The sequence below is a fragment of the Roseibium sp. genome (assembly GCF_965233565.1).
Classification (GTDB): domain Bacteria; phylum Pseudomonadota; class Alphaproteobacteria; order Rhizobiales; family Stappiaceae; genus Roseibium.
On record NZ_OZ247494.1, the window covers coordinates 4,031,421 to 4,492,793 of the forward strand.

Annotated in this window: 400 protein-coding genes, 4 tRNA genes, 4 pseudogenes and 1 riboswitch (2 of these 409 running past the window's edge); of the genes and pseudogenes, 234 read left to right on the forward strand and 174 right to left on the reverse strand. The window is 59.3% G+C overall.

Features of this window, described 5'->3' with window-relative positions:
• A protein-coding gene (locus ACO6TG_RS18485; protein WP_422378906.1) for a putative Ig domain-containing protein crosses the window boundary here: on the forward strand, positions 1 to 8,933 show its end. The gene continues 10,762 nt to the left of window position 1, outside the view; 8,933 of the gene's 19,695 nt are visible here — the last part of the coding sequence; the start codon falls outside the window, past its left edge; the stop codon is at positions 8,931 to 8,933.
• Positions 8,934 to 9,289: 356 nt separating this feature from the next.
• Here the strand turns inward: ACO6TG_RS18485 and ACO6TG_RS18490 are convergent.
• Positions 9,290 to 9,379, reverse strand: a tRNA-Ser gene (locus tag ACO6TG_RS18490).
• Positions 9,380 to 9,998: 619 nt separating this feature from the next.
• On the opposite strand from ACO6TG_RS18490, the gene ACO6TG_RS18495 reads away from it, so the two are divergent.
• From ACO6TG_RS18495 to fdhF, 19 genes are all read left to right on the forward strand, one after another.
• Positions 9,999 to 10,610, forward strand: a complete 612-nt coding sequence (locus tag ACO6TG_RS18495; protein WP_422374542.1) for a 50S ribosomal protein L21 — start codon at positions 9,999 to 10,001, stop codon at positions 10,608 to 10,610.
• 55 nt (positions 10,611 to 10,665) lie between these two features.
• Positions 10,666 to 10,935 carry a 50S ribosomal protein L27 gene (gene rpmA, locus ACO6TG_RS18500; RefSeq protein ID WP_094073683.1) on the forward strand — a complete coding sequence of 90 codons (270 nt, stop codon included), beginning with the start codon at positions 10,666 to 10,668 and terminating at the stop codon, positions 10,933 to 10,935.
• A 139-nt stretch (positions 10,936 to 11,074) separates the two neighbouring features.
• The gene (locus ACO6TG_RS18505; protein ID WP_422374543.1) at positions 11,075 to 11,680 is read left to right on the forward strand and encodes a GNAT family N-acetyltransferase; all 606 of its coding nucleotides are present in this window, start codon (positions 11,075 to 11,077) and stop codon (positions 11,678 to 11,680) included.
• A complete protein-coding gene (locus ACO6TG_RS18510; protein WP_422374544.1) occupies positions 11,677 to 12,246 on the forward strand; it encodes a GNAT family N-acetyltransferase in 570 nt (189 codons plus the stop codon). Before ACO6TG_RS18505 ends, ACO6TG_RS18510 begins: the two co-directional genes overlap by 4 nt.
• Complete coding sequence (locus ACO6TG_RS18515; RefSeq protein WP_422374545.1) at positions 12,243 to 12,788, forward strand: GNAT family N-acetyltransferase; 546 nt, start codon at positions 12,243 to 12,245, stop codon at positions 12,786 to 12,788. Before ACO6TG_RS18510 ends, ACO6TG_RS18515 begins: the two co-directional genes overlap by 4 nt.
• A complete protein-coding gene (locus ACO6TG_RS18520) occupies positions 12,785 to 13,330 on the forward strand; it encodes a GNAT family N-acetyltransferase (protein ID WP_422374546.1) in 546 nt (181 codons plus the stop codon). The genes ACO6TG_RS18515 and ACO6TG_RS18520 overlap by 4 nt, the downstream gene beginning before the upstream one ends.
• Before the next feature lie 50 nt (positions 13,331 to 13,380).
• Complete coding sequence (gene obgE, locus ACO6TG_RS18525; protein WP_422374547.1) at positions 13,381 to 14,427, forward strand: GTPase ObgE; 1,047 nt, start codon at positions 13,381 to 13,383, stop codon at positions 14,425 to 14,427.
• Entirely contained in the window at positions 14,427 to 15,560 is a 1,134-nt protein-coding gene (proB, locus tag ACO6TG_RS18530) for a glutamate 5-kinase (RefSeq protein ID WP_422374548.1), read from the forward strand. Before obgE ends, proB begins: the two co-directional genes overlap by 1 nt.
• 11 nt (positions 15,561 to 15,571) lie before the next feature.
• Complete coding sequence (locus ACO6TG_RS18535) at positions 15,572 to 16,897, forward strand: glutamate-5-semialdehyde dehydrogenase (protein ID WP_422374549.1); 1,326 nt, start codon at positions 15,572 to 15,574, stop codon at positions 16,895 to 16,897.
• Positions 16,898 to 16,940: 43 nt separating this feature from the next.
• Entirely contained in the window at positions 16,941 to 17,576 is a 636-nt protein-coding gene (locus ACO6TG_RS18540; protein WP_422374550.1) for a nicotinate-nucleotide adenylyltransferase, read from the forward strand.
• Between the two features lie 230 nt (positions 17,577 to 17,806).
• Positions 17,807 to 18,190, forward strand: coding sequence for a ribosome silencing factor (gene rsfS / locus ACO6TG_RS18545; RefSeq protein WP_094074960.1), 384 nt, complete (start codon positions 17,807 to 17,809; stop codon positions 18,188 to 18,190).
• Between the two features lie 76 nt (positions 18,191 to 18,266).
• Positions 18,267 to 18,749: a 23S rRNA (pseudouridine(1915)-N(3))-methyltransferase RlmH gene (gene rlmH, locus ACO6TG_RS18550; RefSeq protein WP_422374551.1), complete on the forward strand. Its 483-nt coding sequence runs from the start codon at positions 18,267 to 18,269 to the stop codon at positions 18,747 to 18,749.
• Between the two features lie 69 nt (positions 18,750 to 18,818).
• On the forward strand, positions 18,819 to 19,274 hold the full coding sequence (locus ACO6TG_RS18555) for a GNAT family N-acetyltransferase (RefSeq protein WP_422378907.1): 456 nt from the start codon (positions 18,819 to 18,821) through the stop codon (positions 19,272 to 19,274).
• A gap of 336 nt (positions 19,275 to 19,610) precedes the next feature.
• On the forward strand, positions 19,611 to 20,936 hold the full coding sequence (locus ACO6TG_RS18560; RefSeq protein WP_422374552.1) for a murein hydrolase activator EnvC family protein: 1,326 nt from the start codon (positions 19,611 to 19,613) through the stop codon (positions 20,934 to 20,936).
• On the forward strand, positions 20,933 to 22,261 hold the full coding sequence (locus tag ACO6TG_RS18565; protein WP_094073694.1) for a S41 family peptidase: 1,329 nt from the start codon (positions 20,933 to 20,935) through the stop codon (positions 22,259 to 22,261). The genes ACO6TG_RS18560 and ACO6TG_RS18565 overlap by 4 nt, the downstream gene beginning before the upstream one ends.
• A 115-nt stretch (positions 22,262 to 22,376) precedes the next feature.
• On the forward strand, positions 22,377 to 23,522 hold the full coding sequence (locus tag ACO6TG_RS18570) for a divergent polysaccharide deacetylase family protein (RefSeq protein WP_422374553.1): 1,146 nt from the start codon (positions 22,377 to 22,379) through the stop codon (positions 23,520 to 23,522).
• Positions 23,523 to 23,551: 29 nt separating this feature from the next.
• Complete coding sequence (locus ACO6TG_RS18575) at positions 23,552 to 24,082, forward strand: RNA pyrophosphohydrolase (RefSeq protein WP_422374554.1); 531 nt, start codon at positions 23,552 to 23,554, stop codon at positions 24,080 to 24,082.
• Positions 24,083 to 24,297: 215 nt separating this feature from the next.
• A complete protein-coding gene (locus tag ACO6TG_RS18580; RefSeq protein WP_422374555.1) occupies positions 24,298 to 25,974 on the forward strand; it encodes an NAD(P)H-dependent oxidoreductase subunit E in 1,677 nt (558 codons plus the stop codon).
• The gene (gene fdhF, locus ACO6TG_RS18585) at positions 25,971 to 28,739 is read left to right on the forward strand and encodes a formate dehydrogenase subunit alpha (RefSeq protein WP_422374556.1); all 2,769 of its coding nucleotides are present in this window, start codon (positions 25,971 to 25,973) and stop codon (positions 28,737 to 28,739) included. Before ACO6TG_RS18580 ends, fdhF begins: the two co-directional genes overlap by 4 nt.
• A gap of 75 nt (positions 28,740 to 28,814) precedes the next feature.
• On the opposite strand, the gene ACO6TG_RS18590 is transcribed toward fdhF, so the two are convergent.
• The 5 genes from ACO6TG_RS18590 to ACO6TG_RS18610 all read right to left on the reverse strand — a co-directional run bounded on the left by ACO6TG_RS18590 (position 28,815) and on the right by ACO6TG_RS18610 (position 37,890).
• Positions 28,815 to 30,923, reverse strand: coding sequence for a hypothetical protein (locus tag ACO6TG_RS18590; RefSeq protein WP_422374557.1), 2,109 nt, complete (start codon positions 30,921 to 30,923; stop codon positions 28,815 to 28,817).
• A 202-nt stretch (positions 30,924 to 31,125) separates the two neighbouring features.
• A complete protein-coding gene (locus ACO6TG_RS18595) occupies positions 31,126 to 33,213 on the reverse strand; it encodes a hypothetical protein (protein ID WP_422374558.1) in 2,088 nt (695 codons plus the stop codon).
• Between the two features lie 528 nt (positions 33,214 to 33,741).
• Positions 33,742 to 35,877 carry a hypothetical protein gene (locus tag ACO6TG_RS18600; protein ID WP_422374559.1) on the reverse strand — a complete coding sequence of 712 codons (2,136 nt, stop codon included), beginning with the start codon at positions 35,875 to 35,877 and terminating at the stop codon, positions 33,742 to 33,744.
• Positions 35,878 to 35,998: 121 nt separating this feature from the next.
• The gene (gene queG, locus ACO6TG_RS18605) at positions 35,999 to 37,150 is read right to left on the reverse strand and encodes a tRNA epoxyqueuosine(34) reductase QueG (RefSeq protein ID WP_422378908.1); all 1,152 of its coding nucleotides are present in this window, start codon (positions 37,148 to 37,150) and stop codon (positions 35,999 to 36,001) included.
• 47 nt (positions 37,151 to 37,197) lie between these two features.
• On the reverse strand, positions 37,198 to 37,890 hold the full coding sequence (locus tag ACO6TG_RS18610) for a glutathione S-transferase family protein (protein WP_422374560.1): 693 nt from the start codon (positions 37,888 to 37,890) through the stop codon (positions 37,198 to 37,200).
• A gap of 217 nt (positions 37,891 to 38,107) precedes the next feature.
• On the opposite strand from ACO6TG_RS18610, the gene ACO6TG_RS18615 reads away from it, so the two are divergent.
• Entirely contained in the window at positions 38,108 to 38,914 is an 807-nt protein-coding gene (locus tag ACO6TG_RS18615; protein ID WP_422374561.1) for an undecaprenyl-diphosphate phosphatase, read from the forward strand.
• Between the two features lie 109 nt (positions 38,915 to 39,023).
• Here ACO6TG_RS18615 and ACO6TG_RS18620 read toward each other — a convergent pair whose 3' ends face one another.
• Positions 39,024 to 40,343: a hypothetical protein gene (locus tag ACO6TG_RS18620; protein WP_422374562.1), complete on the reverse strand. Its 1,320-nt coding sequence runs from the start codon at positions 40,341 to 40,343 to the stop codon at positions 39,024 to 39,026.
• 202 nt (positions 40,344 to 40,545) lie between these two features.
• Positions 40,546 to 41,571, reverse strand: coding sequence for a helix-turn-helix transcriptional regulator (locus tag ACO6TG_RS18625; RefSeq protein ID WP_422374563.1), 1,026 nt, complete (start codon positions 41,569 to 41,571; stop codon positions 40,546 to 40,548).
• A 173-nt stretch (positions 41,572 to 41,744) separates the two neighbouring features.
• Between ACO6TG_RS18625 and ACO6TG_RS18630 the strand changes: the two genes are divergently transcribed.
• Positions 41,745 to 41,981, forward strand: coding sequence for a hypothetical protein (locus tag ACO6TG_RS18630; RefSeq protein WP_422374564.1), 237 nt, complete (start codon positions 41,745 to 41,747; stop codon positions 41,979 to 41,981).
• A gap of 89 nt (positions 41,982 to 42,070) precedes the next feature.
• On the opposite strand, the gene ACO6TG_RS18635 is transcribed toward ACO6TG_RS18630, so the two are convergent.
• Both ACO6TG_RS18635 and ACO6TG_RS18640 read right to left on the reverse strand, forming a co-directional pair.
• Positions 42,071 to 43,330, reverse strand: a complete 1,260-nt coding sequence (locus ACO6TG_RS18635) for an MFS transporter (protein ID WP_422374565.1) — start codon at positions 43,328 to 43,330, stop codon at positions 42,071 to 42,073.
• Positions 43,331 to 43,764: 434 nt separating this feature from the next.
• A complete protein-coding gene (locus ACO6TG_RS18640) occupies positions 43,765 to 44,736 on the reverse strand; it encodes a complex I NDUFA9 subunit family protein (protein ID WP_422374566.1) in 972 nt (323 codons plus the stop codon).
• A 179-nt stretch (positions 44,737 to 44,915) separates the two neighbouring features.
• On the opposite strand from ACO6TG_RS18640, the gene ACO6TG_RS18645 reads away from it, so the two are divergent.
• Positions 44,916 to 45,002 (forward strand) — tRNA-Leu (locus tag ACO6TG_RS18645).
• 118 nt (positions 45,003 to 45,120) lie between these two features.
• On the opposite strand, the gene ACO6TG_RS18650 is transcribed toward ACO6TG_RS18645, so the two are convergent.
• Together ACO6TG_RS18650 and ACO6TG_RS18655 are read right to left on the reverse strand one after the other, a co-directional pair.
• On the reverse strand, positions 45,121 to 45,471 hold the full coding sequence (locus ACO6TG_RS18650) for a hypothetical protein (protein ID WP_422374567.1): 351 nt from the start codon (positions 45,469 to 45,471) through the stop codon (positions 45,121 to 45,123).
• Between the two features lie 181 nt (positions 45,472 to 45,652).
• On the reverse strand, positions 45,653 to 46,012 hold the full coding sequence (locus ACO6TG_RS18655) for an SMR family transporter (protein WP_422374568.1): 360 nt from the start codon (positions 46,010 to 46,012) through the stop codon (positions 45,653 to 45,655).
• A 109-nt stretch (positions 46,013 to 46,121) separates the two neighbouring features.
• Between ACO6TG_RS18655 and ACO6TG_RS18660 the strand changes: the two genes are divergently transcribed.
• Complete coding sequence (locus tag ACO6TG_RS18660) at positions 46,122 to 46,592, forward strand: hypothetical protein (protein ID WP_422374569.1); 471 nt, start codon at positions 46,122 to 46,124, stop codon at positions 46,590 to 46,592.
• 122 nt (positions 46,593 to 46,714) lie between these two features.
• On the opposite strand, the gene ACO6TG_RS18665 is transcribed toward ACO6TG_RS18660, so the two are convergent.
• The 4 genes from ACO6TG_RS18665 to ACO6TG_RS18680 all read right to left on the reverse strand — a co-directional run bounded on the left by ACO6TG_RS18665 (position 46,715) and on the right by ACO6TG_RS18680 (position 51,633).
• Complete coding sequence (locus tag ACO6TG_RS18665; protein WP_422374570.1) at positions 46,715 to 47,545, reverse strand: hypothetical protein; 831 nt, start codon at positions 47,543 to 47,545, stop codon at positions 46,715 to 46,717.
• A 200-nt stretch (positions 47,546 to 47,745) separates the two neighbouring features.
• Positions 47,746 to 48,525 (reverse strand): hypothetical protein, encoded by a 780-nt coding sequence (locus ACO6TG_RS18670; RefSeq protein WP_422374571.1) that lies wholly within the window; start codon positions 48,523 to 48,525, stop codon positions 47,746 to 47,748.
• 90 nt (positions 48,526 to 48,615) lie between these two features.
• A complete protein-coding gene (locus ACO6TG_RS18675) occupies positions 48,616 to 50,283 on the reverse strand; it encodes a sulfatase-like hydrolase/transferase (protein ID WP_422374572.1) in 1,668 nt (555 codons plus the stop codon).
• Between the two features lie 72 nt (positions 50,284 to 50,355).
• Positions 50,356 to 51,633: a DUF3179 domain-containing (seleno)protein gene (locus ACO6TG_RS18680; RefSeq protein WP_422374573.1), complete on the reverse strand. Its 1,278-nt coding sequence runs from the start codon at positions 51,631 to 51,633 to the stop codon at positions 50,356 to 50,358.
• A gap of 313 nt (positions 51,634 to 51,946) precedes the next feature.
• On the opposite strand from ACO6TG_RS18680, the gene ACO6TG_RS18685 reads away from it, so the two are divergent.
• Positions 51,947 to 52,885 (forward strand): helix-turn-helix domain-containing protein, encoded by a 939-nt coding sequence (locus ACO6TG_RS18685; RefSeq protein ID WP_422374574.1) that lies wholly within the window; start codon positions 51,947 to 51,949, stop codon positions 52,883 to 52,885.
• Between the two features lie 83 nt (positions 52,886 to 52,968).
• On the opposite strand, the gene ACO6TG_RS18690 is transcribed toward ACO6TG_RS18685, so the two are convergent.
• A complete protein-coding gene (locus ACO6TG_RS18690; RefSeq protein ID WP_422374575.1) occupies positions 52,969 to 54,606 on the reverse strand; it encodes a sulfatase-like hydrolase/transferase in 1,638 nt (545 codons plus the stop codon).
• A gap of 205 nt (positions 54,607 to 54,811) precedes the next feature.
• On the opposite strand from ACO6TG_RS18690, the gene ACO6TG_RS18695 reads away from it, so the two are divergent.
• Positions 54,812 to 56,158, forward strand: a complete 1,347-nt coding sequence (locus tag ACO6TG_RS18695; RefSeq protein WP_422374576.1) for a hypothetical protein — start codon at positions 54,812 to 54,814, stop codon at positions 56,156 to 56,158.
• A gap of 46 nt (positions 56,159 to 56,204) precedes the next feature.
• On the opposite strand, the gene ACO6TG_RS18700 is transcribed toward ACO6TG_RS18695, so the two are convergent.
• Positions 56,205 to 56,675 (reverse strand): DUF427 domain-containing protein, encoded by a 471-nt coding sequence (locus ACO6TG_RS18700; protein WP_422374577.1) that lies wholly within the window; start codon positions 56,673 to 56,675, stop codon positions 56,205 to 56,207.
• Positions 56,676 to 57,004: 329 nt separating this feature from the next.
• On the opposite strand from ACO6TG_RS18700, the gene cueR reads away from it, so the two are divergent.
• The 11 genes from cueR (at position 57,005) to ACO6TG_RS18755 (ending at position 65,864) form a co-directional block, all read left to right on the forward strand.
• Positions 57,005 to 57,424, forward strand: coding sequence for a Cu(I)-responsive transcriptional regulator (cueR, locus tag ACO6TG_RS18705; RefSeq protein ID WP_422374578.1), 420 nt, complete (start codon positions 57,005 to 57,007; stop codon positions 57,422 to 57,424).
• On the forward strand, positions 57,424 to 57,849 hold the full coding sequence (locus ACO6TG_RS18710) for a c-type cytochrome (RefSeq protein WP_422378909.1): 426 nt from the start codon (positions 57,424 to 57,426) through the stop codon (positions 57,847 to 57,849). The genes cueR and ACO6TG_RS18710 overlap by 1 nt, the downstream gene beginning before the upstream one ends.
• 16 nt (positions 57,850 to 57,865) lie before the next feature.
• Positions 57,866 to 58,321, forward strand: a complete 456-nt coding sequence (locus ACO6TG_RS18715; RefSeq protein WP_422374579.1) for a c-type cytochrome — start codon at positions 57,866 to 57,868, stop codon at positions 58,319 to 58,321.
• A gap of 134 nt (positions 58,322 to 58,455) precedes the next feature.
• Positions 58,456 to 59,076 carry a ribonuclease D gene (locus tag ACO6TG_RS18720; protein ID WP_094073721.1) on the forward strand — a complete coding sequence of 207 codons (621 nt, stop codon included), beginning with the start codon at positions 58,456 to 58,458 and terminating at the stop codon, positions 59,074 to 59,076.
• Between the two features lie 52 nt (positions 59,077 to 59,128).
• Positions 59,129 to 59,779, forward strand: coding sequence for an LPS export ABC transporter periplasmic protein LptC (lptC, locus tag ACO6TG_RS18725; RefSeq protein WP_422374580.1), 651 nt, complete (start codon positions 59,129 to 59,131; stop codon positions 59,777 to 59,779).
• Positions 59,780 to 59,782: 3 nt separating this feature from the next.
• Positions 59,783 to 60,361 carry an LptA/OstA family protein gene (locus ACO6TG_RS18730; protein WP_422374581.1) on the forward strand — a complete coding sequence of 193 codons (579 nt, stop codon included), beginning with the start codon at positions 59,783 to 59,785 and terminating at the stop codon, positions 60,359 to 60,361.
• Positions 60,362 to 60,493: 132 nt separating this feature from the next.
• Positions 60,494 to 61,261, forward strand: a complete 768-nt coding sequence (gene lptB, locus ACO6TG_RS18735; RefSeq protein ID WP_422378910.1) for an LPS export ABC transporter ATP-binding protein — start codon at positions 60,494 to 60,496, stop codon at positions 61,259 to 61,261.
• Positions 61,262 to 61,350: 89 nt separating this feature from the next.
• Positions 61,351 to 62,907, forward strand: coding sequence for an RNA polymerase factor sigma-54 (gene rpoN, locus ACO6TG_RS18740; protein WP_422374582.1), 1,557 nt, complete (start codon positions 61,351 to 61,353; stop codon positions 62,905 to 62,907).
• Between the two features lie 291 nt (positions 62,908 to 63,198).
• Entirely contained in the window at positions 63,199 to 63,786 is a 588-nt protein-coding gene (gene hpf, locus ACO6TG_RS18745; protein ID WP_094073725.1) for a ribosome hibernation-promoting factor, HPF/YfiA family, read from the forward strand.
• A gap of 60 nt (positions 63,787 to 63,846) precedes the next feature.
• A complete protein-coding gene (gene ptsN / locus ACO6TG_RS18750) occupies positions 63,847 to 64,314 on the forward strand; it encodes a PTS IIA-like nitrogen regulatory protein PtsN (protein WP_094073726.1) in 468 nt (155 codons plus the stop codon).
• 398 nt (positions 64,315 to 64,712) lie between these two features.
• Positions 64,713 to 65,864, forward strand: coding sequence for a hypothetical protein (locus ACO6TG_RS18755; protein WP_422374583.1), 1,152 nt, complete (start codon positions 64,713 to 64,715; stop codon positions 65,862 to 65,864).
• An 83-nt stretch (positions 65,865 to 65,947) separates the two neighbouring features.
• Here ACO6TG_RS18755 and mdoH read toward each other — a convergent pair whose 3' ends face one another.
• Positions 65,948 to 67,723 carry a glucans biosynthesis glucosyltransferase MdoH gene (mdoH, locus tag ACO6TG_RS18760; protein WP_422374584.1) on the reverse strand — a complete coding sequence of 592 codons (1,776 nt, stop codon included), beginning with the start codon at positions 67,721 to 67,723 and terminating at the stop codon, positions 65,948 to 65,950.
• A gap of 146 nt (positions 67,724 to 67,869) precedes the next feature.
• Here mdoH and ACO6TG_RS18765 point away from each other — a divergent pair, with 146 nt between their 5' ends.
• The 10 genes from ACO6TG_RS18765 (at position 67,870) to ACO6TG_RS18810 (ending at position 78,240) form a co-directional block, all read left to right on the forward strand.
• A complete protein-coding gene (locus ACO6TG_RS18765; protein ID WP_422374585.1) occupies positions 67,870 to 68,880 on the forward strand; it encodes a zinc-dependent alcohol dehydrogenase in 1,011 nt (336 codons plus the stop codon).
• Between the two features lie 47 nt (positions 68,881 to 68,927).
• Positions 68,928 to 69,326, forward strand: a complete 399-nt coding sequence (locus ACO6TG_RS18770; RefSeq protein ID WP_422374586.1) for a 6-pyruvoyl trahydropterin synthase family protein — start codon at positions 68,928 to 68,930, stop codon at positions 69,324 to 69,326.
• Between the two features lie 7 nt (positions 69,327 to 69,333).
• Positions 69,334 to 70,395, forward strand: a complete 1,062-nt coding sequence (locus ACO6TG_RS18775) for a glycosyltransferase family 4 protein (protein WP_422374587.1) — start codon at positions 69,334 to 69,336, stop codon at positions 70,393 to 70,395.
• Positions 70,392 to 71,174, forward strand: coding sequence for a class I SAM-dependent methyltransferase (locus ACO6TG_RS18780; RefSeq protein ID WP_422374588.1), 783 nt, complete (start codon positions 70,392 to 70,394; stop codon positions 71,172 to 71,174). Before ACO6TG_RS18775 ends, ACO6TG_RS18780 begins: the two co-directional genes overlap by 4 nt.
• A gap of 81 nt (positions 71,175 to 71,255) precedes the next feature.
• Positions 71,256 to 71,786 (forward strand): cytochrome b, encoded by a 531-nt coding sequence (locus ACO6TG_RS18785; protein WP_094073732.1) that lies wholly within the window; start codon positions 71,256 to 71,258, stop codon positions 71,784 to 71,786.
• A gap of 210 nt (positions 71,787 to 71,996) precedes the next feature.
• Positions 71,997 to 72,245: an acyl carrier protein gene (locus ACO6TG_RS18790; RefSeq protein WP_422374589.1), complete on the forward strand. Its 249-nt coding sequence runs from the start codon at positions 71,997 to 71,999 to the stop codon at positions 72,243 to 72,245.
• A 3-nt stretch (positions 72,246 to 72,248) separates the two neighbouring features.
• Complete coding sequence (locus ACO6TG_RS18795) at positions 72,249 to 73,430, forward strand: acyl-CoA dehydrogenase family protein (protein WP_094073734.1); 1,182 nt, start codon at positions 72,249 to 72,251, stop codon at positions 73,428 to 73,430.
• An 85-nt stretch (positions 73,431 to 73,515) separates the two neighbouring features.
• Entirely contained in the window at positions 73,516 to 74,541 is a 1,026-nt protein-coding gene (locus ACO6TG_RS18800) for a DUF1839 family protein (protein WP_422374590.1), read from the forward strand.
• Between the two features lie 127 nt (positions 74,542 to 74,668).
• Positions 74,669 to 77,158, forward strand: a complete 2,490-nt coding sequence (locus ACO6TG_RS18805) for a glycoside hydrolase family 2 protein (RefSeq protein ID WP_422374591.1) — start codon at positions 74,669 to 74,671, stop codon at positions 77,156 to 77,158.
• Positions 77,159 to 77,175: 17 nt separating this feature from the next.
• Positions 77,176 to 78,240 carry a glycosyltransferase family 2 protein gene (locus ACO6TG_RS18810; RefSeq protein WP_422374592.1) on the forward strand — a complete coding sequence of 355 codons (1,065 nt, stop codon included), beginning with the start codon at positions 77,176 to 77,178 and terminating at the stop codon, positions 78,238 to 78,240.
• A gap of 15 nt (positions 78,241 to 78,255) precedes the next feature.
• On the opposite strand, the gene ACO6TG_RS18815 is transcribed toward ACO6TG_RS18810, so the two are convergent.
• A complete protein-coding gene (locus ACO6TG_RS18815; RefSeq protein ID WP_422374593.1) occupies positions 78,256 to 79,569 on the reverse strand; it encodes a lipopolysaccharide biosynthesis protein in 1,314 nt (437 codons plus the stop codon).
• 249 nt (positions 79,570 to 79,818) lie between these two features.
• Between ACO6TG_RS18815 and ACO6TG_RS18820 the strand changes: the two genes are divergently transcribed.
• Entirely contained in the window at positions 79,819 to 80,499 is a 681-nt protein-coding gene (locus tag ACO6TG_RS18820) for a polysaccharide deacetylase family protein (protein WP_422374594.1), read from the forward strand.
• Positions 80,500 to 80,547: 48 nt separating this feature from the next.
• On the opposite strand, the gene ACO6TG_RS18825 is transcribed toward ACO6TG_RS18820, so the two are convergent.
• Positions 80,548 to 81,456: a glycosyltransferase family 2 protein gene (locus tag ACO6TG_RS18825; RefSeq protein ID WP_422374595.1), complete on the reverse strand. Its 909-nt coding sequence runs from the start codon at positions 81,454 to 81,456 to the stop codon at positions 80,548 to 80,550.
• A 170-nt stretch (positions 81,457 to 81,626) separates the two neighbouring features.
• Between ACO6TG_RS18825 and ACO6TG_RS18830 the strand changes: the two genes are divergently transcribed.
• On the forward strand, positions 81,627 to 83,426 hold the full coding sequence (locus ACO6TG_RS18830) for an alpha/beta fold hydrolase (RefSeq protein ID WP_422374596.1): 1,800 nt from the start codon (positions 81,627 to 81,629) through the stop codon (positions 83,424 to 83,426).
• Positions 83,427 to 83,433: 7 nt separating this feature from the next.
• On the opposite strand, the gene ACO6TG_RS18835 is transcribed toward ACO6TG_RS18830, so the two are convergent.
• The 4 genes from ACO6TG_RS18835 to ACO6TG_RS18850 all read right to left on the reverse strand — a co-directional run bounded on the left by ACO6TG_RS18835 (position 83,434) and on the right by ACO6TG_RS18850 (position 89,886).
• Positions 83,434 to 85,812, reverse strand: a complete 2,379-nt coding sequence (locus tag ACO6TG_RS18835; RefSeq protein ID WP_422374597.1) for a GumC family protein — start codon at positions 85,810 to 85,812, stop codon at positions 83,434 to 83,436.
• Between the two features lie 86 nt (positions 85,813 to 85,898).
• Complete coding sequence (locus ACO6TG_RS18840; protein WP_422374598.1) at positions 85,899 to 87,197, reverse strand: O-antigen ligase family protein; 1,299 nt, start codon at positions 87,195 to 87,197, stop codon at positions 85,899 to 85,901.
• Positions 87,198 to 87,337: 140 nt separating this feature from the next.
• The gene (locus tag ACO6TG_RS18845; RefSeq protein WP_422374599.1) at positions 87,338 to 88,663 is read right to left on the reverse strand and encodes a glycoside hydrolase family 5 protein; all 1,326 of its coding nucleotides are present in this window, start codon (positions 88,661 to 88,663) and stop codon (positions 87,338 to 87,340) included.
• Complete coding sequence (locus ACO6TG_RS18850) at positions 88,663 to 89,886, reverse strand: glycosyltransferase (RefSeq protein WP_422374600.1); 1,224 nt, start codon at positions 89,884 to 89,886, stop codon at positions 88,663 to 88,665. The genes ACO6TG_RS18845 and ACO6TG_RS18850 overlap by 1 nt, the downstream gene beginning before the upstream one ends.
• A 283-nt stretch (positions 89,887 to 90,169) precedes the next feature.
• Between ACO6TG_RS18850 and ACO6TG_RS18855 the strand changes: the two genes are divergently transcribed.
• Positions 90,170 to 90,784, forward strand: a complete 615-nt coding sequence (locus ACO6TG_RS18855) for a putative colanic acid biosynthesis acetyltransferase (protein WP_422374601.1) — start codon at positions 90,170 to 90,172, stop codon at positions 90,782 to 90,784.
• Between the two features lie 163 nt (positions 90,785 to 90,947).
• On the forward strand, positions 90,948 to 91,736 hold the full coding sequence (locus ACO6TG_RS18860) for a WecB/TagA/CpsF family glycosyltransferase (RefSeq protein WP_422374602.1): 789 nt from the start codon (positions 90,948 to 90,950) through the stop codon (positions 91,734 to 91,736).
• Here ACO6TG_RS18860 and ACO6TG_RS18865 read toward each other — a convergent pair.
• Entirely contained in the window at positions 91,733 to 92,491 is a 759-nt protein-coding gene (locus tag ACO6TG_RS18865) for a cobalt-precorrin-6A reductase (RefSeq protein WP_422374603.1), read from the reverse strand. The genes ACO6TG_RS18860 and ACO6TG_RS18865 overlap by 4 nt on opposite strands.
• Positions 92,481 to 93,581 carry a cobalt-precorrin-5B (C(1))-methyltransferase gene (locus ACO6TG_RS18870; RefSeq protein WP_422374604.1) on the reverse strand — a complete coding sequence of 367 codons (1,101 nt, stop codon included), beginning with the start codon at positions 93,579 to 93,581 and terminating at the stop codon, positions 92,481 to 92,483. Before ACO6TG_RS18870 ends, ACO6TG_RS18865 begins: the two co-directional genes overlap by 11 nt.
• Positions 93,582 to 93,712: 131 nt before the next feature.
• Between ACO6TG_RS18870 and cobA (ACO6TG_RS18875) the strand changes: the two genes are divergently transcribed.
• Both cobA (ACO6TG_RS18875) and ACO6TG_RS18880 read left to right on the forward strand, forming a co-directional pair.
• Positions 93,713 to 94,579: a uroporphyrinogen-III C-methyltransferase gene (cobA, locus tag ACO6TG_RS18875; protein WP_422374605.1), complete on the forward strand. Its 867-nt coding sequence runs from the start codon at positions 93,713 to 93,715 to the stop codon at positions 94,577 to 94,579.
• Positions 94,569 to 95,891, forward strand: coding sequence for a cobyrinate a,c-diamide synthase (locus ACO6TG_RS18880; RefSeq protein WP_422374606.1), 1,323 nt, complete (start codon positions 94,569 to 94,571; stop codon positions 95,889 to 95,891). Before cobA (ACO6TG_RS18875) ends, ACO6TG_RS18880 begins: the two co-directional genes overlap by 11 nt.
• Here the strand turns inward: ACO6TG_RS18880 and ACO6TG_RS18885 are convergent.
• Both ACO6TG_RS18885 and ACO6TG_RS18890 read right to left on the reverse strand, forming a co-directional pair.
• On the reverse strand, positions 95,888 to 96,517 hold the full coding sequence (locus tag ACO6TG_RS18885; protein ID WP_422374607.1) for a class I SAM-dependent DNA methyltransferase: 630 nt from the start codon (positions 96,515 to 96,517) through the stop codon (positions 95,888 to 95,890). The two genes, ACO6TG_RS18880 and ACO6TG_RS18885, sit on opposite strands and share 4 nt — an antisense overlap.
• A gap of 56 nt (positions 96,518 to 96,573) precedes the next feature.
• Positions 96,574 to 97,197 carry a Crp/Fnr family transcriptional regulator gene (locus tag ACO6TG_RS18890; protein ID WP_422374608.1) on the reverse strand — a complete coding sequence of 208 codons (624 nt, stop codon included), beginning with the start codon at positions 97,195 to 97,197 and terminating at the stop codon, positions 96,574 to 96,576.
• An 83-nt stretch (positions 97,198 to 97,280) separates the two neighbouring features.
• On the opposite strand from ACO6TG_RS18890, the gene ACO6TG_RS18895 reads away from it, so the two are divergent.
• The gene (locus ACO6TG_RS18895; RefSeq protein WP_422374609.1) at positions 97,281 to 97,844 is read left to right on the forward strand and encodes a hypothetical protein; all 564 of its coding nucleotides are present in this window, start codon (positions 97,281 to 97,283) and stop codon (positions 97,842 to 97,844) included.
• Between the two features lie 94 nt (positions 97,845 to 97,938).
• Here ACO6TG_RS18895 and cobM read toward each other — a convergent pair whose 3' ends face one another.
• From cobM to ACO6TG_RS18935, 8 genes are read right to left on the reverse strand one after another with little or no spacing between them, the layout of a single operon-like run.
• The gene (gene cobM / locus ACO6TG_RS18900; protein ID WP_422374610.1) at positions 97,939 to 98,712 is read right to left on the reverse strand and encodes a precorrin-4 C(11)-methyltransferase; all 774 of its coding nucleotides are present in this window, start codon (positions 98,710 to 98,712) and stop codon (positions 97,939 to 97,941) included.
• Positions 98,709 to 100,616, reverse strand: coding sequence for a precorrin-3B C(17)-methyltransferase (cobJ, locus tag ACO6TG_RS18905; protein ID WP_422374611.1), 1,908 nt, complete (start codon positions 100,614 to 100,616; stop codon positions 98,709 to 98,711). The genes cobM and cobJ overlap by 4 nt, the downstream gene beginning before the upstream one ends.
• Complete coding sequence (gene cobI, locus ACO6TG_RS18910) at positions 100,586 to 101,311, reverse strand: precorrin-2 C(20)-methyltransferase (RefSeq protein WP_422374612.1); 726 nt, start codon at positions 101,309 to 101,311, stop codon at positions 100,586 to 100,588. The genes cobJ and cobI overlap by 31 nt, the downstream gene beginning before the upstream one ends.
• Positions 101,308 to 102,507 (reverse strand): precorrin-6y C5,15-methyltransferase (decarboxylating) subunit CbiE, encoded by a 1,200-nt coding sequence (cbiE, locus tag ACO6TG_RS18915; RefSeq protein ID WP_422374613.1) that lies wholly within the window; start codon positions 102,505 to 102,507, stop codon positions 101,308 to 101,310. The genes cobI and cbiE overlap by 4 nt, the downstream gene beginning before the upstream one ends.
• Entirely contained in the window at positions 102,504 to 102,752 is a 249-nt protein-coding gene (locus ACO6TG_RS18920) for a hypothetical protein (RefSeq protein ID WP_422374614.1), read from the reverse strand. Before ACO6TG_RS18920 ends, cbiE begins: the two co-directional genes overlap by 4 nt.
• A 1-nt stretch (position 102,753) precedes the next feature.
• Complete coding sequence (locus ACO6TG_RS18925; RefSeq protein WP_422378911.1) at positions 102,754 to 103,395, reverse strand: precorrin-8X methylmutase; 642 nt, start codon at positions 103,393 to 103,395, stop codon at positions 102,754 to 102,756.
• Between the two features lie 22 nt (positions 103,396 to 103,417).
• Complete coding sequence (locus tag ACO6TG_RS18930; protein ID WP_422374615.1) at positions 103,418 to 104,548, reverse strand: sirohydrochlorin chelatase; 1,131 nt, start codon at positions 104,546 to 104,548, stop codon at positions 103,418 to 103,420.
• Complete coding sequence (locus tag ACO6TG_RS18935) at positions 104,545 to 104,787, reverse strand: DUF6732 family protein (RefSeq protein ID WP_422374616.1); 243 nt, start codon at positions 104,785 to 104,787, stop codon at positions 104,545 to 104,547. The genes ACO6TG_RS18930 and ACO6TG_RS18935 overlap by 4 nt, the downstream gene beginning before the upstream one ends.
• Before the next feature lie 427 nt (positions 104,788 to 105,214).
• Here ACO6TG_RS18935 and ACO6TG_RS18940 point away from each other — a divergent pair, with 427 nt between their 5' ends.
• The gene (locus ACO6TG_RS18940; RefSeq protein ID WP_422374617.1) at positions 105,215 to 105,574 is read left to right on the forward strand and encodes a DUF2946 family protein; all 360 of its coding nucleotides are present in this window, start codon (positions 105,215 to 105,217) and stop codon (positions 105,572 to 105,574) included.
• An 85-nt stretch (positions 105,575 to 105,659) separates the two neighbouring features.
• Positions 105,660 to 107,060: a PepSY-associated TM helix domain-containing protein gene (locus tag ACO6TG_RS18945; protein ID WP_422374618.1), complete on the forward strand. Its 1,401-nt coding sequence runs from the start codon at positions 105,660 to 105,662 to the stop codon at positions 107,058 to 107,060.
• Positions 107,061 to 107,469: 409 nt separating this feature from the next.
• Here ACO6TG_RS18945 and ACO6TG_RS18950 read toward each other — a convergent pair.
• Positions 107,470 to 108,276: pseudogene (locus ACO6TG_RS18950) on the reverse strand (PP2C family protein-serine/threonine phosphatase); the annotation flags it as partial.
• Between the two features lie 189 nt (positions 108,277 to 108,465).
• Positions 108,466 to 109,032: pseudogene (locus ACO6TG_RS18955) on the reverse strand (Tll0287-like domain-containing protein); the annotation flags it as partial.
• 199 nt (positions 109,033 to 109,231) lie between these two features.
• Between ACO6TG_RS18955 and ACO6TG_RS18960 the strand changes: the two are divergent.
• The 4 genes from ACO6TG_RS18960 to ACO6TG_RS18975 all read left to right on the forward strand — a co-directional run bounded on the left by ACO6TG_RS18960 (position 109,232) and on the right by ACO6TG_RS18975 (position 111,883).
• Positions 109,232 to 109,750, forward strand: a complete 519-nt coding sequence (locus ACO6TG_RS18960; protein WP_422374619.1) for a glycine cleavage system protein R — start codon at positions 109,232 to 109,234, stop codon at positions 109,748 to 109,750.
• Positions 109,751 to 109,939: 189 nt separating this feature from the next.
• Positions 109,940 to 110,971 carry a UDP-glucose 4-epimerase GalE gene (gene galE / locus ACO6TG_RS18965; RefSeq protein ID WP_422374620.1) on the forward strand — a complete coding sequence of 344 codons (1,032 nt, stop codon included), beginning with the start codon at positions 109,940 to 109,942 and terminating at the stop codon, positions 110,969 to 110,971.
• A gap of 46 nt (positions 110,972 to 111,017) precedes the next feature.
• On the forward strand, positions 111,018 to 111,332 hold the full coding sequence (locus ACO6TG_RS18970; RefSeq protein WP_422374621.1) for a DUF1905 domain-containing protein: 315 nt from the start codon (positions 111,018 to 111,020) through the stop codon (positions 111,330 to 111,332).
• A gap of 5 nt (positions 111,333 to 111,337) precedes the next feature.
• Positions 111,338 to 111,883 (forward strand): hypothetical protein, encoded by a 546-nt coding sequence (locus ACO6TG_RS18975; RefSeq protein WP_422374622.1) that lies wholly within the window; start codon positions 111,338 to 111,340, stop codon positions 111,881 to 111,883.
• A gap of 261 nt (positions 111,884 to 112,144) precedes the next feature.
• Here ACO6TG_RS18975 and ACO6TG_RS18980 read toward each other — a convergent pair whose 3' ends face one another.
• Complete coding sequence (locus ACO6TG_RS18980; RefSeq protein WP_422374623.1) at positions 112,145 to 113,437, reverse strand: Hsp70 family protein; 1,293 nt, start codon at positions 113,435 to 113,437, stop codon at positions 112,145 to 112,147.
• A gap of 354 nt (positions 113,438 to 113,791) precedes the next feature.
• On the opposite strand from ACO6TG_RS18980, the gene ACO6TG_RS18985 reads away from it, so the two are divergent.
• The 8 genes from ACO6TG_RS18985 to ACO6TG_RS19020 all read left to right on the forward strand — a co-directional run bounded on the left by ACO6TG_RS18985 (position 113,792) and on the right by ACO6TG_RS19020 (position 122,901).
• Positions 113,792 to 114,580, forward strand: coding sequence for an ABC transporter permease (locus ACO6TG_RS18985; protein WP_422374624.1), 789 nt, complete (start codon positions 113,792 to 113,794; stop codon positions 114,578 to 114,580).
• Positions 114,577 to 115,236: an ABC transporter ATP-binding protein gene (locus ACO6TG_RS18990; RefSeq protein ID WP_422374625.1), complete on the forward strand. Its 660-nt coding sequence runs from the start codon at positions 114,577 to 114,579 to the stop codon at positions 115,234 to 115,236. The genes ACO6TG_RS18985 and ACO6TG_RS18990 overlap by 4 nt, the downstream gene beginning before the upstream one ends.
• Before the next feature lie 30 nt (positions 115,237 to 115,266).
• On the forward strand, positions 115,267 to 116,589 hold the full coding sequence (locus ACO6TG_RS18995) for an RkpR, polysaccharide export protein (protein ID WP_422374626.1): 1,323 nt from the start codon (positions 115,267 to 115,269) through the stop codon (positions 116,587 to 116,589).
• 57 nt (positions 116,590 to 116,646) lie between these two features.
• Positions 116,647 to 117,663, forward strand: a complete 1,017-nt coding sequence (locus ACO6TG_RS19000) for a hypothetical protein (protein ID WP_422374627.1) — start codon at positions 116,647 to 116,649, stop codon at positions 117,661 to 117,663.
• A gap of 167 nt (positions 117,664 to 117,830) precedes the next feature.
• Positions 117,831 to 118,760 (forward strand): N-acetylneuraminate synthase family protein, encoded by a 930-nt coding sequence (locus ACO6TG_RS19005; RefSeq protein WP_422374628.1) that lies wholly within the window; start codon positions 117,831 to 117,833, stop codon positions 118,758 to 118,760.
• 5 nt (positions 118,761 to 118,765) lie between these two features.
• Positions 118,766 to 119,941, forward strand: coding sequence for a cytidylyltransferase domain-containing protein (locus ACO6TG_RS19010; RefSeq protein ID WP_422374629.1), 1,176 nt, complete (start codon positions 118,766 to 118,768; stop codon positions 119,939 to 119,941).
• A 5-nt stretch (positions 119,942 to 119,946) separates the two neighbouring features.
• Positions 119,947 to 121,161, forward strand: a complete 1,215-nt coding sequence (locus ACO6TG_RS19015; protein ID WP_422374630.1) for a DUF6716 putative glycosyltransferase — start codon at positions 119,947 to 119,949, stop codon at positions 121,159 to 121,161.
• Positions 121,162 to 121,182: 21 nt separating this feature from the next.
• Positions 121,183 to 122,901 carry a glycosyltransferase family 4 protein gene (locus tag ACO6TG_RS19020; protein WP_422374631.1) on the forward strand — a complete coding sequence of 573 codons (1,719 nt, stop codon included), beginning with the start codon at positions 121,183 to 121,185 and terminating at the stop codon, positions 122,899 to 122,901.
• Between the two features lie 18 nt (positions 122,902 to 122,919).
• Here ACO6TG_RS19020 and ACO6TG_RS19025 read toward each other — a convergent pair whose 3' ends face one another.
• Entirely contained in the window at positions 122,920 to 123,657 is a 738-nt protein-coding gene (locus ACO6TG_RS19025; RefSeq protein WP_422374632.1) for a hypothetical protein, read from the reverse strand.
• Positions 123,658 to 124,014: 357 nt separating this feature from the next.
• Between ACO6TG_RS19025 and ACO6TG_RS19030 the strand changes: the two genes are divergently transcribed.
• The 9 genes from ACO6TG_RS19030 (at position 124,015) to ACO6TG_RS19070 (ending at position 138,132) form a co-directional block, all read left to right on the forward strand.
• A complete protein-coding gene (locus ACO6TG_RS19030) occupies positions 124,015 to 126,264 on the forward strand; it encodes a methyltransferase domain-containing protein (RefSeq protein ID WP_422374633.1) in 2,250 nt (749 codons plus the stop codon).
• 22 nt (positions 126,265 to 126,286) lie between these two features.
• Positions 126,287 to 128,275 (forward strand): alpha-2,3-sialyltransferase, encoded by a 1,989-nt coding sequence (locus ACO6TG_RS19035; protein ID WP_422374634.1) that lies wholly within the window; start codon positions 126,287 to 126,289, stop codon positions 128,273 to 128,275.
• A gap of 89 nt (positions 128,276 to 128,364) precedes the next feature.
• Positions 128,365 to 129,900, forward strand: a complete 1,536-nt coding sequence (locus ACO6TG_RS19040) for a B12-binding domain-containing radical SAM protein (RefSeq protein WP_422374635.1) — start codon at positions 128,365 to 128,367, stop codon at positions 129,898 to 129,900.
• 10 nt (positions 129,901 to 129,910) lie between these two features.
• Positions 129,911 to 130,747, forward strand: a complete 837-nt coding sequence (locus tag ACO6TG_RS19045) for an aldo/keto reductase (RefSeq protein ID WP_422374636.1) — start codon at positions 129,911 to 129,913, stop codon at positions 130,745 to 130,747.
• 138 nt (positions 130,748 to 130,885) lie between these two features.
• The gene (locus ACO6TG_RS19050; RefSeq protein ID WP_422374637.1) at positions 130,886 to 131,680 is read left to right on the forward strand and encodes a hypothetical protein; all 795 of its coding nucleotides are present in this window, start codon (positions 130,886 to 130,888) and stop codon (positions 131,678 to 131,680) included.
• Between the two features lie 731 nt (positions 131,681 to 132,411).
• Entirely contained in the window at positions 132,412 to 133,239 is an 828-nt protein-coding gene (locus ACO6TG_RS19055; protein WP_422374638.1) for a phytanoyl-CoA dioxygenase family protein, read from the forward strand.
• Positions 133,240 to 133,308: 69 nt separating this feature from the next.
• Positions 133,309 to 135,093, forward strand: a complete 1,785-nt coding sequence (locus ACO6TG_RS19060; RefSeq protein WP_422374639.1) for a carbamoyltransferase — start codon at positions 133,309 to 133,311, stop codon at positions 135,091 to 135,093.
• Complete coding sequence (locus ACO6TG_RS19065; RefSeq protein ID WP_422374640.1) at positions 135,090 to 136,475, forward strand: hypothetical protein; 1,386 nt, start codon at positions 135,090 to 135,092, stop codon at positions 136,473 to 136,475. Before ACO6TG_RS19060 ends, ACO6TG_RS19065 begins: the two co-directional genes overlap by 4 nt.
• 13 nt (positions 136,476 to 136,488) lie before the next feature.
• Entirely contained in the window at positions 136,489 to 138,132 is a 1,644-nt protein-coding gene (locus tag ACO6TG_RS19070) for an SGNH/GDSL hydrolase family protein (protein WP_422374641.1), read from the forward strand.
• A 220-nt stretch (positions 138,133 to 138,352) separates the two neighbouring features.
• Here ACO6TG_RS19070 and ACO6TG_RS19075 read toward each other — a convergent pair whose 3' ends face one another.
• The 5 genes from ACO6TG_RS19075 to ACO6TG_RS19095 form a co-directional block, all read right to left on the reverse strand.
• Positions 138,353 to 141,325, reverse strand: a complete 2,973-nt coding sequence (locus ACO6TG_RS19075) for a M10 family metallopeptidase C-terminal domain-containing protein (protein WP_422374642.1) — start codon at positions 141,323 to 141,325, stop codon at positions 138,353 to 138,355.
• Between the two features lie 479 nt (positions 141,326 to 141,804).
• Positions 141,805 to 142,419, reverse strand: a complete 615-nt coding sequence (locus ACO6TG_RS19080; protein ID WP_422374643.1) for a UbiX family flavin prenyltransferase — start codon at positions 142,417 to 142,419, stop codon at positions 141,805 to 141,807.
• On the reverse strand, positions 142,416 to 143,909 hold the full coding sequence (locus tag ACO6TG_RS19085) for a UbiD family decarboxylase (RefSeq protein ID WP_422374644.1): 1,494 nt from the start codon (positions 143,907 to 143,909) through the stop codon (positions 142,416 to 142,418). Before ACO6TG_RS19085 ends, ACO6TG_RS19080 begins: the two co-directional genes overlap by 4 nt.
• A gap of 252 nt (positions 143,910 to 144,161) precedes the next feature.
• Complete coding sequence (locus ACO6TG_RS19090) at positions 144,162 to 145,427, reverse strand: hypothetical protein (RefSeq protein ID WP_422374645.1); 1,266 nt, start codon at positions 145,425 to 145,427, stop codon at positions 144,162 to 144,164.
• A 61-nt stretch (positions 145,428 to 145,488) separates the two neighbouring features.
• Positions 145,489 to 147,774, reverse strand: a complete 2,286-nt coding sequence (locus tag ACO6TG_RS19095; RefSeq protein WP_422374646.1) for a hypothetical protein — start codon at positions 147,772 to 147,774, stop codon at positions 145,489 to 145,491.
• A 502-nt stretch (positions 147,775 to 148,276) separates the two neighbouring features.
• Here ACO6TG_RS19095 and ubiT point away from each other — a divergent pair.
• From ubiT to ACO6TG_RS19115, 4 genes are read left to right on the forward strand one after another with little or no spacing between them, the layout of a single operon-like run.
• Entirely contained in the window at positions 148,277 to 148,834 is a 558-nt protein-coding gene (gene ubiT / locus ACO6TG_RS19100) for a ubiquinone anaerobic biosynthesis accessory factor UbiT (protein WP_422374647.1), read from the forward strand.
• Between the two features lie 14 nt (positions 148,835 to 148,848).
• Complete coding sequence (gene ubiU, locus ACO6TG_RS19105) at positions 148,849 to 149,835, forward strand: ubiquinone anaerobic biosynthesis protein UbiU (RefSeq protein ID WP_422378912.1); 987 nt, start codon at positions 148,849 to 148,851, stop codon at positions 149,833 to 149,835.
• 3 nt (positions 149,836 to 149,838) lie between these two features.
• On the forward strand, positions 149,839 to 150,750 hold the full coding sequence (gene ubiV / locus ACO6TG_RS19110) for a ubiquinone anaerobic biosynthesis protein UbiV (protein WP_422374648.1): 912 nt from the start codon (positions 149,839 to 149,841) through the stop codon (positions 150,748 to 150,750).
• Positions 150,723 to 151,121, forward strand: coding sequence for a hypothetical protein (locus tag ACO6TG_RS19115; RefSeq protein WP_422374649.1), 399 nt, complete (start codon positions 150,723 to 150,725; stop codon positions 151,119 to 151,121). The genes ubiV and ACO6TG_RS19115 overlap by 28 nt, the downstream gene beginning before the upstream one ends.
• A 13-nt stretch (positions 151,122 to 151,134) precedes the next feature.
• Here ACO6TG_RS19115 and ACO6TG_RS19120 read toward each other — a convergent pair whose 3' ends face one another.
• Positions 151,135 to 151,815: an NnrU family protein gene (locus ACO6TG_RS19120; protein ID WP_422374650.1), complete on the reverse strand. Its 681-nt coding sequence runs from the start codon at positions 151,813 to 151,815 to the stop codon at positions 151,135 to 151,137.
• 207 nt (positions 151,816 to 152,022) lie between these two features.
• Here ACO6TG_RS19120 and ACO6TG_RS19125 point away from each other — a divergent pair, with 207 nt between their 5' ends.
• From ACO6TG_RS19125 to ACO6TG_RS19165, 9 genes are all read left to right on the forward strand, one after another.
• Positions 152,023 to 153,243: an NnrS family protein gene (locus ACO6TG_RS19125; RefSeq protein ID WP_422374651.1), complete on the forward strand. Its 1,221-nt coding sequence runs from the start codon at positions 152,023 to 152,025 to the stop codon at positions 153,241 to 153,243.
• 124 nt (positions 153,244 to 153,367) lie between these two features.
• Entirely contained in the window at positions 153,368 to 155,575 is a 2,208-nt protein-coding gene (locus ACO6TG_RS19130) for a 4Fe-4S binding protein (RefSeq protein WP_422374652.1), read from the forward strand.
• Positions 155,576 to 155,604: 29 nt separating this feature from the next.
• A complete protein-coding gene (nosZ, locus tag ACO6TG_RS19135; protein ID WP_422374653.1) occupies positions 155,605 to 157,515 on the forward strand; it encodes a TAT-dependent nitrous-oxide reductase in 1,911 nt (636 codons plus the stop codon).
• Between the two features lie 2 nt (positions 157,516 to 157,517).
• A complete protein-coding gene (locus ACO6TG_RS19140) occupies positions 157,518 to 158,801 on the forward strand; it encodes a nitrous oxide reductase family maturation protein NosD (protein WP_422374654.1) in 1,284 nt (427 codons plus the stop codon).
• Positions 158,798 to 159,703: an ABC transporter ATP-binding protein gene (locus tag ACO6TG_RS19145; RefSeq protein WP_422374655.1), complete on the forward strand. Its 906-nt coding sequence runs from the start codon at positions 158,798 to 158,800 to the stop codon at positions 159,701 to 159,703. Before ACO6TG_RS19140 ends, ACO6TG_RS19145 begins: the two co-directional genes overlap by 4 nt.
• Before the next feature lie 3 nt (positions 159,704 to 159,706).
• Complete coding sequence (locus ACO6TG_RS19150; RefSeq protein WP_422374656.1) at positions 159,707 to 160,537, forward strand: ABC transporter permease; 831 nt, start codon at positions 159,707 to 159,709, stop codon at positions 160,535 to 160,537.
• Positions 160,534 to 161,082: a nitrous oxide reductase accessory protein NosL gene (locus ACO6TG_RS19155; RefSeq protein ID WP_422374657.1), complete on the forward strand. Its 549-nt coding sequence runs from the start codon at positions 160,534 to 160,536 to the stop codon at positions 161,080 to 161,082. The genes ACO6TG_RS19150 and ACO6TG_RS19155 overlap by 4 nt, the downstream gene beginning before the upstream one ends.
• Positions 161,079 to 162,092, forward strand: coding sequence for an FAD:protein FMN transferase (locus ACO6TG_RS19160; RefSeq protein ID WP_422374658.1), 1,014 nt, complete (start codon positions 161,079 to 161,081; stop codon positions 162,090 to 162,092). The genes ACO6TG_RS19155 and ACO6TG_RS19160 overlap by 4 nt, the downstream gene beginning before the upstream one ends.
• A 168-nt stretch (positions 162,093 to 162,260) precedes the next feature.
• On the forward strand, positions 162,261 to 162,788 hold the full coding sequence (locus tag ACO6TG_RS19165) for a hypothetical protein (RefSeq protein ID WP_422374659.1): 528 nt from the start codon (positions 162,261 to 162,263) through the stop codon (positions 162,786 to 162,788).
• Between the two features lie 48 nt (positions 162,789 to 162,836).
• Here the strand turns inward: ACO6TG_RS19165 and ACO6TG_RS19170 are convergent, their stop codons facing one another.
• From ACO6TG_RS19170 to ACO6TG_RS19235, 14 genes and pseudogenes are all read right to left on the reverse strand, one after another.
• A complete protein-coding gene (locus tag ACO6TG_RS19170) occupies positions 162,837 to 163,088 on the reverse strand; it encodes a hypothetical protein (protein WP_422374660.1) in 252 nt (83 codons plus the stop codon).
• Positions 163,089 to 163,131: 43 nt separating this feature from the next.
• Positions 163,132 to 164,145 (reverse strand): sirohydrochlorin chelatase, encoded by a 1,014-nt coding sequence (locus ACO6TG_RS19175; protein WP_422374661.1) that lies wholly within the window; start codon positions 164,143 to 164,145, stop codon positions 163,132 to 163,134.
• On the reverse strand, positions 164,102 to 165,634 hold the full coding sequence (locus ACO6TG_RS19180; RefSeq protein WP_422374662.1) for a cytochrome D1 domain-containing protein: 1,533 nt from the start codon (positions 165,632 to 165,634) through the stop codon (positions 164,102 to 164,104). The genes ACO6TG_RS19175 and ACO6TG_RS19180 overlap by 44 nt, the downstream gene beginning before the upstream one ends.
• Positions 165,609 to 166,829 carry a heme d1 biosynthesis radical SAM protein NirJ gene (nirJ, locus tag ACO6TG_RS19185; RefSeq protein WP_422374663.1) on the reverse strand — a complete coding sequence of 407 codons (1,221 nt, stop codon included), beginning with the start codon at positions 166,827 to 166,829 and terminating at the stop codon, positions 165,609 to 165,611. Before nirJ ends, ACO6TG_RS19180 begins: the two co-directional genes overlap by 26 nt.
• A gap of 3 nt (positions 166,830 to 166,832) precedes the next feature.
• A complete protein-coding gene (locus ACO6TG_RS19190; protein ID WP_422374664.1) occupies positions 166,833 to 167,321 on the reverse strand; it encodes an Lrp/AsnC family transcriptional regulator in 489 nt (162 codons plus the stop codon).
• Positions 167,318 to 167,773, reverse strand: coding sequence for an Lrp/AsnC family transcriptional regulator (locus ACO6TG_RS19195; RefSeq protein WP_422374665.1), 456 nt, complete (start codon positions 167,771 to 167,773; stop codon positions 167,318 to 167,320). Before ACO6TG_RS19195 ends, ACO6TG_RS19190 begins: the two co-directional genes overlap by 4 nt.
• The gene (locus ACO6TG_RS19200; RefSeq protein WP_422374666.1) at positions 167,770 to 168,759 is read right to left on the reverse strand and encodes an Lrp/AsnC family transcriptional regulator; all 990 of its coding nucleotides are present in this window, start codon (positions 168,757 to 168,759) and stop codon (positions 167,770 to 167,772) included. The genes ACO6TG_RS19195 and ACO6TG_RS19200 overlap by 4 nt, the downstream gene beginning before the upstream one ends.
• Before the next feature lie 3 nt (positions 168,760 to 168,762).
• A complete protein-coding gene (locus tag ACO6TG_RS19205; RefSeq protein WP_422374667.1) occupies positions 168,763 to 169,911 on the reverse strand; it encodes a cytochrome D1 domain-containing protein in 1,149 nt (382 codons plus the stop codon).
• Positions 169,908 to 170,213, reverse strand: coding sequence for a c-type cytochrome (locus ACO6TG_RS19210; protein ID WP_422374668.1), 306 nt, complete (start codon positions 170,211 to 170,213; stop codon positions 169,908 to 169,910). The genes ACO6TG_RS19205 and ACO6TG_RS19210 overlap by 4 nt, the downstream gene beginning before the upstream one ends.
• Positions 170,206 to 171,000, reverse strand: a complete 795-nt coding sequence (gene cobA / locus ACO6TG_RS19215) for a uroporphyrinogen-III C-methyltransferase (RefSeq protein ID WP_422374669.1) — start codon at positions 170,998 to 171,000, stop codon at positions 170,206 to 170,208. The genes ACO6TG_RS19210 and cobA (ACO6TG_RS19215) overlap by 8 nt, the downstream gene beginning before the upstream one ends.
• A gap of 205 nt (positions 171,001 to 171,205) precedes the next feature.
• Positions 171,206 to 171,625, reverse strand: a complete 420-nt coding sequence (locus ACO6TG_RS19220) for a cupredoxin domain-containing protein (protein ID WP_422374670.1) — start codon at positions 171,623 to 171,625, stop codon at positions 171,206 to 171,208.
• A 56-nt stretch (positions 171,626 to 171,681) separates the two neighbouring features.
• Positions 171,682 to 172,599, reverse strand: coding sequence for an ethylbenzene dehydrogenase-related protein (locus ACO6TG_RS19225; protein WP_422378913.1), 918 nt, complete (start codon positions 172,597 to 172,599; stop codon positions 171,682 to 171,684).
• A 324-nt stretch (positions 172,600 to 172,923) separates the two neighbouring features.
• Positions 172,924 to 173,388: pseudogene (locus tag ACO6TG_RS19230) on the reverse strand (NapC/NirT family cytochrome c); the annotation flags it as partial.
• A gap of 271 nt (positions 173,389 to 173,659) precedes the next feature.
• Positions 173,660 to 175,336 (reverse strand): cytochrome D1 domain-containing protein, encoded by a 1,677-nt coding sequence (locus tag ACO6TG_RS19235; protein ID WP_422374671.1) that lies wholly within the window; start codon positions 175,334 to 175,336, stop codon positions 173,660 to 173,662.
• Between the two features lie 428 nt (positions 175,337 to 175,764).
• Between ACO6TG_RS19235 and ACO6TG_RS19240 the strand changes: the two genes are divergently transcribed.
• The 7 genes from ACO6TG_RS19240 (at position 175,765) to ACO6TG_RS19270 (ending at position 182,636) form a co-directional block, all read left to right on the forward strand.
• On the forward strand, positions 175,765 to 176,217 hold the full coding sequence (locus ACO6TG_RS19240) for a c-type cytochrome (protein WP_422374672.1): 453 nt from the start codon (positions 175,765 to 175,767) through the stop codon (positions 176,215 to 176,217).
• Between the two features lie 23 nt (positions 176,218 to 176,240).
• A complete protein-coding gene (locus ACO6TG_RS19245) occupies positions 176,241 to 177,611 on the forward strand; it encodes a cbb3-type cytochrome c oxidase subunit I (protein WP_422374673.1) in 1,371 nt (456 codons plus the stop codon).
• A gap of 5 nt (positions 177,612 to 177,616) precedes the next feature.
• Positions 177,617 to 178,426 carry a CbbQ/NirQ/NorQ/GpvN family protein gene (locus ACO6TG_RS19250; protein ID WP_422374674.1) on the forward strand — a complete coding sequence of 270 codons (810 nt, stop codon included), beginning with the start codon at positions 177,617 to 177,619 and terminating at the stop codon, positions 178,424 to 178,426.
• 10 nt (positions 178,427 to 178,436) lie between these two features.
• Positions 178,437 to 180,374, forward strand: a complete 1,938-nt coding sequence (locus ACO6TG_RS19255) for a nitric oxide reductase activation protein NorD (protein WP_422374675.1) — start codon at positions 178,437 to 178,439, stop codon at positions 180,372 to 180,374.
• A gap of 2 nt (positions 180,375 to 180,376) precedes the next feature.
• The gene (locus tag ACO6TG_RS19260) at positions 180,377 to 180,943 is read left to right on the forward strand and encodes a cytochrome c oxidase subunit 3 (protein WP_422374676.1); all 567 of its coding nucleotides are present in this window, start codon (positions 180,377 to 180,379) and stop codon (positions 180,941 to 180,943) included.
• A 6-nt stretch (positions 180,944 to 180,949) separates the two neighbouring features.
• Entirely contained in the window at positions 180,950 to 181,219 is a 270-nt protein-coding gene (locus ACO6TG_RS19265) for a hypothetical protein (RefSeq protein WP_422374677.1), read from the forward strand.
• Between the two features lie 904 nt (positions 181,220 to 182,123).
• Positions 182,124 to 182,636, forward strand: coding sequence for an Hcp family type VI secretion system effector (locus ACO6TG_RS19270; protein WP_422374345.1), 513 nt, complete (start codon positions 182,124 to 182,126; stop codon positions 182,634 to 182,636).
• A 705-nt stretch (positions 182,637 to 183,341) separates the two neighbouring features.
• Here the strand turns inward: ACO6TG_RS19270 and ACO6TG_RS19275 are convergent.
• A complete protein-coding gene (locus ACO6TG_RS19275; RefSeq protein ID WP_422374678.1) occupies positions 183,342 to 183,902 on the reverse strand; it encodes a DUF4202 domain-containing protein in 561 nt (186 codons plus the stop codon).
• On the reverse strand, positions 183,899 to 184,606 hold the full coding sequence (locus tag ACO6TG_RS19280) for a Crp/Fnr family transcriptional regulator (protein WP_422374679.1): 708 nt from the start codon (positions 184,604 to 184,606) through the stop codon (positions 183,899 to 183,901). Before ACO6TG_RS19280 ends, ACO6TG_RS19275 begins: the two co-directional genes overlap by 4 nt.
• Positions 184,607 to 184,803: 197 nt before the next feature.
• Between ACO6TG_RS19280 and hemA the strand changes: the two genes are divergently transcribed.
• Entirely contained in the window at positions 184,804 to 186,024 is a 1,221-nt protein-coding gene (gene hemA, locus ACO6TG_RS19285) for a 5-aminolevulinate synthase (RefSeq protein WP_422374680.1), read from the forward strand.
• A gap of 183 nt (positions 186,025 to 186,207) precedes the next feature.
• Here hemA and ACO6TG_RS19290 read toward each other — a convergent pair whose 3' ends face one another.
• Positions 186,208 to 187,431 (reverse strand): MFS transporter, encoded by a 1,224-nt coding sequence (locus ACO6TG_RS19290; RefSeq protein ID WP_422374681.1) that lies wholly within the window; start codon positions 187,429 to 187,431, stop codon positions 186,208 to 186,210.
• The gene (locus ACO6TG_RS19295) at positions 187,432 to 188,517 is read right to left on the reverse strand and encodes a class I SAM-dependent methyltransferase (RefSeq protein ID WP_422378914.1); all 1,086 of its coding nucleotides are present in this window, start codon (positions 188,515 to 188,517) and stop codon (positions 187,432 to 187,434) included.
• Positions 188,518 to 189,499: 982 nt separating this feature from the next.
• Between ACO6TG_RS19295 and ACO6TG_RS19300 the strand changes: the two genes are divergently transcribed.
• The 13 genes from ACO6TG_RS19300 (at position 189,500) to ACO6TG_RS19360 (ending at position 204,677) form a co-directional block, all read left to right on the forward strand.
• Positions 189,500 to 190,600: a radical SAM protein gene (locus tag ACO6TG_RS19300; RefSeq protein WP_422374682.1), complete on the forward strand. Its 1,101-nt coding sequence runs from the start codon at positions 189,500 to 189,502 to the stop codon at positions 190,598 to 190,600.
• A 105-nt stretch (positions 190,601 to 190,705) separates the two neighbouring features.
• The gene (locus ACO6TG_RS19305; protein WP_422374683.1) at positions 190,706 to 192,502 is read left to right on the forward strand and encodes a radical SAM protein; all 1,797 of its coding nucleotides are present in this window, start codon (positions 190,706 to 190,708) and stop codon (positions 192,500 to 192,502) included.
• The gene (locus ACO6TG_RS19310) at positions 192,495 to 193,379 is read left to right on the forward strand and encodes a hypothetical protein (protein WP_422374684.1); all 885 of its coding nucleotides are present in this window, start codon (positions 192,495 to 192,497) and stop codon (positions 193,377 to 193,379) included. Before ACO6TG_RS19305 ends, ACO6TG_RS19310 begins: the two co-directional genes overlap by 8 nt.
• Positions 193,376 to 195,715 carry a nucleotide sugar dehydrogenase gene (locus ACO6TG_RS19315; RefSeq protein WP_422374685.1) on the forward strand — a complete coding sequence of 780 codons (2,340 nt, stop codon included), beginning with the start codon at positions 193,376 to 193,378 and terminating at the stop codon, positions 195,713 to 195,715. Before ACO6TG_RS19310 ends, ACO6TG_RS19315 begins: the two co-directional genes overlap by 4 nt.
• Positions 195,712 to 197,394, forward strand: coding sequence for an AMP-binding protein (locus ACO6TG_RS19320; protein ID WP_422374686.1), 1,683 nt, complete (start codon positions 195,712 to 195,714; stop codon positions 197,392 to 197,394). Before ACO6TG_RS19315 ends, ACO6TG_RS19320 begins: the two co-directional genes overlap by 4 nt.
• Before the next feature lies 1 nt (position 197,395).
• On the forward strand, positions 197,396 to 197,662 hold the full coding sequence (locus ACO6TG_RS19325; RefSeq protein WP_422374687.1) for a phosphopantetheine-binding protein: 267 nt from the start codon (positions 197,396 to 197,398) through the stop codon (positions 197,660 to 197,662).
• 23 nt (positions 197,663 to 197,685) lie between these two features.
• Positions 197,686 to 198,312, forward strand: a complete 627-nt coding sequence (locus tag ACO6TG_RS19330; RefSeq protein WP_422374688.1) for a cupin domain-containing protein — start codon at positions 197,686 to 197,688, stop codon at positions 198,310 to 198,312.
• Positions 198,309 to 199,619 carry a phenylacetate--CoA ligase family protein gene (locus ACO6TG_RS19335; protein ID WP_422374689.1) on the forward strand — a complete coding sequence of 437 codons (1,311 nt, stop codon included), beginning with the start codon at positions 198,309 to 198,311 and terminating at the stop codon, positions 199,617 to 199,619. The genes ACO6TG_RS19330 and ACO6TG_RS19335 overlap by 4 nt, the downstream gene beginning before the upstream one ends.
• Positions 199,620 to 199,627: 8 nt before the next feature.
• Entirely contained in the window at positions 199,628 to 200,653 is a 1,026-nt protein-coding gene (locus ACO6TG_RS19340; RefSeq protein WP_422374690.1) for a CoA transferase, read from the forward strand.
• 1 nt (position 200,654) lies between these two features.
• Positions 200,655 to 201,497 (forward strand): sugar phosphate isomerase/epimerase family protein, encoded by an 843-nt coding sequence (locus ACO6TG_RS19345; protein WP_422374691.1) that lies wholly within the window; start codon positions 200,655 to 200,657, stop codon positions 201,495 to 201,497.
• A complete protein-coding gene (locus ACO6TG_RS19350; protein WP_422374692.1) occupies positions 201,494 to 202,138 on the forward strand; it encodes a PIG-L deacetylase family protein in 645 nt (214 codons plus the stop codon). The genes ACO6TG_RS19345 and ACO6TG_RS19350 overlap by 4 nt, the downstream gene beginning before the upstream one ends.
• Positions 202,138 to 203,277 (forward strand): acyltransferase, encoded by a 1,140-nt coding sequence (locus ACO6TG_RS19355; protein WP_422374693.1) that lies wholly within the window; start codon positions 202,138 to 202,140, stop codon positions 203,275 to 203,277. Before ACO6TG_RS19350 ends, ACO6TG_RS19355 begins: the two co-directional genes overlap by 1 nt.
• Positions 203,256 to 204,677, forward strand: coding sequence for an amidase (locus tag ACO6TG_RS19360; RefSeq protein ID WP_422374694.1), 1,422 nt, complete (start codon positions 203,256 to 203,258; stop codon positions 204,675 to 204,677). Before ACO6TG_RS19355 ends, ACO6TG_RS19360 begins: the two co-directional genes overlap by 22 nt.
• Here ACO6TG_RS19360 and ACO6TG_RS19365 read toward each other — a convergent pair.
• Complete coding sequence (locus ACO6TG_RS19365; protein WP_422374695.1) at positions 204,651 to 205,559, reverse strand: SDR family oxidoreductase; 909 nt, start codon at positions 205,557 to 205,559, stop codon at positions 204,651 to 204,653. The two genes, ACO6TG_RS19360 and ACO6TG_RS19365, sit on opposite strands and share 27 nt — an antisense overlap.
• A complete protein-coding gene (locus tag ACO6TG_RS19370; RefSeq protein ID WP_422374696.1) occupies positions 205,556 to 206,086 on the reverse strand; it encodes a GNAT family N-acetyltransferase in 531 nt (176 codons plus the stop codon). Before ACO6TG_RS19370 ends, ACO6TG_RS19365 begins: the two co-directional genes overlap by 4 nt.
• An 875-nt stretch (positions 206,087 to 206,961) precedes the next feature.
• On the opposite strand from ACO6TG_RS19370, the gene ACO6TG_RS19375 reads away from it, so the two are divergent.
• On the forward strand, positions 206,962 to 207,258 hold the full coding sequence (locus tag ACO6TG_RS19375) for a hypothetical protein (RefSeq protein ID WP_422374697.1): 297 nt from the start codon (positions 206,962 to 206,964) through the stop codon (positions 207,256 to 207,258).
• A gap of 40 nt (positions 207,259 to 207,298) precedes the next feature.
• On the opposite strand, the gene ACO6TG_RS19380 is transcribed toward ACO6TG_RS19375, so the two are convergent.
• Together ACO6TG_RS19380 and ACO6TG_RS19385 are read right to left on the reverse strand one after the other, a co-directional pair.
• The gene (locus ACO6TG_RS19380; protein WP_422374698.1) at positions 207,299 to 207,844 is read right to left on the reverse strand and encodes a hypothetical protein; all 546 of its coding nucleotides are present in this window, start codon (positions 207,842 to 207,844) and stop codon (positions 207,299 to 207,301) included.
• Positions 207,845 to 207,899: 55 nt separating this feature from the next.
• Positions 207,900 to 208,898, reverse strand: coding sequence for a helix-turn-helix domain-containing protein (locus ACO6TG_RS19385; RefSeq protein ID WP_422374699.1), 999 nt, complete (start codon positions 208,896 to 208,898; stop codon positions 207,900 to 207,902).
• Between the two features lie 246 nt (positions 208,899 to 209,144).
• On the opposite strand from ACO6TG_RS19385, the gene ACO6TG_RS19390 reads away from it, so the two are divergent.
• The 13 genes from ACO6TG_RS19390 to ACO6TG_RS19450 all read left to right on the forward strand — a co-directional run bounded on the left by ACO6TG_RS19390 (position 209,145) and on the right by ACO6TG_RS19450 (position 223,367).
• Positions 209,145 to 211,127 (forward strand): TonB-dependent receptor domain-containing protein, encoded by a 1,983-nt coding sequence (locus tag ACO6TG_RS19390; protein ID WP_422374700.1) that lies wholly within the window; start codon positions 209,145 to 209,147, stop codon positions 211,125 to 211,127.
• A gap of 213 nt (positions 211,128 to 211,340) precedes the next feature.
• Positions 211,341 to 211,556, forward strand: a riboswitch (cobalamin riboswitch).
• A gap of 176 nt (positions 211,557 to 211,732) precedes the next feature.
• Positions 211,733 to 213,694 (forward strand): TonB-dependent receptor plug domain-containing protein, encoded by a 1,962-nt coding sequence (locus tag ACO6TG_RS19395; RefSeq protein ID WP_422374701.1) that lies wholly within the window; start codon positions 211,733 to 211,735, stop codon positions 213,692 to 213,694.
• A 219-nt stretch (positions 213,695 to 213,913) separates the two neighbouring features.
• Positions 213,914 to 214,768: an ABC transporter substrate-binding protein gene (locus tag ACO6TG_RS19400; protein ID WP_422374702.1), complete on the forward strand. Its 855-nt coding sequence runs from the start codon at positions 213,914 to 213,916 to the stop codon at positions 214,766 to 214,768.
• On the forward strand, positions 214,765 to 215,763 hold the full coding sequence (locus ACO6TG_RS19405) for a FecCD family ABC transporter permease (protein ID WP_422374703.1): 999 nt from the start codon (positions 214,765 to 214,767) through the stop codon (positions 215,761 to 215,763). Before ACO6TG_RS19400 ends, ACO6TG_RS19405 begins: the two co-directional genes overlap by 4 nt.
• A complete protein-coding gene (locus tag ACO6TG_RS19410; protein WP_422374704.1) occupies positions 215,760 to 216,587 on the forward strand; it encodes an ABC transporter ATP-binding protein in 828 nt (275 codons plus the stop codon). Before ACO6TG_RS19405 ends, ACO6TG_RS19410 begins: the two co-directional genes overlap by 4 nt.
• Positions 216,584 to 217,627: a DUF6925 family protein gene (locus ACO6TG_RS19415; protein ID WP_422374705.1), complete on the forward strand. Its 1,044-nt coding sequence runs from the start codon at positions 216,584 to 216,586 to the stop codon at positions 217,625 to 217,627. Before ACO6TG_RS19410 ends, ACO6TG_RS19415 begins: the two co-directional genes overlap by 4 nt.
• 115 nt (positions 217,628 to 217,742) lie before the next feature.
• Entirely contained in the window at positions 217,743 to 218,084 is a 342-nt protein-coding gene (locus ACO6TG_RS19420; protein ID WP_422378915.1) for a DUF2218 domain-containing protein, read from the forward strand.
• On the forward strand, positions 218,078 to 218,497 hold the full coding sequence (locus ACO6TG_RS19425; RefSeq protein WP_422374706.1) for a hypothetical protein: 420 nt from the start codon (positions 218,078 to 218,080) through the stop codon (positions 218,495 to 218,497). Before ACO6TG_RS19420 ends, ACO6TG_RS19425 begins: the two co-directional genes overlap by 7 nt.
• A gap of 9 nt (positions 218,498 to 218,506) precedes the next feature.
• A complete protein-coding gene (locus ACO6TG_RS19430) occupies positions 218,507 to 219,220 on the forward strand; it encodes a MotA/TolQ/ExbB proton channel family protein (protein WP_422374707.1) in 714 nt (237 codons plus the stop codon).
• Complete coding sequence (locus tag ACO6TG_RS19435; protein WP_422374708.1) at positions 219,210 to 219,590, forward strand: ExbD/TolR family protein; 381 nt, start codon at positions 219,210 to 219,212, stop codon at positions 219,588 to 219,590. The genes ACO6TG_RS19430 and ACO6TG_RS19435 overlap by 11 nt, the downstream gene beginning before the upstream one ends.
• A gap of 8 nt (positions 219,591 to 219,598) precedes the next feature.
• Complete coding sequence (locus ACO6TG_RS19440; protein WP_422374709.1) at positions 219,599 to 220,000, forward strand: ExbD/TolR family protein; 402 nt, start codon at positions 219,599 to 219,601, stop codon at positions 219,998 to 220,000.
• Positions 219,997 to 221,169: a TonB family protein gene (locus ACO6TG_RS19445; protein WP_422374710.1), complete on the forward strand. Its 1,173-nt coding sequence runs from the start codon at positions 219,997 to 219,999 to the stop codon at positions 221,167 to 221,169. The genes ACO6TG_RS19440 and ACO6TG_RS19445 overlap by 4 nt, the downstream gene beginning before the upstream one ends.
• A gap of 230 nt (positions 221,170 to 221,399) precedes the next feature.
• Positions 221,400 to 223,367: a TonB-dependent receptor domain-containing protein gene (locus ACO6TG_RS19450; RefSeq protein WP_422374711.1), complete on the forward strand. Its 1,968-nt coding sequence runs from the start codon at positions 221,400 to 221,402 to the stop codon at positions 223,365 to 223,367.
• A 63-nt stretch (positions 223,368 to 223,430) separates the two neighbouring features.
• Here the strand turns inward: ACO6TG_RS19450 and ACO6TG_RS19455 are convergent, their stop codons facing one another.
• From ACO6TG_RS19455 to ACO6TG_RS19475, 5 genes are all read right to left on the reverse strand, one after another.
• Positions 223,431 to 224,189: an ABC transporter ATP-binding protein gene (locus ACO6TG_RS19455; protein WP_422374712.1), complete on the reverse strand. Its 759-nt coding sequence runs from the start codon at positions 224,187 to 224,189 to the stop codon at positions 223,431 to 223,433.
• Entirely contained in the window at positions 224,186 to 225,082 is an 897-nt protein-coding gene (locus ACO6TG_RS19460) for an iron chelate uptake ABC transporter family permease subunit (RefSeq protein WP_422374713.1), read from the reverse strand. Before ACO6TG_RS19460 ends, ACO6TG_RS19455 begins: the two co-directional genes overlap by 4 nt.
• Before the next feature lie 37 nt (positions 225,083 to 225,119).
• Positions 225,120 to 226,109, reverse strand: coding sequence for an ABC transporter permease (locus ACO6TG_RS19465; RefSeq protein WP_422374714.1), 990 nt, complete (start codon positions 226,107 to 226,109; stop codon positions 225,120 to 225,122).
• A 15-nt stretch (positions 226,110 to 226,124) separates the two neighbouring features.
• Positions 226,125 to 227,033 carry a siderophore ABC transporter substrate-binding protein gene (locus ACO6TG_RS19470; RefSeq protein WP_422374715.1) on the reverse strand — a complete coding sequence of 303 codons (909 nt, stop codon included), beginning with the start codon at positions 227,031 to 227,033 and terminating at the stop codon, positions 226,125 to 226,127.
• Between the two features lie 129 nt (positions 227,034 to 227,162).
• Positions 227,163 to 227,798: a TetR/AcrR family transcriptional regulator gene (locus ACO6TG_RS19475; RefSeq protein ID WP_422374716.1), complete on the reverse strand. Its 636-nt coding sequence runs from the start codon at positions 227,796 to 227,798 to the stop codon at positions 227,163 to 227,165.
• 453 nt (positions 227,799 to 228,251) lie between these two features.
• Between ACO6TG_RS19475 and ACO6TG_RS19480 the strand changes: the two genes are divergently transcribed.
• The 6 genes from ACO6TG_RS19480 (at position 228,252) to ACO6TG_RS19505 (ending at position 232,962) form a co-directional block, all read left to right on the forward strand.
• The gene (locus ACO6TG_RS19480) at positions 228,252 to 228,692 is read left to right on the forward strand and encodes a YbaN family protein (protein ID WP_422374717.1); all 441 of its coding nucleotides are present in this window, start codon (positions 228,252 to 228,254) and stop codon (positions 228,690 to 228,692) included.
• Between the two features lie 7 nt (positions 228,693 to 228,699).
• Entirely contained in the window at positions 228,700 to 229,146 is a 447-nt protein-coding gene (locus ACO6TG_RS19485; protein ID WP_422374718.1) for a hypothetical protein, read from the forward strand.
• Positions 229,143 to 230,138, forward strand: coding sequence for an ABC transporter substrate-binding protein (locus ACO6TG_RS19490; protein ID WP_422374719.1), 996 nt, complete (start codon positions 229,143 to 229,145; stop codon positions 230,136 to 230,138). Before ACO6TG_RS19485 ends, ACO6TG_RS19490 begins: the two co-directional genes overlap by 4 nt.
• 63 nt (positions 230,139 to 230,201) lie before the next feature.
• Complete coding sequence (locus ACO6TG_RS19495) at positions 230,202 to 231,017, forward strand: ABC transporter permease (protein ID WP_422378916.1); 816 nt, start codon at positions 230,202 to 230,204, stop codon at positions 231,015 to 231,017.
• Positions 231,014 to 231,763, forward strand: a complete 750-nt coding sequence (locus ACO6TG_RS19500; RefSeq protein ID WP_422374720.1) for an ABC transporter ATP-binding protein — start codon at positions 231,014 to 231,016, stop codon at positions 231,761 to 231,763. The genes ACO6TG_RS19495 and ACO6TG_RS19500 overlap by 4 nt, the downstream gene beginning before the upstream one ends.
• Complete coding sequence (locus ACO6TG_RS19505; RefSeq protein WP_422374721.1) at positions 231,760 to 232,962, forward strand: NnrS family protein; 1,203 nt, start codon at positions 231,760 to 231,762, stop codon at positions 232,960 to 232,962. Before ACO6TG_RS19500 ends, ACO6TG_RS19505 begins: the two co-directional genes overlap by 4 nt.
• Before the next feature lie 59 nt (positions 232,963 to 233,021).
• Here ACO6TG_RS19505 and ACO6TG_RS19510 read toward each other — a convergent pair whose 3' ends face one another.
• A complete protein-coding gene (locus ACO6TG_RS19510) occupies positions 233,022 to 233,816 on the reverse strand; it encodes an IclR family transcriptional regulator (RefSeq protein WP_422374722.1) in 795 nt (264 codons plus the stop codon).
• A 373-nt stretch (positions 233,817 to 234,189) separates the two neighbouring features.
• Between ACO6TG_RS19510 and ACO6TG_RS19515 the strand changes: the two genes are divergently transcribed.
• Positions 234,190 to 236,301 (forward strand): TonB-dependent receptor, encoded by a 2,112-nt coding sequence (locus tag ACO6TG_RS19515; protein WP_422374723.1) that lies wholly within the window; start codon positions 234,190 to 234,192, stop codon positions 236,299 to 236,301.
• Positions 236,302 to 236,379: 78 nt separating this feature from the next.
• Here ACO6TG_RS19515 and ACO6TG_RS19520 read toward each other — a convergent pair whose 3' ends face one another.
• The 8 genes and pseudogenes from ACO6TG_RS19520 to ACO6TG_RS19555 all read right to left on the reverse strand — a co-directional run bounded on the left by ACO6TG_RS19520 (position 236,380) and on the right by ACO6TG_RS19555 (position 244,169).
• Entirely contained in the window at positions 236,380 to 237,618 is a 1,239-nt protein-coding gene (locus ACO6TG_RS19520) for a saccharopine dehydrogenase family protein (protein ID WP_422374724.1), read from the reverse strand.
• Between the two features lie 103 nt (positions 237,619 to 237,721).
• Positions 237,722 to 238,765 (reverse strand): methyltransferase, encoded by a 1,044-nt coding sequence (locus tag ACO6TG_RS19525; RefSeq protein WP_422374725.1) that lies wholly within the window; start codon positions 238,763 to 238,765, stop codon positions 237,722 to 237,724.
• Positions 238,766 to 238,811: 46 nt separating this feature from the next.
• Complete coding sequence (locus ACO6TG_RS19530; protein ID WP_422378917.1) at positions 238,812 to 239,333, reverse strand: 4'-phosphopantetheinyl transferase family protein; 522 nt, start codon at positions 239,331 to 239,333, stop codon at positions 238,812 to 238,814.
• 42 nt (positions 239,334 to 239,375) lie between these two features.
• A pseudogene (locus tag ACO6TG_RS19535) lies at positions 239,376 to 239,729 on the reverse strand (hypothetical protein); the annotation flags it as partial.
• Entirely contained in the window at positions 239,704 to 240,459 is a 756-nt protein-coding gene (gene dhbA, locus ACO6TG_RS19540) for a 2,3-dihydro-2,3-dihydroxybenzoate dehydrogenase (protein WP_422374726.1), read from the reverse strand. The pseudogene ACO6TG_RS19535 and the gene dhbA, both read right to left, overlap by 26 nt.
• Positions 240,460 to 240,478: 19 nt before the next feature.
• Positions 240,479 to 241,345, reverse strand: coding sequence for an isochorismatase family protein (locus ACO6TG_RS19545; RefSeq protein WP_422374727.1), 867 nt, complete (start codon positions 241,343 to 241,345; stop codon positions 240,479 to 240,481).
• Between the two features lie 9 nt (positions 241,346 to 241,354).
• The gene (locus tag ACO6TG_RS19550; protein WP_422374728.1) at positions 241,355 to 242,989 is read right to left on the reverse strand and encodes a (2,3-dihydroxybenzoyl)adenylate synthase; all 1,635 of its coding nucleotides are present in this window, start codon (positions 242,987 to 242,989) and stop codon (positions 241,355 to 241,357) included.
• 34 nt (positions 242,990 to 243,023) lie between these two features.
• Complete coding sequence (locus tag ACO6TG_RS19555; protein ID WP_422378918.1) at positions 243,024 to 244,169, reverse strand: isochorismate synthase; 1,146 nt, start codon at positions 244,167 to 244,169, stop codon at positions 243,024 to 243,026.
• Between the two features lie 116 nt (positions 244,170 to 244,285).
• Here ACO6TG_RS19555 and ACO6TG_RS19560 point away from each other — a divergent pair, with 116 nt between their 5' ends.
• Genes ACO6TG_RS19560 through ACO6TG_RS19570 form a run of 3 tightly spaced genes read left to right on the forward strand, consistent with a single transcriptional unit; the run spans position 244,286 to position 250,484 of the window.
• Positions 244,286 to 245,932: a condensation domain-containing protein gene (locus ACO6TG_RS19560; RefSeq protein ID WP_422374729.1), complete on the forward strand. Its 1,647-nt coding sequence runs from the start codon at positions 244,286 to 244,288 to the stop codon at positions 245,930 to 245,932.
• 16 nt (positions 245,933 to 245,948) lie between these two features.
• The gene (locus ACO6TG_RS19565) at positions 245,949 to 249,035 is read left to right on the forward strand and encodes an AMP-binding protein (RefSeq protein ID WP_422374730.1); all 3,087 of its coding nucleotides are present in this window, start codon (positions 245,949 to 245,951) and stop codon (positions 249,033 to 249,035) included.
• Between the two features lie 60 nt (positions 249,036 to 249,095).
• A complete protein-coding gene (locus ACO6TG_RS19570) occupies positions 249,096 to 250,484 on the forward strand; it encodes a condensation domain-containing protein (protein ID WP_422374731.1) in 1,389 nt (462 codons plus the stop codon).
• A 69-nt stretch (positions 250,485 to 250,553) separates the two neighbouring features.
• Here the strand turns inward: ACO6TG_RS19570 and ACO6TG_RS19575 are convergent, their stop codons facing one another.
• The 5 genes from ACO6TG_RS19575 to ACO6TG_RS19595 form a co-directional block, all read right to left on the reverse strand.
• A complete protein-coding gene (locus ACO6TG_RS19575; RefSeq protein ID WP_422374732.1) occupies positions 250,554 to 253,568 on the reverse strand; it encodes a condensation domain-containing protein in 3,015 nt (1,004 codons plus the stop codon).
• A 238-nt stretch (positions 253,569 to 253,806) separates the two neighbouring features.
• Positions 253,807 to 254,775: an ABC transporter substrate-binding protein gene (locus tag ACO6TG_RS19580; protein ID WP_422374733.1), complete on the reverse strand. Its 969-nt coding sequence runs from the start codon at positions 254,773 to 254,775 to the stop codon at positions 253,807 to 253,809.
• Positions 254,776 to 254,785: 10 nt separating this feature from the next.
• Positions 254,786 to 255,850, reverse strand: a complete 1,065-nt coding sequence (locus ACO6TG_RS19585) for a FecCD family ABC transporter permease (protein ID WP_422378919.1) — start codon at positions 255,848 to 255,850, stop codon at positions 254,786 to 254,788.
• Positions 255,850 to 256,866, reverse strand: coding sequence for a FecCD family ABC transporter permease (locus ACO6TG_RS19590; RefSeq protein WP_422374734.1), 1,017 nt, complete (start codon positions 256,864 to 256,866; stop codon positions 255,850 to 255,852). Before ACO6TG_RS19590 ends, ACO6TG_RS19585 begins: the two co-directional genes overlap by 1 nt.
• On the reverse strand, positions 256,866 to 257,651 hold the full coding sequence (locus ACO6TG_RS19595) for an ABC transporter ATP-binding protein (protein ID WP_422374735.1): 786 nt from the start codon (positions 257,649 to 257,651) through the stop codon (positions 256,866 to 256,868). Before ACO6TG_RS19595 ends, ACO6TG_RS19590 begins: the two co-directional genes overlap by 1 nt.
• A 111-nt stretch (positions 257,652 to 257,762) precedes the next feature.
• Here ACO6TG_RS19595 and ACO6TG_RS19600 point away from each other — a divergent pair, with 111 nt between their 5' ends.
• A complete protein-coding gene (locus tag ACO6TG_RS19600; RefSeq protein ID WP_422374736.1) occupies positions 257,763 to 259,070 on the forward strand; it encodes an NtaA/DmoA family FMN-dependent monooxygenase in 1,308 nt (435 codons plus the stop codon).
• A gap of 98 nt (positions 259,071 to 259,168) precedes the next feature.
• Positions 259,169 to 260,302 (forward strand): type III PLP-dependent enzyme, encoded by a 1,134-nt coding sequence (locus ACO6TG_RS19605; RefSeq protein ID WP_422374737.1) that lies wholly within the window; start codon positions 259,169 to 259,171, stop codon positions 260,300 to 260,302.
• A 727-nt stretch (positions 260,303 to 261,029) separates the two neighbouring features.
• Here the strand turns inward: ACO6TG_RS19605 and ACO6TG_RS19610 are convergent.
• Positions 261,030 to 261,119, reverse strand: a tRNA-Ser gene (locus ACO6TG_RS19610).
• A 318-nt stretch (positions 261,120 to 261,437) separates the two neighbouring features.
• Here ACO6TG_RS19610 and ACO6TG_RS19615 point away from each other — a divergent pair.
• From ACO6TG_RS19615 to ACO6TG_RS19640, 6 genes are all read left to right on the forward strand, one after another.
• Positions 261,438 to 261,764, forward strand: a complete 327-nt coding sequence (locus ACO6TG_RS19615) for a hypothetical protein (protein WP_422374738.1) — start codon at positions 261,438 to 261,440, stop codon at positions 261,762 to 261,764.
• A 177-nt stretch (positions 261,765 to 261,941) separates the two neighbouring features.
• Complete coding sequence (gene msrA / locus ACO6TG_RS19620; protein WP_422374739.1) at positions 261,942 to 262,607, forward strand: peptide-methionine (S)-S-oxide reductase MsrA; 666 nt, start codon at positions 261,942 to 261,944, stop codon at positions 262,605 to 262,607.
• Positions 262,608 to 262,787: 180 nt separating this feature from the next.
• A complete protein-coding gene (locus ACO6TG_RS19625; RefSeq protein ID WP_422374740.1) occupies positions 262,788 to 263,111 on the forward strand; it encodes a hypothetical protein in 324 nt (107 codons plus the stop codon).
• Positions 263,108 to 264,595 carry a methyl-accepting chemotaxis protein gene (locus ACO6TG_RS19630; protein WP_422374741.1) on the forward strand — a complete coding sequence of 496 codons (1,488 nt, stop codon included), beginning with the start codon at positions 263,108 to 263,110 and terminating at the stop codon, positions 264,593 to 264,595. Before ACO6TG_RS19625 ends, ACO6TG_RS19630 begins: the two co-directional genes overlap by 4 nt.
• A 199-nt stretch (positions 264,596 to 264,794) precedes the next feature.
• Positions 264,795 to 266,651, forward strand: a complete 1,857-nt coding sequence (pabB, locus tag ACO6TG_RS19635; RefSeq protein ID WP_422374742.1) for an aminodeoxychorismate synthase component I — start codon at positions 264,795 to 264,797, stop codon at positions 266,649 to 266,651.
• A 111-nt stretch (positions 266,652 to 266,762) separates the two neighbouring features.
• Positions 266,763 to 267,881 carry a hypothetical protein gene (locus ACO6TG_RS19640; protein WP_422374743.1) on the forward strand — a complete coding sequence of 373 codons (1,119 nt, stop codon included), beginning with the start codon at positions 266,763 to 266,765 and terminating at the stop codon, positions 267,879 to 267,881.
• A gap of 12 nt (positions 267,882 to 267,893) precedes the next feature.
• Here the strand turns inward: ACO6TG_RS19640 and ACO6TG_RS19645 are convergent, their stop codons facing one another.
• Together ACO6TG_RS19645 and ACO6TG_RS19650 are read right to left on the reverse strand one after the other, a co-directional pair.
• The gene (locus ACO6TG_RS19645) at positions 267,894 to 268,700 is read right to left on the reverse strand and encodes a substrate-binding periplasmic protein (protein WP_422374744.1); all 807 of its coding nucleotides are present in this window, start codon (positions 268,698 to 268,700) and stop codon (positions 267,894 to 267,896) included.
• A gap of 338 nt (positions 268,701 to 269,038) precedes the next feature.
• On the reverse strand, positions 269,039 to 269,704 hold the full coding sequence (locus tag ACO6TG_RS19650) for a nucleotidyltransferase family protein (protein WP_422374745.1): 666 nt from the start codon (positions 269,702 to 269,704) through the stop codon (positions 269,039 to 269,041).
• A gap of 197 nt (positions 269,705 to 269,901) precedes the next feature.
• On the opposite strand from ACO6TG_RS19650, the gene ACO6TG_RS19655 reads away from it, so the two are divergent.
• Positions 269,902 to 270,219: a hypothetical protein gene (locus ACO6TG_RS19655; RefSeq protein ID WP_422374746.1), complete on the forward strand. Its 318-nt coding sequence runs from the start codon at positions 269,902 to 269,904 to the stop codon at positions 270,217 to 270,219.
• Between the two features lie 48 nt (positions 270,220 to 270,267).
• Positions 270,268 to 270,600 (forward strand): hypothetical protein, encoded by a 333-nt coding sequence (locus ACO6TG_RS19660; protein ID WP_422374747.1) that lies wholly within the window; start codon positions 270,268 to 270,270, stop codon positions 270,598 to 270,600.
• A 617-nt stretch (positions 270,601 to 271,217) separates the two neighbouring features.
• On the opposite strand, the gene pheT is transcribed toward ACO6TG_RS19660, so the two are convergent.
• From pheT to ACO6TG_RS19680, 4 genes are all read right to left on the reverse strand, one after another.
• On the reverse strand, positions 271,218 to 273,635 hold the full coding sequence (gene pheT / locus ACO6TG_RS19665; protein ID WP_422374748.1) for a phenylalanine--tRNA ligase subunit beta: 2,418 nt from the start codon (positions 273,633 to 273,635) through the stop codon (positions 271,218 to 271,220).
• A gap of 59 nt (positions 273,636 to 273,694) precedes the next feature.
• Entirely contained in the window at positions 273,695 to 274,348 is a 654-nt protein-coding gene (locus ACO6TG_RS19670) for a phenylalanyl-tRNA synthetase subunit alpha (protein ID WP_422374749.1), read from the reverse strand.
• 20 nt (positions 274,349 to 274,368) lie between these two features.
• On the reverse strand, positions 274,369 to 275,451 hold the full coding sequence (gene pheS, locus ACO6TG_RS19675) for a phenylalanine--tRNA ligase subunit alpha (RefSeq protein ID WP_422374750.1): 1,083 nt from the start codon (positions 275,449 to 275,451) through the stop codon (positions 274,369 to 274,371).
• A gap of 552 nt (positions 275,452 to 276,003) precedes the next feature.
• Positions 276,004 to 276,921, reverse strand: a complete 918-nt coding sequence (locus ACO6TG_RS19680; RefSeq protein ID WP_422374751.1) for a LysR substrate-binding domain-containing protein — start codon at positions 276,919 to 276,921, stop codon at positions 276,004 to 276,006.
• Positions 276,922 to 277,055: 134 nt separating this feature from the next.
• Here ACO6TG_RS19680 and ACO6TG_RS19685 point away from each other — a divergent pair, with 134 nt between their 5' ends.
• Positions 277,056 to 277,193, forward strand: coding sequence for a hypothetical protein (locus ACO6TG_RS19685; RefSeq protein WP_422374752.1), 138 nt, complete (start codon positions 277,056 to 277,058; stop codon positions 277,191 to 277,193).
• Positions 277,194 to 277,342: 149 nt separating this feature from the next.
• Here ACO6TG_RS19685 and ACO6TG_RS19690 read toward each other — a convergent pair whose 3' ends face one another.
• The 3 genes from ACO6TG_RS19690 to ACO6TG_RS19700 all read right to left on the reverse strand — a co-directional run bounded on the left by ACO6TG_RS19690 (position 277,343) and on the right by ACO6TG_RS19700 (position 278,346).
• Positions 277,343 to 277,687 (reverse strand): CcdB family protein, encoded by a 345-nt coding sequence (locus tag ACO6TG_RS19690; protein ID WP_422374753.1) that lies wholly within the window; start codon positions 277,685 to 277,687, stop codon positions 277,343 to 277,345.
• A complete protein-coding gene (locus ACO6TG_RS19695) occupies positions 277,641 to 277,865 on the reverse strand; it encodes a type II toxin-antitoxin system CcdA family antitoxin (protein WP_422374754.1) in 225 nt (74 codons plus the stop codon). Before ACO6TG_RS19695 ends, ACO6TG_RS19690 begins: the two co-directional genes overlap by 47 nt.
• Positions 277,866 to 277,941: 76 nt before the next feature.
• Positions 277,942 to 278,346, reverse strand: a complete 405-nt coding sequence (locus ACO6TG_RS19700) for a tautomerase family protein (RefSeq protein WP_422374755.1) — start codon at positions 278,344 to 278,346, stop codon at positions 277,942 to 277,944.
• A 103-nt stretch (positions 278,347 to 278,449) separates the two neighbouring features.
• Between ACO6TG_RS19700 and ACO6TG_RS19705 the strand changes: the two genes are divergently transcribed.
• Complete coding sequence (locus ACO6TG_RS19705) at positions 278,450 to 279,289, forward strand: LysR family transcriptional regulator (protein ID WP_422374756.1); 840 nt, start codon at positions 278,450 to 278,452, stop codon at positions 279,287 to 279,289.
• Positions 279,290 to 279,552: 263 nt separating this feature from the next.
• Here ACO6TG_RS19705 and lepA read toward each other — a convergent pair whose 3' ends face one another.
• Positions 279,553 to 281,358, reverse strand: a complete 1,806-nt coding sequence (gene lepA, locus ACO6TG_RS19710) for a translation elongation factor 4 (protein ID WP_422374757.1) — start codon at positions 281,356 to 281,358, stop codon at positions 279,553 to 279,555.
• A gap of 237 nt (positions 281,359 to 281,595) precedes the next feature.
• Here lepA and ACO6TG_RS19715 point away from each other — a divergent pair, with 237 nt between their 5' ends.
• The gene (locus ACO6TG_RS19715) at positions 281,596 to 282,111 is read left to right on the forward strand and encodes a GNAT family N-acetyltransferase (RefSeq protein ID WP_422374758.1); all 516 of its coding nucleotides are present in this window, start codon (positions 281,596 to 281,598) and stop codon (positions 282,109 to 282,111) included.
• 158 nt (positions 282,112 to 282,269) lie between these two features.
• On the opposite strand, the gene mepA is transcribed toward ACO6TG_RS19715, so the two are convergent.
• Entirely contained in the window at positions 282,270 to 283,370 is a 1,101-nt protein-coding gene (gene mepA, locus ACO6TG_RS19720; protein WP_422374759.1) for a penicillin-insensitive murein endopeptidase, read from the reverse strand.
• 83 nt (positions 283,371 to 283,453) lie between these two features.
• Positions 283,454 to 284,539 (reverse strand): patatin-like phospholipase family protein, encoded by a 1,086-nt coding sequence (locus ACO6TG_RS19725; RefSeq protein WP_422374760.1) that lies wholly within the window; start codon positions 284,537 to 284,539, stop codon positions 283,454 to 283,456.
• A gap of 255 nt (positions 284,540 to 284,794) precedes the next feature.
• Here ACO6TG_RS19725 and ACO6TG_RS19730 point away from each other — a divergent pair, with 255 nt between their 5' ends.
• Positions 284,795 to 285,838 carry a M42 family metallopeptidase gene (locus ACO6TG_RS19730; protein WP_422374761.1) on the forward strand — a complete coding sequence of 348 codons (1,044 nt, stop codon included), beginning with the start codon at positions 284,795 to 284,797 and terminating at the stop codon, positions 285,836 to 285,838.
• 193 nt (positions 285,839 to 286,031) lie between these two features.
• Here the strand turns inward: ACO6TG_RS19730 and ACO6TG_RS19735 are convergent, their stop codons facing one another.
• The 11 genes from ACO6TG_RS19735 to ACO6TG_RS19785 form a co-directional block, all read right to left on the reverse strand.
• Positions 286,032 to 286,628, reverse strand: a complete 597-nt coding sequence (locus ACO6TG_RS19735; RefSeq protein WP_422374762.1) for a hypothetical protein — start codon at positions 286,626 to 286,628, stop codon at positions 286,032 to 286,034.
• 107 nt (positions 286,629 to 286,735) lie between these two features.
• Positions 286,736 to 287,410 (reverse strand): alpha/beta hydrolase, encoded by a 675-nt coding sequence (locus tag ACO6TG_RS19740; RefSeq protein WP_422374763.1) that lies wholly within the window; start codon positions 287,408 to 287,410, stop codon positions 286,736 to 286,738.
• Between the two features lies 1 nt (position 287,411).
• Positions 287,412 to 288,674, reverse strand: coding sequence for a TCR/Tet family MFS transporter (locus tag ACO6TG_RS19745; protein ID WP_422374764.1), 1,263 nt, complete (start codon positions 288,672 to 288,674; stop codon positions 287,412 to 287,414).
• Positions 288,675 to 288,746: 72 nt separating this feature from the next.
• Positions 288,747 to 290,348, reverse strand: a complete 1,602-nt coding sequence (locus tag ACO6TG_RS19750; protein ID WP_422374765.1) for a B12-binding domain-containing radical SAM protein — start codon at positions 290,346 to 290,348, stop codon at positions 288,747 to 288,749.
• Between the two features lie 121 nt (positions 290,349 to 290,469).
• Positions 290,470 to 291,783 carry a tetratricopeptide repeat protein gene (locus ACO6TG_RS19755; protein ID WP_422374766.1) on the reverse strand — a complete coding sequence of 438 codons (1,314 nt, stop codon included), beginning with the start codon at positions 291,781 to 291,783 and terminating at the stop codon, positions 290,470 to 290,472.
• Between the two features lie 63 nt (positions 291,784 to 291,846).
• Positions 291,847 to 292,047 carry a cold-shock protein gene (locus tag ACO6TG_RS19760; RefSeq protein WP_422374767.1) on the reverse strand — a complete coding sequence of 67 codons (201 nt, stop codon included), beginning with the start codon at positions 292,045 to 292,047 and terminating at the stop codon, positions 291,847 to 291,849.
• Positions 292,048 to 292,305: 258 nt separating this feature from the next.
• Positions 292,306 to 292,776 carry a YtoQ family protein gene (locus ACO6TG_RS19765; protein WP_422374768.1) on the reverse strand — a complete coding sequence of 157 codons (471 nt, stop codon included), beginning with the start codon at positions 292,774 to 292,776 and terminating at the stop codon, positions 292,306 to 292,308.
• 167 nt (positions 292,777 to 292,943) lie between these two features.
• Positions 292,944 to 294,749 (reverse strand): adenylate/guanylate cyclase domain-containing protein, encoded by a 1,806-nt coding sequence (locus ACO6TG_RS19770; RefSeq protein WP_422374769.1) that lies wholly within the window; start codon positions 294,747 to 294,749, stop codon positions 292,944 to 292,946.
• A 40-nt stretch (positions 294,750 to 294,789) separates the two neighbouring features.
• Positions 294,790 to 295,647, reverse strand: a complete 858-nt coding sequence (locus tag ACO6TG_RS19775; protein ID WP_422374770.1) for an SDR family oxidoreductase — start codon at positions 295,645 to 295,647, stop codon at positions 294,790 to 294,792.
• A 3-nt stretch (positions 295,648 to 295,650) separates the two neighbouring features.
• The gene (locus tag ACO6TG_RS19780; protein WP_422374771.1) at positions 295,651 to 296,478 is read right to left on the reverse strand and encodes a TrmH family RNA methyltransferase; all 828 of its coding nucleotides are present in this window, start codon (positions 296,476 to 296,478) and stop codon (positions 295,651 to 295,653) included.
• A gap of 81 nt (positions 296,479 to 296,559) precedes the next feature.
• Positions 296,560 to 297,189: a TetR/AcrR family transcriptional regulator gene (locus ACO6TG_RS19785; RefSeq protein WP_422374772.1), complete on the reverse strand. Its 630-nt coding sequence runs from the start codon at positions 297,187 to 297,189 to the stop codon at positions 296,560 to 296,562.
• A 151-nt stretch (positions 297,190 to 297,340) separates the two neighbouring features.
• Here ACO6TG_RS19785 and ACO6TG_RS19790 point away from each other — a divergent pair, with 151 nt between their 5' ends.
• Entirely contained in the window at positions 297,341 to 298,549 is a 1,209-nt protein-coding gene (locus ACO6TG_RS19790) for an efflux RND transporter periplasmic adaptor subunit (RefSeq protein ID WP_422374773.1), read from the forward strand.
• 3 nt (positions 298,550 to 298,552) lie between these two features.
• Positions 298,553 to 301,708, forward strand: a complete 3,156-nt coding sequence (locus tag ACO6TG_RS19795) for an efflux RND transporter permease subunit (RefSeq protein ID WP_422374774.1) — start codon at positions 298,553 to 298,555, stop codon at positions 301,706 to 301,708.
• Between the two features lie 239 nt (positions 301,709 to 301,947).
• Here the strand turns inward: ACO6TG_RS19795 and ACO6TG_RS19800 are convergent, their stop codons facing one another.
• The 3 genes from ACO6TG_RS19800 to ACO6TG_RS19810 all read right to left on the reverse strand — a co-directional run bounded on the left by ACO6TG_RS19800 (position 301,948) and on the right by ACO6TG_RS19810 (position 306,430).
• Entirely contained in the window at positions 301,948 to 302,901 is a 954-nt protein-coding gene (locus tag ACO6TG_RS19800; protein WP_422374775.1) for a class I SAM-dependent methyltransferase, read from the reverse strand.
• A 144-nt stretch (positions 302,902 to 303,045) separates the two neighbouring features.
• On the reverse strand, positions 303,046 to 305,481 hold the full coding sequence (locus tag ACO6TG_RS19805) for a methyl-accepting chemotaxis protein (protein WP_422374776.1): 2,436 nt from the start codon (positions 305,479 to 305,481) through the stop codon (positions 303,046 to 303,048).
• A gap of 190 nt (positions 305,482 to 305,671) precedes the next feature.
• A complete protein-coding gene (locus ACO6TG_RS19810; RefSeq protein ID WP_422374777.1) occupies positions 305,672 to 306,430 on the reverse strand; it encodes an SDR family NAD(P)-dependent oxidoreductase in 759 nt (252 codons plus the stop codon).
• Positions 306,431 to 306,583: 153 nt separating this feature from the next.
• On the opposite strand from ACO6TG_RS19810, the gene ACO6TG_RS19815 reads away from it, so the two are divergent.
• Entirely contained in the window at positions 306,584 to 306,826 is a 243-nt protein-coding gene (locus ACO6TG_RS19815) for a (2Fe-2S)-binding protein (protein WP_422374778.1), read from the forward strand.
• 15 nt (positions 306,827 to 306,841) lie between these two features.
• A complete protein-coding gene (gene bfr, locus ACO6TG_RS19820) occupies positions 306,842 to 307,327 on the forward strand; it encodes a bacterioferritin (RefSeq protein ID WP_422374779.1) in 486 nt (161 codons plus the stop codon).
• Positions 307,328 to 307,399: 72 nt separating this feature from the next.
• On the opposite strand, the gene ACO6TG_RS19825 is transcribed toward bfr, so the two are convergent.
• From ACO6TG_RS19825 to ACO6TG_RS19840, 4 genes are all read right to left on the reverse strand, one after another.
• The gene (locus tag ACO6TG_RS19825) at positions 307,400 to 308,056 is read right to left on the reverse strand and encodes an ATP-binding cassette domain-containing protein (RefSeq protein WP_422374780.1); all 657 of its coding nucleotides are present in this window, start codon (positions 308,054 to 308,056) and stop codon (positions 307,400 to 307,402) included.
• A 5-nt stretch (positions 308,057 to 308,061) separates the two neighbouring features.
• Positions 308,062 to 309,768, reverse strand: a complete 1,707-nt coding sequence (locus tag ACO6TG_RS19830) for an ABC transporter permease (protein WP_422374781.1) — start codon at positions 309,766 to 309,768, stop codon at positions 308,062 to 308,064.
• 13 nt (positions 309,769 to 309,781) lie between these two features.
• Positions 309,782 to 311,011 carry an ABC transporter substrate-binding protein gene (locus tag ACO6TG_RS19835; RefSeq protein ID WP_422374782.1) on the reverse strand — a complete coding sequence of 410 codons (1,230 nt, stop codon included), beginning with the start codon at positions 311,009 to 311,011 and terminating at the stop codon, positions 309,782 to 309,784.
• 107 nt (positions 311,012 to 311,118) lie between these two features.
• Positions 311,119 to 311,574, reverse strand: coding sequence for an Lrp/AsnC ligand binding domain-containing protein (locus ACO6TG_RS19840; protein ID WP_198338287.1), 456 nt, complete (start codon positions 311,572 to 311,574; stop codon positions 311,119 to 311,121).
• Positions 311,575 to 311,715: 141 nt separating this feature from the next.
• Between ACO6TG_RS19840 and putA the strand changes: the two genes are divergently transcribed.
• The gene (gene putA, locus ACO6TG_RS19845; RefSeq protein ID WP_422374783.1) at positions 311,716 to 314,856 is read left to right on the forward strand and encodes a bifunctional proline dehydrogenase/L-glutamate gamma-semialdehyde dehydrogenase PutA; all 3,141 of its coding nucleotides are present in this window, start codon (positions 311,716 to 311,718) and stop codon (positions 314,854 to 314,856) included.
• 409 nt (positions 314,857 to 315,265) lie between these two features.
• On the opposite strand, the gene hrpB is transcribed toward putA, so the two are convergent.
• From hrpB to ACO6TG_RS19865, 4 genes are all read right to left on the reverse strand, one after another.
• The gene (hrpB, locus tag ACO6TG_RS19850; protein ID WP_422374784.1) at positions 315,266 to 317,737 is read right to left on the reverse strand and encodes an ATP-dependent helicase HrpB; all 2,472 of its coding nucleotides are present in this window, start codon (positions 317,735 to 317,737) and stop codon (positions 315,266 to 315,268) included.
• Between the two features lie 7 nt (positions 317,738 to 317,744).
• Positions 317,745 to 318,773: an ROK family protein gene (locus ACO6TG_RS19855; protein ID WP_422374785.1), complete on the reverse strand. Its 1,029-nt coding sequence runs from the start codon at positions 318,771 to 318,773 to the stop codon at positions 317,745 to 317,747.
• Entirely contained in the window at positions 318,770 to 319,201 is a 432-nt protein-coding gene (locus ACO6TG_RS19860) for a methylglyoxal synthase (RefSeq protein ID WP_094073856.1), read from the reverse strand. Before ACO6TG_RS19860 ends, ACO6TG_RS19855 begins: the two co-directional genes overlap by 4 nt.
• Positions 319,202 to 319,388: 187 nt before the next feature.
• On the reverse strand, positions 319,389 to 320,129 hold the full coding sequence (locus ACO6TG_RS19865; protein ID WP_094073857.1) for a DUF1194 domain-containing protein: 741 nt from the start codon (positions 320,127 to 320,129) through the stop codon (positions 319,389 to 319,391).
• A 912-nt stretch (positions 320,130 to 321,041) separates the two neighbouring features.
• Between ACO6TG_RS19865 and ACO6TG_RS19870 the strand changes: the two genes are divergently transcribed.
• The 19 genes from ACO6TG_RS19870 to ACO6TG_RS19960 all read left to right on the forward strand — a co-directional run bounded on the left by ACO6TG_RS19870 (position 321,042) and on the right by ACO6TG_RS19960 (position 341,182).
• The gene (locus ACO6TG_RS19870) at positions 321,042 to 322,037 is read left to right on the forward strand and encodes a sugar-binding transcriptional regulator (protein ID WP_422374786.1); all 996 of its coding nucleotides are present in this window, start codon (positions 321,042 to 321,044) and stop codon (positions 322,035 to 322,037) included.
• A 72-nt stretch (positions 322,038 to 322,109) separates the two neighbouring features.
• Positions 322,110 to 323,108, forward strand: a complete 999-nt coding sequence (locus tag ACO6TG_RS19875) for a BMP family lipoprotein (RefSeq protein ID WP_422374787.1) — start codon at positions 322,110 to 322,112, stop codon at positions 323,106 to 323,108.
• Between the two features lie 78 nt (positions 323,109 to 323,186).
• Entirely contained in the window at positions 323,187 to 324,182 is a 996-nt protein-coding gene (locus ACO6TG_RS19880; RefSeq protein WP_422374788.1) for a BMP family lipoprotein, read from the forward strand.
• Between the two features lie 77 nt (positions 324,183 to 324,259).
• Entirely contained in the window at positions 324,260 to 325,816 is a 1,557-nt protein-coding gene (locus tag ACO6TG_RS19885; protein ID WP_422374789.1) for an ABC transporter ATP-binding protein, read from the forward strand.
• Positions 325,813 to 326,919, forward strand: a complete 1,107-nt coding sequence (locus ACO6TG_RS19890; RefSeq protein WP_422374790.1) for an ABC transporter permease — start codon at positions 325,813 to 325,815, stop codon at positions 326,917 to 326,919. Before ACO6TG_RS19885 ends, ACO6TG_RS19890 begins: the two co-directional genes overlap by 4 nt.
• Positions 326,920 to 326,921: 2 nt before the next feature.
• Entirely contained in the window at positions 326,922 to 327,890 is a 969-nt protein-coding gene (locus ACO6TG_RS19895; RefSeq protein WP_422374791.1) for an ABC transporter permease, read from the forward strand.
• A complete protein-coding gene (cdd, locus tag ACO6TG_RS19900; protein ID WP_422374792.1) occupies positions 327,887 to 328,285 on the forward strand; it encodes a cytidine deaminase in 399 nt (132 codons plus the stop codon). Before ACO6TG_RS19895 ends, cdd begins: the two co-directional genes overlap by 4 nt.
• A gap of 6 nt (positions 328,286 to 328,291) precedes the next feature.
• Complete coding sequence (locus tag ACO6TG_RS19905) at positions 328,292 to 329,101, forward strand: purine-nucleoside phosphorylase (RefSeq protein WP_422374793.1); 810 nt, start codon at positions 328,292 to 328,294, stop codon at positions 329,099 to 329,101.
• Complete coding sequence (gene deoC, locus ACO6TG_RS19910) at positions 329,098 to 329,880, forward strand: deoxyribose-phosphate aldolase (RefSeq protein WP_422374794.1); 783 nt, start codon at positions 329,098 to 329,100, stop codon at positions 329,878 to 329,880. The genes ACO6TG_RS19905 and deoC overlap by 4 nt, the downstream gene beginning before the upstream one ends.
• A gap of 25 nt (positions 329,881 to 329,905) precedes the next feature.
• Positions 329,906 to 331,222 carry a thymidine phosphorylase gene (gene deoA / locus ACO6TG_RS19915; protein ID WP_422374795.1) on the forward strand — a complete coding sequence of 439 codons (1,317 nt, stop codon included), beginning with the start codon at positions 329,906 to 329,908 and terminating at the stop codon, positions 331,220 to 331,222.
• 81 nt (positions 331,223 to 331,303) lie between these two features.
• Complete coding sequence (locus ACO6TG_RS19920; RefSeq protein WP_422374796.1) at positions 331,304 to 332,524, forward strand: phosphopentomutase; 1,221 nt, start codon at positions 331,304 to 331,306, stop codon at positions 332,522 to 332,524.
• Positions 332,525 to 332,568: 44 nt separating this feature from the next.
• Positions 332,569 to 333,564 carry an adenosine deaminase gene (locus tag ACO6TG_RS19925; protein WP_422374797.1) on the forward strand — a complete coding sequence of 332 codons (996 nt, stop codon included), beginning with the start codon at positions 332,569 to 332,571 and terminating at the stop codon, positions 333,562 to 333,564.
• Between the two features lie 319 nt (positions 333,565 to 333,883).
• Complete coding sequence (locus ACO6TG_RS19930; protein ID WP_422374798.1) at positions 333,884 to 335,125, forward strand: DUF1688 family protein; 1,242 nt, start codon at positions 333,884 to 333,886, stop codon at positions 335,123 to 335,125.
• Positions 335,126 to 335,191: 66 nt separating this feature from the next.
• Positions 335,192 to 335,821 carry a uracil phosphoribosyltransferase gene (upp, locus tag ACO6TG_RS19935; protein WP_094073868.1) on the forward strand — a complete coding sequence of 210 codons (630 nt, stop codon included), beginning with the start codon at positions 335,192 to 335,194 and terminating at the stop codon, positions 335,819 to 335,821.
• 143 nt (positions 335,822 to 335,964) lie between these two features.
• Entirely contained in the window at positions 335,965 to 336,864 is a 900-nt protein-coding gene (locus ACO6TG_RS19940; protein ID WP_422374799.1) for a ribokinase, read from the forward strand.
• Between the two features lie 77 nt (positions 336,865 to 336,941).
• Complete coding sequence (locus ACO6TG_RS19945; RefSeq protein WP_422374800.1) at positions 336,942 to 337,454, forward strand: retropepsin-like aspartic protease family protein; 513 nt, start codon at positions 336,942 to 336,944, stop codon at positions 337,452 to 337,454.
• Positions 337,455 to 337,517: 63 nt separating this feature from the next.
• On the forward strand, positions 337,518 to 339,017 hold the full coding sequence (locus ACO6TG_RS19950) for a phosphomannomutase/phosphoglucomutase (RefSeq protein WP_422374801.1): 1,500 nt from the start codon (positions 337,518 to 337,520) through the stop codon (positions 339,015 to 339,017).
• 80 nt (positions 339,018 to 339,097) lie between these two features.
• Complete coding sequence (locus ACO6TG_RS19955; RefSeq protein ID WP_422374802.1) at positions 339,098 to 340,096, forward strand: aldose epimerase family protein; 999 nt, start codon at positions 339,098 to 339,100, stop codon at positions 340,094 to 340,096.
• A gap of 57 nt (positions 340,097 to 340,153) precedes the next feature.
• A complete protein-coding gene (locus ACO6TG_RS19960; protein ID WP_422374803.1) occupies positions 340,154 to 341,182 on the forward strand; it encodes a histone deacetylase family protein in 1,029 nt (342 codons plus the stop codon).
• Positions 341,183 to 341,187: 5 nt separating this feature from the next.
• Here the strand turns inward: ACO6TG_RS19960 and ACO6TG_RS19965 are convergent, their stop codons facing one another.
• Complete coding sequence (locus ACO6TG_RS19965) at positions 341,188 to 341,808, reverse strand: HAD family hydrolase (protein WP_422374804.1); 621 nt, start codon at positions 341,806 to 341,808, stop codon at positions 341,188 to 341,190.
• A gap of 89 nt (positions 341,809 to 341,897) precedes the next feature.
• Between ACO6TG_RS19965 and ACO6TG_RS19970 the strand changes: the two genes are divergently transcribed.
• Positions 341,898 to 342,833: a phosphate/phosphite/phosphonate ABC transporter substrate-binding protein gene (locus tag ACO6TG_RS19970; protein ID WP_422374805.1), complete on the forward strand. Its 936-nt coding sequence runs from the start codon at positions 341,898 to 341,900 to the stop codon at positions 342,831 to 342,833.
• Here the strand turns inward: ACO6TG_RS19970 and ACO6TG_RS19975 are convergent.
• The 5 genes from ACO6TG_RS19975 to ACO6TG_RS19995 all read right to left on the reverse strand — a co-directional run bounded on the left by ACO6TG_RS19975 (position 342,830) and on the right by ACO6TG_RS19995 (position 347,213).
• Positions 342,830 to 344,014, reverse strand: a complete 1,185-nt coding sequence (locus ACO6TG_RS19975; RefSeq protein ID WP_422374806.1) for an acetate/propionate family kinase — start codon at positions 344,012 to 344,014, stop codon at positions 342,830 to 342,832. The two genes, ACO6TG_RS19970 and ACO6TG_RS19975, sit on opposite strands and share 4 nt — an antisense overlap.
• Positions 344,015 to 344,016: 2 nt before the next feature.
• A complete protein-coding gene (locus ACO6TG_RS19980; protein WP_422374807.1) occupies positions 344,017 to 345,429 on the reverse strand; it encodes a bifunctional enoyl-CoA hydratase/phosphate acetyltransferase in 1,413 nt (470 codons plus the stop codon).
• A 151-nt stretch (positions 345,430 to 345,580) separates the two neighbouring features.
• Positions 345,581 to 346,183, reverse strand: coding sequence for a TadE/TadG family type IV pilus assembly protein (locus ACO6TG_RS19985; RefSeq protein ID WP_422374808.1), 603 nt, complete (start codon positions 346,181 to 346,183; stop codon positions 345,581 to 345,583).
• Positions 346,167 to 346,718 carry a TadE/TadG family type IV pilus assembly protein gene (locus ACO6TG_RS19990; RefSeq protein ID WP_422374809.1) on the reverse strand — a complete coding sequence of 184 codons (552 nt, stop codon included), beginning with the start codon at positions 346,716 to 346,718 and terminating at the stop codon, positions 346,167 to 346,169. The genes ACO6TG_RS19985 and ACO6TG_RS19990 overlap by 17 nt, the downstream gene beginning before the upstream one ends.
• 30 nt (positions 346,719 to 346,748) lie before the next feature.
• Entirely contained in the window at positions 346,749 to 347,213 is a 465-nt protein-coding gene (locus ACO6TG_RS19995) for a pilus assembly protein N-terminal domain-containing protein (RefSeq protein WP_422374810.1), read from the reverse strand.
• Between the two features lie 525 nt (positions 347,214 to 347,738).
• On the opposite strand from ACO6TG_RS19995, the gene ACO6TG_RS20000 reads away from it, so the two are divergent.
• From ACO6TG_RS20000 to ACO6TG_RS20040, 9 genes are all read left to right on the forward strand, one after another.
• Positions 347,739 to 347,924: a Flp family type IVb pilin gene (locus ACO6TG_RS20000; protein WP_422374811.1), complete on the forward strand. Its 186-nt coding sequence runs from the start codon at positions 347,739 to 347,741 to the stop codon at positions 347,922 to 347,924.
• Positions 347,925 to 348,067: 143 nt separating this feature from the next.
• The gene (locus tag ACO6TG_RS20005; protein WP_422374812.1) at positions 348,068 to 348,574 is read left to right on the forward strand and encodes an A24 family peptidase; all 507 of its coding nucleotides are present in this window, start codon (positions 348,068 to 348,070) and stop codon (positions 348,572 to 348,574) included.
• A gap of 389 nt (positions 348,575 to 348,963) precedes the next feature.
• The gene (gene cpaB, locus ACO6TG_RS20010) at positions 348,964 to 349,728 is read left to right on the forward strand and encodes a Flp pilus assembly protein CpaB (RefSeq protein ID WP_422374813.1); all 765 of its coding nucleotides are present in this window, start codon (positions 348,964 to 348,966) and stop codon (positions 349,726 to 349,728) included.
• Positions 349,729 to 349,766: 38 nt separating this feature from the next.
• Positions 349,767 to 351,173, forward strand: coding sequence for a type II and III secretion system protein family protein (locus ACO6TG_RS20015; protein ID WP_422374814.1), 1,407 nt, complete (start codon positions 349,767 to 349,769; stop codon positions 351,171 to 351,173).
• Positions 351,174 to 351,183: 10 nt separating this feature from the next.
• Positions 351,184 to 351,900: a CpaD family pilus assembly protein gene (locus ACO6TG_RS20020; RefSeq protein WP_422374815.1), complete on the forward strand. Its 717-nt coding sequence runs from the start codon at positions 351,184 to 351,186 to the stop codon at positions 351,898 to 351,900.
• 8 nt (positions 351,901 to 351,908) lie between these two features.
• Positions 351,909 to 353,216, forward strand: a complete 1,308-nt coding sequence (locus ACO6TG_RS20025; RefSeq protein ID WP_422374816.1) for an AAA family ATPase — start codon at positions 351,909 to 351,911, stop codon at positions 353,214 to 353,216.
• A 30-nt stretch (positions 353,217 to 353,246) separates the two neighbouring features.
• Positions 353,247 to 354,740, forward strand: a complete 1,494-nt coding sequence (locus ACO6TG_RS20030) for a CpaF family protein (RefSeq protein ID WP_422374817.1) — start codon at positions 353,247 to 353,249, stop codon at positions 354,738 to 354,740.
• Positions 354,741 to 354,757: 17 nt separating this feature from the next.
• Positions 354,758 to 355,780 carry a type II secretion system F family protein gene (locus ACO6TG_RS20035; protein ID WP_422374818.1) on the forward strand — a complete coding sequence of 341 codons (1,023 nt, stop codon included), beginning with the start codon at positions 354,758 to 354,760 and terminating at the stop codon, positions 355,778 to 355,780.
• Positions 355,781 to 355,793: 13 nt separating this feature from the next.
• Complete coding sequence (locus ACO6TG_RS20040; protein WP_094073887.1) at positions 355,794 to 356,774, forward strand: type II secretion system F family protein; 981 nt, start codon at positions 355,794 to 355,796, stop codon at positions 356,772 to 356,774.
• 184 nt (positions 356,775 to 356,958) lie between these two features.
• On the opposite strand, the gene ACO6TG_RS20045 is transcribed toward ACO6TG_RS20040, so the two are convergent.
• From ACO6TG_RS20045 to ACO6TG_RS20060, 4 genes are all read right to left on the reverse strand, one after another.
• Positions 356,959 to 357,945, reverse strand: a complete 987-nt coding sequence (locus ACO6TG_RS20045; protein ID WP_422378920.1) for a zinc-binding alcohol dehydrogenase family protein — start codon at positions 357,943 to 357,945, stop codon at positions 356,959 to 356,961.
• Positions 357,946 to 357,965: 20 nt separating this feature from the next.
• Positions 357,966 to 358,760 (reverse strand): ATP-binding cassette domain-containing protein, encoded by a 795-nt coding sequence (locus tag ACO6TG_RS20050; protein WP_422374819.1) that lies wholly within the window; start codon positions 358,758 to 358,760, stop codon positions 357,966 to 357,968.
• 70 nt (positions 358,761 to 358,830) lie between these two features.
• Positions 358,831 to 359,772, reverse strand: coding sequence for an ABC transporter substrate-binding protein (locus ACO6TG_RS20055; RefSeq protein WP_422374820.1), 942 nt, complete (start codon positions 359,770 to 359,772; stop codon positions 358,831 to 358,833).
• 45 nt (positions 359,773 to 359,817) lie between these two features.
• Positions 359,818 to 360,840, reverse strand: a complete 1,023-nt coding sequence (locus ACO6TG_RS20060) for an ABC transporter permease (RefSeq protein WP_422374821.1) — start codon at positions 360,838 to 360,840, stop codon at positions 359,818 to 359,820.
• Between the two features lie 139 nt (positions 360,841 to 360,979).
• On the opposite strand from ACO6TG_RS20060, the gene ACO6TG_RS20065 reads away from it, so the two are divergent.
• Positions 360,980 to 361,882 carry a GntR family transcriptional regulator gene (locus ACO6TG_RS20065; protein WP_422374822.1) on the forward strand — a complete coding sequence of 301 codons (903 nt, stop codon included), beginning with the start codon at positions 360,980 to 360,982 and terminating at the stop codon, positions 361,880 to 361,882.
• On the opposite strand, the gene ACO6TG_RS20070 is transcribed toward ACO6TG_RS20065, so the two are convergent.
• Both ACO6TG_RS20070 and ACO6TG_RS20075 read right to left on the reverse strand, forming a co-directional pair.
• Positions 361,860 to 362,861 carry an aldo/keto reductase gene (locus ACO6TG_RS20070; RefSeq protein WP_422374823.1) on the reverse strand — a complete coding sequence of 334 codons (1,002 nt, stop codon included), beginning with the start codon at positions 362,859 to 362,861 and terminating at the stop codon, positions 361,860 to 361,862. The genes ACO6TG_RS20065 and ACO6TG_RS20070 overlap by 23 nt on opposite strands.
• Positions 362,851 to 363,990 (reverse strand): mannitol dehydrogenase family protein, encoded by a 1,140-nt coding sequence (locus tag ACO6TG_RS20075; protein WP_422374824.1) that lies wholly within the window; start codon positions 363,988 to 363,990, stop codon positions 362,851 to 362,853. Before ACO6TG_RS20075 ends, ACO6TG_RS20070 begins: the two co-directional genes overlap by 11 nt.
• Before the next feature lie 88 nt (positions 363,991 to 364,078).
• Between ACO6TG_RS20075 and ACO6TG_RS20080 the strand changes: the two genes are divergently transcribed.
• Positions 364,079 to 364,912, forward strand: a complete 834-nt coding sequence (locus tag ACO6TG_RS20080) for an amidohydrolase family protein (protein ID WP_422374825.1) — start codon at positions 364,079 to 364,081, stop codon at positions 364,910 to 364,912.
• A gap of 97 nt (positions 364,913 to 365,009) precedes the next feature.
• Here ACO6TG_RS20080 and ACO6TG_RS20085 read toward each other — a convergent pair whose 3' ends face one another.
• Complete coding sequence (locus ACO6TG_RS20085; RefSeq protein WP_422374826.1) at positions 365,010 to 365,783, reverse strand: tetratricopeptide repeat protein; 774 nt, start codon at positions 365,781 to 365,783, stop codon at positions 365,010 to 365,012.
• Positions 365,784 to 366,001: 218 nt separating this feature from the next.
• On the opposite strand from ACO6TG_RS20085, the gene ACO6TG_RS20090 reads away from it, so the two are divergent.
• Genes ACO6TG_RS20090 through ACO6TG_RS20100 form a run of 3 tightly spaced genes read left to right on the forward strand, consistent with a single transcriptional unit; the run spans position 366,002 to position 368,702 of the window.
• Positions 366,002 to 367,396 (forward strand): leucyl aminopeptidase family protein, encoded by a 1,395-nt coding sequence (locus tag ACO6TG_RS20090; protein ID WP_422374827.1) that lies wholly within the window; start codon positions 366,002 to 366,004, stop codon positions 367,394 to 367,396.
• 60 nt (positions 367,397 to 367,456) lie between these two features.
• Positions 367,457 to 367,807, forward strand: a complete 351-nt coding sequence (locus ACO6TG_RS20095) for a MarR family transcriptional regulator (protein ID WP_422374828.1) — start codon at positions 367,457 to 367,459, stop codon at positions 367,805 to 367,807.
• Positions 367,808 to 367,835: 28 nt separating this feature from the next.
• Positions 367,836 to 368,702 carry an NlpC/P60 family protein gene (locus tag ACO6TG_RS20100; RefSeq protein ID WP_422374829.1) on the forward strand — a complete coding sequence of 289 codons (867 nt, stop codon included), beginning with the start codon at positions 367,836 to 367,838 and terminating at the stop codon, positions 368,700 to 368,702.
• 187 nt (positions 368,703 to 368,889) lie between these two features.
• On the opposite strand, the gene ACO6TG_RS20105 is transcribed toward ACO6TG_RS20100, so the two are convergent.
• Positions 368,890 to 370,074: a DNA recombination protein RmuC gene (locus ACO6TG_RS20105; RefSeq protein ID WP_422374830.1), complete on the reverse strand. Its 1,185-nt coding sequence runs from the start codon at positions 370,072 to 370,074 to the stop codon at positions 368,890 to 368,892.
• Between the two features lie 125 nt (positions 370,075 to 370,199).
• On the opposite strand from ACO6TG_RS20105, the gene def reads away from it, so the two are divergent.
• The 5 genes from def (at position 370,200) to truA (ending at position 373,934) form a co-directional block, all read left to right on the forward strand.
• Positions 370,200 to 370,718 carry a peptide deformylase gene (gene def, locus ACO6TG_RS20110; protein ID WP_422374831.1) on the forward strand — a complete coding sequence of 173 codons (519 nt, stop codon included), beginning with the start codon at positions 370,200 to 370,202 and terminating at the stop codon, positions 370,716 to 370,718.
• Positions 370,719 to 370,745: 27 nt separating this feature from the next.
• Entirely contained in the window at positions 370,746 to 371,378 is a 633-nt protein-coding gene (locus ACO6TG_RS20115; protein ID WP_094073899.1) for a MarC family protein, read from the forward strand.
• Positions 371,379 to 371,613: 235 nt separating this feature from the next.
• Entirely contained in the window at positions 371,614 to 372,552 is a 939-nt protein-coding gene (gene fmt, locus ACO6TG_RS20120; protein ID WP_422374832.1) for a methionyl-tRNA formyltransferase, read from the forward strand.
• Positions 372,553 to 372,576: 24 nt separating this feature from the next.
• Positions 372,577 to 373,113 (forward strand): GNAT family N-acetyltransferase, encoded by a 537-nt coding sequence (locus ACO6TG_RS20125; RefSeq protein WP_422374833.1) that lies wholly within the window; start codon positions 372,577 to 372,579, stop codon positions 373,111 to 373,113.
• The gene (gene truA, locus ACO6TG_RS20130) at positions 373,113 to 373,934 is read left to right on the forward strand and encodes a tRNA pseudouridine(38-40) synthase TruA (protein ID WP_422374834.1); all 822 of its coding nucleotides are present in this window, start codon (positions 373,113 to 373,115) and stop codon (positions 373,932 to 373,934) included. The genes ACO6TG_RS20125 and truA overlap by 1 nt, the downstream gene beginning before the upstream one ends.
• A 6-nt stretch (positions 373,935 to 373,940) precedes the next feature.
• Here truA and ACO6TG_RS20135 read toward each other — a convergent pair whose 3' ends face one another.
• Positions 373,941 to 374,750 carry a substrate-binding periplasmic protein gene (locus tag ACO6TG_RS20135; RefSeq protein ID WP_422374835.1) on the reverse strand — a complete coding sequence of 270 codons (810 nt, stop codon included), beginning with the start codon at positions 374,748 to 374,750 and terminating at the stop codon, positions 373,941 to 373,943.
• A gap of 48 nt (positions 374,751 to 374,798) precedes the next feature.
• Between ACO6TG_RS20135 and ACO6TG_RS20140 the strand changes: the two genes are divergently transcribed.
• The gene (locus tag ACO6TG_RS20140) at positions 374,799 to 374,933 is read left to right on the forward strand and encodes a hypothetical protein (protein ID WP_422374836.1); all 135 of its coding nucleotides are present in this window, start codon (positions 374,799 to 374,801) and stop codon (positions 374,931 to 374,933) included.
• 69 nt (positions 374,934 to 375,002) lie between these two features.
• Here the strand turns inward: ACO6TG_RS20140 and ACO6TG_RS20145 are convergent, their stop codons facing one another.
• Both ACO6TG_RS20145 and ACO6TG_RS20150 read right to left on the reverse strand, forming a co-directional pair.
• The gene (locus ACO6TG_RS20145) at positions 375,003 to 375,836 is read right to left on the reverse strand and encodes a DUF2189 domain-containing protein (protein WP_422374837.1); all 834 of its coding nucleotides are present in this window, start codon (positions 375,834 to 375,836) and stop codon (positions 375,003 to 375,005) included.
• Positions 375,837 to 376,091: 255 nt separating this feature from the next.
• Entirely contained in the window at positions 376,092 to 378,275 is a 2,184-nt protein-coding gene (locus tag ACO6TG_RS20150) for a mechanosensitive ion channel domain-containing protein (protein WP_422374838.1), read from the reverse strand.
• Positions 378,276 to 378,560: 285 nt separating this feature from the next.
• On the opposite strand from ACO6TG_RS20150, the gene ACO6TG_RS20155 reads away from it, so the two are divergent.
• The 3 genes from ACO6TG_RS20155 to ACO6TG_RS20165 are packed head-to-tail and all read left to right on the forward strand — an operon-like array spanning position 378,561 to position 380,845.
• On the forward strand, positions 378,561 to 379,037 hold the full coding sequence (locus tag ACO6TG_RS20155) for a DUF805 domain-containing protein (RefSeq protein ID WP_422374839.1): 477 nt from the start codon (positions 378,561 to 378,563) through the stop codon (positions 379,035 to 379,037).
• A 45-nt stretch (positions 379,038 to 379,082) separates the two neighbouring features.
• On the forward strand, positions 379,083 to 380,255 hold the full coding sequence (gene dapE / locus ACO6TG_RS20160) for a succinyl-diaminopimelate desuccinylase (protein ID WP_422374840.1): 1,173 nt from the start codon (positions 379,083 to 379,085) through the stop codon (positions 380,253 to 380,255).
• On the forward strand, positions 380,252 to 380,845 hold the full coding sequence (locus tag ACO6TG_RS20165) for a hypothetical protein (RefSeq protein ID WP_422374841.1): 594 nt from the start codon (positions 380,252 to 380,254) through the stop codon (positions 380,843 to 380,845). The genes dapE and ACO6TG_RS20165 overlap by 4 nt, the downstream gene beginning before the upstream one ends.
• A 100-nt stretch (positions 380,846 to 380,945) precedes the next feature.
• Here ACO6TG_RS20165 and dapD read toward each other — a convergent pair whose 3' ends face one another.
• On the reverse strand, positions 380,946 to 381,797 hold the full coding sequence (gene dapD / locus ACO6TG_RS20170; protein ID WP_422374842.1) for a 2,3,4,5-tetrahydropyridine-2,6-dicarboxylate N-succinyltransferase: 852 nt from the start codon (positions 381,795 to 381,797) through the stop codon (positions 380,946 to 380,948).
• Between the two features lie 252 nt (positions 381,798 to 382,049).
• Here dapD and ACO6TG_RS20175 point away from each other — a divergent pair, with 252 nt between their 5' ends.
• Complete coding sequence (locus tag ACO6TG_RS20175) at positions 382,050 to 382,955, forward strand: EamA family transporter (RefSeq protein ID WP_422374843.1); 906 nt, start codon at positions 382,050 to 382,052, stop codon at positions 382,953 to 382,955.
• 16 nt (positions 382,956 to 382,971) lie between these two features.
• Here ACO6TG_RS20175 and ACO6TG_RS20180 read toward each other — a convergent pair whose 3' ends face one another.
• Genes ACO6TG_RS20180 through ACO6TG_RS20225 form a run of 10 tightly spaced genes read right to left on the reverse strand, consistent with a single transcriptional unit; the run spans position 382,972 to position 391,590 of the window.
• Complete coding sequence (locus ACO6TG_RS20180; RefSeq protein ID WP_422374844.1) at positions 382,972 to 383,907, reverse strand: 3-keto-5-aminohexanoate cleavage protein; 936 nt, start codon at positions 383,905 to 383,907, stop codon at positions 382,972 to 382,974.
• Positions 383,908 to 383,923: 16 nt separating this feature from the next.
• Positions 383,924 to 384,946, reverse strand: a complete 1,023-nt coding sequence (locus ACO6TG_RS20185; RefSeq protein WP_422374845.1) for a branched-chain amino acid ABC transporter permease — start codon at positions 384,944 to 384,946, stop codon at positions 383,924 to 383,926.
• Positions 384,946 to 385,809 (reverse strand): branched-chain amino acid ABC transporter permease, encoded by an 864-nt coding sequence (locus ACO6TG_RS20190; RefSeq protein ID WP_422374846.1) that lies wholly within the window; start codon positions 385,807 to 385,809, stop codon positions 384,946 to 384,948. The genes ACO6TG_RS20185 and ACO6TG_RS20190 overlap by 1 nt, the downstream gene beginning before the upstream one ends.
• Before the next feature lies 1 nt (position 385,810).
• Positions 385,811 to 386,515, reverse strand: coding sequence for an ABC transporter ATP-binding protein (locus ACO6TG_RS20195; protein ID WP_422374847.1), 705 nt, complete (start codon positions 386,513 to 386,515; stop codon positions 385,811 to 385,813).
• A complete protein-coding gene (locus ACO6TG_RS20200; RefSeq protein WP_422374848.1) occupies positions 386,508 to 387,236 on the reverse strand; it encodes an ABC transporter ATP-binding protein in 729 nt (242 codons plus the stop codon). The genes ACO6TG_RS20195 and ACO6TG_RS20200 overlap by 8 nt, the downstream gene beginning before the upstream one ends.
• Positions 387,237 to 387,293: 57 nt before the next feature.
• The gene (locus tag ACO6TG_RS20205) at positions 387,294 to 388,580 is read right to left on the reverse strand and encodes an ABC transporter substrate-binding protein (RefSeq protein WP_422374849.1); all 1,287 of its coding nucleotides are present in this window, start codon (positions 388,578 to 388,580) and stop codon (positions 387,294 to 387,296) included.
• A 37-nt stretch (positions 388,581 to 388,617) separates the two neighbouring features.
• On the reverse strand, positions 388,618 to 389,544 hold the full coding sequence (locus ACO6TG_RS20210; RefSeq protein WP_422374850.1) for a 3-hydroxyacyl-CoA dehydrogenase family protein: 927 nt from the start codon (positions 389,542 to 389,544) through the stop codon (positions 388,618 to 388,620).
• 3 nt (positions 389,545 to 389,547) lie between these two features.
• Positions 389,548 to 390,348 (reverse strand): SDR family NAD(P)-dependent oxidoreductase, encoded by an 801-nt coding sequence (locus tag ACO6TG_RS20215; protein WP_422374851.1) that lies wholly within the window; start codon positions 390,346 to 390,348, stop codon positions 389,548 to 389,550.
• The gene (locus ACO6TG_RS20220; RefSeq protein WP_422374852.1) at positions 390,348 to 390,695 is read right to left on the reverse strand and encodes a cupin domain-containing protein; all 348 of its coding nucleotides are present in this window, start codon (positions 390,693 to 390,695) and stop codon (positions 390,348 to 390,350) included. The genes ACO6TG_RS20215 and ACO6TG_RS20220 overlap by 1 nt, the downstream gene beginning before the upstream one ends.
• Before the next feature lie 55 nt (positions 390,696 to 390,750).
• Complete coding sequence (locus tag ACO6TG_RS20225) at positions 390,751 to 391,590, reverse strand: cyclase family protein (RefSeq protein WP_422374853.1); 840 nt, start codon at positions 391,588 to 391,590, stop codon at positions 390,751 to 390,753.
• Between the two features lie 176 nt (positions 391,591 to 391,766).
• Between ACO6TG_RS20225 and ACO6TG_RS20230 the strand changes: the two genes are divergently transcribed.
• Both ACO6TG_RS20230 and ACO6TG_RS20235 read left to right on the forward strand, forming a co-directional pair.
• Positions 391,767 to 392,522 carry an IclR family transcriptional regulator gene (locus ACO6TG_RS20230; protein WP_422374854.1) on the forward strand — a complete coding sequence of 252 codons (756 nt, stop codon included), beginning with the start codon at positions 391,767 to 391,769 and terminating at the stop codon, positions 392,520 to 392,522.
• 405 nt (positions 392,523 to 392,927) lie between these two features.
• Positions 392,928 to 393,485 (forward strand): EF-hand domain-containing protein, encoded by a 558-nt coding sequence (locus ACO6TG_RS20235; RefSeq protein ID WP_422374855.1) that lies wholly within the window; start codon positions 392,928 to 392,930, stop codon positions 393,483 to 393,485.
• Between the two features lie 126 nt (positions 393,486 to 393,611).
• Here the strand turns inward: ACO6TG_RS20235 and ACO6TG_RS20240 are convergent, their stop codons facing one another.
• Positions 393,612 to 394,346, reverse strand: coding sequence for an MOSC domain-containing protein (locus ACO6TG_RS20240; protein ID WP_422374856.1), 735 nt, complete (start codon positions 394,344 to 394,346; stop codon positions 393,612 to 393,614).
• 264 nt (positions 394,347 to 394,610) lie between these two features.
• On the opposite strand from ACO6TG_RS20240, the gene ACO6TG_RS20245 reads away from it, so the two are divergent.
• From ACO6TG_RS20245 to ACO6TG_RS20260, 4 genes are all read left to right on the forward strand, one after another.
• On the forward strand, positions 394,611 to 397,286 hold the full coding sequence (locus ACO6TG_RS20245; protein WP_422374857.1) for a bifunctional diguanylate cyclase/phosphodiesterase: 2,676 nt from the start codon (positions 394,611 to 394,613) through the stop codon (positions 397,284 to 397,286).
• A 56-nt stretch (positions 397,287 to 397,342) separates the two neighbouring features.
• The gene (locus ACO6TG_RS20250) at positions 397,343 to 397,903 is read left to right on the forward strand and encodes a GbsR/MarR family transcriptional regulator (RefSeq protein ID WP_422374858.1); all 561 of its coding nucleotides are present in this window, start codon (positions 397,343 to 397,345) and stop codon (positions 397,901 to 397,903) included.
• 97 nt (positions 397,904 to 398,000) lie between these two features.
• The gene (locus tag ACO6TG_RS20255) at positions 398,001 to 398,648 is read left to right on the forward strand and encodes a DUF4166 domain-containing protein (RefSeq protein ID WP_422374859.1); all 648 of its coding nucleotides are present in this window, start codon (positions 398,001 to 398,003) and stop codon (positions 398,646 to 398,648) included.
• Between the two features lie 2 nt (positions 398,649 to 398,650).
• Positions 398,651 to 400,153 carry a TIGR01777 family oxidoreductase gene (locus ACO6TG_RS20260; RefSeq protein WP_422374860.1) on the forward strand — a complete coding sequence of 501 codons (1,503 nt, stop codon included), beginning with the start codon at positions 398,651 to 398,653 and terminating at the stop codon, positions 400,151 to 400,153.
• A gap of 43 nt (positions 400,154 to 400,196) precedes the next feature.
• On the opposite strand, the gene ACO6TG_RS20265 is transcribed toward ACO6TG_RS20260, so the two are convergent.
• Entirely contained in the window at positions 400,197 to 401,066 is an 870-nt protein-coding gene (locus tag ACO6TG_RS20265; protein ID WP_422374861.1) for a LysR family transcriptional regulator, read from the reverse strand.
• A 192-nt stretch (positions 401,067 to 401,258) separates the two neighbouring features.
• Between ACO6TG_RS20265 and ACO6TG_RS20270 the strand changes: the two genes are divergently transcribed.
• The 7 genes from ACO6TG_RS20270 (at position 401,259) to ACO6TG_RS20300 (ending at position 408,735) form a co-directional block, all read left to right on the forward strand.
• Complete coding sequence (locus tag ACO6TG_RS20270) at positions 401,259 to 402,044, forward strand: HAD-IIA family hydrolase (RefSeq protein ID WP_422374862.1); 786 nt, start codon at positions 401,259 to 401,261, stop codon at positions 402,042 to 402,044.
• On the forward strand, positions 402,038 to 402,967 hold the full coding sequence (locus ACO6TG_RS20275) for an ABC transporter permease (protein WP_422374863.1): 930 nt from the start codon (positions 402,038 to 402,040) through the stop codon (positions 402,965 to 402,967). Before ACO6TG_RS20270 ends, ACO6TG_RS20275 begins: the two co-directional genes overlap by 7 nt.
• Before the next feature lie 2 nt (positions 402,968 to 402,969).
• A complete protein-coding gene (locus tag ACO6TG_RS20280) occupies positions 402,970 to 403,863 on the forward strand; it encodes an ABC transporter permease (protein WP_422374864.1) in 894 nt (297 codons plus the stop codon).
• Positions 403,864 to 403,928: 65 nt separating this feature from the next.
• A complete protein-coding gene (locus ACO6TG_RS20285) occupies positions 403,929 to 405,476 on the forward strand; it encodes an ABC transporter substrate-binding protein (RefSeq protein WP_422374865.1) in 1,548 nt (515 codons plus the stop codon).
• 62 nt (positions 405,477 to 405,538) lie between these two features.
• Positions 405,539 to 406,411, forward strand: coding sequence for a metallophosphoesterase family protein (locus ACO6TG_RS20290; RefSeq protein WP_422374866.1), 873 nt, complete (start codon positions 405,539 to 405,541; stop codon positions 406,409 to 406,411).
• Entirely contained in the window at positions 406,408 to 408,069 is a 1,662-nt protein-coding gene (locus tag ACO6TG_RS20295; RefSeq protein ID WP_422374867.1) for an ABC transporter ATP-binding protein, read from the forward strand. Before ACO6TG_RS20290 ends, ACO6TG_RS20295 begins: the two co-directional genes overlap by 4 nt.
• 237 nt (positions 408,070 to 408,306) lie before the next feature.
• Positions 408,307 to 408,735 (forward strand): DUF7684 family protein, encoded by a 429-nt coding sequence (locus ACO6TG_RS20300; RefSeq protein WP_422374868.1) that lies wholly within the window; start codon positions 408,307 to 408,309, stop codon positions 408,733 to 408,735.
• Between the two features lie 122 nt (positions 408,736 to 408,857).
• Here ACO6TG_RS20300 and ACO6TG_RS20305 read toward each other — a convergent pair whose 3' ends face one another.
• The 11 genes from ACO6TG_RS20305 to rpmH all read right to left on the reverse strand — a co-directional run bounded on the left by ACO6TG_RS20305 (position 408,858) and on the right by rpmH (position 418,322).
• Positions 408,858 to 409,238, reverse strand: coding sequence for a hypothetical protein (locus ACO6TG_RS20305; protein WP_422374869.1), 381 nt, complete (start codon positions 409,236 to 409,238; stop codon positions 408,858 to 408,860).
• A gap of 123 nt (positions 409,239 to 409,361) precedes the next feature.
• Positions 409,362 to 410,225 (reverse strand): LysR substrate-binding domain-containing protein, encoded by an 864-nt coding sequence (locus ACO6TG_RS20310; protein ID WP_422374870.1) that lies wholly within the window; start codon positions 410,223 to 410,225, stop codon positions 409,362 to 409,364.
• Between the two features lie 64 nt (positions 410,226 to 410,289).
• On the reverse strand, positions 410,290 to 411,192 hold the full coding sequence (locus ACO6TG_RS20315; protein WP_422374871.1) for a DUF817 domain-containing protein: 903 nt from the start codon (positions 411,190 to 411,192) through the stop codon (positions 410,290 to 410,292).
• Between the two features lie 301 nt (positions 411,193 to 411,493).
• Positions 411,494 to 412,237: a pyrimidine 5'-nucleotidase gene (locus ACO6TG_RS20320; protein ID WP_422374872.1), complete on the reverse strand. Its 744-nt coding sequence runs from the start codon at positions 412,235 to 412,237 to the stop codon at positions 411,494 to 411,496.
• Entirely contained in the window at positions 412,234 to 413,121 is an 888-nt protein-coding gene (argB, locus tag ACO6TG_RS20325) for an acetylglutamate kinase (protein WP_422374873.1), read from the reverse strand. Before argB ends, ACO6TG_RS20320 begins: the two co-directional genes overlap by 4 nt.
• Before the next feature lie 96 nt (positions 413,122 to 413,217).
• Positions 413,218 to 413,865: a ribosome biogenesis GTP-binding protein YihA/YsxC gene (gene yihA / locus ACO6TG_RS20330; protein WP_422374874.1), complete on the reverse strand. Its 648-nt coding sequence runs from the start codon at positions 413,863 to 413,865 to the stop codon at positions 413,218 to 413,220.
• 9 nt (positions 413,866 to 413,874) lie between these two features.
• Entirely contained in the window at positions 413,875 to 414,552 is a 678-nt protein-coding gene (locus ACO6TG_RS20335; RefSeq protein ID WP_422374875.1) for a CatB-related O-acetyltransferase, read from the reverse strand.
• Positions 414,553 to 414,768: 216 nt separating this feature from the next.
• Positions 414,769 to 415,704 carry a hypothetical protein gene (locus ACO6TG_RS20340; RefSeq protein ID WP_422374876.1) on the reverse strand — a complete coding sequence of 312 codons (936 nt, stop codon included), beginning with the start codon at positions 415,702 to 415,704 and terminating at the stop codon, positions 414,769 to 414,771.
• Positions 415,705 to 415,902: 198 nt separating this feature from the next.
• Positions 415,903 to 417,720, reverse strand: coding sequence for a membrane protein insertase YidC (gene yidC / locus ACO6TG_RS20345; RefSeq protein ID WP_422374877.1), 1,818 nt, complete (start codon positions 417,718 to 417,720; stop codon positions 415,903 to 415,905).
• A gap of 6 nt (positions 417,721 to 417,726) precedes the next feature.
• Complete coding sequence (rnpA, locus tag ACO6TG_RS20350; RefSeq protein ID WP_422374878.1) at positions 417,727 to 418,128, reverse strand: ribonuclease P protein component; 402 nt, start codon at positions 418,126 to 418,128, stop codon at positions 417,727 to 417,729.
• 59 nt (positions 418,129 to 418,187) lie between these two features.
• Positions 418,188 to 418,322, reverse strand: a complete 135-nt coding sequence (gene rpmH, locus ACO6TG_RS20355) for a 50S ribosomal protein L34 (RefSeq protein ID WP_006934271.1) — start codon at positions 418,320 to 418,322, stop codon at positions 418,188 to 418,190.
• A 335-nt stretch (positions 418,323 to 418,657) separates the two neighbouring features.
• Between rpmH and ACO6TG_RS20360 the strand changes: the two genes are divergently transcribed.
• The 5 genes from ACO6TG_RS20360 (at position 418,658) to ACO6TG_RS20380 (ending at position 424,302) form a co-directional block, all read left to right on the forward strand.
• Positions 418,658 to 419,467 (forward strand): TVP38/TMEM64 family protein, encoded by an 810-nt coding sequence (locus tag ACO6TG_RS20360; protein WP_422374879.1) that lies wholly within the window; start codon positions 418,658 to 418,660, stop codon positions 419,465 to 419,467.
• 33 nt (positions 419,468 to 419,500) lie between these two features.
• Complete coding sequence (locus ACO6TG_RS20365; RefSeq protein ID WP_422374880.1) at positions 419,501 to 420,931, forward strand: dihydrolipoyl dehydrogenase family protein; 1,431 nt, start codon at positions 419,501 to 419,503, stop codon at positions 420,929 to 420,931.
• Positions 420,932 to 420,991: 60 nt separating this feature from the next.
• A complete protein-coding gene (locus ACO6TG_RS20370; RefSeq protein ID WP_422374881.1) occupies positions 420,992 to 422,464 on the forward strand; it encodes a sensor histidine kinase in 1,473 nt (490 codons plus the stop codon).
• Between the two features lie 233 nt (positions 422,465 to 422,697).
• Positions 422,698 to 422,774, forward strand: a tRNA-Arg gene (locus ACO6TG_RS20375).
• A gap of 217 nt (positions 422,775 to 422,991) precedes the next feature.
• Positions 422,992 to 424,302 carry a tyrosine-type recombinase/integrase gene (locus ACO6TG_RS20380; RefSeq protein ID WP_422374882.1) on the forward strand — a complete coding sequence of 437 codons (1,311 nt, stop codon included), beginning with the start codon at positions 422,992 to 422,994 and terminating at the stop codon, positions 424,300 to 424,302.
• Here ACO6TG_RS20380 and ACO6TG_RS20385 read toward each other — a convergent pair.
• Positions 424,299 to 424,874 carry a type II toxin-antitoxin system VapC family toxin gene (locus ACO6TG_RS20385; protein ID WP_422374883.1) on the reverse strand — a complete coding sequence of 192 codons (576 nt, stop codon included), beginning with the start codon at positions 424,872 to 424,874 and terminating at the stop codon, positions 424,299 to 424,301. The genes ACO6TG_RS20380 and ACO6TG_RS20385 overlap by 4 nt on opposite strands.
• Entirely contained in the window at positions 424,871 to 425,683 is an 813-nt protein-coding gene (locus ACO6TG_RS20390) for a hypothetical protein (protein ID WP_422374884.1), read from the reverse strand. The genes ACO6TG_RS20385 and ACO6TG_RS20390 overlap by 4 nt, the downstream gene beginning before the upstream one ends.
• A 495-nt stretch (positions 425,684 to 426,178) precedes the next feature.
• Between ACO6TG_RS20390 and ACO6TG_RS20395 the strand changes: the two genes are divergently transcribed.
• From ACO6TG_RS20395 to ACO6TG_RS20410, 4 genes are all read left to right on the forward strand, one after another.
• Positions 426,179 to 426,853, forward strand: coding sequence for a hypothetical protein (locus ACO6TG_RS20395; RefSeq protein WP_422374885.1), 675 nt, complete (start codon positions 426,179 to 426,181; stop codon positions 426,851 to 426,853).
• A gap of 164 nt (positions 426,854 to 427,017) precedes the next feature.
• Positions 427,018 to 427,386 carry a hypothetical protein gene (locus tag ACO6TG_RS20400; RefSeq protein ID WP_422374886.1) on the forward strand — a complete coding sequence of 123 codons (369 nt, stop codon included), beginning with the start codon at positions 427,018 to 427,020 and terminating at the stop codon, positions 427,384 to 427,386.
• Between the two features lie 119 nt (positions 427,387 to 427,505).
• Entirely contained in the window at positions 427,506 to 428,195 is a 690-nt protein-coding gene (locus ACO6TG_RS20405) for a hypothetical protein (protein ID WP_422374887.1), read from the forward strand.
• A gap of 39 nt (positions 428,196 to 428,234) precedes the next feature.
• The gene (locus tag ACO6TG_RS20410) at positions 428,235 to 431,537 is read left to right on the forward strand and encodes a CHAT domain-containing protein (protein ID WP_422374888.1); all 3,303 of its coding nucleotides are present in this window, start codon (positions 428,235 to 428,237) and stop codon (positions 431,535 to 431,537) included.
• 26 nt (positions 431,538 to 431,563) lie between these two features.
• Here ACO6TG_RS20410 and ACO6TG_RS20415 read toward each other — a convergent pair whose 3' ends face one another.
• A complete protein-coding gene (locus ACO6TG_RS20415) occupies positions 431,564 to 432,427 on the reverse strand; it encodes a LysR family transcriptional regulator (protein WP_422374889.1) in 864 nt (287 codons plus the stop codon).
• A 116-nt stretch (positions 432,428 to 432,543) separates the two neighbouring features.
• On the opposite strand from ACO6TG_RS20415, the gene ACO6TG_RS20420 reads away from it, so the two are divergent.
• The 3 genes from ACO6TG_RS20420 to ACO6TG_RS20430 all read left to right on the forward strand — a co-directional run bounded on the left by ACO6TG_RS20420 (position 432,544) and on the right by ACO6TG_RS20430 (position 439,099).
• Positions 432,544 to 434,988, forward strand: a complete 2,445-nt coding sequence (locus ACO6TG_RS20420; protein ID WP_422374890.1) for a GcvT family protein — start codon at positions 432,544 to 432,546, stop codon at positions 434,986 to 434,988.
• 49 nt (positions 434,989 to 435,037) lie between these two features.
• The gene (locus tag ACO6TG_RS20425) at positions 435,038 to 437,482 is read left to right on the forward strand and encodes a GcvT family protein (RefSeq protein ID WP_422374891.1); all 2,445 of its coding nucleotides are present in this window, start codon (positions 435,038 to 435,040) and stop codon (positions 437,480 to 437,482) included.
• 63 nt (positions 437,483 to 437,545) lie between these two features.
• Positions 437,546 to 439,099: a trimethylamine methyltransferase family protein gene (locus ACO6TG_RS20430; protein WP_422374892.1), complete on the forward strand. Its 1,554-nt coding sequence runs from the start codon at positions 437,546 to 437,548 to the stop codon at positions 439,097 to 439,099.
• A gap of 149 nt (positions 439,100 to 439,248) precedes the next feature.
• Here ACO6TG_RS20430 and ACO6TG_RS20435 read toward each other — a convergent pair whose 3' ends face one another.
• The gene (locus ACO6TG_RS20435; protein WP_422374893.1) at positions 439,249 to 439,458 is read right to left on the reverse strand and encodes a cold-shock protein; all 210 of its coding nucleotides are present in this window, start codon (positions 439,456 to 439,458) and stop codon (positions 439,249 to 439,251) included.
• 496 nt (positions 439,459 to 439,954) lie between these two features.
• Here ACO6TG_RS20435 and ACO6TG_RS20440 point away from each other — a divergent pair, with 496 nt between their 5' ends.
• From ACO6TG_RS20440 to ACO6TG_RS20455, 4 genes are all read left to right on the forward strand, one after another.
• The gene (locus tag ACO6TG_RS20440) at positions 439,955 to 441,307 is read left to right on the forward strand and encodes an aspartate aminotransferase family protein (RefSeq protein WP_422374894.1); all 1,353 of its coding nucleotides are present in this window, start codon (positions 439,955 to 439,957) and stop codon (positions 441,305 to 441,307) included.
• On the forward strand, positions 441,304 to 442,389 hold the full coding sequence (locus ACO6TG_RS20445; protein WP_422374895.1) for an anhydro-N-acetylmuramic acid kinase: 1,086 nt from the start codon (positions 441,304 to 441,306) through the stop codon (positions 442,387 to 442,389). The genes ACO6TG_RS20440 and ACO6TG_RS20445 overlap by 4 nt, the downstream gene beginning before the upstream one ends.
• Positions 442,390 to 442,428: 39 nt before the next feature.
• A complete protein-coding gene (locus ACO6TG_RS20450) occupies positions 442,429 to 443,790 on the forward strand; it encodes an FAD-dependent oxidoreductase (protein WP_422374896.1) in 1,362 nt (453 codons plus the stop codon).
• A gap of 97 nt (positions 443,791 to 443,887) precedes the next feature.
• On the forward strand, positions 443,888 to 444,505 hold the full coding sequence (locus tag ACO6TG_RS20455; protein ID WP_422374897.1) for a GntR family transcriptional regulator: 618 nt from the start codon (positions 443,888 to 443,890) through the stop codon (positions 444,503 to 444,505).
• A gap of 70 nt (positions 444,506 to 444,575) precedes the next feature.
• On the opposite strand, the gene ACO6TG_RS20460 is transcribed toward ACO6TG_RS20455, so the two are convergent.
• The 5 genes from ACO6TG_RS20460 to ACO6TG_RS20480 form a co-directional block, all read right to left on the reverse strand.
• The gene (locus ACO6TG_RS20460) at positions 444,576 to 445,604 is read right to left on the reverse strand and encodes an adenylate/guanylate cyclase domain-containing protein (RefSeq protein WP_422374898.1); all 1,029 of its coding nucleotides are present in this window, start codon (positions 445,602 to 445,604) and stop codon (positions 444,576 to 444,578) included.
• A 98-nt stretch (positions 445,605 to 445,702) separates the two neighbouring features.
• Entirely contained in the window at positions 445,703 to 446,107 is a 405-nt protein-coding gene (locus ACO6TG_RS20465) for an MAPEG family protein (RefSeq protein ID WP_422374899.1), read from the reverse strand.
• A 148-nt stretch (positions 446,108 to 446,255) separates the two neighbouring features.
• Positions 446,256 to 447,854 carry a bifunctional aspartate transaminase/aspartate 4-decarboxylase gene (locus ACO6TG_RS20470; protein WP_422374900.1) on the reverse strand — a complete coding sequence of 533 codons (1,599 nt, stop codon included), beginning with the start codon at positions 447,852 to 447,854 and terminating at the stop codon, positions 446,256 to 446,258.
• A gap of 68 nt (positions 447,855 to 447,922) precedes the next feature.
• Positions 447,923 to 449,632 (reverse strand): aspartate-alanine antiporter, encoded by a 1,710-nt coding sequence (aspT, locus tag ACO6TG_RS20475; protein ID WP_422374901.1) that lies wholly within the window; start codon positions 449,630 to 449,632, stop codon positions 447,923 to 447,925.
• Between the two features lie 117 nt (positions 449,633 to 449,749).
• Complete coding sequence (locus ACO6TG_RS20480; RefSeq protein WP_422374902.1) at positions 449,750 to 451,144, reverse strand: L-serine ammonia-lyase; 1,395 nt, start codon at positions 451,142 to 451,144, stop codon at positions 449,750 to 449,752.
• A 246-nt stretch (positions 451,145 to 451,390) separates the two neighbouring features.
• On the opposite strand from ACO6TG_RS20480, the gene kynU reads away from it, so the two are divergent.
• The gene (gene kynU, locus ACO6TG_RS20485) at positions 451,391 to 452,611 is read left to right on the forward strand and encodes a kynureninase (protein ID WP_422374903.1); all 1,221 of its coding nucleotides are present in this window, start codon (positions 451,391 to 451,393) and stop codon (positions 452,609 to 452,611) included.
• Here kynU and ACO6TG_RS20490 read toward each other — a convergent pair.
• Positions 452,604 to 454,682, reverse strand: a complete 2,079-nt coding sequence (locus ACO6TG_RS20490) for a putative bifunctional diguanylate cyclase/phosphodiesterase (RefSeq protein ID WP_422374904.1) — start codon at positions 454,680 to 454,682, stop codon at positions 452,604 to 452,606. The two genes, kynU and ACO6TG_RS20490, sit on opposite strands and share 8 nt — an antisense overlap.
• Before the next feature lie 739 nt (positions 454,683 to 455,421).
• On the opposite strand from ACO6TG_RS20490, the gene ACO6TG_RS20495 reads away from it, so the two are divergent.
• The 6 genes from ACO6TG_RS20495 to ACO6TG_RS20520 form a co-directional block, all read left to right on the forward strand.
• On the forward strand, positions 455,422 to 456,192 hold the full coding sequence (locus ACO6TG_RS20495) for an ABC transporter ATP-binding protein (RefSeq protein ID WP_422374905.1): 771 nt from the start codon (positions 455,422 to 455,424) through the stop codon (positions 456,190 to 456,192).
• Positions 456,189 to 456,896, forward strand: coding sequence for an ABC transporter ATP-binding protein (locus tag ACO6TG_RS20500; RefSeq protein ID WP_422374906.1), 708 nt, complete (start codon positions 456,189 to 456,191; stop codon positions 456,894 to 456,896). Before ACO6TG_RS20495 ends, ACO6TG_RS20500 begins: the two co-directional genes overlap by 4 nt.
• A gap of 6 nt (positions 456,897 to 456,902) precedes the next feature.
• The gene (locus ACO6TG_RS20505; RefSeq protein ID WP_422374907.1) at positions 456,903 to 457,775 is read left to right on the forward strand and encodes a branched-chain amino acid ABC transporter permease; all 873 of its coding nucleotides are present in this window, start codon (positions 456,903 to 456,905) and stop codon (positions 457,773 to 457,775) included.
• Positions 457,776 to 457,787: 12 nt separating this feature from the next.
• On the forward strand, positions 457,788 to 458,771 hold the full coding sequence (locus tag ACO6TG_RS20510; RefSeq protein ID WP_422374908.1) for a branched-chain amino acid ABC transporter permease: 984 nt from the start codon (positions 457,788 to 457,790) through the stop codon (positions 458,769 to 458,771).
• 92 nt (positions 458,772 to 458,863) lie between these two features.
• Positions 458,864 to 460,069, forward strand: coding sequence for an ABC transporter substrate-binding protein (locus tag ACO6TG_RS20515; protein WP_422374909.1), 1,206 nt, complete (start codon positions 458,864 to 458,866; stop codon positions 460,067 to 460,069).
• A 267-nt stretch (positions 460,070 to 460,336) separates the two neighbouring features.
• Positions 460,337 to 461,373, forward strand: partial view of an NAD(P)/FAD-dependent oxidoreductase gene (locus ACO6TG_RS20520; RefSeq protein WP_422374910.1) — the 5' portion only. The gene runs 142 nt beyond the window's last position; the window shows 1,037 of its 1,179 coding nt (coding positions 1-1,037); the start codon lies at positions 460,337 to 460,339; its stop codon lies beyond the right edge, outside the window.

Sequence of the window (461,373 nt, forward strand, 5' to 3'; positions counted from 1 at the left end):
GTGACGGCCTTCAGACCGCTGAAGCGACGGTTACGGTTCGGATCGGCGACTTTGTCAACACATCTCCAATTGCCACGGACGATGACGGCTTGAGCGTCCTTCAGGGCGCTGCCTTGATCGTCTCGGCGGCCGAATTGCTTGCAAACGATACCGATCTCGACGGTGATGCCATCGGCATCCAGTCTGTCGGCGCCGCTCAGAACGGCATTGTGGAGCTTGATCCGCACGGAAACATCCGGTTCGTTCCGAACGCGAATTTCGTCGGCTCAACTTCTTTTGACTATACCGTCTCCGACGGCCGTGGCGGCACCGCAACGGCTACGGTGGTCGTTGAGGTGCTTGGCGATGCAAACGATGCTCCCATCGTTGTCACGCCAATGGGTGCCCACACGATCGATGAAGACAACACGGTCCTCCTGACCGTGCCACAGGCCACGTTCCATGACGCGGATGGTGACGTGTTGACATATAGCGCAGCGCTTTCCGACGGGAGCCCGCTGCCTGCGTGGCTGACCTTTGACCCTGAGACGCGGGTGTTCTCCGGCACGCCGCCGCAGGACTTCAATGGCACCCTTTCATTGAAGGTGATTGCAAGCGACGGCGAGGCCTCGGCCGAAGAGATCTTTGACCTGGTGATCAACCCGGTCAATGATGCGCCGGAGCTGCAAACAGCAATCGCTGATCAGGCTGCTGCGGAAGACAGCGCCTGGACCTTTACGCTTCCGGAAAACACCTTCCTGGACGTGGATGGCGATGCCCTGACCTACAGTGCAACGCTGGTAGACGGCTCTGCCCTGCCGTCCTGGCTGAGCTTCGACGCGGCCACACGAACCTTCTCCGGCACGCCGCCGCAAGACGGCGCGGGAACGCTTTCGCTGAAGGTTGTGGCCAGTGACGGTGAAGCCTCGGTGGAAGACACGTTCGATCTGGTGATCGGCCGGGTCAATGACGCGCCTGTTGTTTCCAATGCCATTGCAAACCAGTCCGTTGACGAAGACACCGCTTGGAGCTTTACGGTTCCCGAGGGCACGTTCACCGATGCCGATGGCGACGCGCTCACCTACAGCGCTACGCTCGGCGACGGCTCTGCCCTGCCGTCCTGGCTGAGCTTCGATGCCACCGCGCGGACCTTCTCCGGTACGCCGCCGCAAGACTTCAACGGTACCGTTTCATTGAAGGTTGTGGCCTCTGACGGCACTGAGACGGGAGAGGACGTCTTTGATCTGGTGATCAACCCGGTCAACGATGCGCCGGAGCTGGAAACAGCAATCGCTGATCTGGCTGCTGCGGAAGACAGTGCCTGGACCTTTACGCTTCCGGAAAACACCTTCCAGGACGTGGATGGCGATGTCCTGACCTACAGTGCAACGCTTGAGGACGGCTCGGCTTTGCCGTCCTGGCTGAGCTTCGATGCGGCCACCCGGACCTTCTCCGGCACCCCGCCACAAGACGGCGCGGGAACGCTTTCGCTGAAGGTTGTGGCCAGTGACAGTGAAGCCTCGGTGGAAGACACGTTCGATCTGGTGATCGGCCGGGTCAATGACGCGCCTGTTGTTTCCAGCGCCATTTCAAACCAGTCCGTTGACGAGGACACCTCGTGGAGCTTCACGGTTCCCGAGGGCACGTTCACCGATGCCGATGGCGACGCGCTCACCTACAGCGCTACGCTCGGCGACGGCTCTGCCCTGCCGTCCTGGCTGAGCTTCGATGCGGCCACCCGGACCTTCTCCGGCACGCCGCCGCAAGACTTCAACGGCACTGTTTCATTGAGGGTTGTAGCCTCCGACGGCACTGAGACGGGAGAGGACGTCTTTGATCTGGTGATCAACCCGGTCAACGATGCGCCGGAGCTGGAAGCGGAAATTGCAGATCAGAGCGCGGCGGAAGACGTAGCCTGGAGCTTCACGGTCCCGGCGGATGCCTTCGCCGATATTGACGGCGATGCCCTGACCTACAGTGCAACGCTGGGGGACGGCTCGGCTTTGCCGTCCTGGCTGAGCTTCGATGCGGCCACCCGGACCTTCTCCGGCACCCCGCCGCAAGATGGCGCGGGAACACTCTCGCTGAAGGTTGTGGCCAGCGACGGTGAAGCCTCGGCGGAAGACACGTTCGACCTGGTGATCGACCGGGTCAATGACGCGCCTGTCGTTGCCAGCGCCATTGCGGACCAGTCCGTTGACGAAGACACCGCTTGGAGCTTCACGGTTCCCGAGGGTACGTTCACCGATGCCGATGGCGACGCGCTCACCTATAGTGCAACGCTCGGCGACGGCTCGACCTTGCCGTCGTGGCTGAGCTTCGATGCCGCCACGCGGACCTTCTCCGGCACGCCGCCGCAGGACTTCAACGGCACTGTTTCGTTGAAGGTTGTGGCCTCTGACGGCACGGAGACGGGTGAGGACATCTTTGACCTGGTGATCACCCCGGTCAACTCTGCCCCAATTGTTGCTGCCTCGATTATCGATCAGGTTGGAACGGAGAGTGAGGCCTGGAGCTACACTGTTCCGGCCGATGCCTTCACCGACGCGGATGGCGATGCGCTGACTTACAGCGCGACGCTTGCCGATGGCTCAGCGCTTCCGGTCTGGCTGTCGTTTGATGCTTCGACGCGGACTTTCTCCGGAATACCGCCGCAGGAGGCTGTGGGGACACTGTCTCTGAAGGTAATCGCTTCTGACGGCTCGGCGTCTGCGGAAGATGTTTTTGATCTGGTGATTGCTGTGTCTGGTGAAGTCACCAGCAACACGATCGAAAAAGTATCGGGTGGCTCCGACTGGTACAACGGTTTGGCAGCCTCGGTGGAGGCTCTTGTTGGCGCCGGCTATATCCAGTCGACAGCAGTGGATGCCGGCAAGAAGGTCGACATCGGTGCGTCGGTTGCCGGCAGCCAGAACGATACCTCGATTGATTTTTACATCTGGCTGACGGGCAGCGAGATCCGCATCAAGGAAAACGGTTCGGTCGTTGCCACAGTCGGCAGCTATGCCGATGGCGACACCTTTGCGATCGAACGTCTTGAGGATGGTACGCTGCAGTACCTGAAGAACGGCACGGTGCTCTACACCAGCAGCACGAAGGTCGATCCATCGATTGCGCTTCATGCCCATATGTCGCTTTACGATGAAGGCACGGTTCTGGCTGACACAGGCATTTCGACCGGTGGCGGTGCACCGCAGCTGGTCAACTGGCAGCTTGACCCGACCCTGGTGATTTTGGACACGGTTCCGGTGCCGACCCCGACCTGGACCGGTACGGATGGCGTTGACCAACTCTGGTTGACGGATGCGGATGATGTCATCGATGCCGGCAAAGGCGATGACGACATCAACAGCGCCAAGGGCAGCGACACGTTCCTGTGGCGCAAGGGCGATGGCAATGACACGTTCGGCGTATCGGCGGATGCCGGTGACATTGACGAGATCTTCCTGGTGGATGTCACTCAGGGCGAGGTCGCTCTCGGCGTCGATCCGGACTGGACAAACCACATCACGATCACGATCACGTCCACCGGCGAGGTGATCACGCTGACGGATCAGCTGGGCAGCGACAACACGGGCTCCCGGTTCGATCAGCTTCGTTTTGCCAATGGCGAGACGTGGGATTTTGCCATGCTGGCGGAGCGGGCCACCATGGCCGGAAACACCATCGAGAAGATCTCTGGTGGTGATGACTGGTACAACGGCTTGGCTGCCTCCATGGAAAGCCTGACGGGTGCCGGCTACATCCAGTCGACGGCTGTCGATGCCAGTGCACATCTAGATATCGGCGCGTCGATTGCCGGCAGCCAGGATGATACGTCGATTGACTATTACATCTGGCTGAGGGGCGGCAACGAGGTCCGCATCAAGGAAAACGGTTCTGTTGTGGCCACTTTCGGCGGCTATTCCGATGGCGACACGTTTGCGATCGAGCGTCTGGCGGATGGTAGCCTGCAATATCTGAAGAACGGTTCGGTGTTTTACACCAGCTCGACGACGGTTGACGTCTCGACACCGCTGCATGCGCACATGTCGCTCTATACCGAAGGCAGCAAGCTTGCCAATACGGTCATCTCCACCGGAGGCGGCGAGCCGCAGCTGGTCCACTGGGTCCTCGACGATACGCTCGACGTGGTGGGAGACAATGGCAACTCTGCCCCAATTGTTGCTGCCTCGATTGTCGATCAGATAGGAACGGAGAGTGAGGCCTGGAGCTACACTGTTCCGGCCGATGCCTTCACCGACGCGGATGGCGATGCGCTGACTTACAGCGCGACGCTTGCTGATGGCTCAGCGCTTCCGGTCTGGCTGTCCTTTGATGCTTCGACGCGGACTTTCTCCGGAACACCGCCGCAGGAGGCTGTGGGGACACTGTCTCTGAAGGTGATCGCTTCTGACGGCTCGGCGTCTGCGGAAGATGTTTTTGATCTGGTGATTGCTGTGTCTGGTGAAGTCACCAGCAACACGATCGAAAAAGTATCGGGTGGCTCCGACTGGTACAACGGTTTGGCAGCCTCGGTGGAGGCTCTTGTTGGCGCCGGCTATATCCAGTCGACAGCGGTGGATGCCGGCAAGAAGGTCGACATCGGTGCGTCGGTTGCCGGCAGCCAGAACGATACCTCGATTGATTTTTACATCTGGCTGACGGGCAGCGAGATCCGCATCAAGGAAAACGGTTCGGTCGTTGCCACAGTCGGCAGCTATGCCGATGGCGACACCTTTGCGATCGAACGTCTTGAGGATGGTACGCTGCAGTACCTGAAGAACGGCACGGTGCTCTACACCAGCAGCACGAAGGTCGATCCATCGATTGCGCTTCATGCCCATATGTCGCTTTACGATGAAGGCACAGTGCTGGCTGACACAGGCATTTCGACCGGTGGCGGTGCACCGCAGCTGGTCAACTGGCAGCTTGACCCGACCCTGGTGATTTTGGACACGGTTCCGGTGCCGACCCCGACCTGGACCGGTACGGATGGCGTTGACCAACTCTGGTTGACGGATGCGGATGATGTCATCGATGCCGGCAAAGGCGATGACGACATCAACAGCGCCAAGGGCAGCGACACGTTCCTGTGGCGCAAGGGCGATGGCAATGACACGTTCGGCGTATCGGCGGATGCCGGTGACATTGACGAGATCTTCCTGGTGGATGTCACTCAGGGCGAGGTCGCTCTCGGCGTCGATCCGGACTGGACAAACCACATCACGATCACGATCACGTCCACCGGCGAGGTGATCACGCTGACGGATCAGCTGGGCAGCGACAACACGGGCTCCCGGTTCGATCAGCTTCGTTTTGCCAATGGCGAGACGTGGGATTTTGCCATGCTGGCGGAGCGGGCCACCATGGCCGGAAACACCATCGAGAAGGTCTCTGGTGGTGATGACTGGTACAACGGCTTGGCTGCCTCCATGGAAAGCCTGACGGGTGCCGGCTACATCCAGTCGACGGCTGTCGATGCCAGTGCACATCTAGATATCGGCGCGTCGATTGCCGGCAGCCAGGATGATACGTCGATTGACTATTACATCTGGCTGAGGGGCGGCAACGAGGTCCGCATCAAGGAAAACGGTTCTGTCGTGGCCACTTTCGGCGGCTATTCCGATGGCGACACGTTTGCGATCGAGCGTCTGGCGGATGGTAGCCTGCAATATCTGAAGAACGGTTCGGTGTTTTACACCAGTTCGACGACGGTTGACGTCTCGACACCGCTGCATGCGCACATGTCGCTCTATACCGAAGGCAGCAAGCTTGCCAACACGGTCATCTCCACCGGAGGCGGCGAGCCGAAGCTGGTCCACTGGGTCCTCGACGATACGCTCGACGTGGTCGATTCACCCAACTCTGCCCCGGTTGTTTCAGGCTCCATTTCGGACCAGTCCATTGGTGAAGATACGGCGTGGAGCTTCTCGGTTGCGGCCGATGCGTTCTCCGATGCCGACGGGGACTCCCTCACTTACAGTGCAACGCTTGGCGATGGTTCGGCTTTGCCGGCCTGGTTGAGCTTCGATGCGGCCACGCGGACCTTCTCCGGCACCCCGCCGCAGGACTTCAACGGCACGATCACCCTGAAGATTGTGGCCTCTGACGGCGCGGAGACGGCCGAGGATGTCTTTGATCTGGTGATCGACCCGGTCAATGACGCGCCGGTTGTTGTCTATGATGTGCCGGACTTGTCCCTGGAGGAGGATACGGCCTGGTCCTACACCATTCCGGAGTTCCCGTTCTCGGACCCGGAAGGCGATCAAATCACGGTGACGGCGGCACTGGCCGACGGGTCACCGCTGCCGTCCTGGTTGAATTTCAATCCCGGCAACGGCCAGTTTTCGGGAACACCGCCACAGAACTACCATGGCACATTGTCACTGAAGCTGATCGGGTCCGACGGTACGGACAGTACCGAGGAATTCTTCGATATCGTGGTCAACTCTGTGAATGACGCTCCGGTCCTTGCAGTCCCTGTGAATGACCAGGGCGCGGTGGAAAATGCGACCTGGAGCTTCACGGTTCCTGCGGATGCCTTCACCGATATCGATGGCGATGCCCTGAGTTACAGTGCAACGCTTGAGGACGGCTCGGCTTTGCCGTCCTGGCTGAGCTTCGATGCGGCCACCCGGACGTTCTCCGGCAGCCCGCCGGCAGGGACGGCAGGTACGCTCGCGCTCAGGATTATCGCATCCGACGGCTCTGTCTCCGCTGAAGATGTCTTCAACCTGGAGATTGAGGCGGACAGCTCGACTGAAGCAGATATTCTGGGCACCGCAGATGCCGATACCCTTGACGGGACGTCGGCTGATGAAGTGATTGCTGGCCTTGCGGGTAACGACACCATAAATGGCGGCGCGGGCGATGACACGCTCGATGGCGGCGAGGGGGATGATAATCTCAACGGCAGCAGTGGCAACGACACTTACATCTATCGTCTGGGCGACGGGGCCGACACGATCACGGAGACCTATTCAAAGGGCAGTGCCGATCGCCTGGAACTGGGCAGTGGAATCCTTGCTTCAGAAGTGACGGCGACACGCAGTGCCAGCGACAAGGATGACATCACCCTTCATTTCACTGACGGTGGCTCCATTTTCCTCAATGAGCACTTCTACGACGCCTACAACCGGCAACACGCGGGTGTGGAACAGATCGCCTTTGCCGATGGAACCGTCTGGGGTGCTGCCGACATCATGTCGCATTATTTCGACAATGCCATCAGCGCAGGAAACGATACGGTCATTGGGTTCAATCAAGCCGATGACGTGATCGATACAGGCGCTGGCGACGATCTTATCACCACCTATGCCGGAGCCGATGTGATCACCGGTGGCCTGGGCAACGACGAAATCCATGGCGGTGCCGGAGACGACGTCTATTTCTACAATCTCGGTGACGGCAATGACACGATCGTTGAGACCTACAACAACGGGTCTGGTGACAGACTTGAGTTAGGAGCCGGGATTAATGCGGCTGATGTTACGATCACACGCAGTGCCAGTGACAAGGATGACATCACCCTTCATTTCACTGACGGTGGCTCCATCTTCTTCGATGAACACTTCTACGACGCCTTCAACCGGAAACAGGCGGGTGTGGAACAGATCGTCTTTGCCGGCGGAACCGTCTGGGGTGCTGCCGACATCATGTCGCATTACTTCGGCAATGCCATCAGCGCGGGAAACGATACGGTCATTGGGTTCAACCAGGGCGATGACGTGATCGACACAGGCGCTGGCGACGATCTCATCACCACCTATGCCGGAGCCGATGTGATCACCGGTGGCCTGGGCAACGACGAAATCCATGGCGGTGCCGGAGACGACGTCTATTTCTATGACCTCGGTGACGGCAATGACAAGATCGTTGAGACCTACAACAACGGGTCTGGTGACAGACTTGAGTTAGGAGCCGGGATTAATGCGGCTGATGTTACGATCACTCGCAGTGCCAGTGACAAGGATGACATCACCCTTCATTTCACTGACGGCGGCTCCATTTTCCTCGATGAACACTTCTACGACGCCTTCAACCGGAAACAGGCGGGTGTGGAACAGATCGCCTTTGCCGGCGGAACCGTCTGGGGTGCTGCCGACATCATGTCGCATTACTTCGATAATGCCATCAGCGCAGGAAACGATACGGTCATTGGGTTCAACAAAGGCGATGATGTGATCGACACAGGCGACGGCGACGATCTCATCACCACGTATGCTGGTGCCGATGTGATCACCGGTGGCCTGGGCAACGACGAAATTCATGGCGGTGCCGGAGACGATGTCTATATCTACGAGCTAGGCGATGGCAACGACAAGATCATTGAGACCTACAACAACGGGGCCGGTGACAGACTTGAACTTGGGGCAGGTATTCTTGCTTCGCAGGTCGGGATTCAAATGTCGTCCAGTGACGACGATGACGTGACCCTTCTCTTTGCCGATGGTGGCTCCATTATCCTGGACGAACAGTTTTACGACTCCTTCAACCGGAAACAGGCAGGTGTGGAGGAAATCGTCTTTGACGACGGAACAACCTGGTCGCATGACGATCTGCGTCTGATGATGTCGCAGGGAACGGAAAACGACGACACCCTGATCGGCTTCAATGGAGATGATGTTCTGTCGGCCAGCGGTGGTAATGACACGGTGCAGGGCGGTAAGGGCAATGACACACTCAACGGTGAAGCCGGTAACGACATGCTCACCGGCGGTTCGGGGAGTGATACATTTGTCTTTACCGACACATCAAACGGCTCCGACACCATCACCGATTTTGCCGCCGGAGAAGGCGCTGGCGACGTCCTGGAGTTCGGGTCGACCCTGTTCGCCGATTTCGCGTCGGTTCTGGCCGCGGCGTCCGATGATGGCTCGGACACCTCGATCGACCTGTCCGGTGGCGACATCCTGATGCTGGAAGGGGTCGTCGTCTCCGATCTGCACGCGGACGATTTCCGTTTTGTGTAACTGAGACAGTACAGGCTGGTGCAACACAGTTGGCAGGCGCGATAATAGCGTCTGCCAATTTGCATGATATCCCGCAGTTGTGGCGCGTCTCAGGAACCGCGTAACCTGAGGCCGCAGGATTCCGCCAGTTTGCGGCACGAACCGTTGCACTGATTGCTGTTAGAAAGAGCAGGATCTCCGGATCCCAAGGCACGCTGCAAGCGCAAGTCGGCAGGATCCAGTTGCAACGGATTTTGTGCAGATTGAAATCAGTCGGAACAAGTTGCGGGCAGAGCACCGTTTTGCCGGGACTGATGACAAGCCAGAGAATCGCATCAAGGATTAGCGATTAAGATACAGTATCTTATCAAGAAGAATGGCGGAGAGAGAGGGATTCGAACCCTCGGAACGCTTGCGCGCTCAACGGTTTTCGAGACCGCCCCGTTCGACCACTCCGGCACCTCTCCGCGGCACTATGAGAAAAACGGGTCTCAAGTGGCGCGGAACATAGACAGACTGCGCCGCTATCGCAAGACCGGAATTGAGGAAAATTTCAGGGTGTGGATTTGACCGAATTAGCCATGTCTGCCGAGTGATTGAAGGCAGTGCACGGGCGGTTGCATGCTGGATGCGGTCTTGCCCGGATCTCGGCCTCAACCGTCGGCGGAACCGTGCCTGAACGGCGCACCTTGAAACGATCCACACCGGCAGCGTCAGCAACGCCATCACAGGCACATATCTCTCATGTGTGATACCATGGTGCAAACAAGCGGGTGTCGGCTCAAACCATCCGGCCAATAGATTCAAAGACAAGGCCCTTCCTGGACCCGGAGGTATATTTCCGTTTGACATCGGGAGCTGGCCGACTATATTGCGCGGGCTCGAAAAGGTTCGCTTTTTCGGGTTTTGTTTGTCGTTCCAGGCCTGCCGGGCTTTCAAAGCTTCACGCTCAACCCCGTCACAAAGACCTGTCAGCCGGATTTGCCGGAGAGACAGGCGCCTCGTGTTCGACCGAGAAAACAGCCGGTTGCGGTGCTATACGCTCGCCTCTGGTGTGTCAAAAACGAAAAGAAGGACGTGCGAGACATGTTCGCAGTGATCAAGACCGGCGGCAAGCAGTATACCGTCGCCGCAGACGACCTCCTGAAGGTCGAAAAACTGGACGCCGAAGCCGGCAGCTCCGTCACCTTTGACGAAGTGCTCATGGTTGGCAACGGCACCGACACCACCGTTGGCGCACCGACCGTTGAAGGTGCCAGCGTTGTTGCGGAAGTGGTCGAACAGGGCCGTAACCGCAAGGTCATCATTTTCAAGAAGCGCCGGCGTCAGAATTCCCGCCGCCGCAACGGCCACCGTCAGTCCTTCACCCTCGTCAAGGTGACCGACATTCTGACCGGTGGTGCAAAGCCGGCCAAGAAGGCAGCGCCGAAAAAGGCTGCGCCGAAGGCTGAAGAAACCGCTGAAGCGGCTCCGGCCGCTGCAGAAGCCGCACCGGCTGCTGCAGACGACCTGAAGAAACTGGACGGCGCCGGTCCGGCAGCTGTAAAAAAACTGAACGAGGCAGGCATCACCACCTTCGCTCAGATCGCAGCTCTGACCGCCGACGATGTCGCCCGCGTTGAAGAAGAAACCGGCCTGAAAGGCAAGTTCGAGCGCGGTAACTGGGTTGAACAGGCCAAGGAACTGGCAGGCAACTAAGCCGCCGTTTCAGGTCCGTTAGATTTAAGAATTCGAAGAACGAGGAGTTCTCACGATGGCACATAAAAAGGCAGGCGGTTCGTCCCGCAACGGCCGCGACTCAGCTGGCCGCCGTCTCGGCATCAAGAAATATGGCGGGGAAGCAGTGATTCCCGGCAACATCATCGCGCGTCAGCGCGGCACCACCTGGCACCCGGGCACCGGCGTTGGTATGGGCAAGGACCATACCATCTTCGCGACCGTGGAAGGCAAGGTAGAGTTCCAGGCGAAAGCCAACAAGCGAACCTACATTAACGTGCTCCCGGTAGCGGAAGCAGCGGAGTAAAGCCGACGTGAAGTTTCGAAACGCCGGCGTCCCATTCGACCCCGGCAATTCGAGATGAGGCCAACAACCGGCCAGTCAGAATTCCAAGGGGGAGATGGGGCGCCATCTCTCCCTTGATTTGTTTTGGCTGGAGGAAATGATGGTTGTTGAAAGTGATGGTCTGTTAGACGAGAGCAGTTTGGTCGCGGCCCCGTTGCCGCAGGACGCGGTTCGTGTGCGGCTCGACCAGCCGCGGGCGGACGACCTGGCCGATCTGGTGTTTTTGGCCAACAACAAGATCGTGGCGGCGAACCTCGCCACAATGCCCCATCCGTTCTCGCTGGAAGATGGCCGGGCGCTGATTGCCAAGGCGCATCAGGCAAAACCCCAATCCGCGACCTTTGCCATCCGGCTGAAGAGCACCGGCCGGCTGATCGGCGTGGCTCGCTATGCCAATGTCGAGCCGGGCGGCCCGATCCATGTCGGCTACTGGCTGGGCGAACCCTTCTGGGGGCAGGGCTTTGCAACCGAGGCGGTGCATGCGCTGGTCGACCACGCCTTTACCTATCACGACATTGAAGAACTGCAGGGCTCCTGCCGCGTCACCAATCCGGCTTCGCGCAGGGTTCTGGTGAAATCAGGGTTCCAGTTCCGGGACCAGGCCATGATCCGCTCCGTTGGGGCGGGCGGCTCGGTGCCGATCGAACGCTACACGCTGGAACACGCTGTCTGGAAGTCGTTGAAAGGATGGGGGCAAGGACGATGAGCATGTTACCGGAACTGAAAACCCGACGTCTGGTTCTGCGGCCGATCGCCATGAGCGACGCCGAGGCCATGGTGGCGCTTGCAGGCAAGGATTTTGAAGTTGCCCGCTGGCTGACATCCTTTACCTGGCCCTATGAGGACGGAGCGGCGGAAAGCTTTCTCAAAACGGTGGTTGGCAAGGATCCGTTCGAGACCGAGGCCCTGTTTGCGATCACGCTGGGTGGCGTGTTCATCGGTGTTGTTGCCATCGAGCCTCCGGGCGACCTGGAAGATCTCGCCGACCTGCCGACGCTTGGCTATTGGCTCGGCCGCGCCTTCCAGGGTCATGGGTATGCCAGTGAGGCTGTGGAGGCGGCCCTGGCCTGGGCTTTCGAGGCGTTTCACACCGAGGCAATCGCGGCGCGCGCCTTTGAGGAGAACTTCCGCTCGCGAGGCCTTCTGCGCAAGCTGGGGTTCAAGCCCTATTCCATGACCGAGCGTTTTTCCAAGGCGCTGGATCGGCGGGTGTCGAACGTTGTCGTGCGCTTGTCGCGGGCCGATTTCGAAGCCGGGCGGAAAGCGGCATGAGCCTCCCTGTGCTCAAGACCGAGCGGCTGACGCTCCGTCCGCTCACGCTTGAGGATGCGGACCGGGTGCGGGCGCTGGTGGGCGACTATGACGTCTCAAAGATGCTCTCCGTCGTGCCGCATCCTTACAGCCGAGAAGATGCGGTCTGGTGGATCAATCAGACCGCCGCCTTTGATGAAGACGGAGAACGCGCCTTTGCGATCGACGATGGCAGCGGCCTGATTGGCGCGATTTCGGTGGGGCGGGCAGGTCCGGAGCCGGATTTCGGCTATTGGCTCGGCAAGCCCTACTGGGGCAGGGGGTTCATGAGCGAGGCGGCGCGCGCGGTGCTGACCTGGCATTTCGGCGAAAGCCCTGAAACGACGGTCACGAGCGGTGCCCTCAACGAAAACCCGGCCTCGCTCAACGTCTTGCGCAAACTCGGGTTTGACGATCCTCACGCAATTCTCTTGCCGATCCGGGCTCGGGGGGAGGATTTGCCGGCGACGAAATTCCGGTTGACCCTTGAAGCCTTCCAGGCAGAGGAACCTGTCCTGTCATGACTGCGATCAATCTGAAAACGGACCGCTTGCAATTGCGTGCACCTTGTCCGGAGGATCTTCAAAGCTGTGCGGAGCTGCTTGGCGACTACGAAGTGGCCAAGATGCTCTCGCGCGTTCCTTATCCATATGATCTGGACGCCGGCAAAGCCTATCTCAGCCGCTCCGTCGAGCGTTGGCGGGATATTGAAACCGCTGATGAACTCGGGCTTCACATTGATCATAATGGCCGAATGATCGGCGGCATGGGCTTCAAAAAGTTGCAGGAAACCCCCGAGATCGGCTATTGGCTGGGGCGCCCCTATTGGGGCAAGGGGTTTATGAGCGAAGCGGTCGAGGCCGCCGTGACCTGGCTGTTCCAGAACACCGGGCACGAGCGACTGGCCGGCGAGGCCATGACAGAGAATTCCGGTTCTCTGAAAGTGCTCGAAAAACTCGGCTTCCGGCTGGTGGGCGAGGTCGGTTGCAAAAGCGTTTCGCGCGGGACCACAATCCCCGCCCTTCGCATGGAAGTCACACGAACCGAATTTCTGAACGGCCACTGACCGGGAAGCGGATCAAGGCCTGACAGCAGGACAAGATAAAGAGAACAACAATGAAATTCCTCGATCAGGCCAAGATCTATGTGCGCTCCGGCAATGGCGGCGCGGGCTGTGTGTCGTTCCGGCGCGAAAAATACATCGAATATGGCGGTCCGGATGGCGGCGACGGCGGCAAGGGCGGCGACGTCATCGTCGAATGTGTCGATGGCCTCAACACATTGATCGACTACCGCTACAAACAGCACTTCAAGGCGGCCACCGGCATTCACGGCATGGGCCGCAACCGCACAGGGGCCCATGGTGATGATGTCGTCCTTCAGGTGCCGGTCGGCACGCAGATCTTCGAGGAAGACAACGAGACCCTGATTGCCGATCTGACCGAGCTGGGTCAGAAGGTTCTGCTTTTGAAGGGCGGCAATGGTGGCTTCGGCAACGCCCACTTCAAATCCTCGGTCAACCAGGCGCCGCGCCGGGCCAATCCGGGCCTGGAAGGCGAGGAAAAATGGATCTGGCTGCGCCTGAAGCTGATCGCCGATGCCGGTCTTGTTGGTCTGCCCAATGCCGGTAAATCAACCTTCCTGGCGACGGTCTCCGCCGCCAAGCCGAAAATCGCGGACTATCCCTTCACGACGCTCCACCCCAATCTCGGCATCGTTCAGATCGACGGCAACAGCTTTGCCATGGCCGATATTCCGGGTCTGATCGAAGGCGCGCATGAAGGCACCGGCCTTGGAGACCGGTTCCTGGGCCATGTGGAACGCACACGCGTGCTGCTGCATCTGGTCGACGGGTCCGGCGAGGAAGATCCGGGCGAAGCCTACCGTGTCGTGCGCGGTGAACTCGAAGCTTATGGCGCGGGCCTGACGGAGAAGCCCGAAATCGTGGCGCTGTCCAAATGCGACGCGCTCAACGAGGAACTGATTGCCGAACAGGCTGCGAGCCTGGAGGCTGCCTGCGGTCAGAAGCCGCTGATCCTGTCCTCGGCCAGCGGGTTGAATGTCGACCGGGCGCTGCGCATGATCGTGCGCACCATCGACAAGGACAAGGAAGACGCTGCCAACCAGGTGCCTGCTCCCGAGCAGGAGGGCTGGCACCCGTAATGACCCGCAGCCTGAAAAGTTTCAGCCGGATTGTCGTCAAGATCGGATCCGCTCTTCTGGTCGAGCGCGGCGAACTGAAACGCGCCTGGCTGGATGCGCTGATTTCGGATCTGGCAGGCCTCGCCAAGAGCGGCGCGGACGTGCTGATCGTCTCCTCCGGTTCGATCGCGCTCGGGCGCGGTATCCTGGGTCTGCCCAAGGGGCCGCTGAAACTTGAGGAAAGCCAGGCGGCGGCCGCTGCCGGGCAGATCGCACTTGCCCAGGCCTATGCGGATGCGCTTGGTGCCCATGGCAAGAAGGCGGGTCAGATCCTTCTGACCCTCGGCGACACGGAAGAGCGCCGGCGCTATCTCAATGCCCGGGCAACCATCGGCACGCTGCTCAAGCTCGGCGCCGTGCCGATCATCAATGAAAACGACTCTGTCGCCACCTCCGAGATCCGCTACGGCGACAACGACCGGCTGGCGGCACGCGTGGCGACCATGGCAAGCGCCGACTGTCTTGTGCTCCTGTCCGATATTGACGGGCTTTATACGGCCCCGCCCGCGCAGAACCCGGATGCGGTGTTCCTGCCCGAAGTCCCGCGGATCACCGCCGAGATCGAGGCGATGGCGGGCAGCGCCGGCTCGGAGCTGTCGCGCGGTGGCATGAAGACCAAGATCGATGCGGGCAAGATTGCCACGGCCGCCGGAACCTCGATGGTGATCACCTCCGGCAAGGAACTCAATCCGCTGCAGCGCCTGGAAGAGGGCGCGCGCGGCACCTGGTTTCCGGCGCTCAGCTCTCCGGCAAGTGCCCGCAAGGCCTGGATCGGCGGTCATCTGGAACCACGTGGCCGGGTCACGCTGGACGATGGCGCCGTAAAGGCCATGACCTCCGGCAAAAGCCTTCTGCCGGCAGGCGTCGCGGATGTTTCCGGCAGTTTCGGCAGGGGCGATGCCGTTATTCTGACAGACAAGGCCGGCCGCACGATCGGGCGGGGCCTGATCGCTTATGACGCGGACGAGGCACAGCTGATTGCCGGGCGCAACAGCAAGGAAATCGAGGCCATCGTCGGCTATCCGGGGCGCGCGGAAATGATCCACCGGGACGATCTTGTCCTGGAGGATGCCTTTTTATCAGGAACGCGCTAAAACGCGTTTGAATGAGCGGCTTGCCGTTGCGGCCGCGAGTATGGGAGTTGGAGAAGATGCTGGAAGTCGTCGAGGCACAGTCGACCGAGGAACTGATGGCGGAGATCGGGCAGCGTGCCCGTGCCGCCGGCCGGGTCCTTGCCACGGCCCCAGCAGAGCAGAAAGACCGGGCCCTGAAGGAAATGGCCGCCGCCGTCAGGGCAGCCACACCGCAGATCCTGGCCGGCAACCGCGTCGACGTTGAAACCATGACGGCCAATGGCCAGACGGCCGCCTTTCTGGATCGCGGCACGCTCAACGAAGAGCGGATCGAGGCGATTGCCGGGGCTCTTGAGGACATCGTCGCGCTGGACGATCCGGTCGGCAGCGTCATGGCGGCCTGGGACCGCCCCAACGGCCTGAAGATCCAGCGGGTGCGCACGCCGCTTGGCGTGATCGGTGTGATCTATGAAAGCCGCCCGAATGTGACGGCCGATGCCGGCGCCCTCTGTCTGAAAGCCGGCAATGCGGTGGTCCTGCGTGGCGGCTCCGACACCATCCAGTCCAACCGGGCGATCCATGCCGCCCTGCAAAAAGGCCTGGCGGCTGCGGGTTTGCCGGAGGACGCCATCCAGATCGTTCCGGTAACGGATCGGGCTGCGGTCGGTGAAATGCTGCGTGGTCTGAACGGCAATCTCGATGTCATCGTGCCGCGCGGCGGCCGCAGCCTGGTCGAACGGGTGCAGACGGAAGCCCGCGTGCCGGTCTTCGCCCATCTGGAAGGCCTGGTGCATATCTTTGTCGACAAGGCGGCCGACCTTGCCGCGGCCGTGGACGTGGTCGTCAACTCCAAGCTGCGCCGCACGGGCATCTGCGGCGCCCTGGAGACGCTGCTGGTGCACGAGGCGGTGGCGCACAGCCATCTGCCGGTGATCGTCAAGGCACTGCAGGACAAGGGCTGCGAAGTGCGCGGCGACGCTGTGGTGCGTGATATCTGCGAGAACATCGTTCCTGCCAGCGAGGAAGACTGGTCAACCGAATATCTCGACACGATCCTGTCGGTGAAGGTCGTTGCGGATCTGGACGCGGCGATGGACCATATCGCCACATACGGTTCCAACCACACCGATTGCATCCTGACCGAAGACCAGGCGGTTGCGGACCGGTTTCAGGCCGAAGTGGATTCGGCCATCGTGCTGCACAATGCCTCGACGCAGTTCGCCGATGGCGGCGAATTTGGCATGGGCGCGGAAATCGGCATTGCCACCGGCCGCATGCATGCGCGCGGTCCCGTGGGCGTCGAGCAGCTGACCAGTTTCAAATACAAGGTGCATGGCACGGGTCAGACCCGTCCGTGACCTTTCCCTGCATTCGTGAGTTCAATGGCAAAAGGCAACCGGCATGAGCCCGCTTAGTCTGGGGGCGGAGCTCGACAGGGACTGGCTGAAACTGCCGCATGCCGAAGCGGGCAACCGCATCGGCATCTTCGGCGGTTCGTTCAATCCGCCGCATTCGGGTCACAGGCTGGTCGCCGCGACCGTGTTGAAGCGGCTGGGGCTCGATCAGGTCTGGTGGCTGGTGACGCCGGGCAATCCGCTGAAGAGCCATTCCGACCTGGCGCCTCTGGAACGGCGCCTGCGTCTGACCAGCGACCTGGCGGACCACCCGCGCATGAAGGTCACCGCCTTCGAGCAGGTTCTGGGCACGCCCTATACCGCAAGGACCTTGGTGGCCCTGCAGGCGATGCGCCCGGCGGTGCGATTCGTTTGGGTCATGGGTGCTGACAATTTAGCCGGCTTTCATTATTGGCAGGATTGGCGTGACATCGTCGGTTCGGTGCCGATTGCGATTGTCGACCGCCCCGGGGCCTCCTTGTCCGTGTTGTCGTCTCCAATGGCAAAAGCTTATGAAAAATATAGGCTTCCGGAGGAAGACGCGGCATTGCTGCCGGATATGCAGGCACCGATATGGACGTTTTTGCATACACCGCTCGACCAGACGTCATCGACGGACCTGCGGCGCGGCGCATCAAAATGATCAGCAGATTTACCGAGAATTCCGGGCTGTCTTGAAAATGCCAAACGGGAAGCGGTATTATAGGGACGGTCGCGACGAGCGCGGCCGAGGTACGGTCAACCGGTCCTGTTCCCAAAACGGGTGACGTATGAAGACGAACGTTTCTGTTCGTGACGACGTTGGGCTCAGGACGGCACAAACGGCGAAAGGCACAACACCTGACCATGACCTTTGAAAGCGAGCGGGCTGACATGTCCACTCCTATGACGGCTTCCGTAAGCGCAGATCTTGCGGCAGACCTCCTCGATACGGTCCTCTCCAGTCTTGACGACTCGAAAGCCGAGGACCTGGTAACTCTCGACATCGCAGGCAAGAGTTCGCTGGCCGATCACATGGTGATCGCGTCCGGGCGCTCCCATCGTCATGTGGGCGCGATTGCGGATCATTTGCTGAAGGACCTGAAAGCGGCCGGTGCCGGCAAGGCAACGGTTGAGGGCCTGAACACCTGTGATTGGGTACTGATTGACGCTGGCGATGTGATCATTCACATTTTCCGTCCTGAAGTCCGCGGCTTCTACAATCTGGAAAAGATGTGGGCGCCCGAGACGGACGACGCGCCGCAGTTTATCGGCTGAGGAGATCTGGGGTCCCGAAAGGGGCCTGGATCACCGTCTGATATTTTGGACCGGATCAACATCCGGCGAGGACTTTATGCGCTTTACGCTTTTCTGCATTGGCAAGATGAAGGCCGGTGCGGACAAAGAACTTTTCGACCGCTATCTGGACCGTGCGCGAAAGACCGGGCGCGGGCTGGGTGTCACAGAGGTCGCTCTTCAGGAAACACCGGAAAGCCGCGCCCAGCGGCCGGACGACCGCAAGGCGGACGAAGCCAGGACCCTGATTCAGGGGCTGGGCACCGGCGCGCGTCTGGTGGTTCTGGATGAAAACGGCAAGAACCTGACCAGCCCGGCCTTCAGTCAGAAACTGGAAGCCTGGAAAGATGAAGGGGTTCCGGAGGTCGTGTTTGCGATCGGCGGAGCTGATGGCCATGGCCAGGAAGCCCTTGCCAGGGCGGATCTGAAACTTGCGCTCGGGTCGATGACCTGGCCGCACCAGATCGCACGCATTCTCCTGGCGGAGCAGATCTACCGGGCGATGACCATTCAATCCGGCCACCCCTATCACCGCGTGTGATTGTCCGGGACAGAAGAGAGAAACCTGTTGGCACCGACCCTGGAAACCGAGCGCCTTATCCTGCGCCCCATGAACATGGAAGACTGGCCGGACTACTGGCAGTTGATGCGGTCCGAGCGGTCCCGCTTCATGGGCGGGCCGCTCTCCGAATTTGCAGCCTGGGGCATGTTCTGCCACGACGTGGCACAATGGTCGCTGATGGGGCATGGCGCCTTGATGATAGACCACCGGGAGACCGGGCGCTGTCTCGGCCAGGTCGGCATCAATCACGGGCCGCTTTTTCCCGAGCATGAGCTCGGCTGGTATGTCTATGAGCATGCCGAAGGACGGGGCTACGCGTTCGAGGCGGCAAAGGCCTTTCGGGACTGGGCGGCCGACACGCGAAAACTGCCGGCGCTGGTGAGCTACATGGACCCTGACAACATCCGGTCGGCGCGGCTTGCCGAGCGTCTGGGGGCGGTGCTCGACCCGGACGCTCCAAGGACGGATCCGCGCGACCTTGTCTACCGTCATTTCGGCCCCTGACAGGGGAACTGGCAGTCCGAAGACGGCCGAAATCTGTTCCTCTGCGTCAGATGACGGAAGTTTAACTTTGAAAATGGCCGGAAATGGGCACTCTGCCCGTATCTCGCCGCATTCGGACCGTATCGCTTTTCGATTACCGGAAAGACAAGGTTAGGTCGAAAGCGGTGCACGCGTGGAGAGTTTGTTAACAGGCCGGTCATCAGGGTAAACGCTTCGTTAACGCAGACTGTGTATCGCAAGAGAAGGATAACCTTTGGGAGCTGAGGCAGGTTGAAACCGGATCGCATCACGCATATGCGTCCAGATCTTGAGAAACGGTGGCAGTGGCGACCGTTCTTGAGCGGCCTTGTTCTGAGCATGCTTTTGCCGGTGACACCGGTCCTTGCCTCCGAAAGCGTGGATGAGACGACGGTCGAGAAGCCGGCGGTTGCTCCTGAAGTCAGCGCTGCCCTGGAGCGCAAAAAGGCGCGGGAACAGGAATTGGCGGCCCTCTCACGCGATATTGATGTATCGACGGACAGGCAGGCAGCAATTGCCCGCGAGATCCGGGCGCTCGACAGGGATCGCGAAACGCTCAACGCCAAGATCATCGGCACGTCCGACACGATCAGGGGGCTGGAAACCAGGCTGAGCGACACCGAGCGGCGCCTGCGCGCGCTTGGCGAAAACGAGGATGCCGTCCGGCTGTCGCTGATTGCGCGGCGGGACATCCTGGCCGAAGTGCTGGCGGCGCTGCAGCGGATCGGCAAGCGGCCGCCTCCGGCGCTCGCCGTGCGTCCGAGCGACGCTCTTTCGGCGGTCCGCAGTGCGATTCTGTTGAACGCCGTGATGCCGGAACTGAAGGTCGAGACGGAAGCGCTGGCAGCCGATCTGGAGGAACTTCACCGCCTGAAAGCGGTGATAGCGGAGGAAAAGAACCGTCTGCGCGGTGACGCCATGCGATTGGCTGAGGAAAAGTCGCGGCTGGAGCTTCTGCTCAGCGCAAAAAGGCAGGAACATCAGAAATCGGTTCGAGTCCTGAGAGAGGAAAAGGAACGCGCGGCCGAACTTGCAAACAAGGCGGGATCGCTGCAGGAACTGATCGCGAGCCTCGAGCAGGAAATCGAGAGCGCGCGCGAAGCAGCGGAAAAATCCCGCCAGGCGGCCCTGGATGCGAAACGGCAAGGCAAACGCAGTTTCGATCCGTTCAGCGATCCCGGCCGGCTCGCACCGGCGGTGCCGTTCCAGGAAACGCGCGGGAAATTGCCGCAGCCCGTGTCCGGCACCCTGTTGAAGGATTTCGGCCAGGAAGATGATTTTGGCGGTGTGACGGAAGGTCAATCTATTGCCACAAGGCCGGGCTCTAATGTCACGGCGCCGGCGGACGGATGGGTGGTTTATTCAGGACCTTTCCGTTCTTTCGGTCAGCTCTTGATCCTGAACACGGGCGACGGCTACCATGTGCTCCTGGCCGGCATGGATCGGATCGATGCGGAATTGGGGCAGTTTGTTTTGACCGGGGAACCGGTTGGTGTGATGGGCGCGACCCAATGGGCGAGCGCTTCGACATTCGGCTTGGGCTCGACCCAACCGATCCTATATGTTGAATTTCGGAAGGACGGCCGTGCGATCGATCCCACGCCTTGGTGGGCACGCACAGAAGAAGAAAAGGCTCGCGGATGATACGGAAAACTTCCTTGCTGCTGGTGGGTGCCCTGATGGGAGCGGCAGCGGTTACGACACTGTCCCAGATGCCGCTCAATGTTTCGGGAGCCGCCAACGCCGCGGCCACCGACACGTATCGGCAACTGAACCTCTTCGGCGACGTGTTCGAGCGGGTCCGCTCCGACTATGTGGAAGTGCCGGACGATGCTCAGCTGATCGAAAGCGCCATCAACGGCATGCTGACTTCGCTGGATCCCCATTCCAGCTACATGTCCCCCAAGAGCTTCCGCGACATGCAGGTGCAGACCCGCGGTGAGTTCGGCGGCCTCGGCATCGAGGTCACCATGGAAGAAGGCCTCGTCAAGGTCGTGTCTCCGATCGATGACACGCCGGCAGCCAAGGCCGGTGTCCTGGCGGGTGACCTGATCACCTATATCGACGGCGAGCAGGTTCAGGGCCTCACCCTGAACGAAGCGGTTGAAAAGATGCGTGGCCCGGTCAACACCGACATTGTCGTGACCGTGCGCCGCAAGGGCCGTGCCGAGCCGTTCGACATCACCATCACCCGCGATATCATTCGCATCCGCTCCGTGCGCTGGCGCGAAGAGGATGATGTCGGTTATGTCCGCGTCACCCAGTTCAACGAACAGACTTTCGATGGCCTCAAGAAGGGCATTGAGGAAATGTCGGAGAAGATTGGCGACGACAAGCTGAAGGGCTTCATTGTCGATCTGCGCAACAACCCGGGCGGTCTTCTTGACCAGGCGATTGCCGTTTCCGATGCCTTCCTGGACCGCGGCGAGATTGTCTCGACCCGTGGCCGTGAAGCCGACGAGACGCAGCGCTACAATGCCCGTGCGGGCGATCTGACCGATGGCAAGCCGGTCATCATCCTGGTGAACGGCGGGTCGGCCTCTGCGTCCGAGATCGTTGCCGGCGCCCTGCAGGACCACCGCCGCGCGACCATTTTGGGCACACGGTCCTTCGGCAAGGGCTCCGTCCAGACGATCATCCCGCTGGGCGCAAACGGTGCCATCCGCCTGACCACGGCGCGCTATTACACGCCCTCCGGCACCTCCATCCAGGCCAAGGGAATCGTGCCGGATATCGAGGCGCTGCAGGATCTTCCTGAAGAGCTGGTCGGCCGCGTCGACACCAAGGGCGAAGCGGGCCTGCGTGGCCACCTTGAGGCCGATGGTGAAGAGCAGTCCGGCAGCCAGGCCTATGTGCCGTCGGATCCGGACGAGGACACCCAGCTCAAGCTGGCGCTCGATCTTCTGCGCGGCGTACAGGTCAACAGTGCCTTCCCGCCTGTCTCCGACAGCGCTGCCGTCAAGAACTGATGCCAACGAGGCGCGCCGCCGTGTGGCGGCGCGCCGGTCTCTTTCGTTTTCGTTCTGCGTATTCCAACAACAACACGTCTCCGGCCGGCGGCCGGACAATTGACTCAGGACGGTAATGTCGAGCGAAGATCTCACAGCTCCCCTAGGTATGGGCAAACGGCGGCTCGTCAGGCTGCCGTTCGGTCTGATCGGCGTCGGCATCTTGAGCGTCATCTTCACGACTACGCTGATCTGGATCGCGGTCGTGGACGATCCGCTCGGCGGCGAGCCGGTTGCGGTCCTGCCGCTGGACGCTGTTGTGGAAGGCGTCACGTCCCAGGATATTGAAGTCGTCGAAATCCGTCCGGGTATAGGCGACGATCTCGGCCCAAATCTGCGGCCGGAAAGCGCCAAGGACCTGATGGGGCCGCGCTATGACATGATCCTGCGACCCGACGGTCTGGGCCCCGAGGCACCCGTCACCAGCCTGTCGATCAATCCGGACAGCCGTGTCAGCGAACGGTCCGACTATGGCTTCCTGCCCAAGGTGAGCGAAGCGGGCGTGCGCCCGTTGGATGCCTATTCCCGGCCGGTCGTGAACGAGTTCAAGTCGATCCCGAAAATTGCCGTGGTTGTCACGGGTCTGGGGCTCAGCGAGACCGGCACCCAGAACGCCATCTCCAGCCTGCCACCGGAAGTCACCTTCGCGCTGGCACCCTATGGCGAGGATCTGGATCTGTGGATGCAACAGGCCCGCACCAAGGGCCACGAACTGTTGCTGCAGCTGCCGCTCGAACCTTTTGATTTTCCGGACAATGACCCGGGACCACACACGCTCCTGGTCAGTCTCAGGCCCGCTGAAATGCTCGACCGGCTGGCCTATCTTCTGACACGCGCAACCAATTATGTCGGAACGATTCCTGAAATGGGTGCGCGGTTCACTTCGACCAAGCCGTCCATGGAATATCTGTTTGAAAAACTGAAATCCCGTGGCCTGATGTTTGTCGACAACGGAACGTCGTCCCGGTCGATCGCGGCCGAGATGTCCACGGACAAGCGCCTGCCGTTCAGCGGCGTGGATGTGGTTCTGGACGAGGTGCCAAGGGACGACAATATCGACGCCAAGCTGTTGCAGCTGGAAGGCATCGCCCGCTCCCGAGGGATCGCCGTGGCCGCCGGGTCGGCGCTTCCCGTGACTGTACGCCAGCTGCAAAAATGGGTACAGGATCTGGAAGAGCGCGGTCTCCAGCTGGTGCCGATCAGCGCCACTATCGACCGGTAGTTTTTGATCTTTTTGAAACAGGTGACATCGTGACGAAGCTTGAACTCGGACCGGGATTTCCGGCACCTTCTGAGGGGCTTCCCTATCGCCCATGTGTCGGCATCATGCTGATCAACAGGGACGGTCTGGTCTGGATCGGAAGCCGCGACGATGGCGGCAGTTCCTCGAACTACGAGTACAGCTGGCAGATGCCGCAGGGTGGTATCGACAAGGGCGAAGCTCCCGAGCCCGCGGCTCGAAGGGAACTCTACGAGGAAACCTCGATCAGGTCCGTGACCCTTTTGGAGGAAGCGCCTGAGTGGTTTGCCTATGACTATCCGCCGGATGTCGTCAAAAAATCGCGCAAGGGCAAGCACCGGGGACAGGCGCAGCGCTGGATCGCCTATCGATTCGACGGGTCCGACGACGAAATCAATATTCTGACACCGCCGGACGGCCATTCGGCGGAGTTTTCGGAGTGGCGCTGGGAAGAGGCCAGCCGGTTGCCGGAGCTGATCGTTCCGTTCAAACGGCCGGTCTATGAGCGGGTGATTGCCGCGTTTTCACATCTGACCGCCTGAGGCACCTGCCGCAGACGCCATCGTCAAAGCGTCAGCATTTGAAGGCCGATTGTCGTTTTTCAAACAGACAGACGGCATCCGCATCGCTAACATCGCGCCAATTCAAGGGCTCACCGGTCGCCTGGTACACAGGATCGGCTGGGGCTGCAACAGGCACGAGGCGAGCGCGGACGCGACATCCAACGCGCGCTCATGAGGAATTGGGAGGAACGCCAATGTCTTTCGGCAAGGGGCTTTCACGCAAGCCGTCCCAGACGAAAGGGCGTCAATTGGAAGATGCGGCACTGGCCGAGGTGCAGGCGATTCTGGGCGATGAGCCGCGTCGCCGCGATCTGTTGATCGAACACCTGCACAAGATCCAGGATGCTTTTGGATGCCTGGAAGCACGCCACCTCAAGGCGCTGGCAGACGAGATGAAGCTGTCGCAGGCCGAGATTTACGAGGTCGCCAGCTTCTACCACCATTTCGACATCGTGCGCGAAGGGGACGCCAAACCGGCGCCTTTGACGATTCGCGTTTGTGACAGTGTTGCTTGCGCCCAAAAAGGGGCAGATGCGCTGGCAGCTGCACTGGAAGGCGGTGTTGACCCGGCCAAGGTTCGTATCCAGAAAGTGCCCTGCATTGGCCGCTGTGCCGGAGCGCCGGCCGTTCAAGTCGGTAAACGTGCCGTCGACAATGCGTCTGAACTCTCCGTACGCGCCGTTCTCTTTGAAGGGGAAACAGCCGCGGAGATCCCGGATCACGTCAAACTCGACGCCTATCGTACGGGCGGTGGTTACAAGCTGCTGGATCGTGTCCGGGCAGGCGAGCTGGACGCGGCGGCGATTGCCGACATGGCCCTTGAGGCAGGCTTGCGCGGTCTGGGCGGGGCCGGCTTTCCAACCGGCACCAAGTGGAAGATCGTCAACGATCTGCCCGGCCCGAAATACCTGACCATCAACGGCGACGAAGGTGAGCCCGGCACCTTCAAGGACCGCTATCATCTGGAGCGCGATCCGCACCGGCTTCTGGAAGGAGCCCTGATCGCTGCCCACGCTATCTCCGCGGACCGCATCTACCTTTATATGCGCGACGAATACCCGGCGGTGCTGGAGATCCTGAAGGCGGAAATCGAAGCCCTGCGCACGGCAGGCATCATCACCTCCATCGACATCGAGCTGCGCCGTGGTGCCGGGGCCTATATCTGCGGCGAGGAAAGCGCGATGATCGAGTCGATAGAAGGCAAGCGCGGCCTGCCGCGCCACCGTCCGCCCTTCATCGCCCAGGTCGGCCTGTTCGGCCGCCCGACCCTCAATCACAATGTCGAGACCCTGTTCTGGATCCGCGACATCGTCGAAAAGGGGCCGGAATGGTTTGCTGCCCAAGGCCGGCGGGACAAGAAAGGCTTCCGGTCTTTCTCGGTTTCCGGCCGGGTCAAGGAGCCGGGGGTCAAGCTGGCACCGGCCGGCGTCACCATGAATGAACTGCTGAACGAATTCTGCGGCGGCATGGAAGACGGCCACAGCTTCAAGGGCTACCTGCCGGGTGGCGCGTCCGGCGGCATTCTGCCGGCCTCGCTCGCCGATGAGCCGCTCGATTTCGGCACACTCGACAAGCACGGCTGCTTCATCGGCAGTCACGCCATCGTGGTCTTTTCCGACCAGGACGACATGCGCGATGTGGCCCTCAACCTGATGCGTTTCTTCAAGCACGAAAGCTGCGGCCAGTGCACGCCGTGCCGGTCTGGTACGGAAAAGATGGAACATCTTCTGGCTGAAGGCGACTGGGACGAGGCAAAGATCGCCGATCTCGACGCGGTGATGCGGTCCGCGTCCATCTGCGGTCTCGGCCAGGCGGCCAGCAACCCGGTCGCCTCGGTTCTGAAATTCTTTCCTGAGGAGTTCGGCAAATGAGCCAGATCACCTTCTCTCTTGATGGCAAGAACGTCACCGCCGGTGAAGGCGAAACCATCTGGCAGGTGGCCAAACGCGAAGGCGTCGCCATTCCGCACCTTTGCCACAAGGATGCGCCCGGTTACCGCTCCGACGGCAATTGCCGGGCCTGCATGGTCGATATTGAAGGCGAGCGTGTGCTCGCCGCCTCCTGTATCCGGACACCGTCGGAAGGCATGGTCGTCAAGACCGCGACCGAACGCGCCGAAAAGGCCCGTGAGATGGTCTTCGAACTGCTGGCCGCCGACCAGCCGTCCCGCGACCATCACCCGGATCCGGAAAGCGACTTCTGGAAATGGTCCGATGCGATCGGGGTAACCTCCAGCCGGTATGCACCATGTGAAAAACCGGCCCAGGACATTTCGCACCCGGCCATTGCGGTCAATCTCGATGCCTGTATCGCCTGCAACCTGTGCGAACGCGCCTGCCGCGAGGTTCAGGTCAATGACGTCATCGGCATGGCCGACCGGGGCGCGCACACGGTGCCGGTCTTCGATCTGGCCGATCCAATGGGCCTGTCCACCTGTGTGGCCTGCGGTGAATGCGTTTCTGCGTGCCCGACCGGTGCGCTCATGGAAAAGAGCCTCCTTGATGCGACGGCCACAAAGCGGGAAGTCTTTGCAGAAGAGACCGTCGACAGCGTTTGCCCGTTTTGCGGGGTTGGCTGCCTGACATCCGTTTCCGTCAAGGACGGCAAGATCGTCAGCGTTGAGGGTCGGAACGGCCCGGCGAACGAAAACAGGCTCTGCGTCAAGGGCCGCTTCGGCTTTGACTATGTCTCCAGCCCGCAGCGCCTGACCAGACCTCTGATCCGCCGGGACGATGCCCCGAAAGGCCGTGATATCTCCATGACGCTGGAGAACCATCTCGATTATTTCCGCGAGGCAACCTGGGAGGAAGCGCTGGACAGGGCGGCAAGCGGCCTGAAGGCAGCGTTCGAGGCCAAGGGCGGAGCGGGCATTGCCGGATTCGGGTCCGCCAAGGGCTCCAACGAAGAGGCCTATCTTTTCCAGAAGCTGATCCGCCAGGGCTTCCAGACCAACAATGTCGATCACTGTACGCGTCTGTGTCATGCCTCGTCCGTGGCAGCGCTCATGGAAGGCATCGGCTCTGGTGCGGTCACCGCGCCGTTCAATGCCGCCGAGGATGCCGATTGCATGATCGTCATCGGAGCGCGCCCGGCCCAGAACCATCCCGTAGCAGCCACCTATATCAAACAGGCCGCCAAAAAGGGCACCAAGCTGATCGTGATGGACCCGCGCGGTCAGGACCTGATGCGCTACGCCGAATACGGCCTGAAGTTCAAGCCGGGCACGGATGTCGCCATGCTGAACGCGCTCCTCAACGTGATCATCACTGAGGAGCTTTATGACAGCCAGTATATCGCGGCCCATGTCGACGGCTTCGAGGCGCTGAAGGAGAAGATCAGGGACTTCACACCCGAAGCCATGGAGCCGGTCTGCGGCATTGATGCGCAAACCCTGCGCGAAGTCGCAAGGCTTTACGCCACCAGCCAGAAGTCGATCATCTTCTGGGGCATGGGCGTTTCCCAGCATGTGCACGGCACGGACAATGTCCGCTGCCTGATCGCAATGGCGCTGACCACCGGCCAGATCGGCCGCCCGGGGACGGGCCTGCATCCGCTGCGCGGTCAGAACAACGTCCAGGGCGCGTCTGATGCCGGCCTGATCCCGATGGTGTTTCCGGACTACCGCTCCGTAGAAAACGCAGACATCCGCTCCGAATTTGAAGATGCCTGGGGCCGCACGCTCGACCCTGTGCGTGGTCTGACCGTTGTTGAGATCATGGACGACATTCTGGAAGGTGGCATTGAGGCGATGTTCATCCAGGGCGAAAACCCGGCCATGTCCGACCCGGATCAGAACCACGCGCGCAAGGCGCTGGCGAGCCTGAAGCATCTGGTGGTACAGGACATTTTCCTGACCGAAACAGCCTGGCATGCGGACGTGATCCTGCCGGCCTCCGCCCACGCGGAAAAGCTCGGCACCTTCACCAACACCAACCGCCAGGTCCAGATCGGCCGGCCCTGCGTGCCGATGCCGGGAGAGGCCCGCGCCGACTGGGAAATCCTGATCGAGCTGGCCAACCGGCTGGGTCTTGGCTGGTCCTATGACGGCGTTCCGGCAATCTACGAGGAAATGCGCTCGCATATGGCTTCGCTCCAGAACATCTCCTGGGAGCGGCTGGAGCGCGATGGCACGGTCACCTATCCGGCCGACGCGCCGGACAAGCCGGGCAACGAGATCCTGTTCGGCCAGTCTTTCCCGACGGCCGATGGCCGCGGCAAGATCGTGCCCACCGAACTGGTGCCGCCCAACGAGGTGCCGGACGAGGACTACCCGATGGTGCTGACCACGGGCCGCATGCTGGAACACTGGCACACGGGCGCAATGACCCGGCGTGCCGAAGTGCTCAATGCCATCGAGCCGGAACCGGTTGTCTCCATGAACCCGCGCGACATCAAGCTCCAGGGGCTGGAGATCGGTCAGCAGGTCACAGTCGAAACCCGCCGCGGCGCTATCACCCTGACCCTGCGCGCCGACCGGGACGTCTCGACCGGCATGATGTTCATCCCGTTCTGCTTCTTCGAAGCGCCGGCAAACTTCCTGACCAACCCTCAACTCGACCCGTTCGGCAAGATCCCGGAATTCAAGTTCTGTGCGGCACGGGTCGGCGCTGCACAACAGCGCGAGGCGGCCGAGTAATAAAAATCGAGAAGATCGAGGGTCATAACAAAGGGGCGGCCAGTGGCCGCCCCTTTTTTGTGTCGTTTAAGACCTTCAGTTGGCTTCGATCTTGACGGCCAGCAGATCCGGCAGGGTTTGCGGCGCGGCCATGCTACCGAGGATATGGGTCAGCGGCACAGGCGTCCTGGGTGTCAGCGTCGCCTTCAGTTCACCCGGGGTTTCCAGAAACGTGGAGGCTGCGTCATTCACCATTTCGGAGAAGGTCTTGTTCTGGACCTGGGCTGCTGCTTCATCAATCTGCTTGAGCAGCGCCTCTCGAAAGACGGCCTCCGGCATGCCCTGGGTCGCCGCGATCTTGCCGAGGCCACCGGCGACCAGTCCGGCATCTCGAAAGCTGACCGACGCATTGACGAACTGGGCCATCGCCAAGGCGAGCTCGCCCTGTCCCAGCGGATCCTCGAACAGCGCCCGAGACACATTTGCAAACCGGGCATCGATTTCCAGAGCGCCGAGACCTTCGATGGACACCTTCAGCTTCTCAAGCTGCAGATCAAGGGTCTCTTCGTCCCAGTGGAGCCGGGTCTGGCTGGACCAGACGATTTCGGAAAAGCCAAGCGTCTTCAGCAGGGTTTTGACCTGACCTTCGGACACCATCTCAAGGGGGTGCCTGATGTCCCGGTAATCTATATCAATCCGGGTCGGAAGCGGCGGAACCGACGTCGCCGCGCTGAAGTGGGCCTTGCCGATCGACATGTCATCGGCACCTGGAAGGTCAAGATCAGCACCCTCCACGGTGTAGGCCAGCGACCGGGGCAACACCGCCCGAAACATCCCAACGGGATCTGCACCAGCGGAGTCGATGTCGGATAGCAGTGCCTTGAGCACCGGTATCATGGGCTCGTATTCCGCAAATTCGATGTTGAACAGGCTTGCCCGGTCGACCCTTGCACTGCCGCCTCCCGGAATGTCGGGAATACGGATCCCCGAAACCGTCAGGTCATCAACGCCATTTGAACTCAGATCAGACAGGGTCACCGAATCGACAAAAATGGAGAATTCATTGCGTCCGGAAGTATCGGCGATGTCCAGTTTCAATCCCGAATAGTCAAGCCCGCCATAGGAAAATATTCTCGCAAACTGGAACGATTCTGACAGCAGGTAGTCGAACAACGCCGTCTCGGTTTGCCAGTTCCGCGGAACCATCATTCCGGTCGCCAGTTTGAAGAGGTCAAAGCTTCGCGCGCGAAGAGACACTCCACGGGTTTCGGCCTTATCGATGGAAATGTCCATCTCGAGGCCCTCGTCAATCGGCAGTGTCGTTCTGACGTTCCGCTCGACGGCTGTTTCAACCAGTTGCACGTCTTGTCCAGCTGGAATCCGGTCACCGGCCAGCACATCCAGGTAGGCGCTGAAATTGACCCCCAGCAGCTCCGAACGCCCCTGACTGTAGCCCCCCTCGGACACGCTTTCGTCCACAGCCGCGAGAACTTCGGTGCTGCCTAATTCGAATTCCATCCGCTCCCAATAGCCGTCGCGCGAATTCTGAATGCGCAGCTGCTTGCGCATCACACGCTGATTGAGAATGAGTTCCTCATCCTCGCCGTCCAGACGGTTGACGAACAGGTCAGAGTGCTCCCTGTCGGCCGTCATCAAATCGAACGAAGGCAGCAGCAGCGCGTGGACAAGGGGGCGCCATTCCCGAAACGAACGTGCTTCGGCTTTGTTGTCGATTACCGGAAGCGACACGCGATAGTTCAGCGCCTCGAAATTATCCGTGAAATGCCAGAGTTGCGCGCGCAAGGCCTCGTCAAATGTCACGCTGCCCGATAAGCCGTTGGAGCCGGAGCAGCTGTAGAGGCTTGCGCTGAACGTCCTGTCCTCCTGCGCGAAGCCTTCCAGCTTGCAAAGGTCTGCCCGGATCTTGAATGAGAATGCGGCCGGAGAGGGAGTCTCGCCGTCGTCTTGGCGGAAATCGTTGAGAAGCTGTCCACCGCCGGAGACGACGAGCTCCTTGACTGTCAGGACATCTGCGTCCTGGTCATAGTCGATTGCTTCGACGGAAAGGGTCAGCCCAAGGTCTGTGAGTGTATCCAGATAGGCATCAAAGGCGGCTTTGCCGGTGGTTTGGGCCTGCGACGTGGACCAGGACAGCAGCACGACCACGCTGGCCACGGCAAACTGACGGATAGTTGAAAGGAACATCCGGCCAGGCTCGACAAAGGCTTTCAATTGCAAGCTCCAAATTTGTGTTCAGAAAAACTGGGACAGACCAAATCCTGCAGATCTGTACCGTCTCCCATACGAATTACTGTAAAATTTATCAATGAGTCCCGGCAGGAACCGCGCCGCCGAAAAAGAAAGGGCGGCCACTGGCCGCCCTTTTATGGTGCCGTTCTGGGGAAGCTCAGTTGGCTTCGATCTTGACGGCCAGCAGATCCGGCAGGGATTGCGGCGCGGCCAAGCTGCCGAGGATCTGGGCCAGCGGCACCGCGGCCGAAGGCGTCAGGGTAATTTTCAGCTCGCCCGGGCTTTCCAGAAACTTGGAAGCCGCGTCGCTCACCATCTTTGTGAAGGCCTCGTTCTGGACCGGCGCGGTGGCCTGGGCCGCCTGGGCAACCAGCGCCTCGCGGAAAACATTCTCCGGGATGCCTTGGGTCTCGGCGAAATGGGCAATGCCCTTCGACGCAAGGCCGGCATCACGGAATGTCGCCGAGGCCTCGACGAACTGGGCTACAATCAGGGCCATCTGACCCTGACCTTCCGGATCTTCGAACAGGGCTTTCGGCACATTGGCAAAACGGGCGGAAATCTCCGCACGACCGAGACCCTCGATCTCGGCCATGAATTTTTCCAGATGCAACTCGAGGGTGTTTTCGTCCCAATGCAGGCGTGTTTCGTCCGACCAGACAACATTCTCCAGGCCGAGCGCACGGAACAGCGCCTCCATTTCCGGATCTTCAACAGAGCTGACCGGCACCTGGAGGCCCTCGCTGCGCATGAAGACACTTGTCGGGATCGGTGACACCGTTGTGGAGACGGTCATTTCCGCAGCGCCGATCTTGGCCTTCTGCCTGTCCGGGGCAACGGCCTCGAGCCCCTTGACCTCGTAGCTGAAAGACAGCGGCAGGAAGGCGCGGGCAACGTCAAACGGGTGGTCCTCACCAAAATTCGGATCGGCCATCAGCGTGCTGATCATGGCGCGCATCGGCTCATAATCGGCGAATTGAATACCGCCGATCGCAGCCTTGTCGAGCTTGAGCGAAGCGCCGTCCGGGAGTTTCGGGGCGATCAGGCCTGCAAGCATCATTTCTTCAATGCCGTTGGAGTTGACGCCCGTCATGGCGATTTCTTCAATGGTCACCTCAGTATCCTGCTCCAGCTCGGGAGTCGGGATCTTGACTTTAATGCCTCCGAGGCGGGCGTCGGCGAGTCCGTAGGACCGGTAAAGCTGAAACACACTGGTGATCATCTTCTCTGGCGCCAGGTCCGACGGGCTCATGAGATCGTCATAGATCGCGAGCAGGCTGCCTTCCCGCTTGGTCAGCGTGAAGGAGTCCATGCTGGCCCTGTCGGCGGTGAACTCGACCCCAACTCCCTGTTCCAGTGTCTGGGTAAACGAAAAATCCTCGGCGGATAGGGAACCGATGAACGTTTGCGGCTCGCCGGTTTCCGGCACATCCGGATCGAGCATGTCGAGATAGGCTGCGAAATTGAAATCTTTGTAGACGGTCTTGCCCTGGCGGGCGGTTATGTTCGGCGGATTGTCCTCCGGGACGCTCCCCTGGAAAGTCTGCGTGATGTTGTCGACGGACATCGAAGCGATCCTGCCGTCGACGGAATCGCTCATCAGATACCCGTCCATCTGGATCGTGCCGGACAGCACGGCGCGTTCCTGATCATCCTTGCTTTCGACCACTTCGAACGTGAAACCGGTTGAATCGACCCTGATTTCCTCAAAGGAAGTCAGCAAGCTGGCTCGCAGAAAGGGCAGCCAGCGGGTGACCGGCTTGGTTGGATCTGCTGCGGGCAGGTCCGGAAGGGAGAAGCTGTAGTCGGTTGCCGACAGGCCGGACAGGCGCACGTCGATCTTCAGGTGGCCCTTGCCTTCGCGCTGAGCGGTGAGGTTTATCTGGGTATCGTCCGAATAGACCCAGCTTTCCGCCTTGAACACGCCGTCGTCAAAGGAAAGCCCGCTGATCTTGATCTGGCTGCTCGACATGGACAGGTCATAGGCCGGCTTGGCACCGTTTTTTGCAAGACCGTCCGGTGCATCCTCGACCGTGCCGCTGAGCGAGACGGTGCTGTCCGTCAGCGTCAGCGTATCACTGCCGGCATCGTAACGGACATCGCCGTTCTTGACCTGCAATCCGAGTTTTTGCAGATGGTCAAAATAGGTGTCGAGAGCAGCTGTTCCGCTCTCTTGCGCAAAGGCGGTGCCGGAAGTCAGAGCCAGCGCGGTGCCCAGTGTCAGCCAGTGGGTACGAGCCTTCAAAGAGGATGGTTTACGTGCGGGAGTGGCGGGAAATGTCAATTTTTTGGCTCCAAGGAAATGATCGGAAACGAGGTGGGGCGTCTTCGATATAGGCGTAGGTCGTCGGTCATTCCACGGCCATGGCCCATTCTCATGACAAGGATCTTGATCGTCACAATGTTGATCCTGTGCGCTTGTTGGCCGCTTTGACTGTCAACCTCAGCCAGGATCCGGACCGCGGACCGAAAGGTGTCTCAAAGGGCTACTTGCAGGTGCTTCTTTGGCTGGCGTGGGGCTCCATCGCGGAAGCTTGATTAGGGCGGCAGATAGGTGAACCGCCGACACCCGCCGGTCCGACTCGACGAGAGCATTCTAAGGGCGGCTTGCCTTCGATGTTCAGAAAAGGGCCGCAGACCAGAACCGCAGACCTGTCTGATCTTCCATACGAGTTATTGTAAAATTTATCAATACAACTCTCAGGACAGCCCCGTCAGCCTCAACAAAAAGGGCGGCCTGGGCCGCCCTTTCGATGATGGATGAGTGTTGGGCCTATTTCGCCTCGATCTTCACCGCCAGCAGGTCCGGCAGGGTTTGCGGGGCCGCCATGCTGCCGAGGATCTGCGCCAGTGGCACTGCGGCCGCAGGTGTCAGGGTCACTTTCAGCTCGCCCGGGTTTTCCAGAAACTTGGAGGCCGCGTCGCTCACCATCTTGGTGAAGGCCTCGTTCTGGACCGGCGCGGTGGCCTGGGCCGCCTGGGCAACCAGCGCCTCGCGGAAGACATTCTCCGGAATGCCCTGTTCTTCGGCGATATGGGCAATGCCCTTGGAAGCAAGGCCGTCGTCGCGGAAGGTCAGCGAGGCATCGACGAACTGCGCGACAATCAGCGCCATCTGACCCTGTCCTTCCGGATCCTCGAACAGGGATTTGGGCACATTGGCAAAGCGGGCCGACAGTTCGGCGCGGCCGAGGCCCTCAATCTCGACCATGAATTTTTCAAGGCGGAGTTCAAGGGTCGCCTCGTCCCAGTAGAGACGGGTTTCATCCGACCAGACAACGTTTTCCAGGCCAAGCGCTGTGAAGAGGGCCTCCGCCTCGGGATCGTCGATGGCCCTGACAGGAACCTGGATGCCTTCGTTGCGCACAAAGACATTGGTCGGGATCGGAGACACCGTTGTCGAAACGGTCATTTCCGCAGCGCCGATCTTCACCTGGTCCTTGTCCGGCGTGACGACGTCCAGTCCCTTGATCTCGTAGCCGAAGGACAGCGGCATGAAGGCCCGGGCAACGTCCAGCGGGTGGTCTTCGCCAAAATCGGGATCGGCCATCAGCGTGCTGATCATGGCGCGCATCGGCGTGTAGTCGGCAAATTCGATGTCGCCGATGGCCGCCCAGTCGAGCTTGAGGGAGGCCCCGTCCGGCAAGGACGGTGCGTCGAGGCCGACCAGCATCATTTCGCCGATGCCGTCGGAGTTGACGTCGGTCATCGCCATTTCCTTGATGGCGACAGTGACGTTTTCTCCTGGCGTCGGCGACGGCGCCTGGACATTGATGCCACTGATGCGGGCGTCCGTGATGCCAAAGGAACGGTAGAACTGGAACACCCCGGTGATCAGTTCTTCCGGAACAGGTTCCTTCTTGGCCAGCAGGTCATCGAAGAGGCCAAGAAGATTGTTCTCCCGTTTGAGGAAGGTGACCTCACCGATGGCGGCCCGGTCGATTGTCATATCCATGGACATGCCGTCAGGGAGCTCTTGCTGCGACGTGTAATCGACCGCAGACCCTTCCCGGACTATTACAATTTCCGTATCGCTCTCGGGAACGGCCGGGTCGAGCAGGTCGATAAAGGCTGCGACATCCATGTCGGAATAGACGGTTTTGCCCTGGCTGGTTGTCTGCGTCAGCATGCCGTTGCCGTCAGGCGAAGCCGTCTGCAGCGTCTGTGTCATGCTGTCGATCGAGTATTCGCCAACACGCCCGTCCGCAGCGTCGCTCAACCGGTAGCCATCCATTTGCATGGTGCCGGTAACAACCTGCACTTCCTTGCCGTCCTCCGTCGCAAACGCCTCGATGGTGACGGCCGTGCTGTCGACCTTGATCTCTTCATAGGACGCGAGCAGAGACGCCTTCAGGAACGGCAGCCAGCGGCTGGCCTGGCGCTCCGGGTCTTCGGCCGGAAGCTCGGGCATGGTGAATCTGTAATCGGTTGCGGACACGCCGGTCATCCGGCCGTCAAGTTCAAGTCGGCCTTTCCCTTCGGCGGAGCCGGAAATGGTGAATTCGCTGTCATCCGAATAGATCCAGCTCGCTGCCTGGAAATCGCCGTCCTCATGGGTCAGCCCGTTGACCGTCACTGTTCCGCTTGAAAACGTAATCTCGTAGCTTAGATCGGTCTTGTCGTCCGCGTCTCCGTCCTCGGACGGAAGACCGCTGATCGTGCCTTCCAGAGACAGCGTGCTGTCGGTGACGGTGAGCGTATCGCTGCCGGCATCATAGCTGACATTGCCGTTTTCGACGTCCAGGCCGAGGGCTTTGAGGCCGTCGACATAGGCATCGAATGCAGCCGTGCCCGTGTCCTGTGCCAGCGCGGGAGCGGAAATCAGCGCCAGCGCGGTGCTGAGGGTCAGGAACCTGGCGCGCGTCTTGGCTGATGTCGGAAAGGGAGCAGGTGTTGTCTGGAAAATCAATGTTTTGGCTCCAATGATATGATCGGAAACGACGAAGGTCGAACCCGATATAGGGGTATGTCTTAGGCCATTCCATGACTATGGCCCATTCTCATGCCAAGGTCGACTCACAGCGCCTATTTCAGGAAGTTACCGCCAGCCATTCGTTGCGCACCTGGTCGTTGTTTTCACCAGGAATTGCCTTGGCTTTTTCGGCCTGGAACTGCGTCGCCGGCGCCAGCTTTCCGAAGGCCCAGACAGCCGTACTCCTGACAGTCTCGTCCGGGTCTGCAAGGTGGTTTCGCACCTCTTCAAGCAAAGACTTGTCGCCGCTGTTGCCAGCGGCAGTCAGAACGTTGCGCAAAAAGCGGTTGCGGCCGATCCGCTTGATTGGGGATCCGGAAAAGAATGTGCGGAAGGCTGCGTCGTCCAGCTGGAGCAGATCCACCAGGCGTGGCGAGACAAGATCCTTGCGCGCGATCAGCTTCGCCTCCCGTGCGGTTTCAGCGAACTTGTTCCAGGGGCAGGCGGCCAGGCAGTCGTCGCAACCATAGATGCGATTGCCGATGGCATCGCGGAACTCCGCCGGGATCGGGCCTGAATGTTCGATCGTGAGATACGAGATGCAACGCCTTGCATCCAGCTGGTAGGGCGCCGGAAAGGCATCGGTCGGGCAGGCGTCGAGGCAGGCCCGGCAGGAGCCGCAATGATCGCGCTCCGCTCCGCTCGGGGGCAGCTCCAGTGTCGTGAAGATGGCACCGAGAAAGAACCACGAGCCGAGCTCGCGCGAGACCAGATTGGTGTGTTTGCCCTGCCAGCCAAGCCCGGCAGCTTCCCCGAGCGGCTTTTCCATCACCGGCGCAGTGTCGACGAACACTTTCACGTCGCCACCTCCGCGCGACACCAGCAGGCTTGCCAGCTCTTTCAGCCGCCCCTTGATGATGTCGTGATAGTCCCGGTGACGGGCATAGACCGAGATGCCCCCGGAACCAGGGTCTTCGAGATGCGCCAGGGGATGGTTTTCCGGCGCATCGTCTGGGCCGTAATTCATTGCCAGCATGATGACGGAACGCACGTCCGGCCACAGGGAGGCCGGCGCCGCGCGGCGCTCCGCGGTCTCCGCCATCCAGCCCATGGTTCCGTGATGGCCCTTGTCAAGAAATTCCTTCAGGCGCGCACCTGCCTGCGGGATGCTGTCGGCCGCAGCCACGCGAACACCGTCAAAGCCAAGCGTCGCAGCTTTCTCCTGAAAGGCTTTCAGCAGTTTTTCCGGTTTCGTATGCAACGCCCTCAGCCGACCGGCTCCCTCTTCGCGCGCGGCCCATCCGAACGTGAGCCCTCTTAGAAATCAAGATCGGTATAGGTGGGCGCTGGCGGCATGCCCAGCACCTTTTCACCCAGAAGCGGACGCATCGACGGCCGTGACTTGACCCGCGCATACCAGGTCTTGATGTCCTCTTCGCCGCTCCAGGGCACTTCGCCGAGATAATCGGCACAGGAAAGACCTGCCGCCAGGGCGAAGTCGGCAAAGGTCAGCCGGTCGCCTGCCAGCCAGCGGCGCGAGGCGACCAGATAGCCGAAATATTTCAGATGATGATGGATGTTGGCACGGGCGACTCTCAAGGCCGCTGAGTCCGGTTCTCCGCCACCGGCGGATTTCGGCATGATCTGCTTGTAGATGCGCTCGCGCACCAGATGACCGATCACTTCCCGGTCGAACTTGTCGAGGCACCAGTCGACAAGGCGCCGCGTCTCGGCGCGGGCTTCCGGATGGTCCGGCATCAGCCGCTTGTCGGCAACCGCGTAGCCACGTGTCTCGTCCAGATACTCCATGATCGGTCCTGGTCCGCAAATGGCGGGTCCGTCATTTTCCACGATCACCGGAACCGTGCCGGCGGCGTTCAGCAACAACAGCTCCTGCGGCCGCTCCCAGGGATTGACGTGCTGCTCCTCGAAGGCGGCGCCATACTCGCTCAGAATGAGGCGGATGAAGCGCGAGGAGGGGGAAAACGGATGGTGGTAAAGGGTCAGCATTGAGCGGTTAAGAGCCTGAATTGTGGCAAGACGACGTCAGCGGCAGTGGCCTTATCAAAAGACGCGTTAACGCGAGTTTGCCCTGAATATGGTTATCAAGGGTTTGACGGCGCCCCTTCGCTCCGTCAAATAAGCGGCGGTTCCGGTCGTGCCCCGACGCGCGACAGATACTTGGTCAGGCTTACCCGCATCAAGCGATTTGGAGACAAGATACACAATGGACGGCCAAACGATTGTAAATGCTCTGATTTTGGGGATCGTCGAAGGGCTGACCGAATTCATACCCGTCTCCTCCACCGGCCATATTCTGCTGCTCGGTCACTTTCTGGGCTTTGAAAGCACGGGAAAAACCTTCGAGGTGCTGATTCAGCTGGGCGCCATTCTGGCGATCCTGTCGGTCTATTTCGGCCGGCTGTGGCAATTGGCAAAGGCGCTGCCGAACGACCCCACCAGCCGGCGCTTCGTCTTCGGCATTCTGATCGCGTTCCTGCCGGCCGCCTTTATCGGCGTGATGCTGCACAGCTTCATCAAGGAAGTCTTGTTTGAAACACCGGCGCTGATCTGTACCACGTTGCTGGTCGGTGGCGTCATCCTGCTCTGGATCGACCGGCTGCCGCTCAAGCCGCGCTACACCAATGTGATGGACTATCCGCTGTCGCTCTGTTTGAAGATCGGCTTCTGCCAGTGTCTGGCCATGGTGCCGGGGGTTTCGCGCTCCGGCGCCACCATTGCCGGCGCCCTTCTGATGGGCACGGACAAGCGCTCTGCGGCGGAGTTTTCGTTCTTCCTGGCCATGCCGACCATGGCCGGCGCCTTTACCTATGATCTTTTCAAGAACCGTCATGTGCTCTCCGCCGATGACGTCGTGATCATCACAATCGGTTTTGTCGCCTCCTTCATCGCCGGTGTCTTCGTGGTCAAGGGGCTTCTGGATTTCGTCTCCAAACACGGTTTTGCGCCCTTTGCCTGGTGGCGAATTTTTGTCGGTCTGGCAGGGTTTGCCGGGCTCTATTTTCTGGGCTGAGGGCGTTTGCGTCGTCCGGGACATGCAAAGGCAGATGAAAATCAAGGATTTTCAATCAAGTTCCCAGAACTGCGGAGAACGGAACCGCAGAGAACAACAGTTTAGGGCTTCAGGTTGGTTCAGTCTCTTTTGCAGCTTCGATTTTGGAATAAGCGTCAAGGTATTGTGCTTCGGTAATCCGGGACTGCTTTCTAAGTGTTTCTAACGTGTATATTGCTGCCTCAAACTTTGGAAACGGATCAGAAGTAGGGCTGAAAAGAGTCGTTTTAAAACCCAGGATATCGTTTCGAATTGATGAACCCTGGTCAATAAAGAAACCGGCGACGTACCCGCTTTCTGGATCTGGTTCTGGAGCCGGATTGTTTATGCCTTGTTCAAATTCGTAGAAGCAGAACCCTTTCCTTCCAGTGTTTGAATTGCCGTATTCAATGAACATTTTGTTCGTATAGTGAGATATGTGTTCCTGTCCGTGATTGATGTCTTCAATGAAATTTAAAGAACGGTCGAGCAGCAATCCGTCAATAAAAACAATGCCGCTTCGACCCATGGACGTTGGTTTTTTTGTTATCTCGATGGTAAAAAAACCATAGGTAACAATTGTTCCCTCTCGAATGGAAATTGTCATCCAATTTCCGATTTTATCTACTAGGTCATTTCGCCTTAGTCTCTTGTGTTTTTGTGCGCTGTAGTTGACCTCAATGGGTGGCCCCCAAAGTCGATGATTTTCCAGTTTTTCGAAATACTTGCTAAAAATCTTGACTGCATGGCGGTCGGAAGACAAAAATATATTTGAGTTTCTGGAGCCTGCCATCCATCCGAAAAATACTTCCGTGTCATCTTCTTCATATTCAATAATCGTAAAATTTACTATTGGTGTACTGTGACGTAAAATCTTAATCTCGTGCGTCCCGTGAATTTTCTTCTTTCTTACACTAATCTGCTCGTAGCGCCCCGAAAAAAGCTGCGCGGGGCCAACGATGTCTGTCCACGTGCCTTCTTTTCCATTCTCTAGCCATGATGTATAGATTTGAGAGATTTCCGCTCCGTTTCTCTCGTCATAGTCGTATTCATCTATTCCAACAAAAGTATTTTTGACATCAACAGCGTGTTTCATCTTTCTTGCAATTCGAGGAAGGACCTCAGTGGATGGCCCTGCATATTCGATTTTCGTGTCGTTTTTGATGTTTTCGATTGCTCCAGCAATGTCTTCCTTGTTCAAATATTGCTGAATCACAAGTCCTGTAATGGCCGCAAGTAGAGCGACAGATAGTCGAATCCCATCCTCAATTGTCACATTGAGCATTTCTGCGAGCCAGGGAATAATCGTCAACGTCAGAAAACTCGAACCAAATAGGAAATAATTCCCGATCTGTAGCGTTCTTTTGCGACGTTGAAGCTTCTTCGTCTTGGAGTTAACTTTTTTGGCCATATAAAATCTCTCGATGAGGTAACAATATGAATAGAAAGTGGGTAATCAACCTATGGTTTAATTTAACATATTACCTAGTGTAAACGCGTTTGCAAATGAAGATCAATTTTTTGAAATACAGCAATTGTATTTGTGAAAAAATCTATTTAAATTCAATGAAGTAGAGTTTTTCGTGATTTTTCGGAGGTTTTTCTTTGCGGGGTTACTTTTCAATCACTTCTAGCTGAGTTGCATAAAGCGCCGCCAGCTCTTCCAGCTCGGCTGCCAGTTCCTCTCTCAGATTGATCGGTCCGACCAGCTCCGCGCCCGGGCCGAGCCATCTGACCAGCGGCAGGATGCGGGCGCGTTCGGTGGACGGAATGCTGATCAGCACCCGCCCGTCCTTCGCCGGTGTGAACACCGCGTGGCGGTAGTACCAGTCGGCGCTGAGTTTCTTGGCCTGGGCCGGCGTGATCAGGATTTCGGCGATGGCCTCCTCCTGTTCCCAGCGGCGCATGGCGCTGGACAGCCAGGCACCGCCGAGCAGGCTCTGGATCGAGAACTCCTTGTTGGGGCGAAAGAACATGCCGCTGATTTCCAGGTCCCGCACCCGGTCGGCGCGATAGACCTTCAGGACATTCGTGTCGACGCAGCGGCCGGCAAGATACCACAGGTCCCGGTCGAACATGACGCCGTAGGGTTCCACATCATGGGCCTTGACGGTTTGTCGTACCGGATTGACATGGTCGAAGCGCACCCGCTTGCCATCCAGGATACCGGCCATGAACCCGTCCAGAGCCGCCTGCCAGTCTTCGGTCGGCTGGGCCTTGGTGCCGGAATGAAAGATGTCCGGCGGGATCGGCTCGATTCCAACGATGCGGTCGGCGTCCTTCAGCAGCCCGTGCACCGTCTTCGGCAGGGAGGCAAGCAGCTTCTTTTCCGCCGCGTCCAGTTCGGCGGCCAGCGGCACCGTGCGGCTGGAGCGCACCAGTGCCATGGCCGCCAGCAGGGCGGCCGTCTCGTTGCGGGTCAGCGCCACAGGCGGTTGCAGATAGCCGCTGGCCAGCCGATAGCCGCCTTCCGCACCGCGCTCGGCATCGACAGGAACACCAAGCGCGATCAGCCGGTCAATGTCCCGGTAGATGGTTCTGAGCGACACCTTGAAGCGCTCGGCAAGGGCCGTTGCCGGCACCAGTCTGCCCCCGGTCAGCAGCAGCAGGATACCGAGGGCGCGTTCGATCGGGTTCATGAATTGGGTCTCAAAGGCGGTTGAATCAAAAAAAATCATACCCCGTGAACAGAACGGGATCAAACATGACTCACAGCTGTCAGGATTGCTTTGTCATTCTCTCCCCGTCCCCAGCGAACCGGATGCGCAAGTCCCCGCGAACCGGACGCGTCAATGCCCCTTGGAGAAGTGAGATGAGCCTTGAGATCGACACCATTTTTCGCAGCCGTGCCCATAGCCGCAGCCTTCTGCTATCTGCCCTTCGTGCATGTGCCGAAGGCGTCCGCGATTATTTCAATCGCCGGGCAACTGACCGGGCCTTGTCTTACCTGAATGACGATGATCTGCGCGACATCGGCCTGATGCGCACGCCGGATGGCTATCGCGAGCTGCGCAGTGACCGTTTCGGTCCGGGGTGCTGGAAGGGCTGATCCCCGCCGCCAAGTGGCAGCCTTTCATTTGCCCCGCCCCGCACCGGAACAAAACCGCCCGTCCTGCCCCTGGGACGGGCGGTTTGCCTCTAGCCGGCGTTGCGTCGCGTCAGCGCCTTGATCTCCGGTTTGTTCCAGGCCAGGAACATGACCACCAGTGCGACCACCGCCGCGATGATGACGCCGTAGAACGGCAGATCCAGATCGAGCCCGATCAGCTCGCCGCCCAGCAGCGAGATGACGCCGGCCACCAGCGTGAAAACGGCAATGGTGACGCCCATCACCCAACCCTGCTCCTCGTCGCTGACCGCGGCCGAATAAAGGCCGAGGAACGTGGGATAGGCGATGCCGAAGACAAAATAGAAGCAGAAGATCGGGAGATAGGTCATCCAGGCCGCAGGCGCGGCGACAAAGGCGCCGGCAGACACGGCCCAGACCGTGAAGGTGATGCCCAGGATGGCTTCCTTGCTGAAACGCTTTTGTGCCGGCACCACCAGGAACGTGCTGGAAAAGGCGAGCGCTGCGCCGATCGTCAGCATCACCATGGACCCGCCAAGCGTGCCGTAGCCGAAGCGGCTGGTCAGGTAATTGTCGACAAAGATGTAGAACGACAGATTGGCGATGTGGAAGAAGAAGAACACGATCGTCAGCCGCAGCACCAGCGGGTATTTGCCGATGCGCAGGAGCAGCTCGAAAATCTCCGCCGGGCGGAACACGAATGTGCCGGTCTCCTCCGCATCGTGCTGATCCTTGAACGACGTGATGACGAGCACAATCGCAATCAGCACCAGCACGAAACAGGCATAAAACGGCAGCTTGACGCTGGCGATGCTGCCGATCAGCACGGGATCGGACAAAAGCCCGCCGATCAGCGGTCCGCCGACCAGGCCGAAACTGACGCCCGTGATGATGTAGCCCATGTTGCGGTTGCGGTCCTCGTCATCGACGCTGCCATCGATCATCGCCGCCTGGGCGATCGGCTGGTTGCCGGCCGTCAGGCCGGTGATCGCGCGGCCGAGGATCATCAGGAGGAAACTGTTGAGATAAAGCGCGACGATGGTCAGCCCGTAGCCGACCAGCGCACCGAACAGGCAGATCAGGATCGCCTTCTTGCGCCCGATCACATCGGAGAGTTTGGAGATATAGGGCGCGCCGAAAAACCAGCACAGGAAAAAGACACCGATGATCAGACCATAGTCGAAATGACGGGCGGCCTCGGAGGTGTCCTTGGGCAAAAGCCCGGTGCCGGGCTCCATGATCAGGCTGTTGAGGATCGGAAACACAAGCCCCTGGCCGAGCAGGTCGACAAACACCACGAACAGCAGCGTGACCTTGGCAAAAAACGACATGAAGCCCCTCCCGATCCCGTGTCGATCTCCCAACGGTAGGCGAAGAGGCAGAAGGCGGCAATCAAAAGGTGAAACGGGCCGGACCCGCCATCCGGCGTTCCGGGCAAGGGCAGTGGCGCTTCATGCCGTTCCGGAACGCTGGGTATCATTTGTTCGAGGGCGCTCCGCAGCCGCAACAAGAAGGTGCTTCCCGCCTGCCGAAGCTGGGGCCGGATCCTTCGAGACACCCGGCTTTGCCGGGCTCCTCAGGATGAGGCACTGGAAGTGGCAGGGTCAAGGAGGGCTGCCACACAAACGGCCTCATCCTGAGGAGCCGCGTGAGCGGCGTCTCGAAGGATCCGCCGCACGGGAGCTGAACAGGCGGCGCTGCGATGGCCGAATACAAATTGGGCGGGCCAGAGGACCCGCCTTTGAATGCAGAAACGCCGGAGACCTTATGCCGGCCGGTGGGCGTCGTACTGGCCGTGCTCGCGGTACCGGTCCAGATAGGTCGGCAGGACCGCTGCCAGGGTCGCCGGTGAAATGCCGATGCCTTCCAGCGTGCGGCCGTCTTTTTGGGCGCTGTCCGAGACGACATTGTCGGTCTTGAGCAGCTCGACCTGGTCGGCGGTGAACGGCGCCATCGGGAACATCTGGAACACCTTGCCCATGGCGGACGCGACCGGGAACGGAATCGGCAGCAAGACGCGGGAGCGGCGGGTGATCTCCAGCATGTCGCTGAGGCAGTCGCGGAAGCTTTTGACTTCCGGTCCGCCGAGCTCATAGACGCCGGGGTTCAGGTCACCGTCGACGGCCCGGGCAACGGCTTCGGCAACATCGCAGACATAGACCGGCTGGAACTTGCTGTCGCCGCCGCCGAGCAGCGGCAGGGCCGGGGCAAAGCGGGCCATATCGGCAAACTTGTTAAAGAACTCGTCTTCCGGACCAAACACGATTGACGGACGCAGGATGACACTGTCCGGCAGGGTTTCCAGAACGCCGGCTTCGCCGGCCGCCTTTGACCGGGCATAGGCGGAAGTGCTGTCTGCATCTGCGCCGATGGCCGAGATATGGGTCACGCGGGAAAGGCCGGCGCCGCGGGCGGCTTCCGAGATGGCGCGCGGGCCGAAGGCCTGCACCGCATCGAAGCTCTGCTTGCCGGTGGGCGCCAGGATGCCGACGCAGTTGACCACGGCATCGGCACCGATCACGGCACGGTCGACGGACCAGCGGTAGCGCAGGTTCGCCTGCACCGGCATGATCTGTCCCGGCGCGCCGAGCGGCTGCAGGTGTGTGGCGAGATCCGGCCGGCGCACGGCAGCGCGCACCCGGTAGCCGCGCCTTGCCAGCGCCTGAACGATGTGGCGGCCGAGAAAGCCCGATCCGCCAAAGACCGTGACGAGTTTGCCGTTGAGTGCTGTGGACATTGTCAAAATGCCTTCTGTCGCGTCCAAAAGGGGAGGCGGCCCAAGATTTTGGCCGACTCTGTCAGGGAGTTTCTTACCCCCTTGACGAGGGTCTGTGAAGGGCGGGCTGTGAATGAAGAAAAAAAGTCGCACAGAGTGATTGACAAGGGGCAACACCACCCTTACAAGCCCCCCTCACAGCCCAGGTGGCGGAATTGGTAGACGCGCTAGCTTCAGGTGCTAGTGCTCGCAAGGGCGTGGAGGTTCGAGTCCTCTCCTGGGCACCAAATTCCGGTTTCGGATCGACTACCATCGATCGAAACACTCGCAAAAAAGCTCCGGTTCGCCGGGGCTTTTTTTGTGTCTGGAATCTTGAACCACAACTGCGAAACAAGCGAACCTGCTTTACACTTTACCGGCCTCAGAGTTTGAGTTTTCATCTGAGGGGACAGGTTTTTCCTGTTTTTGTTCCCCTTCATCCGGGACGGCTTCCAGTGACAAGAAAAAGGTCAACAAGAATCCGGGCAAAACATAAAGAATGGGCAACGCAAAGACATAGAGTGCCTTGGGCGCTCCACTGTTGAAACCGATCCGGGGGTCGCCGTAAACCAGAACCAGGAGACAGACAAATATAACAACGGCGAAGCCTTTAAGTGCCATAACCGGCGCGGGCCCGCCGTAGACCTGTAGACGCGTCTTGCATGCACGGCAGGGAAATGGGGCCTTGAGCCAGTCAAGTTTATCTTCGACGCTCACTCCGCTCAGATATAGGGGCGCAACGACTTTGGAAACCCAGGTCCTTTTCCCGCAGACCGGACACCGTGGTCCAAGAGCAATCATGTGGGCTGCTTCGCGTTATTTGCGGAGAAACGGACGGCATTGCGGTGGGCACACTGGAACAGTTTCGGCTGCATTCCAGTTAAGTGCCTTGTTCCCCTCAATGTCCCACCGCCTTGGAAAACACGTTGATCACCACCACTCCGGCGATGATCAGGCCGAGGCCGAGAATGGCCGGCCAGTCGAGTGTCTGTTTGAAGACCAGCCAGGCGACCAGGGTGATCAGGACGATGCCGGCGCCGGACCAGACGGCGTAGACGATGCCGGTGGGCAGGACGCGGATCGGGTAGGAGAGCAGCCAGAAGGACAGGGCGTAACCGACGATCGTGATCGCGGACGGTACCAGCCGGGTGAAGTTTTCCGTTTTCGCCAGGGCCGAGGTTGCGATGACTTCGGCGACAATCGCAGCAGCCAGGAAGAGATAGGTGGCGGCAGGGCTGAGAAGCGGATGGGCGGGCATGGTCTGGTCTCTTGCGGTCTGTTGCGAAAACGGGTCCGATGAGCACTGACCGGGCCGGGGCGGAAAGGCAAGCAGTTTCCCGGTACCGGGCTGCTGTCAGGAGAGCGGCATGGACAGACCGAGCGGGCGTTCCAGAAGAGTGATCCGGCTGGCGGTGAGCGCCTTTGCCATCACGACGCTGGTCCTGCTGTTGCCGGGATATCTCACGTCCTGGCAAGCGGAGCCGCCGCGCGATGCCGAATTTTACGTCAGCCAGGCATTCGAGCGGCGTCAACGCGTGTTCGACGAAAGCGGCGCCTTTGGCCGCCTTCCGGCGGATGCAGCGTTTGGCGAAGTCACGAGGTTTTCCTGCGCCCGCTCTGCCGCGGCGCGTCTGGAATTTGGCTGGCGCGGGGCCCGCGAACGCCTCTATGACTGCCCGGCTGTCTTCAAGGACCAGAAGGGCCGGGCCTATACTTGGGTGTTTCGATTGATTGCAGATGAAGACGCCGCCGCGGCGCCGTCACCGGAAGGTTACCGCACGCTTCATATCGACGCGATCGATGCCCGCGTGCTGCTGGACCAGAAGAAGCTTCTGTGAGGCTCCAGGACAGTCTGGAGCGCAGCCTCTGCGGCATGTCGGATCAATGGCCGGAATATGTCGCTGAGCCTTGCGAACAGGCCCGGCGGAGTGAGCCAATCTAACCGGAACATGCTCTGGCATCAGAACTTGTAGGAGCTTTCCAAAAGCAGGCCATAGCGGTGATAGTTCTGGTCGAAGACCACCTTTTCTCCGGTGACGGCGTAGCGCCGGTCGAAGTTGGATTTCAGCCACCAGTACCGGCCGCCGACGCCAAGTTGCCAGTTCGGCGTCAGGTTGGCCGTCAGCATGGCATCGGCTTCCACACCATAGGACCAGTTGCTTTCCCAGCTCTGGATCTTGTTGTGGGCCCAGGGCACACCGGCAACATCCACGGTCCAGCCGAAGCGCTGGTTGAAGTCGCCCTCGGTGCTGACCCCGACGCGGATCGCGTGCCAGTCGCGCGACTGTTCATAGGTTCTGGAATTGCGGCGCATGGACAGGTCGTCGGAGAGATACTGATAACCGACAAAACCTTTCAGCCGGGCCTGATTGCCGGCCAGCTGCGCTATCTGCCAGCCGCCGTCGACCACCACATAACTGAGCGTGGTCTGGTCCTTCTGGTCCATCTCGACACCGAGCAGCTCCGCGTTGCCGCTGACATTGCGGCCAAGCCCGACATAGGCCCGCATGAAGGCGCCTTCGCTGGTGTCTTCCAGCGTTCCGACCAGCTCGGCCGTATGGGACCTGACATTGTCGGTGGAAGACAGGTCGAAACCGGACCCGAGAAAACTCGAATTGTCGAGATCGGAGCGCGACTGGCTGTACCAGTAACGCAAGCCGATGCTGCCGCGCAGAGCCGACGTCTGGTAGAGCTGGCCGCTCGCCGGATAGGGATCGGCCGCAACGGCCGGGTTTGTCACGCAAGCCAGCAGGCACAGGCCGGCCGGCAGCGACAGAAAATCTCTTTTCATCACTGAAACACCGTCTTTGGAAAAAAGCGTAGATTCGCGTTAAAGGTGTATCAGTTTATTGCTACTTATGGTTAACAAGGGATGAAAGGGCACCTGTCAAAAACACCGATGACGACAGGTCTAATCTATCGCCGGCGAAAACCTGAGCCGGCCGGGGCTGGTTTGCTCAGGAATTCGGAAGCCGATCCGTCGGGATCGTCCTAGAACCGGGCTGCAATCCCCAGGAGTGGCCCGTGGGTGATGGTGTCATAGGCAAAACGGGCCGTTCCGGACTTGCCGTTGTCGTAATCGACGCCGAGCGCCTTGTATTGCAGGTGGGCGGACCAGGTCTTGTTGAAATGGTAGCCGGCGCCGGCCTGGACGTTCCAGGTAAAGTCGGACGCGGCCCCGAAGCCGCCAATGTCACCGCGCGCGTTGACCGACCATTTGTCGTTGATCATGTGAAAGGCGCGCAGACCGATGACCGGATCGATCCAGTTGTCGCCTCGGCTGATGGTGAAATTGCCGGCAAACGTACCGGTGGCGTTCAGATCAAGATCAATGTCCCAGTAACGCCCGCCGGCATAGATATCGATGGAAGTCTGCGGTGTCGCATAGGCCCGGTAGAACCCCATCCCCTCCAGGATCAACTGGCTGACGCCGACGCGAATCCTGCCGCCTCCGCGCGGGGTGTCGTTGGCGCCGCCGAGATTCATGTAGGCAACATCCAGCATGGCGCCGACTTTCTGCTGGTAAATCAGCTCCGTTCGGATCATGCCGCCAAAGCGCAGGTTTTCCAGAATGTCGTCCGTGCCGATGTCGATGTCGGTGTTGGGCAGCCGGCCGACCTGGGACGTGCCGGTTATGTTTGCGGCGACAAAATAGGGCGCCACAAGGAACTCCCAGGTCTTGTCGATGCGCTGGTTGACCGGCTCTGTCACGGGGGCCGGTTCATAGGCCAGATCCGCCGCGCCGGCCAGGGACGGCAATAGTAGGCTCATCAAAACGGCAGCGCCGCGCGTCAATGATGGTTTGAGACACTTGTTCATGCGGTGTGTTCCCCTTTTCAATCCCAATTTTGCGCGCAAAGCCTAGCGCTCCGGCACCTGGCGCATGAACAGATATTCCTCGACCATCGCCTTGGTCTCGGGTCTAAGGTTTTCGATACCCTCATAAGGCATGCCGAAGCCCGGCTGCTCGTCAGGGTATTTCTTTTTTCGCATCATGTGGCGCTGAAGCATATTGACAAATTTAGCACTTCCCCAGGCGCCGATCTCTGTCGACACGGGGTAGCGCTCCTGCGGGTCTCGGAAGAGGTCGTAGAAATCGGCCAGGATGGCGTTTTCGATACCGCCGCCCGGGATCGACAGCTTGAACTGTTCCTTGATCACTGCTTCCAGCTTGTTGATGTTGTAAAGGAAAACGTAGTCGCGCCGACCGAATGTCTCTCCGTTGAGCAGCAGGGAAGTCTGGTCGATTCCATCAATGATCCGGTCCGTCGGCACCTTGTCGAGCGCGCCGCCGAGCCGGGCCAGGGTCGTGAAAAGGTCGCTGACATGGACCATGTCGCCGACGACGGAACTTGGCTCGATCACGCCTGGCCAGCGGACAAACGCATCGACGCGTACGCCGCCTTCCGTGGTGTCCCCCTTGCCACCGCGGAAGATCATCGGCGTGTAGCCTGACTGCGAGGAATATTTGGTGAAATGGCCGTTGTCGCCCATGACGATGACAATGGTGTTGTCCTTCACCCCGAGCGTCTCCATCTCCGCCATCAGCTCACCGATCCAGCTGTCCACCAGCTTCATCTTTTCCACGTAGTGTCCACCATTCGGCGTTGTGTAGGTGTCCGTCGTGGTGCGCGGTCCTGTCAGTGGATAAAGCGGCCAGTATTGCAGAAAGAACGGCTCGTCCGCCGCAGCCAGCTCGCGCAGCTGCTCCATGGCCTGGGTCTGATACCGGACATTCATCTCGTGGTATTTGGCTTCCGTCCAGCGCTCGCCCGGTTCCATGTCGACTTCACGAACAGGCTCGTTGCGGAGCCCTTCGACGCCGGTCACCAGACGCGAGGCATCCGTGCGGAACCAGGTGTCCAGGGTAAAGCGGTCGTCGTAATTGTTTGACCCGATGCCGATCGACACCTCTTCATCGGCGGCATCGTCGTGATAGATGGTCAGCTGGCCTTGCTGGTGGATCGGGAAGGCCGCGTAGTCGAAGCCCTGGAAATTGGGCCAGGACTGTTGCACGTCGCCCATATGCCACTTGCCGACATGGGACGTGTTGTAGCCGGCTTCCGACAGGACTTCGGCCAGGGTCACTTCCTTGTCGGCCAGACCGTAGCCGGAGAGCTCGACCTGCGTATTGCCCATGCCGTTGCGGTGCGGCTGCCGGCCGGTCATGAAGGCGACGCGGGTCGGTGTGCAGGAGGGTTCGGTGTACATGCGTGCCAGGCGCATGCCTTGGTTGGCGATTTCGTTGATCGCCGGGGTCCTGTATCCGCGAATGGCATTCAAGGTCTCGCTGCCGAGATCTCCAAAGCCGATGTCATCGATCAGGATGTAGAAAATATTGGGAGGCTTGCCGCCGTTCTGCTCCCTGAATTCGGCCAGAGCGGCATTCAGGCTTTCGTCCTCGGTCGCCCATTTTTCAGCATGCTGTGCCTGAAGAATATAGTACTCCGCGTCATGCACGATGCTGTCCTGAGCTTGCGCCGGAAGTGTGATCACCAGGGACGCCAGGGCCGTCAGAAGTCTCTTCATGCCGTACTCCACCTCAAAAATCTGCTTGGTCTTGCAAGTCCGGAAAGGTGCGATGCGTGCACACATCTACGCTCACTGGGCCGCCTCCGAAGCCGCGGTTCCAGTCGTCTCAGGGCTTTCCGACCGGACGGAACTACCGATGCGATTGATGTCCGTGTGCGGGAAAAAATCGGCCCAGACATGCCAGAACATGCCCGGGCGCACAGTCTCGACCCGGGTCAGCTGTCCGGCCGGCGTCTTGCCGAAGACATCCACGTCCGTGACCGGAGCGCCGGTATCATTGTACCAGATGCCAAGGCTCTCGAATTTCGGGTCCCAGGCAACAACAAGGTCGCGGCCGCCCACGCTCGCATTGACGACATTTCCCTGTTCGACCACGAAATCATCGGTCCAGCACACCACGTCGCCGTTGATCACGACACCCCAGACATAGGTCTTGTTGTGCAGCCGGTCATCGCTGCGGGACATGTTCTGGATGATCGGCTCCCTGACCCGGTGCTGTCGGGCGATCTCGGAAGAGAAGATGGTTTCAATGGCCAGATCGAACAGGCGCAAAAGCGGATTGGACGAGGGTTTGTTGATGAACACCGTGCCGTCCGGATAGGCCTTGGAAAACCCGCGCATGGTCATGCGAAAAGTGGGCCAGGGCTTCATCGCCAGTTCCGGTTTGACCGGACAGCTGGTGCCTTCCGCAGTGGCACCGGCATCCCGGTCGCGAAAGCCGAAGATCTGCTGGATGGGTTCGCCGGTCCTGTTGTCACGCAGGATCAGGTTGTTGCCGTGCTGGGCCAGGACTTCAAGATCCAGCGCTTCGCCGGCCACGGTCGGTGTATAACCGACCCCCAGATTGGCCATCGCGCAGTAGGTCATGATGACATTCTCGCCATCAAGGCCGTCCTTGTTGCCGGCCAGATGCGGCCGCATGATCTGGGCATCCGGGTGAGCACGGGCGATGCCGTTGTTTTCAATGACAATGACCGGGCTGGACGGACTGACCCATTCCGACGCTTCCCTGATGGGAAAGTATTGCGCGCTGGATTTCTGGTTGCGCAGGCCGACATGCACCCAGACATAGGGAAAGACCAGCAGCACGGCGCCAAGAAGGAACGCAATCAGCCACAGCCAGAAGGGCCCGCCCCCGAGCAGGAAATGCGCCGCGGTCATGATCACCAGTCCGGTCACACCAAGCGCAACCAGCCGGTACTCGTTTCGGATGAACCGGGCCATGTTCTCCCGCTTCACCTTCAGGAACATCTGGGTCACGTCGCCGAGATCACGGAAATAAAGGCCGCCAATGCCCAGGGCGACGACAAGTCCGGCATAGAACAGCAGATTGGCAACGAGGGACATGACTTCCGGTTCTCCAAGCTTGGTTCGGCGGAACTATTCCGCGGGTGGCCCTTGCAGGACCTCGGCCCGTGCGGTCCCGGACGCGCCGCTGGAAAGCGTGGTGTCCAACAGTGTGCTCAATGTTGTCGTTACGTCAATTGCCGCCTGGCGGATGATGTGGCAGCGGAGGGGCAAGCAACGTTTGGAGCTGGAAACCGATTTTGGATCGCACAGGGTAAGGTACGGATGCGTCATGAATTTCTCCGAAAAGCAAATTGACAATACCTGCCCCTGCGTGATCGCATGATCCAAATTGCGAAACGAGGGCGCTGATTTGGAAGGCAGCGGGTTCCAGACATTGATTGCGGCCGAATTTACGGACGTTGACCAGCTGTGCGCGAACGCCCGGCACTGGGATCTCAGTTTCCGGCCCCTGGCGGCGCCGGCCGGGCCCGGAGCCCTTGCCAGGATGTTGCAGGGCCGGGCGCGGCGGATCGATTATTCCTATGCCCGCTTTCTGGTAGGGCTCGACCAGCGCGGGGCGCCACCGGCCGGCAAATTCACGTTCACCATTCCAGGATCGTCGCTGGGCCAGCTCTGGTGGCGCGGACAGACGACTGGTGCCCAGGATATCCTGGTCTTCTCGCCGTCCACGGAGCTGGCTTCCTTCTCCGGCCCCGATTTTGAGGTTCACCTGATTTCGATCACACCGGAAGACCTTGCAGCCTATGCGGAGCGGCGTGGTCTCGAGGTGCCTGCAAAGGCCCGGCTGCCAAGCGTTTTCAAACTGCCGGTTGCTCATCTGCGGCGGGCGCGACGGGTGCTGGCAGGACTTGGCGCCGGTCCAGGCCCCTTCGCGTTCTGTGATCTCGATATCCTGGCGGAGGGCCTGGTGTGCAGCTGGCTGAGCCAGGCCGGTCTCCGCCCGCGTAGAACGGATCCCAGCGCATCCGGACGGGTTGTCGATGCCTTTCTGGAGCGTGTGTCGGAGGGGGACGTCAGGGACCTTCGGATCTCGGACCTGTGCGTTGCCGGAAACATCTCCAGGCGGGCCCTGGAGCTGACCTTTCGGGAACGGTTCGGAGTTTCGCCATCCGCCTTTCTCAAACGCATGCGTCTCTGCCAGGCCTATCGCGACCTGACGGCGGCAAGCAGTATCGACCGCACTGTTGGTGACGTCATGGACAAGGTTGGTCTCACCCATGTCGGCCGCTTCGCACAGGAGTATCGCAGCCTGTTCGGCGAGTTGCCGTCTCATACGCTGGCCCAATAGCGGGGCGCCAAGGTCGCACATGCCTTTGCTGCGATGCAGCGCTCCCGCGGCCCTGTTCAGGGCTTCCGAGCCGATCACCAGCATCACTGCCAGCTCTTGAACACATCCCGGGTGAGTTCGGTTTCCGGCCTCAGGTTTTCAATTCCCTCATAGGGCGTGTTCTTGCCGAGCGGCAGATGAGGGTATTTGGCAATGGTCTTCTGATGCCGCTTGACCATGTCCTGGAAGGACGCGCCGGACCAGAGCGAATAGCCGACCAGAGGAAACTCTTCCCGTGGGTCTCTGTAGATGTTGAAGACATTTGCCGCTGCGCCTGGCTGGCCCGGGGCGGGCAGATGCATCTTGAATTCCTGTTTTACGACTGAGCGCAGCACCGGGCCCTCGTAGACATAAACGTAATCGCGCCTGGAATTGCCTTCGCCTTCCAGCAGCAGGGCGGTCTGGTCGACACCGTCAATCACCCGGTCACGGGGGATGTGTGCCGTCGCTCCGGCTATCCGCGCAAGCGTGGTGAAGAGATCCGAGACATGCACGATGTCACCGGCTGCACTGCCGGCTTCGATCGCCCCCGGCCAGCGGATAAAGGCATCCGTGCGCACGCCACCTTCCAGGTGCTGGGTCTTGCCGCCCCGATAGATGAGCTGATTGAGGCCAGATGTGCCTTCGTAGTGATACATGAGGCCGTTGTCGGCCATCAGAACGACAATCGTGTTGTCCCGGAGCCCCAGCGCGTCGACCTTTGCCAGCAGCTCCCCGATCCAGCCGTCCAGCAGCTGCAATTTATCCGCATGAAAGCCACCGTTTCTGGAAAGCGCCTCGTCGGGATAGACAAAGTTGAGCGGATAAAGCGGCCAGTATTGCAGGAAAAAAGGCTGGCCCTCACCCGCGAGGCGTTCCAGTTGCTCAAGGATCTGGCGCTGGTAGCGCTCGTTCATTTCTTCGTATTTCGCCTGGGTCCATTCTTCGCCGGGAGCCATGTCGACCTCCCGAGCGGGCCCGCCGGCGGTTGCTTCTACACCCGTCACCAGGCCATAGGGTTTGAAGCGCTGATCGATCGCGAATGAGCTGCTCTGACCGGAAGCGTGGTAACCGAGCATGTTGTTGGCTTGCATGGCTTCGCGGGTCATCAGGCTAAGCTGCACCTGCTGATGAAGAGGAAAGGCAGCCCAGTCAAAACCCTGATTGTGGGGGTAAGCTTCCTCGATGTCTCCCTGGTGCCACTTGCCGACATGAGCGGTGTTGTAGCCTTCCTGTTTCAGGACTTCGGGAAGCGTGACTTCGTCCTTGGACAAGCCCTCGCCGACAAGTGCAACTTTGACTTCCTCGACACCTGCCCGGATCGGATGACGGCCGGTCAGAAACGCTGTGCGTGTCGGTGTGCAGGACGGCTCGGTATACATGCGCATGAGCGACAGGCCGTCTGCGGCGAGCTGGTTGATATTCGGCGTATCGATGCCCATGACGTAGTTCATCTTCCGGCTACCCATTTGCCCGAAGCTGACGTCGTCGATCAGGATGTAGAGAATGTTGGGCGGTTTACCGCCATTGGCGTCCTTAAGCTCGGCAAGTCTTGCATCCAGGCGGCCATCCTGCTGCGCCCAGGCCTCGCCCTTCTGTGCGAGAAGAAAGGCAAATTCGCCATCATGAACGATCTGGTCCTGCGCAACGCTCTCGCCAATGAGAAATGACAGGGCCGCGGCCAACCCAAATAGCTTTTTCATCTGATCCCTCCCGTTTGACACGGACAGGCGGCTTTGCCGGGCTTCAAGAGCTTGGGGAAGCTGTTGGCACCTTGCCGCGGTATCTCCCGTAGCGGAAAGACTAGGTCATCCGCACGGGTCCTAGGATCGTATCAAGGCGTATGCTACGGTAGCGCGATCGGGCGAAGGGTATGTAAAACAAGAACTTGGCCCATGGGAGGTTGGTTTGAGCGAGCGACCTGAACCGGACAGTCACGATATTCGCGAGGCCTTGACCCGCATTCTGGCATCGCAGGGTTTTCAAACGGCTGGCCGTCCTCGTCAAATCCTGCAGTATGTGGTCGAACAGAGTCTCCGGGGGGATGCGGACAGCATCCGGGCCAAGTCGATTGCGCTTGACGTCTACGGCTATTCGGTTGACGAAATTGCCGATCGAGAGACGGCGGTCAGGGTGGACGCGGGCAGATTGCGTCGCCGCCTGGAGGAATATTATGCGGGCGAAGGCTGCGCAGACCCAGTCGTGATCAGCCTGCCGAAGGGATCCTATGCGCCGTCCTTCAAGGCGGTACGACCGTCAGTTGAGCCGACTGCGGGCCTGGACGGGTTTCCAGCCGCATCCAAAACGCCCGCAGGGCAACGACGACGGGGTGTTCTGGTATCCGCGTTCGCACTTTCCCTGCTGTGCGTCACAGGATTTGCAGTCTGGAACGCGCAGCCTCCTGTGCCGCAGGGCGCACAGCCAGGTGCTACGGAGCTGGCACGGAAACGAGTAGCGACGTATGAGGCTTCGCCGGCGCGTTTGCTGGCTGTCAATCTTGCCGCGACTGGGCGGGACGTAATCTTCCCGGCGGTGGATCCTCATCGCCTCCGCGCGGCGCTTGCCATTTTCGAAGCGGCAATCGAGGCGGATGAAGGCTATTTTGGCGGTCATGCCGGCGCCGCGCAGGTTCTGGTGATCCAGTCCCTGCTGGCCATGGACAAAGACCGTGCAGACAGTCTTCTTGTCGATGCGGAAAACAACCTTCTGGACGCGGAGAGACTGGGGCCGGATGCGGCCTGGACCCACTCCGCCCGAGCCTCCGTTGACTGGGCCAATCGCCGTTTCGATGAAGCCGTTGCCACGTCCACAGTCGCGCTGTCGCTGGCACCAGACGATCTACACCTGCTCGAGTTTCATGCCTTGATTGCCCTTTATGCCGGGGCATTCGAGGAGGTCATCGAAACCGTCACCGCGCTTCAAGCCCAGGAGCGCTTTCCTGTGGGCACAGTCTTCGGCAATGCGCTCGGTGCCGCCTATTTTCATGAAGGTGATCCCCGGCGCAGCGTTGACACCTTCGAAGCGGTTGTGGCTGCGGGCGGTCCGGCTGGCCCGTTGACCCTTGCCTATCAGGCCGCGGGCTATGAACAACTCGGCATAAGCGGCAAGGCGGCACGCAAGGCCGAACAACTGATGGCGACATGGCCGGATCTGCCGCTTGATCGGCTTTTCCTGAAACTCTTTGACGATCCGTTACATGCAGAGCAGCTGACAAGTGCTTTGAGCCAGGCCGGCTGGCAGCCGCCCGACAGGTGAGATGGGCGGCAACGGTTCGCGGCAGCAGTCGATACGGAACAGAAGCCTACCAGTGCTCGGTTCCGGGCGCCCCCTTGGCGATGCCGGTGAGGTTCGGCGTCAACCAGCCGCCATAGAACGGACCGGCCTGAGGCAAAACGGGCACACCTGCGACATCACAGGCGTCCATGTACGCGGCATAAAAGGCTAGAAATCCGGTTATCTCGCGGAAGCCGGAGGTCGGATTGTTGTAGCACCAGGCAGCGCGGCGCGCGGTCCGCCCGCCTGCGAGGACGTCAAAATACGACGCGGCGCCTTTCCATTCGCACATCGCGTGGCCCGCGACCGGACGAAACTCGCAGTCACAGTTTTCTGGTGGAATGTAGTAAGTCGGAGGATGATGGGTCTCCAGGACGCGAAAGGCGCCCCGGGTGTCGACGATCGTTCGGTCGGCAAATCGCACACGAACCCGATGCGGCACAGGCTCCAGGCGGGGCGGGCGTGGATAGGTCTGAACGTTTTCAGTCGGCAGGTCCATGGTGAGGCTCGCAGGAAGTGACCGGTGGAAACAGGTCTACGCAGGCCAATTCGCATCAGATGCCAGGAGACCGGCCAAGTTGCACCGGAACCGCGTGTGGGTCCCAATTGCCGAAGACCATTTCCGGCTTGACCTTCCAGCGACTGGAAGCCCTAACTGGGGTTTCACGAGAAAGACAACAAGATGGGCAGAGACAGCGCGACCCGGCAGGGAGCCCGGCCGCAACATCAGCAACGGCGCGGCGGCCATTGCCCTGCCATCGGTGCCGGTGATCGACATAGGACCGCACCCGCACCCGCGCCGACCGGCCCCGGAAAGGACAGCACCTCATGAATATCGGCCAGGCTTCCGAACGATCAGGGCTGCCGGTCAAGACCATTCGTTATTACGAGGAAATCGGTCTCGTCCGTCCGGCACGCAGTGAAAACGGCTACCGCGAATTCCTGGATCAGGACCTGCAGCGCCTGAAATTCCTGCAGCGCTCGCGCAGTCTGGGGTTTTCGATTGAAGAGTGCCGGGAACTCCTGTCGCTTTATGAGGATCGCAACCGTGCCAGTGCGGATGTGAAAGAGATCACCCGGGCGAAAATTACGGAAATAGACCGCAAGATCGCTGAGTTGAAATCCTTGAAAAAGGTGCTCACGGATCTTTCAACGGCCTGTCACGGCGACAACCGGCCGGATTGTCCGATCATCGACGATCTGGCGGGGTCTCATGAAACGCGAGAACAGTCGAAGGCAAAGCCGTGATGCACAGGGGATTTCTGGGGCTCACGGCGGCCCTGTCGCTGACGGTTCTGATCGTGCTGCTCTGGGGAGTGACCCGCAAGGATACACCTTCGCAATCCGCGGCCGGGCAGCCGCTGGTTCAGGTGATCGTGCCGGACCTGTCGGTTCAGGCACGCCGGGGAGAGCGGCTTTTTGACGAGAATTGCGTTGCCTGCCATGGCGGCAATGCCGCCGGTCGTGACGGCATCGGGCCGCCGCTGGTGCACAAGATCTATGAGCCCGGACATCACGCCGACGGTGCGTTCTATCTGGCGGCGAAACAGGGGGTTCGAGCGCACCACTGGCCGTTCGGGAACATGCCGCCGGTGGCAACGGTTTCCATGAACGATATGGAAAGCATCATTTTGTATGTGCGGGAATTGCAGCGCGCAAACGGCATTTTCTGAAGGAGGGGAAAGCAGCATGATCACGAAACGGGGAACAGCTGTTCTGATTGCAGGTGTGTTGGTCGCGGGTGGCGCTCTGGCACATGGCGGTGCCACCGGCATCGTCAAGGAACGCATGGACGCCATGTCGGCGATCGGCGACCAGATGAAGATCATCGGTCAGATGCTGAAAGGGGGCAGTGTCGACGAAACAAGGCTCTCTGCCGCGGCCGGCGTCATTGCGGGACACGGCGGTGACGCGCTGATCAAGCTTTTCCCGGAAGGCAGCCTCGACAAGCCGACAGAAGCAACACCGGCGATCTGGACGGACTGGACGAAGTTCGAGGCCTATGCCGGCGATCTCCAGGCCTCCGCGCTAACGCTGAAGGACCTCGCGGATGATGGTGCGGGTAAGCAGGAGCTATCCGCCGCCTTCGGCACGCTGGCCGGGACCTGTAAGGATTGCCATGAATCCTTCCGGGTGAAAAAGTAGCGGCCTATTTGTGGTGGCATTCCGGTTGTTTCGCTTGCGCATGACGCTTGCCTCATCGGTCAGCATGATTTACCTCACGGTCAATTCCATTTGAGTGCTGACCGGGCCGGGGCGGCCCAAGGAGACCAGACGTCATGACCATCCGCTATCACAAGGGCGATCTGCCGGATCTTGCCAGTTACGAGAATGCGCAGGCGGTGGCGGTCGACAGCGAGACGCTTGGCCTCAATCCGCATCGCGACCGGCTCTGCGTGGTGCAGCTCTCTTCCGGTGACGGAACGGCCGATGTGGTGCAGATTGCCAAGGGGCAGGGCGACGCGCCGAACCTGAAGGCGCTGTTCGAAGATCCCTCGAAGCCGAAGATTTTCCACTTCGCCCGGTTTGATGTTGCCGTGCTCAGGCACTATCTGGGAATTCAGGTCACGCCGGTCTGGTGCACGAAGATCGCCTCCAAGCTGGTGCGCACCTACACCGACCGGCACGGATTGAAGGACATTACGCGTGAGTTGCTCGGTGTTGAGCTGTCCAAGCAGCAGCAGAGCTCCGACTGGGCAGCGGAAACCCTGAGCGATGCGCAACTGGCCTATGCGGCGTCAGACGTGCTTCATCTGCACGCGCTGAAGGAAAAACTGGAATTCATGCTTGCGCGTGAAGAACGTGGCCATATTGCCGACGCATGTTTCGCGTTTCTTCCCACGCGCGCCGAGCTCGATCTGAAGGGCTGGGAAGAAAACGACATTTTTGCCCATTCGTGACATCTGCGGATGGACGGCCGGCCTGACGCGGTAAGGCATATCGGAGACCCTGTTGAGCGCAGCGACTGATTTTTCCGGAGGGACAGCCTCCAGGCGGTCCCTGAGCCGGGCGCAGCGAACCGCGCGCCGGCACAGCGTGCTGGTGCGCATCATGCGCTGGCTGTTTCCGGGCATCGGCCTGCTGATCCTGGCCGGCATGATCGGCCTTGTTGTGCTGTTCAATGTCCTGAGCGGCTTCGGGGCCTCCAACATGATGCTGACCAGCGAGGGTCTGGTCATGGATCAGCCGGAGCTTTCCGGTCATGACGGCGAACGGTCCTACAAGGTCACGGCCACCCGCGCGATCCAGCGGCTCAGCGATCCGCGCATCATCGACCTGGAAACCATACGGGCCGATATCGTGTTGAGCGAGGACCAGAGCGCCGAGATCATCGCGCTGAAAGGCATCTACAACAATGCGGCCGAAACCCTGAGGCTTTACGAGGGCATCCAGCTTGAATGGAGCGAAGGCTACAAGGTGGATCTTGTGGAAGTGGAAGTCGATCTGAACAATGGCGCTTTGTCCACATCCGAACCGGTGTCCATCCGGTCGGACCAGGGGCATGTGCGCGCCGGCAAACTCGACTATGATCAGGCAAAGGGTCTCGTGCGTTTCTCCGACGGCGTCAAAATGACACTGAACCCGGCTGTGCAAGGACAATAGGCAATGACTTCTTTCAAACGCTTGATGATCGCGGCAGCGGCAATTCTCATCGCTGGAGCCGCGCAGGCGCAGACCTTCTCCGATGCCTTTGCCGGGTTCGGATCGAATGACGGTGAGCCGATCGACATCGAGGCCAGTGAATTGCGCGTCGAGGACGGCAACAATACGGCGACCTTTGTCGGTGATGTTGTCGTCACCCAGGGAGAAACCAGCCTGAAGACGCAGCGCCTCAAGGTCTTTTATGTCGGTTCCGGTGCCAGCCAGCAGACCCAGGAAAGCGCTGTGCAGCAGCGCATTTCGAGGCTCGAGGCGGCAGGTGGCGTCTATATCTCCTCCAAGGACCAGACCGCGCGCGGCGATGCGGCCAGTTTCGACATGAACCGTGAAGTCATGGTGATGACCGGCAAGGAGGTTGTCCTGAGCCAGGGGCCGAATGTCGTGGTCGGCAACAAGCTCACTGTGAACCTGAAGACCGGGCAGGCCAACCTGACCGCGGGCAGCGGCAAAGTCTCCGGCCAGGGCAATGGCGGCGGCCGCGTGAAAGTCCGCATTCAGCCCAACAGCGTTCAAAACGGAAACTAATTAACTCCGGTTGGTGTAGTTTAGTTTTGCCTGACTGACTCGACAGCCGGGTCCGCAGACCTTATGTGAAGCCGCGGCAACGAATGCATGGACTAGGCATCAGTGAACAGAATTCCGCCTGACTATAACAGTTTGCAGGGAAGTTTCCCGGGCGCGGCCGCCGAAGCCGAAGACCTGTCCCAGGCGCTGGTGGTTGAAGGGATCGGCAAGACCTACGGCCGCCGTCAGGTTGTGAAATATGTCAGCCTGACCGTGAAACCTGGGGAAGCCGTCGGTCTGCTGGGCCCGAACGGGGCCGGCAAGACCACCACTTTCTACATGATCACCGGCCTGATCCGTCCGGATCAGGGCCAGATCACCCTGGAAGGCTTCAACATCACCCGCATGCCGATGTATCGCCGTGCCCGGCTCGGCATCGGTTATCTGCCGCAGGAAGCGTCGATCTTTCGCGGGCTCACTGTGGAAGAAAACATCCGTGCCGTGCTCGAAGTGATCGAACCGAACCGGCAAAAGCGCCGCGAGGAGCTTGATTCGCTCCTGGCCGAATTTGGTCTGACCCACTTGCGCAAGTCACCGAGCATCGCCCTCTCAGGGGGGGAGCGCCGGCGTGTGGAAATTGCGCGGGCGCTCGCCAGCCGGCCGTCCTTCATGCTGCTCGACGAACCCTTTGCGGGCATTGACCCGATCGCGGTTGGCGATATTCAGCAGCTTGTGCGCCATCTGACCCAGCGTGGCATCGGTGTTCTGATCACCGACCACAATGTGCGCGAGACCCTTGGGCTGATCGACCGCGCCTACATCATTGCGGCCGGGGAAGTGCTCACCGAAGGCCTGCCGCAGGAAATTGTCACCAACCCGGACGTGCGCCGGCTATATCTGGGTGAACAGTTTACCCTCTGATGACAGGTGCCGTGCTAGGCTATACACTCGGTCTGCAACGAATAAGCAAGAAGCAGACCAACTGGGTAGATCGGGCGCCTTAGAAACAGATGGCCATTTCAACAAAGCTGGAGATGCGGCAGAGCCAGTCGCTGGTGATGACGCCGCAATTGATGCAGGCGATCAAACTCCTGCAGATGTCCAATCTTGATCTGGTGTCCTATGTCGAGGCCGAGCTGGAGCGCAACCCGCTTCTGGAAAAGAGCGACGCGGCAGACGCCGCACCGGAAAACGGCGCCGGTTCCGACGCGCAGGCAGAACAGGCGCCGGAGGCGTCCGAGGCACTGTCTGCATCCGGTACCGACGAACCCGGGTCGGGCGACTGGATGCAGAACGACCTGGAAACCGGGTCCGAGGCCATCGCCTCCCGAATGGACACGGATCTCGGCAACGTCTTTCCCGATGAACCCGGCGTTCCGGCATCGCCGGATCCTGCAATCCTCAAGGCGGGTGACAGCTACAAGAATATCTCCAGCGGGGGCGCCTCAGAGGACTACAATCTGGAAGCGTTCGTGGCCGATGAAACCTCTCTGGGCGCGTCCCTGGAAGAGCAGATGCATCTTGCTGTCGAACACCCGGCCGACAAGCTCATCGCCGGCCATCTGATCAACTCCCTGGATGAGAATGGCTATCTTTATGCCGATCTCGGCGAGGCCGCGGAACAGCTCGGCGTTGAGCTGGAACGTGTCGAAGGCGTGCTGGCGGTGCTGCAGACCTTCGAGCCGGCGGGCGTCTTCGCAAGGGGCCTTGCCGAGTGTCTGAAACTGCAATTGATCGACAAGAACCGGTTCGATCCGGCCATGGAAGCGTTGATCGACAATATAGAACTCCTGGCAAAACGGGACCTGTCCACGCTCAGAAAGGTCTGCGGCGTGGACGAGGAAGACCTGGTCGAGATGATTTCCGAAATCCGTGCGCTCGACCCCAAGCCTGGCAGCGTTTTTGGCTCGTCGCTGGTGCAGCCGGTTGTTCCGGACGTGTTTGTCCGGCCGGCCAATGACGGCACCTGGGCGGTTGAGCTGAATTCGGACACCCTGCCGAAAGTGCTGGTCAACCAGACCTATTTTGCCAAAGTCATCAAGACGGCGCGCAACGAGACGGAAAAGGAATATCTCACCGATTCCCTGCAGACCGCCAACTGGCTGGCCAAGAGCCTCGACCAGCGCGCCAAGACGATCCTGAAAGTCTCGACGGAGATCGTGCGCCAGCAGGACGGCTTCCTGACCTACGGCATCGCCCATCTCAGGCCGCTCAATCTGAAAACGGTTGCCGAAGCCATCGGCATGCACGAATCGACCGTGAGCCGGGTGACGTCGAACAAGTTCATGGCGACGCCGCGCGGGATCTATGAATTGAAGTATTTCTTTTCCTCCGCCATTTCGGCGACCGTAGGGGGAGATGCACATTCCGCAGAATCCGTTCGCCACAGGATCAAGCAGATGATCGATGCGGAAGATCCGAAGGCCATTCTGTCAGATGACACGATTGTCAAAATTCTGAAGGATGATGGGGTGGATATCGCCCGCAGAACGGTCGCAAAATACCGTGAAGCCATGAAAATCGGCTCTTCGGTTCAGCGGCGCCGGGAGAAAAACGCCCGGCTATAGGCCCGAACAGACAAGGCGCATGTGCGGCCGCTTGCGCAATTTTATTAAAGTTTCCGAGATTTCCACTGAAACAATACCTTGGAATTACACGGAGCTTTCTGAAGATTGTTACGATATTTCATAATCAATTGACTCTTTGATCCGGCGCAATTATAGCACCGCCCTCGTGACGTAATGAGGGGATGGCGCTTCGGCGCTGACTGGTCCATTCTGTAGGCTTGAAACGTTTCGCGTTTCAGCACCGGTTGAAAGCCGGTGACCCGTCGGTCAATAGAAAAAGAAGAGGTCCCCATGGCTTTGCGGATTTCGGGTAAGAATGTCGATGTAGGCGACGCTCTGCGCGAACACATCACAGACCGAATCGAAGACGCTCTGGAAAAATATTTTACAGGCGGCTTCACAGGCCACGTTACGCTCAGCAGGGAGGGCACTGGCTTCAAGTCGGAGTGCAGCCTGCATTTGAACACCGGAATTGTGCTTCAGGTGTCATCGCAGGACCAGGACCCGCGCAACAGCTTCGATAAGGCTGCTGACAAGATCGAAAAGCGGTTGCGGCGCTACAAGCGCAAACTGAAGGATCATCACGGCCACAACGGTTCCGACCGCGAGGCCTTCGAGGCGGCGTCCTATGTGCTCGCCTCACCAGAGGAAGACGAGGAAGTGCCGGCGGATTTCAACCCGCTGGTCATTGCCGAGACTTCCGCCAAGGTTAAAACGATGACTGTCGGTATGGCGGTCATGGAGCTGGATCTGACCGAAGCGCCTGTCGTGATGTTCAAAAATGCGGCAAATGGCGGTGTCAATGTTGTTTATCGCAGAGCCGATGGCAATATAGGCTGGATAGACCCAGCATTGGCGGCTATCGAAGCTGCCGAGTAATGATGCGGATGGGGCCGGCTTCCCCCTGGAAGCCGGCTTCTGAAATTAGTAGGCAAACGAATGGATCTTAGTGATCTTCTGGGTAAAGACGCAGTGATTGCCGGCCTCAAGGCCAAAAGCAAAAAACAGGCAATCCAGGAACTTGCGGGCAAGGCGGCTGAACTGACCGGCCTGTCGGAGCGGGAAATCTTCGATACGCTGCTTCAGCGAGAGCGCCTGGGATCGACCGGCGTCGGTCACGGCATCGCCATCCCGCACGGCAAACTGACCCGTCTGGACAAGCTCATCGGCCTGTTTGCCAAGCTGGACAAACCCGTCGACTTCGATTCTCTCGATGACCAGCCGGTGGATCTGGTGTTTCTGCTGCTTGCTCCGGAAGGTGCCGGCGCCGATCACCTGAAGGCACTTGCCCGGATCGCGCGTCAATTGCGTGATGCGTCTGTCACCGAGGAACTGCGCGCTTCGTCGGACACGCAGGAGATCTACGAGCTCCTGACCCAGCCGCTCGCGTCGTCCAACGCCGCTTAATCGTTTAAAGAACTCCGACGAGGCAAGACCGGCCTGAAGCCGGTCTTTTTTGGTTGTCACATTCCCTTCGTCCCCATTGACGGGCCAGGTCATGGGCGCATCGCGGTTTTCTCTTTTGCTTAGTGCAGGCCCCTTGAGGCACATCTCAAAAAATGCGTTGCGAAGACCCAAAACAGAAACTCCGCGCGCGTCACACGCTTTGATTTAGGTTACGCTTATTGTCTTCCTTCTATTTCAGGTGGTCGGACACAGGGGCGATTTAGGTGGCCTTTCAATTTTCTGGAAAAAATTACGAACATGTTCAGGTAACCAGGTTCCGCTGGTTGGACGGCACAGAAATGCACATGAGCCTCGACGAGGCTTTTGCAAACGAGGTTCCGAAACCGGAATTGCCCTATATGCCGGATGCGGCGAGAGCTGCACTGCGCGACGTCATGGCGCACGAGCGGCCTGTTTCCAATGGATGCATGAAGGATGTTTTGCTGTTTGCCGCAGCGCGCGGTTACTACGCCCATCCAGCCGACTGGATACCGACTTTCAGAGGCGATAACCGGTTTCCGGCAATCTATCAGCCAATGGTCAATTGGCTGGCAGAAAACGGTCACATCCCCTTCTTTGAAGGCGTCGCGCTGACCGAAGGTAATTTCGATGGTTATAGCGCAAGAACACGCTGTGCAGCATTCCGGAACCTGCTCCGTGCGGACCGGTCAGCCGCATATGATTTGCTGCTCTCGGTCGGAGCCAGGAAAAATGCGCAGGTGCGCTTCGAGTTGCTGTCCCAAATCGACGCTGGTGGCGGGTTTGCCGGCATTTATCCGACAGATGTTCCGGTTCTCCAAAAATTCCTGAATGACCCTTCCAAAAAGGTCAGGGGCCTGGTCGAGAGAAAACTGGAAAGCACATGGGGGCTGGATACCAGGGAAGCCCATGCGAAAGCGATAGCGCATCATTTTACGATCGGTGAGAATGGGGATCTCTTCATTGCGCCGGAATTTCCGGAGGCCAATCTTATCCAACACTGCTGGAGTACCGACCTCGACGCCTTGGCCAGGGTGCTCGGCGTGTCGTCCATGGAACTGGTGAGCAATGTCTCTCTCGAAGACTTCAAGGGGAATGTCTTCAAGCTCTTTCCGAGAACCGGGGACATTGAGGCAAGAAAAGTCCTTGCAAAACGATTGGTCACGGCCGGTTTGGAGTGCCCGGCAAGTCTCATCGGTGTCATTGCACCTGAAGACTGGAAAAAGGCGCTGCGCAAAACCTTCAAGTCGGAATTGCCGAGCACTGTCTTCGATTTCCTCGGCGACAAGGCTGGAACGCTTGACATCTCAATGGTCAGGCAGATCAGACACTATTCAGATTTGAAGAGTTCAGTTCTGGAAGAATTGAATTCCGGCACGCTGCCCATCAATCACACATATGATTCCTTGCGCATTCTGGCGCTGGTGGCAGACAAAGAAGCTGCGAATGCTGTGATGCGGGAGGCTATAGATGCGGGCATCGCGGAGAACAATCCACGCCTTGCCATGCTGAAATTCAATCTGTCTTTGTAACCGAAATCGTGTGGGATCCGGGCCCAAGACAAGACCGGCCTTCAGGCCGGTCTTCGTGCAAGTCGCTCGATGTGCATCCTTGCCTAGGCTTCGGCCGGTTTGGCGTCGCCCTGGACCAGGTCCGGTTGGTCCGCAGCGGGCAGGCGGCCCTTTGTCAGCGCCGGCAGGTGCAGGTCCAGAAGCTCTTCCGGTGGCGCGCTTTCTTCCGGTATGCGCCACAGGGTCGAGCGGATGGCAATCTCGCCAAGCGTCCGGGTGGAGGTGGTCACCGCAATGATCGAGGCCAGCAGTGGCCCGACAGCCACAGGAATGACCGGCCAGACCAGCCCGATCGGCTGACCCGTCAACCAGACGAGGCCGGCAAGTCCGAACAGGGTTTGCGGCCAGAGTTTCTGCAGGGCCAGCTTGATGGGCAGTCGCTGAACGCCCCGGGCCTGTGCGCCCCAGCCGATGGTTTTGCCGAAGATCAGCCCACCCATGAACAGGGTGTGCGCAACGGCCATGATCGGCGCCAGCATGGCCGAGTAGAGAATTTCCGCACCCACGCTCAGGACCACGCGGATCGGTCCGCCAAAGGCGCGGCGCAGGTCCTTGCGGACCAGGACGTCCGCGACGGTTGCCAGCTTGGGGGCGAACACCATGGTCAGGACGGTGAAGAACAGGATTGCGCCCGTATCCGGCCTGTAAGGCATCTGGTCGGAAACCGCGCCGAGCACGGCGGCAGCCGTCATGAAACCGATCCAGGCAGGGGACCCCAGGAACATGAGAATCGCCAGGAATAGCTGCGCGCGGCTGACAGGCTTCAGGTCCGGCATGGCGAGCAAGCGGCGGTATTGCAGGTTGCCCTGACACCAGCGCAGATCCCGGCGGATGAACTCAAGAAGATGGGGCGGATTGGCCTCGTAGCTGCCGGTTTCCAAAGGCAGCACACGGACTTCGTAGCCGGCCCGGCGCATCAGAACGGCTTCCACCTGGTCATGCGACAGGATCGTGCCGGAGAGCGGGCCCTTGCCCGGCAGTTCCGGCAGTCGGCAATGGTCCTTGAACGGGGCGATGCGAATAATGGCGTTGTGCCCCCAGTAAGGGCCGCAATCGCCCTGCCACCAGGCGCTGCCAATCGTGTAGGAGCGCATGCCCAGCCGCATGCCGAACTGGAAGACACGGGCAAAGGCGCTGTCCGTGGGCAGGCCGACAACCAGACTTTGCAGGATGCCCACCTGGGGATTGGCTTCCATGCGCCGGACAAGACCGGTGATGGCCTCGGTGGACATGTAGCTGTCCGCGTCGAGCACCAGCATGAAGTCGTGCTGGTCGCCCCAGCGATCGCAGAAATCCTCGACATTGCCGGCCTTGAAGCCGTGATTGTCGGTGCGCCGGCGATAGACGATCTCCACCTGGCCCGCGAACCGTTCCTGTAGCCGGGCCGTCATCTGTTGCTCGTTGAGCGCGACGTCGTCCATATCGGTGTCGCTGAGCACAAAGAGCTTGAAGTGTTCGGCATCGCCGGCCCGCACAAGATGCGACACCATGGCGGTGAGGTTGGTTTCCAGGCTCTCCGTGTCTTCGTTGCGTACACAGGAAAGGAGCGCCGTGCTGCTGGTCAGCGGGCGGTCGGTAATGTCGTGGTCGATCGGGCAGACAGCTTCCACCGGGTTTCTTGTCAGCCGCATGATCAGCAGGCCGATCACCGCGTTCCAGAAGCCGATGATGGTCCACGGCAGTGTGACCATGAAACAGAACAGAATGAAGAGGTCGAGCGCCGAATAGCCTCCGGGCGACAGCGTCACCGCCATCAGGGCGGACAGTCCTGCGAAACTGATCGCGAGCAGGGTGACGAAGAGGAGGCGACGTGCGGTCATGGCAGTCCTGGAGTGTTTTAAAAGTGACATGTCAAAGACCCGAAACATTTTTTTGACTTCCATTCACGGCAATCATCGCAATAGTGCGCATGTCAAAATGTCCTAAACTTGACAGAACCAGGGTTGATGACCGGAGAGGGTAAAACATGGCCGCCGACGGACCGGTGACGCGCGACACAGGCAATGCGCAGGCGCTGTGGTACACGGGAAAGCAGGAGTGCCGTCTCGAGCCTGCGACTGTTGTGAGCGGGGCCGGCGATGTTGTCGTCCGGTCTATTTTCAGCGGTATCAGCCGCGGCACGGAAGGTCTTGTGTTCCGCGGTGAGGTTCCGATGAGCGAATGGCAGCGCATGCGCGCGCCTTTTCAGGAGGGCAGTTTTCCCTTCCCGGTGAAATACGGTTACGCCAATGTCGGTCGTGTCCTCGAAGGGGACCCGGATCTTGAAGGGCGTGTTGTTTTTTCGCTCTTTCCGCATCAAAGCGTCTTTGCTCTCCCGTCAGCGTCCTGCGTTCCGGTCCCGGACGGCATTCCAGCCGAACGCGCTGTTTTGGCAGCGAATATGGAAACGGCACTTAATGCTTTATGGGACGGAAAACCATCACCTGGGGATCACATCTGCGTGGTCGGCGGTGGTGTTGTCGGCCTCTTGACCGCATACGTTGCCGCGCGCTTGCCCGGATCACGGGTGACACTGGTCGACACAAATCCGGCGCGGGCCGGCATCGCCGACGCGTTCGGCCTCGACTTTGCCTTGCCGGAAGACGCCCCCCGCGACCAGGATCTCGTTTTTCACACCAGTGCAACATCCGCAGGCCTGGCAACGGCCCTGGCCGCCGCAGGCGACGGGACTTCGGTGGTGGAATTGAGCTGGTATGGCGCCCATCAGGTACAGGCCCCTCTGGGGGCTGACTTTCATTGCCGCCGTCTGAAGCTGGTATCCAGCCAGGTCGGTACCATTCCGCTGGAACGGCAGGCGCGCTGGACCTATCGGCGCCGCCTGGAAACCGCGCTGACCCTGCTCGACGATCCGGTGCTTGATCGGCTGATCAGCCACCGGCTGCCGTTTCAAAGCCTTGCCGGCCGTGTTCCCGAAGTGTTGAACAAGACGTCAGATGTTCTGGCGGCCGTTGTCCAGTATGACGGCGGCATCAACTGAGTTTCCCATCCCAAGACCGATAAACACGATTTTTCAGGACGATAGACATGTTTGCAGTCGAAGTACGCGACCACGTGATGATTGCCCATTCCTTCAGGGGTGAGCTGTTTGGCCCGGCCCAGGCGCTTCATGGAGCCACCTTTGTCATTGATGCGGCGTTCCTGGCCGAAAGTCTTGATGCAAACGGCGTGGTGATCGATATCGGCCGCGCGCACGAGGCATTGAAAGAAGTGCTGGAACCGCTCAACTACAAGAACCTGGACGAGGTTCCGGAATTTGCCGGCATCAACACGACCACCGAGTTTCTGACCAAGCATGTTCATGATCATCTCGCCCGTGCCGCGCGCGACAATCGGCTGGGCCGGCCGGGGGGCGAACTTGCCGCGATCCGGGTGACAATCTCCGAAAGCCACGTCGCGCGCGCCTGGTACGAAACGTCGATCTAGGTCTCAAATGCCCGATCTCGTTTTTGCTTATCCAGGTGACCTCAATACACCGACCGGCGGTTACGGGTATGACCGGCAGATCCTTGCCGGTCTGCGGTCGCTGGGCTGGCAGGTCACGCTTCTTCCGCTCGGCGACGGATTTCCCTTTCCGTCGCAGGCGATGATCAACCATGCATCCGACAAACTGGCGGCGTTGCCAGACGGAACTCTTGTCGTGGCTGATGGTCTCGCCTTCGGCGCCCTGGGCGAGGTGGCCGCAAGGATTGCCGATCATTTGACCCTGGTTGCACTGGTGCACCACCCGTTGTGCCAGGAAAACGGGCTCGACACTGCGCAGAAACACGCTCTGCTTGAGGGGGAAAGGGAGGCCTTGCAGCATGCGCGGCATGTTATCGTCACCAGCCCGGCAACGTCGGTTCAGGTGCAGGAGCTATTCGGAATTGAAGGCAGCCGGGTGACGACGGTGCTGCCCGGAACCGAAAAGCCGCTGCCTTATCCGCGCCCTCAAGGTGACGTGGTCAAGCTGCTGTCGGTCGGCACCGTCGTGCCGCGCAAGGGCTATGACCTGTTGTTTTCAGCTCTCGCCGGGCTGAAAGGACATGAGGATGCAAAGTGGCATCTTGATATCGTCGGCGGACTGACCTCGGACCCGGCTTGTTATGCGGCTCTGAAAAGGCAGGCAACCGACCTGGGGCTGGCCGACCGCATTATCTTCCACGGAGCCGTTCCGGGCGACGATCTTGAAGCCTTCTATCGTGCGGCCAATGTCTTTGTTCTGGCCAGCCGGTACGAAGGGTACGGCATGGCGTATACCGAAGCGCTTGCCCATGGCCTGCCCGTGATTGGCAGTGGCGGCGGCGCTGTGCGCGACACGCTGCCCGACGGGGCATCGATCTATTGTGGCACAGAGGATGTTGCGGCTCTCGGCGAGGCCCTGGAGCGGTTGATTTTTGATGCCTCCGAGCGGGGCAGACTGGAACAGGCAGCGCGCATTGCCGCGCGGGACCTGCCGGACTGGTCGGACATGGCAGGCCTGTTTGCCAGAACCTTGAGCGAGATCGGATCATGAGCGGTTTTTCATCTGAATGGCTGGCCTTGCGCGCACCACTCGATCTGGCGGCGCGAAGCCGGGCCGTTGAAACGGCGTTTATCGAAGCGTTGCCGAAAGGTGCGTTGCGCCTTCTGGATCTTGCCAGCGGAACCGGTTCCACCGTTGAGGCCCTCTCGTCCTTGTTGGATCGACCGGTGACCTGGCAGCTGACCGACTATGACCCGGCACTGCTGCAGGTGGCCCGGGAGCGCTGGCCGGAAAGCATCCATATTCGCCAGATCGATCTTCAGGCCGACCTGGAACAATTGCCGTTTGACGAAGTGGAGGCAGTGACGACATCCGCTTTTCTGGATCTGGCGTCACAAGACTTTCTGGAGCGTCTTGCCGATAAGGTCGTTGCGACCGGCAAACCCTTCCTTGCCAGCCTGACCTATGATGGCCGCTCGGATTTTGATCCGGGTCACCCCACGGACGCGGAGCTGCTGGAGACGCTCAACCGGCACCAGAAGTCGGACAAGGGCTTTGGTCCGGCTCTTGGGCCAGATGCGGCCACAACGGCTGTTTCGCTGTTTGAAGACCGGGGGTTTCAGGTTGTTTCGGGCCGCTCCGACTGGCAGATCTCGCCAAAGGCATCTGCGTTTCTGCTGGAGTTCCTTGGAGGCTGGCTGCGCGTCGGCAAGGAGCTGAACTTGCCGGATGACCTGCTGGATAGCTGGTGGCAGGACCGAAAGGAACGGATCAATTCCGGAACCCTTGCCATGACCGTGGGCCACATCGATTTTGTCGCGCTTCCCTGAGGCTCTTGTAACGGCATAGCGGTTCTTGTCTAAATTGCAGAGCCTGCCTACGATGACCGAAACGGGAGAGGAGCTTTCGCGATGGCAAGGTCAGAGGAACGTTACAGCCTGGTTGCGCGGGCGATCCACTGGCTGACAGCCCTGATGGTGCTGACCATGGTGCCGGCAGGTCTCGTCATGATCCGGATCGATGGCGGTGCCCTGCAGAACCAGTTGTTCGACTTCCATCGCTCGGTCGGCATCGTTCTGATGATCCTGACGGTGTTCCGGCTGGCCTACAGGCTGACGCACAAACCGGCACCGTTGCCCGACAGCATGCCGGGTTGGCAGAAACTGGCCGCCTCTGCAACCCATGTCTTTCTCTACGGCTTCCTGCTGATCAACCCGTTCCTCGGCTGGGTGGCGACATCGGCCTACGGCGCGAAAATCTCGGTGTTCGGCCTGTTCACGATGCCGGCGATCGTTGCCAAGGACAGGGCATTGTCCGAACAGCTGTTCCAGATCCACCTGATCCTCGGTTTGCTGTTCACCTTGGCGGTTCTGATGCATATTGCCGCAGCGTTATATCATGGTTTCATTCGCCGGGATGGCGTGTTGAGCCGCATGGTGTAAACCGACCGGGTCACGCATACCTTAAGTTTATTGCTCTTTGATCGAGATTGAGAGTATTAAAGAAGGATTAACTTAAGAAAATTTAATCAGTGCTGTTTTGTAATTTTTTACCATGCGCTTTAAGTGCAGTTTATTCTTTTTTGCCCTAAATGACGCATCGGTACACAGGCACAGGTTCGCGATGAACCGACAGACATGGCAAGGACAATCATGAAACAGACCATCCGGACCCTCCTGGCAAAGCACGGCAACATGCCGGTCGCCGTTGAAGAGATCGCCGACGCAGCGGATCTTTACGACGCGGGCCTGTCCTCCTTTGCGTCCGTTCAGGTGATGCTGGCGTTGGAAGAAGAATTCGATATCGAGTTCCCGGAACACCTGTTGAACCGCAAGTCCTTCTCCTCCGTGGACGAAATCAATGCGGCTCTGACCGAAATTCTCGAAGACCAGGCAGCCTGACCCATGACTGCAGCAGCCAAGATCACGGCCATGGCACTGGCCGACCGTGCGAAGCGTGCCGCCAAGGTGGCCGCCGAATTTGCCGATCAGGTGGATATTGAAGGCCGGTTTCCCGCCGAAGGCATGAATGCCCTGAAAGCCGAGCGGCTGATGGGCATCATGATCCGGCCGGAGCTTGGCGGCGAAGGGGCCACCCTCACAGAGGTTGCCGACATCTGCGCCATTCTCGGCCAGGCCTGTTCGGCGACAGCCATGACCTATGCCATGCACCAGATCCAGATTGCCAGCCTGGCCGATTATGCCGTCGGCAGTGCCTGGCATGAGGCGTTCCAGCGGCGTATCTGTGCCGAACAGCTGCTGATCGCCTCTGCGACCAGTGAAGCCGGCATTGGCGGCAATCTGCGCAATTCCCTGTGTGCGATCGAGGTCGATGGCGACACGGCCCGCCTGACGAAAGACGCGACCGTGATTTCCTATGGCGCCGACGCGGATGCCATCATGGTCACCTCGCGCCGTCATCCGGACGCCGCGCATTCCGATCAGGTGGCGACGATCTTTTCCAAGGACCAGTACACGCTCGAGCAGACCAGCAAGTGGGACACGCTCGGCATGCGCGGCACCTGCTCCGACGGATACATTTTCAAGGCCGAAGCGCCTGCCGAGCAGATCCTGCCGCGGCCCTTCGCCGAGATCGCGGCGCAGTCCATGCTGGCCGTGTCGCATCTTCTGTGGGGATCGCTCTGGTACGGCATTGCCGCCGACGCCGTTGCCCGCGGGCAGAGCTTCGTCAAGGCGGCTGCGCGCAAGTCGCCCGGACAGGTGCCTCCGGGTGCCCTGCGCCTTGCCGAGGCGTCCAGCCTGTTGCAGCTGGTCAAGGCCAACGTGGTCGCCGGCCTGAAGCAGTTCGAAGGCTGCAAGGGCGACAGCGATGCGCTTAATGCCATGAGCTTTTCCGTGGCCATGAACAACATCAAGATCGGCACGTCCCAGACGATCCTGGAGATCATCAATCACTGCATGCTGATCTGCGGAATTGCCGGCTACAAGAACGGCACGCCGTTCAGCCTTGGCCGCCATCTGCGCGATGCCCACTCGGCGCAGCTGATGATTTCCAACGACCGCATTCTCGGCAACACGTCGACCATGCTTCTGGTCAACAAGCAAGACACCAGCCTGCTTGGATGATACTGGACGTGGAAGCTGCCTTATCAGGGCCGGCGGTCAGGTCGGCTCTGGCACTGCCTTGTCGATCTGAAGGGAAACGGCATCAATGACCGAAGCTGTCTTTGACCGTCTCAGCGCGGCCACCTATCAGCGCAGCCCGCTCCATGCCCAGGACCGGGACTGGCCTGAGACGAACTGTTATCTGGACATCTGGATCGAGCTGCTGCCCTCGCTCGGACTGCCGCCGGAAGCATGCCTTGCCTACTCGGTGACCCAGGATTTCGAGGGTGACCAGTTCACGTTCTTCAAGGTTCCGCTGGAAGATCTGGAAGCGCTTTACGGGCTGAAAGTCACCGAACTGGCCATCTACGACCGGGTCGAATACCACATTCAGCAGCAGATCGAGCGCGGCCGGGCATCGCTGGTTGAAGTCGACAGCTATTTCCTGCCCGACACCCACGGTATCGGCTATCACCAGGCACACGGCAAGACCACGATTGTCGCCAACTGGATGGATTTCGACACGCGGACCATGGAGTATTTCCATGGTCTCGGCCTGCACCGGCTTGAGGGCGACGATTTCGATGGCATCTTCCAGCGCGGTGATCATGCCAAGCCAACCCCGTTTCTGCCCTATACCGAGTTCGTGAAGTTCCCGGAGGTTCCGCCGACCCCGGAGCACATTCTGGCAGTGTCGGAGGCGCTCCTGCGGCACCACCTCAAGCGGCGTCCGGCGACAAACCCGATTGCGGCCTTTGCAAAGGTGTTTCCGGCGCAGGTGGAAAAGGTCAGCGAACGCGAATTCGACTTCTTCCATCTCTACGCCTTCAACACCCTTCGCCAGGTCGGTGCGAATTTCGAACTGCTTTCCTCCTATCTGGAGTGGCTGGCAGCGCAGGATCGCCCGCAAGTGGCCGATGGTATTGCGCTGGCGAAGTCCATCTCCTCGACGGCCAAGATGGTGCAGTTCAAACTGGCCCGCGCCGTAATGCGCAAGAAATTCCAGGGTCTGGAAGAGGGACTGGCGCCCGCAATCGACGCCTGGGACAGCCTGATGACGCTGCTCGACGCGCAATATGGCGCTGCAGAGAGCTCTCGTTTCGAACCCGTCAGCAGCGCCGCCGGAGCGTGAGCCGCGTTTGTCGGGATCAAAACGGACGCGCTTCAACCGCAGCGTTATCCTGAGAAGACGTTTCGGGTCGGGGCGAGATCCAAAAAAGTGACAAGAACGGCTGAAAGGCCAGGGACTGGACCGAGACGTGCCTGAGCAGACTGAAAGGACCCGGATGATCGATCTGTCCGGAATAAGCTGGACGCTGTCGGTGACCGAAGCCGGGGCTTTTACCTCGCCGCTCGTGACGGGCCATCAGTGGGATATCGTCCCTGCGAAAGTCCCGGGAACCGTCGCAGCGGCTCTTGCCGAGGCGGGGCGCTACGACCCGGACTACCCGGCGCCGCTGCACGACAAGGACGTCTGGTACGAGGGCTGGTTTGATGCCGAGCCCGGTGACTATCGCCTCTGCTTCGAGGGTCTGGCGACCATCGCCGAAGTCTATCTCAACGACACGCTGGCGCTCGACAGCCGGAACATGTTCCGCCGTCATGAGGTTCCGGTCACGCTGGACACGCGCAATGTTCTGAAACTGTGTTTTCGCGCGCTGACGCCGCATCTGGAGGCCAAGGGGCCGCGGGCGCGCTGGAAGCCGCAGCTGGCAACGTCCCAGGGATTGCGCCTGGTCCGCACAACCCTCCTGGGACACATGCCCGGCTGGTGTCCCGAAATTCATGCCGTTGGCCCCTACCGGCCGATCAGGATCGAACCGGCCGATAGGCCCAGGATCAGCAATCAGCATGTCCTGGCGGACCTGGCGCCTGACGGCAGCGCGGCGCTCACGGTTGCCCTGCGGTTGGAAAACTCCGACGCGGTCCCGGTTCTGAGCTGTGCGGGCAGCACGGCGGAAATGGATCTTCAGGAGGACGGCTCCTACGCGGCAACGCTGCGCCCTGAAACCATAACGCCTTGGATGCCGCACACCCATGGCACACCGGCGCTTTACGATGTTACGGTGCACGCGGCCGATCAGACATTTGCGCTCGGAAAAACCGGCTTCCGGCGCGTGGAGGCTGATCAGGGTGCCGACGGCAAGGGCTTTGGTCTCAAGATCAACGGTGTTCCGGTTTTCTGCCGCGGTGCAGTCTGGACCAGTGCCGAGCTCCTGAGCCTTGCCGGGGATGAGGAAACCTATCGTCCGCTTCTGGAGCAGGCCCGGGATGCCGGCATGAACATGCTGCGCATTGGCGGCACCATGCTTTACGAGACCAGGGCGTTTTTCGAGCTGTGCGATGAGCTCGGTCTTCTGGTCTGGCAGGATTTCCAGTTTGCCAATTACGATTACCCGGTAAAGGACGATGCCTTTGTCGAGGAGGTCCGGGCGGAGGTCCGGGACCAGCTTGCTGTCAGCATGGGGTGTCCGTCGCTCGCCGTTTTGTGCGGTGGCAGCGAGATCTACCAGCAGGGCGCCATGATGGGGTTGCCGGAAAGCCGCTGGAAAGGACCGCTCTGCGAGGACATCCTGCCGTCATTCACCATCGGCTTGCGGCCTGATGTGCCTTACGTTCCGAATTCGCCTTGTGGCGGCACCTTGCCCTTTTCGCCGAATGAGGGCGTCGCACATTATTACGGCGTCGGCGCCTATCTGCGGCCGCTGGAAGATGCCCGGCGGGCAGAGGTTCGCTTTGCCGGTGAATGCCTGGCCTTTTCCAATATTCCTTCCCCGGAAAGCCTTGCTGACGGCTTGCCCGTCAAACCCGGCCACGATCCGCGCTGGAAAGCGCGCGTGCCGCGCGACCGCGGCGCCGGCTGGGATTTTGAAGATGTGCGCGACCACTATCTGAAAACCCTTTACGGGGTCGACCCGGCCGAGCTGCGGTATGGCGATCCTGACCGGTATCTGGACTTCGGCCGTCTGGTGACAGGTGAGGTCATGGAACGGACTTTTGCCGAATGGCGACGCCCCGGATCGCCCTGTCAGGGTGCGCTGGTCTGGACTTTTCAGGATCTGGCGCTCGGCGCCGGCTGGGGGGTGGTCGACGCTGCCGGACAGCCGAAGCCGGCCTATTACGGCCTGAAACGCGCCTTCCGTCCGCTCCAGGTGAGCGTAACCGATGAAGGCACCAACGGACTTGCGATCCACGCGATCAATGACGGACCGGAAGAGGTGGCCGTGACCCTGTCGCTCAGCTGCCTGCGCGACGGTCAGCTGCCGGTGGTTTCCGGCAAGACCGATCTGACGCTGGCCCCGCAGAGCGCACAGACCCTCAACGCTGTCGACCTGATCGGTGCCTTTTTCGACATGACCTACGCCTATCGGTTCGGCCCGCTGTCGCACGACGTGACAGTGGTGCAGCTGACAGATACCGCGAGCGGGGAACTGTTGGCCGACGCCTTCCATCGGACCGGGGGTGAGCTTGCGCCACCCCATTTTGATCTGCCGGACTGCGAATTGCGGCCCGAGCCGGATGGCAGCTGGCAGCTCGATCTGACCGCCCGGCGCTTCCTGCAATCGGTGTCGCTGTCGGTGCCGGGATACCTGCCGGAAGACAACTGGTTTCACCTGGCCCCCGGCGCCAAAAAGCGTATCAGGCTGAAACGTTGTGTTCCGTCCGAGGAAGCGCTAAGCCCGACGGGTACGCTCCGGGCGATCAACCTGGGCCGGCAGTTGGCTCTCAAACCCACAGACACCGAGTGACCGGGAACCACGACAGAATGACCTCTTCGCCCAAGGCGCCCCATCGGGTCACCATGCAGATCAACACCTATCCGCTCGATCTGCCGCATTTCGAAGCCACACTGGCCCACAAGATGCGGGCCTTCGGCTCGCAGGTGGACCGCACCATCGTGACCGTTGACGTCCGGCCGCCGCAGTCGGGCCGCTACAAGGGCGATCCGAAGGCCAATCGCTACATGCAGAGCCTGGAGACCTTCCGCGCGCTCTATCCCGTCCTGGAAAGCCAGTACGACAATCTTTCTTTTCACGAGGTCGATTACAGCGCCGCGGAAAAGCGAGCCGTCTCGGACTACTTCCTCGGTTCCGAAGAAATGCCGGACAAGGCCTGGGACGGTGGCCCGTTCTACTGCTACTTCCAGGGCATTCTTGATGCCGACAGCGACTATGTCCTGCACATGGATGCAGACATGCTCTATGGGGGCATGAGCCAGACCTGGGTCGACGAGGCCATCGCGCTCCTGCAGGAGCGGGACGACCTGCTCTTTGCCAGCCCGCTGCCCGGGCCGCCCCACCCGGGTGGGCTCAAGGGCAAACACGACGGTGCTGACCATGCCTTTGACGAAGACGAGGTCGATGGCCGGGTCGCCTATCGCTTCCACTTTGTCTCGACGCGCATCTTCCTGATGGACATGAAACGCTTCAAGGAACGCGTCGGCACGCTGGATCTCGATACGCCACGGTTGAGCTACCGTCTGCGCGGCCTGCTTCTTGGAAATCCGATCAAGGCGCTGAGTGCGGAACAGGTGCTCAGCCTGACCCTCCAGAAACACGGGCTCGGCAACATGTGTTTCGCCGGGGCTGGCGACGGGCTCTATTCGCTGCACCCGCCGTTCCACTATCCCGCGTTTCATGCGGCCCTGCCCGGGCTGATCGACCGGGTGGAACGCGGCGATATCCCCGATGGCCAACGCGGCGACTACGATATCAATGACAGCCTGTTCGATCTCTCCGAAGCGCGTCAGCAGCATGCGCGCCACCAGCGGATGAAGCGCCGCTTCAAGGACTTCGTGACCTATTGGACCGCCCGCCTGAAAGCCTCCTGAGGAGGCTTTCCGGTTTTAGGCGTCCGAGCCTTGTGCGTTCTTGACCTTTGTGTTCTTGCGCCCGATCAGGCCCCAGGTGAGGGCCACGATCCCGGCCTGAAGGGCCATGCGCGAGAGCACCGCCCCTTCGAGGCCGCCCAGGTCGCAGCCGACCCAGACCACACCGACAATCACGAAATTCGACAGGAACACCAGCACCACGCGGGTGCCCTGCATGCCGATGGAGCGCATGATGTCTGCGCCGATGCCGGCCGCTCCCAGGAGCAGCGGGTAGATGGCCAGGATACGGATCAGTCCGACGGCTTCTTCATAGTCCGAGCCGAGCAGCAGCGGCACGTAACCGGCAATCAGGAAGACGAAGACCGCCACCAGGAGACCCAGTCCGGAAATCACCGGCAACACACGCAGGCCAAAGGCGATACCGTGTTCCGCGCCTTTGTCGGCATGGCGGAAATAGCGTGTGTAGGTGGCATAGAGCGCGGCCTTGACCGGCGTTGAGGCCGCATCAATGATGCGGAATGCGGCTGTATAGATACCGGCCTGGACCGGCCCCAGCAACTGAAGCACCACAGGCTTGTCGAGATCACGCATGCCGGACGCCGAGGTGAATTCCAGGCTGAGCAGGAAGCCCTGCCGGAACTCGAAGCCCGAAAACACCGGACGCGGCAGGCCGTAATCCTTCAGCACCATCATCAGTGACACGCCGGAGGCAACGAGGCTGGCGCCGACATACCAGAGCGCCCAGGTGTCCAGATCCACGTCCTCAGCCGTCAGGGTGAGCGCTGCAACCGCCAGGAAGCGCAGGATCATGATGGCATTGTCGACCGCGAACTGTTTGCCGGCCCTGTCATGGGCCATGTAGGTGGCGGAACACAGGAAGGAGACCTTCCGGAAGATGCATTCCGCGGCCAGGATGTAGAACAGCCCGAGCAGGCTGAACGCACCGGTGTCGAGAAAATGGAATATGATGAAGGCGAAGGCGATGGCGGGCACGAAGGTCATCAGCATCATGGCAAGCGCCCGGCCAAAATACTGTGCGAAGGCATCGCGATTGACCGCCAGCCTTTGGATCAGCAGATGATCGCTGCCAAGCCCGACAAACACGCTGACCATCAGGGCGATCGCCGAGACGCTGGCGAAGATACCGTAGCCGCCCGGGCCGAGCGCCCGGCTGATCAGTGCGAAATACCCGAACTGGGTGATGATCTGGAGGCTGAAATTGATGCCGTAATAGAACGTGTTGCGCACGACGGGACGGCTGCTGATCTCGCGCAGCTTGCCCATCGCACCTTGAGGTTCTTGCGTCTCCTGTTGCTCCTTGTCGCTCACCGTCGATCCTCGCGGCTGGTATCGGGCAGGATAGGGGCAGGGCTTGGCATCGGCTTGAATGGCTCTATGGTTTCAGCGGCGCGCGGAAAGAACGCCTTGGTTCGGCGAGCCATACCACCTGACCGGTTAACATTCTGACCCGGTGACGTTTTTTTCAAGAAGTTGGTTTTATTGATCCCGTAACACATTCTTCAGCGAGGCCGTGGAGTTTCTCCGCCGGCCTTGCACAAGCGACAAGGCAGCGCATCCATGTTGGCCAGGACACAGGTTCTCACGTTTCACGGCATCGGCGAGCCAGTGGTGCCGATCTCGCCGGATGCGCAGCGCTATTTTGTCTCGCCGGAGGTCTATCGAAGGACCATCGCCGGTCTGACCGGCCTGGAGCAGCGTCACGGTGTCCGCATGGAGGTTACCTTCGACGACGGCAATCTCTCAGATTTCACCATTGGCCTGCCTGCCCTGGTCGAAGCAGGGCGCTCCGGCCGGTTCTTCGTGCTGGCTGGCCGCATTGGCGAGACCGGCTATCTGAGCGCAGAGCAGATCCGCGAAATCCACTCGGCCGGTTCCACGATCGGATGCCACGGTCAAGACCATGTTGACTGGCGCAAGCTCGACGAGGCCGGGTTTCAGAGGGAGCTTGTTGATGCCCGGCGGAAAATCGAGGATGTGCTCGGGGCGCCGGTGACCGAGGCCGCCATTCCGTTTGGCGCATTCGACCGGCAGGTGCTGCGCAAATTGCGGGAGGCCGGCTACAGCCGCATCTACACCAGCAATTTCGGCCTTGCCTATGACAGCGCCTGGTTCTGCCCGCGCTGGTCGGTGATGGACACGTTTGATCCCGATAGGGACATCCTGCCAAGGCTGAGCCTGAAACAGAAAGTCCGAAGCTCACTTTACGCGATCGCACGGCGTGCACGCTACCGGTTTTGAGATCGGGGCAACGCGGTCATCTGTGCAAAGGGCGCGGCGCGGCGGCTTCTACTCTGGCGCCTTGTAGAGTTCGGCAAGCGGCAGGCTGAAGACGGCGCGGAGTTTGCCCCTGTTCTGGGAATATTTCTGGCGCATGCGGAAAGCGCGCGGCCTGTCGACTAGTCGCAAAGCAATGGCCATCAGCCCTGCAGCGAGGCATTTGGCAAAGGCCGCCAGCGCAAAGACGATATGCCAGAGCGGGTCGGGGTGGCGCGCCAGCCGCATCTGGCCATAGGACTGGCCGGACCGTACCGCCCGGCTCAGGATATAGCTTTGCGTCAGGCGCTCGGCTGGAACATGTTCACGGGCAATCGCATCGTCGGTGACAAAAATGCGCGCGCCTCTTTCAGCCGCCTGACCGAAAAAGATCGTGTCCTCGCCACCGGTTCGGCCATAGGCTTCATCGAACCGAAGCTCAAGCGCCCGGATGAGCGCCATGTTGACCAGCGTGTTGCCGCCACGCCCGGTATAGATCCGTTTGCCGCGATGGCCCCAGTTCATGAAAAGCGGATTGGCCGCCCTGAGCCAGGCCGGCGTATCTTCCGGATAGTCCGGGTGCACCGGACCGATGACCACATCGGCCTGGAAATCCGCCTGGCAGGCAAACAGCCTTTCCAGCCAGTCGGTCTCCACCCATTCATCATCATCGACAAAGATCAGCCAGTCGCCGGTTGCTGCATCAAGCAACGCGTTGCGTGCGGTTGAAATATTGCCGCTGGCAACCGAGAGGCAGGTGATGTCCAGTCCCTTGACCGGATGGCTGGCGACCAGTTTCGTCGCCGCACCATCGCGGGAATCGTCGGCAATCAGAACATCCAGCTCCACACCAGCCGGCCTCGTGACCTTGGCGATCGACGTCAGCGTGTCGATCAGGGTCTCACGGCCGATACTGGCAATGGCCACGGATGCTTTGATCATGGAAAGAGGGCTCCGGTCCGGATTAAGAGTGTCTTGAGACGCGTTGTGCTTTGGTATGCACCAAAGATCCCTGCGGCAATATTAAAAATAGCTCAGGCGTGCGGGACGCTGTACATGTGTTCCGATCCAGACAGACAAGAACAACAAGGCAACCGGAGCGTTTCCCCGCAATGGACCAGCACGTGACCACCAGCCAGTCAGCAGCCTTGCACTGCGGAAGCGAGATACCTGCGCAACCCTTCTTCTTTGACGGGCTGGCCGGCTACTTTCATCCCGCCCGCGGATCGACCGCCGTCTTGCTGCTCAGTCCCTGGGGGTATGAAGAACTCTGTTCCCGCAAGAGCTACCGGATGCTGGGCGAGAAACTGGCTGCGGCCGGCTATCCCTGTCTGCGCTTCGATTTTCCGGCGACCGGTCATTCCAGCGGAACCGCTGCAGAGCAGGAAGACACCAGCGCCTGGAGGCGTGCGGCCAGAAGCGCACTTGCGCAGTTGAAAGCCTGCAGCGGCGCTGACCGTGTTCTGGTGGCCGGTCAGGGTATCGGCGCAGCCCTCGCTGCAGATCTTGCGCAAAGCGAAGCCGTCGCGGGACTGCTGCTGCTGGCGCCTGTTGCGCAGGGCCGGGCCTATCTGCGCGAACTTGCGGCCTGGACGGCGATGACCCGGCCGACCTTTCTGGTCAGTGCCTCCGATGGGCCCGAAGGCGGACTGATGGCCGGCGGCTTTGTCCTGTCCAGGGCAACTGCCGAGGAGATCAAGGCCCTCAATCTCTTCAAGATGGAACCACCCGCGTCGATCCCGACATTGCTGGTGGACCGCAAGGACCATCCCGGGGATGACAAGCTGGCCGAACACTATACCGCCGCCGGCGTTCCCCTGGAGCGTTTGGCGTTTGAGGGCTATGTCGACTACGTCTCCGACCCGACGCTCTCCATCGCGCCCGAAGCGACGCTGGACGCCATTGTTGGCTGGGTTGGAAACACGTTCCCCGTTGCGGAGGTATCGGCAGGTTGCGGGGCGGACCTGCCGCAGACAGCGCTTGAGCCCGCGCCCGGTCTCAGGGAAGACCTGGTGCGCTTCGGCCATGAGAGCATGTTTTTCGGTGCGTTGACGCGGCCCAAAAACGGCACTGCGAACACCGCGGTCATTCTCCTGAATTCGGGCTACGATCATTCCATCGGCTGGGCGCGCATGAATGTCGGGTTTGCCCGGGCGCTGGCAGCTGAAGGGGCCGCAGTGCTGCGCATGGATCTCGCCGGCATTGGCGAAAGCCGATATTGGCCGGGCCAGCAAAGTCAGGTGCTTTACTCCGACAAGCAGGTCGAAGACGTCCGCGCCGCGATCGATTACCTGACCGGCACTCTGGGCGCTGAAAACATCATTCTCAGCGGCCGCTGCAGCGGCGCTTACCTGGCGCTTCTGGCGACTGCGGAAGACGATCGTGTGACCGCAACCTTCCTGATCAATCCGCGCCGGCTGGTCTGGAACCCGGCTGAAGATGTCGACCTGGCGATCCGGGAACCGATCCAGACCCTGGAAACCTATGGCCGCAAGGCGCTCAACAGGGAAACCCTGCAGCGCGTCGTCAGCGGCGATATCAACCTTTGGTCCGCGGCCCGGAAGGTCACAACGGCGTTTGCACGAAAATCCGACCGGGTTCTTGCTCCGGTCCTGCGGCGGCTTTCAACGCATCACCGGCTGTCCTCGGTCCTGCACAAGCGGCTCGGGGCACTGAAGCAGCGCGGCGTTCCCGTTTTCCTGCTCTACAGTGAAAACGATCGCGGCGTGAGTGAACTCGATACCTGGTTCGGCGATGGCCGCAAGCGGCTTAAGGACTATCCGAACCTGACGATCCGGTTTCTGGCCGATGCCGATCACAATCTGACACCGTTTCAGGCGCGGGAGGCAACCCGGGCGCAGCTGCTGGATTTTGTTACCGGAGAGGCGAGCCGGTTTTCCAGGGACGGGTGATCAGGGCCTAGCGCGCGTATTTCCGGCGCGGCGGAGCGCTGTTGCCGGTCATGGTGCGCACAAGCCCGGCCGGACGCCCATCGGCGATCGTCAGAAGGTCCCGGGACAGGATCGGCATCGAGATCTGCTGTTCTTCCCGCTCGGCAACCGTGACCAGAAAACTGGTTGCCAGACCCGCCAGCGGATCGTCTTCCGCGAGCTGCGGCAGCGCCACTCCGTCGATGATGACGAGATCATAATCACGCGCAACGTCGGCAAATTCGAAAGCTTCCCGGATGTTCATGCGGTGATGTTTGTATTTCGGCAGTCCGGAGACAAGCGAAAGGAAGGAGATGCCGAGCTCGTCGTAAGCGACGACGCGGTCCCGCATAGGCCCGCCGGGGGCGTCTTCGTCGAGGCTGAGATCGTGGCTGAGCATGCGTTGCTTCGGCTCGCCGTCGGCAAGCAGAACGTCGAGGTCGCGCTGGGCAGCGGCAAGGGCCAGTGCCAGCGCGCTGACCGTCTGGCCATGACCGAGGGCGGGTGAGGTCAGGAAGACGATCTGGCTGGGGCCGCCCGAGGGCATGCGTTCGATCTCGGTAACGATCCTGTCGACGCTCTGGCCGAATGGACGCCCCGGTCCGTTGTGATTGGCGTAGAACTGGTCGATTGCGTCCTGAACGGCCGTGACGACATCCGCATCCAGCGGACGGAGCGCGCCGCGCTCATCCGACCCGGAGAGCCAGGGAAGGTCGCTGATGACTTTCAGGCTGCGGGCGCGTTGTTGAGGAACGCGCCGGATCGCCTTGACGGCCGCCTGGAGGGAACCGGTCGAGTGCGCCGGCCTGGGGTCGCGATCCCAGTCCGGGTCTCGTGCTACAGGGGGCGCAGGTGCCGCGACCGCGGTGGCGGGCACCGCAGATTGCATTGCTCCGGGCGCAATTGCGGCCATCAGGTGTTTCTTTGCAATCCGGATGGCTTCCGCGCCGACGGCCAGGGCCGTGCCGACCAGAACGCCGAGAATGCCAGCCAGGATCACCATGATTTTCTTTTTGGGCCAGACCGGGCTGTCGGGTGCGACGGCGGGCGTGATGATCCGCGCATTGGGCAGAACCACCTGATCGAGCTCGCTGATCTGCTTTGCCCGGGCAAGGGCGATCTCGTAGAGCGAGCGGGTCGCCTGGGCTTCGGTTTCCAGTTCGCGCAGCTTGATCGAGGCCGCGCTGTCCGCGTTGTTCAGGTTTCGGGAGGCATCGATCTGCTCTTCCAGCTTGCTGACGCGTTCCTGGTTGACCTTGAGGTCGATCTGGGTGGATTCGGCGATCCGGCTGACTTCCTCGCGGATGAGGCCGCGGATCCGCTGCAGCTGCGATCTGGCGCGGATGACGGAAGGATGGGACGGCAGCAAGTCTGCCAGGAGGTCCGCTTCCGTACGGGCCGCCTGGGCAAATTGCTCGCGCAGCCGGGTGATCGTTCCGGAATTGACCACATCGCCGATCGCTTCCGCATCGACACCATTTTGCAGAACGCGCTGGATCTCGCTGTTCTTTGCGGTTGCTTCCGCGAGAGCCGCCCGGGCATCAATCAACTGCGAGTTCAGGCCGGAGAGTTCCTGCTCGTTGAGCAGGAGGCCCTGATTGGCGCTTTGCAGCTTGTTTTCGGCGCGAAACTTCTGAATGTCGGATTCCGCCTGGCGCAGCCGTTCGCGCAGGCTCACCAGCCGGTCGTCGATCTGATAGGCGGCTTCCTGCGAGGCCTGGCCCACTTGCCGGCTCTGGTCGTTCAGATAGCTTTCCGCAATCGCGTTGGCGAGAACGGCGGCCTGGGTCGGACTGGGCGATTCGACGGAGACGTTGATGACATAGGTCTGGCCAACACGTTTGACGCTCAGGGCATCGGAGAGCTTTTCAAGCGCCGCCGTCTCCGCCGCCGCCATGGTCTCCTCGCTCGGCGGTTTTGACCCGCGCACCATGCCGACGATCTGACCGACAAGTCCGGGGGATGCCTCGGTATTGAAAACGGGATCGCTGACCAGATTGTTGTTGCGCACCACCGGGCGGAGCACCGTGTCGGAATGGATGACGGAGATCTGGCTGTCGATTACTTCAGCCCCCTGACCGAACCGGCTCGGGCGGTTCGGGTCGTCGAACGGCTGACGTACCGTCGGGTCATACAGCACCTGGGACGTGGCCTGAAAGATCGGTGTCAGGGTGAGCGACCAGGAGACGGTTCCGGCAACGAACACAAAGGCAATCAGCAGCACGAACAGGATTCGCCGGCGCAGGACGCCTATGATCCCAAGCAAGTCAAGCGCAAGGTCATTGGTACCTTGAGAGGGTTGATCGGAATAAGTCATGTCGGCGACGTTTTCGCGCTCCAGGAAATTCGGCCATCTGTCCGGCTGCACACTTCCAACCAGATGTAAACTTGTATGGTTAGTGAACTGCTAATTTGGGGCGAGAATGGGAATTTACCAGATCGCCGGAGCACGCCCTAATCACGACGCCGCGACAGGGTTCCCGGAAGCAGTGCCGCAATCAGGAAAATCAGCCAGTTCAGCGAGTAGCCGCGGAACCAGCTGCTTTCCAGCATGTTGTGACAGATGACGAACAGCATCAGCGAATAACACAGGAAGGCGATCTGCCGGTTGAGAGGGACGGCCCGGGCGGTCGAAAACAGGGCGACCAGGACCATCAGGATCAGGACGGTAAACCCGACCATCCCGGTCTCGATCATGACATCGAGATAGCCGTTATGCGCCTGAAGCAGGGAGACGACGAAGCCGGGTGCTTCGCGAAACACGATGGAATCCGATCCGATGGCCCAGAAGGAGGAATAGCCCTGACCGAAGAAGGGGGCGCGGGAGATCACCTCCAGGACAAAGACCCAGATCACGGTGCGGCCGGTATAGGTTTCGTCATTGAACAGGAAGAGCGACAACTCGGAAAAGCCGAACCGGGTGACAGCGGACACGAAAAACCACAGCACGATCCCGGTGGCCATGGAAAACAGCAGCAGGATGGCGGCGTTCATGCGGAACAGCCAGGCCATGCCGACCAGGCAATAGGCAATGATGGGCATGAGCACGGACAGGCCGAGCGATGTCTTGGACTGGCTCAGCACCAGGAGGCCGAAGGCAAGGCCGGAAATCACCAGCATGCCGGCCCGTTTCAACAGCCCCTTGGTCACCATCATGCCGTACAGATTGATCATGAAGGCAAGGGCCATCACCGCGCCAAGACCGTTCTTGTGGGAATAGATGCCCGCGTGCCCGAGCGGTGTTGGCGGCAGGACCGCCACGGCAACCGTGTTCAGGATCACGACGGTGGTCATGAGCGTAACGAGTTTGCCGAGAAGGGCCTTGGGATCGTCCGTGAACGACACGCAAATGACCAGGGAAAGAACGATGATTGCCTGTTGCACCAGCCGGCGGAAGGCAATGTCTGGGGCGGGCGACCAGAGCACGCTGCAAAGCGCAAGCCCGAGATAGGCCAGTAGCACCCAGACCACCGGGTTGCGCAGAACGGAAAAACTGCGTTTGAGGCGCCGCCCGGCTGTCAGGACGGTCAAGCCGAAGATCCCGATCCAGAACAGCTGGTTGACCGCATTCGACTTGGAGGCGGCCAGGTTGTTGTCCGCGCCGTCACCGCCCGAATAGTCCAGTAGGAACGGAGAGATCAGGACCGGATAGGCCAGGATCAGAGCCGGGATCGCGTTAAAGACCCGATCGAGGAGGCCGGTCCTCGGTGCGGGGCTGTTAAGCGCGGTATTCGCGGCGGGCGTGTCTGTCAAATCCTTGGCTCCGGAACGGGGTGCAACCCCGACAATCATATCATTTCTGCAAAGAACAAGGCAAAACGCACACGGTCGCCGTCCCCAGGATGCTTGCAAGTGGGGCGCAGCCGTCGGCATCCGGCTGCTGGCCTTGCGCTTTATTGTCCGGTTCCGGCCGTCAACGCGTTCAGGTCGAGACCAAGGGCTTCGACGGTGTCTGGGTCGATGGTCCTGGCCTGATTGTCGGTCATCAGGCCGAAGCCTTCGTAATAGTCCCAGAGGGCCCAGCCGAAGCCGTGGCTTTCTGCTGTTTTGCGGACATCCTCGATCCAGGCCTTGCGGCTGCCATCGTCTTCCAGGCCGTTTGGCGGCCGCCAGGCACTGAATTCGCCGATGACGATCCGGTCAGGCGCAACACCATGATCGGCAGCCCAGTCTGCCAGCCTGTCGAAGCGTTGCTCGATATAGGAAAGATCCGGTTTCTTGTCATAGTAGTCCCGGATGCCCTTCCGGGCCTGGTCGAACGCATCGTCCGGCGGCGGGTTCGGTCCGGTGCGCAGGATCTCCAGATACTGGCGCGTTATCCGCTCGGTGTTCTCCACGCTGCCCCTGTCCCAGGGATAGCTCAGCCCGGCGATGTAACGCCAGGGTGGCGACGACCAGACGATCGACTGGTGTGTGAAATCATGGGGGCTGTAGAAATGGGCATCAAACAGCGTCCTGTCGTCATATTGTCCCGGATCGAGCCGCGTGATGCCGTCGATCGACGACCAGCAGGGGCCGGACAGCATGATCGGCAAATCCGGTGCGGCCTTCCGGACCTCGTCATAAAGACGTTTTTGCGTCACGGTCCAATCTTCGGCATCCGTGCGCCGGCAGACGGGCTGCGGTTCGTTGAAGAGTTCGAACGCGACCTTTGACGACGGCAGGTCCCTGATGCGTTTCGCCACCTGAACCAGGAGATCGGTATAGGCCTGAAACGCCGGTCCATGCGGGTCCGCCAGAATGTCCTTGGGCGTCCAGACGGAATTGTAGCTGGCCGGATGCATATCGACGAGGACGGTAAAACCCTTGTCGATCAACCGGATCGTGAGGGTCTTCAACCCGTCGAGCAGCAGGCGCCGCTCAGGATCCGTCCCCGCCAGGAATGGCCCCGTGTCGACGGGCAGGCGAACGAAATCGAAGCCGAGTGCCCGCAGCCGGTCAAGCTCTCCATCCGACACCTGCGACAGGGCCCCCTGAAAGGGTGGCCACATGTATTTGCCGGGCCGGTTCGGATCGCTGCGGGAGAAGTTCTGCAGGCGCGACAGGTTGATGCCGCGCTTGAAGACGGGATAGGCACCGGAGGACGCTCCTGTCGTCTCGGCGCGCAAGCCGTTGGGGGTCCCGTGCAGGGCCGTCAGCAGGAAGACACTGAACACGGCAGCGACGAGGCAGAGCGATCGAAAGACGGACAGGATCGGGCAGGGCGGGGCGGCGCGCATCAGGCAGACTGTCTCCGGGGTTGGTCGGTCATCAGCAAACGTTGCATGTCCGACCGGTAGCCTTCAAGGATACTGTCGGGGTTGAACCGGTCGTGAAGAACCCGCGCAGAGGATTTGATGGCCGCGCGATAGCTGCTGTTGTTTTCAGCGAGTTCTGCCAGAGCCGACGCAATGCCGTCGGTGTCGCCCGGTGTCACGCCCACACCCGCCTTGACGTCGTCCAGGTACCCGTCAATGCCGGTGTTCTTGCCGTAAACAATCGGAAGCCCGGCAAACAGGGCCTCCAGATAGACCATGCCGAAGGTCTCGTTGTAGCTGATCAGGGCCATGCCGAGATAATGGGGCAGGGCGGCAAAAAGCGCGTCGGGCTTCATCGGCCCCAGCAGACGCACATGATCTTCCAGACCCAGGTCGGCAATTTCCCTCTTTGCAGCCGCGATGGACGCCTCGCTCCCGGGCCCGATCAGGTCCAGTCCCGTGTCGGGATGGCTTTGCCGGAAGAGGCTGTAGCCCTTCAACAGGTCCGTCAGCCCCTTTCGCTTGCTGTAATTCAGGTCGAACACGCTGACAAAACGGTTGTCCGGTTCGGATTGGGGCAGGTCTCTGCTGGTATTGCCGACGATATTCGGCAGGAGGCGCTCCTTGACCGGTTGCTCCGGCACATATTGGTGGAAGATCTTACAGAACCAGGCGGAGACGTGATAAATCTGGTCCGCCCGTTCGGCAATGCGCCGCATCAGGGACCGATAGGTCGGCTTGTAGAGCAGGACCTTTCGCTCCGACTCGCCGCGCACCGAAACGAAAAACCGTGTCTTCGGGCCATAGTCTTCGGTCAGTTTCAGTCCGGCAATGCCTTCAAACGAGAACTTGTGCGCGTGTATGAGATCCGGGCGGCGGTGGTTCTGTGCCATCACCCTGGCAACGCGCCCGGCAACGCTGCGCATGGAGCGCGCTAGGCCGAGACCTGCCGGCAAGCCGAAATACCGGTAGGCATAAAGCCGGGCTCCGTTGACCATGCCGCAATCGAAGAAATGGGTCTTCCAGGGCAGGCTGGTCCGGTCGAGCGAAAAGACCACATGTTCCCCATATCCTGCACCCGTGACGAGACGCTCTATGGCCGTGGTCTTGCGGTGGCCGCGGTGATCGTCTGGATAATCGGCGCTCAGATGCAGGACAAGCGGTTCGCCTTCTTCAGCCTCGGTCACGTCGGCAGTCTCCTCCATTCTCGACCTCCCTCTGGTTGCCGCCGGACAAGGGGGGCCGCAATCATCAGCGCATTTGGGAAGCAATTGCGGCGACCATCCATCAAGACGTTTCAAGAAAAGGTGAATGGCGTTGCGCTTTTGGCGAAAACCGGGCCTTGTGGAGGGATCGAATTTCGGACATTACCCGATAACGGTCGTTGGCAAAAATAACCAAGTCTAAAGGTCCGGCCTGCACATTACGCCTGCAAAGGCGGCCACTGCGGGCCTTGCGGTGCGGTATCCTGCCATGGAGACAACTTGAATGACGGACATCAGTGATCCTGACCGGAATGCGCAGGAGCTTGGGGCAAAGAGTTTTGGCCTCAAGAACCGCCTGTTTCGCATTCTCTGGGGTGTGACCTGGTTCCTGCTGGCGTCCTGGTCGCAACCCCTGCATGGCTGGCGCCGTTTCCTGCTGCGTCAGTTCGGAGCCAAAGTCGGCGAGGGTGTCTATGTTGCGCCATCCGCACGGATCTGGCATCCGGGCAATCTTGTGCTGGAAGATTTCGCGGCGATTGCCGATGAAGCCGACATCTACAACATGGCACCGGTCACTATCGGCAAATACGCGGTCGTCTCCAAACGCGCGCATCTTTGTGCCGGCTCGCATGACATCAACGACGACAGGTTTCTGCTGATCGCAAAACCGGTGACGCTCGAAGCCTATAGCTGGGTTGCAGCGGAGGCCTTTGTTGGTCCGGGCGTGACAGTCGGCGAAGGGGCTGTCCTGGGAGCGCGCGGTGTGACCGCGAAAGATCTGGCACCCTGGACGGTTTTTGCAGGCAATCCGGCCAGGCCGCTCAAGGAACGTGGCAGGTTCGAACGAAACGATGTGCCGCAACGCGGCTGGCGGGAGAGACTGGAAACCGCGGACTGAACGCTCAGGTGCGTTAATAACGGCCTGAAAAACCTGACTGTCTCCGGGATTGGGGCTAGATCCGACGGGGCGGCGTGCCTACCTGAGAGGCGCGCGCAACAACAAGAACGAACAATCTGCCGGGGACCGGAACGGACCGCAGGCAGCAAGGGCTGGAGTTGGAATGTTAGCGAATGGCAAACAAGGCGAGACGCCGACCGGCGGTGCCGACATGGCCCGGATCGGGCCGTTTGCCATTGCACGTCTGAACCTTCGGGACGCCGTTTCTCTGGTCCGGACATCTGTTCAGCAACGCGAGCAGCTGGATATCGCCATCTGCAATGCCCACACCGTCCTGACTGCCCTGGACAATCCCGACTACGCAAACACCTTGCAGAAGATGACGCTCCTGAACGACGGTATCGGCATCAATCTGGCCAGCCGGCTGCTTGACGGGCGCCCGTTTCCGGCAAACCTGAACGGCACGGATCTTGTGCCAAACATCCTGGCGGGTGTCGGTATTCCGATGAGGATCTACCTGCTCGGCGCCCGGGAGGAGCAGGTGCGCGGAGCGAAACAGCATATTGAGGCGAGATACCCCGACCATCAGGTGGTCGGCTGCCGGGACGGCTTCTTTCGGGAAGAGGACGTTGCAGGTCTTTGTGCAGAGATCAACGCCACCAGGCCGGATCTGCTTCTGGTCGCCATGGGCAACCCGCGCCAGGAGTTTTTCATCGCCCGGAACCGCGCGCAGCTGAACGTACCGGTGGCTGTTGGTGTCGGCGCCCTCTTCGATTTCATGTCCGGTGCCGTCGTCCGCGCACCGGCTTTCGTGCGCAAGGCCGGACTGGAGTGGTTGTTCCGCTTGCTGCAGGAACCGCGCCGACTGTTTCATCGTTATGTGATCGGAATTCCGCGTTTCCTCTTCGCGGTGGCCAGGTTCAAATACGGCCGGTCCGAAAAAAGCGCCTAATCTGCAACCGGGCTTAAATGGCCCTTCACCAGCGCGATCATTTCGTCAACGGAGCCCGCCGTTTCGGCCTTGGGCAAATCCGGCCTGCTGATCATGAAGACGGGTAGCGACAGTCTGCGGGCGGCTGCGATCTTGGCAAAGGCACGGGTGCCGCCGCTGTTCTTGGTCACCAGATGCGTGATCCGGTGTGTTTCCATCAACGAGAGCTCTTCTTCGACCGCCTGCGGCGGGCGTGCCAGGATCAGCTGCCAATGAGGCGGCAATGGCTCGGAGGGCGGCTCGATCATGCGCGCCAGGCCGAAAAGATCCGTGCGATGTGTGAAAAGTCCGATGTCTTTGCGCCCGACCGACAGGAAAACCCTCGCCCCTGTTGGCAAGGCAGAGGCGGCATCGCTGAGAGTATCAAGCGACTGCCAGGTGTCGTCGGTTTCCACTGTCCAGCCGGGCCGGTCAAGGCGCAACAGGGGCACTTGGGTGAGGCGGGTGGCAGCGGCTGCATTGCGGCTCATCTGTGCCGCGAAAGGATGTGTCGCATCCACCATGATCGTGACAGCCTCTGCTTCCAGATAGGCGCGCAAGCCATCGATCCCGCCAAAGCCGCCGACCCGGGTCGGTATGCCGAGGTCCGGCAGATCAGAGACAGCGCCGGCAAACGAGGCCGTCAGCCGGGTCTCGGGAAAGGTTTTGGAAAGCGCGCGTGCCAGCTGACGGGCTTCATGGGTGCCGGCCAGAAGCAGGATATGGTCATGTGCCATCGTCAAATCCGCATTCGCCGATCACATTGCCGGATCTGTCGGTGATCAGGACTTCAACAGAGATCGGCGCATCTCTCAGAATGTCGCGCACTGCGGCCTTCGCGCGCCGTGCCAGCGGCGTGCTCAGGTCGACACCGGCGGTGAGCGCGCGGTCGAGCACTTCCTTGGCCGTGTTGGCCTCAAGGGCATCCGCGACCTGGTCCCCGGGCGCGCCGGTTTCCACCAGCAGATCCTGCAAATATCCGAAATCGACGGAGCTTCTGGCGGAATGCAGATCGAGCGCGCCCTGGGCCAGCTTGGTGAATTTGGCAAACCCGCCGGACAGCGTGAGTTTCTCCACCGGATGACTGCGCAGATATTTCAGGAGCCCGCCGGCAAAGTCTCCCATGTCGAGAAAGGCGGTCTCGTCGAGGTCATAGCGGTGTCTGACCGCGTCTTCCGAGGCGCTGCCGGTCGCTCCGACAACATGGGTGAGGCCGACGGCGCGTGCGACATCGATGCCCCGGTGGATGGAGGCGATCCAGGCCGCGCAGGAAAACGGGCGGACGATGCCCGTGGTGCCCAGAACGGACAAGCCGCCGACAATGCCGAGCCTGGGGTTCATGGTCTTCAGGGCAAGCTCGGCGCCACCGCCGATCGAGACCTCGATTTCCACATCGCCCGGTGCGCCATGGCGGGACGCAATTTCGGAAATGGCCGTTTCCATCATCTGGCGCGGCACCGGGTTGATCGCCGGTTCTCCCGGCGGGATCGGCAGGCCGGGTCTTGTGACCGTGCCGACGCCGTCCCCGGCCTTGAAGCGGACACCGGATCCTTCCGGCAACAGCCGCACGGCGGAGGTGATCAGCGCCCCATGGGTGACATCCGGATCGTCGCCGGCATCCTTGGTGATGGTTGCCATTGCCCTGCCGTTCGACAGATCGTGCCGGGTCAGGGCAAAGGCGGCGGTTCCGCCGCGCGGCAGGGTGATATCGACCGGGTCGGGAAACGTCCCGGTCAGAAGAGCCGAATAGGCGGCCTTGGCCGCCGCCGTCGCACAGGCGCCGGTCGTCCAGCCGCGTCGCAATTCTTTTGGCTCAGTTTTCGACATCAGGTTTCTATATCCGATGCATTTCCGCTTTTCTGCCCCTGGGAGCACCTGCGCGATAAAATGTCGTAATCCTTTTGTTTTTGATCGCGGTTTTGCTTGGCTGCCTTTGTTTGCGCAGGTAAACAGGACATATGACGGGCACTACAGAGAACAACAGTCTGCCGAAGGGGTTGCCGGTGTTTGAACCGGGCTGGGTATGGCTTGCAGGTGCGGGACCGGGCGATCCGGGCCTGTTGACGCTGCATGCGCTGAACGGCCTGCGCCAGGCGGACGTGGTTGTTTACGACGCCCTGGTCGACCAGAGCATTCTGGACTGGGTGAAACCGGGTGCCATAACGGACTATGCCGGCAAACGCGGCGGCAAGCCGAGCCCGAAGCAACGTGACATCACGCTGAAACTGATCGACTACGCCCGTGCAGGCAAAAGGGTGCTGCGGTTGAAGGGCGGCGATCCGTTTGTCTTTGGCCGCGGTGGCGAGGAGGCGCTCGGTCTGGTGGAAGCCGGCGTGCCCTTCCGGATCATTCCGGGCATCACCGCCGGGATCGGCGGTCTGGCCTATGCCGGCATTCCCGCGACGCACCGCGACTGCAACCAGGCGGTCACCTTCCTGACCGGCCATGACCAGACCGGCCTGACGCCGGACGCCGTAAACTGGGAAGGGATCGCCAAGGGCTCGCCCGTGATCGTCATGTATATGGCGATGAAACATCTTGAGACGATAGCCGGCAAACTGATAACCGGTGGACGGTCTGTGGACGAGCCTGTGGGCATCGTGTGCAACGCTTCCTTAGCCGGGCAAGAGGTTCTGGAAACCACGCTCGGCCGGTGTTTCGCGGATGCCAGAGCCGCGAATATCGAGCCGCCGGCCATCGTCTGTGTCGGCGAGGTGGTGCGCCTGCGCAGCGGACTGGACTGGCTTGGGGCGCTGTCGGGCAGGGTTCTGGAAAGCGATCCGCTGGGACTGCGGCAGGACCGCCGTTCGGTCGATGCCGGCTGATCCTGCTACGTTTTCTCCCGGCGGTTTCCTGATTGCAGCGCCGTCGTCCGGTGCGGGCAAGACAACTCTGACCCTGGCACTGCTTAGAGCCTTGAAGCACGTGGGTCTCACAGTCGCCTCGGGAAAATCAGGTCCCGATTATATCGATCCCCGCTTTCATGAAGCCGCAAGTGGCACCGCCTGCATCAATCTGGATGCCTGGGCGATGACACCGGAAACGCTCAGGTCCTTGGCGCGGGATCGTGCGCAAGGGCAGGACCTGCTTCTGGTCGAGGGAGCCATGGGGCTCTTTGACGGGGCGGCGAATGGCAAGGGCTCGGCGGCCGATCTGGCTTCAACATTGGGCCTGCCGGTCGTTCTTGTGGTGGATTGCGCCAAGCAGGCCCAGTCCGTTGCCGCACTGGTTCATGGCTTTCGGATCTTCCGGGACGATGTTTCTGTGGCCGGTGTCCTTTTGAACCGGGTCGGCAGCGCCCGGCATGAGGCCATGTTGCGGCAGGCCCTGGCGCCGCAGGACATCGAGGTGCTGGGCGCCCTGCCGCGTTCAAAGGACCTGGTTTTGCCCGAGCGCCATCTGGGACTGGTTCAGGCCGGCGAACATCCGGATCTGGAGAGGTTTCTGGACGGAGCGGCCCGCCTTTGCCGCGATCATGTCGACCTGGGGCGACTGCAGAAGATTGCAGCAAGCCTTGGTCCGCAAGGAACCGGCAAGAAGCATCTGCCTGCCCCGCTCGGACAGAAGGTCGCCGTTGCCCGGGACACTGCCTTTGCCTTTTCCTACCCGCATCTTCTGGAAACCTGGCGGCAAGACGGGGCCGAGATCTCTTTCTTTTCACCGCTTGCCGACGAGGCGCCTGCAGCGGATGCAGACGCGATATATCTGCCGGGCGGCTATCCGGAACTTCAAGCGGGGCGCCTCGCACGGGCGGAGCGCTTCAAGGCCGGTCTGAAAGGTGCAGCGGAGGCGGGGACGCTGATCTATGGCGAGTGCGGAGGTTACATGACGCTTGGCACCGGTCTCATCGATGCGGACGGGCATAGGCACGAGATGCTCGGCCTTTTGCCGCTGGTGACCTCGTTCCAGGCGCGCAAGCGCCATCTCGGCTATCGGAAGCTTCGCCCGCTCGCGCGCCTGCCTTGGTCATGCGCCTTGTCGGCGCATGAGTTCCACTATGCCTCGATCGTCTCGGAGGGGGCTGCTGAGCGCTTGTTCGCGGCGGAAGATGCGGAGAGCAATCGGCTGGCCGACATGGGATTGCGCGCCGGGTCCGTCATGGGCTCCTATGCCCATGTGATTGCCAGGGCACCTTAAACCACCTCCAGCACCACCAGCTGACAGAAGATGTTTTCCTTGGTGTGGTAGGGGCTCTCGGTCACTGAAACCACACGGGTCTTGCCCTCTTGTTCCAGCGTTTCGATCTTGTCCTTGAAGCCGTCCGCTTCCCAGGCAATGTCGCGCACGGTCAGCACGACGGGGGCGCCCGGCTTGGCAACGCGGATGAGTTCGTCAATGCCGGCGGGACCGACATGTCCGGCGGTGAAGACACCCGCACAGACGACCCCGTCATAGATATCGTCACCGATCTCGAAAAGCGGTCCGGCCATGTCGGCCTGGTTGAGCTTGCGGTAAGCGCCCTTGGACCGGGACTGCTCCAGCATCGCGGGTGTCAGATCGATGCCGTCGATGGTCAGATCCCACTTGCGCTTGATGAGCTCAATGCCGACCAGACCGGTGCCGCAGCCGGCATCCAGGATGAGCGCCGTGTCGGAGACGTGGCTGACCAGGGCCTCAGCGGCGATTTCCGGCCCGACATAGCCCATGCTCAGAAGCAGATCCGTGTCGTAATGCTCCGACCAGTTCTCGTAAAATTCCCGGATCGCATCGGGGTCACCACCCAGCAGGGTTGCCTGTTTCAAGAGAGGGTTTTCGTCAGGCATGAAGGTCTCCGATTGCGGTGGTCCGGATGGCAGATTAGGCGAGCGGCTTGCAGCAATCAAACCCCTCGCTGCAATCTGATCCGGTTGTTCCCCCGCTCGATCCGGCCAGACTTCGCCAGCGAGGCCAGGGCCCGGTAGATGGCCTCATGGGTGAGGCCGAGCGTTCGGCCGATATCCTTCCAGGCCAGTCCCGGGTCTCGCCACCCATCTTCACCAGCCGGCAACAGCGACAAATAGGCAAGGACCCGATCGTCGGCCCGCTTGATGTTGCGCAGCTCGATCTGGGATCTGAGGTCCCGGATCGATCTGGAATAGATTTTCAGGATGGCCAGTGACACGTCCGGACGGGCAAGGGCCGCGAGCAGGGCCTGCTTGTCATAAACGGCGCAGTCGACGTCGGTTTCACAGATGGCGTCGCAATGATAGCGCTCGGCGAACAGCGAGGCTTCGGCAAAAAGCTCCCCGGTGCCGGCGCGCTGAACCACAACTTCCTGGCCGGTTTCGAGGGTGCGCACCATCGTCAGCAACCCGCCCAGAACAAAATACAGGCGGGTGATGCGGTCGCCGGTCCAGAAGAGGTGCTCGCCTGAGGGAAGAGAAAGATGCTGCGCCTCAAGCCCGGCCCGTTTCAGAATATCCGTGAAGGTCTCCATGGGCACCAGATGTGGATCAAGCCTCAAACATATGATCCGGATCATATGAGATCGCCTCGAACTTTGCCACACTTGTCCTACAAAGCCCTATCGACCTGCGGGAAGCATGCATGGCGCCGATAATCCCACAAAAGGCTTTCGCCATAATTGGCATGTGCCTCTGTTTCCCGCATTTTTCTTACGCTCAGGGCGCCGCCCTTCTTCAGCCCTACGCGGGAGAAGAGACCCGCCAGATCAAGTCCCTGTCCGAAAAGGATGTCGAGGACCTGCGGGCCGGTCGCGGCTGGGGACTTGCCAAACCGGCCGAACTGAATGGATATCCGGGGCCCGCCCATGTGTTGGAAGCGGCCGAAGACCTTCAGTTGTCGCCGGAAACAAGGGCCCGGGTGGAGGCCATTTTCAACGCCATGAACGCCGAAGCCCGCCGATTGGGCGCGCTTTACATCGAGGCCGAACTGCAGCTTGAAAATGCGTTCTCGGACAAGTCCGCCGAGCCGGAGGCCCTGAAGCGGTTGCTGGCCGATGCCGAAGCCTTGCGTGCGCAGCTGCGGCTGACACATCTTGAAGCGCATCTGGAAACCGCGCCATTGCTGACACGGCACCAGAAGATGCTTTATGCGAGGCTGCGCGGCTACGACACGGGAAGCGGTCATGACCACGGCGGCCATCATTGATCGCAACAACCGCCACGCGACCGGCACGGATGTCACCGTTGATAAAATGGGGCTGCCGAATGAACCGGCAGCCTGTCAACGGGACACCGCCTGCTTACCCCTTTGCCTTCTTCTTCGGCCTGAGCACATGCACGTGGTCTGCATCGTATAGAGCGCTGTCGCGGAAGTCAGCGTCAGGTTCCAGCGCATGGCCGACAAAGATCAATGCGGTGCGGGTGATCTTCGAGGCGCGCACCTTGTCGGCAATCGTTGACAGGGTGCCGTGAATGAACGCCTCGTCCGGCCAGCCGACCCGGTAGGCGACAATCACCGGACAGTCCGCGCCGTAATGCGGTGTCAGCTGGCGTTCGACTTCGCGCAGATTGCGGATCGAAAGGTGAATGGCAAGGGTGGCGCCGCTCTTGCCGAACGTGTCCAGGTCCTCGTTGTTCGGCATTGCGGACGATTTCATCGCCGTGCGGGTGACAATGATGCTTTGCGCGACTTCGGGGATCGTCAGCTCTTTCTTCAGCGCTGCCGCCGCCGCGGCAAAGGCCGGCACACCAGGGGTGACATCATAGTCGATGCCGAGCTCGTTGAGCCGGCGCATCTGTTCTGCTGTCGCGCCATAGATGGACGGGTCGCCGGAATGCACCCGGGCCACATCCAGCCCCTTGTCATGGGCCGCCTTGATCTCCCCGATGATCTCATCGAGCGTCATCGGGGCGGTGTCGATCACACGGGCGTCGTCCGGCGCCGCGGCAACAATCTGTTCGGGCACCAGCGATCCGGCATAAAGGCAGACCGGGCAGGACTGGATCAACTTCAGGCCGCGCACGGTGATGAGATCCGGATCGCCCGGGCCGGCGCCGATGAAATGGACGGTCATGTTGTTTCTTCCGTTTTGGGGGCGTCTTCCGCGGCAACGTCTTCTGCGGTCTCCGCCGGCGCGGTTTCAGGCTCCACGCTTTCCGGACGCGGCGCATCGATCCGCTTGGCATAACCGCGCGGGGTGTAAACGAAGGGCTGGCCGTCGCCGCGCATCACGGTGCGAGTGTTGGTCGAACCGATCAGCACCGTCGTCAGCATGTCGACATCATCGACGCTGAGAGCGTGCAGATTGGTCACCCGGATGGTTTCCTCCGGCCGGCCCAGATTCACTCCGAGAATGACGGGTGTCGCCGCGGACCTGTGTTCCAGCAGGATTTCCTTGGCCGCTGCCAATTGTGTCCGGCGGCGCTTGGAGACCGGATTGTAGAACGCAATCACAAAGTCACCTTCGGCCGCAGCCTTCAATCGCTTCTCGATGACTTCCCAGGGGGTCAAAAGGTCGGAGAGCGAAATGGCGCAGAAGTCATGGCCGAGCGGCGCGCCGATGCGGGCCGAACAGGCCTGCAGCGCGGAAATGCCAGGTGCATTGGTGACGCTGACCCTTTTGGCGGCATCCGATACACCGCCATATTCCTCGTTCCGGTGCAGAAGTTCATAGACAAGGGCACCCATGGCGTAGATGCCGGCATCGCCCGAAGAAATCAGAGCGACATTCTTGCCCTTTCCGGCTTCCTCCAGGGCAAATCGGACGCGGTCCTCTTCCGCACCGAGCGGAAAATTGTGGTGCTTCTTGCCGGTGATGTGGTTTTCGACCAGGTCCAGGTAAAGCGAATAACCGACCACATCGGTTGCCTCGGCCAGCAGCTTCGTTGCCTCAGGTGTGCGCCAGTCGTCCTTGCCCGGACCGATGCCGATGACGGAAAGATGACCGCGTGCGCGGCCTGCCATCGAGACATCGATGGTCTTTGGTGAGCGTGTGATGGCACAGGTGGCGTTTTCGGTCTTCTGTTTTTCCACCTTCAGCGTTGCGAAGGGCCCGGCCGCGGCAAGCGCGGCCCCTTCCGAGACGCCATAGCAGCCGACTTCCTTGAAGACGACGGGAGAGGGGTTTTTCAGGCGCGGAGTTTCTCGCTGCAATTCCTCGGCGGTGAAGATCCGCAAGGGCACATTGAGATGGTCCGCCAGCGCATTGACAGCTGCTTCGTCGGCCTTCAGATCGATGGTGGCGACCACGGCAACGGCCCCAGGCGCGATACCGGCGTCAAGCAGCTGGGCTTCGACCAGATCGATCAGTTCCTGCGGCTCGCAGCCACGGGCACTGCCGACACCGACAGCATAGCGCTGCGGATGGTAGACAAGCCGGGTCGGGCCGCCTTCGTCCGGTTCTTCGGCGGCCACAAGGGAAATCGCGGCCTCGTCTTCTTCTTTCAGCTTTGCCTCGCGCAGCCAGTCGGCCCGACCCTCGATGCGCACGGAAGCGCCGGACAGCAGCTCGGCCATGACCGGCTTGGCATCCTCACGGTTGGCAAGACGCCAGCCCTTGGGCGGTTCGTCCAGCGCGATGCCCAGCTTGGTGTCGCCGGCGGTGGTCACAGCGGCGTGGCCGCCAAGCGCCTTGGCCAGAAGCCTGGCCAGCTCGTTGGCGCCGCGATGGCCGCCGAGCAGCGGCACGATGCTGGAGCCGTCTTCGGAGACCGCGATCACCGGCGGTTCGGTGGTCTTGTCGGACAGCAGCGGAGCAAGCGCGCGGATCAGGATGCCGCTGGCGCAGAAGCCGACGATCGGGTGCCCCGCCTGGAACAGCAGCTGGATATGGTCGATGGTCTCGTTGAACTGCGTGTCCGCCGTCGGCACGCGCCCGGCCAGCCCGTGGATGCGGGCCGTGGAAAAGCGTTTGGCGATTTCTTCTGCGGCGCCGAGGCCGGCCTCGTTCAGGACGAGTAGGATGGGGGAAGCGTCCACGCTTCGTCTCCCTTGTAGATGAGGATCATGGAAAAGTAAGGGGCGGTGTCTGCCTCGACGTCAATGAGGCGATAAACCTTTTGTTCCGGCAGGCTGGCCCGTTCGACATAACCGGCCCGTTCCAGGAGGCCCATCCGGCCCAGAAGGGCCTTCAGACGCGTCAGGTGACGGCCGACCTTCATGATGGCCACTGCCTGGGCTTCTTCGATCTTCTGCGAAATGTCGACATCCGGCAGCGGGCCGGGAATGACGGTCAGAACATCGTTGCGCGCCGTCAGCGGCCGCCGCAACTGGGCGGCACAGGCGGTGAGCGACGTCACGCCCGGCACGATCTCGATGGTGAAACGGTCCGACAGACGCTCGAACAGATACATGAAGGAGCCGAAGAAAAACGGGTCGCCTTCACACAGCGTGATGACGTCCTGACCGGTCTCCAGAACGGCGGCAATCTCGCTCGCCGCCTTGTCGTAGATCTCCTGTGCCGGAAACCGGTCGACGCGCATCGGCACGACAATCGGGATTTCCCTGGCGTCGGCCGGGATCACATCTGCGGCGATCGAACGGGCGAAACTCTCGCCGCTGTCGGGCGCCGGATAGGCAATGACCCTGGCAGAGGAAATCAGGCGATGGGCCTTCAGGGTCATCAGCTCCGGGTCGCCGGGGCCGAGACCGATGCCAAAAAGGGTGCCGCTCATGGCTTGGTATAGCTCCATTGGGTGACGGGCATCAGCGGCCGCCAACCGGTCAGTCCACCGACGGCACTGGCCCGGTGGACGGATAGTTTTTTCAAATCACCGCCAAGGTGCTGATAGGCAGCGAGCAGGACGGCTTCGCTTTCCAGCGTTACGGCATTGGCGACGAGGCGGCCACCGGATTTCAGAGCTTTCAGGCAACCATCAACAAGACCGTCAGCGGTCAGGCCGCCGCCGATGAAAATCGCGTCCGGTGTGGGCAGTCCCTCAAGGCCGGCCGGGGCCGTTGTGTCTTTCAGCTCCAGATGCGGCACACCGAGCGCGACGGCGTTTTCCGCGGCCATCTGGCGGCGCTCCGAGTGAGGTTCAAGGCCAATCGCTCGCGTGCGCGGGGCAGCGCGCAGCCATTCAATGGCAACCGATCCACAGCCTGCACCGACGTCCCACATGAGGGCGCCCGGATAGGGTTTCAGCTCGCCAAGCGTCACGGCCCGGATGTCCTGCTTGGTCATCTTGCCGTCATGGCGAAAGGCCTCGTCGGCAAGGCCAGGGGTGCGCGCGCGGAAGTGGATGCCGGGATCGGCGATAACCTCCAGCGCCAGCGTATGAAAGTCGGCAACGTCCTGCGACCAGTCTTCGGCCGTGCCGCCAATGCGTCGCTCGCGCGAACCGCCAAGATGCTCAAGCGCCGTCATGCGCGTGCGGCCATAACCTTCGTCAGCCAGCAGGTCGGCCACCTGACGCGGCGTTTCGCCATTGCTGGTCAGCACCAGCAGGCGCGCACCGGGGTAAAGCGCGGCGCGCAGCAGGTCGACCGGGCGGCCGTGAACAGACAGGCACTCCGTGTCCTGCAAGGCCCAGCCCATGCGACCGGCCGCCAGCTGGAAGGCAGACGGCGAGGGCAGAACGCGCAAGTCCTCGGCCGGGAAGTGTTTCAGCAGGGATGCGCCGATCCCGAACCACATTGGATCGCCCGTCGCCAGAACCGCAACCCGTTTGTCCTTGAGTGCCGCGAGATCGGCAAAGACCGTGGCAAACGGGCTTGGCCATGTGCGTTTTTCAGCGGTAATTTCACCGGCCAGCTCCAGATGACGCGTGCCGCCATAGACGATCTCGGCACGGGCCAGCGCGTCTGCGCCGCCGGGTGCAAGAACGCCATCCTCACCGATGCCGACAAGGGTCAGCCAGGGCGCGCTCATGTGTCCTCCAGCGTGTAGGGCCGGATCACCGGCTTCACCGAAAGGTCCCTGGGCTTGCCGTCGGTTGAGACTGACACCTGGCGTGCGCCTCTGGAGCGGTGGTGCGTCTGGACCTCTGCCGAATTGCCGGCGTCTGCGGTCGAGGCCGCAGATTGTCCACCTGGCGCGGAGAGAAACCCGCGCGAGCGCATGGGTTTGTTGCCGGCAACCGACTTGAACGGCTTTTTCGGGGTCCTGTCTGCCACCTCAGCGCTCCTCAGGAAGGCCGGCGGCAAGGGCGTTGACCGCAGCGGCTGCCATGGCGGAGCCGCCCCGGCGACCGCGTACGGCAAGATAAGGGAGGCTGAACGGGTTTTTGGCAAGTGCGTCCTTGGATTCCGCAGCGCCGACAAAGCCGACCGGAAAACCGAGCACGACAGCCGGTCTCGGGCCGCCTGCCGCGACCATTTCCAGGAGATGATAGAGTGCTGTCGGGGCATTTCCGACAGCGACAACCGCACCGTCCAGCCGATCCCGCCAGAGTTCGATGGCCGCTGCAGAGCGTGTTGTGCCGAGTTTTTCGGCAAGCACCGGCACCTGCGGGTCGTTCAGCGTACAGATGACCTCGCTGGTCTCTGGCAGACGGGAGCGGATGATGCCATGGGCAACCATCTCAACGTCGCACAACACGGCGGCACCACCGGCAAACGCGGCTTGGGCCGCATCGACAACATCGTCCGACCACATGAGGTCCTGCGGAAGATCGGTCATGCCGCAGGCATGGATCAACCGCACCGCAACAGGTTTGAGCCCATCCGGCAGATGCGACAGCTGTGCTTCCGACCGCACGATCGAAAAGGACTGACGGTAGATCGCCGCCGGGTCCTTTTCATAGTCGTAGGACGGCATCGGGTCGGTGCTCACGGCGCGCCTAACCTTCCCGGTTCAGCGATTTCGGTCCGTGCGGATGGTCCGCATGCGGATAGGGATGATGGTGATGATCATGGGCATGCCCGTGATCATGTTCATGCCCGTGGTCATGATGGTGATGCCCATGTCCGTGACTGTGATCATGGGAATGGCCGTGATCGTGGGAATGGTCATGATGATGATGATGACCACCTGCGCGAACCTGCTTCTCGCAGGCGCCGGTGCAGAACTCCTCGCAAAGCTGGCACTCGGCTTCCGCTCCGAGACCTTCCACATGGTGGTGGTGGCTTTCCTGGGCGAGACCAACTTCGGCCTCGAAGCCGAGCACCTGTTCCCGGTACTTGCACATCTGGCAGTTCATCAGGTTGGCGCCTTGCAGGATCTCCTGCACCCGGTCGGCCATGGTATCGATCACCTGCGGATGGTCGTTCAGGTAACCGGCCTTCAGGAACTCGATTTCCGGATGATTGGCGGCAACTTCATCCGTCGTGCCATAGATCCGTTGCACCAGGACGCCGGTGAAAAGGAAATACGGGAACACGATGACGCGCTTGTAGCCAAGCTTGGCCGCGTGTTCGAGGCCGGGTCCGACCAGCGGGAAGGTCACGCCGGAGTAGCAGGTCTCGGCCCAGCCGAAACCGAAGCCTTCCCACAAAAGGCGGGTGATCTTGGTGACGTTGGAATTGGCATCCGGATCGGAAGCACCGCGCCCGACCACCATCAGCAGGGTTTCGTGCAGCGGTACGTCGCTGTCGGCAGCGTCGATCGCCTCCTGGATGCGTGCTGCAGCGGCCTTGACCATGCGCGTGTCGACGGCCAGTTCCCGGCCGTAGGAGATGGTCATTTCAGGATGCATCGCCTGATAGGTGTTGAGCACCGAGGGGATGTCGTTCTTGGCATGACCGGCGGCAAACAGCATGCCGGGCACGGCAAGCACGCGGGTACAGCCGGCTTCCCGCAGCTTGTTCAGGCCGTCATGGATCACCGGGTTGGCGAATTCCAGATAGCCGTATTCCACCGGCCAGTCCGGGAACCTGGCCTTCAGGCCTTCCGCCAGCTGTGCAAACTGTTTGACCGCACCCTTGTTGCGGCTGCCATGGCCGCAGATCATCAGTCCGAGTTTTTCACTCATTGTGCGGCTTCTCCGGCGGGTTCCGCTTCGTCGGCCTTCGCCTCGGCGTCAGCTTCGTCCTGTTTTTTCTTGCGGTCCTTCAGGGCGATGACACCCGCAACCAGGGCCGCGCCGGCGAGCGCGGCAGCGCCGACCCAATGGGCATGACCGGCAAGTTCGCCCAGGTGCCCGGCATGGGCGTGGGCGGAAGTCGGCAGCAGAACGGCGCCAAGGCCGGCAAATGTCAGATATCGGGTCATGTCTCTCCCCCAGGTGGCAGGTGCCGGAAACGGCAATCTTTGGCGTCGGCGACCAGGGGTGAAAGCAAACACATGCGGCATGCGGTTCGACAACCGCACGTCCGTTTATGCCGTGGACAGCTCCGGCCTAGGTCCCCTGTTTGGGTCAACCGCATCCGGAATCGCTTTCAGTCCCATAAAAAGGGACGCCGTCAGGTGGCGGCAACCTTATGAGAGGCCCTTTGCCGGATCAAGCAGGAAAGCGACATGCATTAGTCCATTTGCCCACATGCCCGCTATTCCCATTCGGCAATGCACCGTCAATTTTCCCGATTTTTCAGGCAAACCAAATTGTGTTTCCCGAAGAACTGGACTAGAGAGCGGTTGGCACAACGAGGGCAGGGGCGTGCGGCGCATTCAAAAGGCAAAGACGGACATGAGGCAGGTGGTGGCAACACTGCTGCTGTTGCCGTTCCTTCTGGCCGCCCTCTTGCCCCAGGGCTATATGCCCTCCGTCGCAGAAGACGGCACCTTCACCGTCACGCTCTGTACAACCGATGGCCTGCGCACCGTCACGCTGGATGCCAGTGGCAATGAAGTTCCGGACGGCCCGGTTGACGAGGACGATCCGCGCGCCGGACATTGTATCTTCGCAAGTTCCTCGGTCCTTGCCCTGCTGCAGCCCGGTCCGGATCTGCCGGATATTGCCACCGCGGCGACACGGCTTTCGAACATTCGTGCCCCCGGCCTGCGTCTTCACGCCTTCTCCAGCCGGCTCGGTGCAAGAGCGCCACCGGCCCCCACCTGAATTCCGTCATCCAATTTTCGAATTCAGTTGAACCGGAAAGCACGCCTGCCTGACGGGCACGGTGCTGCGCCGGTCTGGAGATCCCATGAGCACACTTCCCTCGGACGTCGAAGTTGCGTCCGGCAAAAGCCGTTTTTATCTTGCCGCCTGGCGCTGGCACTTCTACGCAGGCATCTATGTTGTTCCCTTCCTCATCATGCTGGCCGTCACCGGCCTCGGCATGATGTATATCGCCGTCTTTGATGGCCGCGACGGTGAAAAAATCAGCGTGACCGCCAGCGGTGATCCGGTCAGCCTGTCGGCGCAGTCAGAGGCGGCCCTTGCCGGCTTTGGTGACGAGGCCAGGCTGGTCGAGTGGATTGGAGCGAAAAGCAACGAAGGCGCAAACGTCTTTCGCGTCAACGAGGCCGGCACCAACACCATGGTGGCCGTCGACCCTTACGCCGGGACTGTCATCGAGACCTGGAACCGCCGCGACGGCTGGTACGATCTTTTCAACGACATTCACGGGACCTTGCTGATCGGGACAACGGGTGACCGGCTCATCGAGGTTGCGGCCGGGCTGAGCATCGTTCTGATCGTCACCGGCCTTTATCTGTGGTGGCCGCGCGCCGGCAGCGGATCGTCCTTCGTGCCGGAACTCAGGGCGCGGGGCCGTGATCTCTGGAAAAGCCTGCACAAGGTCGTCGGTGCCTATGTGGCTCTGGTCCTGCTGGTGTTTCTGGTCAGCGGGCTGGCCTGGGCAGGTATCTGGGGGGAAAAATTCGTCCAGGCCTGGAGCACGTTCCCGGCAGAAAAATGGTCCAACGTTCCGCTGTCCGATGAAACCCATGCGTCCATGAACCACGGTGCCATCAAGGATGTGCCCTGGGGACTTGAACAGACCCTGATGCCTGCCTCCGGGTCCGATGCCGGTCTGGATGCAATCCCGGAAGGCATTGCGGTCAATCTCGACAGCGTTGCCGCCTTCGGCCGCGCCATCGGTTATGAAGGCCGGTTCCGGGTGAGTTTCCCGAGCGGCGACACGGGCGTCTGGACGATCAATCAGGATTCCATGAGCAACGATTCTGAAAACCCGATGGTCGACCGCACCGTGCATCTCGACCAATATACCGGCAAGATCCTGGCTGATGTCGGTTTTGCCGATTATTCGCTTGCCGCCAAGGGCATGGCCGTGGGCATCGCCTTTCACGAAGGCGACATGGGGCTCTGGAACATCGTGCTGAACACGGTGTTCTGCCTGTCGGTGATCTTCCTGTGTGTCAGCGGACTGGTGATGTGGTGGCTGCGCCGTCCGAAGGGCGCTGCCTTGCGCATCTTTGCTCCGAAGTCACCGGAGGACCTGCCGCACTGGCGCGGGGCCATGATCCTGATGCTGTTCCTGTCGCTGGCCTTTCCGCTGGTCGGGATCACGCTTCTGACCGTGCTGGCGCTGGACTATCTGATCGTCAAGCGGGTGCCGTTGCTGCGCCGGGCTCTGGGGTAACGAGAATAACCCGGGCGCTGCATGCGGCGCCCGGATCCTTCGAACGCCTGACCTGGTCGCCAGGTGTGCAGCAAACACCAGTGTCATCAACTCATTGCGTTGATGATACTGACTGAATGAAGCGGCGTGGCGAGGCGGGACCGGCAGCGTAGGGACAGCGGTTTAGTTCTGTCATAAATGGCGCGCGTTCTTCCTCTGTGTCACCCCGGCCGCAGCGCAGCGGAGAGCCGGGCACCACGCACGTCCATAGTGGCTGTGTATTGCAGCAGTCTTTGAATTGGGTGCCGGCAGCGTCAGCAAGTGGCCTTGCGAGCAGGTCAAGGATCTGCGCTTCGCTTGTCCGGGGTGACACACATTTTGCTACAAAGGCCACCCCGACTGGTAGCCTCAAGCATCTGCTCCTGAAGCCTCACGTATGCCGGATGACCAGCAGTGTGATGTCATCATGGACAACCTGCGTACCTATATGGGATTTCAGGTCGGCAAGGATGCCTTCCAGCACGCGCGTGGCGCTGGGCGTGTTGTGGCTGCAGGCGCTCTTGATCAGGCGATCCAGCCCGAAGAGGTCTCCCTCCGGGCTTTCGGCTTCCGTCACGCCATCCGTATAGAGCACGATGATGTCGCCCTGGGCGAAGGCCAGTTCCCTGGTTTCGATAAATGGCGCGATATCGTCGTCGAGACCGATCGGGAAGCCCAGATCGACCGTGTCGATCACCTCGCAGCTGCCATCCGCTTTCAGGACAATCAGCTCCTCGTGCTGGCCCGAGAGGGTCACCTTGTCCGGTTCGAAATCGAGGAACGAAAGGGTCAGGTGCTTGTCGGTCTTGGTGCGCTTGATATTGCGGCAGATCGCGCTGTTGAGCGCTGCGAGGAACTGGCGCGGATCAGTCGGTCCGCGTTCCTGAAGCGCGACGGCGACGGATTGCACCATCAGCATCAGCACACCGCTTTCCAGCCCGTGACCAGTCACGTCGCCGATGCCGACCTTGACCCTGTCATCCAGCTGCAAGACGTCGTAATAGTCGCCGCCGACTTCGTCGGCCGGCTCCATGAAAGCGGCGATTTCCAGCTGGTGAATGCCACCCAGTTCATCCTTGGTCGGCAAAACCATCATCTGGATCTGCCGGGCAACCTCGATCTCGGCTCCCAGGCGCAGGTTCTCCGATTTCAGCTGCTCGTTCAGATGCGCAATTTCGGTGTTGGCCTGTCCAAGGTCGATGTTCATCTTGTGATAGCGGGTCGCCTGGTGCCACTGCAGCGCGGTCACGGCCGCGCCGATGGCCCCGGCACCGGCGAAATAGAGCAGCAGATACTTGAAGGACCAGAGATTTGCCGCAATCGGCTGGCTGATGGTGATGGCCTGGATGCCGCGTACGTCGCCCTCACTCCAGTCCTTTTTCGGGCTCTCCGGATGGGAGTTGTGACATGAGACGCATGACTCGCCCAGCATGACCGGCGAGGCAATCTGGATCCGGCGGTCAAAGATCGAGCCCTCATAACCGATGACGATGTCCTTCGGATCACGCGTCACACGGAAATCGGCAAGCGCGGTCTTTTCGAAATCGGTCAGCTGATGATCGGCGCGTTCCTCGAAGGGCAGGTCCGAGACGAAGCGATAGCTCAGGTTACGCGTATCGCCGCCGATCACTTCACCAAGCTCGATCGACAGGGTCGCGGGGATGGGAATGCCACCCGGCATCTGGTGATATTCGTGGGTCGGCGTGATGTCGCCGTCCGAGTCCAGAACGCGGCCAACGACATTTTGCGAATAATATGTCCGGATCCGGCTGATGGCGACGTCAAGATCGATGGCCTGCGATTTCAAGGAGGCGTCGGAAATTGCGCGCAGGTCCATCCACACGGCGACCGGCAGCATGCCGAGGCCGATTACGACCAGAAGTAGAAATACCGCGGGACGTTCGATGAGTTTGAGCCAGAACCTGTCCACACGGCGCCGTTCAATCTGCTGCATTCGATATCCTGAAAGTCATAACCTGACCGACCAAACCCTTGAGCCGCCACCGGAACTTATTTGAGGCCGGGTGAGTGTCGTTATTATGTCGGATGTACGACGCTTCGGCCACAGACGGAAGCGACAAATTCCTGTCTTGTGTTGAACACGTGGAAATTGTCTAGTGATCCCATTCGGTTTGACCAGAGAGTGAGGCGGCATGCAAACGCATCTTGTATTCACGGTGATCGCCAAGGACCGGCCCGGTCTTGTGGAGCGAATGGCGGAAGTGATCGCCGGCCTGGGCGGCAACTGGATTGAAAGCTCCATGGCGCGGCTCGGCGGCGAGTTTGCCGGCATTGTCCGGGTTGCCATTGCCGGGGATAAATCGAAGGAACTGGTCGGCCAGCTGGAGGCGCTTTCTGCCGACGGGATCGACATCACCCTGCGCTCCGACAAGGATGGCGACGAGACACCTGCCGGGGCATCGGCCCGTCTCGATCTCGTGTCGCAGGACCATCCGGGCATCCTGCGTGATATCACGCATGTGCTCAGCGAAAAGGGCGTCAGCATCGAACATCTCGAAACCGAGGTCGCGGCGGGCTCCATGCAGGGCGAAGCCATGTTCAAGGCAAGGGCCGATCTGCGCCTTCCGGTCGGCCTCGATCCGTCTGACCTGTCCGATGCGCTGCAGGAAACGGCAGGAGACCTGATGGCGGACGTCAATCTGGTTGACTGACCGGTTGGCGAGGCAGTCGCGGAACCTCGTTCACATGATGGGCCATCTGTGAGACAAGCATATGGCGCTAATATCTTGGGATGCGAATCGTCGGCACCTGCGGCTTTGCGCGAGTGCGAAGTCACTTGTAAAGGGCGCGAGGAAAGGCGAACGCGATCCGACTGAAAGTTCAAGGTGGAATTTGTCGCGATGTCGATTCTGATTACCGGCGGCGCCGGGTACCTCGGCTCACATTGTTGTGTGTCCTTTATTGAACGGGGGTATGATGTTGTTGTTTTCGACAATCTTCGCAATTCAAACCCTGAAGCGCTTCGGCGGATCGAAGCTATCACCGGCAAAATGCCCAAGTTTGAGCAAGGCGATGTTCGGGATCAAGCAGCCCTTGAAACCGTTCTAAAGCGTCATGATTGCGATGGGGTTATTCACTTTGCGGGATTGAAAGCGGTTGGTGAATCCTCTCAAGATCCTTTGTCCTATTACGACAACAATGTCATTGGTACGCACCGTCTGCTGAGCGCGATGTCCGCGGTTGGGACCCATCGTCTCATCTTTTCGTCCTCCGCGACGGTTTACGGAGAGCCGAAATCACTTCCCCTGACTGAAGAACATTCCCTAAACCCGGTGAACCCCTATGGGCGCACGAAGCTGATTGTTGAAGATATGCTGCGTGACCTGGCGGCCAGCAATCCAGCCTGGCGCGTTGGTGTTCTGCGTTATTTCAACCCGGTTGGTGCACACAGTAGCGGTTTGCTGGGGGAGGACCCACAGGGGGTGCCCAACAACCTGATGCCATTTATCGCCCAGGTAGCCGTCGGGCGACGGAAGCAGTTAAGTGTCTTTGGCGGCGACTACCCGACAAGAGATGGTACCGGCGTGCGCGATTACATCCATGTTGTCGATCTGGTTGAGGGGCATCTTCGCGCATATGAGAAATTGTCTGCATTAGGCTCTTCAGAGAACTGCTTTTCCGTCAATCTGGGTACGGGAAATGGGTACAGTGTTCTCGAGATGATCAGGGCATTCGAGCGGGGGGCGAACCAGCCAATTCCGTTCGAGATTGTAGCCCGGCGCGAGGGCGATGTGTCGGAATTCTATGCAGATACCCAAAAGGCAACCGAGTTCCTCGCCTGGTCGGCGGAACGCGACTTGGATGACATGTGTTCAGATACGTGGAACTGGGTGAGAAAAAACCCAGGTGGCTACAAGTCAGCGTCCGACTAGGAAGATCAGACCGTCTGAACCGTTCATTGGAGACACATTTTCCGGCATGCTGGACCAGATGGAGTTTGACGGAAAGCTGTGGCTGCATGCAGGGCCCGGAGGCTGGACCTTCGTCACCCTGCCGCAGGATTGTGCCGACCAGATCCGTTTCTACACCGGCAGTAAAAAAGGTCGCGCCTGGGGCATGATCAAGGTCAGCGCGCGCATCGGTGCATCCACATGGCAAACCACCATCTGGCCCGACAAGACCTCCGGTTCCTTCCTGCTGCCGGTCAAGGCAGCAGTGCGCAAGAGGGAAAAAATAGCCGCCGGAGACACGGCGTCGGTGTCTTTGCAGCTGCTCGCGCCGCCGGGATTTTGAAGCTGATGTTCGACAGTTCATTCATCGAAACGCATTTGGACCCGGTCAACTGGCGGTCGCTGGAAACGTGTCAGACGAAATACGCTCCGCGAGAAGAACCTCATGATCTTCGAGCGGCCTTCCTGAACCTCTTTTCTCCGGACCCGGCCTTGCGCAAGGCCGGGCATGGCAAGCTGGAAAACAACATTGTGGTTCAGGGCTACCTCTACCCGGCGTCGAATGAGATCGTGTCTGTTTTGTGTGCGGCGATCAGATTCAGTCCCATGCAGGTGACCGTGGAGGCACTGGATCTTCTTTTTGAACTGGCTGCAGGGCAGGACGAAACGGACGACATCGCGGCGCTCTGCCGTAAAGAGGTCCTGTCGATCAAATCGCACCTCGTTGCGATTGCCGACCAGAACCGGGACGAGACCTCAAGGCTCGCGATCGATATTCTTGCGTTTCAATTTGCGGAGGATTCCAGCCTTCGGGAGTTTGTCAGAAAAGAATTTGAAACGGGGAAACTTGCGGCCTACGAAGCTCGGCTGCGCGAAGATGGTGTGCTGGCATAGCAGACGGGTACGATGTCTTGCCTCCTACGGATGCGTTTTCTCAACATGCGGCAGCCGTGATCGACAATGATCACGGTCTGATCTGCGAAGTCTCGCCTTTGAAGGTCTGCGACACCGCCCGCTGGCTGCGAGCGCCCAGGCTCTTGATAGACGGGACATGACAGAAGACGGGTGGTGAAAGGATTTCTGCCAGGAGAGCGTCTTTTTTCCGTTTAACCTTGCTATTTCCTGTAAGCCAGACCAGGTCTGCCTGACACGCCTCTAAGCTGCCAGTGCCCAGTCGCTGGCATCCTCTCGGGCGCCGATGAGCGCCAGACCGTTCGCGACCGAGGTCAGCTCGTTGCCGCCGGAGACCTTCTCCGAGCCGAAACGCTCACTGAACATATGCCGGACGGCCGGCACGAAGGAGGTGCCGCCGGTCATGAACACCCGGTCGATGTCCGTTTCCGGAAGCCCGGCCTTTTCCAGGGTAACGTCGAGCGCCTTGTTCATCTTTTGAAGATCGGGCGCGATCCAGCGATCGAAATCGGCGCGTCTGACATCGGCCCTGAAATCCTTGCCGAGCGGGGCAAAGGTCAGCTCGGCTTCGTCCTGCGTCGACAGGAGCGCCTTGGTTTCGGAGACGGATTTGTAAAGCGGATAGCCCTGGTCTTCCTCCACCAGGTCGATGAACAGCTCGATCTTGTCCGGTTCCAGGCAGTAGCGCAGAAGCTTCTTCATTTCCTTGAAATCTTCCGAGGTCTTGAAGATCGACAACATGTGCCAGCGGGCAAAGTTGGAAAACAGGTTGGGCGGCATGTCGAGCACCTTGCCCATGCTCTTGTAGCTTGAGCCCTTGCCGAGTTTCGGCAGGATGACATTGTCGATGATGCGGTAGTCGAGCGTGTCGCCGGCAACGCCGATGCCGCCGCGCCCCAGAGGTGTTGCCGTCAGATGTCCGGCCCGGGTCTCGAACCGCATCAGCGAATAGTCGGTGGTGCCGCCGCCGAGATCGGCAACCAGAATGGTGGTGTCCTTCTCAAGCGACTGGGCGAAGGAGAAGGCGGCCCCGACAGGCTCCATCACGAAGAGGATGTCTTCAAACCCGACCTTGTAAAAGGCCTTGCGATACCGTTCCATCGCCAGCGACTCGTCCGGATTATGGCCGGCGAACTCCACCGGGCGGCCGACCACGAGACGCGTGGAGGACGGGTCGAAATGACCGCCTGAACGTTCGAAGGCGAGCGACAGGAACGTGGCCATCAGGTCCTCGAATTCAAACCGGACACCGAACACGCCCGTGCCCTTGAAGGCCCGGCTTGCGGCAAATGTCTTCAGCGACTGGATGAAGCGGACATCGCCCAGGCTTTCCAGGAATTGCCGGATCGCCCAGGGTCCGACCTCCGCATTGAGCGCCCGTGCCGCGCCCCGATCCAGAAAACTCAGCACGGTCGGCAGGGAGGTGAAGGCGTCATTGCCGTCCTGGAAATGCACAGGCGCAGTCGCTGCTGCACCATTTGCGAGGACGGCAACCGTGTTGGACGTGCCAAAATCAAGGCCGATTGTACGGGGCATCGAGTAGTTCCTTGGACTAAATGAATGCTTGGAGGTCGGCGACAAACGAGGCTGCCCATTGAGGGACACTATTCCCTGATATCAAAATGGAAGCAGCGTTGTCAGAGAGGAGATTGCTGTGAGTGGGCGGTATATATTCAATCTCCTCGGGGACCGGCAATATTACAGGCGGGGGCAACACTCCAGCGCAAAGCCCAGAACCGCATTCTTGTGAAGGCTTGTTGGACTATGTTAAGGGTGTGGCGGTTGCGGATTCGAGCTGAAGAGATGCCGGATTTCGCCTTGCAGGGTCAACCGGTTAGGACGAAATTGAACACTCGATCTATGTACTGATGGATAACCACGGTTGATTTTATGTACTCGGAGCCGCTCCACAAGAGCCTAAAACGGCAGTTTGCGATCACATTCGCGCTGATCGTCCGCGAAATGACGACCCGCTACGGCAACAAGATCGGCGGGTACATGTGGGCTGTTCTCGATCCAGTGCTGACGATTGCGATCTTGACGACGGTCTTCTCAGCGGTTGCTCATGTGCCGCCTCTTGGTCGAAGCTTCGCGCTTTTCTTTGCCACAGGTTACGCCGCATTCTATATGTACCGCTCAACCTCTGACCAGGTGAGTTCTGCGGTCGAGGCCAATCGAGCATTGTTGAACTATCCTGTGGTAATGCCATATGACACCATCATTAGCAGAGTCATACTGCAGATTATAACACTTTTTGTTGTAAATATGCTGCTGTTTGGAAGTCTTTACTTTATGGTGCCTTTTGAAAAAATAGACTTGGCCCCAATTTTTTTCGCATCAATAATCGCAATTACCCTCGGGGCGGGTGTTGGTGCAGCAAACATTGTTTGGTTTCACTTAAGCAGTACCTATCAGCAAGTCTGGGGAATCATTAACCGTCCAGCATTTATTGTGTCCGGCGTATTCTTTATTCCCGAAACTGTGCCGCAGCCCTTCCAGAGCATATTGCTCTGGAATCCGTTGGTGCATGTGATCGGGATATTCCGAACCGGCTTCTATCCGACTTACCGTGCGGAATTTGTCAACTTGCCGTATGTCTTGGGGTTGTCGATATTCTCGCTTGCGTTCGGAATGTTTCTCGTATGGTTGTTTGACGCCAAACTGCGGGAGCCAAAATGATCAGATTGGATCGCGTATATAAAAGTTTCAGACTGAAGGGTGAAACGCGCTACATTGCCAAGGACGTTTCGTTCACCATTCCTCGAGGTGAGAGTATTGGTTTGCTTGGACGAAATGGCGCAGGGAAATCCACCTTGCTGAAACTGATCGCAGGTACTATCAAACCGACATCCGGCCGGATCATCCGGATGGCGAATGTTTCCTTTCCCCTGGGTTTTCAGGGAAGTTTCAATGGTTCACTGACCGGCGAGCAGAATGTTCGCTTCGTTGCACGCATTTATGGTCATGACACGGAAAAGCTTGTCGAATATGTTCAGGACTTTGCGGAGCTTGGAAATTCGTATTTCATGCCCGTGAAAAGCTATTCATCGGGCATGCGGGCAAGACTGGCTTTCGGTGTCAGTATGGGAATCGATTTCGATTACTACCTGGTTGACGAAATTACCGCCGTGGGCGATTCAAATTTTAAAAAGAAATGCAAGCGGGTGTTCGAGGAGAAGCTCCAGAGCTCAGATATCATTATGGTTTCACACTCCAACGGAGCGTTGAAGGACTATTGTACGACGGGAATTGTGCTCGAGGATGGCGGATTAACGTTTTTCTCTAACATTGATGATGCTATTGCAATGCATGATGCGAACATGGCTCGGCGCTAGTTCACGGTATCAGGAACTTAAGGTTACTCTATGTCATCTGCAAAAAAGGCGACTGAAGCCAGCAAGAATGCCAGTTCGCGCGGTGCGGTTCTTGAACTGCCTCAAAAAAAATCGGACATCGTTCCGTCCAAGGTCGCAAGGGACTCTTCACTCGTCGAGCGGCTGAAGCGCAAGGGACTGGATCCACAAAAGCTGCTTGATCTGGCACTCCCGTCCTCAACGGCCAAGTCGGTGACGAAATTTCGGCACAAGCTTATCTTGGTCGGATTTTTCCTGTTGGTTGCGCTACCGTCGGCGGCGTTCTCGGCATACATGTTCTTCTGGGCCAGCGATCAGTTTCATAGCACCACCGCCTTTGCTGTTCGAAGCTCCAACCCTGTCGCGGCAACAGAAGTCCTCGGCATGGTGATGGGGAGTGGCTCGTCTGACTCAACGACCTCCAACAGCTATATCGTTACAGACTACATTCAAAGCCAGGCAATCCTGGAAGATATTGCAGACGAAGTCGATCTGACGGGCGTGTTCAACCGAGAAGGGGCTGACTGGCTGTTCAGAATGGGCGAAGACCTTCCGATTGAGGACAAGCTCAGCTATTGGAATGGAATGGTCGATGTGAGCTATGACTCAACGTCGGGCGTTATTTATCTGGAAGTTCGCTCCTTCAAACCGGAAGACTCTGTTTCGATTGCCAGCCTTGTGCTGGAGCGCAGTGATATCCTGGTGAACAAGCTCTCTGAATCCAACCGGCGACAATCCGTACGTTATGCGGAGGAGGCGGTAGCACGCGCCGAGGCGCGGTTGAAGGCCATTCGGAAGCAGCTGCTGGCCTACCGGGAAGAAACCCAGGAAGTGAATCCGGAGGCAAATGCCGAAATCGCTGCAGAAATGATCGCGGGGCTCGATCAGGAACGTGCCACGAGAGAAGCTGAAAAAACGACCTTGATGAGTTATCTGGATGAGGATTCGCCTCGAATCCGGATGCTGGATCAGCAGATATTGGCTCTTGAAAGTGAAATCGCTACCGTGCGCAAGCGTTTGGGGTCGGGAACATCGGCTTCCGGAAGCGGTGACAACTCGAACAGTGTCTCGTTCAGGCTGGCTGACTATTCAGACTTGGCGGTAGAGGAAGAGTTCGCGCAGCAGCTTTATGTGACTTCGTTGGCAAGCCTGGAAAAAGCCCGGCAGGAGGCCGACAACAAAAGTCTGTATTTGGCGACATTTATTCCGCCTACCTTGTCTGAGGACGCTCAGTATCCAAATCGCCTGATGTACTCGCTCGCGGTGTTTTTCATGCTTGCAGGTTTCTGGCTTGTGGCAGTGTTGCTCTACTACAATGTACGCGACAGATCCTAGAAGGTTGATGAGGTGGGCTCCAGCTCATACTTCGGCCTGAAGCCACAGCATGCCCAAATGAATATCGGTATTGCGACCTCCGGGCTCTGGAAGCTCCGGAAGGCAGTCGAGCTTCTTGTTCAAGCAAGGCCCAGGAAAACGTTGTCGGCTTTGAGGGTCGATGCGATTGCGGGTTGGGGGCATAAACCGACCAGTGATCGTGCCCGCAAACGGGCCCGGTCGGCGGGATTGCCCTACATAGCTTTTGAAGACGGCTTTTTGCGTTCGTTGAGCCCGGGAAACGAAGAACTTCCGCTGTCGATGGTCGTCGACCGCACAGGTATCTATTACGATTCGAGACAGCCGAGTGATCTCGAGCCGTTTGTCAGAAAGAGGGCTCAATCCAATCGCGAAGGAAATCGTGCAAGGAATTTGATCGATCTTCTGAGAGACAAGCGGCTTTCAAAATACAACAATGCGACTATTCATGATCTGTCCAGATTGAACCTGTCCTCAAATCACGCAAGAGACAGAGTGCTGGTGATTGACCAGACCGCAGGGGACGCTTCCATTCCTGGCGCCAGAGCCACGGCCAGCACCTTTGGCGACATGCTCTTGTGTGCGGTCGAAGAAAATCCAGGTTGCGAAGTCATCGTCAAGACGCACCCGGAAGCGGCAAACGGCCGTAAGAAGGGCTACCTGACGAAGGGGACGGTTTCCCAGAACACCCGGCTCGAGAAACCGCTTGCGGACAACAGGATCAGATTTGTTTCCGAGCCGATAAACTGCTGGAGCTTACTTGAGGCTTGCAGCCGGATTTATTGTGTTTCAAGCCAACTTGGCTTTGAAGGACTTATGGCGGGATGCGAAGTCCATACCTTTGGATGTGCTTTCTACAGCGGTTGGGGCCTAACGCAAGACCGTTTGGCTGTTTCACGCGGCTCGGCAAGTCTGGAGGCCTTTGTTTCCGCGCTCTATTTCGACTACAGCAAATTCATAGACCATGAAAACAACAGTCTCATGAGTGTTGAGGAAGGAGTTGAAATGCTCATCTCCAAACGGGCTCTTAACTCAGGTCTGAACCACGAGAAATAGGCTGCGGTCTTCAGGAACTGTCGACACTCTTCGAACGACAGGGACTTGTTTTGTAACCACAGATGTGGGAAACAGTGGCCGCCGTGAGTGGCAGAAATAGGCGCTGCCCATTCACACGGAAAAGCTACAAGCCCGTATTTATCTGTGATGTAGGTTAAAGGCTCAAGATGGTTGATGTTAAGGTAATTGCCGAGATCGGGTGCAATCACAAGGGCGATATGGATATCGCCAAGGAACTTATCCAGGTCGCAAGTAAAGTGTGCGGTGCACATATTGCCAAGTTCCAGAAACGCCACAATCGTGAGCTTCTAACCGTAGACGAGTACGACACGCCGCATCCCGTGCCAGAAAACGCCTATGGTCCGACCTATGGCGCGCACCGCGAGTATCTCGAGTTTTCTGTTGGTCAGCACAAAGAGTTGCAGGAAGAGTGCCGTCTTGCCGGCATCGACTACTCCACCTCGGTCTGGGATTTGACCTCCGCCCAGGAAATTGCCTCGTTGAAACCGAACCTGATCAAGTTGCCGTCGGCAACCAATCAGCACTTCGTTTTGCAGGAATTCCTCTGCAAGAACTATGATGGTGAAATCCACGTTTCGACCGGTATGACCACCCGCGACGAAATTGAAAAGGTTATTGCCTTCTACGAAAAGCATGGCCGTGCCAAGGACCTCGTGGTCTATGCCTGCACGTCCGGCTATCCGGTCGCGTTTGAAGACCTTTGCCTGATGGAAATCAACACCCTTCAGGAAAAGTACGGCGACCGCGTGAAGTCCATCGGTTTTTCCGGCCACCATCTCGGTATCGCAGCCGATGTTGCCGCTATGGCCCTCGGAGCTGCAGGCTACGAGCGCTACGGCAAAGGCAAGTTCGAGTATATCGAACGCCACTTCACGCTTGACCGGACATGGAAAGGCACCGACCACGCTGCCAGCCTGGAGCCGGATGGGCTCCGCCGCATGTGCCGCGACCTGCGGAACGTTGCAAAGGCGCTCGAATTCAAGAAGTCGGATCTCCTGGACGTCGAGAAAGTTCAGCGTGACAAGCTGAAGTGGCGCGAGGAAAAGCACGGGGCGAACATCCGCCAAGTGTCTTAAGTGTCATGGACGTAATTGCCGTTATTCCTGCGCGGGGAGGGTCCGTTGGTCTCCCCGGCAAGAATGTTCGTCCGCTTCTCGGTGTGCCGCTTGTGGCCCGCACGGTCCAAACCGCGTTGCGGGCCAGATCGCTGAATGAAGTCTTCGTCACCAGCAACGACGACGATATTCTGCGGATTTCCGCGGACGCAGGCGCAACCGTCATTCGGCGTCCGGAGGCACTGAGCAACAGCACTGCGAGTTCCGAAGCCGCACTTCTTCATGCACTTGAGTGGCTTGAGGGACAGGGGAGGAGCTTGCCGGACTATCTTGTCTTCCTGCAGTGCACGTCTGCCTTCACCCGTCCGGAAGATATTGACCTTGTCCTGGAAACCATGATCGGCAAAGGCGCCAAAGCAGCGTTCTCCGCTGTGGAGGATCACGGTTTCATCTGGCACGAAGACGACGATGGTTTTGCCCAAGGCATCACGCACGATGAGAGTAAGCCGCGTCAGCGCCGACAGGACATGAAACCGAGATTTCGCGAAAACGGTGCGATTTATGCCATGCATGTGCCGTCCTTTCTCGCACAAAGGGAACGTTTCTGCGGACCGACTGTTCTTGTCCCTGTCGATGGCCCGACCGTCGAGATCGACAGCCAGGAAGACTGGGATGTTGTCGAGGCTTACCTGAATGCGCGCAACCGTTCCGCGCAGCCGGCGGTTCAGACGCGCAAGATCAAGGCCGTCATCACGGATTTCGACGGTGTCCATACCGATGACCGTGTGATCGTGGACCAGGACGGCCGGGAAGCCGTCACCTGCAGCCGCAGGGACGGCCTCGGCCTGGAACTCATGCGCAAGCGGGACGTTAAGCTGATGATCCTCTCCAAGGAGGCCAATCCGGTCGTCCGGGCGAGGGCTGCCAAGCTGCAGATGCCGGTAATGAACCAGATCGATGACAAACTGTCCGTTCTGGATACCTGGCGTCAGGAGCAGGGGCTTGAGTGGTCTGAAATTGTCTATATCGGAAATGATGTGAACGATATCGATTGCATGCGGACTTGCGGGCTGTCCTTTGCGCCGGCGGACGCTCATCCTTCTGCGCTGGATGTGGCCGATCATGTCTTGAATGCTGAAGGCGGGAAGGGCGCGGTTCGGGAAATGTGCGACTATCTGATCGCGGCCGGCTACGTGGAGTAAAGTCAATGCGTGTGCTCGCTCTAGCTGGATACGATTCCTTTCTGAATACGGTTCGGCTCATAGCGCCGCATTTCGAAAAACAGGGTGCGTTGGTCGATTTCGCCCTGATCAGCGCCCGAAAAAGAAAGCAGATAAGCGCTGAACAAATTGCTGAAATGGGTTTCAGCAAGCCAATCCCCGCCGTAAAGATCAAGGACCTCTGTCAGAGCGGTGACATCCAGTCCTACGACATTGTCCTGTCGTGCCTTGAAGGGATGTCAACGCGTCACCTGTTCCACTATCTCGAGGAACTTGGAGACGCGCGGCCGCTGGTAATATGTGTCTATCCTGGTTTGGTGCTGCGATATGCCTATGACGGGTTTTCGATGCGAGCGCCCGCGGATCTGCTGTGGCTGAACTGCCTGAGAGATCTGGAAGCCTATCGTGAAATGGCAACCTCATTTGGAATTGACCCGTCAAACGGACGTTTGTTCGGGAGTGGCTCCCTCCTTGAACGCATTGCAAGACAACCGGCAGCCGAACAGTCTGGACCGGTGGTATTCTTTGAGCAGGCTGTCATTCCCCGCTACTTCGACGAAAGATACTACCTCGTCAAAAGGTTTTGTGATTTGGCACGCAGGTTTCCCGAGAGAAGCTTTTTGCTGAAGGCGCGCGCACCCGGCAAAAAGGCCACCCTGCACCGAACCTGGTACCCGATTGAAAACATCTTTGATGAGATCCGGGCGTCTGCCGAAGGCGTGCCGGACAATGTTAGCCTGACAGACGAAAAGACGGGCAGTCTGATTGCGAGAGCCTCCCATTGCCTGACGGTTTCTTCCACGGTCGCTGTGGAGTGTCTGCAGGCGGGTGTACCTCTCACTATTGTTTCAGATTTTGGTGCTCATGATGATTATGGGCTTCAGTATTTTTATGGCTCCGGGCTGCTGAGAACCTTTGACGATTTCTCGCTTGAAGGTGCCCGCCCCAATTCGGATTGGCTGAAACGGTACACTGCCGATCCATACGACAACATTGAGCAGCTGGTATCCGAGGCAATGCAAATGGATCGAAGGCGTAACCTGAGAGATGGCGCTGTCTCTCAAGCTTCCCGGTCGTTTGCAATTGAACTTGTCGAAAACCTAGGAGTGTCCAAGTATCTCCGCCGTAGCTTTGAGTACAAATCCGTTAGCGACAGGATCGCGCTGTATAAAAGACGTCTCTTCAATGGGCGTTTGCGATAAGACGGTGTGAGTGCGCACGAAATGAACATTTTTTTATTTTGTTCACATCCGTCAGAACTCCCATGGTGTATTGACCTTGCAGAAAGACTCCGGGCCGCGAAGGGGTCTGGAACAAGAATTCTTTTCTTTGCCGAGACCCGCGGAGAAGAACGAAAATATGCTTCCCAGCTTCGCGAAAACGCCGCGCGAATTCCATTCGACAATATCTATCCTACTGAACCACGGAACTTGTTTCGAAAATTCTTCAAGTTCGGCGCGAAGAACAGACTAACAAACAGTATCGTACAATTCTTTTCTGAGCACATTGAAGCCGTCGAGACAGTTGTCGTGCAGCTGGATGACAGTCATCCACGTGCGAAATCCGTGGCTACGGTCTGCCGAAATCTGTCGATCCCGCGCTTGCTGGTCGCAAAATCATGTCTCCCGCGTCAGAGCGGTTCCGAAAAAGCTTGTTCGGTCAGTGAAAAATGGGGGAGTACTGCGCCAGAAAAGCTGATAGTTCCTGATTGCGAAACGAAGCAAAAGCTACTGAACTTGCGGAGCTTTAGTGATGCGACAATTGAAGTGTCGAAAGTTGTCTCTGCAGACGCTCAACAGCAGGACAATTTTGAATTTCGTCTGAGCGCAGCGCTTGATGAGATCAAACTGGTTCGGGGCCGCAGGATAGACCCGGATAGGCTTCCGCAGCGGATCTTGGATTCCGATCGTTTCAGACAGAGTTCGGTGGTCGTTTTTGGAACTTCTTTTGGAAGTCACATTGGTGTCGGGAAACCTGTTCGAGAATACTTTAGAAATATAAGAGATCAGCAAAGCAAACTGAAACTCCAATTGGTTTTGCCGAAGATGGACGGCACATTCCTGGAGAGATTGGCAACCGCGGATATAATTGTCCTCAATTCCTTCGATATTCTGCGAGTTCTCAAAGAGAGCACGATTAAGAAACTGGGGAGGATTTTTGAGAGCAGCGGAAAGAAGTTATACTTCTACTGTCATGAAACAGATTTTGCCTATTCAAATTTGGCGCAAAAGTATCCTAAAAAAACAAGTTTGTTCGTAGAACATGTTCTGCCGAAAGCACATGTACTTGCGGTCAGTGAAGCGCAATCGGATTGGCTACAGCAATTCGGCAGCCGAAGCATCACAGTTGTCTACAATTGCATTTCCAGACACAAGCTTGCCGGCTTTGAGCACTTGCAAGTGTCAGGTCCCCCGAACATCGTCATGGTCGGAAGCCAGCAGCCGCGAAAAGGGGTCGAGCTTTTTTCACGTGTTGCCGACATTGCCGCCTCTCGAGGTGACCCATGGAACTTCACCTGGCTTGGCGCAGGCAGGAACCACTCGGCCAACATGTATCGTTCAAAGAACGTCAATTGGGTCGGTCATGTCAGCGAGAACAAGATTGCAGAGTGGCTGGCCGAAGTGGATGTCTTTTTTCTCAGTTCGGTCGACGATCCCTTCCCGCTAAGCGTGGGCGAGGCTCTCTGGATGAAAAAACCCTGTGTTCTTTACGAGAACACGGGATTTGCCAAATTCGTCGAAGACAAAAAGTTCGGGGCTGTCTTCCATTCGTATCAACCGGAACAGGCCTATGCGTGCCTGAACGAGGTGTTGCGCGATCGCGAGAGCTTTGCCATTGATCGTGCTGCAGTCGAAGAACTGATCAGTGAAGACAACTTCGTGACCAGAATGCTCATGGCTATTCATGGCTCAGAGCATGACGGGCCCAAATCCAAACGATGAGCGTGGTTCATCCAGAAATCAACTATAGCCGAAGCGTTTGAAGGCGTCGTTCTCAAGTTGCTTCATTTTCTCAAGTTGATTTGGCTGCCAGTTGGCAACATTTTCCCTGGATGAGACATTTTCTCGTTTGCTAACATTCGGATAGGCGAACCCGAAGTCATTGCATAAAGATTTGTAGTCGGAATCTATCGTTTCAATTTTCAGAACCCGGTCGACCAAAGGTCGTTCGCTATCGGAACCAAGATAGGTTTGGTACATTTGCGAAACAAAACCGGGCGCGTGATCAATCACGTTATCGATGAACTTGGCGAAATCGCGGTCGTGGCAGGGGGCAATTTCCCTGAGCGGATGCCACACACCTTCACCTATCCAGGTATCGAAATTCGGCTTTCCCGCCTGGTCAAGCGTTTCAGTCCGGTCGGTCACTTTTGGGCTCAGGAGATACCGCCACCAGGACTCATACCAGGTGATGGGATTTCGTACACAAGAGAAGGACAAGTCATAATCATCTGCGACATCATCCAGCCTGCAATGCTTGATGTCGCTCTTGACCTTAAGCCGCGGCTGGATCACGCAACCTGGATAGGTTTGCCGCCACAGATGTGCCACAGATGTGCCCCCGCATTTCGGGATGTGCAGGAAATAGACAATATCAGCAGTGCGTTCCGGGTTGTGGACTTTTTCGGATCGCCCGAATGACGTGCCGAGTGCACGCCGCTCCTTGAGAGCAGCCTCAGACTTCACAAAAAGTGGCATTTTCGCATCCAGACAACAAACAGATTTACGGCAAGGCCTATGGGATTCATCGAAACAAGTCAAATCGGCACCGCGCGTCTTTACAGAGCGAATTCTCGGGGCGGTGTCTGCATGCCGGTACTGCTGATTTCGAGTTTGCAGACCGGAGCCGAAGAGCGGGTAAAAGTGTCTGGTTTTCGCGGCCGGCTGAATGGTGTCCGGTGAAGGACTTGCCTGCAAAAACTTCTGCGATGTGCTTGATATTTTTGTGCGCTGTTTCTAGACAAGGGAGCGCTAAGAAAATTCGGATCTATTGGCCGTCGGACGAGCCATTTGGCTGTGTCGGTAGTGAGCATGAATGGGAATATAGGTGGGCAATTGAAACAGTACTCGTGTTATTTGTGCTCGGAAAAATGTTCGAATGTTCAAACAAATATCGAATTTGGTCTGCCAATCTTTCGATGTGACGGCTGTGGACTATTGCAAACGGGGCGCATTTCCGAAAGTTTTCTAAATAAATACTATGCAGGTGAGTATTCTGATGCGCGCCTGATGCATGTCTCAGAAGGCTATCTGAAAACAGCGGCCAGGCGAGGCGAAGACCAGAAGGCCTTCGTAGAAGCGGTCTCGGGAACCACGCAATTTGAAAATGTGCTGGACTTCGGAGGCGGCTTCGGCGGTGCGCTTGAGGCATTCCCCCAATCGAACAAGTACCTTTACGAGGTCGATCCTCAGGCCCTTGAAAAACTCAAGGCCGCAGAAGGTGTAAACCTCCTTGGCCCAGCCGAACTTGAGAGCGAGGACTTCGGGCAGTTTTTCGACCTGATCATCGTGTCGCACGTTCTGGAACATCTCAAGGATCCGGTTCTGGAGCTGGAACGCCTGCAATCGCGTCTGAAGCCTGGCGGGTATCTTTTCATTGAGGTGCCCACCGAGGATGAAACGGTTCTGCGTCTGCAAGTGGAAGCCGCGGAGCCAGGATTGGGGCACATCTTTCATTTTGAACTCGGCACGGTGCGAAAACTGCTGGAGGAGTGCAGCGGTTACCGAGTGGCTGAAACGGTTCAATGCGGTGTTGACAAGATTGCATTCTACAAGCGCCAGATCGAGATGGAATTTGGTATTTCCAATTCCGGAAATGGGATCTGGCTGCGAGCGCTTCTGCAAAGTGATGGCTCAGCTGTTGAGCCAAAATCGCGCAAGAAGGATACGGATCTGGCTGACACGGTGCTCGAATGGCTCTATTTGCGCTGCACATACGAACGAGATGCAGTAAAATGGTCAAGAAAGGCATATAAAGAACTGCAAGGCATTGTTTCGGAACCGGTGCCCTCCGCCGAAGCTGTCATTGGTCTGGAAAAGGGTAACCTGCAGAAACTGTTTTTCCTGTCAGAGAAAGCACGCCGTGAGGCCCTCGACAATGCTAAGACATTGAAGCAGGCAGTTCAGGCAAATGGCAAGTTGACCGAGCGCGTCGAGGCAGACACTCGTGAAAAGAAAGACCTTCTGAGGAAGGCTGAAGAAAAAGAGAAGAAATTTCAAGGCGAGCGTGCCAAGCATCAAGGCGAATTAAAGTCAAAAAATCGAGAATATCAGGATCTGTTGAAGAGAGTTGAGGCAATGGAAAAATCTACGGCGTTTCGTCTCGGTACATTTTTAACCTCCCCGCTGAAATTCTTTCAGGGGAGCAAGAAGTTGGACGCAAAACCCCGCCCGGTCGTAGAGAGCGAGGCGCAGAAGGCAAAACGTGTAAAAAAGATTTCTGAAAATCGGGAAGATGTTCAGAAGTTCTATGAAAACAATGGGTTTGCACTTATTCAGGATGTTATTCCGAGTGAGGAAGCTCGTGGGATGTCGGGGAAATTCAAGTCCGATCTTATCCATGAGAATGTTCCGGACGAGGGACACACCACCTTTGACATCGCGGCGGTTCATAAAGAAGGGCGCGACTATGCCTTTGATCCCCGCGTGCTTGCAGCAGTAAGGAACTGCTTGGGTGACGATATCAAATTCCTGCAGTGGGCGACCTATCAGTTAAACCACATGTCGTTTCCGTGGCACCGTGACGGACCGTTCCGCCAGTTCGGTATCGGCCATGACTGGGACGAGAGCCAGGACCCTTACAAGGTCGCAAAAATCATCCTCTACCTGGATTGCCGGGATTTCGCCATGGCGGTTTATCCCGAAACGCACAAGCGTGACATAGACCGCACACAGATCAAGCCTGATCGGGATAACTTTGTTCTGCTTGAGCCGATCCAGCAGACGGCGGATACGAAACTTGAAAACAAGCCCTATCTCGTTCGCGTGAAGCCGGGAGATGCGCTGGTTTTTGATCAGCGGCTGTACCATTGTGGCCGTTTGATCGACCCCAAGACAGGTAAGTTCACTAAGAGCATTCCTGGTGACAAATCTTTCCTGTCATACACTTACGGGGCCGACAATCCTCATTCCTATCGTTTCTTCGCCTACTTCAATCGCGAAAGAGCATTCAACATCAAACCGATGAATGATGATCTGGTTAAGCAGCTCAAAGACGAGAATTTGATGCTTTCGACCGGCCAGGACAACTACTTCGACAAGCATCCTGAACAACGGGAGCACCTCTGGCTGCCTGAAGCTAAGTAGGTAGAAAGCATAGGAAATTAAAATGAAATGGCCTGGATTGCCCTCACAATTGCTGCGGGGCCCTATCTCCTATTTGGCGGAAAACAATAATCTCCCGCTTGCGATTATCGGCCCTGGCCCGTCCTTGAACGACATCGATCCAGGCAACATACCCGACGAAGTCATCCGCTTTCGGATGAACATGTTCTTTGCCGAACCGACGCCACGGTTCGGCAAGCGCGTGGATGGCTATTTCTGGGCAAACGACCTGGACGTCATGTATGAACTGATGTTGTCGACATTCCAAAACAACGTCTACGACTACAAACTCTTCTTCACACCCAATGAAATCAAGCCGGAACGTCCGACCGGTAAAGAGGTTGCCAAGAAGGTCAAGGAAGTTCTCAGGCCTCGCTACGACCACTGGTGGCTTATCGGAAACCATCCAGATGTCGTGCGCAACATGCTGTTGAGACCCTTGCCGACGCAGACTTTTCAGGCTTTGGCCACAGGGCTGATACTCGGTTACCGCGAGATACATCTCGTCGGGATCGACATGTACCAGAACAAGGGCGAGAGATACGCCCATTCCTATTCGGAGGATATCAAGTCAAAGCTGGACATCAAGCACAGGGCGCCGGGCTACGAGGACAAGGCGCATACCGAGCGGCGTGACCTGGCTTTTCTGGCGCATCTGATGAAGTGTTTTCCTGATGCCAAGATCTACAATGCCTCCAGCGTTTCTCCCTTGAAGGATGTCTTGCCGGATTCCCCGTTGATGCACGGGAAAGCGATTCAGGTTTCTGACCAGCACAAGAATTCAAGTCAGACTGCGACAGAGGCTCTGGTGAACGGCAAGAAACCGATCATCACGGGTTACAAGGACATTGCTCCTGAAAATGGCCTAGTCGCAAATGCGCCGGCCATAGCCCAGAACATCAGGCGCATTGCAAACCTGTCTGGTCCCATCAATGTCCTCGGAAAAAGCCTGGGCTTGAAACGTCATGTTTCTAAGAAAAAGAAAAATGGCGCCGCCGGCTCGGCCGAGAAATACAACGTCCTGGCCATTTCTCACGAAGCACATTCCAAAACGGGCGGCTACCGGCCGATCAAGAGCTATATCGAGGCCACTCAGAGGAATGGTGAAAACAACCGTCTGATGGACCTCATTGGCGAAAAGAAGCCAAAGAACAGATCCTTTAAGGTGCCGGAAGCCCAGGTCACCATAATAAATTCAATCGCCGCTCTGGGCTGGGATGAGGTCAATTCATCCATTTATCAGCGCCGGAACGTCTTTCTTTATCTGCATGAGATGGGTTGGATTTTCGACAAGATCAGAACCGACGACATTGTTCTGTATCAGCGCATTACGAAAGCAATCCAGACCTTCCCGGTGCTTTGTGTTTCCGAACTTCAAAGAAGCTATATCGAACAGACGTTCGCACCAAAAAGCACTCATGTTGTCTACAATGTAACCGATGCCGGCAACACCAACATTGACGCAATTTCCACCGGGGCTGGAGCTGCTGACGGTATCAAGACCATCTTGATGGTCGGGACAATCCAGAAGCGGAAAGGTCCGGACCTCTTCAGCCAGGTTGCCGATCTGGCCAAAGAACGCAATCTGCCCTACAGGTTCGTATGGATCGGCCACCAGACGGAACCGATTGAACAATTGTCAAAAAATGTAGAATGGCAGGGGTACAGGGAAGGCAAGGAGCTGACAGACGCGATGCGCTCGGCCGACCTGTTCTTTCTGAGCTCCCATGACGATCCATTTCCGCTCTCTTGCATTGAGGCATTGAGCTGGGGTATCCCCGTTGTAAGTGGGCAAAATTCGGGTGTTTGCGAAGTCATACGTGACCTGAAGGGAAGTGGCATTGTGGTCGAGCGCACTCCGGAAATCGCATTGGAAACAATTCAAGGTGCTCTAGGCGATCAGACGGATCCACTGACAAACTTCAAGGCTGTTCAGGACTATGTCTCCAGCGCGAAGTTTATCGAGACGTTAGACGGCGTTCTGAAGGCCTAGAGGCAGCAAGCAAACGACGGGCATGATACAGGCTCGAAACACGATGAAATGTTGGCGCGGCCGCCTGATCTGAGAATTGGAGACGAGTTTTGGCTAAGGTACTGCTCATAAACCCTAATAAATGGGGACGCGGCATTACTGCTATCTGGATTCCTGCCCACGCAGCATTGTTGCGCAGCCAGGGCCACGAGGTGGAATTGTTCGACGCGACATTTTTCACTCAGTGGACTGTGGATGAGATTGGCTATAACACGGAGAATGGGCAGTACAAGCCTGCCGGTTATAAAGATTATATCAAGTATAACGACAAGCCGATTTTTGAAGAGCTGAAGGCGAAAGCAGGGGAATTCAAACCAGATATTGTGTTCTGGTCGGCAATTTCTTCGCATATCCATGGCGAAGGCGAATATGTCAATATCCAGTATGGATATGAGCTGGCTGAAAAACTGCAGGACACTGGCGCTCTTTTGGTGACGGGCGGCTTGCAAGCGACGGCTTCACCTCACGACGTCTTCAAGAGAATGCCCAACATCGATGTTCTGATCCGGGGCGAATCCGAATTTGGGTTGCTGGACATTGCAAATGCTGTCGATCAGAAATCGGAGATCAAGCACATTCGGGGTCTGGCTTTCAAGAACGACGATGCTGAAGTCAAGACAACACCTCCTCAGCCAATTCTGCAGAACCTCGACGATATTCCTGCTTATGACTACTCGATCTTCGAGCCTCAGGTCTTCTTTCGAGCGTACAACGGAGAAGTGTTGAACGCTGCTGACTACGAGCTGTCGCGAGGCTGCATCTATGCTTGTGAATACTGCGTAGAGACGGTCATTCAGGAATATTACGGTTTCAACGAAACCACCCGGTCCGGCGCGATCCGGCGCGCCCCGGATTATCTGCGCAGCAAATCTCCTGAACGGATCCTTGAGGAAATGCGCCGTTTAAGGGAAGAATTTGGCGTCCGTTTGCTTCGCTGTCAGGACACCAACTTCCTGACGATCAAGAAAGACACGCTCAACGGTCTGGCCGACCTGATGGACAAGGCCGATCTCGACGTGATGCTGTATATCGAAACGCGCCCGGAAGGCGTGACGGATAGCTCCATCGAATTGCTAAAGCGGTTGAAGGTCGACGGTGTTGGCATGGGTGTTGAGCTCGCAACGCAGGACTTTCGCGAAGACAAGCTGAGACGGTTCGCCTCTCAGGAAAAAATCATTCGGGCGTTCAAGCTGCTCGGTGAAGCGGGCATTAAACGAACGTCCTACAACATCATCGGACTTCCGGAACAGGACGAGGAGTCCATTCAGGCGACAATCGAGTTCAATCGCCTGATCGCGCCGGACAACACGACCGTGGCGTTTTATTCACCGTATCAGGGAACGGCACAGCAGCAAAAAGGCAACGAACTGGGGTACTTTGACGAGTACGAGTTCCACGTGGACGGGCAACTGCGCACAGTCAGCCGCGACACTCTTGTCGATGCAGAAACGCTCTGCTTCTACAAGGCAAGGTTCGCGCGTCTTGTACGGGAAGGCCTCTCCAACCTTGACCAGCTGAAGGAAGAATACTTCGCTGAGCAAGCCAAGCAACAGGCGCAACAAGGCTTGGCCCAAGCCGCGGTTTAAGGGAAAAAACATGTCTGTATCGAGCAAAGTGGCCATTGGAACATGGCCGCTCAGTGGCGACTTTGGTGTTCGTTCGCTGCGTTCCATCGAGGAAAGCATTCAAAAAGCGGTCGACGCCGGTTTTAAAACCTTTGATACCGCGCCGAATTATGGGCTTGGTTTCATGGAAAGTGCCCTGGGCGCCGTGTTGGCCGGGGACACCTCGGTCAAGATCATTACAAAATGCGGAAACCATCCGTTCAAAGGCAAGGATTTTTCGCCGGCGGCTCTGGAGCAGAGTATCGAGCAGTCCCTGAAACGTCTGCGCCGTGACAGGATCGAAGGCGTATTTCTTCACAATCCGAGAGCGGAAATTGCCGACTACGGGCCTGTTATTGAGACGCTCTCCAAACTCAAGAATGACGGAATCCTGGCCAATATCGGCATCAGCGGCGCCAAGGGGTATGACTATTCAGTAGTGCCCGATGGCGTGTTTGACTTTTTTCAGCAAGACGCCAACCTGCTTTACCTGAAAGAGGCGAAGTCGGCTCAGCCCAAGTTCCGGAAGTTTTTCGCACGTTCGCCACTTGCGACAGGAATACTGTCCGGGAAACTGTCCACGGCAAGCGTTTTCCCGCCTGATGATCACAGGTCGGGCTGGCTGAAGGGCACCCGCCTTGAATCCCTGGTGGCCAGGGTCGATGCCATTCGTGAAGTCCTTCCTGCCGCATTGATGTTCCTTCTGCAGCGCGGCGCTTCCTGTTGCACTCTCCCGCCATCGACACTGTTATTTTCGGGATCGGGCGGCCGGAGCACCTGGATGGACTTATCCAGGATGTCGGCGCAGGTCCCCTGCCGGAGGATCTGACCAAAGTCCTTGGCGATCTCCATGATGCAGACTTCAACAGGCCAGACTCCGAGAGAAGTTTTGGCTATTAAGGTATCGGCTTTTCATCTGTCGACCGTATGCAGCTTGGTCTGCTTGTAACATTGAGGCAAAATCTGAATGGCCCATGTCTTTGCCAAGAACGTTGTTGTACTGATCGCGCATCGACGATCCGGAACTACTGTTCTAAAGGATATGCTTAGAAACTCGGGCGACTACTATTTTGAAGGTAATCACGAGGTCTTTCGGCCAGTTGTAGCAAACCCAAAGAATTTCTACCATTTCTGGCACCAGTCGGTGCTTGAGGAGCCTGAAAACCTCTATGCCGCGAACCGGCATCGCCTGATGCTGGAGTTCATGGACCGGGAGGCTGAAGTCTATCCCGCCGATCGCGCCGGTTTCGACATCAAGTATTACCAGTTCAGTCAGTGCGGCAGCCTGTTTGACATGATTGGAAGCAGCAACTGCTTCATCATTCATCTGGTTCGCAGCAATGCCGTAAAAGGTTATGTTTCGGACTTGCTTCTGGCCCAAACGCGCAAGGAAGGTCAGACAGCCAGGAAGTTGAAGGTTGAAAACGTTCAGGACTTCGAAAAAGGGGTGTTGAACAGAATTCGCGAAACAGAGCTTTACACGAGACGGATCTCCGGTCTGAAACTGCCAGAGACGAGATTTGCGTCTTTTGAATACGAAAACCTCTTTTCGGATGTTGATCACCTCGGGTCAGGCCAATGCCTCAATCCGGAGTATGTCCGGAAGCTGGCCACCTGTCTGGGATCAAGCGATCAGGCAGACGACTTTGTGACCACGAGGAAGAAGGAGAATGCACCAACATGTCGAGATTCTATTGAGAATTTCGATGATGTTTTCGAGAAGATTGTAGATTCAAGAATTAAAGAACAGATGGCCAACTAATTCGGTCATCCTGTTTGTTGATTTACAGTTTTCGTCGGGGGAAGGCGAAACAACTTCGTCTGGTCACCCGGATGCCCTGATGGTTTAAGATCGGGTGATTGCGCCTTGAGCTGGAACACTGGCGTCCAGCGGCAACTTTCTTCCGGTTTGACGCAGATCGGCATCATCCTGCCAAAGACTGCTATACCGAACACGCGTTGGATCGATTTCCAGGACCGTACGCGCCCGGCGCAGGCTCAAGCCGTCGCACTGCACAGGAGAGCCGCAGCAGGCCCTATGCATTGGCGTTCCCGATTTGAGCGACTACCTCCAATATATCGTTGTTGAGCACCGCCATGCCCGACAAGGACCTTGAGCGTCTCGTTATCGTCTGCAAGAGGCTTTAGCTCGCGGGCAGCGGACACACACGCTTTGCCGGATTTGCGTTGCTACTCAGAAAACGGTTACCCGGTTGCCGCGTGCCCGCAACTTCGGCGTCTTCTGTCTGCTCTCCTGCTCCTGATTAAGTCCGTGCCCTGTGCTTCTATACAGCATCACGCTTCGTTCCGTCCGTTTCCTGATTGCGACGGCCTCGACACCAGACCGGAGGAGGTCTCGTGCCTCAGGTCAACAGTGACGATTCTCATTTGAACATATGTGCGATCTAGTCTAAGGCATTTGAGCAATTTAGGCCTTACGGGAGGCTGCAAAACGGGCTTTGCGTCAAGCGTGTATTCGAAAGGGCGGTTTAGATGTCTGACAAAAGTACTTCTTTTCACCAAACGATAGATCTAAACGCAAGTGAACTTAAGGAAGTAGAGCGCGCAACTGAAGCTTTTGAGAAACATCATGTGATTGTTTTGAGAAATGCATTTAGGGATAGTAGCCGTCTCATCAATACACGCGAGAAAATAAAAGATATACTTTCTTCCTATGCGCAAAAGGAAGCCTCGAAAAGAACAGAGGCGGAAAAAAATTCGATCAAGAAACAGCAACTCTCCCTTCATGATTTGTCGGCTCACAACGGTCACGAAGTAGACCTCGCGCTTGATGGCTGGGTGAATGGAAACTTCAGACCGGAAGCCGTTCAGATCATTTCTGATCTCCTGTCGGGCGGACCGAGAATCAACATTTCCAGAACAACCATTCGGAAGAAGGAGGGCAAAGAATCCTTCTTGCTACCTTTTCATCAGGACGCCAGGAGCCCATCGACGATTACACCCCGCGTGCTGACCTGCTGGATACCAATGTGTGATGTCGGGGATAATCGGCCGGGTTTGGAAATCATTCCGGTACCGCTTGATGTGGTACTTGAAGACGATAATGATGAAAGTGGCTACCGCGGTCCCAAGGGGAGAATTCGTGGCCCTGGTGATGACTGGGTCATGAAGACATATGGCGAAAGTGCTTGGGCTCCAAAACTTCAGTTGGGCGACTGCATGATTTTTTCTGGCGACGTGCTGCACAGAAGCCAGATCATGGAGAATGCTGAGGAAAGGACTAGTATCGATGTAAGGATCTTCTCGTCCACCAACGTTCCAGAAAAATATACAAATGACATCTCGGTCGAACTGATCTGACAAAACATTTTGATGTTGAAAGTGTACTCTCGCACTCGCACGAAACGTGCAAGCCAAGGTTTTTGATGCATGAAAATACTGGGACTATCCTTCGACTACCACAACTCTGCTGCAGCGTTGATTGTTGATGGTGAGATCATTGCCGCGATCGACGAAGAACGCTTGAGTCGAGTGAAAAATGACCCCTCGTTGCCTGTAAATGCCATCAATGCTTGTTTTGAGCTTGCTGGACTTGATGCCCAGCAAATTGATGCTGTTGTTTTCTATGAAAACGCACTTGAACGATTTTCAAGAATTGTCTGGTCTGCAATGGGAGAAGACCGTGAGGACAAAGAGTGGCTTGAGATGGCGTCTTCAGAGTGGATTGCGCTCGGGAAACTCTATCCTCAAGAGCGACTCGCAGAAACGCTCGGAATTCCTGAAAACCGTATCTTTCAAGTAAACCACCATGACAGTCACCTGGCGAGTGCCTATTATTGCTCGGGGTTCGAAGAGGCGACAATCATTTCGCTCGACGGGTTGGGAGAATACGACTGCGGCGCCATAGGTGCCGCCGAGGGCCGAACCATTTCAAGGCTAAAGACTCAGCCTTTTCCTCATTCTTTGGGGCTGTTCTATAGTGCTTTCACCTCCTTTCTCGGCTTCAAGGTGAACGACGGCGAATATAAAGTAATGGGTTTTTCCGGTTATGGAATTCCCAAGTATTGGGAGGAAATGTTTTCCTGGTTTCATTTCGAAGATGACGGCACCTTCACTCTGGATCAGAAGTATTTCAATTTCTTCACTCCTAAGATTGCCGCCTATTCCAACGAACTGGTCAAACGCTTCGGTCCTCCCCGCAGTCCGAACAAGAACACGCGTTGGTCAAAAGATATTTGGAAGTTGTTCGAGCAGGACAATCGAGAAAACAGAGATTTTGACGGCGATGAGATTTATGCAGACATCGCCGCCAGTGTGCAAAGATGCACGGAAGAAGTGATTTTGGCGGTCGCGGATCGTGCAATTCAGCTGACTGGCAAGAAAAAGCTTTGCATGGCTGGCGGCGTGGCTCTCAATTCGGTCGCGAATGGCAGACTAAAGCGCGAACGCCCCTGGCCTCTCTTCGTCCAACCAAACGCCGGTGACGCGGGCTCTGCTCTTGGTGCAGCGCTCGACTTCCATGCGAAGAACACCGAGTTGCCCGTCCCGAAATTTTCCACGCCTTATCTGGGGCTTTCAATCGATCGGGAAGAACTTGAGTCCGCGATCTCAAGGTATGGCATCGCTGATTGGCAAAAATTCGATGACCAGTCGACGCTGACGAGCGAAGTCGCACGGAGACTCGCCAACGGAGAGATTTGCGGTTGGGTCCAGGGGCGGTTTGAGTGGGGGCCCCGTGCACTCGGACGCCGCAGCATTCTGGCTGACCCTCGTTCCAGAAACACGGTCGATGTCGTCAATTCACGCATCAAGTTTCGCGAATCGTTCCGCCCCTTTGCACCTTCCGTGACTGTTGAAGCTGCAAACACTTTCTTTGACTTGCCAGGACCGATTCTCGATCACGACACCGAGACTTATATGCTGGCCGTGCATCCTGTCCGCCCTGAAGCCGTGGATCGTATCGCGGCTGTCACGCATGTTGACGGCTCGGCGCGCATTCAAGTCGTTTCGGAACAACGAAATCCTGTCTATTGGCAGTTGATTCAGCAATTTGGCACTCAGACCGGTGTGCCAGTGCTCTTGAACACGTCCTTCAACCTGAAGGATGAGCCGATCGTGAACACTGCCAAGGATGCGATTGCAACGTTCATCTATTCCGATCTGGATTTTCTGGTGATCGATAATTGCATCATAAACAGGGATTATCGCTTATGATTGTCGGCATCTTGCCAAACTCAGAACGAGGCGACAGCGTCGACAGTCAAGTATTGTTTGCAAAGGAACATTTTTCCGGAAAAGACTTCGTGTTGTCCGCTTTCCCGGAAGACCATAAATACTGGGATTTGCGTCTTTCTGAAGACGAGATAATTTGCCTGACTTCAGAAGAACTCAGAAGTGCTTACTTGAATTCAGAGACAGAATTTGTCTGGCTTGTGCACAGGGCGCAGGCACACAATTGGACAGCGGCCTTTCCGCACAAACAATGGCAGCTGGAAGAGGGAGGGCAACTTTATCCTTTGAAATCGCACTTCCCGGCAGACTGGTTCAGGGCTGCAAGCGGAACAAAAACTGAAGGCCCGTATTTTCGTCCTCATGATATCGGCGAGGCGCAGCCTGCATTTGGAGCAACCACGCCTCTCGGATTTCGTGACTCTAATCGAAATCCGACAAAGGCTCCTGGAGCAAGGTCTGTTTCGGTTGCCGTTGTGGGAGGTTCAATCCTTTTCGGTTCCTATCTGTTTGACGATGAAACCGTCTCCGCTCAAGTCGAAAAGAGACTAAACAGCACCGATTGGGCAAAGTCCAACAGCGTGGAATATTCTGTCCGTAACCTTGGATACCCCAATTCTGGCATCCTGGAAAATTTGATACGGCTTTTTCTGTTTGAGGATTTGACTGCATTTGACTGCGTCATTCTGATGCACGGATTTGATGATATTCACTTCTATCGAGACTCCGGCACGTATGAATTGGAAGAAAAATCTATATTGCATCGCGATGAATATTTCGAATGGGGAAATGCTTTTCTTCAGTGGAACCTGGACTATGTCCCTGCCAAAGCCTCACGGGCACGTCCGCACCCTACTGAAGTGGCCCGAGCTTACTCAGTTCGTCTTCGTCAGTTTTTGTCGACGCTCCGTAGACACGGTATTGACGCTGTTTCCGTTCGCGAACCTTGGAGCGGGAACCTCGGGGCAGAATGCTTTAAGAACGGCCAAGCGGTAGACGCTAACCTGAAGAGCGTTGGCCGCACCCTGGACGTCGCCCGCAAGGGACATGTTGACAAGTCAGGACCTGAATTGAGCGTCGATTTGATCGACTATTTTGAAACCGGCCAGTGGCGGTTTGAGGACTGTTTTTACGATCCCCAGAACCTGACGCCTCATGGCGCTGGACTGGTTTCGGAAGTCTGCACGCAAATGATCCGCGACATTCATACTTCGCATGGTGCGCTTGACAAAATCGCCGATAGGCGCCGAAGCGCAAGCGTAAACCGGAGGCGTGCTGGTTTCACGGCTCCTCCCGAGGGCGCGTTTGCGGACTTGAGCCGAGACAGAATAGCAAAATTGATCGAAGAACTGCGGGCAAAGAAGTAGAAAAGGTTCAATTATGTCCGAAAAGAATACTTATACCGTTGTTCTACCCGGAAACCCGATTGCAGAAGACACTCTGTTTTTAATTATCGAAAAGATTTGTTGTGCTTTTTCGGAGTACAACACCCTCGTATTTGCCGCGCCAAGAGACTGTATCGGTCGCTACTCGGACGAAGTGAGACAAGTGCTCAATTTGGCAATAGTCGAGGAAATCGAAGCAGAGGGAAGCGTCTTCTTTGTTGCGACGGCCGAATGGCCGGAGCATTGGGCAGAGGATTTCAAAGAGAATTGTCTTGTAATCGACCGGGATTTGAAGGTTTCCGGATTTGGGAACAGGATTGCATTTGATCCGTTTGGCCGCGATATGAGAGACAGTTTCTTTGGCGATAATTCTTACCATCTCGGCAGGTCTTCGACGGTCTCTCCCTACGGATACACGATAGGTAGTCAGCAGTTTGGCCCAATTGATCCCTCTAGTTTCCGGAAGTCGTTGGAAAGACCGGCCTCGCGAGACATACCTGAGCTGAAGATCGCTGTGTTTGGCGGTTCAGGCGTTTTTGGTTCGCCGCAGCTGACGCACAATACCTCACCATACCAGTTGCAAGAAAAACTCAATGCCGTGTTCGAAGAGCATGGTGTCAGGCTGAAGGCACGGGTCAGGAACTACGGAAAAGAGGGAGCGCTGCTTTCAGACTCCCTCGCGGACTATCTTCTGCACCTTTCCAATCCGGACGACCGGCCAGACGTGACAATTCTCCTGGATGGCTGGAATGACTTGAAAGCGGGAGAGAGCATCCCGAAAGAGTTTTTGCTTGAACATGACTACCTCTTCCGGATTGATCGGCTGGATGTCCCAAAAGTCCTGCAGGGTTTGGCCGGAACTTTGGATCACAATCCGCGGCCGGATTTCCAGAAGGCGCACCCGATCGACATCATTCGTGCGTACATCAACAAAAAAGAGCAATTTGCGCGACTGGCTACCAGCGACGGCAGCTTTTTCATCTGGGCGCAGCAACCGTTTCACAACTTCAGGAAGAAACCGCCTCAGCGAGAAATTGATATCGTCAAAACCTACAAGAACCGCCGGTTGGTGGAACTGCGTGAACGCAGCATCGAGTTCGCTTATAAAGCCTGCAGACGCCGCTGTGCTTCACTAGATGAGCTGAACCTTGTGTATATTGACTTCATTGAAGTCTTCAATCTCGTCAGTTCCGATCTGAGCTGTTTCAGCGATGCTGTCCATCCGAATGCCCAGGGCAATGAGATTTTGGCCAATAGTTTTGGGAAGAGCATTCTCATGAATTCGGCGAAGGTCCCTGTATTGCGGGACCAGAAGGATCACGACTTTACCCAGATGGCCAACTCCGCATTTGTCAACAGAGACAAAGACCGCGATCTTGCCCAAGAAGTTGCGCGGATCTCAAAAATCAAACCTTATGCACCATCCAAAGGCGCTTGTGCCCGGGAAACCCGACATGCATTTGATGCCGATCACGAGCACATCATTGAATACGTGACCAGCAAGCTGGAGCGTGAACAAAGCCGAGAAGAAGTAGCCGCGTTGTTGAGGTCAACCATCGCGAACAATGGGGCACACAAGGGTCGAAGCAAACCGTCATTTCGTTCCTCGCAGAGCCCTTTTCTCTACACGTTTTACTAGGCGCCTTGCTCCAGGCGCAGGGACTTGTCTTTGCGCTGCCATAGTCAGGTGGAATCGCAGGGAAACGACTTCTCCGATGTGCGTGTGACCACACACGCAGTCATCGTTACGATGCAGAGGTTGCACGTATCAAACGCAGCGCTGAAGGTGTTTCAGGGCATCTAGTCAAAAAGATCAGAGATTCCGACCAAAAATCGAAAATTAAAGACACGTTGCGTGGCTAAATAAAGTTGAAGTCTCCTGCCGATACGAGCGTATGGTCAAAATTTTCCAGTAAAATTGTACTGGTCGCGTAGGTTATCAAGGTGTCGAGACCTTGGTCTGTTACAATCAGATCGGAAAAGGACGACAAGCCCAAGTCGATCTGGATCAGGTCAATCCCATCTTCAAAGTCCGTGATGGTGTCCGCGTCATTGCTCACGTTGAATATGAACGTGTCGCTCCCGGTGCCACCTGTCAGAATGTCACTTCCACTTCCGCCAACAAGCGTATCATCACCGCCTGCGCCGGATAACCTGTCGCCCGCGCCGCCACCGTCGAGGTAATAGTCGACAGTGTCCAGGTTGCCAGTCACGCTGTCGTACAGGTCAGCTCCGTAAAATCTTTCAAGTCCAAAATTCGACAATGCTTTTGTCAGGAGTTGCGAGCCGGTTTCGACGATCAGTGTGTCTATTCCGGTGCCGCCAGCGTCTATCGGTGTGCCGCCGTCAGTCAGATAGTCGTCGCTGTCAAAATAGATGGTATCGTCGCCGGCACCGGCCGAATAGCGATCACTGCCGGCACCGCCCGTCAGGCTGTCGTTGCCAGCGCCGCCTCTCAGATCATCATTTCCGCTGCCACCAATAATCGTGTCATTGCCGCCAGCGCCGACGAGCTTGTCGCCCGCTCCACCGCCGTCGAGATAATAGTTTACGGAATCGTCGTTTCCGGTAACGCTGTCATAGCGGTCTGCGCCAAAAAAGCGTTCAAACCCATAGGCGGAAAGGGTTCTTGTGAGCAGCTGAGAACCAACTTCAACGATAATCGTATCGGTGCCAGATCCGCCGGAGTTCATGGGAACTCCGTTGATCGTCAGGTAGTCTTCATTCGAATAATAAATCGTATCGTCACCGGCACTGCCGTAATACCTGTCGGCGCCTCCGTTGCCCTTGAGAACGTCGTTGCCGCTGCCGCCATGCAAATTGTCGTCGCCACCGGCTCCTTCAAGTCGGTCGTCTCCGGCACCGCCATCCATATAGTAGTTCACGGAATTAAGGTTGCCGACGACACGATCGCTCAGCTCAGCGCCCAGAAAGCGTTCAAAGCCATAATTGGAAAGTGCCTTTGTCAGAAGTTGGGAACCTGATTCAACGATGATGGTGTCATATCCTGAACCGCCTGCATTCACAGGTGTTGAGCCAAGCGTCAGGTAGTCGTTGTTGGAGAAATAAACAGTGTCATTTCCGGACCCGCCATAGAACAGATCTCGTCCATTGCCGCCTTGCAAGGTGTCGTTGCCCGCACCCCCGAGCAGGGTGTCGTCGTTTCCTGCGCCGACCAAACGATCACCGCCGCCTCCGCCGTCCAAATAGTATTGAATTGAATCGTCACCACCTGTGACGCTGTCATAGAGGTCAGCGCCAAAAAAAATCTCGAACCCATACAGGGCAAGGTTGGATGTCAGAAGCTGGGATCCTGCTACCACGCGAATAGTGTCGGTGCCCGAGCCACCCGCATTGATCGGTGAGCCACCATCCGAAAGGATGTCGTTGTTGTCGAAGTAAATTGTATCGTTTCCGCTTCCGCCGTAGAAACGGTCGCTGCCGCCATTTCCAACAAGGACATCGTTGCCCGAGCCGCCGTGGATTGTATCATCTCCACCCGCGCCTGCGAGGCGGTCATTGCCGGCTCCACCATCGAGGTAATAATTGACCGTATCCAGGTTCCCTGAAACGCTGTCGTTCTGCTCAGCACCCAAAAATCGTTCGAAGCCGTAGTTTGAAAGTGCTCTGGTGAGCAATTGCGACCCTGCGGCGACCACGATCGTATCGTAGCCGGAGCCGCCTGCGTCGATGGTGCGTCCGTTTTCGACCAGATAGTCTTCGTTTGAAAAGTAGATCGTGTCATTTCCAGCGGCTCCGGAGAACTTGTCTCTGCCCGCGCCTCCGATCAGTATGTCGTTGCCGGACCGGCCATAGAGCACATCGTCGCCGTTGCCGCCGGATAACGAGTTGTCGGCATCATTCCCGACCAGGGTATCATTGCCACTCCCGCTGACAGCGTTCTCGATAATTGAGCCCCGGGCAATCACAAGATTGCCGGTATAGCCCCTGACGTTGGAAATAGCTTCCTCGCGCAGGTCGATCGTCTGGTTTGCGCTGGAAGAACTGTAATCCAGCGTGTCTGTGCCGCCGTCATCCACGACCGTGTAGCTGATATAGCTGTTCATGCTGCTGATCGTCTGCATGATGTCGCCGGAATTGGCGTTGTCGCCATAGGTGGTGTTGCCGGTGCGGGTCGTGCCGGTGGTGCCATAAAGATTTCTGATCGCGATGATATCTGCGACCATCGGAGTGATGGCGTATGTGTAACTGGCGTTGATGTAGGTGTTTTCCGGCTGGCTGAAATAGGACATCACCGAGGCTTGCCAGGAATCGTTGGCATAATGGTTGTCCGTGCCGTAAGTCGCTGAGCCGTTGTAGTTGCCTGCATGACCGAGGCCCAAGGCGTGGCCGATCTCGTGCACATAGGTTTGCAGCGAGTAGGTATTGATGCCGGTGCCGTAATAGCCGATCCAGCTTGTGCCGACATTGGTGTTGCTGGAATAGATTGTTCCGCCGCCCGTCGAAGACCAGTTCCAGGCACTCCAGGCGTCTGAATCGTCGAAGGTTATGTTGGCGCTGCCGGCAGTGAAACTGAAGGAAAGGCCCGTGGTGTCGGTCCACAATTCGAGTGCCTGCCGGGCAAGTGTCTGACCTGCTGACGTCAGGGCCGAAATGTTGACGGAGATGGTCCCGCCGACGCCGACATTGAACGACCGGTCGGAGCCGCCCCAAAACGTGTTGGTAAGCTGGTAAGCGATCTGATCATTCGAAAACACCGGCGTCGCTGCGTTGACGGTGTTCGCCGTCGTTTCAACAGCCTGGTTGCAACTAAACCCTGCCACAACGGGAAAGTCTTCTGTCCGTCCTGTCGCTTGGCAAAGCATGCACATCTGTCAATTCCTCGTTCCGCGGACTTTGTCCGACCCAGGCCATTTGGCGAAAGAAGTGGGGCGTGAATAAAACCCTCAGGTCAAACCAAACCTTCCAACTAAATGGCGCGATGACATAATAAAGATATCAAATGATGTGTTCTAGTGTATGTGCTATTGAACACAGAAGTTTGTTTTCAAGTTTCCTGTCGAAAAGCAATAAATTTTAATGTTTTTTTAATGCTTTACTAATTTTTACGAAAGTTGGCTGTGTAGGTGTAAAAATAACATAGCCCAACTTGCGCGCCACCTAAAAAGTGTTGGAGCTCCAAGGCGTCTTGGCGAAAAAATTGTGAAGCTGATATCTCAAGTTGGTCGATCGTTGGTTTCGGTTCAGTCTGCTGAATTCGTTGACGGCCTTCATGGCGTGAAGATCGGTATCGTGCCGTCGGACATCTTCGTTGGATTGATGTCGGCTTCTGGCGCCTGGACAAAGTCACTCACTCCGAGGAACCTGAATTTGGTACGCAAGGTCGGTCGGCAAGCCCCTGCCACCGGGACAGAAACGGACCTGGGTCGACGCCTGCTGTTGCCAGCGCCCGCGCCGCGATCTGCTTGCGCATGTCTTCAATCGACGCCAATCCCGCGTAAAAGGGCGGCACTGGCGGCAGGATAATCGCCCCCATGCGCGTCACCTTGAGCATCGCTTCCAGGTGCCCCTCATGTAGTGGAGCCTCGCGGGCAAGCAGGACGAGGCGCTGCCTTTCCTTGAGGGCAACGTCGGCCGCGCGCACGAGCAGACCTTCGCCTGTTCCATAGGCAATCGAGGCGAGGCTGCGCATCGAGCAGGGCGCCACAAGCATGGCATCGACTGGAAAGGAACCACTCGCGATCGGGGCGGCGAGGTCCTCCACCGCATGCGCGTGACTGGCCAGGGAGTGGATCTCCGTGCGGGCGTCCGGCCCGAGTTCGTGCCGGATGGTGGTCTCGGCGGCCGCGGTCACGACAACATGACGCTCGATTTCGAGCGCCTTCAGCATCCGCAAGATTTCAAGCGCAAGGCAGGCGCCGGATGCTCCGGAAATGCCGACAATTACGCGTTCGGCCCGGGTCATGAGTCCTGCCTTTCCAACGCGGCAAACAGCGTTTCGGCACGTGTTTCCACATCTTGCGGCATGGTCAGCCTGTCTGCAAAGGCACGCTGTGTCTCGGCACCGATCTTGAGGGTAGCGTCAATGCCGAGTTTGCCGCCGAGGCCGACCCTCGGGCTTGCAAAATCAAGTTGATCGACGGGGGTGCCTTCAAGGACAACCAGATCCCGTTCCGGATCCGACCGTGTCGCCACCGCCCACATCACGTCGTCCCAGCTGCCGATATCGATGTCCCTGTCGACGGCGATGACATATTTGGTCATGGAGAATTGCGGCAGCAGCGACCAGAAGGCCAGCATTGCCCGGCGTGCCTGCCCCGGATAGCTCTTGTCGATCTTCAGGATTGCAAAGCGGTAGGAACAGGTTGCCGGCGGCAGATGGACATCGACGATTTCCGGTACCGCCTGTTGCAGGACCGGGCGAAAGACATCGGTCATCGCTTCGCCGATCACCGCGGGTTCATCCGGAGCGCGGCCGGTGAAGGTGGATAGATAAACCGCATCCTTGCGACAGCGAAGGGCACTCAGCCGGAAGAGCGGATAGGGAGCTGCGTCATTGTAATAGCCGGTGTGGTCGCCGAACGGTCCTTCGATTGCGGTTTCCCCTGGTGCAACAGTCCCTTCCAGAACGATTTCCGCGCTGAGCGGCACATGCATGTCGACAGACTTGCAGGGCGACAGCCGGCTGGGGCTCTTGTTGAATATCCCGGCGAGCGCGAGTTCGCTGACATGACCGGGGGCCGGCAGAACCGCCGACAGGAGCGTCGCCGGATCGCAGCCGATCATGACGGCGACAGGCATTGCCTTGCCTTCCTTCTGCCATTGCCGGTAATGCTCGGCTCCGCCGCGAAAGGGCAGCCATCGCAAAATGGCCTGGTCCGCTCCGAGCACCTGCATCCGGTAGACGCCGAGATTGTAGGAGCGCGGGTCATCGGCGCCGGGGGGGCGCGTGAGGACGACGGCCCAGGTGATCAGTGGTCCTGCGTCCCCCGGCCAGCAGGTCTGGACAGGCAGTTGCGTCAGGTCCGGTTCTTTGTCGATCAGCGCCTTGTTGGAGTTTTGACGCTTGGGCCGCGCATTCAGTCCGGCCTTTGCCACCGGTCCAAGCTTGAGCACGTCGCGAAACGATCCCGGCGGCTGGGGAGAGCGCAGGGCGGTAAGAAACTGGCCCAGCTCCGGCAGCGACTCAGGCGCCAAGCCCAGACCGGCGGCAACCCGTTTGCGGGTGCCGAAGAGGTTCAGCAGCAGCGGGAATGCAAACTTTGCCTCGCCGCCGCGGCAAGGCGCGGCGATCCGAAGAGCAGGGCCGCCGCGCGCGATGACTTTCCGGTGCAGGGCGGTCGCCTCGAGATGCACATCGACCGGTTCAACCAGCTGCTGCAGTTCACCGGAACTCCTTAAAAAGGCAAGGAAATCCTTCAAGTCTTGAAAGGGAGGAAGATCACGGCCGGTCATGACGCTTGGGAGCTGGTTTCAGAAAGACAGCCTTGGCCAGCCTGGCCAGGACCGGTCTTACCTTTCCCAAGGCAGGCACTGGCGCCTTGACGACGGTCAAGTTAATACGGCTTCGCCGCGGGAAGCGCAATAAACCTGCTGACGCTACAATCTTACATCGGCCGGCGGCCTCCCGGTCCTGTCCCGCTGTTTCGATTTAGACAATACCGATCGGCAAAGATCTGGATGACCTGATTCCCGCCCTATTGATGCCTATGAGATCAGACCTGCCGGCGCCCCATCGCTGGCTGTAAGCTCCTGTGCTTCACTGGCTGTGAGCGGTTCGCCCGCAGACGGGAAGGTGAAGGTGACGAAAAAATTCAAACTGAATCCGCTGCTGCCCGCGAGAATTGCAATCCAGAAGTCGCGTTCTGTGTCCTCGAACTTCAGCCCGACCTGAACGTCTCCATCGTCGTAATTTATTTTATAGGTCAGCTGTTTGTTTGCATCGACCTCGACTGTACCGGAGAAATCGAGGGAAAGAGCGTTGTTAGAATAGTCCGCATCCAGCTTGAAGGTTACCAGCCGGCTGTGTTCTCCCACCTCGAACCGGCCTTCCAGGTCGAATTCGACGTCCAGATTGCCGTCGTTCTGGCCGATAAGATTGAATGTACTTGTTGCTTTAAGGCCGGTTCTGCCCTCTTCGTCCGTCTCCAGATCCCCGAAGGCAAACTGAACTTCAGCTTCCAGGCCCTCTGTCGCGGAGTAACCGAGTGCGACCCCAAATGTACCGTCCCTGCCGTTGAAGTTGAACTGGCTGCGCAAGTCCAACTCAAAACCGGTCTGACCTTCTTCGGAATAAAGCCGCAAGCCACCTTGAAAAACCTTGAAACTCTTGGCTGCAATCGTCACGTCGAAGGTCTGCGTTCCGTCGATTGACCCGAGAAATACGATTTCACCGTTTTGAGGTTCGAATTTGCCAGAGAGTTCAATTATCCCGTCAAGGCTATCCGTAGCACCGGTGACGAGGTTCGGCCAGACCGTCAACACATCTGCTTTTAGAATATCTCTTTCACCCGGCGCATTGTCGGAGTTTCCACTCAACTGGATGATGACCTTCATAACGGCTTTCCCGCCGCCATTCAGATTAATTGTAAGTTTTTTGTATCCCTCTTCAAATGCAAGCGAACCATAAAGAATGAACTTGGCGCCATCTTCCGGGAGGTGAAATTCGATGTCCTGTGCGTTGTCGATGACAATTTTGCCGCCGAGTAGGGCAAAAACATTGCCGCCTGCAGACGCAACTTCGATGCGCAATGCGTTGCGGTAGGTTCTTCCGTTGTGCAATCCGGAAAAGAAATCATAATTCACGGGGACGGTAACTGTCGCCATCCCGTTCGGGGAAAGCGTTAACTCATTGGATTGACTGGTCGAGCTTGCCGACCAGGTGCCCGTGAGGTTTCCTGCCGCTGAAGTGCCTGAAAGGCTCCCGTCCGCAAGCAGTTTATAAGTGACGTCGTCATGAACAAATTCAAGCATTTGACGGTTTCCAATCCAATCTCGGGTTAAGCGTGAAAGTCCGTCACAAAGATGCCGGACCCTAGAAGATGAAATTTGCGCGGGCGAATACGGTGCCGGAGTCCCGACGTTCAGACTGCGGGGAATAGCCGTAGCCAATGACGAAATCCGACAGACCCAGGTTCCGGTCCTGTTGCCGGATGGACAACAGCAGCCCGAACCCTTGTAGTGCTTTGGTATCGTCGACGCCGACGCCGTCCTGAATGCGGTCCGACAACCATCCAAAATCCGCGAATACCGCGCCATTGAGCTGCTGAAAGGCCTTGGTCAATGCGGTGTCGGGTTTCTCATTTTTGTTCGTGCCAGGTTTGGCGTTGTCGTTGTTTGCAGCCGGTACCAGGCGTGCCCAGAGATTAAAAAGATTTACGCCCAGTTCGGTTTGAAGACCGACATAGCTGTGACCGATGAACTCGTCGCGCGCCAGGCCGCGCACGAAGAGTGGATCTCCCGCTGCCAAAAGTGCGTAAGTCGGTGCGCCACCGCTGACCCAGCCAGCCGTGGCACGCGTCCGCACATATCCGGGAATGCCAGCTCCGAAGGTAAGGGCCAAGCGCGGGCCCGACGCCACGACGGCCCGCAAGTAATCCTCCTCCGCACCCAGCGCCTGAAACCCTGTCGACAGGTCAAAGTGGTTTTCCCAATCAAGGTGGGTCAGCCCCCTTCCGGTAAGCGAGAGGGGAGCAAATCGGGTCCAAAGCACGTCGCCCTTGACATAGGGACCGGCGGTAAAACCTTCATCGAGCAGCGCAACACTATTGGCTCGTCCTGAATTTTCCACATTGCGAAACCGAAGCCCCATATCGATGTTCGACAGCAACCGCCAGGTTCTGTCGATCCGTTCAAACGGGTTTTCGGCCTTGAAACGCTGATGATGGCTCAATGTGTCATGCAGAAAGCGCGCACCGGTTTCGACCGTGGCACTTCGTTCTGTAAACGCGCCGCGCTCGATGTTGCCCGCATAGACATCCTTCACTTCATCGGTGTCGGCGCGCAGAAACACTTGCCATCTTGTCCCGCGGCCGCCCCCGGGTCTCGGGGCGAACGGCTCCAAAACGATTTCACCCTCTCCGGTGAGCGACTGGTTGCCGCCCTTGACGGTGAATTTGAACGTATCGACTGTTTCCGGCATTCCCGGAATGGCCGCGAGTTCAATGGAAGCTGTCGCTGTTGCTCCTTTTTCCGGGGTGACCTCAACTCCACCTGCCACGCTCAATTGGCGTTGCTCGGTCGCGCGCGGTGTCACTTCGAAAACGAGCGTTTTGTCCTCAAGGCGGTGGCGGATCACAGCGACATCGGGATGACGGCTTAAATAGGCCACATCCGCATCCCTCGCACGCTGATCTGAGTATCTGGAACGGCTGGAGACAAATTTGTGTGGATCGCCCGACCCGTCCGGCCGGTAATGCCTGTTGAGCCGGTTTTCCACGCGTTGATTACCTGCAACTTTGATCAGCACGTCGTCAGGCAGTTGTTTAAGTACAACGCGCACCTTCAACAAATTGTCGCCACTCAGGGAAGGGATAATTTTGTGCACGATTGGCCCAAGAGTATCCACGCTTTGGCTGACGGCTTGCTCAATGCTTTCGGCCTCATAATCAGCGCCGGGAACAACGTCGTTTTCCGAAAACTGCAACAGGACCATGGTTGCAAACATATCCAATTGGCGTTGCAATTCCTGCGCCGCTTCTTCGGATGTACTGCCCGGCAGCGCCGCGCGCATGCGCTGTAGATCGCTTGTGGCGTAAAGCGTCTGGTAAGACAGGCGTTCACCCCATTTCTGAATGTCGGGTCCGAGCGGGCCAGGAGCCAGGTCATAGCGCTTTTGGGCGATCACACTTGCTAGGGATGTTTTTCCCTTGAAATCGTTGTGAGAACCAGAATTGTCCGCGTCGAGCGTGATCAGGTTAAGAATGATCGACTTAATCTTCGGCTCTTCATAGGTTAAGCGCAGCTCAAGGTGGGGGCTAAGAAGAATTGGCGTCTTTGGAAATAATTCGACTTTCGAGTTGAATATTTTTCTAAAACTCGACTCCAGAGTACTTCGGTATCCGAAGTACTCATACTCGGCCTCAATCGCATTATCTGTGATTTCTTTCAGTCGCTCAATATCTCTTTGCGGGTCGTTGCTGGTCGTGACGATATCCTTTGCCGGCCCAACTATCAGCACATTGTCGGACCCATAGGGCTCAACTTCAATTGTCCAGGTAATCTCACCGGCAAAACTGTCAGCCGCAACAATTGTCGATAGTACCGAAGCGACAAGCATCGGAACAACAAGCCGAAAAATCTGCCCAAAAAAGCTGCGCACCCCACACCGCCTTAAGCTGAAAATAAAAAAAATACATCAAATCTTATATAATACTCTCCCATAGCGCGCATAGAATCAAGATCCGCTACTCTTAATCAATGCTGCGCTGCCGTTGCGTTGACTTACTACAGGTCGGGATTGCGAATAGGCTGCGTCCAGGCAGGAGATCGATTGTTGCGCGTCAATTTGTAGCGTGAGATTGACGTTGCCAAATTTTCCGGCGCGCAGAGCTGGCAAGTGGGGCCTGCTGTGCGCTTGAATTCAATGCCTGGTAAGCTGGGTCCCCGGGCCGGATAGAGCAATTCCAATGATTTTTGACGAGAGAACATTGAAGCCAATGGTTTGTCCAATTGGCGTGAGCGATGTATCGATCGGGCACAAGGCCGCCGGCAGATGACCTGAACACCTGTCGACTGCTGACCCCGCTATTCGGTTCTTGACATTGATCAAGTCCGAATGCTTCGGGATGGCCATACGGTCTGGCATCGAAAGTGAGACCGAGATGCCAAAGCCCATGTCCGCCCACAACCTGCCCCCAATCGTGTCCGACCTCGTAGCGCCCTTGCCGCGCCTGCCGATCGAGCTGCTATTGTCCGAGTTGATCAGGCGTCTCGTCGCCCGGCGGCCCGACCTGTTGCGCAGGCTTGGTGCCGTGGTCAATGTTCCGATAGCGGTGGTGCCGGATGATTTGCCCCATGCTTTCGTGATTTCGCTGAACCCGGACCGGCCGAGCGTGAAGCTCTGCGACAAGGCCTGTTTGCCGCAAGCAGACGCTGTTGTCCGCGCGCCGCTGCTTGATCTGCTGGGGGTGCTCGATGGCACTTATGATGGCGATGCCCTGTTCTTTTCCCGGGATCTGCGCGTTGAGGGAAAAACCGAATATGTGCTGGCTCTGCGCAACACGCTTGAAGACGCCGAATTGACACCTGCCGAATTTGTCGGCTTTACCGGGACACCGGCGCGATGGGTCAACGAGGCGGGCGGACATATGCTGAGCAGGGCAAGACAAGTCGCCGCCAGGTCGCATGAAAGGGCCATGGTGAGCGGAGGTCGGCATTGACCGCGTCAGGCTCCATGGAACTTGTCTGCCCTGCCGGCACGCCGGCGGCCCTGCGCGCGGCGGCCGATGCCGGTGCGGATGCCATCTATTGCGGCTTTGCCAATGAAACCAACGCCCGCAATTTCCCCGGCCTGAACTTCTCGCCAGACGAACTGGCCACCGGGATCGCCTATGCCCAGCAGCGCGGTGCAAAGGTTCTGGTGGCCATCAATACGTTTGCGCGGGCTGGGCAGACCGCTCTCTGGCAAGATGCGGTGGATGACGCGGCAAGGTGCGGCGCCGATGCCGTGATCGCAGCCGATCTCGCCGTGCTGGATCACGCCGCTGCAAACCACCCGGATCTTCGCCTTCACCTGTCCGTTCAGGCGGCGGCGAACACGCCGGAAGCCATCCGCTTTTATGCAGAGACCTTCGGCGTCAGGCGTGTGGTTCTGCCGCGTGTGTTGTCCGTGCCGGAAATCGCGGCCCTGAACAAGGAGATCGACGTTGAGACGGAAGTCTTTGTCTTTGGCGGTCTTTGTGTGATGACGGAAGGGCGCTGCGCGCTCTCGTCCTACGCGACCGGCAAGTCACCCAACCTGACGGGGGTCTGCTCGCCGCCCGATCATGTCGATTACAGCGAGGATCCGGCTGGCCGCCTGCAGGCGCGACTGGGCGGTTTTACCATCGACCAGTTCGAGCCCGGTCAGGCTGCCGGTTACCCGACCCTTTGCAAGGGGCAATTCTCGGCCATGGGCAAATCCGGCTACCTGTTCGAAGATCCGGTGAGCCTGAACGCGTTCGAGCTTCTCAGCGACCTCTCCAGGGCCGGTGTCACCGCCCTCAAGATCGAGGGGCGTCAGCGCGGCAAAGCCTACATCTCCGGCGTCGTCAAGGCGTTCCGGCAGGCCGTTGACAGTCTTTCAGGCAGGGCAGATCCGACGGCGGCCATCGCCGCGCTGAAGGCCTTTTCCGAAGGCGGTCAACAGACGGCCGGCTCCTACAAGAAAACCTGGCGGTAGGTCATGGCGAATATCTCACCGATCGAACTCGCGCTTGGCCCCTGCTTCTACAACTGGCCTGCGGAACAACTGACGGCGTTTTACCGTCATATTGCCGAAGAAGCCCCGATTGACCGGGTTTATCTCGGTGAAGTCGTCTGCGGCAAGCGCATGCCGTTTACCGATGCTGCCTGGCCCGAAATTATCGAAACCCTGGTCGCAAGCGGCAAGCAGGTCGTTTTGTCCTGCCTGGCGCAGCCGGTCAACAACCGGGAGCGGAGCATACTGACCCAGCAGGCCGGCTATGACATGCCTGTCGAAATCAACGACATGTCCATGGTGGCGGCGCGCTCCGGCAAAGCCTTCACGGCGGGCCCGTTTCTCAATGTCTATAACGAGACGTCTCTTGCCTTGCTCGCGAACCGGGGTGCGACAGCCTGGTGCCCGCCGGTGGAATTGCCCCTGGCCTCCATCCAGACCATTGCGGCTCTGGTGCCGGAGGTCGAGGTCGAGCTGTTTGCGTTCGGCCGGCTGCCGCTTGCATTGTCGTCAAGGTGTTACCACGCAAGAGCGCATGGCTTGCGCAAGGATTCCTGCCAGTTCGTCTGCGAGCAGGACCCGGACGGCATGGATGTCGCCACGTTGGACGGGCGCCGGTTTCTGGCAGCAAACGGCATCCAGACGCTGTCGGATGCGGTGCACTATTCGGGCGTCACGGCCGGTCAGCTCGAGGTGATGGGCATACGCCGTTTGCGCCTGTCGCCGCATACAACGGACATGGTCGCGGTCAGCAGGCTGTTCCGGGGTTTTCTGGATCAGGACCTGGACGCAGGCGATCTGGCCGGGCGGCTGGAAGCACTCGAATTGCCCGGCCCCTTGTGCAACGCCTATCTCATGGGAGACGCAGGATGGAAGAACGTGGCCCTTCCGGCCTGAGACCTGGCCAACAACCCGGAAAGGTGCGTGCGTCAGACGGCGCACCTGATCTCATTGAGCAGATACACCGAGAACTGGAACGACTGGACATGCCCTGCGCCTGCAAGGACCAGCTTGATCAGACAATTGTCGCCATTGAGGTCTGGCAGCGCCTGAAGCTGCGCAAGGACCTGGCGAGCGCAATAGAGGCAGATTACGGGCAGCTGCTCTCCGGCCTCTCCTTTCTGGGGGACCTTGCCCGGATCGGTGGCAACACCCTGTCACCTGACGAGATGCAGGACCATGCCGAGAGCCTGAAGTTCCTGGCGGACACGGCGGACAGATGCGCAAGGCGCCTGAACGAACTCAGCCGGGTTACCGGACAGGAATGACGTCCTTGAGCCTCTACAGCGCGGCCAGCGGATCCACACCTGCAAACCAGGGGTGCAGCGCTGCCAGGACGGCGTAGAGACCGAGCCCGGCAATGAAGCGGGCCAGAAACGCAGGGATCTGAGCGGGGGCCAGTCCGGGCGCGCTTCTGATCGTTGCAACGATGCCCTGCCATCTGTCGCCCAGTTCTCGCTGCCGCCGCCTGTCGATCAGCTTCATTCCCAGAATGGAAAACAGCGCAAAGGAGCCGAACAAGAGGACATGCGCCAGGTCGCCATTGGGGACCAGGTGAGACGCGGACCACAGAAACAGAGCGGCCAGGATTGGATGCCTCATCCATTTGACAAGCCCGGGTTTGTGCGGATCGAAGCGGTCGTTTTGCCAGCCGCCGAAGGAGAGCGGGTTGGGCCGGCCGAGCCCGAAGGACAGGATCAGGCAAACAGGCAGCATGAGCAGGATCGGAACCCAGTTCTGCCAGGGAGCATAGGTCCAGAGTGCCACATATGGGGCGGTTTTGGCGGCCTTGATCAGCCACCACAGAATTACCACCGACAAGGCCGAATAGGCCAGCGTGAAGCCGTGTTGTGTCAGGTGGTGTACCAGCCAGGGCCGAACGGGCGGCCGGACAAGCACCATGTGAGACAGGAAGAATACCGCGAACGCGGCGATGTAATTGAACCAGCCACCAGCAATCATGTTTGTCCTGTTCCCACCCGTCAATCTGCCCGTCGCGGCAGGGTCCGAAGTGCCCGATTATTCCTGACTTCTATCTTCAGGTTTCACCTCGCGAATTGACAATCGTCAAGACATTCTGCCGCCAACGCTGAAACCATGCGGGCTCACCGAACCGGTCTTGAAACCGGCGACCGGTGGGATTGCTGGTTTCTTTATAGAGGCAGGTTCATGGCCGCATCTCTTTCCCCGCAGAACGCCGACATACCAGGCCGGCTTCAAACCGTCCTGTCGGCTGGTTTCCGGTTCTTTTTTCTGTCGGCGGGGCTTTTTGCGGTTCTGGCAATGCTCGCCTGGGAATTCTGGCTGGGCATGGCGGCTGCCGGTAACGGCCTGCCGTTCCTGGCGATCGGCATGGCACCGCATCTCTGGCATGCCCATGAAATGATGTTCGGTTACACGGCTGCTGTCATGGCCGGTTTTTTCGTCACCGCGGTTCCCAACTGGACGGGCACGAAGGAAGCGGGCAGACGCTTTGTTGCCATCAGCGGCTTCACCTGGTTGCTGGGCCGCTTGATGATCTGGTTTTCCGGCGTTTTTGATCCGCTTCTGGTTGCTGTTGTGGATCTGGCCTTCATTCCCGTCCTGTCCACTGCAATTCTCGGACGCCTGACGCAAAAGTCCCAGCTGCGCAACCTGATCTTCCTGTTCCTGCTCAGTGCGCTTCTGATCGGCAACCTGCTGATGCATCTGGACTGGCTCGGCTGGCCGGGGGGCGATGCAGAGGCCGGTGTCCGCCTCGGCATCTTTGCAAGCGCCGCCATGATCACCATCATCGGCGGTCGCGTCGTACCGGCCTTCACGCGCAATGCCTTGAACAAGGAAGGGCATGCCGGAACGCTGCCGCAATCGCATCCCTGGCTGGACCGCGCCGGTATTCTCCTGGCTCTGGCGACCACGCTGGCCTGCCTTCCGTTTGTTCCAATGCCTGTCCTCGGCTGGTTGTGCCTGGCGGCCGGGGCGGTCAATTTCTGCCGTCTCGCCGGCTGGAAGGGAGCCGACACGCGCCAGAACCCGATCCTCTGGATCCTGCATCTTGCTTTTCTGCTGCTTGCGCTGGGGTATCTGGTCTATGGCGGCAGTCTGGTGTTCGAGCTTCTGTCGGAGACTGCGGCGCTGCACCTGGTTGCTGTTGGTGCCATCGGCTGCATGACGTTGGCGATGATGACAAGGGCCTCGCTCGGCCACAGCGGCCGGGCTCTGAAAGTGCCGTCTGCCATCACCATCGCCTATCTTGCCGTCATTGCGGCGGCCCTGGTGCGCACATTCGGAACCTTCGCCCTCGACTATTATTCGGTGATGCTGTTGTCCGGTGGGCTCTGGCTGCTTGCCTTCGGGCTCTACAGCTGGGTGTTTTTCCCGATCCTGACGACCCCCAGGGCACATAGTTAGCCGGGTAAGTAAATGCCTTGCTCCAAACAATTTTCCGGAACTTGACGATCGTCAAGAACTCGGCTGCCGGCTGATCCGATTATTGGCGGGCAATTAAACAAGGCAAGCGCTGGAGCGCTTAATCGTGCGTCCGCTCAAAAACACTCTTCACGTCAGACTGATCTGCCTCGCGTTTCTTGTTGCCTTTCTTCAGGCGACGACCGGTGCGGCGGCTGATGCGCTCGTGACCCGGTTTCTCGACAAGGTCGAGGTTTCCGAGCTCGTGCCCACCGCCGACGCGTTTGGCGCCTTGCGGGACGATGTTCCGGTTGTTCCGGCGCTCCGGAACGGCGAGACGGTCGGCTGGGTGTTCCTGACTTCAGATTTCGTTTCGACCACGGGTTATTCGGGCAAGCCGATCCACACGCTGGTGGGCGTCGACACCGACGCCATCGTCACCGGGGTGCGGCTGGTCAAGCATTCCGAACCCATCGTCCTGATCGGTATCCCGGAATCAAAGATCCGCGCAGTGACCGAAGGCTACGCGGGCCTGGATCTCAAGGCGGAAGCTGACAAGGGCGGTTCGGCTCACGAGCTCGACATCATCTCCGGCGCCACCGTCACCATCATGGTGATCGACGATTCTATCGTGCGCTCCGGCCTGAAGGTGGCCCGCTTGCTCGGCCTTGGCGGTCTAGCGCCCGAGATTGTCGATCAGGGACCGAAAAAGAGCATCAATACCGGCCTACAGGAGACCCGCGACTGGTTGAGCCTGACGGGGGATGGTTCTGTCCGGCGTCTCTCGCTCGATGTCGCCCAGATCAACGAAGCCTTTGTCCGTCAGGGCGATCCGAAGGCGATTGCCCGGCCGGAAGCCGGTCCGGACACGGATACTTTCATCGACCTCTATCTGGCCCTTGCAGATGTGCCGACAATCGGTCTGTCGCTGTTGGGCGAAGCCGAATACACCAATCTGAAAAATCGCCTGAAGGACGGCGAACACGCGCTGATCGTCATGGGCCGCGGCCGCTACTCCTTCAAGGGGTCCGGCTATGTGCGCGGCGGCATCTTCGACCGCATCCAGATGATCCAGCATGACATCTCGGCCAGGTTCTTCGACAAGCAACAGGCGCGTGTCGGCGAAATCGCCGCTGACGGTGCCCCTGCCTTCACCGAAATGGATCTCTTCATCATTCCGGCGGATATCGGCTTCGATCCGGCCAAGGATTTCCGTCTGCAGCTCCTGGTCCAGCGGGCGATCGGTCCGATCGACAAGGTCTTCCTGACCTTCGATCTCGGCTACCAGCTGCCGGACCAGTATCTCAAGACCGAAGCCGTTGTGGCAGCGGCAGCGCCAGCGAACGGCACGGATGCAGCCGCCGAGGATGCCGCCGCTGTCCAGGCGCTGTGGCAACGGATCTGGCGCGACCGCCAGGTGGATATCGTGGTGCTCGGTTCGGCAATCGCGCTTCTGACCCTGGTCTTCTTCTTCCAGATGCAGGTGACGAAACACGAGCGCTTCACCTTCTGGTTCCGCATCGGCTTCCTGACCTTCACGCTGGTCTGGCTCGGCTGGATGGAAAACGCGCAGCTGTCGGTCGTCAACGTGATGGCCTTCTTCTCCTCGCTGACGAGCGAGTTCAGCTGGGACGCCTTCCTGATGGACCCGCTGGTTTTCCTGCTGTGGTTCTCCGTTGCCGCGGCTCTGCTGTTCTGGGGCCGGGGCGCCTATTGCGGCTGGTTGTGCCCGTTCGGCGCCCTGCAGGAACTGACCAACCGGATCGCCAAGGTCTGCCGCGTGCCGCAATTCGAGGTGCCCTGGGGCCTGCACGAACGGCTCTGGCCGCTGAAATACATGATCTTCCTCGGACTGTTCGGCCTGTCGCTCTACTCGCTGGATGTCGCCGAGCACTATGCCGAGGTGGAGCCGTTCAAGACGGCCATCATCCTGAAGTTCCAGCGGGCCTGGCCGTTTGTGCTCTTCGCCGTTGCGCTGCTCGTCGCCGGCCTCTTCATCGAGCGCTTCTATTGCCGCTACCTGTGCCCGCTTGGAGCAGCGCTGGCGATCCCGGCCCGGCTCAGAATGTTCGACTGGCTGAAACGGTACCGCGAATGCGGCAACCCGTGCCATCGCTGCGCCAAGGAATGCATGGTCCAGGCCATCCATCCGGAAGGCAACATCAATCCAAACGAGTGCCTGAACTGCCTGCATTGCCAGGTGCTGTATCAGCACGATCAGAAATGTCCCGTCTGCATCAAGAAGCTTGCCAAGAGAAAGCGCTTCGAGGAGCAGACCGGGCTTCGCAAACCGGAGACCGGCACCGACACGGGTGCCCCGGTTCCGGCCAAATGACCTTCAATGGGCAAACAAGGAGATCAGCCATGAAGGAGAAGGAAAACCATCTGGGTATGTCCCGCCGGGATCTTTTGGGGGGAACCGCCAAGACCGCCGTCGTCGCCGGAATGGGCGCCGTCGCCGCCAGCAGCGCATCGCCGGCCCTGGCACAGGACGGGCACCAGAAATTCGAAATGGCGCCGGGTGAACTGGACGAATATTACGGCATCTGGTCCTCCGGCCAGACCGGCGAAGTCCGCATTCTCGGCGTGCCGTCCATGCGTGAACTGATGCGCATTCCGGTGTTCAACCGCTGCTCGGCCACCGGCTGGGGCCAGACCAACGAATCGCTGAAGATCCTGACCGAAGGCTTGCTACCGGAAACCAAGGCCTATCTCGCTGCTCAGGGCAAGGTCACCTATGACAATGGCGACCTGCACCACCCGCATATGTCCTTCACCGACGGGACCTATGACGGCCGCTACATCTTTGCCAACGACAAGGCCAACACGCGTGTGGCCCGCATCGACTGCAAGACGATGAAATGCGACAAGATCATCGAGATCCCGAACGCGCATGACATCCACGGCATGCGACCGCAGAAATATCCGCGCACCGGCTACATCTTTGCCAATGGCGAGCATGAAGCACCGCTGGTCAATGACGGCAAGATCCTCGACGATCCGTCGCAATATGCCTGCATTTTCACCGCCATTGACGGCGATGAAATGAAGGTGGCCTGGCAGGTGATCGTCTCGGGCAACCTGGACAACACCGACGCCGACTACCAGGGCAAATACGCTTTCTCGACCAGCTACAACTCGGAAATGGGCACCAATCTGGCTGAGATGACCGAGAACGAGCTGGATCACTGCGTCGTCTTCAACATCAAGGCGATCGAGGACGCTGTTGCCGCCGGCAATTATCAGGAAATGAACGGCGTTCCGGTGGTCGATGGCCGCAAGGAAGCCAAGTCCCAGTTCACCCGCTACATCCCGATCCCGAACAGCCCGCATGGCTGTAACGCGGCGCCGGACAAGCAGCACATTGTCATCAACGGCAAGCTGTCGCCGACCGTCTCGATCATCGATGTGACCAAGGTGGATGCCCTGTTCAGCGACAATGCCGATCCGCGGTCTGCAATCGTCGGCGAGCCGCAACTGGGTCTCGGACCGCTGCACACCGCCTTCGACGGCAAGGGCAACGCCTTCACCACGCTGTTCCTGGACAGCCAGGTGGTGAAATGGAACATGGACAAGGCGCTGCGTGCTTATGCCGGGGAAGATGTCGATCCGATCATCTCCAAGGTCGATGTGCATTACCAGCCGGGCCACAACTCCACCTCCATGGGGGAAACCGCGGAAGCGGATGGCAAGTGGCTCGTGTCCATGAACAAGTTCTCCAAGGACCGTTTCTTGAATGTCGGTCCGCTGAAACCGGAGAACGAGCAGCTCATCGACATTTCCAGTGACGAGATGGCGGTGGTGCATGACGGCCCGACCTTTGCCGAGCCCCATGACAGCATCATCGTGCACCGCTCCAAGCTGAGCCCGGCCATCGTGTGGGATCGCAACGATCCGTCTTTCGACGAGGCCAAGAAACAGGCCGAGGCCGACGGTGTCGATCTGGAATATGCAGCCGATGTCATCCGCGACGGCAATAAGGTCCGGGTCTACATGCACTCGGTCGCGCCGACCTTCAGCCTTGAAAAATTCACGGTGAAGCAGGGCGACGAAGTCACGGTCTATGTCACCAATATCGACGATATCGATGACCTGACCCACGGCTTCTGCCTGTCCAACTACGGCATTGCCATGGAAGTCGGCCCGCAGGCCACCGCATCCGTGACCTTCATCGCCGAACGGCCGGGCGTGCACTGGTTCTATTGCCAGTGGTTCTGCCACGCGCTCCATATGGAAATGCGCGGCCGTATGTTCGTCGAACCAAGGAACGCCTAACCATGCAACGCGCCCTGCACATCCTGACGCGAGGCCTGGCAGTCTCCCTTGTCAGCCTGCTGGCCACCGGCCAACTGGCTGCCAGGGATTGGCTGGTTCCCGCCGAGCAGGGCGCCTTGCAATCCATACTGGACCAGGCGCAGGCCGGGGACACGCTCCGGCTTGCCCCCGGCAAGCATGCCGGCCCCATCACCCTCACCGAGCCGCTGACACTGGATGGCGGCGGCAAGGCATCAATTATCGGCAACGGCACGGGCAGTGTCGTGACGGTGACAGCACCGGACAGCAAGGTCCTTGGCCTGACACTGACGGGCTCCGGACTGTCCCATCAAACGCTTGATGCGGGTGTCAAACTCACCAAGACGGCGCACGGGTCCGAGGTCCGGGACAACCGGATCCTCAACAACCTGACCGGTGTCGACGTGCACGGCGCCCGCAATGCGGTTGTGTCCAACAATCTGATTGAGGGCCGGAAAGACCTGCGCATGAACGAGCGCGGCAACGGCATCTATGTCTGGAACGCACCGGATCTTCTCGCCGAATTCAACACCATCCGCTACGGCCGGGACGGCGTCTTCGTCAACACCAGCCACAAGGACACGTTCCGCCATAACCGTTTCGAGGATCTGCGTTTCGCGATCCATTACATGCATGGCAACAGGGGCATCATCGAGAGCAACGTCTCGACCGGCAACGACATCGGCTATGCGCTGATGTTCTCCGACCGGCTGACGGTGCGCGGCAATGTCTCCATCGGCGACCGCAATCACGGCCTGATGCTGAACTATGCCAACCGGGCCGAGATCGTCGGCAACCAGGTGGAAGGCGGCGGTGAAAAGTGCCTCTTCATGTACAACGCCAACAAGAACACGGTCCGTGAGAACAGCTTTCAGGGCTGTCCGATCGGTGTGCATTTCACGGCCGGTTCCTCCAGGAACAGCTTTCAGGGCAATGCCTTTATCGGCAACCGGACCCAGGTCAAATATGTCGGCAGCCGCATGCTCGACTGGAGCAGCGAGGGCAGGGGCAACTACTGGAGTGACCACGCCGCCTTCGACATGAACGGCGACGGCCTTGCCGACACGGCCTACCGGCCCAACGACATGGTCGACCAGGTGCTCTGGACCCAGCCTTCCGCGAAGCTTTTGATCGGCAGCCCTGCCGTGCAGCTGTTGCGCTGGACCCAGTCCCAGTTCCCGGCGCTGTTGCCGGGCGGCATTGTCGACAACGCCCCTCTCATGCATCCGCCGGACCGGCCCATGCCCCTTTCTGGAGTTCAGGGATGAGCACAACAAGCCTTTCCATCGACAAGGTCAGCAAGCGCTTCGCTGCCTTCAAGGCCGTGGACGACGTCTCCTTTACCTTGCAGCCAGGCGAAAGGGTGGCCCTGCTCGGCCATAACGGCGCCGGCAAAACGACCCTGTTCAAGATCATTCTGGGTTTTCTCAAGCGCGACGGCGGTGAGGTCTCGGTTCTGGGCGCTGCCCCCGGCAGTTCCGCAGCCCGAAAAGCCATGGCCTACCTGCCGGAATCCGTCGCGTTTCCGGCAAGCCTGACGGGTGAAGAGGTCCTGAGTTTTTATGCAAGGCTGAAAGGTGAGAAGCCTTCGAAAGCGCTCCCACTTCTGGACAAGGTCGGTCTTATGGAAGCCGCAAGGCGCAAGGTCGGCACCTATTCCAAGGGCATGCGTCAGCGCCTCGGCCTGGCCCAGGCCCTGATCGGGCGGCCGCGAATGGTGCTTCTCGACGAACCGACAACCGGACTCGATCCGATCTCCCGCCAGACGGTTTACGAACTCATCGGCGAGATTGCGGAGCAGGGGGCAACGGTGCTGCTGTCGTCCCATGCGCTGACAGAGCTGGAAGCCCGCACCGACCGGATCCTGATCCTCTCAAAAGGCAAACTTGTAGCCGATGACGTTTTGGGCAGGTTGCGCGAACAGGCGGGGCTGCCGATCCGGCTCAAGGTCTGGACCCGTCCAGGCAATGTTCAGGCTGTCGCCGACCAGCTTGGTGGCGGGCGCATGAACGGCCGCTCGGTGGAATTCGACTGCGATCTGGACGGCAAGGTGAAGGCGCTCTCCGCCATCAGCGCGCTCGGCAATCTCGTCGAGGATGTCGACGTGCATGCACCAAGCCTTGATGACGTTTATCGCCATTTTTCCAACACTGCCGAGAAGGAGGTCTGAGCCATGTTCTCCAGAATCTGGACCGTCGCGGCACAGGAAATCCGGATCGGCATCCGCAATCGCTGGATCCTGCTGGCGACACTGATCCTGGCCGTGTTTTCGCTGGCCCTGGCGTTGCTCGGCTCGGCGCCGGCCGGGACACTTGGGGTCGACCGGCTGACGATCACCGTCGCCTCGCTTGCCAGCCTCTCCGTCTATCTGGTGCCCCTAATTGCCCTTCTGTTGGCCTTTGACGCGGTCTGTGGCGAGATTGAACGTGGCACGCTGCTGATGACGCTGTCTTGTCCGATTTCCCGCACGGAGTTTCTGGCAGGCAAGGCGTTTGGCCACACGCTGGTGCTGAGTTTCGCCCTGGTGATTGGCTACGGCCTCACCGCAGGTCTGCTTGTTGCACTCGGATCGGGCTCCGTCAGCGGCCTGATCGATTTCGCAAGGCTGATCGCGACGTCTGTTCTGCTCGGGGTGTGTTTCCTGGCCATCGGCTATGTCCTGAGTTCGCTGACCCGGCAGTCCGGCACGGCGGCCGCCGCTGCCATTGCGGCCTGGCTGATCCTGGTGGTGCTCTATGATCTGGCCTTGCTGGGCGCCCTGGTCGCCAATCCGAGCGGTGCCTTTGCTTCGGATGTCTTTCCCTACGCTGTACTGGCCAATCCGGCCGACGCCTTCCGCCTGTTCAACCTGGCCGCGCTCGGCGCCAGCGAACTGGTCGGTGGCATGGCCGGTGTCGCTGAGACACTGCCCTTTCCGCCCTTGATGGCGCTTGTGTCCCTGGCCGCCTTTGCCGGGTTGATGCTCAGCCTGTCGACCATGCTTATCCGGAGGATAATGCCATGAGGAAAATCCTGATTGCCGTCTTCGCCGCAGGTCTTCTCGGGGCCTGCCAGGACGACGTGCAGATTGCCAAACCTGATCCGCTGAACCTGACGCCGGAAGCGGCCGGCCACTATTGCCAGATGACGGTTCTGGAACACACGGGTCCCAAGGCGCAGATCCATTTGACAGGAATGCCTTTTCCGTTTTGGTTCACGCAGGTGCGGGATGCGGTGGCTTTCAAACTGTCGCCCGAAGAACCCAAGAACATCGCGGCCATTTATGTGAACGACATGGACAAGGCCCAGAGCTGGGAGGAGCCTGGATTTGACAACTGGATCGAAGCCGACACGGCCTGGTATGTCATTGGCAGCCAGCAGGCCGGGGGGATGGGGGCGCCCGAAGCGATCCCGTTCGGTACTGAAAAAGGCGCAGAAGACTTCGCGGCGGCACACGGAGGCAGCGTCCTTCGCCTCGATGATATCCCGGCTGACTACGTTCTGGCGCCGGTCGAACTCTCTGCCGCCGAACAGCTGAGCTCCAGCGAACAGGACGAGGCACGGCCATGAGCAGCAATGCCACCGCACCTCTGACCCGCAGACGCTTTATCCGCATATGTGCCGCCGCAACGGCGGGGCTGGCCCTGCCTTCGACCGCATCCGCCGCCGGAGCCAAACTGCATCGCTGGACGGGGGTTGCCCTTGGGGCACGGGCCGAAATCAATCTGGTTCTGAAGAGTGCAGAAGAAGCGGAGTATCTGTTCAAGCGGATCGAGGCGGAGATCCGGCGCCTGGAAGCCATCTTCAGTCTTTACCGCACCGACAGTGAACTCAGCCGCCTGAACCGCGACGGCCACCTAGCAGCCCCGTCCCAGGAGCTGGTCGAACTGCTCGGCCTTTCGAGACGGCTGTTCGAGCTGACAGAAGGAGCCTTCGACCCGACGGTTCAACGGCTTTGGGAGCTGCACGCGCGGCAAACCGCTCAGGCATCCAGCGACGCTGAGCAACCCGCAGCCTTCGACGATGCCCTCTCCAGAACCGGCTTCGACCGGATTGTCGTCGAAGCGGCCGGCATCCGCTTTCGCGACCCTGGCATGGCCATAACGCTGAACGGCATCGCTCAGGGTTACATCACCGATCGTGTCGCCACATTGCTCACGGCCGCCGGTTGCCTGAATACGCTTGTCGACCTTGGAGAGATTTCAGCGACAGGAACTGCACCACCGGAAAGCGGACCGGTCACGGCCGGCTGGCCGGTCACCCTGCGCCCGGATCCGGGACAGCCGGACCAGCAGGCAGACGTGCATCTCAACAACATGGCGGTTGCGAGTTCCGCAAGACTTGGAACCACCTTCGACCAGGCGGGGGCAAGATCGCACATCCTGGATCCGAGATCGGGCCTGCCCGTGGCAAACGATCTCCTTGGTGCCAGCGTACTGGCACCGACTGCGGCGCTTGCAGACGGATTGTCGACGGCCGCGCTGGTGACCGGAGAACGAGGCCTGGCGGCCATGCTTTCGGAAATCCCTGGCGCCTGTGCCTTTATTGTCCGGGAGAGCGGATCGTCGGCCTGGCTCTAGGACGCACGCCGCCCAACACTGAACATTTCATGCTTTTCCACCAGACTGGAAGATGATGGAGCAGACGTTACGTCAACGTACAGGTTGTGCTTGAATTCGAGTGGCTTGCAATTGCCGTTGCCATGTTGATGATGATCATTCGAATGCTCAGATTTTTGACGGACGGCAATGAATAAATTGAAGATTATTTTCCTTTTCTTTCTCTCGATGACGGTGACGATGATTTCTGTTTCCGCTCAATCGGAAGAAAAAACGTCTGGAAGCGACGACAAGGATGCCGGTTTATCGATCGTGGTAGACCAGAGATATCGTTTCAAGGAGTGTAGTACTGTCAGCGAGAAGTGTCTTTGGACCAGCATGCGCACCAACACGCTCGGCTTCTATATAATCGACGAAGCAATTGAGCGATATCGTCCGATTTCTGGCACTCCCGGGACATGGGAGAAGGTCCTTCGAAACACCCGGAAAGCGCCGGTGGAAGACCTGCCAATCGGGATACATGTGTCCTACGACGGCAAAACCTTGACCTACTCCTCCAGGTTCGAAGAGGCAGGGCACTATATCGAGTATTTTGTGTTTGACGAAACGGACTGCGATTACGTGATTGACTCAGAAAACAAGGTTTTTCGCACTGAAATCAAGGAAATCAACAGCGAGTGCACCTTCACCGTTGAAACTGGAAATGCCTTTAAGTAGCCCTCGATCTCTCTTTGAACCGAGCGCGCGATTGCAGGTCGGCAGATGTTAAGCGTCGGGTGCCTTTCGTCCTTCCGCCTCGTCCATCAGCCCGCGTACCCATCTGGCCGCAGCCCAGGTTGCCGGAATGCCGAGCGGGATGCTGAGCCAGATGCAGGTAAGCGGTGACAGGGCAGGCAGGCCAAGAGCGATGCCCATAAGGCTGAGCAGGAACAGGTTGATGGCAACGGCTGCCGCGGTGAACGGATAAAGCACGATCGCGAGTTTTTTGACCGGCCACGTTGTCTCTGTCGTTGTCATCTGTTCCTGGCCTTTCCCGGTTTCCTGGCTGTACATTTCATGTTCAGGACTGGTGGGCATTGGCCATGCCGGTCTTCCGATGGCTCCCATGCCTGGTCGACTGGTCAATTGATATCCGGCCAGAGACACGACTGATCACCGATCGGAAAATCCACGCGATCGCCGCTGCTACGTCTCGAAGTTTTCCCGGCCCCCTGCGTGTCGGTACTGGGGTGTCGCCTGGGTCACTGGCGCCCGGTCTGATCGGCTCGCTAACGCGGATCGGCGGCGGCGGCGACAGGCTGACGGCCAGGCGGTCCGCGTCCATCGGGTCGAAACGCATCGCGCGCTGCCTTGCGCTTTTAAGGCTTTGCGCGATCAGGTCGGGCACAAAAGAGGCCGAGCCAATGGCGGGCAGCAGCACGCCCTGGAAGCGGCCTTCTTCCACGGCCTGTGGAATATCGTCCGTCAGATGCGTTCCTGTTCCGGCCAGAAACGGCAGCATCAGGGTCCGGGAGGAGCTCCGCCAGGCCATATCCGCCAGGAACGGTTCCTGGGCCAGGAAGCCGGTGTGGATTGCCTTTTTGAAGGGCGTCAACCGGCGCAGTCGCCTTGCAAAATAGAGCGCGCAGTCTCCCGCCGCAGGTCCGGAAGACGAGCCATGGGCGGCGATCATGATGTCGCAGGAATTGAAGGACCAGCCAAGCTGGTCTGCTTCCCGCTTCAGAAGCTTGAGGGTCTGATGCGGCAGACCCGGATGGGTGCCGAACGGGGCAAGCTGATGCACCTTGCGGTCTCCGAGACGCCCTGGAAGCGCCGTCTTGGTAAACCAGCCATCCGCCATGAACATGGGATAGATGAATGGTGCACCTTCGGATGTGTCCAGCACGGCCTCCAGTGCTCCCGGTGCTGCCAGCGTGGCGGACCGGATAGTCCAGTCCGGCAAAAGCAGCTGGATCTGCGCCGCCAGGGCTTTCAGCTCGTCTTCGCCGGCCTCGGGCTGGGAGGGCTGGCCATGCGCGACGAGGATCGCCTCAGTGGCTGGTGCCTTCGGAGAAGGTGATCTTGTTCCAGACATTGTATTTCCCTGAAGGTTTGCGCATCGGCAGGCGGCGGACTTCCTCCAAAGTTGCCGCGTCATAGACGATCACCGCGCCGTCATCCTCCCAGACGGAGACAAGCGCATGGCGGCCGTCTCGCGTGAATTCCACATGGGCCACCGTCGCGCCTTCAACCGGCCGGAGTGTCTTGACGATCTCAAGGCTTTCCTTGTCGATCACATGCATGACGTCCTTGTTCGGGCCGAAGAACACATCCACCCAGACATAGGGCGAATTCTCGTGACTGCGCATGAAAAATCCGGGACCGAGTGTCTCGATCCGTTTCACGGTCTGCCAGGTCGACATGTCGATCACGGTCACCGCGCCGTCTTTCAGGTGAGGCGTCGCCATAACGGTGGTATCGCCGTATTTCCAGGTGATACCAGAGCCCAGATGTGGCATGCCGGGCAGATCGAGATCCGCCGTTTTCTGGCCGATCACCAGATCGATTACCTGGCCGCCATTGCCACTGCGCGACGCGCCCATGACATATTCATAGCTCTGGTCGAAAAAGAAATCGTCCAGATAATCCGGCGTCGTGATCTTGCGGATCGGGAAAGGGTCTTCGTTTTTGACCGGTCCTTCGGTGCGCCAGTCATGGGCAAAACCCATCTCGGGCGGATTTTTGCCGTAGAAGACTTCCCAGATCTCCGGAACGTCCTTCAGGGCCAGCACGAAGCTTTCGCGCGGCGGGGCCTGATAGACCGCCGAAATCCGGCTCGGCGTCCCGTCCTTGCCTTTCACTTCCCTGACCTTGGCGACACTCAGGTCGTCCGTCGACAGGATGGTCAGCGTGTTGGGCAGGTAATTGGCGACGGCCAACCACTTGCCGTCATGGCTGATGGCTATGTTGCGGCTGTTGAGACCGGCTCGGATGCGGCCCACTTCCTGCAGTGCATAAAGATCGTATTTCTGCACCCAGCCGTCGCGCGACATGATGAAAACAAAGCGGCCTTCGGGCGAGAATTTCGGCCCGCCATGGACCGCAAACGGCGTTGCAAACCGGTCAAGCGTCTCGAACGTATCGCCGTCCAGGACACTGACGTGGTGATCGCCGGTTTCCACCGCGAGCGTGATGTTCATCGGGTCGGAGGACCAGGTCGGTTTTTCGGCCGGTGTATAGTCTTCATTCATCAGCCGGCTGGCCATGATTTCGGCTTCGCCCCAGGGCGGAACGTCGGCAAGCGGTTCTTTCAGATAGGCTGCAAGCGCATCGATCTGCTCTGCTGAGAGGATCTCGTCGAATGCCGGCATCTGCGTGGCTTCGCGGCCGTCGCGGATGACCGAGACGAGATTGGGACCGCGCATACGACCCAGCGTCTGCGGGATCAGGGCCGGTCCCAATCCGCCCAGCCGTCCAGCGCCGTGGCATTCTTGGCAATTGTCGGCATAGTCCTGCACCGGGTCCGCCAGCGGTGCGGTGACTGCCAGCGCCAGGGCGCTAAGCGAAACGATGAGCCGGATCATGGCGTTTTCCTCGGAATGGGGTCACCGTCAGGCGCTCGTAGTCGACGCCGTCGATGCCGATTTCACTGTCGCTCAGGTAACAGGCCGGGTCTTCCGCCCAGGGATCGCCTGTGACCTGAAGCGCGCGAATACGGGTGTTGCCGCCGCATTCGGTCTTGAAGGCGCAGGCACCGCAGCGTCCCTTCAGGGGACGGGGCCGGGTTCTGAGTTGCGCCAGCATGGGATCGTCACCGGTCCACAATTCGGAAAAGGGGGCCGATTTCACACTGCCGATCGTGTAGTCGGACCAGTAGGTGTCCGGGTGCACATTGCCGAGCGTATCGATATTGGCAACGCCCAGACCAGAAGAATTGCCGCCCCAGGCGGCCAGATGTGCCCGGATATGGGCCGCCGTTTCCGCACCGAACCTGGTTTCGACCCAGTTCAGAAAATAGACCGCGTCCGCGTCATTGTTGCCGGTAACGATATCGAGCGGACGGCCGCCGTCAACGCCCTGCCAGGCCCGGTCAAGCAACAGGTCCATCGCCCAGCGGGAGCGCTTGTGTTCCGCGTCTTCACCGCGGTTCTTGTCACCGCGGCCGGCATAGACCAGATGCGACAGGTAGAATTTGTCGACGCCTTCGTCATCGCAAAGCTTCAGGATGTCGGCAAGGCTGGTGTGGTTGCCCTCTGTCAGGGTGAAGCGCAGGCCCACCTTGATGCCACGTGCCTTGCATTCACGCACTCCGCGCAGGGCGTCCGAAAAGGCACCATCGACGCCGCGGAACCAGTCATTGGTCTTGCCGATGCCGTCGATGGAAATGCCGACATAGTCAAAGCCGATCTCCGCGACCCGGTCGGCGGCATCGCCATGGAGTTTGGTACCGTTGGTGGACAGCGCCAGCATGCGCACAAGCTGGCGTGCACGTGCGGCAATCTCGAAAAGGTCGCGCCGGTCGAGCGGTTCACCGCCTGACAGGATCAGCGCCGGAATGCGGAAGCGGCCAAGATCCTCCAGTGTTTCCATGGCCTGCTCACGGGTCAGCTCGCCGGGAAAATCGACATCGGCGGAGACCGTGTAGCAGTGGCGGCATCTTAAGTTGCAGCGCCGTGTCAGGTTCCAGATCACGACCGGTTTCACCGGACCTGATCCACGCCGGGTTCTGACAGGGGTCGGTTCCTTGATCTGGTGCATGTATTCCGAAAGACGAAACATGTCTCAGCCTTCCTTCCTGCGCAGCCGCATGCCGGTCTTTTTCAGGATGCGGGTCGAAAACAGGATGTCGCTTGCCCGGCAGGCATCGCCGAGCAGATCGACAATCTGCCGGCGTTTTTGCAGGACTTCGTCCTTGCTGGCGCCATGGACCATGGCAAACAGGTTATAGGGCCAGTCAGGCAGTGCCCGCGGACGCCGGTAGCTGTGCGTGACAAAGTCGAGCGCTCCGACCTTTTCACCGATTGCGTCGACCCGGGCATCGTCCACATCCCAGACGGTCATGCCATTGGCGGTCATGCCGAGCCGGTAGTGATTGGGGGCCGCTCCGATCCGGCGGATGATGCCTTCTGCCTTCAGCCGCGCGAGCCGGTCCAGGACATCGGCTTCCGTGAGACCGAGCGTTTCGGCGATGACGGCATAGGGGGCCGGAACCAGCGGCAGGCCTGCCTGGGTCGCTTCAACGATGGCGCGATCGGTTGATGACAAGGTCATGCGTTCACCCGAAATCCGATGAAAAACTCGCGCTCTTTCGGAAACTGCAGGACCTTGAGACCGGTTTCCCGCTCGATGATCGCAGTCGTTTCCTGAATGGCTGACGGGCTTTCCGTTGCCAGCACGAACCACATGTTCAGCTTGTGGGTGCGCTCATAATTATGCGCGACCTCCGCATGGGCATTGACTTTGGTTAAGACCTCGTCGAAGCGCTCGGAAGGAACGGCCATGGCGCACAGGCAAAAGGCCCCGCCAAGTGCTTCCGCGTCAAAAAACGGTCCAAACCGGGTCAGAATCCCGTCGTCACGCAGCTGTCTGATCCGGTCGACCAGCGCGTCCTCGTCCATGCCGAATTCCTCGGCGAGCGACTGGAACGGGCGGGCTGTGAGCGGCAGGTCGTCCTGAAGCCGGTTGATCAGGGTGCGGTCCAGATCCGTGAGTGTGCCGGTCATGCCGCGGCTCCCTGCCGGGCAATCATCGCTCCGGTCTGCTTGAAGCACCGATTGGAAAAGAGGGTCTTGAACGGAACCCGTTCCAGCTCCGGCAGACGGCTTGCTGCCGTCAGGGTCTCAAGGGCTGCACGGCGGCTTTGTGCGTGGATCATGCAGTAGAGCCGGTACGGCCAGACGCCAGGCGCCGGCCGGCGTTCATAACAGAGGGTCACGCCGGGATGTGCTGCAAGAGCTGGTCCTGCCTGGTCAATCCGGTCAGACGGTATGTCCCAGACCACCATGGCGTTTGACCGCCAGCCGAGGGCGCGGTGGCGCACGATAACGCCGAGGCGGGAGATGATGCCGCCGGCCTGAAGATCCGACACCCTGTCCAGAATGTCCTTTTCGCTGCGGTTCAGGGGCTTGCCGATTTCCGCGAAAGGCCTGTTGCATAGCGACATGCCGGTCGTCAGCGCCTGCAGGATATCCCTGTCCCCGTCGCGGAGGCGCGTCAGATCCACGGGGCGTGCAAGCGGTGTCCGCTGCGACGAACCGCGCAAGCGGAAGCCCAGATCGACATTGAACGGGCGGACAAGCGGCAGGTCGAGAACCGTGAGGCCGGTTTCCTGCCTGATGGTCTCCAGGGAAGTGTTCACATGGTCCCGGTCCGGCCCGGTTGCGACAAACCAGAGGTTCCAGTGATCCTCCCTCAGATAGGAGTGATTGACGCCCGGCTGACGGCCGACAATCTCTGCGACCTCTTCCTGGCGGTCATCCGGCGCGGACAGGGCGGCGAGTGTGCTGGCCGACACCGTGTTGGGTGCGCATGTCGCTCCGACCCGTGTGATCCGGCCAGAGGCCGACAAGGCGGAAATGCGCCGGATGGCATCTGCCTCGGAGCAGCCCACGGCTTCACCGATCACGGCAAAGGGGCGCGGGTCGAGCGGGAAATCCCGCTGCCAGTCATCCAGCAGCCTGAGATCAATGGCATCGCCGATCCGTTCCATTGCTCAAAGCCCCGTCTTGTGTGCGCGGGAGGTGAAGAAGATGCCCGACGGGCTGTCAGCTTCGATTTCCGCGAGCTTCTCAAAGCTGTGCGTGTCGTAGATCATCACCTTGCCGGCATCGCGGACGGAGACCCAGACTTCGTGACCGCGGGGTGTGAACTCCATATGCAGCACGGCGGGACCTGGCTTGAATTCATGGACCACGTCCTTGCTCGGAGTGTCGATCACCTGGATGGTATCGTTCAGGGGATGGGCGAAATTCACCCAGACCTGGCGTCCGTCGGGGCGGGCCATGGCAAAGACGGGCTGGCCATGGGTGTCGGTGCGACCGGTTTCGGTCAGGTCCTCGGCATTGATCCAGAGCACCTGATGATGGCCGACCGCGGGCAGCACGAACTCGCGGCCGGCACGGGCCCAACCTTCAAGGTGGGGCATCTTGTAGACGGGCAGCTCCTGTTGGCCCCGGCCATATTCCGGCAGTACCCGGATCGGCTTGGGATCCTCGTCCCAGAGATCGATCGCCGTCAGACCGTCCTCACCGAAAAGCCCGGTGATGTAGAGCCGGCCGTCATCGGTAACCAGCGCGTCGTAGGGATTGGTGCCGATATCCGGGATCCTGGTGATCTCCGGGGTGCCGGAGGACATGTCCGCAATCCAGGTCTCGCCATCGTCCCAGAGCGAGAAGACGAAGCGTTTGCCGGGCGCATCGACGAGACCGATGGTTTTGGACCCTGTCGGAATGTCCGCGACCATCTCAAGCGTGTCGGCATCAAAAATCCGGACGCCGCCGGGCTCGTAGTTGGAAACGGCCACCAGAGACCCGTCGTCGGAAATCGCGCCGCCAATGGCATTGCCGGACTGGACGACCCGGTCGGCAATTCTGCGTTCCACAATATCGACCTTGGTCAGGCCGCCATCCCGTCCGAACACATAGGCGTATCGCTGGTCCGGCGAATAGACCAGGCTGGCATGGGAGAGGTCGCCAAGGCCGGAGATCCGGGTCAGCGAAGCCCTCTCGGACTGATCGACCAGAAGCAGCGAACCGGTGGCCCGTTCAACCACGAGGCCAAGATCGCCTGTTGCAAGGATCGTTTCAGCATGAACGCTGCCTGTCATCAGAAGCGCCAGAGCGGCGCTGGCGAGCCATTTCATTTGTCTTCTCCCTGCAGCAGATATTCGGCGATGTTCTTTGCGTCCGCTTCGCTCATCAGCGGCCGCCAGGGCGGCATGGCCGTTCCCGGAATGCCGTCCAGAACGACTTCGGACAGGGTGTCGATGTCATAGTGGGACAGGGCATCGGGGCGGATATCGGGGCCGAGCCCTCCCTTGAGGGTCAGGCCGTGGCAGGATCCGCAATCCTGGTGCACCAGGTTTTTCAGGGCACTCGGGTCTGCCGTGCCACCGGCGAAAGCAGGGCTGCACAAAAAACAGAAAAGAACCGCCAGCCTAAGCATGGGCGCGCTGCCCCGCGGCAGTCGCTTCCACCGCGTGGATTAGGTCCGTCGCCGCAGCGGGCCATTCTTCGCACAAGGTCACGACCTGACCGATCACGAACAGAACCGGGGCCTTCAGGCCGGCATCGCGGACATCGATCGCAACCTGCCCAAGACGGGAGAACAACCGGTTTTCCCGAGGGGTTGTTGCATTGGCGATCGCCATGACGGGTGTGGTTTCGCTCAGGCCCTCGGCCACCAGCCGCATGGCGATCTGGCCGATATTGGCAACGCCCATATAGACGACCAGAGTCGTTTCTTCGCTGGCTAAGCTTTTCCAGTCGAGGTCGAGCATGCCGTTGGCCTGACGGTGTCCGGTCACATAGCGCACGCCGGTCGCAAGACCCCGATGAGTCAGTGGCACCCCGGAGGCAGCCGCCGCGCCCTGGGCGGCGGTGATACCGGGGGCATATTCAACAATGATGCCGTTTGCCTGCAGATGAGCGGCTTCTTCCGAACCCCGGCCGAAGATCAGCGGGTCGCCACCCTTGAGGCGCGCAACCGTCTGGCCGTCCAGAGCCAGTTCGGCGAGGATCTCGTTGATCCTCTCCTGCGGCACCGGATGGTTGTCGGGTGATTTGCCGACCGGTACCATTTGAACGCCGGCCGGAGCGAGGGCGAGAATTTCGGGGGAGACCAGACGGTCATAGACCACCACGTCGGCTTCCTGCAGCATGCGCATGGCCCTGAGGGTCAGAAGTTCCGGGTCGCCCGGGCCTGCACCGATAAGAAAGACTTTTCCAGTCATGGGGACCTCGCTTCTGCTGAAATCAGTCGACCGTCCGGTGCGAAGCGCCGGGGCGCTGTCGTTTGTCGATAAGGACGCGTTGGCACGGCAACGACAGTTTTTTGTACGGCGCTTCGCGGAACCATGATTGCCTGTTTCAGGCGTGGATTGATTGACAATAGTCAAGCTGATCCGGTTCGAATTTGAACAATTTAGTTGTTTGAATTCATTGGCTTACGGAGATCATGCCGATCATTTCCTGGGTTTCCCAATGTGGGCCGCACAGGTAGGTCTGGTCCCCGGGGGTCAGGAACGTGAATTCGAAGACCTCTTCGGGAAAAAGCCGGTCGGTTTCCGGAACGCCTTCATCCTTCAGCACGATCGAATGACTGGTGCGCTTGTCGACATTGACCCAGCGCACGGTGGTGCCGACGGGGACGGTCAGCGCCTGGGGACAAAAGCGATACTTGTACATCTTGACCACGGTCACCCCCTCTTCGTCCGCGGACGGGTGACCGAACATGTCGGCATAGCGCTCTTCAGCTTCCGCGCACAGCGCTATCAGGTCTTCCTCTCCGGCGAGGACAGGGCTTGAGACTGCAAGCGACAGCAGAACCGCGGGACCTATCAGTTGAACAAAACGCATCTTGCTTCTCCCTCGCTCGTTTGAAAGGGGCGGCAGTTGCCCGCCGCCCCTTGTGCTTATTGTTTGGCGACGTTGATCTGTGCCGTGTCGTCATCCAGCGCGAGGCTCGTGTTGAGCGTCACGTGGTGGAACCGCGCAGCGGCATAGTCGTCATGAATCGCGAACCCGACCGTGTAGGTCTTGCCCGGCTCCAGCGGGACATCGCCCGGAGCACCGGAGTTCAGCGGCCGTGAAAAGATCACGGTCCAGACACCGGCTGACAGGTTGGCTTCCGCCGCCATTTCACCGTCATTCACCACCCGGCGCTCCAGCAGGTAACCATTGCTGGCGGTGCCGTCCGCATAGACCCTCAGGAGATCAAGATAGGTGCCATCCTGAAACAGCTGGCTGATCTCGTCAGCGCCTTTCAGCTTGTCCCAGCCACCCTGCGCCTTGCCGCGCCGGCCCTTCACCTCGACCTTGGTCCGGCTTTCGGTCAGGTACTTGGTGATGGTCCCGGATGCTTCCAGCTGACCGGCAACATCCGCGTTGGCGGCAATCGCCTCTGCACCCGGATCAAAGGGCATATAGGTGTTGTCGGCATGACAGGAGGCCCAGCAGCCGGTGGTTTCGCCCAGTTCGATCCCGGTGCCCGTGATCATCATGGCCACCTTGATCTGGTTGTCCGGATCCATCTTGCCGCCATCGACAAACGGAGCCGGGTTGTGACCGGCATCGGGCCACTGAAGACGCACATAGAGAGTGTCGTCGTCATGGGCGGCCTGGACCGTTGCATTGATGAGACCGCGCTTGCCCGGGATCGGTGTCGGCTCGAGATCGCCGCCCGCGACGATCTTGTTGCCGATGGCTTCGAGCTCGGCCGCGTGACAGGTGGTACAGGCATCGCCGCCCTTGGTGAGGGGTCGGGCACCGCCATGGGTCTTGCCATTCTGTACCCATTCAAAGGAGGCCTGACCTGGATAAAACAGCGTCATGTCGGTCGCCGGAACCGACGCCCAGTCGACATTGGCCGCGACGGTGCCGGTTGCCCCGCCCGTGCTTGCCGCATCGCCTGTTGCGCCATCGGCCTTGGCTCGTTCCTCTGCAACGGCAGCGTCCACGGCCGCAGCGATCTGCGCCTGAACGGCTTCCTGCTGGGCTTTCTGCGCCGCCTTGGCAGCGGCCGCTTCTTCCGCTTCCTTGTTGACGATACGCTCCAGGCTGGCGATGTAGGCTGCCGGAATCTCGCGCTTGAACGCGGGGTTCGGAGCTTCGAGTTCTTCCAGATATTCCTCTTCCGCCCGGTCGCGCAGATCCGAATGGGCAATGCCCTTGTGGCAGTCGATACAGGTCTGTCCGGCTTCCATCGCGTTCAGGTGCTGCTGGCGCGCACGTGGTTTCTGGAATTCCGGCATCATCGAGTTGAAGTCGTGACAGTTCCGGCATTCGCGCGAATCGTTGGCCTTCATGCGCTCCCATTCGTTCTGGGCAAGGGCCAGACGCTTGGCCTCGAATTTTTCAGGCGTGTTGATGGTGCCGACCATCTTGCCCCACAATTCCTTGGAGGCCTGGACCTTGCGGATGATCTTGTGGGTCCAGTCTTTCGGCACGTGGCAGTCGGAACACATGGCGCCGACGCCCGAGCGGTTCACGTCGTGAATCGTGCCCTTGTATTCCTCATAAACGTAGTCGCGCATCTCGTGGCAGGAGATGCAGAATTCCTTGGTATTGGTGGCTTCCATCGCAGTGTTGAAGCCACCCCAGAAAATGATACCGGCGACAAAGGCGGCCGTGGCCCCTCCGATCGGCATGCCCCAGATTATGTATCTGCGCCAGATCGGCTTCTTCTTGTCACCTTGGCTGCTCTCGGTCATGTCCAGGCTCCATGTTCATGTTTCTCCACCGTGCCCGATCATGAGCAGGCAGCGATCGCAATGCTGGCGCAGGGAACGGCTCCGTATTTCCTTGTGACCATCTCTCGATGCAGTCCCGACACCGCTGGCAAAAAAGAAGGGCGGGCAGATTGCCCGCCCTTCAGACGCTTGGCTGTTGTCGTCAGGTGACGTGGTTCGAACGGTTGTAGACGTTGAACTTGCCGGTCGGGGCGAAGAGGCCCTTGACCCTGGCTTTTTCCTCGAGCGTCTTCGCATCGAAGATCACGATCTCACCATTCGGCTCTTTCGAGGTCGACCGGTTCCACTTGGAAACCCACACTTCCGAACCATCCTGGTTGAATTCGAAGTGAACGGCGACGTTCCCTTCTTCATCCGTGATCTGGATGGTCTTCACGATCTCGCCGGTCTCCTTGGAGATGACCTGCACCGACTGCTGAACTTCCGGCTCCGGATGTTTGGTCTGGTCGGCCCAGATGTAGTCCGAGGTCGGGTGGGTCCGGATGAACAGGCCCGCGCCGTCGGTTTCCACTTCGTAGCAGACCTTCCAGGCATCGTCCGGACGGTTTTCAGGGTCATTGCCCCAGACCGTCACGGTGCCTTCGCCCAGGTGGGTCGTTCCGGCAACCGGACCGCAATTCGGGTCGTTCCAGTTCGCGCCCGGGCCAGGGTGTGGCAGCGGGGCCGTATCGATCATGGCTTCCAGTTTGTGGGTTTCCGTGTCCACAACGACCATCTTGTTCGAGGCGTTTGCCGCGATCTGGAAGTACCGTCCGCTCGGGTCGAAGAACCCGTCATGCAGGAACTTGGCCGAGTTGATCTTGTCGATCCGCAGGTTGTCCAGGTCGGTGTAGTCCACTTGCCAGAGCTGACCGAGTTCCTTGACAGCAACGATCCAGGTCGGCTCGTTCGGCGTGGTGTAGATCGCCGCCACGCGGCTTTCTTCCACATAGTCGCCGTCGACATTGACACCACGTGTGGAGACGACCTTTTTCGGCTCCATCGTTTCGGCATCGACGATGGCGAAATGCGGCGGCCAGTAGCCCCCACCGATCACGTATTTGCCGTCGCCGGAAACCGCCACATCGCGGGCGTCATAGGCGATCTTCACTTCGGCAACCAGCATGTTCTCCGGGTTCTGCCAGAGATCGATCTTGGTCATCTTGCCGTCGCGGCCCATCGTGTACCAGAAGCGGCCCGGATGTTCCGGTTCTTCCAGCTTGTGGTGCTCGGAGGCTTTCAGGACGTGGACCGCATAGCCGGTCGGGATATGCGCCAGCACTTCCTTGGTGTCACCATCGATAACCGCGACCTTGCCGACGTCACGCTCGATGACGACGAAGAAGTTTTCCCAGTTCCGGCCGTGCAGCGGTTCGGTCGGATAGTCCTTGGGCTCGACATAGACCTTGCGGGTGGCCTCCATCTGCGCCAGCGACATTTCCGGCGGCTTCGGCGCATCCATCATGATGTAGGTGGCCATGTCCTTGATTTCCTGCTCGGTCATGATGTCCGAGAAGTTGTTCATGCCGCCTTCGGTACCCCAGGAAATGATCTTTTCCAGACGCTCCTGACCAAGCTTCAGTGTGCCACCTTCGGTCACTGTGCCGTCAGCTGCGGTCTTCTTCCATTTCGGTTCCAGGTTCTTGCCGGTTGCGCCCTTGCGCAGCACGCCGTGGCAGCCCGCGCATCTTTCGAAATAGAGCTGCTTGGAACTTTCAAAGGCCTCCTCGCTTAACGTTGGGCCCTCTGCAAAGGCAGGCACCGCCGCGCTGCCCAACAACAGCGCGAGACCGGCCGCTAACGCGGGTCCTGTCCTTGTCTTCAGTCTTGGATGTGACATTTTCAAACTCCAAATGCTGGTGAGGCATTCGCGAGACTTGAGCAATCACCCCCCCGCTTCCTTGACTTTCGTTAAGATGATCAGACGGAATTTTATCTGGTCTGGCAGTCATCGATGGCGCAGGGTGACCAAAGCGTGCGTATTCCTTGAATTTTTCCTTAGTAGACTAAGTAAAGTTCCGTATGCGGGAGCTTCTTTTCAAGGGTCGCCTGAATACAGCGAATGGGCTGTTCGTGCCGACTTCGTTATCTGCTTGACTTTGGTTAAGGAAACAGCGCGCCGTGCTGCCACCCTCGAGACTAGGGTACGGACCCATAAAAGAGTCCATTCAGGCCTTGGTCGGGTGCCTTTGACAGGCAACTTGAGACCTGAATGCACGATTTTATGCGTCCGTACCCTCGGATCAACTCGGGGGAAAGGAGCGCGCGATGCGCGAAGTCATGACCAAAAGCATGGCCCGAAACATATTCTATGGCGGGTCGCTGTTCTTCATCGTTATCTTCGTGGGGCTGTCGATACACAGCCATTTCTACATTACCGGCACGTCGACCGACCATGCCGGCATCACGGAGAGCGTGGCCGCGGGCAAGAAGGTCTGGGAAGACAATGCCTGCATCAACTGCCACACCATTTTGGGCGAGGGCGCCTATTACGCTCCCGAAGTTGCCAATGTGATGACCCGCTGGGGTGTCCTTGACGACCCGGACGCCGCCTTTGACACGCTGAAAGGCTGGATGGAGTCCATGCCGACCGGCATCGAGGGCCGCCGCCAGATGCCCAATTTCAACCTCACGGACGAGGAAATCCGCAACCTCGCGGACTTCCTGATCTGGACCGACAAGATCGACGCCCAGGACTGGCCGCCGAACGACGCCGGCTGATCCGAGAGCAAGAGGAACGAACAATGAAATATCAATCTCAAAAGATTGCCCTGGCGTATTTCGGTGTCGCCCTGGCTCTTTTTGCCGTCCAGGTTCTCGGCGGCCTGCTGGCCGGCTGGGTCTATGTCCAACCGACCTTCCTGTCCGAGCTCCTGCCCTTCAACATCATCCGGATGCTGCATACCAACAGCCTGATCGTCTGGCTCCTGCTCGGTTTCTTCGGGGCCGCCTATTTCCTCATTCCCGAGGAAGCGGAACGCGAGATCCATTCACCCAAGCTGGCCTATCTGCAGCTGGCCATCCTGGTGCTCGGCACGCTGGGTGTCGTCGTCACCTATGTCTTCAACCTGTTTGAAGGCAACTGGCTGCTCGGCAAGGAAGGCCGCGAGTTCATCGAACAGCCCAAATGGGTCAAGGTCGGCATCGTCGTCGCTGCGCTGATGTTCCTCTACAACGTCACCATGACGGTGCTGAAGGGCAAGAAGACCGCGATCACCAACATCCTGCTGCTCGGCCTGTGGGGTCTGGCCTTGCTGTTCCTGTTCAGCTTCTACAATCCGCACAACCTGGCGCTCGACAAGCAATACTGGTGGTACATCGTTCACCTGTGGGTTGAAGGTGTCTGGGAACTGATCATGGCCTCGATCCTGGCCTACCTGATGCTGAAACTGACCGGCGTTGACCGGGAAGTGGTCGAGAAATGGCTCTATGTCATTGTTGCAGCAGCCCTCTTCTCCGGCATCCTCGGCACGGGTCACCACTATTACTGGATCGGCACACCCAGCTACTGGCAGTGGATCGGGTCGATCTTCTCCTCGCTGGAGGTGATCCCGTTCTTCGCAATGATGGCCTTTGCCTTCGTCATGGTCTGGAAGGGGCGTCGTGATCATCCGAACAAGGCTGCCCTGTTGTGGTCGCTCGGTTGCGCCACGCTTGCCTTCTTCGGCGCCGGTGTCTGGGGCTTCCTGCATACGCTGCACGGGGTCAACTACTACACCCACGGCACGCAGATCACGGCAGCTCACGGTCACCTGGCCTTCTTCGGCGCCTACGTGTCGCTGAACCTGGCCATCATCACCTACGCCATGCCGATCCTCAGGGGACGCGATCCCTACAACCAGGTGCTCAATATGGCCTCGTTCTGGCTGATGTCCGGTGGCATGGCTTTCATGACCTTCGTCCTGACCTTTGCCGGCACCATCCAGACCCACCTGCAACGGGTCAATGGCGACTACTTCATGGACGTCCAGGACCAGCTGGCCCTGTTCTACTGGATGCGCTTCGGCGCCGGCGCCGCCTTTGTGATCGGGGCTCTCCTGTTCATCTATGCGGTTGCCGTTCCCAAGCGTGAAGTCATCGAATCCGGCCCAAGCGCCGAAGTTCCAGCGGAGTAAGCGCAATGGAAGGAAGTGTATCCTTGGCCAAGGGGGCGGCATCCGCCCCCTTCTACCTGCCCCAGGGAGACGAATGCTCGGTCTTCGAAGCGGCCTATAAAAACGGCCTGCCGGTCCTGCTGAAAGGTCCGACGGGCTGCGGCAAGACCCGCTTCGTCGCTCATATGGCGGCAGCACTCGGGCGCAGGCTCTATACCGTTGCCTGTCACGATGACCTGGCGGCGGCCGATCTGATCGGACGCTATCTTCTGAAGGGCGGGGAAACGGTCTGGGTGGACGGTCCGCTGACCAGGGCCGTACGGGAAGGGGCGATCTGTTATCTCGACGAGGTGGTGGAAGCCCGAAAGGACGTTACTGTCGTCCTGCACCCGTTGACGGATGACCGGCGCACCCTGCCGATCGACCGCACCGGCGAGGAGCTGGTGGCCGCGCCCGGCTTCATGCTGGTGGCCTCCTACAATCCCGGTTACCAGAACATCCTGAAAACCCTGAAACCCTCCACCCGTCAACGTTTCCTGTCGCTGGAATTCGATTTTCCCGCTCCTGAGCTGGAAGCCGATGTTGTCGCGGAAGAAAGCGGTCTGGACCGGTCCCGGGTCGAGGCGCTCGTGCGTCTTGCCGGCAAGCTGCGCGCTTTGAAGGGCCAGGATCTGGAAGAAGGGGTTTCAACCCGCCTGGTGGTCTATGCCGCCACCCTGATTGCCCAGGGCATGCCGGTGGAGCGGGCTGTCCTGACGGCCATGATTGAACCGCTGACGGATGATTCAGACGTGAAACGCGGGCTCCAAGATCTTGTCACGGCCGTGTTTGGGTGAGGCCAGACCGATGGGCAAGATCGACATCGAGCCATGGGAACCCGAAGAAACGGTCGGGAAACTGTGGCACGCTTTTGCAAGCCGCCTCGATGCACCTGAGGTGCATCACGGAGCCGCGGTCGGCCTCTCCGAGGTCGGCGGGCGGCTTGCAGTTCTTTTCCGGGGCCTCGGCGGGAGCCATTCCGTGGAAATCCGTCCGGTCTCGGAGGAGATTTCCCGCCACCGGCTGAGCTTTCTGAGGCGCCTCGGCACGGAAGTCGAAACCGTTCCAAGAGCCAGTTTCGACGGTGAGGTGCTGCGCCTGCCGGCCTCGCTTGCCGTGTTCCCGTCAAGAGACGCCAATGCCGCGCTCTATATCTGGCTCACGGCGCTTGCCGCCTATGCGCCGGACCACGAGCCGGATGACGATCCCTTGCGGACGGATTTGAAACTTCTGTGCGCCGTCTCCCGGATGGTTCGCAGGACCCTCGATCAGGCGCCCGGACTGGCCGAGCTCTACACAGCGCTTTGCCACGGGTCTCTTCATCAAAGACCAAAGGCTTCTGTCTCCGGAATGGAAGCCCGGGTCGAGGCCGTGTTGCGCCATATGCTCGGTGATCCGGCAGAGCTCTCCGAAAAAGAGCTGGCACTGAAGGACAAGATCGACAGCGGGACTCTGGACGAATTCACGGCGCCGCGTGGCTACCGGCCGTTCCGGCCGGTTCCTGTCTGGCCGGACTTGCGTGAAGTGGTGTTTTCCGCAGGTGACATGGTCGAAAACCGGGAAACCGACGGCACGCCGGAAGAGGCAGGTGACAAGACGGTGCGTGCGCGCCGGCGCCAGGCCGATCAGGCCGAGCGCAAGGACAGCCTGATCCTGCACAAGTTCGAAGCGATCCTGAGCTGGGCGGAATTCCTCAATCTCAATCGCCGCGTCGATGATGACGACAATGACAACGCCAAGAAGGCCGCGGACGATCAGGACGAAATCGGCCTCGGCCAGATCTCCAAGGCTCCGGCGACACGGCTGAAGCTGCATCTGGATCTCGCTCCGGAGGATGTCGACCGGGAACGGCTCTCCGGCAAGGTGCTTTATCCGGAATGGGACACCCGCTCGGGCAAGTACCTGCAGGATCACGTCTGCGTGCTGACCAGCGTTGCGGAGGCCGATCCGGACAGGACCATTGCCGAGCAGGATCCGCGCGCCGCGCGCCGGATCCGGTCGGTCAAGAAACAGTTCGAAGCCTTGCGTCCTGGCCGGGTGACAACGCGCGGCCACTTGGAAGGCGACCGGCTGGATATGGACACGGCCGTGCGGTCCGAAGTCGAACGCATTGCCAGCGGCAGCGGCAATGACCGGATCTGGCTGCAGACCAGACCGGAAGCCCGTGATCTCGCCGTTTCGATCCTGCTCGATGTGTCCCGCTCCACGGAAAGCGCGGTGACCGGCCGGGCGGTGATCGACATTGAACGCGAGGCACTGACGGCGCTTGCCTGGGGGCTCAATGCCTGCGGTGATGATTTTGCCATTACCGCCTTTTCCTCGCTGAAGCGCCAGCGCGTTTACCTGCAAAGCTGCAAGCGCTTCGACGAACCGATGTCGGCAACCGTGGAACACCGGATCAGCGGCCTCAGGCCAGGCTTCTACACCCGTCTGGGCGCTGCCATGCGGCATTGCTCGGCGGAGCTGGCGGAGCAATCGCGCAAACGCAAGCTGCTCCTGGTGATCACCGACGGCAAGCCGAACGATCTCGACCACTATGAAGGCCGGCATGGGATTGAGGACACGCGCATGGCGGTCCGCGAGGCCCGACGCGCAGGCCAGTCGCTCTTTGGTGTCACCATCGACAAGACCGGCAAGTCCTGGTTCCCGCGGCTCTTCGGTCAGGGGGGCTTTGCCGTCATTCCACATCCGGACCGCCTGACCCAGGCCCTGCCGCAGATCTACCGGCAACTGGTAGGCGGATAGGAATGAGCAGGAACAGTGCCCAGTCCCGGTCCGGTGGTCTGGACGACCTGCCGGGCGACCTGATGATGTGGGTCCTGATCGTGAGCGAGCTGCTGGTGTTTGGCGCCGGACTTGCCGCCTTTCTCGCCGTACGGATCACCGACCCTGTCGGCTTTGCCGAAGCAAAAGCGGTATTGCATCCGGCGCTTGCCGGCACCAATACCATCGTGCTGATCACGAGCGGTTTTTTCGCTGCCAGGGCGGTTGCGCTGCGCCTCCTGGAGCGCCGCCGCGCCGCGCGTTGGTGTCTTGTGGCCGCGATGGCGCTCGGCTGTGTTTTCGTAGCCATCAAGACCTATGAATATGTCGATTTGGCCGGTCAGGGCTTCTCCACCGAAACCCACCCGTTTTTCACTTTCTACTATCTTCTGACCGGATTTCACGCTGTCCACGTCCTTGCCGGCATCCTCATTCTTGCGCTGGTTGCCTGGAAGGACACGCCGCGCAACATGGAAGTCGGCACGGCCTTCTGGCACATGGTCGACCTTGTCTGGGTGCTGCTGTTTCCGGTGATTTATCTGCTGGCGTGAGGATCGATGACAGTCAACAGCATCTCACAGGCCTGGTTTCAGCTTTTGCTCCTAAGCGCGGCGTCGGTTCTCCTGGCGACAGGACTGGTAGAGAGCGCCGGTGTCGCCCTGACAGGCTCGCTGGTGCTGCTGCTGGCCTGGCTGAAAGCCCGTGTCATCCTGTCGAGCTATCTGGGGCTTGCCCAGGCACCGGCCTGGCGCAGCGGGTTCAATCTGGTGCTCGGCCTGTTCTGCCTGCTGCTGCTGTTGCTCTATCTGGTGCCAGCCTTTCGGTGACAAAACCCCAGGGCTCGTGATCCAGGACAGGAAGGAGGGGCGAGGGCCTTTGCCTTGCCTTTCCGCATTTCCTAGTGTCGCCCCGGGCGAGCTTCGCGAGATCCAGGGCCTACTTATTTCCAGAGCGCCCGGTCTTTTCGCGGGGAGCCTCCGCAGAATTCTTGGTGTCTTGCGCTTCAGCAAAGCGGCCCGGCGAGTAGGCCCCGGCTCTGCGCTGCGCTTCGGCCGGGGTGACACAGCTGCGAAGGCCGGCCCACCTAAAGCAGAGCTGAAAAGTGGCCTGATTTTGCCGGTCCTACTTCGCCACGCCGTCTCCTTCGGTGTCACCCCGGGCGAGCTGCGCGAGACCCGGGGCCTACTCGTTTCCAGAGAACCTGATCCTCTCGCACAGCGGATCCGCAAAAATTTGAATGCCCTGCGCTACAGCAAGGCGCTCTGCGAGTAGGCCCCGGCTCTCCGCTGCGCTGCGGCCGGGGTGACACCGGGGTTTGCAAGAACCTCAAAGGAAAAGCGGAACAGTTGGCACTAGACGGAGCGATTCTGCGCACTCGACTGCAAAAAAGTGCTGCAAGTGGCTCAAACCACTTGTCCAATACCGCGACATTCCACGCCCATTCTCCCTCACTTGCCCCTCCAGAACCGCATTTTGTGATGTTCGTCACACTTTGCCTGCGCGTGTTTCTTCGCAGTCCGGAGGCGACTGTGCAGAAAACTGCACAGTTCCATATTTTAACACTTTCGCTGAGGAGAGAATTTTCGCTGCGAAAACAATCACATCACGAAAATTACGCAAGTTGGCACACCCGTTGCAATTCTCTCCCCATCGGCTCCAGACAACGAGCCCCGGAAGTCAACAACAAGAACAGACACTCACTGAACGCACAGCCAGGCAGGAGATTTCAAAATGTCCAACATCGCTTACATCACCATCAAAGGCGCAACCCAGGGCGACATGACGTCCGACGCAACCACCGCCGACAGCATCGGCAACCTGTGGCAGGAAGGCCATGAAGGCGAATCCCTCGTCTATGCCTTCGAACAGAACGCCATCGTGCCCCGTGACCCGCAGTCCGGTTCGATCATCGCCACCCGCCGCCACATGCCGACCACCTTCATGAAGCCGGTCGACAAGGCCACGCCGCTCCTGTGGCAGGCCCTGGCCACCGGCGAGAGCCTGGAAATCGAAGTCCAGTTCTGGCGCACCTCGACTGCCGGTGTTCAGGAACACTACTACACGATCAAGTTCGAGGACGCGGTTCTGGTGGAAGGCAAGACGATCCTGCCGGATGTCAATGACGAAGCCAACGCGTCCCGCGGCGACACCGACAAGTGGTCCTTCACCTACCGCAAGTGTGACTGGACCCACGAAAAGGCCGGCACCAGCGCCTCCGACGACTACCGCGCCCCAGTCACCTAAGCCCGGTCACCTAAGACCAAAACGCCTCCGGGCTGCGACCTGCAACGCAGCCCACCTGTCGGACAGGGTGCCCCTCCTGCCGGCTCAAACCGCCCGGTTCTGCGACCGGGCGGTTTTTCTTTGCCTTGTCTCAGTGTCACCCCGGGCGAGCTTTGCGAGACCCGGGGCCCACTCGTTGCCAGAGCATTTGGATCTTCAGAAGGGAGTGGCTGCGCTTCTCTGCATTTCTTGCTCCCCCTTGGCAAGCGGATCTGCGAGTAGGCCCCGGCTCTCCGCTTCGCTTCGGCCGGGGTGACATTGGGGGAATGGAGCTGCAAAGAAGACGAAGAGTTGGGGCGCACTAACCTGCTATCGCGCCCTTAATTCCAACTGCCATTGGAGAGGTCGGCATATCTTCACGTGTCACCCCGGGCGAGCTATGCGAGACCCGGGGCCTACTCGCTTCCAGAGCAGTCGGATTTTCAGAAGGGGATGGCTGTATTTCTCTGCATTTCGGGAACGCTTTCAACAAGCGGCTTCGCGAATGGGCACCAGCTCTCCGCTGCGCTGCAGCCGGGGCACTGACACTGGAGAAATTGCATGGATCTTCGGGGCAGCCAATTCAGGCCGTTCAAGAGGGGGCTATGCGATGCCTTGCGGAAACCCCGGATTTGATGTTGTTGCTGGTGGCGAGCCAAAGGAGTGGGAGCGCCAGGGTGTCAGTTCTCAGTCCCTGAAGGCTGCCGCAAGCTGCTCGGGCAGATCGAATTCCGCAAGAACGCGCTGGCGGCCTGCGTCCGACATTTTCCGAGCCGTTTTCTGGACAATGCCGAGCACCTTGTCATCCGTGTGTTTGGCGGCGAAGGGAGCGAAGTACCATTTCAGAAAAACAAAGCAGATCGTGTCTTCGAGGGCCTGCACATCGGCATGGCGTTTGATGCCTTCCTTGCGCAGCATGCGGGCAGCAGCAGCAACGTCATCGTCGCCGTAACCGGCCTGGGCCATGATCTCGCTCACCCGTTCCGCGTGATGGCCGGCCAGGTCGCGCCGCCAGGCATGATAGCCGGCTTTTCCGTCCGGATAGGTGGCGCGCGGAACGGTCCAGCGTTCGATATGCTGGCCGCGGGCGGCGATCTTCAGCGGATCGTTGGCCTCCGGGAACAGCCGGTCCAGCTCCGCGCTCATGCGTTCACCGTAGAGCCGGGCCGCAGGCGCGCCGTCTTCCAGGTTGGGATCGGCGGAATTGGCTTGATCGATCGCCGCAAGGGCTTGGGTCAGATGTGTCATTGCGCTTTGTGCCAGGCCTCGACCGGATCGCTTTCAGAATATTCGCGCAGGCGGTCGATATCCTCGATCGCCGCATGATTGCGTTTGATATGAACTCCGGCGGCCTTCAACCGCGCGAAGGACCGGGACAGGCTCTCCGGCTTCATGCCGAGACGTCCGGCGATCAGGAACTTGTCGTAGGGCAGGGTGACGACGCAGCTGCCGCTCTCCTGTTCGCAAAGTTCCAAAAGGAATTCCGCCACCCGTTGCGGGCCGGTCTGGGCCTTGAGCTGTTCGAGCTGGGAAACCAGTGAATGCAGATGCATGAAGGTGGACGCAAGCACCGCAACGGCGATCTCAGGCTCCTTGCGCATGGCTTCCAGCAACGCGACACTCGGGATGCGCATGACTTCGCAATTGGTGACGGCTTCTGCGGAGACGGGATAGGGATGACCGCGAAAGGCGACGGCTTCACCGAAGCTCTGGCCCTTGGCAAAGACATTCACCACGGCCTCGCCGCCATTGGGCGCGATGCGGTAAAGTTTGACCCAGCCATCGGTCACGATGTGAATGGCCTTGGCGGTCTCGCCCTGCAGAAACAGCGTCTCGCCGCGGTCATATTCGCGCCAGCTCGACATGGACAGCACCATGTCCTGGGTGTCTTGCGGAAAACTCTGCAACAACAGCGAGTTCTGCGCAATTTTCTTGCGTCGTTCATTCGGCATGTGTTGTTCCTTGTCAGGTTCCCCGACGAACCTGCCCCTCCTCGTCTCATTGGGATTTTACACAATCCCCGGCAGGGGTCACCTCTGTTGAATTGCGGATATGGCAGGGATTCCCGTCCGGGAAATTGACCGATGTCATGTCAACGGGGTTTCTCCGCGCCTAGTCTTGCCGGAACAGACGAGAAAGCGGGGATGTCATGGACTATCAAGCCTTCTTCCGAAATCAGCTCGCAGACCTCAAGCAGGAGGGAAACTATCGGGTCTTTATCGACCTGCAGCGCAAATGCGGCACGTTTCCCGAAGCGGTCCGGACCCACACGAGGGGCCAGGACGACGTCACCATCTGGTGTTCCAACGACTATCTTGGCATGGGCCAGCATCCCAAGGTCGTGGCCGCGATGCATGAGGCCATCGATCGCTGCGGCGTTGGCGCCGGCGGCACCCGCAACATCTCCGGAACCACCCACGACCATGTGCTGCTGGAAGAGGAGCTGGCCGACCTGCACGGCAAGGAAGCCGCCCTGGTGTTCACCTCCGGCTATGTCTCGAACTGGGCTGCGCTCGGCACGCTGGCGTCGAAGATCCCCGGCTGCATTGTCTTTTCGGACAGTCTCAATCACGCCTCCATGATCGAGGGCATCCGCCATTCGCGGGCCGAGAAGGTCATCTGGAGCCACAACGATCTGGACGACCTGGAACAAAAGCTCAAGGCGGCCGACCCGGCGAAGCCGAAGCTGATTGCCTTCGAGAGCGTCTATTCCATGGATGGCGATATCGCACCGATCAAGGAGATCTGCGATCTGGCCGATGCCTATGGCGCCATGACCTACCTCGATGAAGTCCATGCCGTCGGGCTTTATGGGCCGCGCGGCGGCGGGATTGCCGAACAGGAAGGGCTGATGGACCGGCTGACGGTGATCGAAGGCACGCTCGGCAAGGCCTTCGGTGTGGTCGGCGGATATATCGCGGCCAGCGCCGAGCTGTGTGACTTCGTGCGCAGCTTTGCCAGCGGCTTCATTTTCACGACCGCCTTGCCACCGGCTGTCGCGGCCGCCGCCACGGCCTCGATCAGGCATCTGAAGGAAAGTGACCGGGAACGCAAGGCACAGAAGGAGATCGTCGCCAAAGTCCGCAAGCGTCTCGACACGCTCGGCATTCCCCATGTCGACAATCCGAGCCACATCATCCCGGTCATTGTCGGCAATCCGGCAAAATGCAAATTCCTGTCAGACACATTGCTTAATGATTTTGGCATTTACATCCAGCCGATCAACTATCCAACGGTTCCCAAGGGCACCGAACGGCTCCGGATCACCCCGTCACCGGTCCATTCCTGTGGCGATATCGACCGGCTGATCGTTGCCCTGCATTCGCTCTGGAACCAGTGTCAGCTGGCAAGACAGTCAAGAGCGGCTTGAGTGGCAGTAAGTGCGACGGACAAAGGGCGGTGGCCGTACCGCATGATAGGACTTCGACGGCTTGGCCTCTGGCCGGCGGACAGGCCCTGATTGGCGCTGACGCAGCCGGTCTCTTTCGCTAGCAACTGAAGCGCTGCGTCAGAAACAGGTTTTGTCGCTAGGCCGCTGCATTCTGCGGAAGTGTCACATCAGGGTCGTTCGTTTGCCGGTATTGGCCTGACGCGCTTGTCGAAGCCCATTCAGAAGCAGCAACAGGGACGTGATCAGCATGCAAACTCCATAGTTTGCAAAGATTGTGGATGGGAGCATCGAGTCGCCAAATGCCACGATCAAAAGGTAAACAACCAGACCAAATCCAAGGCAGGCGGTCTGAATGACGCCTTTGACCCGGCCCAGATGAGAGTCGTTGACGCATCTTTGTATCTCGACGTCGATCAGGATCCTGGCAATGTTGTAAATTGCGCCGAGAAATGCCAGCTGGACCATTGCGGGAAAGAAGGTCGGGACGACAAAGAACGCGGCCATACACATCCCGGACGCGAAAAGTGCATAGTAGATTGAACTTTTCGCCGGGTTGCCGAAAAAAGTGGTCGTGAGGACGACACTGGCAACAACCGATCCGACCGCCCAGGCTGCCTCGAGGTAGCCGAATTCGATCGAGGTCCCATGCAACTCGCGCAATACATAGCCAGACAGAAGAATGTTGATGAGCATGCCTGTCGTGTAGATCTGCGCATAGATAATCGTCAGCTTTCGCAATCGGGTTTGTCGCCAGAGCAAGGTGATGCTTGCCGTTTGCAGGGGTGTTTCTGTTGATGCCTCAGTTCGGTGCCGAGGGGACGCTGTTCGAAAAAACATTGAAAGTCCAAGCATCAACAGCGTTGACGCGACGAAGCAGGCAGCGATGGCAAAAAGTGCGTCGCGTTGCGAGACGGTCTCCAGAAGTATTCCGATGGCAAAGGCACCAACCAGATTGCCAGCCTGCATGCCCACATAGAACCAGGCATTGAATGAAACGAGCCGGCCATACTGGCAAACCGAGGGGACCATGGATTGGATTGCGGTGATGTAAATACGATCGGCTGCAAAGTAGAAGATGACCGCCAGAAATAGGGCAACAGGACTGCTCCAGGCGGCGAGTGATAATCCCAAAGCCAGTGCAATCAGCACCCTTGCCAGATCGGCAATGATGCAAACCGTTTGCCTTTTGAACCGATCCGCCAGAAATCCGGCCGGACCGCTGATCGCGAATTCGGTGATTGTGCCGACAATCAAAAGAAGCGCAACCGATCTCACGCTATTTGTTGTTACCAGCATTATCCATGCAGTCGATACAAAGAATGCGTTTCGACTTATACTGGAAACAAACATGCTTGAGAGGAAAAGGCCACGTATCTGACGCGTCATTTACGCAAATGCTTTCGAGTAAGTTCTGGTTCTTTCAAGCATGGTTGTCTCGACTGATTTTGGGTCTCTCCATGACCAGTCAACCAAGTCTGAGCCATTCTCGGCATACAGCAGAGTGAGCGGAAGTTTTTCGTAGCAAAACTCGGGGGGTATTGCGGGTCGAATCATCATCGTCACAAAGTCTCTTAGGGAGTCTTTTGAATTAGAAGAAACGATTGTGTAAAAATTTCCACTATTCCACGTGGCTGCAGAGTATCTGAAGTGTTTACTTAAAGCTGATATTGTTTTATTGAGGCAAACCTCACAGTCTGTCATGGTTTCCAGGATTTCGCGTTTTTTTGCTTTGACTTGACCGTGTAGAAAATATTTGGCCTTGAACGTCTCGTCTTTTTGCACCTCGCGCCGGTCGTATTCTTCCAGGTCTGGATGTGAGATTTTTTCAATTTGTACAAAAACTCCATCCGCTCGAATTCTCGGTGCGACGAACGCAAACTGGTTTTCCCGATCTGAGCCGTACATCTGAAAGGTCGTGTCTTCGAGCAATACGTCGAAACCATCCTGAAAGGGTTGCAGCTCCAAATCCTCAGCGTAGCGTTTTTCGGTCAATTCGAAAAACGGGCCATGAAAGAAATGCGCGTCTCCGCTCCCCCGCTTGGCATAGAAACAATCGCGATTTCCAGCGGTTGGGCTGCAGCAAAGGGTTTTAAGCCGGCCGTCGCCCAGCTTGGCAAGTGTGCGGACGAACGTTCCTTCCCCGGCGCCAAGCGTGTAAATTGTTGCAGCGCGTTCGCTGCGGGCCCAAACCCTTTGACCATATGCAAGGATGGCAGCCCCAAGACGGCATTCCTCTTCCAGTCGAAACGGAATGCTGGCGAAGTAATGACGATCAAAATGACCCCAGAGCCGACGATGGCTGTCCCAAAACACAAGACAATCCAGGTCATTTTGAAGAAGATGTTGATCTGGGGCCGGTTCCTTCAGGTCGGGTGAGCCAGCTTTGCCTGCGGCCGTGTTGTTGAAGAAGGACGCAAACGAATTCAGACGCGGTGCCTTGCGCCATTCTTCGATAATCTTGTCGGAAGTCACGTAACTATACCCTGATTGCAAAGAAGTTAAATTGAAACGAATGAGTGTGATTTCACTGGCCAAGGGTCTCTTTTGATACATCTAATGTATGAAGAGTCTCATTTGATCGAATTAGTGAATTAAGTCGAAAATAAAAGCTAGAAAAAGTGTTCACTAAACTTTCCTTTAGTTATTGATATTCTGATTAAAGATCTGAAAGATTGAAACGATCCTGTTGTGTAGCAGTGTGTCTTGATTGGGAAAATGAAGGCATCGTTCGCAAGGGCCTCTAGAATTTCAATATTTTGGTGCAATAAGATATTTTTGCTCTACAAAATTGTGAATGTTTTTTGAAATATTTGTGTATTTTTGCGAGTGTTCTGGATCATAATTCCACCTATAGGGGTGGTAATTTTCAGTTCAGGCATCGCGTCTTTACCCATGTTTTTGTTGTGTGGCTGCCGCGCGAAAGGTCGAAAACTCTTTAAATTACCTTCTTTTAAAGTGCCTTCCGGCTAATCGTGGCAGGGGGGGGCTTTTGCAGCTTCTCGTTGGGGCCTTGGTGCTGACAGCGTTTCCGATATTGGCGTCAGTCGCCTTGTGTCTCCCGTCGGATTGGCTGGGGCTGGTCCGCATTTTTCGCTACAGTCATTGATAACAAGAAAGAAAAAAGCACGTAAAACTTGTTTTTTTTGCCAAAAGGTTTGTTGCAAATTCATGACCCCGAACAGGGAGAGTTGGCATCCTTGGCGGTTCGAGTTGATATGAATACTTTCAAGAATTGATTTTCAGCTTCAAAATCAAGTTTAAAGATATCAAATAATAAACTAAAGCCATGAAAATGATCACCATTTTTGAATGTTGATTTGAAACTTCCGAAAAGTTTTTGAAAAAATCGTGTCATAAAACTGTCACCTGACTGAATTACCAAACTTACGCAGCTATTGATTGTGCGAAACGAGAAGTGCCCGCAATTTTTGATTGAATTATTCAGGACGGCTAAGTGAATCTGCAATTTGATGATATGCACGTAGTGGTTGACAGAAAGCTGGACTTGGACCGCCTTTCAGGTTTGTCATCTGTCGATTTTTCAGCCGCAGGATACTTGCCCGACCAGGCACCCATGTCCGTGGAGATACAACCGACGGCGAATTGCCATCGTGTCTGCACCTTCTGTTCGCACATCGCGCGCAACAAAGGCGGACGTGAGTTGTCCGAGGCAGAAGTTGCCGGTTTGCTCGAGGAATTCCGGCAAATGCGGATCGGCCGTGTGATCTTCTCTGGCGGCGGTGAGCCGTTGCACTGGGGCCTAGAGCGGATCGAACGGTCGATCGCTCTCGCAGACAGGTTTTCGCGTGTTGCACTCGTCAGCAGCGGCGATCAGCTTTGGGATCGAGAAGCCGGTGCATTGGACCCGTCGGCCGGCCGTCTGCTGCCGCACCTTTCCGAAATGTTTCTCAATATTCCCGATGTCGACGAAGACGAGTGGCGCAAGCAGGTTGTGGGCGGCAACACGTGGCCGGAAGCACACGCCATGTTGTCGGGTCTGGTCGAGTTGAAGGCGCGCAGGTCTTTCGAGCGTCTGAACATCTACGCTGTCGTGGTCGTCACCAGGCAGAACATCAAAAATATCGGCAAGATCGACGAGACGCTGGCTGCCATCGGCGTGGACGGGATCTACTACAAGCAATTCAAGGCGTTCGAGCAGCGGAAGGTCGACAAGATCAAGGCGGACAACGAAACGTTGCGCCTCAAGATCGACGAGCTGACCACCCCGGACTCCAGATCGCCGTGGCTGCAACGGTTCGTGAAATCGCTCTCCGTTCCACCGGTGGCGACCGCACGATGCTGGGCCAACCGCGGCGGCCTTTTCGCATGCATTGACCCCAATGGCAGCGTGTTCGCCTGTACGCCGACCGTCGGCGACCAGACCTACGCGATTGGCAACATTCATGATCGCCGTTTCGAAGACGTATGGAGCGGCCGGACGCGTCGCACCGTTGTCGAGGAACTCGACCAGCGAGCGGCCTGTGGCGGGTGCCCGGCGGAATGCCGGGAGCACACCCTGAATGAAGCGGTCGAACTCCGCATTCAGAACGCCTGAAGTAAAAACCACCCGGATAGGCAAATGGCAAAATCGATAGCGAAGAAAGTGTGCGCTCGGCGCAAAGGCGACAAGCAAAGGGTTTTACTGGTTGAGCCGCCGGGAATGAAAGGTTACCTGCCCATCGCCGCGGCCTATCTTGTTGCCGCTGCCCAGGGCTGCCCGGACGTCGATGCTGCCTACGATTTCAAATTGCAGTTCGATGTCTACAACCAGCCATTCGAAGAAGTTCTCGAAGAGTGTTTGCTCTACAAGCCCGACATCATTGCTTTTTCCTGCCAGGGTTGGGCGATCCTCAGGGCCGACGCGCTTGCTGGCAAGTTGGCTGCCGCATTACCCGACTGCATCATCATGTTCGGTGGCAACCATGTGTCGAACCAGTCACCGGGCTTTTTCGAGGGACGAGAACATGTCGATATCCTCGTTCACGGCGAAGGCGAATTCACCTTTCGCGACCTGCTGAAGAGTTTCCTGACGCTGGATACCACCGAGCACCTGTCAGAGATCGCAGGTCTCAGCTTTCGCGCCGAGGATGGTCGCATCGTGGACACCGGTTCCCGTCCACGGATCGAGGATATCGACGAGATACCGTCACCCTATCTGACCGGCGTTGTCTCTCTGGACGCGAACCGGACAACGTCGGCGTTGATCGAGACGAACCGGGGATGTCCGTATCACTGCTCGTTCTGCTATTGGGGAGCGGCGGTGCAAAGCAAGGTACGGCGCTTTTCGATGGAGCGGCTGTTCGCAGAGTTCGAACTTCTTGCGAAGGCGGGCATCGACACTTGGTTCATCTGCGACGCGAATTTCGGAATCCTGAAGCGAGATCTTGAGCTTACCGATAAGATCATTGAACTTCGCCAGACCTATGGGTTCCCGCGCGTCGTCAACACCAACTGGGCCAAGAATTCGAACGAACGCATCGTTGAAATTTGCTCGCGCCTGAACAAGGCCGGCATCCACTCAAGCTATACACTCGCGCTGCAAAGTACGGATCCGCACACGCTCGATCTTGCCAACCGCAAGAACATGTCCGTCAACAAGATTGAGGAAATCGCCCGGCTGTGCCGCGCAAGCGGCGTGGTTCCGAAAGGCGAATTGATCTGGGGTCTGCCGGGCGAAAACTACGAAACGTTTCTCAAGTCCTATGACGATCTCGCCTATTACACCGACACCCTGTCGGTCTACCCGCTCTACATCCTTCCCAACACCGAGTATCACCGCAATATCGAGCGGTACAAGATCAAGACCAAACGGGTCGAAGTCGACTCGGTCTACGAGTACTGCATCGAGCATGCGGACATGGGGCAGGCTGACTTCGAGCGTGGGCTCAGGTTCATCGTTTCGAACAACATCCTCAGGATCGCGTTGGGGATTTTTTATGTTTACCCGCGCGTCCTGCGCGACCTGACGGGTGTCGGTTACGCTCAAACAATCGAGCGCTTCCCGGATTGGGTGATGAGCGGGCGCAACGAAACCGTCCGGCCATTTGTAAAGTTCTTCCGCTTTCCCCTGTCTCTTCACCGGCAAAGCCTGGCGGAAACCTGGAAGCTGTTGCGCGCTGACCGAACCGGCCTGCTCGACGCCATCCGCCAATATCTCGAAGAGGAATTCCACGCAGACCTGCCCACTGAGCAGCGCACGGTCCTTCTGGAGGCGTTGGAGTTCGACTTCGCACTGTTCCCCCGTTCGTCGGCAGCCTTCTCGGTTGAAGGAGAGATCGAACGCGAGGAAAGAAGTTTCGACTACGATTTTCTGCCCGTGTATCTGGGCGACAGCTTCAGCAACTCGCGCTCACAACGCCGATATGAGTTCTCGTATCTGGAAGGCTTCGACTCCTACCCGATCGAGAACCTGTATTTCGGGTTGCCGTCGTTCAGGGCTTCCGTGAAATATGCATGACGAGCCAGTTGCAGTACGGCAGATAGCGTTGTCGGGCACCTTTTTGCTGGGCACCTTGCTATATGCCTCGTCAGACACCGTGATTTTCCTGACACTGGACGACAACAGTGCGATTGTCGCCTTTTGCAGGTACCTGTTTGCGACGCCGATCGCTTTCTTCGTTTGCTTCTCGCAACCGAATGTCTTGTCGAGCCTTTCGATATCCTGGCGAGCGCATATTGTCCGTGTGGGTTTCCTCGCGGCGAATACGCTCCTCCTGCTGCATGTCATTGAGCTGGGAGGGCCCTCCTCGGCATCCCTGACCTACCTGTTCCAGCCCATCATGCTGACGTTGGTTGCCAGCCTTCTGGCATTCCGGACGATGCCTGGCAGGGTTGCGGAACTGGCGATCATCATTGCTGTTTCACTTGTCCTCATTGAAAGGATCGCCGGAACTGATGGCTTTGTGGTGCTGCTATCCGTTCTTACAGCAGCCTTCTGCTCGGCTTGCGCAATCGCTCTTTGCAGGCTGAGCCCCGCCAGAATGGCGACGCCCGCATTCGCGTTCTCCGGGACGTTCGGAATGTGCCTGCTTTTTCTGGCAATTGCTGCACTCTCCGGGCAGCTCGAGAACATCGTTTTTGTCGGCAGAAACATGCTTATCGTCGCTGTGCTCTCGTATCTGGCGAACTACTGCATTCTCCACTGCCACGGGCGTATGAATTTCCGGCTGCTGCTCATTATGGAGCTGCTCAGGTTTCCGCTGGCGATATTGCTCTCCGCGAAACTGGGAATTCAATACCCGAACGCATCGGAGCTGACCGGATACGTCTGTGTCTGGCTGATCATCTTTTCTTACACCGTAATATTGAGACGACAGGAGGTCGCGCTCGGATGAGTACGAACCGTTTTACGCAGGAGCGGGAGACCGTTCTTATCTGGGGCCTTGGATATATCGGATTGACGAGCTTCCTCACCATTACAGGCAGCGACGAGCACGATGTGTACGGATACGATCCGAATTCCCGTCACGTGGCAGCGTTGAAAGAGGGCAAAGTCGTTTTTCCCGGTGCGCTAGAGCAGGTGCCGGGGTGTTCACGCGACGCGTTGATGAAGCGCGCCGTATCGATCGTCGACAACCTGTCGGATGTGCCGACGCATTCGGTCTCGGCACATTTCATCGACGTTCCGACCGAAAAAGGTGACGCAGTCGATTACTCGGCCCTTTCCGCTGTCGTCGCCGATCTTGCCAAGATCCTTTCGCCCAGATCAGACGATGAGAGGCCGGTCATACTGTTGTGCGAATCCACGATTTCGCGCGGTATCACACAGCGTGAGATCATTGCGCCTCTCGAACGAACCGGGCTGAAACTCGGGCGTGACTTTCATGTGGCAATCTCGCCCCGCCGGGATGTCTTTGGTGGGCGCTACTTCGCGATGAACGAACAGTTCCGCATCGTGGGAACGTCCAGTCCGGACATTGAGGAGCGTTTGACGAGCCTTCTGTCCCCGAACACACCTAACCTGATCTTTGCCGACAGCCTCGACACTGCGGAACTGGTCAAGGCCATCGAGAATTGCTTTCGTTTCATCGGCATTTCCTTTGCCAACGAACTGGCGACCCTGTTTCCTGACTTTCAGATTAGAACCGCTCTCAAACTCGCCGGCACCAAGTGGAATGTTGAGGAGTATCAACCCGGTATAGGTGTCGGCGGTTACTGTATTCCGCTATCGCCGAAATATCTCGAATTCGACCCCGATCTGAACCGCACGGTCACTCGTTCGAAGATCCTGTCGGCTTGCGAAGATGTTCAGCAAAACGTCTATCGAACGGTTGTTGAATTCATCTCGGGGGCCGCCGAGACAAGTGAGCCGGACAGGGGAGAACTTGTGGTTCTTGGGCTGTCCTATCGGGCGGATGTGCGAGGGTTCTCTTGCAGTGCCTCGGAGCGGTGCGCGCGCTTGCTGCACGACAAAGGCTGGTCGGTGAAGGTGTTCGAGCCGATGATGCCGGATGGCGCACTGGGAGAAGACCACTTCGCCCAGCTCTGCCCGATCTCGGAACTCGGTGACGCGGTCCGTAACGCCGATGCGGTCATCATCGCCCATCAAAGCGCGCACTGGCCAGATGCGTTGCTGCGGGATCAGTTGGCGTTGCGTGATCGGCCGGTCGCTATCGTCGATCACGATGGTGCTGCCGTTTCGCTCGAGAACGCAACGAAGGTCAGGTATTTTCACCCTGGCCGGCCGCAACGCGCGGTTCAAGGCCTCCGGCTGCAGGAGCAACCCGTCTATAACGCAGCACGGCAGCTGGCGCGGAGCTTTGCTTCAGACATTCTGGCAACCGTTCCGGCCGATCGCCAGCCTGCGCCCCAGGCTGACTACCTGATGTCCGTTTTGAAAGCCATCGTCGCTGGAGAGGAGGCCGAGACACCTCCCTTCCAGGAGGTCCTTGAATACTGCATGGCTTCTCATCCCGATGAGACATTCTTCCCGCTCGTTGCCCATTGCCATCAGAGTGCCCCGCAATTTCTCAAGGGGGACAGGTCCGGAATCCAGGCGCTCTTCGCAGGTCACGGACGCGACATTTGGGAGGCCAGTCAGAAGAAAAGCGGTCTCCTCCAGCACTATTCGGCGCAGGCTGCTAGCGCCTTCGAAGCTCTTGCAAGGGACGGTGACCGGGTGCTTGAAGTCGGTGGTGGCGTTGGGGCAACGACCAGGCGGATCCTGGCTGGTTCCGCCTTTCAACGGCTGTCGCGATATTCCTTCACCGATGTCAGTTCCTACTTCCTGACCCGGATGCAGGATGTCGCGGGTCAGGGAACGGTCGATCTGAGGCTCTTCGATCTCAACAAGCCCGCTGTCGAGCAGGGTTTCAAACCGGCGTCATTCGACATTGTCATTGCAACCAATGTGCTTCATGTCCTTGATGACCCGGCGCGGTCCATCGGCTGGCTCGCCGAGTTGCTCGCCGACGGCGGGCGGATCATCGTTTCGGAAGGTGCTCCACCGGCCGACCATGTCTGGCCGGGCGAACTGGTTTTTGCCTTCCTCGATCAGTGGTCGGCACGCACTGAGGAGAAAGGCGCGTATTCCGGCTTCTATGAACCGGACTACTGGCCGCGCGTTTTCGCCTCCCGGGGGTTCAGCCCAGTCCCGAGACACGACATTGCCTTCTATTCCGACGCCTCGCTGGGCGGCGTGATGGCCTATGAGAAGGCGGGCCGCGCATGACATGGGACGCCACATATCTGGCAGACGACCCTGACGCGGTGACACGGCTGGGCATCGATGTGACGCAAGGGCTGTGGTCTCGTCTTGCCGAGATCCCGCCAGGTACCGACGCCCTGATCTGGACCGTGGAAGGAAATGTCCAGCGCCGCCTGAGTTATGGGGCTCTGTTGAATGCGTCGCGAGCGGCAGCAAGAGCTCTGTCCGCGGATCACGGCGTGGCGCCTGGTGATCGGGTCATGTGCCTCTCGTCAAATTGCCCGGAACTGGTGATCTGCTATCTGGCTTGCCTGTTCGTCGGAGCAGTGATCGTGCCCGCCGATCCGGCTGCTCAACCGTCTGATCTTCGTCATCTGTGGGACCTGACGACACCAGGTCTGTGTGTGGTAAACGGGGAAGGCACGGGGTCCCGGCATATTCAAAGGGCATTTGAAGGCGCGACTCCGCCGCGGCTGGTGGATTTGCATCACCTTGCTCTTTCCGAAACGGACGTCCCGGCCGATGCCGTCGACAACGCGCCCTTCGATGCACCTTCCGACTGGCCCGTGGTGATCCTGTCGACTTCCGGTACGACGCAAAGGTCAAAGGGTGTCTGCCTGCCGCGATCCAGTCTCGACGCCAATTCGGAGGGGTTGATTCAGCGCCACAGGCTTGACCGCCACCGCAAACTGCTCTGCGTTCTGCCGCTGTTTCACGCCAATGCATTTGGCTTTTCGTTCTGGGCCGGGTTCCGCGCAGGGGCAACCATGATCCTCAGCGACGGGTTGCCGCTGATGTCGCTAGAGCGTGTGATCGCGGAGAACGAGGTCGAAATCATCAGCCTTGTACCTTCGATGATCCGGCTGATTTCCCAAAGGCCCTTCGTGCAAGCGCGTGTCCCGTCGCTGCATCACGTGGTTTCGGCCGCTGCGCCTCTCAGGAGCGACATTGCGCTAAGTTTTTACGAGAAGACTGGCATCAGGATCCACCAGGGCTACGGCCTGTCCGAGTGCACGAATTTCGCGGCGACCATGCCCTACGATCTGGATGCTGCGACTTATGACGATGTGATGCATCGAGAAGCCCAGCCTTCCATAGGCCCTGCGCTGCCTGAAATGGAACTGGATATTGTCGATGCAGCCGGCCGGCATCTTGGTGAACGGGAGGAGGGCGAAGTCGTCATCCGCGGTCCAAGCCTTATGACGGGCTACTGGGACAACGAACTGGCGACCCGCGAGACGGTTGTCGACGGTTGGCTCCGGACAGGCGATCTCGGCTGGTACAGGCAGGTTGCAGGACGGAAGTTCTTTTTCATCTCAGGGCGCGTGAAGGAAATCATCATCAAGCACGGCGAGAACTTCTCTCCCCTTAGCATCGAGTGGGAATTGCGCGCGCTTGCAGAGAGTTTTCCATTCGCCGTCGCCGGCTTTGCGAACGACTTCGCGGGGGAAGAAATTGGGCTCTACGTGGAAACTGCCGGTTCGCCGGCCGTGCAGAAGCGTATCCGCCAGGCGTTGGAGGAAATTGCACCGAAACAGCGCCCGACCGCTGTCCTGATCTCAAGTGAACCGATCCCGAAGACGGCGACCGGGAAAATCCAGAGACGTCAGGTCGGTCAGCGCTTTTCCAAAGTCTCCTCGGCGATCCTCTCGAACCTGCGCCCGGTCTTCCTGGACGGCGTATCTATTGAAAGTGACGCATAATATGACAATCGTGGACACCAATTACGAGCAGCGCATCCTGGCCTACACCAAGGGCAAGACGCAGTTCACATTCTTCAACGAAATCTCGCTTTCCACGCAGCTTGACGAGCTTGGGTTCGACTCGCTCTCGATCGTGGATTTCGTAATAGGCCTCGAAGAAGAGTTCGGGATCCGTATCCCGGACAACACCGCCCTGAGTGACAACGTCCGCACCATACAAAATCTCTGCGATCTGGTGGTCGAGCTCGACTGTCAGAAGGCGGAATAAGCATAGAGACAAGGACTTTTATTATGTGTGGTTACAATCAGGGTTCGGGACAAAAAACCTACCTTAACCTGGACGGCACGCTCCGGATCGTGGACTGGGCGAAGAACCTCGGCGTGAAGGACAAGGAACAACTGCTTGCGATCGACACGTCGGCCCTTGCCGACGCAATGCAGCACAGCGTCGCGACCGGCCAGGGGCTCGTGTCGAATGGCGAACTGGGTGTCGATCTGATCCGGCTGGGCGCCGGTGATGGCTTCGTACCTCATACGCACCCGGGAGATCATCTTCTGATCATTGTCGCCGGCGAAGGAACGATTTCGTACGACGGGTCGGTCTATCCGACCCGGGCAGGGCAGGTCTATCTGCTCGATGGAGGCGTTCCGCATGGCGTCGGCGCGATTACCGACCATGTCATTCTGGCGGTCGGATCTCCGCACAAGCCCGTGGATTCTCCGGACCGCATGGTACCTGTCGAATACGAAGCGATCGTTGCAGAGCTCGGTGACATGCATTGCCTGCGCTGTGATGTTAGAGCCAAGATGCCTGACAAGCTCGCCAGTTTCGGCTGCGTCGTCTGTCCGTCGGTCTATGGCGACGACGCCCCGGAAGAGATCAAGGAGCAGAAGTGTAAGTTCAGGCGTCACCCATGACATTTCCGAGTGAGATCGCAACCGTGTTGCCACCGGAAGAGCGAGCGCCCGGCCTGGTGGACCGGCTCAATCGGCAATTCGCCTATGTCCGGGAGCGTTCGAAGTTCTACAGGGCAAAACTTGGCATCGTGCTTGGTCCATTTGACGGCCTCGATGATTTTGCGAAAAAGGTTCCCGTCACGACAAAACAGGAGTTGCGCGCAGACCAGAGCGCATTTCCTCCTTTTGGATCAAATCTTTGCATCTCCGAGAACGAGATCGCGCGGATCCAGGGAACATCTGGAACGACCGGCCGATCGACCTTGTTGTGTTTCTCGCGGGACGATTGGGAAAACGCAAGTGCAGCAACGGCGCGCATCTGCGCGAATGCAGGCCTGACCAGCTCGGATCGATTGGCGATCACGATGCCGCTTCACCTTTTTGTCGGGGGCTGGGGATTGGTTGGCGCCGCCGAGACTTTGGGGGCCACCGTTCTAACGGTGGGCGGCCTGCACCCCGAGAAACAGCTGGAAATCATGCTGGAAACCGACGCAACCGCGCTCGTTTCGACGCCGTCCTACGCCTTGCATCTGGTCCGCCTTGCCGAAGGCCTCGGTCTCGACCTGGCTGCATCGCCTTTGCGCCTAGCCTTTCTTGGTGGCGAGCCGGGCTTGGGGGTACCTGAATTTCGCAACAGAATTGAAACCGGTCTTGGCGTGCGCGCCATAGATTTCGGCAACACCGCTGAAGTTCACCCCTGTTCGAATATGGGCTGCGGACAGTCGGACGGAATGCACATTTACGACGATATCATCTACACGGAGATCGTTGACCCGGACGACCCGACACGTTTGGTGCCGGAAGGCGAAGAGGGCATCCTCGTCTACACGCCGCTGGACCGGCAGGCGATGCCTTTGTTGCGATTTTGGTCAGGCGATCTGGGAATTGCAACAAGTGCTCCATGCGCATGCGGGCGGCCCTATAGACGTATCGTCGGCGGTCTGAGGGGACGGCTTGACGATTTGATCATTCACCGGGGCGTGAAGTTTCTGCCCGTCGATGTGGAACGATTGATCTCTGAAACGCTCGGAACACCTTCGCCCTTTGCGATGGTGCAACAGGGGGCGGAGAGCAGTTACACGCTCTTCGTCGAATGGCAGCAGGACGTACCGGAGGTGGCTGCACAACTGGCGGAGGCCCTGCGGCGTGATCTGACCTGCACCATTCCGGTTCGCCTTGTGGATCCCGGACGTCTGCCAAAAGCCGGATTGAAGGCCAAACGCGTCTGGCGCGCCGAGGACGGTTTCGCGCTTGGGGAAACGCATTAGGGATGGCCATGTTCGACCAGAATACGCTTGCCGGACTTCACGTCGTGGAGTTCGCACACTATGTGCCAACCCCGCTTGCCTCCTACTGGATGCAGCAGCTCGGCGCGCGGGTGACCCGTGTCGAGCACCCCATAAGGAAAGACCCGCTCCTGACCGACCTCTCGCTCGATGTCACGGGCGGGGATCTCTATGCAACCTTGAATGCGGAGAAGTCCAGGCACAGCTGCGACCTGAGATCCGAAGAAGACCGGAAGGACCTGTGGGCTCTCCTGCAGAGCGCCGATGTCTTCATCCATCAGATACGCCCGGGGCGTCTGCACGAAGCGGGGTTCGGACGTGAAACACTGGAAAGGGAGCTCCCGGCGCTGATCACGGTCGAAGTTGGTGCCGGCCGCGCCCGGCAGGACGAAGACCCTCGCAAAGCCAAGCATGACCTGAATATCGCAGCCGAACTGGGATTGCTCGCCCTTACGGCGGAGGGCAACGGAGCGCCGGTTCTGCCGCACACCCTGCTGGCGGACGTGGCTGGGGCGACCTACCCGATCATGATGAATGTCGCATACGCACTGTTTCAACGGTCGCGCACTGGAAAGGGCGGGTACCTGGAGTTGACGATGCGCGACGGCCTGGTTCCATTCATGCTCTGGCCGGTGTTGCAATGCTCCGACGCAAATGCCGAACACCGGTCCTTCCCCTATTGGGGGGCTTCACCGCGGTACAACATTTATCAGACGGGTGACGGCCACTGGCTGGCCGTGGCGGCTGTTGAGGATCATTTCTGGACCAGATTTCTGGATCTTCTGTCTGTTGCCCCTGGATCATTGCCTTCCGATCCGAAGCAGCAGATTGACCATATCGCTCAAGCACTGCGCGAAAGCGGCCCGTCCGTTGTGAAAGCCCTGTCCGAAGCCGACATCTGTTGCACTGTCATACCCGATCTTGCCGAGGCGATTGAAGCCTTCCGGCCCGCGTTCTCGACCGGTCAGGCCGGAAAGGTCGACCGCATCCCCTCACCCCTGGCAGTGGTGGGCTGACATGGCGACAGGCAGCGGACACAACATTCGGATTGGGTTGCCAAGCTTCGTGTTTCAGGAGCTTCGCGTTTCCGAGGTACCCGAATTCGACATAAACCACCTTGAAATCGGGTTCGAGGACAGGTCGCGCTCTGCGGAATTCGTCGAACTCTGCGTGCGACGCGGCTGGAGCTATTCGGTTCATATTCCCTGCCCGAAACACTCTGATGAACGGGTCAGACACTTCAGCCCGGCCACAGCCTCTGTGCAGTTTGCCCGAGAAAGTCTCGATATCACTCTGGAAACGCTTGCCTACTGGTCCTGTAGCGGAGCGACCCATGTCGTGATGCACTTTCCGAATGCCAATGCGATCGACCGCAGCGAAAACCATGTGCTGGATGAGCGGGCCGCCTCAGCTTTTCTCAACGCGGTTACCGTCGCCGCGGAAACGGCGAACCTGCAGATAGCCATCGAGAACCTGAGCACCAATCCCCGGTTCTGGTCCGCACGGCACTACCTCGAAGCACTCGGCAGTTACGACCGAATCTCTTTCTGCCTCGATGTCGGTCACGCGTTTCAGGCGGGCGGACTGGAGGCATCCTTTGGCTTTGTCGACCTGATGGGGCCGCGGCTGACGAGCTGTCACCTCTATGATTACCGACGCGATGGTTCGAACTACTTCCACGAATGTTTTGTCACGCCGGACGAAACCTTTTTCGGTGCGTCCCTTGGCGACATCACGACGCGGCTGCTCGCTGCAAACCGTGACCTCATCCTTGTGCACGAAGCGGGAAATGCAGCGACGTCCGCAGGTGTCCGGTCGCTCCAGCGTTCGCTGTCCTTCCTGAGAGAGTGTGCGGCATGAACCTCCTGTCCATTCGAAAATGCCTCGTGGTCACGGCGCATCCTGACGATGCGGAGCTTGCGGTCGGAGGGACCATTGCCAAGCTTGCCGCAGCAGGCGCCGAGGTCCGAATTTTCATCCTGACGTCCAGCGGGAACACGGCCGGGGAAAGCGCCCTGCGCCTGAAGGCGGCAGAAGCATCTGCGGCCATCCTTGGGGCCAGTGTCAGCTACTACAGAGACGGGGCGCTAAAGCAGGTCACGGACGAAAAACAAAGTGTCCTCGTTTCCGGACTGGACAGGGTCATCGCGGATTACGCACCCGATCTCATTCTGACACATCATCCAGAAGACAGCCATGAGGATCACATTGCGACTGGACGGGCCGTCATATCCTGCAGCCGACGGTACTCGGGAACCATCGCGGTGTTTCCACCGAACGAACACCGGTCCTGCCTGAATGCCGGCTTTCATGGAAACGTTCTTGTCGATGTATCGGACCACATCGATCAGAAGATGCAGGCGATCGACACCCACAATTTTGACGGAAAATCCTACAAGGAACTCGATCTGCGACTGGTGAGGGACTTCGCCCGTTATTGCGGAAGCCGAGCATCCTGCGGCTATGCCGAGACACTGAACCTATTGCAAGCGAGATGGTAATGGACCTGAAACTTCAATTTCACGATGCCGAAAAAGACATCAAGATTTATGCCAATGATTTTTCCATGGGGGAAAACGTCACGTTCGGCGGAAAATCGCGGATTGTGTCGCCAACGGTGAACATCGGTGATTCCGCAGTTTTCGGTGTGAATACGGATATCCGCGCGTCGTCCATAAGTATCGGCGAACACACGTTGTTTGCCGACGGGGCCCGTGTTCTATGTCCGGAAAACTTTTCCATTGGTGCTGCCGGACGCGTGGATCGAAACAGCGTGATCGAAACACGCAATTGCGATATTGGCGATGAATTCTTCTTCGGCGAAGGTTCGGCTATCGGTTTCGGCGGCCGTTTTGGTCGGGCATCCGATCTGAAGATCGGGAATCAGGTCGCGGTCAGCTCGCGGAACGTGTTGAACACCAGCGCGCCGATTACACTGGGCAATCGCGTGGGCACGTCCGACGATGTCTACTTTCTGACCCACGGTCTGCACCACAGTCATTCGGTGCTTTTGGGCTACCCGCTGTCTTACGAGCCGATCGTCGTTGATGACAACGTCTGGTTCGGCATGCGGACGCTTGTGATGCCCGGTGTCCATGTTGGCCGGAACACGATTATCGCGTCCAACAGCGTCGTTCTGCGCGATCTCCAGTCCGACATTCTCGCCGCCGGCGTGCCGGCCGTCCGAAAGAAGGACCTGCGCGACACACCTGCCGCCGAAGATCAGCAAATCCGGATGGCCAGCGACATCATGGATCGCTGGATTGCCGATCTTGAGACAAAAGGCAGCGTTACCGTTCACCGGGAAACAATCGAGGGCGGGCCGGACATGCGCTACGAGATCGGCTTCGATGAGCGAACCTACTCAGTCGTTCTATGTTACGCGCTCGATGCGGGCCGCGTGCCCGGGACCGGAGACCGGCAGATCGCCGTGACCCTGAATAGCGGCAAATTGCGGGAGGACGAGCACTCGGGACTGATGCTGTTCGACCTTACCGAAAAGACCGCAAGCTCGGATCTCGACGGGGTTGGTGAGGACCTTCGCGACTTTCTTCGCCGGCACTCTCTGGCCTGTTTCAACCGGAGGCGTTTCGCATCTCTCCCGCCGAAGGAATTCGCGTGGCTGAGACTTTACGACTGAACCCGACCGGCATGGATGATCCCGCTCTGACAATTCGGCAACTGGCGGCCTCCCTTTCGGAACGCCGCCTGTCTGTCGTCGACCTGGTCCGGACACATCTGGACAAGGCCAAGGCAAGCCAGCCAGGCTTGAACGCGTTTGTCGCGATCAATGAGGAACAAGCGCTGATTGATGCGAACAGCCGTCAATCCGAGCTTGAACGTGGTCTTCGGCGCTCGTTGCTACATGGTATTCCCTTCACCGTTAAGGACACCATCGCGACGAAAGATATGCCGACCGGGATGGGGACCGCGTTTTTCTCGCGATATGCGCCTCGCATCGACGCCATCCCGGTTGCTGCGCACAGGGAGGCAGGAGCAATCCTGATCGGCAAGACAACGTCTTCCGAATTCGGCCTCAAGTCGCTCACCGAAAGTCCGGCCTGCGGGGTCACGCGAAATCCGGTCAACCCGGATCTGACGGTTGGCGGATCGAGCGGCGGAAGTGCCGCGTCGATCGCGGTGGGGGTCAGCTCGTTTTCGCTTGTGACCGATGGTGGCGGCTCGTCGCGGATCCCGGCAGCGTGTACCGGGATCTACGGGCTGAAGACGACCTATGGAACAGTTGCCTCGGGCAATCAGGTCGATACTTTTACAAACCAGGTCGCGACCGGTCTGATAGCGCGCCACCCCGATGACCTGAGACTCGGACTGGAGCAACTGACGCGCGGCCACCTCGATTTTCCACTGTCCAGGCTGGGAGAAGCGGTGCGCGATTTTCGCGGTCCTGTTTTGCAGGAAGCAAACATCGCCTGTGCGCGGTATCTGGGGTTCGGAGACAACCACGCGTCTGCGGATGCAGCCTTCGATGAAACGGTCGCCTTTCTGAAGATGCAGGGCGCAAAGGTGGATGTCGTTGATCTGGACCTGAGACCATTCGCGCAATCATTCGAAGTACTCATGATATTGGCGCCGCTTCTCAGGCTGTCTCGCCTGTTGCGCAGCAACGAGGACAAGGTGGACCCCTTTATCCTGTCGCTGCTTGCAGCCGCGCATGACCTGACCGCGAGTGATATCGCCTTTGCCGAAGCGGATCGGCCGAGAATCTTCGCCAAGATCGACGAAGCCTTGCGTGGACGTCATGGACTTCTTGTTCCGACCCTGCGCCATCCGCCTCCGCCGCATGACTTCTACAAGAAAGACCACGCGATCGTTCGCGACCTTCAGACAACCTGGTATGCCAACGCGTTTCCATTCAATATGTCAGGGCATCCCGTGGTTTCGTTTCCAACCCCCGTCACCTTTGAAAAGGTGCCGGTCTCAATGCAACTGGTCGGGCCCTGGTACAGCGACTTCGGTCTGCTGTCCCTGGTTGAGGAGCTTGCTTTGCCTCACTCAATCAATCCCGTTGGCTTGCCCTGAGAGATGCATCTCGATTGACCTCGGAGCCGCTGCATCAGGTCCAGTAGGATCATCGACGAGGCCTGCCAAGGCGGGACGGGGAGCGCGTTGTTCAGGGGTTTTGTCAATTGGCTGAAGACGCACGCGCGACAGGCCGAGCGCCTTTTTTGCAAGCAGAAGTGCTTCGAACCGGCTCACATGATCGGGACCTGCGACGTGAAAGAGACCTCGCGTGCCGCTGCCAAGAAGCTGGTCGATTCTTTGCAGGATATCGGCGACGTGCACGGGCGTGCAAAAAAGCGATCTGGAGACAACGAGGGTTTCGCTCTTCTCATCTGCTTCCAGAAGCCGTTTGACAAAGCCTACGGGATGGGCGGGGCCATCATAGACCTGGCTGACGCGCAAGACGATCGCGTTTGAGCAGCGTTCCAAAACCTCTTGCTCGGCACGCGCCTTCTGTCGTCCATAGGCATTGAGCGGGGCGACGGGATCAGTGCTGCGGTAGGGCCCGTCCTCACCGTTGAAAACATAGTCGGTCGAGAAATGGACACACCAGGCGCGCTGACGTTCACAGGCCAGAGCGACGGCTGCCGCGCCCTCTACATTTGCGCGTTCAGTCTCATTCGGTTCCACCTCGCACCTGTCGACATTGGCACATGCGGCCGCGTTGATCACCACGTCCGGTTTCAGTTCGGCAATCGCGCTGCAAATCGCCTCCACATCGGTGATGTCGAGACGCTGAGACGCTTCTCGATGGTTCCGATGGGCCTCAATCAGCGTAACGTCGTTCCGCCGGCCGTAGAGGCGTGACAGACCGCGTCCAAGTTGCCCGCTTGCGCCAAGGAGGAGAATGCGGGAGATGCGGCCGTGTTGGCTCACGTCATTCGTTTTGATGTCTGTCATTGATTTAGGATCCGAATACGGTAGAGAAGCTCACTTCCTTCTCCGGCGGCCGCCGGGCGTTCGGCATGTGTGACGCGAACACCGCCGAGTTTTTCGATCACGCCGATGGAGGCTGTGTTTTCCTGGTCTGTCGTCAGGTCGACGCGCGTTAATCCTACGGCGCGTGCTTCTGACAGCATCTCTCGCAAGCCTTCGGTCGCCAGGCCTTCACGCCTCCGCCAGGGCACAACCGCATAGCCTATATGCCCGTGTATCATTGGCGGAAGATCATCGGTCCCTGGCTGCCAGCGCAAGCCGACAGTGCCTGCAAAGCCGTCCTTCCAGATCCACCGGCGAAAACTCGGCAGCCGGTTGATGGTGCTTCCATCCGGCAATTTCACCGGTGGTCCCTTCGCTTCCCGGTCTTCAAGCGAAGCTATGAACGCATCCGGGTCGTTCTCGATAGCTGCAAGTTGCTTCAGAGCCGTTTCAGGTCGAATGTTGTCGGGTGACCAACCGCGCTGCAGCGCATCCGAATAATCTGGCAAGAGTTCGCGCGTAGGTCGCCTCAATACGCCCATAAGGTATCCTCATTTCCGTGTCTTGTCGGATTGGTTCGACTGTATGGAGTGGTTTCAAAGATGAATGTAATCAATGGTTGATAACTGAAAGAAGAGCAATCAATTAGTGTTTGATGAGAGCAAAATAAACCCATCCGACTTATAGTGATCGCACCTTCAGGTGGTTTTAGTTCGATGAGAAATTAAACTCCATGAAATTGAAATGAAAATTCCTCTTCTTATAAATCAAGATAGTCGAATTTATTGAATATTTTTGTATTTATTGTGACAAATTGGGTTGCTGGCAGTTCCTGTCGTTATTTCTATATAGAAAAATCAAGTTTGAGTGCAGTATTCTATTTCGTACTGTGCGTCGGGCGTTTTGCGCTGGGCCGATGTGAACGATCAGTGTAGCCGTGGTGCCTGATTTTGAAGACAGGCGCCTGGCGTTTCTGAAGCGATGTTTGTGAGAGCCATTCAAGTCGGGCCCGGAAGCTGGCACGCTAAACCCTTGCAGGACTGCAATGGCCGCGCGCTGCCGTCAGAATACGCAATCCTCAACCTGGTCCGTCAAACGCGACAGGTGGATGAAAAGTGTTTTGCCAGGGTTGAAACAGACGGGACACACGTGGTCGCAGGTCATGGGGCAGGCGAAGGTGTGTGCGCAAGGCGCGGCGGAATGAATGTCGGATTGATCCAAACGAAGCCAATGGTGGCTGTTCGTTTTGAGTTCAGGGGGAACAACCAGAGCGCACTGACGAAAAGGACTGACTTTCGGATTGTAAGGTGTTGCCGCTGGACGAAGTTCTTGCGTTGCAATATTTTCAGGCCCTCATGTCCCACCGGTATCCAGAAGAACTGAGATGGCAGGTCAGCGTAAATGGTCGTTTGACAAGGTTCGCGAGAGCGCGAGCCATTACCAAAGCCGAAAAGACTTTCGCCTGGGCGCACCGCAAGCCTATAGCGCAGCCACACGCTATGGCTGGCTGAACCGGGTTTGTGATCATATGGACACCACCCGGATCGACTGGACGTTTGAAGAATGCCAACGGCTGGCAAGGAAGTACAAGTGCAAGTCGGCCTTCATGCTTGATGCCAATCCCGCTTACCAAAGTGCGTATCGCAAAGGATGGCTCGACAAGATCTGTGAGCATATGTGAGGCGCGGTCTTCTATTGTCTCCGCAGTGTGCGAGACATCGTCAGCGATAGAAGAAATTGAGACGACGGGACTTGGAGTTCTTTCTTGCCGAAGGTGTCTGCGGCGCAAACGCGTTCAGTCTGCCGGCAAGTTCCGAGATGGAAGCCAGAAAGAGACCGGGGTCCTCGCCTTCGCACAAGATCACCGCGCAGGTTTGACGGGTCGGGCCGTCACCACGCCTCTCGGCCTTGAGCAGCCTCATCATGTGAAGCTCATGGTCGGACAGGGTTGCCCGGCAACAGGGACAGCCAGGATTGGTGAACCGGAAGTTCGATTTGCGTGTACAACGCAGGGACCGCATCACATTCATGATCGCGGGTCCCAGAATCGGACCGTGGTTCGGGCCAAAACTGGATAATGCGCAGTCGAAGCCGTTTTCCCAGGCCTGGCTTTCAGGATTTGCGTAAGTCGTACAGAACAGCCGGAGAACGGTCAGGACACTGACTTCGTCGTGGGTCAGTCCGGCCTCTGCAACGGTAATACGGTCTTGAATGGTGTGATGAGGCTGGCGTGCCCTCTCATGCCCGCTTTTGTCTTCGTTCCCCACGATTTTTCCTTGTTCGCTGGGCGGACCAAAAGGCCGCAAGATTGAGATGATGTGCTTACGTCACTTGCTTGGGAGACAATCCGAACTCCCGTTTGAAGGCGGTGGAAAAATTGGCCGGGGTGGAATAGCCGGCCTGATATGCAGCCTCCGCGATCGAAACCGCATCGCGCTCCAGGGCTTCACGGGCTTTTTCCAGCATGAAACGGCGAATGAACCGGGCCGTCGACAGTCCGAAGGTCCGCGTCAGCAGGCGCTGAAGGGAGACGCGGCTCATGCCGCAGTTATGAGCAAGTTCCTCGGCTGTGACCCAGTGGCCGCTCTGCTCGCGCAGATAGCGTTCGACGTTGGTCAGCTTCTGCTTGTCCTGACCCGTATTGCACGAAATTCCGACGGGTTCTGCGTGGTGATCGGAGAACTGATCGAATGCCTCGTCAAGAAGGGCATAAACACGCGCCGCGATATAGAGCCTTTGCTGGAAAGGGGATTTCGTCGGAGCGGCAATGATCTGCTCTACCAGCGACATGGCGTGAGAACTCGGGTGCCAACTGACATTTGCCAGGTGACTGTCGGCGAATTCCTTAAGCCTGGCGAATTCGGGATCATTGAGTTCGAGCCGGCTGAACAGCCAGTCGCGGGAAATCGAAATCGTGACCTTCTTGAGTCGGACGCCCCTGCGGGCCTGACGATTGAATTTTTCGGTCCGGGACTGCGCATATACGGTTGCAACCGGTGTCCAACGATGTTTATCCGCGTCATATACCGGCATCGGAATCTGAAAGTCACCGATGCTGGCCTCAACTGCCCCTTCCAGAAACAGCGCAAGGCAGAGCCTTGGGCCGCATTCCGTTTCAATGCTCAGATCGTGCAGGTCTTCCGCATTCGAGAAATGGACCGCAAGCCCCTGTTCGACATTCACGAAGCCAATGGCACCCCGCAGCACGTCGTCCTGGGTTTGCAACGCGGGCCCAAGCCAGCGAACTGGCCGTGCTTCAGCCTGGTCGATGAGGTCTTCCTTGGTGACGTAGTGTCTGTGGTGGTCGGTTGGAACGAACATGCCGGGCCGGTGTCTTGTGCTTGAGGGTGTTACTGCACGCCCTGTTCGGCTCGTCCTCCATCGCGATACAGACTGGGACTGGCATCAGGATCGATTCCGCAAAAGAGTTTGAGTGACTGACAAACGCCTTCGGAATTGTTCAATCGCAGCTGCCCACTTATCAAATACCTGAACTTTTAAGTCAAGTTTAAAGCCTGCCACACGGTCTCCCTGACCGTGGGGGTCACGGCGTGTTTGGGGTTGAATATGAAGTGGGCATTTGCAAGTCGGGCAGGCTTTCTGGCGTCAGTCAGCATGGTGGTTTTCGCGGTTGCGCCGGCACAGGCGCAAGACGGGCAGGAACTGGAAACCATCGTCGTCAAGGACGGTGAAGCCGAGAAATTCGAGACCCTTGAGACCAGTGTCCAGATCACGCGTCAGGATATCGTCAACCGGCAGCCGGTTGACCTGAAACAGCTGTTTCAGAGTGAACCGTCGATCGTGACGGCCGGAGGCAGCACCGCCTCCCAGAAATTCTATGTGCATGGCATCGACCAGTCGAAGCTCAACATCACCGTCGATGGTGCGCGCCAGAAAAACAATGTCTGGCACCACAATGGCAATCTGGGCCTTGACCCGATGTTTCTGAAAGCGGTCGATATCAATGACGGAGTGGCGCCGGCGGATCACGGTCCTGGCGCGCTGGGCGGCAGCGCGCGGTTTGAAACCGTGGATGCAATGGACTTGCTCCGCGAAGGACAGAAGCTGGGAGCGCTGGTGTCTTTCGGCTACGACACCAACTCCATGACCTATACCGGAACCGGAGCCGCATATGGCGCGACAGACGGTTTTGAATATCTCACCACCCTGACACGCGCCGAAGGCCAGGATTACGACGACGGCTCCGGTTTCACCGAACTGGGGACGGCGGCTGATCTCTGGAACGGTCTAGGCAAGGTAGCCTATCAAAGCGCGGAGGGGCACCGGATCGAAGCTTCCGGCGAATACTATCGCGACGATGGTTACCGGCGTCTGCGCACCAACATGGGTGTCGTCAACACAGCCTTCAACGACAATCTTTATGAGCGTTTGACCACCACATTCAAATACACGCTGGAAGGCGCGGACGGCAATTTCGACCCGGAAGTGTTTGTCTATTACAACCAGAACAAATTGGAGCGGCCGAATGGCACCTACGGCCGGGCAAGTGGCGATTTCAATTCGGATCTGAAATCCATCGGCGGTCACATTCAGAACCGGTTTCACTTGCAGATGGGCACGGTCACGGCCGGTGTTGATTTCTACCACGACCATGTCGACATCGAGCGCTTTTACTTCTCGACCGACGCCGACGAGACCATCACCAATGTGGGCGGTTATGTTCAGGCGCGGCTGACCCCGATGGACAGGCTCGACCTCTCAACCGGTCTGCGGGCCGATTTCCAGAGTTATCACTCGGTCGACAACCAGACCTTCGATAAATTTGGTCTCTCGCCGAACATCAACATTGGCTATGAAATCATCGACGGGCTGACGGCCAACGCCGGTTATTCCTATGTCTTTGGTGGCATCGAGCAGTCAGAGGCGGCTTTGTTCCATGCGATCGATTACACCTACGCGGACGATCTCAATCCGACGACGGCGCATAATGCAAAGGTTGGCCTGACCTATCGCAAGCATGGTCTCACGCTCGGGGCGGTGCTGTTCTATATCAAGATGTTCGACACCGTGGCCTATGAATATGGGCCCGGTTTCACCTCCGCGACCCGCGTAAACGGCGATGAACTTGTGTCCCAGGGCTTCGATCTGAGTGCCAGGTTCGACTGGTCGAATGCCTATGTATCGGCCGCCTTCACCCATACGAATGTCGAATACGGTGATCGCATCGCCATTTTCAGTGACTACAACAACGCGGTTCCAGTCGGCGACATGCTGACACTTGGTGGCGGTTATACCTTTACCGATTGGGATCTGACCGTTGGCGCCAATGCAGAGATTGCATTCGAATACTCCAACCAGGATCTCGCGGACAATGGTTACGAAAATCCGCTCAAGGGGTATGAGGTGGTCAATGTCTTCGCAGAGTGGGCTCCGAAGCTCGGCGAGACGGAGTTCAAACTGCGCGGTGAAGTCAACAACCTGTTCGATGAAACCTATTACAGCCGTGGCACTTTTCCGGCGACCAGTCGCGTCACGCCCGTCAATTCGCCGGGCCGGAGCTTCATGCTGACCGCCACCGCCAAATTCTGATCTTTGTGCGAACCATCAAAGGCGTGAGTCGGATTTTCCGGCTCGCGTCTTGATGGTCGTGGCCGCCGGCGTTCACGGCGTGGCAGTCTGAGCGGCTTTAAGTCCACCTATTTCCCAAAAAAGAAACCTGCATTCGTCGAGCCGATTGATATCCAGCGGAAAATCGAGCCGATGTCTTATCGGCAGGATTGACAATCATGACGTGCATATGCCTTTTTGGCGGCTGACAGTGGTTCCATGTTTCATGGATGAAAAGGGAACACGGTGAGGCGTACCCATCAGGGACCGAAACCGTGGCTGCCCCCGCAACTGTGAACGGAGAGTGGATGTTCTTTGCAAGCCACTGACGCCAGCCAGCCTGGTGTTGGGAAGGTGAGCATCTGCCGCGACCCGTGAGCCAGGAGACCTGCCGCTTGTCGGTCACCCGACCTTTGATACGGGGCGTGTCAAGGTGCGGCTTTCCGTTGAGGTGACACCCGAAACTGAGCCTGATGGCTTGCAGACCGGTGCCGTTACGGCATCGGCCGAGCGAGTGCGTCCGGACTTGTTTGTATTGCAGCGTCCGGGCGTTTGAATGGCGGCCGGACGGACAGGTGGGGTGTGTCTTGTCGACCATTGCGAAACGCCGAGTTCTATCGGCCGTTCATTCATTTTTTCTTTCCGGTGTCCTGGCCGGTGGTTGCCTTGTCCCTGGTGCGATGGCGCAGGAGGAAGAGGCCTATTCCGACCTGGAAGAGGTCGTCGTCACAGCTGGTCGAAATCCGGTTGCAGCCGAAAAGGTTGGTCGCGCCAACACGGTCCTCACCGGAGAGGAGCTGGAGAAAACCCAGACGAGATATGTGGCCGATGCCTTGCGCCGGGTACCGGGCGTTTCGGTTTCCAGGACCGGGTCGTTCGGCGGATTGACCCAGATCCGGCTCCGCGGGTCCGAAGCCAACCACGTTCTTGTGCTCATCGACGGGGTTGAAGTCGCCGGCACCTCGAATGGGGAATTCGATTTTGGCAGTCTGCAGGTTGCCGACATCGAGCGGATCGAGGTGATCCGGGGACCGCAAAGCGCGCTCTACGGATCAAACGCGGCGTCGGGTGTCATCCAGATCATCACCAAGGGCGGCATCCGCAATGGTTTCAAGGTCACGACGCGTTCCGAAGTGGGAACCGACAAGACACTGCTCGGAAACGTCCTGGTTCAGGGAGGCGGAGAGACATTTGATGTTGCCCTTTCCGGCGCTGTGCGCGGAACGGAAGGCTTCAACATCTCCGGTTACGGATCTGAAAAGGACGGTGACCGCAATGTTACGCTCAACGGCAACGCCCGCTGGGACTTGACCGAAGATCTTCATTTTGACGGAAGCTTGCGTCTCGTCGACCGGGAATCCGACACCGATGACCAGGACTTCACATGGGGATCGTCAACTTACGCAGAGGTGATCGATACGCCGAGCAAGGTGGAGACCAGGGAACTGTTTGGTGGCGGCGGTCTGACCTGGGATCTGTTCGAAGACCGTTTTGTGCAAAAGCTACGCGGTGAAGTCTCTGACCTGCAGAATCGCGGTCGGAACAACAGCGGACATTATGGCAATGACGGGACCCGCTATCACATCAGCTATCAGGGCAGCTGGGTCTTCGAAACGCCGCAGCTTTGGGACAGTGCGCACAGTCTGACCGGTGCGGTTGAATGGGAACGGGAAACCTACAAGAACGTTTTTCCCTCAAGTGCATCCCAAACGGCGCAGCGGCGGGACCTTCTCGGATACGTCGCTGAATACCGTGGAGAGTTTTTCGACCGCGCTTTCGTGACCGGAGCCCTCCGCTTCGATCAGAACAACGCGTTCGAAGACACGCTCACCTACAGCGCCAGCGCAGCCTATCTGTTTGCGCAAACCGGAACACGCTTGCATGCGTCGCTCGGCACAGGTTCGACCAATCCGACCTTTTTTGAACAATTCGGATTTGTGCCCTCCAGCTTCATCGGCAATCCGGACCTGAAACCGGAGACCAATTTCGGCTGGGACATCGGAATTGAGCAGCGCTTCTGGCAGGATCGTGGCGTCATCGACATCACTTACTTCAACGAGCGTTTGCAGGACGAGATCCAGACCCGGTTCCTGCCTAGCTATTCGTCAACTCCCGTCAACCTGGATGGCACCAGCAAGCGCCAGGGCATCGAAGTCTCTCTGGGTCTTGAGCTGTTCAAGGACGTGGTTGTCAAGGCGTCCTACACTTATCTGGACGCAAAGGAGCCGGGCGGTGAAGAAGAAATACGGCGCCCGCCGCATTCCGGCTCCCTGGGCCTGACCTATGGGTTTCACCAGAACCGAGGTACCGTCTTTGTCGATGCTGTCTACAACGGCGAGATGAAGGATTTCGACTTCTCCGTGTCGCCGACACGCCGGGTTACTCTCAGCGACTACATCATGGTGAATGCCGGTGCGGATTACCAATTGACGGACACTTTTCAGTTCTTCGGGCGCGTCGAAAATCTGCTCGATCAGGATTATGAGGAAGTCTATGGTTTCAACACGCAAGGCGTCACGGCCTTTGCCGGCTTCAAGGCGACCTTTTGAAACAGCGCCCCGCAGTCCGCTTGTCTGTCCGGCGACGAAACGGTCAGCGACACCAGCCATCTGTGACATCTCACAGTTGTTTCTGCGCGCTCTCGAACGGTGCGCATGATGCGTGGCGTTCGAACAGACCGGTCTATTGGCAAATGATAGGTTGGAGACCTCATTTACGCATGAGCTTGAACAAGAACCTGTTGTTGGATTGGGAAGGGAGTGGCTTTCGTGAGGCCTGAGTCCGTTCTTTTGAAAACAATCATCGCAGGGCTTGCCCTCGGTTTGACCTGGGCCTCGTCTGCCGTTGCCGCACCTGAACGCGTGGTGTCCGTCAACCTGTGTACGGACCAGCTGGCGATGCTCCTGGCAAGGCCCGGACAGCTGGTATCCGTATCCCACCTAGCTGCCGATCCGACCGTTTCCCTGATGAGGTCGGAGACAGACGGGCTGACAATCAACCATGGTCTTGCCGAAGAGATATTCAGGCTCGACCCGGACCTGGTTGTCGCCGGGAAATACACGACCCGGGCCACTGTGAACCTGCTGAGGCGACTGGGCAAACGGGTGGAGGAATTCGATCCCGCCAACAGTTTCGACGAAATCGCGGAGAACACTTTGCGCATGGGAGCGCTTCTCGGGCGTGAGGAAGTTGCAGATCGATTGGTGCGTGACATGCACCTTGATCTGAAGGCCTTGCAGTCGGTGCAAGACGATGTTGAGCGCCCTGTTCTCGGATCCTATGGCTCCAGCAGTTACACGTCCGGATCGGGAACATTGGAAAGCGACATAGTGGACAAGACGGGGTTCCGTCACCTGGGGGATGAGATCGGCATCAAGGGAACGACCCGGCTTCCGCTGGAAGCCTTGATCCTGGCAAATCCGGACTATCTCATGATCTGGAAGCGTGATCTCAAAAACAGATCGCGCGCGGCAGCCGTTTTGTCTCATCCGGCCCTTGATGCGCGTTTTGGAGAGGAGCGCCGCCTGAGTGCTGATACACGTTATTGGATCTGCGGCACTCCACTGACGGTCGATGCGATCCGTCTCCTCAGAAATGCCAGGGCAGGCAGCAAGGGGCAATGAGCATGCGCCGTCATTACCCGTTGCTGCTGTGCTGTCTCGGTCTAGGGATCGCAGCGCTGTTCCTCCTGTCGCTCGGGCTGGGGCAGGTCTGGATTGATCCGCTTCTGCTGACCGGATCACGGGCCGATCCGGAAAGCGCCGAGGCGATCATTCTGGCCGAGATCCGATTGCCCCGCGCCTTGTTGGCGCTGCTCATCGGTGCGATCCTCGGATTGTCAGGCGCTGTGCTGCAAGGGTTCTTGCGAAATCCACTGGCGGAACCCGGCCTTCTCGGAATTTCGGCCACCGCGTCGTTCGGAGCCGTTGTCGCAATCTATGCCGGACTCACCGCCATGCACCCCTATGCCCTTCCACTCTGTGCGCTTGGTGGTGCGTTGATCGCTGTTCTGTTGCTTCTGATACTGGCCGGGCGCACCAGCGATGTGCTGACCGTGATCCTTGCCGGTGTCGCATTGTCGTCCCTTGCTGCGGCGCTCACGTCTCTGGTCCTGAATCTGTCTTCAAATCCCTTCGCCGCCCTGGAGATCGTTTTCTGGATGCTCGGCTCCCTGGCGGACCGCAGCATGGTGCATGTGGGTCTGTCAGCCCCTTTTATTCTTGGTGGTGCAGGTCTGCTTCTCATGACCGGAAGAGCGCTGGATGCGCTCAGTCTCGGCGCTGATGTGGCACAGAGCCTGGGCATCTCGATAAGCCGTACCCGGGTTCTGGCCATTTTGGGAACCGCGATCGGTGTCGGAGCTGCCACGGCGGTGAGCGGTGCCATCGGTTTCGTCGGGCTGATCGTCCCCCATCTGCTGCGCCCCTTGGTCGGTCAGAAACCGAGCCGTCTCTTGCCCGCAAGTGCGCTTGGCGGCGCGGTCTTTCTGCTGGCTGCCGATATTCTGGTGCGCATCGTCATGCCGGATCGGGACCTCAAACTTGGCGTGGTGACGGCGATCCTCGGGGCACCGTTTTTCCTCTGGCTGCTGATCTCGCTGCGGAGGCGCAGCGCATGACGGAGTTTTGCTGCAGTGACCTCAGTGTCCAGACGCGTTCGGCGACGTTGCTTCGCCAAATCTCGTTTTCCGCCAAGGCCGGTGAATTGATCGGCGTGATCGGACCGAATGGCGCAGGCAAGTCCACCTTGATGCGTGCCATGGCAGGTTTGAGATCTCATCAGGGTGAGACGCGTTGGAACGGTCGGAACGTTTCGGCCATGACATCCGCAGAACGGGCGCTTCAGATCGCCTACATGCCCCAAGAGCGTATGGTTCACTGGCCCATGGACTGTCTTGATCTCGTGCTGTTGGGGCGTCAGCCGCACCGCGCGCGGTTTGCTGCAACGTCAGCTGAAGATCGCGACCTGGCCCGGTCCGCGATGCACCGCATGGACGTCGAAAGCTTTGCGGAACGAGCCTTCGACACTTTGTCTGGCGGCGAACAGGCGCGGGTCCTGATCGCACGGATGCTGGCACAGGACACAGCCTGTCTGATTGCAGACGAACCTGTAAACGGCCTCGACCCTGGCCATCAGATTGGCTTGATGCAGACCTTTCAGGGGCTGGCACGAAGCGGACACCTGGTGTTCGTTGCCTTGCACGATCTGACCCTGGCCGGGTGCTGGTGCGACCGCCTGCTGTTGCTCGAGAAAGGGGAGCTCAGGGCTGACGAACAGCCGGACATTTTGTTTGCGTCGGGTCTGATCGAGGACATTTACGGCATCAGGACATCGCCCATCACGCTTGAAAGCCGGACAACGATTGTTCCCGCGGCCTTGCGCGGCGCTGCTGCTGGCGCAGGAAACGAAACAACTGGCCATGCAGGGGAGACCAGCAAATGACTGCAGACCTCACGACCGTTTTGCGCAACCATCTGAGTGATATCGATGCGGGCTGGAGCATCGGCTCTTTCGGCGCAATCGGTGAATTTCATCAGCGCCCATCAGACACTTTGCTGGTCGATGCGCCGGAAAGGCTCACGCGGGTGACCGAAAAGGGAGCAATCAGGCTCGAAATCGATCGGCTTGATGAAGTTACGCCAATCGCATTCGAGACTTTAAGTCCACGTCCCGAAAGGTGGGGGCAGGGTCTTGCGCTCTGCCTGCCGAAACAAAAGGCGATGGGATCAAAACGCTCCGCACTGACTGAAATCGGCCGCGATGCGCAAGCGTTGCATCCCGCGGGGCAAACGCAGATCCTGTTCGACATGGGGCTTGGTCAACCGCAGATCGACTTCTGCATTCGAACCTCCGAACCGGAACTGCTCAAGGTGCTGCGGGCGGAAACAGGACGATCCTTGTTCGAACCCGATAACCCGGCGATGGCGGCAATTCTGAAGGCGCACCCGGCCAGGGCCGTACTTTCGCCGTTAGGACGCGTCGAGGTCTATCAGAAGATCGGTGGTCCGGATACGGACGGTGTGTCGCCGGACGGTCCGCACACCCATGTCCTGCCCAATTTGTTGCGCACTGGGCGAACCCACTCGGCCAATACACCGATCCCCGAAGGCCTTGTTCCATGTGCAAACCTTCATCCGGCAAGCCCTGTCATGGGAAACCGCGGCGAAGATATTCCTTTTCAGCGCGACCGCTTCGCCGGTTTTCAGGCGCTGCTGACATCGTACGGGCTGCCGGACTATCTCGTCACGAAAACGCAGGTGTTGGCAGCACTCGACGCTGCGGACCCGGATTCCTTGAGCGAGCCGGGTACCCGTCTCAAACGTGTCGCCTTGCGCAACACGCTGCGGCAGCAGGCCAGGCTCGCCGAACTCAGCGCAGATGCCGACCGGGCCTCCATTTGCGGTCAGCTCATGAGGCGGTTCGACTTCAATGCGGCCACACGTGACGAGCTTGGTGCCGATCCTGAGCGGCCCGGTCACTAAGCAGGCAGGAGGATTTCCTGCAGGCCAAAAAATCCTGCAACAAATACTCATATTTTTTGTGCGTGCCGGTTTCCCCGGCTCACACTTTTGGTGTAAGGAACGGATAGCCAGGGCCATGAACACTGCCACGTCAACGACGCAGACCGCCTCAGCCTCAAAATTTCTCCAGCAACTCTGCAAACATTTTGCCCACAAGGTTTCTGCCGAACGGGACGCGAACCCCGGGGAAGTGTCATTTCCATTCGGCAAGCGCCAAATGGAAGCGAGCGGCACTTGCCGGATGATCCACTGCAAAGCCGGGGACGCACCGAAGATGAGACGTGTGAGGACCGTGCTTGACGATCATCTTGAGCTGTATGCCTGGCGCAGGGAGCTGAAACTTCAATGGCGGTCCGATGATACCGGAAGGGTGGGCTGGCCGGTTCTCAGGATCAATCAGGGAGAACACACATGCTGAAACGTATGGCCTCGTCCTTACTTGCTGCAGGGCTGATGTGTCATCCGGCGCTCGCCCAGTCGCCTGACGCTGTCACCATCCAGCTCAACACTGCCGAAACAGCCGGTGAAGCCTGCAGGTTGACCTTCGTCATCCGTAATCAGTTGGACTACCCGGTCGACGCCCTTGGTCTGGATCTGGTGATGTTCGACCAGTCGGAAGGTGTTTCCGGGTATGCGGCTGTCGATTTCGGCGCCATGCCTGCCGGCAAGACCGTGGTGCGTCAGTACGATGTCGGCAAGGGCGCCTGTTCCACGATTTCCAGGGTGCTCCTGAACGAGGTGCGGACCTGCGAGATGGCCGGAGCAGTAGCTGCAGATTGTCTGGGCAAGCTGGCGATCACGTCCCGTTCCGAAATTGATTTCATTCTGTAGTGGTTCCCGATGCCTCTTGAATTCTCAGCCTTCTTGCCAGCCTTTCTGTCTCCTCTCACAGGCCTTGTCGACCAGGGTGGACCGGTGGTCCTGCTGCTTCTGGTCTTGTCGATTGTTGCCGTGGCGCTGATCGCGGCCAAGGTGATCCAGTTCACCTTGTCGGGCGTTGGCCGCCATGGCGCAGCTCGAAAAGCGCTGCATCTCTGGCTGGATGGGCGCCCGCAGGAGGCGCAGGTGGCAGCCGCCCGCAGCACCTCCGTTTTGGCAGACATCATGCTCAAGCTGACCAAGGGAGCGAGCGAACCGGCTGCCGATCGGGAGCTACTGAAAGAAGACATCGAGCGGATCTGCGTTCAGCGCATCAATGGTCTGAGAGCCTATCTGCGTCCGCTCGACATGATTGCGCAGACTGCTCCACTGATCGGTCTTCTCGGAACGGTTCTCGGCATGATCGAGGCGTTCCAGGCCATGCAGGGCGCCGGCGCCGCCGTGGATCCGTCCGTTCTGGCCGGTGGTATCTGGGTGGCACTCCTGACCACCGCCGTGGGGCTTGCCGTTGCCATTCCCGTTTCGGCGATTGTCGGTTGGCTCGATAGTCGGATCGAGGCGGAGCAGTCCGAAATGGAAGCGCTGGTCACGGCCTTCTTCACCGGCGCTGTGGCGGAACGCGGAGCGGCCCGGGTCGTTGCCATGCCGGTTTCGGAGCCGAGGCATGCAGTTTAAGGCCAGGGAAAAACGGCGCGCGGTTGGTTTGACGTCACTGATTGACGTCATCTTCCTGCTTTTGCTTTTCTTCATGCTTGCCTCCAGTTTCACACGTTATCAGTCGCTTGACCTGTCGAGCGGAGGAGAAGGAGGCGGGGCGGAAATCAAGCCCGCCTATTTGCGGATCCATGCATCTGACCGCATCGATCTGAACGGCTTGCCGCTTGCGAAGGCCGAGATGGCGGCGCGGTTTGCCGGCCTTGGCGGAACCGAAGGGCTTGTGGTTGCGATCTGGTCGGGGCCGGAGGCCGCGGTTCAGGACATTGTGGATGTGATGTCTGCGGCTCGTCAGAGCGGGCTGAAGACCGTTCTTGTGACCGGAAAGTAAGATCTGTCATGCGTATGAAAATGCAGCAGCGTCGGGAGCCACCGGAAAACACCATTCCGCTCATCAATGTTGTTTTCCTGATGCTGATTTTTTTCCTGTTTGCCGGATCGATCGCAAAGGACGATGCCCGCAAGATCGAGCCGCCGCTGAACATTCTGGAAGACGAAACCATCCGCTCCACCGGTGCGCTGATCCTCACTCCCGATGGCAAGACCTTTTATGGGGAAGACGAAACCAGCGTGACCGATTGGCTGGAGCGTAAAGAAGCGGCTGAAGAGGACGAAGGAGGTCCGCTCAAGGTTGCGGCCGATGGAACCCTCAAGGCGAATGAACTTGAGAAGATCCTCGCCGAGCTGAAGGCCGCTGGGCGCTCCGACATCGTCCTGATCACGCGTCGGGGCGCGCAATGAAGGGAGCGCGTGTTCTGATTGCCGGTCTCGGGATCTCGTTGCTGTTGCACGGGGTGGGCTCGGCCTATTTTGCAAAGGACCCGGATGACGTTTCCGTTGCGGCCTCGCAAGGCGGCGCCGTGTCGGTGATCGGCTCGATCGAGGACATGGTCGCCGGTGCAAAGGTTGAGGCGGTAGAGGCGGAAAAGCCGGTCGACGAAGTGGAGCCGCTTGAGGAAATTGTCGAACCGGTCCAGGAACCCGTTGAAATTGAGCCGTTGAAACCGGTGGAAGAGGTTGTTCAGCCGGTTGTCGAGCCTGCCGAGGTAAAGCCGGTCGAAGTGGAAGCGCCGGTTGAAATTGCCGCGCTAGATCCTGTCAAACCGGTCAGCCAGCCGACCAAGGTTGTCAAGTCCGTGACAACGGCTGCTGCGGTTCCGGTTGTTGAAGGTGTCACGACGACAGAAAAGGTGACTGAGCCTGTCGAGGCTGCCGACGTTGTTCCACAAGAGGCAAAACCGGTCAGGGAGCAGACGGAAACTGTCGAACAGGTCACGGCGGAAACAACCGCCGCCAAACCTGTGGAGGTGACACCTCAAAAGCCGGTTCAGATGGCGCTGGCGGTTCAGCCGGAAGTGCAACCCGTTCAGGAGGCCGTGCGTCCGGAGACTGAACAGCTGCAAGCTGTGCCGGAAACGGTCAGGACACCGGTGGCGAAGCCGAAACCGCCGGTTAAGAAGGCAGAACCGGTCAAGAAAAAGAAACCGAAGAAGCAACAGGCCAAGCGTCAACAGAAGAAGGGTGGTGCAACCAACTCCCGCAAAGGCGGGGAACAGGTCACCAGCAAGACAGCCCGTTCCAACGCCAATGGTCGCGCTGATGCCAAAACCAAGGACGGTGGCACCAAGGCGGCGTCGAACTACAAGGGCAAGGTCGTTGCCAAGCTGCGCCGGGCCAAGAGGTACCCGAGGGCCGCCAAACGCGCCCGCCTGACGGGGACGGTGCGGATTGCCTTCACCATTGCACAAAACGGATCCGTGTCGGGCATCCGTATTTCCCGCTCGTCCGGTCACGCTATTCTGGACCAGGCGGCCCTCGACATGGTGCGACGCGCGTCTCCCATGCCGAAATTTCCAAGTGATATCCGGCTTGCCAGAATGAAGTTGCAAGTGCCGGTCAGGTTCGACTGACCGGGTCTATCTCTCAGAAAAATACATAATAACGGCACCGGAGAGAGCCTTGTGAACGCTCCGGTGTTGCTAATTTGGCACTTTGATAAACATCATTTCAAACACTGTTTTACATGAGTATTTTTCTCATGTATATGCTGACGCAGCATGCAGGGGCAGGCTAAAGCCAACTTCGGCTCACCGGTCGAAATCAGCGGATTTCAGGACAATCAAGAGTAAAGGAACTGACCATGCTTGATCGCGTGCGTCTTTCGCTGCTGTTTACGGGAACAGTTTTACAATCGGCAATTCTGGCAGGCGGGGCTGCAGCACAGGATGCGTCTGAAACAGCGCTGGAAGGCAGTGCTTCCGTATTGGACACAATCCTGGTGCGGTCCAATGCGCCGGATGCCCATGACACCCACCAGGGTGCGGCCGACAGAGCAAATGCAATCTACGTATCACGTGAAGACATCGAGCGGACCAACCCGCTGGATCTGAAGGATCTTTTCGCGGTAGATCCTTCGATCTCCGTTGGTGGCGCCATCCCTGTGACCCAGAAGGTTTTTGTCAACGGCATTGATGAAAACAATCTGGCGGTGACGATCGACGGCGTGCAGCAGGGCAACCGGATTTTCCATCACGTCAACACAAACTACATCGATCCTTCGCTGCTGAAGGCCGCGCGTGTCGACCCGGGCGTTGCACCGGCCGATGCGGGTTTCAGCGCTCTTGGCGGATCGATTGTCTACGAAACAGTCGACGTGCAGGATCTTTTGATCGGCGATCGAAATTTCGGCGCATTTGCCGATGTCAGCTACGAAACGAACGGAAAGACCTTTACCGAAACCGGGTCTGCCTATGGTCGGCATGGCGGATTTGAACTGCTCGCTTATGGCAAGCTCGCCAATGGCGAGGATTACAAGGATGGCGACGGCAACACGGTGGTCGGGTCTTCCGCTGATTTCTACAGCCTGCTCGGCAAGGCAGCTTATGAAGCCGACAACGGATACCGGATCGAGTTGACCGCACAACAGGTCAGCGACGACACGCTGCGTCCGTATCGCGCCAATATCGGTGCCATCAACGGTGTCTATACAACACGAAGATACGACATCAAGCGCACCAATTTCTCTTTCAATGTCAATCGCGCCGAGACCGAAGGTCTTTGGAACCCTGAACTCCTCGTGGGATACAGCGGCAACGATTATCGGGTTCCGGAGCCCTATGGTAGTGAAGGCTCAGGCGGCACCTGGAATGCAAAAATCGAGAACGTCTTCCAGTTCAGCGAAGGCAACACGCTGACAACCGGTGTCGATCTGCTCTCGCAAGTCGGCGACTATACCGACCCGGCGGAATCTTATCAGGAAAGCGTCACCAACACCGGTGCCTATGTTCAGGCCCGCCTGACGCCGATCGAACGGATTCGCCTGTCCTTCGGCGGGCGCGCGGATGCCAACCGGTTCGAAGGCAAGGATGATACGACGCTGACCAACTACGGGCTCAGCGGCAACGCTTTTGCCGAAGTTGATGTTTACGGCGGTTTTTCGGTCAATGCAGGCTACTCCAACGTCTTTGGCGGCATTGATCTGGAGGAGACCTTCGAATACTGGCGCTCCTGGGACTATGACAATCTGAAACCGGTTCGTGCGGAGAATGTGACGGCTGGTGTGAAATTCGAGCAGGGCGGCTGGTTCGCGGAAGGCAATGTCTTCAACACCCAGTTCAGCAACTATCGTGACGGCGATCAGAATGTCGACTTCAGCAGCTGGGGCTACAATGTCGGTGGTGGCTACAACTGGGGCAGCGGCTTTTTAAAACTGGCCTACTCGGACATCCGGCTGAGCGTCTCGAACAATCAGCTTGAATCCTATTACCTGATCAATATCGGCGCAGGCGTCGGTCAGAAGATTGCGGCAGAAGTTGCCCAGACATTCGACACAATCGATCTGACAGTCGGTGCAACAGTTGATGCGGCGCTCGAATATGACGGCTATGTCTCCGCCGGATACGATCCGCTCGATGCCTATACGGTTGTCAATGCCTATGCCGAATACAAGCCGAAGCAGTTTGAATATCTGAGTCTGCGCCTGGATGCGCTCAACCTCTTCGACGAAACCTATGCGGACCGCGCCACTTACGGCCAGGAATATGACAGCGTGACGCCGCTCTACGAGCCGGGCCGCTCTTTCCGCCTGTCGGCACGTCTGCGTTACTGATCCGGGGTTTAAAAGAAGACCTGAGAAAACCGACACCGGCGCCCTTGCGCCGGTGTTTCTGCATCAGGCGTGATGAAGAGCGACTTTCCGGCCATCTATGGTTCTGACCGCAACCTCCATGTCGTAGATCTTCGACAGCGTTTCCGGGGTCATGAAATCTTGCGGGCTGGCAGTGGCGGCGAGGGCGCCGTTCTTGAGCGCGATGATCCTGTCCGCGTGGCTTGCCGCGTAATTGATCTCGTGCAGCACCACGACAACCGTCTTGCCGTGATCGTCGGACAGGGACCTCAGCTGGCGCATCAGGTCGCGCGCGAAATGCATGTCGAGATTGTTGAGCGGCTCGTCGAGCAACAGATAGTCCGTGTCCTGGGCAAAGGCCATGGCAACAAGAACGCGCTGACGCTGGCCGCCAGACAGCTCGTCGATGAAGCGGTCGGCGATAGCCTTCAACTCGAAGGTCTCAAGGGCGACTTCCACCTTCGCATGATCGTCTGGCGTGGGCCGGCCCCTGTGATGGGGGAACCGGCCGAAACCGACCATGTCGAGCACGGAGATACGAGAGGCTGTACTGGTGTCCTGACGCAGGATCGCCAGTTTTCTGGCCAGGTCCCTGGAAGGCGCGTTGCCGACATCCATGCCGTCGAACCGGATGTAACCGCTTTGCAGCGGCAGGAGCCGCGCCATCAGTGCGAACAAAGTTGACTTTCCGGCGCCGTTCGGGCCGATCAGTGCCGTCAGGCCTCCGCGCTCGATCCGCAACGAGATGTCCCTGAGCACCGGCGTCTTGCCATGTCGAAATGAGACGTTTTCGATTTCAATCACGCCCGCACCTTTCTCAAGATCAGAAACAGGAACACCAGTCCCCCGACAAACTCGATGACAACGCTCAAGGTGGCCCCCATGCCAAGCACGCGTTCGAAAATGGCCTGGCCGCCAACGAGGACCGTAACGGCTATCAGCGAGGCGGCCACCAGCAGCGGTCCGTGCCGATGTGTTTTGACCAGCTCATAACTGAGGGCGCTCACCAGGAGCCCGAAGAAGGTTACTGGTCCGACCAGGGCGGTGGAGACGGCAACCAGCGACGTGACCAATGTCAGCCCGGTGAAGAGTTCGCGGCGGTAGTTGAGACCCAGACTGATGGCCTGTTCGCGGCCAAGCGCCATGACATCGAAGGTATTGCGTTTCCACCAGACGAGCGCCAGGGAAATCAGGATGACCGGTGCGGCAAAGGTGAGCAGCGATGTGTCGATCTTGTTGAAGCTGGCAAAGAGTGACCCCTGCAGAACCGCAAATTCACTCGGATCGATCAGCCGTTGCAAAAGACCTGTCAGGCTGCGGAACAGGACCCCGAAAATGACCCCGACCAGCAGCATTCGAAACAGGTCCTGAACACCATGCCCCAGCAGGCTGCCAAACAGAAGAAGTGCGGCGGAGGCGAGGAGGAGCAGTTCAAGCAGAAACTTTGTGCCGGGCGCCAGCAAAACGTAATCCATTCCGCCAAGCAGGAACAGCAGGCCGGTCTGAAGCAGCACATAGAGAGAATCGAAGCCCATGATCGAAGGAGTTAGAATACGGTTGCTGGTCAGTGTCTGAAAGACGATCGTTGCCACCGCAATGGCAATCGCGACGATCACCAGGGCAATCAGCTTGGTGCCGCGAAAACTGAGGATGAAGTCCCAGTTGCCTCGCGCGCCGAGCGTCATGAATGCGATCATGGCAAGGTTGCATAAAACCGAAAGGCCAATAAGCGGTCTAGTCACGTCGCGAAGGCCTCGTGAACAGCAGCCACAGAAAAACGCCGGTGCCGAGAACACCGAAAATGGTGCCGGCGGGTATTTCGTAGGGATACCGGATCAACCGTCCCGCCAAATCGCTGGCAAGGACCAGAACGGCGCCGGTCATGGCGACAAGTGGCAGCGTTGCACGCGCATTGTCGCCCCGGAACCGGCGAATGATGTTCGGGACCACAAGGCCGACAAAGGGCAGCAGTCCGACCGTCAGAACCGTGAAGGAAACGATCAGCGAAACGATGCTGAGACCGGCAATCATCACGGCGCGATAGTTCAGCCCAAGTCCGATCGCCGCGTCCCGGCCGAAGCCGGCCACCGTGAACTGGTCCGCGTAGAGATAGGCAACGACCGCAACAAGCCCGGCTCCCCATAACAGCTCGTATCGGCCCTGAAGCACGCCTGAAAATTCGCCGTTCATCCAGACCGCCAGATACTGCAGCAGATCAAACTCATAGGCGATGAATGTGGTTATTGCAGCAATGATGCCGCCATAAACGATGCCGGTCAGAGGCACCAGCAACGGCTGGGTTGCAGGTAGACGTTGCACGAGTGCGAGAAAGAGTGTGGTCCCGGCAAAGGCCGCTAGGCTGGAAACCGCCATTTTCGCAAAGATGGGGGCGGCAGGAAAAAAGAGCGTCATGATCAGGAGACCGAGAGCCGCCCATTCTCCGGTGCCGGTCGTGAGCGGTTCAACGAAGCGGTTGCGAACAAGCATTTGCATGATTACGCCCGCGACCGCCAATGTGGCCCCGGCGAGCATGGCCGCCAGGGTGCGCGGTAATCTGCTAACAGCAAGCAGATCGCCGTTCGGCCCGCTTTGAAACAGGCTGAGGAGACCGATACCGGCCGCACCGACGGCAAGGCTCGCCGCGACCAGAACCAGAAGGCCCAGGAAAATTACGGTCGGTGCAAGCCAAGCTGCCGACGCTCTCGATGCTGTCGCCTGTTTCAAAAAAGAGCCCGCTGACTACCGGGTTTTTCCGAAGGCCGTTTCCAGCTCTTCCAGAGTGCCCATCAGCGATTGATGGCCACCAGCGGCGATGTAGACTTTCGCTGCATCCAGATAAATCACTTGTCCGGATTTCCAGGCCTTGGTTTCACCGACCAGCTTGTTGTCCAGCGTCTCAGAGGCGAGCGCGGCGTCCTGACCGATGGCTGCGGCCCGGTCGATCACGATCAGCCAGTCCGGGTCGGTATCGCGGATGAATTCGAAGGATACCGCCTCGCCATGGGTCGAGGCTTTCACGTTGTTGATGGCCGGTTCAATGCCAAGAATGGAATGCAGCCAGCCAAATCGGGAGCCTTCGCCATAAACACTCAACTTCGGGCCGTTGGTGAGAACAATCAGGGCATTGCCGGCCCCGTTGGCACTCTCCTTGACGCGGCCAATCGCGTTCATGAGCTCGGTTTCGAGGGCCTTCGCTTCAGCCTCCTTGCCGAAAATTTTGCCATAAGCATGAAGGCGTGCCGTCACCTGACCGAGCAGATCATCCCCCCAGATGGTCATGTCGATCGTCGGGGCGAACTCCGACAGGGCTCCGGCCTGTTTTGAAGAGCGCCCACCAGCCACGATCAGGTCCGGCTGCAACGCATTGACGGCTTCGAAATCCGGTTCGAACAGAGAGCCGACTTTTTCAGCACCCCTGGCGAGGTCTTCCAGATAATCAACATAGACCCGTTCCGGGGTCGCCGCGATGGGCACACCGAGGGCGTTCAGTGTATCGAGCGCGGAAATGTCAAAAACTGCGACGGTTTCCGGCTGGGCGGGAACGTCGACCTGGCCGGCATAGGTGTCGACAGACACGGTATCTGCCAGGGCTGCCTGGCTTGTGATGCTGAGGGCGAGGGCAAGAGTTGCCCGACGGATAGCACGCATGGTCGTCTCCAAGTGTGGACGCCTGGCTGTTCCATCGGATTGGCTGAGCGCTGTGCGGTAGGCCTCGCAAGCGAGGCGCGTGAAAAGCTGTTGAGGTGATGCCAAATGACGTCACCCATTTCAATAGGGTCAGGCCACATCCTTTGCGGCAATTTGTCGAAGATAGGCATCGACGCCGGCGACAAGGCAGGCCTTGATTGCTTCTACCTGGACCGGATCGTTTGTTTCCGTCTTCATGAACGGCATGGCACTCACCGACGCCGTGAACATGATGCCGAGCAAAACCGGTGTGTTGATGTCGGACCGGCGCTCTTCAACCACCGTCCTGGACAACAGACCGATCAGACGGGAAATGCCCGGTGCGGCATAATCCTGTGCTTGTGACAGAACCGCTTCCTGTTCGGCTGATGCGCGCTGGATCAGGAGGATGAAGGGGTCAAGCTGGCCTGTTTCGGAGTTGAAACCGAGAAAGGCCAGGGCGTCAAAATAGGCCAGGACAAGATCACTGACCTGCGGCAGAGAGTTCTGGCCTTCAGAGACCGTCGCTTCGATCCGGGTCAGCAATTGGGCATCCAGTTGCAGGAACCTTTGTTTGAGGAGCTCCAGCAACAGCGCGGATTTGCCGCCAAAATAGTAGTTCACTGCGGCGACATTCGCTTCCGAGGCCTCGGTGATCTCGCGCACCGACGTTGCCGCGATGCCTTTTTCGGCCATCAGCCGTTCAGCATTCTTCAACAGGCGCTGCTGTGTTGTTTCCGGGTCCATGTCGCCTCCTCGCAGTGTGAGGATGACTTAGCCCCTTTGAAAGGGAATTTCAAACGGCGTTTGAAATTCCATTCGAATAGGCCGTTTGTTTGTAGACGGCTTCCCTTCAAGTTCAGGGGCAGGAAAGTCCTGAGGGCACGCGTACCTCCGGTGACGATTTCAAATCGGACGCTGTGTCACGGATCATCTGGTGCGGAAACCCGGTCTCCGAGGTCTTGAAGGGTCCGGAGGGCAAAAGGCGTCTGCGACGTCGCCCTGAATGCAAGGTGCGGCACGTATCTTTTGCCGGGGATTGCGCTCTTTTCGGTGGGCGCGCTGTGCCTTTGCCTGCGTAAATTCGGTGAAGTTGCGATTTGTTCGCAAATCGACGCGTCTGTTTGACGAAAGTCAAGACAGGTGCCGCTCTGGAGGACTAAAACCTGAGTATCAAACTCCAGTTAAGAGTTGCCTCAGATGTTCAGGACCATTTCAGCTTTGATCGAAACCCCGGCGCGTGCCTTCTGGTTCTTCGCCGGGTTTTTGTCCCTCATTTTGGGTGCTCTTGGGGCGATGCTGCCCCTGTTGCCTACAACACCCTTTGTTATCCTGGCCGCCTTCGCTTTCGGCAAAAGCTCGCCCAGACTGCAGGATTATCTGGAGGCCAATGCTGTTTTCGGGCCGATGATTGTCGACTGGCGTAGCCACGGCGCGATCGCGCCGCGCTTCAAACGGGTAGCGCTCGCAATGATGGTCGCCGTCTTCCCGGTCAGCGTTGCAATGTCAGCTTCGGCGTACGTGCTTCTCGTTCAAGCTGTCTGCATGGCGGCCGCAGCCACATTCATCCTGAGCCGGCCCAATGGGCCGACAGATCCAAAAGCCAGCTCAACGCAAGCGAAAAACCTCTCAAGCCATTGAGAAAACGATGAAAGGTACCCGTATGAAATCGGTCCTGACACCATTTCTGCTCGCCTTTTTGGCGACTGCAGCGGCAGCAGAAACAACTCACATAGATCTGGGAAAGCTGCCATCCAAACAGGTTCACGACGTCGCTCAGCTGACACCGCTTGTCATCGATGCCGATGGCGCTCCGGCAGTTGTGCTGCTGGATCTCGACAAGGGCGTCGAAGTTCCACCTCACGCCACCAAAAGCGGTGTGCGGCTGCTCACCGTGCTTCAGGGAGACATGTCCTGGGGGGATGGCACCATCGCCGATCCCGAGAAAGAGCGCATCTATCCGCAAGGCAGTGTTCTGACGATACCCGCAGGTGAGAACCACTGGCTCGCCGCCAGGAGCGGACCTGTCCGCATCCAGTTGATCGTCCTTGACGATGAAACGCCAGTTCCAGGCATTCAGGAGCAAATGAAATGACCAACAAGACCCATCTGACGCGCCGTTCCGCGCTCACGCTGCTGGCTGCCGGTGTTGCGATGCCGGCCTTGCCAAAACCCGCTTTTGCCGGACAGATCGAGACCGTGGCTCTTTACGGCCCGCCGGCAGGCCCGTCCGTCACTTTGTCTTATGCCGTGGCCAGCGGCGGTTTTTCGGATCTTGCAGCCAATGCGACATTTAAGGCCTGGCGCAATCCCGACGAGTTGCGCGCTGGCCTGACCTCAGGCGAAATCGGCCTGTCGGTTGTGCCGGTGCAGGCCGCCGCCAATCTCTACAATCGCGGCTTTCCGATCCGTCTTGCCAATATCATGACCAACGGTCTGCTTTACATCATCAGCGAGGACGCTGACATCAAGACAATCGCCGACCTCAAGGGTCACAGCATTGCCGTTCCGTTCCGGGGTGACACACCGGAAATCATCTTTGGGCAGCTGCTTGCCCATAATGGGCTAGATGCGAAAAGCGATGTGTCAATCACCTATGCCGGCTCGCCAATCGAAGCCATGCAGCTTCTCCTGGCCGGAAAGGTCGATGCAGCTCTGACGGCAGAGCCCGCGACGACGGCCGGGATCCTCAAGGGAAAAATGGCCGGCAAAAGTGTCTCCCGCGTCGTGAACATCCAGAAAGCCTGGGGCGATATGACCGGCGCTGCCCCCGTGCTGCCGCAGGCAGGACTTGCCGTCACAAAAAGTTTCCTCAATCAGAACGGTGACGTTTTGCCAGGCATTCTGGAAGTGCTGGTCAAGGCGACTGACGAAGTCAATGCAGATCCGAACAAGGTGGCCGCAAATTCAACGGAAGCGCTTGGTTTACCTGTGCCTCTTCTGGCGGCGTCCGTCCCCTACAGCAATCTTGTTGCGCGTCCCGCAAATGCAGCGAGGGGCGATATCGAACGTATGCTGACGGCGATGGCTGGCGATGATTTTGCCAGGATTGGCGGCAAGTTGCCTGACGACGCGTTTTATCTCTGATCGGGATCGCACCGGGCGGATGGCCGCCCGGTGCCGCAGCTCATGATGGATGGCATGCAAAGCGTGTTGCATCGACAATTTATGGACCGGCTTGGCCGGGTGCTTGAGTTCCTCTGGTCAGGCTGGGCCGGTGCTGCAGCGCTTTGCCTTTTCGCAGCTGCCTGGCAGGCGGGGCATGAAGCCTATGGGCCGTTCATTCTGACCTCGCCCGTTGAAACACTGCGGGCGATCGGAGTGCTGGCAATAAGCCAGGAGGCCTGGTCAGTGGCCCTGACAACCTTGCAGCGGGCCATTACAGGTTTTCTGTTGGTGACAGGCGTTGGCGGTTGCCTGGGGCTGGTGGCCGGCTATTCGCCGGCATCCATGCGGGTGGCATCTCCCCTTGTCACGGTTCTACTTGGTGTGCCGCCCATCGCCTGGATCGTCCTGGCGATGATCTGGTTCGGCGGCTCTGACGCCACGGTCAGAACCGTCATTCTTGTTGCTGCCCTGCCGGTCGTCTTTCTGGGCGCGGCGCGTGGCATAGCCACGCGCGACCGCGGCCTCGACCGGATGGCACAGGCCTTCGGAGCCGGACCCATCCGCCGTTTCTTTTCAGTCGGGTTGCGCCAGACCACGACGACGCTATTCCCTGCACTGGCACTTGCGTTGGGAACCAGTTTCAAGGTCGCAGTCATGGCTGAGTTGTTGGCGAATGCAGGTGGCATTGGCGGTGCCTTGGCCGACGCCCGCACAAATCTTGATATTGCCAACGCGCTGGCCTGGGTCGTGATCTCGGTGGTCCTGCTGATCCTGGTCGAATATGCGCTTGTGCATCCGGTCAAGGGGGAGATCGATCGCTGGAGGCGGGCCGCGCAACCCTGGGGGATCAAGCGATGACGGTGCTACGGCTCAAAGGGGTTGGCCATGCCTATCTTGGTCGAACCGTGCTGGACGACGTCAGTCTCGACATCGGGAGCGGCGAGATCCTCGCGCTGGTTGGACCGTCCGGTTGCGGCAAGTCCACATTGGCCCAAATTGCTGCTGGCCTTCTGGAGGCGCGGGCCGGGCGAATCGAGCGTCTTTATCGCCGCCAGGCCATGATCTTTCAGGAACCTGGCCTGCTGCCCTGGGCCACCGCTTTCGACAACATCGCCTTTTCGCTGAAACTCGCCGGTGCGCCGCGCCAAAACCGGAGGGAGCGCGTCAAGGCCGCCGCGACCAGCGTCGCGCTGATGCCTGAGGATCTGACAAAGTATCCGGTGGAACTGTCCGGTGGCATGAAACAGCGTGTTGCCATTGCCAGGGCGCTGGTGATCGATCCCGACTTTGTCTATTTCGATGAACCTTTCACCGCGCTTGACGTCGCACTGCGCCGACGGATGCAGGATCTGCTCCTTGAGACTTGCGTCGGGAGTGGGCTGTCCGGCCTGTTCATTACCCATGATCTGCAGGAAGCGGCTCGGCTTGCCGACCGGATTGCCGTTCTCGACAGCCATGGCAAGGGAATCCGGGGCGTTCGCCCGGTGCCCGGGTCGCCACTGGAGCGGAGCAACGACCAGATATTCGGTTGGGTAGAAGCCGCGTTGCGGGACGATCTGTTGTTCAGACATATTCACGATGTCGACGAAAGGCAGATCGCATGAGTTGCGGACCAACGCAGCAGGCGACCAGAAACGACCTGCCTTCCACACTCCCGACGGTACTGTCGGACGAGGGCTTTCGTCTGTTTTTTCCACTGGGAGCGCTTTATGCAGCGCTTTGGCTCCTGATTTGGGTGTTTGCATTTTCCTTTGACCTGCCATTGGCAAGTGACATTCCGCCGTCTCTCTGGCACGCCCATGAAATGCTGATTGGTGTCTTTGGTGCTGCGCTTATCGGCTTCCTGACCACTGCTGCCCCCGAGTGGACCGATACCGAGCCCTTGCGCGGGCGAGCGCTTTGGGGCCTGGCAGGTCTTTGGGCGCTCGGGCGGTGTGTTGGAATTCTCGGATCAGACGATCTGTCTCTTTTAGGCGCAGTTGCCGATCTGGCATGGCTGTGTTTTCTGCTTGGCTATCTGCTGGTCTTGTCCTGGAGGAGGCGGACAGATCGGCTGTTGGCTTTCGCGGCCTGGATCGCGGCTCTGATCCTGTGTCTGGCAACAACCCATATCGGCTTCTGGACCGGAGATCTGGCTCTTGCCTCTCTGGCCCTGCATCTGGCCGGGTTGAGCTTTCTGGGGCTGCTTGGGCTGGCGCTTGGGCGGATCACCGTTCCGGTCACCAATCTCGTGCTCGATCCGAGCGAAGCGACGTCCCCATTCCGGCCGCATCCCGGACGTCTCAATCTCGCTTCCGGCCTGGTCGTGATCGCAATGCTCGGTGAGATCGCGGGGCTCAGCCCGGCCGTCTCCGGTTTTTTGCTGATTGCTGCCGGTGCGGCATTCATGGACAGGGTGGCTGAGGCCTTTATCGGCCAAGAAGCATTCCAGGCGGAGATCCTGATGCTGGCCGGCTCGTCTTTCTTCGCCGGTTGCGGTCTCATGCTGGCCGGCACCGCGCGCCTCGGGGCGCCCTGGGACACTCTCTCGGGACTTCATCTGGCCTATCTCGGAGGTTTGGGCCTTGGCGTCTATGCGGTTTTCTGCATTGCCGGCAAGCTTCATACGGGTCAGTCGCTCGGTCAGTCCCGCATGGTGAGGTGTGGCGCCATCTGTCTCTGCCTGGCCGCTTTGCTGCGTGTCGCACCGGCCTTCGGGATTGATCTGCCCGGACCGCTCCACGGTCTTGCGGCCGTCTTGTGGGCCTCAGCGTTTCTGGCCTGGACCGTCGATTTCTGGCCAGCCCTGAGCCGGACGAAGTAAGGGACAGGAGATTGGATCGATAAGAAACACCTGGTCCCGTCAACGCGTACAGCCGGCATCTACTCCACAGGAAACCTGTCGGTTCCGCCCGTTTCCTGAACGGCTTTCTTGGCGCATTCAAACAGCGCCCAGCGATCTTCCGGTGCTTCCATCAGGCCGAGATTCGTGACGGTCGTCATGACACAGGCCAGTTCCTGTTGGGCGTCGAATACGGGAACGGCCTGCCCCGTAATTCCGGGAGACAGGTGCCCCGTGAGCTCGGCCCAGCAGGTCTCGCGCATCTCCTTCAGTTCGCGTTTCGTCGGCTTTTTGCCGCGGTAACCGGCCGGTTGCAGCTTGCGGGCGACGTCTGCGTGGTCCTCCGACAAATAGGCCTGGAAGAGCAAGCCACAGGCCGTGTTGTCCAGTGGAAGCACGTCGCCGAGGCTGATGGTGTTGATAGCAAAATAGGCGCTGCGATACCAGCGCACGACAGTCGGTCCCCGTTCCGTCCAGATTGCGACGCCGGCGCTCAGGGCATGGTCATTGGCCAGATCTTTCATGTGTCTGGCGGCGATCTCGATCGGGTCGATGCGCCTGAGCGCGCTGATGCCGATACGCAGCGCAGCAGGTCCAAGATCGTAGTGGCCAGAATGCGGGTCCTGCTGGACCAGGTCCTCTTTTACAAGGCTCTGCAGGTAACGGTGCGCCGTCGGACTGCCCGTGCCGGCTTCCCGCGCGATCACCCCAAGCGGCAACGGGCCGGTTGCATTGGAAAGCACGTTCAGGAAGCGGGTTGCGATGGAAACGGATTGAATATTGCCGGACCGCTTGGTGGTGGTTTCGGGACCGTCCTTGTTGTCCTCTTCAGTCATGAATGAATGTCCTGAAGAAGCGCTGAACCGGGGTTCACGGCAAAACTCATCATTGTCAATTTTTGCATTCGCGTCCTCCCGTTCCACTCCAGCCTAGTGCTCACTTGTCGCAAATACAATCCGCACAATGCCGAAATTACCTTTCAATTTCAGCTTGTTGGGTTGGTGTGTTGCTGCAGCGCAACTTTAATTCATGAGTTTTTAACTCATGTTGAAATGCGTAATCAATTCTGTATAGTGAAATTTAACAGATCCAAGCATCAGGGGCCGGGGCAAGTACGGGCAGCATCTGACACTTGATCTTTTTTTCCGAAATGTGTTGCAGGCAAGATTTCGCCAGCTTGCGCACCTCAATCATCATCAGGGTAATAAGATGAAACCGACTCGGATTGCGAAATTGCTGGGCAGCACAGCTGTGTTTACAGTTTCACAGCTGGTTTTCAGTTCCGCAGAAGCGCAGGACAATGGAGCAGATGTCCCTGTGGACGAGATTGTGCTCGATACGATCTTGGTCAGCGGTGAAAAGGTAGGCCGAACCGTTCAGGATACGGCCAGCTCAATCTTCATCATTACAAGTGAAGACCAGGAAACCCGTCCCGAGGAGCAGAGCGTCCAGAGCGCCGTGCAGGACGTTCCCAACGTCTATTATCCCGGCACCGTCGGTGTGGCGCCGATTATCCGCGGGCAGGACACTCAGGGGCCGAATACGGGGGCGATCGCCTTTTATTCCGGCACGGTTCCCCGGGCTTCCATCAACATCGATGGCCAATACCAGACCTATTACGAAACGGTCTATGGCGCGACGTCGATCTGGGACATCGATCAGGTGGAGGTTTTCCGGGGACCTCAAACCACCTCGCAAGGCTCCAACAGCATCGCCGGGGCCATTATCGTCAAGACCAAAGACCCGACCTTCACGCCCGAAGGTGCCTTGCAGGTTGAATATGGCAACTACAATACGCACCGGGTCTCAGGGATGTTGTCCGGTCCGCTGAGCAGTCAGCTGGCGGCAAGGGTGGCGCTTGATTACTACGGCCGCGATACGTTCATCGACTACATCAATTCCAGTTTCACCGACAACAACACCAATCTCGACATCATGTCGTTCACCGGGCGTGCAAAGCTGCTCTATGTGCCGGATGCCATTCCGGGCCTGACGGCCAAGGCAACCTATGTTTCGACGCAAAACAATCAGCCGACCTTTGAAGCTGCAACTGTCGAGCCCTTCAGCGATCTGGACAACACCCAGACCAGTGTTCCCAGCTTTTATCAGCGGACCAATACCGGCATATTCGACCTGAACTACGAGTTTGAAAACGGTGTAACGCTGAGCAACACGACCCAGTTCACAGACCTGTCCGTCGACCGCGACCTTGAGGATAACAGCCAGGGTGGCGCCACTGTTGACCAGCAGAACCTGTCAAACGAGTTTCTGGTGAATTTCGGCGACGACACCAGCATGCTGAGCGGTGTTGTCGGCCTCTATGCATCAAGGACAACATCGGACGAAACCTTGTTGCTTTCCTATAGCGGCGACCCGGTGTTCGAAGATACCAAGGACAATGTCGGCCTCTTCACCGAGATCGACTACCGGATCAATGACGCCTGGACCCTGACCGGTGGTCTGCGTTTCGAAAGCGACCGGATCCAGAGGACGGGTCAGTCGACCTCCGCGATTGTCGGGCGCGGCGCCGCCATCGATCTGGACTATGACGAGACTTTCAATGCGCTTCTGCCGAAGGTCGCACTCGCCTATGCGGTGACGCCCGACATCACGGTCGGGGGCCTGATCAACCGCGGCTTCAATCCCGGTGGTGTATCCGTCGACTTTGTCTATGGCACCGCAACGCCGTTCGAAGAGGAAACGGTCTGGAACTACGAGATTTTCGGCCGCGCCAATCTGTTTGATGACAGGCTGACGGTGTCGGCCAACGTGTTCTATTCCGACTATCACGACGCGCAGCGCTACTTCCAGACCACGCTGCCCGGCAGCACCATCAACCAGATCGTGACCCTGAATGCGGAGCGTTCGCATGCTTATGGTGTCGAATTCGCGATGGGGTATCAGGTTCTCGACAAACTGCGTGTGTCGGCCAATGCAGGCATCCTGAAAAGCGAGATCACCGAGTTCAGTGCCTTGCCCTCTGTTGAAGGCAACGAATTCAGCAAGGCACCTGGCTACACGGTCGGTGCCGGTGTCGAATGGCACGTTCTGGAAAACCTGATGCTGTCGGCCAACGTGGAGCATTTCGACGGATATTATTCCGACGACTTCAACAGCCAGTCGCTGCAAATCGATCCCTATACGATCGCCAATGCGCGGGCGACCTATCAGGTGCATGAACATTTCCAGATCTTTGGTTACGTGAACAACATTTTCGACGAGCGGGTTCCCACCTGGAAAGAGAACCGGCGCGACGTCGCCAATTTTGCGGTGATGTCCGCACCGCGCATGTTCGGGATCGGTGCCAAGGCGACGTTCTGAACCAGGCTCCAGATCAAAGAAAGGCCGGCGGCATGACACCATGCCGCCGGCCTTTTGCTTTCAGTGTCTGCGCAAGACTTAGAATTCGATGGCCCGGTCGCCATCGGCGTCCTTGATGCGGGTCGGCAGGCCGATCCGGTTGAGGATGCCGAGGAACGGGTGCGGCGGCAGTTCTTCTACATTGGCCATCTTCTTCACGTCCCATTCGCCGGTCGCAATCAGCATGGCCGCGGCCACCGGCGGCACGCCGGCGGTATAGGAAATGCCCTGGCTGCCGACTTCCTCATAGGCTTCCTTGTGGTCGGCAACATTGTAGATGAACACCTCGTGCTCCTTGCCGTCCTTGATCCCTTTCACGAAATCGCCGATGCAGGTCTTGCCTTCATATTCCGGCGCCAGCGAGGACGGGTCCGGCAGGCAGGCCTTGACCACTTTCAGCGGCACGACCTCCAGCCCTTCCGCCGTGGTGACCGGCTGTTCGGAGAGCAGGCCGATGTTCTTCAGGACGGTGAAGACATTGATGTAGTGCTCGCCGAAGCCCATCCAGAAGCGGACATCCGCGCCGTCCATATTTTTGGCCAGTGAATGCACTTCGTCATGACCGCACAGATAGGCCATGCGCTTGCCGACCACAGGCAGGTCGTATTCCTTGCCGATCTCGAACATCTTGTTCGACTGCCATTCGCCCTTCTGCCAGGAATAGACGGTGCCGGTGAACTCGCGGAAATTGATCTCCGGATCGAAGTTGGTGGCAAAGTAGCGGCTGTGGCTGCCGGCATTGATGTCGACAATGTCGACATCGGTGACCTTGTCGAGATAGTCGTCCTTGGCCAGACGGGCATAGGCATTGACGACGCCCGGGTCGAAGCCGGCCCCGAGAATGGCCGTCACACCGGCCTTTTCGCATTCCTCGGCCCGCTTCCATTCATAGTTGGCATACCAGGGCGGGGTTTCGCAGATCTTGCCCGGCTCTTCGTGAATGGCCGTATCGATATAGGCGGCACCGGTCTTGAGGCAGGCGCTGAGCACGGACATGTTCAGGAACGCGGTGCCGACATTGATGACGATCTCGGATTTGGTGCTCCGGATCAGGTCTGCGGTCGCGTCGATGTCGAGTGCGTTGAGTTCATGGCCTTCCAGAACGCCCGGCTGCTTCAGGGCATTCTTGTCATGAACGGTCTTGATGATCTCGTCGCATTTGGAGCCCGTGCGCGAGGCAATGTGAATGTCCCCGAGGACATCGTTGTTCTGCGCACATTTATGCGCCACCACCTGGGCGACACCACCGGCGCCGATGATAAGGACGTTCTTTTTCATCTGTTCCTGTTTTCTCCTTGGAACGGAACCAGCTGTGCGCTGGCGCTATGGACACCAATTCACCCGCAAGCCTTCCGGAAACGCGCGTCGTCTGATTGCAGACTTACGCCGCAGGCTGAAACTCCAGAATGCTCACGGGACCCGCCGTAGGTGTGAGGGAAACTGTCGTGAAGCCGGTGTCGGCGAGAAGCCTGGAAAACTCTCCGGCCGTTCTTTCGCGTCCGCCAAGTTGGGTCAGCATGAAGATGTCCTGGCTGGATCCGCGATGCCGGGCGTCGGCTTCGTCTGCAACGATATCGATCAGCAGAAGCCGCTCCTGGCCCTGCATGGCCTTTCGCGCATTTTTGAGGATTGCGGCAGCTGACGCATCATCGAAATCATGGAAGACCCGGCTGAAGAGATAGACATCTCCGCCTGTTGGAAAGGTTTCGAAAAACGAACCGCGTTGAACAGATGCCCGATCGCAGGACAGCATTTTCCGGAAAGTCGGATTGAACTCTTCTTCGGAGCGGGCCAATTCGAACAGGACCCCTTTTGTATCCGCGTTTCGATCCAGCAAAAGGCCAAGAAACGCACCGTTGCCGCCGCCCACATCCACGATCGTCGTTCCGGCAGGAAAGGACAGGAGGGGTGCGATCAGGCTTCCGATCCCGAGAGCTGCGTCACGCATCTGGTCGTCAAACTGTTTTTGAGCAACGGCATCCCTGGCCAACACGTCAAAAAACGGTGCGCCGTGGACGAGGTCAAAAGCAGGTTTTTCAGAGCGCAATTGATCGACCATGTGCTCCCACGGACGCCACAGGATCGGGCTGTACTCGAACGAGACCCAGCTCGCCAGCGAATGATCATGTCCGGTTGCCAGAAACCGTGTGGCTTCCGTGGCCACATAAGATCCGTCCTGGTCGCGGCCAATCACCTCTTCATTGACCAGGTGATCGAGTACGCGCTCAAGACGGTCCGCCTGCACACTGACCGATGCAGCAAGGTCTGCCACCGGCTTGGGTCCGGCCAGCAGCATCTCGGGTATGCCCAACTCCACAAGAACCCGGATGCATTGGGACGTGCGGTAGGCCGTGATCTGCTTGATCAGTTTCAGGGGGGGCAGGCCGGTCTCCTGTGAGGATGCAGCCTGGGTGTTCGCTGTCATGGCATTGTGCTCCTATTGCACTCAGTGGCTCAGGTGGCCGCAGGCATCAGCCGCAGCGGTTCGTGTGTGTTGGGTTCAAACAACGAGAAAAGGACAAGACTGCCGGCGCTACCGAATTTGGTGATCTCTCAAACGATCTATTTCTTGCAGGCTCGGCATATGGGGGGGACGGTTTTGCCGGTCTTGCCGGAAGCGCCACCATGGTCAGAAGGTGGTCGCCAAGGACGCTGAACTGAATGGTGAAGACGTGCCCACTTGACCAGCAAGGTGAAAGATCTGTGGCCAGTCGCAATCGGGCAAAACCGCAATCATCCCAGCCGGTGAACTCCGAGGCACCAAAGGCGCAGATATGTTTCACGGCTGGATAAAGCGCCTTGAAAAGGCTCTCCTTGGCTGAGAAAACCAGCGTCGTCAGCAGGGCAAAATCCAACCCGGCAATGCACCGTCTTTCCTGAGGTTTCATGATAAGGTCCGCCAGTTTTTCGGCTTCATTCCCGGTCAGGATCTTCTCAAGATCGACGCCAAGACCAGGGTATTTCTCAGACCGACCCACGAGCGACACGGCCATGTTCCGCGTGTGTGAGATCGATCCGGTATAGCCAACCGGCCAGTGCGGAGATCGGTCGCTGGAAATTCCCGGAAAGTCCGTCTTGCCGCCCAGATGTTTGAGAGCCATGCCAGCACATCTGCGGCCGGCCAGAAATTCCGCCTTGCGCTTCTCGGAAGCATGTTTCAGCTGGGGCGGAATTCGGATCCCACAAACGTCATTGGCTCGCAATTGGCTCGCGGCGTCGGAAATCGGCACTGCAAAGCAACAACAATCGTCTGCCCCGGTTGACCATGGCCAGATCAACTGCGGGCCCGCTTCAACACTGTCATTGCGCGCGCTGGCCAGCAGATCTGAGGAGGGAGCATGCCTTGAGCCACGGCAGGAAGCTTCAGGCACCAAGGGTCGCTCCTCCATCCACCACGATGTCCTGGAGCGTGATATGCCCGGCCAGATCGGAGGCCAGGAACAGTGCTGTTTCGGCAATGTCGTCGGTCTTCGCGACCTTGCCCAGTGGGATGCCGAGTTTGAACTGGTCCGGCAGGCCGGTGACCAGTTTCTGGTATCCTCCGGTGCCACCCACCATTTCGCTCAGCATCGGCGTGTCCGTCGAACCCGGCGAAACGATGTTGCAGCGAACACCGTATGGCGCAAGTTCCAGCCCGACACAGTGGCTGAGGCTGGCCATGGCCGCCTTGGAGGCACAATAGGCCGTCATGCCCGTCCGTGGCACATGAGCTGCATTGGAGGCAATGTTCACGATGGCACCTGATCGCTGGGCCTTGAACACGGGGATCCATTGCCGCAGCAGGTAAAACGGCCCGCTGGCATTGACGGAGAGGCAGGCGGACCAGTCTTCCGGTGTGAGGGCCTCGGCCTGACCTGTCCTCAGAACTCCGGCTGCGTTTACAAGAATGTCCAGCCGGTTGTTTTCTGCCTTGAGATCCTGGCACACCGTTTCCACCTGCGCGGCATCGGCAAGGTCCATCTGTACGATCCGGAAGCTCAGGCCTTGGTCGTCTGCAAGCCGATCCAGCCCTGTCACATCGGCACCGGTTTCCACAAATCGTTCGGCGATGCGGCGGCCGATCCCTCGAGCCGCCCCGGTCACCAGAACCCGCTTGCCGGCAAACTGCCGGTTTGTCACGCTGTTCTCTGTCATTGCGTCAGGCCGCGAGCTGCTTGCTTTCGATCAGCGACCACCAGCCATTCAGTGTCGGCACCTTGGCCAGTTCGTCGAACCCGACCACGACGCCGCGTTCCTTCAGTTCGCTGGCCAGTTTCATGACCTGTATCGAATCAAGACCGTAAAAGATCAGGTTCTCTTCCGGATCGAGTTCGTCTTCGTCCTCTATCAGCTCCAGAACCCGTGCCTGCAGCCAATCCCGTGTCGCTACATCCGCTGGCGCAGTTCCGGTCAGGCTGGCCGTATCTGTCACAGCACCGCAACGCGTTGCCACATAGGTCAAGGCCATCCGGTGTTCTGCTTCCGAGAAATCGGCGACAGCATCGGCGATCAGAAAAGCCTGGATGTCGTTCATGAAGGCATCGGCAACCGTCATCAGACAGCCGATATGGGCGTAAATGCCGCCGACGATCAGCTGGTCGCGGCCCATGGCTGCCATCCGTTCCTTCAGGTCGGACCGCTGAAACGCACTGTAGCGCCACTTGGTCAGAACGATATCGTCTTCGCCCGGCACAAGTTCCCTGACGACCTGCTGCAAGACCGGGTCAGCCACCGTCAGGCCAGGGCCCCACATGTCATTCAGGAGCGCCCGGTCTTCCGGTGCCTGGTCATGAGGCTGCGCGGTGTAGATCACCGGAACCTTGTTGTCATAGGCCCAGGCCCGGACACGTTCCAGGTTCTGGATCAGCTTCCGGCGCAGCTCTCCGTCTTCGCCATAAAAGCGAAGGAAGTAGTTCTGCATGTCATGAATGAGCAGAACCGCGCGTGCGGCATCCGGTTTCCAGGACGTCTTGTTGACGGGCAGCTCGCGCGGCATGGCGTAGTCCGCAATTGTCGGAATGGTCATAGGGCACCTTTAGGCGGTTAGTGCGGGGGTGGAATTGTCGGCAAGGTCTGCCCGCAATTTCTTCTTGTCGGGCTTGCCGAAGGCTGTCAGGGGAATGGCGTCTGTGAACTTGAACCGGTCGGGGATCTTGTAGTCGGCCACGCCGAGCGACATCAGATGTCTGCGAAGCGTGAGCGGTTTTGTGCAGGAGTTGTTCAGGACGATCACGGCGCAGCTTTTTTCACCAAGATCCGGGTCCTTGATCGCGACCAGAGCGGCCGCGCGAACGTCGGGATGCAGCAGCAGCAGGCTCTCCACCTCTTCCGCCGCGATCTTTTCACCGCCGCGGTTGATCTGGTCCTTCACGCGCCCGACGACGCTCAGATAACCACCTGCCGTGCGGCAAACGAGATCTCCCGAATAGTAAAATCCCTCGCTGTCAAAGACTTCGCGATTGTGCTCCGGGCTCTGGTAGTAGCCGCGGAACGTGTAAGGCCCCCGGGTTGCGAGCCTGCCGGCCTCACCGTCGGCAACGGGGTGGCCGTCTTCATCGACAACCTTGACCTCGTCATCAGGACTGATCGGCCGGCCCTGAGTGGTGAAGACAAGGTCCTCCGGATCATCCAGACGGGTGTAATTGACCAGCCCTTCTGCCATGCCGAAGACCTGCTGCAGATTGCAGCCGAGCACACGCGGGACCAGGCGGGCGTGGGATTCGGGGAAATGCGCACCGCCGACCTGCAGAAGTTTCAGGCTGCTCAGTGCACTGCGATGATCGGGGGCCGATTGAAGCCAGAGACTGACAGCGGAAGGCACCAGAGCCGCCATTGTCACGGCATGCCGGCGCATCAGCGCAAAACAGCTGAGTGGTTCGGGGCTCTGGGCCAGGACGACACAGCCGCCCGCGTGAAACACGCCCAGCGAACCGGGTGAGCTCATCAGAAAATTGTGCCCGGCCGGCAAGGCGCACAAGAAACGTGTTTCAGCGGTCAGTGCGCAGATCTCCGCGCTGGCACGCACGCTGTAGAAGTAGTCGTTATGTGTGCGGGGAATGAGCTTCGGCGTGCCCGTGCTGCCACCGGAGAGCTGGAAGAAGGCAACATTGCCTGCATCGGTCGGTGCAAATGCAGGTTCTGCAGTTTCCGGTTCCGTGTGGATCCAGGAAGACAGACTGGAGCCTGGCGCCTCCTCCTCCAGGAGCAGCACCGCCAGAGGCTCATCAAGCATGCCGCGCAGTTCCTGGAGGAAGTCATCATCACGAAACAGGTCATGCTGGCGACTTGCTATCAGAAGCTTCGGCCTGATCTGCCGCGCATAGGCTGTCATCTCGTGACGACGGTGGCTGTAAAGCGCGTTGACCGGCGCTACCCCGATCTTCAGCAGGGCAAAGAAGACGATGTAGAACTCCGCAACATTGGGCAGCTGCACCAGAGCCGTGTCACCGTGCCCAAGGCCGCGTGCGGCCAACCGGATCGCCAGGTTGGTCGAGAGCCGGTCAAGTTTCTCGTAGCTGATGGCCCGCTCACCGCAGAGGATCGCGGTCGCGGTTGGGCGTGCGTCGCTCTGTGTCTGCAAGATGTTGGAGAGCGGCTCATCGGTCCAGTAGCCGCGCTCACGGTAGCGCGCTGCCAGCTCTTCCGGCCAGCGCTGAAAGTCCACGTTCATGGGATTTACCTGTGTTTTGAAGGATGCCCTGGATTTAAGCGGCGACACCGCAGGCACTGAGCATGGTGCCCAACTTGGTCTGGACTTCTGCCCATTCGGAATCGGGTTGCGAGGCTTCGACTATCCCTGCGCCGGCAAAAAGCCGGATTGTTTCGCGTTCGACAATGCCACAGCGGATGGTGATCACCCATTCGCCGTTGCCATGCCCGTCACACCAGCCGACCATGCCCGTAAACAGGCCGCGTTCGAAGGGTTCAACGAACCGAATGAGCCTGTGGGCCAGTTCCGTCGGATAACCGCAGACCGCCGGGGTCGGGTGGAGCAGGCAGGCAAGCTGTAGCGCCGTCACCGACGGATCTTTCAAGGCGCCGGTAATCCGGGTCGAGAGGTGCCACAGGGCTGCGGTACTCAGAAGTTCCGGGCCGTCCGGGACGTCAAGGTCAGTGCAAAGCGGCTCCAGGATGCGCTTGATGTCCTCAACCACAAGCCGGTGCTCGAATCGATCTTTCTCCGAGGTCAGCAACCGTTCGCCGGTCTCGCGGTCTGCGGTGGCATCAACAAGCCGTTTTGTGGACCCGGCGAGCGGATTGGAAAGGAAGTCCACACCCGTTTTGCGAAGGAGCAGTTCCGGGCTCACACCGACGAGAGACCCGCCTTCTGGCAGGGGCACCTGGAACTGATATCCATCCTTGTTCTGCGCCCGCAACATGCGGAGCAGATTGTCCACATTGACCGGTGCTGCGAATTGCAGTTCCCGCATCACCGAGAGAACGGCCTTGCGCACGTCGCTGTGCTGGAAGTTCACGATCGCATGCTGGACCGCATGTTTGAAACCGCGCTCGTCCGGGACGCTGCGCTGTCCGAGCAGGACCGGCATGCCCTCTGTTGCCTCCGGCCGTCCGGCGGGGACTGGTCCGGTGCGCCATTCATGGTCTTCCGGCACATAAAGACATGAGCCCTCGCCAAGATCGAAGGGGATCGCACCGACAACAACGGGGTTGTCCTGACCGGCCCTGCGGGCTCGCTCCAAAGCCTCGCCGACGGCTTGTTGAAACAGCCCGCCTGCAGCTCCACCGCTGCGAACGGGCACTGTGATTCGCTCCCGAATGCCTTCGGCGTGCAGCTCGTTGCCACCTGACGTGAACAGAAATCTCTCTCTTGTATCAGGCAGGATGGCCATGTCCTCATGGCACTCTGTACGCGCTCCGATTGTCATGGAGCATCTCCTATATCTGAGGTTGACCTGCCCTAATACCTGAGTATGATACTCATGTTTTGTCAATACCAAAAGTCGCAATGAAAAATCTTACACCAATGCAGGCGGCCTACTGGACGGGCCGGCAAGCCAAGGGCTTCCTTGGAAATGTCTCCGCGCATCTTTATGTGGAATTCGAGTGTGGACCGATCGATCCGCGTCGGTTTGGCGCAGCCCTGGAAAAACTCTATTCGGCGCATGACATGATGCGCGTGAAGATCTCCTCAGATGGGCATCAAGTTATTGGAAATGCAGAAAAAAGCATCTCCTATCAGGTGGAGGATCTGACAGGTCTCGAATCAGACGCAGTCGTCCGACGTCTGGAAACGAAACGCCAGGAGTGGACGGGCCGAACGCTTGACCTGGAAGCCGGTCAGACTTCCGCCTTCGGACTAACGCTCCTGCCTGGCGGGGGCGCCCGAATGCATGTCGACACGGACATGGTCGCAATCGACCCGCCCAGTTTCTGTCTTCTGATGGAAGACCTTGCGCAGCTTTATGAAGATCCTGATTTGCAGCCCGACAAGGACCAATCCCGGTATTTCGACTGGCTGACCCGGAAGGCTGCGGACAGTGATCTTGCGGACCGCCAATCCAACGACAAACGCTGGTGGCAGGCGCGACTGGCAGACATAGCGCCGGCACCGAATCTGCCTCAAACCACTCCAAACCAACCGGTGCACAGCAGCCGGCTCGCAACGGTGTTGTCTCCGGAGCAGCGTCAGTCTTTGGAACGGCGGGCGCGCGTCCTCAAAATCACGCCGTCCGCGCTGATGCTGGGACTGTTTGCCGCAGTGATCGGCGAAGCAACGGGAGATGAACGCTTCCGCCTGAATGTGCCGATGTTCTGGCGCACGCCCTTTGACCTCGACGTCGACAGGATCGTCGGAGACTTCTCAAATATCCTGATCCTGTCTGTCGACCCGCCGTCCGAATTGGAACTGGGAACGTTCTGTGAGCACATTGCAGAACAGATGCGTGACCTGTTGGCACATTCCACCTATCCCGGTGTCAGCGTGATGCGGGACCTTTCCCGGCAGAAGCAATCCCTGCAATCAGCCCCGATCGTCTTCACCTCCGGCCTGGATGTGCCCGGCGGGGATCTCTTTTCCGAACGGGTGACCCGTCTCTTTGGTCCGATGATCTGGGCCGTTTCACAAGGGCCGCAGGTTGCGTTGGATGCTCAAGTCGCCGGGCTGGACGGCGGACTGCTGATCAATTGGGACATCCGTCTTGACGCCCTGCCAGAGGCCTGGATCAAGGCTGTGTTCGGCAAATATGTAACGCTTGTCTCAAGGCTCGCCGAAGACCCTGAGACGCTCAAGGGTCGCGTTTTCGCTCATAAAGTGCAGCAAAGCCCGCATTCGCCGCAATACACGGAAACCACGCAGATGTTGCAGGCGCTTGTTGAGCGCCTCGCTCCTGGAACGGTCCCAGGTGAACACGCCAGATTCCGGGAAATCGGGCTTTCGCATGATGACCTGGCGGACTTGATGACATTCCTCAATCGCTATGTTCCGGCGGCCAACTTGACCAAAGACGATCTCGCCCCCGACAGCACCATCGACACTGCGGCCAGCCTCATAGGGCACCGGTCCGGCGGACGTTCTGAGAAAGTCGCTCGTGCTTATCTCTCCTCAATCGCGCCCGAGAAAACCGATCAGCGCCATGCGCAACCCGCCGAATAACGTCTCTGGAGTTTTCATGAAAACCGAACTGACCTCCCTGCAACGCGCCTATCTCCTGGGCCGCAGCGACTATGTCCCGCTCGGCGGTGTGGCGATGCAGGAGTTTCGCGAATATCGCGGCCATTTCGACCTGGCACTGCTGGAACGGCGCTTGAAGCTGCTTGCAGAACGCCACGACAGCCTGCGAACGGTCATCGACCGAAAAGACTTTTCCAAACACGTCCTGGACACAACCGTCGTCGATTTCGTTTCCGTCGATCTGTCCGGCCTTGATCAGGAGGAAGCCGATGCGCGGATCACGGAGCTGAAACAGGATTTCTCGCATCAGCTTTTTGACCTGGCGTCTCCGCCCTGGAGAGCCGTCGCGTTCCAGCTGCCGGAAAGCCCGGAGCCCGGCGGCGATACTTGTGCTGTCTTCTTCCGCTTCGATGCCTTGATCCTCGACGGATATTCCATTGCCGCTCTGATGGTCGAACTGTTCGAGGACGTACGGCTGGAGGACAAGGTCGCGACGTCTCCTGTTCCAGCTCCTGATCGAACCAAGGCGGAGCGGGACGCCGCCTACTGGAAAACCAAGCTGGCCGGCTATGAGGGCGCGCCACGTTTTCCGTGGCGCGGCCCGCTGGAGACCATAAAAACTTCAAGATACGAACGACGGAGCCTTGTCGTTGACAGAGACAGATTCAAGAAACTGTCACGCCTTGGGGCCAGGAACGGGCTATTCAGGAACACAGCTCTGACCGGCCTCATCTTCCAGGTGCTGTCGCACTGGCTGAATGACGGCGTGCTCCACGTCGGTATTCCCGCCGCACCGCATGCAGGTGAGGCCTTTGCCAACAGGTCTACTTTTTTCGCCGTAAAATGGGAGGGCGCTGCAGGATCGGATTTCGCCGAAAATGCTCAGGCATTGCAAAAGGACGTTCTGGAAGGTCTGGGCCATCTGTCTTTCTCCGGTGTCGAGATCAACAGGTTCCTCATGGAGCAAAGCGGAGCCGATGGCGTCGCCTTACCGGTCGTGCTCACCAACGGGCTCTCCTGGCCGGTCCTGTCCGAAGGTCATGCTGTTCGCCAGGAGGACGGCCTGACGCAGACCCCTCAGGTCGCGATCGACATCCGACTTTCCTCAGGAGAACGTGGCAGCCTCAAAATCGACATCGATTATGCGGTCGAAGCCGTCGAGGACGAAATGGTCGGCGAGATGCTCGCGGCCATCGACCGTGCCGTCACAAAGGTCTGTGAGAGCGAAAACCTGGCCTTCGCAAGCCAGGACATACTGAATTTCGGCCACTACCAGCTGAATGCACCTGAAGAGGATTACAGTAGCGCCGGGTATCTGGCCAGGGTCGCCGACAATCTGTTCAAGACCGGCACGGACAAGGTTGCTCTTGTCTATGGAAACCGTCGGGTGACTTACGAAGAGCTCGGCCGGGGTGTGCACCGGGCTCTGACATTTCTCGACAAGAAGAACCTGAAAAAGAGCCATGTTGTCGTTCTGGCGTTGCCACGTGGTCCGGAACAGACGATGCTGACACTGGCCTGTGCCTTCAGGGGTATTGTCTGGGTTCCTGTCGACGCCTGTGCTCCGCCTGACCGCCTGAGGTTTCTCTACGATAACTGCAAGCCGGACCTGGTGATCGGGGCGGCCAGCATCGAGGGCCACACCGTGGTTCCGATTGATACCGCACTTAACGAAGAAGCTGCAGGCGATCCACTGGATCTGATGCTACCGCTTGAAGATCTCTCCGCCAGCACGGACGCTGCCTATTACCTCTATACGTCCGGCACGACCGGCAAGCCGAAATGCGTCGTGCTCTCCAACCACTCTACGGACAATGTCGTTGGCAGTACAAATGCAGCCTGGGAGATAACATCAAACGATGTCTTCCTCTCTGTCAGCCCGTTGCACCATGACATGTCGGTCTATGAGATTTTTGGCTGCCTGACCGCCGGAGCAACCCTGATCCAGCCTGTCGAGGGCGAGGAAAAGGATGCCATGCGCTGGAACCAGCTGGTTTCCGAACATGGCGTGACCATCTGGTCTTCGGTACCGACCATTTTCGAAATGCTGTTGTCCTGCCGCCAGGGCGATGCGCTGAAAAGCCTGCGGCTGATCAATCAGGGTGGCGATTATCTGAAGCCGGCGGTTATCGCCGAATTGCGGCAGACCAATCCCGACGCGCAGCTCAGCTCAATCGGCGGACCGACCGAAACCACTATCTGGAGCATCTGGCACAGGGTCCAGCCGGAGGACACGGGAAATATCCCTTATGGCCGCCCGCTGCCCGCCAACCGGTATTTCATCCTGAACGATGCCGGGGAGCATTGCCCCCCCGGTGTTGTCGGCCGGATTCATTCGTCGGGCGTCAACACGGCGCTCGGCTATCTGGAAGACGGTGTCCTGCACCAGCATGATTTCGTCACCATCAAGGATGAACACGGCCTTCCGCTTCGCGCTTTCAGATCCGGGGACCGCGGCAAATATCGCCGCGACGGAGTCATTCTGTTCGACAGCCGCGTCCAGGGCTACATCAAGGTGCGGGGTGTTCGCATCTCGATCCCCGACGTGGAAAACGAACTCGTGAAACACCCGGAAGTCTCCCGGGTCTTGCTGACGGACCTCGGAGACGAGCGGCGCGGCGAAACCGAGCTGGGCGCCCTTTATGAACCGGTGACAGGCAGTCATTTGACAGACGCCGACCTGCGCGGTTTCGCAAGGCAACACTTGCAGGAATCCCATGTGCCGTCCCGCATGCTGAGGGTCGACAGCATCCCGCTTTCCGCCAATGGCAAGCCGGACCGCAGAACGGCGCGCCGACTTTTCGAGGAGACCGCGCCTGACAGGTTGCGAACCGATCAGATCAGGCCGCCTGAGCCGGCAAGCCGCCGAGTGCTCGACATTTACCTGGATGTCGTTGGAAGGGCTCAAGGCAAACCCGTCACCGGAACGACCGAGTTTCTTACCATGGGTTTGTTGCCCTCCCATCTCAAGCCGATCTCCGCCCGGTTGAGTGCGGAATTCGGGGTGACCCTACTGCCGAAGCAGCTTGTTGGCTGCCGCAATGCCGACCAGGTGCATCAGCTCGTGAGCACCAGCCGACGCTAGCCTGACCGAAACTTCCACGGACGCCACGCCCGATTTCAAACGCTTCAAAGAGGACTGTTCATGCCCGACATTGATCCCAATGGCGGTTGGATGCCGCTCACCCTGCCGCAGCTCGATTTCTGGGAGGAATTCACCTTTCACCCGGATCAGCCGGTCTCCACCGTTGCGCATTTCATTGACATCGATGGCGATGTGGATGTCGATGCGCTCAAACGCGCGATCGGTCAAACCATTCGCGAAGCCGATATTCTGTCGGCAAGGTTTCACGCGCCAGAAGAAAGCGACGCGCCCAGACAGATCTGCGATCCGGACTTTGTTCCGGTATTGTCGATTGTCGATCTGAAGAACCAGCCGGATCCAATTTCGGCCGCCAAAGACCATATGAAACGGGATCTCACGGCGCCGCTGGACCTCAGGCGCGACCGGCTGTCAGCCCATATTCTCTATCGTGTCGGCCGGTCACGGTATCTTTGGTACATCCGTGCGCATCACATCATCGTGGATGGATACGGCCTTGCCCTGATCGAACAGCGTTGCGCGGAGCTTTACAATCATTTCCTGGGTCGTGCAGATGCCGGAACACCCTTTCATCCCTTTTCAGGGTTTCTGACCGAAGAAGACCACTATCAGAAGAGCTCCAGATGGCAGAAGGACAGGGCCTATTGGGCCGACTATTTTGCCAGCGCCGGTGGTATCGAAGTGCTGGAGCGCGGCGATGAAGACTATGGCGAACCCGGGTTTCATCAGACCGCAGCGCTTCCGCAGGACTTCAGCAAAGCCCTTCTCGCCAGCGCCAAGGCTGCTGATCTCGGGTGGCCGGACCTGCTCACCTTGTTGTCCGGTCTCTATATATTCGACGCCGTTCCGGCTGCGCGCAATCAGGACAGCAGCACAGTGACGCTCTGGTTGCCCTTCATGAGCCGATGGGGCAGCGTTGGTGCAAATCTGCCGGCACTTCTGGTCAATATTCTGCCCTTCGAGATGAAGGTGCACAGATCCGAAAGGCTCGAGGACTTCCTCACCCGGTCGGCCGATGAACTGAAACGGCAACGGCGCCATAGCCGCTTCCGCATCGAACAGATCGCAAAAGACCAGGGCCTGGCGGAGGGAAGCCGGTACTTCTTCTCACCCCTGATCAATGTGCTTCCGTTCAAGTCTCCTGCTTTTGCCGACTGCAAGACACAGCGCAACATCCTCGACAGTGGCCCGGCCGACGGCTTCAATCTTACGTTCCGGGGTGAGGATGACGCCAGTGGAATGAGCCTTGGCATTGACGCGGACCCGTCCATGACGGGACGTGATGAGTTCGAGCGTCACATGACCGAGTTGCCGGCCTTCCTGTCCCGTTTGCTGAAACCGGAAAACCTCCAGCAACCGCTTCGAAACGTCATCGGTGAAAACCGGTCTGCTGCATTTCTGGAAGCGGCCGCACAACGGTTCCCCTACTGAAACTTGAAGGCCAGAAAAAGCCGCCCTCGTCCGTTTCGGTCGAGGGCGGCTTTTTTGTTTGTGTTCGTGTCAGGACAGGGATTTTAAAGACGCACCGTCGTCAGCGAAATGCTCAAACATTGCAGTGACGGTTTCCTGGATGGTCTCCACCTGTGCCGCCGAATATCGTTTGGCCTGGTAGCTCATCAGCACCCGTATCGAACGCTCTCCATCGATCACCTCTTCCATCACTTCGAACTGCAGCGCCAGATGCGAGTCATGCTTGTCGGGATCAACCTGGCGGAACGCGATCCGGCCGCCATCCGGTGCCGGCAGATTGCCGTTCAGCTTGTTCTGGGCATGGATCTGGATGAAGACATCGAACAGGTGGTCCTTGCCCGGGGTCATGCCGAGCGCGGTTTCAACCAGATCAATCGGAATGTCCGTGTAGGGCAGCGAGCCATTGATCAGTTCCTTTACATCTCTGATCAAGCCGCCGACGGTGGGCTCCGCCCCGAACCGGACCCTGTGGGCGACCACGGTTGTGAAATAGCCGACCGTATCGAAGAAATCCGCGTCAGTACGTCCGGAGGCGGACGTTCCGATCACAAGGTCCTTCAAGTCGCCGAGCTTTTGCAGGGCTGCCGATATCGCTGCATAGACAACGTTGAACAGCGAAGCGCTGTTTTCCTTGGCGAGCGCATATAGTCCTTCGGAGGTCTCGTGCGCGAGCCGCATCTCCACCCAGCCGCCTGCAGCTGAATTTGCCTCGACGTCTTCAGGCGTCGCCGTGTTGCTGGAAAACAAGACCAGCTCTCGCGGCGCGTCATGGAGCATATCGGTCCAGTAGCCAAGGTGGTCAGAGTTGACGCCGGCTTGCACCTGTTTGCGCGCAAAATCATGAAAGGGCACAGGTGCTCCGGAGAAGACGGGGTCTTCCTTCGCAGACCTGGCCCTGTAGGCCTCGACCAGCTCGTCCATGATCAGATTGACGGACCATTCGTCCAGAGCCAGGTGATGGAACAGGAAAGACAGGATCTGCCGTCCCGTTTCGGGATCCGTCAGGAACCTGAGCCTGACCGGCAACTCGCGTTCCAGATCGAAGCAATATCCGGCTTCGGTGTGTCGATCGGTGTCTTTGCTTTCCCCGCTGCGCCAGAACCACTTGTAGCTTTCCAGCTCGGATGCGGGGACGACCTTTTGCAGCACCTCGCCATTTTCGCTCTCGACATAGAGTGTTCGAAGCGCCTCGTGGCGCTCCATCAGATCGCGGAAGGCTGCCTCAAAGACGTCTTCCTCAACCACGTCCAGAAAGTCGAGCGCGAACGGCAGATTGAAAATCTCGCTGTAACCAAAGGCTGAATAGATCTTCCAGAGTGACATCTGGGCCAGCGCGAGCGGCGTCACGGCCGCGTTGGATTGGCCTGTGGTAATCTCGACCGAGCCGTTGCCGACAGTCTTTTTCGCGTCTGCGATGACGTGAGCATGCCGTGCAAGGGCGGCGGCGGTCGGATTGCCGAAGAGATCGTTGAACCGGACCTCAATGCCGTGATTGTGCAGCAGACGGCCGATGATCCTGGTCGCAACCAGCGAATGGCCTCCAAAGTCAAAGAAGTCGTCGTCGGCCTTGAGATCAGGCGTTGCAAGCGCGTCGCGGAACTCCATCAGGATCGCAGACTGTATAGCGGCGAGGTCGCCGGCATTGTCCAGCTCATCGGTCTGATCCTGTTCTTCCATCGTCGTGTCACCGGCGAATGGGGCCCATTGGCTCAGCTGACCTTTCGGTTCCTCGCCACCGGCTTGCTCCGCTTCCAGCTCGGCTGCAAACAGATCCAGAACAAGCGGGCCGGCATAGCGGCTGAGGGCTTGCCCCGTGACAAGTTCGAGTAGGGTGTGTCCTTCCGCATCCTGACCGACCGCAAGACTGAAGTCCGGCTGAACTTCAGCTGTTGGCAACGGCAGGCGCTGCAATGTGACGGTCTGGGCCGGGAAAAAGCGATGCGGATCCGTGAGCCACCGGATCGATACCGACGGCAGACCAGAGTTTTGCACGTTCAGCGGCACGCCTTTCGCGGAAGCGGAAAGTTGAGCAAGAATCTCCGCGTCCGTTTCCTTCAGGTCACCGTCTCGCGACACTGGAACATTGACCACGTTCTTCTGGGCAAGGCCTTGGCAATTGTCTCCCAATCGGTCTTGAGGACTGACCGGAAATCTGGCTTCCAACCGATCGTGTCCACCCAATCTGCACAGAAACCGCGCAAACCGGGTTCCAAAAAACGAAAGGGCTGCGAGTTCGTCGGTGCTGCCGTCCTGGAACATCGGCAGCGGCACAGTTTCGAGGCAGATCCCGTGACGTTGCGCTAACCGCTGTTTTTGAGTGGCAAACCGCGCCGGATTGCCAAAATCCAACATGGTCCTTTGTGTTGCCTGGTCCTGGCGGCGTAGCCAGCCAATGGCTGCGTGCCTTGGCGGATCCAGCTCCAGCTCCGCGGCTTCTTTACGTGGGGGCTCTTGCAGCGCCATGCGGTCATAGGCAAATGCAATATTTGTCAGGAAGTCTTCCGGTCCGCAGAATTCTCCGACAATTCGATGGAATAACAGCGCCAGGATGACCTCATCCAGACAGAATATGATCAATGCATTGAATGGGGCTTCTGTTTCGGAAACCCAAGTCGTTTGTTGACGCGCGAGGATCAAGTCGATGGCTTCCTGACGCGACTCGACATGAACGATACCCAATGTTCCGTCACTCGTCCCTGCCGCATATTTCTGAAGCTCGCCGTCTTCGCTGAACCTGTAACGCATGGTCAGCTCCGGTACTGACACGACCGCTTGATCCAAGGCCCGTGTCAATCGGGCGACATCTGGAATGCCGCCAAGCCGATAGGCCACGGCCTGTCGCAGCACCCGGGCCGGATCCTGCTGTTGTGCAAGCCAGACGCGTTCCTGGTGCCGGGTCACGGACAGCGTTTCAAACGCCGTTGCATCTCCTTCAGGGGCGACGTTTGAAACGGTTGTCAGGTCATTTTTTTCATAGGATCTGAGAACCTGATCGAAACGGTCAAACTCGGATTCCGTCAACAGGCGGTCGAAACCTCCGGTCATTGCTGTCTCCTGATAAAGATTTCTGCTGATGGCTGCGCAGCTTTGAAAGGCCTGACAAAGCAGGATCTGTTTGCAAACCATGGCGTTCGCACGAGATCCAAGGCATTGGATCTGTGGCAGTTGCAGATTTATCAGCTGCACTCTTCTGGTGCAATTAAACTTGTATCAAAAACTCATATTTTCTGTTTCTGGCGGAGGCCGCGTGCCCTGATCGAGGCGAAAACGGGGACCGGTCAGCTCAGTGCAATTTTTTCCGGTTCCAGGCGTCAACTGCGTCCAGCATATGACCCGCGCTAGCGAGTGAGGGTGTGATCACCTTCGCCGGATCAACGACCAGAATGCGGTTCTCCAGGGCCGGTTTCATGAACCGGTCCCAGCCGGGCACGATCCGGTCGAGTTTTGCGCGTGTGCCGGCTTCATCCCGGTCTGGCTCCATGTAACTGTTCAAAAGAACCAGCAGGTCCGGATCCATCTTGCCAAAGGCTTCAGCGCTGAGCGGCATCAGCATCATGGAGCCTCCACCAGCTGAGAGGTCACTCGCCCCGCTCACCTCCAGCCGGGTGAAGCCCAGGTCCTCGAGGGCCTGCACCATGCCGGAGGCATCTCCGACAACATTCAGCTGATCCGTCAGGAATATCGGCAGGAATGTCTGGCCTGCCGGATCGGTTGGCAATGTGTCGCGCAGGTTCGAGACACGTTCCAGATAGGCGGATTTTCGATCCTCGAAACTGTCCGTCTGACCAACAAGGGCAGCCAGGTCTTCCTGGATTTCAATGCCGCGCACCTTGGTGTGACCGACAATCTGCAGGTAGACCGGCGCCACGGTGGACAGCTGTTCCAACTTTCCGGCATCCAGTTCCGTTGCCACGATCAGGTCGGGTTCAAGAGCGCTCAGCTTTTCCAGGTCCGGCTGGCCGAACGGTCCGAAGCCTTTGGGTTTTGATCTGCCCGTTCCAAGAACCGTATCGATGAAATCGACCGCGATCACAAAGCCACCCTCATCCGTTCGGCCATAACTTCCTGTAATCTCGATACCCAGATCCATCAAAGGGATGCCCAGCAACGGTTCATGCATCACCACGATCCTGTCGGGCTGGTCAGGAATCGCTATTTCACGACCGGTATCGTCGGTGAGGAGACGTTCGGCCGCAAAGCCGGAGCTTGCAGCAAGCACTACCGAGAGGGCGCACAGAACCGGAAATCGCATGGGACACCTTTCAATGTGACTGGAGTTTTCGCAGCGCCTGAAAACGAAGCGCCAGAATGAAGAGCGGAACGCCGATCAGGGTGATGCTGAGGCCAAGCGGCAACGGCACGCCTGCGGCAAGGCTGCGTGTCAGTGCGTCGGCTGCCACCACGAGAATGCCTCCCATCAGCCCGGACAGCAGCAATCGTGACCGGCCAGTCGCGGGAGACAAAAAACCGGCGATTTGCGGGGCGAGGACACCGAGAAACATGAGTGGGCCGACAGCGGTTACAGCCGCCGCACTCAAGATAACGGCGAAGAGAAGCAGCAGCGGTCGCGATCTGGCCACCGGTTCGCCGATCGCCATGGCCATGTCCCCGCCAAGGTCATAGGCGGCGAGTGCACGTCCAAAGAACAATACCCCCGCAAGGCTGAGCAGGAACAACGGCATGAAGGCGGTTACCAGCGTCCAGCTGGCCTGGAACAGCGATCCGGCGAGCCATTCCGAGAGCACAATCGAGGTCTCTGTCGGCAGATACAGGAGCAGCAACGCCCCAAAAGAGGACAAAACAGTTTCGATGGCGATCCCCATCAGAACGATCGCAAGACCGGTCGTGCGCGCTCCGCCGACCAGCCAGAGCAACAGTCCGGCGACACCAAGCCCGCCGACAACGGCCGCAACCGCAATCAGGCTCTTGGGGGCCAGTGGCAGGAGGAGCATCAGAAGCATGATCATGATCATCGAGCCCTGACTGAACCCGAACAGACCAGGGTCAGCGAGGGGATTGCGCGCCAGCGATTGCAGCACGGCCCCGGACAGGGCCACAGCCCAGCCGACCATGAAACCGAGCAAGATACGCGGCAACCTCACATCCAGCAGCGCATAGGATTTGGCATCCGGCACAAAGTCGCCGATCAACGCGGCCCAGAGGTCGCCAATGCCGGTATCCTCGGTGCCAAGCCCGGCCGATGTGATTGCCAGGATCAGCCCCACCGCAAGGAGACCCGCCCCGGCAAGGAGGTTGTCTGTCCTGATCTGAAGCCCGTTGGCCAACCGAAGAACGGGTCTGCCATCCGTCGCAGTGCTGAAGCGGATCATGCGGCCTCCTGCCGGGCGCCGGGCGAGAGATAAAAGCGTTTCACAATGACAACAAAAACCACGCCGCCAACCAGATCGGTCACCAGCCCCGTACTGAGCGTGAACGGATAAAGCGCTTCTCGGGCAACAAGATCGGCCAACAGGCAGACGATCGCCCCTGCAAGCACAGCGGCGGGCAGGGCAACAACAAGGTTGTTCCCGACCAGGGGACGCACGATATGCGGCACGACGAGCCCGACGAACCCGATGGGGCCACATATGGCCACCGCAGAACCAGCCCCGAGAACGGCTGCCAGGATCGCGACATGTGAGACGAATGGGACATTCACGCCGGTCGATGCCGCTTTTTCCGCTCCGAACAGGATCAGGGTAAGGGGCCTCGCGAGACCCAGAAGCACGACAAGAGCAATGACGCCCACCCACCAGAACAACAAAAGCCGGTCGAAATAGGCGTGATTTATGGTGCCGATCACCCAACTCAGCAGATCCGAGCGACGTGCCGGGTCCGACAGGAGCAGGGCATTGGTCAGCCCGGTGCAAAACATCGCAACAAGGGCACCGGACAGGATCAGCGACAATCCGCGTGGATCGTTTTTCCGGCCCGCCGCCCGCGCCATGGCAAGCGAGGCGAGAAAACCGGCCAGTGCACCGGCGAGCGCCGCAACGCCCTGAAGTGCCGTACTCACGTTGAAGACCAGAACCCCGGCCACCATGAAAAGCGCGGCGCCCGCATTGACACCAAGCGTTGTCGGCGAAGCCAGCGGATTGCGCACCAGGCTTTGCAGGACAAGACCGCAGGTCGCTGTCACACCACCCACATAGATGGCAATCAGCGTGCGCGGCACCCGCTGGTAAAGCAGCACCGCCTCTTCGTAATTCCGGGCTTCGAGATGGAACAAGGCATAGAGACGCGGCGGCAAGTCCTGCAGGTTCGTGCCGAAAAACAGATGCAGTGCAAGCGTGAGTGGGAGCAGCGCCAGCATCCCCCACAGACCTGTGGCGCGGTGTCTCATCAACAACTCACGGCCTGTTTCGACCGCTCCGGAAAACAGACAAGGCGGCCATCCCGCTCGAACACCTGGGTCTTCAGATCGAACACCTTCGCGATGTTTTCGGGCGTGATTGTCTGGGCCACCACCCCGGCGGTCAGGCATTCACCGGCCCGCATCAGGACAACGTCGTCAGCGAAGGCCGTCGTAAGATTCAAGTCGTGGAGGACCGCGACAACGGTCTTTCCGTGGTGCTCCACAAGTTCGCGGACAAGTTCGAGAACGGAGAATTGATACGTGACGTCGAGGTGGTTGACCGGTTCATCCATCAGGATGATGTCTGTGTCCTGCGCAAGCACCATGGCGATCCAGGCACGCTGGCGTTGCCCTCCGGAGAGTTTGTTGACCGGGAAGCCGGCCCGGTCACTCAGACCGACGGTTTTCAAGACCTGGGCATAAAGCGCTCGGTCACGTTCTGATGGACCGCCGATCAGCCCGTAACGGGAATGGCCGGCCAGCTCGATCAATTCGCCTAGGGTCATGTAGTCCGGGCAGAAACACTCCTGCGGCAAATAGGCAATCCTGCGGGCCAGTGCTTTTTTGCCAATGCCCAAGATCGGCTTTCCCTCAAGAAGTATCTCGCCCTTGCTGAGAGGCAGGAAACCCATGATGGCCTTTAAAAGGCTGGATTTTCCGCAGCCATTCGGCCCCGCGATTGCAGTGAAGCGACCCGGCTGAAACGCGATGGTCACGTCGCGCAATACGTCCAGTTTTCCATATGCCGCAGATACGTGCTGTGCGTTCAGCAAATTCGACCTCTTGACCTTCTGCATTGCGGAAGTCTTTATACCATCCGAAACGCGCCAGCAAATCCAAAGCCAGCACTCCAAGCGTTGCCAGTTCAATCAAGAGCGGATTTGATGACCCCGACAAAAAAACTGAATATTGGCATGTCGCTTGCGCCGACATGGCTCAGCGGCGACGCCTGGCGCCGGCCGGATAGCGGTGTCGAAAACCTGTTTACCTGCGATTTTTATCTCGACATCGCCCAACGTGCCGAAGAGGCAAAACTCGACTTTGCCTTTCTGCCGGATTCGCTTTTTCTCAACACCGGTGTTCTGGAAACTGCAGCTGGTTTTGCCAGCCTCGATCCAACGCTTCTGCAGGCATCGATCGCCGGCAGAACCTCAAAGATCGGTTTGCTGTCCACTGCCTCGACGACCTTTTTTCCGCCCTACATCGTCGCGCGTCAGATTCAGTCGCTCAATTGGCTCAGCAAGGGCCGTGCCGGCTGGAACATTGTGACGGCGCTGGATGGCAATGACAATTTTGGCCTTTCCGAAATGCCCAGTCCCGAGGAACGGTATGCGAGGGCTGCCGAATTCACGGACATTGTCCGTCGCCTCTGGCAGAGTTTTCCTCAGGAGTCGCTCCAGTTTGATCGGACGAGCGGCCTCTACGCTGACCCGGCAAAGATCAAGTCCATTGACCATGACGGGACATATTTCAAGGTCAAAGGGCCGCTTAACCTGCCCTGTTACGACAAGGCCCGGATTCCACTCATCCAGGCAGGGGCCTCTGAGGCGGGGCGCGCCTTCGCGGCGTCAGTGGCCGATGCAATCTTCGCATCGACACCCGACCGGGCCGCTGCCCTCGATCTCAGAACAGACCTGCGCAGCCGGGCAAGAGCGGGTGGGCGCAACGAAGATGACATCCGCGTCTTGCCTGGGCTCAGCCTGTTTCTCGCACCGACAGCGGCGGAGGCCAAGGAACTCTATGCGGAAACGAATGCCCGCGTCAGCCGGCAACGCAGCCTTGACACTGTTCTGGAAATGACCGGACTTGATCTCTCGGACTGGCCGGCGGATCGGAAAATTGCCGCAACCGACCTCCCGGCGCCGCCGGAAAAGGTGCGCAGCCGAACCCATTCCGACCTGTTGCGCCGCATGATCGAACGGGATGAACCAAGCGTCGAAGAGCTGCTGAAACGCCCGGAAGTCATCGGATCCGCGCATTGGCTTGTGGTCGGCACACCAGCGGATGCCGTTGGCACCATCAGGGACTGGGCGAAGGCCGGTGCCATTGACGGCTTTGTTGCGTTTCCTGGTGGGTCTGTCGGGTCTGTGAGCCTTTTCCTGGAGCAGGTCGTTCCGGCGCTCAGCGATCTGGGGCTTTTCCGGGAGAATTATCGGGGCAGCACGTTTTTCGATCATCTCAACGATCGTTGACGAAGGGCTGCAACGCCCGGACTTGTCATGTCCGGGCGCCTGAACAAACGAGGGAGACTTGACGGCGCCGGGTGTTTTCCGGCGCGAAGGAGTGCTCCATGACCACGCGGAAAATACACGACTTTCTCGAACACAGCCGCCCCGAGACTCCCTGCCTTGTCATGGATCTTGATGTCATCCGGGAAACGTATGGCCAGTTTGGCCGTGCGCTCCCTCAAGCCGCGATCTTCTATGCCGTCAAGGCCAATCCGGCACCGCAAATCCTGACCTTGCTTGCAGGTCTCGGCGCCTCCTTCGACGTTGCCTCTGTGCCCGAAGTGGAAGCGGTTCTCGCGGCAGGAGTGTGCTCAAACCGCATATCCTATGGCAACACCATCAAGAAAGCGCGTGACATCGAACGGGCCTATGCACTGGGTGTGCGCCAGTTTGCGGTCGATAGCCACGCGGAAGTCGACAAGGTCGCCGCTGCTGCACCCGGGTCCCGGGTATTCTGCCGGTTACTCACCGACGGCGCAGGAGCGGACTGGCCGCTGTCGCGCAAATTCGGCTGCGAGCCGGACGTGGCGGTCGACGTCTTGCGTCAGAGCTGGCGGTCCGGTCTTGATCCCTTCGGATTGTCTTTTCACGTCGGCTCTCAGCAGACCGATCCGTCCGCCTGGTACCGCGCCCTGAAAGAGGCCGCTGGCGTCCTTCAGAAGCTGGCCGAAGAAGGGATCATCATCAGATGTCTCACTCTGGGTGGCGGCTTTCCGGCCCGCTACCTGAAGGACGTTCCCCGCTCGGCGGACTATGGCTGTGAGATCATGCGCGCTCTTCGGGCACAGTTCGGCAACGCGATGCCGGATATCGTCATTGAGCCGGGACGCGGCCTGGTGGGCAATGCCGGTCTGATCAAGTCGGAAGTGGTGCTGATTTCCAGAAAGGCGTCTGCGGCCTCCTTGCCCTGGGTCTTTCTGGACATTGGCAAGTTTGGTGGTCTGGCGGAAACCATGGACGAAGCGATCCGTTACCCGCTCGCAACGGCATATGGCAATGCGGAAACAATTCCCTTTATCCTCGCCGGCCCCACATGCGATTCCGTTGACGTGCTCTACGAGTTAAAACCTTGCCACCTGCCCAGGGGCCTCAAGATCGGTGACCATGTCCTGATTGAAGGAACCGGGGCCTACACAGCCACCTATGCGTCTGTGGGATTTAACGGGTTTCCGCCGTTGGAAACGTATGTCGTGTGACCGAAACTGGACCTGGCAGGCAGTCAAGCGACGCATGGATGTCAATTGGTTCCGGATGTTGAACCTTGCTCATACCGCCGATCTTCGTAAATCGAGCTGCAATGGTCTGGAAGATCCGATGCGTGTTTCTTGGGACCCGATTGCGCTCTCATCCGGTTCCAGATTGCCCGGCCGCAAATCTTGACTCCCGATTTTCGGCAATTGCGCAAATTCAGTACGGTCCCAAAAGCTTTCTGATCGCCAAACTGTGGTGACGCCGACACCGAACAAGGCGGCCACGTCTTCAACGTTCAGGTGAACGCGTTCTGAAAGAACCTGCGCGGAATTCTCCCCCGCGCGGCTTGTTGGTCTTGTCTCATTCAGGAGCAAAAATTCCGAGCCGTCTCAACTGTGCTGCCTTGCTGTTGCGGCGAGTTGTTCTGAGTATCTGATGCGAGGGAAAAAAGATCGCGCTGCCGTCGCCCGGACATGCCTGCCTCCACGTTGGCCCGTCAATCGGGTCGGTTGGAGGAGCACGCACTTCCTGCGCATTGGTTCGGCGTGAGCGTGAGGGGAAGCTTCCGGTAACAACTCAAGGTGCAGGCGCCAAGCGGCTTGATCTGAGCCGCAACAGGTTTTGTGCGGCTTGAATTCAATCGTGACAAATTGCGGAAAGGTCGCCGCGCGAATGGGTTGAAGACCCGTTCCGGGAACGCGTGTCCAAAACTCAACAACTTATCAGGAAAAATGGCGGACAGAGAGGGATTCGAACCCTCGATACGGTTGCCCGTATACACGCGTTCCAGGCGTGCGCCTTCAGCCACTCGGCCACCTGTCCGTTCAAAGCGTCATCCGCTTGAGTGGGGCGCAATATACCCATGAACCGGACAAGCGCAAGCACTTGAAAGATTTTTTTTTATGCGTCGACGAAGCTGTGGATTCCGGCCCTGTTTCAAGCAGATTTATCAGGCGCGAGTGATCGATTCCGAAGAGAGCGCTCCGCAAAAGTCACAGGAATGTGTTGCAGATCATATCTTGCGAGGAGAATGAACATTATTACCCTAAAGGAATGCTCAAGAACCTGCGGCTACCCTTTTAAGGCCAAACTGGAAATGGGCATCTCGCGTATTACGATCACAAGGTTTGAAGTGAAGCGATGTTCAGTGTCTTGAAGTTTATATTCCGCCTCCTCGGCTACGGCTTTTTGGCCGTCGCAATTATTGCCGGCATTTCCGATGCAAGCTCCTCCATTGCCCTTTCCCAGTTCCATTTGGCGCCGCTCGGACAGGTTTGGTTCGACGTGTCGCCCGAAACCCTCGCGCTCGCGCAGGAGACCCTGCAGCAATATGTCGACCCGGCTCTTTGGACTCCCGAGCTTAAGACCGATCTGACCTGGCCGGTCTGGGCGGTATTTGCCCCTCTCGGTCTGATCCTGCTGTTTGTCGGCTCCAAACGCCGTCGGCAGCGTGTGCAATATGCCTGATGCACTGGCTTGGCCCTCCCGCTGCCCTTTGCCGCTGCCGTCTCACATTCGCACACCGGTTTGTGAAGGCTCTTGGAAAGGCCTGGCGGCTGCGCCACATTAAGGTCTGACATTATCAGCCGATCTGGCCGCCTTTGGTCCGCCATAGGTGGTCATGTCCGTGCAAGGAGACCCGCCATGTCATTCATGACCATGCTGACAAAGAAATTCTCGCTGCCTGAAAAAGCGGACGCCCTTCCGGGGCGGGGCGAGGCGATCCGGCCGACGGAGCCCCATTTTGTCAATGGCCGGCCCTTGGAAGGGCCTTATCCGGACGGATTGAAAAGCGTTCTGGTCGGCATGGGCTGCTTCTGGGGAGCGGAACGGCTGTTCTGGCAATTGCCGGGCGTCTATGTCACGGCCGTCGGCTATGCCGGCGGGCATACGCCCAATCCGACCTATCACGAGACCTGCACGGGTCGCACCGGCCACACCGAGGCGGTCCTTGTGGTCTACGATCCGGAAGAAGTGTCTCTGGCGGACATCTTCAAGGTGTTCTGGGAAAACCACGATCCAACCCAGGGCATGCGCCAGGGCAACGACACAGGCACACAATACCGGTCCGCGATCTATGCCGGTTCGGACGAGGATCTGGCACTGGCGGAGCAGTCGAAGGCAGCTTACCAGGAAGCCCTGAAAGCAGGGGGCGTCATGTCCACGATTACCACGGAGATCCGCAAGCTGGATGATTTCTACTTCGCCGAAGACTATCACCAGCAATATCTCGCCAAAAATCCGGCCGGATATTGCGGCATAGGTGGAACAGGCGTTGCCTGTCCGGTCGGCCTTGGTCAAGGCAGCTGAAATAGCCTGGGCCAACTACCTCTTCCGCTGCGCAAAGCGCGGCAGAAAAGAACCTCCGGCTAGGAACGCCGGAGGTTTTTTCTTTTCCAATTGCGGCGCTGTCCAGCGTTACTTCAAGCTTTATTAAATCTGCCCTGCAATCCTTAACCTCAATGCGTATCCGCGTTTGGGAGTGATTCGGTGTTCGGCAGGGCAAGCCTTTTTGCCACGACCTATTTCCTGGCCTGCAGTCTTCTGGTCTCGCTGGCGGCGGTGATGCCGTCCGGCAGTGGTCCGTTGGCAGTCTTTGCCAGTCCCTTTGGGGCGTCTGCGCTGGAAGTCATCGCAAGAGCCGAAGGCCGGATCGTTCATGTGGGCAACACGCGCTGGGTCGCCGTCACGGATCAGACGGACCCGGAACTTGTTGCCAGACTGTACCGGTCCGGAGCCGGTTTTGTCGCGTCAACCGTGGTTGCAAAGGCCTGCGCAAGCTGGATCGGGACGCCAATGGAGAGAGATTTATGAGTGAAGCAGTTGAGCAAGGCGCCGGGCTGGAAGCGTTCCGGGAGCGGTTTGCAAAAGGGGTGGTGCATTTCACCTGGTTCAACGTTTTCCTGGTCATGGCAACCGCCTTCTGGGTCGGGCACGTCTCGCTGGTCGCGGTGTGCGGCGCGGCCCTGCTGCTTGGAGCTGCAGCCACTGCCACCTGGATGAAGTTCGGCGCCGGTCTGGAGACAAGACTGGCGACCTCGATGTCGCTTGCCGGTCTGGTGGCCCTGTTCGTTGCGGCCCTGGCCGTGCCGGAGGGACAGGTCGGATACCAGCTCGACGGCCACATGTATTTCTTTGCAGTGCTGGCCATCCTGGCCGGTTGGGTCGATTGGCGTGCGCTGGTTGCCTATGCGGCCGTGGTCGCCGTGCATCACCTTGTCCTGAATTTCACTTTGCCCTGGGCCGTCTTTCCGGATGGCGCGGATTTCGGCCGCGTTGTTTTCCACGCGGTGATCGTAATCGCGGAAGTGGCGGCGCTGTGGTGGGTGACGACCAGTTTGGAGCAGGCATTCGTTGCATCTGACAACGCCCGGCACGAAGCGGAGGGCGCGCGCCAGGAGGCCATGCAGCTGCAGGCCCAGACAGCCGAGCACGACCAGCTGGAACAGGACAAGCAACAGGCCGTCAACGATCGTATTGCCACTTTCCAGGCCGAAATCTCCAGCAAGCTGGACAGTGTTGGCCTGAAAGTGCGCGAAATGCGTGGGGCGGCCGAGGAACTGGGAGCAGTTGCCCAGGACACGACGGGACAGGCGGCCTCGGTCTCGGACGCGTCCGAAACGGCGTCGTCCAATGTCCAGATGGTGGCGTCTGCCGCCGAAGAACTGTCCTCTTCCATCTCGGAGATTTCGCGCCAGGTGGAACAGACCACGGGTATCGTCGATCAGGCGACCGCCAACGCCCAGACCTCCAATCAGAAGGTCGCCGGTCTCGCGGAAGCCGCCAATCGCATCGGTGAGGTGGTGACCCTCATTCAGGCAATCGCTGAACAGACCAATCTGCTTGCGTTGAATGCAACCATTGAGGCGGCCCGGGCCGGTGAGGCCGGCAAGGGCTTTGCCGTGGTTGCGGCCGAGGTCAAGGAGCTTGCGACCCAGACCTCGAAGGCGACGGAAGAAATCGGGTCCCAGATTTCCGCGATCCAGGCGGAAACCAAGGGTGCAGTGGAATCCATCGGTGCGATTGCCGCCATCATGGACGAGGTCAACAGCTACACGGCGGCCATTGCCGCGGCTGTCGACGAGCAGGGATCCGCTACCCAGGAGATCTCGCGAAATGTCGCCGAAGCGGCCAACGGCACCGGGCGGGTCGCGGCCAATATCGGCGGTGTCCGGGAATCCGTCGAGCGCACCAACCGCTCTGTCGAAGGCATGAGCGGGGCCTCGCAAATGCTGGAAAGCGAGACGGAGGAGATGCGCCGGGCTATCGACACGTTCCTGAAGGATGTTGCTGCCTGACACCTCTCTGGTTCCGATTTGAAAGACCGGCCGAATGCGGCCGGTCTTTTCGTTTTTTGCAACCGGATTCGACAGCAGACTTGACCGGATGTCGCATGAATGCCATGAGCCGCTCCTTACAAGCCACATGAACCGGTGATGTTGGCGCATCATGGCGCACAACGACCCCTGTTCTGGACCTGAAGACCTGCAGAGCCCGATGTCTGAGCGCGCCCTAAAGACCGGATCGATCCTGTTGCTGGATCTTTTGAAGCAGCGCTCCGCGTTGCTGTTTGAGCGCCCGCGCGAGATCGTTACCTGTACGCGGCTGGACGAGGTCGCGTCGTGCCTCTCCCGTCTGGATGAGGCCCAGGAGAGCGGGCTGTTTGCAGCAGGGTATCTTGCTTACGAGCTGGGATATGCCTTTGAGAACAAGCTGCGCTGCCGGTTTGAGGACAAGGGCGAGCCGCTTCTCTGGTTCGGTCTTTACGATGCGCCGGAAGAGCTGGACCTGAGTGCAGCACGGCACCTGCTGGCGGCGAGCGCGGACGGATCTCCGGCGTCGACCGGCGCTCCAAAGTTCGACATGGACCGGTCCGCCTATGGTGAGGCATTTGCCGCAGTCCAGGACCATCTGGCAAAGGGCGACATCTACCAGGTCAATCTGACCATGCGCGCGGGTTTTGCGCACCAGGGCGCGCCGGAGCAGCTGTTTCTCGACCTGATGCGCCGGCAACCGGTCGAGTTTGCCGCCTATTTGTGCTTGCCGGGCCGCACCGTGCTGTCGCTGTCTCCGGAACTGTTTCTGGAACGACAGGGAAAGCTGCTGCGCACACGTCCGATGAAAGGCACTGCGCCGCGCGGGCGAAGTGTCTCCGAAGACAGGCGCATTGCTCGAGACCTTGCAGAGGACCCGAAGCAGCGCGCCGAAAACACCATGATCGTCGACCTGATGCGAAATGACTTGTCGCGCATTGCAAAGACCGGGACGGTCCGCGTGACGCAGCTCTGCGAGGTCGAACGCTATCAGAGCCTGCACCAGATGACCTCGACCGTCGAGGCCGAACTTCCGGCCGGCACAGGCTTCTCGGCCGTGATCGAAAACCTTTTTCCGTGTGGTTCGATCACCGGCGCACCGAAACTCAGCGCCATGCAGATTGCCCATGACCTGGAAACGGGGCCCCGGGGCGTCTACACCGGCTCGATCGGCTATCTGGCACCTGGTGGTGATTTCCGCCTGAATGTCGCCATCCGAACGCTGGTGCTGCGCCAGAACGGTATGGGGGAAGCGGGCGCCGGTTCCGGTGTTGTCTTCGACAGCGGGGCGGCACCCGAATATGATGAATGCGCGTTGAAACTCAGATTTCTGTCCGAGAACGTGCCGGAATTCGAGCTGATCGAAACACTGGCCTTCGATCCGGCCGAGGGGTATCTGCTGCTGGAGCGGCATATGCAGCGCCTGCAGCAATCGGCGATCTATTTCGGATTTGCGTTTCAGGAGCAGGACATCCGGACGGCACTGGAAACGGCGGCCGCCAATTATGTCGGTGCGCAGCGTGTCCGGTTGCTAGTGAATGCAGACGGCGAGGTGTCGCTCACCGCAACGGATCTGACACCCGTCGACGGCGCAACGGTGTTCAATCTGGCGCTGACGTCGGAAAGAACCCATTCCGGCAACCGGTTCCTTTACCACAAGACCACCAACCGGGCCTTCTACGACGACACCCGCAGCCGCTACCAGGCGGAGACCGGCTGCCAGGAAGTGTTGTTTGAAAACGAAAACGGCTACCTGACCGAAGGCAGCTACATGACGCTCTTCTTGCGGAAGAACGGAAAGTTGCTGACACCGGCCTTGAAACACGGGCTGTTGCCGGGAACCTTTCGGGCAGGCCTTCTGGAATGTGGTCTTGCCACAGAGGCCGATCTGACCCGGGCGGATCTGGTCTCGGCCGACGAGATCCTGCTGGGCAACTCGGTGCGTGGCCTTGTGCGGGCAAGGGTTCTGTCGCAACAAGCGGAAGTCCCGACACCGAAACCTGTGGTGACGGGCCTGGCGGTCGAGCGACGGGCCGTCTAGTCAGAACCGCCTCACGCCTGAATCGTGCATAGTGCAGCATCGCAACTTCGCCTTGCTGAAAGTTCTACATTGATCTACCTATATGTAGAACTTCTACAGAGGCGTCGAATCATGTCGAACTCTCCCTGGCACTTTCCGCGCACCGAGTTTGCGGAACGGGTGATGCAGTCATTCATTTCGGGCGGGTCAACGGCGCTGACGCTGTTTGCACCACGTCGGACGGGAAAGACCCAGTTCCTGATCCAGGATCTGGCGCCTGCGGCGGAACGGCTCAAATGCACCGTTGTCTATGCCAGTTTCTGGCAGACTGCGGATACCCCGGTCGACACGCTGCTGCATGCCATCGACGGCGCGATGGAAAAGCCGGGTTTCTGGCAAAGGGCACAGTCGGCCCTGACCGGCATGAAACCCAAGATCCGGATCGCGCCGATGGGCATCGGCGGTGAGGTTGACCTGTCCGGAACGCCGAAAGCGGTTGCTCAGAAGGATCCGTTGCTGATGCTGGATGACAGGATCGGCCAGTTGCCGGCAACGACAAAGGCGCCGGTTCTGTTCATGCTGGACGAGGTTCAGGGGCTCGCTTCGCCGGAACATGGTGCATTTGTGGCCGCCTTGCGGACCTGTCTCGACAAGCGTCGCGACACCGTGCGAACGATATTCACTGGCTCCAGTGTGGATGGTCTGCGAGCGATGTTCTCCAACCGGCAGGCACCCTTTTTTCACTTCGGCAGCAATATCGAACTGCCGCCACTCGGCGAGGACTTCGTCCGCCACATGCTGAAAGCCCACAAGACGGCCACCAGCCGCGACGTTGCGTTCGACGGGGCCATGGCCTTCTTCCTCCAGGTCGACCGGTCGCCCTACATGATGCGTAACGTGCTGGAGCGGATGGCGCTCAATCCGGATTACGATTTTGATACCGCCGCCAGACGGATCCGGGAGGAGCTTGCCGAGCGGCAGGGTTTCCCGGCGCTCTGGTCGGATCTGAATGCACTTGCGCAGGCCGTGCTTGTGGAGATTGTGAAGGGTGAAACTGCCCTGACCTCCAACGCGGCCCGCAAGCGGCTGGGCCTGGCCACTGGCGAGGAGAGCGTTGCTCCCGGCAGGGTCTCGGGAGCCACGAGAACACTTCGCCGCAAACACATCATTCACAAGATCGACGGCAACTGGGTGCTGCAGGATGCGGATTTCGGCCGGTATATTGAGACATTGATCAGTGGAGCAGGCTAACCGGGAAGTGCTCTAGTTGACTTCGCGAACGGTCTCTCCGGAACCGTCTTCCTGGTCCCTTGATGCAAGTATGTCCTCAAAAGCGGTCTGAAACCGGTCCACCACCCAGTCTGGTGTTTCCAGGTTGAAGGCAAAATTCAGCTGCACGGTGGACGCAAGAAACACCGGTTCGTATTCCGACGGATCGACGCCCGCATTGGTGGCCAGTCGTGCAAAGTTCTCCCACTGGATCGGGATGAAATCGATACGACCGGCGTCCAGCATTCTGACGTTGATGATGCCTTCGCTGTTGACGGTCGTGTTTTCTTCCGGAATTCCGTGCCGTTTTGCCAACAGGGCACTGGCGCTGTCGATGATGACACCGACCTTGTAGTCATGCAGGTCTTCGGAAGTCTCGATATTGAAGTTTCTCGCTTTTTTGCCGATGAAATAGGACTCGAATTTGAGGATAGGGCCAGCCCATTTGAACAGGCTTTCCCGTTCGGGTGTTCGACTGGTTGAGAACAGCACCGTGTTCGGTTCAGCCTGGGCCTGCCGGTAGGCGCGGGCCCAGGGCAGGACAACAATATCTTCGCGGCCCTGTGTTGAGCCGACCTTTTGCAAGATCTCGACCAGCAGATCGGCTGTCTGCCCCTTCACCTCACCGTCTTCGAGATAATGGTAGGGTTTCCATTCTTCGGTCAGAAGACTGAGCTGCGGAAAGTCGGTTTCGGCGTGAACTGCCGGCACATTGAACATGAGCGGACAGGCAGCCACAACCGCTGCCAGCCAAAGCAGTAAGCCTTTCGCAAACCCTTTGCCGGATTTGGAATTTGCCATGTTCAGGTTCCGTCCAACCGCGCTCAGCACGCCTAAAGCCAGCGTTGCCTATGAGTTTAAACGTCAGTGTTTCAAAAAGTAAATAAGGAACATTATTTGTGATTTAACGAGGTTGGGATCGAAAATGTATGATCAGTAAAATTTATGTTATCGCAATATTTACTCGCCCAAGAGTTGTGGGTAGGTGTGTTCGTGTTGGGGTTCTATAATACTTAAATATTCTGACAAATATTTGTAATTCACAGTCTATGCTGAGTAATTTTCACCGCTAGACAGCGAACCGGTCGCAAACTGGCCTTGTTGCCAAGCACATGCCGGGTCGCAAGTGGGTGGCAGATTCAGATATCCGTTCCCCAGGGTGCAACCGACAGTTCCGGCCACAGCACCTTCATGCGTTCGGCCTTTTCCACATAGGTCTGTTCGTTCGGTTGCACGTAATTTGGCACCAGATGCATGGCGAAAAGATTGGCAAGACCAAAGGGCGCGTGAAGCACCAGCTCTCCGGCGGCGGTCAGCCGTGCGGCGACAGCATGGGTCCGAGCGGCATAGGTGGTCAGCGAATCCATAGCACAATGCAGAGGCCGATAGGGGCGGCCGAAGCGCTTTTCATACCAGAGATGGACACGCGCCTGGTTTCGGACTTCGAGCAGTTTGGCAAGCTCGGGCAGGGCGGTATTGACCCGGTGGATGATCCGGTCTTCGGCCTCGTAGGACAGGTCCTTGCCGTCGAAATAGACAATGTCGAAATCTTTGATGCCGTGCATCAGCGCCCGGTCTGTCAGAACATTCCAGGCGGTCTGATAGATCCCGCCTGACACCAGCCACGCATCCGGCAGTTCCAGCGCGCGTATTGTTTCAAGAATGGTCATGACATGCGGCGCTGTCCTCAGGATCTGTTCCAGACGGGCCATGCGCTCCGTTTCGCTTGAGGCATAAGGATCGCCGAGCCTCTGTCTGTCATCGGTAACTGCCGTATCTGCAAGGGGAAGCGTTTCACTGACCATCGTCGGGTCCTTTCCAGAGAAAAGCCAGCCTATCCGATTCTGCCAGGTGGGGAAGCGGTTGCCTGCGGGACACGGAATGTCGAGCACCGCGCTGGGCAGGTCGTTGATAATGGCAGCCGGTCTGGTCACCTCTCGGTGTCTTGACAGCTCGCCGGGCAACGCCATCATCGTATCCAGACCTCTTGAAGGACGGCCCCATGACCAGATTGTTTTTCAAATTCGCCCTTTTTGTTGTCGCTGGCGGGAGCGTGACCCTGGCAAGTCTTCCGATTGCGGAGGCCCAGTCGCGCCGACCGAACTCGACCGCAATGACCTGCGGCCAGGTTCAGTCCATGATCAACCAGCGAGGAGCGGTGGTTCTGAGCACCGGGCAGCACACGTTCGACCGCTACGTGTCGAACCGAAATTCTTGCCAGCATGGCGAGATCCTGCGCCGCGATTATGTTCCGACCAAGGACAACAACCGCTGTTACGTGCAGCGCTGCGTCAATCCGCAACCCTGGCGCATAAACTGAGACGCGCATTGAAGCGCTGATCGAGCCGATAGCAAACGGAGACCCGGCATGGCTGATGGATTGTCTTCTTTCTGTGGTGCGACCGGTCTGAAGACCGTGCCGGCCGCGGTGGCGGTATTGCTGTTGACGGTGTCGGCGACGTCGGCTCAATCGGGGCGCCCGGACACACGCCAGATGACCTGCGCGCAAGCGCAGGCTCTGGTAAAGCAACGCGGAAGCGTCGTGATGACGACGGGCGCGACAACGTTTGAACGGTTCATCGCCGATGCCAGCTATTGCCGGCCGATCACCAATCAGGTGCGGGCGAATTTTGCGCCGACCAGGGACGATCCGAAATGCGCGGTCGGTTTCAGGTGCCACCAAAACATCCGGGTGCGCTGAACACACATTCGGTTCCGGGATTCCCTAGTTGTTTTTACTGCCTCTCAGGATTTTCCTGTTATTTCTGATGGGGGGCGGATGCAAACACCTGTTGCATTTCAAAACCGCTTCACAAATATGAAATAAGGAATTCCTATTTCTGGAAATCACGCCCATTTAATAAATAATACGCCTGAAAAGTCAGGAAAGGCCTTGTGATGCACGGGAAGAATACAAATAAGCAACTGGTAATTGCGGGCCGCGCAACTAAGGCAAGCCTGCTTTTTTGCAGTGTCTTTCTTCTGGCTCTTCCGGCAAATTCACAGACGCGGCGGCAGCCCGACACCACAAAACTGACCTGCGCGCAGACCCATGACCTGATCGAAAGGTATGGCGGCATCAATTTAAAGTCCGGTCAGTTCAAGTTCGACCGTTACGTCACGGGTCGCAATCACTGTTTCGCAGGCCAATCCGTGACGACGACCTTTGTGCCGACCAAGGACAGCAAAAAATGTTCTGTGCTGATTTGCGCGGAAGTCGGTCAGCGGAACAACTGATCAGCCCCTAACGGACAGCACCGCCAAGGCGCAAAAAGCCGCGCAGCCGGGGCCGCGCGGCTCAAATGTCACTGGAACTCTTTAGCCCCGTAACGTACCGCCGGTCGCTTTTTCGACATTGGCGATGAGTTTCTTGGCGACTGCGTCGATCTCTTCATCTGTCAGCGTTTTCTGGCGCGGTTGCAACAGGACGTCGATGGCAACGGATTTCTGTCCTTCCGGAACGCCGGTGCCCTGATAAATATCGAACAGGGTCACGTCCTGGATCAGGTTTTTGTCCGCGCCGCGGGCGGCCTTGAGCAGCGTTTCCGCACTGACGTCCTTGCCCATCACGAAGGCGAAGTCACGGCGCACCGGCATCAGGTCGCTGGCATTGAGCGCGCCTTTAGACCGGCTGGCCTTGCCTTTTGGCTGTGGCAAGGCCTCTAGATAGATCTCGAACGCCACCAGCGGCCCTTCGATGTCCAGCTTCTGCAGGGTCCGCGGATGCACTTCACCGAACACCGCCAGGGTGTTTTTCGGACCAAGCTTCAGGCAGCCTGAACGGCCCGGATGGAATGTAGCCGGTGCGTCCTTGTAGATCTGGAGTTTCTCAACGGGGGCCCCGATGGCCGCCAGCGCCGCTTCGGCGTCAGCCTTGGCGTCGAATACATCCACGCTGCCGGCAGTGCCCGACCAGTGACGTCCGGAGCCGGTCATCTTGGCGGTGCCGCGACGGACACCAGCGGCGACCATTTTCTGGCCTTCCGGCGTATCATCGGCAAATACCTGGCCAACCTCGAACAGGGCTACATCGCCATACCCACGGTCCGCATTGCGCTGGGCGGCGACCAGAAGGCTGGGCAGCAGACTTGGGCGCATGTCGGACATTTCGCTGGAGATCGGGTTGGCCAGTGAAAGCGCGGGGCTGCCGCCGCCGAACAGCTCGGCCTGATCCTTGGCGATGAATGACCAGGTCACGGCTTCGTTGAAACCGCGGACCGCCAGCGCTCGGCGTACCTTGCCGCGCCGGATCTGCCCGGTCGTCAGCACTTTTTGCCCAACAGTGCCGGTGGGTGGTAGTGGCGTCAACGGCACTCGGTCGAGACCAATGATGCGCACCACTTCTTCCACCAGATCTGCTTTTCCTCCGATGTCCGGACGCCAGCTCGGCGCCGCCACCTTGACGGTTTCTCCGGACCCGGACACCCAGAAGCCAAGTGATTTCAAGGTTACATTTGCTTCGGCCGGCAGCACGTCAATGCCGGAGAGGCGTTTGATCTCCGAATAGGGAAATTCGATGATGTTGCTGCTGTCCGGTACTTCACCGGCCTGAATGGCTTCTGACGGCTCACCGCCGCACAGGTCCAGCACCATACGGGTGGCAGCTTCCAGGCCAGGCATCATGTAATTGGGATCGACACCCCGCTCGAAACGGTAACGTGCGTCCGTGTTGACGCCCAGCTTGCGACCGGTTGCTGCAATATCGTCTTCATCCCAGAGAGCGGATTCAATCAGCACATTGACGGTCTCTTCGGTGCAGCCGGATGGTTCCCCGCCGAGAATGCCGCCGAGGCTTTCCACGCCATTGTCATCGGAAATCACGCAGACCGTATCGTCGATATCGTAGGACTTGCCGTTGAGGCCGTCGATCTTTTCACCGGCCTTGCCGCGGCGAACCACCAGATTGCCGTGAACCTTGTCAGCGTCAAAGACGTGCAGCGGACGGCCCTGGTCGAACGTCATGTAGTTGGTGATGTCCACCAGGATGTTGATGGGCCTGAGGCCGATCGCCGTCAGCCGGTCCTGCAGCCATTTCGGTGAAGGGCCATTTTTCACACCCTTGACCATGCGCAGGCCGAAGGCCTTGCACATCGGCTTGGTGTCGCCAAAGTCGAGCGTGACGGAAACCGGGCAGCGATAACTGCCGCGGATCTGCTCGTGGCTGCGTTCCTTCAGCGTACCGAGGCCGGCGGCAGCCAGATCCCGGGCAATGCCGTAAACGCCGGTACAGTCCGGACGGTTCGGCGTCAGGCCAATCTCGATGACAGGTTCGTCGAGGCCGGCCCATTCGGCATAACTGGCACCGACAGGGGCATCGGCCGGCAGATCAATGATGCCGTCATGCTCGTCGGACAGCTCCAGCTCGCGCTCCGAACACATCATGCCGAAACTTTCCACGTCGCGGATCTTGCCCACGGACAGCGTCACGTCGAGGCCGGGGATATAGTCGCCCGGCTTTCCAAGCACGCCGACCAGGCCAGCGCGCGCGTTGGGAGCGCCGCAAACGATCTGGATCGGCTCGCCGGAGCCGGTGTCGACCTTGAGGACCCTTAGCCTGTCCGCGTTCGGATGCTGTTCTGCTTCAAGCACCTTGGCAATATGGAACGGCTTCAGACGGTCGGCCTTGTTGGTGACCTCCTCGACCTCGAGGCCGATCATGGTGAGGCGCTCGACGATCTCGTCCAGGCTGGCGTTGGTCTCAAGGTACTCCTTGAGCCAGGAGAGTGTGAATTTCATTTTTCAGTCTCTTCAAATGTCGTGCGCCGGGTGTTCCGGGCAAAAGGCTGGGGGACGTCTCAGTTTCCGAGCCGGTCCACCTCCGGAAGGATGGTCGCTTCGCCGTAATTCTCCGCAAACCGGCGGCCGATCTCAGAGAAGTCGGCAGTCCAGCGGCTCACCATCTCTGGTGTGATCTGCTGGCCGGTGGCAATCGCCTGGGCTGCTTCCGTTTCGATTCGGTCGCGCAGGATGCCGATCTCGACCTGGGCCGCATATTCAGCCCGGTACTTGCCGAGCCAGCCCATGGCGACGATGACCACCATCACCAGAAGAGCCGCCGTCGAGGTCAGGCCCGCCCATTTGGCGGTGCCGCCGATGCGGCGATCGCTGGCGATCAGGACGATCGATGCGATGGTCAGAAAGGCGACGATATAGATCGCCTGCAGAAAGCTCTGGTACTTCTCCGAGGAGCTGGCTTCATGCGAAGCGCGCAACCGGGTCAGGCGGTCGCGCAGGTAAAGCAGCGCATCGGCTTCAGCGCCGAGCTTGTCCTGAAAATATTCACCGCAAAAGCGCAGGCGACCGCGCGCCTCGCTCTTTTCGGCGCAGGCTTCCAGGAAGGACGTTGGCGTCGGCACGCGGACATCCTGGTCTGCTGTCTGGGCCATTGCCGGCAGGATCGTGGCAAGGCACAGGGCAAAAACAACAAACAAGCGGGTCAACAGTGACATGATCTCGCCCCCTCTGGATGTTAACTGGACAGACCGCCGAACAGTGTCGGCAGGTCGAGCGGGCGGAAGCCGTAATGCTGGATCCAGCGCACATCCGCATCAAAGAAGGCGCGCAGGTCCGGCGTGCCGTATTTCAACATGGCGATGCGGTCGATGCCCATGCCCCAGGCAAAGCCCTGGTAGACATCCGGGTCAAGGCCGCAATTGCGGATCACGTTCGGGTGGACCATGCCGCAGCCGAGAATTTCAAGCCAGTCGTCGCCCTCGCCGATCTTGACTTCGCCGCCGGACCGGTCGCACTGGAAGTCGACTTCCATGGACGGCTCGGTGAACGGGAAAAAGCTCGGCCGGAACCGCATCTTGATGTCGTCGATTTCAAAGAAGGACTTGCAGAACTCCTGCAGAACCCACTTCAAGTGTCCGAAATGGCTTTCCTTGTCGATGACGAGACCTTCCACCTGGTGGAACATTGGCGTGTGGGTCTGGTCGCTGTCGCAACGATAGGTCCGGCCCGGCATGATCACGCGGATCGGCGGCTCCTGGCTGCGCATGGTGCGGATCTGAACCGGTGAGGTGTGTGTGCGCAGAAGCAGGCGTTCACCGTCTTCCTTCTCGTTGAAGAAGAAGGTGTCGTGCATTTCGCGTGCCGGATGACCCTCAGGAAAGTTCAACACGGTGAAGTTCAGTTCGTCGGTTTCGATATCCGGACCTTCGGCGATGGAAAAGCCCATGTCGGCGAAGATCGCGGTCAGTTCGTCAACGACCTGGCTGACCGGATGAATGCGGCCGGTCTCTGTGGAGGCAGGGCGCAGCGGCAGGGTCACATCGACGGTTTCGCTTGCAAGGCGGGCTTCCAGGGCTGCCTCGGCCAGGACGTCCTTGCGGGCGGAGATGGCGTCGGTGATCTTGGCCTTAAGGCCGTTCAGCGCAGGCCCCATGACCTGGCGTTCTTCCGGGGTCATTCTGCCGAGCGTTTTCATCTGCTCGGAGATCTTTCCCTTCTTGCCCAGGGCGTGGACCCGGACGTCTTCCAGGGCGGTTTCCGTTTCCGCGCCTGAAATAGCGGTCAGGAGTTCGGATTCAAGTGTATCGAGATTGGACATGCGTGCTCAGGTACCGGTTCGCGCGCGGTGCGCGCTTGAAGTCGAAACAGAAAGTCGGGGTCTTTTAGCGAATAATGGCGCAGAAGGCCACGGCTCCGAGAGCATTATTGCGTGACACCCAGGTGAAGAAAAAAGCGCCGGAAAAAAGCGCGTTAGCGCATAAATCGTCCGCAGGCGGGGCCCTGCAACTCAATGAAGCGCGCAGCTGCGGTCGTCAGGCCGGGGAGGCCCGTCATATCGCCAGTGCGGCGGATATCTGTGCTGCGCTTGCTCATGGGCGCCACTCTACTGAAAGCCGGAGGGATGGCAAGAGGAAAAGGGAACAATTGTTTGCGGGAACTGCCCCGTCGCCGGGTCGTCACCGCGCGTCTCCAGCACCCGCCCACATCATCCTCAATGACTGGCCCACAGAGGCGCGGCGGCGCTGTCTCGAAGGATGGGCCGTTATCTTCCAAGAGTGCCGCCGATCCTTCGAGACAGACCTGACGGTGCTCCTCAGGATGACGTCGCGGCGTAAGAAAAGGAGATTGGGAGGGAGGTGGATGGTAACTGTCAACCCTCCACTGCATCGGCTCCCTTCGGTCTTCCGATCGACGTTTGCAGCTCGTCCTTCAACCAGTCGCCGAAAGCCTTTTTGGCTCTGGTGCGCGGTGCCGTCTTGCCGCTGATCAGCCAATAGCCGAGCCCGGTGGCCGGGCGCTCCGGGAAAGGTGCGATCACCTGGCCGGACTTGACCGCATAAACGGCGAGTGTTTCCCAGGCGAGAAAGACACCCTGGCCGGCAATCGCAGCGTCGAGGCAGAGAGACCCGTCGGAAAAAGTCGGGCCGTCCTGAAGGATGCTTTCGTCGAGGCCGAAGAGATCAAGCCAGGTCTTCCAGGTGAACATCTGGCCAGGGTCATGGATGATTGGCAGATTTCCGATGTCCTTCGGCTCCCTGATGTCTTTTGCAAGCGCGGGGCTGCACACCGGAAAGACCCGCTGGTTCAGGAGCTTTTCTGCATTGAGCCCCGGATAAGGGCCGTGACCGACGCGGATACACAGATCGACGTCGCTTGTGTCCGGATCGACCAGATCGACCGTTGCCTCAACCCGGACCCGGATGCCCGGCTGCGCCTTGTTGAATTCCTTCAGGTGCCAGACCAGCCACTTCCCGGCAAAGACAGGGGCGACGGAAATGGTCAGTGCATCTTCCCGGCCGCGCTCGGTCGTGGCGACGGCGGTCGACAGCGAAGACATGGCGCTGGTCAGATGCGGCAGCATGGCAAGCACATGAGCGGTGGGCAGCAGCGCCCGGTTCTGCCGTTCGAACAGTTGCACGCCGAGTTGGGCCTCGGTCTTCTGCACCTGCTGGCTGACGGCGCCCACTGTCACGCCGAGCTCCGCCGCAGCCGCTTTGACGGAGCCGAGCCGGCCGACGGCTTCAACGGCCCTGAGGCCCGAAAGGTGAATGCGGTTTAAGTTTTTCATTTTAGGAATTCTAAATCGAAACGCAGAAGAAGTCGATTTTTTTAGGCGGAAAATGCACGTATATAGTCAGCATAGCTAAATTCAAGAAAAGGAATTTGGCGATGAAAACAACAACAATAAGGAGATTAAAACTCATGATGAAACTGTTTATGCGCCGCCAGTTCAGAGCAACCCCGGCTTCCGCTTACGACCGGACCGACCCGTTCTCCCATCCGGCCATCACCCGCATGAGCCAGCGCGAACTGGCCGACCTGCCGCTCAACCGGCGCTAAGGTCCCAATGTGGGATCTGCGATCGGCAAGACCGCCGGTCGTTTGAAAATTCTGATCGGCCCCCGAATGGCTGGCCGATTGGACAGAACCAGGACCAGAAAACGGCGCCTGGGCTTCGGCCCGGCGCCGTTTCTGTTTTGAAGCGGTGATCAAAATCCCTGAAACAGGAAATCCGTCGCTGCAGTAATATCGTCCTGGTGCCTGCCGAGATTGCAGATGACATCGCCAAGTTCTGTCACAGGGACAGCGGCCAGGTGTTGGGTGAACAGTACAAAAACAATCCCGTTGATGGTGAAGACCGGGTTCAGCCGCGACACATGGCTGCCGATTGTCTCCTTGGGAATCAGCGGCGCGACGACCCGTGTATTGAAGCCGTCCAGCAGATCGGACTGCAGTTCCAGCGCCAGATAGCTCGAGTTTTCAGGCGATGGACGTCGAACCGTGCCATCAAAACTGCCGGTGGCGGTCGAAAGGCAGGCCGTTCTCGGCGACAAATGTGTTGGCGGCTTCAATGGCTGCCGCGTTCTCAAGACGCCACAGCCGTTCCCGTTCAGCCTGAACCGCGCGCGTCAGGCCATTTTCTGCTGCCTTGCTCACGTCGAGCTTCAGATCTCCAGCCTGCTTTACCAATCGTGGGTCCACCGATACGGAAACGGGTGTCTTGGGTGCCATGGAATTCTCCGCCAAACTGAACAGAGAGTACAATGGAAGAAAGGCGCTGCAAAGAGAGCGTGGGGTCTGTTGACCGTCAGGACGGAACCGGTGCTTTCTTCGCGTGTTGCGCGATGCCGTGTCCGAAAGACCAGTTTTCCATTTTTGTCTCCACCAGGTTGATGAAAACATCCTCCGGCCGGACGCCGAGTTCCCTGACCAGTCCTTGCGCAATGCGCCGGAACAGGGCCTGTTTCTTCTCCGTGGTCCGCGTGTCGCTGACGGTCAGCTGGATCAGGATCAGGTCGTCGGAGCGGGCAATGTCCATATAATACCGGCCGAAGACAAAATCTTCGGGCCGATGCTCGCTCAAGGTCATGAACCTGTCGTCCTCCGGGACGTCAAAGGTTTCGCGCATGGCCTGGTAGATCTCGTTGAACAGCGTTGTCTTCTGGGCTTCGGTTTTTGACCCCTTGAGAATGGAAATCTGTGTGAATGGCATGTCGGTCTCCGTGTCTGAAAGCGATGAGACGAGGCTAGACTGACGCCATAAATTAATAAAACAAATCTTTGATATTTCAAAAATTCGATTTTAGAATGAAAGCATGAACGATCTCGACATGGACCTCCTGCGCGCCTTTGCACGTGTTGCCGAGACCGGCAGTTTCACTCGCGCCGGGCAGCAGCTTGGTGCCAGCCAGTCGGCCGTCAGCGTGAAGATCAGGAAACTGGAAGACCGGCTTGGCGATGCCTTGCTGGCCCGGTCGCCGCGGTCGGTGCAGCTGACCCCGTTCGGTGCAAGGTTCCTGGGCGATGCCCGCGATTTGATCGCGATGCACGACCGCATCACGGCACGTATCAGCGGCAGTGACGCCCCGAGACAGGTTCGGCTCGGCATCAGCGACCATGCCGCCGGGCAGAGGCTGCCGGAGATCATCTCGGCCCTGAGCCGGGACCTGCCACAATGTCGTTGGCATGTCACGGTCGGTCTCTCCGACGACCTTTTCCGGGACTACAAGGCGGGGCTTTTGGGTGCCGCGCTGATCCGCTCCGAAGACGTCGAGGCGAATGGGCGGATCGTGTTCGAGGAAGAGCTGGTCTGGACCGCGGCGCGGGATTTCAGCTGGCTGGCCGAGCGGCCTCTGCCTCTGGTCGCGCTCAGCGGCAGCTGCGCGCTGCGGAAGTTGGCAACGGCCATGTTGAAGGAGGCCGGCATCGCCTATGAGGATATCTTCACGGGCACCGGCGTCAGTGCGGTCCAGGCGGCCACGGCGGCCGGTCTCGGCATTGCCTGTCTCGACAGACGGAACATGCCGGAAGACTGCCGGGATGTCGGTGAGGCCTATAGATTGCCGGATCTGCCGAAAACGAAAATGACGCTGTTCAGCCGGGAAGAAGCCCCGGTGATAGCCGCGATTGTGCAGGCGTTTCGGGAGGTCCGTTAGAGACCTCGATCCATGTGTTTGTCATCCCGGTTTGGCGCAGCCAAGACCGGGATCCAGTAAACGCAGGCGTTGGTGAGCCTTGCTGCCACAGGGGCTACTGGGTTCCGGATCTTCGCTGCGCTTCGTCCGGAATGACAACGGAGAGGGGAATGCCTGGCCTGACCGCTGGCCCGCTCGACGGTGCTGCGCACCTTACCCTTACGGGCGTTCGCCCCTTCGATTGATCCACTGGATCAATCGATCACGCGAAGCGCGACCGGGGCTCACTCATCCATCTTCAGGGCCTGGATGAAGGCATCCTGGGGGATTTCGACCTTGCCGAACTGGCGCATCTTCTTTTTACCCGCCTTCTGCTTTTCGAGAAGCTTGCGCTTGCGGGTGGCGTCGCCGCCGTAACATTTGGCGGTCACGTCCTTGCGCAGGGCGGCGATGGTTTCGCGGGCGATCACCCGGCCGCCAATGGCCGCCTGGATCGGGATCTTGAACATGTGCCGCGGGATCAGGTCCTTCAGCTTCTCGCACATGGCGCGGCCACGGCGTTCCGCCTGGCTGCGGTGCACCAGAACCGAAAGCGCATCCACCGGCTCTTCGTTCACCAGGATGGACATCTTGACGAGGTCGCCGGCCCGGTAGTCGGAGATCTGGTAGTCGAAGGAGGCGTAGCCCTTGGAGATCGACTTCAGCCGGTCGTAGAAATCGAACACGACCTCGTTGAGCGGCAGGTCGTAGGAGACCATGGCGCGCGTGCCGACATAGCTGAGATCCACCTGGATGCCGCGCCGTTCCTGGCAGAGCTTCAGGATGCCGCCCAGATACTCGTCCGGCGTCATGATCGTCGCCCGGATCCAAGGTTCGCGGATCTCGGAGATCTTGACCACATCCGGCATGTCGGCCGGGTTGTGCAGGTCGACTTCCGATCCGTCGGTCAGCGTCATCTGATAGACAACGGACGGCGCGGTGGCGATCAGGTCGAGATCGAACTCGCGCGACAGACGCTCCTGAATGATTTCCAGATGCAGCAGGCCGAGGAAGCCGCAGCGGAAACCGAAGCCGAGCGCGGCGGACGTTTCCATCTCGTAGGAGAAGCTGGCATCGTTCAGGCGCAGCTTGCCCATGGCCGAGCGCAGGTCTTCAAAGTCGTTGGCATCAACCGGGAAGAGACCGCAGAAGACGACAGGCTGGGCCGGTTTGAAGCCCGGCAGCGGTTCGGCGCAGGGTTTCTTGTCGAGCGTGATCGTGTCGCCGACACGGGTATCGGCCACTTCCTTGATCGAGCCGGTGATGACGCCGATCTCGCCGGCGCGCAGCTCGTCCACCTGGATGAATTTCGGGGTCATGACGCCGACACGGTCGATGTCGTAGGACGCGCCCGTGCCCATCATCTTGATCTTCTGGCCCTTCTTGAGCGAGCCGTTGATCACGCGCACCAGCACCATCACGCCGAGATAGGTGTCGTACCAGCTGTCGACCAGCATGGCCTTCAGCGTGTCGTCCGGATCGCCTTCCGGGGCCGGCAGGTGTTTGACGATCGCCTCCAGCACGTCGTCGACGCCCATGCCGGTCTTGGCCGAGATCATGCAGGCCTCGGACGCGTCGATGCCGATCACATCCTCGATCTGTTCCTTGATCCGGTCCGGTTCGGCGGCCGGCAGGTCGATCTTGTTGAGGACCGTGACGATCTCGTGGTCGTTCTCGATCGCCTGATAGACATTGGCAAGCGTCTGCGCTTCCACGCCCTGCGAGGCATCGACCACCAGCAGCGAGCCCTCGCAGGCCGCGAGCGAACGGGACACCTCATAGGCAAAGTCGACATGGCCCGGCGTGTCGATCAGGTTCAGCGTATACTGTTCGCCGTCCTTGGCATTGTAGATCAGGCGCACGGTCTGGGCCTTGATCGTGATGCCGCGCTCGCGCTCGATATCCATCGAGTCGAGTACCTGTTCGGTCATCTCACGGTCGGTCAGCGTGCCGGTCATCTGGATCAGGCGGTCGGCCAGCGTCGACTTGCCGTGATCGATATGCGCCACGATGGAAAAGTTGCGGATGTTGGAAAGCTTCTGCGTCGTCATGGCCGCCCCTTTACCATCGCAATTCGCTTTCGACCAGAGGAATGACGCGCCAGAGGGCTGAAATCCGGTGGTTTTTTGAAGGCAAAGCGGCCGGTCAATTTCTACAGCAGCGGGCAAGCCCGGGCTTCCTCAGGCAAATGACGTATGATGAAGATGATTTGAGTCATGGCATATCAACTTCAAAGTGAGATTTAACCTGTAAAAACTGCGTATCGAATGCCGCACGAAAGACAATCCATGCTGATCCGCAATGCCGAAGCAAAAGACGTTCCTGCCATCCTGGCGCTCTACAACCACGCGGTTCGCGAGACCACGGCAGCCTGGACCGGCCAGGAAGAGACGCTGGACGACCGGCTGACCTGGTTCGAGGGGCGCAAGAGCCAGGGACTGCCGGTGATCGTCGCGGTGGATGCAGCCGATGACGTTGCCGGCTTTGCCAGTTACGGGGCCTTCCGGGCAAAGGAAGGCTACCGGTTCACCGCCGAGCACACCGTCTATGTCGATCCGGACCGGCATCGGCAGGGGATCGGCCGGACACTCCTGAAACGCCTGATGGAGCTTGCCGAGGCAAATGGCATTCATGTGCTGGTGGGCGGGGTCGACGGCAACAATGGCGCTTCCATCGCTCTGCATGAATCCCTTGGTTTCGAAGTCAGCGGCCGCCTTCCCCAGACCGGCACCAAATTCGGCAGCTGGCTGGATCTTGTGTTCTTGACGAAAGTTCTGAAAGAGAGCGACGCGCCGATGGGGTGAGGGCAGCGGGCTGAACGTCCTGGTGTCATCCCCGCGTAAGCGGAGACCTAGGACAACCCATAACTTGAGACCTCTCAAAAAGTGATCGCCCGGCAGTCCTGGATCCCGGATCTTCGCTGCGCTGCGCCCGGGAGGACAAATAGGGGAACTGTCCCGCCTTACTGCGCCGTCAGCACCGTGCGGCAGGCATTCGGCAGGGCGGCGAGCGCCATCGGCCGTTTCTTGACCACCTTCGGCTTTTCGCCCGGCTTGGGCGGGTTTTTCGGCACCCACGGTTCGTCCGACAGCCAATAGGTCAGGTGCGAGCCGCAGCCGTCGCCGGGAGGCGGCGGGTTCTGGTTCTTGCAGCCGGCACTGCCCGCCGGGCAGGAAAGCCGGACATGGAAATGGTAGTGATGTCCCCACCAGGGCCGGACCTTGCGCAGCCAGGCGCGGTCCTTGCTCTTCTCAAAGTCGCACAGCGCCTTCTTGATGGTCGGGTTGACGAAGATCCGCGCCACGCGCCTGTCGGACGCTGCCCGCCGGATCAGCCTGGCATGGGTATCTGTCCATTTCTTCGGATCAACGCGCCGGTCGGCTCCTTTGACGTTGAGCGGGCCGATCAGCATCGAGATGGCCGAGATGTTTTCCCGTTCTTCCCGGCTCAGGCGCCTGTTGGGCATTTCCGTCAGCCAGATGTCGGCGTCCAGTCCGATCTGGTGGCTGGCATGGCCGGAGAGCATCGGCCCACCGCGCGGCTGTGCCAGATCCCCGACCAGGAGACCGTTCCAGCCGACCTTGGGCGCGTCGGTGGCAAGATCCTTCAGGTAGTCGATCAGCTCCGGATGACCCCAATTGCGGTTTCGCGAAAGCCGCATGGCCTGCCAGGTGGGGCCGTCCGGCTCCAGCGAGGTGCCGCCGGCAAGACATCCCTTGGCATAGGAGCCAATGGCGCGGGCTTTCAGGGGGGCAGGGCCGTCCGTCGTGCCGAAATAGTCCTTGGCCGGAAAATCGGAATAGAGGACGAGTTTTGGTTTGCTGGCGACATAGCCGTCGGGAACCGAGCGCTTCTTGATCGGGATCGGTGTTCCGGCAACGATCCGGACGCTCGGCGTATAATCGGTAACCACGGCTCCGCCGGGTTTCGGAGCCGGGACGGGAACGGCGGCATGAGCTGCCGTTACCAGTCCGAGGGCAACCGCCGCGCCGGTCAGTCCGGCCAGCGGCAATTGCCATCTGAAGCGTGTCGGTTGTTCGGCCGGGACGATTGCCTTGCTCACGTTGAACCCTCATGCGCCAGTCGGTTTGCCGGCTTCAGAGTTCATCCATGTTGCATCCGGCGAACCCGAGGCCGTGCGTCTCTTCAGGCAGCATGCACCAAATCGGCTTCGACCGCACCCGTTTCCGCAGCGTTCACATGGGATGTCAACATGTCAGCGAATTCGTCGAGGAAGACGGTGTTGTCCCGGATCACCCGGTCGGCGGCGCCATTGAGGGCAATGATGTTGCCCGGACGGGCATTGTCGAAGTCTTCGGCTTCCGGCGGCAGGTCTGCTTCCAGACGGAAGTAGCTGACGCCCGAAAGTTCAGCAAAGAGCCGTTCGGCCTGGTAGGCGGCCGTCTGCGTCTGCCCGTCCGCAAAGATCGACAGGATTGGCACGCCCTTGGAGGGCTGCATCCATCCGAGGGCGCCCCAGCCGATGGCATCCTGATAGGCAAACGACCGTTCCGGCGCGCGGCCGGTGCCGAGCGACAGGATGACGATCTCGTCCGCATCCCAGCCGAGTTTGCGGGCTTCCAGATAGGCTGCCATGGTCGGGTCGTTCATGAAGACACCGCCATCAACCAGCGCCTCTTCCCCGCGGCGGGTGAGATTTTCCACCCGTGCCGGTTCGAAATAGGAGGGAGCAGCGGTGGTTGCGCGCACGGCTTGCCAGAAATAGTAGTCGTCCGGGCGACCGCCATTTTCCTCAAGACCGTTGGTCATGAAGACGGCCTTGCGCTTTTCAATGTCATAGGCGGTCAGCACCAGCCTGGTCAGGCCGCTGGCCATCGACGTCCAGCCGAACCGTTCTTTCAGGAGTTTTTCCAGCGGGCGGGCGTCGTAGCTTTCGTCAAACAGGCCGAGCGGATTGCTGACGGCACGCGCCAGGCGGCCCGAGATCGAGGACTGGAAAATGTCCCGGCTTTCCCGTTCGTAGAAGTTGCGCAGCTCGGCGATGGTGGTTGCTGCTTCGCCGGCCGTGCCGCCGGGGCGCGGAGCGCTGAGGCCGGCTGCAATCAGACCGCCGGTCGAGGTTCCGGCCATCAGGTCGAAGATCTGGTGAAACGGAGCTGCAACGCCGCGCTGGCTGAGCCGGCTTTCCAGCGTCTCCAGAATGCGCACGGGAATGAGGCCGCGCACACCGCCGCCGTCAATGGAAAGAATGAATCGCTTTGTCTGGGCCATGATGCGTCCCCGGAATGGTCGAAAGGAAGGGGCAGCGCCTTCCCGTTTCAGGCGAGAGACGCTTTTTATTTCCTTCAGAATGTTGTCATCAATTGCGACACTGCAATGGCAAAGCGTCAAATCGCGGCTGCTTTTTTGAAAATGGCGAGCAAGTGGTTAAGGCGTCCGTGAAAGATCGGAACGATCAGACGGTTCAATTTATCCGGGAAACGCTCTAGGATCGCGGCGTTTTCAAATTCCCCAACAGGACATTCCATGAATATCGATCTGCTGCGCCGCCTTTGCGAAACCCCCGGAGTGCCGGGTCACGAACACCGTGTCCGTGAGTTGATCCAGGCGGAAATCGAGGGTCTTTTCGACGAGGTCACCGTCGACCCGATGGGCTCGCTTCTGTGCCGCCGGGATGCCCGCAAGACCACCAAGAAGGGCGCGCCGAAAAAGGTCATGCTGCTCTGTCACATGGACGAGATCGGCTTTCTTGTGTCGCATGTGACCGACAAGGGGTTTGCCCATGTGCAGCCGGTCGGCGGCTTCGACGCGCGCAACCTCTTCTCGCGCCGCGTTCTGGTGTCGACCGACGACGGCGACTTCAAGGGTGTGATGAACCCGGGCGGCAAGCCGATCCACATCTCCTCACCCGAGGAACGCAAGAAGGTTCCGGAGCCGAAGGAATTTGTCATTGATCTGGGACTTGGCGAAAAGACCAAGGAGATCGTCAAGGTCGGTGACATGGTCACCATGGACGAACCATTGATCGAGATCGGCGACAAGGTCGTCTCCAAGGCGCTCGACAACCGCATCGCCTGCTGGCTCGGCATCGAGGCCATCAAGGGTCTCGGAAAGGCCAAGCATGGCTGCGAGATCCACGTCGCGTTCACCTGTCAGGAGGAAGTCGGTCTGCGCGGCGCACGCACGGCGTCCTTTGCCATCAAGCCGGATATCGGGCTTGGTGTGGACACCACGCTTGCCTGCGACACGCCGGGCGTTCCGGAACAGGACCGCACCACGGTGCAGGGCGAGGGCTTCGGTCTTCATGTCAAGGATTCAAGCTTCATTGCCGACCGGGAGCTGGTGAAGGAAATCGAGGCGATTGCCGAAAAGGAAAAGATCCCGTTCCAGCGCACCATGCTGGCCGCCGGTGGCCAGGACGGCGCCGCCGCCCAGCAGGCCGCAGCCGGTGCCAAGGCTGTCGGCATCGTCGTCGGCACGCGCTACATCCACACGGTCACGGAGATGATCCACAAGACCGACCTTCAGGCCGCGCTGGACATTCTGGTGGCGTATCTGAAAAAGGCCTGAGTCGGATGATCAGGGCAGGGCGGATAGTCGCCCTGCCAAATGTGTCCCCAACTTCGTCATGCCATGGCTTGACCATGGTATCCATGCCGTTTCGTTTTCAAGGTTGCGGGTGTTGCCGGTGGCGGATTCACGGGATGGATTGCAAGGTCAAGCCTTGCAATGACGGAGTGAATGGAACTGGATTAAAGGCGACTCAGGCCACCAGTCCAAGCAGGTTCGAGACCTGCTCGCCGGTGCCGGCATAGAGCTCGCTTACGGACGCGCTTTGGTGGCTGAACGAGCCGTTGCTGAAGTCGCCCTCGATCGTAGAGGCGCTGGCGCTGCGGGCGGAGAAGCCGGTTTCGCTGTCATAGGAGACGCGTTCGAAAGAAACGAATTGCGCTGAAATCGTTTCGCCGCCGATTTCGGCTTCAATGGTGGTGGTCGAGACCGTGGCGCTTTCATAGGCGATGTTGGCGGAAGGACCGGTGTCTTCCTCACCAAGAGCGGCCTTCAGCTGGCCTGCCGTCTTCTGATAGTCCTCGACAGTGGCAAGTGCGCCGTCCTTGTCGTCTTCCTCGTCCGAGCCCTTGCCCTTTTCGACCGCGTCGCGCAAAGCGGCAATTACCACGGCGTCTTCTTCGGCCTTCTTGCTGGCCGCTTCCAGAACGCTGAGTGCGGGGGCTTTTGCTTCTTCATCCGGGCTGGCGGGATTCCGTGGGCCCTTTTCGGACGCATTGATGCCGCCACTTGAAAACGATGCCGAAAGGAGGCTCGTGCTCTGAGTAGTGGTCTCGATGGAAATCTGCATGGCCTAAAGTCCCGCTTCGTCCGGCCCTTCCTGGTCCGGCACAGTCCTCAAGCATCCTGCAAAAGACTTAACAGGCCATTAACCAAATGCCGGACCCGGCCACCCGTTCAGGTGCGTGCGAATGCCTTTTCCAGGAACCGCCCGCCCAGAACCATGCCCCGTTCGTCGATGGAGTGGCCGAGCCCCGTGAGCCGATGAAGTGTGGTGGGAACGCCGGCTCCGCTCAAGGCGGCCTGTGCGGCGTCGCCGTGATAGACCGGGACCACGTCGTCCTCTTCCCCGTGGACGATCAGCACCGGACTGCCGGTATGGATGCCGGTCAGCCGGTCGGTTCCCGGCAACAATCCGGAATAGCCGAGAAGGGCCGCAGGCGGCGTCTTGCGGCGCAGGCCGGACTGGAAAGTCATCATGGCGCCCTGGCTGAAGCCAACCAGGGCAAGCGCACGCTCATCCAGGCCGAGGGCGGCGAGTTCCCGGTCGAGAAACCGGTCCAGGACCGCCTGTGCCGCCTCCGCTCCAATCCGGTATTCCTGCGGGGAACGATCTTCCAGGGGAAACCATTGCCGTCCACCCAGAGCTTCGAAGGGAAGCGGTTCTGGCGCATCGGGTGCGATGAATGCGGCATCGGGGAGCTGACCCTGCCAGGCACGGCCGAGATCGATCAGGTCCGCGCCATCCGCACCATACCCGTGCAGGATCACGATGAGCTGGCGCGCCGCATTGCCGGAGGCCGGCGCAAGGCGGGGGCCGTCAAGCGGCGGCGAGGTGGGGTTGCCTGTCATATCATTCTGCCGCCGACTGGGATTGTCCTGAGTCTGGGGGGCGCTGCCCGGCAGCCTGCCGGATGAAGGGCAGGGCAATCAGGAGAGACGCCAGGATCAGCACACCGGCAAGCGCAAAGGGCGCGCCGGGGAACGTGACATCGGCCTCCGGGCCGGAAAACGCGGCAAAGATCTGGGTCATGACGAAGGGGCTGACCACCATGGACAGCCCCGCCGCGCTGGCAATCATGCCCTGCAGCTCGCCTTGCGCATTGTCCGGCACACGATTGGCCATGAGGCCGGTAAAGGCCGGTGTCGCCAGCGCGCCAAGGGCGGCAAAGCAGATCAGGGCATAGGCCATTGCACCGCTATCGGCCACCGCGAGCCCTGCAAAGGCTATCAGGTTGGCGACAAGTCCCGCGAGCAGCGTCCGGCCCGGCCCGAGCTTGGGTTCCAGTACCCGGATCAGGTAGCCCTGGACGAAGGCAAAACCGATCCCGACAAAGGCGAGCGACAAGCCGATGTCACGCGGGGTCCAGCCGAACACCTCTTCCGAGTAGTAGCTCCAGACCGCGGGATAGACGTAGTGGGCGATGTCGAACAGGAACACTGCCAGCAGCAATGTTCTGACGGCCGGGTAGGCCGCCAGCTGTTTCAGGGCGCCCAGCGGGTTGGCGCGCCGCCAGTCGAAACTGCGACGGTTTTCAGCTCTCAGGGTTTCCGGCAACACGAAGCAGCCAAACAGGAAATTGACGAAGGACAGTGCCGCAGCAGCGTAGAAGGGGGCACGCGGGCCATATTCGCCCAGAAAGCCGCCGATCATGGGACCGAGCACAAACCCGATGCCGAACCCTGCGCCGACGAGACCAAAATTCTTGGCCCGGTCTTCCTTCGACGACACATCGGCAATATAGGCCGAGGCGGCGGAGAAGGTCGCCCCGGACACACCGGCCAGCGTTCGGCCCACGAACAGGATCGCCAGGTTCCAGGACAGCGCCATGATCAGATAGTCGATGGCCATGGCGAACATGGACACAAGCAACACTGGCCGTCGGCCGTAACGGTCGGAGAGATTGCCGAGCGTCGGACCGAACAGGAATTGCATCAGGGCATAGACCACGGCCAGGGCTCCGCCCCAGCGTGCGGCGTCGCTGACCGGCAGGGAGGTCAGTTCCGTCAGGAGCGACGGCATCACCGGCATCATCAGGCCGATGCCCATGGAGTTCAGGGTCAGCGTGACCAGGATGAAGCCGAGGGCGGCGCGTTTGGACAGACCTGTTGGCAAGCAGATTTTCCGAGTTGCGTGCGATACCGGGCGGGCGCGCAGGCGCGCCTTTTCCTCAGTCTCTTAGCGCACCTACTCCGCGGCCACCAGAGCCGGCTGTTCCCATTGGCCTTTTTCGATCTCGACGATCTGCTTGTCGATCTGGGCGACCACGAAACGTGAGAACGGTCCGAGATGCACATAAAGTGCCAGCATCATCAGCACCGGCTTGAGCGCCCGGAAGTTGGTGAAGGCCGTTCTGAGAATGGTTTTCCAGATCTGCCAGCGATACGTGGTATCCTTGAACGTGATCCCCCAGAGCAGCTGGCTGACCTGCTTGATGTCGTGCATGAAACCTGCCCCGAAAACGGCACCGTTGGCCCCGTTCATCTTGAGCATGGATGCCACTTTCCGAACCCGGCCGAAATAGGCCTCCGGACTGTAGACCCGATCGATCACCTGCTTGAAATCGTTGAGAATTTGGTCGCGCGGCCGCACGGTCGTGAAATTGAGGCCGGCGGTGCACTGGTCACCGTGTTCTGTATCCGGATCGTCGGTTCCGAAATCCGCGTGCAGCCTGCCCTCCTTGGCAAGGCGCCGGGTCAGCTGGGTGTTCGGCAGAGCGTAGAGCAGACCGGTCATGGCGACCGGGATTGCCGCTTCCTCGATCAGGGCCGAGATCTCGTCGGCAACCTTGTCGCTTTCCTCGTCGAAGCCGACGATGAAACCGGCCAGCACAAAAATGCCCGCGTCATAGATCTTGTGAACACTCTCGGCGATGTTGCGCCTTGTATTCTGTTTCTTGCGCGTTGCGACCAGAACGTCCGGATCCGGGCTCTCGATGCCGATGAAAACCGAGAAGTAGCCCGCATCCTGCATCATCTTCAGAAGGGCTTCGTCATCCGCCAGGTTCAGGGACGCCTCAGTGGACATTTCGAACGGATAGCTCTTGTCCTTCTGCCAGGCGGCCAGCTCCGGCAGGAACATCTTCACGGCCTTCTTGTTGCCGATCAGGTTGTCGTCAACAAAATCGACATGGCCGCGATAACCGAGTTCATAGAGACGGTCGAGTTCGGCAAGCATCTGCGCGTTGGTCTTGGTGCGCGGAACCCGGCCATAGAGTTCGATAATGTCGCAGAACTCGCAGGTGAACGGACAACCGCGAGAATACTGCACACCGATCTGGACATAATCGTCGAATTTCAGCAGGTCGAAACGCGGGATCGGGCTAGAGCTTACGTCGGCCTTGAACTTTTCCGCTGTGAAGCGACCGTTGCGCGCGCCCTCGTTCCAGGCCGAGACAAAGGTTTCCAGAATACCTTCGGCTTCGCCCAGGACCAGAAAATCCGCAGCTTCATAAACTTCGGGTGAAGACGTTGCGTCGGGACCACCGACGACGACCGGTATGCCCTTGTCCTGCGCGCGCCGTATCACGGCCAGGCAGTCGGCCTGCTGCGGCAGCATGCCGCCGGTCATGATCATGTCCGCCCAGGCAAGGTCGTCGCTGGTGAGCGAGCCGGTGTTCCGGTCGACCAGCCGGACGGACCAGTCGTCCGGCAGCATGGCGGCAACCGTGATCAGCCCAAGGGGCGGTGCCGGGTACTTCGCTCCTACCAGTTCGCAGGTGGCGCCGTAATTCCAGAAAGAGCCGGAATTAAAACGCGGATACACCAACAAAACATTGCATTGCGACATGCACGGTCCCTCCAGACGGACGCTCACCCCCAGTGGCGACACCGTATCAACTTTGGCCGCAGGCACAACCGCTTAAAACGGCGTGACAGAAATAGAGGCAGACGTGACGGCTGGCATATTGTCACGTGGAGGTGGTGTCAGGCTTGCTGAGGCGAAAAACCAGGCCCTGGACGTCCTTGCCGAGTTCCTGCCGCAGAGCAACGAATTTCTCCGCTTCATAAGAAAGCCCCGCCGCCTCGGCGCTCCGCTTGAGATAGGCCGGATTGTGCAGGTAACGACCGGTTGCGTCGACCCGGTAATCCGGGCCGTCTGCTTCATCCAGGTGTTCGACGCTCGCCACCAGCAGCCCGCCAGGTTTCAGGGCGCGGCAGAGCGCTTCCATGAAGGGCGTGAGATCGCCGATGTAACACAGTGTATCCACGCAGACCGCCAGGTCGAATTGTGTTGGCAGATCCGAGTTCAGAAAGCCGACCAGCTCGACTTCCAGGAGGAAGTCATAAACTTCCAGCGCAGCGGCCTTGCGCAGCATGCCCGGTGACAGGTCGATGCCGGTGAGTTTGCCGCACCGGGCGCGGATCAGAGGGCCGCACAGGCCGGTGCCGCAGCCGAGATCGACAACGTCCGGAAACGGGCCCTGCCGGGTCTCGGCAAGACGGACGACCTCTTCGGCGACAAGTTCCGGAGCCCGGTAGCCCAGATTTTTCAGAACCTCGTCGAAACTGTCGGAAAAACTGTCGAAATGGGTTTTGACATAATCTTCCGGCGCCTGGTCCAGATCGTCGCCGCGCACGGCGGCCAGCTGATACCGCACGATGGTATTGTCCGGATCGGCCTTGAGCAGGCTTTCCAGATGCTCCACCGCCCGGTCGCGGCGGCCCAGGGCACAGAGGACCCGGGCATGCCAGATCGGGTCCGACCAGACGTCGGCGCCGAATTCCAGGCAGCGTTCCAGTGCGTCGGCGGCCTCGTCCCGGTGGCCGGACAGCATCAGCGACATGCCGTAATTGTGCCAGGCATTGGGATTGTCGGGATCAAGCCGGACAATTTCCTTGAGGATCGGCAGCAGGTCGTCATTGTTGGTGGCGCCTTCCAGCATCAGGTTGATGTTGTTCCAGGCCTCCTCGTGGCGCGGCTCGATCTCCACGGCCCGGACATAGGCTTCAAGCGCCTCGTCCTGCTTCTCCGACAGTTTCAGGATATTGCCGAGATTGTTGTAAGCCGCCGCATTGCGGCTGTTCTGATCCAGGGATTTGCGGATCAGGGTCACGGCGTTGTCGGGCTTGCCCGCATCGAAATGCAGGAGCCCCAGAAAATGCAATCCGTCGGCGTGATCCGGATCGTTCGTGAGAACGTCCTTGTAAGCGGCGAGCGCAGCTTCCAGATTGCCGCTGCGATGGGCGTTGATCCCTTCCTGCAGCCTGGCATCGACCTCCATAGCGCATCTCCCAATAAAAAAGGGCGGTCGAACCGCCCTTGTCGCCGGAAAGACGCTGTTACGTTACAGCACTTTCAGGTCTTCAGCCACCTTCTGACCGCGGCGCCACTCCAGATCGAACGCCACAAGCTGGCCTTCTCTCAAGGTGTCGATGCCGGACCGGCGCAGGGCCGTGATGTCGACGAGAATATCCTCGCCGTCCTGCGGTTCGATCGTGCCGATACCTCGGCCCTGATCAAACCATTTTACGTTTCCATGCAGCATGGAGTCTTCTTTCCAATTTTTCGCCTCAAGGCATGTGACCGCTACAGATAGCGGTATTTTTCAACGCCTTGATGACAGTGTTGATGATAATACTAAAGTACTTGCCGGATCTCGGTCGGAAATAAATGCCCTCGCGCGCAGTCTAAGCGGACTGCGACACTCCGAAGTGCAGTTCCTGTAAAGCTGAGATCTGTTGCCTGGCGAACAAGCCAGAACTTTAACACAGTATTCCCTAGTATGGTAATGAATTTGTTAATTTCAAGACCCGGGCCCTCTGTCGAGCTGGCCGGTAATCACATATTTGAGGATATCTACCACTTGTTCCGAGGTCTCGGCGACCGCAAGTGCAGCTGCGTCAACTTCCTTCAAGGGGTGGGTCAGGGAAGGGTCGTGCAAGACGATCACCGATTTGCCGAGTGCGGAGGCATACCCTGCGTCGAAAGCAGCATTCCACTGCTTGTACTTGTCGCCGAAACGCACCACGACGATGTCTGCCTTTTCGATCAGGCTGCGGGTGCGGATCGCGTTCATCTTTGCGCCCTTGTGGTCATACCAGAACTTCTGGTCCTCACCGCCCAGGATGGTCGCGCCGCAATCGTCACTGGCGTCGTGATCGGTGACCGGGGCTGAAAAGGCAACCGGCAGCCCGAGGGCTTTCGATCCGTCCATGATCCGTTCGCGCCAGTCGGTATGAATCTCGCCGGATAAATATACGCGCCAGGTGTCCATGTGTTCCTCCCTTGAATGCTCTTGAAGTCAGTGACTCTTGGCACTGAAACCTGGTTCGAAGCTGGGGAGGAAGTTGCGTTCCGTCAAGACCATCAGGGGCGTTGTTGCCTGATATTTATCGGTAATTCAGATCCTGCGCCGGGTGAGGCCTCGCGCGACAGTTTCCTTTATTTTGACGTCAGGTGCCAGACCCCGTCCCAGTTTTCCGGAGCGCCCTGAGCTTCGATCAGCTTCAGGCGGTTCAGGAAAACACGCGCAATCTGATCGTCGGGATGTTGCTGGAGGATGGTCTCAAACAGGGAGCGGGCATCGGTCCACCTGGCCTCGGCAAAGGCGTGCAGCGCCTCCTCCGAACCGGCCTGCAAAGCGGCCAGTTCTTCGGTCATGTCGTTTTCGCGGGCCAGCGCCGTATAGACGCTGGTCGGTTCGGTCTTGCCCTTCACCTGGATCTTGTCGACGGCCCGGAATTCGATCCCGGAGGCCGTGTCACGCGTGCGCTGGCAGACCAGCAGCTGTGTGCCATAGACCTTGTTGGCCCCTTCGAGCCGCGCGCCGAGGTTTACGGTGTCACCCATGATCGTGTAATTCTTGGTTTTCTCTGACCCGATCGACCCGATGACCGCGTCGCCGGTGGCAATGCCGATCCTCTGTTTGAGCTGGGGCAGGTTTTTCTGCAGTCCCGTGAGGTCCGGCAATTCGTGCTGGAAATCGCGCATATGCTCGATATTGCGCAGGGCGCTTTCGACCGCCAGCGTTGCCTGGCCGCCATCATCGCAAAAGGGCTGCGCCCAGAAGGCCATGATCGCATCGCCGATATATTTGTCGATCACGCCCTGGCGATCCGTGATCTCGGACGACATCAGGTCCAGATAGCGGTTCAGCACCCGCACCAGCCCGGCCGGCGTGAACTGTTCTGAAATCGTGGTGAAATCGGCCAGATCGGAGAAATAGGCGGTGACCACCTTCTTTTCGCCGGCCGTCGCGTCCTCATGGTCGGCAATCAGGCCGGAAACGACGCGGGGGTCGAGATACTGGCCAAACGTGTCCTTGATCTTCTGCGTCGAGCGCAACCCTTCCACCATCGTGTTGAAGCTTCGGGTCAGGGTGCCGATCTCATCGCTTGAGCGCGGCTGCAGCTGAACGGCAAAATCACCTTCTTCCACACGCCTTGCTCCGCTGGTCAGCGCCTTCATGGGGCGCAGGATGCCGGCGATGACCAGTGACGATAAAAGCAGTGCCAGAGCACCGCTGGCTGCGGTCGCCGCGATGCTCGCATAGAGCGCCTGCTGTTCGTGCAGGGCGGCCGTTTCGATCGACTGGTCGGTGAAGCGGGTGACATGTTCGCGCAGCTGGTCGAGACGGGCGGACAGCTTGGTCTCTTCTTCCTCCAGCTGGGTCTCCAGCCGTTCCCTTGTCGCGGCCGGAATATCCACCGACTGCACGAGATGCAGCGCATGGGCATGGAAATTGTCGTGCTGGGTCTCTATCGCGACCAGGGTCGGGTAAAGAGCCGCAAGTTCCAGCCGGTCGTGTATCGAGGTGGCAGCATCTTGCGCGGCGGCCACCCGTTCTTCGGCTGATTTCAGCAGTTCTGTCACTTTGCGCGCATGTTCTTCAAACGCCAGAAGATCCTGCTCCAGCCGTTCCTCCAGGCGCTTGATCCGGGCCTGAAGCGCCGGATGGTCCTGAAGCAGCGCGTCAATTTCTTCCGGGCTCTTGTCGTAGCTGAGCACTTCAAGCCGGTCTGCACGCAGCTCTGCCAGGTATTTTTCCGCGCGCTCCAGATCGAGTTCCTCTTCGAGCGCGATCACCTCGACCTGGGTGACTTCATGCCGGAGCGGTGAATAGACGTTCGAGATCAGGTGCAGTTCCTTGTTGATCTCGAAAATCTTGAAGATCGAGAAGGCGGCGGCTGCTGCCATGACAAAAAAGACGATCAGGGAAATCCCGAAAATCTTCCAGGCGATGCGCATGAGACCGTCTTCCTCGAGCCGGGGGTGCTGACAAATCTACCTAAATATAGGAGAGCAGATCCTGCAGCGCGACCCGGTAATTCGGAAAGCGGAAGGTGTAACCGAGCTCGTCCTTGACGCGCCTGTTCGAAACGCGCTTGTTTTCGCCGTAAAAGGAGCGGGCCATCGGCGTCAGGTCGGCTGTCTCGAACGGGATCTCGGCCGGCGGCTCGACGCCCAGAAGGTCCGCTGCAAAGGCGACCACGTCCTGTGGCGGGGCGGGCTCGTCGTCGGTGACATTGAAGATGCGGGTGGTCGGGCTGGACATCGCAGCGTTTACCGCTCCGGCGATATCGGAAACATGAATGCGGTTGAACACCTGGCCGGGTTTCACCAGCCGGCGGGCCTTGCCCTTCTTGAAGTTCTCAAAGGCATTGCGGCCCGGACCGTAAATACCCGACAGGCGGAAAATCTGCACCGGAACATCTGTCGCGGTCGCAAAATCCAGCCAGGCCGTTTCCGCCGCAACCCGCTGAACGGACCGCCTGGAGACCGGCCTGCACTCGGTGTCCTCGTCAACCCAGGCACCATCATGATTGCCATAGACGCCGACGGTGGACAGGTAACCGATCCATTGTGGCTTGCCGGCCGCTAGATCGTTGCCATGCTGCAGCAGAACCGGATCACCGGTCTCGTTCGGGGCAATCGACACAAGAATATGGGTCGCGGCTTGAAGGGCCTCGGCAATGCCGGCCCCCTTGGTGGTGCCATCAAACAGGAACGGCTCGACACCCATGTCTTTCAGGGCCTCGGCCTTCTCGGCGGATCGTGTCGTTCCGCCGACCCAGTCGAACTGCTCTCTGGCTTCATCGATAAAGGCCCTGGAGGAAAAACCGACACCAAACACAAACAGTTTCAAGGCTCAAAGCTCCAGATGCTTGCGGCGGATTTCATAAAGCGCGATGCCGGTGGCGACCGCCAGATTGAGGCTGTCCGCCTGGCCAACCTGGGGAATGCGGATCAGGGTGCCGCAGGCCGCCGCCATGTCGTCCTCCAGGCCCTTTTGTTCGTTGCCCATAACCAGAAGGACCGGATCGGCATAGTCCGGTGTGCGGTAGTCCACCGATCCCTTCAGATGGGTTGCAGCGACCGTGCCCGGCCATTTGCCGGCCAGCGTCTTGAACTCGTCCTTGCTGAGTTTTGCCAGCGGGACATGAAACAGCGACCCCATGGTGGCGCGTACCGCTTCAACGGCAAACGGATCGGTGCAATCGCCGACCAGCATGACGCCGGTGCCGCCGACAGCATCGACGGTGCGGATGATGGTGCCGAGATTGCCCGGATCACGCACCCGGTCGAGCGCCACCCAGAGCGTTGTGCCCGTGGGCTCGATATCTCGGGCTCCGAGGATCTGCTGCTCGTAGACGCCGACAACCATCTGCGGATTGTCCTTGCGGGTCATGGCCGACATGACTGCGGTCGAGACTTCCAGGATCAGCGCGCCGCGCGCCTTTGCCGTGGCGGCCGCCTTCTGGGCAACCGGATTGTCTCGCGCCTCCGGACCAAGGGCGAGGTACCGGACACCCCAGCCGGCTTCCAGTGCATCGGTCGCCAGTTTCAGGCCTTCTGCGACAAACAGTCCTGACTGGCTGCGGTGCTTGCGCTGCGCGACCAGCCCCTTGATTTCCTTGACGATCGGATTGGCGTGGCTGGTGATCTGCTTCACCGCGCCGGTGCGCTGTTGCGGCATTGGATGCTCCGGGCGCTCTCACGGGAGCCGGGATAAGGGGTCATACGTGTTTTGCTGGCTTAGGCGCTGGACAGGGCGGGGTCAAGAGCCTTGCGGTGCAGGACGTGGCGGCAGCAGCCGTTCGGACGCCAGCAGGATCGACTGGTCGATATCGACCGGAAAGTCGGTCACATCCAGCTTGCCGTCAATGGCGAGGAACGACAGCCCGTGGACCTGGGTCCAGAGCGGGAAGGACGCCCGCATCACTTCTTCGGTGATACCGTCCTCGCCGAGATAGCGCGCCACTTCCTGCAACAGCACGCCATAGGAGTTGCGCCCGACACTCTTCAGGTCCTCGATCCGGCCTGCATGAGACTTGGTGCTGAACATCAGGCGGAAAGTGTGCTGTTCGCGGATGGCGAATTGCACATAGGCCCGCCCGATGGCGGCAATGGATTCGACTGAGCCGCGCGGAAAGCCGGAAGCGTTTTTTTCCATGTCCGCGCCAAGCCGGGCAAGCCCGTCCATCGCGACCTCGGTCAGGAGGTCCTCTTTCGACTTGAAGTGGCGGTAGGGGGCGGCGGTGCTGACGCCGGCCAGACGGCAGGCGTCGGACATGGAAAAACCATCCGGTCCCTGCTCCTCGATCAACTGGCGCGCAGCCGTGGTCAGCTGGCCGCGCAGGTTGCCGTGGTGATAGCCGCTCTTCTTCTGAACTTTGGGTTTGGTCATCGGTTGATCCGACTTTTTTGATGTGAGTCTCTTGCGAAAGTTAATTCTTCTAACATATGTTAGCAATAGTAACATAGTTAGAGCTGTTTACATCGGGCAACGGTCCGGGCTCATCGGCTATGGCAGCCAGACCAGGCGTGAGGGCACGGCAATGCAGGACAACAAGACCGATCACCGATCCGGGACAAGCCGGAGTTCCAGACTGAAACGTCTTGGCAGAGGGGTGGTCAGCCTGACCAGTTTTTCCGTCAATGTCGGTCTGGCGGCGGCTGCCGTGATTGTCGGGGTGACCACCATCCAGATGCGGGCCGAGGAGAAACCGCGGGTCGATGCCTCGCCACTTGCTGAAGTTCAGGTCTTCGTGCCGGACCGCCAAGGCGGATATGCAGTTCAAAGGACCTTCGCCGGGCGGATCGAACCCGCCCGCCAGACGGATCTTGCCTTTGAACTTTCAGGTACCGTGCTCGAGATCGCGGTTGATGAAGGCGATCCGGTCGCCCGGGGCGACGTCATCGCCCGGCTGGACACAAGGTCGCTGGAGGCGGAACGCCGCCGTCAACTGGCGAACCGGCTGGCGGTGGAGAGCGACCGGGAACTGGCCGAGCTGACGCTCAACAGGCGGCAGAAGCTGCAGGAAGCCGGCCATGCCAGTACGGAAACACTGGATCGGGCGCGCCTGGCGCTGAACCGCCTCGACGCGACACTGGCGCAGATCGACGCGGCAATCGAAACTATCGAGATCAACCTCGACAAGTCAGTCCTGCGGGCTCCTTTTGCGGGACGGGTTGGGGCGCGCGCGCTCGATGAGGGAGCAACCGTTGCCCCCGGACAGCCCGCCCTCACGCTTCTTGAGAGCGCGCGGCCGCAGGTTCGCATCGGTCTGCCGCCACGGGTGGCCGCCCGGCTTGAGCGGAACCGGACCTTCGATATCCGCCTTGGCTCAAGGAGCTTGCAGGCCGTGTTTCTTGGACTGCGCCCCGACCTTCAGACACGCACACGCACCATTGAAGCCCTGTTCCAGGTTCAGGACGATACCAGACTGCCGGGTTTCGGCGATCTTGCGGAGCTGACCCTGGAGGAATGGATCGAGGCCGACGGCTACTGGGTGCCGATGGCAGCGCTGAAAGAAGGCCCGCGCGGGCTCTGGACCGTACTTGCGATTGCTGACGCAGAGGCGGGAACCGCGCCTGCGCAAAGCTCCGGTCTGGTGATCGTGCGGGAAGCGGTGGAAGTGCTCCAGACCGATGAGACCCGTGCGTTTGTCCGCGGCACGATCACGGCCGGGACCCGCATTGTCGCCGGCGGCATTCATCGGGTCGTTGCCGGGCAACATGTGCAATTGGCCGAGACCGGGAGCTGATCGATGGCGACTCTGTTTTTCCGCCAGCCGCGGCTTGCGGCACTGATGGTGCTGGTCATTCTGGCTGCCGGGTTCTCGGCCCTGATCGGGATCGGGCGCCAGGAAGATCCGACGATCACAAACATCTTCGCCAGCGTGACGACCGTTTATCCCGGTGCCGACCCGGCAAGGGTCGAGGCGCTGGTCACGGAAAAGATCGAGGAACAGCTGCGCGAGGTGGAGGAAATCGATACGATTGAATCCACCTCGGCCTCTTCCATCTCCATCGTTCAGATCGAGCTTCTTGATACGCTTGGGGAAGATGTCATCGAACAGGCCTGGTCGGAGATCCGGGACAAGCTCGCCGACGCTGCCCGCGCGTTTCCGCCAGGGGCAGGGGAGCCGGAGTTCGACACCGAGGGGGCAGGTGCCTTTGCGTCGATCAGCGCGCTTGTGCCGAAGCATGAAAGCGTGTCCGATGCCGTTCTGCTTCGTTACGCCGAAGCGCTTTCCGACACCTTGCGCAATGTGCCCGGCACGAAACAGGTCGAGATTTTCGGCGGCCTGGACGAAGAGATTCTGGTCCGGATCGATCCGGTCGTGCTGACGTCCCTGTCGCTGACGGCGGACCAGGTGTCCGATGCCATCCGGAGTGCCGATGCCAAGGTGCAGGCCGGGCGGCTGCGCAGCCCGGATCGGGAGCTGCTGGTCGAGGTCGATGGAGAGATCGAAGCGCTTGACCGCATCCGGCAAATCCCGTTGACGACGGCCGAGACCGGTCTTGTGACCCGCGTCGGAGATGTTGCGACGGTCACCAAAGGGGTCCGGCAGCCGGCAGAGGAACTGGCATTTGCAGATGGCCGCACGGCCATTCTGGTAGCGGCAAAGATCGCCGACGGTCTGCAGGTCGATGCCTGGATGGACCGGGTCGAGGCGCGCATTGCGACCTTTGAAGCCGAACTGCCTCATTCCATCGAGCACAGGCTGGTCTTTGACCAGAGCACCTACACGATTGACCGGCTGTCGAATGTCGGTCTCAACATTGCCATCGGCATGGGGCTGGTGGTGATCGTGCTGCTGGTGACCATGGGACTGCGCTCGGCGCTGATCGTTGCCATGGTGTTGCCTGTGGTGACTTTGGCGTCCTTTGCCACGATGAGCCTGATCGGGCTGCCCCTGCACCAGATGTCGCTGACCGGCATGATCGTCGCGCTTGGTCTGCTTGTCGACGCCGGCATCGTGATGACCGATGAAATCGGCCAGGCGCTTGGAAGCGGCTTGAGCCGCAGGGAAGCGGTCGGCAAGGCGGTACGGCGCCTGTTTGCGCCCCTCCTCGCGTCCACGGTCACGACGGCTCTTTCCTTCATGCCGATGGTCCTGCTGCCGGGACCGCCTGGTGATTTTGTGGGGGCGATCGCCATCGCCGTGATCGTGATGCTGCTCTGGTCTTTCGTGGTGGCCATCACCCTGACGGCGGCCGTTGCCGGCTGGCTGTTGCCGGCCCGAAAGGCACATGACAAGCGCACCGGGAGGCGTTTGCAGTCTCTCGTTTCCGTGCCCTTCCGCCTGTCGCTGAAACTGGCCATGCGCAATCCGGCGAGCGCCGTGGCCTATGCCCTGGTTCTGCCGATGATCGGTTTCCTGAGCATGCCGACGCTGACGGCACAATTCTTTCCGGGGGTCGACCGGGATCAGTTTCACATCGAGGTGGAGCTGGCGGATGGCACCGCAATTTCGGAGACTTCTGAAACGGCTCTGGCCATTGATCGCTACCTTGCTGCGCGGGACGGGGTGGAACAGGTCGCCTGGGTGATCGGCAAAAGCGCGCCGGCCTTCTACTATAACATCGTCGGCAGCCGCGACCGGGCGCCGGCCTTTGCCCAGGCCCTGGTGACAACGGCTTCGCCCGCCGCAACCGCCTTGCTCGTCCCGGAGCTGCAATCGGATCTTGCCCGGCGGTTTCCGGAGGCACGGATCCTGGTCCGGGACCTGGTGCAGGGGCCACCGGTCGATGCGCCGGTGGAGTTGCGGCTGGTCGGGCCGTCCCTGGACGTCTTGCGCGAGCGCGGTGACGCCTTGCGCCAGATCGCCAGCGGCATCGAGGAAGTGACGGTCGCGCGAACCACACTTGATGCGGGGCCGCCGAAGCTGCGTTTTGCTGTCAATGAGGACAAGGCGCGGCTGGTCGGACTGAGCCTTGGAGAAGTGGCACGCCAACTGGAAGCAACGCTGGAAGGGGCAACGGGTGGCAGCCTTGTCGAGGGCACCGAGGAATTGCCGATCCGTGTGCGCGTCGCGGAGGCGATCCGTGGTGACCTGTCCGCAATTGCCAGCTTGCCGCTGCTTCCACCGTCCGGAAGCCGGGATCGCGCGAGCTATGAGGGCGTGCCCCTGTCGGCCATTGCCGATATACGGCTGGAGCCCTCGAAAGGCGAGATCAACCGGCGCAACGGCGAGCGCACAAACACCGTGCAGGCATTCGTTCAATATGGTGTCCTGCCCGAGGAAGCCTTGAAGAAGCTTCAGCACCGGATCGAGGAGACCGGCTTTGTGCTGCCCGACGGATACCGCATTGAAACCGGTGGCGATTCCGATGCTAGGGGCGACACGCTCAAGAACCTGATCGGTTCCCTCGGCTTGATCGTGCCCTTGTCGATTGCCGCCGTTGTCCTGACCTTCAACTCCTTCCGGCTCTCGGCCGTGACTTTTGTCGTCGCACTGCTGTCTGCAGGCTTGAGCATCCTGGCACTGGCCGTGTTCCAGTATCCCTTTGGCATAAACGCCATTATCGGCGTGATCGGTTCGATAGGCGTCTCGATCAACGCCGCCATCATCATCCTGACAGGGATGCAGGCGGACACGGCGGCAGCCGCCGGGGACCGAAATGCTATGGTGGACGTGGTGATGCGCTCCAGCCGTCACATCATCTCCACAACGCTGACAACCTTCGGCGGCTTCCTGCCGCTGATCCTGGGCGGCGGCGGCTTCTGGCCACCCTTTGCAATGTCGATCGCCGGGGGTGTGCTGCTGTCCACGGTGATCTCGTTCTATTTCGCGCCGCCCATGTTCGCGCTTGTTTATGCGAGGGGGAAGAAGACCAAAGAGGACATTGTGCAGGAGCCAGAAAGGCAAGAGAGGTGGAGCAACGACAATCTTGAAACGGCGGTGGCAGCGGAGTGACGTCTGCGTTTTCCGCCGTTCTGTTCGGTCGTCATTGCCGGGCCCGATCCGGCAATCCATGCCATGGCTTTAGCTTCCACATGAACCTTGTAGTTTGAGACGTCATGGCATGGATCTCATGGTCGAGCCAAGGATGACGTAGATCGGGGAAAATCTGGCGACCTCAAGGCTGAAGCAAAAAGTTCTTCAGGAAGAGGCCCGAAGAAGGGGTGTCATTCAGAAGATGACGGATTAATCCCCTACCGGCTGCTCCAGCGGGAAAACAGCGAGGTGGACAAGGCCCTGGTGCTGTTCTCCTCGCGAATGACCAGCTCACCGGATTCCAGCAACCCGCCCTGTTGATGCAGCGTTTCGGCCATCAGCTCGTGAATGGAGACGAAACTGGAGCGGATGGCATAGGCCGTCAGGATCATGAACAGCGCGTCCTTTGCCAGGAGCTTCTGCAGATCGGCCAGCATGCCGGGAAGGCTGGTATAGATGTCCCAGACTTCGCCCTTTGGACCGCGGCCGTATTTCGGCGGATCCAGGATAATGCCGTCATAGGTGTTGCCGCGGCGGACCTCCCTGGCGACAAACTTGGAGGCGTCTTCGCAGATCCAGCGGATCGGCAGATCCTCAAGCCCCGACATGGCCTGGTTTTCCCTGGCATAACCGATGGCCTTCTTGGAGGCATCGACATGGGTGACCTGGGCGCCCTCGGTCGCCGGTAGCAGCGAGGCAAGACCGGTATAGCCGAAGAGGTTCAGGATCTTCAGCGGCTTGTCCGGATTGCGTTCACGCTCTGCGCGGATCTTGCCGTTGACCCAGTCCCAGTGGGCGGCCTGCTCGGGAAAGACGCCGACATGGCGGAACGACATGAAGCGGCCGTTGTAGCGAGCAGGACCGTAGGACATCGGCCAGGTTTCCGGCACGTTGCCGGAAAACTTCCAGCGGCCGGGGCCTTCCTCTTCCGTATCGCCCGAAAAGACAGCGTCGGCCCGGTTCCAGACGCTTTCCTTCTGACGTCTTGTCCCCATCGCCTGGGGTTCCGGGCGCACGATGGTGAAGCGGCCATAGCGCTCCAGCTTCTGACCTTCGCCCATGTCAAGCAGCCGATAGTCTTTCCAGCCCTTTGTCTCCAGGATCACCGGCCACGACTGAACGGGCGGCTTGCCGGAAGGAGCAAAGGAGGGGGCGCTGGTCTGGTCCGCCACGTGTTTCTCTCGTTTGTCTGAGTTTTGGAAATTGGTTCCGCTCTAGTCGGCATGCGCCTTGAGGTCAACGTTTTGCACTCGAAAAGGCAAAGAAAAGGGCGGGGAGCCGAAGCTCTCCCGCCCGATTGTTGCAAGGACCTCAGATCAGGCGGCTGCCACCTCGGAGAGGAACTGCTCGACTTCCTGTTTCAATTCGTCGGTCTTCTGGGTCAGTTCGCCGGAGGCGGACAGAACCATGTCCGCTGAAGACGAGGTCTGGTCGACGGCCTGGGACAGCTGCGTCATGGACGAGGAGACGGCTCCCGTGCCTTCCGCGGCCCGCTGGACATTCTGCGAAATTTCCGCAGTTGCGGCGCCCTGCTGTTCGACTGCCGAGGCAATGGCGGTGGTGTAGGAGTTCACTTCCGTCATGGTTTCCGCGATTTCGCCGATCGCAACCACGGATTCCTTGGTGGCGTTCTGGATCTCGGTGATCTGCGAGGAGATCTCTTCGGTTGCCTTGGAGGTCTGGGTTGCAAGCTCCTTCACCTCCGCGGCAACAACCGCAAAGCCCTTGCCGGCTTCACCTGCACGCGCCGCCTCGATGGTGGCGTTCAGGGCCAGGAGGTTGGTCTGTTCGGCAATGGCCTGGATGAGCGTGACCACTTCGCCGATCTTGGTGGCCGCTTCCGCAAGCCCCTCGACCTTCTCGTTGGTGATCCGGGTGCCTGTGTTGGCCCGATCGACGATTTCGGTGGTCTGGGCAACCTGCCTTGAAATCTCGCCGATGGAGGCCGCCAGCTCTTCTGCAGCACTTGCCACGGTCTGAACGTTGTTGGTGGTCTCGTTCGAGGAGGCCTGCGTCTCGCTGGCATAGCCGGCGCTGTCGCGGGCAATCTCGGTCAGGGCCTGAGCGGTGGAGTCCAGGCTGCCGGCAGTCGTTTCCACGGAGCCGAGGGCTTCTTCGGCGGTTGAGCGGAAGGACTGGATCATCGCATCGATGCGTTCCTGGCGTTGCTGGCGGGCCGCTTCTTCCTGTGCGTTTTGCTCCTGAAGCTGGGCGCGCTCGATGGCGTTGTCGCGGAACACCTGGACCGTCCGGCTCATGTCGCCGATTTCGTCACCCCGGTCGCGGCCAGGAATTTCGACTTCATTGTCGCCATTGGCCAGGCGGTCCATCACGTTGGTGATGGTGCGGATCGGGCGGGTGATGGCCAGGTTGAGCACGAAGGCCAGGCCGATGCCGCCAAGAATGGCCAGCAGGATGGTCGTTGCGATTTGCAGCTCCGCAGAGCTCGAGGCGGCGTTGGCCGCTTTCGACTGGGCGTCGGAAATCGCGGTGATGTCTGCGTTGACCCGACGGGTCAGGTCGTCGAGCTGGGCGCGCTTGTCCGTCAGGTCCTTCTTGGTTTTCACCATGTCCTTGAAGGAATGGTCGAGCGAGGCAACGGAGACCGGGATCGCCTTGATCGCATCGCCTGCGGACGGCAGGATCATGGCGTATTTCACCATATCCTTTTCAAGGTTTGCCAGGGCGGCGATGCTTTTTTCGACCTTGGTAATGTCAGAGGAGCCAAATGCACCGAACAGGAAAAGGGTTTCCGCGCGGGCTGCCAGGGCCAGCTCGTTGAGCTTGGTCGCCTTTGCCGCAATCGACCGGACGGTTGCCAGCCGTGTAGACGCCGTCAACGCGTCCGTCTTGGCCTTGGAGACGACCGGATTGACCTGGCCGAGAATCTCCTTGGTATACGTGTCGACACCTTCAATCGCCGTGCCGACCGCAAGGCGCGCCTCGTAGGCTTCGGAGAAGCCGAGGTCCGTGGTGAGTCTCTCCAGGGCCTTGTTAAGCAAGCCGGCCTGTTTCTTCAGCTGCCCGAGGGATTTCTTCTTGATGCCGTCAATCTGCTTGTAGCCCATCTGCTTGGTTGTGCTGACAAGGTCGCGGGCGATGTCGATGGCGACAGTCAGATTGTCACCGTCGATATTGCCGTTGCCTTCCAGATAGAGCAGTTTCACCCGAACGACTTCATCCTTCAGCTGAAAGACGCTGAACTGCAGCTGATTGGCATCATCCAGGCGGCTGTTGGCGGAAAACGCCTCTGAACTGATTTTCTTTTCTTCCGCTGCAACGGCATCGCTGATGCTGGTGGCCAGTGCTTCCAGATCGGCCGTGCTCTGCTGCAGCGTGGCAAGCCGCTCGACTTGCTGTTCGGTCTGTGAGACCACTTCCGCGAAAGTCTGCTCAAACTCGTTCACGGCTTCGTTGGCACCGGAGACCTGTGCTTCCGAGGTTTCATCGCCGGTGACACCCGACCCCAGAGTTGCCAGCTCGTCCTTGAGCTTGGCAATCTCGTCGCCAACGGCTTTGCTGAGGTCTGCGCTCGGATTGTTGAGATAGTCCTCCCGCTGCAGCGAGGTCGCGGACACTTGCGCGGCTACCTTGGCAGCCTGGTCAGCCACATCGAAACGCGAGGCGAGGCTGTGTATTGCCAGGAAACCGACGCCGCCAACCACTGCCGTCAACAGCAACACGGCCAAAAAACCGCCACCGACTTTAAACCCGAATTTCAAGTCGGTCAGAACCTTCAATAGTCTCTTCATTTCGTCCCCGCACAGCCGGAATCAAGGCATTTCGCTGTTATTATTGCGGAGGGCGATGAAGATTAGGTAAATATTGAAAATTCTCTTCAGGTACTACGTAATTTTATTTCTTATTACATGTTAACGGAGTTTAACTTTTGGTGAGTAATTAAATAAACTCAAACAATAAATTTATGGTTGTATTCTCTCGTTACACATGCTGGCCGCCGTTGATGTGGATTTCCGACCCGCTGACATACGAGGATTTGTTGGAGCACAGGTAATAGATTGTATCCGCGACCTCAGCCGGAAGACCGAGGCGTCGCAGCGGAATATCGTCGATCATCTTTTCGGTGCCGGGGGACAGAATGGCCGTGTCGATTTCTCCAGGGGCAATGGCGTTGACCCGGATGCCATGAGGTCCGAAATCGGCAGCCATTTCCCGGGTGAGGGAAGCAAGGGCAGCTTTCGACGTTGCATAGGCCGTGCCGGCAAAGGGGTGAACACGCATTCCGGCAATGGAGGTCACGTTGACCACGGACCCGGCCGCGTTCTTGAGCTCCTGGAACAGTCCACGCCCAAGCAGGATAGGCGCGAAGAAATTCACCTGAAACACGGTGCGCCACTCATGCATTGCTGTCGTCAGGGAATCGAGCCGTTCGCCTTCCCCACCTTTCGGGCTGATGCCGGCATTGTTGACCAGCGCGCTGAGGCGGGAGCCATTCGCCTCAAGCCGCTTGCGGATCTCCTGAACCGCAAAGCCCAGATTTTCCGGATCCGACAGATCGACCTGGATGTGGTCTTCCGGGCCCATCGGCCAGGGGCACTTGTCAGAAAACGCCTGCCGGGAGCATGTGATCACCCGCCAGCCTTCAGCGGAAAACCGCTTGACGGTTGCGTGGCCGATCCCCCGGCTGGCGCCGGTCAGGACGAGAGTTGGCCGGTCATCCAGCATGGGCTTGCCGTTCATGTCATTCCCTTGTTAGCGTGTCGAGGGTCCGGAAAAAGTTGACTCTCATGGTCGAGTTTCGATATTGCGCTGGAATTCGTCAATGACAATATGTCGTCAACTGACCGCAATGACCAACCTGTCCGCATATGAGGACGCGCGCCGGATCCTGCAATGATCATATGCTCCTGTAATGTCCTGTCTGACAAGCAGCTTCGCGAAGCCGCGGCGGAAATGCGCGCAGATCCGAACGGCAAGGTGCCGACGCCTGGTGCGGTTTTCCGGCATCTTGGCTGCCGCCCGCGCTGCGGTGGATGTTTTCCGGCGGTGATTGACATTATTCACGAAAAAAGCTCTGAAGAGGGTGAGGAATCGAAACCGGTGCGGCTGCGCGAAAAACGCGCGGTCAGCCGGTAAATCAGGAGAGGGCCGATGAAGGGCGACGCGCGCGTTATCGAATATCTGAACAAATCCCTGCGCCATGAGCTGACGGTAGTCAATCAGTTCTGGGTTCATGCCCGCCTTTTGGAAGACTGGGGCTACAGCAAGCTTGCTGCCAAGGAACTGGAAGAAGCGGACGAAGAGCGTCAGCACGCCCAGGAACTGATGGACCGCATCATCTTCCTGGAGGGCCTGCCGAACCTGCAGACCCTTGACCCGTTGCGCATTGGCCAGTCCCTGAAGGAGTGCCTGGAAGGCGATCTGGCAGCCGAGTATGTTGCGCGCGCGCTCTACAAGGAAGCGCGTGAAGTCTGCCGTGAGCTTGGTGACTATGTCACGATGGCCATGTTCGAGCGTCTGCTCGGCGATGAGGAAGGCCACATCGACTTCCTGGAAACCCAGCTTGGTCTGATCGAGCAGATCGGCATCGACAACTACGCGATGCTGCAGGCAAATTCCGCAGACCAGGCGGAATAACAGCTTCCGACCGGCCCCGGTTATCCCGGGGCCGGTCCACTCAGCGGCGCAGATCAACGATCCGCGCAGCCTTCAGAGTTGGCCCAGGTGCAGAACCTTGCCACCGGCAGCCTTTGCGTCTTCTTCATCATGGCTGACCAGCAGGACAGGCAGGGACTTTTCCTTCGCCAGATCGAAGACCTGCGCACGGATGTCGGCACGCCGCGCGGTGTCCAGACTGGAAAACGGTTCATCCAGTAGCAGCGCCTTCGGGTTGGCAAGAAGCGTCCGCATGAGCGCGACCCGGGTCTGCTGCCCGCCGGAAAGGGTTGCCGGATCACGATTGGCGAACCCTGCCAGGCCAACGTCGGCAAGGGCCTGTTCCGCCATGTCGCGGCGCATCGCACGCCGCCGGATGTCAGCGGGGATGGCGAACATCAGGTTTTGCAGCACCGACATATGCGGGAACAACAGCGGCGACTGGAACATCAGGCCGATGTGACGGTCCTGAGCGGGCAAGCCGGTCAGGTCCCGATCATTCAGCAACACGCGTCCCGTTGCCGAAAAGTCCGGCCGCAGGAAACCCGCAATAAAATCCAGCAGACTGGATTTGCCGCTTCCGCTTTCCCCCATGATGGTCAGAACCTCGCCAGGTGCGATCCGGCAGTCGATCGACAGGAGAAGACGGTCGTCCAGCCGAAGGCTCACACCTTCAAGGACAAGACCGGGCAATGTGTCGGCAACACTCAAGGGGATCATCCTTCTTGCAGACGCATGGCCTGACGATTGCGGTGCATGACCGCGGGGATCAAGGCCGCCAGCATAAACCCGGCGAGCGGGATCAGCAGCTGCAGCAGGGCGTAAAGCGCTGCAGCCGACCGGTCGCCGCCGCTCGCAAGAGCGACACTTTCCGTCGTCACCGTCACGATGCGCCCGGCACCGATCAAAAGCGTTGGCAGGTATTGCCCGACGGAGACCGCTGCCGCGACGGCGAAGGTGACAAGAACCGGCCGCAGCAACAGCGGCAGGCGGATCTGCCAGAAAATGCGTCCGCGTGACGCGCCGATGGACGCCGCAGCCTTTTCAAAGCGCGGGTCCAGCCGGGCCAAGGGATCGCTCAGGGCCAGTACGGCATAGGGAATGACGAACACCAGGTGCGCCAGCAACACGGAGAAAAAACTGCCGCTGAAATCAAGCACCAGAAACAGCAGCTGCAGGCCAAAGAGGAAACTGATCTGCGGCAGCAGAAGTGGCAGAAACACCAGGACTTTCAACCTGGATCCCAATGGTGCGCGATGCGCACTGCGTGCCTCGAGCAACCACAAGGTCAGCGCCGTGGCAAGCATTGCCGCAGCAGTGGCCAGGGCAAGGGTTGCCGTCAGTGCCGGTGCACCCATGGCAAGCGCGTCCGTGATCCGCATCAGGTCCCATCTCTGCGGCAAAAGCGACGGAAACCACCAGGACCGGGCAAAGGACCAGAGCACCAGAACAAGCAGGGAGGCAGCCATCGCACCGATCACTGCTAGCATCGGCAGGAGCCCGCCAATTCGGGTCAGGTGATCTCGCCTGTGACGCCGTCCACTCACCAGCCGGCCGCGCAGCAAAGACGTCAACACCCGTTCCAGCATCAGGTATGTCGCAAGAGCCAAAGCGGTCACGACGAGTTGCAACACGGCTCCGGCGGACGCTGTCAGCCGAAGCGACAGGTCCGGATCGTTCATCCAGGTCACCAGACGGGGAGCGAGGGGGGGCGGTGTCGTTGGCCCGAGGATCACGGCGACGTCGACGACCGAGGTCGCGTAGGCAATGACGGCCAGCATGGGCAGGCGGATCAGGGGGTAGATTTGCGGCAGCACGAGCTTGAAGAAAGTTGCCATGCGTCCGTAGCCAAGGCTGGTGCCGGCCCGGAAATAGTCCCGAATATGGGGCCGGTTCAGCGCGGCCAGCGTCATCAGAAACAGGAACGGAACTTCCTTGGCGACAAGGCCGGCGGTGAGGCTGAGCCCGAGCGGATCATTCAGGATGAGGAGATCTGGCGGCCGGGTCCAGCCGGTCGCCCATGGAGAAAGCGCGCGAACCAGAAACCCGGAGGGCGCGATCAGGAAGGCCAGGCCGATTGCCGCCGCCGCATGCGGCACCGACAGCAGGGGAGACAGGAAACGCGACAGCCGTTGGAAGGTTGCTGTCCCTGACCAGCCGGCGGCAAAGACCAGAACGATACCCAGCGAGAGCAACGAGGCGGCGAGACCCGTTGCCAAACTGAGCAACGCGGATCGAAACAGTCCCGGCATGTCAAGCAGGTTCCGGAACGGTTCCAGCGAGAAGCTGTCAAATCCGAGGACAGGCAGATAACCGAAGGCCGGCAGAAACGTGCCGGCCAGCCCGGCAAGGACCGGACCTGCCAGCAGGATAACAATCAGGACGGTTGGAAGGTCGGTTCGCGCCTGCTGCCTGTCACTCAAGACACCTGTCCGTTCATTCCGCGCCGTAGCGTTTCAACCAGGCTTCCTCAAGCGCCGCGACCCAGCTGGGGTGCGGCTCGGGCAACACAGGGCCGAGCTCCTCTGGTGAGAGGGTCGCCGGACCCAGATCCATCGTATCGAACAGCGCTTTTTCATTGGCGGGCAAGGCACTGACATTGAGGACCGTCGGATCGCCCCAGATGTCCGGATCCTGCTTGCGGGTCTGGGCCATTGGCGTCAGCAGGAAGTCGGCAAATACCCTGGCACCGGCCTTGGCGGAGCTGTTGAAGGGAATGGCGACAAAATGGGTGTTGCCGATCGTGCCACCCTCCAGCACGAAAGTCCGCACGCTGGGCGGCAGTTCGCCATTGGCGATCGCACCGGAGGCGTCGCCCGGGTTGAACGAAAAGGCGATGTCCAGTTCACCGTCCGCCAGCAGCTGGCGCATATGGGCAGCATTTTTCGGGAAGGCCTGCCCCTGCCGCCAGAGCGCGCCATGCAGCGCGTCGAGATAGGCAAACAACGGTGCCGTCATTTCCTCGAACCGGGCCGGGTCGACGGGTCTGCCGAGGGCACCCCTGTCGGGCGCGGTGTCGACAAGCACCTGTTTCAGAAACGTCGTGCCATAGAAATTCGGTGGTTGCGGGTAGGCGAAACGGCCCGGATTGGCCTTTGCAAAACTCAGGAGTTCCTCAAGTGAAGCGGGAGGCGTTTTAAGACGGGCGCTGTCATACATGAACACCAGCTTGGCCATGCCCCAGGGGCTTTCCTGACCGTCGGTCGGCACCGTGAAATCAATCGTCACGGTCGGCTTGTTCTCCACATCGACGTAGCGCCAGTTGGGCAGCGTCTCGGCCCAGCCCTTGTCGGCAAGCAGGCCCTGGTCCTTCATGGCAGCGAAATTCTCACCGTTGATCCAGATAAGATCGACCGCCCCCCCGGAGCTCTTGCCGACGGATTTTTCGGCAAGCACCTGGGAAACGACCGTAGCCGTGTCGCTGACCTTCACATGAAGAACGCGGAGATCATAAAGGCGCGCGACTTCGCGTGCGGCCCAGCCGACATAGGCATTGATGCGCGGTTCACCGCCCCAGGCGTGGAAGTAGACGGTCTGGCCTCTGGCTTCCTCCAGAACGGCCTGCCATTCTGGAGACTGCGCAGGGTCGGCGTCCTGAGCGAACGACGTCTGGGACACCAGCAGCGTGCCCAGAAGACCAAGCGTTGCGGCAAACAGTCGTTTCATCAGATAGTCCTCAAGATTCGTTCCACATAGGGCATCTCTTCGCCGATCCCTCGCGCAACGGGTATGGCACGGTCAAGACAAGGCTTTGTGAACAACTTGAGAGCGTCTCAGACCGGCAGGATGTGCGTGTCCTTGATTTCCTCCATGACCGCATAGGTGTGGGTCTCGCGTACACCGGGAAGGGTCAGCACAACATCCGACAGGAAAGCGCGATAGGCTTCCATGTCCTTGACGCGGCTCTTCATCAGGTAGTCGAAGCCACCGGCCACCATGTGACACTCCAGGATGTCGGGAGCGCGCTCGACGGCGGTCTTGAACGCATCGAAAATCTCCGGCGAGGTGCGCTCCAGCCGGATCTCGACAAAGACCAGCAGGCCGCGATCGATCTTCTTCGGATCGAGACTGGCGGAGAACCGTTCGATGTAGCCGTCACGCACCAACCGCTTCATGCGCTCGGCTGTTGCGGTGGCCGACAGGCTGATCCGCTCGGACAGATCCGTGTTGGTTATGCGGGCATCTTCCTGAAGAACCTTCAGAATACGCCGGTCTATCGCATCAAGCATAGTGAATTTCTCTAAAAATTTCTATTCAACCAAAATTAACACGGAAAGTGGGCTGAAAAACAGAGAAAACCGGCCATTGAGATCAGGTATTTTAGGGAAATCTAATGACCTGGCCCTGGAGGGGCCCTTTGGGAGGCACTCATGACCGCACAGTCTGCAGCCATGACGACTTTTGAAAACACTGATATCGAACCGTTCCGCGCGGCCTATGCCCCGGACGACAAGCCGCTTGTCGAAGCCCTCTTGAAAGAGGCGAAGGGCGATCCGGTGGTTGAAAAACTGATCGACCAGCGCGCCCGCGGCTACATTGAAGACATGCGCTCCGTCCAGGTCGGCCTTGGTGGGGTCGAGGACTTCATGCGCGAGTTCGGCCTGACGACGCGCGAGGGCCTCGCCATGATGGTGCTGGCGGAGGCGCTGCTGCGTGTGCCGGACGCCCAGACCGCCGACAAGCTGATCGAGGACAAGCTGGCGGCTGCCAAATTCGACGACCCCTCCGGCCCGAAATCCGACACCTGGCTGGTGTCGGCCTCTTCCTGGGCGCTGGGCGTCACCTCACGCCTGCTGCACCCGGGCGACACGCCGCAATCGATCCTCTCAAGTCTGGTGAAACGCATGGGCATGCCGACCGTGCGGGTGGCGACCCGCAAGGCCATGCAGCTGCTCGGGCACCAGTTCGTGCTTGGAGAAACCATCCAGAAGGCGCTGGAACGGGCCAAGGCACAGGAAGCCAAGGGGTACCGCTATTCCTATGACATGCTGGGTGAGGGCGCACGCACCGCTAAGGATGCCGAACGCTACTTCCAGTCCTATGCCAATGCCATTGAAGCCATTGGCAAGTCCGCCGGCAACAAGGATCTGCCGGAGCGGCCGGGCATTTCGGTGAAACTGTCGGCGCTGCATCCGCGCTATGAGGCCGTCAATGGCGAGCGTGTGCGCGATGAACTCCTGCCGAAACTGCGCGAACTGGTCCAGATGGCCAAGGACCGCAATCTCAACTTCACCGTCGATGCCGAAGAAGCCGATCGCCTGGAGATCTCCCTCGACGTCATTGCCATGCTGTTGAATGACCCGGTTACCGAAGGCTGGGACGGCTTTGGCCTTGCGGTGCAGGCCTATCAGAAACGCGGCGTGGAAGTGATCGACTGGCTGGTCAGGGCCGCGCGCAAGACCAACCGCAAGCTGATGGTACGCCTCGTCAAGGGCGCCTACTGGGATACGGAGATCAAGCACGCCCAGGAAGGCGGCGCCGAGGGCTACCCGGTCTTCACCCGTAAGGCGGCAACCGACCTGTCCTATCTGTGCTGCGCCAAGCGTATGCTGGCCGCGCGCGACGTGCTTTACCCGCAATTTGCCACACATAACGCGTTGACCGTTGCCCAGATCATCGAACTGGCCGGCGGCAAGGCCGAAGGCTACGAGTTCCAGCGCCTCCATGGCATGGGTGAAAGCCTCTACAAGTCGGTTGTCGAGCGGGACGGCTTTCCCTGCCGGATCTACGCCCCGGTCGGCGGTCACAAGGATCTCCTGGCCTATCTTGTGCGCCGGCTTCTGGAAAACGGTGCCAATTCTTCCTTCGTCACCATTGTCGGCGACGCCAATGTGCCGACCGAAGATCTTCTGAAACGGCCCGAGCAGCTGCTTGACCATGGCCACCACGCGGTCAACCGCTCGATCCCGTTGCCAAAGGAGCTCTATGGCGCCAGCCGTGACAATTCCGATGGCATCGAGTTCGGCTGGGCTGCTGAGCGCAATCTTCTGACCAGCGGCATGGCCAAAACCACGGCCCCCTTCACCGAAGCGGGCCCGCTCGGCGCAGGGTTGACGGCGGCAGGGGACACCCATCCCGTCTTTGCGCCGATGGATGGCAGCACCAGGGTCGGCACGGTCCGCTTTGCCGACAGGGAAACGGCGCAAAAGGCCATCATGAACGCGCAAAAGGGGTTCGAGGCCTGGTCCAGGCGCCCGGTTGAAGAGCGGGCGGCGGCGCTCGACAAGGTCGGTGATCTCCTGGAAGAACATCGCGACCGGTTGATGATGATCCTCTCCATGGAAGCCGGGAAATGCCTGACGGACGGCATTGCCGAAATCCGCGAGGCGGTCGATTTCTGCCGTTATTATGCGGCCGAGGCGCGCGCGCAATTTGGCGAAGGCCGGCTGATGCCCGGACCGACCGGCGAGGAAAACCGCTACCGCTACCGCGGCCGCGGCGTCTTCGTCTGCATCTCGCCCTGGAACTTCCCGCTGGCGATCTTCCTTGGCCAGATCAGCGCCGCACTTCTGGCCGGCAATGCCGTTGTCGCCAAGCCGGCGGAACAGACGCCGCTGATTGCCTTTGAAACCGCGAAGCTGATGTATCAGGCCGGCGTGCCGGAAGATGCCTTCTACCTGCTGCCCGGTGAAGGCGATGTCGGCGCGGCGCTGACCTCCCATCCGGCCGTGGCAGGTGTGGCCTTTACGGGCTCCACCGAAACCGCCTGGGCGATCAACGGCACGCTGGCGACCAAACGCGGCCCGATCGTGCCGCTGATTGCCGAAACCGGCGGCATCAACGCCATGATCGTTGACGCAACGGCCCTGCCCGAACAGGTCTGCGACGATGTCATGATGTCGGCCTTCCGCTCCGCCGGTCAGCGCTGCTCGGCCCTGCGTCTGCTCTATGTCCAGGAAGATGTCGCCGACAGCCTGCTGGCCATGCTGGAAGGCGCGGCGAAGGAGCTCAGCCTCGGCGATCCGCGCCTGCCGTCAACCGATATCGGCCCGGTCATCGACGACGAGGCCCGCGACAACATCCGGGCACATGTCGATGACATGAAGGAAAGCCAGAAGCTGCGCTTTGCTGGTGTCACTCCGCAGGGCAAACTCGCCAACGGTTCCTGGGTGGCGCCGCACATCATCGAGCTCGACAAGGCCGAGGCGCTGACGCGGGAAGTCTTCGGACCGGTGCTGCATGTTGTGCGTTACAAGGCCAGTGATCTCGACAAGGTGCTCGACCAGATCGCCGGCACCGGCTACGGCCTGACGCTCGGGGTGCACAGCCGCATCGATGCGACGGTGAAGAAGGTTGTCGACCGGCTCTCCGTCGGCAATGTCTATGTCAACCGCAACACCATCGGCGCGGTGGTCGGCACCCAGCCCTTCGGCGGTTCCGGCCTTTCCGGCACCGGTCCGAAGGCGGGCGGCCCGTCCTATCTGACAAGGTTCGCGCTGGAACAGGTCGTCTCGATCAACACGGCGGCAGCCGGCGGCAATGCCAGCCTGGTGGCCGCGTCGGACGACTGAGGGGAGCACCGCAAGGCGGCAAGGCTGCGGCAAGCAAAATACCCCACCCCTTAACCCCTTCTCCTTGTGGGGAGGGATCAAGGGTGAGGGTGAGCGCCGCAGCCGCCAACCTGAACACATTTAGTGTCCATAAACGCCTCGGTCCGTACGTCCAGCAGGGCAGGCGGATCCGGCTGCGATTTGCTGCTGATCCTTCGAGACGGGGCTTTGGCCCTCCTCAGGATGAGGCTAAAATAAGCGGAAATGGTGGTGAGGTTTCAGTCAGTGCAAGATCCGACATCCTCATGCAGAGGTGGCGGTTTAGCCCTGTCTCCAACGATCATTGCCGCTTACTTCAGCCTCATCCTGAGCAGGCGCGTCAGCGCCGTCTCGAAGGACTGACCGCAAGTGCCCGGTAACACAAATCAGGTCACGTCCCCCGCGGCTTCGCCCGCCTGGTCGCCTCGGCTTCCGTCGGATCGTCCGGCCAGGGGTGTTTGGGGTAGCGGCCCTTCATGTCGGCCTTCACGTCGGCCCAGGAACCGGCCCAGAAACCGGGCAGGTCCTTCGTGATCTGGATGGGCCGCTGTGCCGGCGACAGCAGCTCCAGGATCAACGGTAATCTGCCGTCGCAGACGTTTGGATGGTCCTTCAACCCGAACAGTTCCTGGACCCTGATCGACAGGGTCGGCCCGGCCGCCGCACCATAGTCGATCGGAACCTTGCTGCCCGTCGGTGCCGTGAAATGGGACGGGGCAAGCGCGTCCAGCCGGGCGGCCGTGTCATAGGGCAGGAGCGCCGCCAGCGCGTTTCCTAAAAGCGCAGCATCGATGGCGGCAAGGCTGGTGCAGCCTGCCAGGAACGGCTGCAGCCACGTCTCAAGACTGTCCGTCAACGCGCTGTCGGAGAGATCCGGCATGTCCTCCGCGCCGTTCTCCCGCGCATAGGTCACGCGTTTCTTCAGTCGCTGCTGGTCCTTGCTCCAGGCCAGTCGCGTCACGCCGCGCCGCCGGATTTCGGCAATCAGGGCACGCTCGACGGCGTCAGGGTCCGCCGACCGGATCTGCACGGATTTCAGCTCGACCGCCTTGTAGCGCTTGACCCGTCTTGCTTTCAGCGCCCCGTCACCGGTCAGCTGCACCTCGTCCTCTTCAACAATGTCGGCGGCAAACAAATCCTCGATCTCGTCTTCTGCAATCGGTGCGCAGAGCTGGATGCGGCCTCTGGCCGCCTTGCCCTGGATGTCGGCGACGGTCAGGAACGGCTGGCGGGCAAGACCATGCTCAGGCTCCAGTTCGGCGCCTCTTCCATTGGCAAGCCGGAACCGGCCTGTCTGGCCGCGTTGCTGGGCAACCCGGTCCGGATAGGCGAGTGCCAGTAGCAATCCGGCGCTTTCCGTGTCAAAGTCTGTGTCGCTGCCGCCTGCCTGTTTCAACCAGCGTTCGGCCAGCAGCCGGCCGTCCTTCGCTTTCGGGCACTTGTCGTTTTTCAGGTTTTGCAGGCGCACGCGCAGATCCGGATCGCGTCCGCCAAGACCGGGTTCTGACAGGATCAATGCGATCAGCGCAGCAGTGCGGCCAAGACCGCGGACCGATCCCTCGATTACCATATGTGCCAGACGCGGATGCAGCGGCAGATTTGCAAGTGTCTTGCCGTCGCCGGTCAGCCGCCCGCCGGCATCCAGGGCGTGAAGGTCCTGAAGCAGGGTTCTGGCCTCTTGCCAGGCGGCTTGCGGCGGTGGATCGGCAAAGGTGAGGGCGGCCGGATCGAACGTGCCCCAGGCAGCCAGATCCAGGACCAGACTGGTGAGGTCCGCCTCCAGGATTTCCGGTGCTTCGGCCCGGGGCAGGGCGGCAGTCTGGGCATCGTCCCAGAGCCGGTAACAGACGCCGGGCTCCGTTCGCCCGGCACGGCCACGGCGCTGGTCGGCCGAGGCGCGCGACGCCCGCACGGTTTCAAGACGGGTCAGTCCTGTCTGCGGTTCGTATTTCGGTACCCGTGCGAGACCACTGTCGATCACGACCCGCACGCCTTCAATCGTCAGTGAGGTCTGGGCAATCGCGCTCGCGAGCACGATCTTGCGTTGGCCGCCGGCGGCCGGCCGGATGGCCGCGTCCTGTGACCTGGCGTCGAGGCCGCCATAGAGCGGTGCCACCTGGCAATGGGCGGGGAGCTTGCCGTCCAGCATGTCGGCGGTTCGCCGGATTTCACCCTGTCCCGGCAGGAAGACAAGCACCGAGCCGGTTTCCTCGGTGATGGCCTGACGGATGGCCCGGACGACCTGGGGTTCGATGCGTTCGTTTGGTGACTTGCCGAGATAGCGTGTTTCGACCGGGAAGCTGCGGCCCTTGCTTTCAATGACCGGTGCATCGCCCAGGAGCTTTGAAATGCCGGCAGCATCCAGCGTCGCGGACATGGGGAGAAGGCGGAGGTCGTCACGGAGCGCGGATTGCACGTCCAATGCGAGCGCAAGTCCGAGGTCACCATCGAGAGACCGTTCGTGGAATTCGTCGAACAGGATCGCGGCGACGCCGGTGAGTTCCGGATCGTCCAGGATGAGGCGGGTGAAAACCCCTTCGGTGATCACCTCGATCCGGGTTCTGGCACTGACCCTGGTTTCCATACGGACCCGGTAGCCGACCGTTTCGCCCGGCTTTTCGCCAAGTTCGCCGGCCATGCGCCGGGCAGCAGCGCGTGCGGCCAGACGGCGCGGTTCCAGGACCAGGATCTTGCCGTCACCGCGCCAGCCGGCCCTCAGGAGGGCCAGGGGAACGCGCGTGGTCTTGCCCGCACCGGGCTCGGCGACAAGCACGGCATTGTTGCCGGCGTCAAGCGCCTCCAGCAGTTCCGGCAGGACACCGTCAATCGGCAGCGGTGCCCCGAAGGTCGGGACAAGGGTCATAATGTCGTCAGGCGGCCCCGTTCATCCACTGCCGGCCCTGCATGTCGACGGCAAAGGCGTCCGGCGTGCGGGCAAAGGACGCAAGGCCCTCAAGCGCGGGATCCGGATGGCGCACGATGAAGGTCGGGATCTTGGCCATCAGCGCCTCGTGCGGTGCCTTGGCTTCGAACGCTTCCCGGAAGCCGCCATCTGTCAGGAAACGGGTGATCCGTGGCGTGACGCCGCCGGTCAGGTAGACGCCGCCGCGGGCAAGCACGGTCAGCGCGAAGTCGCCGGCAACGCGGCCAAGCGCGCGGGCAAACACCTCAAGGGTTTTGACGGCGACCGGATCGTTGTTTTCCGCGGCCGCGGTAATGTCGGCGGCGGTGGCAAAACTGCGATCGGCCTTCAGGTGGGCCGCAACGCCGCGCGCCAGGCGCGGCAGGCCGGTGCCGCTCAGGATCTGTTCGGCGCCCAGGCGTTCCCCGACCCGTTCAATATGCGGCCAGAGGTCCATGTCCTCGGCCGTGACGGGCCCGAGCTCCACGTGCCCGCCTTCGCCCGGTACCGGAATCCAGGTGTTGGACGCATAGATCATGGCCGCGGCGCCGAGGCCGGTTCCCGGACCCAAGACGAATTTGGCGCTTTCCTTCCGGATAGCGCCGGAGCCGACCTGTTCGACATCTTCACCGCGATACCCCGGCAGGGCGAGAGCCTGGGCCTCGAAATCGTTGAGCACGATGACTTCTTCTAGACCGAGATCTGCGATCATCTTAAGGGGTTCGATGACCCAGGCCGCATTGGTCAGCGGGATCCGGTCGCCGGTGACCGGGCCGGCCACGGCGATGATCGCGGTGCGAGGCGTCGGGCCGGCCCCGTTCATCACCACTTCGCGGATGGCAGAGGATATGTCGGGATGACCGGCGGTCGCGGTCTTGCCGCACATGCGCGTGGGGGCACTTGCGTCATCCACAAGGGCGAAACGGGCGTTGGTGCCGCCGATGTCGGCAACAAGGACCGGATAGGCAAAGGCTTTGGAACGGGTCGAAAAACTCATGAGGAAACGGCACCGACTTCGGGTGTCTCTGAAGTGGTTCTGAGTCCCTGCAGGCGCGCGGAACGCAGCAGGATGTCAGCGGTCGACGGATTGAGGGCCATCGGCATGTCATAGACAAGCGCAAGCCGCATCAAAGCCTTGACGTCGACATCGTGCGGCATGGGCGACAGGGGATCGACAAAGAAGATCAGACCCTGAAGCTCGCCTTCCGCAATCATCGCGCCGATTTGCTGGTCGCCGCCGAGCGGGCCGCTTTTCAGCCGGGTCAGTTTCAGCTCCGGACAGGCTTCCAGAATCCGGCCGCCGGTCGTTCCGGTGCCGACAAGATTGAAATCGGCCAGCTTCTCCCGATGTCGCAGGGCAAACTCCACCATGACATCCTTCTTGGCGTCATGAGCGACAAGCGCAAGGGTGGGCGTGGCTGTCATCAACAATCCTCTTTGGCGGCGGCAACTGTGAGCCGCATGTGTTTAGCCGCTCAAAGCGCTTTAGGCAAAGGGAGATGCAAAAGCGGAATGCAGAACCTGTCCATAAGGCAGGCCGGTCAGTGCAGAAAAGAAAAAGCCGCGCTCTTTTTCAAGGCGCGGCTCAGTCATCACATAAGGAAACGTGGCGTCAGTCGAACAGATTGCAGCGGATCGGTTCGCGCCCGGAAGCACGCTGGAAATAGGCGTCCGGCTCAGGCAGGTGCAGTCCGGCGATTTCCATGACCAGCTTCATGCGGATCGCATCGGCAAAGCCTTCCTGGCTGCGCACCGGAATTGCGAAGGAGCCCGGGCCGCCGATCACGCAATCCTCATAATAGTGGTCGAGATTGAGCATGGCCTGCCAGGTGTTCTTGTTTGATTTCATCATCAAGGGAAGGCCGTTGATGGTCACACCGGCGGCAACCATCCGGTCCCGCATCTCGGTGACGGAACCACCCTGGTTGTTCGGTCCGTCGCCGGAAATGTCGATCACGCGGCGCAGACCCATGAACTGGTTGTTCTGTACCAGCTGCACGGATTTCTGGAGGGCCGAGGCGATGGAGGTTCGCTGGACCTGGCGCAGCGGAGCTTCGGCGATTTTCGAAGCGAAGTGAGCGGCGGAGGCCTCGTCCTGGATCACGGTCCAGTCGGCAACGATGAAGTGTTCATCGACACCGCCCCATTCCATATAGGTGACGGCAACCCGGCCGATCGGACCGACCTGGATGGCATCAAGGAATTCGCGGGAGGTCAAAGCGGCCACATAGCCGGCGCGCTGGACTTCCTGCTCTTCGGTATCCATGGACTGGGAAATGTCGACCGCCAGGACAAGCTCGACATCGACCTCGTTGGCCGGATCGTAGCTGTATTGCGCCGAGGCGAATGTCATCGGCCGGAAGTCCCGGCTTGAAGCTGGTGCGGCGAAAAGGAGAGCCGCACAGAAGAGAGACAGTATCGTTGTAACTGTCGGTGCACAGTAGTTCTTTGTTATGTCGAGACGCATGGGTTTCTCCTTATGCGAGCCATTCGGCTGCGTTGCCACGTCTCCCCGTTTTATTTTGTTGTTGAATTCCTTATCTTTTCGTTTCTCGTGATTCCTACCTAGGCACTGGCGAATGCCTTGCTTCAGCTTGCGAATTTACTTAGCAAGCTACATGCCAAAAGTAGCTCAGATCCTCTTGCACGGCAAAAGGAAAGTGCACGGAGTGCGTATTATATCCACAGATGGTGTTTCCCTTGGGTAAATGCCAGAGGTTTCGTCTGGCGCGGCGGGTTAACGAATCCTTACGTCTGCGTAAGGGTGTGTTTTTGCGCCTGAAATCGGCCTCAGGAGGCATTTCAATATTTGTTGAAACAAGGCTGCGCGGCTTGAGGAGGAGTGCCTGGGCATCGGACGCGAGCCGTCTGGCGGGATCAACATTTCAAAAAGGAATGCATCAAATGCGCACTCAGTGCAGTGCCTGGCGGGCATGCAGGATGCAAGCAGCCCGGTCGTTTTTGCCGATGGGCTAGGCAGTTTTTGCCGCTTGGGCTCGATTCCGGAGGGAATTCAGGCAGAATTTGCCGCCGCGTAGAAGTGGTGAGTGCACAATGTTGCTGCCTAGAAATGCAGCAACCGGCCAGAAAGTCGGCAGTTTTTTTAGTTGACGGCGACGACAAGGCTCGTCATGATCTGAAGAAATTCTCACTTGGTGAAGAATTTTTCGGATCTCCCGGGAGGAGCCGAAATCTGGAGGCCCCGCAAGAGGGCTGAGGTATTGCCGATCGTGCCGGAAAATACGGTGCTTCGGAAGAGGGGAAGGTGCCACGCAGCATGCAGGCGCGCGACGACGACTGGACATCCTATATGGCCATCCGTGCGGCATGGCTGTCCTTTGTGGGCGGCCGCACGCAGGGAGAGATTGCGTCCCAGCTGGGTGTGTCGCCGGCCAAGGTGCACCGCCTGATCGCCCATGCCCAGAAATCCGGCTTTGTAAAATTCCAGATCGACGGCCGTCCTATGGAATGCCTGGAACTGGAAAAGGAACTGACTCAGCATTTCGGTCTCACCAATTGCATCATTGCGCCGGATCTCGGTGGCGGCGACGACGATACGGCGCTCCGGGCCGTTGCAGTTTCTGCAGCCCAGTTTCTCGGCGGGCTTTTGAGTGGGGCAAGCGTTACCCGGCTGGGCGTTGGCATGGGGCGGACACTGACAGCAGCGGTCGAGGCGCTGCCGAAGTTTGCGCGGACCGATCTTGAAATCATGTCGATCTGCGGCTCCCTGACCAGAACACTCGCTGCCAACCCCTATGACATCGTCCAGAAAATGCAGGAGCGGACCGGTGGCATCGGCTACTACCTGCCCGTGCCCTATTTTGCCGAGAACCAGGACGAGAAGGCGATGTTCCTGACCCAGCGCAGTGTTCAGGATCTAATGGACCGCGCGCGGCAGTCCGATGCGTTCCTGATCGGCATCGGCTCGGTCGAAAACGAAGGCCATCTCGTTCAACGCGGCATGATTTCGAAGAAAGAACAGGAAGAATTGCTGTCGGGCGGCGCGGTCTGTGATTTGATGGGCCGGTTCCTGACGCTGGAAGGAAATCTGGCACCCGATCCGCTCGGCGATTGCGCCGTCGGATTGCACTTTGATGAAGTGCGCGGGCGCCGCGTGATTGCGCTGGTGGGCGGAGAGAGCAAGGTGGAAGCCACCCTGGCTGCTCTGCGCACCGGTGTCATTACCGACCTGGTGACGGATGAGACCCTTGCGAGGGCTCTGAGTGCACGGGCCGGGTTGCAGTTGGCGCAGACCGCATGACGCGGCTGGGTCACGAGGGGAAACGGGCAGGCCGCTAAGGCAAGCCCCCGCATTATGTCGGAGGACATCTACGTGAAAAAGTTTCTAACCATCGGTACGGCACTTGCCGGTTTGGCCTTCTCGGCCGCAGTAGCCGCAGCGGACACCAAACCCGCCGTTCTTTATGATCTGGGCGGCCGTTTCGACAAGTCGTTCAACGAAGCCGCCTATACCGGCGCCGAAAAGTTCAAAGAAGACTACGGCATCGAATACCGCGACTTCGAAATCCAGAACGACAGCCAGCGTGAACAGGCCCTGCGCAACTTCGCAAAGCGCGGCATGAACCCGATCGTTGCCATCGGCTTCTCCCAGGCCAACGCTGTTGAGAAAGTCGCCAAGGAATTTCCGGACACGCAGTTCGCCATCGTCGACATGGTTGTCGATCTGCCGAACGTGCGCTCCATCCTGTTCAAGGAGCATGAAGGCTCCTACATCGTCGGCATGCTTGCCGCGATGGCGTCCGAAACCGGCAAGGTCGGTTTTGTCGGCGGCATGGACATCCCGCTGATCCGCAAGTTTGCCTGCGGCTACAAGCAGGGCGTCATGGCCACCAATGGCGACGCGGAAGTCTTCGAAAACATGACCGGTACCACCGGCGCAGCCTGGAACGACCCGGTCAAGGGTGGTGAGCTGGCCAAGTCCCAGTTCGACCGCGGTGCGGACGTCGTCTATCACGCAGCCGGCGGCACCGGCATCGGTGTGCTCCAGGCAGCTGCCGACGCCGGCAAGCTCGGCATCGGCGTGGACAGCAACCAGAACGCCCTGCATCCGGGATCCGTTCTCAGCTCCATGCTGAAGCGCGTCGACATTGCCGTCTACCAGGCATTCGAAGACGCTGAAAACGACGCCTGGTCTTCCGGCTTCGAGGTTCTCGGCCTGAAGGAAGGTGGTGTCGACTGGGCCCTCGACGACAACAATGCCGAGCTGGTCAATGACGAGATGAGAGCCAAGGTCGAAGAAGCGACCCAGAAGATCATCTCCGGCGAAATCGTTGTTCATGACTACATGAGCGACGAATCCTGCCCGGGCTAAGTCTCGATACCGACCTCCGCGCCTCGCGCGGAGGTCACTTTCCCGAAGTTTTCCGCCAGTCACCTTGCGGGGCCTGTCATGATCCGCTTCAAAATCCTGTTTTCGGCTGCCCTGGTTGCCGCAGCGTTCGGTGCTGCAGCGGCCCAGGCGGAGCCTGCCATCGTCTACTCGGTCGGTGGCAAGTTCGACGGTTCGTTCAATGAAAGCGCCTTTGGCGGCGTGACCCGGTTTCAGGAGGAAACCGGCAGCACTGTCCGCGAGTTTGCACTTGAACGCGATTCCCAGAGCCTGCAGGCGCTGCGCAACTTTGCCAGCCGTGGCAATGCCCCAGTTGTCGCCATCGGCTTCAACCAGGCCAACGCCCTGTCGCAGGTGGCGCCCGACTTTCCCGAGACGGATTTTGCGATTGTCGACATGGTGGTCGATCAGCCGAATGTGCGCTCTTATGTCTTCAAGGAGCACGAAGGCGCCTATATTGGCGGCCTCCTGGCGGCCATGGCATCCAAAAGCGGCACGGTCGGCTTTGTCGGCGGCATGGACATTCCGATTATTCAGCGCTTCCTGTGCGGCTACAAGCAGGGGGCGCTCGCGGCGGATCCGGATGTGCAAGTCCTGTTCAACATGACCGGCGACACGCCGGCCGCCTTTGCCAATCCCGTGCGCGGCGGAGAACTGGCGACCGGCCAGATCAAGCGCGGCGCCGATGTCATCATCCAGGCAGCCGGCGGAACCGGGCTCGGCGTGCTGCAGGCCGCTGCCGACGCAGGCGTGCTCGGCATGGGGACCGACAGCAACCAGAACGGCCTGCACCCTGGCAAGGTGCTGACCTCCATTCGCAAGCGCGTCGACAATGCGGTCTTCGACAGTTTCCAGTCCGCAGCCAATGGCACGTTCGAACCCGGCATTCAGGTGCTTGGTCTTGCCGAGGGGGGCATGGACTGGGTTCTGGATGACAACAACCGCGAACTGATCACGGCGGAGATGCAGGCGGCGGCAGACGCTGCGGTGCAAGGGATCTCCGCGGGAACCATCAAGGTTCATGATGTCGTCACCGAAGGCGCGTGCCCTTTCTAAGGGGCGGTCTTCAGGGACAACATCGGTGAAGGGGCAATAATAATGACAACGACAATCAGTCTGGCCTGGGGGAGCGCATGAGCGACACGCCGGCAATTGAACTGCGCAAGATCAACAAGCGCTTTGGACCCGTTCACGCCAACAAGGATATCGACCTTGTGGTGAAAAAGGGGTCCATCCATGGGATCATCGGCGAAAACGGCGCGGGCAAGTCCACGCTGATGTCGATCCTCTACGGCTTCTATCAGGCTGATGACGGCGACATTCTGGTGAATGGAAACAAGGTGTCGATCCCCGATTCCAAGGCGGCGATCGGCCTTGGCGTCGGCATGGTGCACCAGCATTTCATGCTGGTCGACAATTTCTCGGTTCTGGAAAACGTGGTCCTCGGCGCCGAGGACAGCCAGATGCTGGCAGGCGGATTGTCCCGCGCCCGCACCGAACTGAAGCGCCTGGAAGAAGAATATGAGCTGCGCGTCGATCCGGATGCGCTGATTCAGGATCTGCCGGTCGGATTGCAGCAGCGGGTGGAAATCCTCAAGGCGCTCTATCGCAGCGCCGAGGTCTTGATCCTGGACGAGCCGACCGGCGTCCTGACGCCGGCAGAGGCCGATCACCTGTTCAAGATCCTCGATGTCCTGAAAAACGAGGGCAAGACGGTTCTGCTGATCACCCACAAACTGCGCGAGATCATGAAGGCGACCGACGCGGTTTCCGTCATGCGCCGCGGCGAGATGGTGGCGACGCGCGAAACAAAGAACACCTCCATGGAAGAACTCGCCGAATTGATGGTCGGCCGCAGCGTTCTCCTGCGGGTCGACAAGAAACCGGCCGAACCCAAGGCCCCGGTGATGGAGGTCGAGAACCTGACCGTCACCGACAGCCGGGGTGTCCAGGTGGTCAAGGATGTGTCATTCGAGGTCCGGGCCGGCGAGATCGTCGGGATTGCCGGTGTCTCCGGCAATGGCCAGTCGGAACTGCTCGAAACCCTGTCCGGCATTCGCCGGGCAACGCGCGGCACGCTCAAGATCAATGGTGAAACCATCAATCTCGGCACCAGCATGCTCGACGCTGCCGACATGCGCGACAAGAACATGGGCCACGTGCCGGAAGACCGGCACCGCATGGGTCTGATCAACAGTTTCGCCGAATACGAGAACTCCATTCTCGGCTATCACCGCGACCCGGCCTATTCCAAGGGCTGGCTCTTGGACCTGGCAGCCATCAAGAAAAACGCGATTGCCGAGATCGAGAAATACGATATTCGCCCGCCAAGCCCGATGCTGAAAACCGCAAATTTCTCCGGCGGAAACCAGCAGAAGATCGTGCTGGCCCGCGAGATCGAGCGCGATCCGGAAGTTCTCCTGATCGGTCAGCCGACCCGCGGCGTCGATATCGGTGCGATTGAATTCATCCATCGCCGCATCGTCGAACTGCGCGACCAGGGCAAGGGCATTGTGCTTGTCTCGGTCGAACTCGACGAGATCCGGGCGCTTTCCGACCGGGTCCTGGTCATGTTTGACGGCCGCATCGTCGGCGAACGCGGTGCCAATGCCGAAGAAGGCGAACTGGGCCTCCTGATGGCCGGTGTCGAAGACAGCAACAAGACTGCCGCTGAGGGAGGGGCCCAATGAGTGCCGGTCAGCTTCCACGTTGGGTCGATTACGGCCTCATCCCGTTCCTGAACCTTGCCGCGGCGTTTCTCGTCTCCGGCCTGGTGGTGATTCTGATCGGGGAAAATCCGCTCAAGGCGGTTCAGGTCCTGCTCTGGGGGTCCATGGGCTATGCCGAGGGCTTCGGCTTCACGCTGTTCTATGCCACCAACTTCATCTTTACAGGCCTGGCGGTGGCCGTCGCCTTCCACGCCGGGCTTTTCAACATCGGCGGCGAGGGCCAGGCCTATCTCGGCGGGCTTGGTGTTGCCATCGCCTGTCTGGCGCTGGACCAGTATGTGCCGTGGTACGTCACGCTGCCCTTTGCCATCATCTGCTCGGCAGCGACAGGCGCGGCCTGGGCCTTTATCCCGGCCTGGCTGCAGGCCAAGCGCGGCAGTCACGTCGTGATCACGACGATCATGTTCAACTACATCTCCTATTCCCTGATGGTCTATCTGCTCGTCAACGTGCTGAAGGAAAAGGGATCGATGCAGACTGAGACCCGCACCTTCGAAGAGGGCGGCAGGTTGCCGATGTTGAACGACCTGTTCCCGTCGCTCGGTTTCGGCTATTCGCCGGTGAACCTGTCGCTGTTCATCGCGCTGGCAGCCTGTGTGCTTGTCTGGCTCCTGATCTTCCGCACGAGGCTCGGCTTCGAAATCCGCTCCTTCGGCGCCAATGCCACGGCGGCGGTCTATGCCGGGATCTCACCGGTGCGCACCATCATCATCACCATGCTGATTTCCGGCGGACTGGCCGGCATGATGGCGATCAACGAAATCATGGGATCGCAGCATCGGCTGCTGGTCGACTTCGTGACCGGATATGGTTTCGTCGGCATTGCTGTGGCCCTGATGGGCCGCGCGCATCCGGTCGGCATAGTGCTGGCGGCGATCCTGTTCGGCATGCTTTATCAGGGCGGCGCGGAACTTTCGTTTGAAATGCCGAACATCACCCGTGACATGATCATCGTCATCCAGGGTCTTGTAATCCTGTTTGCCGGGGCGCTGGAACACATGTTCCGGCCAACAATCGTCCGGATCTTCACGCCCTCCCGGGCCCTTGCCGCGAAGGAGGCGTGATCATGTTTGAACTCATCATCCTCACGTTCGATTCCACCTTGCGCGTGTCAACGCCGTTGCTGCTCGCCTGCCTGGCAGGGCTTTATTCCGAACGGTCCGGCATTGTCGACATCGGCCTGGAAGGCAAGATGCTCGGAGCGGCCTTCGGGGCGGGTGCGGTTGCCTATCTGACGGCCAATGCCTGGCTTGGTCTCCTGTCCGGGATCGGTGTCGCGGTTGCGCTCGGCCTGCTGCATGGCTTTGCCTCGATTTCCAATCGCGGCAACCAGATCGTCTCCGGTGTCGCCATCAACTTCCTGGCGGCGGGCCTGACGGCCCTGCTCGGCCAGACCTGGTTTCGCCAGGGCGGACGGACCCCGTCACTGCCCGATGGCGGACGGTTTCGCGAGATTGTCTGGCCGTTTGCCGAAGAAATCCGCGGTGTGCCGGTGATCGGTCCGATCTACAGCGAACTTCTGTCGGGACACAATATTCTGGTCTACGCCGCGTTTCTGGCGGTGCCGCTGACCTGGTGGGTGCTGTTCCGCAGCCGCTTCGGCCTTCGTTTGCGTGCGGTCGGGGAAAACCCGGCGGCCGTCGATACAGCCGGCATTTCGGTCACGTGGCTGCGCTACCGGGCGGTGATTGCCTGCGGTATCCTTTGCGGCTTTGCAGGCTCCTATCTGTCGGTTGCCGCCGGCTCCGGCTTCGGTGTCAACATGACGGCCGGGCAGGGATTCATGGCCCTTGCGGCGCTGATCTTCGCCAAGTGGAAGCCGGTCAACGCCATGTTCGCCTGTCTTCTGTTCGGCTTCCTCGATGCAGCAGGAACAAGGATGCAGGGCGTGGAATTTCCGGTCATCGGTGAGCTGCCGCTGCAGGTGTTCCAGGCATTGCCTTACGTCCTCACCGTGATCCTGCTGGCGGGCTTCATCGGCAAGGCCATTCCGCCCAAGGCAGCCGGCATTCCATATTTGAAGGAACGCTCATGAGCGCGCTGGACGATCTCTTTGAAGCGGCCAAGGCGGTTCGGGAAAAGGCCTATGCGCCTTACTCGAACTTCCTGGTAGGGGCTGCCCTGCGCACGCCCGATGGCACGGTCTTTACAGGCTGCAACGTCGAAAACGCTTCCTATCCGGTGAGCGTCTGTGCCGAGGGCGGGGCCGTTGGCGCCATGATCGCCGCCGGCCATCGCGAGATTGCGGAAGTGGTCGTGATCGGGGATGCGGCGCTTTGCACACCCTGCGGCATGTGCCGACAGCGGCTGAAGGAATTCGGCACGGACGACCTGGTCGTCCATGTCGCGAACTTGGACGGCATCCGGCGCAGTTTCACCATGGATGAACTGCTGCCCGCCGCCTTTGAACTCGAAGACAAGAAGGACTGACCCTCAATGAGTGGTTACGGCCGTGAATGCGCGGACATCGTCCGCGCTGCCCGTACGGGCTCCTACAAGATTGGCATGATCCTGGGCTCCGGCCTCGGGGCGCTTGCCGAGGAAATCGAAGACGCGGTGCGCATTCCCTATTCGCGCCTGGCGGGGTTTCCGGTCTCCACTGTGACCTCCCATTCCAGTGAACTGGTCGCAGGAGCGCTGGCTGGTGTTCCTGTGGTGATCCTGTCCGGTCGCGCGCATTACTACGAAGGCGGTGATCCATCCGTCATGCGCACGCCGGTCGAAACGCTGAAAGAGCTTGGCTGCGAGATCTTGCTGGCGACCAACGCGGCAGGGTCCCTGCGCGAGGAGGTCGCACCCGGTTCGCCGATGCTCATTTCCGATCACATCAACTGGTCCGGCAAGAACCCGCTGATCGGAGAGGAAGACGAAAAGCGTTTTCTCGACATGAGCACGGCCTATGATCCGGGTCTGCGCGATGCCATGAAGAAGGTCGCCGAGGAAACAGGCGATGCGATCGCGGAGGGCGTCTACATGTGGTTCTCCGGCCCGTCCTTCGAGACGCCGGCCGAAATACGCATGGCGAAGCTGCTGGGCGCGGACGCCGTCGGCATGTCCACCGTGCCGGAAGTGATCATGGCACGGTTCCTGGGGATGCGCGTGGCGGCCATGTCCATCATCACCAATTACGGCGCGGGCATGCAGACCCATGCGCTCAGTCACGACGAAACAAAAGCAGTTGCCCTTCAGGGCATGGAACGCATGAAAGAGCTGGTGCGGGCATTTGTGAAGGAGATCGGCGAATGAGCGATATGATCGAAATTGCAATACGCGCCCTCGGGCTCGTGGATCTGACCAATCTCAACGATGATTGCACGGCAGAGGATATTACCAAGCTGACAGGCCGCACGGTGACCGATCACGGGTCCGTGGCCGCGGTGTGTGTCTGGCCGCGTTTTGTCGCCCAGGCGGCCAAGGAGTTGACGGGTACAGGCGTGAAGGTCGCCACCGTAGTCAATTTCCCGGCCGGCGGTGAAGACACCGACGCGGTGATCACCGAAACCAGGAAGGCGCTTGAAGACGGCGCCGACGAGATCGACTTGGTCATGCCCTACAAGGCCTTTTGCGATGGCCGCAAGGGGTTTGCCGAGGAGCAGATCATCCGCGTCAAGGCGGCGATTCCGGCTCCGGCGATCCTGAAAGTCATTCTGGAGACCGGTGAGATCAAGGATCCGCTCCTGATCCATGCCGCCTCGAACGTGGCAATCGGGGCAGGTGCGGACTTCATCAAGACCTCCACCGGCAAGGTCGCGATCAACGCCACCCTGGAGGCGGCCGAAATCATGCTGACCGCCATCGAGGAAGCACGCCGCGACGATGCGGAGCGCGTGATCGGGTTCAAGCCGGCCGGCGGCATCAAGACCGCGGAAGATGCGGCGGCCTATCTGGCGCTTGCCGACAAGATCATGGGCCACAACTGGGTCTCCGCGCACACGTTCCGTTTTGGCGCGAGCGGCCTGCTGGATTCCCTGATTTCCACCATCGAGGGTCAGGAAATCGTCGACCATTCCCATCACGGCTACTGAGACAGCTTCAAGAAGGGCATAAGAAATGCTGCCGCAGGAAATCATCAGAAAAAAACGCGACGGGGGCACACTCGACGCGGAGGAAATCGCTTTCTTCGTGAAAGGTCTCGCAGACGGATCTGTCACGGAAGGCCAGGTCTCCGCGCTTGCCATGGCGGTCTTCTTCAAGGGCCTGACCGTTGACGAACGGGTCGCCCTGACGCTGGCCATGCGCGACAGCGGCGATGTCATGGACTGGTCCGGCATTGACGCACCGATCCTGGACAAACACTCCACCGGTGGGGTCGGCGACAACGTCTCGCTGATGCTGGCGCCAGCGCTTGCAGCCTGCGGCGCGGCAGTGCCAATGATTTCCGGGCGGGGCCTCGGCCATACCGGCGGCACGCTGGACAAGTTCGACAGCATCCCGGGCTACCAGACCCAGCCGGACAATCTTCTGTTCAAGAAGGTGGTCAAGGAAATCGGCTGCGCGGTCATCGGCCAGACCGGCAACCTGGCCCCTGCCGACAAGCGTTTTTATGCTATCCGGGATGTGACCGGGACCGTTGAAAGCATCGATCTCATCACCGCTTCGATCCTGTCCAAGAAACTGGCTGCCGGCCTTCAGGGGCTGGTGCTCGATGTCAAATGGGGCACCGGCGCCTTCATGGGGTCGCTCGATGAGGCACGGGCGCTTGCGGAGAGTCTGGTGCTTGTCGCAAATGGCGCGGGCCTCAAAACCACGGCGCTTCTCACCGACATGAACGAGCCGCTGGCGTCGGCCGCCGGCAATGCTGTTGAAATGCAGAATGCGGTCGACTTCCTGAAGGGCACGGCCATCGACAACCGGCTCTGGGATGTCACCGTCGCGCAAGGCGGTGAACTGCTTGCCTCCGGCGGTATCGCGGCAACCGCGGACGCCGGTATGGACATGATGCGCGAAGCCTTCCAGAGCGGCAAGGCCGCAGAAAAGTTCGCGCAGATGGTCCATGCCCTTGGCGGCCCGGCCGACTTCATGGAGAAATGCGAGCTCTACCTTGCAAAAGCACCTGTGCAGGCACCTGTCTATGCCGAGCAGGACGGTGTCGTGACGGGCGTCGATGCAAGAGCTGTCGGGGTCGCGGTGGTGGCCCTTGGGGGCGGTCGCCGTGCTGCGGCGGATGTGATCGATCCGTCGGTCGGTCTCACCGATCTGGCAGGTGTCGGCAACACGGTCGATGCGGATGCACCTCTTGCCATCGTGCACGCAAAAACCGAGGCCGAGGCGGAAGAAGCCGCGATCGCGCTGCGCAAGGCCTATACGGTCGGTACAGCTGCCGACGTTCAGGACCGGCCGAGCGTGGTCGACCGGATCGCGCCGTAAAAACTGATATCGCCGGGAGAATATCCTTCCGGCGCCCCTCCGGTTCGGGTGGAACCGGCAATGATAAATGAGGAGATGCCCATGCCTCGTGCAATTCTGTGCGTTCTGGACAGTTTTGGCATCGGCGGTGCCGCGGATGCGGCTGACTTCGGCGATGCCGGGTCCGACACCCTGGGTCATATCGCGGCGCATTGCGCCGAAGGCAAAGGCGACAGGGAAGGCCTGCGCAGCGGTCCGCTGACCGTTCCCAACATGGACCGGCTCGGCCTTGGGGCCGCGGGCAAATTGTCGACCGGCAAGGATGTTCCGGGTCTCGATTTTGCCGGCGAACCGGAAGGGCTCTGGGGCTATGCCGCCGAGGTGTCCAACGGCAAGGATACGCCATCGGGCCACTGGGAAATTGCGGGTGTGCCGGTGCGTTTCGACTGGGGCTATTTCCCGGAAACCATTCCGACCTTTCCGGATGAGCTGATCGCAAAGATCAGCGAGAAGGCGGGGCTGGACGGCATTCTGGGCAACAAGCATGCCTCCGGAACCGTCATCATTGCCGAGCTCGGCGAAGAGCACGTGAAGACAGGAAAACCGATCTTCTATACGTCGGCGGATTCCGTCATCCAGATCGCCGCCCATGAGGAGCACTACGGTCTCGACAAGCTCTATGAGCTTTGCGAGATCACCCGCGAGCTGGCCGATCCCTACAATATCGGCCGTGTCATCGCGCGGCCCTTTGTCGGCGGGTCATCAGAGACCTTTGAGCGCACCGCCAACAGGCGCGACTATTCGGTGCTGCCGCCGGAACCGACGCTGCTTGACCGGCTGACCGCCGACGGCCGTACGGTCTATGGCATTGGCAAGATCTCGGACATCTTCGCTCATCAGGGCGTCGCCAAGGTGCTGAAGGGCGCCGGCAACGACCAGCTCTTCGACAAGACCCTAGAGGCAATGGATCTTGCAGAAGATGGCGACATGATCTTTGCCAATTTCATCGATTTCGACAGTCTCTACGGTCACCGCCGCGATGTGCCGGGCTATGCAGCAGCGCTTGAGCATTTCGACCGCCGCCTGCCGGAAATGATTGCAAGGATGCGGGAAGGCGACCTGTTGATCCTGACCGCGGATCACGGCTGCGACCCGACCTGGAAGGGCACCGATCACACCCGCGAGCACGTGCCGGTGATCGCCACTGGCCCCGGCATTGCCGGGCGCAGCGTCGGCGGCCGCAAGACCTATGCGGATATTGGCGAAAGCGTTGCCGACCACCTGGGCATTGCAATTGGCCCCAATGGCAGCAGTTTCCTGTAATCTGCTGTCTCTGAAGCGAAACGAGAACCGAGGATCCGCCAAAGATGCCCGATGCCATTCAGGTCCCGAAGGCTGAGCTCCATTGCCATATCGAAGGCGCGGCACCACCGACCCTGGTGGCCCGCCTGGCCGACCATCACGGCATGGATGTTTCAAGTGCTCTGGATGGCAATGGCAAATATGTCTGGTCGGACTTCACCACGTTTCTGAAGGCCTATGACGTTGCCAGCGCGGTGTTCAAGACGCCGGCCGACTATGCGCTTTTGTCGGAAACCTATTTCCGTATGCTGGCGGCGGAAGGCGCGATCTATGGCGAGATCTTCATTTCTCCGGACCATGCCCAGGCGGCTGGCTTGTCCTACGCGTCCTATGTGGAAGGTCTGGCGGCCGGGATCGAACGCGCCAAGACCGACACCGCCATCGAAGGCCGCATGATCGCCATCGGTGTGCGTCATTTCGGGTCTGCCTCGGTGGAGCGGGTGGTCAAGGAGGTCATCGGCAATCCGCATCCGCTGGTCACCGGCTTCGGCCTTGCCGGCGATGAACGTGCCGGCCATCCGGCGAATTTTTCCAAGGCGTTCCGCATGGCCGCGGATGAAGGCCTTGGCACAACGGCCCATGCCGGCGAGTTCGGCGGGCCGGAAAGCGTGGTCGCCGCGCTCGAGTTTCTGAGGGTCAAGCGCCTCGGTCATGGTGTGCGCGCCATTGAAGATCCGGATCTGGTCAAGCGGCTTGCCGATGAAGACATCGTGCTTGAGGTCTGTCCGGGGTCCAACACTGCGCTTGGTGTTTATTCCCATCTGCGTTTTCACCCGGTGAACCGGCTGCGCAACGAGGGAGTGAAGATCACACTCAATTCCGACGACCCGCCCTTTTTCGGCACGACGCTCGGCAAGGAATATGCATCGGTCTCCGAGACCTTCGGCTGGAGTTTCGACGATCAGATGGCGGTCACGCGCACAGCCATCGAAGCCGCCTTCTGCGACGACGCCACCCGCAACCGGTTGCTGGTGAGACTGGACAGCGCGAAACAGGCATAGGCGCGGCAGAGTGCCGACTATCGAGGCAAAAGGCACCATCCTGAGGAACCGCTAAAGCGACTCCTGAGTGACTGGCTACGGCCGTATTGGAAGGTCTCACTCAAATATGCTGGCCGGTCTCGTCCACTTCCTGGCGAAGGTGGGGCGTGACAGGTTTCGGAGTGGTGATATGCGCCTTGGGACTGCCGCCGGACACCATTGCCGTACTTGTCCAAAATGGCCGAAGAGCAAGGGATGAATTAGATACCCGAACCGGTTTGACAAGGTTAGGGTAGGCAAATAGGCGAGTTCAGGTTTTCCAATAAGGCAGATTTTTCAAATGAACGACACCAATCCGGCGCTGACGCTGTTCCAACCCGAAGAAGTCCGCCGCAAGGCGCATATGCTGCTCGATCTGGCGGCCGAAGGCGGTCTTGCCCATGTCGGTGTTGATCTGGACCGTCTCGACGCCGCCGTGGCAACGGTGCTGGAAACCACAAAGGAAAACTATCCCGATTTTCAGATCCCGCCCTATGGCATCTGGCGGGGGTTCGAGGCAGGTGGCATCGATCGCTGGCAGGCCATGGCCAGCGCGCGCGGGTTCGAGACCGCAGAGGAGATGCTGGCAGCTGCCGCTGACCTGGCTCTTCTCGGCATCGCCATGACAACACTGCATCCGTCGGGCTGGCAGTATGAAGACCGCATGACCGAAACGACGGTCGGTGGTGCTCAGGCGTCGGCGCTCGCGGCCTTTCACATGTTTGCCTCCGGGTCGTTCTCCTCCGACATGACCGATCCCTATCGGGTTGACGCCGGCGCTCTGGTCTCCATGGATCTGATTGAGCTTGCCGCCGGCCTGCAATGGGACGACCGCGACGACGCGGATCACCTGAAGGCCATGCAGAGGCACCTGAAGCGCATGGGGGAGGCCCTGGCGCTGCGGCCGGACCTGTTCGGCGAAGGTGAGGCCACCCGGCCGGGGCTCCTGGCGGTCCAACTGGCGACGGATTGCAATGGTACCATCGATGCGGGCGACGTTCTCGACCGGATCCTGGAGGCCCTGGCCCCGGTCTGGGAAGGCGGGGCCACGTCGGGGGATATCTGGTTGGGCGATGCTTTTGTGCATTCGGCCTTGCCGGGCAATGACGTCCACGCAATCATGCCGTTTCATCTGGCCGCGCAGCAGATGGTCTACTCACTGGTCGAACCGTTTGCCTGGGCCGGTTTTGAGGTCACCGGCCTGGAAAAGTTGACCGCGCCGGCCGATCTGACACATGCGGTATTGTTCGTGAAATCCGGTGTTCTCGCACTGAAGGACAGCAACGGCACGCTTACGCCGGAGGCCATCCGCGATCGCATGATCGAAATCCGTGCGCTCACCATCGCGCTCACCGACAAGCTGGCCGAACGGCTGGCCAGCGGCCTTGGGATGAACCTCGACCAGGTGCCCTTTACCTGCATTCTGGAAGGCGGCACGGACCGGGCAGGGAACCGTATTCTTGAACAAGCTCCGGAAAACCTGCGCGATCTGGGTAAAATCCTCAATCCGGGGGCTGTTTTTTGGTTGCCGTTCGGGGCATAGCTCCTGAACAATGACGAAATGAAATGAGCCCGCCACCTGTGGGTTCAAAACGCAAGAGAGGCAGATATGTCCGGAGCCAATGTCATCAGCCACCCGCTGGTCCAGCACAAACTGAGCATCATGCGCGACAAGGGAACTTCCACACAGGGATTCCGGCGTCTGCTGCGCGAGATTTCGACACTGCTGTGCTACGAGGTTACGAGAGACCTGCCGCTCGTCCGCCAGACCATCGAAACGCCGCTCGCCGAAATGCAGGCGCCGACACTGGCCGGCAAGAAGCTGGTGTTTGCGTCCGTGCTTCGCGCCGGCAACGGGCTGCTGGAAGGCATGCTGGATCTGGTGCCGTCCGCGCGCGTGGCCCATGTCGGCCTTTACCGCGATCCCGAGACGCTGCAGCCGGTGGAATACTATTTCAAGGCGCCGGAAGACCTGAACGAGCGCCTGGTCATCGTGGTCGATCCGATGCTGGCAACCGCCAATTCCGCGATTGCTGCGGTTCAGAAATTGAAGGAGCGCGGCGCCAACAACATCCGGTTCCTGTGCCTGCTGGCCGCGCCCGAAGGCGTCGCCAAGTTCAACGAGATGCACCCGGACGTGCCGATCTTCACAGCCTCCATCGACGAGAAGCTCAATGAGAAAGGCTATATCGTCCCGGGCCTCGGGGATGCCGGCGACCGCATGTACGGCACCAAGTGATGTAATCGATCTGAAGCCCGCCATCCGGCGGGCTTTTTGTTTGAGCCTAGGGTCAGGATGACGTTCTGGCAGAATATCGCCAGAATTCCCGTGGCGACTTGCAGGTGTTTTCGGTCTAACCTCTCGACAAAAGGGGAGGCAGCATGATCACGGTATTCGGCTCCATCAACCTGGACCTGGTTGTTGCTGTCCCCCGCCTGCCGACGGCCGGTGAAACGGTGAACGGCCGCGACCACCAGACCTTTCCGGGCGGCAAGGGCGCGAACCAGGCGCTGGCGGCGCAGCGAGCGGGGGCGCAGGTTCGCATGGTGGGCGCTGTCGGACAGGACAGTTTTGCCGAACTGGCGCTGGAAAACCTGCGTGCATCCGGCGTTGATCTGTCCGGTATCCGGTCGCTTGCCGGATCGACCGGTCTGGCCTTTATCGGCATCGACCCATCCGGCGAGAACCAGATCATCGTCGCCAGCGGCACCAACGCCCGGGTTGATGCGGGCTGGCTTGAGGGTGGGTTTTCTTCCAGCGACATGTTGCTGATCCAGGGAGAAGTGCCGTTCGCGCAGGCCGCAAGGGCCAGTCTGCTGGCCAGGGAGGCTGGTGCCCCTGTGTTCTGGAACCCGGCCCCGGTGCCGGAAGGGGATCTGCGCACCTGTTTCGAAATGGCCAGTATCGTTGTGGTCAACACGAGCGAAGCAGTCGCAATCGCGGATCGCCTGGGTATTCCGGGAGATCCAGAATCCTTTACGGAACGGCTGGCGACGTCCGAGCGCTCGATCGTCGTCACGCTCGGGGCTGACGGCGTTCTGGCGCGCACCGAAAAGACGCGCTACCGCTACAGGTCGCCTCAAATCACTGCAGTGGACACGACCGGCGCCGGCGATGCGTTTTGCGGCGCTGTTGCCTCGGCACTGGATCGGAATGCTGCCTTCGACCGTGCGCTCAAGGAAGGCATTGCCGCCGGCGCGCTCGCCTGCACCGTAACCGGTGCGCAATCCAGCGCGCCTCACCAAAAGGACATTGCGCACCTGGCTGATCAGATTGTCTGACGGTGCAGCATCCCGGTTTTACAGCCTGCTAAGGAAACCGTGATAGGGAGAGGCGATCCTGAACTTATAGGCTTGGCATGATACGGTTTGCCGTCATCTTACTGGTTTTTCTCGCCCTTGCGCCCCTGGTTCCGATCCTCGTTGAAAAGAGATTGGGGTCGGCGGACACGCATAGGGCGGACACCGGCATTGAGAACGGCGACGGAACGGATACAGGCGAGCGGATCTATCGCATTACAAGAAACAGGTCCGGGCATTTCGTTGCCGAAGCCCGCTTGAACGGCACCTTTGTCGACATGCTGGTCGATACGGGAGCGACGGTGACCGTACTGCCGGAATCCGTGGCGGAGGACATTGGCATCTTTTTGAGCGAAGCCGATTTTACCGTCCCGATCCGAACAGCAAACGGCACGGCCCGCGGTGCACGAACTGTCATCGACGGCTTGCGGCTTGGCGACATTCGCCTGGACGACATCGACGCGCTTGTCCTGAAAGACGACAGTCTGGGGCAGCCCCTGCTTGGCATGTCGGTCCTCAACCAGTTGGAACGGTTTGACATGTCGGGCGGCACGCTAGTACTGGTTCAGTAATCTGCCCCGCCGCATGCGCGGCTTGACCCGTCTGTTTCTATTCTCCGCCATTGTGAGGCATTGATGTTTCCGAAACCTCTCCCGAGTTTGAAGCCCAACACGCTTGAGTATGAATCTCTTCCCATGGTGAAGCCGACCGGGTTTCGCGAATACGATGCCCGCTGGCTGTTCGAAAAAGAAATCAACCTGATGGGCATGCAGGCGCTCGGCATGGGGATCGGCACGCTCATCCACGAGCGGGGCGTCCGGCCGGACATCGTCGTCGGTCATGATTTTCGCAGTTATTCTTCAACCATCAAGATGGCGGTTGTGAATGGCCTGATGGCGGCTGGCATCAATGTTCACGACATTGGTCTTGCCCTGTCGCCGATGGCCTATTTCGCGCAATTTGCGCTGGACGTGCCCGCTGTTGCGATGATCACGGCGTCTCACAACGACAATGGCTGGACGGGCGTGAAGATGGGCATCGACCGGCCCCTGACGTTTGGTCCGGACGAAATGGGGCGCTTGAAGGAAATCGTTCTGGAAGCCGCGTTCGACCTGAAGGGAGGCGGCAGCTACCGTTTCGTGGACGGGTTCCCGGACGTCTATTTCAAGGACCTGACGGAGCGGGCCAAGCTGAAGCGTCCGATCAAGGTGGTTGCGGCCTGTGGCAATGGCACGGCCGGCGCGTTCGCCCCGAAGATCCTGGAGGCGATTGGCGCCGAGGTCATTCCGCTTGACGCGGAACTTGACCACACCTTCCCGCGCTACAATCCCAATCCGGAAGACATGAAAATGCTGCATGCGCTCCGGGACAAGGTCCTGGAAGTCGGTGCGGAGGTCGGTCTCGGCTTTGACGGCGATGGCGACCGGTGCGGTGTGGTCGACAACGAAGGCGAGGAGATCTTCGCCGATAAGGTCGGTGTCATGCTGGCCAGGGACATTTCGGCGTTGCACCCGAACAGCCAGTTCGTCGTCGACGTCAAGTCGACCGGTCTGTTCAACACCGATCCGGTGCTGCAGGCCAACGGCGCCAAGACGGATTATTTTAAGACCGGGCATTCCTATATCAAGCGCCGAGTGACCGAACTGAATGCCGTCGTCGGCTTTGAAAAGTCCGGCCATTACTTCTTCAACAAGCCGATTGGCCGCGGCTATGACGATGGTCTGGTCTCCGCGATTGCGATCCTGGACATGCTGGACCGCAACCCGGACAAGACCATGGCGGATCTGCGCCGGGACCTGCCCAAGACCTGGGGCTCGCCGACCATGTCACCGAAATGCGCCGACGAGATCAAATATGACGTCGTCGACCGGGTTGTCGCGCGGTTCCAGGACATGAAAGTGAAGGGCGAGACGGTTGCCGGACAGGCGATCACCGATCTTATTACCGTCAACGGTGTCCGCGTCGTGAGCGAGGATGGTACCTGGGGTCTGGTTCGCGCCTCGTCCAACAAGCCGGAGCTGGTCGTTGTGGTGGAAAGTCCGGTCTCCGAAGAACGTCTGCACGCCATGTTCAAGGCTGTTGACGGTGTCCTGCGTGAGAACCCGGAAGTCGGTGAATACAACCAGACCATTTGATCGATGGACGGACGGCGGCAATTGTCAGCGGCCGTCCTTCTTGGTCAGCTTCTGCTGACGACCTGCTGCCGGAGTGAATGATGATCAGGGAATTTGGTGTCTTGCCTGACGGCGAGGTCGTTCACGAGATTTCACTCAGGAAAGGCGCACTCCAGGCCTCTGTCTTGACCTTGGGGGCAATCATCCGGGACCTCAAGGTTGACGGGCAAACCGTTGTCCTTGGCTTTGAAGACCTACAGAGCTACCTGGACCATTCGCCCTATTTCGGAGCTGTTGCCGGTCGCTGTGCCAATCGCATTGCCGGCGCCCGGATGACGATCGACGGTCAGGAGCACAGGCTGGATGTCAATGAGAGGGGGCGCCACCAGTTGCATGGCGGCGCTCGTGGCTTTTCACGGCGTGTCTGGCAACTGGAGCAGAGCGACAAGGCCAGCGTGCTGCTCAAACTTGTCTCTGAAGACGGCGACATGGGCTATCCGGGACGCGTCGACGTGCTGTTGCGCTATACATTGACCGGCACTGGCGCGCTGCGCATGAAGATCACGGCGACCACGGACAGGACCACGCCCGTCAATCTGACCCAGCACAGCTATTTCAATCTGGATGGCAGCGCCACGATCCTTGATCACACCCTTGAAATTGCTGCGGACAGCTACTTGCCTGTCGATGAGGATCTGATCCCGACCGGTGAAGTGCGCAAGGTGGCCTGGACGCCTTACGACTTTCAGGATGGACGCAAGCTGCGGCGGCGGGCCGGCGAGGAGACCGTTGTCTTCGATCACAATTTCTGCCTCTCCGACGCGTCGCGCGAGAGCGTCGAATTTGCGGCGGCGCTTGAGGATTCGTCGGGAGACAGGCGCATGGAAGTCTGGACAACGGAGCCTGGCCTGCAGCTTTTTGATGCCGGCGGGATCGACGTAAAGGTGCCGGGACTGGAAGGAAAACGCTACGGTCCGCATGCCGGTCTCTGCCTGGAGGCTCAGCGTTGGCCGGACAGCGTCAACCAGGACGGGTTCACGAGTGTTTTGTTACGGCCCTCAGAGACTTATAGTCACGTTACGGAATTCCGTTTTTCCTGATTTGGGTTACATTACCCGCATCGGCTAAGGTCATGGCAAGGGAACCGGGGGCAGCTTGTGAAGACGGTTTTTTCAGACACCCAGCTTGCGCATGCGCCGGCTCAGGAGATTTCCGACGGCGAGTTGAAACCGGCCGTCGAGATCCCGAGTCGCGCAGAAATCGTGCTTAAAACCGTCCGTGACAGGAATGTCGGTGACATCCTCGCACCGGAGGAGTTTCCAATCCGGCCGCTGCAACGGGTGCACTCTCCCGACTATGTTTCCTTTCTGGAAGGGTTCTGGGAACAATGGACGGCAGCGGGCCGCACCAAGGAAGCATTTCCGTTTGTCTGGCCCATCCGCAGCCTCAGGCAGGATGTGTCCGTTACACATATCGATGGTCTGCTGGGCCGATATTCCATGGATGCCGGCACGCCCGTTGGCGAACACACTTATGGGGCTGCCCGTGCATCGGTCGACACTGCGTTGACCGCGGCAAAGATGGTTCTGGACGGGGCGCAATCGGTCTTTGCCCTGTGCCGGCCGCCCGGCCACCATGCCGGGTTCGATTTCTTCGGTGGCTACTGCTTTTTCAACAACGCCGCCGTGGCAGCTCAGTATCTGCGGGACTACGGCCTTCACCGGATCGCGATCCTCGACGTCGACTACCATCACGGCAACGGGACGCAGGCTCTCTTCTACGACCGGCCTGACATTCTGTTCCTGTCCATTCATGCCGACCCCAAGGAAGAATATCCCTATTTCCTGGGATATGCGGACGAGACGGGTGAACATGCCGGGACCGGCTTCACACGGAACTGGCCCCTGCCGCTCGGCACCGACTGGGACGGATACACGCCCGCGCTGGAAGAAGCCTGCCGCTGGCTTCTTGTCTACAAACCGGAAGCGCTGATCGTGTCACTTGGCATGGACTGCTATGAGCACGACCCGATCTCCGGCTTCAAATTCACCAGCGATGATTTTCTGCGTCTCGGCCAACGACTCAAGAAGGTCGGCGTCCCGACCATCTTCGTTATGGAAGGCGGTTACGCGGTCGATGCGCTTGGCACCAACTGTGTCAACGTTCTAGAGGGATTTGAAGAATAGCCTCGTCAGGCAGGCAGCAATCCAAGTTCAAGCAGATCCTGTCTGAGACGCTCGGCCTCCTTGAAGTGATGCCCTTTCATGCCCAGCTGCCGCGCGGTGGCAATGTTCTGCTCGCTGTCATCGATGAAGAGGCAGGTCTTCGGATCAAGACCATTGCGATCAAACAGGCGCTGATAAATAGCCGGATCGGGTTTGATCAACCGTTCTTCCGCGGAAATGACGATGTCCAGGAAGCTGGATTTGAGAAACGGGAACCGGGACTGACACTCGGCGAATTTCTCGTTTGAAAAATTGGTGATGGCATAAAGCGGCGTGCCCGACGCCTTCAGGGCTTCAAGCAGGGAAAGCGTGCCCGGGACTTCTCCTGGAACCATCTCATGCCAATGCCTGGAATAGGCTGCAATCAGATCGACCTTGTCGGGGTGCTGCTGCGACAGGGCGTAGACAGCTTCCTCCCAGGACCGGCCGAGATCCTGTTCCAGGTTCCAGTCCATCGAGCACACCGATTCCAGAAAATGCCTGCGCTCTTTTTCGTCGGGAATGAGCCTGGAATAGAGGTGTTCGGGATTCCATTCGATCAGGACATTTCCTATATCGAAGACAACAGTCGTGATAGGGTCGCTCATGCGGGCCGGTCCGAAGTAAGTGAGAATGTTCCATGCCTGGGCAGGACAATATTTTGTACGTTACATCAAAACCTTATGTCCGGAATGTGATGCCTGCCAAGATCCTGGTTCTCGCGGTCCTGCCATTGTTGCTGTCCTTTTTGGCCACTTTGGCGCAGGCACAGCAGGAAAGCGGCATGCCGGACCGGTTGCGCCTTGGCGTGGTCGTCGCTGCGGATGAAGCGGCGCGCGAGCGTGTCGAGCCTTTCCGTCTGGCGCTGGAGGATGTCGCCGACATGCCGGTCGACCTGTTCCTCATGGACACGATGGCCGATGCCATCGAGGCGCTTGCCGCCGACCGCATCGACTATGCCAGGCTGTCTCCGTCCGGCTATGCCGCCGTGCACCAGCTCTGCGCCTGTATCGAGCCTCTGGTGACGGCCGCCCCCGACGATTTTCCAGCACGGTTTTATGCCATCCTTGTCGCCAAACGAAACGGCGAAAAAAACACATTGGCAGACTTGAAGGGCACCCGATTGGCCGTCGGTGGTACCCATGCGGTGACCGGGTACCGGGTTCCACTCACCAACCTGGCCGCTGACGGCATCAACGCGCGGGCTCATTTCAGTGCGCTGGTGGAGGTTCAGGACCCCGTTGAAGGTCTGCGTGCGATCCTGGATGGCCGCGTGCAGGCGAGTCTTGCCTGGTCGACCCTGGCCGGCGAAGCCAAGAACGGCTATACCGCCGGCACGCTCAACGATTTTTATGTCGCTGGCGGCCGTGGTTTCAACGATCTTGAGATTGTCTGGCGGTCACCGCCGATCCCCTATTCCGCCCACAGTCTGCGCAAGGACCTGCCTGACGAACTGAAACGGCGCATCCGGGCTGGTCTGATGGATCTGCGCCGTGAAGCACCCGATGCCTATCTGGCGATCGAGCCGGATCTGCCCGGCGGTTTCGAGCCGGTGGTCCACGGCGATTTCCGGCCGGTCCTGCGCACCTTCGAAGAGGAATATGTGACCCTGTTGAACCCGCAAGGACGCTAGGCTGCGACTGTCTCTTCGTTCAGCAGATTTTCCGTATGCCGACGGATCATTTCCTCTTCATTTGTGGGGATGACCAGCACCTTGATGCTCGAGCCTGGCGCGGAAATGTCCTCTTCGCGCACCTCGTTCCTGGCCTTGTCAATGGCAAGGCCGAGCCAGTCCTGGTCGGCGCAGACTCTTTCCCGGATCAGTGCCGCGTTTTCACCGATACCACCGGTAAAGACGATCGTATCGAGACCGCCAAGAACAGCTGCCATCGCGCCAAGCTCCCGGCGGATGCGGAACACAAAATAATCGATGGCTTCGGCAGCTTTTGGATCGTTGCTCTCGGTGAGCGTGCGCATGTCCTGGCTGATACCGGACAGACCCTTCAGGCCGGAGCCCTTGTAAAGAAGGTCCGAAACTTCCTCCGGCGACATGCCCTTGGTGGTCAGAAGATAAAGCACGACGCCCGGATCCAGCTGGCCGCAGCGAGTGCCCATGGGCAGGCCGTCCAGCGCGGTAAAGCCCATGGTGGACCCGATGCTCTGGCCATCGCGGATCGCGCACATGGAGGCACCATTGCCCAGATGGGCGACGATCACCCGGCCCGCATAGACATCCGGGCGGGCCGACTTCAGATAACTGCAGATATACTCGTAAGACAGGCCATGAAAGCCGTAACGCCGCACGCCTTCCTCGTAAAACGGCCGGGGCAGGGCGAAGGTGTCGTTGACCCAGGGATGCTTGCGGTGAAACGCCGTATCGAAACAGGCCGTCTGCAAGGCGTCCGGGAAGGCCTTCGTGGCTGCCTCAATGCCGGCAAGATTATGAGGCTGGTGCAACGGGGCAAGCGGTTCCAGAGAGCGAAGATCGCTCAGTATTTCGGGTGTGATCCGCAGTGGTTCTGCGTGAACAACACCGCCATGAACAACCCGGTGTCCGACCGCGTCGACGGGACGCCCGCCCAGTTCGGCCTCCAGCAGAGGCAACAGGGTGCCCATGGCGGACCCATGGCTTCGGCCTTCTTCGGCATTGAGCGGACGATCGATCCTGGTATCCGTCACTTTGGAAGCGAGCTTGATATGCGGCGTCGCCCCGAGACCCGAAATTTGTCCGGACAGCAATTCCCGCGCTCCGGCAAAAAGCGTGAACTTGATGGAGGACGAGCCGGAATTCAGAACCAGGATGACCTGTTCCATGGTCAGTCTTCCTCGCGGTCGAGAATGCCGGCCGGCGCGCCATTGGCCTGCCAGTGCGTATAAAGCAGGGCGAGCGCGCAGGACGCGAGGCGTGCCCGGCCGTCATCGGCGCGGCTGGTCAGCATGACGGGAACTTTTGCACCGATGACAAGGCCGGCGGCTTCTGCATGGGCGATGAAGGTCAGCTCCTTGGCCAGCATATTGCCGGATTCCAGATTGGGCACGATCAGCACTTCGGCATGTCCGGCCACCAGCGAGGTGATGCCCTTGGTGCGGGCGGCCTGGACATCGATGGCATTGTCCATCGCCAGGGGGCCATCGACCACGGCGCCGGTGATCTGACCGCGCTCGGCCATCTTGGACAGAACCGCCGCGTCCAGGCTGGAGGGTATGGCGGGATTGACGGTCTCGATTGCCGACAGAACGCCAACGCGCGGCATCTCGAGGCCGAGCGCACGGGCGGCGTCGATCGCATTCTGCGTGATGTCGACCTTGGTGTTGAGATCCGGCGAAATGTTGATGGCGGCATCGGAAATCAGAACGGGTGTCTTGCGGCCGGGAATGTCCATGACGAAGACATGACTGATACGCCGCTTGGTGCGCAGGCCGCCGTCGCGTTTCACGACGTGATGCAGCAGGTGGTCCGTGTGCAGATGCCCCTTCATGACCGCCTTGACCCGGCCTTCATGCACCATGGCGACAGCGCGCCCGGCAGCTTCCATCTCGTCTTCGATGTCGATCAGTTCGTAGCCGCTGATATCCTCGCCCAGTTCTTTGGCGGCGGCATCTATCCTGTCTTTCGCGCCGATCAGGACAGGGTCGATCAGTCCTTCGCGAGCCGCCATGAGCGCACCTTCAAGCGAATTCGGATCATCCGGAGCCGCGACGGCGGTTGGCAGGGCCGGCAGGGTTTTTGCCAGCTCAATCATCCGGTTGAAGTGCCTGTGCCGCTGCACGAGCAGTGCCGGGATCTCGCTGGAATCGAATTCGATGGTTTCCGTCGGGGCGGTGACCTCGGCGACACCCTCGACCAAGCGGACGCCGTCACCCCGGGTCACGCTCAATTCGAACAGAACGATGTTGTTGTCCTTTTTCTCGGTGGCAACGACCTTGACCGTGAGTTTGTCGCCTACGGCAGCGCGGCCGAGAAATCGGAAGGACTGGGCTTTGTAAACCGTTCCGGGCCCGGGAAGAATGTTGCCAAGCACAGCCGAGGCCAGGCCGCCCACCCACATGGCAGGCGCTGTCGGCTTGTCAACGACGCCATCGCCGGTCCAGTCCGTATCCGGGAGATGAATGGGGTTGCGATTGCCCGACGCGTGCGCAAAGACCAGGAGATCGTTCGAGGAGCACTCGCGCACGATTTCTGCGCTGTCGCCTATCTTGATCTGATCATATGTCCTGTTGGTTGCCATTTTCCCGTAATCCCGTCCTGAAATACATATTGCAGCGCAGCAATTCGCGGGAGAGTACCCTTAGAATGCGACGGTAGAAATACGGGAGAACATGTAGGGCCGAAACGATCCTGAGAAAAGAACCGCGCAAGAGCGCCGGAAATGGCGTTTCCTAACAATCCGAGCACTGGACAGTGTCGGTCAACCGTGGACGCAGATAGTAGGTATGAGAAAGCTCCAGTGCGTCCTTCCGCGTGAAGAAGTCTGTGAAGATGCCGGCGAAAGGCGGGGAATAATTCAAGGTCGTCACCCCGACGACGATGGACGTGTTGGGAGCGGCAATGGTGTCCGGCAGGGTGATCGGGGGTTCCGCACCCTCCGTCCACGGATTGTCTCCGCCGGAATTGAAACTCCAATCAACTTCTGCGTCACCGTCCTCGTCAAAGGAAACACTTGCGACGATAATGTCGAGCTCGTCGGCCGGGTAGGGTGCAAGAACCTGCTCGCCGAGATCGAGCACACCCAGCAGTTCGGCTTCAGTGACCGTTTCAGCCTGTGCCACCAGGTCGGTCACTGCATTCGAGATGCGGGCCACCTTGCGATCCTGGTTCATCGCCCCGGTGACTTCCGCCATTCCGATGAGAAGAAGGAACATGACCGGCAAAATGAGCGCGAACTCCGTTGCCGCGACCGCACGCGTGTCTTTCCAGATCGTGCCGCAAGAACCACTCCGACGGCTACGGCCGTTGGGATTGAAATCAGTTGAAGGGTTCATTGCGAAACACCATGGTTGAGGTCAGGTGGCGCTCATAGCCATTATCTGTGCTGTCAAACTTCAGGATGGAAGTCGCCATGGGCCACTTGTAGATCACGTTCACCACGACGATTGAAGTCTGATCACCGATTTCGTATGCCGTGTCTTCCCGCAGATTGCCTTCGTCGTCGTAGAGATCGTCAAGCGATGAAGCGTCGGCGAAGTCGTCGATTGATCTGATTTCGAGGAAAATGCGGTCCTCGTCGCACATGAAGCTGGGCATGGACTCGCACACAGCGGTCTTGAAGCCGGCCGCTGTCAGGTTGCCATTATGTGCCTGTCCTGTCCGGATCAGCCGGGACGCCTCCACAACGGCGTTGTCGACCAGCCGGTTGGCGAAATGGGCGAGGCCAATTTCTATGATGCCGAACGCCAGAGTGAAAAACGGCAAGGCAACCAGCGCAAACTCAACGGCGGTAACGCCGTCGCGGTCTTTTGCCAGATCCTTTCCTTTTTGTCCTGTTCCGGACAAGAAAAGCCGAATTTTCCGGTACATGCGATACGAGCTCCGAATTCGACAACAGGACTAGTTTTTCCCGCCCGCTGCTTCAACAGACAACGCATTGCGGTTGGTGGCCTGATCGGCAGCCGCCTGGAACGCAACTTCGGAGTCGCCGAGGCGAAGGGTTGGTTCGCAAACCGGATTGCATGACATGGTCGCGCGGGCGGTCTTGCGATAGACCTGAACAACATCTTCTTCCGAAGCCCTCACGGTTATGACTTCGTCGACGATGGGGGTGTTGTTTGCGTCGAGGATGACGAGATTGGTGGTTCCGTAGCTTTTTCCGGTGATCACAACGGTGTTCTGATCGAACATGGCAACGTCTGCGATAAAAGGGTTGCCGACAATGACCGCCGAGGCGCCGTCGTCGATGCGAAAGATCTTCGCGCGATCCACCGTGACCATGACAGGTCCATCCTGTGCTGCCACCGCTCCAGCCTGAAGCGCTAACACAAGCACGCCTGTCCATTTCAGTATGTTCGTAAACATGCTTATGGGTACTCCATATGAATTCGTTCCTGCGACAGCATGCAGCAAACGTGGTGAACGATCTGCTAACGGCGCAACTCAAGAAGTGTAAACCGGCGCAGTGCGGCGCCTGCCGTTGAGCGCAGCCCACTTTCTGTATTCGAACGAGCAGGATCGCGGTTGATGCGACTTGAGTGAAATTCTATCACACTCATTCGAGTAGAAATATTTCCCCTTGATGCATTTATTAATAAAACCTGAATGAAAAGTCTCCGACCTTATGGCGATTTTGAGTATGCAAAGTTTGAAAAATGGAGTAATACTTGAATATCGGCTTTTATTTTAAAGTTTTTGTATTGCTTTAACCCAATTTTATCTATACCTGTTGTTAACTATAGTCATATTTGCCAGCATTTTTTCAAAGATGGATGGTAAATTTAACTGGTTGGAAAGCTCTCTGTCCTAGGGTGAGCTCATGTTCGAACGGACAAAAAAAGATCCGTCGAACTTTGAAGCTGTCAACTCAGTGGTACTTGGAGCAAACACATGAAAAATCTTATCAACCGTTTCGTAAAAGACGAATCCGGCGCAACTGCAATTGAATACGGCCTGATTGCCGGCCTGCTGTCCATCGTCATCATCGGCGCTCTGCAGCTCACCGGTACGTCTCTGGAAGGCGTCTTCACTGCAATTCAGGACTCGCTCGACTCTGCAGCGATCGGCGGCAGCTAAGTCTACGTTTAGCGCACAAGCGCAAACGACGCGAAACGGGCAGATTTCTGCCCGTTTTTGCGTTTTATGGCCGAATGGCTGCGAAACGTTAACTGTCTCCCGATACGATTGCGGTCACTGACCATCAGCCGAGTGAAGGACCTATGATCGAAGCTGCGATCCTGGTGATTTTTCCGATGCTGGTTGCCTTTGGCGGCGCATCGGATCTCCTGACCATGACCATCCAGAACAGGGTTGCCCTGATGTTGCTGGCTGGTTTCGCAATGGTCGCCCTTGTAACCGGGCTTCCCCTGGCAGGTTGGGGCCTGCATTTGCTCGGGCTGTTGCCGGTCTTTCTGGTTTGTTTCGGCTTCTTCGCCGCAGGCTGGATGGGAGGAGGTGACGTAAAGTTCATCAGTGCAATCGCGCTTTGGATCGGCTTTACACCCCAACTGGCGGAGTTCACCCTGCTGGTCGCACTTTATGGTGCCATGTTGACGATCGGTCTTCTTTTGATGCGTCGCGTGGTTCTGGTGCCCAATGCGCTTGCCCGGCAAGACTGGTTTGCACGTTTGCATGACGCCAAGAGTGGCATTCCCTACGGCATTTCAATTGCGGTCGCCGCTCTTCAGGTCTATCCGTCAACCGTCTGGTTCGCTCATTTCAGTTAGCTGAGGAACTATTCCTCGCAGAATTTCCAGCCCTGGTTCTCGATTGAAACCCGCCCTCCGGCGGGTTTTTTGTGTTCGTGGGACCGCCTGATCGTTGCTGCAGCCGGATCCGCAAGACGCTTCAGTTGTCTATGATCATTCTTTCCGGGTGTCTTGAACGGATGTTTACACCGCAGAATTGCCACCCGAAAAAGGGTCATTCTCCGCAGAGTTATGCGCTAGAGGCGGTCCATTTTCTCGCAGATTGAGAAAAATTTAAGAAAGCCTTCAGTAAAGTTAACGGATATTAACTGAAAACATCTACATCTGATTAACCATGTTTTGACCAATTACCCCTCATTCTACGAAATGAACAGTGCGAGTCTGCACAGGAATATTGGGTTTAGGTCATGAAAATCGCTCGAATTTTCGTTCTGGCAATCGCCGTCGCCGCTGGCATCATCGCCTTCAGAATGGTGATGCTGTCTGGAGGCAAGCCTGAACAGGTGGTCGTTACCGAGGCACCGGAACAGAAGAAAGCACAGGTTCTGGTCGCCAAGAAAGACATTCAGCTTGGCGGAAAGCTCTCGGCCGAAGACATGACCTGGGCGGATTGGCCCGAGGATGCCATACCTCTCGGGGTGGTCAGCAAGGCGGTCAATCCGGGCGCCGAGGAGGACTATACGGGCCGAATCGCCAAGGCTCCGATCTTCGCTGGCGAGCCGATCCGTCCCGAGCGTCTGATCAACACGGACAAGGGCTTCATGGCTGCCATTCTGCCAAAGGGCAAGCGGGCCATCGCGGTGAGCGTGGAACCGGAAACGACCGCAGGTGGTTTCATCCTGCCGGGCGACAAGGTTGATCTCATTCTTACGCGCAAATCTGACACCGGTGCGATCAGCGAAACCATTCTTGAAAATGTGCGGGTTCTGGCGATCGACACGACAACCGCCGGCGAACAGGACAAGAAAAGCCTGAACCCGAAGAAAACCGCGACACTCGAGCTGACACTGTCGCAGTCCGAAGTCGTGGCCCAGGCCCAGAAAGTCGGCACTATCGATCTGGCCCTGCGTAGCGCGCAGGATTCCGCCGATGATGCTGTGGCGGAAGACACCCGCCGGCGCGGCGTCAGTTACGTAAAATTTGGCGTGACCAGCCAGGCAGGTTCGCAATGACACAGGTTTACAAGAGAACGTCCAGCGTGAGGGGCGCGATGAAACACTTTCTGAAACAGATTGCAGCCACGGCAATGCTTGCCGGAACGCTTCTGGCAGGGTCGGTTCCTGCGGCGGTGGCCGAAGGCAATTTTCCAAGCCAGGTCCATGTTGCCGCTGGTGAACGAGCCATCGGTCGCATTCTGAATGTGGGGGTTGGCCGCTCGGTGGTGATCAATCTCGCGGAAGACGCCGCCGACGTGCTGGTGTCGAACCCGGAAATCGCGGATGCGGTCCTCAGAACACCCCGTCGGATTTTTGTCATAGGCAACACCGCCGGCCAATCGCGTCTGGTGCTCTTCAGCCGCAGCGGCCGGGAGCTGGCCAGTTTTGATGTCCGGGTCGAAAAAGACACGTCCGACCTGACCCGCATCATTCGCAAACTCATTCCCGGCACTCGAATTCACGCTGAATCCGTCAATGGAAGTGTCATTCTGAGCGGCTCCGCCAAGAGCACGCTGGAAGCGCAGCAGGCCGCAGATATAGCCGCCAAGTTCGAAGGCGCAGAAAGCGGATCGCAAGTCGTCAATCTGATCGCTGTCGAAGGCAAGGACCAGGTGCATCTGAAAGTGACGGTCGCCGAAGTCGAGCGGTCGATCATCAAGCAGCTCGGCGTGCAATTCTCCGGTACGGTCGGAACAGGTAACTTCACCCCCTTCTTTCAGAATCTGCCGAACTTTTCGGTGAACCCGAACGTCGTCAACCAGGCCGTTGGCGGTATGCAGTTCGCACGGGGCGCAACCTCAATCACCGCACAGATCGACGCGTTGCAGCGCGATGGCGTGATCCGGACGCTGGCGGAACCGACGCTGACAGCCATCTCGGGTGAAAATGCGAGCTTCCTCGCTGGTGGTGAATTCCCGATCCCGATTTCTCAGGACAACAACGAAGTGACCGTTGAATTCAAGAAATTCGGTGTTGGCCTCGACTTTACACCGGTGGTTCTTTCTGGCGGACGCATCAGCCTGCGTGTCAAGACCGAGGTCAGTGAGCTCAGCAACGAGGGGGCTGTCACCTTCTCCAACATCACGATCTCTGCGCTGAAGGTACGGCGCGCGGAATCAACGATGGAACTGCCCTCAGGCGGAACACTTGTGATGGCCGGCCTGCTGAAGGAACGTTACCAGCAGGCGGTGGATGGTGTTCCCGGCCTGATGCAGGTGCCGATTCTCGGCAGCCTGTTCAAGAGCCGCGACTTCCTTCGGCAGCAATCCGAACTGGTGGTCTTCGTCACGCCTTACGTGGTGCAGCCGGTCGCAGCGAGCAAACTCCAGCGCCCGGACAAGAATTTCATCATTCCGACGGACGCCGAGACAGTCTTCCTGAACCGGTTGAACAAGATCTTTAGCCCCAGCGGGACCGCCGAAGGCACGTATCACGGCCAGGTCGGATTCATTTACAAGTGAGGACGGACGGATGAAGACGAAAAAGATGATCCGGTTCGCGATTGCGCCCAGAACCGCACTTGTCCTGACCGGATGCCTGGCAGTGATGGGGTGCCAAAGTCAGTCGCAACAGCCGGCCGACCTGCTTGCCTCCAATGACTATCAGCTGAGGCATCCGATCGTGGTGACCGAAGCGCCGGAGACCCTGGATCTGCCGCTTGGCCGAAGTACGCGACGACTGAGCGGACCGATTGTGGGAACCATCAGTTCCTTTGGTGTCGACTCCCGGCAGCATGGCAACGGCGCAGTGGAAATACTGGTACCGTCGGGCGGAGCCAACGAAGCTGCAGTGCACGCGGTGACGCCGCAGATCCGCAAGGCCCTGCAGCAGGGCGGTGTCTCCAGGTCCCGGATCAGCACGCGCACCTACCCCGTTCAGGATGCGACGGCCGATGCACCGATCAGGCTGTCCTACCCGAAGATGAAGGCAACCGCCGGCGAGTGCGGTTCCTGGCCCCAGAATATCGGCGGGCACTTCAACAGGAATGAAGACTACGAAAACTACGGCTGCGCCACACAGGCGAACCTGGCGGCCATGGTCTCCAATCCGTCCGATCTGCTGACGCCGCGGGCTTCCACACCCGCCGACCAGGCACGCCGTGCCGTGGTCCTGGAGAATTACCGGAAAGGCGACGTGACAGCCTCCGACTACGAAGAAGGTGTCGGTGCCGAGATCGCAGAAGACTAGGTGATAATATGAGTGCCAACCCAGACTTGAAAAATATGTCCGGTTACATGGACCCCATATCCGAGCCGTCTCAGCAGTCTTACGGCGGCAGCGATGAGGGCATGCATATTGGGGCTGTCCCGCGCATCACCATTCATGGGTTCTGCCTGACGGACGGCACCATGCGCACGGCGGAAGCTGCCATGGAAGATCGCCGGATGTCCAAAGCGCATCTGAAGCTCGACATGGGGGGCATACCGGCTGCGATCGAGACCTTTGAACAAGCACCGACCCCGAATCTGATCGTGGTGGAAACCTCGGGAAATCGCGAGGATCTTGTCTCCAGCCTCGATCATCTCGCCGAGTATTGCGACGCCGGCACCAAGGTGATCGTCATTGGCGACGTCAACGACGTGACCCTCTACCGCGACCTGATTTCGCGCGGGGTCAGCGAGTATCTGGTTACCCCTGTCAGCGTGTTCCAGCTGATCGGAGCGATTGGTGAACTCTATGCAGACCCGGATGCCGAACCGCTCGGCCGCACGATCGCATTTTTTGGGGTCAAGGGTGGTTGTGGTGCGTCGACGGTTGCCCATAACGGTGCCTGGTCCCTGGCCCGGAGCTTCCAGGCCGAAGTTGTCGTCGCCGATATGGATCTGGCCTTTGGCACGGCAGGATTGGACTACAATCAGGACCCGCTCCAGGGTGTTTTTGAAGCCATTTCAGCGCCGGAACGCCTGGACGAGACCTATCTCGACCGGATCCTGTCGAAATGTAACGATCACCTCAGTCTTCTGGCGGCCCCGGCGACCCTCGAGCGCACCTATGACCAGGGTGAAAAGTCGTTCGAGCAGTTGATCGAGACCATGAGGACCAGCGTTCCGCAGGTGGTTCTTGACGTGCCGCATGCCTGGAGCGCCTGGGTCAAGCAAACGCTTCTGAGCGTGGACGAGATCGTGATGGTTGCCGAGCCGGATCTGGCCAATTTGCGCAACGCGAAGAACACCGTTGACATGCTCAAGCAGCTGCGCCCGAACGACCGGCCGCCTCACCTGGTGATGAACAAGGTGAATGTGCCGAAACGTCCGGAGATCAAGCCGGATGAGTTTGCCAGCGCTCTTGGGTTGACCGTTCAGGCTGCCATTCCCTTCGAGCCGCAGCTCTTTGGAACGGCCGCCAACAACGGCCAGATGATCGGTGAGATAGACAACAAACACGCCATCGCGCGCATGTTTGAAGATCTGGCGCAGTCCGTGTCCGGAAAAGCCCAGCCGACCAAGTCGGCGCGGCCCGGCCTTGGCGGGTTGTTCTCGAAATTTAAGCGGAAGGCCGGCTGACCGGTCCCACAGCGGAGCAGATAAGTCGTTATGTTTGGAAGACGTGGCAGTTCATCGTCTGGTCCCCAGACCATCCGGCCGGGAGGCGTTCCCGGGCTGCAGGACATGCCTGCGCCGTCAGCACCGGCCCCGGCGCCCGAGCCGCCTGCGCCGCAGAAGATCCAGACCGAACCTGCGCAACCTGCGACATCTCCGCCGCCCGCACCTGAACCTGCTGCAAGTGCACCGTCACCGCGCAAGAAGGGCAGCGAGTATTACGAGACCAAGGCCCAGATCTTCAACGCGCTGGTCGAGGCTATTGACCTGTCGCAGCTGGCGCGTCTGGATGCGGAAGATGCCAGGGACGAAATCCGCGATGTCGTGAATGACATCATCGCCCTGAAAAACGTTGTCATGTCGATTTCCGAGCAGGAAGACCTGCTGGAAGATATCTGTAATGACGTGCTTGGCTATGGCCCGCTGGAGCCGCTGCTGGCGCGCGACGACATCGCCGATATCATGGTGAACGGTGCCCACACGGTCTATATCGAGACCTCGGGCAAGGTTGAACAGACCGGCGTTACCTTCCGGGACAATGCGCAGCTGATGAATATCTGTCAGCGTATCGTGAGCCAGGTCGGTCGACGGGTGGACGATTCAAGCCCGATCTGTGACGCTCGCCTTCCCGATGGATCTCGTGTCAACGTGATCGCCCCGCCATTGGCGATCGACGGGCCGGCCCTGACCATCCGTAAATTCAAACGCGACAAGCTGACCCTCGATCAGTTGACGAAATTCAACTCGATCACACCGGAAGGTGCGACGATCCTGCAGATCATCGGCCGCTCTCGCTGTAACGTCCTGATTTCCGGTGGTACCGGTTCGGGCAAGACGACGCTCCTGAACTGTCTGACGGCCTATATCGAAAACACCGAGCGCATCATCACCTGCGAAGACAGTGCTGAACTTCAGCTGCAGCAGCCTCACGTTGTGCGCCTCGAAACCCGGCCACCCAACCTGGAAGGGGAGGGTGAAATCACCATGCGCGACCTGGTCAAGAACTGTCTGCGTATGCGTCCGGAACGCATTATCGTGGGCGAGGTGCGTGGACCTGAAGCGTTCGATCTGCTGCAGGCCATGAACACCGGTCACGACGGATCCATGGGCACGCTGCACGCCAACTCGCCGCGCGAGGCCCTGTCCCGTCTTGAATCCATGATCACGATGGGCGGATTTTCTCTGCCTTCGCGCACTCTGCGCGAGATGATCGTTTCGTCCATCGACGTTGTCGTTCAGGCCGCCCGTTTGCGTGATGGCTCTCGCCGCATCACACACGTCACGGAAGTGATGGGCATGGAAGGCGACATCATCACCACACAGGATATTTTCCTCTACGACATTGTTGGTGAGGATCCCAACGGCAATATCATCGGTCGTCACCGGTCCACCGGCATCGGACGTCCGAAATTCTGGGAACGCGCACGATATTTCGGCGAGGAATCGCGTCTGGCGCAGGCGCTCGATGCCGCCGAGCTGCCCGACTAAGGAACGGATTGAGTCTCATGTCCGGATTGGAAGAGTTTCTGACGCCCGAAATCACCGGCATTGCCGTGGCCCTTCTGGTCATGCTGGCCGTCGGCGGTGTCATTTTCAGCATCTTCGCGCCAACCCTGTCGGGAACCAAGCGCCGCGACCAGCGTATGGAGGCGGTTGCCGCGCGCCCGCAATCAGAAAAGCAGCGCAAGGCACTGCGGGATGTCGACAGGCGCAAGAAGTCGATCCAGGACCAGCTGAAGGATTTTGAGGAACGTCAGCGGGCCAAGCACGACAAGCAGCAGAAGGTCAATCTCAAGACCAAGATGGAACAGGCCGGTCTGGAATGGGAGATGAAGCATTTCATCATCTTCAGTGTCATTTGCGGCCTGATCTTCCTGGTGATCGGGTTTATCATCAGCAGCGGCAACCTTCTGATTGCCCTTGCCCTGGCCTTTGCCGGCAGCGTTGGTTTTCCGCGCTGGTACGTCGCCAGCAAGCGCAAGCGCCGGTTCAACGCCTTTCTCGACGAATTGCCGAATGGGGTCGACATCATTGTGCGTGGTGTGAAGGCCGGCCTGCCTCTGGGAGACTGTATCAAGGTGGTTGCGCGCGAAGCGCGGGAGCCGGTCGCGACGGAATTTCGCAAGATCACCGAGACCCAGGTGATGGGTATTTCCCTGGCTGAAGCCGTTGCACGACTGCCTGACCGCGTTCCGGTTCCGGAAGCCAACTTTTTTGCAATCGTGGTCTCCATTCAGCAAAAGGCCGGTGGTGGTCTCGCCGAGGCGCTCGGAAACCTGTCGAAGGTTCTGCGTGGTCGCAAGGCCATGAAGCGGAAGATCAAGGCGCTCAGCGCCGAGGCAAAATCCTCCGCAGGGATCATCGGCGCCATGCCCTTTGCGGTTGGCGGCATCATGTTCCTGATCGCGCCGGATTACATCATGACGCTATTTGTCACGACCACCGGCAACATCATCATTGCAGGCTGTCTGCTGTGGATGTTCGTAGGTGTCATGGTGATGCGCCAGATGATCAACTTCGATTTCTAGGGAGGCTCACGTCATGGATCTCGAGACCATCGTATCGAGCCAGTTCCTGGCGGCCGTTCTGGCCATGGTGGCTGTGACAGGCACCATTTTCTCGCTGGTGTTGCCGCTCTTGTCCCGCGATACCTTGAAATCGCGGATGAAGACCGTGGCTCTTGAGCGGGACAAGCTGCGGGCCAAGGAGCGGGCGCGCCTTCAGGCTGGCCAGGCCGATGCACGTGCCTCGGTGCGCAATCAGCCCAAGGCGAAGATGAAAAGCTTCGTCGACAGGCTCAACCTGAAGGAAATGCTCTCTGATGAAACGACCGTCGAGCGCCTGCGCATGGCCGGCTATCGAGGGTCGGCTCCGCTTTACTATTTCCTCACGGCCAGGATTGCCCTGCCGGGTGTCATCTTCGTTTTTGCGATCGCCTATGCGTTCCTGATCCTGCCGGCGACGATCCCGGCGCTGTCAAAGGTCTGCTTCTGTCTTGCCATTGCGGGTGTTGGCGCGTTTCTGCCGAATATCTATCTGAAGAACAAGATCGACAAGCGCAAGATAACGATCCAGCGGGCCTGGCCGGACGCCCTCGACCTGATGCTGATCTGTGTGGAATCGGGCATGTCGATCGAAGGCGCGTTCCAGCGCGTTGCCGAGGAAATCGGGGTTCAGTCCGTCGAACTGGCCGAAGAACTGTCCCTGACGACCGCGGAGCTTTCCTATCTGAGCGAAAGACGCGTGGCCTATGAGAATCTGGCCAAGCGGACGGGCGTGGATGGTGTGAAGAACGTGATGATGGCGCTCATCCAGGCCGAGCGATACGGTACCCCTGTCGGGACCGCCATCCGCACCATGGCCGACGATACGCGCGAGATGCGCATGCAGCTTGCCGAACAGAAGGCGGCTTCCCTGCCACCGAAGCTGACCGTGCCGATGATCCTGTTTTTCCTGCCGGTTCTGTTCTTCATCATCATGAGCCCGGCCGTCATGCAGGTGTTTGAACAATTCGGCAGTTAGGGTCCTGATCCTGGCACCTGTTCTTCGCCAATGAATTGCAAAAACGCCGGGTTCGATGCCCGGCGTTTTTTTTCATGAAACCGGGAAAAGCGGTCTAATGCCCGTTTCATCCTCTGGCCTGGTGCATGAGCCAACGCTTTCCGGTTGACGACAGCACTCACCGCGACCGTCTTGGTGGTGGCGATCAGGGTGTCACAAGCACCTTCACAAGGTGCCCGCGATCCCTGGCAAGGCCTTGAAAGCGTTCTGGCAACTCGGCAAGGCTCAGTTTTTTCGAGGCAATCGCACCGGTCGGAATTTGACCCGAGCGTATTGCGTCCATGACCCGGTAGAAGTCGGCTTTCAGCGCATTGCGCGATCCGATGATCCGCGCCTCTCTCTTGTGAAACTCTGCATCGTTGAAGGTGATGTCATCCTTGACGACACTCACAAGAACGGCGCTGCCGCCATGGGCCAGATAAGGAAAGCCGGCTTCGATGGCCTTTGCGTTTCCGGTCGCATCGAAAACCGCATCGAATCCTTCCTTCAGGTGGCCCTGAAGCAGATCCTCACCGGGACGGTGCCCGAGTTCGAAGCCGAAAAGGTCTCGTGCCAGCTCGAGGCGGGTCTGGCTGACATCCAGCAGATGTACCTCGGCGCCCGCCAGCCGGGCAAAAAGAGCAGTACCGAGACCAATCGGCCCGGCGCCGGTGACGAGCACCAGGTCCTCGCTGCCCACGCCGGAGCGGGCAACGGCGTGCGCACCAATGGCAAGGAATTCAACCATGGCAGCCTGCTCTGCCGTCAGGCCGTCCGCCTGATAGAGGTTTTCGGCCGGGACCGCCAGACGCGAACACATGCCGCCGTCGCGATGAACGCCAAGCACCTGGATCCGGCTGCAGCAATTGGGTTTGCCGCGCCGGCAGGCCCTGCAGGAGCCACACGAGACATAGGGATTGATGACCACCAGTTTGCCGGCGTCCGGACCTTCCGCAATGTGGCCGGACAGCTCATGGCCAATCACGCGCGGATAGTCCAGAAAGGGGTGTTTGCCTTCGAAAATGTGGTAATCCGTGCCACATAGTCCGATCGCCGCAATGTCGACCAGAACCCAGCCTTCCGGGGCATGAACGGGCAGCGGGCGGGGTTCCAGAGCCATCTGGCCGGGCTCGACGCAGACCAGACAATTCATGACATCCGTTCTTGCGTCCATCATGCCATGGCCTCCAGGTTCCTGGCGGACCAGTCGGCGGGCAGCTCTCCCTTGATGATGAGGCTGAGAACGTCGTCTTTCGTGACTTCGTCGATGGCGTGCGCGCCGACGACCCGGCCCTTGTTCATCACGACAACACGGTCGCATAATTCAAAGACATCGTGCATGTCGTGGCTCACCAGAAGAATGCCAATTCCCTCTGCCCGCAACTGCTGGATCAATTCGCCGACCAGGGCCGTTTCCGAAGGCCCGAGCGCTGCGGTCGGCTCGTCCATGATCAGGATTTTCGCTTCGAAATAGATCGCGCGGGCAATGGCAATGACCTGCCGCTGACCACCGGAGAGGCTGCTGACCGGATCGGAAAAATTCTTGAAATTCGGGTTCAGCCGTCTCAGCACACGCGCGGCCTCCGACATCATGCGTGCATCGTCCAGATTGCCGAACCGGGTCTTGAGCTCCCGTCCGAGGAAGAGATTTGCCGGTGTGTTGAGATGATCCGCCAGGGCGAGCGTCTGGTAAATGGTCTCGATGCCAAACTCTCTGGCAACCTGGGGAGACCGGATCTCAGCTGCCTGCCCGTTGACCTTGATGGTACCGTTGTTTGGCGCCATCGCACCGGACAGTATCCGCATCAGGCAGGACTTGCCTGCGCCATTGTGGCCGAGCACGCCGACGACTTCGCCTGGAAACAGGTCCAGAGAGACATTGTTGACGGCGCGGATGCCACCAAAGTGTTTTTCGATACCTGTCATCTGCACCAGGGGAAAGAGAGCAGACTGCGTATGCGGTGTCATGAAACGGTCCTGATCGAAATCTGGAAGGGAGCCGGAAACCCAGGGTTGGAAGGTTTCCGGCCCAGGTGGCTCAGTAGAGAACGTTTTGAACGGCCGGCTCGTCGATATTGTCCTTGGTGGCCAGGACAACGCCGGTGTCGATGAAGCTCGGCACTTCCTCGCCGTTCAAGAGCTGCAGGATAGCCTGGACTCCAAGTTCGCCCATCTGGAACGAGCCTTGAACGGCGGTGCCGGCAAGCGTTCCGTCGCTGACAAAATCCTGAAGATCCTTGTTGCCGTCAAAGCCGAGCGCCGTAACGCTGCCGGCCTTGCCCGCCTGCACGATGGCGCGCGCCATACCGATGGCTGTGGGCTCATTGGCACCGAAAATGCCGACAAGATCATCATTTGCGGCCAGAACGTCGGTCGTCTGGTTCAGGGCTGTCGCCATCTGAGACTGGGAGTAGTAGGGGCCGACGATCTCGATGCTGGACTTGTCGTTGATGCGCTTGACGAAACAGCCGACGCGGCCAATTTCCGAACCGACTCCGGCGACATAGGACATGACGGCGACTTTACCTTTGGTGCCGACTTCAGAAATCATCTTGTCGGCGACCAGTTCGCCGGCGGCGCAATTGTCGGTCGAGAGGAAGGCCTGGAAGTAGTCCTTGCCGTTTTCAGCCAGCCCGCTGTCGATGATGACAACAGGGATCTGGGCCTCATAGGCTTTCTTGACAGCCGGGACCAGGGCTTCCGGGTCGGATGGGGCAAGCACGATTCCCTTGACGCCGCGGTTGACCGCGTTTTCAACGAGGTTGACCTGATCGGCGACGGCGGATTCAGAAGCCGGGCCGTTAAAGGTCATGGTATGGCCGTCAGCGCCTTCGATTGCAGCGGACGCGCCCTTGTTGACGTTCTGCCAGAAGTTCGAGTTGGTCGTCTTCACGATGACGGCAATTTCACCTGCCTGAGCCGCCACACCGGACAGCGCAAGCGCGCTTACCATCATTGCGGTCGTAATCAGCTTCTTCATGTTTTCTCCTCCGTTTGAAGATGCGCTGGTGGATGACAAGGCGCGTCAGCGCCGGTTTCGGATCTGATCGACGAAGACCGCGAGAATGACGATGAAGCCGATCACGATTTGCTGGATGAAGGCGGAAACACCGGCCATGTTCAGGCCATTGCGCAGAACGCCGATGATGAACGCCCCGATCATGGTGCCGGAGATGTTGCCGACACCACCCATCAGGGACGCGCCGCCGATCACGGCCGCGGCGATCGCGTCGAGTTCGTACATGACACCTTCGTTCGGCTGAACGGTGACAAGGCGGGACATCAGCACATTGCCTGCCAGACCGGCCAGGGCGCCGGAGAGCGTGTAGGCAAAGATCTTGGTACGGTCGACCAGGACACCTGACAGCCTGGCGGCCTCTTCATTGGAGCCGGTGGCGTAGATGTGGCGACCTGTCTGTCGCCGATTGAGAAGATAGGCGGCCGCCAGTGCCACAAGCGCCAGCAGGATCACCGGGTAGGGAATGCCGGGAAAAACCACCTTGGGAAAGATGCCGCCAGTGTCTTCGACAATGCGAAAGAGAGAGCCGTTGCCAAGGGCGCCAAAGGCCTCGCCGAGCCGGGAGATCGGGGCAGCTCCGGTCAGCTGCAAGGCAAGGCCACGTGCGATCAGCATCATGCCGAGCGTTGCCACGAAGGGGGTGATCCGCATCTTCGTGATGACGAAGCCGTTAAAGGCCCCACAGGCAGCACCAGCGGATACACCAAGGGCCATCGCAGGTCCGACAGGGACGCCCGCCTTGATCGACAGACCCGTAACAACACCCGACAAGGCCAGAACGGATCCCACACTCAGGTCGATGCCGCCGGTTATGATGACCAGGGTCATGCCGATGCCCAGAAGGCCGATGACGGATGTCTGAAGCAGGACTGTCAGGCCGTTGTTGACGGTCAGGAAAGCGTCATTGCCAAAGGAGAAGGCGAAAACAAGCGCGGTCAGCGTCAGGACAGCCGACAGTTTGTGAAACGAAACAGGCGAGATTTTCAGGGCTCCGTGAGCCGGCACACCGCTCCGGTCAAGATCTGTCATGTCACCTCCCGTGACAGAGTTTTGAATTTAATTATTAAAAACAATCATGGTTACGAAGGCTGTTGACGTCAATTGTTTTTTATTAAATTATACAAAATACAGAAATTGCTCTTTGATTCTGACGGGTTAAACTGCATTCATGGCAAGAACCGACGACCGATTCAGAAGCGCGTATAACAAGTTGCTGGACATTTGCAGCGCCATGCAGCCCGGCGACCAGCTGCCGCCGGAGACGGCTCTGGCCGATCGAATGGAGGTCAGCCGGACGATTGTCAGAAATGCGTTGCAGCGGTTGGACGACGAAAAAATCGTCCGCTGGGAAGGGCGCAGCAAAACGCTCATTCAGATCCCTGAAGACAGCCATCGGCTGGAGTCGGCCGACACATATGTGTCGACCGAGGAACTTGAACAGAGGTTTCTGGAATGGATCCTGAGATTTGACGTGCCTGCGGGCACCACGCTCAATGTGGCTCAGCTGTCGCGGCAATTCGGGGTGCCTGCACACAGCCTTCAGGAGTTCCTGTCAGGGCTGAGCCGGTTTGGCCTGGTTGAGCGCCGGCAGAAGGGAGGCTGGACACTCCTTGGCTTCACCCAGGACTTTGCCGTTGAGCTGTCCGATTTCAGAATGCTGCTTGAGCTCAATGCAGTTCGCCAGTTGCTGCAACTGCCGGAAGATCATGACATCTGGCAGACGCTGAAAGACCTGCGGCAGGAGCATGTCGCCTTGCAGGATGACATCGATAGCCGTTTCCACGATTTTTCCATGCTGGACGAGCGGTTCCACACCACCATCAACAGTGTGGTCAAAAACCGGTTTGTCCTGGAAGCGCAGAAGGTCATCACGCTGATTTTTCACTATCACTACATGTGGGACAAGCGGGACGAGCAGGAACGCAACACCGCGGCGATCAGCGAACATCTGGAATGGATCGATGCGATGCTGGCCCGGAATCCGGAGCGCTCGATTGCCGCGGCACAGCGGCATCTGCGTCGTTCAAAGGAAACCCTTCAATCCTCGCTCAAGGTTCACCGGCACGTCTGAGAGCATGCTGGCCGGCTTGAATGAGCGTCTGGCATTCGGGCGGCAGCGGTGTTGCCAGCGCCTCCAGATTTCGTTGAAGGGATGACCGGCGGGCGGTTCCAAGAAGGATGGAAGCAGCTGCAGGGTGGCTGCGTGCAAAATGAAGCGCGGCCGACGCCAGCGGAACACCGGCGGCGTCTGTTTGCGCCTTGAGAGCTCGCACCTTTTGCAGGATGTCGCTGGAGGCAGGTGCATAGTCGAACCAGGCACCGTCAACGGGACCTGTTGCCAGGATGCCGGAATTGAAGATCCCGCCAAGGACCAGGCTCACGGACCGCTTCCGGCATTCGCTAACAAGCTCGTTCTCCGCACTCCGGTCAAGCAGTGTCAGCCGCCCGGCCAGGAGAATGACATCCATCTCCGTTTCCCTCAGGAGGTCCAGGCAGATCCCGGTTTCGTTGACGCCCAGCCCATAGGCGCGGATCGTGCCCTTGTCCTTGAGTTTCTGCAGCCTGTCCATTCCCGAACCGAGCAGCGCGGCCCGGTGCCCCTCGTTGTCGCCGCCATGGGTGTAACAGCCGATATCGTGCACAAAGACGATGTCGATGTGCCGGGTCTGCAGCCGCTGCAGACTGCCTTCCAGCGCAGCCTCGATACCATCGCCGGAATAGTCGTAATGCACGGCGTTGGGCAGCGGGCGGACGAAACCATCGGCCTCGGCGAGGTCCTTTCCCGGTGTGAGCACACGTCCGACCTTGGTTGAAACGACGAACTGTTCGCGGGCGAGGGGCTTCACAAATGTTCCAAGCCGCTGTTCGGCAAGGCCACGGCCATAGTGCGGTGCGCTGTCGAAGTATCGGATCCCGCCTTGCCAGGCATGGTGGAAAACTTCCATTGCCTCCGCATCGGTGACCTCCCGGCCGAGATTGCCGATGCCGGATGTACCGAAGGAAATGTCTGTGACCTCGACATCGGTCCGGCCGATCCTGTTACGCTTCACACCGTTCTCCTGTTGCGTGTGCCTCTGCCAAGGCGTCCAGGCGCGGCATGACCAGCGCTGCGTCAGCTTTCCGGGCCCAGGTCAGGAAGGCTGAAATGCGCCTGCGGACCTTTTCAGCGTGATTTTGGGCGATATCGGCCAGCCTGTGATCCAGGAACGGATTTTTGAACCGGTCCAGCGTTGTCGACACATAGGTTTCCGCCTCTGACCGGCGTCCATGTGCGGCAAAGCCGGGCACGACTTCGCGCTGGTAAAGATCCTTCAGGTCGGCAAGATCCTCGGGATCCGCCATGACGTCGCGCACGAATTGTTTCCTGTCGGGCATGGTCTTTAGCTTCGTCAGCCAGCGAGCCACGAGATAGGTGTGCCCGAGATTGAGGATGAACAGCTTGAGCGTTTCAACCGCTTCCAGGTCCTCAACGACCTGAATGGCGGGATGGCTGCAGGGAAGCCTGAGGCCGGGCTGGTTCTCGATCGCCCAGAGGGCGTAGGGTTCGGCGACGGCGCCGGCGGGTTCCAGCGGTTCCGACACGATGCGGTCGACAAGGGAATTCACCCACAGGACCTGCGCGCCCAGCCAGTCACGAAACGGGGCCGGGTAGCGATCCGCGAGCGCTAGCACCAGATCGCGAAGGACCTCTCCATTCTTTGGAATGAGCTCACACGGCATGATCTGGATTGGCGCGCAGCCCGCTTCGAAGCGCTTGTGGAGATACCAGGTCAGCTTCGCCGGGTAGGACATGGCGACAGAAAACTCTGTCGTGCTGTCCGCCTCCCGGGGGGCATAGCCGGCATCCGCGGTGTTGGAGAGAATGATTTCTGCGTCTTGCTTGATCAACCGCCGCACCGCGTCATGATCGCCCGGCAGAGAAAAACCGCTGGTGATGCTGCGAACGGTTCGGCTCGTATCGACAAGGCCGCCATCCTTGATACCTCTGATCCGGACCGGAAAACCGTTCGGATCAGCGAGGGCCTGCAGTCGATGCGCGCGGGCCGAATGTCCGCTGCTTTGAACCACGGCAATCGGACCTGCCGCTTGTCCGCGTTCCATCGCCTCGGCGACAAAAAGGTCCGCATGGGCCTGAAGGAAACGGCTGGTTCCAAACTGAACGATCGGTGTTGTTGACATGGTGCCTCCCACTCAATAATTTGTTTTTTATAATTACAAACATTTTCACGTCAACCGGTTTGTGCCGGTGCGGGGAGGAAGGACCGGAATGATTGTCGATGCGCATCAGCATTTCTGGAAAATCGACCGGGGGGACTACGGCTGGATGGATGACAGCGTTGCCGCGATCCGCCACGACATTCTGCCTTCGGATCTTGCCCCGCTGGCCAGGGCCTGTGACGTTCGCGCAACCATTGCGGTGCAGGCGGCCCCGACGGTCGCCGAGACGGAGTTCCTGCTGCAGCTGGCCGGTGGCAATCCCCTGGTCGCCGGTGTTGTTGGCTGGGTGGATCTGGAAGCGCAAAAGGCTGTTGACGATCTGCGCAGGCTTTCAGCCGATCCGCATTTCAAGGGCGTCCGGCCCATGCTTCAGGACATCGCGGACACCGACTGGATCCTGAAACCTGCCGTTCTGTCCAACCTTGCAATCGCCGCCGAGATGGGCCTGACCCTCGACGCCTTGATCACACCGCGGCATTTTCCTGCGATTGCCCAAGTTGCAGAAACCGTCCCGCGTCTCGGGATCGTTATCGATCACTGCGCCAAACCGGTCTTCAACGGGGCGGACCCGGGAGACACCTGGCGCCGGGAAATGGCCCGGCTTGCGTCCTGTCCGCAGGTTTTCTGCAAACTGTCAGGCCTTGCCAACGAACACGGACCTGGCTGGTCGGCCGACCAGCTACGTCCGGTTTTTGAACATGTTGTCTCGGTCTTTGGTGCCGAGCGGATCATGTGGGGAAGCGACTGGCCTGTGCTGGATCTGGCAGGGGATTATGTCTCCTGGTTCAAGACAGCCCAAACACTGGCAGAAGATCTCTCCGATAATGAGAAGCGGATGCTTTTCTCAAGGACGGCCCGTCAGTTCTACAAACTGAAGATATGAAGCCTGAAGCCGGATATTCTGTGCCGAGCCCAAACCCATGCATCAAATGGAAGCCAAGACATTCCGTTTGAAAACATGGGGTCCAGTGAGCGGCGACTTATCCGCGCCGCTTCTCCATCATCGCGCGCAGATAATCGATGTTGGCCTTGGCCTGCTGCGGATCGATTTCAGCCTGGGCGACCTGGATCGCTTCGTCATATTTTCCCTGGATGCCGAGCACCAGGGCAAGGTTCTGGCGGACGCGGCTGTCGGCACCCGGCAGGCTTGCGGCTCTGCGCAGGGTATATTCGGCATCTGGCAGATCGTTGGAGAGCAGATAGGACAGGCCCAGATTGTTCAACAGGCTCGGATCGTCAGGCGCGATTTTCAGAGCCTGCTTGTAAAGGCTTCGCGCCTTGGCATGATTGCCGGTCTGGTCATAGATGGCAGCCTCCGCGGACATCAATCGCCAGTCCGGCGTGTCAGGCCGCTGCACGCGCTGAAGCACGTTGAGCGCTTCTTCAAAACGGCCATTCATGGCCAGGACCTTGCCATAGGCGGAGGAAATGTCCCGGTCTTTCGGATGGGTGATCACGCCGGCGCGCAACACGGCCATGGCCTGCGGCATCTGGCCGTTCAGGGTCAGGGCTTCGGAGTAAGACAGGATCGCGGTCTTGTCCTTGCGGTCCCGCTCATAGGCCTTGGACCATCTGGACACCTGGGCAAGCGCCTGCGACGATCCCGGCGTGGTGTAGCCGCTCGCCGGCGAATGGGTGCCGGTATTCGATTTGTTCGAGGCGCAGCCTGCAACAAGGGCCATTGCCGTCATGGCCATCACAGTCGAGACGAATCTGGCGCGACGGGAAACGGTTCGGTCTCTGGGCGCTTGCATTTTCAACATCCTTGTTGTCCGCAGCCGGTCAGGGCGAGGGCGTTCTGCCTGCAGGACTCGCTCTGCTTTCTCCCAACAGAAATAGATAATTAACCCTAATGGTTGGTTAAGCCGGCTTGCGATTTGCGAATGCATCTTCGTCAGCAAGGCATATTGCGCTGCCGGGCGCGGCAGCATAGGTCTAGGGCTCCAGTTTCCTCTTCCAACGGAGTTGCCCCGTGCGCGAATGTCTTGTCCGCAACAGCGATGTTTCCTCTTCGACACCCATCATCGCCGTGACCGAAGCGACGCTGCCAGATGTTCTGGCAGGACTTGGAAGTGCCGCGCAGGCGTGGAGCGCGCGCAACGATTTCACGGGCAAGGCGGCAACCGTTCAGGTCGTGCCCGGCGCGGACGGTACCGAAGCTGCCGTGTTGTTTGGCGTGGAAGCCGGTGGTCTGTCCCATCCGCTGGCACTTGGCGGGATCGTCAACCAGCTGCCGGCCGGCGACTACCATCTGGCCGAAGGATTTCCGGACAAGGAACAGGCGGCGCTCGGTTTTGCGCTCTCTGCCTATGTCTTTGACCGCTATCGGAAAAACACCGGCAAGACGCGGCGTCTGGCTCTGACCGACGATGTCGATCTCGACCGGCTCGGCATCATTCTCGACGGCGTCGGGCTGGCGCGTGACCTCATCAACACGCCGGCAAATGACATGGGGCCGGAAGAGCTCTCGCAGGCGGCGGCAAATCTCTTCAAGATCCATGGCGGCACGGGCCGGATCGTGATTGGCGAGGATCTGCTGGAAGAGAACTTTCCAATGGTCCATGCCGTCGGCCGGGCCAGTTCGCGGGCACCACGGCTGGCCGATTTCAGCTGGGGCGCGGAAGACGCGCCGAAGGTCACCCTGGTCGGCAAGGGCGTCATTTTCGACACAGGCGGCCTTAACCTGAAGCCGGGTTCCTCCATGGCCCTGATGAAAAAGGACATGGGCGGGGCAGCCAACGTGCTGGGGCTGGCCTCCATGATCATGGCGGCAAAGCTGCCGGTGCGGCTGCGTGTGCTGATCCCCTGTGTTGAAAACGCGGTTGCCGGCAATGCCTTCCGTCCCGGCGACATCCTGCCGAGCCGCAAGGGCCTGACAGTTGAAATCGGCAACACCGACGCCGAAGGCCGGCTGGTGCTGGCCGACGCGCTCACACTGGCGGACGAGGAAAGCCCGGCGCTGGTGGTCGACATGGCAACGCTCACCGGTGCCGCGCGCGTCGCGCTCGGCCCGGACCTGCCGCCCTTCTTCACCGATGACGAGGCCCTGGCCGAGGACATAGAGGTCATGGCGGAAGCTGCCGCTGACCCGCTCTGGCGCCTGCCGCTCTGGCAGCCCTACATGAAATATCTCGACAGCAAGATCGCCGACATCAACCACATCAACACGGTTGGCGGTGGTTTTGCCGGATCCGTCACGGCGGCCCTGTTCCTGTCCCGCTTTGTCGAAAACGCCGAGAGCTGGGTTCATTTCGACATTTTCGGCTGGACGCCGATGGAAAAGCCCGGGAAACCGGCCGGTGGTGAGGCCCAGGGCATTCGCTGCCTGTTCGACCTGATCTCGGAGCGTTTCACGAACGCACAATAACGGCTCCGAAACGTTTTTGTGGTTCGATGGCCATCGATGAGGATGGGAACCCGATCGTAAATGGCCGTCGAATTGCGCGCCTCCCAGGCGCTGAAACTGATGCATGAAGTCAACCTGGCGCTGGTTCGCGACAGCGAACAGGACCTGTCCGCGCGCCAGTTGACCATCCTGCTCACCGTCTATCTGGAGCCGCCCCCCCATACGGTGCGGGGGCTTGCGGCCAAGCTCAAGGTCACCAAACCGGCGATCACAAGGGCGCTCGACACGCTCGGTGGCATGCGGCTTCTGTCGCGCAAACGCGACGATGCCGACAAGCGCAACGTGATCATCACGCGCACGGTGGACGGCGCGCTCTATTTGGAGCAGCTTGGAGACCTCGTGGTCGAAAAGGCCAGGGAACTGCCGCGCTGATTTCACTCATTTTCGGAATGCTTCTTTGATGTCCCAGTCCTTTGACCGCCGCCGCCATCCTGTTCGTCACGACCTGGCAGCACTCGAATATGAAGGTCGCGCCGAAGCGGACCGCTTCGTCGAAGGCGAGGTGCTGCAGGTGATCGCCGACCGTCTGGCGCTGCGCCCCGAACCGCGGCCGGACCGCTCGATCGACACGGAAGTGCTGCGCGGTGAGTGGTTCACGGTCTACGAGCAGACGCCCGAAGGTTGGGCATGGGGCCAGCTTGATACGGACGGGTATGTAGGCTGGCTGCCTTCCGATGGCCTGGGGCCCGTGACGCCGGCCACGCATCGTGTCCGGGCCCTGCGCACCTACCGTTATCCCGGCGCGGATCTCAAGTTTCCGCCACTCGGCATGCTGACCATGGGTGCGCAGGTGACGGTCACCGGAGAGGCGGAAACGCGCGGGCTGACATATGCACTTTTGAGCGACGGTTCGGCCGTTGTCGCCAAACATCTGGTGCCGGTCGAGGATCGCGTAGGAGACTGGGTGGCAGTCGCCGAAGAGTTCCTCGGCACACCTTACCTCTGGGGCGGTCGCTCCAGCCTCGGGCTCGACTGTTCGGCCCTGATCCAGCTGGCTGCGCAGGCGGGGGGCATTGATGTTCCGCGCGACAGCGACATGCAGGAAGCCGAAGCCGGCGATGAGATCCCGCATGACGATCCGTCGGCTTGGGAGCGCGGCGATCTCGTCTTCTGGAAAGGTCATGTCGGCGTCATCACCGGCCCGAACACGCTCCTGCACGCAAATGGCTTCACCATGACGGTTGCCTATGAACCGCTCGACCAGGCGCTTGAGCGCATCGCGGCGACGGAATGGGGCGCGGTTACCAGGGCGCGTCGGCTGACATAAAGCGCGTCGATTTCGTCAGCTTTCCACATATGAAGCGTCATCCTGAGGAGGGCCGTCAGGTCCGTCTCGAAGGATCGGCTGCACGTTCCGAAGCAAGGGGTCGATCCTTCGAGACAGCGCTGCGCGCTTCCTCAGGATGACGCTGTTTTTTGAAAAGCAAACACGGCTGATTGAGCGAGAAAATGCCTCACCCCTTAGGCGTTAGCGCCAGTTGCGGCTCACCGCTGCCGTCTTCGATCGAACCCTGAACTTCACCGAGTTCCAGGTCCTCGATCTTGCGGCTGCGCTTGGTGATCTTGTCGGTGGAAATCAGGATCTGGTCGATATCCTTGTTGGCCTGGGCAAAATGCGATTGCAGCTTGCCGACCCGGTCGTTCAGGCGGCCGACATCGGTGATCAGATGGCCGACCTCGGCCTGGATCAGGTGCGCCTGTTCGCGCATCTTCGCATCACGCAGCACGGACTGGATCACCTGGATCGACAGCATCAAGAGCGACGGAGACACGATCACGACCCGGGCCCGGTGCGCCTTCTGCACCAGGTCTTCGAAATTCTCGTTGAGCTCGGCAAAGATGCTTTCCGACGGCACGAATAGGAAGGCGGTGTCCTGGGTTTCTCCGGGCAGCAGGTATTTCTCGCCGATATCCTGGATGTGTTTGGTGAAGTCCCGGCGGAACTGCGCCTGGGCATATTTCAGCTGCTCATCGCTCTCCGCATTGCGCAACAGGTTATAGGCCTCGAGCGGAAACTTGGCATCGATGGCCAGCGACGGGGCGCCGTTCGGCATGTGGATCAGACAGTCCGGGCGGCTGTTGTTGGAAAGGGTCGCCTGGAAGGAATAGGTGCTTGGCGCCATCTGGTCCTGAATGATCGCCTCCATCCGGCCCTGGCCGAAGGCACCGCGGGTCTGCTTGTTGGAAAGGATCGCCTGCAACTGGCCGACCTGACCGGACAGATCCGTGATGGTGCGCTGCGCCCGGTCGATCACCGCCAGCCGTTCATGCAGATGACGCAAGCCGTCCTGGGTGCGCTTGCTGGTATCGGCCATGGAAAGGTTCAGCTTGTGGCCCATGCCGTCGAGCCGCTCGTTGACCGCGCGCATCATGTCCGATTGCCGCGAGCCGAACACTTCCGCCATGGTCTGCATGCGACCGGTCATCTCGCCCTGGCTCTTCAGGAGTTGAGACAGGTGGCTTTCCAGTTCGTGGATGCGTTCTGCCGACGCCGTATCGGCTTCCGCCCGCAGGCGGATCTCGCGCATGGTCTTCAGCACCAGCCAGACAATCAGCGCCAGCAGCAACAGACCGCCGGCGATCGCGGTCTCCAGCACCGTGACGGGGCGGCCGCCAAACTCAAACAGGATCTCATTCATGAAACAAACATAGAACGATTCGGGGCGGGCGCCCATCCGCGCGCAAGTGACAGCCGGTTGAAAACGCCTGCCGGGCAGCCGATTTCCGCGTTGACCGGCGCCGCGTGATTATCTATGTCAGGCCCATGACAAAACGCTCGATCATCACCATTCCCGATCCCGTGCTGCGCGAGACCTGCGCGCCGATCGATACCGTCAATGACGACATCCGCGCCCTGGCCGACGACATGCTGGAAACCATGTATGACGCTCCGGGCATCGGTCTGGCCGCCAGCCAGATCGGCATCCTGAAACGCATCTTCGTGCTGGATGTCGCCAAGGAAGACGCGCCCAAGGAACCGATGGTGTTCATCAACCCAGAGATCGTCTGGTCGAGCGAGGATCTGTCGGTCTATCAGGAAGGTTGCCTGTCGATCCCTGACTATTTCGAGGATGTCGAGCGTCCGGCGGAAGTCGCGGTCAAGTTCCTCAACCGGGAGGGTGCGGAACAGGAAATCAAGGCCGACGGCCTATTGGCAACCTGTGTGCAGCATGAACTTGACCATCTGAACGGTACGCTGTTCATTGACTACCTGTCGAAACTGAAACGCGACCGGGTGGTCAAGAAATTCACCAAACAGGCGAAGCTCGCCGGCAAACTCTGATCCGGCGATAACAAAAGGGCGGACGACATGGATCAGGCCTTGTTCCTGAAAATCTTCGCCGCGCTTTTTGCCATCATGAGCCCGATTGCCAACCTGCCGGTGTTTCTGTCGCTGACGGCTGATCGGGGTCCTGCCTTTGAACGCAAGGTGGCGTTCACGCTGATGATCAGTCTCAGCGTTGGCGCAGTGATCGTCGGCCTGTCCGGAAACATTATCCTGAAAGTGTTCGGCATCTCGCTGGATGCCTTTCGACTGGCCGGCGGCTTCCTGATCCTTTTGATCGCGCTGGACCTGATCCGGGGTCAGAAGGCCCAGGCCCATCATGGCTCGTCAAAGGAAAAGGAAAACATGAAATCGCAGGACAATCCTGCGATTTACCCCCTGACGGTGCCGATCCTGCTGGGGCCGGGATCGATCTCGACCATGATCATATTCCGTGGGCAGGTCAGCAATGTCGAACAGGAGGTCGCCTACGTGGCCGGTGTCTCCGCCTCGATCGCGCTTCTTGTCGGCACCTTCTTCGCGGCACCGTTCCTGTCGCGCTTCATCGGTGAGACTGCCAACAGCGTGATGAGCCGCCTGATGGGCATGATCCTGGCCGCCATCGCGATGGAAATGATGACCAGCAGCCTCAAGGTCCTGCTGCCCGGTCTGGCTTGAAACATGCAAGCTGAATAAAATCGTCATCCTGAGGAAGCGCGCCAGCGCTGTCTCCAGGGATGGGCCACTTGTTCTGAAGTCTGAAGCCCATCCTTCGAGACGGACCTGAAGGTCCTCCTCGGGATGACGTTTGTGTTTGTTGAGCGGTCTTCGTCAATCAACCGCATCATCCCCTTGCAAGCGGCCGCCCGAGACGCAATAAGGGGCCAAATCTCCCGAACCCTTCAGGAACCACATGTCTTTACGCGTTATCTTCATGGGCACCCCGGATTTCTCTGTGCCGACCCTGATGGAAATCGTCGGCCAGGGCCATGACGTGGTGGCCTGCTATTCGCAGCCGCCACGGCCGGCGGGCCGCGGCATGGACCTGAAGAAGTCACCTGTGCATGAAGCCGCCGAATCCTTCGGCATTCCGGTCTTCACGCCCAAGAGCCTGAAGGGCGAAGAGGAACAGGCTGCCTTCGCCGCACTGGAGGCGGATGTCGCCGTGGTGGTCGCCTACGGGCTGTTGTTGCCGAAGCCGGTTCTGGACGCCCCCGAATATGGCTGTCTGAACCTGCATGCCTCCATGCTGCCGCGCTGGCGCGGAGCAGCTCCGATCAACCGGGCGATCATGGCCGGTGACACGGAGACGGCGGTCCAGGTGATGCGCATGGAAGAGGGGCTCGACACCGGCCCTGTCTGCATGTCCGAAACGCTCGCCATCAGCGAGAACATGACCGCCGGTGAACTGCATGACCGCCTGGCGCCTCTGGGCGGAGACCTGATGGTGCGCGCGCTGGCGGCCCTCTCGCGCGGCGCGCTCGGCGAGCAGCCCCAGGCCGAAGAGGGCGTGACCTATGCCGCGAAGCTCTCCAAGCAGGAGACGCGTATCGACTGGTCGCAAACGGCCGGAGAGGTTCACAATCACATTCGCGGTCTGTCGCCGTTTCCGGGAGCCTGGTGCGAGATGCCGCTTGGCGGCAAGGCGGAACGGGTCAAGATCCTGCGCAGCGCGTTGGCAGACGGCGAGGGCGCTCCCGGCAGCGTGCTGGAGACCGGGGATGTGCCGGTGATCGCCTGTGGCGGCGGTGCCGTTCGTCTCGTTGAGGTGCAGCGGGCCGGCAAAAAACCGATGAGCGGTGCGGACTTCCTGCGCGGTGCGTCGCTTTCGGACGGCACGGTTCTGGACTAGTCTGGCTGCAGGAGACAAGGAAGAATGACTGTGACCGCCGTACCGAACCTCACCGTTCGCGATTTTGCACCTGCAGACCAAGATGCCGTCAGGCAACTGATCATCGCGGCGTTTCCCTCTGACCGGGAAGCCCGCCTGGTGCACACGCTGCGCCATTGCGGCGCGCTGGTACTGGAGCAGGTGGCGGTTGACGAGAGCGGGCGGATTGTCGGTCATGTGGCCTATAGCCGGGTGACCCCGGCCGCCGTCGGGCGCGGTCAGGCCATGCAGATTGCCTGCCTGGCGCCGGTGTCCGTCTGGCCGGAGTTGCAGCACAAGGGTGTCGGCACGACACTCACCCGCAACTCCCTGGAAAAGCTGAAGGAGTGTGGCGAGGAGCTGGTTCTTGTGCTGGGGCCACCCGCCTATTTTCCGCGTTTTGGTTTTGACGCCGATCTGGCGAAAAAGGTCCAGGGCCCCTATGCCGGCGGCGCCTTCATGGCGCTGGCCCTGTCGGAGGATTGTCTGCGCGATCTGCCCATCGAAGTCGCCTTTGCCACCCCGTTTGAAGATTTCGAATAATGCCCCGCTACAAGCTGACGGTGGAATATGACGGCCGGCCGTTCTGCGGCTGGCAGCGCCAGGCCAATGGCCCGTCGGTCCAGGCGGTGATCGAGCGCGCCATCAAGTCCTTCTCCGGGGAGGAAGTAACGATCGGTGGGGCCGGCCGTACGGACACGGGTGTGCACGCTACCGGTCAGGTCTGTCACATCGACCTGTCGAAACCCTGGCCGGCCAGAACCGTCATGGGGGCGATGAATTTTCATTGCCAGCCCGACCCGGTGGTGATCCTTGACGCTGAGGAAATGCACGAAGGCTTCGATGCCCGTTTTTCTGCCATTCGCCGCTCCTACCGGTACCGCATTCACAACCGTCTGCCGCCGCTGACCCACCAGCTCGGCCTTGCCTGGCACGTGAAGACGGACCTGGACGCGGAGGCCATGCATGCGGCCGCGCAGGAATTTGTCGGCCATCACGACTTCACCACGTTCCGCCATTCCCGCTGCCAGGCGAAAAGCCCGGAAAAGACGCTGGAAGACTTCCGGGTCTACCGCGACGGCGAATTCGTCATTGCCGAATGTTCCTCCCGCTCCTTCCTGCACAACCAGGTTCGATCCATGGTCGGCACGCTGCGCCTCGTGGGCGAGGGCAAGTGGGGCCCGGGCGACATCACGAAGGCTCTGGCCGCGCGCGACCGCAAGGCCTGCGGCCCCGTCGCACCTGCGGACGGGCTCTATCTCACGCGGGTGGACTACCGCCCGGCGGAGATGGACATTGAACTTCGGAAAGACTGGCAGGCGCGCAAGGCTGCGATGTCGACGGTGGATGACGGCGAGGTTTAGGTGCGATCAATCCGTGTGATGCTCCACGGCGCCGTCCTCTTCGCTCCAGTCCGCCAGGCCGTAACGGGCCATGATTGCGGTGACGCCGCCCTCTGCCTTGAATTGGCCCATGGTCCTGTCGAAATAGGCCGCCATCTTGTCAACGTCTTCGGCAAGAGCGGGTGCCGGTGAGAAGGCCATGTAGATCTTCGCATTGGAGACGCAACCGGCAGAGCGCACCTCCTTGTCCGCTCCCATGGTCCGAAGGATGTGCAAGGTGGTGTTGTAGGTGAACAGGAAGCTGTTGACCCGCCCGGCGCGCAGCATGTTGACGCTGTTCTGGATGTATTCGTCACTATAAGGCTGGACGAAGAACAGATCGGCCCTGTCCTCGATCAGGTTGTTCAACTCCTCGATGGACGTGTCCGAGGCCAGGCCCGTCAGGTGCCCTTCCAGCGACGGAACGCCCTCAAATTGCCAGGCACTGTCTTTCAGCACGAAAAAACACATGCTCTGAACGCCGACTTCCTGGTCCGGATAGACAAGATCGGGCGCTTCGGCCTTGGCCGGCGACAGCAGCGCGTGGGCGCGGCCGTTGCGGACATACTGGATGGCGCGGGACCAGGGATAGATGCTGATCACCGGTTCGTAGGGGCTCGATTTGAAGACATCCTCGACGATGTCGATTATGTAGCCGGGATCACTGGCCTGAGGGCAGATTTGCGGGCACCAGTCGATGGCGGCAATGTTGATGGGGATCCGGTCCGCGGCGAGGCCTTTGGCAGCCCACATCATGGCAATGCAGATCTGGGCCGTTATCAGGCAGACTAGTCTCATGAACCGCGCAACTCGTTTGATCGACAGAGATCAAAGTTTAGGCGGCGAATGTTGATAAACTCAATACTGGTGCCGCGTGTTGCCGAACGCGAAGACAAAGATCACGGGGATCTGCGGGCCGTGGCACTCGACGACCCGCCGGTGGAAACCTGCCGTTTCCTCCTGGCAGGACCTGAACTCTGACGGGCAGCACCGCTGTGGCCGGAAGCTCCGAGCATGGTAGCGCCGCCCGGAACGCCAGGGCAGTCTGCCTCAGTTGGCCGTCTCTTCCTCCGGGATCACCACGCATTTCTTGAAGAGATGCCAGGTCGTGTGGCCGAGGATCGGCAGGGTGACGATCAGGCCGAGGAAGGCCGGGGCCATGGACACGATCAAGACGGCGGTGACAACAATCGCCCAGCCGATCATCGGTACCGGCGAGGTCACAACCGCACGCACGCTGGTGATCATGGCGGTGATGAAGTCCCGGTCCTCTTCCAGCAGAAGCGGGAAGGAGATCACGGTCAGCGAAAACAGGATCAGGGACAGGATGGCGCCGACCACGTGTCCGACGGCCAGGAACATCAGGCCCTCCGGGGTGGAGACGACCTCCGTCAGGAATTCGTCGAAGGAGGCGAAGGAGCGGAAGCCCAGAAACAGCGCCAGCAGCAGGCGCACCTGATACATCCACATGATCTGGATGAAGAGCACCACAAAGGCCATCCAGGAAAGCTCCCGGCCTTTCTGGGCCCACATGGTGCCAAGGATGGTTGACCAGTTGAGGTCTTCTCCGCTGGCAAGGCGCCGGCTGACCTCATAGAGGCCAACAGCTGCAAAGGGGCCGATCAGAACGAAACCTGCGGCTGCCGGATAGGACAGATAGCTCATCTTCAGGGCGGCGGCGCTCAGGATCACGAACAGGCCACCCGCGGCGAACAGCCCGCCGATGACGAGACCATAGACCGGTGCCTTGCGGAAATCGGCAAGGCCGGCCGCCAGCGCATCAATAACATCGTTGGCCGTGATCTTGTTGACCTTGGGCATGGGCTTCAGCCCGCCATTGGCCGGTGTTCCGGTGGTTTCCGGAGCGGACGTTTCGTCACTCATCAGGCAGCTTCCTCCCAAAAGCCAGATTGCCCGTCTGCCTCAAGCAGACAGGCAATCTTAGGCATGGAAGGGGGGCGGACTCAATCGGGAGAAGGACTTACATGAAGCGGAGCAGGCATCCCTTCCACGCCGTCAATTCGCGGCGCGACAATGGGATCCATGCCTTTGCGATAACACGCAAAAGGACATGCGGTTGGTCGGGTCACGGCGTCATTGCCGGGTGAAGCCCGGCAATGACCAAGCTGAGAAATAACCTTACCCTCCGGCCGGTTTCGGCTCCGAAACCGCCGCGGCTGCGGCACCGGCGACGGCTTCCTTCTGCTTGTCGTCGAGAGTGACGTTGTCCGGAATGTTGACGCGCACCTCCTTGCGGGCAAACTGGATGCCGTTTTCCTCAAAGGCCTTCTGCACCCGCTTGTAGATCTCCTTGCGCACGCCGAACTGCTTGCCGGGCTTGGTGGTGAACTTGCCGCGCACCAGAATGCCGACATCGTCGACGCCCGTCACACCCTGACCCTTGAACGGCGCAAGAATGTCGTCCTGGAACTCCTCCATCTCCATGATCTCCTGACCGATCTTCTTGAAGAGCTTGCGCACCTTCTCGACATCGGTGTCGAATGGGACGGTGAACTGCAGCTTCATGATCACCCAGTCACGGGAGAGGTTGGTGAGATTTGAGATCTCACCATAGGGGACGATATGGACGGCGCCCTTGGTGCCACGCAGTTGCAGGGAGCGGATCGAAATTTTCTCGATTGTGCCCTGTGCGACCCCGGTACTGACGAATTCTCCCATCCGGAAAGCGTCATCCAGCAGAAAAAAGACCCCAGCGACGACATCTCGAACCAGAGTTTGAGCCCCGAAGCCGACTGCCAGACCAATCACACCGGCTCCTGCCAGAAGGGGCGTGATGTTGACGCCGAGCTGACTGAGCGCGAGCAATATAGTCAAGACGAGAATGGTGATCTGCAGGACAACACGGATCAGCGGCAGGATCGTTGCCATACGTGACTTGCCTGCGCCGCCCATTTCAGCGTCGTCATCTTGGGCCTGTGTGGGTGGGGAATCCTTGGCGAGCTGGTGCGACACCCACAGATTGGTGACTTCCCAAGCCAGATAGCCGGCGGCGAGGATCAAGAGAAAAACAACCGAGTTTCGAGCAACGGCAGAGCCGTCATCGGCGCCGAGCGCTAAAAGATTGAGACCGTAGATACGACCAACCATCAAGACAAGGAATGCAAGCAGCGCAACACGGGCGATGCGGACATAGCTGTGACGGGTCTGCAGGTGAGCCGCCTCGGCAACCGGGCCTTCGCCCTGCATCGGCGGCACGATGTGGGAAACGATGCCGCGCACCATCGTGTCCAGAAACGGTGCGAACACCACCAGTGCAATCACGCCAAGCGACCGTCCGGCGGTCAGGGCTTCAATGCCCATGCTGGCGGTCATCTGGATCAAAAGCCAATTGAAGGCGATGAAGGCCATGGAAAAATAGGGCCAGAACAGCGCCATACGTTCCAGCCCTGACGTAGGGTCGTTTTCGTCGCCGAGAATGATACTGGTGAGACCGTGGCGCGCTCGCCAGATCACGGCAATTATCCAAGCGTTGATGGCGAGGCCCGCGAAAAAACGAAATGCACCATTGGACCCGTCTCCGGCGGCGATCATGATGCTGTTCAGGACAAAGGCCACTCCGATCACAGCAAAAAGAGTGGTGAAACTCCGGTAGAGCGACTTTGCAGTCGCGTCGTCCGCGGTCACAAGGCGCAACTCGCGCCGGTGCGGCGCGAGAGCAAAGCGCAACAGTGCAGCGACCAGACGCGGCATGACGACAAGCCAGAAGACAGACTGGAGAGCGAAGGATCGCGTCACTGGGTCAATGACGGCAATGCGCCCGACGATTACTGCGACGATGGCGAAAACGATCAAGCCACCAAGATCCAATCCAGCGCGGGTGGAAACGAGTTTGACGGTTTCAAACAGGTTTTCCGGTTTCTGGCTCTGGATCTTGTCCCGTTTCGCGGCAAAAACCCGATTGACGAGAAACTCGGCGGCAAAACCGACGGCGAGGATCAGGGCAACGGAAACCAGCAGAATATGAATGGGGCCGGCCACGCTGCCCACAATCAAGGCACTGATACCAGCAAACATCCCGGTGAACATTGTCGGCAAGTTCAGGAAGTGACCGACTATCATGGTCACGAACCGGCTGAAGGCCTCCTGAACCTGAGCGAGAAAGCCTGGTCCCTCGACAACAACGCCACCGGAATCGCCTCGCGCCGCTGCCCCTTGTTGCAGCAGGGTCATCAGATCCGTCAGGGCTTTGACCTGTTCCGGATCGAGATCGGAGACCAGCTGTTCCATAGCTTCCGGTTGCAATTCCGGCGGCAGCTGGGTGGTGGTGTCCTGAGCCTGGGCGGTCAGGGGGATAATCAGCAAGATGCTTAGAAAAAGAGTGTATGCACAGGTAATTAGTCTTGTCTTCCAGGCACCGGTCATCTGCGAGCCCCTCGATGGTGGTGAACTGTTGTGCGCAGGATAGACCTGCCTCTGATGCAAAATCCATAAAAATTACCCAGCGTTATAAAATCGCCGGGTTGCAATTGAACACCCTGTTAGTCCTGCAGAAGGCGACCGTCGTGATGACAAGTGCATGACAAAGCTTGATCCGGCCCGCTTATGCGTCTACCTCCATGACCGAAACCACTATAAAGAGCGGGATGTATGAGTACCCCTCCAAGAGATGCGAATATTGCCCCGGGTCCGGTCTGGGCCCTGTTGAGCCCACTCGGCCGCATGGGCCGCGAACCCTATTGGCTGTGTTTCGCCTTCATCCTGGTGTTGACGGGCATTGTGATCAATTACTGGTTCTCGCCGATGCTGGATGCCTTCTCGGCTTCCCTGGGCTCCCAGGCTGTGACGCCCGATACGCTTGACCCGGAGGCCCTGCGTCTGGAAATCGCGATGAATGCGGAACAGCTGCAGTCCAATCCGATGTTTGCCATTACGTTTTTTGTACTGGAGTTGCTGCCGCTCGGAATGCTGATCAAGCGGCTGCACGATATCGGTCACAGCGGCTTCTTCGCATTGCTGATTTTCGTACCCGTTCTGGGATTCATCATGCTGATTTTCCTGGGGTTCGCTCCGAGCCAGGCCCAGCCGAACCGCCACGGTCCGCTGCCAAACAGCTTCTGGCGTTAACGCACTTCACCGGCTCCCGCCCAGGAACAAGACAAGAGACCCTCCATGACCGCTTCCGCCGTTTCGATTACCCAGGACCTGATCCGCTGCCCGTCGGTGACGCCGGCAGAAGGCGGCGCGCTTCAAACGCTTGAGACGCTGCTGGGCAAGGCAGGCTTTGACGTGTCGCGCGTGACCTTCCAGGACACCGATACGCCGGACGTTGAAAACCTGTTCGCCTCCATTGGTTCCGGAGCGCCGCATTTTGTCTTCGCCGGACACACCGATGTGGTTCCGGCCGGTGCCGAAGCTGACTGGCGCCACGGACCGTTCCAGGCCGAAATCGAGGACGGCATGCTCTACGGCCGGGGCGCGGTCGACATGAAGGGCGGTGTTGCCGCCTTCGCCGCGGCGGCGCTTGATTTCGTCAGTGACAAGGGCACCGGCTTTGGCGGCACCATTTCCTTCCTGATCACCGGTGACGAGGAAGGCCCGGCCGTCAACGGCACGGTCAAGCTGCTGGACTGGGCCGAGAAGCAGGGGCACACCTTTGATGCCTGTATCGTCGGCGAACCGACCAATCCGGACGCGCTGGGTGATGCGATCAAGGTCGGCCGCAGAGGTTCGCTCTCGGGAACGGTCACGGTTGAAGGCGTCCAGGGCCATGCGGCCTATCCGCATCTGGCCGACAATCCGATCCCGGGGCTGGTGCGTCTGCTGGCGGCGCTGGACGCGCTGAAGCTGGATGACGGCAACGAGCGGTTCCAGCCCTCCAACCTGGAAGTGGTTTCCGTTGATGTCGGCAATCCGGCCTTCAATGTCATTCCCGCGCGCTGCGAAGCCCGGTTCAACATTCGCTATAATGACGCGTGGACGCTGGACAGCCTGAAGAACAAGGTTACGGAGACGCTGCAGGCGGTTGACCTGGGCGCGCTCACGCTTGGTCTGGAGTTCAAGCGTGACGCCAGCGAATCCTTCCTCACCAGGGACGAGACGCTGATCAGGGCGCTGTCGGCCGCCGTTGCCGAGGAGACAGGCCGTGTGCCGGAACTCTCGACCGGTGGCGGCACCTCCGATGCGCGCTTCATCAAGAATTATTGCCCTGTCGTGGAGTTCGGCCTGGTCGGTCAAACCATGCACAAGGTTGACGAATGTGTCGCGGTTGCCGATCTGGACCGACTCAAGGCAATCTACAGACGGTTCCTGGACAGCTATTTTTCTGGAGCGAACGGCATTTGATCAGTTTGGGCGAAATCCGCGCAGCGCTTGACGGGTCCTGGCTGCTACTTCGCAATCGACCGGAGGGCATGGCCTTTTTCGATCAGTCGATCCAGGGCTTCTGGCGATCCTTTGCGGTGGTCTTCCTGCTGCTGCCGGTCTTTCTGGCCGGTGGCCAGGCCGAGAAAAAACTCTATTTCAGCGAGAATCTCTTTCATCCGGACGCCTTTCCGAATGACAGTTTCTGGTTTGCGCAAGCGGTGGGGCTCGGGATCGACTGGCTGGCACTTCCGGTGCTTCTGGCCATCGTGGCGGTTCCGATCGGGGTGTCGAACCGCTATGTGCCCTTCATCGTTGCCCGCAACTGGACCAGCCTCCTGGCCTCCATACCCTATCTGATCACCTATCTTCTGTTCCTGCTCGGCGTCATCAGCCCGGGCATTACCATTCTGCTGTCGCTGACCTGCCTCGTCGTTGTGGTCTGGTACCGCTACCAGGTGGCCCGCATCGCGCTGCAGTCCACCGTGAGTGTCACGGTCGGCGTCGTTGTGCTCGATGTGCTTCTGACCCTGGTGATCGCCCAGATCGTCGGTCAGATGTGGGGCACCTGACAGGGAATTACCAACGCTGCAGAGTGAAACGCACGCTGCACCAGACAGCAAAAACCTCGCCCGATTGGGCGGGGTTTTTTATTCGAGCTGTCGTGGTGCGTCAGTCGCGCAGCAACTCGTTGATGCCGGTCTTGGAGCGGGTTTTCTCGTCGACCGTCTTCACGATCACGGCGCAGTAAAGGTTCGGAGCCGGTTCGCCGTTGCCCATCTTGGAGGCGGTCGGCATGGAACCGGCCACAACCACAGAATAGGGCGGGACTTCGCCATAGGTAATTTCGCCAGTCATCCGGTTCACGATCCGGGTCGACTGGCCGATGAAGACGCCCATGCCGAGCACCGAGCCTTCACGCACGATGCAGCCTTCGACCACTTCGGAGCGGGCACCGATGAAGCAGTTGTCCTCGATGATCACCGGACCGGCCTGGAGCGGTTCCAGAACGCCGCCGATGCCGACGCCGCCGCTGAGATGCACGTTCTTGCCGATCTGTGCACAGGAGCCGACAGTGGCCCATGTGTCGACCATGGAGCCTTCATCGACATAGGCGCCGAGATTGACGAAAGACGGCATCAGCACCACCCCCTTGCCGATAAAGGCCGAGCGGCGCACGGTGCAGTTCGGCACGGCGCGGAAACCGGCTTCCTCGAAATTGACACCGCCCCAGCCGTCAAACTTGGATGGAACCTTGTCCCACCAGACGGCATCGCCGGGTCCGCCCTTGATTACGTCCATCGGGTTGAGACGGAAGGACAAAAGCACGGCCTTCTTGGCCCATTGGTTGACGACCCAGTCGCCGTCTTTTTTCTCGGCAACGCGCAGCTCACCCCGGTCCAGGAGGTTCAACGTTGTTTCCACCGCATCCCGGACGTCGCCGGTGGTGCTGGTGTCGATGGCGGCACGGTCTTCAAAAGCCGCATCGATGGTCTTGGACAGGGCAGCGAGATCTTGGGTCATCTGACAGAGGGTCTCCAGGCGTTAACTTGTCTGGCGCGGACCTAAGCCGCCGGACGCGGCCCTGTCAAGCGCACAAGGACCGGCAGCTGTCGCATAGCCGTCACCGCGCAAGGGAGCGTTTGCGAGAGGGGCAGGGCTGTCGGTCTCCGTCCGATGAGAAAAAATAAACAGTCAGATGCAGTTTAAGCAGTGTTCTGAAGGATGGTTTTCTGAAAGCATGAAGTCAGATCAATAAAAACAGGAGTGGTCCCGGTGGAGCTGTGGATCCCGATCACCATTGCGGCAGCCTTTTGCCAGAACCTGCGCTCGGCCTTGCAGAAACATCTCAAGGGCCAGCTGGGAACGACAGGGGCGACCTTTGTCCGTTTCGGCTATGGCGTACCCTTCGCCTTTCTCTATGCCGCGGTGCTGCATCTGGTCTTCGGATATGCGCTGCCGGAGCCGAATGTGCGCATGGTTGCCGCCGGAGCCTTTGGCGGTCTGATGCAGATCCTGGGCACTTTCCTGCTGATCCATCTTTTCTCCTTCCGCAATTTTGCGGTCGGCACCGCCTATTCGAAAACCGAGCCGATCCAGGCAGCGCTCTTCGGCTTTGTGGTTCTGGGCGAGCAGATCACACTGGCTGCCGGCCTGTTCATCCTGATCGGGATCATCGGCGTCGTTGTGATCTCGCTGGCGCGGGTCCCGCTCAGCGCATCGGCCATCAGATCGTCGCTGATGGGCCGCCCGGCGCTGATCGGCCTGGCTTCGGCTGCCGCCTTCGGGGCGTCGGCGGTTGCCTATCGCACAGCCACGCTGTCCCTGGAAGGGACGGGCGTGCCGATGCAGGCGGCCTATGCGCTGGTCTATGCGACGCTGTTCCAGACAATTGTCATGGCCGGCTGGATGGCAGCCCGTGAACCGGATCAGCTGCGTGCCAGCCTAAAGGCCTGGCGGGCTGCCATTTGGGTCGGGGCCGCGGGTGTGGCAGGGTCAATCGGCTGGTTCACCGCCATGACCCTGCAAAACGTTGCCTATGTGCGCGCGCTCGCCCAGATCGAACTGGTCTTCACCTTCCTGGCCTCCTGGCTGGTGTTCAAGGAAGTGATCGTGCGCTCCGAAATCTTCGGATGCGTGCTGATCGTGGCGGCGGTGATCGGGGTGATCCTGCTCAGTTGACGTTGCAAGGCCGGTTCTAGAAGGCGACCCGGTCGCCGCCTTTCAGGTCGAGGATTTCCCTCGCCTCGTCAGGGGTTGCCACCTCGCTGCCGAGCTCTTCGACGATCCGGCGGATCTTGGCGACCTGCTGGGCGTTGGAGTCGGCAAGCTGCCCCCGGCTGATGAAAAGGCTGTCCTCCAGCCCGACGCGGACGTTGCCGCCCATCTGGCTGGCAGTCGTTGCCAGCGGGATCTGGACGTTGCCGGCTGCGAGCACCGACCAGCGATAGGCATCGCCAAAAAGCTTGTCTGCGGTTTTTTTCATGAAGACCAGATTGTCGATATCCGCCCCGATCCCGCCCAGGATCCCCATGACGAACTGGATGAAGACCGGTGCCTTGAAGAGGCCCGTGTCCATGCAGAATTTCAGATTGTAGAGATGACCGACATCATAACACTCGTGCTCGAACTTGATGTCGTGCGGCGCGAGGGTTTCGGCAGCTTCACGAATGTCCCTGAATGTGTTGCGGAAGATGTTGCCATCGGAATTGGCGACATAGTCCTTTTCCCAGTCGAACTTCCAGTCGTCATAGCGTTTTGCCAGCGGGTGAAACGAGAAGTTCATGCTGCCCATGTTCATCGAGCACATTTCCGCGCTGAACGTGGCGGCCGGACGAATGCGGTCCTGGATCGACAGGGTCAGAGAGCCGCCGGTCGATATGTTGATGACTGCATCACTTGCCTGTTTGATCCGCGGCAGGAAGGGGGCGAAATCGTTCGGGTCGACCGAGGGCGCGCCGGTCTCGTTGTTGCGGGCATGCAGGTGCAGGATCGACGCACCGGCCTCGGCAGCTTCGATCGCCTGGCTGGCAATGTCGTCATAGGTATAGGGCAAGGCATCTGACATGGTCGGGGTGTGAATGGCCCCGGTGACCGCGCAGGTGATGATGGTCTTGTTGCGTGTGCGGGCCATGGCCGCCTCCCGATTTTCAAGTCTTGTTTTTGATGACCCGCCGAGCCAGCGGGAACAGTTCCAGTCCTGAGCGCTCCCGGAAGGTGCCCCAAAGCCCTTTTGGCGCTTTCAGCATCACCGCAATGGCCACAACGCCCAGGATCAGCAGGTAGGTCGTGCCGAGGTCGGAGAGCGTTTCGCGCAAGAGGAAAAACAGGATCACGCCGATGATCGGACCTTCCAGGGTGCCGATGCCGCCAATCACGACGATGAAGATGACAAAGGCCGTCCAGTCATTGACGCTGAAGGCGGCATCCGGTGAGATCCGCAGCTTTTGCAGGAAGATCAGGGCGCCGGTCATCGCGGTCAGACCGGCAGTGATGACATAGACCACAAATTTGGTCCGCCAGATGTCGATGCCGAAACTTTGCGAAGCCAGCTCGCTGTCGCGGATGGCCGTCAGGGCGAGGCCGTTGCGGGAGCGCAGCAGGGCGTAGATCACGCACAAGACCAGGACTGCCATGCCCAGGGCGAGCCAGTAGGTGGTCGCTTCACGCATGGATCGACTGGAGGCCATTTCCTTCACGATCGTCACCGGCAGGCTTGTGCCGGAGCCGCCACCAAGCGCCGAGACTTGCGCAAAGGACAGGCGGAAGACCTCGGCAATGACCCAGGTGCCAATGGCAAAATAGGCCCCGCGCAAACGGAAAATGAGCAGTGCGACCGGCACCGCGACGACAACACCGAGAACGCCGGCAAGCGGTATGGCGACCAGCGGAGACACGCCGGCAAAAATGGCAAGCGCGAACAGCATGTACCCGCCGAAGCCGACAAAGGCCTGCTGACCGACGGAGACCAGTCCTGCGTATCCTGCCAGGAGGTTCCAGAGACAGGCCAGCGACAGGTAGAGGAACATTTCGCTGAGCAGGCGCATGTCGGCCCGGCCCGCCCACCAGGGCGCCGCGATCAGGCCGACCAGGACAAGAGCTCCGACAAGCGCGGCTGTCCGGCTGGCCTTCGAGGTGCGGGAGATGGAATAGGTTTTCTGCGAGATGGTCATCAGTCGATCCTGGGAAACAGGCCGCGCGGGCGGACAGCGAGCACGATGAGGAAGGCAATGTGACCGGCCAGGAGCTGCCATCCCGGATTGATCTGGGCACCGATGTTCTGGCTGACACCCAGAATGATGCCGCCGATCAGCGTTCCCCAGAGATTACCGAGCCCCCCGATGATCACGGCTTCGAACCCGAAGATGAGGCGGCCCGGGCCGATGGAAGGATCGAAACTGGTCCGGATGCCCAGGAAAACACCGGCAAGGCCAACCACTGCCAGCGATAGGGCCATGGCGAGGCCGAACACATGGGCCTTGTTCAGCCCCATCAGCTGCGCGATGTCCTGCTTGTCGGAGACGGCCCGGAAGGCCCGCCCGAGGGCCGAGCGATAAAAGATCCATTGCAGCCCGGCGATCACGGCGACAGCCACTACGAACATCAGAAGCGGCAGCACGCCGACATTGAGGCCGCCCGGGACTGCAAGGCTTGCGGTTTCCAATGCACCGGCACTCATCTTTTGAGGGTCGGCGCTGTAGATTTCCAGCAGACCGTTCTGGATGATGACGGAGAGCCCGAAGGTCACCAGCAGCGGCGGCAGGATGTCGTCGCCAAGGGTCTGGTTCAGGATGCCTCGCTGAAGCACATAGCCGATCCCTGCCATGATCGGCACGACGACAACAAGGGCAAGCAGCGGGGAAAGACCGAGGGTGGTCGTGATTGTCAGACCGAGAAAGGCGGCCAGCACGATGAAGTCGCCATGGGCAATGTTGACCAGGCGCATGACACCGAAAATAAGCGACAGTCCGGCGGCGAAGAGCGCATAAAGCCCACCGAGCAGAACGCCCTGAAGGATGGCATTGATCCAGTCCATCTTAAACTCCGAAATAGGCTGCGCTGATAGCGTCGCGGGTGAGTTCGTCGGGGCGACCTTGAAGCGAAATGCGGCCTTCCTGCAGGCAGTAGACCCGATCCGAGACACTCACCGCCTTGGCAATGTCCTGTTCCACGATGATCGCGCTCATGCCTTCGCCGATGATGGCGGGCAGGGCCTCGTAAATGGACTTGATGACAATCGGTGCGAGGCCGAGGCTGATTTCGTCGAACAGCAGAATGTCCGGGTTGGACATCAGCGCGCGGCCGATGGCGACCATCTGCTGCTGACCGCCGGACAGGGCCGTGGCCGGATGGTGTCGGCGCTCCTTTAGGATCGGAAACAGTTCGCAGACCGCATTCAGGGACCAGGGGCCCTTCCGCCCCATCTGACCGCCGATCAGAAGATTTTCCTCTACCGACAGGGACTGGAACAGCTGCCGCCCTTCCGGCACCATGGCGATGCCGAGATGGGCCACCTGGTCGGCTCTCAGCGCGCCGATGCTCTGCTCTTTCCAGATCACCATGTCGGGCCTGTTGCGGATCAGGCCGGTGATGGAACGCATCAGGGTGGTCTTGCCGGCGCCGTTGGCGCCGATGATCGCGACGACCTCTTCCGGGAAAATGTCGATGGAGACCCCGAACAGCGCCTGGAAGTCTCCGTAATGGGCCTCCAGTCCGCGGGTGGCAAGCAACGGCTCAGGCATCGGCGTCCACCCCCATGTAGATTTCCTGGACCGCCTGACTGGCCATTGTTTCCTTCGGGTCGCCGTCGGCGATCTTGCGGCCGAAATCGATCACGATCAGCCGGTCGACGACCGACAGGAGGGCATGCACGATGTGTTCGATCCAGATGATCGACAGGCCGGTCTTGCGAATGGTGTTGATGGTGGCGACCAGCTCATGACATTCGCGTTCGGTCAGGCCGCCGGCAATCTCGTCGAGAAGCAGGACCCTGGGCCGGGCGCAGAGCGCGCGTGCCAGTTCCAGCCGCTTGCGGCCGAGCAGGGTCAGTTTGCCGGCCGTTTCGTTGGCCTTGTCGATGAGGCCTGTGAGTTCGAGCATTTCCAGACAATGATCATTGGCCTCCGCCAGCGATCCCGTCGCGCCATGCGTGGCGGCGACCAGCGTGTTTTCAAAGACACTCATGCCGGCAAAAGGCTGGGGGATCTGGAAGGAACGCGCGATGCCGCCCCGGCATCGTCTTGCCGCGGACCAACGCGTGATGTCGTTGCCCCTGAGGCGGATCTCTCCGCTATCTGCGCGGATCGTACCGGTGATCAGGTTGAACATCGATGTCTTGCCCGCCCCGTTTGGTCCGATCACGCCGAGCGCCTCACCCTCGCCAAGCCGGTAGCTCAGCTGGTCGGCAACAGTGATCGCGCCATAGGTCTTGGAAACGCCGGAAAGTTCGAGAACAGCAGTCATGAAAACCTTCACGTCTGTTGGCGGCACGCAGCCGGTCGGCTGCGTGCCGGTGCCGGATCAGGACAGAAGTTTCAATTCACCGGTGGTGGCGATGAAGGGCGCGCTGCGATTGGCCGTGATCACCAGATCGAACCCGTTGGGGCCCTTTTGCCACTGACCTGCAACAAGCGGGGTCTTGGTCACGTTGCGGACAGGACCGTTGCTCCAGTCGACCGGACCGACAACCGTCGACAGCCTGGTCGCCTTGATGGCGTCCAGGATTGCATTCGGGTCATCGAGATCGGCACTGCGCCGGATCACGTCGGTGGTGACTTCAAAAAGGGCATGCTTGAACCCGATCGGCTGGGTCCAGGGACGGCCCGAGGCAGCCATGTACCCTTCCGCCAGTTCCCTTGCGGAGACACCTGTCAGCGAAGACGAGAACGGATGGCTCGGCGACCACCAGATCTCCGAGGTCAGGCCGTCACCGCGGTCCCCGAGAGATTCTATCACCGACGGGAACAGAAGGGCTTTGCCGATTGTCACCACTTTTGGAGCGAACCCCTGTTGTGCGGACTGCGACCAGAAGGTGGCAAAGTCCGGTGGGATCATGTTGCCCGTGATGATCTCGCATCCGGCTTCCTTGAAAGCTGAAATCTGGGAAGAGAAATCATCCGTGAGCGGCTGGTAACGACCGGGGTCTGTCAACTGAAAGCCCTGCCCGGCAAGAGCGGGCGGGAAGCCGTGGATCTCGTCGCCCCAGGCATTGCCATCCGCGTCATTTGGAAAGAGGCCGCCGACCTGCTTGGCCACACCGCTTTGCTGCCAGAGATCCAGGAAGGCATTGATGACGTCTTCAAGCCCCCAGAAGAAGTGGTAGGTATAGTCGAAGCCGGATGCCGGGTCGCCGTTGCGGCCGAAGAAATAAGGCTGCCACGGGCAGTCGGTGGTTATGCAGGGAACTTCATTGAGTTCCGCCTGGTCCGACACCGGGTTGGTGGTGTCCGGGGTGGAGGCGGCGACGATGATGTCGACTTCGTCGCCAAGCAGCAATTCGGACGCCACTTCTGCGGCCCGGTTCGGGTTCGACTGGCTGTCCTTGGAAATGATTTCGACCTGATAGGTCTTGCCGTTGTTCTCAACGCCGCCGGCAAGCGCTTTCTGGATGCCTGCCAGGACATAATCGTCGGCCTCGGCAAAGCCCGCCAGTGGTCCGGTGCGCGGGCTGACATGACCGATCTTGATGACCGGGTCGGCGGCATAGGCGCGCGTTCGGGTCAATATGGCCGGAGCGGCCAGGCCGGCTGAAGCGCCTGCCAGAAACATGCGGCGGGAAATCCCGTTTGTCTTCCGAAGATGCGTCATCTTTTCTCCTCCCAGATGCGCTTGATACGGCGGCTGTCTAGTCTTCCAGGATCGTTTCAAGCCTCCGCAGATGTGTCGCGACACGCTGGCGGACATCCTCCATGTCCTCCGGCGTCCAGGTCCTGAACCCTTGCCCGCTCTTCATGCCGAGCTTGCCGTCTTCAACAAGTGCACGCAGATAGGGGGAAGGGGCCGGCCGGCTGTCGAGATCGGCCAGAACATTCTCATGGATGTCGAGTGTGAGATCGGTGCCGACGAGATCGGCATTGGCCAGCGGACCCAGCACCGACAGGCGGCGGCCGAAACTTGCGTTGACCACCTGGTCGACGGCTTCTGCCGTGCAGACCCCGCTTTCGACCAGAAAGATCGCTTCCCGCCACATGGCATGCTGCAGGCGGTTGCCGATGAAACCTGCAACGTCCTTTTCCACCCGCACCGGTGTCTTGCCGACGCTCGCCAGCAAGGCCACGGTTTTTTCGAGTGCTGCTTTGGCAGTCCACTCTGTGCGGATGACCTCTACCAGCGGGATCATGTGCGGCGGGTTCCACCAATGGGTCCCGAGCGCGCGGGATCTGTCCGTGAGGTCCGACATGATGGTGGTGATCGGAATGACGGACGTGTTGGAAGCAAGGATCGCCGTTGCCGGCGCATGCTCCTCCACGCTCCGGAACAGGGATCGCTTAAGGTCCGGCTTTTCCGGGGCGGCCTCGAAGACGAAGTCGGCCTGCGCGACCGCGCTGGGCAGGTCGCGCTGCGGCGAGATGCGCTCCAGTGTTTCCGCGATTTCGGGATCCGGCACGGCCATGGCCTCAAGGCTTGCCCGCACGCGTTTATGCAAAGCGTCAAGGCTCGCCGGGAACGGGTCATGGACACGGACCTCATGTCCGGCTCTGGCGAAGGTCAGGGCAATGCCGTGTCCCATCAGGCCGGCGCCGAGAGCGGCAATGGTATAGGTCTCAGCCATCCTCTATCCCGCCGTATAGCCGCCGTCGGCATAAAGAATATGCCCGGTGTAGAAATCGGAGGCCTTCGAAGCGAGAAACAGAAGCGGACCGATCAGGTCTTCCGGTTCTCCGAGACGGCCCTTTGGCACACGGGCCAGGAAGCCTTCCCGGAACCCGGTGGCTTTCTCGTCTTCCTCGAACATCCACGCCGTCAGCGGCGAGCGGAAAACCGTCGGCGCGATGGCGTTGACGGTGATGTGGTCCTCGCCGAGTTCGCAGCCAAGCGCTTTTGTCATGCCGTCCACGGCGGCCTTGGAGGCGCAATAGGCTGTGTAGCCCGCCGGATGTCCGAGAAGCCCTCTCGCCGAGGAGACCAGGACAACCTTGCCGCCTGTCCCCTGGCGCTTCATCTGGACGACAGCAGCGCGCGCGAGAAGCCAGGACTGGGTGACATTGGCGTCCATGACATTGGCGAAATGTTCAGGTGTCAATTCATCGATCTTGGCGACCTTGTTCATTCCGGATGCCACAACCAGAATGTCGAGTTTGCCAAAGCGGCTGACAGCCAGCTCCACCAGCTTGTCGCACGCAGTTTCGTCCGACGGGCGAATGCTCATGGAGACGACCTCCGCCCCATGGGCTTTGCAGTCTGCCACGGTTTCGGCAAGTGCTTCGGCATTGCCGGCTGCCAGCACAAGCTTGCAACCGGCTCCGGCAAGAGCGCGGGCCGCGACGGCCCCGAACGCGCCCGAGGCACCGGTGATCAGGGCAACCTTGCCGGCAACGTCAAACAGGCTCGTCGGATTGGTCCAACTATCGGTCATCAGAGGGCCTCCGGCGGATAGGGGATGACCACCAGCATGGTGCAGGTGTGATTGGCGCGGTTCTCAAGCGTGCGGATTTCGTTGGGCTGGATGGTGCAGCTGTCATAGCGTCGAAGCACGGTCTCCTCGCCGTCGATGATCACGGTCATTTCGCCGTCCAGGACCACGTAGACCTTTTCGAACGGCGTGGAGTCAGGTCCAGCGCCACCTCCTGGGAGAAACTGGCTGAGTCCGACCCACTGGTTGGTTGGTCCTTCGGGCTCGAAACCCTGCAGTCTCAAGCCGACCACGCCGCGATGGTTCGGCGCCTCGTAAGGGGCGGCGTCTTCAAACCGTTTCACATGCATTGGTTTCCTCCCATGCATTGCAACGTGGGCGCCGCGGGGCGGCGCCCTCCAGGTGTCAGAAGCTCTCGCCGGCTTCGATGCGGTACTTCTGGCCCTTGTCGATCATCGCCACCAGGCGGATGATGCAGCCGTCGCCGCGGTCCCAGTTCCAGGGGAAGAAGGCAAAGGTGCAGCGCTTGCCTGTGACGGCGTCCAGGTCGCCACCGACATTTTCGATGCCCAGAATGCCGTTGGAAAACAGCTTGTTGTGGACCGGTTCCCATTCCGGGAAGTCTTCTTCCCAGCCCCGGCCGCCGGACCATTCCTTATATTCCGCCTCCAGGTGGGGCAGGATCGGTCCGTTGCGCTGAGGGCCGATGGCGGTCGCCAGCGGGTGATCGTTCGCCTGCGTGTCATGGCCAACCACCTTGACGCCCTTTTCCACCATCCAGTCGGCGGCGGAGGGGACGAGGCCCGGGCAATAGGCGAAATAGTCGCCATCCTCATACTGCTTGTGCCAGCCTGTGTTGATGATCAGGACATCGTTCTTCCGGATCGCATGTCCGCAGGCCTTTTCAAGATCGTCGCCCGTGATCTGTTCCCACTTCTTCTTCGGGATCGACACGACCAGGCCGGAGCCGAAGAAATGCGGCAGCGGCACTTCGTCGATAAACGGTGTGCCCGGCACCACATGGGCGGGCGCATCGATATGCGTCGTCACATGCATGGTGGTGGTGATGGTCTGCGACAGGACCCCGGACTTTGCCATGTAGTGCTTCCGGTCGATCTGGACGTCCTGGAAATATGGCCAGTTGGGGCACTGAAAGCCGTAGCGGTGCGAGAGATTGTAGAACTCCACGCCCATGTCGTTGTCCAGGTTTCCCTGAAAATCGATCCCGCGAATGGTCACCGACATATGTGTTCCTCCCAAGGGTCAGTGCATTGCTGTATTGCTTTACGGTACGATTGTATCATAATGCGGTCAAGTGATTTCTCGACAGATCGCTTTTCATTGCCTATATGGCTTGATCAGCGCCAAGCGGGAGTGAGCCTGAAAACGGCGAAGTGAGTTGGGGGAAAACGGCGGATATCATGGATACTGAAAGAAAAGCTCAGTCCAATCAGGGCATTCAGGTCATTTCCCGGGCCGCTGAAATTCTGCGAATTCTGAAGAACGACAATTCCGGGCTCAGTCTCGGGCAGATCGCCGAGCGCGTACATCTGCCCCGCTCTACGGTACAGCGGATCGTCAATGCGCTGATCGCGGAACGCCTCGTCATGGCCAGTGCCGCTGAGGGCGGCCTGCGGTTGGGGTCTGAAATCCAGTCCCTGGCGGCGGCCGGGCGGATCAACATTGCCGAACTGGTTCGCCCGATCCTGACGGAGCTCTCAAAGGAGACAAAGGAGACAGTTGACCTGGCAGTCTTCCGCGACGATCACATGGTCTTTGTCGATCAGGTTGTCGGCTCGCACCGCCTGCGTACCGTATCGGCCGTCGGCGAAGTTTTTCCCATGACAGACACAGCCAATGGCAAGGCGGCGCTTTCCGTCATGGAAGATGACGTTCTGGTCGCAATTGCGGCGCCGGAGCTGAGATCCGACGAGAAGGACACCAAGCCGCTTTCGGAGTTTCTGAAGGAAATCGAGGACATCCGGAAAACCGGGATCGGTTGGGATCTGAACGAACACACCGACGGGATCTCCGCAGCCGGCTTCGCTTTCAAGGACCCGATGGGACAAATCTATGCCGTCTCCGTGCCCGTGCCGTCTCACCGGTTTGAGAACCTGAAGCAAAATCTCGCAGACCTTTTGCTGGAGACGCGTCAGTCGATTCTGCAACTCCTTTGACCGGCAATCAGGTCAGTTACGGGCCCCGGTGCAGGGCCTTGCGCGCAAGCGAACGCTCCATGCATGCCGTCGGAGACGACGATCTTCGCGAAGCCTGTTTTCTGAGAATTGCACAAAAGCGGCGAAAACCATGTTGTCCGGACATGAAAATGCTTCTGTCCCGTGCGGATCTTGGTAGATTTCAGCCAACACTTGGGCCTTCTGGGATCAGGCACAGCACACAGCAACGACCTAGACGACATGCGCAAAGAGAAAAAATCCGAAACGCTCGAAATTCGGTTGAGCCACAGTGAAAAGACGGCTTTCGCCTCCCGCTCGGCGGAACGGGGCGAAAGCATGAGCGCAGCCATGCGCAGGATGATTGCCGAAGATGCAGTGCCTTGTTCCAATCCGAAGGAGGCATCCATGCTGAAAAAGACTTGGTTTTACGTTGCGCCCGTTGTCCTTGCCGGAGTGATGGTGACGGCCTACGCGCTGATGGGCGCCGAAGCCGGCACCGATTTCAAGGGAAACTTCAAGGCGAAGGACGCAAACGGCGATGGCTTCATCGACCGCGGGGAGATGATTGCCGAGATGACCAGGGAGGCGGCAGAGATTGATTTGCCACCGGCCTGTGACGGCACCGAACTGGCGCGCAGATATACCTTCTCGCCGGAGGTCTTGGCGGATGGTCAATTCGACTTTGCCGACGCGAACAAGGATGGGCTGCTGACCCTTGAAGAAACGGTTGCGGCCTTTGAGCGCAAGCGGGCGGATGATTTCCTGCAGGCAGATGTTGATTCAAACGGCTACGTGACATTGACGGAACTGACCGACGCTTATCGGGCGGACGAAGTCAAGGTGAGCGCCGCTTGCCGGGAAGCGATCGGCATGCAGGGAGCTGCAAGGGCACCTGAAATCCTGGCCTTCCTTGACCGGGACGGCGATAACCAGGTCAGTCTGCGAGAGTTCGTCAATCACTGACGTGCCGCTGCAATCGGCCGGCCGGATTGACGGGGTCGGAGATGCGCGTGGAAATTTGCTCTTTCCCGCGCCCTCTCCAGTCGGAAAGTGCCCTCAGGCGAGACATTGCCAAGGGTTCAACGTCGCTCAAATTCCAAGATCTGCCGCGTCACGCCGTCGTTGTGCCATTGCGTCGGAAGAGGTGAGAACTTCTTGCCCGACCGAAATCGATCCCGGTTTCAGAACCTTGGCATAGACGCCAAAATCGACACCGAACGTGTTGGCAACAACCTTGAGCACCCGCGGCTCGTATCCCAGGTTCTCCTGGGCAAGGGTCACCATCCGGCACCGCTCCGTTTTGTGGGTGACCTGAAGCCGGACGGTTCCCAGCGTCAACTCCTTTTGCAGGAGATCGTCGCCCGTCATTTCGGGAGGGGTTTGCAGGACAACATTTGCGCGGAACCGGCGTTGGTCGATCCCGGCATCGGGAAGAAGCGCCTGCAGCCTGGCAAGTTCTGAAGAGAGCAGCAGGTGGACTGCGCTGTCGTCATGATGGGGGACCGCCTGTTCGCGCTTCAATGTGACCGGTTGGTCCAGAAAGTCAGACAGTTCTTTATTAAGGTGTTCCGACCTGGCGTCGGTTACGCGGCCATCAGGGAACACCACTTGAACAGACCCGCCCTGCGCCGTCGCCCGCAAGGCGAAAAGTTGATCGATGCGTGTGAAGCGCCGTGTTGTCTTGCCGCTTCCAAGCTTGCCATCGGCATCGACAATCGCATGGAGCCTGTCACCAACGACACCGCGTTCGTCGAGGTCAAACTGTTGAACCGCTTCGCCGAGGATCGATTTGACCGGATAGTGCCAAAGTGCCTGTACTCTCAAAGGTGGGTCCTCGTTCCGGTGTGAGATCCGTTGCAGCAGGTTGGAAGGTAGGATCCAAGACCTTGCACAGAATTACCATGTCATTCGATCTGATGTCGCCGGATTTGAAAAAAGACACAGGCCATTCTGCCGATGGGGAAGTTCGAATTGGGTAAAGCGATCTTTAGCCAATTGTTTCGTTTTTAACGATAGTCTGAATTTAATTCCAAGATCTGGCTCCCATAGTGGGTGGGAAGGTGCACGCTCCCGGTATTGAAAGGTTCAATGGCGAAGTTCTTTTTTTCCAGATTTGACACCAGTCAGATTTTGTCGCGGCCGAGCTGGATCAGCATGATTGCTGTCGGGCTTGCACTGACCGTGACAATCGCAGCTGGTGTCTTTGCGGAAATACAGAACCGCTCGGTGCATCGCCAAAGCGCCCGTGCAGATGTGGGGGAGCAGCTGGGCCTGGTGCGCGCCCGTCTGGAAGGCAACATCAACAGCAATCTCCAGCTGGTTCGTGGCCTGGTCGCCCTTATCGCCACGCAGCCCGACATCGATCAGGAGCAGTTTGGCCGCATTTCGCGCTACCTTGTCGGCGAGCATTCCCAGCTGCGCAACATTGCCGGTGCACCCGACCTTGTCGTCAGCCTGATGTATCCGATGGCCGGCAACGAAAAGGCCATTGGTCTCAACTATAGAACCAACGAACAGCAACGCGATGCGGCCATGCGCGCAGTTGAGTCCGGCCAAATGCTTCTTGCCGGACCTGTCAACCTGCTGCAGGGCGGGATCGGGTTCATTGGCCGGTTTCCCGTCTTTATCGACAAGGAAGACGGGACCCGGGAACTGTGGGGGCTTGTCTCGGCTGTCGTCGACGCCGAGCGGCTCTATGCAGACAGCGGTTTGACCGATCCTGATCTGCCGATCGAGATTGCGATTGCGGGTGCGGATGCGACCGGGTCGACAGGCAAGGTCTTTTTCGGGTCCGAGGACATTCTTTCTGAAAACGCCATTCTGTCCGAAGTGGTTCTGCCATCGGGACGCTGGCAACTCGCGGCGATCCCGCGCGGTGGCTGGTCGGACATGCCTGAAAACGCCTGGCAGATCCGGCTTCTGATGATTGCCGGGGCACTGCTGATCCTGCTGCCGATCTTCGTGGCAGGGCAGCTCTATGATCAGCGCCGCGTTCACATTCGCGAACTGAAACACCGCCAGCATCAGATGGAGCATTTGTCGCAGCGGCTGAAACTCGCGCTGGACACATCCAAGATCGGCATCTGGGAACTCAATCTCGATACCGGCGAGTTGTCCTGGGACGCGCGCATGCTCGAACTTTATGACGTTCCTGAAGGGCGTGACGCGACCAGGTATGATGTCTGGTCGGAGAGCCTGCACCCGGATGATCTCAGGCGTGCCGAGAAAGAATACTGGGACGCGATCGCGGCCGGCGGCATGTATCATTCCGATTTCCGCGTGATCCTGCAGGATGGCTCCACACGGTGGATCCGGGCAATCGGGGCCGTGCACACCAATGCACGCGGGCAGAGCTACATTCTCGGCGTCAATTGGGATGTTTCCAGCGACATCCGGCTCAAGACCCGGCTGGAAAAGGCCAAGCAGAATGCCGAGGACCGCAACCGGGACCTGGAAGACGCACGGGCGCTCATGGAGCATCATTCGCTGCATGACAGTCTCACCGGGCTGCCGAACCGGCGCTATCTGGATCAGCATCTGCTCGATCCGGAGGCACCTCGCAAGCCGACGGCACTGCTGCATATCGATCTCGACCGCTTCAAGCACATCAACGATACGCTCGGCCATGCAGCCGGTGACAGCATGTTGATCCATGCAGCGGGTGTCCTGAAGGAGGAGGCGGGTAAGACAGACTTTGTGGCGCGGGTCGGCGGCGACGAGTTTGTCATTGCCATCACCGAACCTACCGATGAGCTGGAACTTGCCGCTCAGGCAGAGCGCATCATCGAGCAGATGCGCCAGCCCATCCCCTATGAAAACCATCAGTGCCGGATCGGCGTCAGCATCGGCATTGCCATGGCCGACACGTCGCTGAAGGATTTTGGCAGACATCTGCTGGTCGATGCAGATATTGCGCTCTACCGGGCCAAGAGCAACGGCCGCAACCGGTTCGAATTCTTCTCCGATACGCTGAAGCTGGAAATCATCCGCAACAAGCAGGTTGCCGACGATATTCTCACCGGCCTGGAGCATCAGCAGTTTCTGCCCTTCTTCCAGCCGCAGTTCTGCGCGCAGGATCTGAAGATCACCGGTGTCGAAGCCCTTGCCCGCTGGGATCATCCAAAGGAAGGCATCCTGACGCCGGATGTCTTCATGAAAACGGCGGATGAACTCAATGTCGTTCCCCTGATCGACCGCACCATTCTGGAACAGGCGCTCTGGCAGTCGACCCGCTGGAAAGCCGCCGGTCTCACCATTCCCAAAGTGTCGGTCAATGTGTCAGCAGGCCGGCTCAATGACGCACGCCTCATGGAAAGCCTGGACGGGCTTTCCTTCGAACCGGGAACACTCTCTTTCGAACTGCTTGAATCGATCTTTCTCGATGACGGCAATGACCGTATTGCCACCAACTTCGAACACTTGAGAGAAAAGGGCATCGATATCGAGATCGACGATTTCGGTACCGGCTATGCGTCGATTGTCAGCCTGATCCATCTGCGGCCATCGCGGTTGAAGATCGACCGTCAGCTGATCCTGCCGATCCTCCAGTCCGAAGGACAGCGGCGGCTTGTTGCCTCGATCATCGAGATCGGCCAGTCGCTCGGTATCAAGGTCGTGGCGGAAGGGGTCGAGACCATGGAACACGCCCGGATCTTGCGGGATCTCGGCTGTGACGCCTTGCAGGGCTATGCCTTCGCACCGCCCATGCCGTCCGACAAACTGATCGAATTCGTGCGCGAGGAGCGTTGGCGGAAAGCCTCCTGAATCCCTTCGGTCGAATGGCTCTTGACTCCTATTCGTTTTAATCCGATATTTCTGTCATGACAGAAATTACTGACAAGAATGACTCCTCCGCCAAGGCGCAGTTCATCCTTTACTGGGGCGATATGGGTGGCCAGTGGGGTGTCAACCGCTCCGTGGCCCAGATCCATGCGCTGCTTTATCTGAGCCCGGACCCGCTCAACGCGGAGCAAATTTCCGAGGAACTTGGTATCGCCCGCTCCAATGTGTCCAACTCGCTGAAGGAACTGGTGGGCTGGCGCCTGATCCAGAGGGTTCCGGTGGCCGGTGACAGGCGCGAACATTTTGTCGCCGAGACCGATGTCTGGGAAATGGCATTGCTGATTGCCAAGGGTCGCAAGGAGCGGGAAATCGATCCGGCAATTCGCGCCATCGATGTCTGTGTCGGACAGGCGAAACAGGAACCGCAACTGCATCCGGTCACGCTGGCGCGCATGCAGGAGATGCACGACTTCCTGGCAACGGCCGACCGCTGGTGGGACCAGATGCTGGGCATTCCGAAATCCAAGCTCGCAACTCTTATCAGCATGGGCGACAAGGTGCTGGGTCTGCTCAAGATCGGCGGCAAGAAAAAGGGGTGAGGCCGGTCGGTTGACACCGACTGGAGGATCTCCAAAAAATTTTTGGACAATTATTTCTCTTCATACAGAAACAACTGATTTAACAGGAGAGGGTGGAATGCATAGTGAAAACGCGCTGCAACGACCTCCCGTTATGACAGATGACAGATTTCGCAAGCTTCTGGGCGAAGAGGCCTGGTCCGCATTGCCGGCGGCCGTGCGCCGTCGTTTCGGCAAGCGCCTCAGGGGTGGCGCAAGTGTTGTCTATCAGGGTCAGGTGGTTGCCATGCACATGAACATGGCGGGACGTTTCCTGGCCCAGATAGCGCGACTGCTAGGGGCGCCCCTGCCACACGACCTGTCATCCCTGAACCAGCCGGCTGTTGTGTCGGTGACCGAAGATTGCGCCGGGGATGGCCAGTTCTGGCTGCGCCAGTATGGCCGGGCCAACGGCTTTCCGCAGGTGATCCATAGTTCCAAACGCTTCGCCGGACCGACGGGGATCGAGGAATATATCGGTTTCGGCATCGGTATTGCGCTGAAGGTCAGCGCGAATGGCAGTGGCCTGACCTTCAGGAGCGATCACTATTTCCTCCAGGTCGCGGGGCGGCGCCTGCGTCTGCCTGCCTGGCTCCAGCCCGGAAGGCTGACGATCAGCCATAAGGACCTGGGAGCCTCCCGTTTCCTGTTTTCGCTTTCACTCAGAAGCGGTCTCTTCGGCAAGCTTGTTTGCCAGGACGCGCTTTTTCACGACCAGGGAGATTGATCATGGACAATGACTGGCTTTGGGTTTTAATCGCCATACAGGTCTTCATGGGAGCCTTCGACACGCTGGTGCATCACGAAGGCACCGAGCGCCTGGCCTGGCGTGCCTCGCAGAAGACCGAGCTCCGGCTGCATGGCGTGCGCAATTTCTTCTATGCCGTGATCTTCCTGTGTTTCGGCTGGCTGGAGCCCCATGGCGTCTTTGCCATGGTACTGACGACAATTCTTGTCGCCGAAGTGCTGATCACCCTGTGGGATTTCGTCGAGGAGGACCTGACCCGCAAATTGCCCTGGACCGAGCGCATCAACCACACGCTGCTCGCGCTCAACTACGGAGCAATCCTGGCGCTCTTCGCGCCTTACCTCTGGCAATGGTGCCAGCAGCCGACGGCGTTGCATCCGGTCAGCTATGGCTGGTGGAGCGTGCTGGCGACGGTCGCAGCTCTTGGTGTCGGGCTGTTCAGTGCAAGAGACCTCCTGGCGGCTGCACGCAGCGAGCGTCTGGGTGGGGCGGCACCGGCAGATCTCGTCAGCGAACTCCACCCGCGTCAGACTGTACTCGTCACCGGCGGCACCGGTTTCATCGGCCAGCGGCTGGTGGAAGCGCTTGTCCGGGGCGGTCACTTTGTGACGGTTCTGAGCCGTGATCCACGCAAGGCCGACATGCTGACCCATCCGGTTCGTGTGATTTCCAGTCTGGATCAGATCCACGACACGGAACATTTCGACACGATCGTGAACCTGGCGGGTGATCCGGTTGCAAACGGATTGTGGACGGCCAGAAAACGCGCGCGCATCATCGACAGCCGGGTGGCCACGACCCAAGCTGTTCACGCGCTGATCAGACGGCTCGCCCACAAACCGTCCTCCCTCATAAATGGATCGGCCATTGGCTGGTACGGCTTGCGCGGTGACGAGACGCTGACGGAAGACGCCGCGGCTGGTCCTGCATTCGTGCATGACGTCTGTGCACGCTGGGAAGAAGCAGCTGAAAAGAGTGCGGCCGAGGGCGTGCGGGCGGTCCGTCTGCGCATCGGGCTGGTCATGGGCGTTGAAGGCGGCATGCTGGCCCGGTTGCTGACCCCGTTTGAGTTCGGTGGCGGGTGCCGGCTGGGCAGCGGTGATCAGTGGATGTCGTGGATCGAGCGGGACGATCTTGTCCGTGTGATTGCGCGCGCGATCGCCGATGATCGCCTGCATGGCCCGGTCAATGCCACGGCGCCCGAGCCGGTTCGCAATGCCGAGTTCACACATGCTTTGGCGCAGGCCCTTCATCGCCCCGCTTTCCTGCGGGCGCCAGCCTGGCTGCTGTCTGCTCTCCTCGGCGACATGGGCCGGGAGACCATGCTCGGTGGCCAGCGGGTCGTGCCTGACAAACTACTCAAGGCCGGCTTTGAATTCCGCCACCGGCAACTCGCCCCGATGCTGCGTGTGATCACCGGGGCAAGGCAAACTGACAAAAGACCCGTCGCGCGGAGAAACCCGTCCGAATGGAAAGCTGTGTGAAACATCTCGAACGGACTGGGCGGGCTGAGTGTTGCCCGCCCTTTCAGTTCAGGGCCTCTTGTCGAAACCCTTCTACGGAGAGAAAGAAAGCCTCCACCAGCAGGCTGTTTTCCGATGCCAATGAAAAGGCGACTTCCTCGAAGGCCTTGTGCATCTCCGTCACCGGCATGCGCTCGACAATGTCCGTTCGTCCTGTGCCGTTGCGCCACATGAAGCCGATACCCATGCCGTTGGCGACTGCCTCGTAGACGGCGTCTCTCGTGTCCAGTGTCAAGAGCGGTGAAGGCGCCAGGCCGGTGCTCTGAAAAGCCCGGTCGACCACGCGTTGCGTCGACGAGCCCTTGGTCCGAAAAATCAGGGGTTCCAGCATCAATCGCCGGCAGGTGACAGGTCCTGTGCCGCTCAACGGGTGGTCTGGATGAATGATCGCAACGACGCTCTGCTGCATCAAGAGCTCGCGTCGGAAACGTCCGTCTTTGGGGACGTCCGGCAAAACACCCACATCAACTTCCCGCGTGATCACCGCACTGATGATGTCTTCAAAGGAACCCGTTTCAACGGCGATCTCCACACTTGGATACCGTTTGTGAAAGGCAGCAATCAGTGCCATTCCTGGCATGGAATTCCCCAGACCGACGGTCAGCTTGCCGTTGACCAGTGTGTTGTGCCGGCGGAGTAATTTTTCTGCATTACGTTCCGCCTCCGCCATCCGTTCGGCAATGTCACAGAGTTCAGCACAGAGCGGCGTTGGGTGAAGCAGGCCATTTTTCCGGTCGAACAGACGAACCGCATATTCCGTTTCAAGATCGCGCACTTGCCTGGAGACCGCCGGCTGACTGATGTTCAGCAAACGCGCCGCAGCCGCATAGGACCCGGCTTCCGCCACAGCGTTCAAGGCGCGGATTTTGGACAAGGTGACAGACATCCAACCGAACCCGGGCAAGGACGCAGACTGATCTGACGTCTGGTTTGAGTTGCTCAAACCATAGGTCTGGTCTGTAACGCGGCCGTCACAGCTACACGAAATTTTGGTGTCGAAACACGCGGCCGGCTGTCTTGTCCGAACATGCCGGTGCTCTGCCGCAAATTGCCGATGTGGATGATGATGCCAAACCAGACTGTTCTTTCAGGCCTCGATGCCGACCGGGTTCAGGGATACAGGGCTATCCTGTGTGACCTGGACGGATGCCTGATCGCCGGTGGCAAGCTGTTGCCCGGAGCAGCCGGTTTTGTTCAGACCGTTTTGGATCGGCTTTGGATCGTCTCCAACAATTCCTCCGATACGGCCGAAACCCTGGCGGCCCGGTTGAAGACCCTGGGGCTCAATGTTCCGGAAAACCGCATCCTTTTGGCAGGTGAACAGGCGGTTGAATATCTGGAGCGAACCAGCCCCGGCGCGCGGCTCCGCTGCCTTGCCGACGAGCCGATTGCCGAAAAGGCAGCCGAGCACGGTTTTGAACTGGGATCCGGGCTGACCGACTATGTTCTGCTTGGCCGCATGGCCGCTTTCGATCTCGAGCAATTGACACATACTGTGGCCGACCTGCACAGCGGTGCACGGCTCTTGCTGGCCAATGCGGACAGGACCCATCCGGACCAGTCCGGGACGCCGGTGCCCGAGACCGGTGCCTGGCTCGCCGCCGTCGAGGCCTGTTTACCCGGGCTCGATTTTGAATGTTTCGGAAAGCCGGCTCCACATCTTTTGACGGAGGCGTTGCGGCGTGCCGGCGCGCATCCGGCTGAGGCCGTTTTTGTCGGCGACAACCCGGAAACGGATGGTGCCGCGGCAGAGACGTTGGGATTGGATTTCATCGAAATCAGACGTTTGCCCGCGACCAAAGGTTCGCAGCTGCCCCCGAGGCAAGGCAATGTGGAGAGCGTGTCATGCTAGCCTACACGCTGCGCACGCTCATCAAGATGGCGGTCACCCTGTTTGTGATCGTCAGTCTCGTGTTCTTTGCCACGCGCCTGTCGGGCAATCCGGTCGATTTTGTCCTCGGGGAAGGCATCACGGACGAAGACCGGCAACTCTTGATCGAATATTACGGCCTCGACGGGTCGGTCTGGAGCCAGTACTGGCACTATCTGGGATCAATCCTCTCGGGTGAATTTGGTCTGTCCTTTCTCGAACGTAGACCCGTTTCAGAGATTGTCGCCGAGCGTATCTGGCCGTCGCTCAAGTTGCTTTTGAGCACGCTGGTCCTCACCGTCTCTGTTTCCGTGCCACTTGGGATCGCTGCTGCGATCTATCGGACCCGCACGGCCGGAAGCATCATCATGGTGGTTGCCTTCCTCGGGTATGCGGTTCCGAATTTTGTACTCGCAATCATTTTGATCCTGGTCTTTGCGTACTGGCTCAACTGGCTGCCTGTGGTGGGAGATGGAACGGCACTGCATTTCATCATGCCGACCCTCGTGATGTCGGGTGTGCTTGTCGCGGCCCTGACCCGCTTCACGCGCAACGCCATGCTGGATGTGCTCAGCCAGGACTATATGCGCACCGCACGGGCCAAGGGGCTGCCCGAGCGGCTGGTCATCCTGAAGCATGGCCTGCGCAATGCCTCCATCACGCTGCTTTCGGTGATCGGCCTGCAGATCGCCGGACTGGCCGCAGCAGGGTCGGTGGTCGTGGAATCGATCTTTGCCTGGCCGGGCATTGGCGAGTTGCTCGTGCGGTCTGCAATCACGCGCGACTACCCGGTGCTGCAATTCGGTGTTCTGGCCGTTGCCATCGCCGTCATCATTATCAACGCGCTGGTCGATCTGGCCTACGCCTATGCCGATCCGCGCATCCGGCTAGCGAAGGGAACCTGACCATGTCCGATGTGGCGGCGAACGGTCCTGCAACAAGGTTCTGGTTTCCGGGGGCAAGTATCTGGCGACAGGGCAACTGGATCCTGCGGGTTGCGCTCATTGTCGGTTTGGGTCTGGTTCTTGCGACCCTTGCCGCACCGCTGATTGCGCCGTTCGATCCGACCGACCAGAGCCTCATTTCGCGGCTGCGTCCGCCGATTGGTTTCGAACGCTACAAGGAAGGTTACCTGCTTGGAACTGACGAACTCGGGCGAGACGTCCTTTCCCGCTGCATTTACGGCTTGCGCCTGACCTTCGCCCTCGCACTAGTCGGTGCTGTTATCGGGCTGCTGATAGGCGGCACGCTTGGTCTGCTGTCCGGGATCATCGGTGGTGTTTTCGAAGATGTGGTCATGGGTCTGGTCGATGCCCAGATTGCGATCCCCTTCACGCTGATCGCCTTGCTCATATTGGCGATCTTCGGATCGTCTCTGGACATCATGATCCTGGTGCTCGGCATTTACGGCTGGGAACAGTTTGCCCGGATTGTGCGGGCAGAGGTGAAGAAGCTGAAGCAAATGCCTTTTGTCGAGGCAGCCCGAGCGGCAGGCGCAACGCCCGTGCGCATCGCAACCCGGCATATCCTGCCCAATGTTGTCTCGCCGATCGTGGTTCAGTTCACTCTGAATTTTTCCAACATCGTCATTCTGGAATCGACCCTGTCTTTCCTGGGGCTCGGCGTGCAGCCGCCGACGGCCACTCTAGGATCCATGGTCGGGACCGGTCGCGACTATCTGCCGACAGCGCCCTGGATCGTGCTGGCGCCGGCCATGACCATTCTTCTCCTGACCTTTGCAGTCCAGATCCTTGGCGACTGGCTGCGCGACCGCGCCGACGTCCGGCTGCGTTCGAGATAACCGCTTTAACAACCAGAAGCCCGAACGGCCTGATGAGAACTCTTGTTGCCTTGGAGGTAATAGCCATGACGAAACTACTTGCAACAACCGCGCTGGCATCGCTGCTGGCCACAGGTGCCTTCGCCGCTGAAATCACGGTCGGCGCAGCCAATGTGTCCGACTATCTCGATCCGGGCCGGGACCACTCCAATGTCGGATCCCAGTTTTACTACAACGCATTCGACACGCTGATTGGCAAGAACCACGACAAGCTGGACCTGGAATGGGGGCCGGCGCTTGCCACCGAATGGAAACTGCTCGAGCCGACCCTGATGGAACTCAAGCTGCGCGACGGCGTCAAGTTCCACAACGGTGAAGACCTGACGGCCGACGACGTGGTTTTCTCGCTGAACCGCATGTATCAGGCAACTTTCCCGCCATATGTTGTCCGCTCAAAGGATCGCCTCGGCAACTTCGCCGAAGCCATCAAGGTGGATGACCACACCGTGCAGATCCGCGTCAATCGTCCTGAGCCGCTCTGGGAAACGCTTCTGAACCTGCAGCAGGTCATGATCATCCCGGAAGACTACACCAAGGGCCTGACCGGTGATCCGAAAGTGGCCGAAGACAGCGACTTTGAAGCCTTCTCGCTGGCACCTGTCGGCACCGGTCCCTACAAGATCGCCGAATTCCAGCCGGGTCAGAAGGTCGTCTATGAACGCTTCGACGATTTCTGGGGCGATAAGGCGCCGCTCGACAAGGCAACCGTGATCCGCATGCCGGAAACAGCGTCCCGCATCACGGCCCTGAAAACCGGTGAAGCCGATATTGTCACCAACATTGCACCGGACCAGCTGGAGCTGATCAACGCGGACCCGAACCTGAAGACCGAAGGTTCTGCCACAGCTCTCTTCCACGTCATGATCATGAATGTGAACCATCCGAACCTGAAGGATCCGAAGATCCGCCAGGCAATGTCTCTGTCGATCGACCGCGACCTCTTGAATGAAGCTCTGTGGCTCGGCAAGGCGGTTGTCCCGTCGTCGCACACGATGGAAGAGATGGGTCAGCTGCACCAGCCGGACCTGGTCACCTTCGAATATGACCTCGACAAGGCCAAGAAGCTTCTGGCTGAAAGCTCCTACAATGGCGAGGAAATCGTCTTTGACGCGTTTCCGGTCTACTACACCAACGGTGTTCTGGCCGCCCAGGCGATCATGGAGATGTGGGCGGAAGCCGGCATCAACGGCAAGCTGAACGTCACCGACAAATGGACCGGCAACGATCCGGAAATGATGGCGCGCAGCTGGTCGAACCCGATGTATTTTGCCGATCCGTTCGGCTCCTTCGGCGTGATGTGGGCACCGGATGGTCCGTCCGAGGGGGCCGGCCGTTTCAACACGGATGAAGAATATGCCGAGATGTGGGAACGGTTCCGCTTCAACGGCGACGTGGAGCTGCGCAACGCCGCTTATGCGGAGCTGATGGAGCGGATCAAGCAGGATCCGCCGGTTCTGCCGCTTTACCGTCCGTTTGAGAGCTGGGGCATGAAATCCTCCGTGAACTGGGCTCCGAAAAAGGGTCACATCCCTTATGTGCTCGATTTCCGCGCCGGTTCGATCTCCTTCAACTAAGCCAATTGGGCGCCGCCGGGTCACCGGCGGCGCTTTCCTTTTTAAGACTCAGGGGAACCGCCGTGTCTGTCCGTATTGCTGTTGTTGCCGATATTCACCACGGCAAGCCGTCCGCCACCAAACGTGGCGATACGGCCTTGTCGCTGTTGAAAGAGTTCGCCGAGTTCTCCAACGCTTCCCGGCCCGACTTCGTTCTCGATCTGGGCGACAGGATCTCCGACGAGAACCGGGAGACGGATCTCGTCCTCGAGCGAGACGTTGCAGAGGCCTTTCAGCAGGTCGATGCGCCTGTTCATCACATCAATGGCAACCACGACCGCGACCATCTGGACGTTTCCGACAATGAGGAAATCCTCGGTCAGTCGCTGCAGAACGAGACGTTCGACCTCGGAGACTGGCGCATTGCGCTGTGGCGCGCCGACAGCAAGATCCTGCGTTCCGAGGAGCATAGCGGGTTCGTCCTGCGCGAGGCGGACCTTCTGTGGTTGTCCCGTGTTGTTCAGAAGGCAGACCGGCCTTTGCTGGTTGTCAGTCATGTGCCGGTGTCCGGCCATGCCCAGACCGGAAACTACTATTTCCAGAACAATCCCGCATCTTCGACCTACCCGATGGCGGAACGGGCCCGGGCCGCGCTGGCCCAGGCAAATCATCCGGTGGTCTGCCTTGCTGGACATGTGCACTGGAACACGGTCACGGCGGTGGATGGTATCACCCACCTGACCCAGCAATCCCTGACGGAAAGCTTCACCACCCAGGGCGAGCCGGCTGGTGCCTTCGGGCTGCTCGAACTCGGCGAGACGGTCGATTGGCGTGTAGAGGGCCGAGACCCGATGACATTTTCATTCAAACCCGTGCTCTCCAGATGGACACCGCCAATGCCCGATTTTTCGAGCCACCCGGAATTTGCGGCGCGCCGGAAAGGTCAGATGACATGAACGATGAAGTCCTGAAGGTGGCAGGTCTCAAAGTGGCCTTCGGGAGCTTCGAGGCCGTAAAGGGTCTTTCCTTTGACGTTCTTGAACGGCAAACACTGGCGCTTGTCGGAGAATCAGGCTCCGGAAAATCCGCGACCGCGCTGTCCATCCTGCGGCTGATTGAACGCGAGGGTGGATGCATTGCCGGCGGCGAAATCCAACTGGCTCAAAACGGCGGGTTTCTGGATCTGGCCGGCTTGCCGGAGGACCGGCTGACCGGGCTGCGCGGCAATCAGGTGTCGATGGTGTTTCAGGAGCCGATGACGTCCCTCAACCCGGTTCTGAGAATTGGCGACCAGGTGTCCGAGGTTTTTATCCGGCACCGGGCCATGAACCGCAAGGACGCGCTTCTGGCTTCGGCCCAGGCGCTGGAAGAAGTGCGAATTCCAGACCCGGTCCGCCGTCTTGGCCAGTACCCGCATGAACTCTCCGGCGGTCTGCGCCAGCGCGTGATGATTGCCATGGCGCTTGCTTGCCGGCCGAAACTTCTGATCGCCGATGAACCGACCACCGCGCTCGATGTCACCACCCAGGCGGAGATCCTGAAGCTGATCAAGACGCTGCAGGACGAGATTGGCATGGGTGTTCTGTTCATCACCCATGACATGGGTGTTGTTGCCGAAATCGCGGACCGGGTGGTGGTTCTGAAAGACGGCGAGAAGGTCGAGGAAGCAGATGTTTTTGACCTCTTTCAGCGGCCTGAGGCGCCCTATTCCAGGCGCCTCATGGCGGCAACGCCCAAACTGGGCGACGGCTCCAGGACAGGTGCCGCAGAGGCGCAAACGGTTCTATCCGTGGAGGGACTTTCGACCCGGTTTCAGACAAAGGCGCGCCTGTTTGGCAAGCGCGATCCGGGTGTTCTTGCGGTCGACAATGTGTCGCTTCACGTTCGAAAAGGCGAAACACTTGGCCTTGTCGGGGAAAGCGGGTGCGGCAAGTCGACCCTGGCGCGGTCGATCCTGCGCCTGATCGAGCCGGAATGCGGCCGTGTCGAAATCGGTGGTGAGGTTCTGACGGGTCTGCCGCAGAAGGCTTTGCGCGCGAGCCGGAAACATGCCCAGATGGTCTTTCAGGATCCGTTTGCCAGCTTGAACCCGCGTCTTCCCGTGCGCGATCTGGTGACGGAACCGGCGCGCATCCATGGGGTGGCCAATGCCGGTGGGCTCCGGGATTTCGCCGCGTCACTGGTTGTAAGGGTTGGCCTTGAGGAAGACGCTATCGACAGGTTCCCGCATCAGTTTTCCGGCGGACAGCGGCAAAGGCTCTGCATTGCCCGGGCCTTGTCGGTTTCGCCGAAGCTGATCGTTGCCGACGAAGCCGTCTCGGCGCTTGATGTGTCCATCGCCCGTCAGATCACCGATCTCATGCTGGATCTGCAAAAACGTGAAGGCCTGTCGTTCCTGTTCATTTCTCACGATATTGCGGTGGTGGAGCGTGTCAGCCACCGGATCGCAGTGATGTACAAGGGGCGGGTCGTGGAGACGGGACCTTGCGAGGAGGTGCTGCGGCAACCCAAACACGCCTATACAAGACAGCTGCTGGCGGCGGTGCCCAATCCCGATCCGGCCCGCCGGCGGCTTGCGGTCCCGACACCGGAACCGGACAAGATCGCGGTTTGATGCAAGGTGGCTGATTGCCAAAATTTATCTGCAAGGCGCGGCCTAAGGTATAGAGCTTTCGCCGATTCAAGATGCAGAATTTACCGCCACTTAGGAGCAGGACCTTAACCGCCCCGCATGCCAGAAGAACTGCTTTAGGCCGAGTTTGCAAGTTACGGTCATTTGGGACAAACGAGAAGGGACGGAGACCAGATCAACGATCCCTCAGCTCCGCAAAAGCCAGATTGGGAGTTTGATGTGCGTTTTCATTATCTGCGCCCAGGCACTGATGATCAGTTGCGTGAAACAAGCGTGCCCGCGAGGTTCAAGGCGATTGTCGCAATTGAGGAAGAGCTCGATCCGAAATGGCGAAATGCCGTTTGCGACTGGCTCGTCGGATCTGGCTGTTTTTATGTGATGGCCTGGGGAATTGGCTGTGAGATCTTTCACGATTGCGTCGACGAAACGATGCTGGACCGGCATGATTTTGGCGACATCCCGGACGAGGCTCGGATCATGACGACCTGGCAAGAGGACCAGCCTCTGTCCGAGGTCATCTGGTTTGCCAAATTTGCGGCAGAGCAGTCAGTCCCGGTGTTGCAGGATGTCGTGCTCGTTCATCTATCACCGGTTGATCGGCGCCGTGAGTACGTGGACCTGTTCGAACGCACCTTGGCCGATGCCTAAGATCTGCGCGGCGGGTTCAATACAAAATCTGCTTTTCAAGCTGGAGTGGTCAGAGGCAGGAACTCCGCTGCCTCCACCTAGGTATTGATCGGAATGCCTGGATTGTAAATCAAGCTCTTACGTCACGGATTGAGCACGATCACCTTGGTCTGGCCGCCGTTACAGGTCCAGCAGCAGCTGGAACAGCGGTTGCGGTTCTTGTAGCCGACGCCCCAATAGAGGTTGGAGCGGTTCTTGACCCAGGCGCCGTAGCAGATTTTCTCACCGTTCCGGCAGGAAATGTTGATGGTTTTGACCGAGTAGTCGTCCAGCACATAGACCCTGTTGTTTCCTGGCCAGACATGGCCACGGCGCGTGTCGGAATAAAGCTCGACATTCACCACATTGGGATGCTTGCTCTCGAACTGCCAGAGCAGTGATCCGGCTTCGGCCGATTGTGTGGCCGCGCCGAAATAAACCATCGAAAAAACAAGAAGGATGGCGCCGATAAGCCCCTTACGCATACTACTTCCCCCCAGAAGAGATCTGGCCTTTGGTGCGCCCGATGGCGGACCAGAAAACCGAGCCTCTTCAAGTATGACGTCAATTGCAGTGGCAACGCAAGGGAAGTCGTATGAGGCCTTCGTCTAGGCAGCGGTTTGCAGCCAGTCCCGGAAGGCAGAGACCGGACGCGTCAACGTGCGCGCGGGAGAGCGAACGAACCAGTAGCCGGTGTCGAGTTCCACGACGGCCCAGTCCGGGGTGATCAGGTGTCCGGCGTCCAGTTCCTGGGAGACAAACCGCCTGTCGATGACAATCGCTCCCATGCCGGCGATTGCCGCCTGAATGGCAAGGTCGCGGCTTTGCAGCACCGTGCCGGAATTCGTGTCGGGATGCTCAAGACCGGCGGCCTCCAGCCATTGGATCCAGTCGTTGCGGCGCGACGCGCTGTGCAGGAGGCGCAGGTCCTTCAGGATCTCGGGGGCATCGGGGTCTTTTCCCTGCAACAGGGCAGGTGCCATGGCAACGGCCAGATGCTCCTTCCAGAGCAAATGGCTTTCAACGCTCGCCCAGTTGCCGGTGCCGAGCCGGATGGCGCAGTCGTAGTTTTCCCGGTCAAGATCAACCATGCGCGTGGAGGCCGATAGCAGCAGTTCGACATCGGGCTGCTCGGCCTGAAAGGCGGGCAGGCGCGGGATCAGCCAGCGCGTTGCAAAGGTCGACACGGTGCTGATCCGCAATTCCGTGCGACCGCGCCGCCTGAAACTGTCGACAGCTTCCTCGATCCGGTCGAAAGCATCGCCAAGGCTGAGCGCAAGGCGCTGGCCTTCTTCCGTCAGTGTCAGTCCGCGGCCGTCCCTGTTGACGAGGGTTGCCCCGAGTTCACTTTCCAATTTGCGCATCAGGTGAGACAGGGCTGAGGGTGACACGCCCAGTTTTTCCGCCGCAAGGGCGGCCCGGCCGTGACGGGCAAGCAGGGAAAAGGCATGAAGCGCGCGCAGGGACGCCATGGGTGATCTCCTGACAGTTGAATTATCTTCAATAATGAAGTCCGGAGAGCATGTCGAGCGCCGGTCACTCCAAGTCGGCAGCGACTTCCTTCTTCGGCCGGTTCACAAGAGTCACCAGAACGAAGGAAACAATCATGAGGAGCACCCATGCATTGAGTTTTGCAAATGACACGACTGTCCATCCGTCACTTTGACCGGGATACTGCCAGGCACGGGCGAACGTGCCGATGTTTTCCGCAATCCAGATGAAGAGCGCGACCAGGAAGAAGCCAAGGACCAGCGGCATCCTGTGCCTGTAGCGGAAGACCGTATAATGAACCTGCGTACGTCCAAAGAGCAAAAACAGGACCCCGAACAGGCAGATCCGCAAATCGACGATGAAGTGATGGGAGAAGAAGTTCACGTAGATCGCCAGCGCAAACAGCCAGGTCGTCCAGCGCGGCGGATAGCCGGAATAGGTAAAGTCGAAGACCCGGGCGACCCGGGCAAGATAACTGCCGACTGACGCGTACATGAAACCTGTGAACAGCGGCACCCCGCCAAGGCGCAGCAGGCTGTCTTCCGGATAGATCCAGGAACCTGCGGATGTCTTGAAGATCTCCATCACGGTTCCGACAACATGAAAGATCAGGATGATCCGGGCTTCATCCAGGGTCTCCAGACGCGTGGCGATCATGATGATCTGGGTTCCAAGCGCACACAGGAACAGGAAATCGTAGCGGCTCAGCAATGCATCTTCGGGATAAACGTAGCGGGTCAGAAGAATGTATCCGAGCAGCAGACCACCGAAGAGGCACGCATAGGCCTGTTTCAGGCCGAAGGCGAGAAACTCCGTTACCGCAATGCCGAAACCACCACGACCGAGCGCCGGGCGCAGGAGTTCCAGAAATCGATGAATGAGTTTTTCCGGCCTGGATCGCGCGCGGGTATGGGTGCGGACAGGTTGGAAAAGACTGATTGAAAACATGGCTGCACCTGTCTGAAGAAGAGGAAAGTCGGATCCGGAAACGGACCCCACTCTTCCATGCGGCTGCCAATGTGCAATTCGCGTGCAGGCAACGCGCAGTATTTGAAGAACCTGCTGGCCCCACGGTCGAGGCAACTTCCGCAGGCATTGGCGCAACCCGGCCCGGCCCGCCGGGTTCGTGTCTGGCGGATACCTGCCTTGTCGGGCCGCTTGCCCATGGCCCCGAATGGACTTCAGCCCCCTCCGCGCAGATCATCTCGCCAGACGTCAAACAGGCTGAGCCAATCTGACCGGAAGTGCTCTAGCGGATCACTCCGAGAACAGCCTTCAGGAACCCGGTGAGATCGTCGGTGACGAAGTCGACATGCGGATAGGGGTCCCCTTCAAGGTCCCAGTTTTCCTCGAATACCGGGCGGGTTCCGGCCGGAACGATCAACGCAGTACACATGCCGAGCGCGTGCGGTACGCGCAGGTTCTTCGCAAGGTCCTCGAACATGGCGGCACGTGCGGGGGCAATGCCCGTGCGTCCGAGAAACTTGTCATAGGTTTCCCGGTTCGGTTTGGGCACGAGATCCGCCGACACGATGTCGAAGATATCCTCGAAATGCTCCGAGATGCCAAGGGCGGCCGCCGTGCGTTCGGCATGCGGCGTGTCACCATTGGTGAAGATGAATTTCTTGCCCGGCAGGGCCGCGATGGCCGCGCCGAGAGCCGGATCGGGATCAAGCACCGAATAGTCGATGTCATGCACGAACTGCAGATAGTCGTCCGGATCGATGTTGTGCGTCGTCATGAGGCCGCGCAGAGTGGTGCCATGTTCGTGGTAGAGCTCTTTCTGGTGCGCCATTGCCTCGTCGCGCGACAGGTCAAGCAGTTTTTGAACGTAGCGCGCGATCTGTTCGTTGATCTGAGAGAACAGATCGGCCTCGTGCGGATAAAGCGTGTTGTCGAGGTCAAACACCCAGGCTTCGACCCCCTTGAACAGGCGCAGGTCGTTGCGGTGGGCCTGTGGCCCCTCGTTTGGCAAAGGACGTTTTCCGGTCACGGGCGTATCAATGTCCCGGCGCCGCCATCGGTGAACAGTTCCAGCAGCACGGCGTGCGAGACCTTGCCGTTGAGGATGACCACGCCTTCAACGCCGCGGTCCAGAGCTTCGATGCAGGTTTCGACTTTCGGTATCATGCCGCCGGATATAGTGCCGTCGGCGATCAGGTCACGGGCCTTGGCAACCGTCAGCTGTTTGATCAGCTTGCCGTCCTTGTCCAGAACGCCCGGAACATCGGTCAGGAACAGAAGGCGTGTTGCGTTCAGCGCACCGGCAATGGCACCGGCAGCCGTGTCCGCATTGATGTTGTAGGTCTCGCCGTCCTCTCCGGGGGCAACTGGTGCAATTACCGGAATGATGTCCTCCTTGAGCACGAGGCTCAGGACGGTCGGATTGACGCTGGCCGGCTCGCCGACGAAACCCAGATCGACGACACTTTCAATGTTGCTGTCCGGATCGACAACGGTGCGCGTGAGCTTGCGGGCCGTCACCAGGTTGCCGTCCTTGCCGCACAGACCGACCGCGCGGCCGCCTTCGGCATTGATCAGCTGCACGATCTCCTTGTTGATCGAGCCGGCCAGAACCATCTCGACGACCTCGACGGTCGCCCGGTCGGTGACCCTCAGGCCCGCCTTGAACTCGCTGACGATGTTCAGCCGCTCCAGCATCTTGCCGATCTGCGGGCCGCCGCCGTGAACGACCACCGGATTGACGCCCGACTGGCGCAACAGCGTGATGTCGCGGGCAAAAGCCTGGCCAAGCTCCGGATCCCCCATGGCGTGACCGCCATACTTCACCACGACCGTCTTGTTGTCATAGCGTTGCATGTAAGGCAGGGCGTGGGCGATGATTTCGGCGCGGCTGGACGTTTCAGGGGTGGTCATGGACGGCGTGTCACTCGAATTGGCTGCGAAAGGGCGGCGGAAAGTTCCTTGCTATAGCGGGTTTGGTCAACCTTCACAATCGGTTGCCGGATCCGGCTACTGGTTGGCAAGAAGGCAAAGCTCTGCCTTTAGCTCATCCACGCCGCGGTTTTTTTCCGAAGAGGTGGCATGGACGATCGGATGCGCTGCAACGCGTTTGGCAAGCAGCGCCTCCGTGTCGGCAATCAGACGGGTGAGGGCAGGCGGCTTGATCTTGTCGGATTTGGTCAGAACCACCTGGTAGACGACGGCGGCCTTGTCCAGGAGGTCCATGGTTTCAAGATCGTTTTTCTTGATGCCGTGGCGGCTGTCGATCAGGAGAATCACACGGCGCAGGTTGGGACGACCACGCAGATAGGAAAACACCAGCTGGGTCCAGGCTTCGACGAGTTCCTTTGGCGCCTGGGCATAGCCATAGCCAGGCATGTCGACGATGGTCAGCGGCGTGTCCGGTGCGACGAAGAAGTTCAGCATCTGCGTGCGTCCGGGTGTCGAGGAGGTTCGGGCCAAGCCCTTGCGCCCCGTCAGCGCGTTGATCAGGCTGGACTTGCCGACATTGGACCGGCCGGCAAAGGCGATCTCGGTATCGGTGGCTCCCGGCAGGTTGGCCATGTCGGTGACACTGGTCAGGAACTCCCACGGTCGGGCGAACAACAGCCGACCGGCTTCGAGGTCTTCAGGTGTATATGTGTCTTCTTCGCTCATGAGCGCCTTTTAGCCCGCCTTGTCCGCAACGTCGAGCGGCATGTCGTGTGCCGCTGCCGCTTCCAGCACGGCCAGGTCCGCACCCCGGATGGCGTCGAGATGACGGCTGATCCGTTCGATCGGCCAGTTCCACCAGGAAATCTCCAGAAGGCGATCGATGGTGGCTTCGTCGAAACGCAGCTTCACCACCCGCCCCGGATTGCCGACCACCACGGCATAGGGCGGTACATCCGAGGCGACCACGGCATGCGCGCCGATGACGGCACCGGAACAGATGGTGACCCCGGGCATCACCGTTGCATTGGTGCCGAACCAGACATCGTTTTCCACCAGCGTGTCCCCCTTCAGGTGATCGAAGATCGTGGCCGGGTCGAAACCCTCTTCCCAGCCGTTCTGATAGATGTTGAACGGGTAGGTCGAAAAACCGGTCATGGCATGGTTGGCCCCGCTCATGATGAACGTGGTGCCCTGGGCGAGCGCGCAGAACTTGCCGATCGTCAGACGGTCCCCGACAAAGTCGAAGTGATAGCGCACGTTGCGGTTTTCGAACTCCGCGGCGTGGTGCTCGTCGTTGTAATAGGTGTAGTCGCCGATTTCGATGGTCGGACGTGTGATGACGTTTTTCAGGAAAACCGTATGCGGCTCGCCATTGAACGGATGAAGGGTATCGGGAGAGGGGCCGTGCATGGGACCTCCATAAAGCCGGAAACAAGGGAACGGGGTAAACGCATGTCATGCGGATGACCTGCCGGTGAGCGGCTTCGCCTTGCGGATCAGGTCGGGCTTTAGTGGATCATCTGTCCGTGCACTCCTTTGAAATTCTTTCGGGCCCAAGTAGCCCTTGGTCTGAGCTACGTACATGCCCGTGTCGGATCGGTCAAGCATGCTTGCGGCCCGACCACTTCACGCGGCCTGGCTTGTATGAAAACGCTCGTCACCTGGATACACAACGGCACGCTTGTCCTGAAACAGGAAATCCGACAGCGTTTCCATGATGTTTCTACGCGCGCTGCTGTCGTGAAACTTCAGGTTCCGCAATCCGTAGGCATAGGCGTTGAACGCCGGATTGATGGCATGGCGGGGCGGCTTGAATTTCAAGGTGTCGTAGTCGAAGACAGGCTGGTAGCCGAAGAACGACAAGCCAAGCAGCTCCCGTGCCAGGACACGCGGGTTGTTCTTGTTCGAATCCCACAACATGGAATGGTTCCTGTTCAAAAACATCCGCCAGAGCTTTTTCTGGTAGTCGCGATTGAGACCGAGACGGCCGAGTTCCCGGTGAGCTTCGACGAGCGTGTAGTTCTCCTGGATCATCCGGCGGCGCTCGGCTTTCATGAGGTCGTTCCGGCATTCCGCAAACAGAGCACGTTCGTTCTGTTCCAGTGCGATGTGAAACTGCTGACCTGACCTGATGGCGCCGATGATCAGCGCATCGTTGAGGAGGGGCGTCCAGTTCTTCTCGCTGAGGATAGCGCCTGCAACCTGATTGGCGCTGGGCTTTTGCGGCAGGCGCGATTTGCAGAACATCCTGTTCCAGAGGCCAGGCTTCTTCTTTTTGAACGCGAGCGCTGTCTCGTCATCCTGGATACCATTGGCGCCGGTGACGCCGAAATTCAGAAGCAATTCCTTGAACATTCGGACGCCGGTTCCACCAAGAACCGTCAGCTTCAGCTCATTTTTTGACGTCACACGATAGAGGAGATAGGCCGACTTGATGAACATCTCCATGACGTCGTCGTCGTTCCAGGAGGGGTTCCAGTCCCCCACCCATTTATTGTCCTGACGGTAGATGTCGACCACCGGATCGATTTCCTGTTTGAAGCCGATGTAGCTCTCAGTCATGTTGCAGTCCTCCATTGACCTTGTGCGCAAAACTTGATGCGGGCCCGACAGCGACCGCTCGTTGGTGCCGCTTGGTCAAATCTGGCCTGTCAGAGGTCTCGATCCGAGTGACGACCGTCACCGCGCAGACAAGACCAGGCAAAAAAAGGCCCCGCTGGTGACGGGGCCTTCTGGTAATCGTTGTGTCTGGCCGGTGCCCTAGTTCTTGTCCTCGGGCGCCGGCTTCTTTCGTTTGAACATCGCCCCGAGATTGTCCCAGAGCTCCACCTTGGCGCCCTGGCGGCGCATGATCACATATTGCTGGGTGATCGACAGGAAGTTGTTCCATGCCCAGTAGATCACGAGACCAGCCGGGAAAGATGCCAGCATGAAAGTGAACACGATCGGCATCCAGGTGAAGATCATCTGCTGGGTCGGATCGGGCGGGGCCGGGTTCATCTTCATCTGGACGAACATGGTGATGCCCATCAGCAGCGGCCAGATGCCGATCATCAGGAGCTGCGGCGGGTCCCAGGGGATCAGACCGAACAGGTTGAAGAGGGACGTGGGATCCGGTGCAGACAGGTCCTGGATCCAGCCGAAGAAGGGCGCGTGACGCATTTCGATGGTGACGAACAGCACCTTGTAGAGCGCGAAGAACACCGGGATCTGGATCAGGATCGGCAGACAGCCGGCCAGTGGGTTGATCTTCTCTTTCTTGTAAAGCTCCATCAGCGCCTGCTGCTGCTTCTGCCGGTCATCCTTGTAGGTTTCACGGATTTCCGTCATTTGCGGCTGCACGAGCTTCATCTTGCTCATGGAGACGTAGGACTTGTTCGCCAGCGGGAAGAAGACCAGCTTGACGAGGACGGTGACGACCAGGATGGCGACGCCGAAATTGCCCAGAAGGTGGAAGAAATAGTCGATGGCGAAGAACATCGGCTTGGTCAGGAAGTAGAACCAGCCCCAGTCGATGAGCAGTTCGAACCGGTTCAGGCCGAGGGTCTCCTCGTAGCTGTCAATCAGCTTGGTTTCTTTCGCTCCGGCAAAGAGATAGGAACTGGTTTCCCCGGTCGAACCGGCGGCCACGGTCACGCCGTTGCCAAGGAAATCCGCCTGAAAGTTTCCGCTCTTGTTGCTATGGCTGAAGCTGGGCTGGATTTCCTGTCCCGGCACCGGGATCAGTGTCGCGGCCCAGTACTTGTCAGTGATGCCGAGCCAGCCATTGTCGGTCTTGGCAGGGCGCACGGCCCCTTCCTCTTCGAGGTCGGAATAGTCGATTTCCTGCAGGCCCTCCTCGCCAAAGACACCAAGCAGGCCTTCATGAAGGATCCAGATGCCGCTGGTTTCGGGAATGCCCTTGCGCGCAATCAGGCCATAGGGATAGAGCGTGACGGCATCCGCGCCGGTGTTTTCGACCGACTGATCGACTGTGAACAGATAGTTGTCGTCGACCGAGTAGGTGCGCTTGAACAGGAGACCGGAACCGTTGTCCCAGGTCAGAGTCAGCGGTGTTGTCGGCGTCAGCTCGGCATTACCCTCTGCGGACCAGACGGTTTCCGGACCCGGCAGGGCCACATCGGCACCCGGATCTGCAACCCAGCCATAATCGGTGTAATAGGGATTCGGGCTGCCGGACGGCGAGAACAGCGCGATGGTCGGACTGCTCTTGTCGACAGTCTCGTGATAGTCCTTCAGGCGCAGGTCATCCAGCCGGCCACCGGTCAGATTGACGGAGCCTTCCAGCCGCGGCGTGTCGATGGTGACGCGTTTGGAGGCGGCCACGGCCTGTTCACGGCTCGCGAAGATGCCCTGTTGACCGGCTGCAGGGGCGACTGCGTCGCCCTGTGCCGTTGTTGGTCGCGGTGCATCCGGATTGGCGCTGTCGCCGGCAGCCTGTCGGGCGGCTTCCTGCTGGGCCAGAAGCTCGGCCTGTTGCTGCTCGATCTGAGGTCCTGCAACGAAATACTGCCATCCGAGCAGAATGATCAGGGATAGAACGATTGCGAGAATCGTATTGCGGTTTTCAGAAATCAACTGGAATTACCCCTGTTTTCTGCGCGATGTCGTTTCAGCCTGCCGGGACGGCCGCCGCGGTTTTCCCCGTCCGCGTGGCGTCTTTGGGTCCAGCACCTGGTGTAGGCCAGACTTAAGGTCTTCAACGAGCTTTTGAAAGGGAAGAGTGAGCGCGCTGTCGCGCGCGACCAGAACAAAATCCGCCTGCGCCGGAATTTCTTCAGGTGAAAGCGCAGCAACGGCCGCTCGCAGACGCCGTTTGATGCGACTGCGTGCGACCGAATTGCCGGTTTTCTTGGTGACGGTGTAGCCGACCCGCGCAGCCTCGCGCGTGTCCCGCTTCAAACCCTGAACGACGAAAGCGCGCCGGCCCAGCCGGCCGCCTTTGGCGACCGCCAGGAATTCGGAGCGCTTTTTCAATGTGTCCATGACAGCGAGACGGTGTTGGCAGACGCCGCCAACCCGGCGCACTGCGGGCTGGTCGCCGATTAGGCGCTGAGGCTCTTGCGGCCCTTTGCGCGGCGGCGAGCAAGCACCTGACGGCCATTTTTGGTGGCCATACGTGCGCGGAAGCCGTGGCGGCGCTTGCGGACAAGACGGCTCGGTTGATACGTACGCTTCATTGTTCTTCCCCGCGCGGCTTAGAGCGCGGCCCTTGTTACTTATAAATTCTTTGGAGGAAGCACTCGAAGCGCTTCAAAGAGCGCGGCTCCTTAAGCCTGGGTCCGAATGCATGTCCCGATCGGCGCGCTTATAAGGGCCATGCCGCGCCAAGTCAACTTTAAGCACCCAAGATTCTGCGATTTCCTTCTCATCACGCACAGGTGAACGGGAAACGGCCGGGCGTCACTTATCAGTGAAGCACGGTTCTTTTTACAAGGATTAAGGTACATCTGGCTATCAGAAGGAGACTGACAGGCATCTGCCTGCACCAAATCAAGACCTGATGGACCATGAAATGCTGCGTGAAGAGGCCAATACGATGACATCGCCGGAGAACAGGGAGCCGGTTGCGGTTGACGCGCAGCAGCGCTCCAGATTCGGCGCCGTCCGCAAGTGGCTGCCGCTCGCGATTCTTGTGCTCTTCATGGCAATTGCTTTCTCGCAGGGACTGCACAAGGAGCTGACGCTCTCCAACCTGATCATGCAGCGGCAGGATCTCGCCGGATTTGTCGACCAGAACCTGTTTCTCGCAGTCGCAGCGTATCTGCTGCTTTACACCTGTGCCGTTGCACTCTCTTTTCCCGGCGCGTCCCTGCTGACCATCGCCGGTGGCTTCCTGTTCGGTTGGTGGCTCGGCGGCATCAGCACCGTGTTTGGGGCAACGCTCGGCGCCTGCGCGGTGTTTCTGGTCGCGCGGTCGTCTTTCGGCGAAGTCCTGACCGGCCGGGCCGGACCGTTCCTGTCGCGGCTGGCGGAAGGCTTCAGGGCGAATGCCTTTCACTATCTCTTGTTCCTGCGCCTGACGCCGGTCTTTCCTTTCTGGCTGGTCAATATCGCTCCCGCGATCTTCCGCATGCCGCTGCCGTCTTACGCGCTGGCCACTTTTGTCGGCATCATCCCGGGGACCTTTGCCTTTGCCTTTATCGGCTCGGGCCTCGACAGCGTGATCGCCGCTCAGGAAGCGGCCAGTCCTGGATGCGCCGCCGCCGGAACCTGCGAGATCGACGTTTCTGCGCTGGTTACGCCGCAGCTTCTGGCCGCTTTTTTTGCCCTAGGCATCGCCAGTCTCATTCCGGTGGTGCTGAAAAAACTGCGCGCGCGCTGATTCCCATCCCTCAAGGCAATTCCGGAGCACCTTATGGCCAAGCTGCTGACCCCTGACATCTGTGTGATCGGTGCCGGTTCGGCCGGGCTTTCGGTGGCAGCGGCCGCCGCGGCCTTTGGCGTCGACGTGGTGCTGATCGAAAAGGGGCTCATGGGCGGTGATTGTCTGAACTACGGCTGCGTCCCGTCCAAGGCACTGCTCGCCGCCGCCAAGGCTGCAGATAATGTCCGCAAAGCGGCCGGTTTTGGCGTTGGTGCTCCGGAGCCTGAGATCGACTTTGCCAGGGCGAATGATCATGTCCGCCATGTGATCGGCACCATCGAGCCGCATGATTCCCAGGAGCGTTTCGAAGGGCTTGGCGTAACCGTTCTGCGCAGCCCCGCCGAATTCACGGGCCCCGATACGGTCAAGGCCGGCGATACGGAGATCAGAGCAAGGCGTTTTGTCATTGCCACCGGGTCCTCGGCGCTGGTGCCTCCGATACCGGGACTGGATCAGGTACCGTTCCTGACCAACGAATCGCTGTTCGATCTGCGCCGTCTGCCGGAGCATCTGGCAATTATCGGGGGCGGGCCCATCGGCCTTGAAATGGCCCAGGCGCATCGCCGGCTCGGTGCGAAGGTCACCGTGTTCGAGGCGCAGAAGGCACTTGGCAAGGACGATCCGGAGATGGCCGCCATCGTGCTGGAGCGGTTACGGGCGGAAGGCATCGAGATCCTGGAAGAAACCGCCGTCGAAAAGGTGGACGGGGCAGACGGCAAGGTCACCGTCCATGGGAAAGGCAAGGATGGCTCGGTGCTCTCGATAACGGCGGACCAGCTCCTCGTTGCCGCAGGCCGCGCGCCCAATGTCGCAGGTCTTGGTCTGGAAAAGGCGGGCATTGCCTTTGATCGAAAAGGCATCGCGGTGGATCAGGGACTGCGCGCCAGCAACAATAATGTCTACGCCATCGGCGATGTGGCCGGCGGTCTCCAGTTCACCCATGTTGCGGGCTACCAGGCCGGTCTGGTCATCCGCGCCATCCTGTTTCGCCTGCCGATCAAGATGAACGCCGACATCGTACCCTGGGTAACCTACACCTCGCCGGAACTCGGGCATGTCGGTCTTTCCGAAGAGCAGGCACGCGCCCGTTTTGGTGACAAGGTCAGGGTGCTGACAGCTGACTATGCCGGCAACGACCGGGCACAGGCGGAAGGCAGGACAATCGGCCGCCTGAAACTCTTTGCCGGACCGCGCGGCAGGCTGCTCGGGGCGGAAGTTGCCGGTGAACAGGCCGGCGAAATCATCAATCTCCTTTCGCTGGCTCTCAGCAAAAACATGACCATGAAAGACCTTGCAGGTTTCATTGCGCCTTATCCGACACTGGGAGAGCTGGTGCGGCGTGCGGCAATTTCTTACTATGCGGAAGCTCCTAAAAATGTTTGGGTGCGCCGTGTGATCGCATTCTTGCGCAAGTTTGGATAATCGATTGCCGGGCCGGACCGCCGGAAAGCGGCCGGAAACAGGACTTTAGGAAGTATCGACATGAAGCATGAGGGCGCGCCGCAAGGATCGGCAGTCCCGCAGGAAACTGCAAATGGCACGACCGAGTCGTTTGACGGATTCGGCCGACACCGGTTTGGCGGCCTGTCCGGCAAGCTGCTGCTGATGACCGTTCTGTTTGTTATGTTGGCGGAAGTGTTCATCTACGTGCCGTCGATCGCCAATTTTCGCAACACCTGGCTGATGGACAGGCTGACAACGGCAGGCGTGGCCGCTTCGGTTCTTGCCGAGACCAACACCATCGCGCCGAGGCTGCAGGAAGAGCTGCTGAGCACCACCGGCGCGCTGGCGATCGCGCTGGACCAGGGCTCTCAGCGCAGCCTGATTGCCATGAGCGATGTCCCGGGGGAAGTCGACTTTGTCTTCAACATGGCAGAGGGCTCGCCCTGGACGTCGATCGTCAGCAGTTTCGAGATCCTGACCTATCGCGGCGACGGCGCGATGCGCGTTGTCGGCGCCGGGCAGATGGGGCACACCGAGCGGGTCGATGTGGTTTTGCCGGTCGCGCTGCTGCAGCAGGACATGCTGGCCTTTTCCGGCCGCATTCTGGCGCTGTCCCTGGTCATCTCCGTGATCACCGCAAGCCTTGTCTATATCACGCTGCGCGCGCTCTTTATCCGGCCCCTGCGACAGCTGACACGGTCAATGGAACGGTTTGCCGAAAGCCCGGAAGATGCCTCCCGGATCATGAATGTGTCCGGCCGGCGGGATGAATTGGGCGATGCCGAGATCCGGCTTGCTGCCATGGAAGAAGCCCTGTCGCGGGCCCTGCACCAGAAACAGAGGCTTGCCGATCTTGGCCTGGCTGTGTCCAAGATCAACCACGATCTGCGCAACCTGCTGGCCTCCGCCCAGCTGTTCCTGGAACGTCTGGAACATGTTCCGGATCCGACGGTCAGCCGGCTCGCCCCCAAGATCCTGGCCACACTCGATCGCGCCGTCGGATACACCCAGGCGGTGATGTCTTACGGCAAGGCCCAGGAGCGCGCACCACAAAGGCGCCTGCTGGCGCTGCGCCGGGTGGGTGATGATGTCGCCGACGTTCTGGGGCTTGTCGATCACGAGACGGTCCAGTTCGACAACAGAGTGCCGGAAGACATCGAGATCGACGCCGATCCGGAACAGATCTTCCGTGTGCTGCTCAACCTGGTGCGCAACGCGCTTCAGGCGCTGGAGGCGGAAAAGGACGAAACGCTGGTGCGCCGGATCACGCTGGTGGCGGAACGGGACGGGACCTGCGTCAAGCTGCAGGTCAGCGACACCGGACCGGGCATCCCGGGCAATATCAGAAACGCGCTGTTCAAGGCCTTTCACAGCGGCTCCAAACATGGCGGTATCGGTCTTGGCCTGGCGATCGTCGCCGAGCTGTTGAAGGCCCATGGCGGGACCATCTATCTGGACGATGCCAAGCCGGGCACCTGCTTTTGCCTTGAAGTGCCGGACAGGACCGCCTGACACGGCCTTTTGAAGACGGTTTCCGGCAGGTTGTGCACGGATAAGTCTTGAGGAATTCAGCCGCTTTCGGAGTTGTGTGACAGTTCCTTGAAAAAAAGTTCAAAAAGGCGCTTGCATTCCCCGCGGGGGCGCAGTAGGTAAGCGCCCTGTCCGGGGCACACGACAACCCCGAACGACGCAAGACAGTCGCCCTTCAACGCCATATGGCCGGCGGCAAGGTCTTCGCCCTGAAAGCACCGGTAGCTCAGCTGGATAGAGCACCAGACTACGAATCTGGGGGTCGGGGGTTCGAATCCTCCCCGGTGCGCCATTAATCGAAGTAACCTATTGATTTTCAATAGAACTCGATTATTGGATATAAGTGCTATACACGGCCTCGCGACAATTTGTCGACGGGGACGTTATGCGTTGGGTGAAATTTTTCGGCTTTTTTTGAGCCCGTCTTTGCGTTGAAGTTGATGGTTAGTTTTAATCTGAAATATGTTTCGAAGAATTCTACGTCGAAGTGTTTGCACTACAGGCGGAGAGTGCCGGCCTTCGCGAGAAGTCTGATCGATCGTTCTGAAATTGTTTTTAGTTTGCGTACTAAAGACCTGCTTGAGGCGCATAGGCGCACAGGGATGATGAATGCGCGCGTCGAGGCGCTTTTCATTGCCTTGTTAGATGAAGGCGATCAGCCCAAGCGTGTTTTTCTAGAGTTTCAGCGCGATCTAAAAAGACTAGAACTGAGTAATTTTCGTTTTCATCATGGGACGTTCGTTTCTTCTCATTTGCCCAGGTACAATGAGGGGTTGGAAAGGCAGCGCGAGGAAACGATTGGATCAGAGAAAAACGCCTCGAAAACTGTTGAGGCAAACTCTGAAACCACGCAGAAGTCAGTGCGTAAGGCCGTGCCGTCCAATTGTTGTAAACTAGAAGATGCTCTCACTCTGTATCTGGAAGAAAAACGGCCATTAGGAAACGATCAGGGAAACGCATGGAAACGCTTTCGTCTAGAAAGAGAGCGAGTGATGCGGCTCCTGATTTCACTCGTTGGAAACAAAGACATATCTCAATTATCAAGAGCAGACGCGAGGGAATTTCGAAGCCATCTTATTAGTCTCGAGAAGTCAGAAAGCACAATCAACAAATATATTGCAAATTGTCATGCAATTTTTGAGCTGACATTTAAAGAAAAAGAACTGGTTCGCACCAACCCATTTTCTGGACTAAAATTAGCAGAGAGTATTTCTCCGTCGGAAAAGAGGGGCTCATTTAATCACAGTGAGCTGCTCCGTATTGTTTCTCTGTTGGAGAAAAGCGGAGTCTCCAATGAGTTGCGCGACATATTTTTTATACTCACGGATACTGGTGCCAGATTGAGTGAAGTCGCAGGTCTTCAAAAGGGTGACGTAGTTCTGAAGCAAGGGGAAGTCCCTTATCTGAAAATCCGCTCGAACAGAATTAGAAGCTTAAAAAATCATTCCAGTAAAAGGGACGTTCCGCTAATCGACCTGGCGTTAAAAGGTGCCGTGGCTGCTGTCGCTAGACGGTATACCAGCGAAGAAAATTCGGCACTTTTCCCTGGGTACGGAGACGACAAAGGAAACACTCGTGCTTCTGCCTCTTTGATGAAATTTCTGAGGCAATCAGCAGGAATCAAAGAAAAACGGCTTTGCGTCCATAGCCTGCGCCACACGATGAAAGATCGTCTTAGAAATGCAGGCGTTAGCAAAGATGTCAGGGACGTAATTCAAGGGCACGCCGCTGCAAATGTTGGCGATCAATACGGTGTTGGATTTGACAAGAAGTACCTGTTGGCCGAGTTGTCTAAAGTTCAGTCATTGATCTTAAGCTAGCGTGAGAAAAGCTCAGGATTCGGATGGGCTGGTTTCTGTCTAGGAAGATCACAAATCTTTTTGACGTAGGGGTTCTTAGGGACGCCTACAGTCCATTTTTCGTATCCCAGCAATGGAACACATTTTCCTTCCCAGTTTTTCCCCTTACCTGCATCAAGTGTATGAAACACCAAATCTTCAATTCCTAAGACGTCTCGAACGTATATCGCGGTGGTAAGGTGTATGGCGTCTGCTGTACCCAATATTCGATCTGAGCCACCATTTGGGTTTGGGTACTTGAAGTCTCGGATTGAACCAGCCTGGGCCATAACATCTGGTGTTGGACTTATAGCGTGGAAAGCGCTTTCAAAATCTTCGAGAAAGTCATTGAAATTGCCATATCCGCGTAGAGTAAGATGACTTGGTTTTATCTCCGCCATCGCGAGAGTGGAGTAATAAATTCTCGCAGAGCCAGATTGTGCATCCGCAATGAATTGAGAAATATCGTTGATAAAATCAGAACCAGCGTTGTTTTCGAGATAGCGAATAAACACGCAGGAATCCCAAAAGAAATTGGAAATACTAATCGTCAATCATCTCCGCTCCACAATTCTGGATTGATGTTATCAAATGCACCTTTCCAGCGTGTGAAGTCAACTTTTTCACGAATAGGTTTGGGTGGAGTGCGTATTTCAATACGAGTCGGTAAACCACTCTTTCCATCATAGAAAGCTTGGCCTTCCAACCTTACACGCCTGTTCAGGACCTGTCTGATTTCTTCAACATCTAAACCAGGGCAACTACAGTCTATTTCTTTGCCCCCAGCAGTGAGCCTAAGTATCACCTTTGGAACGTCCCCTCGAAGGTCAGTCTCCAGAATATAGCCGTCAAAGGAACCGTATACGCTGCCTTTGAAAAGGCTCTCTTTGAATTCCTCTTGCAATTCGGATTCAATGAAAGAATTGGTTCTTTCCATGAACGACTTGTCGATGACTACGGGATCAAAGCCACCTACAATAATTTCCTGACGATCAAATTGAGCTTCTGCGTCTTTAGCCAGCCGGGCAATTTGTTGGACACACTCCATATGCCTTCTTGCAAAGTCGTACGCGCCTGTATCGAGAGATCTAATGCAGCGGCCAAACGTTTCTCGCGCGGATGCTCTAATTGGAGCTTTGGACACTCGTTGTTCAATCAGCGTCGCCGTTGCCGGGCTGTTGGTAGACAAGTCGGTTATTAGGTATTCGTGCCTTTTGCCGCCGTTTTCGGTTCTATCAGCTGCCTCTATTGCACTAATTAAAGCGGACAATTTGCGAGCAAAAACCTTCGCAATCACACGGTCATTAAACTCGTGTGTGCCAATAACTCTTATCAGAACGGTTTGCTCGCTATCAACGGTCACTTTACGCACCAAAAGTTGTCGAACTTCAGTTTATGTAACCATTAGTTAACATTCAATTATTTGTCTAAACTTTTGATTTTATTATATTTTTTTGAAATTTCGACAATTCCTCCTTGCTCAAATTACGCAAGAAATATGATTTGAGCAAGTTTCATATTTTTGACCATTTGATCAAGTTTTTTACTGAGATTCTTGCTACACGTTTAAAACACGATTGCCGCAATTTCACTTTTTAGGCTCATATGGGCTAGTTATAAACTATTGAAAAATATAGATAAAAATTGAAAAAGAACCCTCCCCGGTGCGCCATTTCCCGAAAAATACGACTGCACGATAGCCGGCTGGTTGACGAGTCTCCTCAACCAGAGGTTAATTTCCATCTGCCATGTTCGTCACGCGGAGCGCCGGGTGCTTTGAACCGTCTCCTGCGCGCCAGTTCTGTTTGGATCCTGGCGTTTCATCCCTGTTCTGTTTGTTTCGGACCTGATTGAATTCATGAATTTTTTGCTGCGGCTTGTCGGCGCGTTTCTCGCCGGTTGCGCCTGCGTGGCGCTTGCCTGGGTCCTTGGACCTGCGGGCTTGTTGTTGCCGGCTGTCGTGATCGTGATGGGGGCGTTTTCAGGGAACAATTCTAATTTGGAAAGCGCGAGTATTATGTATTCAATCATAACACTCTACCTATTGATCAGTCTGATTTATGTTATTGTTGTTACTTCTAGCCAATATTACTTGGGTGAAGAGCAATATGAGCTCGTGAGGGTCTATATAGACTATCAAGTTTTTCAACCCGTCTTTGCAGACAAATCGTTTCTTGAGCCTGAAGGTCTCATACATTCAGAAAATGCCGTGTACGACAATCTGGCTTATCTGACTTCTCATCTCGGTCTGTTCCTGTTGGCATTTCTAGGGATCTTCAGATTTGGTGAAGTTAAGAAAGCCTTGCGGGATATTGACGTGAAATTTGATGAAGCTGGGGAAGGAACGGTTTATTTTGTTTTGTTGCTTATCTTGAGTGTGCTTTGTTATAAAATTTACTTCATTTATTTTGATGATTATTCACCGCATTATTCACCTAGTGGCAAGGCGTGGGGATTTGTCGCGTCGTTCTTGCCTTTGTTTCTTGTTCTTTCCGTTTTCTTGTGCACGCTTTTGCGAAGAATGTTCAAATAAATGCGCCCTGTCTCAGATAAGGGCAGATCGACTGTCAGTGTTGGTGTCCCGGAGACCGGGAGGCTCAACAACTGCCTGGCAACTCACCGCGCCCGGTCGGCTCGTTGCCAATTGTCGAAATGTCGCCGATGGTTCCAGTGCAAACAGGTTTTGGGAGGGACATGATGAACAAGTCGCTGGACCAGCGGGATATGCCCTCCTTGATTGGATTCCACTATATTCAAAGGTTTGAAATTCAGAAGGTTATTGAAGCCGATAACCGTCCTTCCTGCAGCGTCAACATCTGTCTGAAGGAACGATACGATAGCGCCGAAGCGGGAATCCTGATCCAGTTCAACAGGGTTGTCGATCTGGTGGTGGGGGACATGAATGGCCTTGAGGCTTGCCTGATCAACATAGAGAATATTGCGAGTTGGGGGCTCGAAGACACGCGGTTTCGCGTGTCTGACGAAGAAGCCAGCCAGTTTTCATTCAAGTGTGCTGACTACAGCATTGAGAAGGCCCCTCAGCAGGCAACAGATTCTGTTCCATGAAACGGTTGCAAGCCTCTTGGGGTGGGCTTCCGTAACGGAATAGCTTGCTTTGAATTTCCGGAAAGCTGGACTAGTGTGGGTTGAGTGCTTGCACAAATTCAATACATGATGGAAACGCCATGCTCTTGCCGGAGCCGCAAAAAACGGAAACGCATCGTTATCAGCTGGTCCAGGGCAACCGGGCGGTCAGGGGGCAATCGGTTCAGGAACGATCACTGCATGGCTGGATCGAGCTGAGCGAAGCTGCCGTGATCCCGCTAAGCGCGGAGTTGATGAAGGACAACGCCGAACTGACCAGTTTTCACCGCAGTGAGGCCGACACCCACAGTTATCACTACGTCAGTTTCAATTGCAGTTTCGGTCCCGGAGACAAGCAGAAATTCGAAAAGGCCTGGCTCGAGGCCACACTCACCGGCGATCAGGGGCAGGACCCTTCGCCGATTGCCTGGTCCATGAGCCCGAAGGACGCCTGGGACGATGTGGAACAGAGTGCCAAGGCCAGCATCGGGGCGAAATTCGAGCTGATCTCCTCCGGGTTGGAGGCAGCGCAAAAGGCAGACGTCAAATCCTATTTCCTGCGCGCCTATCGTGAAAAGCATAGCAATCCCTATTGGGAATTCCGGTCAACCGACACGGCTGACATCGATGGAACCTACCGATTCCACATGATTACCCGCAGTGAAAAGGGGACGCGGGGCTGCGGGACACTGAAACTGAGTGCCATGGTCCAGAAACGAAGATACTTCCTTCTGACGTCAAGCGAAGCCGCCGAAGCACCGCCGGAGATCACCTTTGATCTGAGCGGCTAGGGACTGCGTGATTGGCACTCACTCCGAGGGGAGGAGCGCATGTCACTATTGGTTTTCTTTGAAGACTTCTGCCGGATCGAAGACAAGGATCAGGCCTATGCCTTCCTGACCTCGCATCCGATCCTGACCGACGCCGTCGCCGAACCGGACCTGTCCGCTGCCGTGTCGTCTCTGCCGCCAGAGGCAAGACAAATTGCAGAGCACAGGCTCCACGTGGCGCAGTCACTGGGCAAACATATTCTGGAGTCCCGGCAGGGATTTCCGCTCGGTGACGGTCCGGTTGAACGCCTTCAGCTTCGATGGAATTCGGGCGAGATTTCCGAAACGCTTGCCCTGAAGCAGGCCGCAAGTGCCGATGCCGGGAACGCCCTGGCGCCGCTCTATGTTGACACCCTGTGCGCCTATGCCGAGCACGATGCCCATGGTGGGGACTGGCGAAGCGCCGTTCAGCGCATGCGCCTGCTTCTTGCAGCACTTGATGCCCGGACTGACGCTTTGGCCCGATCGCAGATGCAGGATGCGGCCGTCAGTGCTTGGCTTGAGGTTGCGACGAGAGCAACGGCGGATATTCCCGACGGCCGGATCTTTTTCGACGCCAAGCGCCGCGGCGAGGCGATCATTGAGAACGCGTTGGGGCTGAACGACGCGGCGCGTGCCGCCCGGTTTCAGCATCAACTGGGTGTCTTGCACCTCGATCCTTATGTCGGCGGACGTTCCAGCGCGCAATTTCACATGCAGATCCAGTCCTGGTTTGGCCGGCTGGACGCGGAATATGGCCTTGATTCAGCCTCCTGGGGGCCGCCTGAAGAGCGGACGTTGCCGGATGTCCTCGACGGTCTGGAACTTGCCATCGGTTATTTCAGGGCGGCAGAAGAAGCGCTGGTCGGAGACAGACAGGGCCGAACCTTGAAAGCGCTCGCAGAGGCCCTGTTGTGGCGCGAAATTGCGGGTGGTGCCGAGGCGCGCAAAGAAGTTGCAGCAACGGCGCGCCGGGCCTTGGCTCTTGTCCTGGAGGACGGCAACGAGGCCGTGCAAGTGGCGCTGAAAAACATCCTCGCCTATGTTGACGACGAGGATGCGGACGACGTGTCGCCGACCGTCGAGGCCCTGCTGGGTCCGGAGGCCATCGCGGAGGATGACGCCCGGAAGCCTGCCATGCGTGTGACGGAACTCGGACAGGCTGCCAACCACCTGCATGGGTGCAAGAGATATGGCGATGCGGTGCTGCTTCTGGATCGAGCAGCCGCGCTGGCCCGCAAACACAAGCTGGAAGCTGATCGGCGAACCCTTGCTGTGTCAAAGGCCAATGTGTTGAGCAGCCTCCTGGAGGCGAATGTGCCAGGCATTGCGGAGACGTTGGCGCAAAGGGGCGCTGAAGCAGCAGTACAGGCAATCGAAGGCAGTGCGGATCCGGAAGACGTGGCCAGGATGCTGATTGGTCTGGCGGCGATGACGAGCAATTTTGACCTAGAAAAACACGGTCACGCCATCATTCAGAAGGCCATTGCCTGGGACCCGGAGCTTGAACGCAAGTCACACGATTTCCTGTTGATCCTGCTCGGCAATCTGTCCTTCAACGAGGCGGTGAATTGCCTGAATGACGGCCGGCCTGCCGATGCCATCACGAACTACATGCAGGCGCTCCGGTATTTTGTGGCCGCGGAAGCACCCGAGCAGGCGGTCTCTGCGCTGAACCAGGCCCTGGATCTTCTCGACGCCGACAACAACGAAACCGGATTGCGGCTTGCCGTGTCGCTTGCCGAGACCGCTGTCGGGCTGGAATCGATCGGTGGCGTTGGGGCGAGGCAGGTCGTTGCCAGGGCATGGGCGGAAGTTACGGGCAGCGTGTTCGGAATGGGAGAACGGCGTCTTAATGCGGAGCTGCTTGCTCTGATCCTGCAAGGGGCCAAGGGCGGGGCGTTTGCGAGCGCCTGGGATGATTGGAAACCGGTTGGCCTCGACGCAGATGCACGCGCGCTTCTTGATCGGATCCAGAAGACGCGGAAGCAAGTGGTCCCTGCAGACCAGGCGACGGACGACACCGGCCTGGATGAACACATGCTGCTGTCGTCTTTCCTCGGTGCCGGGGAGGGACTTGGGGGCAACACGGCAGAGGAAGTCCTGGAAAATCTCCAGGTGGCGTTTGATGCCAGGATCGAGCGCGAGCTGACCCCGCGAACGCGCTCGCTTGAAACCATCATGCAGTTTTCGGACCTGCAGAAAAGCCTGGACAAGCGGGCGGTGCTGATCGCTCAGCTCAACGCCAAAACCACTGGCGGCGAACATGCCCTGTTCACGATCTGCATTTCGGACGAGACCTGTTTTGCTGCGCTCGGCAAAGGGCAGCTGCCACCTGCGGCGATCGAAGTGTCGGACGACCGGTACAGCGCGACCATGGACTGGTTCGGCTTGAGCGTCAGCGCCTGGCGCTCGGAGTTGTTGTCGGAACCCGGGCCAGCCGACCTGACGCCCGAGGCGGAAGAGGCGCTTGGGGTTGCAAGCAGAATGCTGCTTGGTGGCGGGATGGCCGAGCATCTGACGGAGTTGCGGAAAAAGGGCAAGGACCACATTGTTGTTGCACCGCATGCCGCCTTCCATTTCTTCCCGTTCCATCTCTTGCCGCTCAACGGCAGGCCGCTGGCGGAAGACTGGGCCGTGACGGCGCTCCCAAATCTCTGTCTGCTCCGGCGGCATCTCGGTGCACGTGCGCCTGTCGGCAGCAAGGCCGCCGGCCGGCAGCCATTCGCAGCGCTTGGTCTTGGTTTTGAAAACGGAGAACCGCACGGCCTGTCACCATTGCCCAAGGCGCTGGAGGAAGTCGGTAAGGTTGCCGGGATTTTCGGAACGGACGCGCTGGTTGATTCGCAGGCAACCGAGACGAGCTTCGTGGAAGCATTGAAGTCTACGCGCATCCTGCATCTTGCCAGCCACGGCAGGCATCGTGTCGCCGCACCGGCCTTCCAGGCTGTCTATCTGTTTCCGGATCAGGAAAATGATGGCCTGGTCGAGGCCTGGGAACTGTTGCGGCATGATCTGGAAGGGCTGGCTCTTGTCGGGCTCAGCGCCTGCGAGAGCGCACTGGGGCGGGTGGACATCGGCGACAATATCCGGGGCTTGCCGGCTGCACTTCTGCTGGCGGGTACCGAAAGCATCGTCGGCACCTTGTGGGAAGTCGAGTCGGGAGCGGCGCAGACCTTCTTCGAGGAATTCTATCGACTGCTTGCAGAGAACAAGGAGCGCCGGGACGCCTTCGGTACAGCGATGCGCAAGACCCGTACGCTGTATCCGGCTTATCGGGATTGGGGCGCCTTCTACCTGCTCGGGGAATGGGGCACATGCTGAAAGTTGCAGTGCGACAGCGCCCCGGTTCACCGGCGTCCCGGGGCCGGAAAGAAGCTGTCGCGCAGGATGCGGATCAGGCGGCGGAAAGCATTGCGGTGGCGGTTGCGCATGTTGATAGCGGCATAGACGGTCTGGGAGATCGGTGGCGCGTCCGGCACGAACCGGCATTTCCCCTCGGAAACCAGCTCATCGGCTGCCTGTTTCAACACGTAGGCGGTGCCGCCGAGCGACAGCAGCATGCCGGCAATCGCCGCGTTCTGACCAATAGAGAGCGGTGCTTCGGCTAGGCCCGGGTGGAGCGCCGCATGGGCATGGGCGAAGGCAGGCGAAAAATTGGCCAGGATGTACCTCTCCGGTGTGACCTCCACCAGCTGGTCTGTCTCGGTCGTGACCATCCGATAGGCGATCTCGCCGATGGTCTCATAGTGAAGGTCCGGATGCTGGCGCGGTGAAAAAAGGATCGCCAGGTCCGCGGCGCCGGAAATGAGATCGGAGCACATCTGGTTGGAATAATCGGCCTCGAAGAAGAAAGCCGTGTCGGGGAGCGCAGCCCTGAAATTTGCGATCAGGTCACTGATGCGCCGGTCGATCAGGTCGTGCTGAATGCCGATCCGGATCGAGACCACCCGGGTACCGGCAAAGCGGGTAGCGTTGCGGGCCTCCGCCCAGCCATGGCGCATCGCTCTGGCGTGGGGTTCGAACCGGAGCCCCTCCGTCGTCAGCTCCGTGCCGGAGCGAGACCGGTTGAAAAGCCTGGCTTCAAGGGTTTTCTCAAGCGCGGATATGCGTGCCGAGACGGTGGACTGGGTCAGGCCGAGCCTGTCCGCGGTGCGGTTGAAATTCCGCGTTTCGCAGAGATCCAGAAACGTCTCGATATGATCGATCAGCATGCGAGCGCACCTCTTTCTAATCGGATTCTTCGATTAATAATGGAGCATCCGACAACTTGAAAACAAGCAGAACCGGATCAACACTCTTTGTGTTCGAACGCAGGGAGGCACCGGATATGAGCAGCATGCCAACATCGGCACGCGTGGTGATCATCGGAGGTGGCGTGGTCGGCACATCCGCGCTTTATCACCTGGCCAAGGCCGGCTGGACCGATTGCGTGCTTCTGGAGAAAAACGAACTGACGGCCGGATCGACCTGGCATGCGGCCGGCAATGTGCCAACCTTCTCCACGTCCTGGTCGATCATGAACATGCAGCGCTATTCGACCGAGCTTTATGCGCGCCTCGGTGCAGAGGTCGACTATCCGATGAACTATCATGTCACCGGATCGATCCGTCTTGCCCATTCCAGGGAACGCATGCAGGAGTTTCAGCGCGCCAGGGGCATGGGCCTCTACCAGGGCATGAACCTGGAAATTCTCGGCGTCGACGAGATCAAGGACAAGTACCCCTTCCTGGAAACCCATGACCTTGCCGGTGCGCTTTACGATCCGGCCGACGGCGATATCGATCCGGCGCAGGTGACGCAGGCGCTGGCGAAGGGCGCCCGGGCGATGGGTGCCAGGATCTTGCGTTTCACACCGGCAACGGGGGTCTCAAGAGAAAACGGCGCCTGGATCGTGCATACCGAGAAGGGCGATATCAGTTGCGAATTCGTCGTGAACGCCGCCGGCTACTATGCGCAGCGTGTCGGCGAGTGGTTCAAGCCCTTTGGTGGGCGCACCGTGCCGATGGCGACCATGAGCCATCAGTATCTGCTGTTTGAAGAGGTCGCAGAAGTCAGGGACTGGTCCGAGAAAGTCGGCCACAAGCTGCCGCTCCTGCGCGATGTCGACACGTCCTATTATCTTCGGCAGGAACAGAACGGTTTCAACCTCGGCCCTTATGAGCGCAATTGCCGGGCGCATTGGGTGAGCCCGGACGATCCGCTGCCCGAGGATTTCAGCTTCCAGCTTTATCCCGACGACCTGGAGCGTCTGGAATTTTACATCGAGGATGCGCTTGCCCGTGTGCCGGTGCTTGGCACAACGGGTCTCAGCAAGGTCATCAACGGTCCGATCCCCTATGCGCCGGACGGCAATCCCCTGATCGGGCCGATGCCGGGCGTGCCAAATGCCTTCGAGGCCTGCGTCTTCACCTTCGGCATCGCCCAGGGCGGTGGGGCCGGCAAGGTGCTTGCGGAGTGGATTACAGAAGGGGCGCCGGAATGGGACATGTGGTCCTGCGACCCGCGCCGCTACACCGACTATACCGATCACGACTATTGCGTGGCCAAGGCCAAGGAAATCTACGGCCACGAATATGCCATGCATTTCCCCTGGCATCGCTGGCCCGCCGCACCGGACCGCAAGCTTTCCTCCGTCCATGACAGGGTCAAGGCGGAAGGCGGCGTGATGGGAGCCTATAACGGCTGGGAGCGGGCCAACTGGTTCGCCCGGCCGGGAGACGATCTGTCAGACGAAAGCACCCATACCTGGAACCGGTCCGGCCCCTGGGAGCAGCGGATCAGGGAAGAGTGCGAATCCGTGCGCGACGGTGTCGGTGTCTTGAACCTGCCCGGTTTTTCGCGGTTCGACCTTTCCGGCGCAGGTGCCGCGGACTGGCTGCGCGGCAGGATCGCCGGAGCGTTGCCGAAGGTCGGCCGCATGAATCTCGGCTATTTCCCGGATAACCGCGGCCGCATCCTGACCGAAATGTCGATCCTCAGGCACGATGAAGACCGGTTCACCTTGATCACCGCCGCAACGGCCCAATGGCATGACTGGGAGCTGCTGCAACACGCTCTGCCGGACGGGCTGGAGCTGAGCGACCGCACGCGCGACTACGACACGCTGATTGTCTGCGGCCCGAAATCGCGTGCGTTGTTCCAGGATCTTGCAGACGCCGATCTTGCCTTGCCCTGGCTGTCGATCCAGACGGCGACGGTCGCCGGCAAGGAAACACTGCTGGCGCGGGTCAGTTTCGCCGGCGAGCTCGGTTGGGAAATCCACGCCCGGGCGGAGGAGATGCCTGCTATTTACGAGGCCGTTCTGGCGGCGGGCGCCAGGCCCTTCGGCATGTGGGCACTGAACTCGCTGCGCCTGGAAAAAGGCTACCGCACCTGGAAGGGCGATCTCTCGACCGACTACAGCCTTTTGGAAGGCGGGCTTGAGCGTTTCATCAAGTTCGACAAGCCGCAGGATTTTCCGGGCAAGGCAGCGCTACTGGCGGAAAAACAGCGCGGCGTGACAAAGCGGTTCGTCACCCTGACCGTGGCGGCGGGCGACGCAGACGCGCCTTACATGTCGACGCTCTGGCATGACGGACAGGTCGTCGGCGAGGTGACCTCGGGCGGATGGGGCTACCGGATCGGGAAGTCGATCGCGCTCGGCATGCTGCGCGCCGACCTGACGGCTCCAGGCACGGAAATCGAGGTCGAGATCTTTGGCGAGCGCTGCCACGCGGTGGTGCAGGAAGACAGGCCGCTCTGGGACCCGGACAACGAGCGGATCCGGGCATGATGCTGATGTGCCGAGACCTTGAAACCCGTTGCCGTCGGAGACTGCCCTGATGCCGAACCTTCCCACCAAAGCGCGTGTTGTCATCATCGGCGGTGGTGTTGTCGGCTGCTCTGTCGCCTACCATCTGACCAAGCTGGGCTGGACCGATGTGGTGCTCTTGGAGCGCAAGCAGCTGACCTGCGGCACGACCTGGCACGCGGCGGGCCTGATCGGTCAGCTGCGCGCCAGCGCCAACATGACCAAGCTCGCCAAATATTCCGCCGACCTTTATCGCGGACTTGAAACGGAAACGGGCCTTGCTACCGGTTTCCGGGAAGTCGGATCCGTTTCGGTGGCCCTGACCGAGGCGCGCAAGGAAGAACTTTTCCGCAGTGCCTCCATGGCGCGCGCCTTCGGGGTTCCCGTGGAGGAGATGACGGTCGCCGAGGTGAAGGAGCGTTATCCGCATCTGAACATCGAGGGCGTCAAGGCCGGCGTCTGGCTGCCGACGGACGGGCAGGGCGATCCGGCCAACATCGCGCTCGCTCTCGCCAAGGGGACCCGCCAGCAAGGTGGTCTCGTTGTGGAAGGCGTGAAAGTCACCGGCATCAGGGTTGAGGGCCGCCGGGCCCGCTCCGTCGCCTGGCAGAGGGGCGCCGAGAGTGGCGAGATCGAAGCGGATCACGTGGTCAATTGCGGAGGCATGTGGGCGCGCGATATCGGCCGGATGGCCGGTGTGAACGTCCCGCTTCACGCCTGTGAGCATTTTTACATCGTCACCGAGCCGATCCCGGAGCTCACACAGATGCCGGTGCTGCGGGTGCCCGATGAATGCGCCTATTACAAGGAAGATGCCGGCAAGTACCTGCTCGGGGCCTTCGAACCCAATGCCAAGCCCTGGGGCATGGACGGGATCCCGGAGGATTTCTGCTTCGACCAGCTGCCCGAGGACATCGATCATTTCGAGCCGATCCTGGAGCGCGCGGTCAATCGACTGCCGCTGCTCGCGGAAGCCGGCATCCATACCTTCTTCAACGGACCGGAAAGCTTCACGCCGGACGATGCCTATAATCTCGGCCTGTCGCTGGAAGTCGACAATTACTGGGTGGCGGCGGGTTTCAATTCGATCGGCATTCAGTCTGCGGGCGGGGCCGGCATGGCGCTGGCGGCCTGGATGGATACAGGCGAAAAACCATTCGACCTCGGCGATGTCGACGTGGCGCGCAACCAGCCCTTCCAGGGCAACAGTCATTATCTGTTCGAACGCTCCAAGGAGACGCTCGGCCTTTTATATGCCGATCACTATCCCTACCGGCAGAAGGCAACGGCCCGAGGTGTCAGGCGCACGCCGTTTCATGCCCATCTGGAGGCCCGCGGCGCCGTCTTTGGTGAAATCGGCGGATGGGAACGCGCCAACTGGTTCGCCGATGATGGTCAGGAACGGGAATATCAGTATAGCTGGGGCCCGCAGAACTGGTTTGCCAACCAGGCGGCCGAACACCGGGCCGTGCGCACAAATGTCGGCCTTTATGACATGTCTTCCTTCGGCAAGATCCGGGTCGAGGGCCGGGATGCGGAAGCCTATCTCAATCACATCTGCGGGGCGGAGATGTCCGTTGCCGCCGGCAAGATCGTCTACACCCAGTTCCTGAACGAAGCAGGCGGCATCGAGGCAGATGTGACGGTGACCCGTCTGTCGGAGACCGCCTATCTGGTGGTGACCCCGGCGGTCACCCGGCCGAAGGACCAGGCCTGGATGCGCCGCCATGTCGGCGACCATCAGGTTGTTCTGACCGATGTGACGGCAGCAGAAGGTGTGCTTGCCGTCATGGGCCCGAATTCCAGGAAACTGTTGCAGGCGGTCAGTCCGAACGATTTTTCCAATGCGGTCAATCCGTTTGGTACCGCCCAGGAGATCGAGATCGGCATGGGCCTTGCCCGGGTGCACCGCGTCTCCTATGTGGGCGAACTCGGCTGGGAAATCTACGTCTCTACAGACATGGCCGCCCACGTGTTCGAAACGCTCTGGGAGGCCGGAGCGGATGTCGATTTGAAACTCTGCGGCATGCACATGATGGACAGTTGCCGCATCGAAAAGGCCTTCCGTCATTTCGGCCATGACATCACCTGCGAGGATCATGTTCTGGAGGCGGGGCTCGGGTTTGCGGTGAAGACGGCAAAGCCTGCCTTCATCGGACGGGACGCCGTCCTGCGCAAGAAGGATGAGGGCCTGCAACGGCGCATGATGCAGTTCAGGCTGCTCGAGCCGGAATGCATGGTCTACCACAACGAACCGATCCTCCGGGATGGCAAGATCGTTGGTTACCTGAGTTCAGGTGCCTATGGCCATCACCTGGGTGGGGCAATCGGCATGGGCTACGTGCCGTCCAGGGGAGAAGACGGGTCCAGCCTGCTTGCCTCGCACTATGAGATTGAGGTCGCAGGGCAGCGCGTGAAAGCCGATGCCTCGCTGGCACCGATGTACGACCCGAAATCGGAACGGGTCCGCCTCTGAGCGAACCGGGCCTTCGAGAAAAACACAAGCGAAGGCAGCTTTTTAAGTCTTGGGAGAGACGCCATGTCGGAAGAAGCTATCAATCTGGAGGTCCGCCGGTCACGACGGGCAGGCGGGCGCGAGGCGCGGCGGGCCGCCCGCATGGCACCACTTGCGGAAGATATCCGGCCGATCCGTCCGGGCATGCCGGGAGGGCATTACAAACCGCTGACGGACGCAGGTATTGCGCGCATTCACCAGGCGGCACTGGAAGCTCTGGAAACCATCGGCCTGTCGCAAGCCCCGGAATCTGGCGTTGAGGTCATGACGGCGGCCGGCGCGGTTCAGGGCGACGACGGGCGGCTCCGTTTCCCGCGATCCCTGGTCGAGGACATGCTGGCTGTTGCCGGCCGCAACATCACCCTTCATGCTCGCGATCCGAAACACGATCTCCACCTGACCGGCTCCAATGTGCATTACGGTACGGCTGGCGCAGCAGTGCATGTGGTCGACCCGGTCACGCTCGCCTACCGGGAGTCCACCGCGCAGGACCTCTATGATGCCGCCCGGCTGGTCGACAACCTGGACAATATCCATTTCTACCAGCGCACCATGGTCTGCCGCGATGTGCTCGACAACAAGGAGATGGACCTCAACACGCTTTATGGCTGCCTGGCAGGGACCCGTAAACATGTCGGCACATCCTTCAGCGATCCTGCCCATGTCGCGGATTGTTTCGACCTGATCTACATGGTCGCCGGTGGCGAGGACAAATGGCTGGAGCGGCCCTTTGTCAGCAACTCCAACTGTTTTGTCGTGCCGCCGATGAAATTTGCGACGGAAAGCTGCATGGTGCTGGAGGATTGCGTCCGGCGCGGCATGCCGATGTTGCTTCTGTCCGCCGGACAGGCCGGGGCGACGGCCCCGGCGCCGGTCGCGCTCGCCATTGTGCAGGCGGTGGCCGAATGTCTCGCAGGGCTGGTCTATGTGAACGCGATCAGGAAGGGCGCGCCGGCCATCTTCGGTACCTGGCCCTTTGTCTCGGATCTCAGAACCGGGGCCATGTCCGGCGGTTCGGCGGAACAGGCGCTGCTGACGGCCGGCTGTGCGCAGATGCACCGCTTTTACGACCTTCCCGGTGGCGCGGCATCCGGCATTTCCGATTCCAAGCTGCCCGACATGCAGGCTGGCTGGGAGCAGGGCATGACCAATGCGCTCGCCGGGCTTGCGGGCCTCAATATGTGTTACGAGGCCGTCGGCATTCATGCGTCCCTGCTCGGCTTCTGTCTGGAAAGCCTGGTTCTGGGGGACGATCTTCTCGGCCAGGCCATGCGCCTGGTCCGGGGGATCGAGGTGACCGAGGATTCAACGTCCATCGAGGTCATGAAGGACATCTGCGTTGACGGGCCGGGTCATTATCTTGGTTCTGCCCAGACGCTGGGCCTGATGCAGACGGAATATGTCTATCCCAGTGTTGCCAACCGGATGAGCCCGAAGGAATGGGCGGAAGCGGAAAAACCGGTGCTGCTCGACACGGCGATTGCGCGCAAGAACGAAATCCTGGCAGCGGCCGGAAACGTTGTTGACCCGGAGATAGACCGGGCCATTCGCGACAGGTTCAACATCTATTTCCAGTAGCGGCAGTCAATATGGCTTGCCGGCAGGTGCCGCTTACGACTGGCTTAGATGCAAAGGGCCAATAAAAAAGACCGGGAATTCTCCCGGCCTTTCGTCTGGTCTGTCATGTCCCTGCCAGTACATCCGTGGTCAGGGCTATGGAAGAGACCTTATACTGCCTGCAGGTTGTCTGCGGCGGACTTGCCGGTGCGGCGGTCCTGGACAACTTCAAAGCTTACCTTCTGGCCCTCGACGAGCGGCGGCATGCCGGCACGCTCGACAGCGGTGATGTGAACGAACACGTCAGCTGCACCGTCTTCCGGCTGAATGAAGCCGAAGCCTTTGGTGGAATTGAAGAACTTTACAGTGCCAATGGTCATAACGATTACCTTTCAATCGATCATGAGTGTTGCCCGTCACGCGGAATGCGAAACGGTGCGAGAAGTCGAGATTGATAGGGAAGATCGTTCGGGGCGCGGTAAGCCGCGCAGTCACAAAGTTCATCATGCAATATCGATGGAGCGCAGATAGGATGGAATAGTGTTTTAAACAAGGCGGATTCCAATCTTTTTTCGCCCAAAGGTAGTTTTGTTGCCTGCCAGGAGAAGCCGAGAGACCTGGTGGAAAGGAAAGATGCTCAAACAGCCCTTTGTTCAGCCCGGAAGCCTTTAAGGACGACGCAACAGTGGGCGAAACCAGCGTTCCGCAGCCGCGCGCTGCATAGACCGGGCAAAGCCTGCCAATTGGTCTCAGGAAATTTTCAGAACGGAATTGCTCCTTGGCGCAGGCGGGATTAGCGTGTGCGCAACGGAATTGCCGCAGCTGAGTCCATGACGCGGCAAAGCCTGTTTCCGCCGCCTTTGAACGAGAGACCAGATGGCACACTTGCCCAACTCCCTTGAAGCCCGCGATACGGCCTTTCAGCTTCATTCCTATGCCAATGCCCGACAGCAGGAGGAAACCGGCGCGCTGGTGATCGACAAGGGCGAGGGCATCTATGTCGAGGACATCAACGGCAAGCGTTACATCGAGGGCATGGCCGGTCTCTGGAGCGTGGCCGTCGGCTTTGGAGAAAAACGTCTGGTGGAGGCGGCGACACGTCAGATGGAGAAGCTGCCCTATTATCACACCTTCACCTACAAGACCCATGGACCGTCGATCGAGCTGGCCGAAAAGCTGATCGAAATGGCGCCCGTGCCGATGTCGAAGGTCTATTTCACCAATTCGGGCTCCGAGGCCAATGACACCGCGATCAAGCTGATCTGGTACCGCTCGAACGCACTGGGCCAGCCGGAGCGCAAGAAGATCATTTCCCGTGTCCGCGGCTATCACGGTGTGACCATCGCTTCGGCCAGCCTGACAGGGCTTCCCAACAATCACCGGTCCTTCGATCTGCCGATCCCGCAGGTTCTGCACACGACCTGCCCGCATTACCGCACCCAGAAAAGGGATGGCGAAAGCGAGGCCGGTTTTGCCAAACGTTGCGCACAGGATCTGGAAGACCTGATCCTGGCGGAAGGTCCGGAAACCATTGCCGCCTTCTTCGCAGAACCTGTGATGGGCGCAGGCGGTGTGGTCGTGCCGCCCGAGGGCTATTGGGAGGCCGTCCAGCCGGTCCTGAAGAAATACGACATCCTGTTTGTGGCTGACGAAGTGATCTGTGGCTTCGGCCGGACTGGCAACATGTTCGGCACGGAAACCTACAAGCTGCAGCCGGACATCATGACGCTGTCCAAGGCATTGTCCTCGTCCTACCAGCCGATCTCGGCTCTGCTGATCAACGACAAGGTCTATCAGCCGATCGCAGACGAGAGTCACAAGATCGGTGTGCTGGGGCACGGTTATACCGGCAGCGGCCATCCGGTGGCCTCGGCCGTTGCGCTGGAAAATCTGAAGATCATCGAGGAGCGGGAGCTGGTCGCGCATGTGCGGGAGATTGCGCCGGTTTTCCAGAAACGACTGGCGGAGCTTGGCGCTAACCCGCTGGTGATCGAGACCCGCGGCATCGGCCTGATCGGCGCGGCGGAGCTGCACCACGAAGCGCTGGCCGCAACGCCGGGCGCGCTGGGCGGCAAGACCAATGCCGTCTTCCTGGACAAGGGGCTGATCTCGCGCAACATGCTGGATGCCATGGCTTTCTGCCCTCCTTTGATCATCAGCGAGGCGCAGGTCAATGATATGTTCGACATCGCCGAAGCCAGCCTGAAAAGCGTTCAGGACAGCCTATGACCGGCTGGTCGATTGTCGGCACGATCAGCGGCACCTCGGCGGACGGTATTGATCTCGCCGAGATCAACACCGATGGCCGGACGGTGACGCGGTTCGGCCCGGCCGAGACGGCGGGCTATCGCGCCAAGACCAAAGAGGATGTGCTGACGGCAGCTGCGCGCAAGGGTGCGGACCGGGGGGCCTGGCCGGAGATTGCAGCTGCGGTGACGGCAGATCATGCCGCCGTCATTCGAACCTTTTTGCAGACGCATGGCCTCCAGCCGGACGCCATTGTCTTTCACGGACAGACGGTCTGGCACGACCCGAAGGCGGGTGAAACGGTGCAGCTTGGCAACCCGCAGGCGCTGGCAGATGAACTCGGTCTCCAGATCATCGGAGATGTTCGTCTGGCCGACATGGCGGAAGGCGGTGAGGGGGCGCCGCTTGTCCCGGCCTATCATCGGGCGCTCGCCAAAACCCTGGTCGGAGCAGAACATGAGCCGCTCTGTTTCCTCAATATCGGTGGGGTTTCCAACCTGACCTTCATCAGCGGCGACGAGATCCTGGCCTTTGATATCGGCCCGGGCAACGCACTCCTGGATGACTGGGTGCGCGGGCACGGTGCTGGGGACTATGACGCCGGAGGGATGCTGTCGTCACGTGGCAAGGTGGACGCGGAAAGGCTGGCTGGAGCTCTTGAGCATCCGTTCCTGTCGGCGCCCGGTCCGAAGTCCCTCGACCGCTACAGTTTTTCCGGGGATTTCGCCGAGGGCCTGGGCCTGGAAAACGGCGCGGCGACATTGCTTGCCTTCACGGTGGAGGCGATCGCCAGATCGGAAGCCTTGCTGCCGGCAACGCCACGTCTCTGGCTTGTCTGCGGTGGCGGCCGGCACAATCCCGTCCTGATGCGGCTTCTGTCTGAAAGGCTTTCAGGGGACGTGGTCTCCGCCGACACATACAAAATTGACGGGGACGCTCTTGAAGCCCAGGCGATGGCCTTTCTGGGCGCGCGCCTTTTGGCAGGACTGCCGACCACCTATCCGGAGACCACGGGCGTCGGCCATCCGGTCTCTGGCGGCAGACTGTACCGTCCCTCCGTCTGACCTGACCCTCATCCCATCAAGAGACTTCTGTGAGGAAGCGTGAAAAAGATAACCGAACCTGCGCGCGAAATTGACGTGATCCATGAAACCGATGTTCTGGTTGTCGGCTCCGGGCCAGGCGGTCTGGCGGCCGCTCTCGGCGCTGCCCGGGCCGGGGTCGAAGTGACCCTGGTGGAACGCTTCGGCTGTTTTGGTGGCAATATCACCGCCGTAGGTGTGGAAGGCTTTGCCTGGTATCGGCACGAACAGACCGTCGACACGGAAGGCGTCGGCCGGGAATTTGAGAACCGTGCTCGCGAAGCCGGGGCAACAACGCCCGAACCCCAGTCCGACAGCGACGCAATCGACGCCGAAGGCTTCAAGCTTGTGGCCGACAATCTGGTTGAGGAAGCCGGCATTCACCCGATGCTGCACAGGGCCTTCGCAGCGCCGATCATGGACGGGAACGAAATCCGCGGCATCATCACCGAAAGCAAGGCGGGCCGGGAAGCTATCCTTGCCAAAAAGGTGATCGATGCGACCGGCGACGCGGATGTTGCCTATCGCGCGGGCGCGGCAACCCACAAGACACCGGTAGAGGACATGCAGGCCGCCTCTGTAATGTTTTCCATGAACGGTGTCGACAAGAAGAAGTTCATCGAGGCGATCAAGGCCGACCCGCAGACCTATAAGGACTGGGAAAGCGGTGAATGGTCGGTGGAAACCACGGGCAAGGAAGACAAGATGTTCTCGCCCTTCCTGCGCAAGCCGTTCGAAAAGGCGATGGACAGCGGGATCATCCCGCCGGCGCTGCAGACGATTTCCGGCACCTGGGGCGCTGTTTATGACAGCGGCGATCTCACTTATCTGAACCTGGTGCATCTGCCGGAATGTGACGGCACCGACCCGGCCTCCATGACCCGCAACGAGATTGAGGGCCGCCGCCAGGCGATGATGGCGGTCGAGGCGCTGAAGCGCTACCAGCCCGGCTGCGAGGCGGCAAAGCTGCGCAATTTCGGTATGACCATCGGCATCCGCGACACCCGCAAGATCCTGGCGGCCTATAACATGACGGGCGAGGATGTGAGAGAGCAGGGGCGCTTCGGCGACAGCGTCGGCATCTTCCCGGAATTCATCGACGGCTACGGCATCCTGATCCTGCCGACGACGGGACGCTATTTCCAGCTGCCCTACCGCACCATGCTGCCGAGAGGCGTCAGCAATCTGCTGGTGGCCGGCAGGGCTACCGGCGGGGACAAGGTCAGCCATGCGGCGACGCGCAACATGATGTGCTGCACGGTGACCGGTCAGGGGGCCGGTGTTGCCGCCGCGATTTCGGTAAAACACGGCATCGATCTTGAGGCGATGGACATCAGTCTGCTGCAGGCAGAACTGAAACGGCAGGGCGTTCGGCTGCACTGAAGCGGTTTGAGAAATTGCTGATTTCAGGTGAGCACGTGCTGCGATTTGCGTGAGCCGCGCCCTTGCGCGGCCAGAAACGAGCCGCTAACCAGAATGCATGAACGGATCTGAAATCTACCAACGGCTGATCGGGCTCATCGAGGAACGTGTCCTGAAACCCGGCGACCGTCTGCGCGAAGCAGACCTTGCCGAGGAATTCGGTGTGTCCAGAACGCCGATCCGCGAAGGCTTGAAACGTCTGGAGGCCCAGGGCCTGGCGGCGCACGAACCCAATCGCGGCATGGTCGTGCCGACGCTGGATCACGGTCAGATCAACGAGGTCTATTTCATGCGCGAGGTGCTGGAAGGCACAGCTGCGGGTCTTGCCGCAAAACACGCCTCGAAACCGGAGATCGAGATCCTGCAGGATCTGGTCGCATCGGACCGCAAGCGCATTGCCGACAAGGACAGTCTGGTCCGCTCCAATCGCGAGTTTCACCGGCGCCTTTGCCTGGCATCCCATAACCGCTATCTCGTTGACCAGATCGAGCACCTGCGCCTGTCGCTGATCCTGATGGCCGGCACCACATTGGACACGCCCGAACGGCGCGAGACGGCCGTGGAAGAGCACGCGGCCATTGTCGATGCCATCGCCAAGGGCGATGCCAAAACCGCCGAGGCGGCCGCCCGTCTTCACATTTTCCACGCGCACAAGACCCGCCTGCAGCAGATTTAGAGCGCGCCAATGACGTAGCCCCGATCCCAACGGCAAAAGACTGCCAGCTTTTGCCATCAGTTGGGGTGTGTCATTCGTCCGGACAATCTGCAGCCCAAAGGGTCAGAGACAAGCTCTTGCCTGTCGCTTGATATGGTTCCAGCCGACGAAGCGGTTTGGTCGCGGAATCTGGCAGACGTCCGACGATGTCGTTTGACAGGAGCGTTGCTTCGTTGAGGACCTTGGCAGCGCCCTCGATCCTTGCTGCTGTGTTCATCGTATCGCCGAGCAAGGCGATTTCCTTCTTCCAGTCGCCGATCTCGCCGGTGGCGACCTGCCCGCAATGCAGAGCGACCCTGATGCGGGGCGTGTGCCCGAAGCTGGCTTGATAGTCCTTCTTGCGGCGCTCCAGAACCTTGTGCAGCTGAAAGGCACATTCCAGGCACCTGGCGTCCTTGAGACCACGTGCCAAGGGCCACGTAACAATGACCGCATCGCCGACATAGCGATAAACATCGCCTGCCGACTGATCTATCGGCCTTGCGAGATCAAGGGCAACTTCCTGCAGAAAGTTATGAAACGCGAGCTCGCCGATCTTCTCCGCCAGGGCTGTCGAGCCGACGATGTCCGCAAACAGGACGATCCGCTTTTCCAGGCGCGGGCGGCTGTAGCGTCCTGTCACCAGTGCAGCAGTCGCTTCAGCGCCAAGGAGCCGGTTGATTTCAATGGCCGTTGAGAAGGCGAAGGAAACGGCGGCCGAAATCAGAAAGACTTCCAGAAAGTCGCGTTGCTGCCAGGGCAGCAGGCCAATTGTGAGTAGACCTGACGCCGCGAGACCCAAAAGGATAAAGAAACTGTATGCAAGGGCCCGGGAGGCCATGAGCATCACTGGCGGCAGCCGCCTGACCCTGCGCAGGCTGGAGTTCGAAAAGATCAGGAACTCCACAGTTGAACATCCACAGCCGATCACGCCGCCAGTGATGCTCCCCTGAAGGGCAAAGAAGGCCGCCGTGTCGCCGCCGCTTCGCAAGACCCCGATCAATGCGCCGACAAGGATGGAGGCCCCTGTGATTTGGAGGATCTTGTCGAGCAGCTTTCGGTGCCGAAGAGATGTTGCCACGAAACCCTCCGGCAACTGCGGTTGTGCACCAGCAACGTGCGGGCAAAGTGATCAGGTCTTCAGAGCACGATTTTGCAAGCCGGGCAAGGTGGTCACTCTCAGCTCAAAAAGGACCCATTGACCGCCAGCACCAGGTTGGCGAGGGCGGCGATGACGATCACGGCAAATGTCAGGACCATGCCGACAACGCGCAGGTTGCCCAGTTCAGGCTCCTGGCTGAAACCATACGCGTGGGCGATGCGGCCTGCGACGAGAACCGTTCCAAGGCCCCAAAGCAACAGAGGTGCACCGTTCATCAGTTCCAGCATCAAAAGGAGCAGAAGGGCGAAGGGGGCATATTCGGCGCAATTGCTGTGGGCGCGCATGCGGCGGATCAGTTTCCTGTTGCCCTGATCACCGAGCCCGATCCGTTCGCTGCGCCTGGCAGCGATCACCCGTATGGTCAGCACCACGTAAAGCAGCGCAAGCAAGCCGGCGAAGATTGGCGTTATCATGACGCTCATGAGCCCCCTCTGAGAAACGGTTCAGGCAAGCCATCAAAACAGGAATTCCGTGCACTTGTCATTACGAGCGAGGCGGAATGCCGGTTCAGCTTTCCGACTCATTCCTTTATTCGTAGGCCGGTTCAGGACGCCGGTTCAGGACGCCGGTTCACCCGGCTGTCTGAGCGGAATACTCGTCAAAATACTCCGTGATCACCTGCCGCGCAAAAGCGCCGATACTGGCATAATCTGCCTCCGTGAGGTTGGCGAGCGATACCCGTGCGGATGCATCCACCACCTCAAATCCCTTGCCCGGCAGAAGCACCACGCCGGTCTCCTCCGCCAGCCGGAACAGGAAATCATATCCTTTCTTGTTGGCAACGAACCACTCGGCAAAGCCATCGCCATAGAGCTGACCGCTCAGTTTTTGCAGGTTGACCAGCGTGTAGTAGTTGACATCGTTCGGCTCGCGATGCGGTTTCACGCCCATATTGAGTTCGAGCGTGTTGAAACGCTTGCGGATCAGGCTCTTGGCAGCATTTTTATAGTGATCATCCCGGTCTAGCAGTCCCGCCATGGCGAACAGCATCATCTGGATCTGCTGCGGCGTCGAGGCTCCGGCTGTGTGGTTGAGCGCAACCGCCCGGCTGTCGGCGACCAGGCGGTCGATCAGCTTGATCGCGCGTGGCGCGGTTGTCAGTGAGGCATAACGCTTGTCCAGACCGGTCTTGGTTGTTTCCGGCAGGGCTGCGAGGGCGTCGTCGAAGACATTGTCGTCATGGAGCGCGATGACGCCGAGCCGCCAGCCGGTGGCACCGAAATATTTCGAAAAGGAATAGACGCACAGCGTGTTGCGCGGCGCTTTGGCGAACAGCGAAACGAAATCGTCTGCGAAGGTTCCATAGACATCGTCGGTGACAACATAAAGATCCGGGCGCTTTTCGTTGATGACGGCGGCCACCCGTTCGAGATCGTCCGGCGACAGTTTGACGGAGGGCGGGTTGCTGGGATTGACGATGCAGAACACCTTGATATCGGTGTCTTCCAGCTTGGCCAGTTCTTCGTCGCTGAACTGCCAGTCCGCGCCTTCCTCCATACGGATATCGACCACCGGCATGTCATAATCCGGGAGCGGCGGGATCTCCAGATAGGGCGAGAAGATCGGGGTGCCGAGCGCCACCTTGTCTCCCGGCTTGACGAGTCCGTTGGCCTTCAGCGTCTGAAAAATATAGGTCATGGCCGCGGTGCCGCCTTCCGTCGCAAAGACGTCAAAGGAACCCTGCCGGGGTTCATTACCGAACATCTCCTTGGCAAGATAGGCGCCGACAATCGTCTCGGTGTGGCGCAACATGCGCGGCGGCACCGGATAATTGCAGCCAAGAAAACCGGCGACCATCTCATGGATCAGTTCATGGCGATGGATGCCCAGCTGGTCCTTGGCGTAGGACAAGGTTGCTTTCAGGAACGTGGTGCCAATGAGGTCTTCATGCCTGTGCACGAAGTTTTCGAACCGTTGCAGCAGGCCGTCCTGCTCCGGAAGGCCGCCAAAGCCGCTATCGAGGTAGGAATAGGAACGTTCGGCTTCTTCCACGGCAAAATCGCCAAGGCGGAGAAAGGCCCGCCGGGGCTGGGTTGCCAGAAAATTCGGATTGCCTCGACCGGCATTCAGCATCATCCGGTCCGCCGACGAGGAGGCAATGTCGATCAGCTTGTCCTTGAGCTCAAACGGGCTCAGGTCCTGAAATTCCGAATAGTCACGCGTCGTCATGATTGCTCTCCAAACTTCACGGGCCAGAATCAAGGGCCAGAATCTAGGGTCAGAATTACAGGTCAGACTCACGGGGAAGGGTTGGTCGCGACAAGGCCGACAATGAGAGGCCCCCAAAGAGTCAGCAGCACATTGGCGACCGCATAGGTCACGGTGAACGTCACGACGGGCGTCGCGTTGCCGGCCTTGCCCATCAGCGCGGCGAAGCCGGGATTGGCGCTGCGGCCCCCGGCAACACAGGCCAGCGCCTCGATCGGGTTCTGAATGCGCAGGATGTAATAGGAGAAAAAGAAGCCGATCAGCTGCGGGATCAGTGTGACGCCGATGCCAAACAGGAACAGGCTGACACCCTGTTCCTGCAACGTCGTCAGAACCTGGGGGCCTGCGCTGATGCCGACGACGCCGACAAAGATGGCAAGTCCGAAATCGCGCAGAAAATTGACGGCACCCGTCGGCAAGGCGGCATATCGCGGATGCGTGCTGCGTAACCAGCCGAACAGAAGTCCGGACAATAAACATCCACCACCGCTGCCGATCGAAACAGGCACACCGCCCAGCTTGAATTCGATCAGGCCCAACAGCAGACCGAGCGTCATGCCGATGCCGAAAAAGATGAAGTCGGTAACCGCCGCCGCGCTGATCGGGTAGCCGATCGATGCCTGGACCTTGCCAAGGTCGTGCGGGCTCCCGGTCAGTTGAAGTTCATCGCCCTTGTGGATCTGCAAATTTGGCAGGAGGGGCAGGTCGCGGCCCATCCGCTTGACGCCGGTCACGAACACATCATGCAGCGCGTTGGACTTGACGTGGTGATGCAGACCCTGAAGCCTGTGATCGGCGATTTCCGGATTGGTCAGAACGATGTGACGGTTTTCCAGAACCAGCCGGTAACCGTCCGGCGCCGGAACTTCAGCTGCAAAGGTCTCGGGTTGGGTCTCCAACGCGCTGACCAGGCCGGTAAAGGCGACAATGTCTCCGGAATGCAGCCGGGTCTCCTGCGTCAGGTCTAGATCCTGACCGGCCCTCAGGACAGCCTCAAGGGCGAGTTCTTCAAAGGCAGCGTCCAGTTCCTGCGGAGATTTGCCGATCCAGTCGGTTCCAATCGCAAGCCTGTAGAAACGGGTGTCGATGCGCCGGGCCGCGTCGAACTGACCTGGCTCCAGTTCGGTCGCGCCGCCGGACATCTGTTCGGCCAGTTTGATGGCTTCTTTCCTGATGTCCCAGCGCATGATGGTGGGAAAGAACCAGGTGATCATGATAATCGGGCCGATTGAGCCGAAAATGTAACAGACCGCGTAGCCAACGGCGATGTTGGTCTCCATCACCGACTTCAGGTCGGTGGAGACACTCAGTTTCTGGATCGTTTCTCCGGCCGTTCCGATAATGGCCGACTGTGTCAGCCCGCCGGCCGCCAGTCCGGCCGCCGTGCCGCGGTCGAGTTCGAACCCCCAGGCAAAGGCGAGCACGGTGAATAACCCGAGCAGGCACATCACGGCCGCAGACAGCAACTGGTTCAGGGATTTCAGCGACAGGGCACGGAAGAATTGCGGCCCGCCCTGATAACCCACCGCATAGATGAAGAGCGCAAAGAAGATATCCTTGACCGCCGTGTCGATGGTGACCCCGACCTGACCAAGAATGACCCCGACGATCAGCGTCCCGGCGATCCCGCCCAGAACGAAGTTTCCGACCTTGAGTTTGCCGGCGAAATAGCCAAGTGCAACGGCGACAAAAAGGAATACCAGCGACGATTGTGTCGCCAGCCATTGAAGAAGCTCCATTCCCGGCCTCCCGGTCCTGCTGCAATTTCGCGTTTCAACTGTCAATCAAACACGCAAACTATTGCGCGATGAGGACAGCCGAACAAGTAGGACCGGGTTTTTACGGACAGGCCGGGATCAGCACTCGACGATGTTCACCGCAAGGCCACCCTTGGAGGTTTCCTTGTATTGCTCCATCATGTCCATGCCCGTCTGGCGCATGGTTTCGATGCAGCCGTCCAGCGGGACAAAATGGGAGCCGTCGCCGCGCAGGGCCAGGGAGGCAGCCGTCACCGCCTTGACCGCACCGAGGGCGTTGCGCTCGATACACGGCACCTGAACCAGCCCCGCAATCGGGTCACAGGTCATGCCGAGGTGGTGCTCCAGGGCGATTTCGGCTGCGTTTTCAATCTGCTCATTTGTGCCGCCAAGCGCGGCACAAAGACCTGCTGCAGCCATGGCCGAGGCTGAACCGACTTCGCCCTGACAGCCGACCTCGGCACCGGAAATCGAGGCATTGGCCTTGATGATGCCGCCGACAGCCGCCGCAGTCAGTAGGAAGGTACGGATGCCGGCCTGATCGGCACCCGGGCAATGGTCGAGATAATAGCGCGTGACGGCGGGGATCACCCCGGCAGCGCCATTGGTCGGGGCTGTCACGACGCGCCCGCCGGCAGCGTTTTCCTCGTTGACCGCCATGGCATAGACGCCGAGCCAGTCGACGACATTATGTTCGAAAGGCGGGTTGCTGCGGCCTTCCCGGATGAGTTTCTGATAGATCTCTGCGGCGCGGCGCTTGACCTTGAGCCCGCCGGGCAGAATGCCGGACTGGGAGATGCCACGATTGATGCAGCTGTCCATGGCGGACCAGAGCTTGTCGATCCCGGCTTCAACGTCCTCGCGCGGCAGGTCGGCGCATTCGTTCTGGAGTTTCATCTCTGCGATGGAAAGCTCCGCCTCCTGTCCCATTTCCAGCATCTGTTTGGCCGAAGCAAAGGGGAAAGGTACGTCCTGGGTGGCCAGTTCGTTGACCGGTTCGTTCGTGGTCTTGCGCAGTTCTGCTTCACTGACGACAAACCCGCCACCGATGGAGTAGTAGACAAACGTGTCGATCACACTGCCGGCAGCATCCAGAAGATGGAAGGTCATGCCGTTGGCATGCAGCGGCAGCGGCGGGCCGTAGTCGAAGATGACATCCTTGTCCGGCGAGAAGTGGAGTTCAGGAAGACCTGAGATCTGAAGGCGTTTGGAGCGCTCAAGCGCTTCCAGCATCGGCTCGACCTGATCCGGGTCAAGAGTGTCGGGTCTGGCCCCGAGCAATCCCAGACAGACTGCCTTGTCCGTTGCGTGCCCCTTGCCGGTAAAGGCAAGCGATCCGTGCAGGGTGACTGTCAGACGGGTGGCCCTTTGCTCCGCGCCCGCAAGCCCGCGCAGGCGGTCAAGGTATCTGTGAACGGCCACCATCGGGCCGACGGTGTGGGAGCTGGACGGGCCTATGCCGATTTTAAAAATGTCAAAGACACTGATGAACATTTCTCTGAGACCGCATGGTTCTGGAACGCCGGTTCACCGGCTCTTGCTTCTGAGGCTAACAGATAGCGTGTCGGCCTCCTCCATTCAAACGGGCAAATTTGTGTTATTTGCGACATGGCTGTTCCAAAGTGCACGGCAACCGAACCGGTCCCCGTCTCATAGGTCTTCAGAAACAGTTGTTTGCAGCAATCCGCTTTGATAGCGTGCCGCTTCCTTTCATTTGCAACTATCCTGAACGAGAACCCGATGACTTCCCAGCACCCGGCAGACCTGACCGATGTCCTGGCCTCCAAAAAGGACGCCTTTCAGATCCCCGAGGGGGTCATCTATCTGGACGGGAACTCGCTTGGTGTCCTGCCGAAACATGTGCCGGCTCGCATTGCCGATGTGGTTGCCGAGGAATGGGGCACCAGCCTCATCCGCGCCTGGAACACGCATAGCTGGATCGATCTGCCGGGGCGCACCGGCGACCGGATCGGCAAGCTGATCGGGGCTCCCAAGGACACGGTGGTGGCCTGTGACAGCACCTCGGTGAATGTCTTCAAGGTTCTGTCCGCGGCGCTGTCCTTGCGTCCCGAGCGCAAGGTCATTCTCTCTGACAACGGCAATTTCCCGACCGATCTTTATGTGGCGTCCGGTCTGAAACAGCTGCTCGACAAGGGGCATGAACTGAAGATCGTCGATCCGCTGGAGGTGCGCGCCGCCATCGACGAGACCGTTGCCGTGGTCATGCTGACCCAGGTCGATTACCGCACGGGGCGGGTGCACGACATGGTGGACCTGACCCGGGTTGCCCATGACGCCGGTGCGCTCGCGATCTGGGATCTGGCGCATTCGGCAGGTGCCATCCCGGTGGATCTCACTGGCGCGAAGGCGGACTTCGCTGTCGGCTGCGGCTATAAATATCTGAATGGAGGCCCCGGCGCGCCGGCTTTTCTCTACGTGGCACCCGAGCACCAGGAGAAGGTCACCTCACCATTGACCGGCTGGATGGGGCACGAAGCCCCCTTTGCCTTCGATCTCGACTATCGGCCGGTGAGCGGCATCAACCGCATGACGGTCGGCACCCCGGCCATCCTGGCCTTGTCCAGTCTTCATGCCGCACTGGATGTGTTTGAAGATGTTGATATGGCGGACATCCGCCGCAAATCGGTTTCGCTCAGCGAACTTTTCATCTCAGAGGTCGAAGCCAAGTGTCCGCAATTGGAACTGGCCAGCCCGCGCGATCCGGAATGCCGCGGCAGCCAGGTGTCGTTCCGGTTCGGTGAGGGCTATGCGGTCGTCCAGGCGTTGATCGCGCGGGGTGTGATTGGCGACTTCCGGGCACCCGACGTCATGCGCTTCGGCTTCACACCGCTTTACCTGTCACACCAGGATGTTGTCGACGCCGTCGACATCCTGCGCGATATCCTGGAAACGGAAAGCTGGAACCGGCCGGAGTTCAAGAGCCGCGCCAAGGTCACATAACCGCCAGTCGCACCTGTGACCGCAACATGGCGCGAAAGTCGTCTTCCGGCACCGGCTTTGAATAGAGAAAGCCCTGGAAACGGTTGCAGCCGTTTTCCGACAGCCAGGTGCGCTGCTCGGCCGTTTCCACGCCCTCCGCGACGACTTCGGCGCCAAGGGCTGAGGCCAGTGACAGGATCAGTTTCACGATAGCACCGCCTGTTGCGATGTCTTCCATGAACATCCGGTCGATCTTGATGCCGTCGATCGGGTAGTTGTGCAGATAGGCCAGGTTGGAATAGCCGGTGCCAAAATCGTCAATGACGATCCGGTAGCCTGCAGCCTTCAGTACGGTCAGCGTCTCGAAGGCATTGGGGATGTCCCCGAGAAGAACGCTTTCGGTGATTTCCAGCGAGATCATGCCGGGGTGGCAACCGGTCAGATCGGCAAGGGCCTGCATCCGCGTCATGAAGTGCGGGTCCGACATCTGGCGGGGGGAAACGTTCATGGAAAGAGGGATGGAAAATCCTGCCTTTGCCAGGTCCGCCTGCAAGGCTCCGACCTGGTTTCCAACCCAGGCGCCAATGTCGTTGATCAGTCCGGTTTCTTCCGCAATCGGTACAAATTCGTCAGGTCGGACAAGGCCCTTCATCGGATGATGCCAGCGTATCAACGCTTCTGCACCGACAACACGTTCCGTGTTGGTGCAGGCGATCGGCTGAAAATGCAGCACAAATTCATTGTCGCGAATGGCCCGTTCCAGATCCTTTTTGATGGAATGGTGTTCGTCTCTGAGGAGGCGCATGCGTTCGCGGTAGCGCACGCACTTGCATTTGGGGTCCGTCTTGGCCTGATAGAGGGCGAGGTCGGCATTCCGCATCAACTGGTCGATGGATTTCCCATCCTCCGGGAAATGAGCGTAGCCGATGCTGAGACCGATCTGCCTGGGTTTTCCGTCAATGAGCTGGGACGTCGCGAAGTTCGCCAGGAGAGCCTGACCGAACCAGTCAGGAATATGGTGATCCGGTTCTTCAAGATGACAGATCAGAAACTCGTCCCCGCCAAGCCTGGCAACGATATCGTCGGGACCAGCAAGTTCCTTCAGCGTATGCGCCACGATTTGCAGCAAGGCGTCACCCGCCGCATGCCCGAGTGAATCGTTGACCATCTTGAAGTCGTCGAGATCGACCAGATAAAGCGTTGCCCGTTGATTGTTGTCTGCCGCCGTTTGCAGCACCTGGGTGACGCGCTCTTTCAGATAGGTGCGATTGGAGAGACCTGTCAGAGTGTCGTGGCTTGCAAGATACTGCGCGCGTTCCTTGGTTTCATGCAGCTCCGTGACGTCGATTTCGCTGACGAGATAGGCCGGCTGGCCCGAGACGGCGTCGTGGCACGCACGGATGGTCAGTTCATGCCAACGCGCTCCGGCCGGTGTCTCGATGTTTGCCACGAGCCTGGCAGTGCGGTCCTCAACGACCTGATCCAGAAGTCGCCGGGCTTCATGCGGATCGACAAACTGGTCCTCGAACCGGGTTTCGAGTTTCGGGCAGGCGGCCCGTGCGGCCGTGTTGCGGTAAAGGGGGGTGCCGTCCTCTGCAAACAGCGAAATCATCACCGTCGTGTGCATCAGGGCTTCGGCGCTGCGCAGGGTTTCCGGCTGCTGTTCATGATGCGGGCGGCCTTCGCACAACAGCGCCATGCGCCCGTCGTTCAACCGGATACCGCTCATCACGACTTGCAGGACCTGAGCCGTGCCTTTCGGATAAAGCGTCCAGATCTCGGCAAAACTCACGTCGTGTTTGCAGAAATCCTGCTGGTATTGCCGCAGCCGCTGCTCCACGGAATGGGACATATCCTTGCCCATGTCGCGCGATCGCAGCTCTTCAAGGGTCGCCGAATCGGTGATTTCGAGCGCTTTCCGATTGGCCCACAAGATGCGCTTGTGGTCGAAGTCAAAGATCCAGACCCCGGTATCAAGCCGGTCGAATATGGAAAACACCAGTTCCTGATCGACCCGCCCGTCCGCGATAGACTGCGGCAGAGAAGAGGAATTCTCTTCATGGTTGTGAAGTCTGTCCGGGAAATCTGACATTGGTATCGGCGGCGCTCTCCACGATAAGTTTAAGCTGCCCTTGTGTGCAACGCCAGCTTTTGTTTGCATATGTGGCGCGAACACAAAATGTACATGGCAGAAGTGTACTGACCGGAAAAATTTCAATCAATTCAAAATCGGAAAAACCCTCAGGAGACTTAACGAGACCTAGCCGGACACATGTCGTTCCCGGTTAACCCTGACAATGTCAAAGTAGGCAGTCGCGGTTTTCGTGTCGCGGCAAAATCATGTTTGCGGTGCTGGCGCGACCAAACCCGAAAGCTGTGCCGGTGTCTTTCCTCAAGGTTCGGTATCGATGGGCTATTCGCGCAAAATGTCTGGGTTTTGCTGTTGAAAGGTGCTTACGATACGCACTGCGTTGGGAAGACGGGCAATTGACGTGGCAGAACCGGAACGCTATGTCCGGCGCAGTCGCGCGACCGGTTTGATTGCTGCTGTTGGAAGTCAATCGGCAAGACTGGAACTGCGCCGATCCAAAACTTCCGAAAAATAGGCAAAATTTGAGATTGCATGTTTCGTTTAACTGCAAAAACGGGAAAATCTTGCCCTTTCTGCGGTGGAAGCCGGAGATTATGAGTTGATTGCTCTGCCAATGAAGTTAGAAGGACTGAACGCTGCGCCGAAGTAGGCCGTTTCACGCCTGCTGAAGCCATCCTGAAAACGGGAGGGGCGCGGCCAAAGACAAAAAGACTGACCGTGGGGGCGGCGAGGAGCGTGAATGCTGGAGCTTGATGAGCTCGTAATGGATTTTGGCGGATTCCGTGCGGTGAATGGCTGCACGTTCCGTGTGGAGGAGGGCAGCATTACCGGATTGATCGGTCCCAACGGGGCCGGCAAGACGACGCTGTTCAATCTGATCGCCGGTGCCTTGCAACCGACAAGCGGCCGGATCCGCTTTCTGGGCGAGGACGTCACACCGCTGGCCAGCCACCAGCTGTTTCATAAAGGGCTGGTGCGCACGTTCCAGATCCCGCATGAATTCCACAAGCTGACGGCTCTTGAGAACCTGATGATGGTGCCGCCGTCTCAGCCGGGCGAAAACCTGTTCTCCAACTGGTTCACCTGGGGCAAGGTCAAATCGGCCGAGCAGGCTGTTGAAGCCAAGGCCTACGAGACACTGGACTTTCTGGAACTGACCCACGTGGCGCATGAGCGCGCGGGCAACCTGTCCGGTGGTCAGAAGAAGCTCCTGGAACTCGGCCGCACCATGATGACCAATGCCAAGCTCGTGTTGCTGGACGAGCCGGCGGCAGGGGTCAACCGGACCTTGTTGCGCAAGCTGGAAAGCAAGATCGAGATCCTCAACAAGGAACGCGGTTACACGTTCATCCTGATCGAACACGATATGGAAATGATCGAGAAACTCTGTGCGCCGGTTGTCTGCATGGCCGAGGGCCGGGTGCTGATCGAGGGCGATTTCCAGACGGTTCGCTCCAATCCGCAGGTGCTGGAAGCCTATCTCGGCGAGACCACGGGAGACGCCGCATGACTGCGCTCCTGTCGATTGAAAACATCACCGGCGGCTATGGCGACGCCGACATCCTCAAGGATGTCTCCATGCATGTCGCTCCGGATGAGATCGTGGCAATTGTCGGCCCGAACGGGGCCGGCAAATCCACGGCGATGAAATCCGTTTTCGGCATGCTGACCATTCGCGGCGGCAAGATGCTGTTTGACGGTGACGACATCACCAAGTGGTCGCCGAACCGGATCGTCCAGCGCGGGATCTGCTACGTGCCGCAGGTCGACAATATCTTCCGGGAAATGTCGATCCACGAGAACCTGGAAATGGGCGGGTTCCTGAAAAAAGGTGATCTCAGCGCGGCCTATGACAGGGTCTACACCCTGTTTCCGGATCTGAAGGAGCGGCGCAAGACCATGGCCGGCAGCCTGTCGGGCGGTCAGCGCCAGATGGTGGCCATGGGCCGGGCCCTGATGCTTGATCCCAAGCTGCTGTTGCTGGACGAGCCGACCGCCGGCCTCTCGCCGAAATACATGGAACAGATCTTCCAGATCTGCCGGGATGTGCGCGACACGGGTGTCGCCATTCTTCTGGTGGAACAACATGCCAAGCAGGCTTTGGCGTTCTCCGACCGGGGCTATGTCCTGGCCGCCGGTCAGAACCGTCACGAAGGCACCGGCGCCGAGCTGCTGGCCGACCGTGAAGTCGCCGAAATGTTCCTGGGAGGCTGACCGGTTATGGATTTGCTTGAGCTTCTGAATTTCTACGTCATTCCGGGCATTGTGCTCGGCTCCATCTATGCGCTCGGGGCGGTCGGTATCACGCTGATCTTCGCCATTCTGCGCTACGCCCATCTGGCCCATGGTGATCTGGCGACACTGGGTGCCTTTATCGCCCTTGCTGTTGTCACCAGCCTCGGTGTGTCGCCGCTGGTCGCGTTGCCGGTTGCCATTCTGGCAACGGCGGGTGTGGCCGTTGGCATCGACAAGGTCTTTTACGAACATCTGCGCGAACGGCCCAAGATCGTCACCGTGATGGCCTCGCTCGGCATCGCGCTGATGGTGCGGTCGGTGATCCAGGTGGTCTGGGGTGTCGATACACAGACCTACACACGCGGCATCGTGCGGCCGGAAGACTATTTCGGTCTGCGCATCCGTGATCGTGAACTCTACACCGTCTTTGCCATGATCCTTCTGGTCGGCGGGCTGCATTTCTTCCTGACACGCTCCAAGTGGGGCAAGGCCATGCGCGCCATGTCCGACAACCCGAACCTGGCGCTCTTGTCCGGCATCGACAACAAGAAGGTTGTCATGCTGACCTGGGTGATCGCCGGTGGCCTGTGTGCCGCAGCCGGTTTCTTCCTCGGCCTCAACACGGAACTGAAGTCCATGATGGGCTGGCACATGCTTTTGCCCATGTTCGCCGCTGCCATCCTGGGCGGTGTCGGCAGGGTGGAGGGCGCCGTTCTCGGCGGGCTGATCGTCGGCATTGCCGAGGAAATGTCGGTCCTGATTATCCCGAGCGAATACAAGGCCGCGATGGCCTTTGCGATCCTGTTGTTCATGCTGCTTGTGCGCCCGACCGGGCTGCTCAAGGGCAAGGTTCTTTAAGGGGAGGCGGACATGGAATATCTGGGTCTCCTCAATTACGCGATCTTCATGGCGATCTTCATCGGCATCTATGCGCTGCTGGCGCTGGGGCTGAACATTCAGTGGGGTTTCGCCGGTCTCTTCAACGCCGGGATCGCCGGTTTCTTCGCGGTGGGCGCGTATACCTCGGCGATCCTGACCACCGCGGCGGATGCCTCCCGGATCGGCGGCTTCGATCTGCATTTCATCTTCGGCTGGCTTGGCGCGATGGTGGCAGCTGCCCTGATTGCCTGGCCCATCGGCAAGATCTGTCTGCGTTTCCGTTCCGATTATCTGGCGATTGCCACGATCGGCATTGCGGAAATCATCCGCCTCGTGATCAAGTCCGAACCGGCCCTGACCAACGGTGCGCGCGGCATTTCCAGCATCCCGCGCCCGGCGACGGAGTTTCCGACACTGAGCCAGGAACTGGCCTATCTGGCGTCCCAGGCGGCCTATCTGGCCATCGTCGTGGCTGTGCTGATCCTGGCCTATTTCCTGGTCGAGCGTCAGTTCAACGCCCCCTGGGGCCGCATGATGCGCGCCATCCGCGACAACGAGAACGCCGCCAAGGCCATGGGTAAGGACGTCGAGTTCCGCCGCCTGGAAGCCTTTGTGTTCGGGGCCGCCCTGATGGGGCTGGCCGGCGCGATGTTTGCCCATTTCAACCGCTCGATCACACCGGAAGCCATCGACCCGATGGTCGCGACCTTCCTGGTCTGGATCATGTTGATCCTGGGCGGATCGGGCAACAACCGGGGCGCGATCCTGGGCGCGGCGGTGGTTTGGATCATTTGGTCCGTATCAGAGATTGCAACTGATCGCCTTCCGCATGAATATGCGGTTCAGGCAAAATACATCCGCTTGTTTTTGATCGGCCTGATGCTGCAGCTGGTGCTGCGTTTCCGGCCCGAAGGGCTCCTTCCGGAGCCTCTCAGAGGGGACCAGCGGAGTACAAAACCGGGAGCGGACCACTAGGCCCGTTCCTTCAGGTGACAGCGCGCGTCAAGCGTGTGGGGCCTGAAAACCCAAAGACCCGGCAAAGACCGGATAATTGAGGAGGTACTTTTATGAAAACCAAGATTCTCGCGCTCGCAGCCGGCCTGATGACGGCAACCGCGCTGGCATCCGCTCCGGCACATGCTGACACCAAGATCGGCCTGCTCGGTGGTGTGTCCGGCCCGATCGCAGCCATGGCCCCGGCCATGATCGACGCGGCCCAGCTGGCCGTGCAGCAGGTCAACGAGCAGGGCGGCATCGGCGACAACGACAAGCTGGTCGGTGTTGTCGGCGACAGCGCCTGTAACCCGCAGAACGGTACGGACGCCGCCACCAAGGCCGTCAACATCGAAGGCGTTGTCGGCGTCGTCGGCCCGCATTGCTCGGGCGCTGTTCTGGCCGCCGCCGGTTCCGTGACCATCCCGGCCGGCATCACGCTGATCACGCCGTCCGGTACGTCCCCGGAAATCTCCAACCTGGAAGACAATGGCACCGTGTTCCGCACCGTGCCGTCCGATGACTACCAGGGCCGTGCGCTGGCGCGTACGCTGAAGGAGCAGGGCTACGGCAAGGTTGCTGTTGCCTATCTCAACAACGACTACGGCACCGGCCTCGCCAACGCGTTCAAGGCTGAATATGTCGATGAACTCGGTGGCGAAATCACCCAGTTCGCAGCGCATGAAGAAGGCAAGGCGTCCTATCGCTCCAACCTGGCAGAGCTTGCCAAGGGCGGCGCCGACACGCTGGTCATCTTCGATTATGGCGACGGCACCGGCCTGACCATCCTGCGCCAGGCGCTGGAAAACGGCTTCTTCGAGAAGTTCGTTGGTGGTGACGGCATGAAGTCCGACGCCGTGATCAACGAGCTGGGCGCTGAAAACCTCAGCACTTTCGTGTCGTCTTCTCCGGTGGGTGAAAAGTCCGAATCCCTCGACATGTTCAACGAAGCCTTCAAGGGCGTCGGCGGCGATCCGGATGCGATCTTCGTGACCACCTCCTACGACGCTGCCTTCCTGCTGGCCCTGGCCATCGAAAAGGCCGGCGGCGACAAGGCAGGTGTGGCTGCTGCCATGGTTGAAGTCTCCAACGGCGACGGCGAAGCCATCCGTCCGGGCGAGTGGAAGAAGGCGAAAGAGCTGATCGCAGCCGGCACCGCCATCGACTACAAGGGCGCTGCAGGCGACCACAACTTCGACGCCAAGGGCGACGTTCCGGGTGTCTATGCCCTGTGGGAAGTCGGCTCCGACGGTTTCGAGGTTGTTACCGAAATGAAGTGATCTCCTTCTGAAAAGAAGGGATTTTCAGGAACCGGCGGCTCGAAAGGGCCGCCGGTTTTCCTTGTTTGGGCGCACCACCTTCATGGTTTTCCTCCCGGTTTGGCGCAGCCAAGACCGGGACCCAGTAGACTTCGAGCTCTGAGACTTACGCGATGCGCCGGTGGTTACCGGGTCCCGGGTCTCCGCTGTGCTGCGCCCGGGAGGACAAGTGGAGAGGAGCGCAATTGTTCCCTTACCCCCTCCAGAAAATCCGGCTATACAGCCGCCATGCGTGATCTGGATGTTCTTGTGCTTGGTGGCGGGGCCGCCGGTTTGATGTGTGCGATCGAAGCGGGAAAACGCGGTCGCAAGGTGCTGGTCGTCGACCATGCGAAGCGTCCCGCAGACAAGATCCGAATTTCAGGCGGCGGTCGTTGCAATTTCACCAACTTGCATTGCGCGCCGGCCAATTTCCTGTCTGAAAATCCGCGGTTCTGTGTCTCGGCACTCAAGCGATACACCCAGCAGGATTTCCTGGGCCTTGTCGAAAAACACCGAATTCCCTGGCACGAGAAGACGCTCGGTCAGCTCTTTTGCGACAACAGCGCGAAGGACATCATCAGGATGCTCCTGGACGAGCTGGAAGCCTCTGGGGGAAGCCTGCAGCTGGAAACGGAGATCAAGGCGGTCGACAAACCTGACGAGCGCTTTTCCGTCGCGACTTCCAAAGGGCCCTTGCGTGCAAAAACGCTGGTGGTGGCGACCGGCGGACCGTCGATCCCCAAAATGGGGGCAACGGGTTTCGGATATGACCTGGCGAAACAATTCGGTCTGAAGGTGATCAGCCCGCGTGCAGCGCTGGTGCCTTTGACCTTCTCAGATGCCAACAAGGATCTGTGCGGGCGTCTTTCCGGCGTGTCGGTGGACGCAAAAGTGTCCTTCGGCAAAACGACCTTTCGCGAAGGCCTTCTGTTCACCCATCGCGGCCTGTCCGGTCCGTCGATCCTGCAGATTTCGTCCTATTGGCAGGAAGGCAGGCCAATTGCAGTCAATCTGGCGCCGGAGGCGGACGTGTTCGAGGTGTTGCGCCAGGCGCGGCAGGACACACCGAAGCAGGATCTCAAGACGGCTCTCGGCCTGCTGTTGCCCAACAGGTTGGCAGACGAACTCGCAGGAGCCTTTGCCCTGAAGGGCCGGATGGCCGATCAGTCGGACAAGGTGCTGCGCCGGGCTGCGGAGCAGCTCAACCGATGGCAGCTGACGCCGGTCGGCACGGAGGGCTATCGCACCGCGGAAGTCACGCTTGGCGGTGTCGACACGAAGGA

Coding starts and splice junctions, on each gene's coding strand:
- ACO6TG_RS18730 (WP_422374581.1), top strand. CDS start 59,783: ATGACTTCTTTCAAACGCTTGATGATCGCGGCAGCGGCAATTCTCATC.
- cueR (WP_422374578.1), top strand. CDS start 57,005: ATGAATATCGGCCAGGCTTCCGAACGATCAGGGCTGCCGGTCAAGACC.
- proB (WP_422374548.1), top strand. CDS start 14,427: ATGACCCGCAGCCTGAAAAGTTTCAGCCGGATTGTCGTCAAGATCGGA.
- ACO6TG_RS20190 (WP_422374846.1), bottom strand. CDS start 385,809: ATGGACTGGATCAATGCCATCCTTCAGGGCGTTCTGCTCGGTGGGCTT.
- ACO6TG_RS18630 (WP_422374564.1), top strand. CDS start 41,745: ATGAGCCTTGAGATCGACACCATTTTTCGCAGCCGTGCCCATAGCCGC.
- rnpA (WP_422374878.1), bottom strand. CDS start 418,128: ATGGACACATTGAAAAAGCGCTCCGAATTCCTGGCGGTCGCCAAAGGC.
- ACO6TG_RS18715 (WP_422374579.1), top strand. CDS start 57,866: ATGATCACGAAACGGGGAACAGCTGTTCTGATTGCAGGTGTGTTGGTC.
- ACO6TG_RS19555 (WP_422378918.1), bottom strand. CDS start 244,169: ATGGCCATCCTGCCTGATACAAGAGAGAGATTTCTGTTCACGTCAGGT.
- ACO6TG_RS18845 (WP_422374599.1), bottom strand. CDS start 88,663: ATGCGCGCCGCCCCGCCCTGCCCGATCCTGTCCGTCTTTCGATCGCTC.
- ACO6TG_RS20305 (WP_422374869.1), bottom strand. CDS start 409,238: ATGCGTAAGGGGCTTATCGGCGCCATCCTTCTTGTTTTTTCGATGGTT.
- ACO6TG_RS18820 (WP_422374594.1), top strand. CDS start 79,819: ATGTTGGCCAGGACACAGGTTCTCACGTTTCACGGCATCGGCGAGCCA.
- ACO6TG_RS18785 (WP_094073732.1), top strand. CDS start 71,256: ATGGCAAGGTCAGAGGAACGTTACAGCCTGGTTGCGCGGGCGATCCAC.
- ACO6TG_RS18930 (WP_422374615.1), bottom strand. CDS start 104,548: ATGAGTGAAAAACTCGGACTGATGATCTGCGGCCATGGCAGCCGCAAC.
- ACO6TG_RS19170 (WP_422374660.1), bottom strand. CDS start 163,088: ATGACAACGACAGAGACAACGTGGCCGGTCAAAAAACTCGCGATCGTG.
- ACO6TG_RS19415 (WP_422374705.1), top strand. CDS start 216,584: ATGACTGCAGACCTCACGACCGTTTTGCGCAACCATCTGAGTGATATC.
- ACO6TG_RS20015 (WP_422374814.1), top strand. CDS start 349,767: ATGAAACACTTTCTGAAACAGATTGCAGCCACGGCAATGCTTGCCGGA.
- ACO6TG_RS20025 (WP_422374816.1), top strand. CDS start 351,909: ATGAGTGCCAACCCAGACTTGAAAAATATGTCCGGTTACATGGACCCC.
- ACO6TG_RS19255 (WP_422374675.1), top strand. CDS start 178,437: ATGGGCAAGATCGACATCGAGCCATGGGAACCCGAAGAAACGGTCGGG.
- ACO6TG_RS18510 (WP_422374544.1), top strand. CDS start 11,677: ATGAGCATGTTACCGGAACTGAAAACCCGACGTCTGGTTCTGCGGCCG.
- ACO6TG_RS19345 (WP_422374691.1), top strand. CDS start 200,655: ATGGCGACAGGCAGCGGACACAACATTCGGATTGGGTTGCCAAGCTTC.
- ACO6TG_RS20180 (WP_422374844.1), bottom strand. CDS start 383,907: ATGGCCCGCACACGCAACAAGACCATCATCACCTGCGCGGTCACCGGG.
- ACO6TG_RS19590 (WP_422374734.1), bottom strand. CDS start 256,866: ATGAGACACCGCGCCACAGGTCTGTGGGGGATGCTGGCGCTGCTCCCA.
- ACO6TG_RS20435 (WP_422374893.1), bottom strand. CDS start 439,458: ATGACCATTGGCACTGTAAAGTTCTTCAATTCCACCAAAGGCTTCGGC.
- ACO6TG_RS18670 (WP_422374571.1), bottom strand. CDS start 48,525: ATGAGCCTACTATTGCCGTCCCTGGCCGGCGCGGCGGATCTGGCCTAT.
- ACO6TG_RS19060 (WP_422374639.1), top strand. CDS start 133,309: ATGAAAATACTGGGACTATCCTTCGACTACCACAACTCTGCTGCAGCG.
- ACO6TG_RS20105 (WP_422374830.1), bottom strand. CDS start 370,074: ATGAATGAGATCCTGTTTGAGTTTGGCGGCCGCCCCGTCACGGTGCTG.
- upp (WP_094073868.1), top strand. CDS start 335,192: ATGTCCGGAGCCAATGTCATCAGCCACCCGCTGGTCCAGCACAAACTG.
- ACO6TG_RS20005 (WP_422374812.1), top strand. CDS start 348,068: ATGATCGAAGCTGCGATCCTGGTGATTTTTCCGATGCTGGTTGCCTTT.
- ACO6TG_RS18540 (WP_422374550.1), top strand. CDS start 16,941: ATGAGCCCGCTTAGTCTGGGGGCGGAGCTCGACAGGGACTGGCTGAAA.
- ACO6TG_RS19315 (WP_422374685.1), top strand. CDS start 193,376: ATGAGTACGAACCGTTTTACGCAGGAGCGGGAGACCGTTCTTATCTGG.
- hemA (WP_422374680.1), top strand. CDS start 184,804: ATGGACTATCAAGCCTTCTTCCGAAATCAGCTCGCAGACCTCAAGCAG.
- ACO6TG_RS19700 (WP_422374755.1), bottom strand. CDS start 278,346: ATGCCATTCACACAGATTTCCATTCTCAAGGGGTCAAAAACCGAAGCC.
- ACO6TG_RS20395 (WP_422374885.1), top strand. CDS start 426,179: ATGAATTTTTTGCTGCGGCTTGTCGGCGCGTTTCTCGCCGGTTGCGCC.
- kynU (WP_422374903.1), top strand. CDS start 451,391: ATGACTTCCCAGCACCCGGCAGACCTGACCGATGTCCTGGCCTCCAAA.
- ACO6TG_RS19245 (WP_422374673.1), top strand. CDS start 176,241: ATGAAATATCAATCTCAAAAGATTGCCCTGGCGTATTTCGGTGTCGCC.
- ACO6TG_RS20275 (WP_422374863.1), top strand. CDS start 402,038: ATGCTAGCCTACACGCTGCGCACGCTCATCAAGATGGCGGTCACCCTG.
- ACO6TG_RS19250 (WP_422374674.1), top strand. CDS start 177,617: ATGGAAGGAAGTGTATCCTTGGCCAAGGGGGCGGCATCCGCCCCCTTC.
- ACO6TG_RS19895 (WP_422374791.1), top strand. CDS start 326,922: ATGTTTGAACTCATCATCCTCACGTTCGATTCCACCTTGCGCGTGTCA.
- ACO6TG_RS18565 (WP_094073694.1), top strand. CDS start 20,933: ATGATACGGAAAACTTCCTTGCTGCTGGTGGGTGCCCTGATGGGAGCG.
- ACO6TG_RS19975 (WP_422374806.1), bottom strand. CDS start 344,014: ATGGAACAGGTCATCCTGGTTCTGAATTCCGGCTCGTCCTCCATCAAG.
- cobA (WP_422374669.1), bottom strand. CDS start 171,000: ATGACTGGAAAAGTCTTTCTTATCGGTGCAGGCCCGGGCGACCCGGAA.
- ACO6TG_RS20285 (WP_422374865.1), top strand. CDS start 403,929: ATGACGAAACTACTTGCAACAACCGCGCTGGCATCGCTGCTGGCCACA.
- ACO6TG_RS19085 (WP_422374644.1), bottom strand. CDS start 143,909: ATGACCGGCCGTGATCTTCCTCCCTTTCAAGACTTGAAGGATTTCCTT.
- ACO6TG_RS20425 (WP_422374891.1), top strand. CDS start 435,038: ATGCCGAACCTTCCCACCAAAGCGCGTGTTGTCATCATCGGCGGTGGT.
- putA (WP_422374783.1), top strand. CDS start 311,716: ATGACCGCACAGTCTGCAGCCATGACGACTTTTGAAAACACTGATATC.
- ACO6TG_RS20360 (WP_422374879.1), top strand. CDS start 418,658: ATGCTGCGTGAAGAGGCCAATACGATGACATCGCCGGAGAACAGGGAG.
- ACO6TG_RS18665 (WP_422374570.1), bottom strand. CDS start 47,545: ATGAAAAGAGATTTTCTGTCGCTGCCGGCCGGCCTGTGCCTGCTGGCT.
- ACO6TG_RS18535 (WP_422374549.1), top strand. CDS start 15,572: ATGAGCGGCTTGCCGTTGCGGCCGCGAGTATGGGAGTTGGAGAAGATG.
- ACO6TG_RS20260 (WP_422374860.1), top strand. CDS start 398,651: ATGGACAATGACTGGCTTTGGGTTTTAATCGCCATACAGGTCTTCATG.
- ACO6TG_RS19600 (WP_422374736.1), top strand. CDS start 257,763: ATGACCCCGACAAAAAAACTGAATATTGGCATGTCGCTTGCGCCGACA.
- ACO6TG_RS19290 (WP_422374681.1), bottom strand. CDS start 187,431: ATGACGCGTCAGATACGTGGCCTTTTCCTCTCAAGCATGTTTGTTTCC.
- deoA (WP_422374795.1), top strand. CDS start 329,906: ATGCTGCCGCAGGAAATCATCAGAAAAAAACGCGACGGGGGCACACTC.
- ACO6TG_RS18850 (WP_422374600.1), bottom strand. CDS start 89,886: ATGGAGGAGACTGCCGACGTGACCGAGGCTGAAGAAGGCGAACCGCTT.
- ACO6TG_RS18885 (WP_422374607.1), bottom strand. CDS start 96,517: ATGCCTGACGAAAACCCTCTCTTGAAACAGGCAACCCTGCTGGGTGGT.
- ACO6TG_RS19615 (WP_422374738.1), top strand. CDS start 261,438: ATGTTCAGTGTCTTGAAGTTTATATTCCGCCTCCTCGGCTACGGCTTT.
- galE (WP_422374620.1), top strand. CDS start 109,940: ATGTCGATTCTGATTACCGGCGGCGCCGGGTACCTCGGCTCACATTGT.
- ACO6TG_RS18790 (WP_422374589.1), top strand. CDS start 71,997: ATGAAACAGACCATCCGGACCCTCCTGGCAAAGCACGGCAACATGCCG.
- ACO6TG_RS19580 (WP_422374733.1), bottom strand. CDS start 254,775: ATGCGATTTCCGGTTCTGTGCGCCCTCTCGGTAGTGCTTGCTGCAAGC.
- ACO6TG_RS19575 (WP_422374732.1), bottom strand. CDS start 253,568: ATGACCGGAGGTTTCGACCGCCTGTTGACGGAATCCGAGTTTGACCGT.
- ACO6TG_RS19990 (WP_422374809.1), bottom strand. CDS start 346,718: ATGTACCGGAAAATTCGGCTTTTCTTGTCCGGAACAGGACAAAAAGGA.
- dapD (WP_422374842.1), bottom strand. CDS start 381,797: ATGACCCAAGATCTCGCTGCCCTGTCCAAGACCATCGATGCGGCTTTT.
- mdoH (WP_422374584.1), bottom strand. CDS start 67,723: ATGACCGCACGTCGCCTCCTCTTCGTCACCCTGCTCGCGATCAGTTTC.
- ACO6TG_RS20155 (WP_422374839.1), top strand. CDS start 378,561: ATGAGTACCCCTCCAAGAGATGCGAATATTGCCCCGGGTCCGGTCTGG.
- ACO6TG_RS20200 (WP_422374848.1), bottom strand. CDS start 387,236: ATGACTGCTGTTCTCGAACTTTCCGGCGTTTCCAAGACCTATGGCGCG.
- aspT (WP_422374901.1), bottom strand. CDS start 449,632: ATGGAGCTTCTTCAATGGCTGGCGACACAATCGTCGCTGGTATTCCTT.
- dapE (WP_422374840.1), top strand. CDS start 379,083: ATGACCGCTTCCGCCGTTTCGATTACCCAGGACCTGATCCGCTGCCCG.
- ACO6TG_RS19015 (WP_422374630.1), top strand. CDS start 119,947: ATGCGTGTGCTCGCTCTAGCTGGATACGATTCCTTTCTGAATACGGTT.
- ACO6TG_RS19180 (WP_422374662.1), bottom strand. CDS start 165,634: ATGATCCGGCTCATCGTTTCGCTTAGCGCCCTGGCGCTGGCAGTCACC.
- ACO6TG_RS19805 (WP_422374776.1), bottom strand. CDS start 305,481: ATGAAGAGACTATTGAAGGTTCTGACCGACTTGAAATTCGGGTTTAAA.
- ACO6TG_RS18570 (WP_422374553.1), top strand. CDS start 22,377: ATGTCGAGCGAAGATCTCACAGCTCCCCTAGGTATGGGCAAACGGCGG.
- ACO6TG_RS19735 (WP_422374762.1), bottom strand. CDS start 286,628: ATGCAGATTTCCATCGAGACCACTACTCAGAGCACGAGCCTCCTTTCG.
- ACO6TG_RS20315 (WP_422374871.1), bottom strand. CDS start 411,192: ATGTTTTCAATCAGTCTTTTCCAACCTGTCCGCACCCATACCCGCGCG.
- ACO6TG_RS20480 (WP_422374902.1), bottom strand. CDS start 451,144: ATGTTCATCAGTGTCTTTGACATTTTTAAAATCGGCATAGGCCCGTCC.
- ACO6TG_RS19235 (WP_422374671.1), bottom strand. CDS start 175,336: ATGTCACATCCAAGACTGAAGACAAGGACAGGACCCGCGTTAGCGGCC.
- ACO6TG_RS19835 (WP_422374782.1), bottom strand. CDS start 311,011: ATGAAACGACTGTTTGCCGCAACGCTTGGTCTTCTGGGCACGCTGCTG.
- ACO6TG_RS19550 (WP_422374728.1), bottom strand. CDS start 242,989: ATGAACGTGGACTTTCAGCGCTGGCCGGAAGAGCTGGCAGCGCGCTAC.
- ACO6TG_RS20370 (WP_422374881.1), top strand. CDS start 420,992: ATGAAGCATGAGGGCGCGCCGCAAGGATCGGCAGTCCCGCAGGAAACT.
- ACO6TG_RS20515 (WP_422374909.1), top strand. CDS start 458,864: ATGAAAACCAAGATTCTCGCGCTCGCAGCCGGCCTGATGACGGCAACC.
- ACO6TG_RS19500 (WP_422374720.1), top strand. CDS start 231,014: ATGACGGTGCTACGGCTCAAAGGGGTTGGCCATGCCTATCTTGGTCGA.
- ACO6TG_RS18975 (WP_422374622.1), top strand. CDS start 111,338: ATGTTCGACAGTTCATTCATCGAAACGCATTTGGACCCGGTCAACTGG.
- ACO6TG_RS19140 (WP_422374654.1), top strand. CDS start 157,518: ATGCAACGCGCCCTGCACATCCTGACGCGAGGCCTGGCAGTCTCCCTT.
- ACO6TG_RS19035 (WP_422374634.1), top strand. CDS start 126,287: ATGAAATGGCCTGGATTGCCCTCACAATTGCTGCGGGGCCCTATCTCC.
- ACO6TG_RS19880 (WP_422374788.1), top strand. CDS start 323,187: ATGATCCGCTTCAAAATCCTGTTTTCGGCTGCCCTGGTTGCCGCAGCG.
- ACO6TG_RS19485 (WP_422374718.1), top strand. CDS start 228,700: ATGAAAGGTACCCGTATGAAATCGGTCCTGACACCATTTCTGCTCGCC.
- ACO6TG_RS19570 (WP_422374731.1), top strand. CDS start 249,096: ATGCCCGACATTGATCCCAATGGCGGTTGGATGCCGCTCACCCTGCCG.
- ACO6TG_RS19750 (WP_422374765.1), bottom strand. CDS start 290,348: ATGTCGCAATGCAATGTTTTGTTGGTGTATCCGCGTTTTAATTCCGGC.
- ACO6TG_RS19050 (WP_422374637.1), top strand. CDS start 130,886: ATGGCCCATGTCTTTGCCAAGAACGTTGTTGTACTGATCGCGCATCGA.
- pheT (WP_422374748.1), bottom strand. CDS start 273,635: ATGAAATTCACACTCTCCTGGCTCAAGGAGTACCTTGAGACCAACGCC.
- ptsN (WP_094073726.1), top strand. CDS start 63,847: ATGGATCTTAGTGATCTTCTGGGTAAAGACGCAGTGATTGCCGGCCTC.
- ACO6TG_RS18935 (WP_422374616.1), bottom strand. CDS start 104,787: ATGACCCGATATCTGACATTTGCCGGCCTTGGCGCCGTTCTGCTGCCG.
- ACO6TG_RS18675 (WP_422374572.1), bottom strand. CDS start 50,283: ATGAAGAGACTTCTGACGGCCCTGGCGTCCCTGGTGATCACACTTCCG.
- ACO6TG_RS18690 (WP_422374575.1), bottom strand. CDS start 54,606: ATGAAAAAGCTATTTGGGTTGGCCGCGGCCCTGTCATTTCTCATTGGC.
- ACO6TG_RS19265 (WP_422374677.1), top strand. CDS start 180,950: ATGACAGTCAACAGCATCTCACAGGCCTGGTTTCAGCTTTTGCTCCTA.
- ACO6TG_RS19240 (WP_422374672.1), top strand. CDS start 175,765: ATGCGCGAAGTCATGACCAAAAGCATGGCCCGAAACATATTCTATGGC.
- ACO6TG_RS20295 (WP_422374867.1), top strand. CDS start 406,408: ATGAACGATGAAGTCCTGAAGGTGGCAGGTCTCAAAGTGGCCTTCGGG.
- ACO6TG_RS20495 (WP_422374905.1), top strand. CDS start 455,422: ATGCTGGAGCTTGATGAGCTCGTAATGGATTTTGGCGGATTCCGTGCG.
- ACO6TG_RS19630 (WP_422374741.1), top strand. CDS start 263,108: ATGAGTGAAGCAGTTGAGCAAGGCGCCGGGCTGGAAGCGTTCCGGGAG.
- ACO6TG_RS19740 (WP_422374763.1), bottom strand. CDS start 287,410: ATGACAGGCAACCCCACCTCGCCGCCGCTTGACGGCCCCCGCCTTGCG.
- ACO6TG_RS18980 (WP_422374623.1), bottom strand. CDS start 113,437: ATGCCCCGTACAATCGGCCTTGATTTTGGCACGTCCAACACGGTTGCC.
- ACO6TG_RS19980 (WP_422374807.1), bottom strand. CDS start 345,429: ATGGCAACCAACAGGACATATGATCAGATCAAGATAGGCGACAGCGCA.
- ACO6TG_RS19120 (WP_422374650.1), bottom strand. CDS start 151,815: ATGATTGCTGGTGGCTGGTTCAATTACATCGCCGCGTTCGCGGTATTC.
- cbiE (WP_422374613.1), bottom strand. CDS start 102,507: ATGAGCGCGCCCTGGCTGACCCTTGTCGGCATCGGTGAGGATGGCGTT.
- ACO6TG_RS19450 (WP_422374711.1), top strand. CDS start 221,400: ATGCTTGATCGCGTGCGTCTTTCGCTGCTGTTTACGGGAACAGTTTTA.
- ACO6TG_RS18640 (WP_422374566.1), bottom strand. CDS start 44,736: ATGTCCACAGCACTCAACGGCAAACTCGTCACGGTCTTTGGCGGATCG.
- ACO6TG_RS20340 (WP_422374876.1), bottom strand. CDS start 415,704: ATGACTGAGAGCTACATCGGCTTCAAACAGGAAATCGATCCGGTGGTC.
- ACO6TG_RS20365 (WP_422374880.1), top strand. CDS start 419,501: ATGGCCAAGCTGCTGACCCCTGACATCTGTGTGATCGGTGCCGGTTCG.
- ACO6TG_RS20065 (WP_422374822.1), top strand. CDS start 360,980: ATGGCAAGAACCGACGACCGATTCAGAAGCGCGTATAACAAGTTGCTG.
- ACO6TG_RS18995 (WP_422374626.1), top strand. CDS start 115,267: ATGTCATCTGCAAAAAAGGCGACTGAAGCCAGCAAGAATGCCAGTTCG.
- ACO6TG_RS19645 (WP_422374744.1), bottom strand. CDS start 268,700: ATGGCAAATTCCAAATCCGGCAAAGGGTTTGCGAAAGGCTTACTGCTT.
- ACO6TG_RS19065 (WP_422374640.1), top strand. CDS start 135,090: ATGATTGTCGGCATCTTGCCAAACTCAGAACGAGGCGACAGCGTCGAC.
- ACO6TG_RS19950 (WP_422374801.1), top strand. CDS start 337,518: ATGTTTCCGAAACCTCTCCCGAGTTTGAAGCCCAACACGCTTGAGTAT.
- deoC (WP_422374794.1), top strand. CDS start 329,098: ATGAGCGATATGATCGAAATTGCAATACGCGCCCTCGGGCTCGTGGAT.
- ACO6TG_RS19340 (WP_422374690.1), top strand. CDS start 199,628: ATGTTCGACCAGAATACGCTTGCCGGACTTCACGTCGTGGAGTTCGCA.
- ACO6TG_RS19945 (WP_422374800.1), top strand. CDS start 336,942: ATGATACGGTTTGCCGTCATCTTACTGGTTTTTCTCGCCCTTGCGCCC.
- ACO6TG_RS19695 (WP_422374754.1), bottom strand. CDS start 277,865: ATGGCACCCAAGACACCCGTTTCCGTATCGGTGGACCCACGATTGGTA.
- bfr (WP_422374779.1), top strand. CDS start 306,842: ATGAAGGGCGACGCGCGCGTTATCGAATATCTGAACAAATCCCTGCGC.
- ACO6TG_RS19490 (WP_422374719.1), top strand. CDS start 229,143: ATGACCAACAAGACCCATCTGACGCGCCGTTCCGCGCTCACGCTGCTG.
- ACO6TG_RS19320 (WP_422374686.1), top strand. CDS start 195,712: ATGACATGGGACGCCACATATCTGGCAGACGACCCTGACGCGGTGACA.
- truA (WP_422374834.1), top strand. CDS start 373,113: ATGCCCCGCTACAAGCTGACGGTGGAATATGACGGCCGGCCGTTCTGC.
- ACO6TG_RS20505 (WP_422374907.1), top strand. CDS start 456,903: ATGGATTTGCTTGAGCTTCTGAATTTCTACGTCATTCCGGGCATTGTG.
- ACO6TG_RS19440 (WP_422374709.1), top strand. CDS start 219,599: ATGCGTATGAAAATGCAGCAGCGTCGGGAGCCACCGGAAAACACCATT.
- ACO6TG_RS18660 (WP_422374569.1), top strand. CDS start 46,122: ATGGACAGACCGAGCGGGCGTTCCAGAAGAGTGATCCGGCTGGCGGTG.
- ACO6TG_RS19640 (WP_422374743.1), top strand. CDS start 266,763: ATGTCGAACTCTCCCTGGCACTTTCCGCGCACCGAGTTTGCGGAACGG.
- ACO6TG_RS19920 (WP_422374796.1), top strand. CDS start 331,304: ATGCCTCGTGCAATTCTGTGCGTTCTGGACAGTTTTGGCATCGGCGGT.
- rpmA (WP_094073683.1), top strand. CDS start 10,666: ATGGCACATAAAAAGGCAGGCGGTTCGTCCCGCAACGGCCGCGACTCA.
- ACO6TG_RS20035 (WP_422374818.1), top strand. CDS start 354,758: ATGTCCGGATTGGAAGAGTTTCTGACGCCCGAAATCACCGGCATTGCC.
- ACO6TG_RS18855 (WP_422374601.1), top strand. CDS start 90,170: ATGACGGACATCAGTGATCCTGACCGGAATGCGCAGGAGCTTGGGGCA.
- ACO6TG_RS19765 (WP_422374768.1), bottom strand. CDS start 292,776: ATGGACACCTGGCGCGTATATTTATCCGGCGAGATTCATACCGACTGG.
- ACO6TG_RS19020 (WP_422374631.1), top strand. CDS start 121,183: ATGAACATTTTTTTATTTTGTTCACATCCGTCAGAACTCCCATGGTGT.
- ACO6TG_RS19815 (WP_422374778.1), top strand. CDS start 306,584: ATGATCATATGCTCCTGTAATGTCCTGTCTGACAAGCAGCTTCGCGAA.
- ACO6TG_RS20055 (WP_422374820.1), bottom strand. CDS start 359,772: ATGAAGAAGCTGATTACGACCGCAATGATGGTAAGCGCGCTTGCGCTG.
- ACO6TG_RS19375 (WP_422374697.1), top strand. CDS start 206,962: ATGGCAGGTCAGCGTAAATGGTCGTTTGACAAGGTTCGCGAGAGCGCG.
- ACO6TG_RS19780 (WP_422374771.1), bottom strand. CDS start 296,478: ATGCCGCAACAGCGCACCGGCGCGGTGAAGCAGATCACCAGCCACGCC.
- ACO6TG_RS18625 (WP_422374563.1), bottom strand. CDS start 41,571: ATGAACCCGATCGAACGCGCCCTCGGTATCCTGCTGCTGCTGACCGGG.
- ACO6TG_RS20335 (WP_422374875.1), bottom strand. CDS start 414,552: ATGCACGGCCCCTCTCCCGATACCCTTCATCCGTTCAATGGCGAGCCG.
- cpaB (WP_422374813.1), top strand. CDS start 348,964: ATGAAAATCGCTCGAATTTTCGTTCTGGCAATCGCCGTCGCCGCTGGC.
- ACO6TG_RS19790 (WP_422374773.1), top strand. CDS start 297,341: ATGCAGGACAACAAGACCGATCACCGATCCGGGACAAGCCGGAGTTCC.
- ACO6TG_RS20100 (WP_422374829.1), top strand. CDS start 367,836: ATGTCCCAGTCCTTTGACCGCCGCCGCCATCCTGTTCGTCACGACCTG.
- pabB (WP_422374742.1), top strand. CDS start 264,795: ATGTCTGAGCGCGCCCTAAAGACCGGATCGATCCTGTTGCTGGATCTT.
- ACO6TG_RS19680 (WP_422374751.1), bottom strand. CDS start 276,921: ATGAAAAACTTAAACCGCATTCACCTTTCGGGCCTCAGGGCCGTTGAA.
- ACO6TG_RS19545 (WP_422374727.1), bottom strand. CDS start 241,345: ATGACCATTCCGACAATTGCGGACTACGCCATGCCGCGCGAGCTGCCC.
- ACO6TG_RS20465 (WP_422374899.1), bottom strand. CDS start 446,107: ATGAGCGTCATGATAACGCCAATCTTCGCCGGCTTGCTTGCGCTGCTT.
- ACO6TG_RS19525 (WP_422374725.1), bottom strand. CDS start 238,765: ATGACAGCGAACACCCAGGCTGCATCCTCACAGGAGACCGGCCTGCCC.
- ACO6TG_RS19715 (WP_422374758.1), top strand. CDS start 281,596: ATGCTGATCCGCAATGCCGAAGCAAAAGACGTTCCTGCCATCCTGGCG.
- ACO6TG_RS20045 (WP_422378920.1), bottom strand. CDS start 357,945: ATGAATTGTCTGGTCTGCGTCGAGCCCGGCCAGATGGCTCTGGAACCC.
- ACO6TG_RS19005 (WP_422374628.1), top strand. CDS start 117,831: ATGGTTGATGTTAAGGTAATTGCCGAGATCGGGTGCAATCACAAGGGC.
- ACO6TG_RS19055 (WP_422374638.1), top strand. CDS start 132,412: ATGTCTGACAAAAGTACTTCTTTTCACCAAACGATAGATCTAAACGCA.
- ACO6TG_RS19365 (WP_422374695.1), bottom strand. CDS start 205,559: ATGACAGACATCAAAACGAATGACGTGAGCCAACACGGCCGCATCTCC.
- ACO6TG_RS19670 (WP_422374749.1), bottom strand. CDS start 274,348: ATGTCACTGTTGACCCGCTTGTTTGTTGTTTTTGCCCTGTGCCTTGCC.
- ACO6TG_RS19355 (WP_422374693.1), top strand. CDS start 202,138: ATGGACCTGAAACTTCAATTTCACGATGCCGAAAAAGACATCAAGATT.
- ACO6TG_RS20405 (WP_422374887.1), top strand. CDS start 427,506: ATGCTCTTGCCGGAGCCGCAAAAAACGGAAACGCATCGTTATCAGCTG.
- ACO6TG_RS18780 (WP_422374588.1), top strand. CDS start 70,392: ATGAGCGGTTTTTCATCTGAATGGCTGGCCTTGCGCGCACCACTCGAT.
- ubiU (WP_422378912.1), top strand. CDS start 148,849: ATGGAACTTGTCTGCCCTGCCGGCACGCCGGCGGCCCTGCGCGCGGCG.
- ACO6TG_RS19940 (WP_422374799.1), top strand. CDS start 335,965: ATGATCACGGTATTCGGCTCCATCAACCTGGACCTGGTTGTTGCTGTC.
- ACO6TG_RS19435 (WP_422374708.1), top strand. CDS start 219,210: ATGCAGTTTAAGGCCAGGGAAAAACGGCGCGCGGTTGGTTTGACGTCA.
- ACO6TG_RS19520 (WP_422374724.1), bottom strand. CDS start 237,618: ATGAAAAAGAACGTCCTTATCATCGGCGCCGGTGGTGTCGCCCAGGTG.
- argB (WP_422374873.1), bottom strand. CDS start 413,121: ATGACCACCCCTGAAACGTCCAGCCGCGCCGAAATCATCGCCCACGCC.
- ACO6TG_RS19810 (WP_422374777.1), bottom strand. CDS start 306,430: ATGAACGGCAAGCCCATGCTGGATGACCGGCCAACTCTCGTCCTGACC.
- ACO6TG_RS18580 (WP_422374555.1), top strand. CDS start 24,298: ATGTCTTTCGGCAAGGGGCTTTCACGCAAGCCGTCCCAGACGAAAGGG.
- ACO6TG_RS20040 (WP_094073887.1), top strand. CDS start 355,794: ATGGATCTCGAGACCATCGTATCGAGCCAGTTCCTGGCGGCCGTTCTG.
- ACO6TG_RS19770 (WP_422374769.1), bottom strand. CDS start 294,749: ATGCGCATCGCCTGGAAGATTTTCGGGATTTCCCTGATCGTCTTTTTT.
- ACO6TG_RS20255 (WP_422374859.1), top strand. CDS start 398,001: ATGCATAGTGAAAACGCGCTGCAACGACCTCCCGTTATGACAGATGAC.
- ACO6TG_RS20095 (WP_422374828.1), top strand. CDS start 367,457: ATGGCCGTCGAATTGCGCGCCTCCCAGGCGCTGAAACTGATGCATGAA.
- ACO6TG_RS20245 (WP_422374857.1), top strand. CDS start 394,611: ATGGCGAAGTTCTTTTTTTCCAGATTTGACACCAGTCAGATTTTGTCG.
- ACO6TG_RS19270 (WP_422374345.1), top strand. CDS start 182,124: ATGTCCAACATCGCTTACATCACCATCAAAGGCGCAACCCAGGGCGAC.
- ACO6TG_RS19965 (WP_422374804.1), bottom strand. CDS start 341,808: ATGAGCGACCCTATCACGACTGTTGTCTTCGATATAGGAAATGTCCTG.
- ACO6TG_RS19275 (WP_422374678.1), bottom strand. CDS start 183,902: ATGACACATCTGACCCAAGCCCTTGCGGCGATCGATCAAGCCAATTCC.
- ACO6TG_RS19390 (WP_422374700.1), top strand. CDS start 209,145: ATGAAGTGGGCATTTGCAAGTCGGGCAGGCTTTCTGGCGTCAGTCAGC.
- ACO6TG_RS20270 (WP_422374862.1), top strand. CDS start 401,259: ATGCCAAACCAGACTGTTCTTTCAGGCCTCGATGCCGACCGGGTTCAG.
- yihA (WP_422374874.1), bottom strand. CDS start 413,865: ATGAGCGAAGAAGACACATATACACCTGAAGACCTCGAAGCCGGTCGG.
- ACO6TG_RS19760 (WP_422374767.1), bottom strand. CDS start 292,047: ATGCTGCATGGAAACGTAAAATGGTTTGATCAGGGCCGAGGTATCGGC.
- ACO6TG_RS20510 (WP_422374908.1), top strand. CDS start 457,788: ATGGAATATCTGGGTCTCCTCAATTACGCGATCTTCATGGCGATCTTC.
- ACO6TG_RS19855 (WP_422374785.1), bottom strand. CDS start 318,773: ATGAGTTTTTCGACCCGTTCCAAAGCCTTTGCCTATCCGGTCCTTGTT.
- ACO6TG_RS19660 (WP_422374747.1), top strand. CDS start 270,268: ATGGCTGATGGATTGTCTTCTTTCTGTGGTGCGACCGGTCTGAAGACC.
- ACO6TG_RS20215 (WP_422374851.1), bottom strand. CDS start 390,348: ATGACCGATAGTTGGACCAATCCGACGAGCCTGTTTGACGTTGCCGGC.
- ACO6TG_RS20225 (WP_422374853.1), bottom strand. CDS start 391,590: ATGTCGGTGACCATTCGCGGGATCGATTTTCAGGGAAACCTGGACAAC.
- ACO6TG_RS18495 (WP_422374542.1), top strand. CDS start 9,999: ATGTTCGCAGTGATCAAGACCGGCGGCAAGCAGTATACCGTCGCCGCA.
- ACO6TG_RS19505 (WP_422374721.1), top strand. CDS start 231,760: ATGAGTTGCGGACCAACGCAGCAGGCGACCAGAAACGACCTGCCTTCC.
- ACO6TG_RS18970 (WP_422374621.1), top strand. CDS start 111,018: ATGCTGGACCAGATGGAGTTTGACGGAAAGCTGTGGCTGCATGCAGGG.
- ACO6TG_RS18810 (WP_422374592.1), top strand. CDS start 77,176: ATGACCTCTTCGCCCAAGGCGCCCCATCGGGTCACCATGCAGATCAAC.
- ACO6TG_RS20500 (WP_422374906.1), top strand. CDS start 456,189: ATGACTGCGCTCCTGTCGATTGAAAACATCACCGGCGGCTATGGCGAC.
- ACO6TG_RS18865 (WP_422374603.1), bottom strand. CDS start 92,491: ATGGCACATGACCATATCCTGCTTCTGGCCGGCACCCATGAAGCCCGT.
- ACO6TG_RS20415 (WP_422374889.1), bottom strand. CDS start 432,427: ATGCTGATCGATCATATCGAGACGTTTCTGGATCTCTGCGAAACGCGG.
- hrpB (WP_422374784.1), bottom strand. CDS start 317,737: ATGACCCTTGTCCCGACCTTCGGGGCACCGCTGCCGATTGACGGTGTC.
- ACO6TG_RS19445 (WP_422374710.1), top strand. CDS start 219,997: ATGAAGGGAGCGCGTGTTCTGATTGCCGGTCTCGGGATCTCGTTGCTG.
- ACO6TG_RS19070 (WP_422374641.1), top strand. CDS start 136,489: ATGTCCGAAAAGAATACTTATACCGTTGTTCTACCCGGAAACCCGATT.
- ACO6TG_RS19280 (WP_422374679.1), bottom strand. CDS start 184,606: ATGCCGAATGAACGACGCAAGAAAATTGCGCAGAACTCGCTGTTGTTG.
- ACO6TG_RS19475 (WP_422374716.1), bottom strand. CDS start 227,798: ATGGACCCGGAAACAACACAGCAGCGCCTGTTGAAGAATGCTGAACGG.
- ACO6TG_RS18895 (WP_422374609.1), top strand. CDS start 97,281: ATGGCGCCGATAATCCCACAAAAGGCTTTCGCCATAATTGGCATGTGC.
- rsfS (WP_094074960.1), top strand. CDS start 17,807: ATGTCCACTCCTATGACGGCTTCCGTAAGCGCAGATCTTGCGGCAGAC.
- ACO6TG_RS19725 (WP_422374760.1), bottom strand. CDS start 284,539: ATGGCCCAGACAAAGCGATTCATTCTTTCCATTGACGGCGGCGGTGTG.
- ACO6TG_RS19885 (WP_422374789.1), top strand. CDS start 324,260: ATGAGCGACACGCCGGCAATTGAACTGCGCAAGATCAACAAGCGCTTT.
- ACO6TG_RS18620 (WP_422374562.1), bottom strand. CDS start 40,343: ATGGCCAAAAAAGTTAACTCCAAGACGAAGAAGCTTCAACGTCGCAAA.
- hpf (WP_094073725.1), top strand. CDS start 63,199: ATGGCTTTGCGGATTTCGGGTAAGAATGTCGATGTAGGCGACGCTCTG.
- ACO6TG_RS20220 (WP_422374852.1), bottom strand. CDS start 390,695: ATGCATGTGAAACGGTTTGAAGACGCCGCCCCTTACGAGGCGCCGAAC.
- ACO6TG_RS19165 (WP_422374659.1), top strand. CDS start 162,261: ATGAATAAATTGAAGATTATTTTCCTTTTCTTTCTCTCGATGACGGTG.
- ACO6TG_RS19305 (WP_422374683.1), top strand. CDS start 190,706: ATGAAAGGTTACCTGCCCATCGCCGCGGCCTATCTTGTTGCCGCTGCC.
- ubiT (WP_422374647.1), top strand. CDS start 148,277: ATGCCAAAGCCCATGTCCGCCCACAACCTGCCCCCAATCGTGTCCGAC.
- ACO6TG_RS18505 (WP_422374543.1), top strand. CDS start 11,075: ATGGTTGTTGAAAGTGATGGTCTGTTAGACGAGAGCAGTTTGGTCGCG.
- ACO6TG_RS19755 (WP_422374766.1), bottom strand. CDS start 291,783: ATGGAGGTCGATGCCAGGCTGCAGGAAGGGATCAACGCCCATCGCAGC.
- ACO6TG_RS20145 (WP_422374837.1), bottom strand. CDS start 375,836: ATGAGTGACGAAACGTCCGCTCCGGAAACCACCGGAACACCGGCCAAT.
- ACO6TG_RS20250 (WP_422374858.1), top strand. CDS start 397,343: ATGACAGAAATTACTGACAAGAATGACTCCTCCGCCAAGGCGCAGTTC.
- ACO6TG_RS20185 (WP_422374845.1), bottom strand. CDS start 384,946: ATGACCATCTCGCAGAAAACCTATTCCATCTCCCGCACCTCGAAGGCC.
- ACO6TG_RS20230 (WP_422374854.1), top strand. CDS start 391,767: ATGGATACTGAAAGAAAAGCTCAGTCCAATCAGGGCATTCAGGTCATT.
- ACO6TG_RS20490 (WP_422374904.1), bottom strand. CDS start 454,682: ATGTCAGATTTCCCGGACAGACTTCACAACCATGAAGAGAATTCCTCT.
- fmt (WP_422374832.1), top strand. CDS start 371,614: ATGTCTTTACGCGTTATCTTCATGGGCACCCCGGATTTCTCTGTGCCG.
- ACO6TG_RS20280 (WP_422374864.1), top strand. CDS start 402,970: ATGTCCGATGTGGCGGCGAACGGTCCTGCAACAAGGTTCTGGTTTCCG.
- ACO6TG_RS20400 (WP_422374886.1), top strand. CDS start 427,018: ATGAACAAGTCGCTGGACCAGCGGGATATGCCCTCCTTGATTGGATTC.
- ACO6TG_RS20085 (WP_422374826.1), bottom strand. CDS start 365,783: ATGCAAGCGCCCAGAGACCGAACCGTTTCCCGTCGCGCCAGATTCGTC.
- ACO6TG_RS20075 (WP_422374824.1), bottom strand. CDS start 363,990: ATGTCAACAACACCGATCGTTCAGTTTGGAACCAGCCGTTTCCTTCAG.
- cobA (WP_422374605.1), top strand. CDS start 93,713: ATGACGGGCACTACAGAGAACAACAGTCTGCCGAAGGGGTTGCCGGTG.
- ACO6TG_RS20060 (WP_422374821.1), bottom strand. CDS start 360,840: ATGACAGATCTTGACCGGAGCGGTGTGCCGGCTCACGGAGCCCTGAAA.
- ACO6TG_RS20470 (WP_422374900.1), bottom strand. CDS start 447,854: ATGACGACGCGTGACTATTCGGAATTTCAGGACCTGAGCCCGTTTGAG.
- ACO6TG_RS18700 (WP_422374577.1), bottom strand. CDS start 56,675: ATGGACCTGCCGACTGAAAACGTTCAGACCTATCCACGCCCGCCCCGC.
- ACO6TG_RS19480 (WP_422374717.1), top strand. CDS start 228,252: ATGTTCAGGACCATTTCAGCTTTGATCGAAACCCCGGCGCGTGCCTTC.
- pheS (WP_422374750.1), bottom strand. CDS start 275,451: ATGTCCAATCTCGATACACTTGAATCCGAACTCCTGACCGCTATTTCA.
- ACO6TG_RS18870 (WP_422374604.1), bottom strand. CDS start 93,581: ATGTCGAAAACTGAGCCAAAAGAATTGCGACGCGGCTGGACGACCGGC.
- ACO6TG_RS18555 (WP_422378907.1), top strand. CDS start 18,819: ATGAACATGGAAGACTGGCCGGACTACTGGCAGTTGATGCGGTCCGAG.
- ACO6TG_RS19890 (WP_422374790.1), top strand. CDS start 325,813: ATGAGTGCCGGTCAGCTTCCACGTTGGGTCGATTACGGCCTCATCCCG.
- ACO6TG_RS18960 (WP_422374619.1), top strand. CDS start 109,232: ATGCAAACGCATCTTGTATTCACGGTGATCGCCAAGGACCGGCCCGGT.
- ACO6TG_RS20210 (WP_422374850.1), bottom strand. CDS start 389,544: ATGGCTGAGACCTATACCATTGCCGCTCTCGGCGCCGGCCTGATGGGA.
- ACO6TG_RS20310 (WP_422374870.1), bottom strand. CDS start 410,225: ATGGCGTCCCTGCGCGCGCTTCATGCCTTTTCCCTGCTTGCCCGTCAC.
- ACO6TG_RS18860 (WP_422374602.1), top strand. CDS start 90,948: ATGTTAGCGAATGGCAAACAAGGCGAGACGCCGACCGGCGGTGCCGAC.
- ACO6TG_RS19795 (WP_422374774.1), top strand. CDS start 298,553: ATGGCGACTCTGTTTTTCCGCCAGCCGCGGCTTGCGGCACTGATGGTG.
- ACO6TG_RS19930 (WP_422374798.1), top strand. CDS start 333,884: ATGAACGACACCAATCCGGCGCTGACGCTGTTCCAACCCGAAGAAGTC.
- ACO6TG_RS19560 (WP_422374729.1), top strand. CDS start 244,286: ATGAAAAATCTTACACCAATGCAGGCGGCCTACTGGACGGGCCGGCAA.
- ACO6TG_RS20135 (WP_422374835.1), bottom strand. CDS start 374,750: ATGAGACTAGTCTGCCTGATAACGGCCCAGATCTGCATTGCCATGATG.
- ACO6TG_RS20020 (WP_422374815.1), top strand. CDS start 351,184: ATGAAGACGAAAAAGATGATCCGGTTCGCGATTGCGCCCAGAACCGCA.
- ACO6TG_RS19205 (WP_422374667.1), bottom strand. CDS start 169,911: ATGAAATGGCTCGCCAGCGCCGCTCTGGCGCTTCTGATGACAGGCAGC.
- ACO6TG_RS18515 (WP_422374545.1), top strand. CDS start 12,243: ATGAGCCTCCCTGTGCTCAAGACCGAGCGGCTGACGCTCCGTCCGCTC.
- ACO6TG_RS20420 (WP_422374890.1), top strand. CDS start 432,544: ATGAGCAGCATGCCAACATCGGCACGCGTGGTGATCATCGGAGGTGGC.
- ACO6TG_RS19350 (WP_422374692.1), top strand. CDS start 201,494: ATGAACCTCCTGTCCATTCGAAAATGCCTCGTGGTCACGGCGCATCCT.
- ACO6TG_RS19565 (WP_422374730.1), top strand. CDS start 245,949: ATGAAAACCGAACTGACCTCCCTGCAACGCGCCTATCTCCTGGGCCGC.
- ACO6TG_RS19045 (WP_422374636.1), top strand. CDS start 129,911: ATGTCTGTATCGAGCAAAGTGGCCATTGGAACATGGCCGCTCAGTGGC.
- ACO6TG_RS20140 (WP_422374836.1), top strand. CDS start 374,799: ATGTTGATAAACTCAATACTGGTGCCGCGTGTTGCCGAACGCGAAGAC.
- ACO6TG_RS19530 (WP_422378917.1), bottom strand. CDS start 239,333: ATGGCCGTGTCGCTCGTGGGTCGGTCTGAGAAATACCCTGGTCTTGGC.
- ACO6TG_RS19430 (WP_422374707.1), top strand. CDS start 218,507: ATGCCTCTTGAATTCTCAGCCTTCTTGCCAGCCTTTCTGTCTCCTCTC.
- ACO6TG_RS18755 (WP_422374583.1), top strand. CDS start 64,713: ATGCCGGATGCGGCGAGAGCTGCACTGCGCGACGTCATGGCGCACGAG.
- ACO6TG_RS19075 (WP_422374642.1), bottom strand. CDS start 141,325: ATGTGCATGCTTTGCCAAGCGACAGGACGGACAGAAGACTTTCCCGTT.
- ACO6TG_RS19385 (WP_422374699.1), bottom strand. CDS start 208,898: ATGTTCGTTCCAACCGACCACCACAGACACTACGTCACCAAGGAAGAC.
- ACO6TG_RS18945 (WP_422374618.1), top strand. CDS start 105,660: ATGAGCACACTTCCCTCGGACGTCGAAGTTGCGTCCGGCAAAAGCCGT.
- ACO6TG_RS18610 (WP_422374560.1), bottom strand. CDS start 37,890: ATGCTGACCCTTTACCACCATCCGTTTTCCCCCTCCTCGCGCTTCATC.
- ACO6TG_RS19970 (WP_422374805.1), top strand. CDS start 341,898: ATGCCTGCCAAGATCCTGGTTCTCGCGGTCCTGCCATTGTTGCTGTCC.
- ubiV (WP_422374648.1), top strand. CDS start 149,839: ATGGCGAATATCTCACCGATCGAACTCGCGCTTGGCCCCTGCTTCTAC.
- ACO6TG_RS19655 (WP_422374746.1), top strand. CDS start 269,902: ATGACCAGATTGTTTTTCAAATTCGCCCTTTTTGTTGTCGCTGGCGGG.
- lepA (WP_422374757.1), bottom strand. CDS start 281,358: ATGACGACGCAGAAGCTTTCCAACATCCGCAACTTTTCCATCGTGGCG.
- msrA (WP_422374739.1), top strand. CDS start 261,942: ATGTCATTCATGACCATGCTGACAAAGAAATTCTCGCTGCCTGAAAAA.
- ACO6TG_RS19860 (WP_094073856.1), bottom strand. CDS start 319,201: ATGACAGCCACGCCCACCCTTGCGCTTGTCGCTCATGACGCCAAGAAG.
- ACO6TG_RS20080 (WP_422374825.1), top strand. CDS start 364,079: ATGATTGTCGATGCGCATCAGCATTTCTGGAAAATCGACCGGGGGGAC.
- ACO6TG_RS19840 (WP_198338287.1), bottom strand. CDS start 311,574: ATGCTTGATGCGATAGACCGGCGTATTCTGAAGGTTCTTCAGGAAGAT.
- ACO6TG_RS19335 (WP_422374689.1), top strand. CDS start 198,309: ATGACATTTCCGAGTGAGATCGCAACCGTGTTGCCACCGGAAGAGCGA.
- ACO6TG_RS19200 (WP_422374666.1), bottom strand. CDS start 168,759: ATGGAACGGATCGGCGATGCCATTGATCTCAGGCTGCTGGATGACTGG.
- nirJ (WP_422374663.1), bottom strand. CDS start 166,829: ATGTTTCGTCTTTCGGAATACATGCACCAGATCAAGGAACCGACCCCT.
- ACO6TG_RS19705 (WP_422374756.1), top strand. CDS start 278,450: ATGAACGATCTCGACATGGACCTCCTGCGCGCCTTTGCACGTGTTGCC.
- ACO6TG_RS18635 (WP_422374565.1), bottom strand. CDS start 43,330: ATGTCGTTTTTTGCCAAGGTCACGCTGCTGTTCGTGGTGTTTGTCGAC.
- ACO6TG_RS19605 (WP_422374737.1), top strand. CDS start 259,169: ATGACCACGCGGAAAATACACGACTTTCTCGAACACAGCCGCCCCGAG.
- ACO6TG_RS18800 (WP_422374590.1), top strand. CDS start 73,516: ATGACCGAAGCTGTCTTTGACCGTCTCAGCGCGGCCACCTATCAGCGC.
- ACO6TG_RS20195 (WP_422374847.1), bottom strand. CDS start 386,515: ATGCCTGAGCCGTTGCTTGCCACCCGCGGACTGGAGGCCCATTACGGA.
- rpoN (WP_422374582.1), top strand. CDS start 61,351: ATGGCCATTTCAACAAAGCTGGAGATGCGGCAGAGCCAGTCGCTGGTG.
- ACO6TG_RS20050 (WP_422374819.1), bottom strand. CDS start 358,760: ATGACACCGCATACGCAGTCTGCTCTCTTTCCCCTGGTGCAGATGACA.
- ACO6TG_RS19865 (WP_094073857.1), bottom strand. CDS start 320,129: ATGACATTCGCCTCGGCGCAATACAGCTACGATCCGGCCAACGAGGTC.
- ACO6TG_RS20030 (WP_422374817.1), top strand. CDS start 353,247: ATGTTTGGAAGACGTGGCAGTTCATCGTCTGGTCCCCAGACCATCCGG.
- ACO6TG_RS19425 (WP_422374706.1), top strand. CDS start 218,078: ATGCTGAAACGTATGGCCTCGTCCTTACTTGCTGCAGGGCTGATGTGT.
- fdhF (WP_422374556.1), top strand. CDS start 25,971: ATGAGCCAGATCACCTTCTCTCTTGATGGCAAGAACGTCACCGCCGGT.
- ACO6TG_RS18590 (WP_422374557.1), bottom strand. CDS start 30,923: ATGTTCCTTTCAACTATCCGTCAGTTTGCCGTGGCCAGCGTGGTCGTG.
- cobI (WP_422374612.1), bottom strand. CDS start 101,311: ATGAGCGGCACCCTTTTTGGCATCGGTCTCGGCCCCGGCGACCCGGAG.
- ACO6TG_RS19325 (WP_422374687.1), top strand. CDS start 197,396: ATGACAATCGTGGACACCAATTACGAGCAGCGCATCCTGGCCTACACC.
- ACO6TG_RS18720 (WP_094073721.1), top strand. CDS start 58,456: ATGACCATCCGCTATCACAAGGGCGATCTGCCGGATCTTGCCAGTTAC.
- ACO6TG_RS18990 (WP_422374625.1), top strand. CDS start 114,577: ATGATCAGATTGGATCGCGTATATAAAAGTTTCAGACTGAAGGGTGAA.
- ACO6TG_RS18520 (WP_422374546.1), top strand. CDS start 12,785: ATGACTGCGATCAATCTGAAAACGGACCGCTTGCAATTGCGTGCACCT.
- ACO6TG_RS19090 (WP_422374645.1), bottom strand. CDS start 145,427: ATGCTTGAATTTGTTCATGACGACGTCACTTATAAACTGCTTGCGGAC.
- ACO6TG_RS19460 (WP_422374713.1), bottom strand. CDS start 225,082: ATGATCGCATTCATGACGCTCGGCGCGCGAGGCAACTGGGACTTCATC.
- ACO6TG_RS18985 (WP_422374624.1), top strand. CDS start 113,792: ATGTACTCGGAGCCGCTCCACAAGAGCCTAAAACGGCAGTTTGCGATC.
- ACO6TG_RS19470 (WP_422374715.1), bottom strand. CDS start 227,033: ATGCGTGCTATCCGTCGGGCAACTCTTGCCCTCGCCCTCAGCATCACA.
- ACO6TG_RS18710 (WP_422378909.1), top strand. CDS start 57,424: ATGCACAGGGGATTTCTGGGGCTCACGGCGGCCCTGTCGCTGACGGTT.
- def (WP_422374831.1), top strand. CDS start 370,200: ATGACAAAACGCTCGATCATCACCATTCCCGATCCCGTGCTGCGCGAG.
- ACO6TG_RS18880 (WP_422374606.1), top strand. CDS start 94,569: ATGCCGGCTGATCCTGCTACGTTTTCTCCCGGCGGTTTCCTGATTGCA.
- ACO6TG_RS18825 (WP_422374595.1), bottom strand. CDS start 81,456: ATGATCAAAGCATCCGTGGCCATTGCCAGTATCGGCCGTGAGACCCTG.
- ACO6TG_RS19650 (WP_422374745.1), bottom strand. CDS start 269,704: ATGGTCAGTGAAACGCTTCCCCTTGCAGATACGGCAGTTACCGATGAC.
- ACO6TG_RS19000 (WP_422374627.1), top strand. CDS start 116,647: ATGAATATCGGTATTGCGACCTCCGGGCTCTGGAAGCTCCGGAAGGCA.
- ACO6TG_RS18795 (WP_094073734.1), top strand. CDS start 72,249: ATGACTGCAGCAGCCAAGATCACGGCCATGGCACTGGCCGACCGTGCG.
- ACO6TG_RS18615 (WP_422374561.1), top strand. CDS start 38,108: ATGGACGGCCAAACGATTGTAAATGCTCTGATTTTGGGGATCGTCGAA.
- ACO6TG_RS18775 (WP_422374587.1), top strand. CDS start 69,334: ATGCCCGATCTCGTTTTTGCTTATCCAGGTGACCTCAATACACCGACC.
- ACO6TG_RS19225 (WP_422378913.1), bottom strand. CDS start 172,599: ATGACGCTGTTTTATCCAGGTCAGGCCTCCTTTGAATGGGTACAGAAT.
- ACO6TG_RS19080 (WP_422374643.1), bottom strand. CDS start 142,419: ATGACCCGGGCCGAACGCGTAATTGTCGGCATTTCCGGAGCATCCGGC.
- ACO6TG_RS20205 (WP_422374849.1), bottom strand. CDS start 388,580: ATGACGCATCTTCGGAAGACAAACGGGATTTCCCGCCGCATGTTTCTG.
- ACO6TG_RS20445 (WP_422374895.1), top strand. CDS start 441,304: ATGACCGGCTGGTCGATTGTCGGCACGATCAGCGGCACCTCGGCGGAC.
- cdd (WP_422374792.1), top strand. CDS start 327,887: ATGAGCGCGCTGGACGATCTCTTTGAAGCGGCCAAGGCGGTTCGGGAA.
- ACO6TG_RS18655 (WP_422374568.1), bottom strand. CDS start 46,012: ATGCCCGCCCATCCGCTTCTCAGCCCTGCCGCCACCTATCTCTTCCTG.
- ACO6TG_RS19515 (WP_422374723.1), top strand. CDS start 234,190: ATGAAACCGACTCGGATTGCGAAATTGCTGGGCAGCACAGCTGTGTTT.
- ACO6TG_RS19330 (WP_422374688.1), top strand. CDS start 197,686: ATGTGTGGTTACAATCAGGGTTCGGGACAAAAAACCTACCTTAACCTG.
- ACO6TG_RS19155 (WP_422374657.1), top strand. CDS start 160,534: ATGAGGAAAATCCTGATTGCCGTCTTCGCCGCAGGTCTTCTCGGGGCC.
- ACO6TG_RS19190 (WP_422374664.1), bottom strand. CDS start 167,321: ATGACCTTGTCATCAACCGATCGCGCCATCGTTGAAGCGACCCAGGCA.
- ACO6TG_RS18925 (WP_422378911.1), bottom strand. CDS start 103,395: ATGCCGTCCTACGACTATGAAAAGGACCCGGCGGCGATCTACCGTCAG.
- rlmH (WP_422374551.1), top strand. CDS start 18,267: ATGCGCTTTACGCTTTTCTGCATTGGCAAGATGAAGGCCGGTGCGGAC.
- ACO6TG_RS19955 (WP_422374802.1), top strand. CDS start 339,098: ATGATCAGGGAATTTGGTGTCTTGCCTGACGGCGAGGTCGTTCACGAG.
- ACO6TG_RS19125 (WP_422374651.1), top strand. CDS start 152,023: ATGGCCGCATCTCTTTCCCCGCAGAACGCCGACATACCAGGCCGGCTT.
- ACO6TG_RS20125 (WP_422374833.1), top strand. CDS start 372,577: ATGACTGTGACCGCCGTACCGAACCTCACCGTTCGCGATTTTGCACCT.
- ACO6TG_RS18680 (WP_422374573.1), bottom strand. CDS start 51,633: ATGTCCCTCGTTGCCAATCTGCTGTTCTATGCCGGACTTGTCGTCGCC.
- ACO6TG_RS19420 (WP_422378915.1), top strand. CDS start 217,743: ATGAACACTGCCACGTCAACGACGCAGACCGCCTCAGCCTCAAAATTT.
- ACO6TG_RS19310 (WP_422374684.1), top strand. CDS start 192,495: ATGCATGACGAGCCAGTTGCAGTACGGCAGATAGCGTTGTCGGGCACC.
- ACO6TG_RS19905 (WP_422374793.1), top strand. CDS start 328,292: ATGAGTGGTTACGGCCGTGAATGCGCGGACATCGTCCGCGCTGCCCGT.
- ACO6TG_RS19160 (WP_422374658.1), top strand. CDS start 161,079: ATGAGCAGCAATGCCACCGCACCTCTGACCCGCAGACGCTTTATCCGC.
- ACO6TG_RS19115 (WP_422374649.1), top strand. CDS start 150,723: ATGGAAGAACGTGGCCCTTCCGGCCTGAGACCTGGCCAACAACCCGGA.
- nosZ (WP_422374653.1), top strand. CDS start 155,605: ATGAAGGAGAAGGAAAACCATCTGGGTATGTCCCGCCGGGATCTTTTG.
- cobM (WP_422374610.1), bottom strand. CDS start 98,712: ATGACCGTCCATTTCATCGGCGCCGGCCCGGGCGATCCGGATCTCATC.
- ACO6TG_RS19260 (WP_422374676.1), top strand. CDS start 180,377: ATGAGCAGGAACAGTGCCCAGTCCCGGTCCGGTGGTCTGGACGACCTG.
- ACO6TG_RS20430 (WP_422374892.1), top strand. CDS start 437,546: ATGTCGGAAGAAGCTATCAATCTGGAGGTCCGCCGGTCACGACGGGCA.
- obgE (WP_422374547.1), top strand. CDS start 13,381: ATGAAATTCCTCGATCAGGCCAAGATCTATGTGCGCTCCGGCAATGGC.
- ACO6TG_RS19195 (WP_422374665.1), bottom strand. CDS start 167,773: ATGACCGGCACACTCACGGATCTGGACCGCACCCTGATCAACCGGCTT.
- ACO6TG_RS19175 (WP_422374661.1), bottom strand. CDS start 164,145: ATGTCTGGAACAAGATCACCTTCTCCGAAGGCACCAGCCACTGAGGCG.
- ACO6TG_RS19410 (WP_422374704.1), top strand. CDS start 215,760: ATGACGGAGTTTTGCTGCAGTGACCTCAGTGTCCAGACGCGTTCGGCG.
- ACO6TG_RS18830 (WP_422374596.1), top strand. CDS start 81,627: ATGGACCAGCACGTGACCACCAGCCAGTCAGCAGCCTTGCACTGCGGA.
- ACO6TG_RS20235 (WP_422374855.1), top strand. CDS start 392,928: ATGCTGAAAAAGACTTGGTTTTACGTTGCGCCCGTTGTCCTTGCCGGA.
- ACO6TG_RS19025 (WP_422374632.1), bottom strand. CDS start 123,657: ATGCCACTTTTTGTGAAGTCTGAGGCTGCTCTCAAGGAGCGGCGTGCA.
- ACO6TG_RS19010 (WP_422374629.1), top strand. CDS start 118,766: ATGGACGTAATTGCCGTTATTCCTGCGCGGGGAGGGTCCGTTGGTCTC.
- ACO6TG_RS18770 (WP_422374586.1), top strand. CDS start 68,928: ATGTTTGCAGTCGAAGTACGCGACCACGTGATGATTGCCCATTCCTTC.
- ACO6TG_RS19145 (WP_422374655.1), top strand. CDS start 158,798: ATGAGCACAACAAGCCTTTCCATCGACAAGGTCAGCAAGCGCTTCGCT.
- ACO6TG_RS19730 (WP_422374761.1), top strand. CDS start 284,795: ATGAATATCGATCTGCTGCGCCGCCTTTGCGAAACCCCCGGAGTGCCG.
- ACO6TG_RS19220 (WP_422374670.1), bottom strand. CDS start 171,625: ATGCGTTTTGTTCAACTGATAGGTCCCGCGGTTCTGCTGTCGCTTGCA.
- ACO6TG_RS19510 (WP_422374722.1), bottom strand. CDS start 233,816: ATGACTGAAGAGGACAACAAGGACGGTCCCGAAACCACCACCAAGCGG.
- ACO6TG_RS19985 (WP_422374808.1), bottom strand. CDS start 346,183: ATGAACCCTTCAACTGATTTCAATCCCAACGGCCGTAGCCGTCGGAGT.
- ACO6TG_RS19210 (WP_422374668.1), bottom strand. CDS start 170,213: ATGCTTAGGCTGGCGGTTCTTTTCTGTTTTTTGTGCAGCCCTGCTTTC.
- ACO6TG_RS19995 (WP_422374810.1), bottom strand. CDS start 347,213: ATGTTTACGAACATACTGAAATGGACAGGCGTGCTTGTGTTAGCGCTT.
- ACO6TG_RS20115 (WP_094073899.1), top strand. CDS start 370,746: ATGGATCAGGCCTTGTTCCTGAAAATCTTCGCCGCGCTTTTTGCCATC.
- ACO6TG_RS19785 (WP_422374772.1), bottom strand. CDS start 297,189: ATGACCAAACCCAAAGTTCAGAAGAAGAGCGGCTATCACCACGGCAAC.
- ACO6TG_RS20410 (WP_422374888.1), top strand. CDS start 428,235: ATGTCACTATTGGTTTTCTTTGAAGACTTCTGCCGGATCGAAGACAAG.
- ACO6TG_RS20455 (WP_422374897.1), top strand. CDS start 443,888: ATGAACGGATCTGAAATCTACCAACGGCTGATCGGGCTCATCGAGGAA.
- ACO6TG_RS20000 (WP_422374811.1), top strand. CDS start 347,739: ATGAAAAATCTTATCAACCGTTTCGTAAAAGACGAATCCGGCGCAACT.
- ACO6TG_RS19925 (WP_422374797.1), top strand. CDS start 332,569: ATGCCCGATGCCATTCAGGTCCCGAAGGCTGAGCTCCATTGCCATATC.
- ACO6TG_RS19405 (WP_422374703.1), top strand. CDS start 214,765: ATGAGCATGCGCCGTCATTACCCGTTGCTGCTGTGCTGTCTCGGTCTA.
- ACO6TG_RS18765 (WP_422374585.1), top strand. CDS start 67,870: ATGGCCGCCGACGGACCGGTGACGCGCGACACAGGCAATGCGCAGGCG.
- ACO6TG_RS19685 (WP_422374752.1), top strand. CDS start 277,056: ATGATGAAACTGTTTATGCGCCGCCAGTTCAGAGCAACCCCGGCTTCC.
- rpmH (WP_006934271.1), bottom strand. CDS start 418,322: ATGAAGCGTACGTATCAACCGAGCCGTCTTGTCCGCAAGCGCCGCCAC.
- ACO6TG_RS19150 (WP_422374656.1), top strand. CDS start 159,707: ATGTTCTCCAGAATCTGGACCGTCGCGGCACAGGAAATCCGGATCGGC.
- ACO6TG_RS20440 (WP_422374894.1), top strand. CDS start 439,955: ATGGCACACTTGCCCAACTCCCTTGAAGCCCGCGATACGGCCTTTCAG.